This window comes from Thiomicrorhabdus sediminis (assembly GCF_005885815.1).
GTDB lineage: Bacteria > Pseudomonadota > Gammaproteobacteria > Thiomicrospirales > Thiomicrospiraceae > Thiomicrorhabdus > Thiomicrorhabdus sediminis.
Genome location: NZ_CP040602.1, coordinates 1 through 461,373 on the forward strand (window position 1 = coordinate 1; position 461,373 = coordinate 461,373).

The window sequence follows — 461,373 nt, forward strand, 5'->3', positions numbered from 1 at the left end:
CTACGACTAGACATCTCAACTGGCCTAAATAAATAACTTAACCATGACAGGCATCTACAAGGTGCTTGGCCATGGCTTATAGCAGTAAGGATTAGCATCTTGGCATCACTTTGGAATCAGGCGTTAAAACATTTGGAAAACGACCTCAACGGTCAGCAGTTCCATACATGGATTTTGCCATTACAAGCGATTGAAGAAGAATCATCGATTCGTTTGCTGGCACCCTCCACATTTATTCTTGACTGGGTAAACAAGCGCTTGATGGACAATATTCGCAATGCTATACACATTGTCGCACCAACCAACCCGCCGGAAATCCAACTGGAAATCGGCGACTATGTCCTCGACAATGTCGAAGAACCTGAGCCGACGGTTCCACAACCTCTGCAAACCAAGACCAAAAAAGCCGAATCCAAAGCCGAAGCACCAAGCCACGGCATCAAAAGCAACCTAAACCCAAGTTTCACCTTTGAAACCTTTGTTGAGGGTAAAGCCAACCAACTGGCCGCAGCCGCGGCGCGACAGGTAGCGGAAAACCCGGGCGGCAGCTATAACCCGTTCTTTATCTACGGTGGTGTAGGGCTGGGTAAAACCCACTTGATGCACGCCATCGGTAATAAATTGATCAAAGACAACCCAAAAGCACGCGTGGTCTATCTGCACTCTGAACGTTTTGTTGCCGATATGGTCAATGCCTTGCGCCACAATAAAATCGACGAATTCAAACGCTTCTACCGCTCATTGGATGCGCTGCTAATCGATGATATTCAGTTCTTTGCCAATAAAGAACAGTCTCAGGAAGAGTTTTTTCATACCTTTAATACTTTATTAGAAGGCAATAAGCAGGTAATCTTAACCAGTGACCGTTTCCCTAAGGAAGTGGACGGTTTGGAAGACCGGCTCAAATCACGTTTCGGCTGGGGCTTGACGATAGCGGTCGAACCGCCTGAATTCGAGATGCGTGTTGCAATCTTATTGAAAAAAGCGGCTGAGTTTAATGTCGTACTGCCGGATGAAGTGGCCTTTTTTATCGCCAAACGTCTGCGCGGCAATGTTCGTGACCTGGAAGGCGCGCTAAAACGTGTCGGTGCCTATGCCCAGTTCACTCAGCAAACGCTGACCGTCGATATTGTTAAAGAGGCCTTAAAGGACCTTCTCGCTCTACAGCAGAAGATGGTCACCTTGGAAAACATACAAAAAACCGTTGCCGACTATTATAAAATTCGCGTAGCGGATATACTGTCAAAGCGCCGTTCGCGCAATGTCGCGCGACCACGACAGATTGCCATGGCAATTGCCAAAGAGTTGACGAACCATAGTCTTCCGGAAATTGGTGATGCATTTGGCGGGCGTGACCATACTACAGTGTTACATGCAGTTCGTAAGGTGAAAGAGCTGCGCGAAACCGATCATCATATTGATGAAGATTTTAATAGTTTAGTTCGAATCATTACCAATTAATAAATCAGGGAAAGGCAACTCGGCATGAAAATCACTTTAACGCGTGAAAACCTTTTAAAAGTCTTGCAAACCGTCGGCGGCGTGGTCGAAAAAAGACAAACCATGCCCATTTTAGGTAATGTCCTGTTTCAGGTATCGGAAAACACCCTAACCGTTACCGCTTCAGACTTAGAAATCGAAACCCGTGCGCAAACCGAACTGGAATCCTGCGAAGTCAGTCAGTTCGCCATTACGCTGCCGGCAATGAAACTGATTAATATCGTACGCTCTCTACCTGATGGCCTGACCATTGTCCTCGACTTTGAAGAGTCGCGTTGTACCCTGTCTGCCGGTCGTTCCCGCTTTAAGTTGTCGACCCTTCCGGCAGAAGATTTCCCAACTATCGATTTGACACAAACCGATATGTCATTCGCTCTATCGCAACATCAGTTGAAGCAGTTGATCGCCCATTCAAGCTTTGCCATGGCAAGCCAGGATGTGCGTTTTTACCTGAACGGTATGCTGTTTGATATCAGCAACCAAGCTCTGCGCGTGGTTGCGACTGACGGACACCGTCTATCGACCTGCTCGACCAACTTGGCAATTGACGGCCTGACCCCAACGCAGGCAATCCTGCCTCGTAAAGGGGTATTGGAACTGTCGAAGCTAATCGGTGATGACGATGCGCTAATCGAATTCGCGCTGGCGAAAAACTACCTGACCGTTCAATTCGAAGAGACTGTCTTTACCTGTAAGTTGGTTGACGGTCGTTTCCCGGATTACCGTCGCGTGATTCCAAGCACCAACGATCAAATGATCCAGACAGACCGCGAATTGTTACGCAGCCTGTTACAGCGTGCGTCGATCCTGTCCAACGATAAATTCAAAGGCATTCGTCTGGTACTGAGCAATAACCTGCTTGCAGTTAATGCCTCGAACAGCGAACAAGACGAATCCCATGAAGATATGGCGATCGACTATCAGGGTTCGGAAATGGAAATCGGTTTCAATGTGAACTATATCCTTGATGTGTTGAACTCGATGTCCGAGGACTGTGTCACATTGCAATTGAAAGACGCCAACAGCAGCTGTTTGATTGAAGCCAATACCGATGCATGTCACTGCCAGCACGTCATTATGCCGATGCGCCTGTAGTCTTAAATACGCCTGCTTATGAAAAAAGCAAAGTTAATTCGTATCGCCACCTATGCTTCGGTATTGGTGGCGGTTTTGTTACTACTACTGAAAACCTATGCTTGGTGGCAAACCGACTCGGTCAGTATTCTGGCATCCTTACTCGATTCCGGACTGGATATCGCCGCTTCGGTGATGATCGCTTTTGCGGTCTATATCGCCCAGCAACCGGCCGATAACGAACACCGTTTCGGTCATGGCAAGGCCGAACCACTTGCTTCTCTGGCACAAAGTGTCTTTATCGGCGGCTCCGCCGTCTATCTGATTCTGTATTCGATTGAACGTCTTTGGAACCCGCAAGAGATTATCGATATTGATTTGGGTCTGCTGGTAATGAGCATCTCATTACTGGTTACCATCGTGTTGGTGCTGTTCCAGCGCTACGTGATTCGTCAAACCCAGTCCACCGCAATTGAAGCCGATTCACTGCATTATCTGTCCGATGTGTTGGCCAACATCTTGATTATCGTCTCTTTGCTGTTAAGCGCTTACCAGTGGCTTGACCCGATTCTGGCAATTCTGATCGGCGTATGGATTCTCTATTCGGCCTTCGGCCTAGGCAAAAAAGCCGGAAACCAGCTACTCGACCACGAGCTGCCGGAAACGGTTCGTCAGCAGATACGTACAATCGTTTTGGCCACACCCGGTGTACAAGGCATGAACGATTTGCGTACCTACCGTTCCGGTCCAAACAGTTTTGTCCAATTTGATTTGGAGCTGAACGATCACCTCACACTGGTGGAAAGCCACAATATCGCCGAAAAGGTCACCAATCGGCTACTCGCCGAATTTGATGACATGGATGTGATGATTCACCAAGAGCCGGTCAGCTTACGCCACGATGAAGCCCATCATAACTGGGGTCATGAAATTCAATGACGCAGCTGTTACAGCTTAATATAGAACAGTTCCGTAATTGCCAATCAAGCCACTTCCAACTCAGCAAAGGGCTTAATCTAATTATCGGAGAAAATGCCGCCGGCAAAACCGCCATAATTGAGGCCGTCTGGCTATTGGCGACCGGTCGCTCGTTCCGTTCACAAAAAAATCATCACCTGATTCGCCACCAACAAAGTCAGTGTACCCTGTTTGCCGAAGTTGCCAGCTCAACCGATACCGACAAACGCCATAAGCTTGGTATGCAAAAATCGGCTGACAGCACCTTATTACGTGTTGATGGCGACAACGTTAAATCACAAACCGAATTGGCCAAACTCTTGCCGATCCAATTACTCACCCCGGAAAGCCATAAACTGCTTGAGGAAGGTCCTAAGGCACGCCGTCAATTTATGGATTGGGGCTGTTTTCACCAATGGCCGGAATTTATGCCGCCATGGCGTAATTATCAACGCGCACTGAAACAGCGTAATCAGGCACTGAAGAAAAAACTGCCCGCGGCGCAAATCCAGCTGTGGGATCAGATTCTGGTCGATAGCGCCTTACAGGTGGATCAATACCGTCGTCAATATATCGACGACCTGACCCCTTATCTGGTGACATTCTGCCAAGCGTTGATGCCTGAAATCGAATTTGAGGTGCGCTGTCACTATCGTGCCGGCTGGCCGAAAAATACCGAGGACCTGAGTGCCTTATTGCAAGCCAACCTGATCAAGGACCAGCAGTTGGGGCATACCCAATACGGTGCCCACAGAGCCGATATCCGCTTTAGGTTCAATAATCAGGAGGCGATGCAGATACTCTCACGTGGACAACAAAAACTCTTTGTCTGTGCGCTGCTTCTGGCGCAAGCCAGCCTGCATGAGAAGGTGGTCAATGAACCGGTGATTATGCTGATTGACGACCTGCCGGCCGAGCTTGATGCCAACCACAGACTGAAGCTGCTTGAACTCCTGCAGCTATTAAATATTCAGCATATTATCACCACTACGGCACAAGATTTAATTCCAATATTGGATGCCGAAACAACCGCCATCTGGCAAATCCGTAAAGGCCAAGTCAGTGCGCAATAAAACATCCAGAGGGTACACTGAACCAAATAAATACGGCTTGTTAATTAGCTAAGACATTCTATTCACCCTATCCGCTATTCTGCTAGAATCGATACAGACAAGATCACCCGTTTACAGGAAAACTTTTATGAGCGAAGAAGTACAGAATACTCCACTAGAAAACACCAATAGCCCGGTAGAAAATACCACCATCCCAACCATTATCTATGTGTTGTTTATTGCCAATTTGATTATTCCCTTCACCAGTCTGATTGCCGTAATCATGGCTTACATCAATAAGGGCGGCAACAGCGATTACCTGGAAACCCATTACCGTTTTCAAATTCGTACTTTCTGGATTGGCCTGCTGTATGTAATCGTTGGAGCCTTATTGACGGTTGTCATGATCGGCTGGTTGATTATTCTGTTCTATATCATCTGGCTGATTATCCGCGCCGCCAAAGGCATTAAACTGCTCGGTCAAAAACAACCTGTCCCAGACCCTGCAAGCTGGATGTTCGGCTAACCTCCATACCCTCTTATTGAAAAGCCGCTAATGCGGCTTTTTTATTATTGGGCTTGATTCCATTGGCAAACCACTCAATAATGGCTAAAACCCTATGGAGGACAGTGGCCGATGCAAACCGTGCGTTTTAAACAGGTCGATGTTTTTAGCAATGAACGTTATAAGGGCAACCCTGTTGCCGTGGTCTTAGAGGCTCATGGTTTAAGTTCCGAGCAGATGCAAGCGGTTGCCAATTGGACCAATCTTTCCGAAACCACTTTTGTTCTACCTCCCACTGAAACCACTGCGGACTATCAGGTGAGAATCTTCACCCCGCAAGGTGAATTACCATTTGCCGGCCACCCTACTTTGGGTACCGCCCACGCTTTACTTGAATCGGGTATGATTGCTTTGCCGCAAAACGGTCGTATTATCCAGCAGTGTAAAGCAGGATTAATCACTTTGGATGTCAAGGTCGATAATACCGAACAGTATCACATCGCCTTTTCACTTCCGAGGGAGAAAATCACCGCTTTGTCTGCCGGCCAGAGCAAGCAGTTCGCGGCTTTGATGAATTGTCAGTGCGACAGCCAACACCCTGCCACCATTATCGATACAGGACCGCAATGGGTCGTCATGCAGGCACAAAATGCCGATGCAGTATTGAATTGCCAACCCGACTTTGCCCAGCTCAAAAAGCACAGTTCCGCACTGCATATCACTGGAGTCACCATTTTTGGCCGCTACCCTGAAGGCTCTATCCATGACATAGAAGTGCGTTCATTTGCGCCAATCTGCGGTATTGATGAAGACCCGGTTTGCGGCAGTGGCAATGGCAGTGTAGCAGCCTATATCCGGCACTATCAGCTGGCCTTTAAAAACCCGACTGCGATTCGCAGCTCCCAAGGACGGATGCTGCAACGTAAAGGCCGGCTGGAATTACTTTTCACCGAAAACAATATCTGGATTCGCGGCCTTTCACACACTTGTATTGAAGGCATGATTTATATCTAATCGACACATAAAAAAAGGCCGCAATAAATGCGACCTTTTCCCTAGTTTGCAATAATGATCTAAGTGACTTTAACAGTTTTACTGCCGGTGCTGCGTTCCCGCTTCGGAATGACCACCTCGAGCACGCCATCTTCACAATTGGCACTGATATTTTCTGCATCGACACCATCTGGCAATGTAAAACTGCGTTCAAATTTACCGTATTGACTCTCAACGCGATAATAGTCTTTTGCTTTCTTTTCATCCTTGGTTTTGCGTTCGCCACTGATGATTAAACGGTTATCTTTCAATTCCACCTTGATCGCGTCTTTTTTCACGCCGGGTAAATCCACTTCGACATGAAAAGCATAGTCGCCTTCTCTGGTATTCACCGCTGGAGCAAAACTGACCAAACCACTACCTTCATCATCGGCCAGACTGACGGACATGGAATGCAGTCGTTTATCCAAATCACGAAATTCCTTAAAGGGGTCAAAACGGTTCATTGAGGGTAATAACATACTCATAATGCCTCCTTATTTAGGCAATATATCTCTATAAAAGAAATAGACATTTGCGATGAAAATCTTTGCTTTCACCGATTTTTATTATGGGATTTTTTGCACACTTTTTCTACCCCCTCGTTTAAAGCTTTAAATAGACCCATAAAAAAACTAATATCCCCTTAATATTCAACAACTTAAAATAGTTAAAAAACCATTTCCCAGATTTAGCAAAACCATACTGGCTGTGTTATAATTTGAAGGCTTTATAAGTAATCAGAATAACCCGAGATTTGGGGCTTTGCGGCCTTTCAAATTTCCATAATAAAAATCGAGTTTTATGTCTGAAGAAACACAATACGATTCCTCCTCCATCAAAGTCCTAAAAGGTCTTGATGCGGTCCGTAAACGTCCTGGTATGTATATTGGTGACACTGACGATGGTACAGGTCTTCACCACATGGTATTCGAGGTTGTCGATAACGGTATTGATGAAGCCTTAGCCGGTCACTGTGACAAGGTTGTCGTTACCATTCATACCGACGGTTCCGTCTCCGTTACTGATAACGGTCGAGGGATTCCGGTTGATATCCACCCTGAAGAAGGCGTTTCCGCTGCCGAAGTTATTATGACGGTACTGCACGCCGGTGGTAAGTTCGATGATAACTCCTACAAGGTTTCCGGTGGTCTTCACGGGGTTGGTGTTTCGGTTGTAAACGCTCTCTCTTCAGAACTGCACTTGATTATCAAACGCCAAGGCAAGATTTGGAAACAGTCTTATACCCACGGTGTACCGGATGCGCCTCTAGAAGCGGTTGGCGAATGTGGTGACGAGACCGGTACAGAGATTCGTTTCCTACCAAGTCGCGAAACCTTCACCAATGTTGTCGATTTCAGTTTTGATTACTTGCTGAAACGTCTGCGAGAACTGTCATTCCTGAACTCCGGGGTACATATCGAATTGGTCGATAAGCGTGACGATCGTCACGAAATCTTCCAGTTTGACGGTGGTATTCAAGCTTTTGTTGACTATATCAATACCAATAAAGCACCGATTCACGAAAAAGCCTTCTACTTCACCACAGTTAAAGACGACATTACCGTTGAAGTCGCTATGCAGTGGTCGGAAGCCTATAAAGAATCGATTTTCTGCTTTACCAACAATATTCCGCAGCGTGACGGTGGTACCCACCTGTCCGGTTTTCGTGCCGCTTTGACTCGAAGCCTAAACAGCTATGCCGAAGCCGAAGGTCTGACCAAAAAATACAAAATCAATGTTTCCGGTGACGATGCCCGTGAAGGTTTGGCCGCTGTGATTTCGGTAAAAGTACCCGATCCGAAATTCTCCTCACAGACCAAGGACAAATTGGTTTCATCGGAAGTAAAAAGCGCGGTAGAAACCGCGATGAACGAAAAGTTCGCCGAATTCCTATTGGAAAACCCAAAGGATGCGCAAGCGGTTTTCGCCAAAATCGTTGATGCGGCTCGTGCTCGTGAAGCCGCCCGTAAGGCCCGTGAAATGACTCGCCGTAAAGGCGCTTTGGATATTGCCGGTCTGCCAGGTAAACTGGCCGATTGTCAGGAAAAAGATCCCGCGCTTTCTGAACTCTACCTAGTGGAGGGGGACTCCGCGGGTGGTTCGGCAAAACAAGGTCGTGACCGCCGTACTCAGGCGATTTTGCCGTTGAAAGGTAAAATCCTTAACGTCGAAAAAGCCCGTTTCGACAAGATGCTCTCTTCTGCCGAGGTCGGTACGCTGATTACTGCACTGGGTTGCGGTATCGGTGTCGAAGATTACAATATCGAAAAATTGCGTTATCACCGCATTATCATCATGACCGATGCCGACGTCGATGGCTCGCACATCCGTACATTGCTATTGACCTTCTTCTACCGCCAGTACCCGGAATTGGTCGAAAAAGGCTATATCTACATTGCTCAGCCACCACTTTATAAAGTCAAAAAAGGTAAACAGGAAACCTATCTGAAAGATGATGCCGAACTCGAAGGTTATCTACTGCAAACCGCTATTGACGGTGCTCAGCTGGTTACTGAAAAAGGTGCTCCGGCCATTACCGGCATCGCTTTAGAGCAATTATCAAAACAGTATTTCACCACCAAACGTGTTATCGACCGTTTGGCGCGCCGTTACAACTCCGTATTCTTGGAGTTGATGGTAGACCAGGCTTTAGTCGACAATAATTTATTGGATGACTACGACAAGCTCAATGCATGGATCAATGACATTAGCGCGCCTTTAAAGGCCAATGGTGAAATCAATAAAGTTGAATACCAGCTAACTGCTGAACCTGCAGCAAATTTGGACAGCAAAACCAGGTTCCAACTTCGTCTGCAGCAACGTGAACACGGTACGCTGAGTTCACAGATCTTTGATGATGATTTCTTTGCTTCAAAAGATTACTCACAAATTGTCGAGCTTGGTAAAGCCTTACAAGGGCTACTGAGTGACAGCGCTTATATCCAGCGTGGTGAGAAAACTGAATCAATCACTAGCTTTAAGGAAGCGATTGATTGGTTGTTTAACGAAGCCAAGCGTGGTCAAAACATACAGCGCTACAAAGGTTTGGGTGAAATGAACCCTGAACAGCTATGGGAAACCACCATGAATGCCGAGGCACGTCGTCTATTACAGGTCACCATTCGTGATGCCATGATAGCCGATCAGGTATTCACCACTCTAATGGGTGATGAAGTTGAACCACGCCGTGAATTCATCGAGTCAAATGCCTTACAGGTTGAGAATTTGGACGTATAAAACCGACCCTCAACTGCAACAAATTTTGAATTTTAGGCGCTTTTAGTTTCTAATAGCGCCCATTCCAGATTTATAACTATTTAAAATCTAAACAAAACTCCCTCTTTCTGGGGCGAGTTTTATAAACTTTTAGGAGACTGTCTATGTCAGTACAACACCCTATCGTTACCGTTACCGGTTCTTCCGGTGCAGGTACATCATTTGTAAAACGCGCTGTTGAAGCGATTTTTGCTCGTGAAAGCCTAAACGTAGCTATTATCGAAGGTGATAGCTTCCACAAGTATTCTCGTGTTGATATGCGTGCTAAGGTTGCAGAATCTAAAGAGAACGGTGGCCCGGTGCTAACTCACTTCTCTGAATATGCGAACGAATTCCAAAAGCTTGAAGAACTGTTCAAGACCTATAAAGAAACAGGTACTGGTCAGCGTCGTTACTACATCCACTCTGACGAAGAAGCGGATGAGCATAACGCCCGTCTAGGTACAGATTTGGTTCCTGGTGAATTCACACCTTGGGAAGACCTACCAGAAGGTACGGACATTCTTTTCTACGAAGGTCTACACGGTATGGTTAAGCGTATGGATCACGGTCCTGAAGAAGGTAAATACGACGTGGCACAGCACGTTGACCTAGGTATCGGTGTTGCTCCGGTTGTAAACATCGAGTGGATGCAGAAAATCTACCGTGATACTTCTGAGCGTCCTTATTCAGTAGGTCAGGTACGTGACGTCATCATGGAACGCATGGATGACTACATCGAGTACATCGTGCCTCAGTTCCACCGTACACACGTTAACTTCCAGCGTATTCCATTGGTTGATACTTCTGATCCATTTCTCAACCCAGACTGAAACAGCGCCAATGGGTCCTGCTCCAGAAGATTCACTGGTTATCACTCACGTGCGTCACGACGAAGTCGATCTAAAGACGATCGTTGACAAGATCGAAGGTGCTTGGCTACAGAACGATCACACTATGATCTGTTCTGGTACCCAGATGGTTGACGCGATGGATATCATTATGACTCCGATCATCCAGAAACTAATCGCTAAAAAACGTGCATCTATGGCTTAATCGCCGGTACAGATTAGCCTTAATAAAAAAACCCGCTTTCGCGGGTTTTTTTATACCTTGAATCCACCGTTACTAATAATCCCTCATTTAATCTAACAGGACTGCTTCGGTAGCTTCTAAAACAATCGACTTTCCTACTTTGGCTTCCATCGCTTTTTTGACGCTATCGATTTCCATTTTATTTAGCGGCTGTTGTGATAATAATTTGACCGATATATACAACGGATTTTCACTACGCACCTGAACATCTTTAATTTGAATATCGCCAACCGACATGCCATCCAATTGTGCAACAATCGATTCTTTGACAACCATCTTCTGAAAAGCCACATATAACGGAATGCTAACCAGACTGACCACCAATAAAGATATCAATACCCCTTTCCTTGCCAGTACAAATGGACTGAACCCCATAAACAGAAATGTCATGGCGGCGGCCAAGGTTATACCGAACAAATTAGTAATGAAAAGAAGAAAGGCACTGGAAAAGACTTGCCAATCCATCCAACCAATACCTATCCCGGAAACGGCCAGAGGCGGTACCAATGCCACGGCAATGGCCACACCGGCGAGACTGCGCATCACTTCAGAGCGTGAATGCGCATAGGCCGCTGCGGTACCTGCAATAATCGCCACCGCCAGATCAAGAATGGTCGGCGTTAGTCTGGCGCTGATCTCGCTATTAATCATATGCAAAGGCGTAACCAGAGTAAGCAAGGTTGCAAAAACCAATGCCAATAGAATCCCAAGAACCAAGGTCTTGGCGCTCGCAAGCGATAATTCTGCGTTCTGACGTAACACTCCCATCGACAGCGAAATAATCGGAGCCATCAAGGGCGCCAACACCATAGCACCGATAATGACCGGTGCCGAATTAGCAAATAAACCCACGGTCGCCAATAAACTGGAGAGCACCATCAAGACCCAATAGGACTGACTGGCCTGGGAGTTATCCTTGAGGGTAACAAAAGTTTCCTTAACCTCTTCAATATCGGTGTGATAAATCCAAGGCAAAGACTTATTGGTCAACTCATTAACCGCCTGGCCTCTGGGAAGATATTGTGTGCGGATAGACTCTTTTTGTTCTTCATTGGTAGATTTTTCCGGCAAATTGGCCGACATCACCCTCAAGGCATTTTCAGCAACAGAAATCGTAACCTTATCATGCATTGACTCTTCACCATCAACCAGACAAGCAAAACCCGAGCTCGACTCTATGGTTATCGATTGGGACTTGATATGACCTAAATAAGTCGGTAAAGAGCTGTCAAAGCTCTGTTGCACAAACACGCGTTTCAGCAGAAAGGTCACCAACTCCAAAATACTCCGTGGTGCCAAGACCACCACATTAAGACTGGATTCGTCATAACTTCTTGAACCCAATGCATCTTTGGTAAAAGTGCTTCCTGCCAGGCGGTAAACCACCGTCATTCCCAGAGCCGCAGTTTTTATTTCGGTTTGATTAGAAGTCGTCAGAGTATAAGGGCAGAGTCGGGAATGACTTAACGAAAAGATTAATGTCAGCAGATACCATAGTTTGCTCCAGAAGCCTTCCACCGCGCTGGCCGAAGCTTTCATTGTCTCAACTTGACCAATCTTTACGGAACCCTGTACCAACTGATCATTGAAATACATCAAATCGGTTTTTTCGTGTTCATCTGCGCTATCCAAAATATTTTGCAGCGCCTTATCCATTGCAGACGGAATATAAAAATTTTGGCTAACTCGAACTAACTTGGGATGCGGCAGAAAGCCAATAGAACATTGAGCCTGTTGCAGTTGAGGGATGATTATTCTGAGAAGGTCATCGCTACCCCAGAAAATCACCTTGGCACCTTCGGGCAAAGCCTTGATATCGTTTTCAAAGGCCAAGAAATCGCAACTGATTTCTGCCATAGCGGGTTCAACCTGAGCCTTAAACTCTGTTTCCTCTGCACGTGAATAGATTACTGTAAACTCAGACATGACCTTTTCTCATTAGAGGTAAAACCAGCGCTCAGGAGAAATCGAAATTATCGATTTTACGTCGATCGCGCTTAGTCGGGCGACCGGCACCTTTTTCTCGATAACCGATCACCGCTTTTAATGGATGTGGGGCTTTTTGGTTAAGTTCTTCACTATCCAATTGATACAACAGTTGGGCTGCTTCGGCATTACCGCGTTTGTCGGAAAGCACTAAAACGGTCACCTCAACCTTTCTGTGCGCTTGGGTGATTTTCAGTTTGTCACCCTCGCTAACTGTTTTACTCGGCTTCGGCTTAAAACCATTGAGTTCGACTTTTCCGCCTTTAATCGCTTCCAGTGCCGTACCACGGGTTTTGAAAAAGCGCGCCGCCCAGAGCCATTTATCAACGCGTAATTTATCCATTATTTCAGTTCGTTCAACCAGTCTTTGGGCGTTAGATAATCATAGATTCGCGCTTCTTCTGTACCCGGTTCCGGCTGGTAGTTGTATTTCCAGGTAACCAATGGTGGCATCGACATCAAAATCGACTCAGTACGCCCGCCGGTTTGCAGGCCAAATATTGTGCCTCGGTCAAACGCCAAGTTGAACTCGGCGTAACGACCACGACGATAGAGTTGGAAATCACGCTGACGCTCGCCGTATTCCTGGTCTTTACGCGCCGCGACAATCGGACGGTACGCCTTGATATAATGGTTACCCACCGATTGCATAAATTCAAAGCACTTATCGAAATCCCAACCAAAAGTCGCTTCGTTCAGATCGTCATAAAACAGGCCACCAACACCACGGGTCTCGTCACGGTGTTTAAGATAAAAATACTCGTCACACCAAGCTTTGTATTTCGGATAAATCTCTGCGCCGAAAGGTTCACAAGCCGATTTAGACTGCTCATGCCAATGAATCACATCCTCGTCATTCGGGTAATAAGGGGTTAGATCAAAACCGCCGCCGAACCACCAAACCGGTTCTTCACCGGCTTTTTCGGCGACAAACAAACGGATATTGGCATGAGAAGTCGGCACATAAGGGTTACGCGGATGAATCACCAACGACACCCCCAAAGCCTGGAAAGAACGACCGGCCAATTCCGGACGGTGTGCGGTAGCCGAAGGCGGCAGGTTCTTCCCCTGTACATGAGAGAAGTTGACTCCGCCTTTCTCAATCACAGCGCCTTCTTCCATCACTCGGGTACGACCACCGCCGGTCAACTGCATCACCCCCTCTTCACCTTCACGCTGCCATTCATCGATTATGAAATCTTTAGAACCGTCTTCTTCCGCCAACTGACGGCAGATATCGTCTTGCAGGCTGAGTAAATAATCCTTAACGGCTTCAATATTGATTTGTGTTGCTGACATGCGTTTTCCCAAGATTTTCTAGTTACAGTTGGTGAGCTGATTTTAATCATAAAACACCGGATTGGTTAAGCTATTTTAGTCTTTATTGATTGTTTTTGCATGCCCGCATAACAAACTGAGAACGACTTATTTGTACTCATAAATAATTATCATTGGTGAATACTTGACCAAGCGCATAAAATAAGCGTAATAGCCATTACACTTTGTCGATATCTAATGCCAAATTCATGGATAAAAACCTATGCCGATAACCTGATTCACTACAGATGGTGGATTATTTTTCTATCTATCGGCATTAGCGTATTGCTGGCGATGGGAGCAAAAAACCTGATTTTCACCACCGATTATCAGGTTTTCTTCAGTGAAGAAAACCCCGAACTCAAGGCATTTGATGCGCTTCAAAACACCTATAACAAACAAGACAATATCCTTATAGCCTTAAGCCCGGAAAATGGCGATATCTTCACTCAGGACAATTTAGCCGCGATCGAATGGCTTACCAAACAGGCCTGGCAAATACCCTATTCGAACCGGGTCGATTCCATAACCAATTTCCAATACACCTATGCAGAAGATGACGAGCTGATTGTTGAGGATCTTGTATATAAAGCAGAAAACCTCACCCCTCAACAGCTACAAAAAATCCGTCAGGTGGCTTTAACTGAACCGCAATTGAAAAACTTTCTGATCAACCCGCAGGGTTCGGTTACCGGTATCAATATCATTAACCAGTTTTCCCAGCTCAGCCAGCAGGAGATACCCGAAAGCATAGAATTCACTCGCAATCTCGTCACTGAGTTCAAACAAAAATACCCGCAATTCGAGGTGCACTTAAGTGGTATCACCATGCTTAATAACGCCTTTACAGAGGCTAGCGTGCACGACATGACCAACCTGATACCGATAATGTATCTGTTTATTTTTATCTTGTTATTGTGGCTATTGAAATCCCTCACAAGCTTGATCGGCATTGTCTTGGTGATCGGTTTCTCCATCGCTGCAGCAATGGGGTTGGCGGGCTGGTTTCATATCGGCTTAACCCCTCCCTCGGCATCGGCGCCGACCATTATCATGACCCTAGCGGTGGCCGACAGTGTGCACTTTTTGATTTCCATGCTCGCGCTAATGAAACGCGGCCACAGCAAGCATGAAGCGATAGCCGAAAGTCTGCGTATTAATATCGGACCGATTTTCCTGACCAGCATTACCACCGCCATCGGCTTTTTGGCAATGAATTCCAGCGATGCCCCGCCATTCCATGATATGGGTAATATCACCGCTATCGGCGTCATGTTCGCATTGCTGTTTTCGATCACATTCTTACCGGCATGGGTATCGGTATTACCGGTTCGCGTCGCCAGGAACCTTGATCCGGATCATCAAGACAAGATGTCAAAGCTTGCCGCTTGGGTGATTAAAAAACAACGTACCCTATTCTGGTCAAGCAGTCTGTTTCTGGTTTTTATGATAGCGATGATTCCGCGCATTGAAATCAATGATAATTTTGTCGCCTACTTTGATAAAAGTATCGATTTCCGCACCGATTCAGACTATGTGATCGAAAACCTGACCGGTATCAATATGCTGTTTTATTCGATTGATTCAGGCCAAGCACAGGGTATCAACCAGCCTGAATATTTACACTCTCTGGCAAATTTTCAACAATGGCTCTACCAGCAGCCGGAAGTCGTGCATGTGCAATCACTCAGCGATATCCTCAAACGCCTCAATAAGAACCTGCATGGCGATGACCCGACTTATTACCAGATCCCGCAAGAACGTGAGCTGGCCGCCCAATACCTACTGCTTTATGAGATGTCTCTCCCCTATGGTTTGGATCTGAATAATCAGATCAATATCGATAAATCGGCAACCAAAGTCACGGTGACGCTTACAGACCTATCCACCTCGGAAATGCTCGATTTCAATCAGCGCAGCGAGCAGTGGTTAAAAGACAATATTTACCGTGACAATCAGGATATCGCTATTTTAGGCACCAGTACCGGGTTGATGTTCTCACACATCACCATGCGCAATATAGCCAGCATGCTAGAAGGTTCTGTCGTGGCCTTAGTGTTGATCTCGATACTGCTGTTATTTGCGCTGAGAAGCATCAAACTCGGCGTACTCAGTCTTGTCCCCAATCTGACACCGGCGATTGCCGCTCTCGGTATTTGGGCCTTGACCTATGGCGTTTTGGGCATGGCGGCATCGATAGTGTTTGCCATCTCGATCGGTATCGTGGTTGACGATACGGTACACTTTTTGAGCAAGTATCTGCGCGCCAAACGTGAAAACGGCTTGAACACAGCAGAAGCGATAAGTTACGCTTTCAGTACTGTCGGTCAAGCGATATGGGTCACCACCGTCGTTCTGGTGATAGGTTTTGCCTTGCTGTCGCAGTCGGCCTTTTTAGTCAATCAACAGGTCGGCATTCTAATGGCGATTACCATCAGCGCGGCATTGGTTTTGGATTTTCTGTTTTTGCCGACATTATTGCTTAAATTTGATAAAGACGACACAAACAAACCCCTTACTACAGCCCTCAACGAAACTGGAAAAGAATTATGAATGCAGCTAAACCGACTTTCACACTGGTTATCAGCATCATGCTATTAAGCTCTGGAACCACCCTAGCGCAGAGCCCTGAACAAAAAGGCTTGGAAATCGCCAAAGAAGCCAATGCTCGCGATAACGGCTGGGGTGACCATAGTGCCAATATGACCATGCTGCTTATCAATAAACAGGGCGATACCAGCGAACGTCAAATCCGTACCAGAACCCTAGAGGTGCAGGGTGACGGAGATAAAAGCCTGACCATTTTCGATGAACCCAAGGATGTCCGTGGCACCGCATTTCTGACCTTTAGCCACACCAATGAGGCCGATGACCAATGGCTTTATTTACCAGCATTGAAACGCGTCAAGCGCATTAGTTCACGCAATAAATCCGGCCCGTTCATGGGCTCTGAATTTGCCTATGAGGACATGAGTTCTCAGGAAGTGGAAAAATACACTTACAAATACCTCGCTGATGAGCCTTGCCAGGTCGATGGCAAACAGCTGACCTGCTTTAAATTGGAACGCTATCCGGTAGATGAATTTTCCGGCTATAGCAGACAGATCGGCTGGATTGACCAACAAGAATACCGCCCGATAAGAATCGATTTTTATGACCGCAAGAATGCTTTACTGAAAACGCTAACATTGAGCAATTATCAGCAGTACCTTAAACAATATTGGCGCGCCAGTAATATGACGATGGAAAACCACCAGACCGGTAAAAAATCAGTGCTTACCTTTAGCAATTACCAGTTTAAAACCGGACTGGATGATGCCGATTTCAATAAATCCAAACTCAGCCGTTTACGCTAGAGGACTCTATGCGCCAATTTCGTCATATATTGATTGCGAGCTTATGTTGCTGGCAAACGCCATTTGTGTTGGCTGCAGAGAACATTGAATTCACGGCTAAAACCACCTTACAAGCGCAAGCATTCCAACAGGCCGGCAGTAACAGCAAGCAACAGGATTTTTACACATCCATCAAACTCGAACCGCAGCTGTTTTATGGCATCGATGCCAATAATGAAATCCGTGCACAAGGTTTCTATCGCTATGACGGACAAAGTCCGAGCAACACTCATGGTGATATTCGTGAATTGATGTATTACCACTTTGCCGACCAATGGGAATTCAGGGCCGGAATCGGCAAAGTCTTCTGGGGAACCACGGAAAGCCGTCACTTGGTCGATACGGTCAATCAAACCGATTTTATTGAGAGTCTGGATGATGAACAGCGACTGGGTCAACCGATACTGCAAAACCGCTTCATCAAGGACTGGGGCACATTGGACCTGTTCATTTTGCCGGGGTTTCGTCAACAAGACTTCGGACAAGCCGATCTACGCCCGGCAATCAACACTATCCAACCGGCAATCTATCAATCCGCCGATAAAGACAGCCATATCGATTTAGCGGCTCGCTGGAGCCATTATTTCGGCGATCTGGATATTGGCCTGAGTTATTTCACCGGAACCCAACGCGCCCCGGTTCTGAATGCGCAACTGATTGGCAGCGAAATCAAATTACAGCCTGTTTATGTACAAACCCAACAGTTTGCTATCGACGGCCAATATATCGTGGCCGACTGGCTATTGAAAGCCGAAGCTTTATGGCGTTTCAGCCACAATTACAACACGAGCCAAGGCTTTTATTCCTATAACAGCAAGGCTCTGGTTACTGGATTTGAATATACCTTTTACGATATTAACGAAAAATCACATGATTTGGGACTGATCGGTGAATTCCTCTATGACGAATGGTCGGCGATTACACCGTTTCAGCGAGACTGGATGACCGGCTTGCGCTGGGTATGGAACGATGCGGCCAGTACCGAATTTTTACTTGGACATATCTACGATCTGGATGACCAGTCACAAATTTGGCAATTGGAAGCCAGCAGACGCTTGAATAAATCCTGGACTCTGGAGATGACTTCACGATGGGTAACAAATGTTGATGCCAATAACCAATTAACTCAGCTACTTAAAGGCCATAATCTGCTCAATCTGCAAGTTTCCTTTTATTTTTAATGATAAACTTAAACGCAAATTAAATCTTAAGATGACTCGATAGATATCTGTAACAATTTGCTGACTGGTTATGACTTTACACATTCGTTCTTTCTATGGCGTGGCTATTGCGGTCTTAGTCCTTTCTTTGATTGCCTCTCTGACCCATTTCAAATACGAACAACTGGTCTCTGAATTCGAAGATCAACAAGCAAAAAAACTGCTGACCATCTCCAAACATTTTGAATACCGTGTTGCCGAGCGAGAGTTAATCCTGAATATCGCCAGTGAACAGATCATCAAAAACTATCTGCTCGAACGCCCTGAAGCCATTAGCGCTTTATTGGACAAAAACCTTGCTATGAGGCCCGACTTGGCCGGATTTCTCGTCACCACAGCAAGCGGAAGCTATATTGCTTCAAGCAGCAATGTAACAAAAGAGGGCACACCTAACCTGCTCCGACACCCGAAAACCAAAGAAGGTTTTCAAAGAGCCCTAGAAACCGATAAGATGGCTATCGGTAAAAATTACTATTTTAAGCCTTTAAATACTTGGGTAGCCCCTTTCCGTAAAGCCATTCGTATTGACGGCAAAGTCATCGCCATGATTTCCACCGGAATGAATATCAGAAATATCCGCAATGAGATCGATGTCACTCTAGCCGACCAAACCGTTACCAGTATTGTTAGTGACCACGGTTACTACCGAATTTTTTCCAGCAACGATGATCAAGTCAGCTTTGAAAAGCTCTATAGTGAACCTGTTGCGAAAACAACTATTAATGAAATTACAGACCATTTCCAGCAACGCTATCATTACAATCTGCAAGGCATTAAAGAGAACCTTGCCAAAACACCCCTGACAGCTTTAGCACATAATGGTTTTGGCAATCATGTTTTGATAAGCCTAATGTATGAACCAAAATATGCTTATTGGGTAACGGTAGAAACCCCCTATCACCGCGATCTATTCAAAACTGTTTAATGAGATAGCCATCTACCTAATCTTCTTGTTAATCACCATTTTCTTATTGGCGACATTTATTTATGTATTGCGCAAAAAAGAGCAACAGACCATCCACACACTTGAGTTCAAGGCCGAGCACGACTCTTTAACGGAACTGCCCAACCGCTATTATTTGGAAAACCATTTTAAAAGCCAGACCATCAAAGCGACGTCGAGTATTTCCCTGCTGTTTATCGATTTAGATAACTTTAAAAACGTCAACGACACCTTTGGCCATCATATCGGCGATAAATTGTTAATTCAGGTCGCAGACCGTCTCAAACAGCAGCTTAGTGTCAAAGGCGATATTATCCGTTTTGGTGGTGACGAAATTCGTCGTGCTGCTGGTTGATAAACACATTTATGATGTCGAACTCGCCCAGCAAATCATCCAGACCATCTCTGTCAGCTATATTATCGACCAGTTGAACTTTACCCATCGGAGCCAGTATCGGTTTGGCGCGAATTGCCGCCGATAAGGCGGATTTGAATGTGTTGTTGAGTCAAGCCGATTTGGCCATGTATGAAGCTAAGAAACGCAAAAACTCGGTGGAAGTATTCAGTGAATCGCTTCGCCAATCTTCAATCAAACATACACAGATGGAGATCCAGTTAAGGCAGGCTATTGCCAACCACGAAATCTATTTGAATTACCAGCCGCAAATCGACCGAGAAGGACGCTTTTACGGTGTTGAATGTCTGGTACGTTGGCAAAAATCCGGATTTGGGGTTTGTACCGCCAAATGAATTTATCAAAGTGGCCGAGGATATCGGTTTAATGCCCGAACTGGGTCATTACATCACGCAAACCTCTCTTCGACAGATGGCCGAACTGCAACAGCAACTGCAACAAGAATTCCAAGTATCAATCAATATCTCATTGAAGCAGTTCAGTCAGCCCTATTTCTTTGAAGAGTTTATTAAGGTTGCCGAGAAAAGTGGCGTCAAATTGACCAATATCACCATTGAAGTAACCGAATCCCTGTTTATCGAAGACCTGAACTTTATTCTCGGTATTCTCCACAACTTCCGTAAAAAAGGCGTGTCTATTTCCTTGGATGACTTCGGAACCGGCTTCTCCTCCCTTAGCCTGTTAAGGCAACTACCTATTCAAGAGTTAAAAATCGATAAGGCTTTTGTCGATGATATTCTTACCGATGACAAGGACGCCACTCTAATCAACAACATCATCCAAATCGCCAATGATTTAGGTATGTACACGGTTGCCGAAGGGGTCGAAACGCTGGAACAGAAAAAGAAACTTACCAGTTACGGCTGCATCCTGTATCAAGGTTATTATTTCGCCAAACCCATGGGGATCAACGATTTGAAAAATTTTATTAGGGACATAGGCAACAGCAACATAAATAACTCGGAAAACAACGCTTAATCTCACCATTACAAAATCAGCAGTTTGTGATAAATTGACTCTAAATTAGTGCCCGCTCCGGAGAGATCAATGCCGACTCAGATACCTACCTCAGTTAACCTTAAAACCCAATCTTTACTGCTCGCAGGACTGCTTAGCTTAACCCTGACAGCACCTGCACAGGCAAACTGGTGGGAACAGGGAGCGGAGCTACTTAAAAGCTTACAAGGAACCGCGGACACTAACACTACACAGAACAGCTCAATCAGTAACACCCTGTCCAATACCGATATCGAAACCGCCTTTAAACAAGCCTTATCGCAAGGCTCTAAAGTTGTGGTTGAGCAACTCAGTGTCAAGGACGGTTTTAATGCCGACCCGAAAATTCATATCCCTTTGCCGAAAAATCTGCAAACCGTGCAATCCACCTTGGATCGTTTTGGTATGGGTTCCTATATGGATGATGTTGAGCTCAAACTCAATCGCGCTGCGGAAGCCGCCACACCGGAGGCAAAAAAGCTGTTTTTGGATGCCATCAGCCAGATGACTTTTGAGGATGTGCAAAAAATCTACAAGGGCCCACAAGATAGTGCTACCCAATACCTGAAAGGCAAAACCAGCCCCGCCTTGACCGAGAAAATGAAACCCATTGTTGAAAACACGCTAAACCAGGTGGGCGCCATCCAAGCCTATGACGGTGCCATCAGCAAATACAAAGACCTGCCTTTTGTACCGGACGTGAAAACAGACTTACTCAATCATGTTGTCAGCAAGGCACTGGATGGAATGTTCTATTATATTGCTGAAGAAGAGGCTGCGATTCGTCAGGATCCGCTTAAACAGTCAACTGAACTTTTGAAAAAAGTATTTGGGAATTGATTCATGTCTAGTATCGCTACCTTATCCCGATTGGCCGCTGCCGTTTTGATGGGTTTGAGTTTGGTGGCATGTACCTCGAACAGCACCAAAGGCGGCAGCGTTGGTGTCGATCGAGAACAACTGCTGCTGATTTCACCGCAAGAGATGACCAAAGGCGCCTCCATTGCCTATAACGATGTACTTGAACAGGCCTCGGACAAACGCAAACTCAACCGAGACCCGGTGATGCTCAGTCGAGTAAAGCGCATTGCCAACGATATTATCCCGCAGACCGCGGTTTTCCGTAGCGATGCGCCGAGCTGGGACTGGCAGGTGAATGTACTCGAATCAGACCAACTCAATGCCTGGTGTATGCCTGGTGGTAAGATCGCCTTTTATAGCGGGCTCATTAAAAAACTGAATTTAACCGATGATGAGATCGCTGCCATTATGGGACACGAAATCGCCCATGCGTTACGAGAACATGGACGTGAACGCGCCTCGCAACAGGTTGTCAGCAGTGTCGGCTTGAGTGTTCTCGGAGCGGTAACCGGTATTCAAGGCCCGTCAATGGATTTGGCATCGCTGGCGCTCGATGTCACCGTTTCCCTGCCAAATAGCCGTACCCATGAGGTCGAAGCCGACAGAATGGGCGTTGAGCTCGCTGCTCGTGCCGGTTACAACCCTTATGCGGCAATCAATGTCTGGAAAAAGATGGCACAACAAAAATCGTCAGGCCAACCACCGGAACTGCTCAGTACACACCCGTCGCACAGTAGCCGTATTGCCGATTTGAAACGCTACGCTAAAATTGTCGAACCTCTGTTTTTACAGGCGGTAAAGCGTTAAAATTCATCTCAACCGTTGAGGCGAGCCACGCTTGCCTGCCAATGCTTGTATAACTGACTCAGTCAATGGGTTGCAATAAATTCATCATCAAATGGTATCCCCCATGACCGACTCTGCGGGCAAACGCCTTAATAAATACATCAGCGATTCCGGCTTCTGCTCACGCCGTGAAGCCGACCGTCTTATTGAACAAAATCGCGTCACCCTTAACGGTAACAAACCGGATCTTGGCTCTCAGGTCTTCGATAAAGATGAAGTTCGCGTCGATGGTAAATTGGTCAAGGCGGTCGCCAAAGACAAGACAGACCGTGTTTATATCGCCTACAACAAGCCGATTGGCATTACCTGCACCACCGAACGCAAGGTAAAAGGCAATATTGTCGATGCAATCAACTTCCCACAACGTATTTTCCCGATAGGACGTCTCGATAAACCTTCCGAAGGACTAATTTTCCTCACCAGCGATGGCGACATCGTCAATAAGATTCTGCGTGCGGAAAACGCCCACGATAAAGAATATGTGGTCACGGTAGATAAACCATTGAATGAGGATTTCGCCAAGAAGATGGCCGCAGGCATTCCTATTTTAGGCACTGTCACCAAACCCTGCAAGGTCACGCTAAATAGCAAATTCATCTTTACCATTGTTTTGACTCAGGGATTGAATCGTCAGATTCGCCGTATGTGCGAATATCTCGGCTATGAGGTGATGAAACTGAAACGCGTGCGCATTATGAATGTCGATCTAGGTCGACTGAAACCGGGTCAATGGCGCCATTTGAATGAGCAGGAAATGATCGAACTGAATCAGGCTTTGGCCGGTTCTCGTAAAACCTCAAGTCATGCCAACGCAGCAAATCCCAAGAAAAAGACAACGCCGTCTAACCTCAATAAAACGATGCGTCAGCCAAGAACCACGAACAAAACAGATCAAGCTGAGCCGAAAAGGCAAAACAGACGCAAAGCAAACCATAAAGCAGGTGCCAACCAGAACAAACCGGGTGCGAATAAGAGCAGAGCGCAAAATAACAGAAGACTAAAACAGAACGGCAAATCTACCAATTCATCAAAACGCCGTTAACGAAGTTGGGTTTGTGTCCGAGCATCCCAGATTTGAGTAGGTTGTGCCAAACCACCTAAAGGCGCATCGATACAGAACACCTCATCGGCAAAGCTCTGCTTAACCTCGACACAACTTCTAGCCGGTTCAAATGAAGATATATTCGCACTGGTCGAGACAATCGGCGCGCCAAACGCCACACACAACGCCTGCACCACAGGGTGATCCGAAACACGAATTGCCACCGTATCACGTCCTCCCGTCACCCAATCCGGCATGGCTTGCTTTAAAGGCAACACCCAAGTCACCGGCCCCGGCCAACTCTTTTCCACCTTGCTTTGCCAAGGCGCACCCGACAGCTCAACATAATCTTGAATCTGCTCGATAGATGCCGCCACCAGAATGACGCCCTTTTCCATAGGACGTTGCTTCACGTGAAACAGGTTTTCAACCGCTTGCTTGTCAAATGGATCGCAACCCAGGCCAAATACGGCTTCGGTCGGGTAGGCGATGGTCTGGCCTTGCTTCAGTAAAGCAACCGCTTGATCGATTTGTGACTGTAAACTGGTGTCTGTCATATTTATTCTTCATTTAAACCAAAAACGGCGCCTTGCAAAGCGCCGATTTTAAGCCGATAAAGCAAAAACTTACTGGTGCAGCTGTAATACTCGCTTAAACACATTAGGGTCTTTAATCATTGTCATTTCCCCTTCTCGCGGAATATGTTTGTCTTTCAAACGCGACAGGAAAAAGCGCAATGCCGCCAAACGTAATGCCGACGGCCAAGCTTTCAGCTCATCATCGGTCAAAGAACGCTGGGTTTGATAAGCGGACAACATCGCATCGATTCGCTCTTGATCAAATGCGATACGCGCTGGGTCATCATCATGCACTCGACACCAATCATTGACCATGACCGCCAAATCATAAAGCAAAGGGCCATTGCAAGCATAATACAAGTCGATAATGCCCGATAAGGTATCGCCAACAAACAGGGCGTTGTCACAGAACAAGTCGGCGTGGATCACCCCCATTGGCAGGTTCTGCCAATCGGTACCTGCCTGAAAACGCAATTCATTTTCAATCATCTTGCACTCGTCTTCCTCAAGACGGGTACGAATTTCGGCAAAGGTCGCGCTCATCCAACCGATATCACGGTCATTGTCTCTATGCTGCTCATAAGCTTGACCGGCGATATGGAATTTCGCCAACTGGCCTCCCATGACACCACACTGGGCTACAGATGGGTTTTCCACACCGCTTCCCACCAGTCTTTCGACCAAGGCCGCAGGCTTACCGCACAACTCTTTCAAAAAGCTGTGCGATTTGGTCGGCATAGGGTGCGCTGTCGGAATATTGTGTTCGGCCATAAACGCCATAATATTCAAAAAGTATGGCAATTCTTCAAAGCTATGGTGCTCAAAAATCGTTAAGACAAACTGCTCAATTTGACCGTGATTATTGGTGGTGACAAAATAATTGGTATTCTCAATACCGGCACTGATGCCTTCAAACGACTCCAAAATACCCACATCATAGTCTTCTAAAAACGCTTCCAATTGATGCGTCTCAACGACTGTATAAACAGACATAAAGTTTCGTCTCTTTACTAGATATCTTTAACCCATAATCAATACAAGGTTAATAGATAGAAAGTTATTCGGTAGAATAGTCCGAGCTATTCAAATAAGTAACATGTTATGTAATCCATAACGATGCAAATTCTATCACAACGAGCAAGTTAAATGACCGAATCAAATTCAGCAATCACCTTTAACCCTGACAGCCCATTTATTTTGGTGGACGGTTCTTCTTACCTTTTCAGAGCCTTCCATGCCATGCCGCCGCTGACAAACTCTAAAGGTGATGCGACGGGGGCGATATTCGGTGTCATCAATATGCTCGGTAAACTGATTGAACAGTACCAGCCGGAAAAAATGGCGGTGATTTTCGATGCCAAGGGAAAAACCTTTCGCCATGACATGTATAGCGAATATAAATCGCACCGCCCGCCAATGCCGGAAGAACTTGCCTCACAAATCGAACCGATCCATGAAATCGTCAAAGCCTTAGGCCTGCCGCTAATTTGCATAGAAGGGGTCGAGGCCGATGATGTCATGGGCACCTTGGCGCATCAAGCCAGCCTAGTTGAGCACGATACCTTGATTTCCACCGGTGATAAGGACTTGGCACAGCTGGTCAATGAACATGTCACGCTTATCAACACCATGAACGACACCTTATCCACTCCGGATAGTGTCGTGGAAAAGTTCGGTGTGCGTCCCGACCAGATTATCGATTACCTGGCTCTGGTCGGTGATAGTGCCGACAATATCCCGGGCATTCCAAAGTGCGGGCCGAAAACCGCGGTCAAATGGCTGACCTCTTTCGGCAATATCGATAATTTGATGGAAAATGCGCCGATGATCGGCGGGAAAATCGGTGAAAACCTGCGCAACAACCTCGATCAACTTAAATTATCACGAGAACTGACCACAATTCGCCTTGATTGCGACCTACCGATTGGCCTTAATGATATTCAGCGTCAGCCCGCTGATTTGCAGCGTTTACAAGAACTATTCAGCGAATATGAGCTACGCACCTGGTTAAATCAGGTGATGAAAGGCGAAACACCTTTCTCGAAATCAAATGGTGCCAAAGCACATAGCCAGACGGTAACCAAAAAATCCGCCCAACCAGATGAAACGAATCCGGTAGAAACCACTGTTGCCGAAAAAGCCGATAGCCAGTATGAAACGGTCTTTAGCGCAGAACAGTTCAATAAATGGCTGGCATTGATTGAAAATACCGAGCTATTCGCGATCGATACCGAGACCACCTCGTTGAATACTCAACAAGCTCAAGTAGTGGGTATCTGTCTGGCGGTAAAAAACCCGGATAAAGCCGGCAACCTGGCTTGTTATATTCCATTGGCGCACGATTACGAAGGCGCCCCGGCACAATTGGATTTAAATGACACCTTAAATCGCCTAAAACCTATTCTAGAGAATCCAAATGTCGCTAAATGTGGTCAAAATCTAAAATATGATTGGCATGTGCTGCAAAATCACGGTATCACACTTCAAGGTATGAAGTTCGACACCATGTTGGAGTCTTATTGCCTGAACAGTGTTGCCACCCGTCATAATATGGATGACCTGGCACTGAAATACCTGAATCACCGCACCACCCATTTTGAAGAGATTGCCGGTAAAGGTAAAAAACAACTGACTTTCAACCAAATTGAGATTGAAACCGCCGCACATTATGCAGCTGAAGATGCGGACATCACTTTACAGCTACACCAAACACTTTATCCGCAATTAACAGCAGAACAAAGCTTGGTGAACGTATTTAACGACATAGAAATGCCTTTAATGCCAGTTTTGGCTCACATGGAGCGTAATGGCGTCTTACTGGATACCGAGATGCTTGCCAAACAAAGTCAAGAAATCAGCGCCAAGCTGACTGAACTGGAACAAAAAGCGCATTTACTGGCCGGAGAGAACTTCAATTTGAACTCGTCCAAGCAGTTACAGGTCATCCTATTTGAGAATCTGGAACTGCCGATTATTAAGAAGACGCCAAAGGGCCAACCATCAACGGCTGAACCAGTTTTAGTGGAACTGGCCGAGCAAGGCCATGAAATGCCCAATCTGATTTTGGAATACCGTTCTTTGGCAAAACTGAAATCGACCTATACCGATTCTCTACCAAAGCAGATCGAACAGAAATCCGGCCGTGTGCATACCTCTTACCAGCAAGCCGTGGCATCCACCGGGCGTTTGTCATCAACCGAACCGAACCTGCAGAATATCCCTATTCGTTCCGCCGAAGGCCGTCGTATTCGTCAGGCTTTTATCGCTCGTCCGGGCTATAAGCTAATCGCCGCCGACTACTCGCAAATCGAGTTAAGAATTATGGCGCATCTTTCCGCCGATAATGGATTGTTGACCGCCTTCGCCGAAGGCCGAGATATCCACCAAGCCACCGCTGCAGAGATTTTTGGTGTTGAGTTAAACGAAGTCACTACAGAACAGCGTCGCAGCGCCAAGGCGGTTAACTTCGGTTTAATCTACGGCATGTCGGCATTTGGTTTGGCCAAACAATTGAATGTACCGCGTGGCGTAGCGCAGGAATATATCGACCTGTACTTCTCACGCTACCCTGGTGTGTTGGAGTATATGGATCGTACCAAGGATTTCGCCAAGGCCAACGGTTATGTTGAAACCCTGATGGGTCGACGTCTCTATCTGCCGGATATCAATGCGCGTAACGGCCAATTAAGACAATACGCCGAACGCACCGCGATCAATGCACCTATGCAGGGAACCGCAGCCGATATTATCAAAACCGCGATGATAAAAATCGAAGCCTGGCTAAAAGACTGTGAATTCGATATTCAAATGATTATGCAAGTACACGATGAATTGGTATTTGAGGTCAAGGAAGACCAGATCGATGCCGTGAGACCGCACATTAAAGAGCTTATGGAAGGCGCTTTAAAGCTCGATGTGCCACTGATTGTTGAAATCGGTCAGGGTAATAATTGGGATGAGGCTCACTAACCCTCAATGAAATTATTGAATACTTAAAATGAGGCTTTTCATATGCCAGCAACAACTTTTAAAACAGGTATCGGCTTAAAAAAGTATCACTTACGAAACTTATATAGCAAACAAAATAACCAAGTATTAGCCGGTATCAGCCAAATCATTGATGGGTGTACAGAAAGTGCAGTTGAACGTTTTTATAATGAGTTGACCAGTTTTGAGAAATCCAAGAAATTTCTTTCTGAACAAATGGTACAGGATCGTTTGAAAAATGAACTTAAATCCTGGATTGAGGATGTCCTTTCTCCAAAATCAGAAACGGATATTCCAACATTGATAGACAAACAATATCTTATTGGTGAGGTTCATGCTCGAATAGACATCCCCATGGACCTTGTCGATTCAGCCATGTTTCTAATTAAACATACGGTATTTTTATCCATTCTCGATTCTCAACTAGACAAGGAGATGAAAAACCGCGCCATTATCCTTGTCGATGCGATTTTGTCAGCAAGTCTGGCCATCATCGATCAATCATATCTGAAAGACTTGGTTGAGAATGAACGCATCGCGCAAGAGTACAAAGGGCATGTGTCGGCGCAGGAAATCGCTCTGGAAATCGAAGGTATAAAATCACAAACCTATAAATGGCTATCCAACTTAATGGCTGTGCTGGCATCAAATAAAGAGTATAAATTTCGTTCAATCAACAAAGACGATGTCGTGTTATGGATTATTCATAAACTACCGCAATATGTTAACAAACCGTCCTTTTTAGAGCCCATCAACGACACAGTCAATCAAATAGAGCAAATTCATATAGAGATTTCTCAAAATACAGAAAACCGTTCCGAAGCCATTCTTTTGCTGCAAAAGAAAATTTCCGAATTGAATTTCTTATTGACCGAAATCGCAAATGCTAACCTTCATGAGTCTAATCAACTCGACGCTCTGTCTTCACTGACTGAAAGACGTTTCTTAGATCCTATTATGCAGAAAGAAACTCAAATCGCTTTGCAAATGCAATCCAGATACTCAGTTATCATGGCGGATATCGATAATTTCAAACTCATCAACGATCAATTTGGTCATCAGGTTGGTGATGATGTTATCAAACATGTCTCAAAAATTTTGAAAACGAATATTCGCGTATCTGACTATATATTCAGATATGGTGGAGAGGAGTTTTTGATACTTTTACCAGAAACAGATTTGAAAACTTCAATTCATATCGCTGAAAAGCTACGTCAAAAACTGGAGCAATCCATCATAGAAACGCATCAAGCAGACAAAAGCTTAACCGTCACTTGCTCTTTGGGTGTTGCAGAGTTCGCCAATCATCCTGACTATATGCAGGTTATCAAGCGTGCCGATGAAAAACTTTACCAATCGAAAAATAACGGAAAAAACCAAGTGAGTTATTAACCATTTAGGTTCTTTAAAAAGTTGCCAAGCCCGCTCCAAATGCCAAACGGGCTTGGGTGGTTAACAGACTACTATACCTTAATAGGCAGTTCCCGATAGGTTTTGCCGGTTAACTGGCTTACGGCCGCCGCCAATGCCGGTGCAATCGGCGGTACGCCCGGTTCACCATAACCGCCTGGTGCATTATGGCTATCGACAATCTCAACAATGATATCCGGTGTTTCCTGCATGGTTAACATCGGATAGTTATCGAAATTGGTTTCAACCACGGCACCTCCCTCTAAATGTACCTTGCCTTTTAACGCTGCGGTCAAACCGTAAATCACCGCAGAGCTGATTTGACGCTTGACGATTTCCGGATTGACGACCAAACCACAATCAATCACGCAGTAAACTTTATCGACCTTGATTTGGTTATTGACCAGTCGGGCTTCAACCACCTGCCCGGCGAAACTGCCGAAACTCTCGACCAGAGCAACGCCTTTTCCCACACCTTCTGGTGCTTTAACTCTCCAATTGGATAAGCGCTCCAAATGGTTAAGCACACCGGCAGTCCGAGAATCGGGTTTTAATAAAGCGCGTCGGTAATCGAAGGGGTCTTGCTTGGCTTTTAGCGCCAATTCATTGAGCATGCCTTCCATGAAAAACCCGCTATAGGAGTGGCCTACCGAACGCCAAAAACCGACAGGGATTTTCATATCCTCGCGCACAACCGATAAACCCAGGTTACCAATTTGGTATTCCTGGTCCGCCAAGCCTTCCGACATAGAGTTATCGATCATTGTCGATGATCCATTGGTAAAACTGGCCATAGGCGAATCGGAAACCACTTTTACCTGCCACTCCAATGGCATACCTTTTTTATCGGTTTTAATATCAAAACCGCATACCGCCGCTGGGCGATAGAAGTCATGTTGGATATCTTCTTCACGTGACCAGATAACCTTAACCGGACGTTCCATCTCCATTGAGAGGTGAACGGCTTGAGCGACATAATCGACAAAGGCTCTACGACCGAAACCGCCGCCTAAATAGGTGGTATGCACTACCACTTGATCAGGCTGTAACAGACTGATATCGGCGGCAATCTTAGCGGTCATCGCCTGGTTTTGCGTTGGCGCCCATACTTCACATCTGGAGTCGGTGACATGAGCGGTGGCATTCATTGGTTCCATAGTCGTATGCGCCAGATAAGGCGCTTGATAGACTGCTTGGTGTTGCTCGGCAAAAACCGAGACCGATTGGGATTTTTTCACCTCGACACCGGTTTTTTTCAACCCTTTCTGTAAGCGCTGCTCAATCGACTGTGTATTTAAACCCGATGTATTGCCACCCTTGAAAACCGGCTTGAGCTTATCCAGGCCTTTTTTAGCCTGCCAATAACTATCAGCGACCACGGCAATGCCGTTATTCAGCTCGACTACAGCCTTAACACCTTTGACAGACTTGGCTGCGGCTTCATCGTAACTGTCGATTTCACCGCCAAAAACCGGTGATTGTGCCACTGTGGCAATCAACATATCATCCAGCACGACATCCATACCAAACACCGCTGAACCATCGGTTTTAGCGGCGGTATCAACTCGAGGCATAGGTTTGCCGATATATCGATATTCACTAGCGTCCTTTAGCATTGGTTTAACAGGAGGCACCAGCTTGCTGGCGATATCAATGAGTTGCTCAAAAGCCACTTCCTGACCTGAAGCGGAATGAATGACCTTACCTGCCATAGTTTTACAGCCAGATGCATCAACTTTTAATTGCTGGGCTGCTGCCATAACCAGCATTTCTCGCAAGGTCGCACCAACGACTCGCATCGGTTGCCACCAAGCTCTAACGGCGGTACTACCACCGGTCAACTGCATACCGAATGCCGGGTTATTGTATATGGAACTATTCAATGCAGATTGAACCGAAATATTGTCATAGTCGGCACCCAATTCGTCGGCAAGTATCATGGCTATTGCAGTCTGCGATCCCTGTCCCATTTCTGAGACCGGAATCACCAGATTCAAACCGCCTTGATGATCAAGTTGCAACCAAGCTTTGACGGGATATGACTTTTGAGCTACGGATTCCGTTTTCGCATAGGCTTTTTGTGCTGAAGGCAAACTGAAACCTAACACCAGCCCACCTAACCCCAATAAACCGGCTTTGAAAAGATCACGTCTGGCCATATTTTGCGGTTCTAATACTTCAACCTGAAGTGCATTTGCTGACGACAGTGATGAATTCATGCTTTTTTTCATTAAGTCCTGCATCTTATGCCCCCTTGCTCTTTAGCTCTGTCGACAAATCAACCGCTTTTTTGATTTCCGGATAACTTCCGCAACGACATAGGTTATTCATGGCTTTTTTGACTTCGGCATCGCTTGGGTTGGCATTTTGATCCAATAACGCCACCGCAGATAAGATTTGTCCGGACTGACAGTAACCACATTGCGGCACATCGAGCTGATTCCATGCCTGAGCGACAGGGTGATCGCTGTCAATGCCTTCAATGGTGGTGATTTTTTGATTTTTGAGATTCGATACCGGATAAGAACAGCTGCGCACGGTTTTACCGTCTAATAAAACCGTACAGGCACCGCATAAGCCGTTCCCGCAGCTGAATTTTGTTCCATTGAGTTTGAGGTGATCTCGAATAACCCAGAGTAAAGGCGTATCCGCATCAACATCTAGATTGTATTGCTGGTCATTGACATTAAGTGACAGCTTCATAACCAAGTCTCCTTTTTTCCTCTAATTGATAAGAGGGATGGGATTATCGATAAGACACTGCTGTCATCATAAAATTACGTAGACTCAGACAACATATCTATTTCTACGTTTTTTTTGCACAAAACTCCAAAAATAAATTGGCTTAGTTAGGCCTGTGCCATTTTCATGGCATCGGCTTTGGGGGATAGACCATACATTCTGGAATATTCTCGACTGAACTGGGAAGGACTTTCATAGCCGACTTTATAAGCGGTTTCGGTAACACTAAAACTCTGAAATTGAATCATATTTCTGGCCTCTTGCAGACGTAGGGTCTTTTGGAATTGCAAAGGACTCATGGTAGTGATTTTTTTGAAACTGGCGTATAGGGAAGACTCACTTAAACCGACATTTTCAGCGAGCTGTTTAATATTCAAATTCTGCGAAAACCGGTTTTTGATCAAGCTGATTGCCTCCAACACCTTTTGTGCGGAATGGCCTTCTTTCAGGTACTGGCGGATAAAACAGCCACTTTCACCCTGCAATAAGTAATAGAGAATCTCTTTCATATACAAAGGCGCCAAAACCTTAATTTGCTCCGGCGATTCGAGGGTATTAAACAGCCTGACAATAGGCTCTAACAGATGGTTTTCCAATTTGCCGAAATAAAGACCGTTATCACTACTTTGACTGACCGCCTCTCTGGGTTCCATCTCTTTAATGACATCAAAAATCTGTTCGATCGAGAAATTTAAGGTAAAGCCGATATAAGGCTGCTCTTTACTCGCATTGGCGATTCTGACTTTAGCCGGCGTATGCATGGAAGCCAAAAGAAATTGATTGGCGTCATAACGAATCAGATTATTACCGATACCAACCTCTTTTTCTCCCTGCAAAATAATACACAGTGATGGCTCATAAAGTATGGAAAGCATCTCTGTAGGCTTGTCGTTAATATAGAAACTAAGCGGTTTGAAGGCGTCGAGAATCTGCGCCGAACCCTTCTCAATCATGAGAAGGTGCTTCAACAGGATTTCCCGATTATGATTGATCTGATCTGCCTGCATCTCACCCCCGCAACCACTGTAGATTTGTAGAAATAGACAATTATTGATAATAAAAGGTTAGCGAAATTACGATTATTTTCAATAATTAATCTCAATGGCAAGATGCACTTTTTTAATTACTGATGATTTAGGCAAGTTTTAATTGAAACGACGAATATTGCCTTTGGTTTTCGGTTTCTTTTTAGGTGCGGGTTTTTTGGCTTTACCGCTGTCTTCTGTTTTTTCCTTGACCGGGCGCTCATATTCCATCCAAGTGTCGAGTTGTTGCCAGACTTGATCCAAACCGTCTTTTTTCAATGATGAAAACAATTGTGCGCTGGCGTGCGGATACTCTGCTTTGAGCATTTTTTTCAATTGCATCAACTGCGCCTTGGCAGGGCCTTTCTTCAATTTATCAGCCTTGGTCAATAACACATGCACCGGCAGACCGATCTCTGCCGTCCAATCGAGCATCTGCAGATCGATTTCGGTTGGTGGAATACGGCAGTCCATTAATAGAATCAGCCCTTTTAGCTGTTCGCGTTTCTCGACATACTCACTTAAACCGGCTTCCCAGGCACGCTTGGTGTTGATATTGACCTTGGCAAAACCATAACCCGGTAAATCCACCAGAGCACGAGTTTCGTCTACCGGAAAGAAGTTGATTAGCTGAGTGCGCCCCGGCGTTTTCGAGGTACGCGCCAGACTCTTTTGTGAAGTGATGACATTCAAGGCACTGGATTTACCGGCATTGGAACGCCCGGCAAAAGCCACTTCATAGACGATCTCTTCAGGACAAAGATCCAGTGTCGGCACACTTTTTAGGTATTCGGCTTTTTGATAGAGCGGATGCTGCATGAAGTTTTCCAATGATTTTATTGGTTAAGGTTTTGATTTACGCAAAAATTACCAGAAAAACGGCTCAATCTGCGCACTAGCAAGGTATTTTAATACTTTATCAATGATTTACATAGGTATATACTCTATCCTATTTTTTAATTCGTCAGCCTGGTCATTTTTGTGCTGAAAAAAACCGATAAAACCCTTTGTTTATAAGGTTTTTATCAATACAAAAAAACCAAATAAAAAAGCGATTTAATACATTTTTGCCCTATGGCAGAACCATTGACCAGCAATAGATTTAACACGGCCGTTATGACAAATAAAACAACACAACCCAGCAATATTTCCACAAAATCGATTCTCAGTGGCCGCGTATGGCTAAACTTCTTAGGTTCTATGAACCTGGCGGTGACCCTATTGGTTATGCTGTCGATCGCGTCGGTTATTGGTACCGTTCTTAAACAGAACGAAACCCTGCAAGATTATGTACTGAAATTTGGCCCTTTCTGGTCTCAGGTATTCAATGATTTAGGCCTTTATCATGTCTATGGAGCCGCTTGGTTTGTTTTGGTTCTGGTCTTCCTGCTGGTTTCAACCAGTGTTTGTGTAACCCGCCACACCCCTACTTTCACCAAAGACATGAAACAGTACAGTGAAAAACTGTCACAACGCGCCTTGGTTCACCAGCCTCACCATGCTGAGTTCACTACTCAAATCTCGCTTGAACAGCAGCAAGGCTATGCTCAGGCTTTATTGCAGCACAATGGCTATAAAACCAAAATCAAACAGCGCGATGATGGCTCAGTTATGGTTGCCGGTCTTAAGGGGCGCTGGAACCGACTGGGTTATTTTTTCACCCATATTTCGATTATCGTTATCTGTGTCGGCGCCTTGCTTGATAGTGACCTATTGCTGAAATACCGTGAATTGACCGGTTCTTTAAAAGCCGAAACGCGTTCGGTTCCATTGGATGAAATCTATAAAGAAGCCTGGTTAAGTGAAGATAACCTATCTTTCCGCGGCACTATAAATGTTCCGGAAGGTGATACCACCGATATGCTGTTTTTGCCTTATCGCAACGGTTTCTTAGCGCAAAAATTGCCTTTTACGGTAAAAAATGAAAACTTCCGTATCGAATATTACGATACCGGTATGCCGAAATCGTTTGAGAGTGATCTGGTATTGACCGCTCCAGATTTGGACGAACCGATTCGCCAGACCATTGAAGTCAATAAACCGCTGTATTATAAAAACTATGCGATTTATCAGTCTTCTTTCGGTGACGGTGGAACCAAATTGAATTTAATCGTTCACCCATTGATGGCACCGGTTGAAAATAACTTGAAGCTCGATACCACCATTAATAGTGTCGAACCCTTAAAGACCCCGGTCGGTACTTTCAGAGTCGAACTTAACGACTTTAAGATGCATAACATTGTGCCATCTTCGGAAGAGCGCCTGAAAGAGACCGGTCATAAGATGCAGAATAATGGTCCGACCATTATCTTTAAGGTACGTAATGACCAAGGTAAGGCTTGGGAATATGAAAACTACATGATTCCAAATAAGCAGGACGGCCGTTGGTTCTTTATGAGTGGTGTGCGTACCAGCAATGTCGAACCTTTCAGATATATGTTTATTCCGGCCGATGCCGAGCGTAAGAACAAGCGTTTCTTCAAATTCTTGCAGATGATCAATAATCCGCAAAATACTTATGATTTGCTGACCACTCTTTACCCTCGCGATCAAAACCTCAGTATGAAAGAATATGAGACCCAATCGCGTCTATTACAACAGTTGGTTGTGTTATTCCGTAATAAAGGTTTTTCCGGCATCACTCAATTTGTAAATAAGAATGTGCCTAAAGACCAACAAGAGCGTGTATCGGAATACTACTATGGTCAAACCAGTTTTATTCTGCAGACGCTGTATATGGATTTATTGGTTAAAGAAGGTCGTGTTGCCGATCACAATGCCGAGATCAACGACTTTGATAAGGTTTGGTTTGAAGACGCTCTGAATGCGATCAACGGCTTAAGTGCTTACGGGCCGCCGATGTATTTTGAAATTGCCAATTTTGAGCATATTCAGGCCACCGGTCTACAGATCACCAAGTCTCCAGGTAAAGATGTGGTTTACTTCGGTAGTGCGATGCTGACAATCGGTGTGTTCTTCCTGTTTTATGTTAGACAGCGCCGTACCTGGATTTTGGTTAAACCGAATGAAGACGGTAATGATGTGACTATGGCTTGTAAAGACAATAAAGACTTGCCAGAGGCGAAAAATGAATTTGATGACTTGGTTGACCAGGTCAAAAAATATAATGAAAAACAGTTGGCCGCAGCTGATAAGCCGCAACCAACAAATGGATAAATAGGGCAAAGACTATGCAAACTGAAAATTACATGGATGAATTTAAAGATTCCAATAGTTCTGCAATATCAATCAAAGAGGTTGTATGGGCACTATTGGTTATTGCCGGTGCCATCTATTCATGGATGCACTACAGCAATTTAATGGATGTTTATGAAGTCGGAATTCTAATCGGTTCAACAATCGGTTTGATTGCTTTAGGTCGTTTTTGGCCGAGTCTGCAGCCCTATTCATTATGGGTTGCCGGTTTATCCATTATCGCCTTATGGACCTACAACAGCCACGGCAATGTGATTACCGCCAATGAGCAGGCTTTCTTTTTGAAATTCCTGGTATCGAGCCAATCCGCAATTATGTGGATGAGTGCGCTATTTGTATTGGCGACTTTCTCATATTTCTTTGCCCTATTCGCCAAGTCCGACTATACCGCTAAGATTTCGACCGTTCTGGTTTGGGCCGGTGCGATATTCGGTCTGGTGGGTATGATGGTTCGCTGGCGCGAGTCTTATATCATCAACCCTGATTACGGTCATATCCCGGTCAGTAGTCTGTATGAAGTCTTCATTCTTTTCATTGTTCTGACAGCATTGATTTACCTGTATTACGAACAGAAGTACAAAACCCGCTCACTAGGTGGTTTTGTTATGTTGATTATCAGTTCGGCCGTAGCGTTCCTGCTTTGGTATACATTCGATCGCGGTGCCCATGAAATCCAACCGCTGGTACCGGCGCTGAAAAGTTATTGGATGAAAATACATGTACCGGCAAACTTTGTTGGTTATGGTGCCTTCTCTATCGCGGCAATGATCGGTATCGCTTATCTATTGACAGAAAGAGCGGCTGCAAAAAACCCTGACGGTGTAATGGCAACCAAAATGCCTAAGCTGTCGGTAATGGACGATTTGATGTATAAAACCATCTCGCTTGGTTTCGCTTTCTTTACTATAGCAACGATTCTTGGCGCCATGTGGGCCGCCGAAGCCTGGGGTGGTTACTGGTCTTGGGACCCTAAAGAAACTTGGGCGTTAATCGTTTGGCTTAACTATGCGGCTTGGTTGCATATTCGCATGACCAAAGGATGGCGCGGTAAACCTATGGCATGGTGGGCGATTATCGGTCTGTTTGTCACCACTTTCGCGTTCCTTGGTGTGAACATGTTCCTTTCTGGTCTGCATTCATACGGAGAACTGTAAGTATGTTGAAAAAATTGATTACAAAAAGCTTTTTGGTTTTTGCATTGAGCTTTTTCGGGTTAAACACTGCTATGGCTGCCGGTGACCATGCCGGTCATAACCATGGGGATCTGATGGGTGGTGTTGAATTTAAAAATATTCCTGTACCACAGTCTATCGCACCGCATAAAAAACAGGTAATCGAAGTATTTGGTTACACCTGTCCGCACTGCTATAACCTGGAACCCAGCCTGCACAAATGGTTGGAGACCAAAGCCGATGATGTGCATTTCGAACGTATGCCGGTCGTGTTTAACCACCCTAACTGGATTTTTATGGCGCGTGTTTTCTACACCGCCAAAGAGTTAGGTGTACTGGATAAATCACACAACGCCTTCTTTGACGCTTTACACCGTGATAAAAAAGAACTGTTCACACCGGAAAAAATTGCTCAGTTCTTCACCCAGTTCGGTGTTAAGGAAGAAGATTTCTTGAATATGTTCAAAGGCTTCAAGGTCGATCAACTGGTTCGCCGCGCGGCAAAACTGACGCGTGACTACGGTATTGAAGGTGTACCTTCTATTGTTGTTAACGGTAAATACCTTACCGATGTGCCTATGGCCGGTAGCCGCGATAAGATGTGGCAAATTGTTGATGATCTAAGCAACAAATAACACTAGGTTAAAACCTGTTTGCAACGGTCAATTAAAGCAATTTAATTGGCCGTTTTTTATTTATGGCGCGCTGCAACCATTAAAGCCCAATCAGCTTTAGTTTCATTCTCGGCGTTAATTTGCCTATAATTCAAAGACCAAGAAATAATCCGTTTAAAGCGAGTCTGTTATGAAAGCCGCCAATCTATTTGTCAAATGTCTGGAAAATGAAGAAGTCGAATTTATCTTTGGTATTCCCGGTGAAGAGAATCTCGATATTATGGATGCTCTACTGGATTCCGATATCAAGTTCATTACCACCCGACATGAACAAGGCGCGGCGTTTATGGCGGATGTCTATGGCCGCTTGACCGGCAAACCAGGGGTATGTATGTCGACCCTTGGGCCGGGCGCCACCAATCTGGTCACCGGTGTCGCCGATGCCAATATGGATAATGCGCCATTGGTGGCTATCGCCGGGCAGGCAGGCACCACCCGTTTGCATAAGGAATCTCACCAGGTAGTTGATCTGGTGTCGATGTTCAAACCGATTACCAAATACTCCACTCAGGTTCTGGAACCGGAAACCATCCCGGAAGTGGTACGTAAAGCCTTTAAGCTGGCGCAGGCGGAAAAACCGGGAGCGACCTTTATCGACCTGCCTGAAAACATTACCGAAATGCATACCGATGAACTGCCGTTACCGGCCAGTACCAACCGTTTGACCTTTGCCGACCGTAATCTATTAAAAGATGCCGCCGAACTGGTTAAACAGGCGAAAAACCCGTTAATACTGGTTGGTAATGGTGCGGTGCGCGCACGTGCCGGTAAACATATCGAGCAATTTGTCGAACAGCATAAAATCCCGGTGGTGAATACCTTTATGGCCAAAGGCATCGTGCCGTTTTATAGCGATATGGCAATGGGTACCGCTGGTTTGCAAAAAGGGGATTATGAAAATGCCGGTTTTGCCAAAGCCGACCTGATTATCTGTGTCGGCTTCGATATGGTCGAATACCACCCTCATCTGTGGAATCCGAACCGTCAGCACAAAATCATTCATATCGACACCAAAAAAGCGGAGGTCGATAACCGCTATATTCCAGAAATCGAATTGATCGGTAATATCGGTCCTAATCTGGTCGCTATGGGTGAAGCTTTAAACGAAATGTTAGATGAACCGATTAGCGAAACCCATATCGAATTCCTGCTGCGCGAGGCCATGATAAATGAAATGGATCGCTGTCGAGATAGTGATGCTTGGCCGATGCTGCCGCAGAAGATCATTTGGGATTTGCGTACCGCGATGAAATCGGACGATATCGCCATTAGTGATGTCGGCGCCCATAAAATGTGGATGGCGCGTATGTTCCGCTGCGATAAACCCAACACCTGCATTATCTCCAATGGATTTGCCGGTATGGGGATTGCCGTGCCGGGGGCGATTGCCGCAAAAATGGCTTACCCCGAAAAAGGCGTGGTCGCAGTCACCGGAGATGCCGGTTTTATGATGAATTCACAAGAGATCGAAACGGCTTTACGCTGTGAAACACCAATCGTGATTTTGATTTGGAACGACAGCCAATACGGCTTGATCGAATGGAAACAACAACGCCGTTTCGGCCGTTCTGCCTATATCGATTTTAAAAATCCGGATTTTGTCGATTATGCCAAATCGTTCGGCGCCAAAGGTGTGCGCATTGAAAAAGCTGAGCAATTGCTGCCTACCTTGCAATCGGCCTTGAAAACACCGACCGTTACAGTGATTGATTGTCCGGTCGATTATTCGCAAAACGATCGTCTTACAGCGCTATTGGGTAATGTACTATCTGAAATCGATGATTAATCCCATAAACATGCTAAACTGCTTGGAATAATTAAAATTCCTTATTCTTTAAGTTAATCATTAAACGGAAATTTTTATGCTTTATATCGAACGAAATGCGGCCGGCGATATCGAAAATATCGAATTCTCACCAGGTAAAGGCCGTGAGGAAATCAGTCTGCATGATCCGGCTTTGAAAGACTTTATCGAACATGCCCCTAACAGTGATGAAATCGTACAGAAAGTACTGGATCGTTTGGATTTAGATATGGTCCGAATTATCGAAGATTTAGTTGATGTATTAATCGATAAAAACATTATTCTGTTCACCGATCTACCGGATCCGGTACAGAATAAGATTCTATTCAAGAAAACCATTCGTAATATAAGTAACAAAGCGAACACTTTTGCTGATGACGAAGAACTGATTAATCTGTAATCAGTCCTGATACTGGCGCAATAGAGCTAAAAACTCAAAACCGAAACGCGCCAGTTTGACTTCTCCGACACCACTGATCGCCAACATCTGATAATCGTCATTCGGACGCTGTTGAGCCATTTCCACTAAAGAAGCATCGCCAAATACCTGATAAGCGGGAATATCTTCATATTCCGCAATTTCCTTGCGCAACTGCCTGAGTTCTTCAAAAAGAAGCTTATCTTTACCAGAAAGACTGTCTCTTGGCGATTTACGATTAGCGATGTTTGTAGCGGTTTTTTGCGCTAAAGCCAGTTGCAACTCTACCTTACCTTTTAAAACCTCTCCAGAACGTTCTGTCAGCTTTAGAACCGAATAATTTTGAATATCCTGATATAAATAGCCGCGATGAATCAATTGACGCAGAATACTCGACCACTCCTGCGCCGAATATTCTTTACCGATACCATAGGTACTCAATTGATCATGCCCCTGACTACGGATTTTTTCATTATCCAAACCGCGCAACACATCGATTACCTGACGACTACCGAATCCTTGATTCAATCGATACACGCAAGATAAGGCTTTCTGTGCGGCTACTTTGCCATCGAACAGTTTTGGAGGATTAAGGCAAATATCGCAATTACCGCAGGATTTATCGCTGAGTTCGGCAAAATAATTCAATAGCACATTACGGCGACAGGTTTGCGCCTCGGCAAAATCAACCATACTAGAGAGTTTGAAATTCTCGATACGACGCTGTTCTTCATCACTGATGTTCTCAACGAAATGTTTCGCGGTGGCGACATCCTGCATACCAAACAGTAACAATACTTCCGATTCCAGGCCATCACGCCCTGCACGACCGGTTTCCTGATAATAACCTTCGATATTTTTTGGCAGATCATAATGCACGACAAAACGTACATTGGGTTTATTGATCCCCATACCAAATGCGACCGTAGCGACCACTACATCGATTTCATCACGTATAAATTGTTGGTGCACGTTTTGCCGAATTTCTCCAGGCAGACCGGCATGATATGCCTTGGCATTAATGCCCTGCTGTTTGAGTTTTTCGGCGACCTCTTCAACGCGCTTTCGACTCAAAGCATATATGATTCCGCTTTCATCACGGTGCTCTTGCAAAAACGCCAATAATTGCTTATTCGGATTGTTTTTTTCCACCACTCTATAGCGTATATTCGGTCTATCGAAACTGCTGATATGCACCTTCGGACTATGGAAATGCAACCTGTGCAAAATATCCTGACGAGTGGCTCGATCCGCCGTTGCGGTCAAAGCGATAAACGGCACTTGTGAAAAATATTCACGTAACTGTCCTATCTGACGATACTCCGGTCGGAAATCATGTCCCCATTGTGAAATACAATGCGCCTCATCAATAGCAAATAATGAAATCGGTAATTGCTGGAGGCGTTGAATAAAACTGCCACTCAATAAACGTTCCGGTGAAACATAAAGTAATTTGAGCTGACCATTGTGTAGTTGGCTCAATACCTGATTGGCCTCTTCTGCCTGCAAACTTGAATTGTAATAGGCTGCGGCAACACCATTGGCACGCAATTCAGCAACTTGATCCTGCATTAAGGCAATCAGTGGAGAGACCACTATAGCGGTACCATTGCGCATCAATGCCGGTATCTGATAACAGAGCGATTTTCCGCCCCCGGTCGGCATTAATACAAAGCAATCGTCGCCTTGTAATAGATCGTTGATGATCTCCTGCTGATTCTGGCGGAATTGGCTATAGCCAAAAACCGACTGCAGAACGTCGATGGCTGAATGAGACATAAAGTTTATGAAAGTCTTTTAATGCTGAAAATGAATTTTGTGATCATAAAATCACAAGATGTCGGACATGAAATTGTCGGCTAATTTAGAGCAATTAAGGTCTTATTGCAATGTAAAACCCCATTAAATATTGCCTTAATGAAATTATTTTAAATACCTGCTGACCTGATCAACCGATTTACGCTTAAGCGGATTTTTAGCCTGACAATCAAGCTCGGTATAGCCCATATAGATAGCGCCGATAATCTGCTGTTTTGACGAATCTATAGATAATAATTGATAGGTTCTCTCGTCATTGATAATCGGTCCGGTACTCCATTGCATACCGATATTCAAAGACCAGGCCATTAACTGCATATTTTGAATCGCACAACTGCAAGCAGCATAATCTTCCTGACGTGTCACTTCATCATCTGCCAGGTTTTGCGTTATCAATACCACCTGCGGAATAGCGTTATATTTGGCAATCGCCTTGTCATACATAATCTGATAACAATCCAAATCATCACCGGCTTTTTTCTTTGCCCGGTTATCAGCATAAATATGCGACAATGATTGAGCAGTCTGATCACCCACTATATAAAAAAACCAAGGTTGGGTTAGTTTATGGTTAGGCGCACTGATAGCTGCTTGAATACATTGATTGAGCTGCTCTTTATCGAGCGCTTTATCAATGAACTGATAACAGGTTCTACGGCTCAAAATAAATTTTAACAATTGTTCTGAATGAATGGCCGACGATGTCATAAAGATCCTTTAAAATTAGTTTTGCTAGCCAAGTCCTGTGCAAAAACAGACAGCGGCTATTTTATTCAAAATGCCTTTGGATAAATTGGGCATAATTGTGGATAACTATGGCAAATATTATAAAGGCTTTTTTTATCCACATTTGACGCACATTTATTCACAGCACTTCTCAAAAAGCCTACACACAACTTAGTCACAAGCTAACTATTTGATAAACTAATTGAATTGTTCTTTATCTACAAAGTTTATTAACCTAATAAGAATAACAAAGAAGTGTATATATAAAAAAATACTATATAACTAACAACACGAAATTATCCAATTCACACCTCATTTGACGTTTTGCTTATTAAAAAGCGAACGTCATTAACAACCAGCGAAAATAACCAATGACTTTAAGTGAACTGAAATATATTGTTGCTTTAGCGAAAGCGAAACATTTTGGTAAAGCATCCGAAATGTGTTTTGTCAGTCAACCAACTCTTAGTGTAGCGATTAAAAAGTTTGAAGAAGAGTTAGGCGTTTCGTTATTTGAAAGACGAAAAAAAGATATTCTGATTACCCCTATCGGTGAACAGGTCATTCTATTAGCCGAAAATATCATTGAGAAAACTCAGCAGATTAAACAGATAGCTAAGGATTCAATTGATGATCTGAATACCGAACTGCGCTTAGGGATTATTTATACGATAGGACCATACCTGTTACCTAAGTTGGTTCCAATCCTTAAAAAACTGGCTCCTGATACCCATTTGATCATTGAAGAGAACTTTACTACGGTATTGAGTGAAAAGCTGCAGAATGGTGAATTGGATCTAGTTATACTCTCATTACCTTTCAAAGAAGCCAATATAGAGACCTTAGAGCTTTATGAAGAGCCTTTTATGGCAATCGTGCCCAATGATGACCCTTTGGCAGAAAAAACCGCTCTATTAACCGCTAAAGATCTAATTCATACTAATATATTGTTACTCGGTTCAGGTCATTGTTTCAGGGATCAGGTGGTAGAAGCCTTTCCGACATTGCAGAACAATAGTTATAATCACGCTGCGTTACAGAAAACCTTCGAAGGCAGTTCTTTAGAAACGATTCGTTATATGGTCGCATCGGGTGTAGGTAGTTCGATTGTACCTGCCACATCGCTTTCAGAACGTGACCAGGGGCTTTTCTCTATAAAAACACTACAAGACCCTGTACCAACCCGAAAAGTTGCTCTAGCATGGCGTAAAACCTATACAAGAGATAAAGTTTTTGATCTTTTTGAAAAGGCGATCAAACAGATTGAGTTTCCCGGTGAATTAATTAAAAAGTGATTTCATTATGAAAAAGGCTGTATTTCAAAAATCCATCTTGTCGGTAGCTATGGGGACTGCGGTGCTTGTCTCCGCCTCAAACGCTGTCGCTCAAACCGATAACTCTTTACAGCAGCAAGCCGTTAAGGCTGAGCCGATGAATAGTGTTGATCCTTATGAAGGTTTCAACCGTTCCATGTTCGCTTTTAATATGGCTTTTAATGATTCCATCGGTAAACCGGTCGCCAATGCCTACAACAATGTTGTGCCGCAACCGCTGAGAACCGGGGTGAGTAATGTATTTGATAATCTGTCGACACCTATTTCTGCCGTTAATTGTTTCTTGCAAGGCAAGGTAGAAGACGGTTTGTCAGAAATTATGCGTTTTACCATTAACTCAACCTTTGGTCTATTTGGTATTTTGGATATTGCCGAACCGGCCGGTCTAGAAGCAAAAAACGAAGATTTGGGCCAGACCTTATACACTTGGGGTATGTGGACAGAAAGTAATTATCTGGTTCTACCGTTTGTCGGCCCTTTCACGACTCGAGAATTAACCGGTGGCTTGGTTGATTCCAGTTATGACCCGGTCTATATCAATTGGATCGAAGCTGATGAAGGCGAACGTCGTCTGATCTACATGACAGACGGTTTCATCCAATATTCGAAAGTGGTCAATTTGATTGATGATATTAAAAATCAGCCGGATCCTTATGTCTTTAGCCGTGAGAGCTATCTGCAGCATAGAACCAATTTGATTTATGATGGTAAGCCACCACAACCGGCACTGGATGATTTTAATTTTGAATAATTAAAATCAAAGCATAGCGATTGACTAAAAAGCAGTTTCTAGTATTCTTTACGCTCTATAAATTTAATTTATGATGGGTTAATAGTGTTATGAACCTTTTAGCATTCAATCTTCCGATAGTGGTATTACTGCCATTTTTGGGAGCCATTGTTGCCGCTTATGCCGGAAAATTTAATCGCTTGGCTGCTGCTTATGTTAGTGGTTTTGTAACGCTATTGAGCCTGGCATTTTTGTTTCCGTCAATATCGCAGGTGTTCTCCGGTCATACTTTGATACAAAGTTGGCCGTGGTTAGAAAATATAGGTCTATTCTTTGCCTTCCGCCTTGATGGTTTGGCTTTATTGTTCGCCCTGTTGATTCTGATTATCGGTTTGTTGGTCGTTATCTATGCCCGATATTATTTGGCCAAAAAAGATTCTATGGGCAGGTTTTATGCCTATCTGATGATGTTTATGGGGTCGATGCTCGGTATTGTCCTATCCGAAAATGTTCTGCAGTTGATTGTTTTCTGGGAATTGACTTCAATCACTTCTTTTCTACTGATCAGTTATTGGCAACACCGCAAAGACGCGCGCGAAGGCGCCAGAATGGCTTTGGCAATCACTGGTGCCGGTGGTTTGGCACTTCTTGGTGGGGTGTTGTTACTGGGTCACATCGTCGGTAGCTATCAGCTAAGCGATATTTTATCTCAAGGCGAATTGATTCGTAATCATGCTCTTTATGAAATCACTTTGATTTTGATTCTTTTGGGGGTATTCACCAAGTCGGCGCAATTCCCGTTCCATTTCTGGCTACCGCATGCGATGGCGGCTCCGACTCCAGTATCGGCTTATTTACACTCGGCCACCATGGTCAAAGCGGGTATTTTCCTTTTGGCCAGGTTTTTTCCGGTCTTGTCAGGTACGGATATCTGGATATGGTTAGTCGGCGGTGCCGGGATGATCACTTTGTTGATAGGCGCTTATACCGCACTGTTCAAACATGACTTGAAAGGGTTGTTGGCCTATTCAACCATCAGTCATTTGGGATTGATTACCCTGTTGTTTGGTTTTAGTACTCAATTGGCGGCCGTCGCAGCCATTTTCCATATTATCAATCATGCCACTTTTAAAGCTTCGTTGTTTATGGTGGCCGGCATTATCGATCACGAAACCGGCACACGAGATATGCGAAAAATCAACGGCCTGATTAAATATATGCCTCATACCGCCGCACTGGCGATTATTGCTTCTCTTGCGATGGCTGGCGTGCCTTTGTTGAATGGTTTCCTAAGTAAAGAGATGTTCTTTGCAGAAGCGGTGAGCGCATCCACGGAATCGATTTACACTTGGGCAATTCCGGTATTGGTGACGATTGGTGGAATTTTTTCAGTCGCCTATTCTTTGCGATTTATTCATGATGTGTTTTTCAATGGCGAGCCGGTCGATTTACCCAAACAGCCTCATGAGCCACCACGTTTTATGAAGATACCGGTGGATCTGTTGGTGATAGTCTGTTTAGCAGTAGGAATCTTGCCGATGTTCACCGTAGCGCCGATTCTGGATATCGCCGTGATAGGAGCTTTGCAGAGCGCTCCGCCAGAATACAGTCTGGCTATTTGGCATGGCTTTAATTTACCGTTGATGATGAGTGCTATCGCTCTGGCGGTAGGAGCTTGGATTTACTTCAAACGTGATGTCTTGATTGCGAGTTATGAACGTCATGAACACATCAACGCCAAGGCTTATTTTATGAGAGCCTTGGAGTATCTATTGGCATTCAGTGTCAAAGTGACCAGATCCTTTGATAAAGGTTCTCTTCAGAATGCCGCGGCATGGATCATTTTCGCTTCGATAGTCATCACAGCTTATGGTTTCTTCGCTTTCGACAGCGCCGTGTTGGGACAACGTCAACTGATGCCTGTCGATATGGTCAGCGTTATCATCGTTTCATTGCTGGTAATCGCCAGTGTGGTAACCGCTATTTGGCATAGAAAACGTATGGTCAGTCTGGTGGTTATTGGTGTTATCGGTTTAGTGATTGCGCTGATTTTCATTAAGTTTTCGGCACCGGATTTGGCCTTGACACAAATTTCGGTGGAAATTGTCACCATTATTCTATTGTTGCTGGCTTTGTACTTTTTACCGCAAAGTACACCGAAAGAAGTTGGTAAGACAAGACTTGCCAGGGATTTGCTTCTGGCTCTGGTTTCCGGGATTGGGGTGACATTATTCACCATGATGGTATTGAGTCGTGAGTTTGATCCTATCTCTTATTATTTCCTCAATAATAGTGTCCCTGGCGGTGGCGGAACCAATGTGGTCAATGTGATTCTGGTCGATTTCCGTGGTTTTGATACTTTGGGTGAAATCGTCGTATTGGCTTTGGCCGGTTTAGGGATCTATGCGATGTTGCAAGGATTGGCGTTGCCGGCTCCGAGCAATGATATCAAGGGACGAATCTGGAATAAGGATGCCCATCCGCTGATTCTGCAGACTTTCACGCGTTTGATGATGCCATTGATGATTTTGGTGGCTGTCTATATTTTCTTACGTGGCCACAACTTGCCAGGCGGTGGTTTTATTGCCGGCTTGATCGCCTCCGTCGCATTGATCGTGATGTATTTATCGAACGGTATCGAATGGACACAGAAACGTTTGACTACCGATATGCATTTGGTGATCGGATTGGGGTTATTAATCGCGACCGCTACCGGTTTGGTTGCGATGACTTTGGGTTACCCATTCCTAACATCCGCATTCAGTCATATCCATTGGCCGATAGTTGGTGAGTTTGAGATCGCCAGTGCGATCGCTTTCGATTTAGGGGTGTTTTTGGTCGTAGTGGGTGCGACTGTTATGAGCTTGGTTCAATTAGGCAAGTTAAGTACCTTGTCACATAAAAACCAGAGTGTTGTTGAATCCCAATTAAAAGAAACTAAAGGGAGTCACTAAATGGAATGGTTGATTTCAATTGCCATTGGCATAATGACGGCAGCCGGTGTAATTTTGACATTAAGAGCCAGAACTTTTCCTGTGGTATTAGGTCTGACGTTGTTGGCTTATGCGGTTAATGTGTTTTTATTTACTATGGGACGCCTAAATAGTGGTATTCCTGCTGTTATCAATGATGTGCAGACACAGTACACCGATCCCTTACCGCAAGCTTTGGTATTGACCGCGATTGTTATTGCGTTCGGTATGACGGCGTTTTTGATAGTACTGGCGCTTAAAGCGCGTTCTGAGTTAGGTAATGACCATGTTGATGGCATTCATCTGGCGAAAGATGAAGAGTCACTTAAAGAGACCGTTCCACCTAGACAAGCTTCTCAATCAGCGGGAGGTAAGTTTTAATGTTATTGGAGACGTTCCTACCGGTTCTGTGGCCTCTTTTGAGTGCTATTGTTGTATTGCTTGCCAAAAGTGCCGGTTTTAAATGGCAAAGAGCCATCAGTTTTCTGGCGGTTTTTGTTTTAGTGGTAATCAACGCCAATTCGTTAATGGTGGCTTTTGATTTGCCTCCACAGGTATACGCATTAGGTAACTGGGTGGCGCCTTTCGGCATCGTCATGGTTTTGGACCAGTTATCGGCGACCATGGTTTTGTTGACCTCTTTATTGGCCTTAGCCGCTATGTGGTTTGCGGTCAGACAACAGGTGGATCAACAGGGCTCTCATTTTCATGTGTTGTTCCAGATCCAGTTATTCGGTTTAAATGGCGCTTTTATGACCGGCGATGTATTCAACCTGTTTGTATTTTTCGAGGTTTTATTACTAGCTTCTTATGGTCTATTGCTTCACGGTGGTGGTCGATTGAAAACCCGCGCCGGTCTGCATTACGTTGCATTGAATTTGGTGGGTTCAACCCTGTTCTTGTTTGCCGTTGGTGCCTTATACGGTATTTTAGGTACACTCAACTTGGCGGATATGGCTGTTAAGGTGGCGAACCTATCGGCTGATGATCAAGGTGTGGTGGCTGCGGCTGGTCTGATGCTGTTATTGGTTTTCGGTATTAAAGCGGCGATGTTCCCTTTGTATCTATGGTTACCTCAGGCTTATGCCAATACCTCCGCTCCAGTCGCCGCCCTATTTGCGATTATGACCAAGGTGGGGATCTATGCCATTATCCGTATTCACGGGACGCTTTTTGGCGATCAAGCTGGCGATTTATCCGCTATTCATATTCCATGGGTTTTATGGTTGGGGATTATCACTCTTGTTTTAGCTGCGCTAGGTGCTTTGGCATCGAGAAACTTGCGTGAACAGGTGGCTTATGTGGTGTTGGCTTCGATATCGACTTTATTGATTGGTGTTGGAATTCACAGTCAAGAAGCTATGGCCGCGACTTTGTTCTATCTGATTCACTCTACCTTGATAGCTGGTGCCATGTTTTTGATTGCCGATCTCATCCGTCAGGGACGTGGTGAGGCAGAAGACAATTTCATCAAGGCGCATGCCATGCCGAATGCCGTGCTGATGGGTGGTATTTTTATGGTCGCTGCGATTGCTATGGCCGGTTTACCGCCGTTATCCGGATTTATGGGTAAATTACTGGTACTTTCAGCGGCTTTGGATCATGCTGATTTTTTCTGGATTTTGGCGGCTGTTCTGGTTTCCAGTTTATTGTTGATTATCGCCCTTGCCAGAGCCGGATCTTTGCTATTTTATAACGTATTGCCGAAAGAGCAGTGTCACACTGTGGACGGTAAGCCGGTTTGTGAAGCGCCTAAATCACTCAATATAAAAGGGGTTTCTTCAATTATAGGGCTATTATCAGTAGCGATTATTCTGGTGATTTGGGCAAATCATTTCCATCAATTGACAAGATCAATTGCCACCCAGGTGTTCGATCAAAATTTGTATCAGCAGCAGGTGTTACAGGTTGAAACAATCGCTAATCCCCACAAGGAGTTAGTGCAATGAATCGTTTTTTACCTCATCCAATTTTGAGTTTGGTTCTATGGCTTGTTTGGTTATTACTTAATAATACGCTCGCTGCAGGCCACATGATTCTTGGTGCTGTTCTGGCAATCGTCATTCCGTTATTGACTTCGAAATTCTGGCCGGAATCGGTGTGTATTCGATATCCAGCGACATTATTTAAGTTTGTCGTGATCGTGCTTTGGGATATTTTGATTGCCAATGTCATCGTCGCTAAACTGATTTTAGGCAATAAACATAATTTGGAACCTAAGTTTTTGCATATCCCATTGGATTTAGAGAATCCTCTGGCAATCGGTATTTTGGCCAATACCATTTCATTGACGCCTGGTACTGTTTCATGTGATTTGAGTGAAGATAAGAAGATATTGTTGGTGCATGGCTTGCATGAATCCGACCCTGAATCAACCATCAATGAGATCAAACAGCGTTATGAAAAGCCCCTAAAAAAGGTATTTGAAACATGTTAGAGTTGAGTTTGCAGATTGCGTTTCTATTGATTTCAATAGCTTTGATTTTGAGTTTTTATCGTCTTATAAAAGGGCCGAGTTTACCGGATAGAATTCTCGCCCTGGATACACTTTATATCAATAGCATCGCCATTTTGGTGTTATCAGGTCTTTATCTGAACAGTAATTTGTATTTTGAGGCGGCATTACTGATTGCGGTGATGGGGTTTGTCGGTACCGTTGCCTTGAGCAAGTACCTGCTTCGTGGCGATATTATGGAATAAGGGCAGAAAATGACTGAAATGACAGAAATCCTATTGGGTTTATTGATTATTATTGGTGCGATATTCACTTTAGTGGGTTCTATAGGCCTTTATAAACTGCCTGATTTTTATATGCGCTTGCATGGTCCTACCAAGGCGAGTACGTTAGGTGTAGGGGCTATTTTGATCGCTTCAGCGATATATTTCAGTCTCAAGCAGGACTCGATCAGTCTGCATGAGATATTAGTGACAGTTTTTCTTTTTATCACGGCACCTATCGGCGCTCATTTGATGGCGAAAGCGGCAATCCATATTCAAGTCAGGCAAAGCCAAAAAACCAAAAATATTCAATCAGACAATCAATAATTGCCTATTTTCTCAATCAAAACCGGTGTATTCTCCGGTTTTTTTGTATCTTGAAAAAATCCAGAACTTGGATAACTAGCGATAATTTACATAAATCTTATCAATGCACACCATAAAACAATATGGGAAGAGTCAATAGTTTTATTGATACCATAACCCTAACAAAATTTATGATATGGATTGGAACCCAAGACCTTATGATTTTATCGACTGATATATTATATCTCGTTGTTTTAGGTGGCCTTTTGGGTGCTACTTTGAACTATTTTCAATTTGGTTTTAGCTCAAGTTTTCGTGCTTTGATTGTTGATAGAGACACTTTAGGGGCTCGTGCCTTGATTTGGATGTTAGCGATCGCCATTTTGTTATTTACACCAATGTTGGTGATAGGAGAATTGGATGAAGGTGATTATAACGGTTTTATTAGGCCGCTAACCTTAGCGATTCCTATAGGCGCCTTTATTTTTGGCATAGGTATGCAGATAGGTTGCGGCTGTACTTCCGGTACTTTGAATCGGGTAGGGCAACTTCAACCTTTATCTTTTCTGACGCTGTTTTTTATGATTATAGGCGGAACTTTCGCTGCCTATACCTACAACAGCTGGCAATGGCTGCCTGCTGTTGCACCGGTTGCTTTTCAGCAGCAATTGGGTTGGCCAATAGGATTATTGGCACAACTGGCAATATTGTTGTTGTTATACAAGTTTCTGTTGCGTTTTGAATATAAAAAACACCGTTATATCAACCCTCTGACAGAAAAGAAGTGGTCGTTTAAATTCGCACATCCTTTCTTGAAAGCGGGTGTCTTATTGGCAATATTCAATGCGTTGTTATTTGCTTTTTCCGGCCAACCCTGGTCGATCAGTTTTGTCTTTCCTCTATGGGGTAAAGAGTTAGCGCAATGGGTCAGCTTACCTGTAGACTTTTTCTTTTGGGATTTTATACAGCAAAATCGAAATAGTTTTGAGCAAGGGGTCTTAAACAGTGTCAGTTTGACGACCTTTGGCGTTATTCTAGGAGCACTGGTAGTGACCCTTTTAGATAAACGCAAGAAGGTTCCATTTACCGCTTTGGGAGCAGCTATGAGCATTATCGGTGGTTTGATTATGGGTTTTGGTGCGGTAATGGCATCCGGCTGTAATATAGGTGCCTTGTTCAGCGGTGTCGCTTCAGGAAGTTTACACGGTTGGGTTTGGTTGGTGTTCGCTTTACTGGGGAATATTTTAGGAGTGATGATCAGAGCGCGTTTTATGCTATTGGCTAAGCCAGTCAAGGCTTAACCAAAGATAAACTTAAGAGTGTTGTTCACGCTTTAGTTTCGCCAGATAGGCAGCGCGTTTTTCCGGAGGCATGGCAGCCAGCATTTTCTGTAGTTTGGCTTTCTGTTCTTCGGCGAACTGACGGTTGGCATCGCTAGGCGCTTTCATTTTGACGCCGCGTTTTTCCAAGCTTTTACGTTCCGCGATCTTGTCGATTTTCTCTTTTAGAATCGCAGCGGTAAAAGGTTTTACAATATAACCGTCGACACCGGCCTGAGCGGCTTCCAGAATCTGGCTACGTTTCTGCTCGGCAGTAATCAGCATAAATGGCATGTCTTTCAAGTTTTCATCGGCACGAACACGTTTTAAAAGCTCGATGCCGGTCATTTCCGGCATGTTCCAGTCACTGACTACAAAGTCATATTTACCAGACTGAATCATTGGCCATGCTTTTGAACCATCATTTGCATCATCGATATTTGTAAAACCCAACTCTTTTAACAGGTTCGTTACAATTCTGATCATTGTAGAAAAGTCATCTACAACTAATATATTTATGTCTTTATCAATTGCCATGGTATTCAGCTTCTCGTTAGTGTAGCGATATTATAAATTGCATCTTCTCTATAGCAATAGAAAACTTAGCTAGATTTGTTCCAACTTTTTGACTTTGCAAATATTTTTTACCGTCGATCAAATATTTAGCGTGTTTTTCAGCCAATAAAAAAATTACCAATCGGTAAACCGTATAAAAAAAGAGCGAATAATTTACTAAATTAGTTCAAAAAAAACAATGGTTTAAATACTAATTTAATAGGATTTTTGAGGGTTGATTTGTATTTACTCAAGTTTGATAGAAAAATTTATCGATTTTTTTGTCTGTGATTGGCTGTAACGACCGCAATGGGTATTTATTAAGGATGAAAAGACAAATTTTAGGAGTTTTTGACAAATTTTTGCCGTTTAACCTATATTGGCATCTAAACAAGCGCTTAATATTAGGTTTCTTTTTAGGAATTTTATATACTGTTATCAGATTAATTTTGTTAATGGATTTTTATGACTTTTATCGAGTTTAAAAAACATTTGTTAGACGCTGAAATTTCATTGCCCAAGTTCAGTAAGTTGATTAAAGTCAGTGAAAAGAATCTACAGTCTTACAAGAAAAAAGATGAAGTGCCTAATCCGATAGCGGTAATCGTGGTCTGTTTTGTGGAAATGAAAAAGGCCGGATTAGACTATAAGGAAATCGTCGAAAACCTGAATCTCAAGGCAAAAACCAAAAACGGCGGTTTTGCCAAAAAGAAAAAAGATTAAGTTGTCCGCTAATCTAATGGAATAGCGGTTTTATCAATTACTTTTCTTAATACAAAACTGGTCAAAACACCGGTCACGCCTGGAATGCGGGTGATATGGTTCAATAACAGATCCTGATAAGCATCCAAATCCTTAACCAATACCTTTAATTGATAATCGGCAGTTTGTCCGGTGATCAACAAACATTCCAAAATATTAGGTATTTTGCTGATGGTTTCTTCGAATTCAGCAAAGCGTTCTTGCGTGTGTCTGTCCATGGCGATATTGATGATTGCCATCAAATCCAAACCAAGATTCTTGGCATCCAACAAACAGCGATATCCGGTAATCATGCCGCTTTCTTCCAGAGCTTTGAAGCGTCTCAAACAGGCCGATGGTGACAAGCCGATTTTATCGGCGATCTCTTGATTGCTTAAACGGCCGTTGTTCTGCAAGGTATTTAAAATCGCTTTATCGTAGTTATCCAGCTGCATGATTTCACCAATTTCATTTTTTAATAAATAAAGTTGTTTCTTATTTTAATAAATTAAAATTTAATTGCTATTTATTTTTTAATATATCAAGACTTTGCAAGAAAATTAGGGTATCTAACGAATAAAATATAAATCACAAAGTTCTAATATGGAAGTAGTAAATTGTGATGAACCCGAATAAGTATCAGCGAACTCCGACGCCGGATTTGCCCAATCGTCAATGGCCAAACAACCATTTAAGCAAAGCTCCTATCTGGGTAAGCGTTGACCTGCGTGATGGTAACCAGGCGCTGGCCAATCCTATGACGGTAGAGCAAAAACTGGCTTTATGGGATCAGTTGGTGGCGATGGGTTTCAAAACAATCGAAATCGGTTTTCCATCGGCTTCAGAACCCGAGTTTGAATTTACACGTCGTCTGATTGAAGAAAATCGTATTCCCGATGATGTCACGGTTCAGGTTTTGGTGCAGGCTCGTGAACATTTGATTGCGCGCACTTATGAGTCATTGATCGGCGTCAATAAAGCTGTCATCCACGTTTATAACACCACTTCAATCGTGCAGCGGGAAAAGGTGTTCGAAAAGAGCAAAGATGAAATTAAGGCGATGGCGGTGCAGGGCGCGAAATGGGTTCAGGAATATGCGATTAAAGCCGATCAAACTCATCCGGGGTCTGAGTGGGTTTTCCAATATTCACCGGAAAGTTTTTCGCAAACGGAAACCGATTACGCGGTTGAGGTTTGTCAGGCGGTCATGGATGTATGGCAACCGACGCCTGATAACAAATGTATCTTAAACTTGCCGGCAACCGTTGAAAGTACTTCTCCTAATCGTTTTGCCGACCAGGTAGAGTATTTCATTAGCCATTTACCTAATCGTGAATCGGCGTTGATTTCAATCCATACCCATAACGATAGAGGTTGTGCTGTAGCGGCTGCAGAATTGTCATTGCTGGCCGGTGCCGACCGTATTGAAGGGACTTTATTGGGCAATGGGGAGCGTACCGGTAATATGGATATCGTCACCTTGGCGATGAATCTTTATAGTGAAGGTATTGATCCGCAATTGGATTTATCAAAACCGAATGATTGGATTCCGGTGGTTGAGCAGGTAACTCAGATCAAAACCCATATGCGTCACCCATGGGTAGGTGAAGTAGTCTATACCGCCTATTCAGGTAGTCATCAGGATGCGATCCGCAAATGTCTGTTGAAACAGGACGATAATCAAAAATGGAATGTCGCTTATTTACCGATTGATCCGAAGGATATCGGTCGCGATTATGAAGCGATTATCCGTGTTAACAGCCAGTCGGGTAAAGCGGGTTCCGCTTTTGTGTTGGAACAGGAGTACGGTTTGAACCTACCAAAATGGATTCAGATCGACTTTGCTTCGACGGCGCAAAAACTGGCCGAAAAGCAGGGTGGTATTGTCAGTCATAAAGACCTTTATCAAGCATTTACTAGGCATTATGGTTGTGATGAAAAGCGTATAGATGTCAATAACTTCCAATTGAAGCTGGACGGTGAAATCGAGAAATTGAGTTTGGATGTTGACGGTGAAACCTGGACCGGTGAGGGCAATGGTACTATCAGTGCATTATGCGACGCTTGGCAGCAGCGAACAGGTCAGAATGTAGACATTATCGATTATGCAGAACATGCCGTTCATATGAATGATGATGATAGTGGTAAAAACGCCAAGGCTATCGCCTATTTCTATTTACAGGTAGATAACGAGAAAAAGGTCTCTGTAGCGATTGAAAAAGATTCCTTATCGGCAATGATATTGGCTGTTTTGAAAGGGCTTAAGACCTAAAAACTTATTATTTTTAATTTCATGCGAAGCCGCAATTCTTTATGGGTTGCGGCTTTTTTATTGCTCTGTTGCAGTAAAAAAAAAGCAATGACCGATCATTGATAACTATTATCAGGCAAAGTTTAAGGTTATTATTGATTTATCCCTTCATATCATAGGTATATCAAAGGCTTATTTATGAAATACAGCACTGTCATTTTTGCCTTATTGTTAATCATGGCTAACCCGGTTTTCGCTCAGGAGGCACCGGTCAAAGAGCTGGATTGGTTCACCATGACAATGTGGCTGGTTGGTGGTTTGGCGATGTTTTTATATGGTATGGAATTGATGATCAAGGGCTTGCTGACGGTTGCCGGAGATAAGGTCAAGACCTTATTGGCGCGCCTCACTACCAACCGGGTTATGGGCGCTGTCACTGGTGCCGGTGTAACCGCAGTGATTCAATCCTCATCGGTGACGACGGTATTGACGGTAGGTTTTGTTTCGGCAGGGCTAATGACAGCAACGCAAGCAGCCGGCGTAATCATGGGGGCCAACCTAGGTACTACGGTCACGGCACAAATGATCGCCTTTAAAGTCACCAGTTTTGCCTTGATTTTATTAGCGGTCGGTTTTGCCATTCAGTTCTTTTCCAGCTTGAAAAGACGAATCGCTTTTGGCCGACTGATAATGGGCTTGGGTTTGATCTTTTTCGGTATGAATGTGATGAGTGAAGGGATGGCTCCATTAAGAGATTATCAACCCTTTATGGATATTATGCTATCCATGCAGAATCCATTGCTGGCTATTTTGGTGGGCGCTGTTTTCACCGCCTTGGTACAATCTTCATCCGCTACAATCGGGGTCATTATCGTTATGGCCAGCAACGGCTTTCTGACTTTACCTGTTGGTATTGCCTTAGCTATGGGCGCTAATATAGGTACTACCATTACAGCCATTCTGGCTACAATTGGTAAGTCACGAGAAGCATTAAGAACCGGGTTAATCCATGTATTATTCAATATCTCTGCAGTCTTGATCTGGCTGCCATTCATTCCGGAATTGGCGCAAATGGCGACCTATATTTCCAACCATGATTTGATTGAGAATGGCCAAAATTTTCTATTACTTGCAGAAAATACTCCTCGTGAAATCGCAAACGCCAATACACTTCTTAATCTGATCAGTATGGTTATTTTTCTACCATTTATTCCGATTTTTGTCCTATTGGTACATCGGTTGGTTCCGGTTATGGAGGATGAAAAAACCCAATCATTACAAGCGGATTTTCTTGATGAAAACTTTATCGATACGCCTTCTTTGGCTCTGCAAGCGGTTAATTTGGAACTGGAACATTATCAACAGAAACAAAACCTGTTTTATCATCGCATCGTCTCATTGATTGAAAAACCTCAGGTTGATAAATTGAGTAAAGAAAATCTCAATATCCAACTGTTTAGAAATTACCAGCGTAGTTTATTAAGTTATTTGGGGCGGGTAGGACAAAGCGAATTAACCGCCGATGAGCAAGAACATTTCCTCTTGCTTATGTCTGTAATCAATAGCTTGGAATCAATGTTGGATGCGATTGAAAACAATATTCTCAATGTCCTACAGAACATGGTTGAGAACGAGCAAAAGCCCAGTGCAACCATGCTGGAATTGGTCGGTAAGTTGACCAATGAGGTTGCGAAATCAGTAACCAATAGTTTGCAGTCGGTTTACAAGCAAGACAATCAATTGGCTTTACAGACGACAACAATGGAAAGCACTATCAATCTATTGTTGAAGGATTCGCTTAAACATCAGATCAAGCGCTTCCAACCTTCACAAGAAAGACTTTCGATTTTCAGAAATGAGATGCAGTTGATCGAAGGTTTCAAACAATTGTACAGTTTGGCTAAACGTGTCGCTCAATTGCAGCTGGAAAATGCATCCGATGAAAAAACAGAAGCGCCTAGTGAATCGCAAAAAGTCGATTAGCTGTTGTTCAGCCGTTTTTGTCATATTTCTTTTTTTAAATTGGATTGCTTAATTTTTAAACAATTCTTCTCAAAAAACGGCTTCCAAAAACACACCTTGATCAAGTTTTCTATATATCACTAATGCATTTGCCTATTTTCTGAACAAAAGTCCTGTGACGAGCTTTATTTTAGATATTTTTTATAGAATTTATGAAAGATTGTTTTCAGACAACTAATTTTTTTGTTCCACGTGAAACAGGTTGATAGCGCAATAAAAAATTAATCTGTTTATTTGTCTTTGAATGTACACTTAGTAAATCTGAATTCTTGGTCAAAATTTATGAACCCACAATCACAATATCTATTAGTCACTGTAAATTACTGGGCATTTACTTTAACCGACGGCGCATTACGAATGTTGGTACTTTTGTATTTTTACCATATCGGTTTCAGCCCGGTAGAAATTGCCTTGTTGTTTTTGTTTTATGAAATTTTCGGCATAGTGACGAATTTTATCGGCGGTTGGATAGGTGCGCGTAGTGGTCTGCATATCACGATGATAAGTGGCTTGGCACTACAGATGTTGGCATTGTTGATGTTAACGGTTGATCAAAGTTGGTTGACAATGGCTTATGTGATGTGTGCCCTGGCGATATCGGGGATTGCTAAGGATCTTAACAAAATGAGCGCTAAAAGCTCGGTTAAATGCTTGGCATCGGATAAAGATGGAACGCTCTATAAATGGGTTACCTTGTTAACGGGTTCAAAAAATGCCTTAAAAGGGCTTGGATTTCTAATCGGTGCGATGCTCTTTGAATGGTTCGGTTTTGCTGATGCGTTGTGGTTAATGGTGGCATGGTTAGTGATTGCTTTTATTGTGGCTTTTATCGGTTTGGATAATCAATTAGGTAAGGCGAGCAATAAACCCAAATTTAAAGAGATGTTTTCACCCTCCGCTATGGTGAATTGGTTATCTGCCGCCAGACTGTTTTTGTTTGGTGCTCGTGATATCTGGTTTGCGGTCGCTTTACCCTTATATCTTCAATCCGCATTGGGTTGGAGTTATATAGCAGTGGGTACCTATATGGCTTTTTGGATTATTGGTTATGGACTTATCCAGGCTCTGACGCCTAAAATCTTGCGTCACCGTCAAAACCCTAATGCAACAACTGCGGCCAAACTCGCTTTTGTGTTAGGCTTAATTCCATTGCTGATGAGTTGGCAATTAATCAATATACAGGCAGCAGAACCCTTAACCTCGGTCACTACTAATGCATCGCTAATTATCGTTATTGGTTTAATGATCTTCGGGATATTATTTGCACTGAATTCATCGGTACACTCTTACTTGATTGTCTCCGCTGCCAATGAAGACGGTGCCTCAAAGGAGGTCGGCTTTTATTATATGGCGAATGCTGTAGGGCGTTTGACCGGGATGATGTTATCCGGCTATCTATATCAAGATTATGGTATGGAAATCTGTTTATTGGCTTCAGCAATTTTTGTTATGCTATCAGCTCTATTGGTTTGGCAAGCAAAGCCAGGTCGAACGGAATCGGCAATCTGATGGGTGTTTTATAATTGTTGGTTCCGATATCTTTGAGGAAATTTTATGTGGATTCAAAAAACAATTACCCTTAAGCCTCGACGCAGAGGGTTTCATCTTATTACCTCGGAAATCCTTAATCAGTTACCCGAACTGCAAGGCTATACTGTCGGTTTGATGCATCTATTTATTAAGCACACCTCCGCTTCATTGACGATTAATGAAAATGCCGATCCATCAGTAAGAACAGATTTTGAGTCGTTTTTCAACGACATAGTCGCCGAAGATAAGCCTTATTTCACCCATACCTATGAAGGCAGTGATGATATGCCAGCACACCTTAAAGGCAGTGTGCTCGGATTTGAACTTTCCATCCCGATACACCACGGATTACTCAATTTAGGCACATGGCAGGGCATCTATTTATGTGAACACCGCAATGACGGTGGCGCGCGTCAAATCGTTATTACTCTGCATGGTGAATAACGTATTTAAGTTCCTCTAACGCCTCGTTATAATGCCCAGACAAATATTCAATTAGATGGGCATATCAATGACAGTAGATTCACAAGCAGCAATCAACAATCCTTTTCTATCAGGCAGTCATTTTCCGGAATTTGATAAGTTTCACGTGGAACATATCAGACCGGCGATGGAGTTTTTATTGGCCAATAGCAAAAATAAAGTCGAGCAATTGGTAGCTGATGAGAGCCGTCCTACCTGGCAAAACTTTATTGAGCCGTTGGAAGAAATTGATAACCTTTTCGAAAAAGTCTGGGGGCCCATCGGCCATTTGGATGCCACCATGAATAGTGATTCATGGCATGAAGCTTATAATGATTGTCTCCAGCAAGTGACCCAATACCATACCGAAATGGGACAAAATGCAGGGCTTTATAAGAAGTTCAAAGCATTGTACGAGTCGGGTGAATTCAACCAGTATTCGATTGCGCAAAAGAAAGTGATCGAAAATGCATTGCGTAACTTTGAATTAAGCGGTATTGGTTTGCCGGCAGAACAGCAGGCCGAGTTCAAGCAATTACGTGCCAACCTGTCAAACAACAGTAGTCAATTTGCCAACAATGTTTTGAAATCAACCCAATCCTGGTTCAAGCATATTGAGGACGACAAGATTTTATCGGGTATTCCTGAATCATCGATGGGGCTGTTACAACAGTTAGCCGAGCAAAGAGAATTGGATGGTTGGTGTGTCACACTTGACTTTCCATCCTATTTGGCGGTTATGACTCATGCTGACAATAGATCATTGCGTGAAGAGGTATATAAGGCCTTCAGTACACGTGCCTCTAATATGGCTTTAGACATAAGTTTTGATAACTCTGAGTTGATTGAACGGATTCGAGCCGACCGTCATAAAATTTCCGCTTTACTGAATTTTAGTAACTACGCCGAATATTCTTTGGCTACAAAAATGGCTGAATCGACAGAGCAGGTGCTACAGTTCTTAAAAGATTTAGCAGCTAAATCCAAACCTCAGGCAGAACAAGAGTTAGATAATTTACAAAAATTTGCGGCTGACAATTTAGATTTGCATGATTTAGAGCCTTGGGATATCACCTATGCATCAGAGAAGCTTAAAAATGCTTCTTTGTCTCTTTCACAGGAAACCTTGCGACCATTTTTCCCGGTCGAAAGAGTATTGGATGGATTGTTTAGCATCACAAAGACATTGTTTGATATTCAAATCAAACAGACGGATTCTGTCGCCGTCTGGCATAAAGATGTACGCTTTTTTGAATTGAAAGATAGACATGGCGGAGTCATCGGTCATTTCTATCTGGATCTTTATGCACGTGAGAACAAAAGAGGTGGAGCCTGGATGGATTCAGCCATCACACGATGGAAACATCCACAAGGGCAGTTGCAGACACCTGTGGCATATTTGGTTTGTAATTTCACCCCGCCAGTGGGAGACAAACCAGCTTGTCTAACCCATGATGAAGTCACCACTTTATTCCATGAATTTGGTCATGGCATTCACCATCTGTTTACCAAAATGGAGCAGCTCGATGTATCTGGAATCAGCGGTGTGCCATGGGATGCGGTTGAGCTGCCATCCCAATTTATGGAAAATTTCTGTTGGGAAAGAGAGGGCCTCGATCTTATTTCCTCTCATATTGAAACAGGTGAAAGCTTGACTGATGATTTGTTTGAAGCTTTGAAAAAGGGTCGTAAATTCCAGTCGGCGATGATGATGTTGCGTCAGATTGAATTCGCATTGATTGACTTTGAAATGCACACCTTCTATGATCCAAACACTCCGGAAGATATCCTAGAGTTGGCGAATCGAATCCGTAATCAAGTAGCGGTAATAAAGCCGCCTGCCTATGGTCGAATGCTGCATAGCTTCAGTCATATTTTTGCCGGTGGTTATGCTGCCGGTTATTACAGCTATAAATGGGCTGAGGTGCTATCTGCAGATGCGTTCAGTCTGTTTGAAGAAACCGGCGTATTGAATGCAGATACCGGGGCAAAGTTCAGAAACACTATTCTAGCTGCTGGAGGCTCAATTGATCCTATGGAGCTGTTTAAACAGTTCAGAGGGCGTGAACCCCAAATCGATGCTCTACTTCGCCATAGTGGTATTGCTGCTTGATATAAACATGAGAAAAGTAGTCAGCTAAAAATAAAATTGGATTATAGTTTTGGAAAGCCAACTTTTGCTGGCTTTTTTTGTCTGTGATGATCAATCCTTAAAGTATGATTGGCTAAATTGAGATATAAAAAAACCCTTACTTTCATTCGAAAGTAAGGGTAAAAAACGGCTAGCAAATTCTGGGTTCGCTATCAACCGTAGCAACGAAAATGGGTTTTTTAAGAAATTAGAAAATCATCATTAGCTGCGCAGATAGGCGGTCGTCTAATGCCGTAGCAACTAATGCAGGATTTTGCGCAGCTGTATAATTAGGAGCTTTTTGATCACGCATTTCATAGTTCAAACGAACAGATGTTTTCTTATTGAAGAAATATTGCGCACCTAAAGTAGTAGTTCTAAATTCACGAAGGTTATTAGGATCTTCAGTCCCTCTATCCAAAGCGTCATAACGAATATTAAGCTCAAGGTTAGGTTTAATGCGGTAACCTAGATCGATTTGATATGCGGTTGCTTTTTCATCTGTTTGAACAGAGAACTTTGCACCATCAGCAGGAGTTGCTCCGGCGGTTGTACCACCAAAAATCATACCATCAGCAGTGAAGTATTCCGCGGCTGCACGGTATTTTCCATCAAAGTATGTCATACCAACACCTGTACGGGTACGGTCATAATCTGCCCCATTATAGGTGCGTTTACCATTTTGGTTCCATGCATAGAATTTCATTCCATGTCGACGCGGTCCTTTAGAATCACCAAAGATTTTTTCGGTAGAAAGGTATAGATAAGTGTCTTTTGATTCATTATCATCGGTGAATGCTAATCCATTACCATTACCTAGCATAAGCGCATAGGAAGTTTCCCAGTCGCCATTTCTGAAAGCATCAAAAACCTGAATACCAGTATCACGGGCTGCAAAGGCAGGGTCTGTACGTTCCCCTGTTGTTGGATCGAACTTCTTCTCAATTAATAATTGATCGGTTCCTGTTGTGAAGTTTACATAGTTGAAAACAGGAATACCTTTAAAGGATTCTTCAGAACCTGGTGTCTTAAATAGACCTACACGAACTCTTGCACCGTCAATTTTATTGATAGTAACACTAGCATCGGTTAATTGGCCTTGAGAACCAGAGTTACCTGTAGTAATACCATTGTTACCTAGTTCCATCATTAAGAAGTAATTCACATCTTTATCTAATGGAAAGTTAGCACCACGAACACCAATACGTGCACGTTTAATATTGAATCCGCTAGAGGTTTTTAGGTCAGGTGCCATTTGGTTAAAAGCAGCTTTTTTACCAGAGTATCCTGCTGCACCACCAACAAGTGTTGGTAGTTTTGTATCATTTGTTTGTTGATAATCTACTTGAGCAAAACCCCAAACCTTGGCACGCGGTGCCTGGTTGGGTTTTTCAGTTCCTTGAAGCATTAGCCAGTTGGCTGCATTGGCTTGTGGTACGGCTAGAGCGCCCGCTAGGGCTAGTAAAATACCGGCTTTTGTTGCTTTTAATTTAAGTTTCATAAGATTCCTCTTAAATGCTGTCTAAATATATTTAGTTATTTGTTTGACTATGGGCGTAGGTAAACAAACCCTTGTTGCTGAAGATGTGCTAGTTCTGCAACACCGCTGGCAACAATATCTTCTTTGGTAGCGTCATATAGATCTCTATCCACGTTAACGTTGCGGCCTTTTAGCGTGTTGGCGCAGACATTAAATTTCACACCTTGCATTTTCAGCTTATCGATCTTTTGGGACATGGTTTGATCGGCATTCGCATGTTTGAACTTAGGTACATTCGTTAATGCTTCAGGCTTTAGAATCAAAGACAAACCGTTACCGTGCATGACCACACGTAAATCCAAGTTATCAGCACCTACGGCATTGATATGGTTTTGAATATTGCGCAGTGTTGATGACTGCTTCTTAGCATTGTCATAATTGATGTGGTAAACCACTTTTTGCTTACCGTAAGCATTGTCGTTGGCTTGGACATTGCCACCTGCAAAAGCAAGTGAGACAAACAAAAAAGCTTTAAGGGTATTGAATAGTATTTTCATAATGACCTCTTTTTATTGGACTTATACGGGTTGTTGTCGGTTTGCTTTTTATGGCTTAAGGACTTGCCACCCTGCGGCATTAAGCTGAAGAATGCGAGCCGCACCAGCCGGTACAATGGTTGCACCTTCCATAACGTCAGGTTTCTTGCCTAATTTTTTGCCGAAATTACCAAGCGTATTGGCGCAGGCTGAAAAACGCACACCGGCTTCCATCATCGGTTTGATACGTTTGGTGTTTACATTGCCGTCGAGTAGAAGACGGACACCAGGACCGAATGCAACGATTTCAATATCCAAATCTGCGCCGTAATGCTTCATAAGATTATTGGCAACATTCAAAACAAGAGTTTGCTTGAAAGGGTCTCTGTCACTGATCTGCAAAACAACCTTATTTTTTGCAAAGGTATCAGGGATTGTTGGTTCTGGGACTTCGGCAATTGCTGTATTGAGCATAAAGATGCCTAATAACAAGACAATGCAATTTTTGATTTTTAACATAAATTTTCCTCTTTGCTGGATCCCGAATTTACATCGGCTTCACTGGTAATAACGAACCAGCTGGAAATTTATTCCATATTTTTGCAGCAAAGGTTTTTATGTCTAGAACAGCTTGTTTTATTTAAGGATTTGCTTATGTTTTTTTAGTTTTACAAAAGGTGAAAATTTCATTACTATCGAAAAAAAACTATTAATTGGGTTCTTATGATTTTCAACAGCAAAGTCGCTGATCTGTTTTGTGCAGCAAAAGAAAAGAAGCGTTTGAACGATATCCTAGAAAAACGATATAGTCGTCTATATCGATTGGCCTACGCTTGGTGTCATCAAAGAGTGATGGCTGAAGATTTGGTTCAGGATACTTTTTTAAAGGCATTGGAAAACCGCAATGATCTGTCTAGTTTAGACCATCTAGATGCCTGGCTTGCTAAAATAATGCACAATTTATTTTTGGATATTATGCGCACAAACAAGCGTTGGCAGTGGGCTGATGAAAATGAAATAGACGAACTCTATGCGCAGGCATGTAATGAAACGACCCTAATCGCTGCTCAGACTACCGAATGTATATGTAAGGCGATGGCCTCTCTGCCTTTTGAACAGAGAGAAGCCATCGCTTTAGCTGATATTCAGGGGTTTACCTATCAGGAAATTTCCGAAATCACCGATACACCGATTGGAACCATTATGAGCCGTATTTCACGTGGGCGAGAAAACCTAGCGAAACGACTGCAGCAGCTAGAAAATACAGAACAAAAAAAGATTATCCCATTAAGAGGATAGAGAAATGAAAAATAGAATAGAAAATTATCAGTTACACGCCTATTTAGATGGCGAATTAACACATGAGGAATGCCTCGAGATTGAGCAGGCATTGAAAGAAGATGCCGAATTACGTTTTAGATTGGAAAAGTTCAGTACCCTGAAATCTGATGTGAAAAAAGCTTACTTGAATTTACCAATTGAACAATATGTTGCTACGCCTAAAGAGAAAAAAAGCAATCTTAAAGATGGTTATTTCAATATTGCCGCGTCATTGTTTTTGGGTGTTATGATTGGTGCCGGCTTGATTACCTATTCGGTTGAGCCTAATGTGATGAATTCAGCTTTGGTGGAGCAAAACCAAAGCAACAATCGATTTTTAGTGCATATTGATACCAATGATATCGAAAAGCAGCATGCAGCCTTGTTGCAGATCGAGCAGATTTTTGTCGAATCGACCGATAAGGTGCAGGTTGATTTGGTTTCCAACAGTACAGGAATCGAGATGTTGGATAAAAATAATCCTGCCACTGAAGAGTTGCAGGGTTTATTAAAACGTTTTGATGGGTTGACAGTGTATGCTTGTCAAAGAGCGCTAGAAAGAGCCCAAAAGGCTGGCAAGCCAATTGAACTGATTCCTGAAGCGGTATTCGATCGTCCGGCGATTGATCGTCTAGCTGAGCGTCTGACCTCTGGCTGGAAATACATCAAAATCTAAATTTTTTTCTGGCTTAGGGTATGCCGTCTTAAGCCAATAAGCGGTAACCCTTGATGAGCCATTCTCCCACTTCCTTTGCTGATGTTTTTCATCAACCGAATTACAAATCCCTATTCGCCGTTCAATTTCTTGGCGCCTTCAATGACAATTTGTTTAAAAACGCTCTGGTTATCTTGATCACTTTTAAGCTCAGTCAACAAATGACCGAGACAGGACTAATGATTACTCTGGCAGCAGGTTTGTTTATTTTGCCATTCTTCCTTTTTTCGGCAATGGCGGGGCAGTTGGCAGATAAGTACCCGAAAGCCTTGCTTATTAAAAAGATCAAGCTGGCCGAAGTCTTGATTATGCTGATAGGTGGTTTGGCTTTGCTTAACCAGGACTTATGGTTACTGTTTTTCACACTGTTTTTAATGGGTACCCAGTCGGCTTTTTTTGGCCCGATCAAATACTCTATTTTGCCGGAAATCATGCCAGAGAATCACCTGGTCAAAGCCAATGGCATATTTAGTGGTTCGACTTTTATTGCTATTTTGATCGGTACGATTTTTGGTGGCATTGGCATTATGCTGCCGGATGGAGAGCTGATTATGGCTAGTGCGGTAATACTGGTAGCCGGTATCGGTTATGGCTTCAGTCTTTTTTTATATTCCGATCAAACCAAAAACGGTGATATAAAAATCGACTACAACCCCTTGCAAAGTACTTGGCAGGTTATTCAAGCCACCCGGGATTTCAAATTGGCGCGCTTTGCGGTCTATGCAATATCTTGGTTCTGGTTTATCGGCGCAGTCTTGCTTAGCCAGATTCCGGCGCTGGTTAAATATGAATTATTTGCCGATGATAATGTTGTAGTTCTGTTTTTAACCCTTTTTTCTGTTGGTATCGCCATTGGTTCGACATTGGTCGCTAGGCAATCGGATTTTATCAGTTTGCGTTGGCACTGGGTCTGGTTGGCATCAATGTCCTTGTGTTTGCTGCTGACAGTGGTTTCAATTCAAGCGACAGATTTTGCGGATTTACAAAAATCGCTCAGCGTTTCACGTGAAACATTCTTCACCATTGAGCAGTTTATTGCCATTTATCCGCTTAATCTCACCATGCTTTTTTTGGCCTTGTTAGCCATTTTGGGCGGTGCTTATATCGTGCCGCTTTATACTTTGCTGCAGACACAAACTCCTGAGTTCGCCAGGGCACGTATGGTAGCGGTAAACAATATTGTTAATTCGTTTTTGATGGTACTTTCGGCAGTATTGATCATGATCGGGTTTGCCGTTAGCCTGAGCTTGTTGAATATGCTGTTGATTTTAGCGGGGCTTAATTTATTAGTTGCCTGGCTGGTGTTTGGTTATCGACATAGTAAAAATTTTATACAATAGTTACAGGATTATTTTGAGATGTATAAATGAAAAGCTTATTAAAACTGTTTGTCAAAGGCTTGTTCAAGCTGTGTTATCGAGTTGAAGTCAAAGGACTGGAAAACTACCAGGCCGCTGAAAAAAGTGGCCGCCCCTTATTGATTATCGCCAACCATGTTTCCTTATTGGATGGCCCTTTACTGGACCTGTTTATTCCCGGTAATACCGCCTTTATGGTCGATAAATCTCATACCCAAAAATGGTTTGAGCGATTTATTCTCTCCATGAGCGAATACTTCACCGTTGATACCCATAGTCCTTATGCCGCCAAACACATGATTGAGGAGCTCAATAAAGGCAAGCAGTGCATGATCTTTCCTGAGGGAAGGATTTCCACTACCGGTGCCTTAATGAAGGTCTACGAAGGTACCGGACTGGTTGCCGATAAAACTCAAGCGGCGGTGCTCAGCGTGCATATTGGCGGTGCCGAATTGAGCCGCTTGTCTTATCTAGACGGCACTAAATCGGGATTTATTAAACAGCAGTGGTTTCCTAAAATCACCATAAGCATTCAACCGCATACACAAATTAGCCATCCGCAAAACCTTAAAGGGACAGAAAAACACAAGTTCTATAAACAGGCGGTATTCAAGTTACTGCGGGATTCGAGTTTTTTTGCTGCCGAAACCAATCATTCGTTGTATGCAGCGTTAATTAAGGCCAAACAAAAATATCACAGTAAGGATGTCTGCATAGAAGACATCAATGGTCAGAACCTTAGTCTGAAAAAATTGACTTTGGCATCGATCATTCTTGGTAGAGCTTTGAAGAAAACGCTCAAAAAAGAAAAGCGTGTCGGTTTGATGTTGCCGAACGTATCCGGTATGCCGGCGACCTTTTTCGCTTTGCAGGCATATGGTTATGTGCCGGCTATGATCAATTTCACCGCCGGTAAGGCGGCTATTGAATCGGCTTGTGTCACCGCAGAGCTGCAAACCATTGTCACTTCACGCCGCTTTATCGAAGCGTTTGAGATTGAAGCGTTGGTCGAGTCCTTGGAAGACAAGGTTCGCTTTGTTTATCTTGAAGATATTCGTAGTGAAATCGGTATTTGGCAAAAAATCAGCGGGCTTTTAACACCGGCGAAATCCTTACCGGGTTATAAGACCGAGACGCATTTCGAGGCTGTCGTGTTGTTCACCTCAGGCTCTGAAGGGGCGCCGAAGGGTGTGGTGCTATCGCATAACAATGTCACCAGCAACATTGAACAGGCGATATCGATGCTTAATTTGATTCCGACAGAAAAGGTTTTCAATGCGTTACCGACGTTCCACTGTTTTGGCTTGACGGCAGGTCTGCTTTTGCCGGTGTTAAAAGGTGCCAAGACCTTTATGTATCCATCACCGGTGCATTATGCGGTAGTGCCGGAAATGGTCTATCAGAGCAATGCCAAATATATTTTCGGTACCGATACATTCTATAGCGGTTATGCGCGCAAAGCGGACTCTTACGACTTCTTCAATTTGCGTATGATGATTGCTGGCGCAGAGCGTTTGCGCCCAGAGACTCGAGAGCTTTATGCGAATAAATACCATCAACCGATTTATGAAGGCTATGGAGTTACCGAAACCACCCCTATTTTGGCGGTGAATATCCCAACCGCCTATAAACACGGTTCGGTAGGTCAGTTTGTACCCGGTATTGAATACCATTTGGAAGAAGTGCCAGGTATCAAGGATGCTGGCAGATTGTTGGTTAAAGGCCCAAATGTCATGTTGGGTTACCTGATGCCCGGTGAACCGGGTGTATTACAGCCGCCAACCGATGGATGGCACGATACCGGCGATATTGTTCAGGTCGATGAAGAAGGTTATGTCTGGATCAAAGGCCGCGCCAAGCGTTTCGCAAAGATTGGCGGTGAAATGGTGTCATTGACCGCGGTAGAGCGTTATATCAATAAGGCAAGCCCGGAAGGTCATCACGTGGTTGTCGCCGTGCCAGATGAACGTAAGGGCGAGAAGCTGGTGCTGGTGACCGATGATGAAGGCCTGAGCAGAAAAACGGTCAGTGATGCGGCAAGATTGGCGGAAGTAGCGGAATTGATGATTCCGAAAACGGTTATTCTGGTTGAATCGATTCCGGTATTGGGTACCGGTAAAACCAATTATCCGGAAGTACAGAAATTGGCCGAGCAGCATTCCGGCGGCAGTTGATTGTTCTTACAAAGCAAAGAAAACCTCCTCTGCTTATGGCTTTGGAGGTTTTTTTATTTTGGTCTATAAAGTGCGGTGAGAGCCGAATCCGTTTTGGCGGAATGATCGGTTTTATTGAAAGCGTTCATCTCTTTTTGGATACTGGCAATGCAGTCATCCGCCAATTCTGCATTTTGATAAAGATGCTTTTCCAAAGCCAGAAGTTGTTCCTGCAATAAGGGGTTTTCGATGTCATGTAATGATTCGATGTGCTGCTCAAGACGCAGTTTCTGCAAGGTTTGATGGTAGAACTGTGGCAGAGATTCAACCGGCAGTGCTTTCACTTCAGGCAAAGTAGTATGCGCTTGTATGCTTGTAGATAAGGTTTTAAGCGCGTTTAAACGCTGTTGTAATCGATAAACCCAAAAAAGCGTGCTCAGCCATAACACAACCATAATTAAGCTGATGTAGAACCAATAACCGCTGTCGGAGTTGTGCTCGCTAACAACCGTTGTTGTTTGGCCATCAATTGGCGTTGTTGGGGCGATTGAATTTAATGCCGCTAGCACTTCAATATTCTGTGCCGCCAATTCAGTCACCTGAAAATGCTGGGATTCGGTATTCCACCAGCGAATCGATATTTTCGGAACCGTGATGGTTCCTGTTGCTGTCGGTACTAAGGCTAGTTTAAGGGTTTTTATCGCCGTCACACCATTGCTATTGAGCTGCTGACCATCCTGTTCGCTATCGATATAAACCTTTAAATCCTTGCCGCCATCAATATTTATTTTCGGCAGCTGGGTTGATTTCAAACCTTCGACACGAATAGTGATTTCGCGACCGATACTATCGCCCAAATGAACCTGATCAACAGAATTTAACCAATTTTGATCAATCCTGACCTGTCTAGCCGGCAACCAGGGGGGAGTGTTTTGCGGAATAGGCAATACCTTGATTTTGATGGCTTCGGCACTGGCTTGGATGCCTTTTTGGCGGCCACCGAGACTGAGCATTCCGGTAAACATAGGTCCGGGAATAGTTAAAACCCCACTTTGTTGGGGAAACAACGCATAACGCCATTCGTAAACGGTATAAGCTTGACCATTGATGGTTTTGCCATAGACCGACTGCTCTTTTAAGGTTTCCGATTGGGCATTGGCGAAATTGGGCGGACGAATATTGCCGTTTAAAAGCGTGCCTTGCTGGTAGAAACGCAAGGTATAGATAACTTGCTGTTGGACAAATACCTCGGACAAGTCGGTTTTGGCTTCAAGAAAATAAGGTTTGACTCCGGCTTTATAGCTCGGCTTGGTCACCTCAATCGGGTAGGGTTTGCTTTTAACGCCTTTGAGTTCAAAAGGTGGGATCATCAATTTACCTGTCTGTTTCGCCACCAGACGCAATTGCCAACGGGTGGTGGAACTGAAATCACCATTAATAATCTGTATTTGATTGCTTTGCTGGCGGCTCAATACATCGAATTGGTCCTGCAAAATAGAGGTATCCAGACTGGCATTGGCGATTTGAAAGTCTGTTTCCACTATGACAGTGATAATGTCGCTCAACTCAACCTTGTCGCGGTCGGCTTTAACGCTGATGGAGTCGGCAATGGCACTATTAGCGGCCAAGCATAAAACACCAAGCAGACAAATTTGCATAAAACAATTGCTGAGCCGCTTGGTTGAGGAAAACAAAAAAAACTCTGTTGTACGGTAGCTATTTACCATGGTTTATCCGTTGTTGTCTGATGGTTCTGATTCTGTTGATATTGATATTCGAATTTACGTTTTAGAAACAGTCCGGGTTGATCTGGAATCTGCTGTAACCAGTTACGCTGCGCCTGTTGCTGTTCGGTTAGTGGCTCGTCTGAATCGAATTGAGCAGCCTTATTATCGCTTGGGTATTTTTGTGATTCTTTAGCAGTTTTATCAGTTAATCGAGGTTTTTTGTCGCTATCTGCATTATTTTGTTGCGAACTGCCTTGATCTTGTTTGTTGATATCGGCGTCTTTTTGTTTGCTTTCTTGTGCTTGTTGGGAAGCACCGGCTTTATCCTCCGCAGACGGATTGGCTTTTGATTTAGGATCGGCCGACTGTTTATCTCTGTTTTGAGCGTTTTGCTTTTGTTGTTGCCCTTCGTGCTTGGTGTCTTTAGTTTCTGTTGTTGGAGAAGCTTGCTCGGTCTTTTCGCTGCTTTCAGTTTTAGCGGATTCTTGTGGGTGTTGTTTGCTACGGTTCTGATTTTGTTCGGCTTTGTTTCGCTGTTGATTAAGTTGCTCAACCACGGCCAGGTTGTCTTTGGCTTGCTGCCAATCAGGTTTGAGTTGCAATGCCTGTTTATAGGCTTTTATCGCTTCTTCAAGTTGGTTATCCATCGCCAGGGCATTGCCCAAATTATAAAACCCTTGGGCACTCTTATCGGTAGCAAAAAGTTGAGCCGCTTCTTTATATTTGCCTAGCTTATATAAAGCGCTGGCGCGCCATTGAGGGTCGGTAAATTGTGCTTCGGCAGCGCTATACTGGTTGTTTTGCCAAGCTTGGTAACCGAGTTGATCGGGTGATTTGAACAGATCGCTCCATACCGTTTCATTAGCTTGAGCATAGCTTGGTTGTGGTTGCAGGGTTAAAAGTGGTGAAATGAAAAACAGGCTGAATAAAATGCCGCGACGATAAAACAGAGCCACCGCTGGAATAATCAAAAACAGTAAAAAGATGCCGACATCCAATGGATGTTGTACCGATTTCCCCGGCTCTTTTTCATTATGGGTTGCGCCCTTATCAAATGGCGGTAACAAGCTGCCGGTTTGCTGTTTGGCGGCATTAAACTGGGTCCAGTTGAATGTCACACCTCGTTGATTGGCGACTTGCACCAATTGCCTAAAATTATCCAGTGGCAGGGTGGGATGCACTAATTGACCGCTATTGTCTTTAAGCAAGCCGTAATTGGGAATTTGTACTACGCCACCGGCTTGTGTGCCAACGGTCATTAGACTAATGCTGTAATCATGTTTTGCCAACCATTCGCTGATTGGTTGGATTTGGTCGTTTTCCAGATCATCGGTGATCCAGATAATATGCCCTTGCGTGACCTGATTACCCTTTAACAGTTTAGCCGCCAGTTGCAAAGCTGATAGAGGATCCGAGCCATAGCCCGGCATCAGCAAGGGATCGAGTGATGGCAATAGGTTGAGCAGGGTCGCGTTGTCTTCGGAGATCGGACTGATCGTATGCGCCGAACCGGCATAAGCCACCATCCCGGTGGCATATTCAGGGTGTTGTTTTAACAGGTCGGTAAGCAGATATTTAATGCGCTGCAAGCGCTCTGGCGGTATATCGTCCGCCATCATCGACAGCGATAAATCCAAAACAATCACGTTACCTTGATGAGACTTTTTTGCCGGAATCTCTATTGCTTTAAGCCACGGGCCTGATAGGGCAAATATCATTAGAATCCAGACAAAAGCGAGCAAGGCGAGAATCATTTTCTGATTCAGGCTAGGTCCTTGTTGTGCGCTATTTGCTAGCAGTAGCTTTTGGAACTTGGCGGCAATAATCTGGTTCCAGGCACCGTTTTGATGTTGTTTTTGCCAGCCTAGATAAAGCAATAGCAACATCGGCAATAGAGCCAAAAACCACCAAGGACGTAAAAAGTGCAATTGATTAAGGATTTCCATTACAGCGCGCTCCTAAACCGCCATGCGGCGGCGAAAAAGCTTAATAACAGAGCCAAAGCCAAAGGCCAAATATAGAGTTCACTCCGTAACCGGTAGCTGTAGATATCATGCTCAACCGATTCCAACTGGTTGATGTGCTGATAAATCTGTGCCAGTTGTTTGGTGTCGTTGGCTTGAAAAAAGGCACCCCCGGTGATTTTGGCGATTTGTGTTAGCGCTTCGATATCCATATCCGGCTTTTGCGCGAGGAAATTATCCAAACCGACCCGGCTACGAACCTTACCGACCCCAACCGTATAGATCTTCAAGCCCATTTTCTTTGCCTGCTGGGCGGCATCGAACGGATCTACTTCGCCGTCTGTATTGGAACCGTCTGTGAGCAGAATAAGCACCGAATCGCTGAGTTTTTGTTGCTGTTTATATTGGTTGAGGTGTTTAAGGCTCAGACCTATCGCATCACCGATAGCGGTATTGTTTCCGGCCATACCGATTTCGGTTTCCATTAGCAGGGTTTTTACCGTATTTAGGTCGTAGGTCAGAGGACTCTGTAAAAAAGCCTGACTGCCAAAGACAATCAACCCCATTCTGTCGCCTCGGCGTTGGTTGATAAACTCGGAAACCACCGCTTTGACCGCTAGCAGTCGATTGACTTCATCGCCACCTAGATACATATCGGTTTTTTGCATACTGCCGGATAAATCGACGGCTAACATCATCTCCTTGCCGCTGGCTTCAAAGGGTGTGCTATCAAGATAGTAAACCGGACGGGTTGCGGCCAGAATCAAGCTGATCCAGAGTAAAACCGCCAGAACCGATAGCCTCGATTTTTGTTGTTGCGGATCGATTAGGCTTTGTTCAGGCATTTGTCCATTGATGCGTTGAATGATTTGCGGTGCCAATAGCGGAGACTGCTGCTGTTTGACCGGTTTTATGACAAAGCGCAGTAGCCAGGGTAGTGGCAATAAAGCCAGCATCCACGGCCAGAGCAGATCAACTTGTGCAATATGATTCAGCAAACCGTTCCACATTATTGGTGATGTCCTTTAATCCATTTGTAGGCATAGTCATACCAGATCTGCACCGCATTTTTTACCGAAAGAGTTTGCTGATTGGCTATTTGTATTTCGGTTCGCTCCTGATAACCTAGCATCATAATCGCATTGAGATTATCCGGTTGGGCAATGAACTTGCAGCGGTTCTGCAAAAAATCGAGCCAGGCTTGATCTATCAATGCCGCGGTGGCATTACGTCCATAAGCGCTGAGTGCGACCTGCTTTACCAATTGGTTGATTTCAGCGATTTTTTCGTTGGCGCTAAGATGTTCGGCCTGTTGAATGACCTGTAATTTTTTTAGTGCCTGATGGCGGTAGCGATTGCGGCGTTTCTGCTCGAGGAAATACCAAGTCACACCGACAATCGCCATTATCAGAGCGAAAATCAGTAGCCAGGAACTATAAGAAAGCGGCCACCAGCCGACAGGGTCGGGCAATTGAATATCGTGCAGTTGTTGGCCAAGCGCTGCACTTAGCTGAGTCGCATCATTCAGGTTATTCGGGTTGTCCATTACATTGGGCACAAGACTTCGCCTCCATTAGACAATTAATTGTTGTTGCATTAAAGCCGACATCGGGTTTGCCGCACTGGATACCTCTATCAGGGCGATACCGAGTTGACTGCATCGATCAAAGGTTTGCCGCCACTGCTTTTGATAAAGGTCTTGATAGGCGGCTTGGGTTTTTGAGTTACTGCTATCGAGTTGCAGCCAGTTATCGCTCTGCAAAGAGGGGGTCAGGCTAAGCCAACCGAAGTGTGGTAGCTGTTTTTCCAAAGGATCATAAATGTGGATCGCGCTGACATCGGCTTTTTTGCTCAATTGCAGTAATTCTTTGGTAGCGCATTGCGTCATATTGATCATATCGCCGATTAAAAACACCTTGTGGTTGGCGCTCGGGCTCAATAAAAGTTGTTTGAGTGCCTGAGGCCAGTCTTTGGCGTTGGGTGATTGCGGTTGACGCAACTGGTTTTGTAAGGCAATCGCCTGTTGCAGGCAAAAACCCCACTCCGAGGTTTGACGTTTTGCCGCCTGCCAGTGGTGTTTTTGCCCGTTGAACAGCAGAGCACCGATACGTTCATTTTGCTGTAATGAGACCCAGCCCAAGATTGCCGCGATATTTAATGCCTGCGCCGCTTTGGTATGGACTCGCGAGCCGAAGAACATATTGGCGGTCTGTTCAACCACCACCAAGGCGGGACGTTCGTTTTCCTCAATAAACAGCTTGGTATGCGGTTTTTGCGTGCGTGCGGTGACACGCCAATCTATATGGCGGATGTCGTCACCGGGTTGATATTGGCGTACCTCGCTAAAGCTCATGCCACGACCTTTTTTCAACGCAGTATGCTCACCACTGTGATGGGCGAGTTGATTGGGCTGGTGTTTGAGTTTCTTTTGCTTCACGTGAAACCTGAACGCCACCAGTTCATCCAATTGGCTGTACAGACTGTCATTATCCATAGCATTCGCAGTCATAACTAAGCATCATCTCAAGATAGCGCTGAATCAGGTTACCGGAACCAGTTGAAGAATCTGGTTGATAACCGTATCGCAATCAACGCCTTGTGCCTCGGCCTCGAAACTCAATAACAGCCGGTGGCGGAAGACATCATGGATCACCGCCTGAACATTGTCTGGGCTGACAAAGTCTTTACCGTGTAACCATGCATGGGCACGGGCGCAGCGAGACAGCGCAATGGTAGCGCGCGGGCTGACACCTACGGCAATCTGCTGGGCAAGTTCATCGGAGTAGCTTTTGGCTTCGCGTGTAGCCATGACCAGTTCGACCAGATAGGTTTTGACATTGTCGGCCACATGGATATCGAGAATCTGCTGGCGTGCCTCGAACAGCTTATCCTGAGTTAAATGGCTGGCTGCAGCGGTGGCTTCTTTGCGACGCGCTTCGTTTTCGACCAGATCAAGAATTTGACGTTCGCTTTGTGCATCCGGGTAGCCGATATTGACATGGAGCATAAAACGGTCGAGCTGCGCTTCCGGCAATGGATAGGTGCCTTCCTGCTCCAACGGGTTTTGGGTCGCCATGACCATAAAAAGCTGTTCCATCGGTAAACTGCGTTTACCGACACTGACCTGACCTTCAGCCATCGCCTCAAGCAAAGCGGCTTGCACCTTAGCGGGCGCACGGTTGATTTCATCGGCAAGGATCAGGTTATGGAAAATCGGCCCGGACTGGAATTCGAAAGCGCCGTTTTCCGGGCGATAGATTTCGGTACCGGTAATGTCAGACGGCAGCAAATCGGGGGTGAACTGAATGCGATGGAAGCTGCCTTCGATAAAATCGGCAAGGGTTTTGATTGCCTTGGTTTTGGCAAGACCCGGTGGGCCTTCGACCAGTAGATGACCATCGGCTAACAGTGCAATTAACAGACGTTCGGTTAAGTGCTGCTGACCGATAATATGTTGATTGATTTGCTGTTGTAGTTGTTGAAAATCCTGTGCGAGGTTATTGGCCACAAATACACCCTTTTTGTTTGGCTCTAGTAAAAGCGTTTCCCCGCATTATACTCAAATCGTCTCAGGGTGGCAGGGTTGAGAGCGAAAAGTAAAACTTTGTTCAGAGTGTCGTTGCGAGGAGTTGTTCAAATAGTGCTTTAGAGCAGTTCTATCCAGTGTTTTACCGGGGTTTTGGTGGCTTTTTGCAGGTGCATCAGGCAGCCGATATTGGCGGTGACAATAATCGGCGGTTTGGTGTCTTCCAATTGCTCGATTTTATTGGCGCGTAACTGCTTGGCGAGCTTCGGTTGAAGGATTGAATAGGTGCCAGCCGAGCCGCAGCAAAGGTGAGCATCCTTTGGCAGGCTGACACGGTAGCCCAAACGGCGCAAGGTATCTTCCACCAGGCCGGGTAATTTCTGTCCATGTTGCAAGGTACAGGGCGAATGATAGGTGACACGCTGGTTTTTATAGTGGGTGAAGGCCGATAGATCCTGCTTGGCGAGAAATTCGGCGATATCGACACTGGCATCACTGATAATTCGCGCCTTGTCTGAGTATTCCTCATCGTTTCTCAACAGATGGGCATAGTCTTTGAGCATGACTCCGCAACCACTGGTATTACTGATAATCGCCTGACAGCCTTGTTGCAGATAGGGAAGCCAATCATCGATATTGCGTTTGATCTTAATCAGCGCATCGTCACTGGCACAAAGGTGTTCATCCATGGCTCCGCAACAGTTTTTCTGTTCGCTTTTGATGACATTCAAACCGAGTTTATTGAGTACCCGAACGGTGGCTTGATTGATATTTGGAGCCAGACTGGGCTGGACACAACCGGACAGCAAAATCACACTGTTTTTGATCGCATCCTCACGGCTTATCAGCTCCTGTTGCAAAGCCTGTTCTTCGATACTGAGTTGCACCGCTTTTGAATGACGTAAAAAAGGCATTAATGCGACCAGTGAATTGAATAGCCAGGGAGTGGTCAGGCTTTTACGGACAATAAATCGTGCCAGTCGATTCGCCGGGGGGCGTTTGATTTGTTGTTCCGCCAAGGTTCTGCCGATATCGAGCAGATGACCGTATTCAACCCCTGAAGGACAGGTGGTTTCGCAATTCAGGCAGGTTAGGCAACGGTCTAGATGTTGGTGGGTGCTGTGTCCAGCCGGATTGCCTTCAAGCAGGCTTTTAATCAGATAGATCCGGCCTCTGGGAGAGTCCAGTTCATCGCCGAGCACCGCATAGGTCGGACAGGTAGACAGACAAAAACCACAGTGCACACAAGAGCGTAAAATGCGATCGGCGGTTTGACCGGTTTCGGTTTCCAACAAATCTTTAGCAAGCTCTGTTTGCATAGTCGCTTCTATCCTTTGTCCATAGCCTTAAAGGTCTTTAAAAATGCCATGTGGATCAAACACCTTCTTGAGCCCGGATTTAATGCGTTTGACGCAAGGTTTATCATTGTTTCTCGGCAGGAAACGCTGATCCCACAGGGTGACATAAGGGTGGTTGGGTTTGTTTTCACTGGCCACCCAGCGTCGTGAACCGCCCATACTGACCGCAATGGTGTTTTCAATCGCCGGGTTGGTGCTTTCCACATCCAAACGCCAGAGTTTTTGCCCCTGTTGCAGATCGGGTTTGAACGGGTTCAGGGTTTGCCAGATATCGTTAGTGCACAGATTGACTTCAACCCGGTTGTCCTGCTTTGGGTGTTCACCGGCAACGCGATAATAAAATCGGCCCTGATAATAGGCACAGGCGGAAATAGGCAGGGCGGTGCCTTGCATCTGGTTCATCAATAGAATCGCTTCACCTTCGGGCATCTCTATGCAGTAGGTGGTTTCCTCAATTTTCGGCAGCACTTTCATACTCAATTCGGTGACCACCGCCAGTGACCCTTTGGAGCCGCATAACATGCGTGAGACATCGTAGCCGGCGACGTTTTTGATCATCTTGCCGCCAAACTGCATTAAATGGCCACGACCGTCGATAACCTTGCTGCCCAGAATGTAATCGCGCAAGCGTCCTCGAAATGGAAAGGAGGGTCCGGTCAAGGCGCAGGCATAGGTGCCGCCAATGGTCGAATTACCGTATTCGGGCGGTTCAAAACCGAGCATTTGATTGTTTTGCGCCAGTACCGCATTCAGTTCAGCCAAAGGGGTACCGCTTTTCACGGTAATCACCAGTTCCGCCGGATCATATTGAATAATGCCGCTATGTTCTTTCAGGCTGAGGTGTTCGACTTGATGGTCAATCGGCACCTTGCTGCCGTGACCGATAATCTGGATTTTGCTCTGTTCGGTTTTCGCCTGCTGAATCTGCTCGATCAGTTGTTGTTCGAAGGGGCTTGCAGCGTTATGGGTGTCTAGCGCCATTAAAAACGCTCCAATTCAGGGTGTGGCAGTTGATTGTTGTGCACATGCATATGTCCCAGTTCGGCACAACGGTGCAGGGTCGGTACCGCTTTACCCGGATTGAGCAGGCCGGTATTGTCGAATACCTTTTTAATGCCGTGGAAAACCTCCAGTTCGGCATCGGAATACTGGTGGCACATGGAATCGAGTTTCTCGACACCGACACCGTGTTCCCCGGTGATGGTGCCGCCGACATCGACACACAAGCGGAGGATTTCAGCGCCGAACTTTTCGGTCTGTTCCAGTTCGCCGGGTTTGTTTGCATCATATAGAATCAATGGATGAAGATTACCGTCACCAGCGTGGAATACATTGGCTACCCTTAAGCCGTATTTATTCGATAATTGGCTGATTTTCTGCAAGACGTAGGCCAGCTGGCTGCGCGGAATCGTGCCGTCCATACAGTAATAGTCGGGAGAATAGCGTCCCACTGCAGGAAAAGCGTTTTTGCGTCCCTGCCACAGAGCAAGGCGCTGGCTTTCATTTTGGGAGACTTGAATCTGGTGGGCACCGTTTGCACTCAGAATATCGGCAACTCTTTGGCTATCTACCTGAACCTGATCATGACTGCCGTCGACTTCGCAAAGCAGCAGTGCTGCGGCATCGGTGGGATAGCCGACCTGAGCGAAGTCTTCCGCAGCCTGAATGGCAAACTGATCCATCATTTCCAGTCCGGCCGGAATAATTCCCTGTTTTAATACGCTGGTGACCGCATCGGCACATTGATCGACCGAATTAAACGCCGCCATGACCAATTGAGCCGCTTCCGGCTTGGGTAGCAGTTTGAGTTTGATCTCGACAATCACCCCCAAAAGACCTTCCGAACCGTTCATTAACGCCAATAGATCGATGCCATCGTCCTTTTCATCGAAGATAATCGGGTCGCCGTCCATATCGAGTACGGTGATAGAGGTAACATTATGTACGGTAAGACCGTATTTCAGGCAGTGAACGCCGCCCGAATTTTCGGCGACATTGCCGCCGATGGAACACGCGATTTGCGAAGAAGGGTCGGGGGCATAGTAAAGGTTATATTTGGCAGCCGCTTCAGAAATGGTAATATTGCGTACACCAGGTTGAACTATGGCGGTTCTCTGTAAAGGGTCAATCTGTAATATCTGGTTGAGTTTGGCGAGACCGAGAATCACACTGTCGGCTTGCGGTAAGGTGCCTCCGGCGAGCCCGGTACCGGAACCGCGGGTAATAACCGGTGTTTGATACTGTTTGCAGAGTTTTAGCACCTGTCTGACCTGGTCGACATTTTCGGGAAGGGCGACGGCCAGCGGTTTTTGTCGGTAAGCGGAGAGAGCATCGCACTCATAGGGTCGACAGGCTTCTTCGCTGGACAGGACATTGTCTTTGCCGATTGCTTTTTCCAAGGCTTCGATTAGCGCCATAGTCACCTTTGATGTAAGCTTAAATACAACCTTGTATCTGCAAGAGCTTCAACACTATAATTGGAGCCTGTTCTTGCTTTAAGTGAATGAAATTTAAAACCTATTATTAAATGAAAGGCGGTGCTTATGCAATCTTTTAATCCTCCAGTGCGTACGTTAATGGGCCCAGGCCCTTCGGATATTCACCCAAGAGTCCTGTCAGCACTGGCTCGACCAACTATCGGTCATTTGGATCCTGAATTTATTCGCATGATGGATGAAACCAAAGAGTTGCTTAAGTATGCTTTTCAGACCACCAACGAGTTGACCATGCCGGTATCGGCACCGGGTTCGGCGGGCATGGAAACCTGTTTTGTTAACCTTGTTGAACCGGGCGACAAGGTGATTGTCTGCATTAACGGTGTTTTCGGTAACCGCATGAAAGAGAATATCGAACGTTTTGGTGGTGAGGCTATAGTAGTAGCCGATGATTGGGGCACTGCGGTCACACCAGAAAAGGTCGAAGCCGCTTGCCAAGCCAATCCTGATGCAAAGATTGTCGCCTTTGTTCACGCTGAAACCTCTACCGGTGCCTGTTCGGATGTAGCGGCTATTTGTCAGATTGCGCAAAAACATGATTGTTTGACCATTGTCGATGCGGTGACTTCTTTGGGTGGGATTGAGCTGAAAGTTGATGAATGGGGAGTTGATGCGATTTATTCCGGTACCCAGAAATGTCTGTCTTGTGTACCGGGGCTTTCGCCAATCAGCTTCAACGAAAAGGCTTTGGAAAAGGTCAAAAACCGTTCCAGTAAAGTGCCAAGTTGGTTTTTGGATTTGAATTTGGTGCTCGGTTACTGGGGGGGCGGTGCCAAGCGAGCCTATCATCACACTGCACCGGTCAATGCGCTTTATGGACTGCATGAATCTTTGCTAATGCTCAAAGAAGAAGGTATCGAAAACGCCTGGAAACGTCATGCTGATATGCATCAGCAGTTAAAAACCGGTCTTGAGAAAATGGGGATCAAGTTTGTCGTCGACGAGGCATCTCGATTGCCGCAACTTAACTCGGTATGGATTCCTCAAGGAGTCGATGATGCTAAGATTCGTAGTACGCTGCTCAACGAATATAATCTTGAAATCGGTGCCGGTCTGGGAGATTTTGCCGGTAAGGTTTGGCGTATCGGTTTAATGGGCGATACGGCGCGTAAAGAGAAGGTTTTGTTCTGTTTGGCCGCTTTAAACGAAGTTCTGCCCAACTAAAAAGAACGGAATTTACCAAGCGCACTGGTTTGTACTGAACTGGGGCTTTTTGGTTTGAAAAACGGTGTTCGCGATATTCTGTATAATATTCAGTTTATTCCATGGCAATGATGTAAAGGTTTCAGATTATGGCAACGCAATTTCCTTCTGTTGAAGAAGTCAAAATCGGCTGCAAAAAGTGTGAATCCTTATTGGAGTTTGATTTCACTTTCGCCTTCCAGCCTTTGGTTGATGTGCAGAGGCGTGAAATTTTCGGTTACGAAGCCTTGGTCAGAGGAGTCAACCAAGAGGGAGCCGGTCATGTGTTGTCAAAAGTCGATGACCATAACCGTTATGCTTTCGACCAGTCTTGTCGTATGAAGGCAATTGCTTTGGCCGCTAAACTGGGGCTTGATAAGGTCTTAAGCATCAACTTCTTGCCGAATGCGGTTTATGAACCGGAGCACTGTATTCAAAGTACTTTACAGACCGCCAAAATCTGCAATTTTCCCCATGAAAAAATCATGTTCGAAATCACCGAGTCCGAAGCGGTGTATGACTTGGATCATCTGACCAAGATTTTCCGGTATTATCAGAAACAGGGTTTTATCACCGCGTTAGATGATTTCGGTGCTGGTCATGCCGGTTTGAATACCTTATCGAAATTCATTCCCAATATTATGAAACTGGACATCAATCTGGTTCGTGATATCCATAAAGACAGTGTTAAACAGTCTATCCTCAAAGGCATGCTTTCCATTGCCAAGGATTTACACATTAGCCTGCTTGCCGAGGGGGTGGAAACCTATGAAGAAGCGGCTTATTTCAAACATCACGGTGTCTATCTGATGCAAGGGTTTTACTTTGCCAAGCCAGGTTTTCAAAGTCTGCCAAGAGTCGATTTATCCCTGGATATCTTCGCTTAGCGCCAACACACTTAAGCTAGGCTTTATAATGGTCTTTTTTAGTTAGTGTATTCGCATTTTAATGGCCATTTTCCAAGACCTTCCCATTACTGAACACCTGCCTCAGATTGTAGAGCTGTTGAGTCATAACGATAGCCTGATTCTGCAAGCCGAGCCGGGAGCGGGTAAATCTACCGCTGTGCCTCTATATCTGTTGCAACACTTGGAATTGGCAAACCAGCGAATTGTCATGCTTGAGCCAAGGCGTCTGGCGACCAAGGCGTTGGCGCATTATCTGGCTAATCAGCTTGGTGAACAGGTCGGTCAAACTGTCGGTTATCAGGTGCGCAATGAACGTCGTGTCAGTGCGCATACCCGTTTGGAAATCATTACCGAAGGGATATTGACCCAACGTATGCTGCAGGACCCGGAATTAAGCGGTACCGGTTTGATTATTTTCGATGAATTCCATGAACGCTCCATCCATGCCGATCTTGCGCTGACCCTTAGCCATGATATCCGTAGCGTTTTCAATCAATCGTTGAAAGTGCTGGTGATGTCAGCCACTATCGATAGTGATCTGTTAAGTCAAAACCTTAATCGGGCACCTGTTGTCAGTTGTCAGGGTAGAAGCTACCCGGTGACAACCCATTTTTTAGAAAAACCCCTGAGCTCTCTGCATTGGCGTGACTGGTTACCCGCTTTGCAAAAACTGGTGATTCAGGCACAGCAGCAGACAGATGGCGACATACTGGTTTTTCTACCGGGGCAAGCCGATATTTTGCGCTTGCAGCAGAGTCTGCAAGAGTTTTGGCGGCAGCAAGCCGATACTGTGCTGATCTGTCCGTTATATGGGGCTTTAAAAGCGGCGCAGCAGGAACAGGCATTGCGAGCGGATCAGCAGGGTCGGCAAAAAATCGTGCTCGCCACCAATATTGCCGAAACCAGTTTGACCATCGCCAATATCAGTGCCGTGGTGGATAGCGGGTTGGAAAAGGTTGCCCGCTATGACGTCAGCAGCGCCATGACCGCTTTAATCAGCCAACGCATCAGTAAGGCTCAGGCTACTCAGCGCCAAGGGCGTGCCGGCCGCGTCCAAGCCGGTAGCTGTTACCGCCTATGGAGCGAGTCTCAACATCAATCCTTGCCTGATTATCCAAAGGAAGAGATTATCACCAGTGACTTAACCGCTCTACAAATGGCTTTGAGTCAATGGGGAGCTGGTGCCGACGATTTACAATGGTTGACGGCTCCGCCGCCTGCTCACCTGACCAAAGCGCAACAGCTTTTACAACAATTAGAACTGATAGATTCAGAAAATAAAATCACTAAAAGCGGCAAAAAGTCGGTAAGTCTTCACTTCGATGCAAGAATTGCATCGATGTTGGAGAAAAATAGTGATGCGGACGAGACGCGTAAGGCACTGGCTTGTGATCTGGCCGCCTTATTAACTGATTTGCATTTTTACCAGCAAGGTGACGATTTGCTTTTCATTAATCGTATAGGTGCTTTACAGGCTTATCGTCAGCAAGCGCAACAGGCGCTTAAACGTTATCCGCTTAAGGCTGCGGTGACCGAACAGGTTGCGCAAACAGCCAAACGTTTAGCGCGATTAATGAATTGCCGCTTAATCGTGCACAGTGATGCTTATCTGCAAGAGCATGCTGCTGAGCTGCTGGCGCAGGTATTTCCCGATCGAATCGCCAAGCAACGACGCAACAATAGTCATGAGTTTTTATTGGCCAACGGTAAAGGGGTCAAGTGGCCTGAGCATCACGCCTTGCCGCCAAGCGAGTGGATTGTGGTCGCCGATTTGGATGGTCAACGTCGTGATGGTCGAATTTATCTGGCCATGCCGATTGCTGCGGCGCAAATTGAACAGCAAGCCAATATTGTCGAGCAAGCCGTTTATCGTTATGAGCAAGACAGCGGGCAAATCAACGGTTACCAAAGCCGTAATTTAGGGGCGATAACCTTGCAGCAAACGCCGTTGCAGGAATTTGACCAACAAGCGTTTAACCGCTGTTTATATCAAGCTTTGCAACAGACAAGATTACAGCTTTTGCCATGGTCCAAAACGACTTTGCGTTGGTTGCAAAGGGTGCGTTGGTTGAGGAATTATGCGCCAGAGCAGACTGAGGATTGGCCAGATCTTTGCGAACAAGCCTTGATCGATAATATGGATAAGTGGTTAGTGCCCTATATTAGCGATTTACAGAGTCTGTCAGATTTAAAACGTATTGATCTCCATGGCTTGATACAGGCGATCTTGCCCTATGAATTATGGCAGGAGGTTGATTTACAAGCCCCGGAAAGCTATCAAACCCCAAGTGGCAGAGTCATCGAGATTGATTATCAAATTGGCCAATTGCCTAAGGTCTCGGTGGTGTTGCAGGAGTTGTTTGGTGAGTTGGCGTCACCTCCGTTGGCTTGGGGGCAGCAAAAATTGAGCTTTGAGTTATTGTCGCCGGCGCGCCGCCCCATTCAAGTAACGGCCGATTTGGCAAACTTCTGGCAGAGTTCTTATTTTGAGGTTGCTAAAGAGATGCGGGGCCGTTATCCGAAACATCGCTGGCCGGAACAGCCCTTGCAAGAAAAAGCCGGCACTTCGATCAAACGCCGTTAAGTACGGATGATTAAAGCGCGTCGGATGGTTTGAATATGGTCGCTATCGATCAGTAGCTCTTCCAGACCATTAAGCTCAAAGTTCTTCATATCCTCGCTACGGAAACTGTCGCCGGTAATTTCTGCGACTATCGACCAGGCGATTCTCAGCATGGCGACCATTGAACGGATTTTTTCATCGGCGATACTGCTGCAATCTGCCATATGATGAAAGCGAATCGCGCTCATCATTTCCGAGCTTAGCCCCCACATTCTGCCGAGAACTGCACCGATCATGGCATGATTTGTATTGAAGACCCGTTCTTCTTTATCAATGATGCCGGTTGGGTAAACCAATGAATGGTTATGCAGTTTTTCATAACGAGAGGCGTCTTTTTCCGCCAAAACCAAAGCGCCGGCATTGTGCATCAAGCCGAGCATAAAAGCCTCGTTTGGCGTTATGCCATGAACATGATCGGCTAATTCCGCCATACAGAAGGCGGTATCGATATTCTGCTCAATAATATTGGCAAATAGAGAACCTCGACCTTTGGCGCGCTCAAAGGCGGCGGTGAGGATGACGTTTCTGATGGTGGTCAAGCCGACGAGATTGACCGCATCGTAAATCGAGTTGAGTGGTTGGCCGCTTTTATTCAAGCCACGCTCTTTGATGATTCTCAGCACATCGCCGGTCAAGGTGGTGTTCTGTTCGATGATTTTTGCCACATTACGGCTATTGCTCAACGGATGACTAAGTTCTTGGTCGAGATCGGCAATCTCTTTCGGCATTTCGGGAAGTTTTACGCTGTTTATGACAGCAACGGCTCGTTTAATAGCTTCTTGCATGAATTTAAGGCTTCTCTTAAAGGTTAAGCGCCAGCTTGTTATTTTCTGGCGATTATTTAAGCACAAGCCTTTTATTGCGTTTCTAAAAAAAATCTTGAGTAGCGCAAGGAAAATTTATCGTAATAAGTCTTGTATGTATCTTATTGAGGTTTATTGCAGACCATCACGGCACGTAAAGGAGCCGGATAACCTTCAATGGTTTTACTATGGTCTTGCGGGTCTAAAAAGCTTTCCAGAGAGTTCCATTCCATCCATTCGGTGGTGCGCTGTTCATCAATGCTGGTCGGGTTAAGATCAACACAGCGCACATTGATAAAGCCGCAACGTTGTAACCAGTGCTGCAGCTCTTTGACATTCGGTAAGAACCAGACATTTCTCATCTGCGCGTAACGGTCTTCCGGCAATAGCATCTGTCCATAGTCTTCAGGAATGACCAGCGTTTCCAAAATCAATTCACCACCGCCACGTAGCTGGCTTTTGAGGTCGTAGATATGGTCGATAGGCGAGCGTCTATGGTAGAGCACGCCCATGGAGAATACGCTATCAAATCCGCCACCACGTTTATCGATCGGGAGTTGTTCCAGCGTTAGAGGAAGAAAATAAGCCGGCTGTTGCTGTTTAATGAAATGTTCGACACTAAGGAACTGCATCATCGAAAGCAGGCTTGGATCGACACCAACCGCCAGTTTGGCGCCGCTGCCGAGCATACGCCACAGGTGGTAACCGCTACCGCAGCCAATATCCAATACGGTTCGGTTTTCCAGTGAGGCGATGTGGGGATAGACGCGATCCCATTTCCAATCCGAACGCCATTCGGTATCGATATGAATATCATGCAGATCGAACGGTCCTTTACGCCAAGGGTGTAAGCCTTTCAATGCCTCGGTGAGGGCAAGTTTTTCCTGCTCTGATAAGCTGCTGGCGCTACTGGCGCTGACGCTGGCTTGGTCGATAGCGAAATTGGCGTTATTGGGAAACGCCTTGATTTGCTCCAAGGCGTGCGACCAGCGAACTAGGTTGCCGTTGTTTTCGGCGGCAACCGCTGCCTCCAACGCCGGTTGTAACAATGATGACCAGCTATTTAGCGGTTCATTGTCATGTAAAGCCTGCCAGAGGTTTTCGAAATGAATTTTAAAAGGGTTTTGCATAGTAAAAAAGGTTATTTAATAGCCAGAAATGAGGCGAAATTATAGGCTTGAAACCAGATGCCGGCAGTGCTGAAACCGGCGTCTTGCATACGTTGTAAATGGGTCTGCTGATTGTCGCTGATCAGGACGTTTTCCAAGGCGCTGCGTTTTTGGCTGATTTCCAATTCGGAATAACCGTTGGAGCGTTTAAATTGCAGGTGCAAATGTTCGATGGCTTGTTGCATCTGCTCGTCGTCGAAATGCAGTTTTTCCGACAAAATCAGAATGCCTCCCGGTTTCATGCCTTGATAGACTTTATTCACTAGCGATTGACGTTGTTCCGGGGCGATAAATTGCAACGTAAAGTTGATGACGACAACCGAAGCGTCTTCAATTTCAATCTCGGCGATATCACCCTGCTGTAAAATCAACGGTACCTCGGAATGGTAGGCCTGAACATACTCGGTGGCGCGTTGAATCATCGCTTCTGAATTATCAATGGCTATAATCTTGCAGTTTTCGACTTCAACATTGCGGCGCATAGTTAGGGCTGCCGCGCCTAATGAACAACCCAAATCATACAGTTGACTGTCTTTTTGCGCATATTGACGAGTCAATTCGCCAATACCGGTGAGAATGGTTTGGTAGCCCGGCACCGAGCGGCTGATCATATCGGGAAAGACCGCGACAACAGACTCATCAAATTGGAAAGCACCGAGTGCTTCATGAGTTGAGGCGTAGAGAGTGTCTTTTTGCATAAGTGACCTTTACAACGAATTTACCATTTATAAGACAGGCGAATACGCGACTAGACAAAAAAACATTATCAAGTCAGTATGTTGAATGTGCAGTTATTTTAAAACAAATCGTTGATTTTCGCGTCGTTAATATTAGTTAATGGCAACAGAATAGCTTCGCATTTAAGGCGATTAACGAAGTTTTTGCTATATTAGGCTACAATAACCGAATATTAATATTGAAAATCCATTTGTAAGCCGTTGTTAATGAGGTTCCGGTTCTGATTTCCACTAAGCTTTTAAAACGTTTGCTGGTCTCCTTTGTACTGTTTTTGGGTGTGCTGTTTTTGGTCTACAGCTACCTGGAACGACAAACCAAAATAGACACCCAGCAACGCTTTCATCAATCCGCCCAGCAGACAGCGAATCTGGTGGATACTTTGGTGCAGGCAAAAAAAGATAAGGTGATGTTGATTGCATTATCTCTGGTGCAGGAAAGTTCGCTGAAAACGGTTTTAAGACAGCGCCAGTCCTCAGAAATCGATTTCAGTCAATTCGTGGAACAGGTGTCGAACTACTCGGGTCTGAAAAATGTTTGGATTCAGCTATTAGATGCTGAAGGCAACAGTTTATACCGTAGCTGGACCGACAAACATGGCGATAAAATCATTGAAAAACGCAAAGACCTGCAGCTTCTTTATGCCAATCCGCGCATTATGCAGAGTGTCAGTGTCGGCGCCTTTGATTTGACCTTTAAAACCATGGTGCCGGTGTATGAAGACGGTCAATTTATTGGTGTTTTCGAGGTATTGGCCAAGTTTAATTCGATAGCGCAAAAGCTTACCGATAGAGGTATCGAATCGGTCATTCTGGTTGACGAAAGTTACCAAAACCAATTGAAAAACCCGTTTTCCAAGCGCTTTCTGGGTAAACACTATATCGCTAATGTCAATGCCTTACCGGAACTGGTGCAGCTTATCGACCAGTATGAATTGCAGCACCGGACAAATAGCACAAACTTCATTGCGTTATCTAAAGAGCAACTGTTCGTCAGCTTCAAAAAACTTTACGGCACCGAAAATCAGCCTTTGGCGGTGATTTATCTGTTCCAGCCGCTACAGCCAGTGCTGGAAAGTGCCTATCAAGCGTCATTGCAAGTTTATGGCATCCTGACCTTTATCTACTTGTTTTTGTTGGTTTTGTATTTATGGCGTCGTGCCAATAGAGTGTCGCGAAAAGCCAGTGATTTTAATGAAAGCCTGCTCAGTGAGGTGAAAACCAAGGATCAGGCGTTACAGCATCAGAGCTTTTTCTGGCAGAGCATTATCGATGGTTTGGATCACACCATTCAGGTAGTGGAAGCCGATTTCTCTGTTACCCTGAAAAACAATGCGGCGCAATATTATGATTTTGCCGATTTGGTGGAAACCGACAGTCAGAATTGCAGGGACGATATCTACAATGTTGACCAGCCTTGTGAGCAGGATCATCGTATCTGCCCGATTAAAAAATGTTTCAGCAGTGGTAAATCGGCCAGTATCGTGCAGAAAATTATCGCGCCAAACGGTAAGAAACGTTATTTCGAGTTCACCTCAACGCCTTTGTTTGACGATTATGGTCATGTCGAAAAGGTGATTGAAATCGGTCATGATATTACCCCTTATCTGAAAGCCAAAAATCAGCTTGAAACGCAGAAAAAAGAGCTCGATTTCATGGCTTATCATGATTCTCTGACCCATCTGCCCAATCGCGTGCTGTTTATAGACCGATTGCAGCAGGCGTTAGACCACTGTCGCATTTCCAAAACGGTGGTAGCGGTGTTGTTTATCGATTTGGACCGTTTCAAGGAGATAAACGATACCCACGGTCATCGAGTGGGTGACAGTGTTTTGGTGGAGTGCGCCAAACGTCTGAAATCGGCGGTCCGCGAAGTCGATACCGTATCGCGTTTGGGTGGCGATGAATTTACCGTGATTATCGATGAGGTGAAGAAAAGTGAAGAGGTTGCCGATATTGTACAGAACCTGCTCAATGTCATTGCCCATCCAATCTTTGTTGATAAACGCGCCTTCTATCTGACGACCAGTATTGGTGTGAGCCTGTCTTCGACTGATGGCAAGAATCCAATTGAATTGATGAAAAATGCCGATACCGCGATGTATCAAGCGAAGGCATCGGGTCGCAACAATTATGCGTTCTATGATCCGGAAATGACCGAAAAAGCGCTCTATCGTCTGGAAGTGGAAGAAAACCTGCGTGAAGCGATCAAACACCGTCAATTCGTTATGCATTATCAGCCTCAATACGATATTGCCGAGGGAAAAATCACCGGTTTCGAAGCTCTGGTTCGTTGGCAGCATCCGGAAAAAGGCATGATTCCACCAATCGATTTTATTCCGTTGGCGGAAGATACCGGGATGATTATCCATATCGGTCAGCAGGTCATGTTCGATGCCATGCTGGCAGCGGTAAATTGGCGTAAGTCAGGCATCATCGATCAGCGCATTGCCATTAACGTTTCGGCCAGACAGTTCCAGGACGAGCGTTTACTGGAATTGGTGGAAGACAGTCTGATGGCTACCGGTTGCCAGCCGGAATGGATTGAGTTGGAGATCACCGAAAGTCTGGTTTTGAGTGATTATGACTATGCGGCCAATGTATTGAGCGCCTTGCAAAAAATGGGAATTACCGTTTCTATCGACGATTTCGGTACCGGTTATTCGTCTCTCGCCGAATTAAAACGTATGCCGATTGATAAGCTGAAAATCGACCAGTCGTTTGTTCGCAATATCCCTGAAGAGCGTGAAGATTGCGAAATCACTCGCGCGATTATCTCCATGGCGAACAGCCTTGGTTTGGATTTGATTGCCGAGGGGGTGGAAACCGAACAGCAGGCACAATTCATGGTGGAAAACGGCTGTCAAAAAGCGCAAGGTTATCTGTATAGCAAGCCGCTACCCGAAGAGGAAATCATTCAACTGTTAGGACGTTCGCACTAAGTTATCAAGTCAGGTACTTGGTTTTCTTGTGGCGCACCTTATACAAATACTGGCGTGCCTCATGGGTCGACAGGTATTGTCTTAGGTGCTGGTAGACCTGTTCGCTGTCCATGCGATTGATCTGCTTGAAGGCGATTCTTTTATTTTCCGAGAAGGCTCTTAATACATTCCCCGCGCCGGTGTTATAAGCAGCGATCATGCAGTATTCAAGGCTTTGGGCATTGTAGATAGGGTTGAGGTAGCGGTTCTGCAAAATCGACAGATAAGCGGTGCCATATTCGATATTCCGCAAGGGGTTAAATAACAGCGATTGGCTCGGTGAGCCGGAACGTTGATTGAGCAGTTCATAGACATCACGCCCCGCCGTTTGCGGCACAATCTGCATTAAACCATAGGCCGGCGCACTGCTTACCGCAAAAGGGTTAAAGCTGCTTTCGGTCTCGATAATGGCAAATACCAAGGCCGGTTCTATACCGAAACGCTGACACTGTTGATAGACCGCTTTTGCATACAGGCGCCGTTGCTGCATACGGTAGTTGCCGACCATATCGAATTGCACCTGATAGCGGGTCTTGTCGCCATCCTGTCGAGTTTGCCAACGGTTTGCCAGCAGATAGTCGGCAAAACGGTTGGCACGCCATAGATAGCGAATGGCTTGTTTGTCTTGATCTTCTACCAGATGCAGTAAAAAAGGTTCGGCACCGACTTGCGGCGGTTTAGCGCTGAACAGGTCGACCTGAGTCGGATCTCTAGGCGTTAGCAGGGTTTGCACTATGGCTTTTTTCAGCGCCGCTTTAGATTCTTGCTCAACCACGGTCTCGACGGTGATGTGTCCGGACTCAAAGTCGATAATGGCTCGGCTTTGATAATGATCGCTATATTTGACATAGGTACGGGTACCGGCGGTTTTTTTATCAGACCAGAACTCCCCGATACTATCGAGCAAACCGACCAACTCTTTTCTTAGAGCTGAATCAATCGGCACTATGCCAGTACCGGGTATCTGACTGACAATCGCTTGGGAAACATTTCCGTCTTTTAAATGGCTGGCAGCATTGATACTCTGCCTGATTTGGCTGACGGTACAACCGCCGCTCGCCAAGCCCGCGGCACCGATAAAAGCGGCGCTAAGCCAGTGACGGCGACTGACAGCTGATGCGCTGTCGGCTGAGTTGTCAGTTAATGGCATCAATTGTTTATCCATCACTGCATCATACCGAGCTTTTGCTTGGATAAAAAGCGCTATTTTCAATAACGGTTAGGGCGTTTTGCCACCTCGGACAAGCGCCATTTCTGCGGTGATTTTTCCGCTTCGATAAGTGCTTCAATGTTATCGTCGAGTTGATGGAAAAAATCCAATCCGGTTCGTTTTTCTATTTCATCGATGGTGCTGACAAATTTCATGAGGCTGTCATTGGCACCGGCATTTTGCGGAAAAATAAAGGCGAGAACCTGTGGGTTTTCCGCCTGTTGGCCAGGCTTGATGAGAATCTTGTAGAAAGCATCCGGAATTCGCACCGATGAGTTTTTCAAGGTTTTCGGGGTGGCGGAGAAAATCGGTCCGGTAACGACCCAGAAATCACCGAACCAGTCATGAAAATCATTTGCCACCAGTTCTTCCAATCGCTGCCAGGATTTCTGGTTGAGGTTGGCTTTTTGCGGGCTGATATTGGTCATTAAAAAGGTATCCAACTGCGCATTACGTCCGTAACGGCTGGCAATCAGGTAATTAGGTGCCATATGGCCGCGGTCGAATCCCGAACCGGTATAGTCTTGATGACTGATTGACTGCAAGGAGCGCCAATCGCTGGAGAACTGTCGCGGACGTTTACCGCTTTTATAGTTCGCTTGGGTCACCTGATAGGTGACCCATAAAGGATTGCGTAGCCCTTCGGAATATTCGAGCATAAAGCCGTCATTGCGGAGAATATGGGATAACCCTTTATCACGGTGGGCTTGAGTGATTTGCGGCACTCCCATAAACGCCATGCCCGGTCTGGCAATCAGGTTTTCATAACCAAACCAAATCACCGCAATAACGGGTAGCGCGAAAAGAATTTTAGGGTGTTTGAACAGTAGCTGGATGACAGCGTTAATAAGGCTTCGATTGGTTTTCATAAATTTGTTGTAAAGCTCGTGGATAATCGGAGATGAATTTTATCGCGCTATTGTAGGCAAGTTCGCGGTTAAGTCCTAGCGTTGTTTTCAGTCTATTTTTTATGCGCTTTGAATTTAACCGGATGACCCTCGCCGGATCTGATCAAAATCGCTCGGGTAATCGGGGGGCCGATCAATTCAAAGGCGATGGTCGATCCTAAAATGACCGATAGAATAACCGATTGATATTCCGGGAAATGATTGATCGCCACCAGTGCCATCCCGATAGGAATCCCGGCATGAGGCAGCATCGCCAAGCCCAGATAATGATAGTTTTTCGCTTCACATCTTGCCCATTGGGCACCTAAATAAGAGCCGGTTATGCGTCCTAAAACGCGCAATAAAATATAGGCCAAACCGAAAATCCCGGCTTGCTGCAAGGCTTCAAGCTGTAATTGGGCGCCGGCAAGCAGGAAAAACAGAATCAATAGCGGCCATTCAAAGCGCTGCATATCCTCAAAGGGACGGTGGCGATGGTGTTTGGTGAAATTGGCTACGATGGTGCCCATCACCATAGCCGAAAGAATATAAGATACGCCGAGCCATTCTGCCAAACCGGCACAGAGCAGAACTAGGCCAAGCACCTCTGCCTGAGTCGATTTTCCGGGATAGATATGGCCGCTTAAATAAGCCATCGGAAAGCCCAGCGCCAGCCCCAATGCAAGTGCGCCACCCAGTTCCCAAAGTCCGCTGTAGAGGCTGAATAGGCTTTGGTCTTCTCCGGCTAGAAAAGCGGCACTGACCAGCAATAAACTGAACAGTAGTAACCCCCAGGCATCATCCACTGCGACAATTCCCAGCAAGGTATCGGTGAGCGGTCCTTTTGCATTGAGCTGTTGGGTCACATCCACCACCGGTGCCGGTGCGGTGGCGGGGGCTATGGCGGCGAAAATCAGCGCCAATTCGAGTGGCGCGCCTAATAGCAATAAGCCGCTAAACATCAGTATCGATGTCATAAACATTACGCCAAGTGAAATACCTAGAATGGGTCGTCCCATGCGTTTGAGTTTGTTTTTGGTCAGACTTTGACCGAGTAAAAAGCCGATCATCGCCAAAGCGATATCGGTGAGGATAGGAAACCATTGTTGAGTGAAGCTCGGCAGCCAGTTCAGTGCCTCAGGACCAATCAGGAAACCGCTGATAATCAGCAGGGTAACTCTGGGCAGCGGCGTGTGTCGGCCGAGTAGGTCGGCAACCAGTCCAAGCATGAACAGAGCCCCGAAAGTAATCAGAATGTGATGGGTGGCATAATCTTGCATAAGCGCTATTCTATACCTAGTCTCGATTGTTTGGCTGCTCTGCCAGAGCGGTTTCTAATTGTCGTGTGGTTGCCAAAGGCGAACCGCTGCGTTTGGCGAGCAACGCATAGATGCTCGGAATAATAAAAAGACTGAGCAAGGTTGCAAAGGCGACACCAAAAAATAGCACTATACCTAGAATATATCGGGTTTCGGCTCCGGCTCCTGTCGAGAATATCAGTGGTAGAGTACCGGCAATGGTGGTGATTGAAGTCATCAGAATCGGTCTTAAGCGCAATGCAGTCGCAGCGACCAGAGCCTGATAGAAACCGATGCCTTTGTCACGCAGTTGGTTGGCGAACTCAACAATCAAAATACCGTTTTTGGTTGCCAGACCAAGCAGCAGAACCAACGCGATCTGGCTGTAGATATTCAGGGTCAAGCCAAAACTCAATAATGAGAAGACGCCGCCGGCCAATGCCAAAGGTACGGTAAAGAGGATGACTAGTGGATGTATAAAGCTTTCAAACTGCGCGGCCAAGACCAGAAAAATCACCAGAATACCGAGTACAAACACCATATAAAAAGAGCTGGTACTGTTCTGGAAATCACGCGAGACCCCTTTGTAATCAATCACTGCTTCAGGCGGCAGTGTTTCCCGGGTTAAGCTATTGAGAAAATCCAGTGCTTCACCCAGTGCCAAATCGTCTTCCAGTTTGGCTGATAGAGTAATCGAACGGACGCGGTTATAACGCGTCAAACTGGAGGATTCACCGACGGTGCTGACGCTGCTGATGGCCGACAAGGGTATCATTTTGCCTGTGGTGTCCGAGCGCAGATAAATCTGGTCAAGATCCTGCGGCGATTGGAACCATTGATGCTCGGCCTTAAGCAGAATATCGATCTCTTCGCCTTCATGCTGATAGGTGGTGACACGTTTACTGCCGAGCAGAATCTGCAAGGTTTCGCTGATGTCCTGATAGGAAACTCCTAATGCCCGGGCTTGCTGGTAATCGATTTGCAGCTTGAGTTGCGGCTTGTTCGGTTCATAATCCCAATCGATATTGATCAATCCCGGGTTGTTCTCCTGCAGAGCCTGATTCATCAAGGTTTGCCACTGCTGCAGTTGCTCATAACTTGAACCGCCGATAACAAACTGCACCGGACTTTGAATGCGACCACCGATTGGCGAGCGCATTACCGGGATCGCTTTGACGCCGGTTAAATCGGCCAGTTTTTTGCGTGCCTCGGCCATGATTTCATAGGCATTACGGCGTTGCGACCAGTCATTGAGCACCACGATAACAAAACCGGAGTTAAACACTTCGGTATTGGAAAACGAGCGTGGTGTGCGAATCAAAAGGCGTTTGACTTCACCGTTATCGACCAAAGGCATCATCCGTTCTTCGATTTCATTGAGATAGCTTTGCATATATTCAAAGCTCGCCCCTTCGGGCCCTTTAATCATAATAAAGAAGGCACCGCGGTCTTCAGCCGGAACATATTCGCGATTAAGCTGCTGGCTATAGAATAGGGTGACAAGCACAATCATGACGAAGCTCATTAGCGCTAGCCATGGGCGGCGTAGGCTTTTAATCAAGAGCCGCTTAAAGCGGCGTGGTAATTTACTGTGGCTGGTCGAGATTCTGGCTTTTTTGCTTGGACTGAGAATTTTCGATGCCAGCGCCGGTGAAAGGGTCAATGCCACCCAACTGGAAAAAATCACCGCAACCGACAAGGTAATGGCGAATTCGGAAAACAGCCTGCCGACCTGACCCTCCAGAAAGGCAATGGGCAGAAACACCGCAATCAATGTCAAGGTCGTGGCAAGCACCGCAAAACCGACTTGTCTGGTGCCTAAAAAAGCCGCTGCAATGGGTTTATAGCCTTTATCGATATGACGTTGGGTGTTTTCCAATACCACTATGGCGTCATCCACTACCAGACCAATCGCCAGTACCAGCGCCAATAGGGTTAAGAGGTTAATGGAAAAGTCCAGGTTCCATAAAATCCCGAATGTCGCCACCAGCGAAACCGGCAGGGTTACCATCGGTACCAGAGCGACCCGCCAGCTTTTCAAAAAGGCAAGCATTACCAAAGCGACCAGAGCTAAGGCGATAAAGAGCGTTTTATAGACTTCGTTGATCGCATTTTCGACAAACACCGAGGAGTCATAACTTTCTCTTAATTTGAGTCCTTCCGGCAGGGTCTCATTCACTTGAGTAAAGCGTTTTTTGGCAAGCTTGGCGACAGTCAGAGTATTCGCATTGGATTGTTTGATAATACCGATACCCACCATAGGCACCCCGTTACCACGAAAAATACGACGCTTCTCAATCGCCCCCAGACGTACCTTGGCAACTTGTTTGAGAGTAAGCTGGCCGTATTGCTGATGTTGTTTGATAACCAGGTTTTCAATATCCTCCAGGCTGGAGAGCGGTTTGCTCGCTTGCAGGGTAAACATCATATGTTCGCCCTGAATCGAGCCAATCGGTAACTCGATATTGGCGCCACGTAATTGCTGCTCGATGTCATTGGTGCTAATGCCGTACAGAGCGAGCTTTTTCGGATCCAGCCAGATACGCAAGGCATAAGACTGGCCGCCGCCGACACGGACACGGGCAACGCCATCAAGCACGGAAAAACGGTCGACCAGATAACGTTCGGCGTAGTCGGTCAACTGAGGTACGGTCATTTGGTCGCTGGCGAGGTTGAACCACATAATGACGTTTTCATCGCCATCGACCTTTTCCACTTCCGGTGGGTCGGCCTGTTCCGGCAGGTTGTCGGAAATACGCGATACCTTATCGCGGATATCATTGGCGGCCGCGTCAATATCTCGCTCAATCGAGAACTCCACCTTGATGCGTGATCGTCCGTCCGAGGAGGTCGATTCGATGTATTGAATACCGGATATACCGGAAATGCGGTCTTCAATAAGTTTGGTAATGCGGTTTTCCACCACCTGAGCGGAAGCACCGAGGTACTTGGTGTCGATGGTGACAATTGGCGGATCGATATTCGGGTATTCACGCAAGCTCATTCGATCGAACGCCATCAGCCCGAAGGCAAACAGCAATAAAGAAGCAACGGTTGCCAGGATGGGGCGTTTAACAGAGGTATCGGATAACCACATATTAGCGCCCCGGTTTTAATAGTTCGGCTTGTGAGACATCATTCTGCAAGCCTTTCAGGGCGATTTTTGCCTTGCTGTTAACGCGCATCACACCTTGACTGACAACCCTGTCACCAGCATTGATGCCGCTTAGTATTTCACTGTATACAGGGCCGACGTCACCCACCTTGACCTGTACTTTTTCTGCTTTATAGAGGTTGTTGTCCTGCGCCTTGAGACGGTATATAAAAACCTTGTCGCCGAGCATTAGCAAAGCGCTATTGGGAACCTGGAGTTGCTGTTTCTGTTTAAGGTTAATCAGTGCTTCCACCAACATATTGGTTTTCAGTAATTTTTGTGGGTTATCGACCAATGCCTGAACTTGAATCATGCGGCTTTGCGCTTCAAGTTGAGCGCTGATCGCGTTGATTTGCCCCTGAAACAACTGATCGGCATAGGCCGAAGTATAGATTTCGACCGATTGTCCGACCGACAGTTCGGCAAGATAATCGGCCGGCACCAGGAAATTCATTTTCATTGTCGCTAACTGGTCGAGAGTGGTGAGAGGATCTCCGCTATTGACGACCTTGCCGATTGCCAGATTGATTAAACCGATTTCACCATCAAAGGGGGCGTATAGTTTACGGTCGCTGATTTGCTGCTGGTAGATTTTGCGTTGCGCAATAGCGGTTTGCCATTGGCGGTAACGTTCATCCAGTAGTGCTTGGGTGACGGTGGTGCGGCTTAAGCCTTTTTTGACACGGTTGTATTGGTTTTGTGCCTCTTTTTCAATGGCTCGGGCCTGCTCAAGTTGAGCCAGTTGCTCGCTATGATTCAGTTCGAATAACAGCTCGCCTTGTTTAACGGTTTGCCCTGAACGAACATGAATTTTTTGCAAAATATCGCTGGCGCCAAATGCCAGTTGGGTCGACTGCTGTGCCTGCAGGCTTCCCAAAGCATTGAGTTGTTGGTCCACACTGACTTTTTCAACCTGATAACCAATCACCGCAATGGGCGGTTTTTCGGCTTGAGCCTGTTGCCATGACACCAATAAAAGGCCGCTTAATAACAATTGCATCAAGCTCACGGATAGCGAGTCTGATATTGCAAAAAGGGTGGATCGGTAGCCGCTTTGATTTTGCATTATGGAGTAGACCTCTACTTGTGCAGGCGCTGGATTGGCTTATCGTCATCAATCGATGAGGTGGCCTGCGACAGCTAAATAATTGACGTTTTTGGTTAGTTTATTCAAAAATTGTAATGGCGTCGTGCTATTTTTGTTAAAACAATGTTATTGAAGAAGAAACCAAGCGCCGAAAAGTTTGGCTAGACTGACCTCATACCCTAAACGAGAGAGAGCTATGAAGATTGTTGCCTTTTCCGGTAGTTTACGTGCCAACTCAATTAATAGCGGATTATTGCGAAGTTTGCAGGCGATTGGCGCCTATAATGTGCAGATTGAGATTATCGATTACAGTGATGTGCCTCTATATAACCAAGACGTTAATGATGCAGGCATGCACGAGAGCGTTGAATTGATTGGCGATAAAATTTCGGCGGCAGATGCGGTGATTATTGCGGTACCGGAGTATAACTATTCGTTTCCGGGGGTGTTGAAGAACCTTCTGGACTGGTTGTCGCGTGTTGAATCCAAGCCTTTCGATAATAAGCCGTTGGCACTGCTTGGAGCGAGTCCTGCGATGAATGGTACGGTGCGCGCGCAGATGCATTTACGTCAGGTACTGGTGTATCTGAATGCGCGGATGTTGAATAAACCCGAATTGTCGATTAACCAGAGTAACCATAAATTTGATAGTCAGGGCAATCTGATCGATAAAGACAGTCTGCGTTATTTGGATCGTTTTTTACAGGCTTTGATTCAGTTTACCGACAATTAAGTTTTCGCCTGTTTGTTAAGGCTGTCTTGAACCAGTTCGATAAAGTTTTTTGCCGGTAGCGGTTTACTGCAAAAATAACCTTGATAGAACTCGCAATCCACCGACTTCAGGTAATTTAGTTGGTCTTGCTGCTCGATACCTTCGGCAACAATTTCGATATTGAGGTTGTGGGCCATGGTGATAATGGTCTGGATAAACACCGATCCTGTCCGGGATAGGTAATCGTCCATAAAACTTTTATCGATTTTCAGCACATTGATCGGGAAGCGTTTCAGGTAAGCCAGAGACGAATAACCGGTACCGAAGTCATCCAAAGAAGTGGTGACGCCTAAAGAACGAATCATTTTTAAAATGGATAAGTTATGGTTTGAGTCGTCCAGTAAAACCGATTCGGTGACTTCGATATCGAGTTTATTGGGTTCAAATTCGAAGTCCTTAAAAATCTGTTGTAAGCGCGTATAGAAATTTTCATGGGCAAATTGATGCGCCGAGACATTCACCGAAATGGGCAGATCAATGCCATACATCTTTTTCCAGAACAGCTGTTGCTGAATCGCTTCTTCAAGCACCCATTCGCCAAGTTGGACAATTAACCCGCTGTTTTCGGCCAAGGGAATAAACTGATTAGGCGGTATTAACCCTCGAGTTGGATGATGCCAGCGGATAAGACATTCACAACCGCTAATCTCTCCGGTTTCGACCTTAACCTTAGGTTGATAATACAGTTCGAACTCTTTGTTTTTGATGCCGCTGCGTAGATCTTGCTCCAAGGTGACATGCTGCAAAATCTTTTGGTTGAGCTCTTCGGTAAAATAGTGAACCTGGTTTTTCCCCCGCTCTTTGGCTTGATACATGGCAATATCGGCATGTTTCATCAAGGTCTGGGCGTTTTTGCCGTCCTTAGGATAAAACGCTACCCCGATACTGGCGGAGACCGATACGGTCTGATTGGAGATCGAATCAATCTCCTGCAGCTCTCTAAGAACCCGTTCGATAATATGGTTCAGTTCGAGGTGGTTGCGGTATTTATTAAGCACCATGACAAATTCATCGCCACCGAAACGGGCGATAATGTCATGACCTCTGAGTTCCGCCTGCATAATGCGCGATATTTCGATCAATAACTCGTCACCTGTATCATGGCCAAGTGTATCGTTGATATGCTTGAAGTTGTCCAAATCAATAAACAGATAGGCAAACTCTTCCTGGGTGCGTGATGACTCGCTGATAAGCCAGTTGAGTCTTTCCGTGAGCTGTTGGCGATTAGGCAAGCCGCTCAAATCATCGGTTCTAGCCGAGTTATAAAGAGCCTCAGCTTCTTCATTGAGGCGCTTGAAGGTTTGTTGCATCGAGTTGCGAATCGATTCCAGCTCGCGAATCTTGAATTGGTTTGGTACGTGATTGTGGTAATAGGCAAACTGACGCAGTTTTTCCAGTGGTGCGATCAGGCGCTTTTTAATCAATAAAAACAGCAGGACGGCAATAATCAAAGTCGGTAATAAAGAGTAATTGATATAACTATTGATAATCTCATCAAAACGTCTATCCAGCTCGTCGCCGTTTGGGCTAAGTATAATGCGCAGGTTGATCGGTTTAACGCCGTCATAAAACATCACATCAGCATGTATATCACGATAGACGCGGAGGTGTTCAGACTCTAATAAGACATCAATTTCATCCAATTGCTGATGACTGTGATTGAACATTTTAGGATCGGTGCTGAGAATGGTTTTATTGCCGTACTGGATGGAAATGTCATCGATAAGGTTGTTTTGCGCGGCTTTGCGTTGAATGCCGGCGCGCATCTCCTCAAGTTCGGCAAAGCTGCTGACGCCGCTGTAAATTTGGTAACCGATTTCATTCAAGGTGCGTTGAAAATCCGCAGCGATGATTTCAGACTTGGCCTTTTGTTCATGAAAGTAGAAAGCGGCAAAACTGGTGTAAAGCCCGCCTACAATCAGGAAAAACAGCAATGCGAAAAAACGATGGATGGTCAACACTAAGAATGCACCTTACATTATGTCTTGGTATGGAAAATCAATTTGTTGCATTCGGTTTTGTAGCTTTTCGCTAAATGGCGGGCTTAACCATTCAATATCCGCCAAGCTAGCCTTAAACTCTTTATAACTCGGATTTTCCAGATAATGTTTCACCAATTCGTAATAGACTTTCGGGTTTTCATGTAAGTCTTTTAATGCACGTTGCACGGCTTCTGCCAGTTTCTGGTAGGAATGTTGGTTTTTTTGCATTGAATCGCGTTTCACATAGAGGGCATCGAGAACCAGCAGTTCTGCAATGTCTTTGGTCGATGCAAGGATCTTGAAGCCAATGGTCTGCAATTCGAAATTGTAAGGAATATAGGTGACGGCAAGGGTCGGTCCTATATCAGTTTGTTGTTTGATATAAGAGACCAGTTTGGATTGGTCTTTATTGATGAAGTTGAAGGCGACATTTTCCAGGTGATGACGACGCACGAAATCTTGGAATAACGGCATATTGATAGAGTTTATTTCAAGTACCACATCAACGGCTTGATCAGACGATCGTAGGGTATCAATATCGATATTACCCATGACCATGTCACCGCCATTGGAGCGGTCGAACATGACGACCGGCACCATGTCGAATTGCTTGCTTTTTAGTTTATTGAACTCATATTGAGTACCGGTCATGCCATCGAAATCGCCGCTACTGAAAATCATCATCGATTCGCCCAGCGATACCACGGTCGAGAGTTCGATATTGGCTTCTTTCAACCAGCCTTTTTCCTGCGCATAAAACAAAGGGGTAAAACCAATCCAGGCATTTGACAAAACTTTGACCGGTGGCTTTTGTTCGCTGCAACCGACCAAGAACACCGCTACAAGCATCAGTACCAACTTCAACTTCATGTTTTGTCTCCATTAAATTTTTTATGCTATCCCTAGAGTTATAGTATCCAATTCTAAATATTTGTAAATCATAATTTGGCATGATAAGTCATTGATTACTAATTATTATGGCTGCAGTAAGTATAACGGCCTGTTTTATGGCTGAGGCGATTTTGCAGGCCGATAATGTTCCGTTTTACGCAGAACTCTTGCCGTTTTTGCTGAATCCTCTGCGCCCTAATCAACGCGAACCGAAAAAAGTCATTCTTACATGGCATAATAAGCGGATATTGATTGAGTTAATAACCCGAAAAAAGAAAATCTAAGGGTTGTTAGAGCGATTCAATAGAGCAACTTTTTTGAGAAATCAGTTAGGAAATGCCATGTCTACGCAAGCCGAATTCCAAACATTAAAGCAACACCTTCAGCAGGTCATTGTCGGTCAGGAAACCTTATTGGATAAGTTAATGATCGCGTTATTGACCGGTGGACACGTTTTATTGGAAGGGCCTCCTGGGTTGGCGAAAACCACTGCGGTTAAAACCTTGGCAACCGGTGTGCACGCCAGCTTTCAGCGTATTCAGTTTACCCCGGATTTAATGCCGGGCGATGTCATGGGTTCCGAAGTGTTGGATGTTAATTCCGGCGCATTGAATTTTGTCAAAGGGCCGATCTTCAATGAAATCGTCCTCGCCGATGAAATCAACCGTGCTCCACCTAAGGTGCAATCGGCTTTGCTTGAAGCCATGGCGGAAAAACAGGTAACTGCCGGTGGGCAAACACGAGCCTTGCCGGAAATGTTTTTGGTGATGGCGACACAGAATCCGTTGGAACAGAACGGAACCTACCCGTTACCGGAAGCGCAGTTAGACCGTTTTATGTTGCACATAGTGCTTAATTATCCAACCGAATCGGATGAGCTGGAGATTCTGCGCCGTGATCGCGCCGCACAGATGCAAACCAAACAAAAAGTGAAAACCGAGGCGTTTCTTACCCCTGAAAATGTCATGCATGCGCGTCAATCGGTAGTTCAGCAACATATTTCCGAAGCGGTCGAAAAATATATGGTGGGCTTGATTGCCGCCACTCGTCAGTTGGGTGAACTGGATAGCCAACTTGAAGGTGTTTTGGAAGTTGGAGCCTCGCCGCGCGCTTCAATCGCACTACTGCATGCCGCCAGTGCTTATTCTTGGTTGCAGGGCAGAGACTATGTCACACCGGATGATGTCATCGCCATGTTGCCCGATGTATTACGCCATCGTTTGATTGTCAGCTTTAGCGGTCGTGCCCAGGGCTGGAATGCCGATTCGATCATCAGCCGTTTAATTGATTTGGTCAGCGTTCCTTTAGACGCTTAAATTCAGGTTGATTGCATGGCTTTATCCAAGTCCTACCGTAATGACTCCTTTTTGCAGCTGTTGTTGAAAGCTGCCCAGAAAGCTTTCAATTCACTGCTTGCCTTGTCAAAAAATAGCACTATCCATTCGCCTTTGACCAAGCAGCCGGTTATGGATACTGCTGAAATTATCCGTCTCGCCGAGAGATTGGAACAGATTTCCGGCAAGGTTAGCGCCAATCTAAAACAGAGTGAAGCCATGCGTCAGGGGGAGCAGACCAGCCGTTTTATGGGAGCGGGACTCGAATATGAGGAAAGTCGTCTTTATCAACCGGGTGATGAGATTCGCCGTATCAACTGGCGCTTGATGGCGCGCACCGGTCAGGCCTATACCAAGTTGTTTCAAGAGGAGCGTCAAGAGAACTGGTTTATTTTGGTCGATCATCGCGCCACCATGCGTTTTGGCAGTCGTAAGCGTCTGAAGGCGACTCAAGCGGTCAGGGTAGCCGGTTATTATGCTTGGTTGGCGCAACAGCAAGGATTGCCGTTAAGCTGTGCTTTAATCGGCGAAGGGCTGCAAATCTCGCCGAGTTTTGAAGGGAAATCGAGCTATATGCATGTTATGCAGCACTTGAGCCAGCCTTGCCCGCCGCTGAGCGCACAGCAGAGCCGGCAGGAGCCGCGTTTTAACGATATTTTGATCCGCCTTAAACCGCGTTTAATGCCCGGTACCCGTTTACTGATTATCAGTGACTTCCATGATATCGACAATAAAACCAGTGAGATTCTTACCGCAATGCAGGATCAGGTGGCGATTAAGGCGGTTTGGATTCGTGATGCAGTGGAAAACCGCTTGCCGAATGTCGAAGGGTTGCAGTTGCAATCGATTGGCAATGCGCAGACTTATCAACTCAGCGGCCAACAAGCGCAGCAACAATATCAAGAGTGGTCAAAACAGCAACTGGACAAGAACTCTGCACTTTTGCAACAGGCTAATTGTAAGCTCTATTTATTGGCCGCAGATAGCGATTTGACCACGATTAATCAGGCGCTAAACCCGTTGATTTGGAATGCCGAGCAGCACACGGTAACTACGCAGGCATAGGTGGTAAAAATGGCCAATGAACAACAAATCAATGCAGAACTTGAACAAGCCAATAGTGCTTTTCAGATCTTTGATATCGAATTGCCTGCGGCACCGGGTGTGGATTGGTCGCAATGGTTAAGTGGATTGGTTTTGTTGATGGTTGTTGTTGCGCTGTTGTTGCTTTTAGGTTGGTTGTGGCGTCACTACCGGAGTCAGGGCAGCCACGCTTTGCTGGTGCTTTTACCTTGTTCTATACGCTTGTTTTATCTCAAAGCACTGCTGGCCGCTATCGCCAGAAAGGATGCTTCTGCGTTGCCCGCTCAACTGTATCGCTGGCATCGGCTTGTGCAGACCGCATTTGCCAGTTATGACGACAAGCAGTTAAGCAAGCATGTTACGCAATCTTATCAAAGTCTTGAGAAGACCTTGTTTGCCAAACGGCAGGTCGATGCTCAGGCTCTTTTGCGACAGGCACAGGAATTGATGGCTAGGATTAGTGTTTGGCAACTGTTCAAATCGGATTTTAAGCGCCTGCAACAGTCTCTTTTCAAGGCTTTAAAAGCCTTTTTGAGTTTACGCAGAATTGCCAAGAAAGCCGATATTGAAACCGATAGAGGAGTGCGCTAGTGGAGCAGTGGTTATTACAACAGATTGCTTTTTTTGCGCAGTTGCCGACCGATGCTGTTGTGCTATTTGAGCAGCCGCAGTGGTTTTGGTTGTTATTGCTTTGGCCGCTACTTTGGTGGCTCAGTCATTTTCGGAATGAGGACGATATATCCCAAGCACAACAAAGTCATACGCTATTGGTAAAACATCCGTTTATCGAGCGTTTTATCGGTCAACAAGGCGTGCGCAGCAAATCGGTTTGGCAGTGGCGTTTATTGGCGATGAATTTATTAAGAGGTTTGCTCCTGTTTTGTCTGCTGTTGGCTTTGGCCTCACCGGTGCAAAAGGTTGCCTCCGACAGTGAACCGCAAACCGAGACGGTGCGTGATATCGTTTTTGTTATTGAGAGTTCGGCGTCTTTTGTATTACCGGATTATCAATTGAATAACCAATCGGCAACACGTATGCAGGTGGTGAAATCGGTTTTGGATGATTTTATTGCTCAACTACCGGGCAACCGTTTCGGTTTTAGTATCTACGCCGAAAATGCCTACAGTTTATTGCCGTTGACGGCGGATCAGGACTTGGCGCGTTTGACACTGCAACGCCTACAGCCATATTTGGCCGGTCGTACCGATGAGGCGATGGGCGAAGCGCTGGGATTGGCATTAAGGGCCACCGAACAGGACGCCAATACCACCAGCCGTAAACGTATAGTGGTGTTGATTAGTGATGGTTTAACCGAGCAGAGTCGGGTGGAGTTGTCCGAAGTGATCAATTATGCCCAACTGTTGCAGGTTCCAATCTATACCATCGGTATCGGAGCCGGCAGCGATGAAGCCGATAAACGCGAGTTCACCGGTTTGCTTTACCAGCCATTGGAAGAGCAGTCTTTACAGGCGTTGGCTGAGCAGACCCATGGCAAATATTACCGTGTCGGCAGCAGTGAGCAAATCGGCGAAGTATTGGCTTTAATCAATCAGGCCGAAGGTGTACCGTTTGTTTTGCCGCCCAAGCCGGATCAGCGAATTGAACTGTATTTCTATCCGCTTGGCTTAATGTTGCTGCTATTTGCTTTTTATGCCGCACTGTTACTGCTTTGGAGCAAGCGTAGTGAGAAGACGGGAGCGCAATCATAATGGATTTATTGCAAGCGCTTATTGATGGACAACTGCAGTGGCGTCAAAGTTTATGGCTTTGGGCGTTAGCTTTGCCAGGATTATGGTGGCTGTTACAAAAACTATTACGCCAACATCAACAGGTGAGTTATGCCGATAAATCCCTTTGGCCTTGGGTCATGGCAGATAACAGTGCAGCGCCGCTTAAAGCGCAGACAAACACGTTTGGGCGAAATGTCATACGCTTGTTGTTTAACGGCGCGTCACCGTTGAAATTATTGACGATTGCTTGGTTGCTGCTGGTGATTGCCATGGCCGGGCCGCGCTTGCTTGATGAGCGTTACACTGAGCAAAGTCGCCAAGGTGTCGATATTCTGGTGAGCCTGGATGTGTCGCGTTCGATGCTGGCCGAAGATGTGCAGCCCAACCGTTTTTTAATGGCTAAGTCTCTGCTGCAGAGCTTATCGCAACAACTGCAAGCGGATGACCGTATTGGTTTGAGTATCTTCGCTGCCAAACCGCATCTGGTATTGCCGCCAACCTTCGATAAAAAGGTTTTCAACCATGCCACCGATCTGGTTTCGCCAGGGATGTTGCCAACAATGGGTAGTGATTTGCAGTTGGCTTTGATTCACGATATTCATCGTCTGCAACAGACATCATCCGCGGCGAAAGTCTTGTTGGTGTTTACCGATGGAGCGCCCTTATTCTGGAAACCTCAGCCGTTACCGGAAGCTTATGCCAAGCTTGCCGCGGCGCGCTCACAAGCCTTTGCCGATACCGGGGTGAAGGTGATCTATATCGGGGTTGGCTCTAAACAACCGGCATTGATTCCCGATGCCGAAGATAACAGCGGTTCCTTGCACGTCAACGGCTTATTGGTACAGACACGTTTGGAGCAGAAGCAGTTGATGAAACTGGCTGAAAAAGTTCAAGGCGATTATAGGCTGGCCAGCACCTCACCTCAGTTTATCCAAGCGCTGCTTGATGATATCAAGCAAGTGGCATCGAGCCAAACAACAACGACCTCACAGACTTATTGGCAAGATTACGGACATGGCTTCTTAATCGCCGCGGTGCTGTTTTTATTGGCGGCGTTTTACCTGCGCAGTTTATCGGCCGGGTTAATGCAGATCACCAAGCGTCTAGTAAAAGGCAAGACGACCGAAAGCGGCGCCAATAGTTTGCTGACAGTGTTGCTGTTAAGCGGTTTTGGTGCCACCGCGATAACCTACAGCGAACCGTCTTTTGCCGCGCCGGAAGAAGAGCAGGCCTTGTTAAACGAGGCTTATCAAGCATTTGAATCGCAAGCTTATGAGCAGTCGCAAAGTCTATATGATCGCGTTACCAACTTTGATGGCTGGTTTGGTGCCGGCGCGGCGGCTTATAAAAATGCCGATATGGAAGCCGCGGTGATTTATTTCCGTCAAGCGGCTTGGCAAGCACCCAACGATTCGTTGCGCGCCCAGGCGCTTTATAATTTGGGCAACAGTTATTATCAGGCCAATTTGCTCGAATTGGCGATTGAATCTTTTCAACAGGCACTGGTTTATCAATCACCTTATGTCAAGGCCAAGCATAATTTAGAGCTGGCTCAAAGACGTTATCAATTGGAAATTGCGGTAAAAAAACAGCAGCAGAGCGATGATGGCGAGGAGCAGGACGGCAGCGGCAAAAAAGACAATCAGGGCGCGTTTTATGGCGGGCAAAAACCGAGTAATGATTCCACTAATGATGGTTTGGGGGCGGATGACATTGATGGTGCAACTGGCGCTAAAGATTATGTGTTACCGCAAGCTCAAACCGTGACCGAACTGGGGTTAACCGCCAAGCGTAATCAATTGCAGCTAAATGCTAATGCCGCCAATAGCAGCAATGCGGTCTGGCAGGCGCAGCACAATCAACGCCGTGCGGAAAAATTGGAGGCGCAGTTACAGCAGCTTAAAGATGATCAGCAGGCTTTATTGATACGTTTATTCGAACGGGAAGAAGGTTTTGAAGCCACACAAGATAAAGCGCATCCAGTACCGGGGGTGCAGCCATGGTAATGAATGCAGTGAATTGGCTTAGAGTGTTTTGTGTAGGCGTGATGATGAGTCTGGGGTCTCAGGTCTGGGCGGTCAGCTATGAGCAGCAGCCATTGAGCAATCGCGCTTTTGCCGAGGAAAAACCAGTCCAAGGGATCCAAGTCAAACTGCGTCCGCGACAAGTGATGATGGGGCAACCGATTCAGTTGATTATCGAAGGCCAGAACTTGCATCAAGTGCTTAAAGGTGTCGATATCCCAAGCTATCGAAAGGATTTTGCCGTTGATGACCTTGAGCAGGACGAGAACCGTTTCAGGTTGACTTTTTACCCGCTAAAACCGGGTGAGTTTGTCTTGCAAAAACAGAAAAGCGGTGAGCTGACTCTGCCACAGGCAACCATTAAGGTATTGCCTAATCCCGAAGCCCAAGTGACTTGGCAAGCCCCGGCCTTAGAGATGTTATCAAAGCAGATGGTGAAATGGCAGGCGCAGATAGAGGTGGCTGATCCGGCTTATCAGGTCAGCTTGCATGCGCCGCATAAACTGGATGAGGCGATTGAATTGTTTTTACCCAAAACCGCAGCCTCGTTTTCGCAACTACGCCAGCTCACGGCCAGTTTTCAAATGCCGGAAATCGATCAAGCGGCAACTTTTAAACTGCGTTCTCCGGTGGTGCATATCAAAAACAGAGGTAATCGAGTTTGGAAGTTTTTCGATGCTCAGCAGATCATGACCTTGAAGCCCTTGCCGAGCTTTCTGCCGATGGGAGCATCGGTTGGCAAGATTGACTGGCAGGCGGAGTCTTTGCCTTGGTTTGTCGAGAGTCAAAAACTCTATTACTGGACATGGAGATTCCAAGCAGCGGATATGAGTGAGCAGGCGTTAAAAGCGACTGTGTATCGTTTGCTACAGCAATTGCAGGCTAAAGATGTCGCCTGGCTAAGTGAGTCTTTCAGTGCTCAGCAGACGGTTACGGATCAAGGTATGCGAGTGGAGATGCAAGTGCAGATTCCGTTCAGGGTCGAAACCAGTGGGCGGCATGTTTTGCAGACGTTGAGTTTGCGTTATTTCAATGCGGATAACGCCAAGGTGGAACAGCAAAATCTTGCCCCCCAGAGTTTGCTGGCTTTACCAAGCTGGTTAATTTGGTTAGCGCAGTGGTTATTGTTGCTATTGGCGTTACTCGGCTTTTTTATGCTGGTGTTTGTCGGCAAACAGGTTTGGTTGAATAGGCGCTTTAAGAAAGCGTTGAAACAGACCGATAAAGCGCAATCTTCCACCCTGCAGGCGCAACAGATCTGGCAGCAATTACAGAATTGGCAAGCATCCCAGCAAGCCTTAATGGATAAGTCATTTGAGCTAGGCCAGCCGCACAGTCAAGTGGCCGCCTTATGGCTGCAATGGTATCAACGGCTGGTGCAGCCTAGGGAGGCTGAAAATGAGGCTTTGCAGAGTTTACTAAGACTGATTAACGAGCAGTTGTTTGCTGATAAAAAAATCACTCAGGAGGCTTTCTCGAAGGCTTTGCATAGTTGGCTGAAGCATTTACCGCTGTTGCCGCGAAAAAATCTAATTAGCCGCTATTTCAAGGCTTATGCGCAGTGGCTAAACTGGCGCAGATAAACTCTTTGCCAGCGTATTTTTTCAGTCAAAACCTTTCATTAAATGACGGTATTTGCTTACACCAATATAGGCGGCATAAATTAAGCTGATAAAAATGATTGCGCTGCCGGCATAGAAAAGTCCGCTTGAGAAGAGGTTGTCGCGGAAAATAAATGGGATCATCAGGGCGCCGCCAATTATTAGACCAAGAGTGATGGTTTTTATTGCGGTGCGTAAAATCGCCCTGATTAGCAGTTGTTTGTGTTGAGCCGAGCCAAGTTCCATGCAAATTTCCTTAATAGCGATATTGAGCTGTCATCAATATCGCATAGTCATTGCGCTTCGCAAAGTTATTTTGGCAGATTTTGGTTTAACCACTGGCTAAAACTTTGCATATCCAATGCGCCCGACAGACGGGTGATTTCCTTGCCGGATTGGAAAATTGCCAGGGTTGGAATCGAACGAATGCCGAATTGTGCCGCCAGCTGCTGTTCATTTTCGGTATTGATTTTAACAAAGCGGGCGGCCGGTTCAAACTGCTGTGCGGCTTGGTTGAAAACCGGTGCAAAGCCTTGGCATGGGCCACACCAAGGTGCCCAGAAATCAACCACCAAGGGTTGGTCGGTTTTTTGTAAAGCGCGGTTGAACTGCTGTGCATTCATCTCTAGGGGGTTACCACTAAACAGCTCTTGTTTGCACTTACCGCATTTTGCGCCCGGCTTGGCATCGTTAAGACGGTTTAAACCGGCGCAATGGGGACACATTACAATCATAATTTTCCTAGCCTTCAACAATAAAGTTAATCATTTCGTTACTCACTGTTATAGGGGCGCGTAATGGATTTTCAAGGCTTATTTTAGCCAATCCGGTTTGGGGCTTTGTTCTCCGCCCGCGGCAAAACCTCGATCGATAAAACCATGCACCGTCAGGTCATGGCTGTGAATCAGTTCGATGATTTTCGGGTCTGCACTGGTCACTGTCGCTTCAACGCCGTTTTCGATTGCAATATATTGCATATCAATTAAATCCTTATATTCAAATAAGGCGGCAAATAGAGGATCCCATGAACGAATGGCGCGATTTGCCGCATAACGGTTTTCCATGCTGACAACATGTTCTTGAATGGTTTTGGCAATCTCGGCATCAGCGGAAACTGTCTGGCTTTTAATGCCGTTTTCTAGTTTTTCGGTAAAGCGCTGGATTTTGTCATGATGCTCGAGTAATTTGCCGAATAAAGCTTGGTCTTTTTTGTGTTGCTCGTCCGAACCATGGCCAAAGCGGTAGTTTTGGTGAGAAATTTCCATATCAGAATCCTCAAATAAAGGGCGTATCAAGAATAGTAGTGTAACTAATAGGGTTTAGTAAAGACGGTTGTCAGGGGCTGATAAAGAAAAAGCAGTAGGTTTGGTCAAACGCTACTGCCTAATAAGCAATTAAATTGTGGCTGAATACAACCTAATTGACTTTTAAAACTATAAATTGAGGGGTAACTTATAAAGTCACTTTCAGTTTAGCGATTACTGAATTTTTAACAATGACCAAATCTTGAAGAAGTCTTGAAAGAGTTTGGATAATTGTTATTTCGTTAAATAAAAGTGAACCATGAGCAAATGATTAAGCTTCATTTGCCGGTTTGTCAGCACGTTCCTCTTCTGCCTGTTTGGCCGCATAGTTGGCTTGCAATTCCAAGCTTGATGCATAGCTTAAGCCGTTCTGGGTTTGGTTTGCTTCAGTGGAGCGGTTTTCGGTTGAATCGCTACTGCGCACGGTCTGATTTTGGGCCAGTTCCGAATAGTCAACCGCGTTATCAACACTCGCATCCGATAGGCTTACCGAGCTGTTTCCGCTTTGCGCCACACGCTGAGATTCGGTCGGTTCGCTGACCTTGTTCTCGGCTTTTATAGTTGCGCCATTTTGCTGTGTCTGTGCACTAATTCCCGCCGAAGCCAGGTTAGGGTTCATACTAATCATTTTGAACCTCCGGTCATTAAAAGTAATTGATTTATATGGATAATTATAAATCTTGAAATGCAGATGTCTAATTAATTTATCGACTTGTTGTGCTACATAAAAATAATAAATAAAAATTTTATCCACTAGTTATCAACAATATGTAGTTGGCAAAGGAAATTATGGCGTATATATAGTGGTTAAGTCATTGTTACATGGAAAAAAGCAGCGATATTGTCCTTAGGTACAGTAGGCAGAGGATGACAGAGGGCGTAATATGACCAACAATCTAATGTATTTATAACGTTTTAGAGAAGCTATAAAACGTATTTTGCTCACATAATTTTGGAGTGGTTCTATTGTCTACAGTCGTTGGTACAGTATCAAAAATCGAAGGCGTGGTTCGCGCGATTAATCCTGTCACAGGTGAAATTCGTATTTTAGAAGAAGGCAGTCAGGTTTTAGCCGGAGAGATTATTCAGACTTCCGGTAAGGGTGGTGTGGTTGTCGATATGGATAACGGCACCTTGCTGACCTTAGGTCGCGATACGCAGATGCGATTGGATGATGATGTGGTCGGTAAAGCCTCCGGTATGGACTCTGCGACGGAAGGAGCGGTAGACGTTGAGGCTCTTCAGCAGGCGGTACTGGAAGGTAACTTCGATGCACTTGAAGCGACAGCTGCCGGTGAAGCCTTATTGATTGGAAGCGCTTCCGATGGTGGTGTATTTGTAGAACGTCTAGGGCTTCAGGGTGAAGTTACTTCAGGTTTTGATACTACAGCCAATGAGCAAGACTTTACAGACGTGGTTCGTGATGCCAATACGGTTGCAGAGATTATTCCGGTGGTGAGTATCTCTGGTGATGCAGTAGTTGCTGAAGGTAGTGAGGCTACCTATACATTGACAACCGATACGGTTTCAAATCAGCCATACACAGTTACTGTGACAACAGGACATATCACAACGCAGGATGGAGACTATGTTGCAATCACTCAGGACGTCATTATTCCTGCAGGCGCCACTTCAGTAGCGTTTAAGGTCAAAACCAACGATGACTATATTTCAGATAACGGCGAGCAATATAGCGTCAGCATTACCGGTGTCGTAAATCCGCAATACAACACTGTTGAGCTAGGCAATACTGAAGTTGTAACGACAATCGTTGATAATACGATTCCAGGCACAGAAAGTGGCGAAGACGTAGTAACGATCTCGATCGTAGCGACAGACGCGCAAGGAAATATCCTTGGTAAGTCAGAAGTAGCGGAAGGTGATAAAGCGTACTACAAGTTAGTGGCGAAAGATCCAAATGGTCAGATCATCAATGGTGCGACAGGAACAGCGGATGTCACGTTCACAGATGGAACAGCGGGTAACGCGGACTACTCAGCAGCGAACATCACAGGTCAGTCGTTAGGCACAGTGTTCAGTGCAGACGCATTAGATGACTACATCAAAGACAACGGTGAAACGTTCAATGTAACGATCACAAACCCAGTTGCTCCGGCGTATGAAACAGTTAAGTTGGGTGATGACAAAGTTGTTACCACAATTACAGATAACTCTACTCCAGGCACAGAAAGTGGCGAAGACGTAGTAACGATCTCGATCGTAGCGACAGACGCGCAAGGAAATATCCTTGGTAAGTCAGAAGTAGCGGAAGGTGATAAAGCGTACTACAAGTTAGTGGCGAAAGATCCAAATGGTCAGATCATCAATGGTGCGACAGGAACAGCGGATGTCACGTTCACAGATGGAACAGCGGGTAACGCGGACTACTCAGCAGCGAACATCACAGGTCAGTCGTTAGGCACAGTGTTCAGTGCAGACGCATTAGATGACTACATCAAAGACAACGGTGAAACGTTCAATGTAACGATCACAAACCCAGTTGCTCCGGCGTATGAAACAGTTAAGTTGGGTGATGACAAAGTTGTTACCACAATTACAGATAACTCTACTCCAGGCACAGAAAGTGGCGAAGACGTAGTAACGATCTCGATCGTAGCGACAGACGCGCAAGGAAATATCCTTGGTAAGTCAGAAGTAGCGGAAGGTGATAAAGCGTACTACAAGTTAGTGGCGAAAGATCCAAATGGTCAGATCATCAATGGTGCGACAGGAACAGCGGATGTCACGTTCACAGATGGAACAGCGGGTAACGCGGACTACTCAGCAGCGAACATCACAGGTCAGTCGTTAGGCACAGTGTTCAGTGCAGACGCATTAGATGACTACATCAAAGACAACGGTGAAACGTTCAATGTAACGATCACAAACCCAGTTGCTCCGGCGTATGAAACAGTTAAGTTGGGTGATGACAAAGTTGTTACCACAATTACAGATAACTCTACTCCAGGCACAGAAAGTGGCGAAGACGTAGTAACGATCTCGATCGTAGCGACAGACGCGCAAGGAAATATCCTTGGTAAGTCAGAAGTAGCGGAAGGTGATAAAGCGTACTACAAGTTAGTGGCGAAAGATCCAAATGGTCAGATCATCAATGGTGCGACAGGAACAGCGGATGTCACGTTCACAGATGGAACAGCGGGTAACGCGGACTACTCAGCAGCGAACATCACAGGTCAGTCGTTAGGCACAGTGTTCAGTGCAGACGCATTAGATGACTACATCAAAGACAACGGTGAAACGTTCAATGTAACGATCACAAACCCAGTTGCTCCGGCGTATGAAACAGTTAAGTTGGGTGATGACAAAGTTGTTACCACAATTACAGATGAAACGGTTTCTGGGCCAGAAGATACTGTTTATGCCGTAATTGAAGGGCCTGTTCCGACTAAGGAAGGTGATTTGACGGCTAACTTCATTGTGAAACTATTGGATAAAGATGGTAACCCTGTAACTGTTACAGAAGCGACAGAGGTTGAAATTGTCTTCACCAACGGTTCAGCGGAAGTAGGTGATTATGATGCAACCACTCAGACAGTAACAATCAACCCTAATAGTTCTTCAGAGACTTTCAATGTGCAGACCTATGTGGATGTTGATTTGAATGATGAAACTTTCAACGCGAAAATTAACAGTGTTGATGCAAAAGGCCAGTTCGAGAAAGTTGATATTAACGGCTTTACTGATACTAATAATGTGGTTCACGATGCTAATGTTGATGCAACGATTCTTGATGACGATACGCGCCCTGATGCAGCGGGAGGTAATGTCATCACCTGTGAGGATACAACCTACACATTCACTGTTTCGGACTTCAATTACAGTGATGCGGATGGTGATGCCATGCAGTCAGTCCGTATTGATAGCTTGCCGGCCGATGGTGTTATTTATCTTGATGGTCAAGCGATCTCTGCCGGTACAGAAGTCTCTGTAGCAGACGTGACTGCAGGTAAATTGACATTCGAACCAGATTTGAATGAATCTGGCCGTGATGAGTTGCCAACAGCGGGTACCGGTGATCAGAAGCAGGATTACGCACAGTTCAACTTCAGCGTATCCGATGGCTCGAATTGGAGTGATGCAGCGACCATGACGGTTGATGTCACGCCGGTTGCGGATACGCCGGATTTGGGTGTCAGTGGTTCTGTCACCACATCACATACTATTGATGTAAACAATATCAATGATGGTTTGGGTTATAAGATCACCGCCTTTAATGCCGACGGAAGTGAAGGTCAGATTTCGGTAATTACCGGTACGAACCATGACGGTTTTGGTGTTCAGGGTGCGGTTGATAACAATAATGGTGCGGCATCTGAAATCGGTTACAACAGTGCAACCGGTGAGTCTGAATCAATCGTGGTTGATTTGGATAGCCCGATCAGCTCGATTAACGTGGCACTTTCATGGCAGAACCCGGATGAAGACGCCGTTTATGAGTTCTATCAGAAACAGGCTGACGGCTCTTATGTCAAAGTCGGTGAGTCTTTTGATATTGGCGGTAACGATCAGGTAGAAGCCTCTCAGGATTTAGCACCAGCCAATGGTGAAGTGTTTGATCGTATTGTCATTAAGCCGACCGGTTCCGGTTCAGATTTCTTGATCCATGAGATTAAGCTGAATACAACTGAGAACGGTGAAGATTCAGTATCTGTTTTAGAAGGTGGCATTGTTGATTTAACAATCGATTCCGCGGTAACAGACACTGACGGTTCGGAATCTCTAGGCTTGTTGGTTAACGATATTCCGGTTGGCATGATTATTACCGATGGTACAAATAACTTTACGGCAACCAATGGTGGTCAGTCGGTAGATGTGACCAACTGGGATCTAAGCCAGCTCCAGGTTCAGGTACCGGAAGATTATATTGGTGATACGGCGCAACAGGCGTATACCATTAATGTAGTGGCAACGTCTACGGAAAGCATTAAGCAATATATTACGGCTGAACAGCAGGGTGAAAATTGCCCGCTAGAAGCGACAGCAACAGCACCTTATGAGATTGTGGTGGTGAATAAAGTCGTTGAAATGAATATTGCCGCGGCTGACAGAGCCTTGGATGAAGATAACTTGATCTCAGTTTCGGGTGACGATTCGGTGACAGGTACCTTCACATACCAAGGTGTCAATAGCGTTGAATTCGCTAGCTACGACAATGCCGATTCAGGCTTGAAACATAACGGTCAGACTGTGTTGATGACAACCTCGGCAGATGGTGGAACGATTGTTGGTTCTGCCAATGGTGTGGTTGTGTTTGTTGCCACTTTGGATGCAAATGCACAGACTTATACCGTGGCGCTAAAAGAGTCTGTCGATCATGCCGTGGACAACAATACTGAAAGCGATGTTCAATTGGCTTTAGGGGTTGTTGGTACTTCGGCAACCGGAACGATTAACGCAGATATCAATGTATTGATTAATGATGATAAGCCAACGGCTGCTGATGTAGTTATTAACGAAGCAAATGATGGCTCTATCACCATTACCGGTGCGGATTTGGGTGCCTATGTGCCTGAAGATGAGACGACACTGACTTGGGATTTGGATAACAGCACTATCCCATCACCGTTGTATGTCGATGGTAAAGAAGTTTCGTTCTCTGTTGATGGCGATAAAGTGATCGGTACCGATACAAACGGTAAAGTAGTGTTTACATTAGACCCAACTTTGGCCGATGGTAATGGTTCGACTTATTCATTGACGATGGATGGTCAGACGGCATTAGGACAAGTTGCGACAGCAACGGTTTTCGATGTGATCTCTGGTGGTAACACCGATACAGCCAAGTTCGGTTTCAGTGACGCTACCGGTAAGATTATGACTACCGCAACCGTGACGTCAGTGGATAACGATACTACCGATTCAGATACCGTCAATACACGTGACAAATATATCGGTGTCGACAATAACTGGATTGAAGGTGGCAATGGCAACATTCTGACATTCAAATACGATGGTCAGGTCAAGGAAGCCAACTTCTCTTGTAACGGCTTGAATAACGGTGAAAAAGCACTATGGACAGCTAAAGCGATTGATGCAAACGGTAATGAAGTGACCTTGACAGGTGAAGTCCTGGGTACAGGCCAAGGTGCTTCATCAACTAACGATGAGTACTTCGATATCGTCGCGCCTGCCGGTGGTTATATTACGGAGGTTCAATTCCAGGCTGACGGTTCTGATGACTACCGCTTAGGTTTTGAAGGCTTGGATGTATTCGATTACAACACCGATATCGATATGTCATTTAACTACGACTTGATTGATGCCGATGGCGATACCGATTCCGGTAAAGTGGATATTCACTTGGATGGTTCTGGTTATCAGCAATCAGTTCAGAGTGAGGACGAGCTTCAGGTCTTGGATTTCACCGCGATTAGCAATACTGTCAATGTGAATATTACCTTGGATTTATCGGGTAGTATGACTAAGGATGGCAATGATGATCCGAGCATTTTCCAATCCAGAATTGATCTGGCTAAACAAGCCATTAACAATATGCTTGATCAGTACGGGGCTTCAAGTGATGTCAATGTTCGAATTACCACGTTTGACACCAGAGGTAGCGTGTTAAGCAGCAATGGTTCGGAATGGATGTCGTTGACTGATGCGAAGGCGAAGGTTGATTCTTTGGCAACAGGTGGCTGGACAAACTTTGAAGATGCCATGTATAACACCTATAACAACTATTCTGAACCGGCTGCTGATAAGACAGTCGCTTATTTTATTACCGATGGTGAGCCAACCGCAGAAAATATTGGCTATACATCTGAGGTTTATAAATCGAAAGACGGTGATGGTTCATGGTTCGATGAATCGGGTTGGGTTGATTCTAGTTATCAGAATGGCTGGAACAGCTTTGTTGATAATTATGTTGATGATTTATATGTGGTGGGTATTAGTAACGATATTCAGGATCCGACCTACCTGAATCTATTGGCGCAAGCTGGTGGCACGACACCGATGTTGATCTCCGATGTTGCGCAACTTGAAGCGGCGATTGATCCGACAACCATATCCGTTTCGGGTACCGTATCTGATAATGTTGTTGCCGATAGTGCTGTAACCTTTGATGCAATTGTAGTGAATGGAATTACATACAGTGCTGCTGATTATGCCAACGGTAGCGTGACCTTATCTGGTAATGATGCTCCAGACGGAGTCGGTAAACTGACGTTTAACTTCACTAACGGTAACTATCTATACAGTGTCAGCGATAGTGAGGTTAATAACGGTATGGACGATGATCCATTGAGAACATTCGATATTGTTGCATCGGATGAACAGGGGATCGGTACGCAGTTTAATGTCAACTTCAGTTTGAACACCAAAACCGATAGTAATATCGATGCAAGTCAATTTGAAGGCTCTGTTATCGTTGCAGATTCAGTGGATACCAATATCACCAACTTCGATACAGAGAGCGACTCGCTCGATCTGAGCGAAGTGATTACTGATAATGCGGCGACGGCGGATACCTTAGCGGATTATCTTGATTTTGCGATGTTGGATTCGCAAGGCAATGAAACCAATGATGCCACTCAGGCGGTCGGTACTCGCATTGATGTCGATACCGACGGCGATTCGAACACTACCGATGATGTCCGTAGCATTATTTTGGAAGATACAGTGGTAGAAGGTCTTGATGACATCAATATTGACTATCAAAACGACTAACTTTTAATGTAGACTTATAAGGGCACCATGGGTGCCCTTTTTTTTGCTTAGTGGAGCTTATACTCAATGTCAGATGAGATGTTGGCACTTGTCCAAGAACAGCCCGATATAAATAAGGTAAAACTGATTGGTAGCGGTGAATATGCTTGTGTATATAAGGTGAAGCAGGTTACCGAACACGGTGAAGAGAACAAGATCGTTCGTGTGATTCGCGATATCCGCAACCACTACGCAATTAAACGCGAAAAAGACCTCCTCAATTATTTCAATCAATTCAAGCCGTTTGCCCGTTTTAACGAGATTCGCAAGGTCGGCTATTTTTACCTGGAATTTTTCGATTACAAAGGTAAGCGTAATCTTGAACAGAAGCTGAGGCAGTCGGGGCCTTTGTCGGATAAGGCGATGCGCCGTCTACTGAAGGATCTGATAGAGACCGTTGATATCGCCAGCTCAGTTGGCTTTGTCCACGGAGCCATCTCACCGGAAAACATCGTATGTGGCAAGAAAAAGTTCTATTTGATCGATTGGCGTAATGCGATTCCTTCTTTACCATCCTGTGAAACCGAGCAGTTGCCGGCGGATTTGCGTTATATGGCACCGGAACGTTTGAATGGCCAGATGGATGAGGCCAGCGATATCTACTTAATTGGCTGTACGCTCTATTTTGCCCTGACCGGTAAACATATCTACCGCTTGAAGGCCAACGACAGTCGAGAAAATATGATGTGGGCGCATGCTCATCATGAAATTCACAAAATCAATAAGCTGCCTATTTTCTGGCGTTATTTGATTATCTGGATGACCCAGAAAGATCCGCAGCAACGCCCTACACTTGAGCAATTGAAAACCTGGCTTAAGGATACGGTGGTACCGGAATGGGTGCGAAACCTGAAAATTCGCGTTGATAAGAATTATCCGGAAGATGCCTTGATGACCTTGGCCGATGAGCACTATCTATATCCGATTTTCGCTAAGGCGCAGCAATGTCAGCAAAACGGCGACTTGGAAACCGCATTTAATCTGTATGAAAATTGTGCTTTTAGAGGTTACAGTCTGGCTGAAAACGAGCTGGCAAAACTTTATCAAAAAGGAGAGCCGGTCAGTCAGTCCTATGCGATGGCGGCGAATATGTATCATCAAGCCTTTCAAAAGGGGCATGCTGAGGCCGCTTATTTTTTGGGACAGATGTTTGAGCAGGGCTTAGGTATGGCGGCCAATGTCAGTTATGCCTTCAAGCTTTATCGTTTTGCAGCGATGCGTGGTTATGACAAGGCACAAAATGCCGTGGCAACCATGTACATGCATGGCAGTGGTGTCGAGGCGAATATGGCGCAGGCCAGATCATGGTTGGGAATTGCCGCACATTATGGCGATGAAAATGCAATGACGCATATCAAACAGTTGTTACAGGTGTCTCGCCAAGCGAGTTGATTTAGGCTTGCTGCTGAGCCATATCATTGCGTCGCATTAGCTCAAGCATCTGTTTCAGCCAATCCACCAGCACTGGATAATGGCTATGATGAAGCTGTACTATGTCTTTGACGCTATAGATATCAAGAGGCATATCCACCGCCAAGGCAGCGGCTTTCATCAGATAGCTGATTTCATCCTTGTTGAAGTTTCGGTTGGGCAGGAAATAAGTCGCCTTGGCCAATAGAGCGGCTTTGACAATTGCCGGCCACAGGTCTGCATTCACCTTATGTTCGATCAGCAATTCGAACCGTGGTGAAGGCTGCTGCACCATTAGAACGAGTTCACTTAAAGGGGTTACCGTGAGCAGATGCTCGGCGATATCTCGTGCATTCGGTGCAAGGGCTTGTAAGCCTGCGGTTTCATATTTATTTTCAACAAGATGCATAGTTTGAATCGTGTCTTTTGTCCAAAGAAAAATTTCTAGCGCTATAAAACGAATTAGGTTTTAATCGCCACTATTGCGTTTAGAATAAACACAAACTGTTTTTGAGTAAAGTCATCTTGGTTTGTTCAGTGGCGATTATGCCAAGTTGATATAGAGTAGGAGCATCAATGTCACAACACCCCTTAGCTAAATTTCTGGATGCAGTGCCAGACTTTCCAAAACCGGGCATCCTGTTTAGCGATATCTCACCTTTATTAAAAGATCACTTCGTAGCAACCATTGATGCCATGAGCGAACTGTTTTCTGAACAAGAATGGTCGGAAATCGATTGTCTTGCAGGCATTGAATCACGCGGTTTTATTTTTGCCTCGGCGTTAGCCTATAAACATAACAAAGGTTTTATCAAGGTACGTAAGCCAGGTAAGTTGCCAAATGTGGCGGCATCCATCGAATATGGATTGGAATACGGTTCAGATAAGCTTGAGATGCAAAAGGGCGATGGTCGTAAGGTGGTGTTATTCGATGACTTGATTGCCACCGGCGGTTCCATGGGAGCGGCGGCTCAGCTTTGTGAAAAAGTGGGTTATGACGTCATCGGTATGGCTTGCTTAATCGATTTAGCCAGTCTAAACAGTTTCAGTTATAAAGATATGACCGTGCGCTCGGTCATTCAATTTGAAGACTAAAATTTAACGGATTCCATTATGAAAATCCCTCGCCTCACCAAAAGTATTTTTTTAGACCAATTTATCTATATGCAACTTGTCGGCGTTTTGATAGGTTTGGCGTTCCCTCACTTTTTGGTGTGGTACGGTTTTGCCACTGAGCAGGTACTGACAACCGAGTTTTATATTCTGACCCAGGTTGCCGGCCAAGTAGTCGGTTTAATCAGTTTTTTAATGATTTCTCTGGTTATTCGCCCGCATCTGAAAACCCTGTCCAATAAAATGCAGGACATCGCGATTAATATCAACTCAAAGGATTTTCTCGATTATTCGGAAAAATGTAACGAGAATATGTGCGCGATGGAAGTGGTCTCGAATGATGAGATCGGTATCAGTGCCAGTGCCTACAATGAACTTTTAAATGCATTGATGTCGGCACATGAGACCGAGCAGGTTTTCAATAAATTCTCCAAAATCATGTCGGAGAGCTTGGAAGTTCAGACGCTTTCCGAAGAGACGGTCGACCTGTTGATCGGAGCGACAAGAATCGAGGCCGCAGCGATTTATCTGTTTAAAAACGGAGAAATCGAATTGACCTCAACACGCGGTATTACCGATGCCGATAAGTTGACCAAGCATCCATCGGTAATGGATGCGGTCAATAAAGGTCGCGCACAGAAGATAAACTTGCCTAAGCATGTTCAGTTGGATGGTGTTTTGACGCATTTCACCCCATCGGAAGTATTTATTGAACCGATTGATTTCAAAGGTACCCATTTGGGAGTAATGGTGGCGGCAACCGGCGCTTTGATGGCCGATGAAAAAACCCGCGTGATTCTACAATTGTTCTCCAGAAGCATGGGCTTGGCGTTGAATAACGCCCTTATCCACTCCAAGTTCCAGCGTTTGGCGGCTTATGATAGTCTTACTAATGTCTATAACCGACGTTTCGGTATGGCGCGCCTGAAAGAAGATTTTGCCCGCTCTACCCGTGAGCAGTCTTCGCTAAGTGTGATTATGGTCGATATCGATCACTTCAAGAATATTAATGATACCTATGGTCACCTGGTCGGTGATAAAGCGATTGTCATTATCGCATCGATTTTGAAAAACATCTCGCGTGATGGCGATGTCGTGGTACGTTACGGTGGTGAAGAGTTCTTGATGATTCTGCCGGGAGCCAGTTCGGCCGATGCGGCCAAGGTCGCAGAGCGTATTCGTCATCAGGTCAAAGATACGATCTTCAAAGAAGACAATCAGCAGATTGTGATGACTATCAGTGTCGGTGTTTGCGGTTACCCTGAAATTCAGGTGACCGATGAGGTTGAGTTGATCGATAAGGCCGATCAGGCGCTGTATCATGCCAAACAAAGCGGTCGTAACCGTGTCGTCGAATTCGCCCGTTTAAAGAATATCGCCTAGTTTTCCAAGTAAAATCAGGCAATAAAAAAGCCCCGACCAAGCGGGGCTTTTTTGTTTTTCAGTAAGCTACTGCTTATGCCAGTTCGGCAAATCCTCTGGCCACCGCGGCACGAACCTGATCCGGTGCGGTGCCGCCAAAGTGGTTACGCGCCGCGACAGATCCTTCAAGCGTCAGTACCTCAAAGACATCCTCGCTAATTTTGTCAGAGAAACCTTGCAAGGTTTGAAGAGACATTTCCGATAGATCTTCTCCGGTTTTGATGCCGTGAGCCACAGCCAACCCGACTACTTCATGAGAATCACGGAACGCCAAGCCTTTACCTACCAAATAATCGGCAAGGTCAGTGGCGGTTGAGAAACCTCGTTTGGCCGCTTCATAAGTCATCTCTTTTTTGACGATAATCGCCGGTACCATATCGGCGAAAGCACGCAAACTGCCCTTGACGGTATCCACCGTATCAAACAACGGCTCTTTGTCTTCCTGATTATCTTTGTTATAGGCCAAAGGCTGTGACTTCATCAGCGTCAGCAAGCTCATGAGGTGGCCATAAACGCGACCGGTCTTACCGCGGACCAGCTCCGGTACATCCGGGTTTTTCTTTTGCGGCATAATTGAAGAACCGGTGCAGAAACGGTCCGGCAGGTCGATAAACTGGAATTGCGCCGAAGACCATAACACCAGCTCTTCCGAGAAGCGCGACAGGTGCATCATTAAGGTGGCGGCGAAATGAGTGAATTCTATGGCAAAATCACGGTCAGAAACACCGTCTAGCGAGTTTTCACTGATACGCTCAAAGCCGAGCAATTCGGCCGTGTAATGACGGTCGATCGGATAGGTCGTGCCTGCCAGTGCGGCAGAACCCAAAGGCAGGGTGTTAACTCGTTTACGACAATCTTGCAGGCGTTCGACATCGCGCTTGATCATCTCGAACCACGCCAGCATATGATGACCAAAAGTCACCGGCTGTGCGGTTTGCAGATGGGTAAAACCGGGCATAATGGTTGCCGCTTCACGTTCTGCAATGCTTAAAAGACCATGCTGAAGGCGCTTCAACTCAGGCAGGATGGCATCGATTTCATCACGGATATAAAGGCGGATGTCTGTCGCTACCTGGTCGTTACGTGAGCGACCGGTGTGCAGTTTCTTACCGGTAATGCCGATCATCTGCGTCAGACGCGCTTCGATATTCATGTGAATATCTTCCTGTTTGATCGACCAGGAAAAATTCCCCGCAGCAATTTCAGCTTCAATCTGTTGCAGACCGTTGATGATGTCATTCAGTTCCTGTTGGTTCAAAATGCCGACTTTGGTGAGCATTTTGGCGTGGGCAATAGAGCCTTGAATATCCTGTTTGTACATACGCTTATCGAATTGAATCGATGCGGTGAAGGCTTCAACAAAGGCGTCAGTGGATTCGCTAAAGCGTGCGCTGGAAAGTTTTTCCTGATTGTGTTGATTGCTCATATAAATCTCAAATTTTTGGTTAATTCTGTTTTTGCAGTTCCAAGGCTCTTGGAGTGCTCGGGATTTGTTTATCTAGCCCCATATTGCGGTAGGCGGTATTAATATTCTGATGGATTACCGTGGCATATAAATCCAGTGTTTGAATGCCGACGATTCGCGGTGCTATCTCTTTACCATAGGCATCGACAAACAATACGGTAGGCGTCAAATCGGCGTCGATTTCATAGGCCCACTGCGATTTTTTCATGGTGCGGCCGTCCCATAAGGTAATCGGATCTTGTAAATCCACACCGACATGGCGAAGTAACACCACCTTTTCATCATAAAGTCGGTTTTTGACCATTGGTGTAAAGACTTTTTCATCCAGTACTTCACAAAATTCACACCACTCGGCACTGAACACCAACATAATGGGTAACTTTAACTCAGCCGATTTTTGGGCAATTTTGCCGATGTCGTCTAATTCGGTCAGCGCCGTTTTCCAGCCGGCATGAGTGCTTGTGGCGACCAATGCCAAACATAATAAGATAGAGCTCATCCATCGTGCCATGATTTACTGCTCCTTGGTTGAAATGTTTGATAAAACAGCAGTTCTGCAAGGCGAATACCATTCAACTCTATTTTAACTAAAACTTGATCGCTTTTTTCAGTAAAATGGGGGTTTTGCAGTAAACAAATGGAACACAAAACGGTAAAGCCATTGTGGATTTGGCATACCGGAAGTTGGAAGTCTTATGAAAAAAACCTTACGCATCGCTACCCGAAAAAGCCCGCTTGCCATGTGGCAGGCAGAATTTGTTAAAGCCGAATTGGAAAAAGCGCACCCAGGACTAGAGGTGGAGCTGCTGCCGATGTCGACCAAAGGCGATAAGATTCTAGATGTTCCTTTAGCGAAAATCGGTGGTAAAGGCCTGTTTACCAAAGAATTGGAAGACCGCATGATCGCCGGTGAAGCGGATATCGCAGTACACTCGATGAAAGATGTGCCGATGGAGTTGCCGGAAGGTTTCGCCTTAGGCGCAATTCTCGAACGTCATTCGCCAACCGATGCTTTTGTCTCCAATAATTATGAGAAATTTGAAGATCTCCCGCAAGGCGCTATTCTGGGAACTTCAAGCCTGCGCCGTAAAGCGCAGTTGATGGCGCAGCGTCCGGACTTAGTGGTACGCGACCTTCGCGGAAATGTCGGTACCCGTTTGGGTAAGCTTGATGCCGGAGAGTATGACGCGATTGTTTTGGCGACTTCGGGCTTGCAGCGTCTACAATTGGATGACCGTATCCGTCATGAGATTCCTGCCGAAACCTGTTTGCCGGCGGTAACCCAAGGTACCCTGGGTATTGAGTATTTTGCCAAGGACACGGAAACACTGGATATCATCAAAGTGTTGAATCATAAGCCAACCGAAATTCGCACTACAGCGGAGAGAGCCATGAACCATCGTCTAGAAGGCGGTTGTCAGGTGCCAATCGGGGTGTTTGCCGAGCTTGAAAAGGAGCGGATCAAGATTCGTGGCTTGGTTGCCGAATTGGACGGCTCAACGGTATTGCACGCGCAAACCGAAGGCCCAGCGGAAAATGCACATGAATTAGGTGTTGCGGTGGCGGAAGACCTGCTGAAACAGGGTGCGGATAAGATTCTCGCCGCAGTCTATGCTGAAGAGATTAGCTCCAAGGGTTAAGTTCGCCTAAGAGGTGGTGTCAGCCATGGCCTATACGCTGTTGAATACGCGCCCCAAGCATCAAGCCGAAGACTTGAATGCATTGCTTGCCGATGCCGGTATCGAGACGTTGTCTTGCCCGTTGATTGAGATTGATTGGTTAATGCCGAAAGAGCCAATTAATCAGCAATCAAGTGCATTAAAAAATGACTATGACAGAGCGGTGTTTACCAGCGCCAATGCGGTAACCGGTTGGTTGTGCTGGCAGCAGTCATCGCCAGCGAACCGAATCGGTTTCAAGCAAGGTATCGCCATCGGTAAGGCAACGCAAAACAAAGCGCGGCAAAACCATATCGATTTAACCTGTTTAAGTGAACAAAAATTCGATTCCGAACATTTGTTGCAACACTCGAGTATGCAGAACTTGAAAGGCCAGCGAATTTTACTGGTCACGGGTGAAAACGGCCGCCAGAAATTGCCACAGACTCTTAAGCAAAGAGGTGCTCAGCTCGATGAGGTTTTTGTCTATCGACGTCAACCCGCGCCTTTTTGCCGACTTCAATGGCAGCAGTTTCTGGCCTCAAAACAACCGGTTTTGCTTATCAGCAGTTTGCAGGCCTGGGAGCAATTAAAGTCGCAATTGGCAACCTATTATCAACTCAAAGACCTTTTTAACGAGCGGGCTGAAACGCAAATTTGGCAAGCAATCGATGCGGTGCTGGTTTATAGTGAACGTATTGCAAACCAGCTGGTTGAAGATGGTTATAACGGCCATATTCAAATATTGTCTACCCAGAGCGATCAAGGGGTCTTGCAGGCAATCGATGCGTTAACAGGTAAATCAAATCAGTAACCTTTCAATTTTGGTTAAGGCTAGGTGATATATGGCAGATAGAATTGTTCCTAATGCAAAGCAACGTGTTGTAGATGCTGACAGCACTCAGCAAAAAGAGATCGTTGAAGACCGTGCAGAGGAATCTCAAGCTGATGTCGAAGCGATGGCCGACATTGATAAAAAGATAGAGCGCGGCAAGGCTTATTCACAAGCCAAAGCTGACGAACATGCCGGTGAGAAGCAGCCGACTTTGGATTCGCTGGCGCAACAGTCTGAACAGAATGCAGCGCAAAAAACATCCGTTTGGGGGAAGTTGCTGGCCTGGTTTATTGCCTTATTGATTATTTTATCGATGCTTTGGTACACCCGACCAGATACCGACTGGCAAATTCAGCGCATCAATGATTTGCAAGCCCAGGTGGATCAATTGAATGCCGAGATTGAAGAACAGCAACAGCAGTTATCGACGTTCGATACTCAGCTTAACTCGGCAGAGAACAAACCCTTATTGAGCCAAGCCGATTTGGATGGTTTCAAGGCGCAAACCGAACGGCAAATTGTGAAAATGCAGCAAGCATTGCAGCAGCTGAGCGAACAAGCCGGTGCCAGTGCAGATCAAGCCGCCAAGCAACTCAATGAGTTGGCTGAAGAGATGCCGAAGACTTTGACGCCATCACCACAAACTCAGCAGAAATTACAACAGTTGGAACAAAAATTCGCCAATGAATTACAGTCCATGGCGAACCAATTAGGCGAACTATTCGATTTTAAACAGCAGACCCAGCAGCAAGCAAATCAGGCAGAAAAAACAGAGCCAAGCTTGACTCAAGCGCAACCGGGACAGCCTTTAGACAGTCTGCAGATTCAGCAATGGATAGTGGAAATCAATACCCAATGGATTCTGCAAGGCAGAGTCGCCAGCACGCGCCAACAGTTGTTGGCTCTAGAACAAGCGGTCAACTTAAGCAGCTTTGGGTATACCTCGCAGTTGACTCGTTTAATCGGTGCCGATCTGCGTTATCTGCAAGACTATCAAACGGCCGCTAAACTTGATTTTGAAAAACCGATCAGTGAACTTTATCAAGCGATCCCAAGCTTGAAAAAAGCCAACGGCAAACTGCCACAATCATCTGACCCGTCTGCCAATAGCGCTGAACAGGCAAGTGCTCCTGAAAACGGCACCTGGGATAAGTTGATGAGTAAGTTCGGGCAGATGTTCAGCCTGCGTAAACGCAGCGAAGAGGGGGAATTAACCTCGGTGGAAAGTTTGATTATGAATGATGTACTGCAACAGCGTTTGGCATTATTGGTAGAGCGATTGCACTGGGCGTTGCAAATGCAATCGGAAACCCAGACCGAGCAATCGATTCTATCGATAGAACAATTTATGGAGCGTTATTATCCTGATGATTTCGAGCGGTTCGCTCTGTTATTGACACCGTTCAAACAGGTTGATTTTGTTTCACGTGAAGCCTTGTCGATTATGACATTGGATAAGCAGGTTGCCAGACCTGAATAACAAAAAGCCGGCATTAACCGGCTCTAAATCACTCAATACTGGAAGAGAAAGGACTCTATGCGAACACTGATCAGTTTTGCTGTCGCTTTGTTAATCGCCACTGCAATCGCTACCTTGTTGTTGTACGACAATGGTCGAATGTCGTTGGAATGGGGAGACTGGATTCTGGAAGCCAGCGCCAGTTTTATGCTCGCAGTGATTCTGGTGGTATTTATTGTCGGTTATATGGCGATCCGCTTTGCGGTGATTATCTGGCATATTCCGCATTACTGGCGTCGCCGTAAACGCCTGAAGCAATATTCCCGTGCGGAAAATGCCATGGCAAAAGGCATGATCGCATTGGAATATGGTGATTGGCACAAGGCGGAAAAAGAGCTGGTGAAAAGTGCCAAAAACAGTGAAGCCGGTCTTGTACACTATCTCAGTGCCGCAAAAATGGCGCATAACCAGCAAGCCCATCAACGTCGTAATCAATATCTAGCACAGGCTCGCGAGCTTTACCCTGCCGAGTATGTCACGATTGGTTTGGTGGAAGCGCGCCTGCTTAAAGAAGACGAGCTGGAGGCCGCGGTTGCGATTTTGCAGGAGTTGCATCAACAACAGCCTAAAAATGCCACCATTCTTGCCGAATTGGCGTTTGCATTACGTGATTTGGGTTACTGGCAGAGTTTGGCTGAATTAATGCCCAAGGTGAAACGCAGTGCTGGCTTCTCGGTAGCTGAATATTCCCTATTGGAACAGCAACTGTGGGCGGGACAACTGGCTGCGGCGACCGATTTTGATGCTTTGCAAACTATCTGGCAAGGTCTTAACCGCAAGCAGAAGCTGATTGCGGAAATTGTCGCCGAGTATGTCGAACAGTGTTTAGGGTGGGGACAGGAAGCGGATTTGAAGAACCTGCTCGAGCGAGCCATCAAAAAACAGTGGAACGACCGACTGGTTTATCAATACGGTCGTTTAACACTAGGGCCGGCATTTGACCGTCTAAAGGTCGCCGAGAGCTGGTTGCAAGCCGATCAAGAGAATAATCCGGTGCTATTGCTGACCTTGGGTCGTTTGGCATGTCGTAGCCAGCTTTGGGGTATGGGGCAAGGTTATTTGAAACGCAGCCTGAAAATTCGTCCCGAGATCGAAACCTTCCATGCGCTGGCACAATGTTATGAGGCCGAAGGTCAGGAAAACCAAGCTGCTTTGACTTATAAGGAAGCGATTTTACAGCTTGAGAAAAAGTAGGCATCTAGCTTTTTAACAGGCTGTCATCATCGTCCTTTTCGAGTTCTTCATCAATCGTGGGGGCTAGCGGGATATTATGATGCAGATTCGGATAGCGGCAGTGCACAACATCGCTTTCGGCAATCGAATTCAGTGCCATTTTCACCAAGTCTCTTGGCGATAACCTTTCGCCACTATAGGTGACCACGCCTTGGCGCATAGTCATTTCGTATTGTGGATGTACCGTATTCAAGTCCTCTTCAATTTCGAAATTGGTATTGATAATCCGTTCACGAATAATATTTTTCACCTTTTCAATTCCTGCCCGATTGGTTTCCGGAGCGAGCACGGCAAACAGCTGTTCCTCAATATGGAATGCGATATCGGTATCACGTGTTTCATGGTTCAGCGCTCTGCCGAAAAAGATATATTTACTGCCGGGTTCATGCATTTCCATATTCTTAGCGGCCGGGTTCACCGTCTTGATATCACTGAGTTGGATAAACATTAATGAAAAAGGGCGCTGATAGCGCTGACTGCGATACATCTCATAGCGCAGAATCTCATTGAAACGGTCTTTATGGAATAGGCCGGTATTCTGTTCATTAATCATCAGTATATCTAGCTTGTCATAGACGTTGTGCAGCGTTTCTATCTGTTTGCTGAGCTGTTGATCAATATCGTCCATTTCCAGCAGTTCTTGAGGGGTACGCTGCCATTGATGGCTGGCTTCCTTATCGCTGAAGTTCAGCTGTTGAATGCGCAAAGCCATTTTTTCAAGCGGAATCAGGATTTTGCTTTGCAATTTATCCGTGGTAATCCAGATCGATGCGATGATAAAACAGAAAAGAAAGATCAGGCTGAAAATCAGCACCGCTGTTGCCGACAAGCGATCTAAGGATATCGGCAGTTCTACGGTCAAAACACCGGCCAGAGCTCCATCGTAAATGGTACCGTTAAGCACGCCTTGGGAGTGGCAGGCCAAACAGTCCTGGCGGAATTTGATTGGAATGGCGGCATAAACCCTTGAGGAAAATAGGTGGGTTTCGATCTGCACGCGTTCCTGCTGTTCCACCTGCTCGATTAAACGGGAAAAGTTTTGACTGATTTCGCCATTGATTTTTATTTTGCTGTCTGCTCCATCAAGAAAGCTTGAGGATTTTTGCAGAAACAGTGCCGCCGAAGGCAGGTTTTCACGGAGCTGGCGATAGACTTTATTGATATTGTAAGGTGTCCAGCCGGTGGATAAATGCTGGTTAATCGCTTGGTAGGATTGCGATTGCAGTTGCTTGATGTCGCTGTTGACCGAATGATTGATAATGAAATAAGCCGGAACGAAGGTTATCGGGAAACTGATGGCAGCCGCTAAGATGGCCGCTAATAACAGCTGTTTAACTAATAGCGTTCTAAAAGGGTACTGCTTAGGATAGTGCGCCATTATGCCGGACCTCGCAGCTTTGATGAAAACCGTCAAATTGGGTGTTCAGAGCAAAGTGAATTATCTATTAATCAGTTGTAACAGCTTTGTATTCGCTAAGATATTGTTATATTTGCTTATTTTTCTGAAAATTAAAAGGTTTTTATGAACAATTTTAAAAAATCAGATTATCGGCGGCTAGGTTTGCAGCAATGAAATCCTCTTTTACCGTTTGAATCATCGGCCAGGATCCGCATAGATAAACACGATGGTGTTTCAGCGATGGGTGGTGCTTAAGCACGGTTTGATGTACCAAGCCTTTTTCGCCGGTCCAGTTGTCAAACTGCTCGGATAGTACCGGGATATATTCAATATGACCATGACGTTGCGCCAATTCAATCATCGTATCATGCATATAGAGGTCTTCCACGCAGCGCGCACCCCAATAAAAACTGATGGGGACTTCCAATTTCTGCCGAAGTGATTCGATCAAGATCGCGTAAAGCGGGGCAAAACCAGTGCCACCGGCAACGAAAATAATCGGTTCATGACCGGCTTGCAGACGCATCTGCTTTTTTGGCCCTTGAACCACCAGCGTATCGCCGACTTGCGTTTTGGCAAACTCGGTCATCCATGGGTTGTCGTCGATAATGCGGATATGGCATTCGATCAATCCATCTTCGCGTGGCGCATTGGCAATGGAAAACGGCTTCAGGTCACCGCTATTCATGCCGAGCATGACATAGTCGCCCGATTCATAGCTAAGCGGGTGCTCCGCTTTCATTAGCAGTTGTCGGATATGATCGTTAAATGCATCAAAATGCACCACTTTCATGACATGCAATTCATCTTGTAAGTCATGTTCAGACATGGACTATCCTTATATTTTCAATGCATTGATTAGAGTGCGAACTCGGTCCAGACCGGCGCGTGATCGGATGGCTTTTCCATCGCACGGATATCATAGCCGACTTCGCTGGCGACCGCTTTGTCGTTAAGTGCGGCGGTCGCTAAAACGGTATCGATTCTCAGGCCACGACGCGGTTCACGGTCAAACCCTTTGGAACGGTAGTCGAACCAGCTAAAGACATCATTGGTATCTGGGTGTACGGTACGGAAGGTATCAACCAGCCCCCAATCCAACAAGCGTTGCCACCATTCGCGTTCTTCCGGTAAAAAGCTGGTTTTGCCGTCACGCAGCCAGCGTTTGCGGTTCGGTTCACCGATACCAATATCCAAGTCGGTCGGCGAGATATTGAAGTCACCGATTACCGCCAAAGCCTGCTCCGGGTTACATTCGGTTTGCAGATAGTCCATCAGGTCGGCATAGAACTTTTCTTTTGCCGGGAACTTTACCGGGTGCTCGCGGTTTTCACCTTGCGGGAAATAACCATTGATGACGCGGATCTGTTCACCATTGGGCATAGCGAAATCACCGATAATCATGCGTTTCTGGGCGGTGTCATCATCGTGAGCCCAGCCTTTTTGATGGTGAATCAGTTCAATATCGTTGCGATACAGCAGCGCAACGCCGTAATGCGTTTTTTGCCCCATAAAAATGGCCTTGTAACCCATCGCTTCAATCGCTTCGAGCGGAAACTCATGGTCTTGAACCTTGGTTTCCTGCAGGCCGATGACCTCGGGCGAAATCTGTTCAATCAGCGATTCGAGTTGATGAAGACGTAAGCGTACGCTATTGGTGTTAAACGAGACAATTTTCATAAATGAGATAAAACCTTTGTATTAGCCGTTGCCAATTGAGGCTTGTAGCAATATAGCCAACAGCCGCTCGGCTTGATTAAACGGCATTGAAATTGAATACCCAGATTATAGCGAATTGTGGCATTCATTTGGCTTAAAACGATTTGAAAGCGGCTTTGATTACCTATATTTTTAGCGTGGAAATCTGGCAGCTTTTGGTATCATATGGGCTTTAGCGCAATTTTTTAGGAAACAGTTAGGTTATGGGTCACGTCTATCGTTTGGTTATTTCTTGTCCGGATCAGGTCGGAATTGTTGCCTCGGTCGCACAGTTTATCTCTGAAAAGGGCGGCTCGATTGTTGAAGCCAACCATCATACCGATACCAGTAACGGCTGGTTTTTTATGCGTCATGAGATCCTAAAAGGTTCGATGAATTGTGATTTGGCGGAGTTCGAAGCGGGCTTTGCCGAACTGGCGACCCAGTTTGATATGCAATGGTTTATCTCCGATTCGGAAAGCCCGAAAAAGATTGCCTTGTTTGCTTCCAAAGAATCACACTGTCTAGCCGATTTATTGCATCGCTGGCATGAGAACGAGCTACCGGGTGAGGTGGTTTGTGTGGTTGCCAACCATGATGACCTGCGCTCCATGGTCGAGTGGTATCAGGTGCCGTTTCATCATGTTCCGGTCACACCGGACAGTAAGCCGCAGGCGTTTGCCAAAACCGAGGAAATTGTCGCCCAGTATCAGGCGGATGTGATTGTCCTGGCACGCTATATGCAGATTCTGCCACCACAGATGTGTCGTGATTATGCCGGTCAGGTGATTAATATCCATCACAGCTTCCTACCGTCTTTTGTCGGTGCCAAGCCTTATCATCAAGCCAGTGAACGTGGCGTCAAACTGATCGGGGCGACTTGTCATTATGTTACCGAGGTGTTGGATGCCGGGCCGATTATCGAACAGGATGTGATTCGCATTAGCCATTCGCACACGATCGATGATATGAAGCGTTTGGGTCGTGATGTGGAAAAAACCGTATTGGCGCGCGGCCTTCGTTATCACCTGGAAGACCGCGTTTTGATTCATGGCAATAAAACCGTGGTGTTTGACGCCTAATTCGTTTTAACAGAAGCGTTTGATTTTTTCCGATGTTTGAATCGGCAGGCGTTTCTGTTGCAGCCAGCCGGAAATCATCTTCTGCAGGGCTTGTTCGACGCCTTTTCTGCCAGCCAAATGATACTTATGGGCGACATCCTGCCAGCTGAATTTTTTCATGATTTTATCGCACCAGATACCTTGCTCCTGTTCGCTGGCTTGCAGCAATAGCTGGGCAGACTGCAGGCTCCACTGCCACATGGTATGGCTAATCGCTTCATAGGGGCGTTCGCCTTTTTGATACATCAACAAGACTTTTTCCAGACCGCTATTTTGCTGTTTGAAACGGAACGTCTGGATGATTTGCCATGCCTGCTGCGGAGGTAGATTGGGTAGGGACTCCAGCAATAGGTGCGGGAACTGTTCTTGAAAGCAACTTTGTATTTGCGACAAGGCCTGACGCGACATGGCGCTGACCGGCTTGGTCACTACCAAATTATGGCAGCCGCTAGCCTTGTCACGTTTGGCTCCGACATGTAAAGGCCAGAAGTGCTGCTTGAACCAAAACGGCAACAGCGCTTCATTGGCACCAAAACTGGAACTGATATAGTCGATACGTCGACGAAGGGCTTCCGTTTCGACATGGCGAATCATTTTCTGTCCAATGCCTTGGTGCTGATATCTCGGATCAACCGCGATGCGCATAATGCGCCAGGTCGAGAGCATTAAAAAATCGTCTTGCGCATAGTTCTTCGTTAGCAGTTGTGGGACAAGGTGGCCGTGGGCTCGGTTTTTTGAGGGGTTCAACCGGCCTTCTTCAACACAGAGTACGGCCCCAATCACCTTGTCTTCACCGGGCTTTCGTGCGACAAACAGTTCGATATTCGGTGCGTTGAGGATTTGCTGGAGATCATTCGGGCTGGTTTGATAATGCGCTTGAACCAATAGACTGAACAGTGATTGCAACACCGCTTGATTGGTGAGCAGTTGTTCAGTTCTCAGCGCTTTGATCTGCAGCGTTTCAATATTAATATCCTGTTTTTCGCTGTCACTATTGATCAGGTCGATATCCAGTAACAACGCACGATTAATCGCGGTTTCCAACGGATCCTTTGTCGCCCAGCGAATCGACTGCTCCAGATGCAGGCTTTTCCAATCCGGCGTATGTTTGTGTAGCAGCTTCTTAAAACGCAGTTCAAAGCCGCGTCCAGAGCCTTCATAGCCATGCAGGGTGGTGGCAAACACCATGCGGTGATAACGCATCAACAACTCTTTTAGCAAAGGTGTCGGCAGTTGTGCGGCTTCATCCACCAAAACGACATCGGTATGGCTCGGATTGAGAATCAGGTAGTCGGGGGCGACAAATTCAATCTGTTTGGTCTGGTGTTCATAGCGGAATTCGATATGGCCGGTTTTATTGACCACCAGTTCGATATCCAGACCTTGCTCCAATAAGGTGTAGAGCGATTCGGCGGCATGTTGGAATGCGGCCTTGGTTTGGTCCAAGCGACTGGCGGTAATGACGATATGGTTCTTGCCATCCAACAGACAATCGACTGCGGCAAGACCCAAGGCGCTGCTTTTGCCTCTGCCGCGGTCGGCACTGAGAACGAGCGGTCTTTTGCGGTGGCCGAAGGCGACCGAGTGAATCGCTGCAATTGCCTGTTTCTGGTCGTCACTTGGCAAGGGCATGACTGGTGCCGCTGTAGACGATGTTTGCGGCCATTCAATAAGCTGGTTCTCATGCAGCCAGATGACATCGCTGTGTTGCCAACTGTTGATAAGGTGTTGGCTAAAGCCGTTGTTGGCTTGTTCAAGTGTATAGGGCGTATTTAAAAAGCGCTGGTCTTCCGGATTGGTCTGTCCAAGCCAGATTTTTTCCGGGGGGGCGAGCAGTATCAGGAGTCCTCCGGCACGGATCATACCGGAGACAATCCCCAGGGTATCGGCACTTAGACCGTGACTGACATTGATAATGGCGCCATCGATTTCCTGGCCGAGATGGTATTTGAGTCGTTTGCTGGCGACAACCTCAAAATCACCGTAGATCTTGGCCGGATCGATAGGGTTGTTTGGCTCGTCTTGGGTTTCAACCCAGAAAACGGTTTCATGGTTGGCGAAAACGTCTTCAAGTTGTTGTTGATGCCAGCCGTCGGCGCCACTGATAATCACTAAGGCTCGATGTTGCTGCTTGTTTAGTTGTTGTCGCAAAGAGTTAAGGTTGGTTATCGAGTCGTTCATACCGTGCATATCTACTAAAGTGGGCGTCTTCTGTGAAGTTAAGTGTTGGCTACAAATTTTAAACTGGCTGAATTAATGCAAAATCTTAACCCTGTAGGCGGCGGCCCGTCGGCAAACACATGGCCGAGATGGCTGTGGCACAGGGCGCAAAGCACCTCGGTACGAACCATGCCGTGCGAACGATCAACACGCTCGAGAATGGTTTCGCCGTTAAGAGGTTGCCAAAAGCTCGGCCATCCTGAACCGGAATCGTATTTTTCTGAAGAGGAGAATAATGGAGTGTCACAACAGGCACAGTGATAGATACCGGTCTCTTTCAAATCCCAGTATTCACCGCTAAACGCCGGTTCTGTGCCGCCGCATCGACATATTTGATATTGTTCATCGGTTAATTTCTCTTTCCAGAAGTCTTCTGTCGCTGAGTCATTAACCTGAGGTGTTTCTTGCTGCATGAGCGATTCTCCTCTGATACGTTAAGCCCGCAGCCGAACAATAAGCTGACAAGGTGGTTATCCGTGATGGCTTAACAGCGTATAATAACGGGCTGTAATTGTTATCTTTATTCGCTTTTTTATGTTTTATAACAAGTTGTTGCAGGTTTTTACCAAGAGGCTCAAACAGACCCATGTTATCCGATAAACTTACCCCAGCACAAGTGCAATGGTCAAATCAGTCGGTTCCCGTGTCTGTACAGTTCGATGATGTTTACTTTTCAACCGATGACGGCTTGGCAGAAAGCCATTACAATTTTATCGATGCCAATCGGTTGCAAAGTCGTTTTTCCGGATTGCCGCCGAATGCTGTCTTTCGTATTGCCGAAACCGGATTCGGTTCCGGGTTGAACTTCTTGTTGGCCTGTCGGCTATGGCTTCAACAGGCACCGTCAAGCGCGAACTTACACTTTATCTCTTTTGAAAAATTTCCATTGGCGTTAGCCGACATGCAGCGTGCGCATAGCTGTTTTGTCGAACTGGCAGAAATTGCTGGCGAATTGCATAGCCGTTACCCGTTGTTGTTGCCGGGCTGGCATGATGTCTGGCTGTTTGAGAAACGGGTGCGTTTGACCTTATGGTTTGGTGATGTCAATAAAGGCTTGCCGGAACTGGATGCGACTCCTTCCAGCTTGGTCGATGCCTGGTTTTTGGATGGTTTTGCCCCAGCGAAAAACCCCGACATGTGGCAAACCACTCTGTTTCAGCAGATGGCACGCTTAAGCCATCAACAGACAAGCTTTGCCACCTTTACGACAGCCGGTGATGTGCGTCGTAGTCTGCATAAAATGGGGTTTCAGGTCGAAAAACGTCCTGGTTATGGCAAGAAACGCGAGATGTGTTTCGGCACTCTGTTGCACAAGCGCCCGTTCAGTTGGAAAACTCCGTGGTTTGAGCGCCCTGAGCCTATAGACAATGACAACAAACAGGCGATAGTCATCGGCGCAGGTTTGGCCGGAGCCGCCGCCGCTTACCAGCTTGCGGAAAACGGTTGGCAGGTAACCGTGTTGGAGCAGGCCGACGATATCGCCACTCAGGCCTCGGGAAATCTGGCCGGCGCGGTGCATCCGTTATTGACCGCCGATTGGAATCTACGCAGTCAATGGTACCTGCAGGGCTATGAAGCGACTTTACGCCATGTATTGCCTTGGTTTAATGAGGCTGGCAGTGAACGTTTGGGTGATTTAAGCGGGCTGATTCAGGTTTTTGTCGATAAGACCGCCGAGCAACGTTTTCAACAGGCGCAGCAACGCGTCGGCTTGCCACATGAGCTTGTCAGGGGGTTGAATGCAGAGGAGCATCAGCTTTATCTGCAAGGTCAGCACCGTCATCAGGGAATTATCTTTCCCAAAGGCGGTTGGCTCTACCCTCGTGCGGTAATCGAGCGCTGTCTGGCGCATCACAACATCCATTTGCAATGCGGGTTTAAAGTCAGCCGACTGGTTTTTGAAAATGAATCCTGGCGGCTCGATAATGGGCGGCAACAATATTGCGCACCGGTTGTCATTGTCGCCACAGGCAGTTTGGAAGCCAAACTAAACCAACAACTTGGTCTGCCGATCAGGCCGGTGAAAGGTCAGGTCACTCATTTACAACCGGAGCAGCAGCGTTATGTATTGGATAAGGCAGTCACTCATAAAGGCTATTCGAGCCCTTGTCATCATGGTGCGGTAACCGGTGCGACCTTTGAAGCGCCGAATATGGATGAAACCTTGTCACTGGCTAGTCACAAGGAGAATTTGGCGATGGCCGAGCAGGCCTTGCCGGATTGGCTGGCGACGTCAGTATCAGCAAGTGAATCGAGTTCAGTAACCGAGATTGAGCTTGCCGGTAGAGTTGCGTTTCGGCCGACAACACCGGACCATTTACCGATTATTGGTGCTGTCGCGCAGACAGATTGGATGCAAAAGGCCTATATCGGTCAATCCCATACCCATGCGGTATATCGTTACGATAAGCAGCGTTATCAAAAGGGTTTGTATGTCAGCAATGGGCATGGTGCACGAGGTTTGATGTCGGTGTTTCTCGCCGCCGAAATCTTGCTGGCGGAGATCGAAGGCGAGGCTTTGCCGCAACCATTGTCGCTTTATCATGCTTCGCATCCGGCAAGGTTTGCAATCAGGCAATGGCGTCAGGGTAAAGGAGATTTTTACGAAAAAGATCATCACTATAGCTAATTTCCAAGGCTTTGATACAATAGCTGACATTGATATAACAAGTCCGAAAATAAGGCTTGTCTGCACAACCCTAGCGGAGAACTCCATAGCAATGCGTATTTCCCAATACCTTAACAAATTTGCGTTATCGACTTTGGTGATTACACCTTGCCTATTGCTACCCCCGGCTTTTGCCAAAACGGTATTTGCATCCGATATCAAAAGCGCTCCCTGGTCTGAGGTAATCAATACGTTGCCCGAATATAAGGGCACTTTCAATACCGGTTTGCGTCAATCTTTACGCCGTCAATTGACGCTGCCGGATATCGGCGCGGCTTTTAATGCCCAGTCAGAGCAAGCCGATGCATTGCTACAAAGAATCAAGAAGCTCGATGCCGATTTGTCTCAATATGTTCGTGTCAGTGAATCGATCAGCCGTTTCCAGCAGTTAAAGCGTTTGATGCCGGCTTTAAAAAATATCGAAGAGCGAAAGTTAATTGAAGCGCTGCTGGTAAAAAACCAGATAAGGGTGCCGCGTTTGCGCAATAGCCGTTTATTACCACATTTGGATAAGCGAATTTCCATTCTTGCCAATGGTATGATTTTCAATCTTAAAGCGCTGGTGCGTGAGAACCGCACCTATGAGCCGCAACTGCTGGCCTCAATGGAGAAGTACGGCGTACCTTATTCGGCACGAATTCCTGACTTTATTCTTGATTATTATCTATTGCCTTTAGGTCAGAACGAACAGGGCAAGTGGTTGTTTGACGGCTCCATTTCATTATTGGGCAAATACGATATGAAAGTGGTCGGCGTGGAAAGCTCGATCAGCGTTGAGGCCAGCAATCGAGAGCAAGCAGAAGCCAAATCGATGGAGCTGTTGGCAGAATCGATTACCGAGCAGTTGACACAGTATTTATTGACTCAGTCCTAATTCGACTTAAATAGGAACCTTATGAACCTTTTTGGCAAAATCAGTATTGTTATTTGGATTGTTTTATTGATTGCTGCGGCAATTATGTTTGATTGGTTTGGCAGCCGGGATGCTGCCAATGCGGTACTTGAAGGCGGTAAAGTTGCGGTAGAGAAGCTGGAACAAACCGGTGATCAAGTGCAGGGGGCGATCGAGTCGGTTACCGAAAAGGGCGAAGCGGTTCAGCAGGAAGCAAAGAAGATCGCTGAATAATCTTGCTTGACCAACTTGCCAAGGTGGTGAAAATGTCTGCAAATTCGGAGAATAAAACATTGCCGCCCATCGGTTTGGTGATTATCGGCGATGAAATCCTTTCCAGTAAGCGTCAGGATCGTCATTTGGCGCAAGTTAATGAGTTGCTTAAGCCACGTGGTTTGCACATCAGTTGGGTCAAGATGCTTGGCGATAATGCCGATTTACTGGTAAAGAATCTACGCCAGAGTTTTGCCGATGGCGATATTGTTTTCAGTTTCGGCGGTATCGGCGCTACTCCGGATGACCGTACGCGCCAAAGTGCCGCTTTGGCCTTAGGCGTGAAAATTGAACGACATCCCGATGCAGTGGCCGAAATTGAAGCGCAATTTGGTGAAGACGCCTATCCGAAACGAGTGTTAATGGCAGAATACCCTCAAGGCGCGCAAATTATTCCTAATTTCTATAACCGAGTTCCCGGTTTCTCTATCCAAAACCATCACTTTATGCCTGGGTTTCCGATGATGGCAAAACCGATGGTGGAATGGGTGTTGGATAATTACTATGCCGATTTTTTTCAGATTCCGTTTATCGAAAAAGCAGTGAAAATCGATCAAGGCCATGAATCGGAGTGGATTGATTTTATGCAAGACTTTGAAGAGCGGTTTCCGCAATTGAGACTGTTCAGTCTGCCGAGTATCCATCAAGATGGCCGTCGTACCATTGATTTGGGTGTTGAAGGCCCAGCCACCATTGTCGAAGAAGGTTTTGCGTTGATTCTGGCGGAAATGGAGAAACGCCAGCAATCCTACACGCTGATTGAATCTTAAAGGCGAGTAAGCGCTTAACTGATACAATAGCGATCATTCTTTAGCCTTGATGATATTTGCTTAATTTTGCGCTAACACCATTTTTAAAAGCCCCGTTCCTTATGCCTGATCATTCTTTCACCAGCCCTTCTTCAAACACGTACTCGGAAAGCACTTTTCGTGATGTCATTATTATCGGCGCTGGAGCATCGGGATTAATGTGTGCCGCTACCGCCGGTTATCAAGGCAAACAGGTTTTGGTTTTGGATCATGCCCCGAAAGCGGCGGCGAAAATCCGTATTTCAGGGGGGGGTAAGTGCAATTTCACCAATATGGATATTTCCAGTGAAAACTATATTTGTCAAAACCCCCATTTTGTTAAATCCGCCTTATCGCGTTATCCCTCATCTGCCTTTATTGAGTTGGTAGAGCGCCATGGCTTGGCTTATGAACAACGCGAGCTGGGAAAGCTGTTTTGCAGTGAACGTGCTTCGGATTTGATTCAGATTCTGCGCACTGAATGTGATTGGGCCGGTGTCGAGGTGCAGACCCGTTGTGCCATTCAACAGCTGAGCTATGAAGATGGTCTTTATCGATTAACCACCAGTCAAGGTGTGTTCCAGTGTGCTAAACTGGTTGTCGCCAGCGGTGCTTTATCGTTTGCCAAATTAAAGGCGACCGGCTTGGGTTACGATATCGCACGTCAGTTCGGTTTGAATGTTATCGAAACACGTCCCGGTTTAGTGCCATTAAGTTTTGCCGGTCGTTGGCAAAAACGTTTCGGTGAGCTGAGCGGTTTGGCGCTGGATGTCTCGGTGACAGCAGGAGGCAGGAGCTTTAATGAAGCCATATTGTTTACTCATACCGGTTTAAGTGGTCCGGGCATTTTGCAGGCATCGAACTACTGGCAAGCAGGCGAGCCCATCGTGATTAATCTATTGCCAAAAAAGGATGTGTTTGCCGAGTTGTTGGCGTTGAAAAAGCAGGGCGCTTCTTTAAGCAAATGGCTGCAACGGTATTTACCGAAACGGATGGTGCAACAATGGTTGGAATGGTATCCGTTGAACGATCAGCCACAGCCGGATATGGCCAATATCAGCGATGACAGTCTACGCCACTATGGCGAACAATTAATGAATTGGACGCTCTATCCATCGGATACCGCCGGTTACGACAAGGCCGAGGTCACGTTAGGTGGTGTCGATACCGACGAGGTTTCACAAAAAAGTTTTGAAGCCAAAAAACAACCGGGCTTGTATTTCATCGGCGAAGTGCTTGATGTCACCGGTCACCTGGGAGGGTATAACTTCCAGTGGGCATGGGCGTCGGGGGTGGCTTGTGGATTGGCTTTGTGAACAAATAGAGTTGTTTTAGAGGGATGTAATTTTATTCTTCCTGCTGCACGATAGACAAACCGTAATAAGTCTAGTTGCGATATAGTGTTTTGATTAGATGATAGCCAAAACGGGTTTTGATAGGGCCATGCACCTCAAGCAGGGAGCGTTTGAATACCACTTGATCGAACGCTTTTACCATCTTTCCTTGATTAAACTCGCCCAAGTGGCCGCCGCGTTTGCCCGAAGGACAGATTGAATGGCGTTTGGCCAAGACATCAAATGGCTTGCCGCGTTTTAATTGCTCAAGAATCTCCAATGCCTCTGTTTCCGTCTTTACCAAAATATGCAGTGCCGCTGCTCTTGCCATCTTCGTCTCTCTCGCTAACTTTAGTTATCTGCGTATGCTAACAACAATTGATTGCAGCCAAGTGATTTTTTGCCTGCTACAAATTAAATCATCACCTTTTGTGCAATCAGCTCGATCATGTCTTGAACGTAATGTTGGTTGGATAACGCTTTTGGTGTTGCGGCATATAACTTAGTCCAAAGACCTTCTTCACTTAACGGGCGCCAAGGCAAGTGTTTGAACTCTGCCTGGTTTGCCAATAACCACTTGGGTAAAACGCAGATGCCTCGCCCGGCTTCAACACGCTGTAACATCATTATCGTCAACTCTGAGTAAGATAAAGATTTTGGCGTGATCCCATTAGGATCTAAAAAGTCTTTAAATACACTCAATTTGTTTTTATCCACCGGATAGGTGATCAGGGTCAGTTCTTTGAAATCTTCGGGTGCTAAAAATGTTTTGTGAAGCAGGTGGCATTCCAACGGTAAAACAGCCACCAGTTCATAGCTAAATAGCGCGGTGTAATCTATGTCCTCTAAGGTTTCCGGGTCAGAGGTAATGACAAAATCTAGCTGTTGCGAGGACAGTTGCGTTAACGGAGCTTGATTAAAACTTGGCACGATATCCAAATCCACACTGGGCCATTGTTCTTGATAAGGCCGTAATAATGGCATTAACCATTCAAAGCAGGTATGGCAATCTACGCCTATCCAGAGTCGTCCACTTTCTCCTTGTTTCAAGGACAGCAGTTGTCGTTGGACATTTTCTATTTGAGGTAAAACCTGCTGCGCCGCTTGCAGCAAGATCTGGCCAGCCGGAGTCCATTGAATGGGAAAGGTTTTACGTTTAAACAGTTCAATTTCTAAGCTCTCTTCCAATTGTTTAATTTGATGGGAGAGCGCAGATTGTGTCATGCAGAGTGTATTGGCGGCTTTATTAACGCTATGTGTTTGGGCTAATGCCTGTAATGTTCGTAAATGTTTGAGTTCTATCATTGTCTTATTATGAATTTATTTCATGTTTTTGTGAATTTTAATCGTTTGTTTTCATAAATGTGAGAATCTACACTTTCCTTGTTCAAAAAGTAATGCCTATTTATTAAACAAGGAATCAAACCATGACTATTCATAATTTGGGTTATCCAAGAATTGGTGATTTTCGCGAACTCAAATTCACCATTGAAGCCTATTGGAAAGGCGAAAAAAACCTCGTCGAGCTAGAAGAGCAAGCCCGTAATATCCGTTACCAAAATTATCAGACGCAAATTGCTGCCGGTGTTGAACTGATACCGGTGAATGACTTTGCTTATTATGATCAGGTGCTCAATATGAGTACTTTGCTGGGGGTTATTCCTGAACGTTTCGCGCAAGAAAAATACGATGTCGAGGTAGCGTTTCGCATGGCGAGGGGTCGAGCACCATCTGATGATGGCCACCATTGCTGCGCTCATCATCAAGCCAATTCTAAAGCGGGTTATGCCGGAGCCATGAAGAAGTGGTTTGACAGCAATTATCATTATATTGTTCCGGAGTTTGAAGAAAGCACCCGCTTTGAGATTACCGACACGCGTCTGTTTGACGAGGTGGCTGAAGCCTTGGCGTTAAGACAGGATGGCAAAAATATCGATTTCAAACCTGTGCTGATCGGTCCCGTGACCTATTTGTATCTGGCCGAGAACAAAGGCACTTCTCTGCCTAAATTGCAGCGTCTAGAGAGTTTATTGGATGTGTATTGCGAAGTGTTAGATAGGCTCGCCAAATTGGGCATTTCCTGGGTTCAGGTCGATGAACCTATTTTGGGATTGGAATTAGAACAGGATTGGCAAAATGCATTCAATCAAGCTTATGACACTCTCGCTAACAGTCCAGCCAAATTGCTTTTGGCAACCTACTTTGAGACCTTAGGGGATAACCTTGAACTGGCCTGTCGGCTTCCGGTAGCGGGCTTGCATTACGACGGTTTACGCGGCCAAAAGCAGTTAGATCAACTGGTGAATGCTTATCCTGTCAATAAAGTGCTTTCCATCGGCTTGGTGGATGGCCGTAATATCTGGAAGACCGATTTGAATGAAGCGATAAAGTTACTGAAAGAAGCAAAAGATAAGTTTGCCGAGAATTTGTGGGTGGCGCCCAGTTGCTCATTACTTCATGTGCCGGTGAATTTAGAGGTTGAGGAGAAGCTAGAATCCGAGTTGAAAAACTATCTGGCATTTGCCAAACAAAAGCTGAGTGAAATCAAACTCATTGCCGATGCCTTGAATGGTAGAGAGAACCAGCAAGCTTTGGCGGATAACTCCAGGGCAATCGCGGCAAAGAAAAACTCTAAATTGGTCAATGACTTCGAAGTACAGCAGCGTATTGCCAAGCTTGATGAGATTGCATTGAAGCGTCCACGGCCTTATGCGGAGCGAGCGCCAGAACAGAAGGCTAAGTTTCATTTGCCGTTGTTTCCGACCACGACCATCGGTTCCTTTCCTCAAACCGCTGAAATACGCCAAGTACGCCGACAATTTAAAAGCGGTGATATCAGTGAAGCGCAGTATATCGAAGCGATGCAGGCCGAAATTCGCGATGTCTGCGACCGTCAGCAACGTATCGGCATTGATGTCCTTGTTCATGGCGAGCCTGAGCGTAATGACATGGTCGAATACTTTGGTGAGCAATTAGACGGCTATGCCTTTACTCAGTTTGGCTGGGTTCAGTCTTATGGTTCTCGCTGTGTCAAACCGCCAATTATCTTTGGCGATGTGTCTCGTCCAAAAGCCATGACGGTAGCTTGGTCGAAATATGCGCAAAGTCAAACCGAAAAAATCATGAAAGGCATGTTAACCGGCGCTGTAACCATGTTGAACTGGTCATTTGTACGCAATGATCAACCACGAGAAATCACCTGTAACCAAATTGCCTTGGCTCTACGTGATGAGGTGTTGGATTTGGAATCTGCGGGCATTCATATGATTCAAATCGACGAAGCGGCTCTGCGAGAAGGCCTGCCCCTGAAAAAGGCAGATTGGCAAAATTATCTGAACTGGGCGGTGAATAGTTTCTTGATCACGACCTCTGGTGTGGCTAATACAACTCAAATTCATACCCATATGTGTTATTCAGAGTTCAATGACATTATTGAGGCGGTCGCGGCAATGGATGCCGATGTGATTACAATCGAAACTTCAAAGTCACATATGAAGCTATTAGATGCCTTTGTCGACTTCGCTTATCCGAATGAAATCGGACCGGGTGTCTACGATATCCATTCACCGAATATTCCAACGGTGGAACAAATGGTGAAATTAATTGAACAAGCGTCAAAACTGATTCCGGTTGAGCGTTTATGGGTAAATCCGGATTGTGGACTAAAAACTCGAGGCTGGACAGAAACCGAACCGGCTTTGGTAAATATGGTCGAAGCGGCTAAACAGCTAAGAGAAAGCTTCTTGAATCATTAAAATTGTCGGACATCATTGAGTAAGCAAGCCACTAAGGGATTAGTGGCTTTTTGAAGTGAATCGCGATTGATTGAGATCTCAATCGGGGATAGCGGTTTTTTCAATAATCCATCATCATTCTTGGATAACAGCTTCTAAAAGCTTCCTTCTGCTCTTTTGTCAGCACCGATTGCATTTTGTCGCGCCTTTTCAGGCGATACATAAATGCCTGTTTTTTGGCGGCGGCAAGTTCGTCATAGGCTTTGGAAATCGCCTTGTCATTGTCAGAACGCATCGCTTTGGAGAGTTTATTACGCGCTTTCCATAGCTTGTTCATCATGCTCGACATTTCATCCATTGTCTCTGCACGAATTGATTGCATTTTTTCAATCTGCTCTGCGCTTAAATTCATCGGACCCATGCCATAACCATAACCGTCCATCATGCCGTAACCATAACCATCATGCATCATAGGGCCATAGTCGTCCTCGGCATGAAGTGCCATAGGAGTTATTAAAACGCTTGCCAGTAGCAGGGTTTTTATTCCAGTTTTCATATAGTGTTACCTCTTTTGTTCAATTAAAGATGTCATCACTTGTTCCGTGGGTTTACCTCCGTCGCCACGTCGTTACATAAAAAACCTGAAAATTGAAAATGACATTAATGCCATTAGAGTATTGATTTTCAAACTTTTTTTATTAATGTCAAAGTTAAGTGTTTTTTAAGCCTAAGGCTTTTATGTAATAAAGACATGGGATTCCGTGTCTTAATTGAGTGACAACGTTATTCGGATTCCTCGTCTAAGGAGGGAATAATGAACTGGAATTACTGGAATATGCATGGCTATGATGGAATGGGTTTTATGTGGTTTTGGTTGCTCTTGATCGTGATCGTGGTGGTGTTGCTGGCTTGGTTTGTTAAACCTGGCGGAAGCTCTGTGCCTCATCATGAAACGGCGCTGGATATCTTGCAAAAAAGGCTGGCTCGTGGCGAGATTGATGAGCAGGAGTATCGCCGTATTAAAGACACCTTGGATACCGAATAGATAGGCGTTGATATCCTGTCTTTGAAGGGCTCATACAGAGGCAAGTTTTCTCTGTTAGATTAAAAAGGAGTTGATGATGGTCGCCAATCACTCTTTGCATCATCATGGCCAAGATGCGGGTTGTCAGCATTCACATCATCACGGTCAGCATAATCATCAGCATATGATTGCCGATTTCAGGAAACGTTTCTGGTTTTCATTGCTGATCACCATTCCGATTTTATTATTGTCACCTTTTCTGCAACAAATTTTTGGTTGGCAGCAAGCGCTCGGCTTCGAGCATGATGATTACGTGCTGCTGGCATTAGCGACGCTGATCTACATTTACGGCGGAGCCCCTTTCTTAACTGGCCTATGGTACGAATTAAGCAGCCGTCAACCGGGAATGATGACACTGATTGCGATTGCCATCAGTACCGCTTATCTATACAGCGGTATGGTCGTTTTGGGATTGTCAGGCAAGACGTTTTTTTGGGAGCTGGCCACTTTAATTGATTTGATGCTGCTGGGTCACTGGATTGAAATGAAATCGGTGATGGGCGCCTCTCAAGCGCTCCAAAAGCTGGCTGAATTGATGCCCACCAGCGCCCATAAAGTGACTGATGAGGGTTTGCTTGATGTCGAAATAGCGTCACTGTTGCCAAATGATCTGGTAATCGTCAAACCGGGTGAAAAAGTCCCCACGGACGGCTTGGTTGTCGAAGGTAAAAGCTCTGTTAACCAAGCATTGCTGACCGGTGAAAGCATGCCTGTCAGTAAGGCAAAGGATGATCGGGTTATTGCCGGTAGTCTGAATGGCGAAGGCGCCTTGACAGTCAAGGTCGAGAAAACCGGTAAGGATTCCTTTTTGGCCAAAGTGATTGATTTGGTCGAGCAGGCTCAGCAGAGTAAATCGCGCACCCAGAACCTCGCCAATCGGGCAGCGGTCTGGTTAACCCTTATTGCCTTGTCGGGGGGGCCTTAACGTTTTTTGTCTGGTCTTTGCTTTTATCGGAGGATATCGCATTTGCTCTGGAACGAACGGTCACCGTGATGGTCATTACTTGCCCGCATGCATTGGGTTTGGCCATTCCGTTGGTGGTTGCGGTCTCCACCTCTATCGGGGCGCGACAGGGTTTGATGGTGCGAAATCGTGCCGCTTTCGAATTGGCGAGAAAACTAGAGGTGGTGGTGTTCGATAAAACCGGGACCCTGACGAAGGGGGAGTTTGGTATTACTGCAATCATTAATTTGGCCCAAGATGTCTCTGAAGCGGAGTTGCTGAATTTGGCGGCATCGGTGGAACAGGATTCGGAACACCCGATTGCCAAGGCCTTGAGCCAAACCGTATCAAAACAAGCCAAGCTAAGTCATTTTAAAGTCAGCGAATTCAAGGCAATTCCAGGCAAAGGCGCACAGGCTCTGGTAGATGGTCGCTTGGTGCAGGTGGTCAGTCCGGGGTATTTATCCGAACAGTCGATAGACTACGATTGCCAAGCGGTTGATCAGGCGTTCGCTAGTGGTAAGACGGTGGTGTTTGTTCTGGTTGAGAATGTCTTAAAAGGAGCAATAGTTTTATCCGACTTGATTAAAGAAGAGGCAAGCGCCAGTATTCAAGCATTACAGCAAAAGGGGATTAAATGCATGATGCTGACGGGCGATAATCGCCAAGTTGCCGCCGCGGTCGCTGAGCAAATTGGTTTGGATGATTATTTTGCTGAGGTATTGCCGGAGCAAAAAGCGCAAACCATTCAGCAATTACAGCAAAAAGGCTATGTGGTTGCCATGGTGGGGGATGGCGTCAATGACGCCCCCGCATTAGCGCAGGCCGATGTCGGTATTGCCATCGGTGCCGGTACCGAGGTTGCCATAGAGTCGGCGGATATCGTTTTGGTCAACAATACTCCTCGGGATGTCGTCGCGGTAATCAATCTCGCTCGGGCGACCTATGAGAAAATGCTGCAAAATTTATGGTGGGCGGCGGGTTACAATATTTTGGCCATGCCTTTGGCCGCCGGAGTCTTGATCGGTGTCGGCATTGTCTTAAGCCCGGCGGTCGGCGCGGTTATGATGTCGTTGAGTACCATTGTGGTGGCAATCAATGCGCAGCTATTGAAGTATCAAAAAGTCTCCTGAAAGTACATAACCGATGTCAGCGAATTTTGCAGGGCTGGCATGGGATGATGCCAATCTCTATAATAGGCGCAACTGAAATGAAAGGCCGATTATGAACTTATTAAACCTAGAACTTAAAAACCGCGATTCGTTTTCGAATATCGTCAAGACATTGGTACAGAAACATCATAATGATCCTAAAGAGATGTTTATGCATGCGTTGGAAAGCGAGGCGGAACCGGAAATGAACTATTGGATGACCATGGTTTTGGTTCAGGAGTATTTTGTCTCTCCACAAATGGAAGTGGCCAAGGATGCCGCCGGTGAGCCGGTAAAAGCTTTACAGGCGGCTTGTTTGCTAAAAAATGTCGGAGTGGTTGCTGCTCTACTTGAATTGGGCGGTTTCAAAGGCAGCGTGACCGATAAGGATTTTCAGCTGGCGGCGCGCATTGCCTCATCACATGAAGATCAGGCGGTATTGGCGTTAATGATGAAATACGCCCAGGAAAAAGATCTTTTGGAACCTTTTATGCGCAACCTGCAGGGTGAGACATTGCAATAAAACCTTTGTTTTGAACCGTCTAGATTTATGATAGGTAAAAACTATCATTTTGTTTAAAACATTTTATTTCACTAATTCATGATATTTCACTACAATCGCAACTCATGACGAGATATGATGTTTTCGACTGATATATTTCTCGCGAATTATTAATTTTTTATTTGTTAACTTTTAGGAGTAAAACATGGCACTTAAGAATATGGAAGGACAAATGGTTCCTAACGTTGTGTTCCGTACACGTCAGAACAATGAATGGGTAGACGTAAGTACAGACGAGCTATTCAAAGGTAAAACAGTAGTTGTATTTTCACTACCTGGTGCTTTCACACCAACATGTTCGTCAACTCACCTTCCACGCTACAACGAGCTAGCGCCTGTATTTAAAGAAAACGGTGTTGATGACATTATCTGTCTATCAGTTAACGATACTTTCGTAATGAATGCTTGGGCTGCGGACCAGGAGTCTACCAACGTAACACTAATTCCAGACGGTAACGGTGAGTTCTCTGACGGTATGGGTATGTTGGTTGACAAGGATGACCTAGGTTTCGGTAAGCGTTCATGGCGTTATTCAATGCTTGTTAAAGACGGCAAGATTGAGAAAATGTTCATCGAACCAGAAGTTCCTGGTGACCCATTTGAAGTTTCAGATGCAGACACTATGTTGAACTACATCAACCCTAACGCTTCTGCGCCTAAGGTTGCGACTGTTTTCACTAAAGAAGGTTGCCCATTCTGCGTTAAAGCGAAAGCGATGTTGAACGACAACAACATTCATTTTGAAGAAATTCAGATCACTAATTCTGGTACTACATCACGTACTCTATGGGCGGTTGCTAAAGCGGAAACTGTTCCTCAGGTATTTATCGATGGTCAGCACATTGGTGGTTCAGAAGAATTGGCAAACTTCCTAGCGTCTTAATTGCCAATTTAGACTGAATGGCGACTGTAATGCGAGTTAGCAACAGTACGCTAAGCGAACGGCTAAGTATTAGCTGTTGAGAAAAAGCCGATGGATTTTATCTATCGGCTTTTTTGTTCGCTGACTGTAAATCTTCAAAGTAAGAGCCAAGGAAATTACTATGAAATATGATTACGACATTATCGCGATTGGTGCCGGTAGTGGTGGTTTATCTGTTGTTGAACGTGCAGCAGAATACGGTAAAAAATGTGCCGTAGTGGAAGCAAAAAAACTAGGCGGGACTTGCGTTAATATCGGTTGTGTACCGAAAAAAGTCATGTGGTTCGGTGCGCATATCGCTGAGGCGGTTCGTGATGCCAAAGACTTCGGTTTTGATATCAACCAGAACGGATTCGACTGGGGCACCCTGGTTGAGAAACGTGAGAACTATATCAACAATATCACCACTTGGTATAACGGCTATATGGCCGACAAAGGTGTTGAGGTTCTGCACGGTTGGGGCAGTTTTGTTGATAACCATACGGTCGATGTTGATGGTAAACGTTATACGGCGGAAACCATTGTGATTGCACCGGGTGGACGCCCATTGATTCCGAATGAAACAGAAAATGCCGATTTGGGGATTACTTCTGACGGTTTCTTTCAGCTGACAGAGCAGCCTAAAAAAGTCGCGGTAATCGGTAGTGGTTATATTGCAGTTGAATTGGCCGGTGTTTTCCAAGCGCTTGGTACCGATACCAGTTTATTGAGTCGCAAAGACTTGGTATTGCGTGGTTTTGATGACATGATTCGCGAAACCTTAACGGATGCGATGATTACCTCCGGTATTCACAAAGAGTATCACTTCAAGGTCAAAAAGCTGATTAAGGCAGATGACGGTACCATTACGGTAGAAAGTGAAGACGGGCAGCATCTTGAAGGATTTGATCAGGTGGTCTGGGCTGTGGGTCGAGAAACCCTAATTGAGCCGCTAAAATTGGATAATGTCGGTTTGAAAGCGAATGGCCGCGGCTTTATCGAAGTGGACGAATATCATAAAACCGATGTCGATAATATCTATGCGATTGGTGATGTCACCGGGCAACCTCAGCTAACGCCTGTGGCGATCCGTGCCGGCCGTTATCTAGCCGAGCGTTTATACAACAATAAGCCTGAGTTGAAGTTGGATTTAAGTTCTGTGCCCACCGTTATCTTCTCGCATCCTCCGGTCGGAACGGTCGGTTTGCCTGAGCATGAAGCGCGTGCCAAGTATGGTCATGACAATGTTAAGGTGTATACATCAAGTTTCACACCAATGCGTTATGCCTTTACCGAGCATCAGATCAAAACCGCTTTGAAATTGGTGGTTACTGGTGAAGAGGAAAAGGTGGTCGGCATTCATATTGTCGGTGATGGCGCCGATGAAATGCTGCAAGGTTTTGCCGTAGCGGTGCAAATGGGCGCGACCAAAGCCGATTTGGACGCAACCATTGCGATTCACCCTTCAAGTTCCGAAGAGCTTGTTACCATGCGTTAATCTGCATTTAGCACTGCAGTCCAAAGCCCGTTTGCCCTTATTGGGCAAGCGGGTTTTTTGTTTTCAGAGCACGCATATCGCTGTTTGATAATCCCATTATTATCCTGTTTTGCATGTCTTAAGAGATTCTTCATAATTTTTTTCATCGAACCGCTTGCAAATGCAAATTATTCTCGTTAACATTGCCTCCATAAAAGTTAATGCAAATTATTATCATTAAGCTTCAGTTTTAAGAATAACTAGATTTTGATAGCGCTTTAACGCCAGAGCCATTTTGTAGCGTTTGTAAAACTCTCCTAAAGTAAACGGTCGTAGTCGGTCTGGCATAAAGTGTAAAGGACACATTATGGAATTGATTTCACGAGTAGCCCCTTTTGCCGCAAGCCTGTTATTGGCATCAACCGCAGTGATGAGCACTGCGGTACAGGCTGTCGAGCATGATTTAAACAAAATGAAAAAGGTGCTGGAAAGCAATGCCGATATGGGTTTGGCGGTTTATAGCGATACCTTGAATACGGCAAAACAGTTGCGTAAGGCGATTGCCGAGTTACGTGCTCAACCCAATCAAGCCAATTTAATGGCGGCTAGAAAAGCCTGGCTGGTAGCGCGTGAGCCCTATGGCCAGAGTGAAGCGTTCCGTTTCCGCCTAAGTCCGATCGACTCAAGTAACTATAAAGACGAAGACGGTCTGGAAGGTGATATTAATGCCTGGCCTTTAGGTGAAGCCCTAATCGATTATGTGGTGGTCGGTAATGATTTCGGCAATGACCAATTAGGCGTCAGCGCACACCAAACACCGGTAAACGGCGGTAAAGCCATTACGGTCGATAGTCTGCAAGCCAATATCATCAATACGCCAAGTATTGAGATCACACCAGCATTGATCGCGAACACAGCAACAGCGGAAGATGAGCACGATGTGTTGGCAGGATATCATGCAATTGAATTCATGCTTTGGGGACAGGATCTGAATAATAGCGGTTCGGCCGATACACAGGGTAAACGTCAGCAGGCGGTTAAAACGTGGCAATCGATTAATGCAACCGGTGGACAGCGCCCGCTAACCGATTTTATCTCCAAACAGGAAAATGATGCGGCCGATCGCCGTCTAACCTTTTTGGAAGTGGTTACCGATAAGTTGGTGGCCGATTTACAGACCGTGGTCGATGGATGGAAGCAAGGTGTGCAGGGCAACTATCGTGACAAATTCACCACAGTCAATAGCATTGATGAAGCCAAGCAGAAGTTTGCCGAGATTCTGACCGGCATAGGCACGCTTGCCGAGGGTGAATTAGCGGGTGAACGTATGCAGATTGCCTTGTCAGCGGATTCTCAAGAAGATGAGCAGTCATGTTTTTCTGACAATACGCACCGTGATATCTGGCTAGATGTCCAAGGTATCGTCAATATCTATTATGGCGATTACCGCGGCTACGATGCTAATCTGGATGGTAAGCCCGATAGTGGAAATTCACTTAAAGGCTATGGGATTGATGACTATTTGACAGATATCGGCGAGCGTCAGTTAGGCAAGGATGTGGAAGCCAAGTTGGCATTGATTCAAAACGGCGCCAACAAGATTGACGCTATGGCGCGTCAGGGTACTCCGGTGGATGTGATGATTATGGATCCAGGTAGCGATGCAGCCAAGCCTATGCGTGACACCATTGTGGCATTAAATAAACAGTCTGCCTCAATTGCCAAACTAGCTAAGGCGATTGATATACAGCACTAAAGTTTCAAGAGCATTGATTGAACCATGTTGAACCGATATAGCCATACAGTTTATCAAGTGCAGCGCTGTCGCGTTATGCAAGGTTATATCGTAGCGGCGTTGGCTATTTGCATTGTGATGTTGTTCTTGCCGAACAGTGCTATGGCTAACGCCAAATTACCTGGCGGTGATGGCAGTGTTGAATATCAGCCGTTTGCTTCGTATTTATTGCCAATGGCAAATATGTCTGAAGATGCAAAGACCGACTTTCATGCTGCCAGAGCGTTGGCGCATCAACCGTGGGTCAAGGCTCCGGCTTCAACCACCGCCAGAGATGGTTTGGGGCCGATCTATAATGCGAGAAGCTGTTTAGCCTGTCATATCAATGGTGGACGAGGTTTAATGCCGAATGATGGCAAGCAGAGACTGACTCAGGGAGTGGTTCGCCTGTCGGTTGAGGATGAAAAAGGTGTCAGAGCGCACCCGGTATATGGAGAGCAATTGCAGACACAATCGATCGCCTTGGCGCATCAATTGAATCTAGCCGCATCCCTGTATAAAAGCGAGCCAAAGCCGGAAGCCTATGCTTATATTGATTGGCAATATAAGCAGTATGTCTATGCCGATGGCAGTAAGGTCGAGCTGCGTCATCCCAAGTTGCGTTTGCAACGATTGGCTTATGGTGAACTGGGTGAAAAGGTGCGTTTGAGCTTGCGCAATGCGCCGCCAATCCATGGCGTTGGACTGCTGGAAATGATTAGCGAAAAGGATATTCTCGCTAACCAGAAACAGCAGGCAGATCAAGGACTGGTAAGCGGAAAAGTTAATAGGGTGTTTGATCCGCAAAGCGCCCAGACGGTGATCGGCCGTTTTGGCTGGAAAGCCAATCAGCCGAGCGTATTGGTGCAGACGGCACAGGCGTTTCAGCAGGATATCGGTATCAGTAATCCGCTGTTCACAGATCAGCCGTGCACGCGGTATGAAAAAGAATGCCGTCAGCAGCCGTTAGGTTATGTCAGGAACTCGAAGGAGCCGTTTGAGTTAAATAATAGATTGCTGCAAGCGGTTGCCGATTTCAGTAAAAACCTGGCTGTACCCAAAGCCAGACAGATGGGAAAAACGCTATCCGTACAGGGCGACAAGCTGTTTAAGCAGACGGGATGCATTGCTTGTCATAAAGCAAGCTATGTCACCACTGAAGATAAACAATTTCCGCAGTTGTCCAATCAGCAGATCTGGCCCTATAGCGACCTGCTGGTGCATGATATGGGCGAGGCCTTGGCAGACAATCGTAGCGATTTTCTGGCCGGCGGTCGCGAATGGCGAACCGCTCCGCTTTGGGGGATAGGGTTAAGTGAACGAGTTAACGGTAGTCATAACTTTTTACATGATGGTCGGGCGCGTACAATTGAGGAAGCGATTCTTTGGCATGGTGGAGAAGCTGAATTCAGCAAGCAAAATTTTGTAAAATTGACTCAGCAACAACGTCAATTGCTTTTAGACTTCATTAAAGCCATCTAGTAAAAGCATTCCCGATCAGATTTTAAAATAGGTAAATATTATGCAAGCCGAGACAAAGACGATCCTGAAACCCCGCCTGGTATTTTTGCTTTTAGCGGCACTGGCGCTGGGAGCATGTCAATCAGATCCGCTAAAGAAAGCGCCATTGGCGCAGATTGAGCTGGGTAAGAAAGGCTTGCAGTCGATTATCGACACCAGTGCCGATGAGGTGATGATTCCCCGTATTCAACAGTGGCAAAAATCAGCGCTGTTAATGCAAAAATCGACAATGGATTTTTGTCAGCAGCCAAATGAAGATGGCTTGGTTGATTTACAAAAAGACTTTAAGCAGCTGTATCTCGATTGGAACGGTGTCATGTTATTTGATTTTGGCCCTTTACGAGACAATCTGTTTTTTCCAAAAATCCATTTTGTTGAATCGATGCGCCAAAGAGGTCGTGATTACAGTCATTCGATTCGCGACAATATCAAGCGTCGTTTAGAAGATGATAAAGCTTTGCATCAAGCCTATTTCAATAAGTTGAAATTCAATCTGGTGGGGATGCCGGCAATTGAAATTCTACTCTTTGATGGCGCCAACGATGTTCTGTTAAAGAGTTATCAGCAGCCAAGAAAATGCCAGCTATTACAGGGCATGGTGGATTTGAACGAACGTATTGCCAGCTATGTGTTGACGGGTTGGACTTCCGGTCATCAGGGAAAAACCGGCTATAGAGAATTGTTTGTCAGCGCTAAGCTGGAGGGTGGTGAGCAACCGTTAAGTAAGCTTTTATATGCCATGCAGGACTATTTACGTTACATCACTCAGCGTAAATTAAATGGCAGATTGGATGCGCAGTTGTCTGACATGAGTTGGCCTAATCTGGCCGCCGGTTTGGATGCCGTTGAAATGCTCTATAGCGGAAACCAAAGCAACTTAAGCATTCGCGGTTATCTATGGAAAGCGGCGCGGAAACAGGAAGTCAAAGATTTTGATGAGCAAATGAATCTGGCCAGAATAGCTATCGAAAATCGCGATAAGGCTGCTTTGGCAAAAGCCTATAGTGCGATGATCGGGTATCTTGAAAAACCGATTCCTAAAGCATTGGGAATGAATCTGGGAATGAATTTTGTCGATGGTGACTGAAGACCGTCGGCTCAAAGGTATTGATATGGATGTTTCTCTAAATCGCAGGGCATTTTTAAAAAACTCATTGGCGGGTGCTTTATTGGCCGCTTCGCCGACACTTTATGCAAAAACGCTAATTAGCGATGCACAGGGTCAGCAGGGTTGGTTTGCGGCGCAAGGAGATAAGGCGCATGGTTTTGGCTATGGCGGTCTAACCCATCCGGCTGCGGACCGTAATGCCGTGCATGAGTTTGATGGTTTGAGTGGCTTTCGCGGTCACGGCGGCGCCCAGCACCCACTGGAAAAACATCGTATTTTCCTATTCGGTCGCCGTCCCAGTACCGAATCGATTGAGATTGACTTGAATAGCGGCAAGGTGGTGAACCGTATCCAAGCGACCAAGGATCGTCATTTTTTCGGTCATGGAGCCTTTAGTGCTGATGGGCGTTACTTGTTTACCACTGAAGCCGATTTGAAAAACAATGTCGGCAAGATCGGTATTCGTGATGCGCACAGTTTTCAGCATCTTGGAGAGTATGACAGCTATGGCGTTGGGCCTCACCAGTTGATGCTGATGCCCGATAACAAACAGCTTGTTATCGCTAATGGCGGGATTTTAACGCGTCCGGAAAGCGGTCGTAAAAAACTCAATCTGGATACCATGCAATCCAATTTGGCTTTGGTGGATATTGAAAACGGGAGTCAAAACGAGCAGGTAACGGTGACGGAACCGAAAGCCAGTATTCGCCATCTTGATGTCAGCAATGACGGTACCATCGCTTTTGGTATGCAGGTGCAGCGAGAGGCTTGCGGACATGACCGTATAGTGCCTTTGACAGCGAGTTATCATGCCAAAACCGGTTTACAGATGTTTGCTCAGCCGGAAATGGTGCTGCAACAGATGGACGACTATGTCGGTAGCGTTGCGGTAAATAGCGAGTCTCGGTTGGCAGGCTTTACCAGCCCGCATGGCGATATTGTGGGCTTTTGGCACATTGATACCGGCGAGTTCAGCGGTTATCACGCTTTGCAGGATGTCTGCGGAATTGTCAATCAAGCCGCCAGCGGCGAGTTTGCCATTACGAATTCATTCGGCATGGTGCGTATGCTGGATGCGATGAATTTAAATGAAAAACTGGCGCAGAGAAAACATCTGCCAGGGATGAAGTGGGATAACCACATGGTGGCAATCCATAGCTGATTTAGAGAATTGGTTATGGTTGAATTCGAATTTAAGAATGAAATGGAGAAGGAATGAATATGTTGCAGTCTTTAATAAAAAAAGCACAGGGCTCATTGTTTACATTGCTATTGCTGAGTTTGGCGATACCAATCAATTACGCGCAGGCCTCCGAACAAGAAGTGAATGTCTATTCGGCGCGTAAAGAGCAATTGATTAAACCTTTATTGGATGAATTTAGCCGTGACACCGGTATTAAGGTAAATTTGATTACCAGTAAGGCAGATGCCTTATTGCAGCGCTTGCAGTCGGAAGGTGCCTTAAGCCCTGCGGATTTGCTGGTAACCGTTGATGCCGGGCGTCTTTATCGTGCCAAGCAAGCGGGTGTTCTGCAGCCGATCAACGATGAGAATATCTTGAATTCGGTGCCTAAGCATTTGCGAGATCGTGATAACGACTGGATTGGACTGACCACCCGTGCCCGAGTGATTGTCTACGCTAAAGACCGCGTCGATCCGCAAGAGTTATCGACTTATGAGGCTTTGACCGATAAGAAATGGCATAAGCGTCTATGTATTCGTTCGTCCAATAATATCTATAATCAGTCGCTAGTTGCATCGATGATTGCTCAGCAAGGCGAGCAGGCTACCCAGCAATGGGCTGACGCTTTGGTGAAAAACTTTGCCCGTAAACCTAAAGGCGGTGACCGTGATCAGGTGATGGCTGTGGCCGCTGGTCAGTGTGATATCGCGGTTATCAACACCTATTATTTAGGCAAGATGCTAAGTGGGCTGGATGAAGGACAGAAACAAGCCGCAGAAAAGGTTGCCATCTTTTGGCCAAACCAGCAAGGTCGTGGTGCTCACGTCAATGTCAGTGGTATCGCTTTGACCAAAGCGTCTAAAAACAAGGAGAATGCCTTGAAACTGATTGAATTTATGCTTTCTGAGCCGGCACAGGCTTGGTATGCCGAAACCAATAACGAATATCCGGCGGTGGAAGACGTTGAATGGAGCCCGACATTAAAGAATTGGGGTGAGTTTAAATCAGACGCGTTAAATCTGACCGAGCTGGGTATTTATAATGCTCAAGCGGTAAAGATTATGGATCGAGCCGGTTGGCGTTAATTCAGTGAAGTCTTGGTATTATGCTTTAATCGGATTAGGCATGGTGAGCTTGACCATGCCTATGACGGTTCAGGCGCAACAAGTTCAGAGCGCGATCGTTTCCAAACAGCAGTTGGGAGAGTTGTTGTTCAATGATCGCAACCTGTCGTTGAATCGCCAGCAATCCTGCGCCAGTTGCCATAACCCGGCCGCGGCTTTTATCGATAGTCGTGTCGATGAAAAGGGCAACAGACTGATGACTTCTCTAGGTACCGATAATAAATCGATTGGCGGGCGTAATACACCTACCGTCACCTATGCCGTTTTCACGCCGAGTTTCGACTTGCAGGGGGCTCATTCACGCTTTAATTCACAGCAAAGTGATTATCATGGTCCTGTAGGGGGCATGTTTTTAGACGGACGTGAAGCCGGCTTAGCTGAACAAGCCGGTCAGCCGCCCCTGAACCCGCTGGAAATGCAGATGCCATCAAAACAGAAGGTGGTTGAACGGTTACAGGAGAACAGGTTGTATCGAGAAGCATTTAACCGTTTTTATGGCAGTAATGTGTTTGCTCAAACCGATAACGCATACTGGGCGATGACCGATGCCATCGCGGAGTTTGAGAAATCACCCGAAGTGTCCAGTTTCGATGCTAAATATGATCGTGTTTTGCGTGGTGAAGAGGAGTTCAGTTTTAAGGAGCTTTCAGGCAAGTCTTTGTTTTTCTCACAGCAGTTCACCAACTGTGCAACCTGTCATCAAGGCCATGCAAACGGTTATGACAAAGAGACTTTCAGCAACTATGAATACCATAATATTGGTGTGCCGAAAAATGCTGACTTAGCCAAGTTGCAGTTGCAAGCCAACGGCGTTTCCCAACAAGATCATGGCCTGTTGGATAATCCGGCGGTGAACAGTGGCGCACATTTGGGTCAATTTAAGGTGCCGACACTGAGAAATGTCGCGGTCAGCGCACCCTATATGCATAATGGTGTTTTCCAAGACCTGTCTACGGTCATCAAGTTTTACGATCATTTTTTGCTGGGCTCAAAGCACAAAATCAATCCGGAGACGGGCAAGCCATGGCTGGATCCTGAGTTTGCCGAGACGGTTTCCTGGCAGGAGTTAAAGGACGGCAGGAAGTTAAAGCCTTTTCAGGTTGAGCAGATGGTCTGTTTTTTAAGAACCTTGACGGATAAGCGCTATGAGCATTTGATCGAGAAAAACGGCATTGAATGTGCTGACTAACGGAGTAGTTCCTCAACCAAGAGCTCTAGGAGTATCGCCTTCGATCGTCTCAAAGAACTTTTTATATTCTAAAGAGTTCTTGGCGATGCTGCCGCCAATATAGTATTCAAAATCGACTTCCTGACATGAATGGACATGAACCTTAAGGCTAACCGGAATCATGGTGTTGGCCGATTTACGTTCAAAATTGATTTCAATCACGTCATCAGATTTCAAAGGGACTGCAGATAAGAAACCGATGCCATGCTCTGACATATTGATAATGGTCGTATAGATGGTACGGTCGTTCTGGATAAGAATCGAGGGTAAATGCGCAGGAAGACGCGCTTCACGGCGTCGATCAATGTAGCTTTGACTGGTTTTTTGCTGTGCTGAACTGTTGTTGTCGTGGCTTTTCATTAATCTTGGGTTTCTTTCTAGGTTATTGATTCATCATAGCAAAAAGAACGCGCTTTACAATCGAAATTTAGGTAGATTATAAATTGACCATTCTAGGGTCTGTATAAAGTGCCGTCTGATGGTCTTTGATGTCGTGCAAGGCATCGAAAATATCAAAATAATCTTGATCGTTCACCTCTAGGCGTACACCTATATGGCTATTTTGCGAATAGGTAATACAGTGTTTGACGGTCCCCTTGAATTGAAACTGATGCAGTCGATTGTTTTCAATGGGTGAGACAATATCAAAATGTACCTCAATATTTGAATCCACCTCGGGATGACTGCTGCTAATAAAACCAACGCCATGACGTGAAAAATCGGTCATGGTGGCGTAGATATGCCGGTCTCCTAAGAACATCACTATAGGCCGATTCGATGGGAATCGAATATGTTGGCGTTTTTCTTTCATAAATTGAAAACCTTGGTCTCGTATTGAAGATTGTTGCTTGCCATTATAGGCGTATTTTTACGGATAGGTTATAAAGCCTTTTTTTGCTGGATTAAATTCTTTTAACAGAAGGCTTCGCCAGTTGGCATTTTCGGTTGTCTGGTGTATGGTTTCGCCAATTGAGCAAATTATTAAAGGGGATGATGGTGGCAATTAGAAAATATAAAGGCATAGCACCACAAATCGACATGCAAGCCTGGGTCGATGACAACGCAGTAGTGATTGGTAGATGTAAACTGGCTAAAGATGTCGGTATCTGGCCTAATGCTACGTTACGAGGTGATGTTAATGATATTGAAATCGGTGAAGGTTCTAATATTCAAGATGGTGCGGTCGTTCACACCACCCATGAAAGCGATATGTCTAACGGCTCGAAATGCATTGTCGGTAAACACGTCACTGTCGGCCATAATGCGGTACTGCACGGCTGTATTATCGAAGATGAGTGTCTGATTGGTATGGGAGCCGTTGTTTTGGACAATGCCGTAGTGGAAAAACACGTTCTGGTTGCAGCCAATGCACTGGTGCCACCCGGCAAGGTTCTGCAAAGCGGTTATCTTTATGTCGGCTCGCCGGTCAAGCAGGCAAGGCCTCTTAGCGAAAAGGAGTTGGCCTTTTTCCGTTATTCCGCGGAGCACTATATCAAATTGAAAAATGAATATGCCGAGCAGGAAGAGGCTTAAGCCTAAGTCTAAAACGCTTTGACAAAAGCCGGTCACCTGATATACAAGTGACCGGCTTTTTTGTGCCTGCATATCGGTATTAATAAGTTGATTTATCAGCATTTTCTGAAATAGAAAATTTATTTTATTTTGCCTGCAGGGATAGGTTTATTCAATGGATGGATCTGCCGTTCAATGGCAGCCCTAGGTTATCGGATAAATCCAGGTAATCAATATGGGTAAGTTGTAATCGATTGATATATTTGGGTTTTAACTTAACTTTTTAGCTTTTAGCCCAAGATTTAGATAAATTCACAAACCCATTAATTCTACTGCCGGTTGGCGTATTAAACAATCAAAATTTCGCATGGCGAAATGGTGCCGTTTGATATTTTTGCACCATAGAAAAAAACTATCGATTCGTTAGTAATTATTAACTTTGATTTTGTAATTAATTGATTAACAATGACTTTTGATTTGTTGACCTAAGCAGCAAAAAAAAAAATCAAAGGAGTTACTCATGGAACACTCTAGCGGTAAATGTCCTGTTATGCATGGTGCCAATACGGAAACGGCGAGTTCGGTAATGGACTGGTGGCCGAATGCATTGAATCTAGATATTCTTCATCAGCATGATCATAAAACCAATCCGATGGGCGAAGCGTTTGACTATAAGAAGGCGTTCAATAGCCTTGACCTTGAAGAACTGAAAACCGATCTAAAAAACCTAATGACCGATAGCCAATCATGGTGGCCAGCCGACTGGGGACATTATGGTGGCTTGATGATTCGTATGGCATGGCACTCGGCAGGCTCGTATCGTGTCGCCGATGGTCGAGGTGGAGCCGGCACCGGTAACCAACGTTTCGCGCCTTTGAACAGCTGGCCTGATAACGTCAATTTGGATAAGGCGCGCCGTTTGCTTTGGCCGATTAAAAAGAAATACGGCAATAAGCTGTCTTGGGCCGATTTGATGATTTTGGCCGGCAATATGGCTTATGAGTCGATGGGTTTTAAAACTTTTGGTTTTGCCGGGGGGCGAGAGGATATCTGGCATCCGGAAAAAGATATCTATTGGGGGTCGGAAAAGGAATGGCTGGCGCCAACCGGGAGTGAAGGCAGTCGCTATTCCGGACAACGTGACTTGGAAAACCCATTGGCGGCGGTAATGATGGGGTTGATTTATGTTAACCCGGAAGGGGTGGATGGTAATCCTGATCCATTGAAAACCGCTCATGATGTACGTGAGACCTTTAAGCGTATGGCGATGAATGATGAAGAGACCGTTGCTTTAACCGCCGGAGGTCATACCGTAGGTAAATGTCATGGTAATGGCGATGCCGCCGAGCTTGGTGCCGATCCGGAAGCGGCCGCTATTGAGGAGCAGGGGCTTGGTTGGAATAACCACACTTCTCGCGGTATCGGTCGCAATACCGTTTCCAGCGGACTGGAAGGCGCATGGACCAGTAATCCAACCCAGTGGGATAATGGTTATTTCTATTTGTTGTTCAATTATGACTGGGAATTGAAAAAATCACCGGCCGGTGCAAATCAATGGCAACCTATTAATCTTAAAGAAGAGGACATGGTGCCGGATGTGGAAGATCCTTCCATTAAATATAGCCCGATTATGACTGATGCGGATATGGCGATGGTCAAGGATCCGGTCTATCGTGAAATTTCGAAGAAATTCTATGAGAATCCCGAGTACTTTGCCGATACCTTTGCGCGTGCCTGGTTTAAATTGACACACCGCGACTTAGGACCTAAAAGCCGTTATTTAGGTTCCGATGTACCTGAAGAAGATTTGATTTGGCAAGACCCGATTCCGGCGAGTGGAAGTGAACTAAGCGATGCCGATGTGGCGACTTTGAAAAGCCAGATTTTAGCGAGTGGTTTAAGCGTGGCCGAATTGGTGGCAACCGCCTGGGACAGTGCGCGCACTTATCGTGGTTCCGATTATCGTGGCGGTGCCAATGGTGCGCGTATTCGTTTGATGCCACAAAAGGATTGGCCAGGTAATGAGCCGCAGCGCTTAAATAAAGTGTTGGCTGTGCTGGAGTCTATCCAGCAAGGTTTTGCCAAGCCGGTGAGCATGGCGGATTTGATTGTCCTTGGCGGAAGCGCTGCGGTGGAAAAAGCCGCTCAGGATGGCGGGGTTAATATTAATGTACCCTTTGCCTGTGGTCGCGCGGACGCCTTGCAGGAGCAGACCGATATCGAATCTTTTGAATACCTTGAGCCTTTGCATGATGGCTATCGTAACTGGCTTAAGGCCGATTATGTCGTCTCGCCGGAAGAGATGATGCTTGATCGTACTCAGTTGATGGGGTTAACCGCGCCGGAAATGACGGTTTTAGTCGGTGGTATGCGTGTTTTGGGGGCAAACCATGGCGGCAGTCAAGACGGGGTGTTCACTGATAGAGTCGGTGTGTTAAGCAATGATTTTTTTGTCAATCTAACGGATATGGCAAACAGCTGGCAGCCGACGGGTGAAAATCGCTATGAACTTCGTGACCGTAGCAGTGGTGAATTGAAATGGACGGCAACACGAGTCGATCTGGTGTTCGGTTCTAATTCAATATTGCGATCTTATGCCGAGGTTTATGCGCAGGACGATAATAAAGAGAAGTTCATTAACGACTTTGTCGCGGCCTGGGTCAAGGTTATGAACGCGGACCGTTATGACCTTGAATAGAACATAGGGATCCTTGCATCAAATAAAAAACGCTGCAAGCTTTGCGCCGGCAGCGTTTTTTTATATTGTGCAAAATGTTTTTAACTTTTGCCTTTAATCTTCGTTCTGCATGATTTGACGCACTTCGGCAATAACCGGTGCGGTTTCAGGCTTGACGCCTCGCCATAGATAAAATGCCTCAGCCGCTTGTCCAACCAGCATGCCTAGACCATCCATGGTCTGACAATCAGGCTGAGCCTGTTTCGCCCACTGCATAAATACCGTAGGTTCGGTGCTATACATCATGTCATAAACCAAAGAGTTACTGGCAATCACTCCTGTGCTGATAGGTGGTAGTTTCCCTTCCAGACTGGCCGCGGTGCCGTTAATAATAATATCGAATGTTTGTGCCGGGATGTCATCCCAGCCACTGGCACTCATCGGCACGCTGGTGGTAAATCGCTGCCCGAGTTTTTCGGCACGCATGGCAGTGCGATTGGCGATATGGACTTGTTTGGGATGCTTGTCTAATAAAGGCTCTAAAATGCCTTGTACCGCACCACCTGCACCCAGGATCAACACGCTTTTATCGGCAAACGGGCATTGACCGTTTTGTTCAATATCATTCACCAGACCAATGCCATCGGTATTGTCACCGGTTGTGCTGCCATCTTCATTGAAAATAAAAGTGTTTACCGCTTGGGCGATTTGTGCGCGTTGCGTCAATTCATCGGCATATTCAAACGCATCTAACTTATAAGGCACAGTGATATTAATGCCTTTGTAGCCACGGTTTTTCAGGTCGGCCATTTTCCAGGTAAAGCTGGTGTCGTCCGAATCAATCAGAATGGCTTCATAACTCAAATCCTGATTGGTTTGTTCGGCAAATAAGCGGTGAATTAGTGGTGATTTGGAGTGCGCAATCGGATAACCGACCACAGCGTATTTATCGCTCATAAAGTTTTCTCGATATACATTAAGCCAAAAAGTTAAGCCGGGAATAGCCCTTAGAAATATGAGCCTTTTTGAATAAAGGCTCATGATAATAAGGTGCAAGTAGATTAAAGGGTTACTGTTGTTCCTTAAGCCAGATCGCAGCCAGTTTCGCATAGTAGGTCAGGATGCCGTCGGCTCCGGCACGTTTACAGCTCAATAAGGTTTCCAAAACTACCGGCTTCTCATCAATCCAACCTTTTTCGGCGGCGGCTTTTAGCATCGCGTATTCACCACTGACATGGTAGACATAGGTCGGTGCTTTAAAGTTATCCTTGATGTCACGGACAATATCTAAATAAGGTAGTCCCGGTTTGATCATTACCATATCGGCACCCTCGTTCAGATCCATCGCCACTTCATGAAGCGCTTCGTTACGGTTTGCCGGATCCATCTGGTAAGTGTTTTTATTGCCTTTGCCAAGATTGCCCGCTGAGCCGACTGCATCACGGAAAGGTCCGTAGTAAGAGGAGGCGTATTTAGCCGAGTAAGCCATAATACGGGTATTGATATGACCGTGGTCTTCCAGCAATTCACGAATCTCGATAATGCGGCCATCCATCATATCCGATGGTCCTATGACATCGGCACCGGCCTCGGCATGCGATAGCGCCTGTTGCATCAATACATCGATGGTATCGTCATTTAAGACATAACCGTCTTCATCGATAATACCGTCTTGTCCATGAGTGGTAAACGGATCTAGCGCCACATCGGTCATAACGCCTAATTCCGGACAAGCCGCTTTGACAGCACGAACCGCGCGTTGCGCCAAGCCTTCCGGGTTGTAGGCTTCAGCCGCATCCAGTGACTTCGCTTCAAGGGGGGTGACCGGAAAGATGGCAATCATTGGAATGCCTAAAGCGGCGACTTCCTGGGCTTCGGTGACCAGCAAGTCGATACTTAAACGCTCAACGCCCGGCATGGATTTAACCGCTTCACGTTTATTGTGACCTTCAATAACGAACATCGGCAGAATCAAATCGCTTGCAGTGAGTTGGTTCTCACGCATTAAACGGCGCGAGAAATCATCTTTGCGCATGCGGCGCATACGGGTAATCGGGAATTGGCGGTTAAGCATGATAGGACCTTTGCTGTACAAATATTAATATATGCAGGAATCATACCTGCCCATGTTTTAAAAATAAAGCGACTCGCTGCCAAGGGCGGTTGAAAATAGTCCATCTTGGTTAAACGGTCAATTTTTATCCGGGTAGGGGAAAATGAGATAGCGGCGATAAATCTATTTATGGTGTGCGATTAAAAAGATTTACATTAAATAATCGTATTAAGTGTTAGTACGTAATATAAATTAAGCCTATGTGCATTGTATTGGATATACCACTATATGATGTGTTTTAGGCGCTGAATCATAAAACCGTATAGAAAGTATGCTAATTAATCATAAAAAAATTATATAAGAGAATGCTAATTTTTCTTAGTCTAGAGGTTGCAGTAAGTTGCCATAAAATTTATTATAACCTGCTAGCAATAACTGTATTAGCCTTGGTTGAAGTATCAACTTTACGGCAATCCAGGCTATTTTTGGATAATTTAAACTCTTGAATCTGGGGTGTTACCTAATTTATTCGGAATCAGGTAAATGCCATCAAGGAGCAATAAATGACAGATCAAATCGTAGAAAAGGTTGCAGTTCAGACTGAAGAATCTCGCAACCAAGGTCGTCGCGCCTTTTTGAAAGGTTCTGCGGCCGTAGCTGGTGGTGTGATGTTCACTAAAGCAGCAAGTGCAGCGGAAGGTGCTGGCTATGACGCTAAGAAAGCGGTAGCACCTTATGCAGGTAAAGAAGAAATCACAACTGTATTACAAGATGGTGCAGCGCGTAAAACACTAGGTTTCGGTGTTCGTAAATACCCATATGGTATGCCTTCTCCTTTCGAGAAAGAAGTTCAGCGTCGTACTCTTGAGTGGTTGACACCTGACTCAATGGCGTCTATCACTATGACTCCATTACACCAGTTACACGGTATCATTACGCCAAACGGTCTTCACTTTGAGCGTTTCCACGGTGGTGTACCTACTATCAATCCTGATGAGCACCGTCTAGTTATTCACGGTCTTGTTGAGCGCCCATTGATCTTCACTATGGATGATCTTAAGCGTTTCCCATCAGTATCACGTATTCACTTCGTAGAGTGTCCTGCTAACGGTGCGATGGAGTGGAAAGGTGTTCAGTTGAACTCTGTTCAGTGGACTCACGGTATGATGTCTTGTGTTGAATACACAGGTGTACGTCTATCTGACCTATTGAAAGAAGCTGGTATCAAGCCAGAAGGTAAGTGGATCATTCCTGAAGGTGCGGATGCAGCTGGTATGGCTCGTTCTATCCCTCTAGATCTAGCGATGGATGACTGTTTCATTGCTTACGCTCAAAACGGTGAAGCGCTACGTCGTGAACAGGGTTACCCTATCCGACTAGTTGTTCCTGGTTGTGAAGCGAACATGTGGGTTAAATACCTACGTCGTATCCAAGTTCACGATGTGCCTATGCAGCACCGTGAAGAAACTTCTAAGTATACAGAATTGATGCCAGATGGTACTGCGCAGCGTTTCTCATGGTACATGGAAGCAAACTCTGTAATCACTTACCCATCACCAGACTTCAAAATGGAAGGTCCTGGTAAATACTTCCTACGCGGTCTAGCTTGGTCTGGTCGTGGTAAGGTTGCTCACGTTGACATCTCTGTTGACGGTGGTAAGACATGGAAAGAAGCTCACTTTACTTCTCCAGTTCTTGATAAAGCTTGGACTCGTTTCGAACTTGAATGGGATTGGGATGGTTCAGAAGCATTCCTAATGAGCCGTGTTACAGATGAAACTGGTTACGTTCAGCCGCCAATGCCGCAGATGCGTAAACTAGAAGGTACAAACAACGTTTACCACCGTACAGCTATGGTTACATGGCGCGTACACGCTTGGGAAGATGGTAAAAACGGAGGCTTGATTGAAAATGTTCAGTACTAAGAAAACTTTGGTTGTAGCTTCTGTTGCAACACTATTTTCAGCTTCTGCATTCGCAATGTCTGGTTCTTCAGACAGCAACTCTGCAGCTGGTGAAAAAATTAACGGTAAGTACGCAGCAAACTATGAAGAAATCATCAAGAATGCTGATGGTAAGTACCTAGATAAAGCGGTTATCGAAGCAATCCTTGGTAAAGACGCAACTCACGGTCGTGACGGTCTTGAAGGTAAGCTAGATCCTGCTAACCCTTACTCTTTCGAAGTTGATGACAGCATCGATGGTGGTAACCACGGTAACGCTCAGTGTAAGATTCCTGCGGCATTTACTGAAGTTCACGACAGCGCAGCTGCAAACTTCTATGATGATGCTGACTTCGTAGCTTACGGTTTCGGTACTCCTATTGCTGAAGCGGCTCTAGAGAAGTGGAACATCGTTGTTGATGGTGATGGTAAAGGTCTTCCTGATCCTAAGGTTGGTATGACAGTAGCTGAAGGTGCTAAGCTTTACGTTCAGTTCTGTGGTATGTGTCACGGTGAATTCGGTGAAGGTGCTAAAGGTTACCTACCTCTAGCAGTTGAAGAAGATCTAACAACTTCTGACTTCTCTGATCCAGCTCCAATGAAAACTGTTGGTAACTACTGGCCGTACGCTGTAACTCTTTTCGACTACATCCGTCGTACAATGCCTTTCTGGACACCAAACGCACCATATATCGGTGACGCTGGTTACATGGGTATGACAGGTTACATCCTTCAGTCTAACTACATCCCTATGGATGATGAAGGGACTGAATTAGAAGACGATACTTTCTTCAACTCTGAAGTTCTGATGAAAATGAACAAGTACATGAAGAACCAAGGTAACTTCTTCTGTGACCACCGTCCAGTTATCCACAACGAACGTTGTATGGAAAACTGTGATAAGGCTACTGTAGGTGATGGTACTGGTGATATCAATAACTATCGTCAAGCACGTCGTCTACCTGATGGAACACCTCAGTACAACGTTCCTCAGCGTCTGCACGAAGATAAGCCAGGTGTTGGTCACGCCGGCATGTAATTTAACGATTTAAAGTTTCGTTATGCACTGCTAATTCGGTGTTAGATGCAGGTCGCTTACGAGAGTAAGCTCCTGCATCTGCCTTGCCTTAACAGCGCCTAACGAGCTTTAAATAAGTTAAATTCGATAAACCCGCTACTGTTTTGCAGTAGCGGGTTTTTTTGTGTCTTAAAGAAAGTTATCCCGTTGTTTTTATAAGGGATTTTGTGGCATTTTTTTCGAACAAATCATTGATTTCTAATATGGTTGTCTGTAAAATTCCGTTATTCCCTCGTGGCTATAACGGTTTAAATTATATGCGCAATGAACTTATCGATCCATTCAACAGAAAAATAGAATACATCCGTGTTTCAGTGACGGACAAATGTAACTATCGTTGCGGCTATTGTATGCCCGAACAAGGCGTGCATCCGGACGGAACCCATAAGGAATATCTTTCCTATGATGAATTGTCGCGGATTATCAAAGCCTTTGTTGATCTGGGAGTTGCCAAGGTACGTATTACCGGTGGTGAGCCTTTAGTAAGAAAGAACCTTGCGGACTTGGTTGGTCAGATCAGTGGCTATGAAGGGCTTGAAGACATCGCCTTATCAACCAATGCCCATCATTTAGGCCGTGAAGCCATTGCTTTAAAAGAAGCCGGCGTCAATCGCGTTAATATCTCCATAGACTCATTGAAAGCGCAGCGCTTCAACAAAATCACTCGTGGTGGAGATTTGGAGAAAGTATTGGCAGGTGTCGATAAAGCGTTAGAAGTCGGCATGAATCCGGTCAAATTCAATATGGTGGTAATGAAAGGCACCAATGATGACGAGATTGAAGCCATGGTTGATTACGGTTTGGAAAAAGGCGTTGAAGTACGTTTTATCGAAACCATGCCAATCGGTCCGGCCGGGGTAGCAATGATGGATCAGCACTATGCTGCCGATAAGATCCTTGCACGTATTAAAGCTCATGTTGGTGCCGATTTGATTCCGGCCGCCAGTAAGAGCCATGATGGCCCGGCACGTAATTTCAAGATTGCCGGAACCAATACCAAGATCGGTGTTATTTCCGCAGTATCGCAACACTTTTGTGAGACCTGCAACCGTGTGCGTTTGACGGCAAAGGGTGTATTGGCATTATGTTTAGGTCAGGAAGATTCTGTCGATTTGCGTACCCCGCTAAGAGAAGGAATCAGTGACGACGGATTGAAACAATTGATTAAGGATGCTTTGCTGAAAAAACCGGAGCGTCATTATTTCAATGAGAACGTCCACAATATTGAATTTAGACAAATGGTTCAACTTGGCGGTTAAGCCGCATCTATTGATTATTTAAGCAGGAATTAAAAATGCTGAATGTTTTATATTTTGCCAGCTTTAGAGAAGTGTTAGGTCAGGCTGAAGAGCAGTTGGCCGCTGAATACCAGACGGTTAACGAACTATTGGAAGCTTTGGCGCAACGAGGTGAAACCTGGCAGCAGGCATTGCGTGATAACCAAAATTTACAAATTGCAGTCAATCACGATGTGGCTCAGCGTGAAACCACTATTAAAGCGGGTGATGAAATTGCCTTTTTCCCACCTGTAACAGGTGGTTGATAATGGCACAATACCCTTTTATCCAAGTTCAAGCGGAAGACTTTGACTTAAGCACTGAAGTTGCCAAACTACGTGAAGGGCATAAGGATATCGGTGCTGTGGTCAGTTTTGTCGGCACGGTACGTGATATCAATGAAGGCGATGAGGTGAGTATCCTCGAGCTGGAACATTATCCGGGCATGACCGAAAAAGCACTCGAGAATATCCGTCTGGAAGCGCATAAGCGTTGGCATTTGGAATCAAGTAAGATCATTCACCGCATCGGTAAAATGTATCCTTGTGAGCAAATCGTTTTGGTTGCGGTAAGCAGTCGCCATCGTGAAAACGCATTCCATGCCGCCCATTTTATTATGGACTACCTGAAAACCAATGCGCCTTTCTGGAAAAAGGAAACTTTACCGGATGGTAGCGAACGCTGGGTTGATGCACGTATCAGTGACAAAGAAGCAGAAAAACGTTGGGCCGAATAACCCGTTTGACTGTATTACGCTCGATATAGATAACAACTCTGAATTTATTGCTAAATTATCCAAATTAATCGTTCAAAGACCGACAAGAGTAGCTTATGAAAACCTTTGATGAAGCCTTGCATCATTTACTCACTCATGTAGACATTACGACCAAAACAGAAACCGTTCCCGTCGGTGCAGCTTTAGGCCGTATTTTAGCCGAACCTGTGGTTTCACCGGTGAATGTACCGCCACATGACAACAGCATGATGGATGGCTATGCATTGCATAGTTTTGACTTGGAACATAATAATATTCTCGAAGTCAGTCAGCGAATCCCTGCGGGCGCACAGCCCGAACCGTTAAAAGCGGGTACCGCGGCCCGCATTTTCACCGGTGCCCCAATCCCTGAAGGTGCCAATATCGTCATTATGCAGGAAGAGACCGAGCAGCTAGCGGAGAATCAGGTAAAGATCACCGCACAGAAACCCAAGGCCGGTCAAAATATCCGTATTGTCGGAGAAGACATCAAGGCGCGGGCCACTATTCTAAAACAAGGTCATAAATTGCGTGCTCAGGATCTAGGTCTTATCACCTCCATTGGTACCGCTGAGGTTAAAGTCTACCTGCCATTGACGATCGCGACCTTTACCACCGGTGATGAATTACTTGAACCGGGACAGGCACCACAGCCTGGCAAAATCTTCAATGCTAACCGCTATGTGTTAGCGGGTTTGATTCCTGAATTAGGCTTTAAATTACTCGACTTGGGTAGGGTGGAAGACACTTTGGAAGCCACTGTCATGGCGATGAAAGAAGCGGCCGAAATTGCCGATGTGGTAGTGACCACCGGTGGCGTATCGGTAGGCGAGGAAGATCATATCAAACCGGCGATCGAGCAGCTAGGCAGCCTAGATATGTGGAAAGTGAAAATGAAGCCGGGTAAACCTTTAGCTTACGGTGATATCCAAGGCACGCCGTTTATCGGCCTGCCGGGTAATCCGGTTTCTGCTTTCGCAACCTTTAACCTGTTTGCCCGTCCCTATCTGTTGAAGATGCAGGGGGCAAGCGCCTATAAAGCCAAGCCGGTTTGGCTAAAGGCAGATTTTGAGTGGACCAAACCCGGATTCCGTCGAGAATTCGCCCGCGCCCGTTTGATCAATAAAAACCAGCAAAGCTTTGTCGAAATTTATCCGCAGCAGGGTTCAGGGGTGCTGACCTCGACCGTATGGGCAGATGGTTTTGTGGTGATTCCTGAAGACAATGTTATCCGCCAGGGCGACAAGGTTGCGTTTTACCCGTTTAATGCCGTAAATGAATAAGAGAAGAAAATGACTGAAGCTACATTAACTCATTTGGATGAAAAAGGTCAGGCACGTATGGTTGATGTCGGTGAAAAACCGCATACCGAGCGTTCGGCCACCGCTACCGCGATCATTTATATGCAGCCGGAAACCTTGGCGATGATTGTCGAAGGCAAGCATAAGAAAGGTGATGTCATGGCGACTGCACGAATTGCCGGTATTATGGCGGCTAAACGCACTCCTGATCTGATTCCAATGTGTCATCCCTTGATGATCACTTCGGTAAAAGTGGATTTGGTTGCGGATATGGATGTCAGCTGCGTCAATATCGAGGCGACCTGTAAAACGGTCGGTCAAACCGGCATCGAGATTGAAGCCTTAACGGCAGCATCGGTAGCGGCATTGACGCTTTACGATATGTGTAAGGCGGTCGATCGTGGCATGGTGATTGATCAGGTGCAATTAATGGAAAAAGTCGGTGGGAAATCCGGTCATTGGCAACGCTAAGTTTCATTTTTCCGATAATTGAAAACCCGCTTTATGCGGGTTTTATTTTGTCTCTTCCTGGTCCTGTTCGGGTTGTGTTTCTTCCTGATGGTTTTCCTTAAAGTCGTGCTTGTTTTCATACATATGCTGATCGGCGCAGTGAATAATCTCTTCCGCCGAAGGATAGTCATCAGGCCCCGCTTGCATATAACCGACGCTCAGGGTTAAGTCAGCTTCATGTAATTGAATTTCATCCATCAGGCGACGGCTATAGAGTTGTTTGGCTTGTTTCTCGGTACATTTCGGCAAGACAATGCAGAATTCATCGCCGCCATAACGGAAACACTGATCTTCCTCGCGTGAGATGCGGTTAATGGCATTGGCAACGGTACGCAGAATCTCATCGCCGCGTTGGTGACCCTCTTCATCATTAATCTTTTTGAAATTGTTAATGTCCAGATATGCGACCGTTACCGGTTCCAAACGCCTTTGCGCGGCTCTTAGTGTTTGCGTTAGGATCTCATTCAGGTGACGCACATTCAACAGACCGGTCAAAGCATCGGTACGCGATAGAATCTCCAGCTGAAGGGTACGCTCTTTGACTTTTTGTTCCAGTTCGATCGCATAGTCCTCGGATTTCTCTTTTGAGGTTTCGATTTCTGAAATCAAGCTTCTGATATAGGTATCGAATACCAAGGAAACATCGAACATAAACAGTTTTTCCAGTGCGCTCTGCGCTTGCAAGAGCTGCTCTGGCTGATTTTCCAAGATATTTTGCAGCATATCCATCAAAAGTTTTTTCAGCTGTTGGACGGCGGCGAGATAAAGCTTGGGTTCGACCCCGATGCGTTTATGGACCATCCCGATACGCAAACGGTTGTTAACATATTCGATATCATAGAAACCGCTGAATAGATCGATGATATATTTACGCTGCGCATTACGCAGGCGCCCAAGGGTATCGGCATCTCCAATCAATAGGGCAATTTCAGGGATATCGGTTTGCAGTTCGTAAAAAAGTTTAACGACTTCGTCGATTTCTTGTTCAACGAGCGGTTTGACATTATTGAGTATTTCGACATCTTCATAGGAGATATTGAATAGCGTTTTACGGCTTTCGATCTCCAGTTGGGTGATGCGCATCTGTTCCAATAGGGTTTGATCGGTTCTATTCATAAGATACCTATGCTGTCAAATAAGACGTTGTAATCACTCATAACTACACTACATAATACTACTAATATCAAATATATTGAAAGAGAGTTAAGAATTAAAGGCATAATGCATTGAAAGGCTTAGTGTCGATTCGGTTTGTATTGACCGCTGAAACAAAGATTCATAACAATAGAGATTTCTATGAACGCCAAAGTCACTAAAAAATGGTCGGTTTATTTACTGAGTTGCGCCGATGAAACGCTTTATTGCGGTATTACCAACGATTTGGGCAAACGTTTACGTCAGCATAATGGTGAGATTCAAGGAGGGGCAAAATATACCGCAAGCAGGCGGCCCTGCCAATTGGTCTATCAAGAGGCTGTGGCGACTCGTTCCTGTGCCAGCCAGCGGGAATATCAAATCAAGAAAATGAGCCGTTTGGCGAAGCAACGGTTAATTGATACGACCATATCTTAGGCAATAAAAAACCCGCATAGAGCGGGTTTTTATTATTGAAGCTTATTAGTCACGCTTCATGCGGCGTGGCTTGCCTTTATCTTTTGGGCTGCCTTGTTTCTTATGACGAGACAGACGCTTACGTGGTGGTAGGCCGCCGTCCTTGACTTCACGGATGCGTAGCTGCTGACCGCAGACCCAAGCCTTGCCCAAGTCATCACGTACATCTTTTGGCATGCTTGCCGGCAGATCAACCATACTGAAGTTATCTTCGATACGTAGTTGACGGATAAACTCGCTGTCGATACCGGCTTCATTGGCGATACAGCCAACGATATTACCTGGACGCACGCCATGCTGGTTACCCACTTCGATACGGTAACGAGTCATCCCCTCATCAGGTGTGGCACTGTATTCACGACGTGGTTTACGTTCACGACGTTCATTGCGTCCACCGCGGTCGCCACGGTCTCCGCGTTCATTGCGGTTACGTTCACGTGGTTGCGCAATCGGCTTTTCCGATAGGAAGAATGGAATATCACCCTGTAGTAGGCGTGCCAAGGCAGCGGCGATTTCAACGGCTGGAATGTTTTGTTCATTTTCAACCTGTTCAACCAAATCCTGATAGAAAGCCAGTTCATCCATTTTAGTCGCTTCAACAATACGTGCCTTGAAACGATCGACACGACTGTCGTTAATCTGCTGGGTTGAAGGTAGGTGCATTTCAGGAATCTTGCTCTTAGTGGTGCGCTCAATCGAATTCAATAAACGACGTTCACGAGGTGTCACAAACAAGATTGCAGAACCTGAGCGTCCGGCACGACCGGTACGACCGATACGGTGAACATAGGCTTCATTGTCCTGAGGAATATCGTAGTTGAATACATGGCTGATACGAGGTACGTCCAAACCACGGGCAACCACGTCTGTGGCAACCAGGATATCCAGTTTACCGGTTTTTAACTGATCAACGATGCGTTCGCGGTGGTTTTGAGCGATATCGCCGTTAAGTGCCGCTGCCGCATAGCCGCGCGCTTCGAGTTTTTCGGCCAATTCAATGGTCGCAGTTTTGGTACGCACGAAAATAATCGATGCATCAATCTTGTCTTCCGCTTCAAGAATGCGGGTTAGGGCATCAAGCTTATGCGCTTGGCTGACCAATAGGTATTTCTGTTCGATAGTTGTCGCTGTAGTGGTTTTCTGCTTGATAATGACTTCAGTCGGGTTATCAAGGTAACTTGTGGCGATACGGTGTACTTCTTTCGGCATGGTTGCCGAGAACAGAGCGATCTGACGGCTATCTGGCGTGTGCTTCAAGATCCATTCGACATCGTCGATAAAGCCCATACGTAGCATTTCATCGGCTTCATCCAGAACCAATAGTTTTAGGTTGTCCAGTTTCAAGGTACCTTTATTGATATGATCCATGACACGGCCCGGTGTCCCGACAACTACCTGTACGCCGCGTTTTAGCGCACGAATCTGTGTACCGTAGTCAGAACCACCGTAAATCGGTAAAACATGGAAACCTTTTAGGTTGTGGGCAAAGCTCTGGAAGGCTTCCGCGACCTGAATGGCAAGCTCGCGTGTTGGTGCCAATACCAATACCTGAGGGTCTTTCTGGTTATATTGGGCGATGCTTAAAGCCGGTAGGGCAAAAGCGGCCGTTTTACCGGTACCGGTTTGTGCCATACCTAGGATATCATTACCTTCTAGCAGAGCTGGAATGGCTTGAGCCTGGATTGGTGACGGTGTTTCATAACCGATTTCGGTGATTGCCTGCAGTACCTGCGGCAGTAAGTTTAAGTCTTTGAAGCTGACTTCAGTCGTCATGTGGCGTCCTTTCTCGTTATAGAGAAGTCGGTGCCCTGGAATAAATGCTATATCAGTACGGCATAACAAGTGACAGAATTCATGGCAATGGTAAAAAGATTCATATCACTGTTATGCAGAGAATAGTTTTCCATAGAAAACTGATTCTTTGGAATGGTCGTTATTCTGGGGCAAATTGCAATAAGGGAGTTTTCCCGTAAAAGAGCTGTTTGCGGCAGAATAATCGCGAAAAAATTCGTTTTAGGGCGTGTCTAAGACAGCGCTGAGGCAAATCGCTCTTGCGATGCGTTCAATAAAGTTGTCTTAACTTTGCAGAATCGCATTTTTGTGGCACGGATTCTACTAGAATGCGCAATGATATGCAAATAATCTTTATAGGCGGATAAAAATATTTAACAATGGCTTAAAAACGCTATTCAGAATCGTCGATCGATCCTGCCATTTCTTGCACTGCTTTTTTGTCGGCGATGGCTTGGCTGAAGAAAGTGTTTTCGAACTCGTCTGCCGAGCAAGGCTTATTGAAAAAGAAGCCCTGAATCAGAACATCGTCTTTTTGCTGTTGGATAAACTCGACCTGCTGTTCGGTTTCCACGCCTTCGGCAACGACAATCAGGTCTTTGGCTTGAGCCAAACGGATAATTGATTCAACAATGGCGATGTCGGCTTTACTTTCGGGAATGCGGCCAATGAAACTCTTGTCGATTTTAAGTTCGTGAATCGGCAGTTTCTGAAAGTAGGTCAAAGATGAATAACCGGTACCGAAGTCATCGATCGATACTTTGAAACCAATTTCGCGAAGCTCGCCGATTTTCTGCACGGCGCTTTCAATGTCTGAGACCAGGATGCCTTCGGTCAGTTCCATGGTGATCAGATTTGGATTGACCTGGGTTTCATTGAGGATTGCGCGCACATTTTCGATAAAATCCGCTTCGTGGAACTGAATCGGGCTGATATTCACCGAAAGGTGGAATTTATGACTGTATTGCTGCCAGATTTTCGCCTGCAAGAAGGCGCGGTACATAATCCAGGCACCGAGCTTGAGGATCTGGCGGCTATCTTCGGCAATCTCGATAAAGGTACAAGGTGAAATCCAGCCATGCTTGGGATGATGCCAGCGGGCAAGGACTTCAGCGCCGTAGAGGTTTTTGTCTTTATCCAGTTGCGCTTGGTAATAAAGCTCGATTTCATTGCGGTTATGTGCATTGACCAAGTCGCTTTCCAGTTCACGGCAGTATTTGACCTGCTCGGTCAGGGCGATATCGTAAGTGAAGATTTTGTGCTGGCTGTTGACGTCTTTAGCGTGCGCTACCGCCAAATCGGCATTGATCAACAGGTCTTCCGGTGATTCTTCGGTATAGCCTGGATACACCACGATACCGATGCGCACCGAGCTGTTCAGGGTTAACTGTTCGACATCGAAATGGTGGTTAAGAATATGGGATACCTTAAGCGCTAATCTATGCGCGCTTTGCGCGGCTTTTTCCGCGGTATAGTCGCTGTCCTGAGAGATAATGACGAATTCATCGCCTTCCAGGCGGGCAATCTTGTCATTCGGGCGCAAGACGCGCTGAATGGCCTCGGAAACCTTAACGAGGAACTTGTCACCGGTACGGCGGCCAAAAGCATCGTTAATGCCTTTGAAACGTTCCAGGTTAATGCATAACAAGGCGCTGAAAGTCTTCTTGCGACGATGTTGAGCAATCACCGTATTGATGTTCTGTAGCGCCTGCTTACGGTTTGGCAAGCCTGTCAGCGTATCGAAATAAGCCATGTGCTCGAGTTTGGCATGGGCTTCTTTAATATCGGTAATACTCTGCAAATTGACAATGTAGTGTTCAATATTGAACTCTTCATCAATCACCATCGAGATGCTCAATATCGCATGGAAAATCGTGTCTTCGCTCGGGTGCAGCTCCACCTCTCCGCTCCAGAACTTATGCTCGATCAGCGTCTTCAATAGACCGGTGGTGTCGTTTTTCAAGTCGATCTGTTGTTCGAGCCATTGCATCAAGGTCATGCTGTTGAGTCGTCTGCGGTCGATCCCGGACAGAGCGATAAAGCTGTCATTCGCCTTAATGATAAAGCCATGCTCATTGGCAATGAATTGGCCGTTATAGCTGTTGAAAGCCGCTTCCATCAGGCGTTGTTGTGATTCTACCTGTGCGTGTACGCTGCGGTCATAGATGGCCAGTAAAACGTTGCGCACGCGTCCCATGCTGTCGAGCATCGCCTTGGCGCTTAATAACAGTGGTTTGACTTTTAGGGTTTGCGGATTACGCAGCCAAATGGTGATTTCGGTCGGTTCCGGAGACGGGTATTCTTTGATGAATTGCAGCCAGTGGTGCAATTTGAAGGGTAGGGTCGCTTTTTTATTTTTGAAGATTGGGAGAAAGGTGAATTCTGGATCGAAATCGTCATCAATCACCAAGAGCTGCTTGGCGTAGGTGTTTATATGGTGGACAGCCAACCCCTGCTTAAAAAGAATAATACCGTTATGCAGTGCGTTATAGATATCGTGCCGGTTACTTCGCTCATCTTTTAAACGAGAAACGGTTTTTTCCAGCTCGGTAAACTGTAGCTTGTCATTCATTAATAGAATGGCACCTTAATTAATAGGGGTTTGTTACAGTGATTCTAGCCTATGTACCGGTCTCTGAAAACCCCAAAAGCACTATTTATCATGTAATTTTTAACGATAAATATTGCTGATGAGGCCACCATGTTTGCAAGCTTTAGTCCTGGTAGACCAAGCTTGGCAGCCAGGTAACGATTTCCGGCCAGATAGCCAGCACGCCAAGCATTCCTAACTGAATGATAATAAACGGGATTGTGCCTTTGTATAGGTCGCTGGTTTTTAGCTCCGGCGGAGCGACACCTTTTAAGTAAAATAGCGCAAAGCCGAAAGGCGGCGTTAAAAACGCAGTTTGCAGGTTAATAGCAATCATAATCCCCAACCAGATTGGGTCGACCCCCATCATCAATAAAATCGGCGCGACAACCGGCACCACAACGTAGGTGATTTCAATAAAATCTAGGAAGAAGCCGAGAATAAACATCAATACCATGACGATCAGCATGGCGGTGAATACGCCACCTGGTAAATCATTTAGTAATTCACTGATCAGGTCATCCCCACCCAGGCCGCGGAACACCAAAGAGAAGAAAGCCGCTCCAATGAAAATAAGGAAAATCATACTGGTGACTTGCAAGGTATTGCGCATCACCGTTTGCAGACGTTGAAGGTTCAAACGGCGGTTGAGAATGGCCAATAACAGTGAGCCTAAAGCACCGAGAGCGGCCGCTTCTGTTGGGGTGGCATAACCTGTCAGGATTGAGCCCAATACCAATAAAATCAATAGTAGCGGAGGCAATAGGCTTTTAATAACGCGCCCAATCAGACCGGGTTCGACCGGTTTCCCGTTATTGTCGGGAACCAGTTCAGGATTACGAAAAGCTTTAAAGAGCACATAAAGCATATAGGCGACGACCAGCATCATACCCGGCAATAATGCGCCGATGAACAGGTCGCCAACCGACAGGGTCTCAGGCGAGAAGATGCCTTGATCGAGCTGTGCCTGTTGATAGGACGAAGACAATACATCACCCAATAGTATGAGGATGATCGATGGCGGTATAATCTGTCCCAAAGTCCCGGAGGCGCAGATGGTGCCACTGGCCAGTTTAGGGCAGTAACCTTGTTTCAACATGGTCGGTAGCGCCAGTAACCCCATGGTCACCACGGTTGCACCGACAATGCCGGTGCTGGCCGCCAACAGAGCGCCGACCAGAATAACCGCCAGACCTAAGCCCCCCTTAACCCCGCGCATGACTTCATCCATGGTCTGCAGCAGACCTTCGGCAATTTTAGACTGTTCGAGCATAATCCCCATAAAGACAAACAACGGCACCGCTATTAAGGTTTCATTGCGCATAATGCCAAAGATTCGATTGGGAATACTTTGCAAAAATGCCATGTCGAAAACGCCGAACAGATTGGCAACCAGTGCAAAAATTAATGAGACCCCTGCCAGGGTGAAAGCGACCGGAAAACCGGTGAGCAGAGCAATAAATACCAGTGCGAATAAAACCAGAGCTAACCATTCCATTACAGCTTGCCCTCCGCTTCAGTGTCAGCCGGCAAATCGGTTGGCTGCTCAGCGATGATGTGCAAATAAGCGTTGGCCATAACCGCCAGACTTTGCAGCATTAGCAGGGTGGACATAACCAGAATCAAACTTTTGAGCATATACAGATAAGCGATGCCACCGGACTCGGTTGAAGCCTCTTTAATCGCCCAGCTTGCACTGACGTAATCCCAGCTGCTGAGGAAAATAAATATCACTACCGGTAAGGCAAACAGCAGGCTTCCGATCAGATTGACCCAGGCTTTTCTTTGCGCGCTGAATTGCGAGTAGAACACATCGACTCTGACATGTTGGTCTTGCGCATAGGTATAGGCCATGCCGAGCATAAACAAAATGGCATGGTTATACATAATGCTTTCTTGCAGGGCGACCGATCCGGTGTTAAAGCCGTAACGCAACACGACAACCAGTGCGGTGATGAGTACTAAGGTTAAGCTTAGCCAGGCAGTGGCATGACCAATGCGGTTTTGAAATTGGTTTTGCAGACCAATAAAGCGTTTTAAAAATGCGTTCAATTGCATGTTTGCTATCTTAAAGTTATGTTTATTGCCGCTATTTTAACGATTTTGCAGGTATTTTGGTGATTTATAGCAAAGCAGCAATGAGCCAAAAGCCAATCTCGGAGCGCGAGGCCTTGGCGTGCAAAACGGGCGGTTTAAAACCCTAAGCATCGCTTAATAGCCCGACAAAGTCGTTTTTGCCGGGCTAGATTGTCATAGCGACTATTCGAAAATCCACATGGCATCATAAATAATGCGGGTTTGGGTATTCATAATGGCAATGTCGTCACCTATGCGAATACGAATATAGTTGCGCGGTAAAGCCGGCAACCTATGGTCTATCTCGTAAGGAAGATGGCTGTAATAGATATCGCGGTGAAGAGGGTGCTTCAATTTAAAACGGTAATCATGTTTCTTTTGCAGGCCGGGCGGAATCTTACGCATATGAGGGTAGTTGTACAGATAGTAACCTCGGATTTTAGCGCGATCGGATCGACTGAACACCGGGTGGTAACTTTGCGGGCCTTGATAACTTTCGGCATGCACCGATTGGTAGGTCGGGCACCCGCTTAAAAGCATGGATGCTGAGGCTAACAGCAGGACGGAAAAAAACGCTTTCATTATTCTCTCCTCCCTTTTGGAGTGAGTCTATAGGTTACCACCAACCAATCCGAAAAAGTATAGTTAAACCTTGGTAAAAACTTTGAATCAGTCTGTAAACATTCGTCGAGTTGGGCTACCAGTTTTCTGCAAGCGGTTTTTTAAACGCTGTAAAATATCGATTCAAATGTTTTTGTATTTCCATCACGAGTAGGCCTTTTGAAGCAGAAAATTGCCAAAGTAGCGGTTCCCGGACCATTTTTGTTCCCCTTGGATTATCTTTTACCTGAGGTCTGTGTTGACGCGCAGGCGGGTATGAGGGTTTGGGTGCCGTTTCGCAATAAAAAAATAGTTGGCTTGCTGATGGATGTCGGAGAGCAGTCGGATTATGACGACAGCAAAACAAAATCGGTGCTTGAGGTTATCGATGACGAGGCTATCTTAACGGCGGATTCCCTCAAGTTATTGCAGTGGGCCAGCCATTATTATCATGAACCGATTGGCGAGGTGGTTCAGGCGGCTTTACCGAAACGTTTAAGGGCCGGTGAAGCGGCGCAGATAGAAGGCGTCACCTATTGGCAGTTGAGTGAATTGGGCCAACAAAAAAGTCTGGATGATATCGCCAAAAACGCATTGCGCCAGCGAGAGTTGTTCAGTGCCTTGCAAGTTCACGGCAAACTCAATGAAAATCAGCTTAACCATCGTTTACAGAATTGGCGCGCGGCAGCCAAAACACTGGCACAGAAAAACTGGCTGGAAAGTTATCCCGGGCCTTGTCTGCTGGAAAGCGATTACGCTGCAAAACCTGAACATACCTTGAATGAGCAGCAACAAGCGGCGGTCGATGCGGTAGTGCAATCACAGATCGATAACCCATCGAAACAGGCAGGCAACATGGCGCTTGTGGCACAGAATTATGCCCCACGGTTCAGCGCGTTTCTATTACAAGGTATTACCGGTAGCGGTAAAACTGAAGTCTATCTGGGTATGATTGACGCGATGGTCAAGCTTGGCAAGCAGGTGTTGGTTCTGGTGCCGGAAATCGGTTTGACACCGCAGATGATCCAACGTTTCGAAGCCTATCTGCAAACACGCGTTGCCGCGTTGCATTCCGGTTTGAACGAATCGGAAAGGCATTGCGCTTGGCATATGGTCAGAACCAATCAGGTTAAGGTGTTATTGGGAACCCGCTCGGCGGTTTTTGCACCCTTTGCCGATTTGGGTTTGTGCATTATCGATGAAGAGCACGACCTTTCCTATAAACAGCAGGACGGTTTTCGCTATAGCGCGCGTGATTTAATGATTCAACGTGCCCGCCAACAAAACATTCCGGTGGTACTGGGCTCTGCCACCCCGAGTCTGGAAAGCCTTTATAACGCCAAAATGCAACGCTATCAACATTTGTACCTGACCCAAAGAGCGGCACAAGGAGCTAAATTGCCGCAGTTGAAATTGCTCGATATTCGCGGGGAATCGATTCAAGAGGGGGTGTCGCAGTCATTGAAATTGACAATGCAAAAACACCTTGCAGCAGGTAATCAGGTACTGTTGTTTCTCAACCGTCGTGGCTTTTCACCGGTATTGATGTGTCATGAATGCGGTTGGCAGGCCAGCTGTCCAAGCTGTGATGCCAATATGACCTACCATCAGACCGATGCGCTCAATGATTTAGGTTATTTACAGTGTCACCACTGTGATGAACAGATAGTTAAACCGAGCCTTTGTCCGAGCTGTCAAAGTGAAGAATTCGTTAAGGTCGGCCAGGGAACCGAGCGTTTGCAGGAGACAATTGAATCGTGGTTTAGCGACAAAAGGGTTTTGCGTATTGATAGAGATACCACCCGTTTGAAAGGCTCTATTTCGGAGTTGACCGAACAGGCGAAAAGCGGTCAGGCCGATATTCTGATCGGTACTCAGATGCTCGCCAAAGGGCATGATTTCCCGAATGTCACCTTGGTGGGGTTGGTCGATATCGATCAAGGTTTATTCAGCGCCGATTACCGTGCCGCTGAACGCATGGCGCAGTTGGTCTTGCAGGTGGCCGGAAGAGCCGGTCGGGGTGCCAAAGCCGGTGAGGTATTGATTCAGACCCACCATCCGGATCATCCGTTATTGACCTCTCTGGTACAGCACGGTTATGACCGTTTTGCCGTTAAAGCCTTGGCTGAGCGTGAACAAGCCTGTTTGCCGCCTTACCAATATCAGGTGCTGTTTCGTGCCGAGGCGCACAACCCTGACGATGCCATGCACTTTCTTTATTCATTGAAAGCCGGTCTGGAAAACACCGCGCAACAGTTAGATCGTGGCGATGATGTCGAGTTTTGGGGGCCGGTCAGCGCTCCTATGTTAAAAAGGCAGGGACGTTTCCGTTTTCAGTTGATGCTGCAGGCGACCAACCGAGGTGCATTGCATCGTATGCTTAATGTTATGCAGCCGCATATCTTAAAAAGTCCGTTGGCACGCAAGGTGCGTTGGTCGATAGATGTTGACCCGCAAGAGATGTATTAAATTCTTTTGCGACTGAAATTGCCGGACTCTGCGGTGTTTGTCGCGCGCCTTGATTACAACGTTTTTTTATCGCTCAAAAGCGGTTAAGTCTCTCGAGGCTTTTCTAGACACCCCCGTCAAAGGGAATATAGTTTATTTACTTTGACTAGTCTGTTTGGAGAACTCTTCCAGGGATATTTCGATATGGCCGGATTTATCGCGATTAGGTCCCTTAAACACCTCTTGTGCCGCCCAGGCATGACCGTGCACCACTTCATAGCTGGCAGGAATCTTACCGGCCTTGCGTAGGCTCTCATAGACGTTCAACATCTGCATGAAACGCTGTTTGCCCATCAGGCCTTGTGGCCTTTGTGAGTTGGCGTTGGTTGCGCCAATCGCTTTTAAATCCTTTAAAACACCGATCGGTTTGTCATAGGTCAGGGTAAAGAGTTCCATGTCCATCACAGGTTGCCCAAATCCGCTGCGGATCAGCGCATCACCGATATCGTGCATGTCGATGAAGTTATTAACGTGTTCGTAGTGGTTATCCACAGCCTGCCAACATTGACGCAACTCTTTGAGCGTATCCGGGCCAAAAGTAGTAAACATCAAGAGGCCATTGTCCTTGAGGACGCGGCGAAACTCTTTAAAGACGGCATCAAGATCATCACACCACTGCAGCATCAGATTACTGACAATCATATCGACACTGTTATCGGCAAAAGGCAGCTGATAAACATCGGCACTGACGGGCATGACGCCCGGTTGATAAAACAGCTTGCTGACAGGGGAAGATTTGAGCCATTGATTGAGACGTCTGCCTAAAAACGGCCAGCGTGGGCTTTGCAATTTAGGTTGGGCGATTTGCAGCATCTGAGCGGATAGGTCAACGGCAAAGATATCGGCTTGCGGATAGCGCTGCAGCAGGTACTCGGTCAATAACCCTGTACCGGCACCGAGGTCGAGAATGGTTTGCGGAGCGACCGTGGTTAAATCCAAACGTTCATCAACACGCTGCGCCACGGTTTTTTGCAAAATCGCAGCGTCATCATAGCTCGGAGCGGCATGACTAAAATGTTGTTTGATGTGTTGACGACTGAAATCTTGCATAAAAAGGCTTAAAGTTTTTTGAGAAATTGCGTAATGGATTGCGCAGTAGCTTCTGGTTCTGAGAAAAAGGGAATATGGCTGCCGCCGGCAATCGTTTCAATGCGAGCTTGCGGCTGAAGGTCAGCCAGATTGGCACGAATATCGACTGGAATCAACGGATCTTTTTCTCCCAGTAGCCATAAGGTTGGAGCTTCAATGCCTGTTAAGTCTGCTCGGTTATCCATATCACGAAGCAGGACCAAACCTTGTCGCAGGCCTGACAAAGAAGGCATGCTGCACGTCGCCATATGCTTTCCAAAACGTTTCATCAAGTCACGAGCCTGGTCAGTGCCTTGAAACTGCAAGCGCCAGAATTTCTTTAACAGGCTATTGGTTTCAATTTGTACTGCCTTGATAAAATCAGCGATGATTGCCGGACTCACCGATTTCTGCCAACCGCAATTTTGGGTAAAGCGAGGTGTGCTTGCCATGCAGATCAGGCTTTTGACCTTATTGGGATACTTCAATGCCAGTTGCTGGGCAAGTAATCCGCCAAGTGACCAGCCAATCAAATGGGTGGGTTGGTTTGGCAAAGCTCGGTTCAATGCCTCAATCCAGTCGTCAAGCAGGGTGTCGCTATCTGGCAAGGCCGGGCTTTGCCCAAAACCTGGCAGGTCAATCAATGTTAATTGATAATCCTCGGCAAAATATTTTTGTGCCCATGACCGCCACACTTCACTTTCTGAAGCCCATCCGTGAATGAGGGTGAGGTGAGGTTTATCGGTTTCGGCATTGTCAGCAATGTTTGGCTGTAAGCGGTGTAAATTCATCGCGCTATTTTAGCTTTTTTTAGGGTTTGTCGAAACCATAATTAAATGCTGATCGGTTTTTCTGGCCGGGCTATAGTGTTGGCAATAAAAACTATAACCGCTCGGAGGGTAGCTGACATAACTAGATATTTAAGGCTACCAAGGCCTTTTGTGTGTCGGCGCTGATTTTAGGTTTGCAGATAATCAATTGTCTGGCGGCAACGCCTAGTTTGATCAGTTGGCGTTTGATGCCGTTTTGGCGATCAGAGGCAAGCTGAATCAATTGACGGTCATCAACTGCCGTTGACTGAGCTGTCTGGCCGGTTTGTTGAGCTGATTGCTGCACTTGTTTGGCCATTATCGCCTGCAAAGCCAGGCGGTCAGATTCTGATGCCCCTTGGCAGAGTTTGATTTGCAGTCCCTGGCGCTGTTTAAGCAAAGTGGCGATTTTCTTTAAGTAGTCGAGCATCGGCTTTGATAAGGCCGTCGAGCTAGGTGTGAACTCTATTGGTTGCAGGGTGATTGCCGAAGCTTGACTGGTGGCAAATTCGGTTGCCATGGCAATAGCGCCAAAAGGTTGCAGGGCAAACAGCAGGTAGGTTCGGGTGGCTCCAGCCATCGCTTTGCTTAAGGCGGTACTGATCACATCGTTGATATCGAAGTCCGGGCTATTGATATCACCTTTGATAGGTAAAGACAGTTCGATATTGTCATTTTTGTCCTGCAGCAATGCGAGTCCCGTTTCCAACGGAACAGGGAATTTCTCGCGCGCTTTCTGGGCGACTTTGCTATCAGCACTTTGCAGTTTGAGTTTATTGAGCTGCAGATCGTTTTTGGCGTCGATAATATTGTCTTTGATCTGGGTTTGCAGTTGAGCCGAGAGTTGGCCGCTTTCTATGTCATAACCGATTAGACTTTCACTGAATGCCGACAGCTCGTTCAAGGCCATACCATCAATATCGGTTTTGGCCTCAAGACGGTGTTTGGGTTGTAGCAGGCTGATTTTCCCGGCACTGGTCAGACGGCTGTATTCATCAAGTTGTAGAGTCAATTTAAAGTCATTCAGATTCTCTTTGTTACTGCTGTCGAGATTGTTCAGGTTGAACTCGGTGAGTTTGAGCTGCTTTTTAAATACCGGTTTGACCTGAGTGTTGGTGAGCTGCAAGGTGTTATCACCCTTAACAAGGATCTGCTTAATCTGATAATGTAAAGCTGTCGTTGTGGTTTTATCCTGTGTGCTTGCTTGCTTCTGATTGGCAGCCACGTCGACGGCGTTATCGGCTTGGCTTTTTTTGTCGGTTTGATTAAGGCTTTGCATTAACTGGTCGACTTCAGCCAATTGATTGTTTTCCAGCAATGTCAGTTGGCTATGACTGCCGTCGAGTTGCACCGTATCAACCGATAGCTTTTGAGCTTTGGCATCATGTTGTATGCGGTTGATGTCGAGCTGGTTTAACTGGATAAACGCCTGTTGTTCTTGAGGTGAAACTTGAAGGTTGTTGAGCGTTAAACTGTCGATCAGTGCATCACCCAAATGATTGAATTGCACAGACTTGATTGCCAGCTTGTCTTGGCTGATGATGGCCTGTTTATTGGTGCGACTGCTGAGCTGTAATTGTTTTAGGTTAAGTTGGTTGATATTCGCCAACAGCTCGTTATTGGCATAGTTGAAACGGTTATTGAAGTTCAGGCTGAAGTCTTCTGCCTGAATGGAGAATTCGGCTTGTTGGGCGTTGATACCGGTGAGCTTGAGTGAGCCGGTCGCATCGAATGACTGTTGGGCGGTGGCAATGGTGGCATCAACTCGGCTGCTGATATGGGTTGCGGCACTGAATTGCGGGGTGCTTGCCTGAAAGCCATTTAAAGTGAGGCTTTGTTGCAGTTTGACGATCGGTTGTGCGCTCAAATCAACTAAGCCGACTCCGGAAATATTGACCTTATCGCTGCTGATTCGGTTATCGGCCTGAACCAGTTGCAGCTTTGATGCGCTTAAATCACCTTCCGTGGCAATGCTTAAGGTCGCTTTTTGAGTGACGTAGAGATCACCTCTCCAGCTCAGGTTTTTGGCTTCCAGCGCGACGGTTTTATCAGTGTTCTGTTCATCAAACTGGCTCAACTGAATACCGCTTAAATCAATATTTCCTTGGTTGAATAGCTTGATGCCCTCCTTATGCAATTCTGCGGTAAAGGTGGTATTGGTACTCAATTGCGCCGAATATTGCAGCGTTTTTTGCAAGCCCTCCGGTAAGAAATCACGGAATTTGGCTAGATCCAGATGGTCGGTTTTCACCGTGCCGACGATTTTAGGCAGCTCATCGAATGCATAGAGCTTGAGGGTCGCCAGAATGGCGCTGCCATTAAGTTGAGCCTTGAATTTCAAGAGGCCATAATCCGCCGACCAGGCATAGAGGTCGGTTAAGCTCATCTCATCGATTTGCAGTGTGCTGTGCTGCTTTTCATAGTCCAGACTGATAACGATGTTGCTTAACTCGATCTCATCCAAACCCGGTAATAAGCTTGGTGAGGACTCTTTGGCCGGCTCTTCCTGTTGCGCATTCAACGGAATGCCGGCAAGGTTGATGATCGGTGCCATACCCGCTTGCTTTGGTTTTTGCATGGAAAACGGCAGAGTGCTATCGGCAAAAACCAGTGACTCAACCAGAATGCGTTGCTGTAGCAAAGCCCAAACGGAAAGGTTGATGTCGAGTTCGCCAAGGGTCAGGGTCGGAGAATCGCTGTTAGCTTTATAGAGGGCTAATTTCTCAAGGTTGAGGGTGCCGCTTAACGGATTGAAGTTCAAATCGGCTAGCTCGACTCGCTCAATACCGTAGGGCTTGACATGGTCGGTCAGCATTTTCTGGGTAATCGGTTTAAGCAGTACCGAGATAAATAGCCAGATAATCAGTAATAGGCTACTGAATAGGGTAATCCATTTGTGTCTAACAATCCAAGCCAGCATATGAGCGCTCCATGGGTTTTTAACGAGCTATTCGATTAACCCGAGTATGTTTGATAGGGATAAATAAAGTATAGCGCAAAGCCCAGCCCAAATGGGAGAGGCATTCTTCTCTGCGGGTTACTCTGAGGTGTTAAGCAATGTCTGTAAGGCATTAAGCAATGCGCTGATTTGCTTCTCAGTGTGGCTTGCACTCAGGGTGATGCGCAGGCGAGCCTGATTGGTCGGAACCGTTGGCGGACGAATTGCCGTAACCCAGAAACCTTGTTGCTTGAGCTGCTCGCTCCACTGCAGAGCCTTGGCGCTGTCATGCAATAAAATCGGTTGGATGGCGGTATCACTCGGCATCAGGTTTAGACCTATCTTTATCGCCGATTGTTTAAACTGCTTTATGTTGCGTTGCAAGGTTTCACGTGAAGCCTGATCGGTTTTAATCAGCTTGAGCGACTCGCGTATTGCCAGAGCGTTGAGTTGCGGCATGGCGGTGGTGTAGACATAAGGACGAGCGAATTGAATCAGTGTTTCGATCAATATTTCGCTACCGGCGACAAATGCCCCGGAACAACCGAAAGCCTTGCCGAGTGTGCCGATTAAGATGGTGTTGCTGTCCAGCTCACAGCCAAAATATTCAAAGCAGCCTCTGCCTTGATCCCCTAGACAGCCGATACCATGGGCATCGTCGATCATTAACCAGGCATCGTATTGCCGCGCCAGTTGTTGCAGTTCGTTAAGCGGCGCTATATCTCCATCCATACTGAAAACGCCATCGCTGACAATCAGTGTCTGGCTGGCGTTTTTCAGGCTGTTTTGTAAACGGCGTTCGAGCGCTTTCATATCGAGGTGAGGATAGCGTTTGAATTCAGCTTGGCTGAGTTGTGCGCCATCAATCAATGAAGCATGATTGAGTTTATCGGCCAAAATCGTATCACCTGCTTGCATCAACGCTTGTTGGACGGCAAGGTTAGCCATATAGCCGGTGGAAAACAGTAGGGTACGTTCGACACCAAGCCAGTCTGCCAATTCGTCTTCCAGCAGATGATGATGCAGATGATGGCCTGTTACCAGATGAGCCGCTCCGGCTCCGTAACTGATGGCATCGCTCTGAAGTGCTGTGATTAAGGCTTGTTTGATTTGCGGATGATTGGCTAAACCAAGGTAGTCATTGGAAGAGAAGTTGATCACTTCCCACCCATTGATCTGCATAGCCGCCTGTTGTGGACTGGTTGCCAGCGGACGGCGGCGATACAGGTGCTGTTCTTCTCTGTTTTGCAGTAGCGGCAGAAACCTTGATTCGATCGACATCGAGTGCTCTATCGGTTTTATGCGGTCAGTTCGCTGATCTGTTCAGCCATTTTTTGCGCTTTGGCCTCGGCTTTGACATCACGCTGCATTTCAATGCCGAGCTTCTTAAACAGCATTAAATCGTGGTCCGATTCAGGGTTGTCTGTAGTCAATAAACGGTCACCGTAGAAGATTGAGTTGGCACCGGCCATAAAACATAACGCCTGTGCCTCGTCGGTCAAAGAGGTTCTTCCCGCCGATAAGCGCACATAACTTTGTGGCATAACGATTCGAGCCGCGGCAATCACGCGAATGAATTCGAATGAATCGGTTTTGTCTTTCATGTGCGCCAATGGGGTGCCTTCAATCGGAACCAGTAGGTTGATTGGCACGGAATTCGGATGGTGGCGCATGGTGGCAAAGGTTCGCAGCAATTCTGCGCGGTCGGTATGTTGTTCACCCATGCCGATAATGCCACCCGAGCAGACGTTGATGCCGGCCTGTTGAACCTTGTCGATCGTGTCAAGACGATCCTGGTAATTACGTGTGGTGATGATTTTCGGGTAGAAGGCTTCCGAGGTATCCAGATTGTGATTGTAATAATCCAAACCGGCGTCTTTTAGTTGTTTGACCTGATCGTCATTTAGCATGCCCAGTGTTAAACAAGTCTCCAGACCAAGTCCCTTAACCACCTTGACCATTTCCAGCACTCGCGGAAAGTCTTTTTTGGTCGGGTTACGCCAAGCCGCGCCCATGCATAAACGGGTGGCACCACGTTCTTTGGCGACTAAGGCTTGTTCAAGCACTTCCTGAACTTCCATCATATGCTGTTTTTCAATATCCGTCTGGTTACGTGCGCTTTGTGAGCAATAAGCGCAGTCTTCGGCGCAACCACCGGATTTGATATTTACCAGTGTGCTGGTCTGCACTTCATTGGGATTAAAGTGCATGCGATGCACGGTTTGCGCTTGAAATATCAGGTCATTAAATGGCTGATCCATAATGGCGCGGATTTCCTCCAGCGTCCAGTCGTTGCGAATTTGTCCAAGATTTTGCATAGCCGTGCCTTAAAGTGTCACCATCGCATTAGTATTATGAGATGGTTGGTATTACCGTTTCCTAATCTTTTCATTATAACCAAAATAGCGCTTGAATTGAGCGCTCAAAGCAAAACTTATTGAAAAAAACATGACGGTTATAAAGACAAAGTGATTTTTATATTCACCGATTAAACGCTTGAATTTGCTTTGAAAAATATCTACTGCTAATGTTTGACGAGTTTGCATCGCTTAAAAAGAGGTGGATGAATGCCGTTTCATCGGGTTAATCGAATTGCACTGCTGTTACAGGCTTGGTTGCTGGGGGATGTGGCGATGCCGCAAAATTCAGATTCCAAGCTCAACCTTAAGTTGATTAATTCGAATGAGGTTTGTCCGGTTTGTTGTGAACCTTGTTTATCGGGAATGCGATGCGGTTCTTGTCGGTTCAATCCACCCAGTTATGACTCGACTCGGGTGGTGGCGTGTTTGAATGACGATTTAAGTCGGTCGATTCATGGTTTTAAATATCATGAAGATTTGGCTTATGCCAGGGTGTTTGCCGATTTGATGGTCGAACATATCGATTTTTCCGGCATTGAGGTGTTATTGCCTGTGCCGGCACATCCATTAAGGCGAAGACAAAGGGGGTATAACCAGGCGGCTGAACTGACAAGGCAGCTGGGCAAAACATTGCATATACCAGTGGTGTCCGGAGCGCTGAAAAGAGTTAAGCCGACGCCGAGTCAAACACGGTTAAGCCGTTCTCAGCGTGAACGCAATCTCAAGGGGGCTTTTGCAGTGAATATGGCTCAACTAGCCGGTTGTCGCTCAATTGCATTGATTGATGATGTGATCACCACAGGAGCGACCATGCAAGCCTTGGCCAAACAGATGAAAAAAGCGATGCCCGACATAAGGATAGAGGCTCTTGCCTTGGCAAAAACCATGAAATGAGCGATTAAAAGGTGCTTTTACCTAATTCGTCCTGTTGATGTATTGATTGCCCCTACCGCTTATGTGTATGCTTTATAACAACAAACTTAAAATATTAGGGTGGTTAATGGCAGAGCCGATTATTTTGCTGATTGAAGATCAAAAATCCATGGCCAGTTTTTTGGAGGATAAACTATCCCAAAAAACGGATATCAAAATTGTTGTTGCGCGTAATCTTCAACAAGCTGTCGAGGTAATTGAATCCGATGCAAAAATTTTGGTTTGTTTAACCGACCTGAACTTACCTGATGCAGAAGAAGGGGCGACGGTTCCGATTTTACGCAAACACCGAATTACTACCGTTGTGTTGACCTCCAATTACAGCGAAAAAATACGCAAGAAGATGTTTGACCTGCAGGTGGCCGACTATGTCATCAAAGATGGCCCGGTTGCACTGGAATATGCGGTCAATGTCTGTCTAACCATGGTGGAAAACGCCGACAAATCCATTTGGTTGGTATCCAAACCATCTGATAATGCTACCCATTTAAGACATCTGCTCAATAATCAAGGTTTTCGCGTTTTTCTATTCGAAGATTTATCAGAATTATCCAAGGCTATCAAGGGTAAGGTACCTGATTTAATCTTGATTAATCAGATTAATGAATTGGGTGAAGGTAAGACTCTAAAGTTGGTTCAGTTGGTTCGCTATTATTATTCCTCCAGTCAGTTGCCGATAGTATTGACAGATGGTGCGGAAAACGTTTCTGAATGTATCAGAATGATGAAGTATGGCGTTAACGACTTTTTCAATATCGAAACCAGTACCGAAGAGTTCTATGTGCGTTTGCGCCTTAACTTATTGCAGGCCGAGCGTTATAAAGAAATCGAATATATTTCCCAGACGGACAGTTTGACCGGTTTGCATAATCGTCGTTTTTTCTTTGAAAAAGCAGAATCTTTTTATCAAGATAAGCGCTTAGATAATCATTTTGCGGTGATGCTGGATATCGACTTTTTTAAACAGGTTAATGATAAACACGGTCATCATGTCGGTGACAAGGCGATTCAGTTTGTTGCGCAAAAGATACAGCAGCATTTCAAGAAGTTTTTATCGGCTCGTTTTGGCGGTGAAGAGTTCGCCGTTTGTGGTAGCGCCAGTTCGGCCGCAGAAGTCATTGATATTTGTGAAAGTTTACGCAAACAAATCGAAAGCGATTCCTATGCCGAAACGGGCGTTGCCTTTACCATCAGTATCGGTCTTTGCTTTAACGCCAACGGTATAGACAAGGCGATGTCCTTGTCAGACGAAGCGCTTTATGAAGCCAAAGAATCCGGACGTAATAAGGTCGTTGCCATTTAGCGTTAACGTTTTAGTGCTTTAAGCCATTTCCATAGATTAAATAGGCTCGATAACGAGGCCGCCACATAGGTCATGGCGCAGGCAAACAGAATCCGTTTCGCGGTTTTCTGGTCTTTTTTCGACAGGTATTGACCTTCTTTCAATAGTGGCAAAGCGCGTTTGAAGCTGGCATCAAACTCTACCGGCAACGTGCTTAGATGAATTATCACCGGTACCCCCATAGCGATAAAACCGGCGGCAAAAGTAATCAAAGCCACCATAGGTGTATGAGCCAGTGGAATCAATAAAGGGGTAATCATCAACGCCATACCGGCAAACTTCTGCATCAGTGCGGCTCTTTCCACCAAAGCGGTACGCTGTTTCAATTCCGGGTAGTCTTCCTTGTCTTGCAGAGCATGACCGATTTCATGCGCCACCGTCGTTATCGCGGTTAAAGAGTTCGAATGCGCATTGGCGCTGGAAATTCTTACCGTCTTACTGACGGGATCGTAATGATCACCCTCCTCGGTCTCTTCCACCGTTACCTTATCCAGCTGCAGTTTTTCTACTAGGTGTTCGGCGAACTGCAAGCCGGTGCCAGGAATGTCTGGATGCGGTTTGCGGTGTTTGGTCAAAATCGCCTTGGTCCACAAGCTGGGCAGGGTGGTGACAATAAACAGTAAAACAAAAACTAGAATGAGCGGCGCCATAAATCTCCCTGAGTATTTGCCGCTTATTGTATGTCAGCAGATTGCCGGCAGTCCAGATTGATGACATAACCGGCATAATCAATCGCGTTGGCAAGCAGCAAGGCTTGATGTTGCTGGCTGTATTGCGGTGCAAGACAATTCAGTAGCGCACTTGGACTGGGAATAAAACTATCGCTCATTACCGCTTCACCCTGCTGGTTGGGCAAAATGGGAGTGGCATTGTAACGCCAGCCAACTGGGCTTAAAAACTTGGATTCAATCAGTGGCACTAATTTTTCTGCATGATGGGGTGTCGGTTCCTTGTCCGCAACGGTTTGCCAATCCTGCAAGCCTTGGTAGATAAAAGCATAGTCCTGTAGGCTTGCTTCACCTAACGTTTGGTCGCCGCTAATGGCTCTAGGAGGTTTGTCCTGCATAATCAACACCGCCAAACGATGCGCCAGTTGTTCGGCCTGATTTAAATATTGGGGCTGCTTGCTGGAGAGATAAGCCTGGCTCAAAGCGCTCAACAAAAGGCCGTTCCATCCGAGCAGATTTTTACTGTCGGTAAGGATATGCGGTTTTTTCAATTTGCCTTTAATGCTTTGCCATAAAGGGCTGTCGATTGGTTTTGGATGCCAGCCCAGATCATAAGGAGGTGCACTTTGCAGTAACCATGCCTGATTGACTAAGGCAAACTCTTCACTGGTTAGGCTGTTTTCCAGTGCGGCTCTGTTCCAAAGATAATCGCCACCTTCATTGTCGTGTTTATCGAGCGCCGATTGGCTACCGAGATACATGCGGTTTTGCGGGTCATAAAGCTGTTCAGTGATGTAGTTCAGCGTTTGTAGAGCGGTATCGAGATAAGTCTTGTCTTGCCAGCGCTGATACGCGAGCAGATAAACTTGAGCCAACTGGGCGTTGTCATAGAGCATCTTTTCGAAATGTGGTGTCTGCCAGTTTGGATCCACGCTATAACGATAAAAGCCACCATGGACATGATCATATAAATGTTCTGACTGCATCTGCGTCAAAGTCAGAGCCAGCCAATCATCAATGTCGTCAGGTAAATCATCGTACAGCAACAGGCTTTTTAACAGAGGTGCGACAGGGAATTTATTAGTGCCTTTTAAACCGCCAAGAAAATCATCCATACGTACCCTGAGTTGGGCAAACAGGGCTTCGGCGAAAATTTTTGCTGTTAGTACTTTGTCGGGATTGTCTTGTTTGTGGTTGGTGTCCAGTTGCGCTTTTTCCTCGGCGATAAACTGCGCTGCCAGAGCGCGAATTCTATCGGGTTGGTTTTGCCATAGCTGGTTGATGTTTTTCAGCCGTTTGTTAAAGGTTTTATTGTCGAGATAGATAAAAGCGTGAATCGGATAACCCTCGGGGGTGAGAATCACATGTTGCGGCCAACCGGCTTGCCCAGTGGTTTTGCGGGCAAATTCAATCAGCGGCTTATCGATTTCAGGATTCAACTCGCGGTCGATTTTCACACTGATGAAATGCTCGTTAAGGTAGCTGGCGGTATCGGTGTTGCGGTAGTTTTCTTTTTGCATAACATGACACCAGTGACAGGAAAAATAACCGCTGGAGATAAAAATCAACCGATTCTCTTGTTGTGCTTGTTTGAGAATGTCAGCTTGCCATAGGCGCCAATTGACCGGGTCTGAGCCATGCATGGCCAGATAAGGGCTGTTATGGTCAATAAGTTGATTGGCATAGCTATTAGGGCTTAATAGCAGGCAAAAGCTAGTGATGCTAGCGATAAATAGGCGGAATGCTAAAGCCAGCGGACGGTGAAAACCGGAAGCTGGCGATAGATTGCGTGACTTATTTGTCTTTTGGCTTGTCCGAAGTGCCGCTAGCTTCATTTTGATCTGGGTTATCGGCGACTGCATTAGATTCAGTTTTATTGCTGTCATTGGCATCTGCCTCAGCGTCTTTTTTGGTCTGCTTGCGTGATTCGTATTCACGGTCAAGTTTGCTCATTTCTGAATCTATATTATCAAACTCTTCATCCCAATCGAAATCATCATCGACTTGATCGGCATAGCGGTTATCGAAAACCATGTCATCTTTAGCGTTAGCAGAATCGGTCTGATAAGTGCTTTTAGTTGAGGGTTGTGGCTCTTCGCTGTCGTCTTCGGCATTGATATTGTTATCAGTTTTACGGCGCTTAATCACCCAGGCACCGACTAAAAGACCGACTTCAAACAGTAACCACATCGGTACGGCAAGTAGGGTCTGCGAAATAATATCGGGTGGAGTCAGCAACATTCCCAGTACAAAGGCGCCAACAATGATATAAGGGCGGGCATGACTCATCTTATCAGGTGATGTCCAACCGGTCAGAATCAGCAATACCGTGACAATCGGTACTTCAAAAGCCATACCAAAAGCAAAGAACATCTTGATTACGAAATCCAGATAGAGCGAGATATCTGTGGCGATGGTGACGCCTTCCGGTGCGGTTTGCGACAAGAAACCGAATACCAGTGGAAACACCACGTAATAGGCAAACAAGCCACCGGAATAGAACAAGAACGAGCTGAAGAACAGAATTGGCGCAACCAGCTGACGTTCATGCTTGTACAGTGCTGGGGCGATAAAGCGCCATAGCTGGTATAGCAAAAACGGCATGGCCAGATAGATAGCCAACACAAAACTTAACTTAAACGGTGTTAAGAAAGGTGATGCCACCGCTGTGGCAATCATACTCGTACCTTCGGGTAGGTAACGAGTCAGCGGTTCGGATATATAGGTATATATATCATTGGCAAACGGAAACAGAATAAGAAAGAAAACGATAATGGCAAGAATGCCGCGAGTCAGACTGCTTTTTAAATCCAGCAGGTGCTGGACAAGCGTCATCTCTTTATCTTGAGGAGGTAGCGCCGAATTGCTCATAGTCGTTAACTTTTATTATCTGCCGACGCTTTATCGCTTGGCTCTGTGCCACTTTGGCTTTCTGAAGGGGCGGTTTTGTTTTCCGTCATTTCCGGTTTAGCATCCTTGTCAGCATTTGCTGGAGCGGCTACAGGCCGAGCGCTTGCTTTGTTTGAATCACTATCCGCTTTAGGTAGGTTCGGTTGTGTCGGAGCGCGGTTAAATTGACTGCCCGCTTGGTTGACGTCGCCACCGAAAGGACGTTGGAACTGATCCATGTCCAATTCTTCGCCGGCATTACTGGCAGAAAAACCAGTGTTTAGATCACTCTGTAATTCTGCGCCAAGGCTGTCGATTTGCTTTTTTTCGTCTTCGAAATTTACCGAGTCATGAATTTCACGCAGAGTTTCCTGAACTTGACTGTCTTCCTTCATGGAATTGACAAAGCGACGCATCTTACCGGTGAACTGGCCTATTTTACGGGCCACTTCAGGCATGCGTTCAGGACCGATTACCAATAAGGTGATAATCAGGATCAGCAGGATTTCAAGAAAACCGATATCAAACATGACGTCAATAACTCTGCATTAATTCAAAGAATTAAGCTTAGTCTTTTTTCTCTTCAGTTTTTGCTGTAGCGTCGGCTTTTTTCTCTTCCGCTTTTACATCAAAAACGTTGTCACCGTCTTTGTCTTCAAGCTTCTTTTCGCCGTCTTTGTTTTCTTCTTCTTTAACTGCGTTTTTGAAGCCTTTGATCGCGCCGCCTAGATCGCTACCAACGTTACGTAAACGCTTAGCACCAAATAATACTAATACGATTGCAAGGATAATAAGTAATTGCCAAATGCTAATACCCATGGGTTTACTCCGTTTAATAAATTCTGTTAACTATACGACAAATTTGGTCAGCCAACCTTCACAATAGTATTGAATGAATTGGCTTGGTAGAGTGTTTTTAAGGCTCTGTTTTTGGGTCGCTTTTTTAAGTGACCGCTAATGATACCAAATTCGCCAGAATGTCACACTTAAAAATAAGATTTTATTGGAATTTGGCGTGTAACGCACGCCAAACAATCTAGAGAGGGGGTTAATTGCCAATCAGATGAATGTGGATATGGAAAACTTCCTGTCCGCCGCTTTCGCCGGTATTGATCTGGGTTTTAAAGCCGTCAAGACCTTGTGATTGAGCCAGTTGTGGTAGCAATAACATCATGTGCCCCATGCAGTCCTTGTCTTCCGGCTGTAAATCAAACAAGGTGGGAATCGGTTTTTTTGGAATCACCAATAAATGCACTCGTGCCTTGGGGTTGATGTCCTTGATGACTATGCATTTTTCATCTTCGTAAACAATATCGGCAGGAATTTCACGATCAATGATTTTACTGAATATTGTTTTTTCTTCGCTAACCATGGCTGTTGTCCTCTTTTGGAGTTTTAGGTTATTAACGCTTACTCTTGTGGGCGACTTGCTTTTTCGGCATGTCCGGATAGGCCGAAACGACGTTGGAGTTCTGTCGTAATATCGGCACTTGTTAAATTCTGTGAAGCAAGTAAAACCAGGGTGTGAAACCATAAATCGGCGATTTCATAAACCAGATGCTCTTTGTCTTCATCAATATTGATGCTATGTTCAAGATCCTTGGCAGCCATAATGGTCTCATTGGCTTCTTCACCAACTTTCTTAAGAATCTTTTCAATGCCTTTAGCATAAAGGCTGGCAACATAAGACTCATCTGGTGAATCCGCTTTACGCGCTTCAAGTACCTGATCCAGTTGTTGCAGAATATCGCTCATAGTCTTACCTCAATTCCTTGTTGCTGCATGGCCAGTTTGGCTTCTTCCACAGTGTGTTGACCAAAGTGGAAGATGCTTGCCGCCAGCACCGCTTCGGCATGGCCTTCGGTTACGCCATCTGCGAGATGTTTTAGTTCGCCGACGCCGCCCGAGGCGATAACCGGAATATTTACGCTATCGGCAATGGCGCGTGTCAAAGCCAGATCAAAACCGATTTTGGTGCCGTCGCGATCCATGCTGGTCAGAAGGATTTCACCGGCACCGTAGCTTTCCATTTTTTGTGCCCATTCGATGGCATCGATGCCGGTCTCCTTACGGCCGCCGTGGGTGAAAATCTCCCATTTGTCGGCGTCGTTATCAGTGCTGACTTTTTTCGCATCAATGGCGACGACAATGCACTGCGAACCGAACGCCTCGCAGGCTTCTTTGACAAACCCCGGGTTGAAAATTGCTGCCGAATTGATCGCGACCTTATCGGCACCCGCATTGAGCATGGTGCGAATGTCGTCGACGCAACGAATGCCGCCGCCAACCGTTAGCGGGATAAATACTTGGCTGGCAACCTGTTCAACCATGTGCACCGTGGTGCCGCGGTTATCGGAAGTGGCGGTAATGTCCAAAAAGGTGATCTCGTCTGCGCCTTGTTTGTCATAGCGTTTAGCGACTTCTACCGGATCACCGGCATCACGAATATCAACAAACTGTACACCTTTAACAACGCGACCGTTGTCGACATCCAAACAAGGGATAATGCGTTTTGCTAGACTCATAATCGGTTCTCGTTATTTCGGCGCCAGTTCATCGGAAAGTGCCTGGCCTTCTTGGAAATTTAAAGTGCCTTCATAGATAGCGCGGCCGGTAATGGCGCCGCTGACACCATCGGCCTCAATCGTCGCTAGACGACGGATATCGTCAAGATTGGTGATGCCGCCGGAGGCGATAATCGGGATATTGACCGCTTGTGCCAATGCTTGTGTGGCTTCGATATTGACGCCCTGCATCATGCCGTCACGACCGATATCGGTATAGATAATTGCCTCAACACCGTCGTTTTCAAACTGTTTGGCCAGAGATTTCACTTCGTAGTCGGTGACTTCGGCCCAACCATTGATTGCCACCATGCCGTCCTTGGCATCAAGGCCAACCATAATATGTCCCGGGAAGGCTTTACAGGCTTCGGCAACGAATTCAGGGTTGTGTACCGCTTTGGTGCCGATGATGCAGTAGCTGACACCGGCCTTCAGGTAGGCTTCGATAGTTTCCAAGTCGCGAATACCACCACCGATTTGAATCGGTAGGTCAGGGTAGGCGGCACGAACCTGATATACCGCTTCGGCATTAACCGGTTTGCCGTCAAAGGCACCGTTTAGGTCAACCATGTGTAGACGACGTGCATCCTGGCTTACCCAACGTTCGGCCATGGCGACAATGTCACCGGAAAATACGGTAGCGTCTTCCATAACGCCTTGACGAAGGCGAACGCATTCGCCGTCTTTTAAATCGATTGCAGGAATTAATAGCATAAATAAAAGCCTTTAGAAATTATTGCCCGTTCCAGTCAAGGAAGTTTTTGAATAGCTGTAAACCGTGATCGGCGCTTTTTTCAGGGTGGGCTTGAATCGCAAAAATATTGTTGTGATTGAGAACCGATGGGAAAGTGATGCCATGAGTGGTCTCTCCGCCGATAAAATCACGGTTTTCCGGTTCTACGTAATAGCTGTGAACAAAATAAAAACGACTGTCCTGCGGAATTTGATGCCACAGCGCGTGTTCACGGGTTTGATGGATCTGGTTCCATCCCATATGGGGAGTCTTCAGTGACGAGTCTGCGCCGAACTCAAAGTGTTTGACATTGCCTTTGATGACATCAAGGCAATCAATGCCTTGGTTCTCGTTGCTGTGACTCATTAATACTTGTAGACCCATGCAGATTCCCAGAAACGGTTTCTCTTTCGTCGCTTGCTGTACCGGGTGGATCATGCCGCTGTCCATTAAGGCGCCCATGCACGCTTTGGCGGCACCTTGGCCGGGAAAAATTACCGCATCAGCATCGACAATATCTTGTGGATTACTGGTAACCAGAATTTTTGTATTGGCGGGTGCGACATGCTCGGCGGCTTTGGAAACGGAGCGTAGGTTGCCCATGCCGTAATCTACTACGGCAACCAGTTTTTGATCCATTTACAGGCTTCCTTTGGTAGATGGTGTCTTACCAGCCATGCGCTCATCAGCGGATAAAGCCATTCGCAATGCGCGGCCAAAAGCTTTAAAGATGGTTTCAGCCTGATGGTGTGCGTTGTAGCCGCGAATATTGTCAATATGCAAGCTCGCGTTGGCGTGGTTGACAAAGCCTTGGAAAAATTCCAACACCAATTGAGTTTCGAAGCTGCCGATCTGTTCACGGGTGAAGTCGCAATGGAATTCCAGGCCAGGACGTCCTGACAGGTCGATGACGACGCGAGAGAGGGCTTCGTCCAATGGCACATAGGCATGGCCGTAGCGGGTAATGCCTTTCTTATCGCCAACCGCTTTGGCAATCGCTTGACCAAGAGTGATACCCACATCTTCGACTGTGTGGTGATCGTCAATATGCAGGTCGCCGTTGGCTTTGATATCCAGATCAATCATGCCGTGACGGGCGATTTGATCGAGCATATGTTCAAAAAACGGTACACCTGTATCCAATTTAGCTTCACCTTGGCCATCAAGATTGACGCTGATTTCGATTTGAGTCTCTAAAGTATCGCGTTTGACTGTCGCAGTGCGCATCGCTGAATTTCCTAAAGTTTTTAAATTGGCAATATGATAACTGAAAAAGCATTAATTGGATATGTTAAGGCTTTGAAACTGCAATTTTTAGATGGTCGAATAAAATAAATTGATATAGGGGTATAAATTATTTTTGGCTCCCATAAGTGGCTTGCAGATTCGCTTTCTGGGATAATTTGAAAGATTTTTTAAGCAAATCTTGACTTGTTATAAAGCCGTTTTAAGCCTAATTTACTGAAATTCTTGATGTAAGTTAACTTTTAATGGTCTTTTGCTTTGCCTACAAATTTAGTAGGTATAATGCGCGTTGAGGGGCTCTACCTGTCGGTAAACCGTTTAACGAAAATAAAAAAGCGGGCAGGTTGAGGTGAATTATTAAGACTATAAAGGGGAATCCGGCTGATGGATACTACAGCAAAACCACAATATGATAATGGCGTGGTTAAGTATTTAACGGTAGGTGCGATTGTTTTCCTTGTGTTGGGTACTTTTTTCGGTACTTACGCAGCGGCAGAACTAGCGTGGCCAGTGTTAAACTTTGATATTGCGGAAATCACTTTTGCTCGACTACGTGTTATTCATACGAATACTGTAATCTTCGCATTTGGTGGTATGACATTAATGGCAACCGCTTTCTATACTGTTCAGAGAACGAACGGTGTCAGATTGTGGAGCAACAATATGGCTTGGTGGACAGCGATTTTGTTCACGATTGGTCTTCTAGCTACAGTGGTTTCTATCGGTTTAGGTATCACGACTGGTAAAGAATACCATGAGCAGGAATGGCCGCTAGCAATTGCGATCGCTGTTGTTTGGACAATGTATACGTTCAACTTCATTATGACTATTGCATCACGTAATAAAGAAACACATCCAAGCGTTTACGTTTCGAACTGGTTCTTTATGGGGATGATGGTCATGATTACATATCTATATGTAGTTAATGGTCTAGCAATTCCAGTATCTCTATTCCGTTCATACTCGCTATTCTCTGGTGTGCAAGATGCAATGATCCAGTGGTGGTGGGGGCATAATGCTGTAGGTTTCTTCCTAACAGCCGGTTTCCTTGCGATTATGTACTACTTTGTGCCTAAGCAGGCACAGCGTCCAATTTATTCTTACCGTCTATCTGTAATCCACTTCTGGGGTCTGATGTTCGGTTATGTATGGCTAGGTGCTCACCACCTTCAGTACACAGCTCTTCCAGACTGGACGGGTTCTTTGGGTGCGGTAATCTCACTAGCTATGATCATTCCTTCGTGGGGTGGTGCGCTTAACGGTATGTTGACCCTTTCGGGTGCTTGGGACCGTCTACGTACAGACTATATCCTGCGTTTCTTGATTATCGCTTTGGCTTTCTACGCCATGTCGACTTTCGAAGGTCCGGTTATGGCGGCGAAAACTGTAAACGCGCTTTCACACTATACTGACTGGACCGTCGGTCACGTTCACTCAGGTGCTCTTGGTTGGGTTGCGATGGTTTCTATCGGTGCGCTTTACCATATGGTAATGAAACTGTGGAACACAGAGATGTATTCAATGAAGTTGATCAATATTCACTTCTGGTTGGCGACGATCGGTGCGGTGTTCTATATTGTTGCGATGTGGGTGTCTGGGATTATGCAGGGTCTGATGTGGCGTGCTTATGATGAGTACGGTACTCTTGCGTATACTTTCGCGGAGTCTGTAGCAGCGATGCATCCTTATTATGTAATGCGTACATTCGGTGGTCTATTGTTCTTCACCGGTGCTGCGGTCATGCTATATAACGTGGTAATGACAATTCGTACAGCTAACGCTAAGGCTGCGCAAACAGCAACTGCATAAGTCGCTAAATTAGCAAGATAAGCCGCTAGGCTGAAAAGGGCGGCTTAAATTGGAATTTAATGAGTTCAGGAGTACAAACTCATGTCAGATAATCAAGCACCAAAAAATTTGCAGGAAAAGCTAGAGCAAAATATCTTTGGCTTATTCCTAGCAACCGCATTGACAGTGTCAATTGCTGGTATTGTTGAAATCGTACCGTTGTTCTATCTCAAGTCTGCTGTGGATTACACAGAAGAAACAGATAAATACGGTAACGTTAAAAATGAAAAGTTCCCGGAGCTGGTTTGGGAACGTACTTTCACAGAAGATGAAAACGGCAATTTAGTTTCTGACAAGAAGCTATACAAGCAGGACAAAAACGGTAACTGGGTTCTAGGTGACTGGAAAGCCGGTGACGGAGTTCGTCCATACACTCCTCTGGAGTTGGCCGGTCGTGATCTGTATCTACGTGAAGGTTGTTATATTTGTCACTCTCAAATGATTCGTCCGTTCCGTGATGAGCGTGAGCGTTATGGTCACTATTCTCTTGCGACAGAATCTATGTATGACCACCCAATGCAATGGGGGTCGAAGCGTACCGGTCCTGACCTAGCTCGTCTAGGCGGTAAATACTCTGATGAATGGCACGTGCTTCACTTGTTACGTCCACAGGATTTAGTGCCTGAGTCAGTAATGCCTGCTTACCCTTGGTTGGCAGAAACTCCAGTGTCTGAAGATTTCTTCGGTACCAAGCGTGATATGAAAGCGCGTTTGACTGCTATGCGTCAGTTAGGTGTTCCATACACTGATGAAGAAATCGCCAACGCTGATGCCGCCATTGAAGGTAAAACCGAAATGGATGCGATGGTTGCATACCTGCAGGTACTAGGAACGATGGTTAAGCTGGATGACAGCAAAGTCTATCGTCAATAAGAGTAGTTGTGAGTAATCTAGAACGTTATTTTAGTACTGATTGGGCAGCAATGACTGCCCAAGACTGGGCTGGGTTGATCGTCACGATTATTGTATTCCTCGGCATCGTCATTACGTTTTCCTTGGCATTGCGTCCAAGCAAACGTAAAGAGATGGAAGAGCAGAAATATAAGATTCTTGACGACGAAGACTAGTCATTTTGAGGAGAGTAAATTATGGCACATCATAATCCATGGCCAGATGAAGGAAATACTGGTCATATTTGGGATGAAGATATTCGTGAGTTAGATAACCCGCCACCACTGTGGTGGATGCTGTCTTTCTATGCGGGGTTCATCATGATCGTTTTCTACGCGTTGTATTACCCAACCATTCCGTTAACGGATGAGTTAGGCGGAAGCACCAAAGGTGTTGCCGGTTGGACACAGATCAACGAATATAATGACGACTTTAAAGTGTTGAATGATTGGCGTGATGCCAAGTTTGCTGATAAAGAAGAAAAGCTTGCTTCAATGTCAGTAGCGGAAATCATTAAAGATGAAGAGCTAAAGTCTTATGCGGTAGCAACTTCAAAAGTACTGTTCGGTGACTACTGTGCCGCTTGTCACGGTGCCGGTGGTGCAGGTAACCCTAACTTCCCAGTATTGGCTGATGATGATTGGCTATGGGGTGGTAATATCAACCAGATCAAAGCGTCTATCTCAAATGGTCGTATTGGTAATATGCCAGCTCGCGGTATGATGGGTAACCTAACCGATGAAGAAATCGATCAGGTAACCGATTATGTTATCGCCTTATCTGAAGGTAAAGGTGGCGACGCTTCTGTTGCTGCTGGTAAAGCGGTTTATGCAAAAGGTATGTGTCTGGCTTGTCACGGTCCTGCCGGTAAGCCATTGGCTCCTGCTGGTGCGGCTAACTTGACTGACCAGGTATGGCGTTTTTCATCTGATCGCGCTGAGATTCGCAACGTTATCGCCAACGGTGTAAACGTTAAGAAAAACGGTCAGTATGTTGAAGGCACTCGTCAAGCTGTAATGCCTGCGTTTAAAGAACGTCTGCCTGATGCAGAGGTAAACATCAAGCGTCTAGCTGTCTATGTTCACGCTTTAGGTGGTGGTCAATAATCAGCCATTAAGGGTCGGGTTATTGATATTAAAGGAGAGCCGCGGTTCTCCTTTTCAAACATGATTTAAATAAATGGAGAAAGTCATGAATGAATTAAACAGCGATTGGGTACTATGGGTTTCATTGGCATCTGTAGTAGTCAGTATCATTGCTTTTGCTGCATTTGGTATCAAAGCTTTCCGTGGTATGGAAGGTCTTGAAAAAGACGAGAACAAAGATAGCTAATACCCATTAGTTTTCATAAACAAGAATAGGCCTTAACCGGCCTATTTTTGTTTATGGGTATTAATAAATTTATTTGGCTCGTAAGTCTCTATCAATCGGCTAGAATAGCGTGCAAACAGAGTTTTAATAGAGGAATTGCAGTAAATGTCTGAGAATCAGTCTGAGCATCATCAACATGGCCCGAATACCTCTGTATTCGAGGATAAGGATATGGATAACAAAACCCTGCAAAGCATTGGGGTGGAGCTGTTACCTATTCATACCGAAGGAACCGTGCATGCCAAGCGCATTGGCGGTAAATTCCGTAACCTGAAATGGATTGCCGCCTCATTCTGGTTAATATTCTTTACCTTTTCGTATCTGCGCTGGGATGGTCATCAAGCCTTTTTGTTCGATATGGAAAACAGACAGTTTCATATTCTGAATCTGACAATCCTGCCACAGGATATCTGGGTGTTGGCAATGATATTGCTGTTTTTTGCATTGCTGCTTGCTGCCAGTACTGCAATTGCCGGGCGTATGTGGTGTGGTTATTTTTGTTTTCATACCGTATGGACGGATGTGTTTACCTGGCTAGAAGAGAAATTCGAAGGTCAGCCAAACAAACGCATGCAATTGGATAAGACAGGGTGGTCTTTCACTAAGTTGAGAACCAAGTTACCTAAATGGGGGGCCTGGCTGCTTATCGCCTTTCTAACAGGCTTTAGTTTTGTCGCCTATTTTGTCGATGTCTATGACCTCTGGGGTCGCCTGTTTCGTTTTGAACTGGGTACTTATGAATCGACAATTATTATTACCTTGACGGTAACGACTTTTTTCTTTGCCGGAATATTGCGTGAACAGACTTGTATCGGTTTTTGCCCCTATGCGCGTATACAGGGCGCGATGATCGATACCCAAACCGTTGTGCCGACATACGATGTTGAACGTGGTGAGCCGCGAGGCCGTATCAAACGAGCCAAACCGGGAGAGCCAGTCGAAGAACTCGGCGATTGTATCGACTGTAATTTATGTGTTGCGGTATGTCCGACCGGGGTCGATATTCGACGCGGTCAACAGTTTGGTTGTATCACTTGCGGTTTATGTATCGATGCCTGTGATTCGGTTATGGATAAGATCAAAAAACCACGCGGTTTAATCCGTTATGCATCCTTGGCCGAGTTTGCTCATAAATCAATGCCTGCAATATATAAGCGTCCACGGGTGATTGTGTACAGTTCGATTATGCTGTTTGCCGCAGCGATGATTATCTACGGTTTAACCACCATGTCGCCGATTGATGTCAAAGCGTTACACGAGCGCTCCCCTTTATTCGTCAAGATGAGTGACGGCAGTATCCAAAATAAATGGACTATCAAGGTGGTCAATAAATCGAATGAACCTATGCGTGCCGTATTGCATGTCGGCGGGGTTGATGGATTGGAATATCGTATAGATCGAGCCGATGAAGTGATTGAAGTACAAGCCGGTAATGTCGCCTCAACCACCTTGTTCGTTAAAATCAAACAGAAACTGTTGCAGTCCAGCAGTACACCTTTAACTGTTTATGTACAGGATTTGGATAACCCACAGGTTAAGACTACGTACGATACAACGTTCTTTAGTCCGGAACCGCGTTAAGGTAGCGGTTATATTAGCTTGAAGTGATATTGACTATACTATTGAAGCTTGAGTTTGCAGGATTAACAATTTAGCCGCTAACGCAAACTCAGGCTATAATAGCGCTACTTAAATTAAAGCCCATTAAGGGCTTTTTTATTGATTAAATCAGGAGAAATGCATGAGTCAGGACAAACCAGATCGCCGAGATTGGAGTGTGGCGTGGAAAAATCCGTTTGTCATTTTTTGGGTGGCGATTCTTGTCATCGTGCTAACGGTTAATTTTTTTATGGTTAGTATGGCGATTGTCACCAATCCTGGTTTGGTCATTGAAGACTATTATGATCAAGGCAAGCGTATGGATGAAATTCTTGCCGAGCAAAAACGTATGGAACAGATCGGCTGGCAATTAGAAATAGACTTGCCGGTATTAAGTGAAGCCAAGCAAGACACTATCGCCTTGCAAGTGTTGGATAAGGAAGATAATGCGTTAGCAGTTGATAGTGCGATTCTATACTACTATCGACCATCGGATCGTAAATTGGATGGTCATGTCGAATTGCAGGCAATGGACGGTGTCGGTCAATACCAGCAGACCTTCGCCTTGCCTAAAAAAGGTAAGTGGGACCTGATTATGGAAGTCACCAAAGGTGATATCCGTTTTAATGTCGGTCGATCAATTATGGTTCAAGATCCAGAATGAATTCGCCGCTAAATTGTTATCATTGCGCTCAGGCGATTCCTGAAAAAGACCTGGTACTTCGGCCAATCCAGAATCAGCAACAATCGTTTTGTTGTCAGGGCTGTGCATCGGTTTGTGAAGTGATTCATGAGGCCGGATTGCAAAGTTTCTATAAACGCACCCCTGATGGCGAATTGCTGTCTCCGCCTCCGGCACCCAACAAGGACATCGAGTTTTTCGACTATGATGAAGTGCAGGAGCAGTATGTCAATGAGCTCAGCGATAAGCGTGAGATTACGCTTATGTCCGAAGCAATCCATTGTGCCGCCTGTGTTTGGTTGATCGAACATACTTTGGCGAAAATCGATGGCGTATTGCTGGGTCGAGTGAATTTCACCAATAAACAGATAAAGGTACGCTGGGATAACAGTCGTATCAAACTGTCGGAAATCATCAAAAAGCTCAATGCAATCGGCTATGACGCCACACCTTATGACCCTTCAGCCTCGGAACAAGCTTATCGACAAGCGAATCGCGACCTGCTTTACCGGTTAGGGTTTGCCGGTTTTGCGATGATGAACGTTATGTGGTTCTCGGTGGCCCTTTACGCCGGTGCCGATCAAGATCCGGAATACCGTCACTACTTCCACTGGTTGGAATTGATTATCGCCACCATTACTCTTGGCTATTCAGGACAACCCTTCTTTAAAGGTGCCTGGACATCGATAAAATCAAAATCCGTCGGTATGGATATCTCCATAAGCTTGGGGATGATGACCACCTATCTCTATTCCTGCTGGGTGACAATTAACCCGGAACACCCTGGTAATGTCTATTTCGATACCTTGATCGATTTTATGTTCCTGTTGCTGATTGGCCGTTATCTTGAAGCGATATCTAAAAATAAAGCGATAGATTCATCGCGCCGTTTAATGCAGTTGCAGCCTAAGGTGGCGCGTAAACAAGTAGGCGATGAAGAGCAGGTCGTACCGGTAAGAACCTTGTTAAAAGGCGATGTGATTATCGTCAAGCCAGGTGAGAAAATGCCGGTCGATGGTGTGGTGGTTCGCGGTGAAAGCCGGGTTGATGAATCCATGCTCAGCGGTGAGTCGCGTGAAGTAACCAAGGAAATCGATTCATTGGTTGCCGCCGGCACCATCAATGTCGATGGGCATCTATTGGTTCGTGTCGAATCGATTCTGCAAGATACCCAGTTAGGTAAAATCGTTCATATGGTGGAAGAAGCACAAGGTTCGAAGGCACCTATTCAGTGCACCGCCGATAAAATCATGCCGTATTTCGTCACCGCGACTTTATCGTTGGCGGCAGGTAGCTTCGCCTACTGGTTAATGAACGCCGATCTGGAGTTTGCCGTTATTACCGCGACTGCAGTGCTGATCATCACTTGTCCTTGTGCATTTGGGCTGGCAACGCCTATGGCGATAGCGGTGGCATCTGGTGTGTCGGCAAGGCACGGTATTCTGGTGAAAAACGGTACGGTGCTTGAACTGCTGCACGCGGTGGACCACTTTGTTTTCGATAAGACGGGAACCTTGACCAAAGGGCAGATGCATATCGCGGATGAAGTTTATGCCGATAATATCGATAAACAGGCCCTGCTGAAAGCGATTGGCTCAATTGAACATTTGTCCGAGCATAGCCTGGGCAGAGCGATTGCTCAAGCCATTCAACAGCGTTTTGATTTGAAGAGTGGAGAGTGGCAAACAGTTGAGCAGTTTAAGATTGTTGCTGGTAAAGGGGTGCAGGGTGAAATCAATCAAGAGCTCTATCAAATCGGGACCGCCAATTGGTTAGCGGATCAAGGTATTAGCTTGAATCAGGCCTTTTTGACTCATGCTCAAGTACAGGCGGAACAGGGGCGCACCGCGATTTGGATTGCCAAACAATCCGTTGTACTAGGTGTCTTGTTTTTAGAGGATGAGATCAGGCAGGATGCGGTTGAACTGATTGCACGCCTCAAAGCGCAGGGCAAACAGGTCACCATGCTAAGCGGTGACTTGGCGGTGGTGGCACAGCGTGTGGCCGATCAGCTGGGTGGGATGGATGTGATTGCCGAAGTCCTGCCGGATGATAAAAACCAGGTCATTGCCCAGCTTCAGCAGAAAGGTTCTACTGTCGCCATGGTCGGTGACGGCGTTAACGACGCCCCGGCCTTGGTTCGTGCCGATGTCGGTATTGCACTTGGCTCAGGTACCGATGTATCGATGGAAAGCGCCGATATCGTTTTGATGAATAACGAGATACTGTCGGTCGACACCGCGGTAGCCTTGTCGGCGAAAACATTGAAAACCATCAAGCAGAATATCGCCAGTTCGATTGCTTATAATATCATTATGGTTCCGCTTGCGGTCACCGGTATGCTGACACCGCTGATTGCCGCAATTACCATGCCGTTAAGCAGCTTGGTGGTAATCGGCAACGCCGCGCGTATTCGTAGCTTTTTTAGTCCGACGGCGATTAAGGCACGCCAACAAACAATAAACCGCTAGATGGTGTTGGTTAGTAAAATAGACGGAAAACTACTCAGGGGCACTTTATGGACGTAATTTATGGCTTAATACCGATGGTTTTGATTGCTGGGCTATTGGTTGTGGTGGCATTTATCTGGATGGCAAAAAACGGTCATTTCGATGATATGGATGGTCAGGCCAACCGTATCCTGATGGATGAGGAGTTTGAAGAGGACAAGCCTAGCCAGGATGTCGCTAAAGAGCAGGCAGATATTGAAGCGGATACGCCAATAGAGAAGGACAAAACTAAATCCTGATGAGTGAAAAATTCATATAAATAAAAAAGCCGGTTTAAAACCGGCTTTTTTGTGTATGGCTGAAAATTCTACGCCGGGCTCTGTACGTACTGCAGAGCTTCTGGGCCTTCAGGGTCGATAATCATCTCCAGTCCAAGTTTGTTGAAGAACCAATGTTCCAGACCATCATCCTGTTTGATCTTGCGGTCAGGTTCACCAAAGCGTTTGCTGATGGAAACCTGATCGAGGTTTTTTCGCGGCACTAGAGTGACGCTGTGGATGGTGCTGTTAAGGAAGCTTTTGACCTCTTCACTGTAAAGTTCCACTTCACGCGCGCCAGAGCTGGTCAACTGGGTCTTTTTACCCTTGCTGTAGGCTTGTTCGATGTGTTCGACACTAGCGTTCAAACGCAATGCCAGCCCTGCCTTGATTGAACCGATATACATCACCGGAAAGAACGCCTCGACACTTTTGTTGCTTTCATCGGCTTCAGAAAACAGTTTGACCTCGACGTCCTTGCCATATAGGTCAACCGCATCCTGTAGAGTAGATTTACCGATTTGCAGACCTAGGGCATGCAATTGTCCACTATCGTCATAATAGGCATTCCATGGCAATGTCTTTTGATCAAGTGGTGCTCTTTCAGGTTGAAGCCATAACATAAAGGCCAATATCGGCATGCTGCCGAGCAATAAAATCCAAAACATCGGCAGTGATTTACGTGTTTTGTTGGCAGTCATTAAGATTCACCTGTTGGGTTTTCTGGCAGTTCGGCATTGGCGGAGTCATCACGTGGGATGAACTTCGCCACATTCGGGTTGGAGATGCCGTTACCCGCATCATAGACGGCAATCCCGGTTTGCATAAAGGTAATCAGTACAGCGACAAAAATCACCACTGCGGCAAAACGCAAGGTGATGATCTCGCCTAGCGCTGTTTGGGTACCTTCGGTTGAGAAGTCATTCATGCTCAAACCGCCGGGGAAGAGGGTATTGAAAAGGAAATAGAGGCCTACCATCGCCAAAGCAACCGCATAACTGAACAGTAAGACGCGTCCGCGGCGCCAGGCCATAAACCAGTGGGACGCTACAAACCAGCTATCCTCCTTAACGGAACGCTGTTGGCGCTTGAACAAATAGAAAATAACGGTACTGGAAATAAGCGGAACCAACAGCAGTTGCCAGGTCTGCCCAATTTCCAGCACGATCATGGAAATAAACAGGTGAGTGATAATCACGTTGATATTGAATAGATGGTGAGGTATTTTCGCTTGACGCTTCTCGTCCTCAGTCACTTGGTATTGCATCGCGTTTCCTATTGGCTTGTTTTGCCTAAAAAGGCGTGAATCTCATGTTCGACCAGCACCGCTTCTTGTGCCAGTTTTTCAATGGCGCTAGCTAAGGCGCAGCTTTGTTGATTTTTTGCCTGCTGTTCCAGTTGCTGGCAAAAATCGGCCAGATCCGCAGCGCCGATATTGCCTGCGCTCCCCTTTAGGGTATGGGCGGCATGCTGCAAATTGTCGAAATCCAGTGCATCCAGACTGTTTTGGATTTGTTGCAGATAAAGCGGTGTACTATCAAGATAGATTTGCAGCAATTCGTTAATTTGCTCACCAATCACGGCTTGAAGAGCGTTTAAATTGTCGGTGTCTAAATGCATGGTGCCAATCCCGGCAGGTGTCGTACTTATAAATCAATTTGCCTATTATAGTGGTTTAGCCAATCGGAAAAAGCCTCTTTTTGCATTGGTTTTCCATATTTGTAACCCTGCAGGATTTGGCAACCATGCTTTTGCAGAAAGGATTCTTGGGTCGTGTTTTCAATGCCTTCCGCAATCACCGTTAATTGTAGGCTTTGCGCCATAGCGAGAATGGTGCGTGCTAGGCTTTGCCCGGTTTCTAAATCAAGGTTTTGCACAAAGGCGCGGTCAATCTTGAGGTGATCAACCGGAAAACGATGCAGATAGGATAGCGAGGAATAACCCGTGCCGAAATCATCAATCGACAGTTTCACGCCAAGCGCCTTGAGGCCATTGAGAATGGCGATATTATGCTCGGCATCATTCATTGCCAGGGTTTCGGTAATCTCCAAATCGATATATTGGCTTGCCAAACCATTTTTTTCAATGGCATGCTGGATTTGACCGATCAGGGTATGCTGATTGAACTGCTTCGAGGAAAGGTTGATGCCGATAGTGATTTGATGGCCTTGTTTATGCCATTCGGCGGTTTGCTTGATGGCCTGATTCAAAGCATAGTCACCCAAGGCTTCGATTAATCCGGTGGCCTCGGCAAGCGGAATAAAAGAAGCGGGTGAGATCAAGCCTTGCGTCGCGTGGTTCCAGCGAATCAACGCTTCGGCCCCAACCGGTTTCAGGCTTAAGGCATCAACCTGTGGTTGATAGTAAAGCTCCAGCTCTTCTCGTTCCAAGGCGCGGCGTAAATCCATTTCCAGTTGCAGAATGTTTTCGGTATTCAGTTTCATGTCGGCATGATAAAACTCGTAGCGGTTGCCGCCTTGTTGTTTTGCCTGGCTACAAGCCAGGTTGGCATGGTTTAGGGCGTCTTCGGCATTATGTGCATCTTCAGGAACCAAAGAGACACCTAAACTGTAGCTAATCAGCTTCTCTTGTTTCTCAACAATAAACGGCGCATTGATATCGGCAAACAAGCGAGCCATAAACAGGCCGAGTTCATCGAGGTTATTGAAGTTGCCGGCAAGAATGGCGAATTCATTGCTGCCCAGACGCGCGGCTATATCACCTTCACGAATGATTTTGCCAAGGCGTTGAGCCAGCGTTTGCAGCAATTTGTCACTCTGTAGATTGCCTATTTCATTGTTGAACTGCTGGAAACGGTCGATATCGAGAACCACCACCGCCGTTGACAACTTGGGCTGTTCCTGCAAATGCTGTTGCAGCAGTTCACTGAAATATTGTCTATTGGGGAGCTCGGTGAGGGTGTCGAAATGCGACTGGTAATCAACCAGTTCGTGGCTGATATGCAGGTTGCTGATATCTTGCAGTGTGCCGTTTAAACCGATCAATTTTTGCTGTTCATCGAAATTTGCTTTGGCCAGGCATTCGATATGTAAAACTTTGTTGTGGTAATGTTTGACACGAAAGCTGAAATCAATCTGTTTTTTACCATGTTGGGCATCAACAATGGCCTGTTCAAGCAGGTTTTGATCCTGCTGTTGGATATTGGCAAAAAAGGTGTTCTTATCACTGCTGCTTTGCGGCGGCAAATTCATTAACTCGAATGCCATGCTATCGGCTTGAATAATATCGTTGTTCGCCGACCATTGCCATGAACCGAGCCGTGCCAACTGTTGGCTGAAATCGGCTTGCTCGATTTGCTGACTTAAATCGGTGACTTGCGCGGCATGTTTCAAGATAAAGGCGAGGCGCTGTTGGAGCAGCTCCAAGGTGATCGGTGCCATAATCGCATCATTGATCGCCGGGTGTTGCATCGCCTGTCGGAGGTTGATTCCTTCTATATCGGCGCAATCCGTTTCTGCAAACAGAACGATAATCGGTGTGATCAGATCGTATTCGTAGTGACTGATGGCATCGATTAATTGCAGTAGTTTTTTCGCCTCGGCGCGATGATTGATCAATACCGCATCGGGGCGATCATTGATAAACTCCGCAAACGCCGATTGCGCCGAGTGGCAGCTTTTAACCTGATAGCCGCATTCGACAAGCTGCTGACCTATCAGTTGGCCAAGTTCGACTTCGGCATCACTCGCATGGTCTCGATTAAGATCGATAAAAAGTAGCTGATTATTCACAATTTGCCTAATTTATATTTCTAACCAGAAAGTTACCGGGCCGTCATTAGTCAGGCTGACCTGCATATTGGCACCGAATTCACCGGTTGCGACCTTGTCATAGCTTTGTCTGCATAAGTTGACGAACTCATCAAACAATGGACTGGCCTGACTCGGTGGCGCCGAATCCGAAAAGCTTGGGCGTAGCCCGCTTTTAGTATTGGCCGCCAAGGTAAACTGCGGAACCAATAAGACGCCACCTTTCGCCTGTTGCACATTGAGGTTCATCCTATCGTTTTCATCGGCAAAGACACGGTAGTGGAGAAGTTTATGACGCATTTTTTCCAGAGTCCGGGAAGTGTCAGCGGGCTGAAAGCCGACTAAGACAACCAGACCGTGTTCGATCTCGCCGATAATTTGGTTGTCGACCTTGACCTTACCATTTTTAGCTCGTTGGATTAAGCAAATCATGAGTTTTTTATGATCTCGATAAATTCATCGGTAGCGCTCACCAAAGCCAAGGTGATCTCGGCTTCAAAGGCCGAATGGCCGGAATGGTTGCAGATAACCATCTGCGCCTCAGGCAACTGCTCTTTGAGATCGAATGCCTGATTGATCGGGCAGACCATATCGTAACGACCATGAATAATCGTGGTTGGAATATGTTTGATGGTATCGCAGTTGGCGAGAATCTGATTCTGCTCGATAAAGGATTCATGGAAGAAGTAATGACATTCAATGCGTGCCATCGCCAAAGCGTGCGACGGGTCGCCAAAATGACTGACGATATCGTCATCGGTTCGCAGTGTCGAAGTCCGGCCCTCCCAAATCGACCAGGCTTCGGCGGCACGCATTCGCGCCACCTCGTTATCACTGGTCAATATCTCGTGATAGGCTTCAATCATATTGCCGCGTTTCTCTTCATCCACCGGTTCAATATAGTCTTGCCAGTATTCCGGATAAAAACGGTCGGCACCTTGCTGATAGAACCAGTCGACATCTTGTTGGCGGCACAGGAAAATACCACGCAACACCATGCCCAAAACCCGTTCCGGGTAGGCTTGTGCATAAAGTAGCGATAGGGTTGATCCCCAAGAGCCACCAAACAGTAGCCATTGATCGATTTGTAGATGACGGCGAATTTTTTCGATGTCTTCAATCAAATGCGCGGTGGTGTTATTGGTCAGGCAGGCGTGCGGATGTGATTTACCGCAACCGCGCTGGTCGAAGAGTACGATACGATAAGCTTCAGGGTTGAAAAATTGGCGATGTATCGGCGCATAGCCGCCACCAGGGCCACCATGAATAAATAGTACCGGAATGCCCTCGGGGTTGCCGCACTCTTCGATATGCAAGCTATGGATGCTGTCCACTTGCAAGCTGTGTTGTGCATAGGGCGTACATGCAGGATAAAGACTGGAAGGTGGTATATTCACGTTATTATGCTCTTATTTGTAAATACGCGTAATCATTCGTACCAGTGTACTGCAAAGTTTTTTTAGGCACAAAAAAACCGACCGAGAAATCACTTCAGGGTCGGTTTTTATCAGTTGCTGGCGAGATTACTTGCCGGCACGACCGGCACGTTTACGCTCGTTTTCAGTAAGTAGTTTCTTACGGATACGAATGCTTTGCGGCGTTACTTCAACCAACTCGTCATCATCAATGAATTCCAATGCCTGTTCCAGAGAGAAACGGATTGGTGGAGTCAGAATCAAAGCCTCATCAGTACCTGAGGCACGCATATTGGTCAGCTGCTTACCTTTAAGTGGGTTAACGCCCAAGTCGTTGGCACGGCTATGCAGACCGATAATCATACCTTCATAAACCTCTTCACCGTGGCCGATATATAGACGACCACGTTCCTGTAGGTTGAATAGAGCAAACGCCAATGCTTTACCTTGACCGATAGAGATCAATACACCGTTGTTACGCTCACCCAAAGTACCAGAGAACTTAGGACCGTAATGTGAGAAGCTTGAGAAGATCAGACCTTCACCCTGAGTTGCGGTCATGAATTCAGTACGGAAGCCGATCAAACCACGAGACGGGATAATAAAGTCGATACGTACACGACCGTGCCCGTCTGGAACCATGTCCTGCATTTCCGCTTTACGCATGCCCAGTTTTTCCATAATACTACCCTGAGCATCTTCTGGCACATCAACCGTTAGGTTTTCGTAAGGCTCTTGAATTTCACCGTCAACTTCACGGAAGATAACTTCCGGACGAGAGATACCCATTTCAAAACCTTCACGACGCATGGTTTCGATCAATACAGAAAGGTGAAGTTCACCACGACCCGATACACGGAAACGGTTCGCGTCATCCGTGTCTTCAACACGAAGTGCGACGTTAGTTAGCAGTTCTTTATCCAAACGCTCACGAATCTGACGAGAAGTCAGTAGCTTACCGTCCTGACCAACGAATGGAGAGTCGTTAACCTGGAATGTCATGCTAACCGTCGGCTCGTCAACAGTTAGAACTGGTAGCGCTTCAGGATTGTTAACATCACATAAAGTATCAGAGATGTTTAGTGGATCCAGACCAGAGAAAGCGATAATGTCACCGGCGTGAGCTTCTTCAACGTTGATACGCTCAAGCCCCATGTAACCGAAGATTTCACCGATCTTACCTTTACGCTCTTTACCTTGCGAATCAACAATCGTCACCTGCATACCGACTTTCGCTGTACCACGCTTGATACGCCCAGTCCCGATAACCCCTTTATAGTTATCGTAATCCAGAGAGATACACTGCAACTGGAAAGGACCTTCAAGATCGACGTCTGGCGCCGGTACTTTTTCTACGATCGTTTCGAATACCGGCTGCATGTCACCTTCACGGATATCTTCATCGTGACCGGCAAAACCGTTTAGACCTGAAGCGTAAAGTACGTCGAAATCCATCTGCTCGTCAGTCGCTCCCAGACGGTCGAATAGGTCGAAAGTCTGATCCAGTACCCAGTCAGGACGCGCGCCGGGACGGTCGATTTTGTTGATAACCACAATCGGCTTAAGACCTTGCTGAAGCGCCTTTTCTGTTACGAAACGCGTTTGCGGCATTGGTCCCTCAACCGAGTCAACCAATAGCAATACCGAGTCAACCATCGATAGGATACGTTCTACTTCACCACCAAAGTCAGCGTGTCCCGGAGTATCCACGATATTGATACGGTAGTTGTTCCAGGTTACCGCGGTGTTTTTCGACAGGATGGTAATTCCACGTTCTTTTTCCAAGTCGTTGGAGTCCATGACACGGTCGCCAAGGTCTTTACGAACGTCGTCGAATGTACCTGATTGTTGTAGTAATTGGTCAACTAGGGTGGTTTTACCGTGGTCAACGTGGGCAATAATGGCGATATTGCGAATGTTATCCGTACTCATGGACATGACTCTCTATATAGTGTGCTGTGTCTTAGCGATGCGCCGAATACTAGGTATTAGCTGTGACGCTTGTGTTGTTTGAGGCAAGCTGACGTCTTTGGAATCCCGCTAAGAGGATGAAAAAAGAGGGTATTATAATGAAATTTAAAGGAATTTATAGTTTTTATGACAATATAAATCGGTTGAGCCGATCAAGCAAGCGAATGTCGCAATGGCTTTTTTGTGCTTTGTCGACAATATCAAAAGTGTTTGTGCTTTGGAATCAACGGCTTGTCATTTAAGGATGACAAGCACATTGTCAACGGATTGGCTTAATCTTTAAAGGCGTTGTTGATGCAGCGGTCGTTGGCGATATAGGTTTGCAGTACGCCATAGGCCATGGTGCCGAGTAACAGGCCGATAAAGGTAAAGACCGCACTGATTTTACCTTCACCAAGCATTGCCGGAACGGTTCCCGGGCAAGACGCCGTCATCGCCCAGCCGACACCAAATAAAAAGGCACCGGCAATCAAACCTTGCTGATAAGGTTTTTTAACGAAGTCGACCACGCTGCCAGTTGTTAAGGCGGTTACCTGAAAACGTCTCAACAGCATGACACCGGCCATCGCCACCACCACAGCGGTAAGAATCACTTCCATTAATTGAAAATCAATAAACAGGAACATCTTGGCGTGATAATCAAAGGTGGTCGCGCCGGCTTTACTCATTAAAAAGCCAAAGGTGGCTCCCAATAAAATCCCTAATACCGGCGTTTGGTAACGACCCAATAAAGGCTTTTTTGCGCTCTCAACAGAAATTTGGTTGTCGACTTTTTGCATTTTGTATTCTCTTTTTCCTGACGTTGAATCCAACGCGCTTTAGGTGCCAAATAGCAGGTGAGTGGTAATCATCGCGCTCATAAAGAACACCACGCCGGCAAGTAGGCTCGGCGGATTGAGCATGGCACCGCCAACCAAAGCATGACCGGTCGTGCAGGCGCCGGCAAGGCGCGCGCCGAAACCTAAAAGCATGCCGCCGAATGTCAGCCAGATCGCTTTGGCGGCGGCCGATTGCGGCAAGATTTCATCGTACATGCCCATATCGAAACTCAGGTGCCAAGGCTGTTCCGAAGTCAGTCCGCTAATCAACCCACCCAGCGGAATACCGATCAGGAACCACAGCTTGATGTTGTTCAGGTTTTTGTATTCGCCTTCTTTGAAGTAGCGCATATTCTTGCAAAGATAACCGCACACATTGCCGTAACCGGTCGAACAGCCGGCAGGCTTACCGATTAGCCAAAAATGAAGGATGACGAAAAGCCCGATGGCGATGCCGCTCAACCATCCGGCCCAAACTGTGATTTCCATAGATTATTTACCCTTAGATTTTCCGCGTATTGTCTAGTTAAGCGCGGATTAAGTCAAAAAGGCTTTTTTGCTGTCTCCATAAAATAATTTTATCGCCATTAATAAGCATGTTCTGGGATACGTTAAATTAACCATAAGAAATTACTCGTAAAATTAGCGATAGCCAAATTAACTAAACTTATATTAATAAATGCTTATATATTTGATAAGTCTGTAAAATTATTTCAAGTTTTTAGAAAGTTGGTCGTTAAGCTATATCGAGACAATCCGAATCGAGGTAGTAAGAAATGGATATTTCCGGTGTATCGGCAGCCGGTGCTGTCAGTGCGGCATTGGCGCAAAAACAGGTTTACGCAGAGGGTGATGCCAGTGTGGCAATGTTCAAAAAAGCGTTGGATACACAGGCACAGAATGCGATGATGTTAATCAATTCGTTACCGCAAACGCCAACAACCCAGGGGTTGCCGGCGAATTTGGGCAATCATATCAATACCACCGCCTAATTCGGTTAACCGTTAAGATTTATTGGCGAGCGGTTTTTTTCAGTAAGGCGTGCTGGCTCAATACATGTAGGTCTCGCCAGGCGCGACCAAATTCAGAATCATTAAACACCACGAGCATGCCGACATGAGTTTTCAGCGTGTCTATCGCATGCAAGCAATTGTGGACCGCATCCAGACAAACCTGCTCAACCTCTTTAACTAATGCCTCATCCAAATTGCGATGCGTTACTAACGCCTGCCAGCTCTTATCGGCTGTGTGATAAAAGGCTTGCTGACTTTGTGAAAAACTTTGCATGGCTTGATGATAGGCTTGCTTGGTATCGGCTTGTGTGAAGGTCCCTTTCTGTTGGGAAAATTCAGCGAACAGTCTCAAGGCATTGCTAGCGATGCCCAAGGCCACGCTGGCAAAGGTCAAATGGGCAAGGCTCAGCAACGGGCAATAAAAGATCGGTTCATCAATTAGCGGTTCAGCAAATAAATTAAAGCTATAGCTTTTATCAATGCTTGTCGGTTCGATACTGAAATCATGGCTGCCGGTGGCTTGCATGCCCATTACCGACCAGGTGTCGTGGATGGTGACATGCTCTTTGGCAACCGCGATGGAAATAATCTTGTCAGGCTCCTTATCGAGCTGGCAGTTCGCGGTAAACCAAGTGGCGTGATAAGCGCCACTGGCATAAGGCCAACGACCGGAAACGCGATATTGATCGGCAATGGTTTGAGCAGACCCTAACGGCGATCCTGAACCGGCAATGACGGCTTTTTCCGGGGTGAAGATCTGTGCTGCGGCGTCTTTTTCAATAAAACCGGAAAACAAACCGCCACCAGCACCAATCATCACCAGCCAGCCGGTGGCGCCATCCGCCGAGGCGATTTTTTCAAAGATTCTCAAGGCGCTCGGCAGATCGGCGCCTTGTCCATTATAGGCGCGGGCAATAAACAGGCGAAACAGCCGTAAATCGAATAAACCATCCAGCACTGCATCGGTTAAATGGCCTTGTTGTGCGGCTATATGGGCATCTTGCCTGATTAGCGGCAAAAGGGAATCGACCTGATCCAACAGGTTGTCATTAGTGTTATTCATGAAGCGTGATTAGTTGCGGTTACGCCAGATTTTGGCCACGGCCTTGTCACTGCCTAAATAGGCGACACCTAAACAAATCAAACCGATACCACCGAATAGAACCATCGGGAAAAGACCGGCCATCTGGTCAATTTTGAGCGAAAAATATAAGGTCACGCCGGCAACAATCAAAAACAAGATCCCCATGATTTTCAGTACGGTGCGATGGCTAGGTGCATATTGATAATCGCCCTCCGAGTTTTCCAGCGGGGTAAGAATAGGGGAAAACAGTTTTAATAGTAGGTTTTTCATGACGCTCTTAATAGTTAAGGTTGATACCATAAAGCATAGCGCAGAACAGGGGTTTATGGAATGGCTTGTTGCATAGATTAGCTTATTTACTGCTGCGCTGGCCGATGAGTCCAGCTGTCAGCATCACTCCGGTAAGAATCAGCAGTCCACCAAATAGCATATTGATATAAAAGCTTTCATCCAAAAACACATTGCCGAATAATACGCCGAAGATTGGCACCAGATAAGTCACCAGCATGGCGTGGCTGGGACGGGTTTGTTCGAGCAGACGGAAAAACAGGATAAAGGCAAAGCCGGTGCTCAAACCGCCTAAAGCCAAGACGCTCAGCCAGGCTCTAAGTGAAATGTCGTCATTGATGCCGAACCACAGCGCCACCGGCAGCATCATCAAACCACCCGTTAATAAGGTGCCCGATGCTACCAGCAGAGGTGGAATACCAATCAGGTGCTTTTTACTGTAATTGGTGAAAATGCCATAACATAAGGTGGCGCCGACGACAGCCAGTATTGCAAGCAATTCAACGCTCATCCCGTCGATCAGTTGATGGCTGGTGACCACTATCACACCGATAAAACCGATCAATAAGCCGAACCAGGCAATGGCTGGTAGTCGGTGGGCAAATAATAAAGCGCCAATCGCCGCACCCCATAAAGGTGTGGTCGCATTTACAATCGACATCAGTCCGGCTTCGATATGCAACGCCGCATAGGTAAATAAACTAAACGGAATCACCATATTGCCAAAGCCAACCAATGCCATGTTTTTCAATGTTTGGGTTTGTTGCGGGCGCGCTAAAGTCGCGAAGAATTTGCGCCCCATCCAGACAAAAATCGGCAGTAACACCAAACCGCCGATAATAATGTGCAGGGAAGCCAGTTCAAAAGAGCCGAATTCCGGTGCGGCAATACGCATAAACAAAAACGAACCGCCCCACAGAGCCGATAAAATAAACAGTTCAAACAGGTGTTTAGGTGTCATTTGGGTTCCGGTAAATGAGCAAAGAAATGTTGCGCGTATTGTAATGGTTTGTTTGGGCGGTAAGTCGGTGAAATTTTATTTCAGTGAATAGGTCGCCTTGTTGTCTTTTTGCATGGCGATAACGACAATATCGTCTACCTCTTGGTAATTGCTTTGAATGCCGTCTTCACTGGTGAAGGTTTCGGATTTATAGCCGATTCGGTGGCGCACTTCCTTAACGACAAAATCCTCCAAATCCACATTCACAATGTGACCCATTGTAGGCAACGACGAGGCGTTTCTGATTTTGATGGTTTTGATTCTGTGTGGTGGTTCTTGGTTATCGAATGTTTGGAGGGTGTAATTTATTGTCATTAGATAGCTCTTTGTTTGAGTGGTTGTTTATCCCATTTTAATTGAGAAGCCTTTTTAATTATTGGTAAATCCTCAATTTTATCTATTAGGCTTCCCGTTACTATTTTTGCGTGCCCAAAAATAGTAACCACAAACAAAGAACTTGGCTGAAGAGCCAAGAAAAAGGGCACCCTGCTGACGCAATCTATTTCACTAAACTTGTACGCTGAAAATCCTGAACTCGGCGAACAAGTACGCCTCAAACAGCAGGATTTCTTAAATGCGCCCTACGTTAAGTGAAATGAAGATTGCTTACAAAAGGGGACCAGTTCCGCGCACGTCATTTCCACGAAATGAAAAACAATCTATCGCGGGTTTTGAAAAAGATAAATCCAATTGGGTTTAGGAAAAACGACTTTGACGCCAAAAATCCCTTTGGAATAAATAGTGCAGAGTTCTTAACGAAGTGAACGATTAAAAAATCTTGCTGTCCGAGCGTAGCGAGTTCAGGATTTTCAGTGAATGAGTTTTAGAACCTGCCTATTTATGGAGTAGGGTTCGTTTTTCGCTTACCTTTTGCCGAACAACAAACAAAGAACTCGGCTGTAGAGACGAGAAAAGGTAAGGTGAAGCCTATTAGATGAAGTTAAGGCAAATAAAGAAAATTAAAAAGGCTTCGCAATCAGGTTATTTAATTTTACTCTGACCTCAATTGTTAGATTATTAGGGTTGAGAAGCCCTTTCTAGATTATCGTCATCCCTAATTTTCATATAGGGCTTCCCGTTACTTTATTTGCTTGCCCAAATAAAGTAACCAAACAAAAGGCACCCTGCTGACACTTTCTATTTCACTAAGCTTGTTTGCTGAAATTCCCGAACTCACTGCGCAAGCTTCGTTCGGACAGCGGGAATTTTTATACCCTCAAGGGGCACCTAGACCGCATCCTTCGCTAAGTGAAATAACGAAAGCTTACAAAAGGGGACCCGTTCCGCGCACGCTATTTGGGTACAAAATAATGCAATTCATCGAGGGTTTAATTTTCCAACCAAATTTAATTGGATTTAAGAAAGAAGACTTTGACGCCAAAAGTCCCTTTGGAATAAATAGTGCAGAGTTCTTAACGAAATGAACGATGAAAAAATCCTGCTGTCCGAGCGTAGCGAGTTCAGGATTTTCAGTAAATGAGTTTTAGAACCTGCCTATTTATGGAGCAGGGTGTCTTTTTTTGCCTACTTTGTTGGACAAGCAACAAAGTAGGGTGAAGCCTATTAGATGAAATTAAGGCAAAGAAAAGAAATTAAAAAGGCTTCGCAATTAGATTAGTTTTCCTCTGAAGCCATCTCTTCGTGTGTTTTTACATATTGAGCAGCTTGACCAAATGTTTCCATGAGATTGAATACTGTTTCTAAAGACATTAATTTCATATCTTTTAGTTCGTAGGGGTATCTCCAATCATTAAAAGGTTGGGCGTGCCCTGATTTGCCTGACAAAGCTAATTCGTTTAATTCACTTTCAAACACTTTACGTCTTTTAGTTAAGGCGTTTGTCAATGGTATCCCTGTGTTGTTATTGTGCATACCAATGATGATTTCTTGTAATTGAGGTGTTATCTTTTTCCATAGTAAATTGAGCTTATGTCCATGCATTTCTCGTTCCACATCTTCTCGGTTTTAGTCGATTTGAATACGAAAAATTTGACTAATAATTCTAAAGAAAAAGAAGCGCAAGTCATTGCAGGAAATAAATAACGAGGGTCATTCATGTGTTCAATGTTATTTTGAATGATTTGTGCTGTATTGGCATAAGATACAGCGATACCGAAAATATCATTTGCTTCAAAATCGCCATCGGGAATTAAAAGTAAAGAAGAAGTATTTATCATTCAAGTTTCTCTAGTCGTTGAATAAAGCACTTTTTGATGGTATCTGTACAATCATGCCAATAAAAAAGGCCAGAAAAAATTAATCTTAATTTAATTCTAGCCTTTTTATCAAAAGTCATCAGTATTCAAAGATTACTGTGCAAAATCCTCAGGATCATAACCCAAATTCGGTGCCAACCATTTCTCAGCTTCTTCAACCGACCACCCCTTACGTTTGGCATAGTCTTCCACCTGATCTCGACCCACCGAACCGATACCAAAATACTTGGATTCCGGATGTGAGAAATACACGCCGGAAACCGCAGCGGTTGGAGTCATGGCATAGCTTTCGGTCAAATCCAAACCAATCGCTTCAGAGGGCTTCAACAATTCCCAAATCGTACCTTTTTCCGAGTGTTCCGGGCAGGCCGGATAACCCGGTGCAGGGCGGATACCTTGGTATTTCTCACGGATCAACGCTTCGTTATCCAGATCTTCATCCGGCGCATAACCCCATTCGTCCTTACGCACCATCTCGTGTAAGGTTTCGGCAAAGGCTTCGGCAAAACGGTCGGCGAGGGCTTTTAGCATAATGGCTTCATAGTCGTTATGCTCGGCTTCGAATTCGGCGGCTTTTTCATCACAACCGATACCACCGGATACCGCAAATAGACCGACATAATCGGCAATGCCTGTGTCCTTAGGTGCGACGTAATCACTCAAGCACTGGTTATAACCGCCGCGTTTTTTCTCCGCCTGCTGACGTAGATTGTGCAGAACGGTCAGCACTTCACTGCGCGACTCGTCGGTATAGACTTCGATATCGTCACCAATCGCATTGGCCGGATAGAAGCCGTATACCGCTTTGGCGGTGAGCCATTTCTCTGAAATGATTTTTTCCAGCATCGCTTGCGCATCTTTATAGACCTTACGCGCTTCTTCACCGACTACCTTGTCGTCCAGAATGCGCGGGAACAGACCGTGCAGCTCCCACGATTGGAAGAACGGCGACCAGTCGAAACGCTCAAGCAGTTTTTCCAGCGGGAAGTCTTCAATGACGCGCTCGCCCAAGAAAGACGGTTTAACCGGTGTGTAGCCGTTCCAGTCGATGTCGATACGGTTTTCACGCGCCTTATTGATCGGCACACGTTTGACCTGTTTGGCGCGGGCTTTACGCTCTTCACGCACGGTTTCATATTCGGCGCGAATCTTGGCGGCAAAATCGGCTTTCAAATCGTTTGAAATCAAGCTTTGTGCAACCCCCACGGCACGCGAGGCATCTTTTACATAAACCACCGGATGCTCGTATTGCGGCTCGATTTTCACCGCGGTATGCGCTTTTGATGTGGTCGCGCCACCAATCAGCAACGGCAGATCCATGCCGCGCTCCTGCATCAATTTGGCGACATTGACCATCTCTTCCAGAGACGGGGTAATCAGACCGGAAAGCCCGATGACATTGGCACCTTCGGCAACGGCGGTATCGAGAATCTTCTCGGCAGGCACCATCACACCCAAATCAATCACCTCGAAGTTATTGCACTGCAATACCACGCCGACAATGTTCTTACCGATATCGTGTACGTCACCCTTAACGGTCGCCATAACGATCTTACCTTGCTGCTGACCTTCGGTTTTAGCCGCCAGCAAATAAGGGTCAAGATAGGCCACCGCGCGTTTCATCACTCGCGCCGATTTCACCACCTGTGGCAGGAACATCTTGCCGGAACCGAACAGGTCACCGACCACGTTCATGCCGTCCATCAATGGCCCTTCGATAACCGCCAGACCTGAACCGAGTTTTTGATAGGCTTCTTCGGTATCGTCTTCGATAAAGTCGGTAATTCCCTTCACCAAGGCATGTTCCAGACGTTTTTCCACAGAGGCTTCACGCCAAGCGGTGTCTTGCACCTTGCCTGCGGCGGAACCGTCGCCACGGAACTCTTCGGCGACTTCCAACAGGCGTTCACCGGCTTCCGGGTCTTTATTCAAAATCACGTCTTCAACGGCTAGGCGAAGTTTCTCCGGCAGGTCATCGTAAATCGCCATTTGACCGGCGTTAACGATACCCATGTCCATGCCTTCTTTAATGGCGTAGTACAAGAATACCGAATGAATCGCTTCACGCACCGGGTTATTACCACGGAACGAGAAGGAGACATTGGAAACCCCACCGGAAATCTTGGCGTGCGGCAGGTTGGCTTTAATCCAGGTCACCGCATTGATGAAATCCAGACCGTAGTTGTTGTGTTCTTCGATACCGGTCGCCACCGCAAAGATATTCGGGTCGAAAATAATGTCTTGCGGCAAAAAGCCGACTTTCTGGGTCAATACCTCATAAGAGCGTTTACAGATTTCGATCTTGCGCTCAAGGGTATCGGCCTGTCCGGTTTCATCGAATGCCATCACAATCGCTGCGGCACCGTATTTTTTCACCAGCTTGGCGTGTTTGATAAAGGCTTCTTCCCCTTCTTTCAACGAGATTGAGTTGACCACGCCTTTACCCTGAATGCACTGCAGACCGGCTTCGATAACGTCCCATTTTGAGGAGTCGATCATAATCGGCACACGCGAGGCTTCCGGTTCCGATGCCAATAGGTTCAGGAAGCGCACCATGCAGGCTTTGGCATCGAGCATCCCTTCGTCCATATTGACATCGATAATCTGCGCGCCGTCTTGCACTTGGCGCACCGCGATATCGATGGCTTCGTCGTAGTTCTCTTCGATAATCAGGCGCTTGAACAAAGCCGAACCGGTGACGTTGTTACGTTCACCGACATTGACGAACAGCGAATCTTCATCGATATTCAACGGTTCAAGGCCGGATAGACGACAGGCCGGTTTGATTTGTGGCAATGGACGCGCCGGGCTAGCTAAAGCCGCTTCGGCCATGGCTTCGACATGGTCGGGGGTGGTTCCACAACAGCCACCGATAATATTGATCCAGCCGTGTTCCGCCCAGTGTTTGATCTCGGCGGCCATCTGCTCCGGGGATTCGTCGTATTCACCAAACTCGTTCGGCAGACCGGCATTCGGGTGAATCGATACATAGGTTTCACAAACGCGGCTCAGTTCCTGTACATAAGGGCGTAACTCTTCCGGCCCAAGCGCACAGTTCAAACCGACCGACAAAGGTTCGGCATGAGCCACGGCGTTATAGAAGGCTTCGGTGGTTTGACCGGAAAGAGTTCTGCCACTTGCGTCAGTGATTGTTCCACTTAATTGGATAGGCACTTCATAACCGACTTCGCCTTCGACTTCCTTAACCGCGAAAATAGCGGCCTTGGCGTTTAACGTATCGAAAACCGTCTCGATCAAAATGGTATCAACGCCACCTTTCAATAAGGCATGGGTCGCCTGTTTATAGGCGGTGACCAGTTCATCGAACGAGGTGTTGCGGAAGCCCGGATCATTAACGTCCGGCGAGATTGACGCGGTACGGTTGGTCGGCCCCAATACACCGGTGACAAAACGCGGTTTGCCGTCTTCGGCCTCGGCGATATCGCAGGCCTCGCGTGCTACCAGAGCCGCCTGAGTGTTGATCTCTTCAACATAGGCCTGCATATCGTAATCGGCCTGTGCGATGGTGGTGGCGTTGAACGAGTTGGTTTCGATGATATCGGCACCTTGACGCAAGAATTGCAAATGGATGTCACGAATCACATCCGGTTTGGTGATGACCAGAATATCGTTATTGCCCTTGATATCCATCGGGTAGTCGGCAAAACGCTCGCCACGAAAGTCCTCTTCGCTTAGATTCAAATTCTGAATCATGGTTCCCATAGCACCATCTAAAACAACAACACGTTGTTGAAGCAGTTGGCGAAGGGTTGCGATGCGTTGTGTGCGGTTTGCGTCAGTCATGGTTTTGCCGTTTCTGTTGGTTTTTAAAATCTTTAACACTCGGTTTCGGGTGTTCGGGGTCAATAAAAGCGAGTATTTTAACTCAAAACCGATTGAAAACCTAAGAGTAAGCAAAAGCTTCTAATTCTTTAAATTTCGTTGTACCGCTTTGGTTTAAAGCAGGGGCAGAATAACTCTGATGTGAATTGCAATGGATATGATCGGTGCTTTATTGATTGTCTGAAAATGGTTTAAAAAAAGAAATTAAAAGGCTTTTCGCTTGATTATATTAAAACGTGTGGTTTGGCAAGTGGTAAGGGGCTTATTAACTCCTAGTTATTAAATCGTGTCTGATAGTTATTTTTGCCTAAATTTTCCTAGCGCAGAAATCGAATTTGTTTAGTATTAGTTTTTTCAAAACGGGTTTTTTTAGATAAAAAATGACTGGTGTCATTGTCTTTCTATAAAGATGAATTTAATAAGCACGAAATAGTTATTTGTGAATTTTTTTTAGAGTTGTCTGTATAAAAAAGTTTGCAAATAGTTGTTTTCAGTGAATAATCAAAAAAATAATAATAATAAAGTCACTTTGAGTGTCGGCGACAAAGTGTGGATTGAACCTGTTTGGCTCGATCCTTTAGAGGAGCGTAACCTATGAAACTTAATCTGAAGCAGAAATTATTAACGGCCTTTTTGGTTGTCGGTTTGGTGCCGTTTATCGGTATCACCATCGAATCGGCAATGAGTACTCAATCGGCGATGGAAGCGCAGGTGATGAACCAGCTCGAAGCCATTCGAGATGTCAAGCAAACGACGATTCGTGCCTATTTCGATAATCTGGAAAAGCAATTAAAGACCATAGGTGACAGTGAAGGCACTTTGGATGCGTTAAAAGCCTTTTCCGCAAGTTTTGCTAGTTATGGCGATCAGGCCGGATTCAGTAACAGTTTTGCCGCGCGTAAGGCAGCGGTAAAAGACTACTGGCAGAATGAGTTCGGTAGCAAGTATCAAGCAGAAAATGAAGGTGCAGGCTTTGATATGGCAGCCTTTGATGCCTTAAGCGATAATGCCATAGATCTGCAGTACAGCTTTATTGTCGCTAATTCGGCTCCATTGGGCGAAAAAAATAATCTGACAGAGCTGAAAAACAGCACTGACTATGCCAAGGCCCACAGTGAGTTTCATGATTGGAATAACAACTTCGTAAAAGAGTTTGCATACTATGACCTGTTTATCGTTAATAACAACGGGCAAGTGGTCTATTCGGTATTTAAAGAGCTGGATTATGCAACCTCGCTAAAAACAGGTCCTTGGAAAGAGTCGGGGCTGGCGCAAGCCTTTAATGCCAGTATCACGGCGGAGAATGCCGATGATGTGTTTTTCACTGATATGGAACTGTATACGCCATCCTATGGAGCGCCGGCAGCGTTTGTTAGTACGCCCATCGATGAAGACGGTGAGCGTGTGGGTGTTTTGATTGTGCAGATGCCCCTCGATAAGATCACCGAAATCATGTCAGAAAGAACGGGGATGGGCGAAACCGGCGAGACTTATTTGGTTGGTTCGGACAAGCTGATGCGTTCCGATTCCTTCCTTGACCCGATAAATCATAGTGTCTCGAACTCTTTTAAACATCCGGAAAAAGGTGCCGTGGATACCGAAGCGGTGCGTGACGGTTTAAAAGGTAATACCGATAGCAAAATTATTATGGACTATAACAATAACCCGGTCATCTCCGCCTATCGTCCGGTTGTATTAGGGGATAACACCTGGTTGTTGATTGCTGAAATTGATGTTGCCGAAGCCTTTAGTGCGGTCGACAAGTTAACTAATCAAGCGATAATCATCGGTGTTATCGTGGCTGTTTTGGTGGCGGGCTTCGGTTTCTGGTTGGCGCGCTCGATTGCGAACCCGGTAGTCAATTTGGCCAATAAGATCAATCAGGTTGGTAAGGATTTTGATTTTGCCACGCAGGTCGATGTGGAAACCAATGATGAAATCGGTCAAGCCAGTGAAGCCTTTAAGACGCTTTTGGCGAATACCAAAGAAGCGATGTCCGAGGTCAATAAAATCATGGATGCGATTGCCAAGGGTGATTTTAGTAGCCGAATCGAAGCCGATTTGGTGGGTGATCTGGCGGTTCTTAAAGAAGGCGTTAATGCCTCGGCACAAAGTGTCGATGTGACTATGGCGGCACTGGAAGACGTCATGAAAGCGATCAGTGCCGGCGACTTCAAAGCGCGTATGAGTGATGCGGTTGAAGGCGAGTTCAAACGTAATGTCGATAATGCGATGATCTCGATGGAGAATGCCTTGTCGGAAATCGGCATGGTGATGGAAAAACTGAATGTCGGTGAATTCGATGGTCGTGTTGAAGCCGAATTAAACGGTCAGTTCGATATCCTTAAGCAGCAAATCAACGGTTCTATGCAGCAGTTGGAGTCGGCGATTGCGGAAATCGCCAAGGTGGCTCAAGCACAGGCGAATGCCGATTTGACACTGAATGTTACCGGTGATTACAAAGGTCAGTTGGAGTTGTTGAAAGAGTCCATCAACCAGAGTGCTTATAATCTGAATGATGTCCTTAATCAGGTTGTGATGGTGGTCGGTTCGGTGACCAATTCGAGTGGGGAAGTCGCTCAAGGCAGTCAGAACCTGAACGAGCGTACGCAAAATCAGGCCGCGTCTTTGGAAGAAACCGCGGCGTCTATGGAAGAGTTGACCTCTACTATTCAGCAGAACTCGCAGAATGCGACGCAAGCCAACAAGTTGAGTACCGATGCGACAGCGCAAACCCGTCAAGGCATGGAGTTGATGGAGCAGTCGATCAATTCGGTCAACCAGATGCTTGAATCGAGTAAGAAAATCGAAGAGATTATCGGTCTGATTGACAGTATCGCATTCCAGACCAATCTATTGGCATTGAACGCAGCGGTTGAAGCGGCGCGAGCCGGTGAACACGGTCGCGGTTTTGCGGTGGTTGCCGGTGAGGTGCGTAATCTGGCCGGTAAATCGGCGGATGCGGCACGCGATATCAAATCATTGATTGAAGCGTCGGTGAGTACTATCGAGGAAGGTACGGAGCAGATCAAGAATTCGGGTGAATCCTTGAAAACCATCAGTGAGTCGATTTCTCAGGTATCCAATATTATGGCCGAGATCTCAGCGGCTTCGCATGAGCAATATAAAGGGGTTGAACAGGTGAATGTGGCCATTACGAGCATTGACCAGATGACCCAGCAGAATGCGGCGCTGGTGGAAGAGACCACGGCGGCGGCGGAATCCTTACAGCAGGAAAGCGCAAATCTGCAAGAAAGCGTAGCGCGATTCAAATTGTCTGATGGGACAAAACGTATCGGCTGATTAAGTCGATCAACCACCTATAGAAAACCGGGCTTGCCCGGTTTTTTTACGTGAAAAACTTAGAGTTTGCATAGGGTTAATGCTAATTCTTGTTATAATGCGCGCTTTATTTAAACGCCTAAGTGGTCATGCTGATGCTTTGCCAAACATTTCCTCAAGAGTATGAAAAACAGTTAAACGAGAAAGTCGCACGACTTCAGGAGTTGGTTCCGAATCTTAAGGAGTTAACGGTTTTTGAATCGGATAAATCGCATTATCGCGCGCGCGCGGAATTTCGCGTTTGGCATGAAGACGATGCGACCGATTACATTATGTTTGATACGCAGACCAAGGAAAAGGTCAAGATCAAGCAGTGTCCGATGGCTTTACAAAGCATTGATGAGTTAATGCCGCAATTGATGCAGGCGATTTGCCAACAAGCGGTTTTACGCCAACGCTTGTTTCAGGTCGATTTTCTAGCCACCTTGAGCGGACAGATGCTGGTCACTTTAATCTATCGTAAATCGATTAAAGAAGACCAAGAATGGTTGGCCGCCGCCAATGCGTTGAAGCAACAGTTGCCGATTACTCATATTATCGGTCGAGCGCGTAAAGAAAAGATTGTGCTGGATAACGACTATGTCATTGAGCAGTTGAATGTTGATGGAAAGCAGTTTACCTATCAGCAGATAGAAAATAGCTTTACCCAACCGAATGCCCACATGGCGCAGAATATGTTGTCCTGGGCAAGAAAGGTGTCCGGCTTTGTGCAAACTGAGCAGGGTGGCGGTGATTTAATCGAGCTGTATTGCGGCAATGGCAACTTCTCAATCGCGTTGAGTGATTGTTTCAACAAGGTATTGGCTACCGAAATCTCCAAGACCTCGGTGGCTTCGGCGCATTTTAATATCGAAGCCAATCAGGTTGATAATGTCACCGTCGTGAAAATGGCCGCTGAAGAGATCAGCCGAGCATTACAGGGTGAAAGCTTTAATCGCATGAAAGACGTCGATCTGGCGTCTTATGATTTCTCGACCATCTTTGTTGATCCGCCGCGTGCCGGTTTGGATGACCTGACCCGCAAGATGGTTTGTGAGTTCGATAATATTATCTATGTGTCCTGCAACCCGGAAACGCTGGCTTTCGATCTAGAGCATATTTTGCACAGCCATGAAATTGTCAGCTCAGCGCTGTTCGATCAATTCCCTTATACTCATCATATTGAGTCCGGCGTATTTTTGAAAAGAAAGGATAGTTAAATGGTTTTTGCCCTGATTGGCGCTTTATTTATCGGTTTGACATTGGGATTGTTGGGTTCTGGCGGCTCGATTTTGACAGTACCGGTGTTGACCTATGTGGTCGGTCAGGAAACCAAGGTGGCGATCGCCGGTTCTTTGATGATTGTTGCTGTCATCAGTCTGTTCTCGGTAATTCCTTATGCACGCCAGAAATTGGTCAAATGGCGTACCGTTATTTTATTCGGTGTGCCGGGAATGGCCGGTGCGGCGGTCGGTGCATGGTTGGCGCACTTTGTCAGCGATGCCGTGCAGATGCTGGTTTTCTCCTTGCTATTATTAACCGCCGCGTTTTTGATGTTTAAGCCGATTAAACTGGTGGATGCCGAAAACGAGCATGCCGAACGTGCCATGTATAAAATTGCTATGGACGGTTTTATTGTCGGTGCGGTTACCGGGCTTGTCGGTGTTGGTGGCGGCTTCTTGATTATCCCGGCGCTGGTTTTACTCGGCGGTCTGTCGATGCGTTTGGCGGTTGGCACCAGTCTGGTGATTATCGCCATTAAATCCTTTGCCGGTTTTATCGCTTATTTGCCGGTGCTGGAAGCTTTGCATTTACAGATCGATTGGCAAATCATCGCGCTTTTCTCCATTATCGGTATTGTCGGTGGTTGGTTCGGTCACAAAATCAGTTCAAAGGTCAATCAGCAGCAGCTTAAGCAAGGTTTTGCCGTGTTTTTGGTGTTGATGGGTGTGTTTATCCTTTATCAGAATTTGACGGTGTTTATCTAGGGTTCTTTCCCTTATTCCCTGTCAAAGGGAATTTCAATAGTAAAGGTTGTGCCTTCATTCGGAGCGGTCTTAATATCGATTTGTCCCTTGAGTTTTTGTACAACCAGATTATAGACCAGATTCATGCCTAAACCGCTGCCCCCTTTGCCTCGCTTGGTGGTAAAAAACGGTTCATAGATTTTCTTCACAACATCTTCGGGCATACCAATACCATTATCTGTATATTCGACAATAAGCTTCTTGTAGACCGATTCTGCTCTGATATGGATTTGCTTATCTTCACTATCGTTTTCAAAAGCATGGCTTGCGGAATTGGTAAGCAGGTTGGTGATGATCTGGCTTAAAATTCCGGAATTTCCAAACATCTTAAGAGAATGTGAACACTCAATATGGGTGTGAATGCCCTGTTTTTTAAGGATATGATTCAAGCTTACCTTAGTCGCTTGCAAGCTGTCGTAGACATTAAAGGTATAGCTCTGGTCTGAAGATTGGTCTACCGCGAGCTGTTTGAAGTTGGTGATCAAGTCGGCCGCTTTGAATAAGTTGTTTTCCAAAATTTGACAGGTTTGGTTGGCTTCGTCAATAAAGCTGTTGAGTCCAGTCTGCGTGAGTTGTTTGTTGTCCACTTGGTTTTTCAAATGATCGACTTTTTCTCTTAAAAGTGAGCTGCTGGTCAGTCCAATGCCTAAAGGAGTATTCACCTCATGGGCAATACCGGCAACTAAGCCACCGAGCGAAGCGAGCTTTTCGGATTCGATCAATTGGGTTTGTGCTTTTTCAAGATTGGAAATGGTGCTGGTCAATTTGTCATTGGTTTTTTGTAAATCCTGAGTTCGCTCGGAAACCCGTTGTTCCAATTCATTGTTGATACGAGACAGTTGTTTTTCGCTACGGGTGATTTTACTAAAGACATATAGGCGAGAATAGAGCCGAATATAAAAGCAAAAAACGACCAAGTGAATACAAGGCTGACACTTTCCTGATGTTTTTGTTCAATTTCTTCAAGTGTTTGTTTAGAGCTTTGGCGTTGTAAATCTACCAGTTGTTCTAACGTATTCAAATTATCGTTTTGCGCCTCGATGCCTTTTTTATTTAATAATGCGATGGCGCTTTCACGATCACCTTGTTGGATGAATTCAACCACCTCGCGTTGTATCGGTACCGAAAAATTCGATTTTTTACCCTGTTCATCGATTAACTGTTGTTCTTTTTTAGTTAAAGGCAGTTGTTTGAGCTTTTGGCGCGCCTCGGTAAATACAGAGCCCTGTCGGTTGAAGTCCATAAAAACTTCGTCCTGTATAAAAGGGTCATCGATATTTGCCATCACCAGCATATTCAGTAGGCGGTTTTTAGCCGCGATATGCATGGTATTGATCAGGTCGATTTTAGTATTGTTGGTTTCGACGATGCTGGCGCTTTTAATGCGTACTTCGTTGAACTGATTTAAGGTGTAGGTCATCAGACCGGCGAAGATACTTAAGGTGAGTATAAAACTGATAAGTAAGAACAGTGGCGTCTTATTTTTCATAAAGTTTTGGTCTCGGCATACCCGATTATGAGTTAATGAGTGTCTGGCATTCGTTCGCGAACACTGGCGATTTCATCGAGGTTTTCTAACAATAGGTCGACCAGCTTAGGTTCGAACTGCTTGCCTTTTTGTTGTTGGATAAATTCGATAATTTCATTAAGTGGCCAGCAGTCCTTATAACAGCGTTTACTACCTAGTGCATCGAAGACATCTGCAAGACCGGTAATGCGAGCCATAATATTGATGTCCTCGCCTGATTTTCGATTAGGGTAGCCGGAACCATCCCAGCATTCATGATGTTCTAGAGCGATAATCGCAGCCTTCTGTAATGAGACGCATTGTGATTGCTTTAGCATGTTATATCCGGCCTCGGAGTGGGTGCGCATAATCTCACGTTCTTCATAGGTATGTTTGCCCGGTTTATTGAGGATGGAATCGGGAATGCTGACTTTGCCTACATCGTGCAACGGTGCAGCGAGTTTGATGAGTTCACAGGTTGTGGTATCCAGTCCATAGGCCTTGGCAAGAATATAGCTGATTTCACCAACACGTTTGACGTGGCTACCGGTTTCTTTAGAACGCACTTCTACCGCTTCCCCGAGAATATAGATTAGTTCGCGTTGGCTGCGTTCAATTTCGTCTTTTAAGGCTAGAGCGGTATAGGATTTTGAAAAGTTATCGATAAAGATGTCCAGCAAGTGCAAGTCCAGTTCACTGAAGCATGGCGTTTTGCGAACATATAGAAGATTTGCCTTGCCCATGTCATCGCCAATATAGGAGACATAATCTTCAATGGTTCTTACCGAACGTTTTTCATTCCAGGCACGTAAAAACAGGTGTTTCAATTCATCTGGAAGGTTGCATTTCTCACCGATCGCCAAATCACCAAATAAACCACCGGCTTTGGCTAGCACCTTAAACTCGACCGAAGCTTCATCTGTGCTATGCGGTTCCGATAAAACCGTGCAGTACATGGCATCCTCCTCCAAATCGAGTACATTTGCGATTTGGCCGAGAATTTGTGAGGTCAGGCCTTTCAAACTGCTTTCGGCACTGGTGTTGGCGATTTCAATCAGTACTTTATTCAATCCCATACGTTGGCGCTCAATCATCATAATGTCGCGGAAAGAGCGGATCGAAGAATAAAGTGTGGTTTTGAGTTTGCTGGCAGTCAGTTCGGTTTTGGATTTATAGTCGTTGATATCATAATCACGGATTACTGACTCTTCAGGTGCTTGCCCGGGTTGTCCGGTACGTAAAATAATGCGTGTTGTGTGGTTGTCCAGCTGATGACGAATATATTTGACCAGATCCAGACCGGCTGTATCGGTTTCCATTACTACATCAATAAAGGCAACTGCAATCGGAGCACCTATAGGTTGCTGTTTTAGAAGGGCTATAGCTTCTTCCGCCGAATAGGCGTGCAGCATTTCCAGTTTGCGAGCTTCAAATTCAAAGTTTTCCAATACCAGTTTGGTTATTTTGTGGACTTCGTCTTCATCATCGACAATGAGTACCTTCCAGGGTTTTTTGTGATTGATATATTGGTCAGGTGTATTTTCCGGTTCTTCTGAGAATACAAATAAATCGTCCATAGGTCATCCACGAGTTGTCTGGTTATTAAGGCATCTAGTTATGGTTAATAAGTTCCATATTAATGCTTTTGTTGAGTTTTTACACATTAAAAATTAACCGTTTCTGGACAGGAATTTTTATGGCGACCTTTATGGCAATAATCATGAATGCAAGTTTTGTTAGTGATATGACAATGCGATTTCAGCTTGGCGGCAAGCAAGTGTAAAATAGCCAGCAATTGAGAAAGGGTAAAAATTATGACCGAGCAAGTAGAGATCAAATTAACCAAAAAAGAACGTACCAAAGATTGGATCATACCGCCTAAGGCAATTATGAAACTGGTGGGACGTGCAATGGCGCAATATAAAATGCTCAAAGACGGTGATCGTGTTCTATTGGGCTTGTCCGGTGGTAAAGATTCGTTAAGCCTGTTGGTGATCTTGAAACACTTGCAACGCCATGCTCCAATCAAGTTCGAGCTGGCCGCCTGTACCATCGACCCGGAAATCCCAGGGTTTGACCCATCGCCACTGAAAGAGTGGTGTGCCAAAATGGACGTACCGTATTTCTATGAAAGCGAAGATATGGTTGGGCTTGCCAATGAACGTATGAAGGGCGATTCTTTTTGTAGTTTCTGTGCACGTCAAAAGCGCGGTATTTTGTATACCGTCTGTCGCCGCGAAGGCTATAACGTGCTCGCCTTGGCACAACATCTTGATGACTTGGCGGAAAGTTTCATTATGTCGGCCTTCAATGCCGGTCAGCTGCGTACCATGAAGGCGCACTATCTAAATGACGATGGCGATATCCGTATTATCCGTCCATTGGTACGTGTGCGTGAAAATCAAACCCGTGATTTTGCCGAAGCAGCCGAATTACCGGTTATTCCCGATAACTGCCCGGCTTGTTATGCCAAGCCGCAAGCACGAGCCGAAACCAAGCAATTGTTGCTTGAACAGGAAAAGAAAAACAAACATCTATACGCCAATCTATGGACGGCAATGCAGCCTTTGATTGCCGACGATAATCATCAAGGTAATGCGGATTTGGATGCAGCAGTGGATAATTCTGCGAGTGATTGATTGTAACTGTCCATTTTTTAAATCAGGACCGAGTACCCTTTGTGTATTCTGTTGAATTTAGCTAATATAAATTACGTATAATTAAGAATGTTAGCCGTTATTTGAAAGCAAGCCTATTTTTATGCCTGAAGCCAATATTTATGATCCCGATCTATTAACAAATAGAGTCTTGCGCGGTCTTGCCATCGCACTCACCGTTTTGGCAATTGTTTTATCGGCACTAAATATCTATTTGGAACAATACTCTCTTGCAGTGTTTGAATGGGGGTTGGCGCTTGCGTGTATTTTTGTCTACTTCCAAATAGAAAGGCATAAGCTGACGTTTCTCCAATCGTTAATCGTGCCTTATTTTTTGGCAATCGTGGTCATTTTCGGAACCGTTGGCGCACCGGTGCAGAACGGTTTATATCTTTGGACATTAATACTACCGACGATATTTTATCTTCTGTATGGCAGGGATCATGGGTTCTGGGCGACATTGATTATTGGAGTTATCCAACTTATTAATATTTTAAGTAAAGACAGTTCGGCTTTTTACGAGGTTGAGCGCATTGCCACCAATTTTGCTTTGGCCTATTTAACGTTATGGGTCGTCAGTCGTGCCTATGAAATCAACCGTAAGAAAGCACAACTGGCGTTACAGCAATTGGCCTTAAAAGACTCGCTGACGCAAGCCTACAATCGTTTGGGCTTGAAGCAATATTTCCGTGATGCGGTTAAGTCATCCAATTTGTCTTTAGTGATGCTCGACATCGATTTTTTTAAAAAAATTAATGATGATTACGGGCATGAAGCCGGTGATCAAATTTTGCAGCAAGTCACTCAGCTGATGCAAAAGATAGCCGGAGAACAGAGCGTTTTTCGCCTGGGCGGAGAAGAGTTTTGTTTATTGTTGCAAATGCCTAAGGCGGAAGCTGCCAACATTGCAGAGGAATGCAGAGTTTTGGTGGAGTCTTCCGTATTTCACTATAAAAACGATACGCTTAAATGTACCTTTAGTGGTGGTGTTGCCGGTATTGGAGGCAAAGCTGACAAAGATTTATCGCAATTGCTCGCTGAGGCGGATAAAAAGCTTTATCAAGCTAAACATAATGGGCGTAATCAAATTGTGGTTGACTAGTTAGGGTTGCCATTTTCTGCTCACTTTTCTTTTTAGCTGAGTTGCGAAGCCCTTATAAATATCGTTATTCCTTTGATTCCTATATTGGGCTTCACGTTACTATTTTTGCTTGCCCAAAAATAGTAACCACAAAAAGGGCACCCTGCTGACACTCTTTATTTCACTAAGCTTGTCTGCTGACATTCCTGAACTCGCTACGCTCGAACAGCAGGAATGCTTAAACGCATCCTTCGCTAAGTGAAATCACAAGAGCTTACAAAAGGGGACCCGTTCCGCGCACGTCATTTTGGTTCAACCACTTTCTTTTTATCGTAGGTTTTGAAATACCTAGAGATATTTTCCCATCTAAGAAAAAAGACTTTTACGACCTCGTCCCTTTGGAATAAATAGTGCAGAGTTCTTAACGCAGTGAACGATTAAAAAATCCTGCTGTCCGAGCGTAGCGAGTTCAGGATTTTCAGTGAATGAGTTTTAGAACCTGCCTATTTATGGAGCAGGGTGTCTTTTTTTGCTTACTTTGTTGGACAAGCAACAAAGTAAGGGGAAGCCTGATAGATGGGAATTAGGGTTTATCATGAATCAAATAGGCTTCTCAATTTCGATAACTGGGTTATTAGATTAATTGAATTGCGCAATAGGTTAGTCCAACGTAACCTGAAATGAACGTGATAAGACCGCATAATGCTAATACCCAAATGAAAAAATCGATTACAGAGGTATTTTTGTTCGCATTATCAATTAATCCACTTAATTCTTTTCTCCAACGTTCACCAAACAAATAATCTCTAGCGATCACTAGAAATAACATGATTGTTAAGCTGATTATTGCTGTAGTTAATGACCACCATGAATAACCTAGGATGCTGGTAATATTTTGCGGAATTTCTTGATTGTTTATAAATAACCCTATGGATATGGAAAGTGCTCCACCCGATAGAATAAATATAGCTTTTGTTAAAGAGTCCGCTCTATTTCGAACATCTTGTTGATGTGCGTTAAATTGCTCTAAGCTCATGTATTTTCCGGTCGTTAAAATTTTGTATGATTATCCTACGAATATATGGTTACGCATGTCAACGTACTGAAAATCAATTATTTTTTCGATACCCCAAAAGCCCCACACCAAAAATAACCATCAAAACCCCAATGCCATGCCATAAACCAAACGGTTCATTAAGAATCCAAACCGCTAGTCCAAGCGTGATTATTGGCCCTAGTGTTCCGATAATACCGGTTTGCGCTGGGCCGATTTTGTGGATCGCCTCACTGATCATAAAACTTGGAATCACGGTGCTGACAATCGCCAGTAAAGCCAGCCATAGCCATGCTCTGGCCGTGATATGCAAATCGGCAAAGTCGTTTAAGGCGATAAAATGCACCAGCATAAACAAGCTGGAAATGGTCATTGCCGCGGCGGTAAACCAGACGCTGCCGTGTTTTTGGATTTGCTGTTTGCCGATTAATACATAAAACGAAAAGGATAGTGCCGCTAAGGCGACCAGTAGGGTGCCTAGTACGACATTGTCACCACTTAGGTTGAGCTCTTGATAAAACACCAGCCAAAGCCCGGCGTAGCTGATAATCAGCGCGATAATGACCTTGCGTGTTAATGGATTGTCGAAAAACAGCGCGCCTAATAAGGCCACCATCAATGGGTAGGTAAACAGGGTTAAACGTTCGAGCTGGGCGCTGATGTATTCTAAGCCTTTGAAATCGAGCCAAGAGGATAGGTAGTAGCCGATAAAGCCTAAAAAGGTTATCAGGAGCCATTTAGGAGGGCTGACTTGCTGAGAGCGGTTGTTCTGTAACCAGAGCAGAATAAACAGATAGATCGGAAAGGCTATCGCCATGCGCATCATCAATACGGCGTCGCTGTTTAAGCCTTCGGCATAAGCGAGTTTGATAAAAATCGATTTGACCGAGAAAAGCGCGGTGCCCACTATGGCGAGTATAAAGCCGATAGTGTGGCCATGATGTGCTGTTGTCATGCCGTTTTGCGGCCGACAAACCAGGCATAGCGCGCTTTTTGCCCTGCATCGGTCTCGTTTGCCAACCAGCCTTCACCATATACCAGAGTTTGCAGTTTATTGAAGGCTTTCGGCAGTTCGCCGCTTTTTAAGTAAAAATCGGCATTGTTCGGCGCATTATCCTGCACGGGGTCAAGAAAAGTTTGATAAAACAGTAAGCCATTTGGCTTTAACGCATCTTCAAGTGCTTTGAATTGGTTTCGATCCAGATAGCGGCAGACAACAATGACATCGAATTGCTGATAAGGCAGTAGCATCTGCTCAAGGTCGGTGATTAACGGCGTAATCGGCAGATGGTTCAAACTGGCATAGTTATTCACCAAGGTCAGTGCATTATCGGAAATATCCCAGGCATCGGTTTTCAGGCCGCAGCGTGCCAGAAAACGCGCGTTGCCGCCTAAACCGCAGGCGTAGTCTAGGGCGCGCCCATTAAAGGGCAGCAATCCACTGTGTTGTTGAAGGACATAGCAGGGTTCTGCCGCGGTGTTTAAATCACTCTCGGCGTATTTTAGATCCCATTTTTCGGCTGAAGATAATACAGACATCAATTTATACAGTTGTTATTTACGCCAGAAGGCAGCAGTGAAAAGTACCAGCAAAGTGAAGATTTCCAGACGCCCAAGCAGCATGGCAAAGGTCAAAACCCATTTGACCGGATCACTGAGGGCCTGATAGTTGGCGGCGACTTCACCCAGTCCCGGGCCCAGATTGTTCATGGTAGCGGCCATCGCCGAAAACGCGGTGACCTGATCGACACCGAGCGCCATAATTACCAGCATTAGCAATGCAAAGGTAAAGACGTAGACCGCCAAAAAGCCCCACACCGCCATCATGACTTTTTCCGGGATGGTCTTGCCGCTGAGTTTGACCGGCATAATCGCATTTGGATGTAACAGACCGTTGACCTCACGCATTCCTTGTTTGAAGAGCAGGACAAAACGAATGACTTTCATGCCGCCGGCGGTTGAACCGGCGCTACCGCCGATAAAGCTCATGAAAATCAGCATAATCGGCAAGAAGCCCGGCCAGATGGAGAAATCGGCATTGGCAAAACCGGTGGTTGTCGCTAGGGATACAGTTTGGAACAGGCCATAACGCACCGCGTCATACCAGCTATCGTAGACTTCCTGAAAATACAGATAAGCCACCGCAACCAGCGATGCGCCAAATAACAGGGCGGCATAAGCTTTGAATTCCGGGTCGCGGAAATAGGCATAACCGCTCAGACTGCGAAACGCGGTGAAGTGCAAAGCGAAGTTAATACCCGACAGCAACATGAACACAATGGCGACGATTTCGACTTCAATGCTGTCGAAATAAGCGATGCTGGCGTCATGGGTGGAAAAGCCGCCGATGGCGACGGTGGAAAAACTGTGCGAGAAGGCATCGAACCAGTTCATGCCGGCGAGCCAATAACCGATAGCACAGGCCAAAGTTAAACCGAGGTAGATGTACCAGAGGGCTTTGGCGGTTTCGGAAATACGCGGTGCGATTTTGGAGTCTTTGATGGGCCCCGGAGTTTCCGCGCGGTAGAGCTGCATACCCCCGATACCTAGCATTGGCAAAATGGCGACCGCCAATACGATGATCCCCATACCGCCTAGCCATTGCAGTTGCTGGCGATACCACAAAAAGGCGTGTGGCAAGTTATCAAGACCGGTAATGACGGTGGCACCGGTGGTGGTCAGGCCGGAAAAGGATTCAAAAATCGAGTCGGTAAGCGATAGGGGAACATCCTCATCCAAAAAGAACGGAATGGCCCCGGCGAGTCCCAGTACCACCCAGAACATCACCACAATAATAAAACCGTCGCGGATTTTCAGGTCGCGACTGTGGTTGCGTACCGGATACCAGATAAACAGGCCGGTCAATAACACACCGATCATAACGCTGGTAAATGAATTAAGGCCGCCGTCTTGGTAATAAAGTCCGACCATAATCGGTGGCAACAGGCTGATGCTGTAGACCATCAGCAGCAAGCCAAAGACTTTTAGAATGACCCGTGAATGCATCGCGTTCGACCCTTGCCTTAAAAATTAAACCAGCTGGATTTTTCTTCCGGTGAGAACAGTCTGGCGATTTGCTCGGCACTTTCAGGATTGGTAAGGAAGATAATCGCATGGTCTTCGGCTTCGATTTCCAAGCTGTGATGGGCGATAATGACCTTGCCGCCACGGATGATACAACCGACGGTGATGTCACTCGGCCATTTGACCTCGCCAATCGTTTTACCAATGATTTCCGAACTGTTCTCACTACCATGTGCGACCACTTCCATTGCCTCGGCCGCACCGCGTCGCAAGGTGGCGACCTTGATGGTGTCGCCCTTGCGGGTATGGCTCAATAGGTGGCTGGTGGTGATGCTGTCCGCCGATAGGGCGATATCGATACTGTTACGTTGGATCAGTTCGACATAGGATTGGTTGTTGACCAGTGAGATAACGCGATGGACGCCGAGTTTTTTCGCCATCATTCCGGAAATAATATTCGCTTCATCGTTATTGGTAACCGAAACGAACAGGTCGATTTCTTCGATATTCTCTTCAACAAGTAGGTCTTTATCGGAAATGTCGCCGTGGATAATCACCGTGTTATCGAGCGATTCGGCAACCTCTCGAGCTTGTTGCATATTGTGGTCGATCAGTTTGACCTGATGGTGTTTTTCCAATGCCTGGGCCAGGCTGAAACCGATATTGCCGCCACCACCGATCATAATGCGGCGTGATGGGCGCTCTTTAAAGCGGCGCAGTTCATTAACGATAATCGGAATATGGTCGGCCTCGGCAAGGAAGAACACCTCATCCCCGGCCTTAATGACGGTATCACCGGTTGGGATAACCGCCTTATTGCGGCGATAAATGGCGACAATACGGGTTTTGATGTTTTCCGGCAGGTGATAACTTAAGGCGCGGATCTGTTTATTAACCAGGAAACCTTCAGCATAGGCACGCATCGCCACCAGACGGACCTTACCACCGGCAAAGTCGATGACCTGAAGTGAACCTGGATAGGCGATCAACTGCAAAATATATTCGGTTACCAGTGTTTCCGGGCTGATCAACACATCGATTGGAATCGCCATGGTGTTTTGTGTGCGATCAAACAGTTCCGGATGGTCGAGATAGGAGCGACTGCGCACGCGAGCAATTTTCTTTTGCGTCTTGAACATGCTGTGTGCCAAGTGACAGGCGAGGATATTGGTTTCATCGTTCTGGGTCGCGGCAATCAGCATGTCGGCTTCTTCGCATCCTGCTTGGGCAAGGATGTCAGGGTGAGAAGCGTGGCCGGCAACGGTGCGGATATCGAGTCTATCCTGTAAACGCTGCAGGTTCAAACGGTTCAAATCAACAACGGTGACGTCATTGTTTTCTTGTGCGAGCAGTTCCGCTAACGATGATCCGACTTGTCCGGCGCCTAAAATGACAATATTCATTGATGTCTATCTATCTCACAGTTGAAGTCTGGCATTAACGCTATTGTACACCCGATTATTGGGGGTTTTTCGGGTCAATGCCGAGGTTTTTCAATTTTCGGTAAAGGTTGGTTCTGTCCACGCCGGAACGTTTCGCGGTTTCTGAGACATTGCCTCCCGTCTCACGCAATAGCTGGCTGATATAGCGGCCTTCAAACTGCTCTTTGGCGGTTTTCAGCGGGACACTGGTATCAACCACTTCGCCGGCGGAATCCTTGCTGCGAATCTGGTTGATAATCTCTTTGACTTCCTCGTCATCGACTTCGTCATTACCCAAAATAAGCAGGCGTTGAATCAGGTTTTGCAGCTCTTTGAGATTACCCGGCCAGTTATGCTGGCGCAGGATATTTTGTGCCGGTACGCTGAAATGGCGATATTCAAGACCTTCCAAGGTAACGAAGTGATTAACGAAATAATCGATCAGTTCAGGAATGTCTTCGGTATGTTGACGTAATGCCGGAATATGGATTTGCATGACCTTCAGGCGCTGGTACAGGTCTTCACGGAACTTGCGTTGATTGACCGCGTCTTCGATATCGCCCCGACTCAATGCAATCAGCCTGATATCGGTGCTCATCGGCTCTTCTTGACCTTCAAGCTGATAGGATTGATTCAGGACAATGCCCGCCAATAGGGCTTGAGCGCTTTCACTAAGCTGTTCGATATGTCCGATAAGCAAAGTGCCTTGGCGCAGTTCGCGCAAGGCCTTTTTCAGGTTGCCTTGATTGTCCGGCTGACAGAGGATATTGAAATCCTGGGCATGGAACTCACGCAGCATGTTCTGCGCGCGCTGCGAGGTCTTATGAATCGCCTGACCAAAATGGTGTTTGCCGGTACCGGGCTCACCTGTGACCAGAATCGGCATGGTGAATTTTGATAAACGATCGAGCGTTTCACGCAATTGAATGACCGCCTTGCTTTTACCGATAGGTAGGTATTGTTCCGGCTGCTTCTGTTTAAGCTGACGGTTTTCCTGATGCAGTTGGCTGTGTTCTAGAGCGCGTTCCGCGGTGACAATCAGTTTTGCCAGCGAGAGCGGTTTCTCGAGAAAGTCATAGGCCCCGAGACGGGTCGCTTCGATAGCGGTTTCGATGGTACCGTGGCCGGACATCATAATGACTTTGCTGTGTTCGAGAACACCTTCTTCATGCATCTGCTTAAGCAGGGAGATGCCGTCAATATCCGGCATCCAGACATCGAGGAAGATAATATCGGGCATAAACTTACGCCACGCGGCTTGTGCTTGCACGCCATTGGCGGCGGTCTCCACTTGGTAGCCCTCTTCCGCGAAGATCTCTTCCATTAGGCTACGGATATCTTTTTCATCATCGACGATTAACAGTTTGCCGGGTTTCATTAACGCTCTCTAGCTATAGTCGGTAAGGTGATTATAAAGCACGAACCCTTGTCAGGTGAAGATTCCAGGGAAATTTGCCCATGATGTTCTTCAACAATCTTACGTACTACAGCCAATCCTAACCCAGTACCCTTAGGTTTGTCAGTAGCATAAGGTTCAAAAATCCAGTTTTGTGACGATTCAGGAATGCCCGGGCCGTTATCACAGACCCGAAGTTGCAGTTGTTCGCCATCCTCGCAAGCAGTGCTAACGACAATTTGTGCCGATTCCACCGTGGCGCAGGCCTCGATCGCATTCTTGATCAAGTTATGTAATAGCTGGCGCAAGCGCGAGCTGTCAACGATCGCTTTAGGGCAGTTTTCATCAAGTTCCGCATTGACTTGCCAATTGGCTTCGGGGTCTTGATACATATCGGTGATATTGCCGATCAGTTTATTGATCTGCGTCGGCTTCAATTCGACTTCCGGCGTATTGGCGTAGTCACTGAATGCCTGTACCAGCTTCTGCATGGTGGAAACCTGTTCGGTAATGGTCTCGACCATGCGGGTTAGCAGTTTACGGTCGCTTTCATCGAGCTTATTGAATAGTTTGAATTTGAGACGTTCGGCAGACAGTTGAATCGGAGTCAGCGGGTTTTTGATCTCATGCGCAAGACGGCGCGCGACATCGCTCCAGGCCGCATGGAGCTGGGCTTGAACCAGTTCGGTGATGTCGTCGATAACAATGACATAACCGCCGATTTTGCTGTCGATACTCGGCAATGTTGAGCCGTGTATGGAAAGAATCTTCTGCCCGCGTTTACAGGCAAATTCGAGTTGCATCGCCCAGGGTTTATCGGATTTTTCAAACATCTCTTCGATCTGCGAGAGCATGTCTTCGAGATGCATGCTGTCTTCGCGCTCGCTGACTTCGGAAAGTTTTTTGCCGATATGACGACTCAGGTCGGTATTGAGGATGGCAAAGGCGGCATCGTTAATGGTGCGCAGACGATGGTTCATGTCCATCGTCATGACCCCACTGGAAAGGTTCTTGATGACCGTTTGCAGATAGAGTTTTTGCACTTCCGTCTGTTGATGTCCGATTTTGATGTCGTTTCGCGCCCGTGAAATACGCTGGATCATGTCGTTAAAGGAGTGGATCAACTCGCCGAACTCATCATTGTCATCGACCTTCATGGTCACGCTATAGTCTCCCTTGGAGACCGCTTTGGTGCCTTTGGCGAGGGTGCGGATCGGACGGGTGAAGTTTTGCACCGCGCGAATGGTGAAAAGAATCGCGGTGACCAACGATAGCAATAGCACCATCGATAGGACGAGAATGAAACTGGCGGTCAATGGACCTTTTAGATAGGACAGCTCTTTATACTGACCGGAAGCGACCGCAACCGATTCGGACAGACTGATCATCTCCGCCGGAATCGAGAAAATAATCTGCAAGGCGTTTTGGGTGCCCAAAGTTTTGTCGCTGATCGGGATAAAGACGCGAATAAAACTCTCTTCATTGATTGCTCCCGGTTGGGTTTCGATCGCAGCGTAGGTCTTATTGTTGCGAATTTGTTGGAATAGGTTGTCCCCGGGAGTGATCGGCAGGATATTGACGCCAAATTCACTACTGAATGCGACTAGCTGTTGGTTAAGCTGAAATAGGGCGACTTCCTGCGCATTGAGTTGTTGACGAATGCGGTTGACTCCGAGAATGGGCGATATGGTCAGTAGGTCCTGATTCGATTCGGCGATCGATTGGCTGTAGTTCAAGCTGTCTCGGGTTTTGTTATCCAGTGTCATGCGCACCAAAGAGGTGGCGTTATTCAGCGCGACTTCGGTTTTGACATCAAACCACTGGTTGATACCCTGCTGAATGAAACTTAATGAAAAATAGAAAATAATCGCGGTCGGAATTCCGAGCAGTAGGGTTGAGGTAATGGTTAAACGCAAGGTGACCTTGCTTCCCGGAACCCTGCGGCGTAATTGGCCATACAGGTGCCAGGCGGTTTTCGCCAGAATAAAGAGCAATAGGCTCACGCCACCAAAGGTGAAAAACAAGAGGGTCGAGTAGGTGTCGGCGAAGCTTGATGCGTTTTGCAGAGTTTGGCTCATGATCACCAAAGCCATCAGCAATAGGCTTGATAGCAGGGTTAACCAGCCATAATGTTTTAAAAAGCGTAAAACTCGATTCATTGCCAACTCAACGGGGTTTTAAGAGTGGTTTCAAACCACTGACTGTCCAAGTGCCATTCATCATTAAACAAGGCTTCCAAAATTAACGGCGTTGGCAGTTTCCAATAATCCAGAGAGATACGCATACGCAAAGTATAGCGTTGTTCCGGGTGCAGTTCAGATAAGGATGCTACTGGAAACGCCTGCAGGGTCGCAAGTGTTTTTAAAGCTTCATCGATGGTACGGAAAGATTGCGACTTGTTATTACGGCTATTGTAAAGAGTGTATTGGCGACTCACACCATAAGCATAAAGTTGGGTGTGAAAGATCACGTTTTTACGGGTGCGCTGATATTTAAAGCCTAAAAATCGGCTCGCTTCGGTCAGCTGGATTTCGATTTTGAAATTCAGCGCAATCTCATGATGCACCGCATCTATAACCCTTTCGGGAATATTAAAATGACTGGTTGAATCGATCAGCAGCTGTTTGTCTTGCTGGTAATCGGTGACATTGAGAATGTCGATTTTGGGTTCATCGGCCGCGTGGCTGGCGATTGGTAACAGCACAAAGCAGGCAAATAAGCCAGGCGTTAATGCCTTGGCCAGATGTTTTTTGATCCGTGTCCAATTAAACAGGCGGTAATAATTTGCGGCAAGATGTCCGAAGCTGACTGATTGAACCGCAGCCATTGCTTACTGCACCTGTTTCTTTTGTAGTAGACAGTAGTAAAAACCGTCCATGCCGTGAGTGCCCGGTAGAAATTGCGAACCAGGTGTTGGCAGTTTGATGGCGCTGCTTAAATCGAGCTTAATCTCTTCGGCATCCTCGGTTTGTTGCAGAAACTGCTGTATTTGTAGGGTGTTTTCCTGAGGCAGCACCGAACAGGTCGCATAAAGCAATTTCCCGCCGGGTTTCAGGGTCGGCCATAGAGCCTGCAGAATAGACGCCTGGGTTTCTACCAAGGCTTCGATGTCTTCAGCGGTTCGATGCCATTTGATATCCGGGTGACGGCGGATAATACCGGTTGCCGAGCAGGGGGCATCAAGCAGGATTTTATCGAATGGTTGCTTGTCCCACCACTGATCGGGCTGGCTGGCATCGCCTACCTGATAATCGGCCTCAAGATCAAGGCGGTATAGGTTTTCCGCCAGTCGTTCAAGGCGTTCTTCGGCGACTTCCAGGGCCAATACCTTGGCTTGATTGTCGCTGACTTCCAGTAAGTGGGTGGTCTTGCCTCCCGGTGCCGCACAAGCATCGAGAATGCGTTCATCCGCCTGCGGTTGCAGAATCAATGCGGCCTGCTGGGCGGCACCGTCCTGTACACTGAAGCCGCCTTCCTCATAAGTCGGGAATTGGCTGATATCGGCACTTTGATTAAGAATGATGCCGTGTTCGCTGTCCGGGTGGGCGCTGGCCTCAATGCCCTGCTTGCTGAGTTTGGCAAGGAATTCGTCGCGGCTTTGTTGATGGCGGTTGACTCGCAAGGTGAGTGGGGCAATCTCGTTGTTGGCCTGCATAATTTCTGCCCACTGGTCCGGGTAGGCTTTGCGTAACGCTTTAAATAACCATTGCGGGTGTGAGTATCTTTGTGCCGGTTTCAGGTCGACCTCATCACAAATGCTTTGCTTATCGCGTAAAAAATTACGCAATACGCCATTGACCAAGCCCTTTGCCCAAGGTTTTTTAAGTTTGTTCACCACCGCTACTGTTTCACCAACCGCAGCATGCTCAGGTGTATCCATATAGAGGATCTGATAAAGACCAAGCAGGATTAACTGATTGACATCTTCATCCTTGGCTTTCAGCGGTTTTTTTAACAGTTGCGCGCGAATTGCTTCCAAACGAGCCTGCCAACGGATGGTGCCCAGTACCAGATTCTGTGTGAAGTTGCGCTCACGACGGTCACTGAATTGCGCCAGACCTTCCGGCAGGCTCTGGCTTAAAGAACGTCCGTTTTCGACAACGGTTAAACAGATTTTCAGCGCAATAAAGCGGCTGTTTAGCGCATTGTTGGCTTGCTGATCCATTAGAACTGATATCCGCTTAATTGACGAGCTTGAGCGAAGTCATAGGCGGACATCGCTTTTTTAACTGCCGGTTGAACTAGGCTGACACAAAGCGGTTCATCGGCAGTGCCGATAATCATGCCTTGTTTGCTGAGGGCAATCACCTTGCCGGCTTGGTTCTGGTATTGCGATTTTTCATCGTCATTCAGTAATCTGGCCTGCCAAATGCGTAACGGCTTGTCTTCAAAATGGGTAAAGGCGACAGGGTATGGATTGAACGCCTGAATCTTGCGGACAATCATCTGTGCCGGTTGTTGCCAGTTGATTTCGGCCTCGGCCTTATTCAGTTTTTCAGCATAGGTGACCAGGCTTTCATCCTGTTTTTCAGGCGATAAGCTGTTGGTTTCGAGCTGCCGTAAAGTCGCCAGCAATGCCTCGCATCCTAAAGTGCTTAAACGGTCATGTAAGGTTTGAGCACTGTCATCGGCGTTGATATTTGTATGCAGTTTATAGAGCATGTCGCCGGTATCGAGTCCGGCGTCCATCTGCATAATGGTAATACCGGTTTCTTTATCGCCGCTTTCAATGGCGCGCTGAATCGGTGCGGCGCCACGCCAGCGAGGTAACAGTGAGGCATGAATATTCAAGCAGCCAAATTTAGGCATATCCAAAACCCGCTGTGGAAGAATCAATCCATAGGCGACAACAATCATAATGTCGGCATCAAGCGCTTTGAGTTCGGATTGGGCGTCCGGGTCTTTAAGCGATAGCGGTTGATAGACTGCAATGTTTTGCTCTAAAGCCACCTGTTTGACGGGGCTTGCCGTCAATTTGCGGCCTCGTCCGGCGGGGCGGTCTGGTTGGGTATAGACCGCCACCACGTCATGTTCGGATTCTATAAGGGCTTTTAGAGGTGCAACGGAAAAATCAGGGGTTCCGGCAAAAACAATGCGCAGGCTCATAAAAATAGGATTCTTTTCATTGTGGTGGATTAGCTTATGCAAAGCGGGCATGAAGGCAAATAGCGGTTATTCAGCCTGCTGAGCTTCCATATGTTTTTTAAATTTCTGCAGCGCGCGAGTACGCTTCAAACCTGAAAGGTGGTCGACAAACAGTTTACCGTTGAGGTGATCAATTTCATGCTGCAGACATACCGCCAATAATTCATTGGCTTCAAATTCGATGTTGTTGCCGTCGCGATCCATGCCGCGCACGATAATGTCGCTGGGGCGAGTCACTTTGGCGTAGACGCCAGGAATCGACAGGCAGCCTTCTTCCCAAGTGATTTCACCGGCGGAACGGACTATTTCAGGGTTGATCAATGCGATCGGTTGGTCTTTGCTTTCCGATACATCGACGACAATGACGCGTTCTTGCACGGCAATCTGCGGTGCGGCCAGACCGATGCCGGGAGCATCGTACATGGTGTAAAACATGTCATCAATGAGTTTATCCATATCATCGGACATTTCAGCGACCGGCTTGCACATTTCACGTAAGCCTTGATCGGGATAAAGAACGATATCGAGTTTTTCCATAGTGTCGTTTATACTTAAATTCCTTAATTGAACACTATTATAGCTAACTCTGTCTGCGACTATGTCAACTTTTACCGATTTGCCCTCATTATTGGCCTACCAACAAGCCTTTGTCACGGTCTCTCAGGCCGAGTCGGTACAGGCCTATTTCGGCAGTCTGCAAAACGGTTTGGATGCCAGTCTGTCACAATGGCAAAACAGTCAGATCCTAACTGATGCACAACTGGAAAAACTGTTTGCCGAAGACATTGCCAGTAAGGTCGATTTGTCTTTGGATTGGGCGCAAGGCGATTCGCAGAATTGGTTGATTTACGGCGCGAAAGACTACCCCAAACAGCTTATGCAAATTGATGATGCGCCGCTGCTCTTGGGGGTGCGCGGTCAGGCTGAGCTGTTGAATGATCCGCAATTGGCGATAGTCGGTAGTCGCCATGCCTCTAAGCAGGGTATCAATATCGCCGAAGATTTTGCCCGGTTTTTATCGGATCGAGGTTTGATTGTTACCAGCGGACTGGCACGAGGCATTGATACCGCAGCCCACCAGGGGGCCTTGCAAGGTTTGGCGAAAACCGTTGCGGTGGTTGCTACCGGTCTGGATCGGATTTATCCGGCGGCCAATAAAAACCTCGGTCTGCAAATTGTCGAGCAGGGGGTGATGGTTTCCGAGTTTCCATTAGGTACTCAGCCGTTAAGTCATCATTTCCCGCGGCGCAATCGCATTATCAGTGGCTTGAGTCTGGGGACGCTGGTGGTCGAGGCGGCATTGCAGAGCGGTTCTTTAATTACCGCCAGACTGGCTTCCGAACAAGGTCGGGAAGTGTTTGCCGTACCCGGTTCAATTCATAACCCGCAAGCGAAAGGCTGTCATCAGTTGATCAAGCAGGGGGCTAAGTTGGTGGAAAGCGGCGAGGATATTCTGCAGGAAATCAGCGACTCTTTGAAGCCTTTGACCGCGACGGTTGATCATCGAGAAACAGATGCCCAAACCGCGCCGCAATGGGCAAAAAAGTTAACGCCCTCAGCTCAAAAACTGCTGGCCTTGATGGATTATGACGAAACCTCTTTAGATGAACTCGCGGTGCTTTCTAAAATGCCGGTTTCCAGTTTGCAAGCCGAATTGCTGATGCTCGAGTTGGACGGTGTTATTGAATCCTTGTCGGCGGGGCGTTGGCGTAAAATCCGCTAGTGTTTATGTTATCGGTTTAAATAAATCACCGCGGTGACACAGCTGCCGTTCTCACTGTAGTGCAGTTCATCAAAACTGAATTGGTTGGCAATCATAATGCCGCGGCCGTGGTTGTCCATGGCGCGCATTTGGTTGAAATCAAGATAAGGCTCGGCATCAAAACCGCTGCCGTCGTCTTTAATGGTAAAGACCAAGCTGTCCTCGGTTCTATTCAAAATGATACTTACCTTACGCTCTTTGTATTTATCGTCGAATAAACGCTGATTGATTTCCTCTTTTAAACGGCCTTCGGAGATGAATTTGGTTTTATTCAAATAGCCGATCTCCAAATTGCCATGTTCAATGGCATTGAGCATTAGTTCAAACAATCCGATAGTCGATTTTTTAGGGTCCGGTGTCATATAGGATAATACCGAGGCTAAATCATGTGCTTGTTCCACGGTTTTCACACTAAATTCGGCATATTGTAAAAGCGGCTGAGATGCCGAGAATTGGCGGATTTTAGGTGATAGCTGTTGGTAATGATTAAAGCCGTGATTGGCGGCGTTCAAAACACTTTTCAATAGCTCCAGCGAATAGGGAGCGATCAGGTAGAAGAATACCTCAATCGCCAGTCCTTGTTGAATGATTTCAGGTTGATTGCTTTGCAGTTGCAGTACAACCGGAATGTGTTGATAGATAGGCTGGTTGCGTAAGCTTTGAAAAGCTTGAAAATGTTCGTCGGAAAAACAATTTTCGGCAATCAGATAACAGCAAAAGTCACTCGGAGAGAAGCTTTCGATGGTTTTTTGTGCGTGTTCTATGTCGCCAACAAATTCAGCGCTATAAGCCAGTTCGCCAAGGTTTTGCTGTAACGCCTTTTTTTCGTCACCGTGAAAGCCTATCGCTAAGACTCTATTCGGCGCTTGGCTGAAGGGTTTTGATGGCTTGATTCGAGTGGACATAATGTTTTCACTTCCTATGCTCGCTTGAGCATGAAATAAAGTATTGCACAATTTTGAACTGCCTTAATGGCATTAAAGCCTATTTATATTCAATTGTCGAATGACGTCACCAAAACATAGTAAAAAAATTTTGCTATGCCGAGTGGCTCTAGATAAGGCTTTGGTGTCGCTTGATTCTGGGTCGAGGCAAAAGAAAGATAAAAATCTGTTTGCAAATAACAAAAAAATTATGCATCGTAAAAAAAAGGCAAAGCATATAAGAATTCTATAATATATGCGCCTATTATTTATATCGCCCATATTTGGGTTACATATATATAAGGTATCTTCAAACGTAAAGTATGGTCTCTTAAGGCCGTATTAGTGAACATTGGGTTAGAGTTTTTAAATTATGACGAATTTGGTAATAGTGGAGTCTCCCGCTAAAGCAAAGACAATTGAAAAGTACCTGGGCAAAGACTTTACCGTGCGTTCAAGTTATGGGCATATTCGCGATATCCAGAAAAAGGGTATGGGGATTGATATTGCCAACGGTTTCGAACCGAGCTACGAAATTTCGTCTGATAAAAAGAAAAACGTTGCTGAACTGAGAAAGCTCGCCAAAACGGCAGATGCCATCTGGCTCGCAACCGATGAGGACCGCGAAGGGGAAGCCATTGCATGGCACCTGGCGGAAACCCTAAAGCTGAATGTAAACGAAACCAAGCGTATTGTTTTCCATGAAATCACCAAGCCGGCGATTCAGGCGGCGATTGCCTCGCCGCGTACCGTTGATTTGGATTTGGTGAACGCCCAGCAAGCGCGTCGTATCCTAGACCGAATTGTCGGTTTTGAACTGTCGCCGATTCTATGGAAAAAGATTCGTACCGGTTTGTCGGCCGGTCGTGTTCAGTCGGTGGCGGTACGTTTGATTGTGGAACGCGAAAAAGAGATTGAGGCCTTCGCTTCAAGTTTTGTCTTCCGTGTTCAAGGCGTATTGCAGCTACTTGATGATAACGGCAAGGTTGTTGGCGATTTGGAAGTCAAACGCAGTGCAACCTTTGATAATGAAGAACAAGCAAAAGAATTCTTAGCCGCGGTACAAAAAGCCAATCTGTCGGTGATCTCATTGGAAGAAAAACCGGCTAAGCGAGCTCCCAAAGCGCCGTTTACCACCTCGACACTGCAGCAGGAAGCGGCTTCAAAACTGGGCTTCTCGGTTAAGCAAACCATGATGATTGCGCAGCGCCTATATGAGTCTGGGAAAATCACTTATATGCGTACCGACTCATTGAACCTGTCAGAAGTGGCGATTGAACAGGCCAAGCAGGTAATCAGCGAAAACTATGGTGGACAATACAGCGCACCGCGCCGTTATAAAACCAAAAATGCCGAAGCGCAGGAAGCTCACGAAGCGATTCGTCCGACCGATTTCAATGTTGAATCGGTCGCCGGCGAGCGCAATGAACAACGTCTTTATCAGCTGATCTGGCGTCGAGCGATTGCCTCGCAAATGGCCGAGGCACAATTAAAACGTACCACTGCGGAAGTCGGTATTGATCTATTGCCGGCCGATAAATTGACGGCCAAAGGTGAAGTGGTCACTTTTGACGGTTTCTTGAAGGTCTATAACTTCGAAGGTAAAGAAGAGCAGGGGCTATTGCCACCGATGACTATCGGTCAGAAGTTGCAACTAGGCGAGTTACAGGCTCGTCAGAGCTTTGCTCGACCACCGGCGCGCTATAATGAAGCCAGTTTGGTTCGCACCTTGGAAGAGATGGGGATTGGACGTCCGTCAACCTATGCACCAACCATCGATACGGTTCAGCAGCGTGGTTATGTGGTCAAGGAAGATCGCGAGGGAACACCTCGTGATTACCGTCAATTGATTTTGACGGCGGATGGTATTGAGGCGCAGACCTTGAGCGAGATGGCCGGTAGCGAAAAGAACAAGCTGTTCCCGACCGATATCGCCGGCATTGTCACCAATTTCCTGAGTAAGCATTTTGAAGAGATTTTGGATTATCAATTCACTGCCAAGGTGGAAGACAAGTTTGATGTGATCGCCAAGGGTAAACTGGAATGGCAGCAGATGCTGCAAGAGTTCTATAACCAGTTCCATCCTCAAGTTTTGGCGGCTGAAGACGTTTCCCGTGAAGAAGCCGGGCAAGCGCGTTTATTGGGGCCACACCCGGAAAACGGTAAGCCGATGTTTGTTAAGATCGGCCGTTTTGGTCCTTATGTGCAATTGGGTGATGGCGAAAATGAAGAAAAACCACAGTTTGCCAGCCTGATGCCGGGACAGAAAATGGATCTGCTCACATTGGAACAAGCGCTTGATCTGTTCAAATTGCCGCGTGAAGTCGGGCAGATGCCGCATGATTTCAAAGCGGAGGCAGTTGACGGTTCGGAGTTCTCGGTCGAAAAAGGTCAGACCTTGATCGCCAAGCAAGGACCTTTCGGGCCTTATCTGGAATATGGTACTAAGCTCTATGCGCCGATCAAAGGTTTCGACCCGCTTTCAATCACTTTGGAAGAAGCGGTCGCGCTGGTGGAAAATAAGATTCAGACTGAAGCCGAAAAGATTGTTAAGACATTCCCGGGTACCGATGTCAAAATTCTTAAGGGGCGTTGGGGGCCTTATATCACCGATTTGGTGACCAAGAAAAATGCCAAAATCGCCAAGGATGAAGACGCTTTGCAATTGACGCTGGAAGAGTGTCAGAAGCGACTCGATGAAGCGCCTGAACCGAAAAAACGTGGTCGTGGAGCAGCGAAGAAGGCGCCGGCCAAGAAAGCCGCTGCGAAAAAAACTACCACTAAAAAAGCGGCAAGCAAAAAACCGGCGGCGAAAAAGACAGCAGCCAAGAAAACTACCGCTAAGAAAACTACGGCAACGAAAAAGTAGCCGCTTTCCTTAAAGCGGTGATTTACACTCTTCAATCTGCGCATTGTTTTATCAAAGTTTAGCCTCGCTTTTAAAAGAGGCTAAATAGGCTTGGATAGCGGAATGCGCTTTTATTTTTAAAATAACTGCGAGTTCGTGGCGTTATTTTAGTAAAATACCCTGTTTTATAAATTCCAATGAATTGCTAAATTTCTTCGGTAAGAAACCGGTTTTGACTAAATAGTCGGCTCGTTTTTTCACCTTTTTAGTGTCATAAGACTCAACCACCCGCTTGCAACAAAAGAGATATTCGCATGAAGCAGCAAATTGCGCAGATTTTGACCGACGTTGTTGAACAATTAAAACAGCAGGATGTGATTCCTGCCGATGCCAGCCCGCGTATTAATGTCGAAAACACCCGAGATAAAGCCCATGGTGATTTTGCCACCAATCTGGCGATGATGTTGACCAAGCAGGCCGCTATGCCGCCGCGTGATCTAGCGCAGAAAATTATCGATTGCTTGGCCGATGTCGAGATTATCGACAAGGTGGAAATCGCCGGTCCAGGTTTCATCAACTTCTTTGTCAACGATTCGGCAAAATTCGATATTGTTGCTACGGTGTTGCAGCAGAAAGAGCAGTTCGGTAAATGCGATGTCGGTCAAGGCAAGTCGGTTTTGGTTGAATTCGTTTCGGCCAATCCGACAGGGCCTTTGCATGTCGGTCACGGACGTGGTGCCGCCTATGGCGCCAGTGTTGCCGACCTTATGGAAACCGCGGGTTTCAATGTTTCACGTGAATATTACGTGAATGACGCCGGACGTCAGATGGATATCTTGGCGACTTCGGTATGGTTGCGCTATCTGCAGCAATGCGGCGAAGAACTGACTTTCCCGAGCAACGGCTATAAGGGCGAGTATATTTTCGATATTGTCAGCGCTTTGCAAAATGAAGTAGGCAATAGCCTGCAAAAACCGGCTATCGAAGTCTTTGCCGGGGTGACGGCTGACGAAGGTCAAGCCGGCGGCGATAAAGAAAAACACATCGATGACCTGATTATCAAAGCGAAAAATCTATTGGGTGCGCACCATTACGAACAGGTCTTCCAAGCGGCAGTGAATTCGATTCTGGGTGATATTAAAGACGATTTACGCGGTTTTAATGTCAACTTCGATAACTGGTTCTCGGAGCGCTCGTTAATGGAATCCGGTGTTATCGATGCCGCTATCGACAAGTTGCAGCAAGCCGATAAGATTTATGAGAAAAACGGTGCCTTATGGTTCCGTTCAACCGATTATGGTGATGAAAAAGACCGTGTTGTGGTGCGCGATAACGGTATCAAGACTTATTTTGCCTCGGACATCGCTTACCACTTCAATAAATTGGAGCGTGGTTTTGATATTCTGATTGATGTTTGGGGTTCCGATCATCACGGTTATGTACCGCGTGTTAAGGCGGCAATGCAAGCGATGGAAACCAATCCGCAAGCCTTACAGGTGTTATTGGTTCAGTTTGCGGTGCTTTATCGTGGCGGTGAAAAAGTACAGATGTCGACGCGTAGCGGACAGTTTGTCACCTTGCGTGAATTGCGCGAAGAAGTCGGCAGTGATGCGGCGCGTTTTTTCTACGTGCAGCGTAAATCCGAGCAGCACATGGACTTTGATTTGGATTTGGCGAAATCAAAATCAAATGAAAACCCGGTTTACTATATTCAATATGCTCATGCGCGTATTTGTCGTGTATTTTCTCAGGCCGTCGAGAAGGGTTATCAGTTCGATATCAATGCCGGTCTGGAGAAGCTGGCCATGTTGGATAGCGAACATGAAACAGCGCTGGCAATCGAGTTGGCGAAGTACCCTGAAATTATCGCTCGCGCCGCTTTGGCCTATGAGCCGCACCAGATTGCTTACTATCTGAAGGATTTGGCTAATGGTCTGCATTCTTACTACAACGCCAGCCAGTTTATTGTTGAGGATGACGATTTGCGTAATGCACGTTTAACTTTGATTTCGGCAGTACAGCAGGTGTTGAAAAACGGTCTGACATTGATTGGCGTTTCTGCTCCAGAGCAGATGTAAACAAGACTAAGGGAAGGGTTTATGCCGCGAGATTATCGCCATAAACAAACAGCGGCGGGCAAACAGACCTACCAACGCAAGTCTCAAGCAAAAAGCGCCGCTATGTACACCGGGCGTCCATTATTACCGATGTTTATGGCCGGTGTGTTTCTGGTTGGATTGGTACTTGCGATCGGCCTGTTTATCAGCCAGCAATTCGCTGCAGATTCGGCAAATCAAGCATCGGTTGCAGAAGTTAAACCCGCCGAACCGGTTAGACAAACAGTCCCGGTAGCCCCAGCAAAAGATGATTCAGTCGCAGAAAATAATAGTGACACGGTTGTCGAGACCAGTGAAGCTGACGTTTCGCAAGAAAGCTCGGCATTAAAAGCGGCGCAGGATTTTCTGGGTTCTTTAGGCCGCTCCACAGAGCAGACTGAAGCTGATGAAGCGGTTATGGTCAGTGCGCTGGATACGCAAGCTCAAGCCGCCAAACCTGCTGCTCCCGAACCGGTATATAGCTTTTATCAAGGTCTTGGTGAGGTCGAAGTCCTGGTGGATGCTGAACCTTTGCCTGTACAGCTTGAAAAGGTGCACTATATTCAAGCCGGTTCGTTTGGTTCCAAAGAGATTGCCATCAAAGAACAGCAGCGTCTTGCCAAACATGGCGTAATGGTTAAATTGAATGAGTATCAAGGCACTAAGCGTATCTATTATCGTTTGGTAAGCGGGCCTTACCATAATCGTCTTGAACTCAATAAACAGCGCAATATTCTACGTCGTTTAGGTGCCAGCACCCTAGTGTTTAAACAGTCGAATTGATTTCACAAACCTTTTTCAGGTCTGTGGAATGGCCTTGTAATATGGATTTATTGCTCGCGGTTAAGATTTCTCTTCTGCTGAGATAACCCGGTTACGTCCCTGTTGTTTCGCCTTATAGAGTGCTTCATCGGCACGCGCGATAAAGCTTTCCGCATCATCATCGGCTTGCATGCAAGTGACACCGAAAGAAGCGGTGATGGTGCCGATCGATTTGGTCTCATTTTTACGCTTTAACTGTGCGGACTCTATCGCTTTACGAATGCTCTCGGCTCTTTCCGTAGCTTGGGCAAGCGATGATTCCGCAATTAAGATTGCAAACTCCTCGCCACCGTAACGACTGATGGTTTCATTGTCTCGTTTGCTTTTTTTGATAATACTGGCGTAATAACGCAAGACACTGTCACCAACCAAGTGACCGAAAGTATCGTTGAACTTCTTGAAGTAATCGATGTCACTCAAAATCAAACATAGGCTTTGCGGGTCATCTTCGGCACTCATCATCAATGCGGCCAGCGATTCATTAAATGCCTTACGGTTGCCGATTTCGGTCAGTTCATCTTGCATTGCTTCGGCACGGGCTTCAATAAGTTGTTGGCGCAGGTGTCTGATCTCCTCATTACCGGAGAGCATCTCCGCTTGAAACAGGCGACTGCTTTCTTGCATTGATGAAGCGGTATTTAAAACGCTATCGGTAATCGCTTTGACTTGCTCGGCATTCAAATCAGGATTACTCAGTTGAGATTTGCAGTTATCCAGATCACGGGTTTGCGCTTCGAGTTTTTCACTCCAAGCGTTCATCTTTTTGATCACCGATTCGATCAGGCGGCGGAAAGCACGGTCAAATTCATTGGCAGGATTATCGTCTTCGGCTAGATACTCGTCATATAAACGTCTGCCGACACGGTCGTTATAGCCAAATTCATCATCCAGAATGGCGTCCATTTCCTGGCGGAATTGAGGCTTGTCACCTTTGAAGTACTGATACCAGACATAATAATTCAAAGGAGTCGGATTAATCTCCTGCTCATCAAACGCTTCAATCAGCATTGAAAAAATGCGTTTGGCCTTATCTGGCGCATCTTGAATATTGAGAACCACTTTGTTATCCCTTATTGGCTAAGCTGTTACTGATTTTAGCATGAAATTTTTGGCATTTTGAATAACTCGCTGGTACGCTTTTAGATTAGTGACGAGTGGCGATATTGCTATGAAACGAGTATAGTTAGTACGAATTATTGATTATTAAGTCTATTCAGACAGAGAGATTATCGGGTGATTTATGTTTAATCCTTCACAATTGGAATCATTGGCTAAAAGAGTCGCTGAAATGGTGCCGCCGCAGTTCGGTGAAATGCCGCATGAGGTTGAAGCCAAAATCAAAACAACCCTGGCCAAAGGTTTGCAGAAAATGGACTTGGTCAGTCGTGAGGAGTTTGATATTCAAACTGCCGTTTTGGCAAAAACGCGTGCCAAGCTGGAAGCCTTGGAAAAGAAGGTGGCAGAACTGGAACGCTTGCTGCCCAATCAACAAGAGTAAAATCCCATGGCATTTGCGCAACTTCAATGCAGAGCTTTGGTGGGTATGGGCTCGCCTGAAGTTGCGGTAGAGGTGCATGCCAGTAACGGTCTGCCAAGCTTTAGTATTGTCGGCTTGCCGGAAACCTCGGTTAAAGAGAGTAAAGAGCGTGTCCGTAGCGCTTTATTAAATGTTGGTTTGCAAATTCCTCCGAAACGTATCACGGTCAATTTGGCGCCGGCTGATTTGCCCAAAAGTGGCGGGCGCTTTGATTTAGTGATTGCGCTGGCTCTATTGCTGGCGACAGAACAGGTTAATGTCTCTAACGCAGCGTGCTGTTATGAGTGTTATGGCGAGCTGGCTTTAAATGGTGAAATCCGTCCTATTCAAGGGCTGCTACCAAGTTTGTTGGCGGCAAAGTCGTCAAGCAGCTTGCTCATCGTCCCGAAAGCCAATAGCGATGAAGTCGAGCTCTTTATACACAGTTATCCACAGCTCAAAGATAGAGTCTTTGTGGTAGAAAACCTGTTACAGGCCTGTCAGGTATTAAGTGGCGATCTAGAGCCTTTGGCAAAGCTTTCTGTGCAAGCCAAGCAACCAAGCGAACCTCCCGGAACTAAAGATTTCGCCGATATTTTTGGTCAATTACAGGCCAAACGCGCGCTTGAGGTTTGTGCCTCAGGCCATCATTCACTGTTAATGGTGGGGCCGCCTGGAGCAGGCAAGAGCTTGCTCGCTTCCGCCTTGATTTCAATTCTACCGGCATTGCAGCAGGATGAAGCGATTGAATTGGCGTCGATTAAGTCGCTGCTCGGCCAGCAAATTGATATGAACGGTTTTTATCAACGGCCTTTTGTGCAACCCCATCACACCGCTTCGGCGGCGTCCTTGGTCGGCGGTGGCACGGTGCCTAAACCGGGGGCTCTGTCCTTAGCCCATAAAGGCGTTTTGTTTCTTGATGAGTTACCGGAGTTTAACCGACAGGTACTCGAGGCGTTAAGAGAACCATTGGAAACCAAGCAGGTGAATATTTCACGGGTCAACCAACATGTCAGCTATCCGGCGGACAATTTATTGGTTTGTGCGATGAATCCTTCTCCAAGCGGGTTTTTCCCTGATGATGCGCTAGGGCGCTGTAAAGATACACCCGAGCAGATTATTCGTTATCAGAAAAGGGTATCAGGACCGCTTTTGGATCGTATTGATCTGCATCTGCAAGTACCGGCAATGGAAATCAAAACCTTGCACCAGAAAGCAGACCAATCCAATGAGTCATCACGTCAAATTCGTCATAGGGTGACTCAAGCCCGACAACGTCAGCTCGCACGACAAGGCTGCTATAATTCGCAGCTGGATATTAAACAGTTGGCCGAATATGCGGAGATCAATCAACCAAGCAAGCATTTGCTGGAAAAAGCCGGTCTTGAATTGGGATTGTCGGCGCGCGGGTATCATCGGATTATCCGCATTGCACGCACCTTGGCGGATATGCAAGAGCAAGCGGATATCGATATTGTCCATATTGCCGAAGCTTTAAGCTTTCGTTCACAAATGAGTTAAGTTTTTATGGAATCAATTTATATCACCGCGCTGTTGGTCGGTTTATTAGGTGGGGTGCACTGTTTGGGGATGTGCGGCGGCATTGTCGGCGGTTTAACCTTTAGTGTTGATGCCAAGGTGCAATTAAGCTGGTGGCGCATGTTCAGTTACCAGCTGTTCTATAACTTAGGCAGAATCAGCAGTTATATGGTGGTAGGCGCTATTTTTGGTGCTTTGGGTATGGTGTTGGTTTCAATTCAGTCAGTCGTGCCGTTTCAGCAGATTTTACAGCTGATCGCTGGATTGTTTATGATCGCTTTGGGCTTATATCTGGGCGGCTGGTGGTTTTTAATCAATCGTGTCGAAGCTGTCGGGCAACTTATCTGGCAGCGTTTAGCGCCTTTTGCCGAACGTTTTGCACAAGTGCGAAATTACCGTCAGGCATGGTTATATGGATTGTTATGGGGCTGGTTGCCTTGTGGTCTGGTTTACAGTATGTTGATTATGGCAATGACTGCGGGCGGAGCGATTGAAGGAGCGGCATTAATGCTCGCTTTCGGTCTTGGAACCCTGCCGAACTTATTGTTAATGGGTAGTTTCGCCTTTTACTTCACGCGCTGGTCGCGTAATCCTAAAGTAAAATCGGTTGCCGGTAGTTCGGTGGTGATATTGGGTTGTTGGCAAATCTATTTGGCAGTGAATCTGACAGCCTGATAATGTTTTATGAGCGGTTATCAAATTAAGCTATAAAAAAGCCCGGCAATGCCGGGCTTCTTTATGGCGATTACTGATTGGAGTAATCGGTTTCCACTTCGGCATAGTTGACATTCAGCTGCAGCGCTTGGAGCAGGGTGCCCATACCGTTAAGGATTCTGAACTGGGCAATCAGATAGTCCGCCTCATTACTAACCAAAGTTCGTAATGCAGTATTGTATTCGTCTTCGGTGTTTAATAGGTCGAGTAACGAGCGACGTCCCAAACTGAACTGTTTACGATACCCTTCAAGAGTTTCATAAGTCAGTTTGATGTGTTCCTGACTGTAGGTCATCTGTTCGCCCAAGAACTGTTTGGCGTTCCAGGCAAAACGCAGATTTTCAATAGTTTGACGACGCGCATTATTGCGCACCTCAGCCGCTTCCTGTACCGCCGCCGCCGTACGTTCACGTTCGGCCATATCCTTACCACCGTTATAAAGGTTGTAATCCATTCTTAGCATGGCTTGGAAGTTTTCATTAATGCCGGCAACACCATTGATATTGTCGTCAATGGTTTTCTGTATCTCTAAGTCCACGCGTGGATAAAAAGCGCTTCTCGCGGTTTTGTGCTGAGCGAAAGCCTCTGAGATATCGGCATTTGAAGAGCGAAGTTGCGGGTGATTCAATAAAGCGATATTGGTCGCTTCATCAAGTGTTTCTGGAAAACTGAAATTAGCTTCATACTTAATCAGATCGTTGTCTGGCATGCGTCCAAGGATGCGTTGGAATTTCGCCAGGGAGTCTTCGTAGTTGTTGCGTGCCGACATAAGGTTGGAATTTGCCAATGCCAAGCGGGCTTTGGCTTGATCGACTTCAACCTGGTTGCCGATACCTGCATCACTGCGCTGCATAATCTGATCAAGAATGCGCTGATGGGTCTTCTGGTTTTGTTCTTCCAGACGCATGAGCTCCTGTTCTTTCAACAGATTGACATAAGCTTCGGCCATGCTCAAAGCGATTTGATTGGCAGTGGCTTCGACAATATAGGCCGATGCATCCAGTCTGGCCTGCTGGCGTTCTATCTCCGACTCGGTTCTGAAGCCTTCAAAAAGGTTTTCAGTCAAAGCGATGGAAGCTTCTCGTCTGGTCATGCTGGTGCTGTCCTGTCCTGGACGTTGCGTCTCTTCCAGACCAATCCCTGCAGCTAAATCGATGGTTGGGTACCAAGAACCCTGTGCACCGCGTTTATCGGCTTCAATACCTTGGTATATCTTAACCTGTTCACGATATTCTGGGTTGTGGAGAATGGCGTCTTCAATCGTCGGTACCAGTTCCATCGCCGAAGCGGTGTTGATAGTTAGGCCGGGTAGTGCAAGAGTTATTCCAATTAACCATGCCAATGAAGTGTTACGCTTTTTCATCTTAGTATCCATGTAAAAGTTAAATTCGTTAAAAATTAAGCCCAATTATTTATTTTTAGTACCAGAGCCAGTCGGTCGGAAACATCAAGCTTCTCAAATACATTGTGAAGGTGAGCCTTCACCGTTCTTTCCGTAATGCTTAATGATTCGGCAATCTCTTTATTGGTTTTGCTTTGCAGAACCAGTTCGGTGGCTTCCAGTTCACGTTCGGTCAGTTTTTCCTTCCAGGAGTGATTGGCCATATTAGGTTGTCCTTGCAACAGAGAGCTTATCATCGCCTGCATAACTGATTGACCGAGCCAGACATTGCCGGATTGTACGGTCTCAATCGCTTGCTGAATGCGTTCCGGTGTGGCGAAAGCATTCAGATACCCTTTGACACCCTGCTGAAAAAGTTGCAAACCTTCAAAATCGTTAGTGGTGTTGGAAAAAGCGATAATGTCGTATTGTTTTGCCAGTTCGACAATGGTTTCGGTTTTTGATGCCTCTGAAATCTGGATAAGCAGGATATGGTTTTGTGGTGCATAGCGTGATTGCAAATCCATTAGATCAAACAATACCTTCGCGCTATCACCGGCAGCTTTAAGCCAGTTTTTTAACGCATTCGGGTCTTGTACAAATATTAAGGGCCTTTTCATCAATTGTTCTTCTTTATTCTCTACCGTCTTAGGATTCTCTCAAGGCGGTGTCCTTGGCTTTAATAATAGGTTTAAGTAAATAATCCAGAACCGTATGCTTGCCGACGATGACATCTACGGTTGCGGTCATACCCGGGAGCAGATAAAGCGGGTCTTTGACGCTGCCGAGGTGGTTTCTGTCGGTTTTAATGCGGGCTATGTAATAACTGTTGCCTTCTTCATCTGTAATGGTATCGGCGGTGATACGTTCAACTGTTCCGTCAAGACCGCCATAGATGGCAAAGTCATAAGCGGTAAATTTGATTTTGGCCTTCAGACCCGGATAGATAAAACCGATATCTGCCGGTGTGATTTTGGTCTCCAGCACCAAAGAATCATCATCCGGTACGATTTCGACAATGTCACTACCTGGCTGAACCACTCCGCCAATGGTATTGACGAACAGTTGCTTGATGGTTCCATTTACCGGAGACTTTACATCGGTTCTATCAACACGGTCTTGTAGGGCTTCTTTGGATTTGCTGAGCTGCTCTTTCTCGGCAAGTACCTGATTGAGTTCTTCATGCGCCTGGTTGGAGAAGGTCTCCTTGGCCTCGATGCGTTTTGAACGGGCTTCGGTAATCGCAGATTTTAGTTTTGGAATCGAGTATTCGACTTGCTTGAGTTTGGATAGGGCTTCGTTTTCTTCACGCTGCAATTTAAGTAAATCGACCTGTGAAGCGATGCCCTGCGCCACCAGCGGTTTCATTACATCGACTTCTTCACGTAATAGGTCAAGTGAGCGTTTGAGTTGCTTTTGCTGACTGTAGGCGTCTTGTAACTCGAGCTTTTTTTGTTCGATCTGTTCTACCAAGATATCGTCATTGGTATGGAGTTGACGTTGGCGGGCTTGATAGAGCTGGAATTCACGATCATACAAGGCTTGAATGCGTGCGTCATCGGAGACTTTCTGTGCGCTGAAAACATCGCCAAACGCTTCTGCTGCCAAACGTTGCGATTTTGCCGTTAATTCCGCTTCCTTAACTTCGCTTTCACCGAATGAGCTGGCGAACTGGGTATTATCAAGTTTAAGCAGGATTTGGCCTTTGTTAACCTTATCACCGGAGCTGATGAAAAGCTGTTCGACAATACCGCCTTCGAGGTTTTGAATAATTTGAATTTGGCTTGATGGTACGACTTTACCGTCGCCGCGGACAATTTTGTCTAATTCGGCCATGCTGGCCCAAACGATCAGCCAGATCATCACCAATAGAACCACCCAAACCACCAGTTGTGATTTGATTGTCGGTTTTTCCAACGCAGCCTGGCTGAGACTAGACATATAGGCGATGTCTTGCTCTGAGATTCGGCTTGGTTTTGTTCTATTCTGTTTCATATTAAGTGTTCTTATTGATTTTGCCTGTTTTCAAGGCTTCCAATACAGTTTGTTTGGCGCCGTCCGCAATCAGCTTACCGTTTTCCATCACCATCAATCGGTCGGTAAGTTGGAGTAAAGCCATCTTATGCGTTACCACAAGGGTCGTGCTGCTTAGAGTTCCTTTTTTCAAGCGATCGATCATCAGTTGTTCGGTTTTCGCATCCATGGCATTGGTCGGTTCATCAAGCAGGTAAATAGCCGCATCTAACAACAAGGCACGCGCTACGCCGATACTTTGACGTTGACCACCGGAGAGTGATGACCCACCTTCATTGACTTTCAGACTGTATCCGGAAGGGTGTTGTTTGATAAAGTCATCCACGCCAGCCAGTTTGGCGGCACGAAGAATGGTGTCATCTTCGACATAAGGGGCGCGATAAGAAATGTTGTCACGGACATCGCCACTGAATAATGTGACGTCCTGAGGGACATAGTTCATATTGCGGCGTACTTCGGCCGGATCAAGTTGGGTGATATCGATGCCGTCAATGAGAATCGAGCCTTCATCAACTTGATAGAAACCAAGCAGCAGTTTTTGGATCGTTGATTTCCCCGAACCGATACGACCGATAATACCGACTTTTTCACCTGGATTGATGGTGAAGCTGACACGGTTTAGTGCCGGTTTGGTTTCACCCGGATAGGTAAAGCTGACATTGACGAATTCGATTTTGCCGTCGAAATGTGGGTGTTGAATGAAGCGCTTGTTCAATGGCCTTTCAATCTCTTTAGCCATTAATTCATCAAGCGACTTCAGTGCCGTTCTGGTTTGTTGGTAGCTGGTGATCAGGTTGGCGAATTGTCCCATAGGGCCAATCGCGCGTTGACTCAACATAACAGTGGCAATCAGTCCACCCATGGTCAAGTCACCGGCCTGGATAATATAAACACCGGCCAAGACGATAATGACTGTGCTCAGTTGTTGTACCAGTCCAGTGACGCGTCCCAATGAACTTTGCAGCATCTTAGATTTTAGGCTGGCCTTGGCAATTTCACCAATCGCTTGTTCCCATTTCCATTGCGAGCGCGCTTCTACACCAAGGGATTTAATGGTTTCCATCGCTGTTAAGGTTTCAATCAGCACCGCATTTTTTTGGCTGCTGGCTTCATAGGTTGCCTCGATGGCGCGCTTCACCGGGCCACGTAACATAATGCTGTAGATCAAAATAAATAAAATAATGGCAATGGGAATCAGTACGATGCTGCCGGCAATATAAAAAATGACCAAAAGGAAAATGATCGCAAATGGCAGGTCCACCAAAGTCGAAATGGTGCCGGAGGTAAAGAAGTTACGAATGCTGTCGAATTCTTTGAGCTGGTTGGCAAATACGCCGATCGAGCCGCCGCGATTGCTCATAGTCAGACCTAGGGTCTGTTCAAAAAGCTTGCCGGACATAATGACATCGCTTTTCTTACCGGAAATCTCAAGGAAATAGGAGCGTAAATATTTCAGCAATACGTCAAAAAGATAGACAACACTGACACCGATTGCCAAAACCCATAAGGATTCGATGGCATTATTCGGTACCACACGGTCATAGACATTCATGACAAATAACGGGTTGGCCAAGACAAACATATTGATGACTATCGAGGCGATCAGTACATCACGGTATATGGAACGAGATTCCCAAAGCGTACCCCAGAACCAGTGACCTTCTTGGAAGCCCATTAGGTTTTCGGTTTTTTCATCATGATGAAGGTTATTGGTCAGGTAAATGGCATAACCGAGATATTCTTCGTTCAATTTTTCTAACGCTAAGGTTTTGCTGCCTTCAGGAGCCTCGGGGGTAATGATTTTTACCAGCTGGTTTTCTTCATCAATTTCTTCGAGTAGGCAGGCCTGATTGTTTTTCAATGTCAGAATGCAGGGCAATACCAAATTGGAAATTTCTGATAAGGCACGCTCTTTAAAGGCGGCATTTAAATTGGCTCTTTGTACAGCGCGTTTGAAGATTTCCGGAGTGATGTTGTCAGGATCAACCGGCAAGCCGGCAATCAGAGCTTCTTTGCTGTATGGCTTGCGGTTGAACTGAGTATAAAGGACTAAGCAATCCAATAACGGACTTTTCAACTCAGTGTGGCGGACCTTTGCCTGGTCTTCTGCACTGTTTTCTGCTTGCAAGTTTTCTGCTGCATTAGTCATGTAGTGGACTTGTACCTTTTAACCTAAAAACGAATTGTTTAATACGCTGCCATTCAATTATGCATTGTTTTGTATAGAAAACATCAGCATAGTTATGGCAACACTAGCTATTATGCAAAAGTTTGAGCGCTTGCGTCATCAAAGTAGGACAAATTAGGTAAAAAATATAATTAACCTGTCTAAAGCGCTAATCCTCTGGCTTGCGTATCGATTGTTTATATTCATTCAGTAATTGGCATTTCGGGTGGTTGGGGAACTCACGCAAAATAAAATTAGCCGTATTGATTACCTGTTTCCAGCGAGGTTTTTGCGGGATTGACGATGTCGACAGGTATTTATCAAGGGTACGGGTTTTGGCTGTACTGCCATCAAGACTGACACGCCATAAGCCACTGTCTTCAGCGAACTGTACTTTACTTTTTGATGTGGATTCTTCCCAGATCTGAAGACATAGCTGCATAGTGTTGACTAGGCGTTGTAAAAATTCTTCATTGGTAATGGAGTTGTCACTTACGAAAACGGCTTTCTCCATCGTCAATGCTTTCAAGGACCGCAGTTCCGATACATCAACAGCCATACAGATAATAAATTTTTCGCCATTGATATGGAAAGGAGCATTTGACCAGTGGCAGGTGATTTCTTGTCCGGTGATGGTGTAATTTTTATTTTCTATTTGAATCGGTTGCTGAGAATCAAGCACCGAAAGCAAGTTTTGCTGAACCCTTGGTTTGTGCGGCTCTATGACAAGAAAATCAAAAATATTATGGTTAATGGTTTGACTCGCGCGCCAGCCAAAGGTTTTTTCGGCTTGTAGATTCCACTCCATAATTTCGAACTGCTCATTCAAAAGCATGACGGCAATGGGTGATTGGTCAATCATGGTGGAAAGTTGGGTTTGCAGGCGGAAAAAACGCTGAGTCAGATAAGCGCTGGCCAACAGTACGACCAAAGTACCGATTAAGAATGCGAGCAGGTATTGGAGCTCGGTAGTGTAATTATCAATGATGTTCTGTTCTTGATAGATAAACTTGTCCAAGTTGGGGGTCGATTTGAGCAGGCCGATATCTTGATAAACAGAAGCGATATGTTTCCAGCGATAACGGCTCATATGGCCCGGTTCGATCAGGTCGATACGCATCAGTTTTTGCATCGCTTCAGCTTCAAAAGTCAACGCATCACGGCTACGGTCGGTGCTGTAATGGCTCAGAATGTGGTTGATGGTTTCATCAATATGCTGCATCGCATAGCGCCAACCCTCAATAGTGGCTGAACGGAATGCGGTAACGGTTTGCGGGTCTTTATGGGCAAGGTTCTGTGTCGTGAAGAAGTTGTCGCCATAAAAATCGATACCGGCCATGCGTGGGCTAAAGGTCTGGTATTGGATTCCTGAACGTGACATAGCATAGGGTTCTGTGGTGGTGTAGACGGTTTGCGCGTCAACACTGCCATCCATCAAGGAGTTGATCGAGAAGTCGTGCTGAATGTATTGAAAATCATCCGAGTGCAGTCCCGATTGTTGCAACAGTGCATAAATCTCAGAGGAGTTTTCTTCAATCATCAGCTTTTTACCTGCTAAATCGGTAATGACATCAATGTCCGGCCGTTTGAGGGATACCAGGGCCAATGGGGAGTGTTGGAAAATTACGCCGAGGACTAAGATGGGCTGGCCCTTAGCGTACTCTAACAATAATTCGCTGGTACCTATACCAAAATCGGCATAACCTTTGAGTACCTGTTGGATGGGGTTGACTCCAGCTTCAGGAAGCTTGAATTTGACATCAAGACCGTGTGCCTTATAAAAGCCCTTGGCTTTTGCCATATAGTAGCCGGCAAATTGGAATTGGTGTTGCCACTTGAGCTGAACCGTCACTGTTTTTTTCGTCTCTTTATTGCCCAAATCAAAACCGGCAATGGCTTGAGAGCTAAACAGCAGCACCAAAACAAAAAGAAGATTTTTCATAAAGTTTATTTTTCTGTATTTATCCAAATAGGCCAGCACTTTTACAAAGCTGAGGGGGCACCGAAGTGATAACCCTGGAAGTATTTCACGCCAAGTTCACTAAAGGCCTTTAATTGCGACTCGTTTTCAACAGTCATGGCAATGACATCAATATCTAAGCTGTCCGCCAGTTCACAGAGGCCGGAGACATAGTCACGGGTCTGTTGATCGTTTTCAATCGCCTTGCTAAAGGCGGCATCCAATTTGACATAGTTAGGATGCAGATCTTGTAAATAGCCCATATTACCTAATCGAGAACCAAAATGATCGATACCGATATTAACGCCTTGTTGTTTGAGTTTATTGACTAGAGGCCATGATTTGCCTTTTAGTTCAGTAATCAAGCGTTCAGGCAGTTCAAACGATAACTGAGGACAAAGCGGTTTGTTATTTTTCAGTTCATTGAGCAATTCAGCCTGGAAGATATTGTCTTCGATAATCGATTTGGATAGGTTGATGGCAAGGTTTTTATCCTGATTCAACTGGAGGTGGTTTAACGCCAGTTTAATTACCATTTGGTCAATTTGCTGGGTACGGTTCAGACGCTCCACCGCGGGCATGAAATAGGCCGCCGAACGGATGCTGCCATCAATGTCCTTAAGACGGATAAAGAGTTCTTGTGAATGTATTTTCCGGCTTGTCGCATAGGCGCTCTGTTGGAATAGCACAAACCGATTTTCGCTGATCGCCTGATCAATCAACGCCAATGCTTGATCACTTTGTTCGGAAGTTTGATTGTTAGTGTTGTAATAATAGGCCTCGTTTTTTCCGGCCTTGTCCGCCTGTTCAATGGCAAAATCCAAATTTGCCAATAAAGGACCTCGGCTCTGCCCGGGTTCAAAATCGGTATAGGCCACAGATAGCCAAGTATCGGCCTTATTGGCCTGAAGATCGCTAAGGATGCCGATAATGCTGACGGCGATATTTTCCGCAGGAGTCTTTAATAAAGTGCCATTTAGACCAGGAATGACAGCGACAAGCTCGGTACCGTTGAGGCGCGCAAAAATGCTGTTTTCATGTTTTAAGTTGATTTGTAGCTGCTGAGCCAGTGCTTTCATTAATTTGTCACCGACCAGATAGCCGAACTGGTCATTTAAATGCTTTAACTCATTGACTCTGACAAGCAGAATGGTACCGGGCTTATTTTCCTCGCTTGGATCTAGCAAACTGTCGATTATCATTTCGAAGTGACGACGGTTGCTGAGCTCTGTAACGCTGTCTTGATAGGCCATTTTTTGCAGTTTTTCGGCGGTATTGGCATCGCGTTCAAATACGGTTTTGAGTTTATTGACCATGGCGTTCATGGCGCCGACTACGCTGCGAAACTCTATAGTTGTCGGCAGGTCCTCCTGGATAAGGTATTCTTTTTTGACAATCGCCTCGGCCTGCTTTTCCATGTCTTTGAGCGGCTTAAGCATGATTTTCAATGCATAGATGACAATTAAAATAGCGAATACCGCTGCGAGTGAAAACCACATCAGAAGGTTGCGTACGGTTTTCCACAGTTCGATATAGGCATAACCTGTATGGCTGGCAATATCTAAGGTTCCGATCGGAATCCAGCCGGTTTGTACCAGAGCTTGTGCGCTAGGCGCTTCCAGTTGAATGGCGTTGATAAACCAATCAGGCACCGCTTCCATACTTTTGGTATTTTCACGTTTATAGAGGGTGATGTTGTCCATGTCGTTGAGGGTGATATGCGCATAATAACCGCGGTCAAATACCGCATTGATCATGGTTTCCATGCTGGAAATGTCGTTCGGGTCGGCCAGGCTGCTAAGGGATAAGCCTAATGACGTTGCCGTGTCTTGCGCGTGAGATTGGAGCTGTTCTTGCAGGAAGTTTTTGGTGTTGTTCATATTGAGCCAAAAAGTCCCCACCAATAGTATGATTACCATCGTGGTTATAAACATAATCATCTGTTTATTTAAGCTCATATCAAAGTCCTTTACGACAAGCGTTTCTTTATTCTATCTCTAGCGTCTATTGATTTAAACGTTTAAGCAATAGATTCCATTTTTTTAATCTTGAGGTTCCACCCGACACCGACTTGCCTCGGCCTCGCTCACGAGCCAACCAAAGGCCGTCACCATTGAAACTGTAGATAGGAACCAGGTCTTTACGTTTGTTGGCTTGTAGGATGCGTGGATTGATATTGTCCAATACAAGCGGTATCGAGCGAGGAGTCTCAAAATAGGTAAGAACCATGTGTGCCTGATTCAGTCGAATGGCTTTAACATAGGTGATATAGAGTTTACTTTCCGGGACGCCTAATGCCTTCAAGGTAAAGTATTTGGCTATGGAATAATCTTCACAGTCACCGCCATCGGTTGCGAGTAATTCAACCGGGGTCGCCCAGTAATCCTTCTGGCGCCAATGCACTATGTCGTCTATAAAGCGCACCTGGTTGAAAAAGTTATTAACGACCTCAAGCTTTTCCTGATCCGTTTTATTCTGATTGTTGTCGACAACCTTTTGCCAGCTTTCCAGTCTTCTGGCCGCCATATCGCCGTATTTTGCCCTGACATCGGATATCTCCTGGGTGCTAACAATCCTTGGGGCCTCGCCTGCGGTAACCCAGACAGCTCCAAAAATGGTTAAAAACGCAAAAATAAATGCGTGGAGGCGAAATTGACTCATCATCCAGTCAGTTTACCCTTAGACAAAATAAAGGCAACCAATTGGTTGCCTTTAATCGAGCGGGTTTGGAGTCTAGCGTTTCAGCATTTGCTCTGGCAAAAAGGTTTGCGCTTCTGTCGGGATTTCGTCAATTTTGATGATTTTCATCTCGATACGGCGATTTTGTTGGCGTCCTTCTGCGGTGTTATTGTCAGCAATAGGCTGCGTCTCGCCTTTACCGTCAATCAAAATGCGGTCTTCAGCAATTTGGAACTCTTTAACCAAAAACTCCTTGGTGCTGTTGGCACGACGCCATGACAGACGTTCATTCAAACCTTGACTTCCTTGCCAGTCAGTATGGCCGGTGATCAGTAGAGCTTCGCCTTCTTCAAGTTTATTCAAGGCACCTGCATCACTTTTTAGAATGGCTGCCTGGTCGTCGCGGATTGCGTGTTCCCATGAATCGAAAACAATATTGGTCAAAACAATCGCTTTAGGTTCACAGCCATGTTCGTTGACAACAACGCCTTCGGCCGTATTTGGACATAAATCGTCCGCATCCAATACGCCGTCACGATCCGCATCCATAATGATTGTACAACCCACTTCATCCACTGGAGTGCCTTCTGGAGTGCCCGGGCACTGATCTTTTGAATCGACGACGCCATCACGATCTTCATCCGGTTCACAACCGAAGCGATTTACTTTCGCTCCCGGAGCGGTGTCAGGGCATTGATCCAAACGGTTCACGACCTTGTCGGCATCGCTGTCGAGTTCACAGCCGCGTGCGTCGACTTCTGCATTCAAAATGGTGTTGGGGCAGTGGTCAAGCCTGTCGTCAACGCCATCTTCATCAAGGTCTTTATAAGTTGTCACTACGATATCGGCGGTTTGTGGGTCAATGCTTTGCAGTGCTTTGGTCTCTTGACCCGATAGGTTGTAATCGAGCGGGAATGGCTTGCTGTCAGCCGCAAAAGCGGTGTGCGAACTTGCAAGCGTGAAAATAGCCAATAAAAAACCGAATGATTTCATGAGTTCCTCAAATATTCGTAGTTGTTAGGTAAACTTTCATTAAAATCATACACTTTTTTAAATCAAAAAAAGGAAAAAATAGGTAATAACGGGATTGCCCCAAGGTCTCAGCTTGAACCGTTGGAGATGTCTCCAAGGTTTATAAATAGTGGCCTTAGCCAATCGCTTCAAGCAGTGCCTGGCGCAAGGCCATATCATCCAGCACCAGTGGGTTGCCAAGCATGCTGCCTGAGCGGCAGTTTTCGATAACAGGTTCGATGTTGGCTGCCGTTAATCCAAAGTCTTGCAAGCCTGATGGAGCATAGTCATCGGCCAGCTTGGTCAGGTAGTTGATGAGTTGTGTCAATGAATCCTGCGAATCGCTATGCGGGCAAAGTAAAAGTGCGACATCGCGGTATTTATCCAATACCCTCAGGCTGTGGTTGTCATTTTTCTGTACCAGAGCGTGGATATTGGCTCTTGTAATCGGTGCCAATAAGCGTGCACAAACAATGCCGTGAGGGGCTTTGAAAAAAGCCCCTATCGGGCCGGCGAGACCATGCACTGCGCCTAGGCCAGCATTGGCCAGAGTCAGGCCGGATAAGCACGCCGCCAACATCAGATTGCCATAACCTCGTTGCATGAGATTACTATCGTTGGAATCGATATCGTCGAAGGCTGTGCGAAACAGTTGCATGCCTTGCCATGCCAAAGCATCCGTTATAGGGTTTGGTTTAAGTGTTGTATAGGACTCGAGTAATTGGGTAAAGGCATCCATGCCGGTGGCATAGAGAATGTCTTGCGGACAAGTGGTTAACAATTCGGGATCAAGCCATGCCTGCTTAGCGAGAAGTTTATTGTCACGAAAGGATTTCTTAAATTCACCCAAACGTGACAGTACCGCATTTTTGGTGGTTTCACTGCCGGTGCCGGCGGTAGTCGGGATGGCGATAAAATCGGTCGTTTCCACGCGAAACGCCTTGCCTTTACCGACCCCTTCTAGATAATCCATGACTGAAGTCTGACTCGGGATCAGCCCGGCAACCGCTTTGGCAGTATCCAGTACGCTGCCTCCACCAAGGCCGATGACTATGGATGTGGTGCGGTGACATTGTGCGACGATTTCGTCGACCAGATCGGGAGAGGGTTCTCCGCTGACGCTAAAGGTCTGCAACGGCATGTCTTGCAAGGCTTGCTGTAAGGCGAGGCCAAAGCGGTTGTCCTTTAATTGACTTGGGCTGACAATCAGCACAGGATTTGTATGTCGTTGTTGCTGTAGTTGCTCAAGCAGTTTTTGACGAACACCCCAGCCAAAATGGATTTCCGGAGTGGAGGCGAATTGAAAGGCGGCAACAGGTTGGCTATTGGTTAGGGTTTCAATTGGCATAACAGACTCCGTAAACATTCACTTAAGATGGGGCTAGCGTTTTAACATGGAACGAAGATTGGCCAGTTGTGCATTACCGTGCTCAACCTGTTCTTCCTTGGAAACCACGACACCCGGTTTGCCTTCCCAGTGCAATAGTTCTGTCGGTAGCTCGTGCAGAAAACGGCTCGGGTCACAGGCCATCTCTTCACCATATTTTTTGCGCTTGGTGGCATAGGTCATAGTCAAGGAACGTTGTGCACGGGTAATGCCTACATAGGCCAAGCGGCGTTCCTCTTCCAGTCCTGGTGATTCTAGGTTCTGTTTATGCGGCAGCAGTTCTTCTTCCATACCGATCAGAAATACGTGGGGGAATTCGAGTCCTTTGGAGGCGTGCAGAGTCATTAAGCTGACCATGTCGTGTTCCTGCTCGGATTCATTGCGTTCCATCATATCCATTAACGCCATATGGGTGACAATGGTTTCCAGGCGTTTTTCTTCGCCGTCTTCTTCAAGCGCCTTATTGATAATGCGCTCAATCCATAGCACCAGTTCTCGTACGTTATTGATGCGACGTTCTGCCGTTTTCGGGTTACTCGAGTTTTCATGAATCCAGTTGTCATATTCAATGGTTTCAATGAGCTGGCGAACAAATGAGATGACTTCTTCACCCTGTGCGCTATCGGCTTGTTTGATCCAATCAAGTAGTTGGTTGCCAAAATGCTGAACACGTTTTAAGGCCTTATCGGCAAGAATAGTGGTGAGACCAAATTCCTGGGTAGCGTCAAATAAACTGATGTCTCGACCGGTTGCATAGGTCGCCAGTTTCTCCAAGGTGCTGGCACCGATTTCACGGCGAGGTGTATTGACGATTCGCAGGAACGCCGCATCATCGTCCGGGTTAACGATAATACGCAGATAGCTCATGATATCTTTGATTTCAGCATGGTCGAAAAACGATTTACCGCCGGAAATAACATAAGGAATATTTTGTTCGCGCAGCGCGCGTTCCATTAAACGAGCCTGATGGTTGCCTCGATATAGAATCGCATAGTCACGGTTTTTCGTGCGGTTTTTGAATTTATGCACAATGATTTCCGACACCACGCGCTCGACTTCCTGGGTTTCGCTGGCACAGGCAATTACACGCAGATGGTCTCCCATTCCCATTTCCGACCAGAGTGTCTTCTCGAAAACGTGAGGATTGTTGGCGATAAGAGTGTTGGCCGATTGCAGGATACGGTTACTTGAACGATAGTTCTGTTCAAGCTTAATCAGTTTTAAGGAAGGGAAATCCTCTTTTAGCAGAACCAGGTTTTCCGGCTGAGCGCCACGCCAGGCATAGATCGATTGGTCATCATCACCTACCACGGTAAAACGGGCTTGAACGCCAACCAGCTGTTTAACCAGCGCATACTGGGCCGCATTGGTATCCTGATACTCATCCACCAGCAGGTAGCGCACCCGGTTTTGCCACTTTTGCAGAATTTCGGCATTCTCATTGAAGAGACGCACCGGCAAGCCGATCAGGTCGTCAAAATCGACCGCATTATAGGCTTTAAGCTGCTTTTCATAAGCTGCATAGATGATTGCGCGTGCCTGTTGTTGGGCGTCTTCGGCCATCTCCAGTGCCTGTTGCGGATTGATATGCTGGTTCTTCCAGGCCGAAATATCCCATTGCGCGCCTTCCAAGGCTTCCGGGTCGATATCCTGTTTATGCATCAGCTCTTTCAGAATTTGCGCGGCGTCGGCCGCATCCATAATCGAGAAATTCGATTTATAGCCGAGAGCTTTGTATTCGCGGCGTATAATATTCAGGCCAAGGTTGTGGAAGGTCGATACATTCAAACCGCTGGTGTTTTCGTCTTTTAGCAGCTTGGTGACACGTTCTTTCATTTCCTTGGCGGACTTATTGGTAAAGGTCACCGCATAGATATTGTGAGGTTTGACATCGCATTGACGAATTAAATAGGCAATTTTTTCAGTGATTACACGTGTTTTGCCCGATCCGGCTCCGGCTAATACCAGTGCCGGCGTTTCAATATGTTTTACCGCTTCGCGTTGACGATCATTCAGGCTGTGCATGCAAGGGAACTACTTTAAAACCGTTAAGTGAAATGAGAAAGCTTAATCGCCATATCGAGGCGTTAATCAAAAAGCTTATTTTAACCTAATCGGTCATCGTAATTTAAGGTTTGCTTAGGCGATAAGAGATAATTTCCGGCAGGATGTTGATAAAGCTCTCGACCAGTTTCGGATCGAAGTGTGTGCCTTTGTGATCAAGTAGGTATTGTGCCGCGTCCTGATGAGACCAAGGTTTTTTATAAGGACGTTCCGAGGTCAGGGCGTCAAATACATCGCAGATCGCGGCAATACGACCTTCAATCGGAATTTGCTCACCTTGTAAGCCATGCGGATAACCGCTACCGTCCCATTTCTCGTGGTGAGTCATGGTAATGATTTTAGCCAGATCGATTACCGGGCTGTCGACCGCATCGAGAATCTTATAACCGATGGCAGTGTGGTCATTCATGATTTCCCGTTCGGCGTCATCAAGGGGCCCTGGTTTTAACAGGATTTTGTCGGGGATGCCGATTTTGCCGACATCATGCAGCGTGCTGGCCGATTCAATTTCTCGGGCTCGTTCTTCATCGATGCCGATTTCCTTGGCAAGCAGGTAGCAGCTATGGCTCATACGTAAAATGTGGTTGCCGGTATCTTCATCGCGGTATTCACCGGCACTCCCCAAGACCTTGATAATGTCGTTTTTGGCTTGCTGCAGCGTCAAGTGGTTGGTTTCGGTGGCGCGCACCTGTTCGGCATAGCGATAGGCTGAAGAGAAGATAAAGAGAATCGCCAACAGTATCAGCGGGGCGGTGACCGGCACTATATGGTTGGCTTGATTGAAATAATAGACGAAAGCGATAACGGTCGGTATTAGATTAAGTGCCAGATAAAAGGGGAGGTAGGCCCCCGCCGAGAAAATCGACGAGCCGATAAAGCCGATCAATATCAAGATTGCGATCAGGTCGAAGCTATTGTCACCATAATACATCAAAGCAATATAGGCAGAGCTCCAAACTAAACTGGTGATGGTTAAAACGATCAGGTTGGCGAGGCTCAAGTTTTCGGTTGATTTGGCCGCCGGCTTTATATGGATTAAGAAATGTTTGGACAGCTTGAGGCGAACCAATGATGTCGTTAAGATTGCGGCAAACCAGATAAGGCTGATATATAGCGGTACACTTAGGGTATATAATATATAAACTATGCCGAAAGAAAGTATGATGCTGCCGGCGATTGAGCGTTTCGACTCAATAAAATAGGTCTCAAGCTGATGTAGGTTGACTTGGTTACTTAGATTCACAGGAAGTCTCGTAAGTAGAAATAATGATTTCTTGGGTTCTAAATTAAACTTGGATGAAAAAAATGTCAACTTATCAACTGCTTATTTCTCTCAACTTAATTTGAATGGTCTGATATGGATAATATTGCACAACTGAAACAGGATTTAACAATCCATGCCGAATTGAAAGGACATGCCTTAACTTTCCGGTCAACTTGGGGGATATTTTCACCGCGTGAAATTGATTCGGGTACAGACCTGTTTTTGAAGCACCTGGAACTGGCTGAAGATGAAATTTGTTTGGATCTGGGTTGTGGTTACGGGCCTATCGGTTTGACTATGGCAGCATGTGCGCCGAAAGGACAAGTGCATATGGTGGATAAGGATTTTGTCGCCATTGAGTATGCCAATAAAAATGCCGAGTTGAATGGTCTGCATAATGCCAAGGCTTATCTGTCGAACGGTTTAAGTAAAGTGCCAAAAGATATTCAATTCACCACTGTGGTTTCCAATATCCCCGCCAAGGTCGGTAAAGAGATGCTAAGCATTATGTTGCATGACATTCATCAACAGCTCGCTCCGGGCGGTCAGTTGGTGGTGGTCACCATTAACGGTTTGCGTCAGTATATGAAGCGTAACTTCAATGAAGTCTTCGGTAACTACGAAAAGGTCAAGCAAGGTAAGGATTACACTATTTCACGTTGCGTTAAACAGTAGTTAAGTAAAGGGTATTGGCCTGTATATTGCTAACTTTCTCCTCATTGATTACAGGTGGTGCTAGCAATTATAAGGCAAGGAATAGGCATGTTCGGATCGGGCAAATTAAAACAGCAGAATACAGAATTACAACAAAAGTTAGCTGATGCGACTCAGCAACAACAGCTTTTGCAAGCGGAAGTCGAGCGTTTAGTCGCTGAGAACCAGCAGTTGAAAAGCAATGTCGATGCACTGCAAACCAATTCACAGGCGGAATATGATTATAAACGGTTTTTCAATGTATTGAGCGACTATGCCGGTGGCATCAAGCAGTTCCAGGGGGCAATGCATGGATTGGGAACGGCTCTGTCGGAAGAGAAAAGGGCTATTATCGCATCTGAAAGGCTTTCTCATAATACCCGTCAAAGTGTGCAGTATATTGTCAACGGTGTTATCGGTCTCAGCGATGAATCAAGCAAGACAGCCAGGGCTGTGCAAACCGTTAAACAGCGCGCCGATGAAATCAGTTCATTTATCCAATTGATCGAAGATATTTCCGAGCAAACCAATTTATTGGCCTTGAACGCGGCAATTGAAGCCGCTCGGGCCGGGGACGCCGGTCGCGGTTTTGCCGTGGTAGCGGATGAAGTCAGAACGCTTTCGTCTAATACGGCAAAAGCGACGGCAGATATTTCCAGTCTGGTGGCAATGATCCAAGACGATGTCAATATCGCTCAACAGGATATGCAACAGGTGGCGGATAAGTCATTAAGCCTGAAAGACAAAGGCGCCAGTGCCGAATCCGATATCAGTCAATTGATAGAAGCGTCGCATCGAATGGAAAAAACCATTTCGGCAAGTGCCTTGCATGGCTTTGTTCATAGCGCCAAAGTTGACCATATGGTGTTTAAGATGGATATCTATCAGGCGTTTATGGGGTTGAACGATTTGCAGCCGGAAGATCTGGTCGACCATCATAACTGCCGATTGGGGCATTGGTACTATCAAGGCGAAGGGGTTGAGCACTTTTCGAAGCTGGATGGTTATAAGCAGGTAGAACCGCCACATCAATTAGTTCATAGTGCCGGTAAACAGGCATTGCAATATTTCCGTCAAGGCAATATGGAGCTTGCCATGCAAGCCTTGGAGATGATGGAAAAAGCCAGTAAAGATGTGCAGAATTATTTGAGCATGATTGCCGAATCGGGCGAGCTCAATAGCGATGTGCTGTGCGCCTCTGGAAGCTAGTCGTTCTTTAAATCATCCGTGATGATTGGCTTTGCTTGCAAAAGTGTCTAAAATGCGGGCAATGCCAATTGATTCAGGAAGATTTTGTGAAATCCATTAAACTGCTTTCCATCACACTTTTCAGTGTGTTCTTTTCATTAATGAGTGTTGTTCAGGTCGCTGAAGCGAAACGTTTTGGTGGCGGTAAAAGTCTTGGTTATAACAAGCAAGTCGCGCCTAAGTCCTATAGCAACCAAACCACCAGTAAAACCACGACAGCAAGCAAACCTGCGGCGAGCACGAATACTGCAAAAACAGGTTCAGCCAAATGGTTAGGGCCTCTAGCGGGAATTGCCGCCGGGGGTATCTTAATGGCCATGTTGTTTGGTGAGGGGTTTGAAGGTTTGCAGCTATTCGATATATTGGTGTTTGCCTTAATCGCCTTTTTGCTCTTTAAATTGTTTGTGCGCAGAGCGGCTTCTACAAGAAGTCAGGCGGCCGGTTACGAATACCAAGCGCCGCAAAAGTCAGAAAACATGATGGCTGCTCAACAGCGTCAGCAATATGAAGATGTTGCTACTCAGCAAGGTTCTATTATCGGTGCGGATGTTGGTAAGCCGCTTGGTAAAGGTATGTCTGAAAATGCTGAGTTGTTCGATACCGCGCCAGCTTGGTTTGATGAGCAACGTTTTGTCAGCGATGCCAAACAACACTTTATTAGCTTGCAGCAGGCGTGGGACAACGTCGATCTGAAAACCCTTCAAGATTATTGCAGTGACGAGTTGTTTGACTCCCTGAAAACCGAACTTGCAGGCTTTGAGCCGGGGCATAGTTTAACGATTGTCGATACGCTTTATGCCGAGGTCGCAACCATGGCGATGGATGGAGACTATTTTATTGTCAGTATCCGTTTCAGCGGTTTTATCGAAGAACAGATGGGCGAAGGCGCACACGCGTTTAATGAAATTTGGCATATTCGTCGCCTGGCCGATGATCAGGGCAACTGGCAAATTGCAGGTATCCAACAGGCAAGCGCTTCGCTATAATCAAAACGAATTAAGCAATTTTAAGCATGAAATTCGCATAAAGCTTGTGTTTGCGGCGGAAATTGCTGCAAAATCAGAATAGCTGCTTGTTAACTCAATGTAGAGGTAGATTATGAAACGACGGATTGCCCTATCGTTAGTATTGATTATGTCATTAGGACTGTTTGCCTGCTCAAAAGAGCCGGTACAAATTACTTCTGCACGAGTAGTGCAAGGCTTGGATAAGGGGTCCGGAAACTTCGACCGTGTTTTAGAGATATGTTTCGACAAGCCGCTGACATCGAATTATTTCCATAGCATTACCATTATCACCAAAGAAGAGGTGAAAATAACCGGTTCAGGTTTGCTGCGTCCTTTGGCATCGGATCCCGATGCAAGATGTCATTTACGTAATGTTTATCTTTATATCCACAAGGATTCACCGCTTGATGCGCGCCAGTTAATCAAGGATTATGTCCTGCCGGGTAATATTCGCCAACTGCTTATTCAAATTTATGATGAAGAGCCTGAGGGTAAGGAATTGCCTATCGCTGAAAAGCTGTTTTCAGACCTATAACCATCCCATTTTGCCGCCATCTATTTCAGCCCGGTTTGTGACAATCTATTACCGGGTTTATTTTGAGAACTCCTATGTCAACAGAACCTAAGTCTTATGACTTTTCCTTATTTGCCCACGCTTATCCTCCATTAGCCATTAGCGCTACGTTAAAACAGCAACCCGAGGATTTTATGGTTGAAGAACAGTTGGGTTATCCATTAAGCGGCAGCGGTGAGCATCTTTGGTTATGGATTGAAAAAAAACAACAAAATACCGATTGGGTGGCTCGTAAATTGGCCGCTTGGTTAAATACCGGTTTGGTGAATATCGGTTTTGCAGGGCAAAAGGATCGGCAGGCGATCACACGGCAGTGGTTCAGTGTACCTTGTGCGATGAAACAAGTTCTCGATCTAGACAGTTTCCAATGCGAGGGGGTGAGAATTCTCAAGGCGCAGCGGCACGATCGGAAGTTGCGACGTGGCGAACTGGCAGGCAATTTTTTTCACATTAGATTGCGTCATTTAGCAGGTTCTGATAACGACTGTAAAGCCCAAATAGAAGATCGTTTACAGCAGTTAAAACAAGGTGTACCAAATTACTACGGCGCACAGCGATTTGGCAAGCAGTGTGCTAATTTGAGCTTGGGAGAGCGCCTATTAACAGAGCCCGTTGCACGCGATAAAAAGCGGCGTAGCAAAAAACGCGGTGGACAGCGCAATCTCAATAGTCTGGCGCTTTCGGCAATCCGGTCATGGATGTTCAATCGTTTACTCAGTGCGCGCGTTGAAGATGGCAACTGGAATAGCGCCATTGCAGGTGATAGCGTCATTGATGGAAAAGTAATGGGGACCTTGTTCGGTGATCAAGACCTGCAAACAACAGAGCAGGCCTTTGAGTATGAGAGCAGGGTGGTTACTGAGTTTTCTCAATGGTATCAAGGTCTGCGTCAGCAGCGTGTTCAGTCTGCCCAGAGAGCTTTTTGTTTGCAGCCGAAACAGTTGTCATGGCAGTGGCAAGACGATAACGGTCAGTTAGCGCTGTTGCTGGATTTTGAGCTGCCGACAGGCTGTTTTGCAACAGTGTTTTTACGCGAGTTATGTGAGTTGCGAGAACCTGAATGATTTGCTTAATTGATTGGCTATAAGACGTAGTTATGTAATTAAGCAATTAATTGGATATGATAGTGTTGCGCTGTCTGGCCTAAATTCGGTAATCGTATAGGTCGGCCATTAGCATTGGTAATCGCATCGCATTAAAGAATACGCAAGGCATGGAATAAATGTTGAAAACAGAACCTAAGGCAAATAACACCCTGTGGCTATTCAGCTTGATTGCGGCATTGTTGTTTGCGTTGATAATGAGTATCAACTTTTATCTGATTAAACAAAATGAAGAACAGATATCCAAAAGTGCGGCCAACGATGCAAAGAGTCTTGCCGTTTTTATCGGTAAAAATATTACGCATTCGGTAGAAACCGCAAAGTTTTTAGCGCAATTGCATCGTGACAGAATTCTAGAGTTGGCCTCCGGGGGAGGGTATCCTTATGACCTGGAAGAGATAATCAGTGATGTGCATAGGGTTTTACCGGATGGCAGTGAATTTGCCATCACCAATCAGCATGGGGAAGTGGTCATGGCTTCCGACCGCTTGGTGATTGGCAATGACTGCAAAGCACTGATGCGTAAAACCATGCGTTTTTTGCCGATGGCGAATGTTGAAGCCCAGGCGCATATCTCCAATACCAACCAATCTCATTTCGATTACATGATCCCCATTCAAAGTCTGGATAGTGTTGCCGGACTGTGGATGCGTTTTTCGTTTCAGCCTTTGCAAAGTTTTATCAATAATTCCCAGTCAGATGGTTATGAATTGGTGATGGTTGAGGAACTCAATAGTGATGTCGCGTTGCTGGGCAGTCTAAAGGTGCAGAAAAACGATAACCGTCTATTCAATTTACTACAAAACTTCTCTGGTTTTAGTGAAAAGAGTCCTGTGATTACCCATGCACCGATCCAGCCTGTAGGCTGGCATATATTGGCGATTGAGAAAAACCAGTCAATGCAGGCATATCGTATTCAGGTCTTTAGTGTCAGTATGGTGTTGTTCGCTTTGTTGCTGGTGATTGGTGTGCTGATTAGCAAGCAGATTAGACGTTTGCATTCGGAAAGACAGCGTTTAGACCAGCAGTTCGAGCACGATAAGATGTTTAATGCCGGACCGACCGTATTATTGGAGCGTGGTGTCGATAAAGGCATGACGATGTCCTACGCCTCGCCAAATGCGCAGAACCTGTTGCACAGAACACAGCAAGGGTTTATTAATGCAGCCTATATGGATTGGGTAAAAGATGACGACCGTGAGGCGATTCGTAAAAAACTCATTCAAAGCTATTCAAAAGGTATTGATACGGTAGAGCTGATTTATCGTGTATTGTCTGCAGACACCGCAGAATACAAATGGATCTATGACTTGACTCATATTGTCTACGACAAGATGGGCAATCCATTATTGTTGAGGGGGTATATCACATCGATCCACGCGCAAAAGACCGCGGAAAAAAATGCTAATGAGCTGATTCAAGCGATTCCTGAACCGGTTTTTGTCACGACTCTCAACGGCAGGATTATTGAGGCCAATCAGGCAGCGGAAAACCTGTTGGGCTGTGACAAGCAGGTTTTTTTGGGCAGAACCTTTAGTGAATGGGTGGATATCGACAGTTTCGATGCTTATGAAAACAGCAAGAAAACATTGATTCATCAAGCGACAACTTCTTCACAGCAAAGTACCATGCCGACCAATCTTCTGATACGTGATGCCAATGGGCGGAAAATTCATGTGGATTTGATTTTCAATCTGATTGAATTGAATAATAAGAAGTCGATTATCAAGGTGGTGCGTGATGTTACGGCGCAGACCCGTACCCAGCAGCAACTTCAATTAGCGAAAGAGCAGGCTGAAGGGTTGGCGCAGGCTCGCAGTCGTTTTGTCGCCACGGTGAGTCACGAAATCCGGACGCCGATGAACGGTGTCTTGGGGATGACCGACCTGCTTTTTGACACCCCTTTAAATCCTCAGCAGCAGACCTATTTGCACGCCATCAAACAAAGCGGCCAATTGCTGCTTAATATCATCAATGAAGTGCTTGATTTCGCACGGTTTGAAGAAGGTGAGATTAAACTCAAAGCAGAAGAGGCGTCGTTAAAAGACATTCTCCAGGAAGCGCTTCATCTGCTGTCGGCCAATGCCGAGGAAAAGCATCTGCCTTTGAAACTGGATTTCGACAGCCGTATTCCCGAAAGCCTTTTGATTGATCGGATACGCATTCAACAGTTGATTATGAATCTGGTGGGTAATGCAATCAAATTCACCGAGCAGGGTGATATCGTGATTAAGATCGAGATGATACGTCAAACCAGTGACAGGGTGAGCTTAATGCTGCGTGTTATCGATAAGGGGATAGGTATTGATGAGAAACACCTGCAAGGTCTGTTCGATTCTTTCAGTCAGGCGGATAGCAATATCTCCAGACAGTATGGCGGTACCGGTTTAGGCTTGGCGATTGCCAAGCAGATTGTCGAATTGATGGGCGGTGAGATTGGTGTCAATTCGCAATTGGGGCTGGGCAGCGAGTTTTGGGTTAAGTTGAATTTTGAAATTGCCGCGGATCTGACCGCCATCAATGCATTGGAGGTGATTGACGACGCGGCAGCGGCAAGCCTTAACAATAAACATATCCTGTTGATTGAAGATAATGAAATCAATCAGAATGTGATTGCCTCTTTTGTCGAACGTTTAGGCGCTAAGGTCGATATTGCCGAAAACGGTTTGAAAGGGCTGGATGACTGGCGTTTGAATGCCGACAAATACGATATGATCTTGATGGATTGTCAAATGCCGGTAATGGATGGGTATGAGGTGACACGCTTGATTCGTTCCGAAGAAACACTAGCTCACCCTCAAAGACATATCCCCATTGTTGCCTTGACGGCCAATGCAATGGTGGATGATCGTGATAAATGTATTCGCGCCGGCATGGATGATTTTATGGCAAAACCGATAGAGCGCCATACCTTTGCTCGAATGTTGCAGAAATGGTGTCAGTAACGGTTGTCAGTTACTTTTTATAAAGGTTTTCCGGATCGATCAGTGGATCAGAAGTGATGGTCGCCTGAGTGCCGTCGACCTGTGTATAGAAACAGCTGCGACGTCCTGAGTGGCAAGCAGGGCCTGTTTGATCGACTTGTAACAGGATGGTGTCGCCATCACAGTCAAAACTCAGGCTTTTCAATAGCTGAACCTGCCCCGATTCTTCGCCTTTACGCCAATAGTTCTGGCGTGAACGCGACCAGTAGCAAACGCGTCCGGTTTCCAGGGTTTCTCGTAAGGAAGCCAAATTCATCCATGCCATCATCAACACTTCTTTGCTGTCGAATTGCTGTGCGATGGCCGGAATTAAACCATCCTTATCGAATTTGATTTGTGATTCTAGTTGTGACCAGTCGAATTCATCGCCTTGCTTGGCTTTTTCAAGTTGTTTGAAGTTTGTCGTCATGATTTATTCCTGCGGACCTTAAGCTTTTTTGGCATTGGCAAACGCGGCGGCAAAAGGGTTGTTGGTGATTGTCTCGGCCTTGGCTTTCGGTTTTGGTTGCTTGACTTGCGACTTCTTGCCTTTTTCCAGCATGGCTTGTAACAGTTCCATTGTCGCTACCGCATCAGCCAGCGCATCATGTGCATCGCCCGGGAAAGGTTTTGCCAAAATGTGCTCATAAGCAGCGGTCAGTTTAGGAGTCTTAAAGAACCAGTACATCTTTTCGCTGTGCCAGCGCATGGCGCCAATCAAATCACGACTCATCTCCGCCGCATCCAGCCAAGTATTGTAGTCAAGTTCAAAGCGCAACATCTTTTTCTCGGCGCTTTTTTGCAGATACATGAAATCGCTTTCGGTGCTGTAAGCAAGTACGATATCGGCATCACGTAGGGTATCGTGAATCTCATCCCAGGCTTGAGCCAATAAAGGCTGGCCTTGAACCATTTCGGTGGTGATATTGTGTTTATCGTTTTCAGGAATATCGTAGCCTGGATTGATCAGCTGGTTAAACAGTTCTTTGCCGTCCTGATCGCAAGCGGAAAGTTGAATAATATCGGCTTCGGGGTCAGTGGAGATATTGGTCGCTTCAATATCGATACAAACAATTTTTTTGCCTTTTAGGTCTTTGGCATGATTGTGTAGCTTGAATAGCGCGTCATTGCGACGCTCTTTGATCAGGTCGATCACTTCCGAGTCGCAAAAGCTCTGCATAATCGTCAATAGTTGTTTGGAGAATTTATTGATCGATTTGCTCAGCGCTTTACGCACCGCTTCGTCGTTGCTACAACGGTCAATAAAGCATTCGATACTGATGATTTCATCATTGACATTAATCTGTTTCAACGAGGCTTCTGTCAGCTTCTTCGGGTTGTAATCATACTGTTCCAAAGGTGGAATGATGATGCCGCCGTTTAGCAATGATTTTTCGCCTTTAGCCGGAGAAGCCATGACCTCGACACCTTTTATGGTGAGGCCATCTGATGCGGCAACCGCCACAAGGTAATCTTTTAAAGGTTGGTTACGTTTATCTAGCAGGATTAATTGCGCATTGCTCATGAAATCGACTTTATTGTTATTTTTAAATAATAGCGGCTATTGTATCTTTTCTTTGCTTTCGGCACTAACCGAACATGAAAAAATCTTTATAAATCGACAATCTAGCCAATTGGAAGCTTAATTTTCTGCGTTGCTGGCATTGCATTCAAGCAAGGCGATAATGCTGCTCAGGGTTTGTTCCAGCAGATAGGGGGCGTGCTGCATGGCTTCTGTTTCCGAAAGGATTTGATTGACAATACTGAAGATGGCTTTGAATTCTGGCAGTTCATTAACACCGCAACCGAGGCTGCCACATATCGCTATGCTCGGAACCTGATATTGCTGGCCGAGCTGGGCAATACGCAAGGGTAGTTTTCCGAAACGGGTCTGTTCATCCATACGTCCTTCACCGGTGATGATCCAGTCTACCTGATGTTGTTCTAAGAGCGAGTTCAATTGTAAGGTCTGTTGCAACAGTTCGAAACCCGGCACCAGTTCGGCGTCAAACAGCGCCATAAAGCCAGCAGCCATGCCGCCAGCGGCGCCGGCACCAGCATGGTCGCGCACGGTTTTTTGGCTATGCTGTTCCAATACATTGGCATAGTTGTGCATGGCATTTTCGAGCGCATTGAGTTGCTCAGTGGTAGCGCCTTTTTGAGGGCCAAAAACCGCAGTAGCGCCATCTTCACCCAATAGGGGGTTGGTTACATCACAGGCGATTTTCCAATTCAATCGTTTGAGTTTTGAGGGTACCGGAGCGATTTTGGCAATATCACTTAGGCTGCGACCGCCCAAGCCGATCGGTTTATTATTGGCATCGAGCATTTCGATACCTAAAGCCATTAAGGCACCGGCACCGCCGTCATTGGTGGCCGAGCCGCCGAGGCCGAGAATAATGTTTTCTGCCCCGAGTTCAATCGCCGCTTCAATCAATTGGCCTGTGCCAAAACTGTGGGTGCTTAAGGGATTGAGTTCTTCACGACGAACTTTGGTGATGCCCGAAGCTTGTGCCATTTCAATAATCGCGGTTTTGCTATCGGCTTGCCAAGCGAAATTGGCTTTAACGCGTCTGCCTAGCGGGCCGGAAACCCAAAGGCTCTGACGCTCGGCAACTCCAGCATGGATAAAACTGTCGACAAAGCCTTCACCGCCATCCGACATGGGGCGGGAAATGACTTTGGCTTGAGGATTGATTTGCTGAATCACATTTTCAGCGATCTGACAGAATTGGTGAGCTTCCAAAGAGCCTTTGAAACTGTCCGGCGCAATCAGGTAAGTGGTCATAGACGGTACCTATCTCTAATTTAGTGGTATGGGTTTATTGTCGTCATGCGCCGTTGCATGGCAGAGTTAAAAGATTAGTTTTTCCATTTGATCGAGCAACCCATTGACGGAATTTGCTCTAGTGGCCTTTGCCGGTTTGAGCGACCTGTTGCATCGCTTCCAATAGGTCACGACGTACATCGGCAGGCGCGGTCTCTTTACGCGAAGCGTCTAGACGTCCGCGGTATTGCAGTTGAAGATCGGCGTTGTAACCGAAAAAGTCGGGGGTGCAAACCGCGCCATAGGCTTTGGCTACCGCTTGGCTTTCGTCAACCACATAAGGAAACGGGAAATCAAATTGCTGTGAGATTTTCTGCATGTTCTCAAAAGAGTCTTCGGCGTATTCATTAGGGTCGTTGGACATAATGGCAATCGAATTGATGCCGAATTCATCACGAAGAATTTTACAATCATCGACCAAACGCTGTTGAATGGCTTTGACATAAGGACAGTGATTGCAGATAAACATAATCAATAAACCATTCGGGCCTTTGGCTTTATCCAATGTCCATTGCTGGTTATCAACACCAGGAAGATTAAAATCGATTGCAGGTTTGTCAAAGTCGCAAACAGGGGTTGTCAAACTGACCATATAAAATCCTTAAAGACTGATAACGCGAAGCGTTTTAAATGATTAATGGATTTATTGTAGCAAGGCTTTGCTTATCTGCAATCATCTCATTGCCGTTTTGCGCTTTGCTAAAACAAAAAAACCCGCATAGTGCGGGCTTTTTATACTGCATTGTGCGCTTGAATTAAATATGCGCGGCGAACATGCAAAGCAGCATTGGTACCGATAATACCACGTTGGTACGAGAAGCCATTGCAGCCGTTGTTTTTGCCTTGGCGATATCTTCTGCCGAAGCGCTTACCATGCCTAGGATTTTCTTCTGGTTCGGCCAGATCAGGAACCAGACGTTAAATGCCATAATGGTTCCTAACCAAGCTCCGACACCGATCACTTCTGAACCTTCAGCAAGTAAGAAGGCATCCAAGATACCTTGACCGCCGGCACCATTTGCCTGCGCCAGCAAAGAGACACCGATCAACCAAGTGGTGGCTGCCGCCATACGGAACCAAAGCAGAGCTTTAGGCGCGATGTATTTACCGATTGCCGCCGGTCCCGGACCATCTGTATCTGCTGTTGCAGCCCCCATTGCCGGTACCTGAACAAAGTTGAAATAGTACAACAAACCAATCCAAACAATACCGGCAAGCACGTGTAGCCAAACGGTGATTAGGAATGAGAAGCTACCTACACCGGATTCGGCTGGGTACATGCTAGGGATGTCTAGGGCGAAAATTGCAATAATGGCGGTGATAAAGCCAAGAGCAATAGTGCCTTTAATGCTGTTTAAAGGGTTCATAAGTTCTCCAATTAAAACGCTGGGTTAAGGTTTTTAGATAAAGCTTTCAATAATGCTTGCAGCTTAATTTGCATAGAGTGTTTTCGCTAAGAGTTGTTATTGTTTGCTAAGCGAATAGAAATTAAGCGGTTTCTAGTTTAACAGAAGTTTTTCAGCGGGCAATTTAAATAAGTTTTCAGCCCATAAAGGCTTTGAGGGTTGTGGCAATAAAAAAACCGGGCTTAGCCCGGTTTCTTTTAATTCAGTAGTATGACTGCTGAATTAGCCTTTGGCTGACTGGTAAAGTTCAGAAACCTTATCCCAGTTAACAACATCCCACCAAGCTTGCATATAAGCAGGGCGTAGGTTTTGGTAGCGTAGGTAATAAGCGTGTTCCCAAACATCCAGGCCTAGGATTGGTGAGCCTTTGACTTCGGCGCAATCCATTAATGGGTTGTCTTGGTTAGGCGTTGATGAAACCTGTAGTTTGCCGTCAGCATCAACAGAAAGCCAAGCCCAGCCAGAACCGAAACGTGTCGCACCAGCAGTGTTGAACTGTTCTTTTAGTGCATCAAGGCTACCGAAAGTCTCATTGATATCGTCAGCCAAAGCGCCTTTTGGCGCGCCCATGCTGTCGCCAGTCATGATGTCCCAGAAAAATGCATGGTTCCAGTGACCGCCACCGTTGTTGCGTACCGCTGGTGATAAAGCACCGGCATTGGCAACAAGTTCTTCTAACGACTTATCTTCAAGTTCAGTACCAGCAATGGCATTGTTCAGGTTGGTGACATAAGTATTGTGGTGTTTGGTATGGTGGATTTCCATAGTGCGCGCATCGATAGAAACTTCTAATGCATCGTAATCATAAGGTAAATCAGGAAGTGTAAAAGCCATGAGTATTTCCTTTAATTTTTTAAGTAAAGATACAGCGAGACAGTGCAAAGAAAATTTGCGAGGCCGTATATTGATTATTAAACGCTTATATTATCGCTACTGAGGCAGGGCTTGTAAATACCCGACTGTTTTAATCGGGTATTATTGTTTGTGTCGGAAACACACAAAGGAAATGATAAAAGGATCTAGAAAATATTATCCAAGTGAGCCGGAGGCGCAGGCATATCGCTGATTTTTTCCACTTCGCTCGGCGGCATTTGAACGTAATAGCCTTTTTTCTCGATTGATTCGTAAACCGTTTTGGCATCTTCACGCGCCAGTTTCTTTTCCGGTGTCAGATCAAAATCAATGACATGCTCCGGCTCACCAAACATGACCAGTAGTTCCTGCGGCACGTCTTCAAGCTTGGTTGCTTGGGGAAGAAACAGATAAAGTTCTGATTTTTTTGGGCTTCTGTAAGCCGAAACTTGGATAGCAGACATGGGTTTTCCTTTCTAAAATTTGCGCGCATTATAACAAAATTCAATGGCTTATTTGTCAGTGAAATGTTCGAAAAACTTGACCTCATTTCAGGATTTCCTTATTCTTACGCGTCTAAAAAAATAGTTAAGACTGGATGCAATATGATGTTGTTAGCAAATACAGTCACCTTAATTGGTGGAACAGGCTTTGTCGGTAAGGCGGTATTGAACGAATTATCTAAAGCGGGATATCAGACTCGAGTGGTGGTGCGTCGCGCCGAGCGCTTCCGTGAATTTTTGCTTTATCCAAACACTCGTCTAGCAACGTTGGACTCGTTTGATAATGCACAGCAGCTGCAAGCGGCGATTCAAGGATCGGATATCGTCATCAACCTGATGGCGGACCGTTCCACCGGTACAGAAATGATTGAGCAGGCGGATTTAACCCTTGCCAACCAGCATCTGAAAGCGGCAATGGAAAGTTGTCATGTCAAGCGTGTGATCAGTCTTTCACAGATTGGTGCAGACAGTAATGCGCCGCATGCCGACTGGTTTGGTGAATTGGCTGAGGTCGATAATCTTATGCACAATACGGCCAAAGCGGCGGTGACTATTGTCAAGGCTGGCTTGTTGATTGGTGAGCATGATGATTCTACGCAACGTTTTATCAATCAAATCAATCGCGCGCCTTTATTGATGGTAGCCAATAGCAAAACCACGGTTCAACCGTTATGGATCAAAGATTTTGCCAAAGCGTTTGTATCCATTATCAAAGATTCAGCAACCTATGGCCATAAGCTGGAAATGGTTGGTGAAGAGCGTCTGAGCTTTAAAGAGCTTGCTCAGCTGACCGCAGAGATTATGCAAAAAGACGCGATGGTATTGCCAATGTGTCAGTTGAACGCCAAAGTGATGTCTTTCCTAGGTGCTTTTGCGCCTATGGCGACTGTGAGCCAGGCACAAAATACGCAACTCAAAAAAGATATGGTCAGCGACAGCGATTTCAGCACTCAGTTCGGTTTTGTACCAAGTAGCTTGGAGTCGGTGATTTCGGCTTATGCGGCACCGCACCATATTCGTGAGCGTTATAACTACTATCGTAAAGAAGCCAACCGTGATCGCGGCGAATTGGTGTAATCGATTCAAGTCTTGTCGAACGTTTTTAAAAACCGTCTTTATGACGGTTTTTTTGTCTTTGCCTTTGATTGTTAATAGAATCCATTCTTGATCGAATCAAAAGCTTAATATTGGCTTTGAAACGGTTATGATCAGAACAAGCCCGAGGCGATGGGCAGATTGGAATAGAGAGAGAGTATGCAAATATACCTGGTGGGTGGCGCAGTTAGAGACGGTTTATTGAATATCGAGGTTTACGATCGTGACTGGTTGGTTGTCGGAGCCACTGCCGAGCAGATGTTGGCGCAAGGTTATCAGCAGGTAGGTAAAGACTTTCCGGTATTTTTGCACCCTGATTCCAAAGAAGAGTATGCTTTGGCAAGAACCGAACGCAAAGCCGGCGTGGGCTATCACGGCTTTGATGTGTTTGCGGCTCCTTCCGTAACCATTGAAGAGGATCTGTTGCGTCGTGATTTGACCATCAATGCCATGGCACAGAGCGCAGACGGAACGATTATCGATCCTTACAAGGGGCAGCAGGATATACAGGACCGCTTGTTAAGACATGTATCGCCGGCTTTTAGTGAAGACCCTTTGCGTGTCTTGCGTGTGGCTCGATTTGCGGCCAAGCTGGCGCCATTCGGGTTTCAGCTCGCTGCTGAAACGCAAGCTTTAATGGAGAAGATGAGTGTTTCCGGAGAGTTGGATGATTTAACTCCGGAACGTGTTTGGCAAGAGGTGGTTAAGGCATTGCAAACCGATAAGCCGAGCGTGTTTTTCGAAGTGCTCAAATCGGTTAAGGCTTTAGACAGGCTGTTTCCTGAATTAAGTGCATTGATTGGTGTCGAACAGCCGGTGAAATATCATCCGGAAGGCGATGTTTGGATTCATACTATGATGGTGCTTGATGCCGCAGCCCAACTATCGGGCGAGATTGATATTCGTTTTGCCGCCTTGGTGCATGATCTTGGTAAAGGTTTGACGCCAGTGGAATTGTGGCCGAAACATCATGGACATGAGGTTGCTGGTGTGCCGCTTGTAAAGAAGATGGCGGCACGTTATCGCTTGCCGAAGAAAACCCAGCAGTTTGCTGAAAAAGTCACAGAGTTTCATGGTTTAATCCATAAGGCGTTGGATAGTGATCAGCAGCCGGCGCTCAAGGCCAAGACTTATTTGAAAGTATTAAAAGCCTGCGCTGCCTTTAAGCAGCCGCAGCGTTTTGCCGAGCTGTTAATGGCTTGTGAGGCTGATGCCAAAGGTCGTTTGGGATTTGAGCAGAGTACCTATCCGCAAAAAGCCTTCTGGCTGGCGTTGTTGCAAGCTTGTGATGCGGTCGATATGACTGAAATCATGGCCAGTGGTGTGCAGGGTGTTCAAGTCGGTGAGGCGATTCATAAGGCGCAGATCGATCTTATCAAACAGTTTTTGAACAATTATCAAGCTCACTAGAACGGTGGGTTTTACCAAACAATTAATTTAGCAGTAAACAGTTAAACAAAAGGCGAAAATACCTATGCTTAGTTTTCTTCAGGCTCCGCTTCAAAAAATAAAACGCTTGCTAATCCCGGTGATCATTATTGTTGCCGCGCTGGCACTGTTTATCTATATGAAATCGACTAAGCCACAACAGCCTGCGGTGGAAATCTCGGAACGCGTCTGGATGGTGGAAACCTTAAGCGCCAAATTTGAAAATCTCTCACCGGTGCAAACCCTTTACGGTCAGGTTGAGTCTAATTCGTTGGTCTCTTTGGCGGCACCGGTCAGTGGTGTGGTCGCCAAGCTCAATGTCAAAGAGGGTGACGAGGTGAAAAAAGGCGAACTGTTATTGAAGCTGAGTGATGCGGATATTGAAGCGCCTTTATTGCAGGCAAAAGCAGCCTATGAATTGCAGAAGTTGGCCAATAAGGCCAATATCGATAAATTGGCTCATGAACAAAACGTATTGAAATTGAAGCAGCAGGCTTTGGCTCGGGCAAAGCAGTTGATGGCTCGTGATCTGGCGTCGCAGTCCAGTGTGGATGCGGCTGAAGAGGCTTTGGCCAAACAGGAGTTTGTTGTTGTCGGCGCTGAATTGGCGGTGAAGCAAAATCAACCTTTGCTGGCTCAAGCGAAGGCCTCGTTGATTCAGGCGCAGGCCAACTTTGAGCGCGGCAATTATCAAGCGCCTTATGATGCGCGTATTGCCAAGGTGAGTGTCAGTGAAGGTTCGCGTGTTAATGCCGGTACGCAAATGCTGACATTCTATGCGCTGGATTCGATGGAATTGCGTGCCAAGCTGCCGACAGCAGAGTTGCAGGTGGTGCAGCAGGCGTTGCAAAACAAGCAAAAATTGGTGGCTTCCTATAGTGGCTTGAGTAGTGTTTCTAAGGGAGCGCAAAGCCGTGTCGAACTGCCGTTGTTGCGTCTTTCCGGTCAAGCTTCCACCAGTGGTGTCGATGCGTTTTTTGCCTTGCCTAAAGCCTTGCAAGATCGTCGCCCCGGCGAGTTGATGGAGATAAGTCTGCAAGGTCTAGCCTATCACAATGTGGCCGCAGTGCCTTATAGCGCGCTGTATGGTTCTGATAAGGTGTATATCGTCGAGAACGAGCGTTTGCAGGCAAAAGACGTTGTCCTGTTAGGTGAGGTGATGCGTGAAGGTAAACTTTGGGCTTTGATTAAGCCGAGCTTTGCAGCCGGTGCCAAAATTGCAATCACCCATCTGCCGAATGCGGTAACCGGGCTGAAAGTAACCGAGGCTAACTGATGAGCGAAATAACCAATAACCATAGTGCTTCAGGTAATGAAGATCAGGATTACAAGTTAACCGAAAAGCCGTTTAAATCGCACGGTATTATCGGTCTGTTCGCACGCCATAAGGTGGCGCCAAACCTGCTGATGATTGTCATGATCCTGTCTGGCATTGTCGCGCTGATGAAACTCAATGTGCAGTTTTTCCCGACTTTTGATTTGGATTATGCTTCGGTGCGTGTGATTTGGCCGGGCGCTAATGCACAGGATGTCGAAAAAAGTGTCACCGAGCCGATTGAGCGGGTATTGCGTAATCTGGATAATCTCGAGGAAATGACCTCAACTTCATCACTGGGAATAGCGGCGATTTCGCTTAAATTCAGTGAAGGCACCGATATGATTGAGGCGGTTGATCAGATCAATCAGCGGGTCGGCGAATTACGTAACCTGCCGCAAGATGCTGAAAAGCCGGTGATTGAGCGCATAGTGCGCTATGAGTCGATTGCACGCGTTTTATTGATTGCTGAAAACGCTGAGCTGCCGGAGTTGCGTCACTTGGCGCGGGGCTTTGAACGGGAGTTACTCGATCGCGGTATTGATAAGGTAGAGTTTAAAGGTTTGCCTGAAGAAGAAATGGCGATTGAGGTCTCTCAGCAAGCTTTGGAGCAGTATCGTCTGAGTCTCGAAGATATCGGTAACAAGATCTCGGTCATGAGTCGTGATTTTCCAGCCGGCTCTGTGGGTGATAGCGACAGTGTGCGTGATCTTCGTGCTTTGCAGCAAAAACGGGATGAATTGGCTTTTGCGCAAATACCGCTGGTCAGCGCTGCTGCCGAAACCGTTAATCTGGGTGATGTCGCTAATATCGAGCTACGCGCTAAAAAAGATTCGCCATATCTGATTGTAGATGGTTCGCCGGCGATTGAAATGCAGTTGTTGCGGGCAGAAAGTGGCGACACCTTGAAGTCCTCGAAAATCATGCAGAACTGGCTTGCCGAATCCGAACCGCAGTTGCCGCAAGGTATTCGTTTACAGGTTTACGATGAAACCTGGTCTCTGGTTAATCAGCGAATTATGTTGTTGGTGAACAACGGTATCGGCGGTTTGATTCTGGTAGTGTTGATTCTCTATATCTTTATGCACGGTCGAGTCGCTTTCTGGGTGGCGGTTGGGATTCCGGTCTCGTTTATGGCGACCTTGATGATTATGTATCTGGCCGGCGGTTCGATCAATATGGTCAGTCTATTCGGTTTGATTATGGCGTTGGGGATAATCGTTGATGATGCCATAGTGGTCGGTGAAGATGCATTGACCCATCATGAGCGAGGTGAACCGAGTCTTGAAGCGGCAGAAGGTGGTGCGCACCGAATGCTTGGGCCTGTGACCGCCTCGTCTCTGACCACTGTAGCTGCCTTTTTGCCGTTGATGCTGATTGGTGGTGAGATGGGGAATATCCTTTTCGCTATTCCTCTGGTGATTATCGCAGTGATCTTTGCCTCCTTGCTGGAAAGTTTTACGATTCTGCCGGGGCATTTACGTCATGCCTTGAAAGGCGTGAAAAAGCCTGAGCAGGGCTCGGTGCGTGCACGCCTGGAAAGCGCTATCGACCATTTCCGTCACCATCAATTCCGTCATCTTATCCGTTGGGTGTTGGCACATCGCAGCATTACCATTGCCAGTACCTTGGCCTTGATGATCTTTACCGTTGCATTATTGGCCGGCGGCCGTATCAGTTTTGTCTTTTTCCCGTCTCCCGAATCAACCAAGCTGAACGCCGATATCCGTTTTGTTGCCGGGACACCGGCTGATGTGACCGCGAATTATGTCGATCAGGTTTATCAGGCATTGCGAGAGGTCGAGCAGGAGCTTGAGCCTGGCATTGTTAAGGTGGCGGTTTTGCAGTTCAATAAAAACTCGGGTCAGACCGGTGCTAACTATGCGTCGATTAACCTGCAGTTGGAAGAGCCGGATCTGCGCGACACAAGAAATACCGAGTTGGTTCGAGCCTGGCAGGAGAGAGCCGGTAAGGTCGCGGGTTTGGATAACCTGACCATCGAGTCGCCGCGCATGGGGCCTCCGGGGGGCGATATTGATGTCCGTCTGTTCGGTTCTGATCCAATGGTATTGAAACAGGCTTCGCAAGAGTTGCAGCAGGTTTTACAGCAGATTGCCGGAGTCAGCAGTGTACGTGACGACCTGCCTTATGGACGTGACCAGCTGGTCTATCAATTGACTGCTCAAGGTAAGGCATTAGGCTTTAGTTATGTGTCTTTGGGACGTCAGTTGGCGGATGCCTTCTCCGGTAGGCTGGTGCAAATCTATACCGAAGGTGAAGACGAGATAGAAGTGCGTGTGCAATATCCGTTGCATGAGCAAGTCTCTTTGGCGACGATCAATAAAATGCAGGTGATGGCACCTAATGGCGATAGAGTCCCGCTCAGCTCGGTTGCCAGTTGGAGTACGCAGCGTGGTTTTGATGCGATGCGACATGTCGATGGCAAAATGGCGGTAACGGTGGTTGGCGATGTCGATAAGACGGTTAACAACTCTAACCGAATTTTGGCCAAGCTTGAGCAGACTGCGTTGGCTGAGTTAGAGCGGAAATACGGCATCAGCTATTCGCTTGAAGGACAAAATGCGCGTCAGGCCGAGGCGATGGGCGATATGAAAATAGGTCTGCTGATCGGTTTGTCGATGATCTATATCGTTCTGGCTTGGGTCTTCGGCTCTTATGGTTGGCCTTTGGTGGTGATGATGGCAATCCCATTCGGTTTGATTGGTGCGATTATGGGGCACTGGTGGATGGGATTGGATATGACAATCCTATCGATGTTCGGCTTTTTCGGCTTATCCGGTATCGTCGTCAATGACTCGATTATTTTGGTGAGTTTCTACAAGTCGTTGCGTGCCTCCGGTTTGTCGGTCAATGAAGCTTTGGAAGAAGCCGCGGTGCAACGCGTGCGTGCGGTATTGTTGACCTCTTTGACGACCATCGCCGGTTTAACGCCGTTGCTGTTTGAAACCTCGTTGCAGGCGCAGTTTTTAATTCCGATGGCAACGGCGATCGCCTTTGGCCTGATGTTCTCGACCTTCTTGATCTTGCTGGTATTGCCGGCGATGTTGTCTATCTATGAAGGTTGGTTCGGTCAGAAGCCGAATAAGATGCAGGTAGGTGAAACGGTAGCGGTGATGACCAAGGCTTAATGTTAAGGATTGCTGGCCATGACAAATCATCCCGAATAGATATTTTACAAAGTCATGATGGTTTCACTGTTTTGCTAATTTTTATTCTGTTGTGAAATTTTTTCTTAATGTCATAAAAGCGTCAATTTATTTGGCGCTGACAACGGCATAATTCTCTAAAAAATCATTTTCATCCCTTATTTGGCTGGTTCGCTATCGATAATAAAGCTGCCGAGGAGGCGATAAGGTTCTGATTTTGCCTAAAAAACCGCTTTAAAAAAAACAATCACCAGATAAGAAAACTTGATGATTTTGTGATTTTGAGAGAGAATAATCGTCCAAATTTTAGGGTAGCGATAGATTGAGAGGTCATCCTAAGGGCATTTGCACCGTGAAAAACACGGCGAAATACAGCAAATGCAAGCGCTACAAAAACCGAATTTTTTTAAAAAATGTTGAGGAAGTTGTATGGCAACTCGTAGAGATTTAGCAAATGCAATCCGTGCTTTGAGTATGGATGCCGTTCAAAAAGCAAATTCTGGTCACCCTGGTGCGCCAATGGGTATGGCAGATATTGCAGAGGTTCTGTGGAACAGCCACATGAAGTTTAACCCTAGCAATGCCAAGTGGGCCGATCGTGACCGTTTTGTACTGTCTAACGGCCACGGTTCAATGCTAATTTATTCTCTATTGCACCTATCTGGTTTCGACCTAAGCATGGAAGATATCAAGCAGTTCCGTCAGCTTCACGCTAAGACTGCGGGTCACCCAGAATACGGTTATGCCGATGGTATCGAAACAACTACTGGTCCTCTAGGTCAAGGTATCACCAACGCGGTAGGTATGGCGATTGCAGAACGTACTTTGGCTGCACAGTTCAACAAGCCTGGTCACGACATCGTTGACCACCACACTTATGTATTCATGGGTGACGGTTGTTTGATGGAAGGTCTTTCACACGAAGCGTGTGCAATGGCTGGTACTTTAGGTCTTGGTAAGTTGATCGCGTTCTGGGATGACAACGACATCTCTATCGACGGTAATATCGGCGACTGGATGGAAAAAGGTGTTCCTGGTCGTTTCGTATCTTATGACTGGCACGTTATCCCTAACGTTGATGGTCACGATGCAGACGCAATCAACGCGGCGATCGAAGAAGCGAAGAAAGTTACTGACAAGCCTACATTGATCTGTACTAAGACAGTGATCGGTTTCGGTTCGCCGAACAAGTGTGGTACTTACTCTTGTCACGGTGCGCCACTAGGTGATGAAGAAATCGCTCTAGCGCGTAAAGAGCTGGGTTGGACTGCTGAGCCATTCGAAATCCCAGAAGATATCTACGCTGGTTGGGATCACAAAGAGCAAGGTGCTCAAGATGAAGCGGCTTGGAACGAGAAGTTCGAAGCTTATCGTGCGGCATACCCTGCTGAAGCGGCGGAATTCGAACGTCGTATGGCGGGTGATCTACCGGCTAACTTCGAAGTTGAAATGGATAAGTTCATTGCAGCGACTCAAGAAGAATCTCCAAAGTTGGCTTCGCGCCAGTCTTCACAGAAAACTATCGAGAAGCTGGGTGAAATCTTGCCGGAAATGTTCGGTGGTTCTGCTGACTTGACAGGTTCTAACCTGACAAACTGGTCGAAGATGGTTAAGGTCAATAAAGAAAACGCGAACGGTAACTACCTATCTTGGGGTGTTCGTGAATTCGGTATGGCTCACATGATGAACGGTATGGTTCTTCACGGTGGTTTCAAAGTGTTCGGTGGAACCTTCTTCATGTTCATGGAATTCATGCGTAACGCACTACGTATGTCCGCATTGATGAAGATCGGTACCATCTACGTTTACACTCACGATTCTATCGGTCTGGGTGAAGATGGTCCGACACACCAGCCGGTTGAACAGCTAGCGACTATGCGTGTGATCCCTAACTTCCAGACATGGCGTGGTTGTGACGCGGTTGAATCTGCGGTTTCTTGGAAAGTAGCGATGATGCGTGGTGACGCGCCGACAGCTCTAGTATTCTCTCGTCAGGCACTTGAACCAATGTCTCGTACCCCTGAGCAGGTTAAGAACATTGAGAAGGGTGGTTACATCCTGAAAGATTGTGATTGCAGTGCTGGCGCTTGTGCTTGTGACCTAATCATTATTGCAACAGGTTCTGAAGTAGGTCTAGCCATGGATGCTGCGGCTGAACTTGAAAAAGCGGGTAATAAGGTTCGTGTTGTTTCTATGCCTTGTACTGATGCATTCGATGCGCAAGATCAAGCTTATAAGGATTCTGTATTGATTCCTGGTGTTAAGCGTATCGCAGTTGAAGCGGGTGTTAAAGATTGCTGGTACAAGTATGTTGGTTTAGACGGTGATGTTGTTGGTATGACAACATTCGGTGAGTCTGCTCCAGCTAATGAACTATTCGAAATGTTCGGTTTCACCGTAGAAAATGTTGTGGCTACAGCTAACCGTGTAATGGGTAAATAATCCGCTACAGGTAAAACATTCTTGCGCCATGCTTTCGCATGGCGAATAAAAATCTATTTTTGATTAAGTCAGGCCAATCATAAGGATTGGCTCTGGTTATTTTTAGGAGTAAATACAATGACTATTAAAGTTGGTATTAACGGTTTCGGCCGTATCGGTCGTATGGCTTTCCGTGCAGCGGCTAAAGATTTTCAGGACATCGAAGTTGTTGCAATCAACGACCTTCTAGATCCAGAATACCTAGCATACATGCTTAAGTATGACTCAGTACACGGTCGTTTTGACGGTACTGTTGAAGTTAAAGACGGTAACCTAGTTGTTAACGGTAAAACAATCCGTATCACAGCTGAGCGTAACCCAGCTGACCTTAAGTGGGATGAAGTGGGTGCTGACCTAGTTATCGAATGTACCGGTTTCTTCCTAACTGAAGAAACATGTCAGGCACACATCGATGCTGGTGCGAAGAAAGTTGTTCAGTCTGCTCCTTCTAAGGACCACACTCCAATGTTCGTTTACGGTGTTAACCATAACGAATACGCTGGTCAGGCAATTGTTTCTGCAGCGTCTTGTACAACGAACGGTTTGGCTCCGGTTGCTAAGGTTCTTAACGACAACTTCGGTATCAAGCGTGGTTTGATGACTACTGTTCACGCTGCAACGGCTACCCAGAAAACGGTTGACGGTCCTTCTATGAAAGACTGGCGCGGTGGTCGTGGTATTCTTGAGAATATCATCCCGTCTTCAACTGGTGCTGCTAAAGCGGTAGGTAAAGTTCTTCCTGCGCTTAACGGTAAGCTAACAGGTATGGCTTTCCGTGTACCTACTTCTGACGTTTCTGTTGTTGACCTAACAGTTGAGCTAGAAAAAGAAACTTCAATGGAAGAAATCTGCTCAGTAATGAAAGCCGCTTCTGAAGGCGAGCTAGCTGGTGTTCTAGGTTACACAGACGAAGCTAACGTTTCTACAGATTTCCGTGGTGATTCTCACCCATCTATCTTTGACGCAGGCGCTGGTATTGCACTAGATTCTACTTTCGTTAAAGTCGTTGCATGGTATGACAACGAGTATGGTTATACATGTAACATGATGCGCGTGGTTGAGCACGTAGGTAAAGCTTAATAGCTTTACCTGCTAGGGTTCAACCGCTAGTGGGAGATTTCTTTGTTAGACCTGCCAGTCGTTTACTTTTTGTAAACTCCTTCGGTCTGCCGTGAACTCTCCTCACTAGCACCTGAACTCTTAAAGTCTTATCTTTAATTGATTCGACTTGATTTGAGGGAACCATAATGATGTGGTTCTCTCAAATTAAATTTCCTTGTCAGTATTCTTCTTAGCTTTCGAGTATTGAAAAGCAAATTTAATTTTAAGAGAACTTTGCATAAGTAGCTTGCGAAGAGAAATGAAAAATTGGCTAATTGTGTGCTCAACACGATCAGTCAATTTTAGCCATTTTTAGTCCTTGCCTAATCTTCTGTAAGCTCTCTAGTATTTAATCTAAGTGCCACTGATTTCAGTGGTCAAAACTGTAATAAAGAGGACTCAACATGTCTGTAATTAAGATGTCTGATCTAGATTTGGCTGGTAAGCGCGTATTGATTCGTGAAGATCTAAACGTGCCAGTTAAAGATGGTAAAGTTACTTCTGATGCGCGTATCCGTGCTTCATTGCCAACAATCAAAATGGCAGCGGATGCGGGTGCAAAAGTAATGCTTATGTCTCACCTTGGTCGTCCAACTGAAGGTGAATATGCTGAAGAGTTCTCTCTAGCACCTGTAGCGGCGGATCTATCAGCTAAGCTAGGTAAAGAAGTTCGTCTAGTTAAAGATTACCTGGATGGTAATGTTGAAGTGGCTGACGGTGAAGTCGTTCTTCTAGAAAACGTTCGTTTTAACGTTGGTGAGAAGAAAAACGATGAAGCACTTTCTAAAAAATACGCTTCTTTGTGTGATGTATATGTTATGGATGCTTTCGGTACAGCTCACCGTGCACAAGCGTCTACTCACGGTGCTGGTGCATTCGCTGATACAGCTTGTGCAGGTCCGTTGCTTGCGGCAGAGCTTGACGCTCTAGGTAAGGCGTTAAATAACCCGGCGCGTCCTCTAGTAGCGATCGTTGGTGGTTCTAAAGTATCTACGAAGCTAACTGTGCTTGAATCTCTGTCTGAGAAAGTTGATCAGCTAGTTGTTGGTGGTGGTATCGCGAACACATTTATCGCTGCTGCCGGTAACCCAGTTGGTAAGTCTCTATATGAAGCAGACCTAATCCCAACTTGTAACAAGCTAAACGAAATCATGGAAGGTCGCGGTGCGGCGATTCCACTGGCGACTGATGTCGTTTGCGGTAAAGAATTCTCTGAATCTGCGGCTGCGGAAACTAAAAATGTTGCAGATACTGCTGAAGACGATATGATTTTCGATATCGGTCCAGATTCAGCTGCTGAATTGGCTGAAATCATCAAAAACGCCGGTACTGTTGTTTGGAACGGTCCTGTTGGTGTTTTTGAATTCGATCAGTTTGGTGAAGGTACTAAGGCAATCTCTATGGCGATTGCGGAATCTTCAGCATTCTCTATCGCGGGTGGTGGTGATACACTAGCTGCTATCGATAAGTATGAAATCGCTGATAAGGTTTCTTATATCTCAACTGGTGGTGGTGCTTTCCTTGAGTTCTTGGAAGGTAAAAAATTGCCGGCTGTTGAAATGCTAGAAAACGCAGCTAAGTAATCTTTTCTGAGCAGGCCTATTTCGATAGGCCTGTTTAATATCAATCTAATATTTTGTTTGTCTGGTGATTCACTAAAGAGGGTGACTCGGTAAGTAAACACAGCAACCTCAGCCAAAGATTTGGCTGGATCCGGTGGTGGAGTTTATTTTGCGAGACATCTTTTTTGGATAAGCAGCAAACGCCAATTTGTAAGGTAAAAAGAGAAAATGCCAACGAGTTTAAGAAGAACTAAAATTGTTGCAACTTTAGGTCCGGCTACGGATCGTGAAGGCGAGTTAGAAAAAATTATTAATGCCGGTGTGGATGTTGTTCGTATCAATATGTCACACGGTAACCCAGAAGAACATATCGGTCGTGCACAAATGGTACGCGATATGGCAGAAAAGTGCGGGCGCCAGGTTGGTGTTTTGGTCGATCTTCAAGGTCCGAAAATCCGTATTGCCCGTTTTGCGGAAAACAAAATTTTCCTAGAGGAAGGCGACAAGTTCGCTTTTGATAACAATGTTGGTAATAACGATGGTAACCAGCATGAAGTCGGTCTAACTTACAAAAGTTTGCCTTATGACGTAAAACCAGGAGACAAGCTACTTTTGGATGACGGTCGTTTGGTATTCGAAGTCGACAATGTTGAAGGTGAGCGTGTCAATACCACAACCATCGTTGGTGGTGCACTATCAAACAACAAAGGTATCAACCTACAAGGTGGTGGACTTTCCGCTGCGGCTTTGACCGATAAGGATAAAGAAGACATTATTACCGCAGCTGAGATTCAAGCGGATTATCTTGCCCTGTCATTCCCTCGTTCAGCAGAAGATGTTGAATATTGTCGTTCATTGGCGGAAAAAGCCGGTTTGACTTGTAGTATCGTGTCTAAAATCGAACGTGCTGAAGCCGTTGCTGACGATGCGACTTTAGACGGTATCATCCTGGCTTCTGATGTCATTATGATTGCCCGAGGTGACTTGGGCGTTGAAGTCGGTGATGCACAGCTTCCTGCACTGCAAAAGAAAATGATCAAACGTGCCCGTCAGTTGAACCGCGTGACCATCACAGCAACGCAGATGATGGAAACTATGATTGATAACGCTATCCCAACTCGTGCCGAAGTGTTCGACGTTGCCAATGCGGTAATGGACGGTACGGATGCGGTAATGCTTTCTGGTGAGACAGCGACCGGTCATTCCCCAAGTTTGGTTATCCGTACTATGGGTAATATCTGTCATGAGGCAGAAAAATCTCGTACATCACGTGAATCGACTCACCGTATTGATGAGTCGTTCACAGCGGTTGATGAAACAATCGCGATGGCGGCAATGTATTCAGCGAATCACTTCGGTGTAAAATGTATCGCTGCATTAACAGAATCTGGAAATACGGCATTGTTAATGTCTCGTATCAGTTCTGGTATGCCGATTATTGCTCTGACCCCGCACTTGGATACACGTCGTAAAGTGACATTGTTCCGTGGGGTTTACCCTACCAGTATCGATATTAACGGTAGTAATGATGAGCAAGCCAAGCAAGCGATTATCGAACGCATTAAAGCGTTTGGTGTGGCCAAGTCTGGCGACTTAATTTTGATCACTCGTGGCGACCAAAGCGGTGTCATGGGTGGTACAAACAAAATGGAAATCGTAAAACTGCCTTAATTTGAAATTAGGTAGCGGCGCTTGATTTGGTCACTGGCAAAGATGCTGGTAAACTACGCCGATATGATTTTTATATAGAATTTTTGAAACCAATAGAGGAGTCTCGCACATGGCGATGATTACACTTCGTGAATTAATGGATTACGCAGCAGAAAACAACTTCGGTATGCCTGCGTTTAACGTAAACAACATGGAACAGGTTCGTGCAATCATGCGTGCAGCGGACGCTTGTGACTCTCCAGTAATCCTTCAGGGTTCTGCTGGTGCGCGTAAGTACGCTGGTGAGCCAATGCTTCGTCATATGGTAGCGGCTGCTGTAGAAATGTATCCGCATATCCCTGTTGTTATGCACCAGGATCACGGTTCTGACGTTGGCGTATGTCTACGCGCTATCCAGTCTGGCTTTACATCTGTAATGATGGATGGTTCTCTAGAAGCTGATATGAAGACTCCTGCTTCTTACGAGTACAACTCTTCAATCACAGCTGAAGTGGTTAAGATCGCTCACGCTGGTGGTGTTTCTGTTGAAGGTGAGCTAGGTTGTCTAGGTTCTCTTGAAACAGGTAAGATGGGTGAAGAAGATGGTCACGGTTCTGATGAAGAGCTAGATCACTCTATGCTTCTAACTGACCCAGAAGAAGCGGCTCAGTTCGTTAAAGATACTAACGTTGATGCACTAGCTGTTGCGGTTGGTACTTCTCACGGTGCTTACAAGTTTACTTCTAAGCCTTCTGACGACGTTCTTAAGATCGACCAGATCGCTAAGATCCATGCACGTATCCCTGATACTCACATCGTAATGCACGGTTCTTCTTCTGTTCCAGAAGAGTGGCTAGAAATCATCAACAACTACGGTGGTGACATGGGTCAAACTTACGGTGTGCCTGTTGAAGCAATCGTTGAAGGTATCAAGTACGGTGTTCGTAAGGTTAACATCGATACTGACCTACGTATGGCATCTACTGGTGCGATCCGTAAGCACCTACACGACAACCCAGCTAACTTCGATCCACGTAAGTTCTTCAACGCTGCTGAAAATGCAATGATGGAAATTTGTAAAGCACGTTTCGAAGCGTTTGGTTGTGCTGGTCACGCATCTAAGATCAAGTCTGTTGGTCTTGAAGAAATGCAAGCTCGTTACGCAAACGGTTCACTAGATCAGACAGTTAACTAATTTTAGTTAATCATTCTCTAGTAAAAAGAAACCCGCCTTATGGCGGGTTTTTTTGTTTTTAATTCCTAAAATATCGTGCTCATAATTACTGTATAAAGAGCTGGCAAGATAATATTGCAATTTATCAGCAGTAATTCCACAAGAGTCACATCTACACTACTAAATTTGATGTAGTAATATCTAGTATATTAAACAAGCATTAGTTGTTTGTCCGGTAGGTACTAATCCGGTCTGCCGAACTAGCAATAAATTATCCATATAAGATTAATGGAGTTAAGTTAAAATACCTACTCTTAATTGTGTTATATGTATAGGTCCGGAGGTCAAGGTGTTTGCTACTATTCGAGCAAAGTTAATCGCCAGTTTTCTGTTTATCACTCTTTTGATTGCAGGTTCGGCAGTCTTCAATGTTACCAATATTCAACAGTCAGCTGACGGTTTTTCAGAATATCGTCAAATGGCGCGCGCATCGGTAGCGATTGGTCGTGTCCAGGCGAATATGTTAATGGTACGTATGAATGCCAAGGATTACATCAATAACCCTGTAGCACAAGAGGTTGATGAGTTTAATCAGTACTATCTTAGAACTAGCGACCTTTTAGAGGAAGGCAAGCAGATTCTTGATGATAGCAAGCACTTAAGTGTGTTGGATAAGATTAGCAAAGACTTGTCGAGTTATAAGCAGTCATTCAAACAAGTTCAAGCTTATATGCAAGAGCGTAACCTACTGGTAGGTGATAAGCTTGATGTTATAGGGCCGAAGATGGAAAGTGTATTGACTGAGTTGATGCGCCAAGAGCTCCAGTTGGGCAATGTTCAGGCTTCAAACGAGGCTGCAGAGGTGTTACGGGCGTTATTATTAGCGCGCTTATATGGAGCCAAATTCATTCAAAGTAATGCTGAAAAAGATATGCAACGAGTATTGAAAGAGTTTGTAGTGGTGTCAGATAAAATTTCGTTGCTCAGACAATATATTGATGCAGACCATATGGAGCCTCTTCAGCAAGTCGAGAAGATGGCAGAAGAATATGCTGGATACATAAAGAACCTGTATCAAGTGATAGTCAATCGTAATGAAGTAATTGAAGGCAATCTAGATGTCATTGGCCCACGAGTTGCAACAATGGCAGAGAATCTCAAATTAGAATTAAAAGAGGTTCAGGATACAGTTGGACCTGCTGTGCAGCAGAACAATGAGGATACCATTAATTCTTCAATGATAGCAGCATTAGCGGTTGTCTTGATATCGATAGTGATTGCTATTTTGTTACCTCGTACCATCAATAGAGGTTTGACGGCGATTCAAATTGTGTTGAAGAAGATCAGCGAAAGTGGTGATTTCAGTATTCGTTCCGACGCGCAGCGTAAAGATGAAATTGGAATCATGGGGCAAGCCGTCAATCAGTTATTAAAAGATATGCAGGCAGCTATTGATGATTCGAATAGAGTGGTGCAGGCCATTTCCAAAGGTGATTTCGAACAGCACATTGATCTAGAATTAAAAGGTGATTTAGCTCGTCTTAAGGATGGGATTAACGGTTCGGCCGACACGATAAAAGATACCATGCAACAGCTGCAAACTGCGATGCAGCAGATGAGTCAGGGCAATTTCAAGGTTAAGATTGAATCTGATGGTATGAGTGGTGGCTTTCTTGATGTCGTTAATAGCACGGAGCTGACGCTGGAAAGTTTGAACAGCACCATTGCAGATATACTAGCGATTATGGCTGCGATGGAGCAAGGGCAATTTAATCAACGTGTCACGGTAGAGGCTATGGGAGATTTGTTGGATTTAAAAAGCTCTGTCAATAATTCTATGGATGCTATTGAAGCGGCTATTAGTGACATTACCAGAGTTGTTGTTGCACAATCCCAAGGCGATTTAACAAAAACTATTACTGGGAAATACTATGGGCAACTGGATACTCTAAAGCAGGCAATTAACGCTTCGGCGCAACGACTGGTCGAGGTCATTGATAATGCTTTACAAGCAACCACTGTTGTCGGCTCTGCCTCCGACGAGGTATCGCAAGGTGCAATGGATTTAAGTGACCGTGTTCAGCAGCAGGCTGCTTCGGTCGAAGAGACATCGGCTACCATGGATGAAATGAATTCGGCGGTGCAGGGCAATACTGAGAATGCGCGTGAAGCGAGCCAAGTCGCAGTTGATGTGAGTGCTAAAGCGACTCAGGGCGCAAATGTTATGAGTAAGACCATTGAAGCGATGAATGCCATTCAAGAATCGAGTCATAAGATTGCCGAGATTGTTACTTTGATTGATGGTATCGCATTCCAGACAAATCTTTTGGCATTGAATGCCGCTGTCGAAGCGGCTCGAGCCGGTGAACATGGTCGAGGTTTTGCCGTCGTTGCCGGAGAGGTAAGAAATCTGGCACAAAAATCTGCCGAAGCCGCCAAGGATATTAAAAACCTGATTGAAGAGAGTGTCGTTAGAATTGACGAAGGCGCAACTTTAGCGGGTGAATCAGGTCAGGTGCTGGATGAAATCAATGCTTCAATCGAGACGATGACACAGATGATCACTCATATCGCTACGGCTTCTAGTGAGCAGGCGAATGGCGTCGGCCAAGTACATCAAGCAATCAATCAGATTGATGAAGTAACCCAACAAAATGCCGCATTGGTTGAAGAGACGTCTGCGGCAAGCTTGAGTATGAAAGAACAGGCTGATATCTTGCAAAAAGAGATGAGTTTCTTCAATACCGGTAGAACGATCAATGCAAGTCATAAAGCCAAACAAGTGAAAATTGAGGCCAAGCCTGTCGCGAAGCTTAACACTCCAAGCGTTGCGGTCGAGCCAAAGGCAAAGCGGTCAGCGATAAATGAAAACGCTGAAAAATCGGATACACCAAAGGCATTGCCAAAACAAGCAGCTGTTGCGGATAGTGATGAATGGGCCGATTTTTGATTGTCGTTAAATCATGTGCTATTAAGCCCGCTTATGTGGGCTTTTTTATTGCCGCTATAAAACACAGGCGAAGCGCTGTTTTTGATAAGTAACTGATGCGAAATCGTTATTAGGAAGTTTTATAAAGTTGCCAGAAAGTTCATGCTAACCTTTTACACTTAATTTCGTCTTGATGAAATTGATGCATTTTTAGATTAGGTATGACAACCGTTCCGGCAAACGGGTTTTAGATGAACAGATTATGCTGTCCTAAAAAAGAATGTCCTGATCGTGTATGTTTTTGTCTATAGTAAGTTGCTTGCTTAATTCTTTTTATATATAGATAAAACACAATGTTTTCCATCGGCTATTTCGATTAGTCAATAGAAGGTGACATTGTTTATTATTACGCTCGAATTCAAATCAACTCCAAAAACGAGGAGAACATTTATGGCTAGTAAAACTTTTGACGCTGGTGTACAAGACTACCAGTTGACTTATTGGACTCCAGATTATGTTCCATTAGACACAGACCTATTGGCGTGTTTCAAAGTTATCCCACAAGAAGGTGTACCACGTGAAGAAGCGGCTGCTGCGGTAGCTGCTGAGTCTTCAACAGGTACATGGACAACAGTATGGACAGACCTATTGACAGACATGGAATTCTACAAAGGTCGTTGTTACCGAATTGAAGACGTTCCTGGTGACAAGTCAGCATTCTACGCGTTTATCGCTTACCCACTAGACCTATTCGAAGAAGGTTCAGTAGTAAACGTACTAACATCACTTGTTGGTAACGTATTCGGCTTTAAAGCGGTACGTTCTCTTCGTCTAGAAGATATCCGTTTCCCAATGGCGTTCATCAAGACATGTATGGGACCTCCATCAGGTATCCAGGTTGAGCGTGACAAGCTAAACAAGTACGGTCGTCCAATGCTAGGTTGTACAATCAAGCCTAAGCTAGGTCTATCTGCTAAGAACTACGGTCGTGCGGTATATGAGTGTCTACGTGGTGGTCTAGATTTAACTAAAGATGATGAAAACATCAACTCACAGCCGTTCCAGCGCTGGCGTGATCGTTTTGAGTTTGTAGCGGAAGCGGTAGATAAAGCGACAGCTGAAACAGGTGAGCGTAAAGGTCACTACCTAAACGTTACTTCTGGTACTGTTGAAGAAATGATGAAGCGTGCTGAGTTCGCCAAAGAACTAGGTCAGCCGATCATCATGCACGACTTCCTAACAGCTGGTTTTACAGCGAACACAACACTAGCAAACTGGTGTCGTGAAAACGGAATGTTGTTACACATTCACCGTGCGATGCACGCGGTAATTGACCGTAACCCACACCACGGTATCCACTTCCGCGTACTAGCGAAGTGTCTACGTTTGTCAGGTGGTGACCACCTACATACAGGTACCGTTGTAGGTAAGCTGGAAGGTGACCGTGCGTCAACGCTAGGTTTTGTAGATCAGTTACGTGAAGCATTCGTACCAGAAGACCGTTCACGCGGTGTATTCTTCGACCAAGACTGGGGTTCAATGGCGGGTGTATTCGCCGTTGCTTCAGGTGGTATCCACGTATGGCACATGCCAGCACTTGTAAACATCTTCGGTGATGACTCAGTTCTTCAGTTCGGTGGTGGTACACAGGGTCACCCAGGTGGTAACGCTGCGGGTGCTGCGGCTAACCGTGTTGCGCTAGAAGCGTGTGTTAAAGCACGTAACGAAGGACGTGACCTAGAGCGCGAAGGTGGGGATATCCTACGTGATGCAGCTCGTCACTCTAACGAACTAGCCGTAGCTCTAGAGACTTGGAAAGAGATCAAGTTCGAGTTCGACACAGTTGATAAATTGGACGTTCAGTAATTAGCCACGGGTTAATTACCGAATTCGAACCGAATTAAGGAGAATATAAAATGTCAATGATTCAAACAGAAGACTACCGTACAAAGTATACGCTAGAAACTTTCTCATTCCTTCCAGACCTAACAGCGGATGAGATCTATGCGCAGATCGTATATATCATCAACCAGGGTTGGACTCCGGCTCTTGAGCACGAAGCACCAGAAAGCGCTTCAGCTCACTACTGGGGTATGTGGAAGCTACCATTCTTCGGTATGCGTGATCCAAACGAAGTATTGGCAGAGCTAGATGCTTGTCGTGCAGCGTACCCAAATCACCTAATCCGTTTGATTGGTTACGATAACTATACACAGTGTCAAGGGCACAACTTCGTGGTTTACCGTCCAAGAGGCATGTAATCCATTTTTTCTGGAATTTAAGGAGGCTTTAGCATGAGTGGAACAACTCCAACGCAAAGCGGGCGCGAAGCAGCACGAGCTCACCGTCAAGGAATGAAGCGTGGTAAAACAGCACGTACTTCATCGCCTGTGTCGGCGAAGCGTCGTCCTGAACCAGTTGCGCCAGTAGCGAGTGCCCCAGTGGCACAACCTACAGCTGCTAAGTCACCTGTAACTCGTCCAGCCGTTCGTGTTGCGACCGCGCCAGTAGAAAGCGCGTCAGCAGCCGGACGAAAAGCGGCGAAGCAGAAACGACAGCAGTTAAAATCCGGAAAAGTGTCACGAACACAAAGTTCGACCAACCCACATCCTAAGGCGAAAGCCCGTCAGGATCGTGAGCCACTAGTTGAAGTGTCAGAGCGTAAGCCAGTAGCCACAAGCACGCCTACTCGTCCAACGGACAGTAAGGTTGCGGTGAAAGCGGAAGCGAAGTCATCAGAATCCAGTGGACGCAGCATGGCGCGTGCATGGCGTAAAGCCGGTGCGAAAGGAAAGGCTGGTCAAAGTGCTTATAAATCAAAAGGTACACAGTCTGGTGCTCTAGCCAAGATGGCGAATCCAGATGCGTCTACCCGTGAGATTGCGAGAAAGATTCGAGCCGAACGTTGCAGCCGTGGTAAAGCGGGATGTGCAACAGCCGAAACGGCGAGCTCAAAGAAATCTCGACAGTCGAAAGCGTCACGCACAGCACCTGAAAAGGTGGGTGAGTCGAATACGCTTAGCGGACAACGTGTTTCTGGAACGCAAGTCGGTCAAGGTCGTAAGGCCATGACGGGTGCAGAAACCGGCGCGTGCCAATTGGTCAGCGGGACCGAGTATTTAGGAACGGAAGAGTTCGCGAACAACTGCGACTCGACACCTAATGCGAAGCCTGCGAAAGTAACGCAAACTCAGACGACTCGTGGTCAGACCATTAGTGGAAATGAGGTAGGTCGTTCGAAGAGTGTAACAGGTGATGAATCTGGTACATGTTCTGCGGTTTCCGGTACAGAATATCTTCCGGCAGAACAGAGTGCGTTATTCTGTGGTGCTGATGCGCCAAAAACATCAGCAAAAGGGGCTTTCTCAATAATGAGCCAGTCTCCACAATCAAAACCACAGGCCAATACAGGTTCAAAAGTAACCGGTGGCGATAACTACAAGTCACAGTCAGTGACATTGCGTCCGAACAGCGCCCCTGAAAAGGTGGTGGCTTCGAAGACAGGGATGGGCATGACGACAACGGGCACGCAAGTGGGTCGTTTAGAGAATGTGACCGGTAGTGAGAAAGGCGTTTGTAAGAACGTCAGCGGCACAGGTTACCAGAGCGCTGAAGAAGCACAGGAATATTGTGATAAGCCGGCTGAAAAGCCAGTGGCTAAGGTTACCAAATCCGGTACTGCTAAAGGTCAAACCATTACTGGTGACCGTAGCGGTAACGTTGATAAGATGACCGGTGCCGAAGCGGGTGCTTGTAAGCCAGTAAGCGGTACCTCATATATGGGTACTGAGCAGCTAGCAACTTGTTCTGCTGAACAGCAGCAAGAAGCTCAGCAACGTATGAGACAGGGTATTAACCGAGAGATTTCCGGTCAACAGCCTGGTCTGATGGGTTTAACCGGTGCTGAAGCAGGTGCTTGTAAATTAGTGTCTGGTACAGATTACCAAGCCAATAGCCAAGTTGAGCAGTTCTGTGATACAGCGAATGTCGCACAGCCTGGTCAGTCTGACTTTCCGCAGATGATGGCTCAGCCTGCTGTAATGCAGCAAGCAACTGTAATGCCTCAGGCTCAGCCTGCAGCGGCACAAGGAGCAAAAATCAGCGGTGATGCTTGGGATCGAGGTAATAAGGTAACAGGTGTTGAAGAAGCATGGTCTAATGGTAATGCTTCAGCGGCAACTAATCCTATGATGGGTGGTGTGATGTCACGCCCTCAGCCTAAAGCTGAACCTGTACAAGCAAGCGATGGTCGCATTACTGGTGATGCCGGTGAAACCAGCTCTAAAATCACCTTGACCGGTGGTGCAAGAGCCTAAAGAAAATTGAGTGTCATGATTAAGAAAAGTAGTCGTAAAAAGTCGATGTTCTGGAAGCAGATTCCTGCGAATCCTGCTTTAAAGCAAACTGCACCTGCTTCGGCAGCAGCTGTTAACTCTACAGCTTATGCAGTGCCAGCATCGGCCGGCGCTCACGCTTTAGTTGATCGAGCTCAAAATCAGATGTTGCGTCAATACGAGACGGATATCAAAGCCAGCTTCGATAATATCGGGCCGGTTTTAAAAGATATCTTGTCTCAGCAACATCATCATGATTTTAAGCGTTGGGCCAATAGAGAGTTATTTAACAAGCTACATGTTACGCTTGATGAAAACGAATGGGATGTATCGAAAGCCGATCATTCACAAGCCGTTTTCCAGAATTTATTTGCAAAAACACTTTTTGCACAGTTTATGAGACTGTCTGAAAACTTCTTCAAAAATGACCCTTTGAAAGGTCAGAATCGTCAAGAAGCAGAGAGTCTCTTTAGAAATGCCGGAATTCATGCCGTAGGGATCGCTCCTTGTGCGGATGGTCGTTTGGCACACTTTGTTAGTTATGTATTACGTTTACCCTATTCATCGGCAAGACGTAAAGCACACGCTGGTGCTTTATTTGATATCAGCGAAAGTGTCCGTAACTGGGTGTTTGTCGAGCATACGCGCTTCAGAGAAGGGCGTCCAAACTCTGCGGATGAACCGACACGTTATTTAAAAATGGCGGTATACCATTTTTCTAAAGCCGATCCATCACACCAAGGGTGTGCGGCGCATGGAAGCAATGATGCCAAAGCCGCTGAAGCAGCTCTAACCAAGTTGCAGGATTTCAGACAAGCGATTGAAAATCGATTTGGCTGTGGATCTACAGTTGAAACAATGTTGATTGGTATTAATACCGATGACGACAGCCTAAAGATTCATATTCCGAACGAACAAGGATTTGTCAGTCTGGATCGTTTTATTGAAACAGATAAGCTGTATAAGCAAACCCTGGGTATGTCGGCTATTGATGCCAGCGAAGCGATTGAAACCGCAATTGATGGCTGCAATATGCAGCACTGTGCGACCCCGCCACGCGAGCAGATGAAAAAGTTGATCACCTGGTTTGTCACCAAGAACTTCTCGCAGATCGAGTATGTCAATACTTATGAAGATGGCTGCTATAGCGATATTGGTCATGCGGAAAGATTTATCGGCATCGGTAATGGTTTTGAAGAAGTTCAACTACGTAACCTAAGCTATTACAGCTATTTGGATACCGTAGAGGAAGGTGTGAACGACGTTGATGTCGGTATCAAGATTTTTAAAGGCTTAAATGTCAAAAATGGTCTGCCTGTACCGATTATTATTCGTTGTGATTATGACGGTCGTGTACCTGGTTCTCGTGATCGCGCTGAACAAAAAGCGCTACGTATCGAGAAAGCAATTCATAACCGTTATCAAGAATTATCAGTCTGTGGTTTAGTGCAAACTATGGCGACACTGCGTGATCACACCGGGTGTCAATCAGCTGAGAAAATAACTGGTTAATTGTTTGATTAACAGTTAGAACAAACTGATTTCGGAGTTAAATATGAAAATTTATAAAGTCGATGGTACGCTCGTTTCAACCAACCGTATTGCGATGATGGAGCATAAGCCTCTGTTGGTAGTACGTGAGAAGGAAGGCGGCACACCAATGGTGGCAGTTGACCCAATCGGTTGTAAAGAAGGTGACTGGGTATTATGTTGTGGTAGTTCGGCCGCGCGTGATGCAACAGGTGTTAAGGGCTATCCAAGTGACCTGACAATCGTCGGTATTATCGATAAGTGGGGAGATGCTGCGGATGGAAATTCATCAAGTTAAACAGGAGCTGATCCTTACCAGTCGTTTACCTGACATGGGCTATTTACCGGTTAAGGTATTAACCAGTGTATCCGGTTCAACCAGTGTGGCGATGGATCCGATTGGTGTAAAAGAGGGGGATTGGGTGTTTACCATTGCCAACTCCGCCGCTCGAGACGCCGCTGGTGATAAACGATATTTAACAGATTTAACGGTCGGCGGAATCATAGATAATTGGCGACCATAAGATTTCAAAACGGTTTTAGAAAAACTCTTATTCAGGAGACAAGATTATGAGTATTGCATTAGGAATGATTGAAACACGTGGTCTAGTACCAGCTATTGAAGCAGCTGATGCGATGACTAAGGCGGCGGAAGTTACTTTGACAAGCCGTGAATTTGTTGGTGGCGGTTACGTTACTGTTATGGTTCGTGGTGAAACTGGTGCGGTAAACGCAGCGGTTCGCGCGGGTGCTGATGCGTGTGAGCGCGTTGGTGATGGTCTTGTAGCGGCGCACATCATTGCACGTCCGCACAGCGAAGTTGAACCTTTTGTTTCAACGGTTGCAGCAGAATAATTTTTAGTTTTATTTTTTAAGTTTTTAAATTTAGGAGAAAAGTGATGAGTATTGCTTTAGGAATGATTGAAACACGTGGTCTAGTACCAGCTATCGAAGCAGCTGATGCGATGACTAAAGCCGCGGAAGTAACATTGGTTGCTCGTGAATTTGTTGGTGGCGGTTACGTTACTGTTATGGTTCGTGGTGAAACTGGTGCGGTAAACGCTGCAGTTCGCGCTGGTGCTGATGCGTGTGAACGTGTTGGTGACGGTCTTGTTGCTGCGCACATCATTGCACGCCCTCACAGCGAAGTTGAGCCGTTCATCAAGAACGCTTAATCAGCCGTTTATATTTTTAATTCCTGACTTAGGAGAAAAGTAATGAGTACTGATTACGGTATTGCTTTAGGAATGATTGAAACACGTGGTCTAGTACCAGCTATCGAAGCAGCTGATGCGATGACTAAAGCGGCAGAAGTACGTCTAGTAAGCCGTGAGTTCGTAGGTGGCGGTTACGTTACTGTAATGGTTCGTGGTGAAACTGGTGCGGTAAACGCTGCAGTTCGCGCTGGTGCTGATGCGTGTGAGCGCGTTGGTGACGGTCTTGTTGCTGCGCACATCATTGCACGTCCTCACAATGAAGTTGAGCCAGTTCTTACTGCTGGTGGCAACTCAGCGAGCCGTAGCTAATAAACGGAAGTCTGAAACGATCGCTCGTTTGAGTGATTGTCTCGGATATTAGGAGGAAGCATGCAATATTCGTCAAGAATGCCAGGAAATGTTATGCCAGGTGCCGGTGCACATCCTCAAGTACCTCAATATCAGAACGTTCCTGCGAACGGACAGATTTTGGGTTATTTGGGGCGTGCGTTGAGCATGGAGTTTTCCGCTGGTCAGCATTACCTCGCGCAAGCGTCCTTGTCAAAGTTCCGTAATGAAATGAGTTTCGCTGAAGGTTTTGTCACCTTGGCGAACGAAGAGTTCCAACATGCGAATCTGATTACAGACCGTATGGTGGCACAAGGTGCTCTACCGTCAGGCAGTATTTTACGTCCTGCGGGAGTATCGAATAATGTGATTGAAGCTTTACGTACTTGTGAAGAGCGCGAAGTCGCTTTGATCAATCTGTATGCGGAAGCGACCAATTACTGTGCCAATGTAGGGGCTCAGCAAGATCATGCTCTATTCAGCCGATTATTGGAAGAAGAGCAGGCGCAGTTGATGAGAGTCAACTCTTGGATTCAAGAGTATTATCAGACGATGAGTCAGCAGCAACAGCCTTACGGTAACTTTGTATAAAAACGCTTAGAGGTGACAAAGGTCTAATCGGTGTCACCAGCGAGCAATGCTAGGAGTCTAGGTATGACAACTGAAACGACTAAAGCGGCAGCAGCTACGGACAGCAAGCCTGCAGCGACAGCTTCAGAAGCCAAGAATGCAAACACTAAAACAGCGGCGAAAAAGCCGGCAGCTAAATCGGCACCAGTGAAAAAGCCTGCTGGTGTACCAGCCGGTACTAAGCACATCGCGGATGAAATGAAAGCATTTCCATCGCGTCGTGTTTGGCCAGATTAATCTCTGCGGTTGGCATTAGTGATAGGGGGCTTGCCCCCTTTTTTTGACCCATTGATGAATCTCTATGGTTAGGGTTCATAATACCAATTTCCAAATGGATAACACTGTCGGTAAGATAACCGCCTTAGTTAGTTTCACTGGAATGGTTTTAAGAATCATTAGAAATTTTTACCTGCTTATTGTTTTAGCAGAGTGTAGTTAGGAAAAACATGAGTTTGATTGTTTTAGCAACAGGTAACCCGTTTAAAGTAGTGGAGATTGAACCTCTATTGACGGCTGCCGGTTTTGAGACAAAATTACAAACTGATTTTTTTTTAGACGAAGTCGTTGAAGACGGCTTGAGCTTTTTTGAAAACGCTTTGAAAAAAGCCCGTTTCGCCAGTGCTAGAACGGGATTGCCGGCTTTGGCCGACGATTCCGGCTTAGAGATCGATGCGCTAAACGGCGCTCCGGGTATTTACTCGGCTCGCTATGGTTGCGACCATACCGGTTCGACTACTGAAGAGAAGAATATGCTTCAGGTGTTGGATAATCTCGGTGACTTGCCCTATTCTCAGCGTAAAGCACGTTATACTTGTGCTGCGGTGTATGTAGAACATGCCGATGACCCTGTGCCATTAATGGCCATTGGTCACTGGTATGGTGAGATTCTCAAGGAGCCAAAAACCACATTCGGTATTGGCTATGATCCAATTTTCTGGGACCCTAAACATTTCAGAACGGCTTCTCAAATGACGCTGGAAATGAAAAATAGTATTAGCCACAGAGCACAAGCTGTTAATCAGGTGCTGGCTCAGCTTAAACAAAAGAACTTATAGATGATTGAATTAAGAACCTACGTTTTTCTAGACTCTCTACAGCCGCAGCTGGCCTCTTATATGGGGACTGCGTCTTTGGGCTTTCTGCCTGTGCCTGGAGATTCCTGCTTGTGGCTAGAGGTAGCCCCGGGTATGGCGGTTCATCGTCTATCTGACATCGCCCTTAAGGCGTCAAATGTTCACTTGGGTCAGCAGATCGTAGAGCGTTCTTTCGGTTCGATGGTTGTTCACCATCGAGATCAAAGCGACGTGCTTGAGTCAGGCTCTAAGATGTTACAGCACCTGAACACCCATGAATTCGATCGTCAGCAGTGTGTGGTAATGTGGAACGAAGTGATTCGTGGTATTACCCCGGATCATGCTACCTTGATCAACCGTGACAACCGTCGTGGTTCGATGATCTTGCCTGGACAAAGCATGTTCATTATGGAAACCGAGCCTGCCGGTTATATCGTCTATGCTGCCAACGAGGCGGAAAAAGCGGCCAATGTTACCCTTGTAGAAGCTCGTGCGGTCGGTGCCTATGGTCGTCTATTGATGACCGGTAAAGAAGCCGATGTACTTGAAGCACAACGTGCCGCTACCGATGCGTTATCGCGTTTGACTTGCCGCAAGGGCGAAGTCGACGATCACTATTGATAGTTATTCAACTATCGACCTATTTACTAAATTCACTATAAATCACCTTAATAGGATATAATCGTCTATGGTTTAGCGCTAAACCATAGAATGTGTTCCCAATCAGAGGACACTGATAAGCGATATTTCATTATAGTATTGTCACTAAACGGCGATACAAATGCATTAGGTGACTTTATGAAAAATGCGGCCACTCAGCCAGGAAACTTTCTTATCCGACATGCTTCATTACGCCAGATTCAAGTATTTGAATCGGTGGCGCGTAACTTAAGTTTTACCCGCGCAGCAGAAGAGCTGCATTTGACTCAGCCAACCGTGTCAGCACAGGTGAAAAGTTTGGCCGAAGCGATTGGCATGCCTCTATATGAACAGATCGGCCGCAATATATCACTGACAGAAGTCGGCGAGGTGGTCGCCAACAGTTGCCGTGAAGTGATCAATCACTTTTCCAATCTGGAGATAATGCTCGATGGTTTTCGCGGCATGAAACGTGGTCGCCTGAGAGTTGCCGTGATGACCACGGCAAAATACTTCATGCCATTGGCCCTAGGTGAGTTCTGTAAGCAGTATCCTGATATCGATTTAGCCTTAACCATTGAAAACCGAGAAAGCTTATTAAAACGCATCGACCAGAATATGGATGATTTATATATTCTTGGCCAGATTCCGCAAAGCTCGGTCGAGCTTGAGGTGATTCCGTTTACCGCCAATCCATTGGTGATTATCGCCAATCGCGATCATGAGCTGGTCGGCAAAAAGGTTTCTTTGGAGCGGCTTGCAGAAGAACCTTTCATTATGCGTGAACCGGGCTCTGGTATCCGTTCCGCGGTGGAAGATACATTTGGTGCCAAAGGTCTGAAGGTCAAAGAACGCCTAACGATGCAAACCAATGAAGCTATCAAGCACTGTGTGGTCGGTAAGCTTGGGGTAGCATGCGTATCCAAACACACGCTTTATCTGGAAGATAAGAAAGGGCCACTGGTTGAATTGGATGTAGAAGGTTTTCCGATTCAGAAAGAGTGGAATATCGTTTATCCGGCAGGTAAGGAGCTATCGCTAATCGCCAAGGAATTCCTTAAATTTCTTGAAGAGCGCGGTAACGAATATATTCGTATCTAGTTTTTCAGTATGCGGCTTAATTGGTGACACAGGATTAAGCCCAAACCGCATAAAACGCTGATTGCGGCACTGATAAATCTAAATGCTAAAACCGCTCAGAGGCAGAGCTTCTTTGTTCTCGTTATAGCTATTATGCAAGACCGGAATATCGGTCAAGGATTGCAGGTCGGTGAAATTATCAATGTCTGCATCGGCACTGATGTCATTAACGACAATGCAGTGGATGTGCAAGCCGCGATTGCCGATTGCTTCAATCGACAATAAAGCCTGATTGATGCAACCCAAACGATTACCCACCACTAAGATTACCGGCAATTGTAGTCTTTCGGCCAGATCGGCATTCAGACCATCCAAAGCTAACGGCGAATAAAAACCGCCGGCACCTTCGACCAGAGTGATCTGCTTGTCAACGGCATCCGATAACCTACAGGCGGCAGCCAAATCAGCAATATTGATAATGGTATCGCTACTAGCGATGGCGCGTTGTGGAGAAATAGGCGCTTCGAACTGATAGTTGCAGATTTCGCGCAGGCTTAGATGGGTTTGGCTGCTCTGCTGCAGAAACAGTGCGTCTTCGGATAATAAAGAGCCGTCTGCTTGCTTAATGCAGCCCGAGGCGATCGGTTTACGCGGTAGCACCTCAAAACCTGCTGCAAGCAGTGATTTGGCAATACAGCCGCTGACAAAGGACTTGCCAATTTCTGTATCGGTACCGGTAATAAAAAAACCGCCTTTGAATGACGGTTTTTTTTCTGTATGGGCTGGAGGGTTCGCTGAGTGTTCAGACATCATCGACCGCAAGCCTTACAGATTCTCAGTCAGGCGTGCTTGCGCTTCCTGATATTTTTCGAAAGTCTTGGCGACCACATCTTCAGGAAGATCCGGTGCGTGCTCAGGATTGCGATCCCAATCGAGGCTGTCCAAATAATCACGTATATACTGCTTATCGAAGCTTGGCGGGTTACTGCCAACTTGATAGCTCGATACCGGCCAGAAGCGTGAGCTGTCTGGCGTCAAGGCTTCATCAATCAGGTAGATGGTGCCATTATCGTCTTCACCGAATTCAAACTTGGTGTCTGCAATAATGATACCGCGCTCACGGGCAAATTCGGCAGCAGTGGTGTAAAGCTCAATCGCCAGTTTTTTTACCGCATTGGATTTTTCTTCACCCATGATCTCGACTAGGCGTTCGAAGCTGATGTTTTCATCATGGTCGCCTTGCTCGGCTTTGGTTGATGGGGTGAACAAAGCTTCAGGCAATTGCTGTGCTTTTTTCAAACCTGCTGGCAGGGCGATACCGCAGACACTTTGTGACTGCTCATACTCTTTCCAGCCGGAGCCGACCAGATAACCACGTACAATCGCTTCTACCGGCAGTGGCTTAAGCTTGCGTACGATCATGCCTCGGCCATCCAATTGCTTCAATTCATCAGCGGTAAGGTAGTCGGCAAGGTTCATATCGTCAACCAACTGATTAGGCACGATATCTTGCATTTTGCGCATCCAGAACTGGGCGGTCTGGGTGAGAATGCGACCTTTACCCGGAATCGGGGTTGGTAAAATGGCATCATAAGCCGAAATACGGTCAGTGGTGACAATCAACATATGATTGTCATCAATATCATAGATATCGCGGACTTTACCCTTGCCGATCAACGGCAAGCTAGTTAAGTTGGATTCGTATAGCGGTTGCATAGGCTTTCCTAGTCATTGGTGCTTTTGTAAGCACTCGGTTTGGTTTTACGTCTATTTTCAGGATACGGGAACTTGATATGCCCATATCGGAGAATCAGGGTCGAAATGGTAATCAAGGTAATGGTCGCTGCGACAGCAATCATCTGCCATTCACTAAGATCTTTCATTTCTAGAATTAAGTATCTGGCCAAGGCCACAATGGCGATATACATCGGCAGACGAACCGGCAGTTTACCGGAGTCGATATAGATAGCGACCATTGCCAAGACTTCCAGGTAAAGGAACAGCAACAGTAAGTCACCTAAGTGGACTTCCCGGTTGTGGATCATCTCCATTACAGCATCGTAACCGGCGAATACCGTAGCGATGGCAATAATCGCCAAGCCGATATATTCGATAAAATGAATACCCTGTTTAAAATAACGGTCGGCATTTTGCCCTAAAACACTCTGGGTATCGGCGGTATCCGGACGGATTATCTCGCTTTTATCAATTGCAGTTTTTTCTTCCATCAAAGTCATCTCAAGTATTCGTTTGTGTACAGTGTGCAAAAGTTTGCCCTAAACAGCAACAAGAATAGGGTTGCCATGGCATTTTTTTGCCCATTCTAAAGGATGCTGGTAAAATGCACGAATTATTTTTTCAACGAAATTTCCGGCGTAAAGCAATTCGTGCTTTTCGCTAGATTATTTAAAGGTGTTTTAAGATGGCAAAACAAGAAAATTGGATCGCTCCGTCAATCCTTTCAGCAGACTTTGCACAGCTGGGTAAAGACGTTAAAGACGTTATCGCAGCCGGTGCTGATGTTGTTCACTTTGACGTAATGGATAACCACTACGTTCCTAACCTGACTATCGGTCCACTAGTTTGTGAATCGCTGAAAAACTTCATGGTTCGTGAAGACGTTAAAGCACCTATCGATGTGCACTTGATGGTTAAGCCTGTTGACCGTCTAATCGGTGACTTCGCTTCTGCTGGTGCAGACATCATCACTTTCCACCCTGAAGCTTCTGAACACATCGACCGTTCTTTGCAGTTGATCAAGGCTGAAGGTTGTCAAGCAGGTTTGGTATTTAACCCGGCCACGCCATTAAGCTATTTGGATCACGTAATCGACAAAATCGATATGATTCTGATTATGTCTGTAAACCCAGGTTTTGGTGGCCAGGCATTTATTCCGCAAGCTTTGGAGAAACTAAAAGCAGCGCGTCAGATGATCGATGCGTCAGGTCGTGATATCCGTTTGGAAATCGACGGTGGTGTTAAGGTTGAGAACATCGCAGAAGTAGCTGCTGCGGGCTGTGATACTTTTGTATCTGGTTCTGGTATTTTCGGTAAGGCAAATGCTTCGGATGCAAACCGTTATGATACGGTTATCCAGCAGATGCGTGACGAGTTGGCAAAAGCTTAATCCAAAGCTTTTTCAACCTCGACTTATTGCAAAACGCCAGCCTTAGCGCTGGCGTTTTGTTGTCTGAAATCAAGGAAAAACAGATGGCAATTAGTAAAATCAAACCAGAATTAGTATTAATCGATTTAGACGGAACCCTAATCGACAGTGTGCCGGATTTGGCCTACTGTGTGGATGAAATGATGAAGCAGCTGGATATGCCGGTGCGTGGCGAAGCTGCGGTACGTAACTGGGTAGGTAACGGTGTACAACGTCTTACAGAGCGAGCCCTGATCAATGCCGTTGAAGGTATGCCTGAACAGCAATTGATGGATAAGGCTTATCCGATATTTCTGGAGCTCTACAAGCACAATAACTCACAGCGTAGCTGCGTTTACGATGGTGTTAAGCAAGGTATCGAATGGTTGTTGGACAATGGTTACCGCGTCGCTTGCGTGACCAACAAGGCCGAAGCGTTTACCTTGCCACTATTGAAAGCCAAGGGGCTATTGGATTATTTCGAGCTAGTCGTTTCAGGTGATACCTGTGCGGAGAAAAAACCGCACCCAATGCCGTTATTACATGCCGCGGAAAAATTAGGCGCTAATCCGGCTAACTGTCTGATGCTGGGTGATTCCCGTTCCGATGTTAAGGCAGCTCGCGCGGCCGATTTCGGCATAATCTGCATGAGTTATGGCTATAACCACGGTGAAGATATCCGTGATTACAACCCTGATGCGGTTATGGACTCTTTTATGGAGTTGCCAAACTATCTACAAGCCAAGGCTTGAGATAATTGAGCTCAGTCTGGTTAATGACCAGACTGGGTTTTTACTCGAATCCATAGCGTGATTCGATACCATTATTACAAGCAGAGAGATTTGTCATAACAGATGAAAGCCCTAGCATTTATTAAAGCCCTGTTATTAGAGATCTTTCGCCCGTTAATCTGCACCTCAGCAGGGATAAAACGTGCTATCTTATTCTATCTGTATAGCCGTAAACATAAGTAACCTCTGAAAAAGCGGTATTGCGGCCAGAAATACAACCTATTACTATTCTAGAATATGGCAAAAGAGCCGATATTCATTAACCGTCAATCGAGCAAGGCCAAACACGAATGAGCAGTCAACAATTTGCTACCCTCGCCGCACAAGGCTACCGCTATGCGCCAGTAATGCGCACAGTGCTTTGTGACTATGACACCCCGCTAAGCGTTTACCATAAGCTTGCCAAAGGGGCGTACTCCTATTTATTTGAATCGGTGCAGGGCGGTGATAAGTGGGGTCGCTATTCGATTATCGGCCTGCCGTGTTCACGTCGTATCGAAGTTCATGGGCACCAGGTCAGTGAATATTTAGGCGATGAACGGATTCAGCAGCAAATCAGCGATGATCCTTTGGCGTGGATCGAAGCGTATCAAAATCAATTCAAGGTTTTCGAACAACCGGGTATGCCGGCGTTCAGTGGTGGCTTGGTTGGTTACTTCGGTTATGACACTGTACGTTTTGTCGAACCGCGTTTGCACAACAGTATGCCGTCTCAGGACGACATCGGTGCCGCCGATGTGCAGTTGTTAGTATCAACGGAATTGGTGGTATTCGATAACTTGAACGGTCAGGTTCATATGATCGTCCATGCCGACCTAACCGAAGAGAATGCATTGGAGCAAGCCAATCAGCGTTTGGATGAACTGCAGACCCAGCTAAGTCATACCACGAGTGTGCCGCAAGACAGCAAGCAGCCGAGCATTGTTAAAGAAGAAGATTTTGTTTCCAGCTTTGGTGAAGAGCCTTTTAAGCAGGCCGTGGATAAAATCAAAGAATATATTCTCGCCGGTGATGCGATGCAGGTGGTGATTTCACAGCAGATGTCGATCGATTTCGATGCCGCGCCAATCGACCTGTACCGTGCCTTGCGCTTTTTGAACCCGTCACCTTATATGTTCTTTGTCGATATGGGCGATTTGCAGATTGTCGGTTCATCACCGGAGATTCTGGTTCGTCTCGAAGACAATACGGTAACGGTGCGTCCAATTGCCGGAACGCGTCGTCGCGGTGTGACAGCGGAAAAAGACAAAGAACTTGAAATTGATTTATTAAACGATCCGAAGGAGTTGGCCGAACATCTTATGTTGATCGATTTAGGCCGCAACGATGTCGGCCGTATCGCTGAGATCGGTTCGGTCGAATTAACCGAGAAGATGGTGGTCGAGCGTTATTCCCACGTGATGCATATTGTTTCCAATGTTAACGGTCAAGCCAAAGCGGGAATGAGTGCGATGGATGTATTGCGCGCCACCTTTCCGGCCGGAACCGTATCCGGTGCGCCGAAAATCCGTGCGATGGAAATCATCGATGAAATGGAACCGGTCAAGCGCGGCGTTTATGCCGGTGCGGTCGGTTATTTGGGGTGGCATGGCAATATGGATACCGCGATTGCCATTCGTACCGCGGTCATTAAAGATAATAAGCTGTTTGTTCAGGCCGGTGCCGGTATTGTCGCCGATTCGGTGCCGCAATCGGAATGGGATGAAACCATGAATAAAGGTCGTGCCATTTTTAGGGCGGCGCAGTTTGTTAGCGAAGGCTTGCATGCCGATACATTGCAGAACAAGAAATAGGTAAAGGTCAGTAAGGAAAATTTTATGTTGTTGATGATTGATAATTACGATTCTTTTACCTATAACATCGTGCAGTATTTTGGTGAGCTAGGTCAGCAGGTTGAAGTCCACCGTAATGACCAGATCGATATTGCCACCATCGAGCAGATGAATCCGGAATTCTTGGTAATTTCCCCCGGCCCTTGTACGCCGACAGAAGCCGGCATCTCCGTTGAAGCCATTAAGCATTTTGCCGGCAAGATTCCGATTATGGGGGTCTGCCTAGGTCACCAGAGTATCGGTCAGGCGTTTGGCGGCAATATCGTGCGTGCCAAACAGGTGATGCATGGTAAGACTTCTCCGGTTTATCATCGTAACTGCGGCATGTTTACTGATTTGCCAAATCCGGTGCAGACCACGCGTTATCACTCGCTGGTTATCGAGCAAGCCAGTTTGCCGGATTGCCTTGAGGTCACCGCTTGGACACAGGATGAAAACGGCGAACTTGATGAGATTATGGGTGTACGTCATAAAGAACTGCCGATCGAAGGGGTCCAGTTCCATCCAGAATCGATTCTCACCGAGCAAGGCCACCAGATGCTAAGAAATTTTTTGGACCAGAAGGGCTGTAAATAGTCACACTGATTAGGAAAACGATATGGAATTGAAAGCCGCCTTAGAAACGCTATTAAGCCGACAAGATTTAAGTACAGATCAGATGGAATCTGTCATGCATCAATTGATGTCGGGTAAAGCCACCGATGCACAGGTCGGCGCAATTCTTACCGCGCTGCGCATGAAGGGAGAGACTCAAGATGAAGTCACCGCTGCCGCGCATGTGATGCGTTCGCTGGCTTCCGCGGTTCCAATCAGTGATAAATCCAAATTGGTCGATACCTGCGGTACCGGTGGAGACGGTGCCAATACCTTCAATATCTCCACCGCGAGTGCGTTTGTGGTAGCCGCCGCAGGTGCCACCGTTGCCAAACACGGCAACCGTTCTATTTCGAGTAAGTCCGGCAGTGCCGATGTACTTGAAGCCGCCGGTGTAAATCTGAATCTTACGCCGCAACAAGTGGGTGAGTGTATTGACCAGACCAATGTCGGTTTTATGTTTGCCCCGGCGCATCATAGTGCGATGAAGCATGTGATCAATGCCCGTAAAGAAATGGGTGTCAGAACCGTGTTCAATATGCTGGGGCCTTTGACCAATCCAGCCGGCGCACCATTTCAGGTGATTGGTGTCTATGCAAAAGAATTAACTACCTTGTTTGCCAAGGTTCTGCAGCGTTTAGGTTCCAGCCATGTCATGGTGGTTCACGCCGAAGACGGTTTGGATGAAATCAGTATCGCCAGCAGAACCTTTGTTGCCGAATTGAAAAACGGTGAGGTCACTGAATGGGTTTTAGACCCAGCCGATTACGATATGGATCATGCCACCTTGGAAGAGCTTGCGGTGGACTCGGCTTTGGATAGCTTGAATATCATCCGTGCGGTTTTTGCCAATAACGAGTCGGCCGCCAAGGATATTGTTTGTTTGAATGCCGGCGCCGCTTTGTATGTCGCAGGTTTAGCGGATAATTATGCCGAGGGCGTTTTACTGGCGCGAACCGTGATTGCCGATGGACTGGCGCAGCAGAAATTCAATGAATTTATCAGCAAGACACAATCCCTTTAAATAAAGGACGCGGAGTATTGGTTCCGTGTTGATGTGTCGGCATGGCTTTTTAGCCTTTTGTATGTTTTAAAGGAACGCTCAATGAGTGGTACACCAACCATTTTAAAAAAGATTATTTTCCGTAAATTAGAAGAGATTCAAGAAGGCTGTGAGAAAATCCCGCTTCGTGAAATGAAGCAAAAAGCCCTAATGATGAGCACTACGCCAACGCGTGGTTTTGCCGATGCTTTACAAGCCAAGTTAGACAAGGGTGAATCGGCGGTTATCGCTGAAATCAAAAAAGCCTCGCCATCCAAAGGTGTTTTGCGTGATCCGTTTGATCCGGTGGAAATCGCCAAGTCTTATCAAGAAAACGGTGCCGCTTGTTTATCGGTTCTGACCGATAAGGATTTCTTTCAAGGGTCCAATGAGTATTTGCAGCAGGTTCGAGAGGCGGTTGAATTGCCGATTATCCGCAAGGACTTTATTGTCGATGACTATCAGGTTTATGAAGCGCGTGTTATCGGTGCCGACTGTATTCTATTGATTGCCGCGGCGATCGGTGATGCACAGATGTTCGAACTGACTCAAACGGCGATGCAACTCGGTATGGATGTGCTGATCGAAGTGCATAACGAAGAAGAACTGGAGCGCGCGTTGCGTTTACCTTTACCAATGATCGGTATCAACAACCGCGATTTGCATAGTTTTGATGTCACTTTGGAAACCACGTTGAAAATGCTCGATAAGATTCCGGATGACCGTATTGTGATTACCGAAAGTGGTATTTTGGGGCCGGAAGATGTCGCCAAAATGCGCGAGCACCACGTCAATAGTTTCTTGGTGGGTGAAGCCTTTATGCGTGCCGATAACCCGGGTGAGAAATTGGCGGAGTTATTCAAATAATCCCACGCTTGTCCACAGCAGGCTCAGTCATGCCTATATTCCAAAGCCAGTCAGTTGACTGGCTTTTTTGTGAGTGGAGAAGTCGTATTATTATCAATAATCTTTAGTTGATAATAAAAATTACCAGCCGCAGGCATGTCTTGATTTGGTTATGATGAGTGCTACAAAAAAACATCATTCGATAATCAAGGAGCAATTCATGTCATATTTAAAAAGTACGCCGAATAAGGAAGGTTATTTTGGTGATTTCGGTGGTGCGTTTTTGCCCCCGGAACTGATTCCGCATTTCGAACAGATCAATAAAGCCTATTTGGAACTAGGTCGTTCGGCGGACTTTTTAAATGAGCTTAAATATATCCGTAAGCATTATCAAGGTCGTCCAACGCCGGTTTATTATGCACATAACTTAAGCCGTGAAGTGGGCGCGCATATCTATTTGAAGCGTGAAGACCTGAATCACTCGGGCGCACATAAATTGAATCACTGTATGGCCGAAGCCTTATTGGCGAAACACATGGGTAAAACCAAACTGATTGCCGAAACCGGTGCCGGTCAGCATGGTGTGGCGCTAGCAACCGCAGCGGCGTATTTCGGGATGGAGTGTGAAATCCATATGGGTGAAATCGATATTGCCAAAGAAGCGCCCAATGTCACCCGTATGAAATTGTTAGGTGCTCAGGTTGTGCCGGTTGGTTTTGGCGGACGTTCTTTAAAAGAGGCGGTCGACTCGGCATTCCAATCTTATGTACCGCAAGCGGATACCGCACTATTCGCGATCGGTTCGGTGGTCGGGCCACACCCATTCCCGATGATGGTGCGTGACTTCCAGTCGGTGGTTGGCTTTGAAGCGCGTGAACAGTATTTGGAAATGGTTGGCGAATTGCCGGATGAAGTAGGCGCCTGTGTCGGTGGTGGATCAAATGCGATGGGCTTGTTCTCCGGGTTTATGGATGATGAGGGAGTCGGCAAAAATGGTGTCGAACCTTTAGGTCGCGGAACCAATCTGGGTGAGCATTCGGCAACCATGACTTATGGTAAACCGGGAATGATTCACGGTTTTAAATGTCTGGTATTGGAAGATGAAGAGGGTAACCCGGCGCCGGTTCATTCGATCGCATCCGGTTTGGATTATCCGGGAGTCGGGCCTGAGCACTCTTATCTGAAAACGGTAGGGAAGGTGAATTATCATGCGGTCACCGATGATGAAACCTTGGATGCGTTCTATAAGTTATCGCGTATGGAAGGGATTATCCCTGCGTTGGAAAGTTCTCATGCGGTGGCCTGGGCAATGAAGCACGGTAAAGCAAATCCGGGTTCTACCATCTTGATCAATTTGTCGGGGCGCGGCGACAAGGATATTGATTATGTTGCCGACAATTTCGGTACCGGTGAATAATCCCTGCCCGAAGTTTAGAGGAATAAACGCGCTCTTGAGCGCGTTTTTTTATGGCTGTGATCTAGCTTCATTGTCCGGATTATGAAGATTTGCTGACGCAGGCTGACATCTTTTTTACGGAACCCTTTAAGTGAGCAATTCGCTTTTGCAGTTTAGAAAGGCCTTTGCTATGCTAAAACTCCTTATCGAGAGGAGATTACAAAATGAGAAAAGCAATTACATTAAGTGTTTTATTGTCGTTCTTTAGTGTATTGGCGTTACCGGTGCAGGCGGCAATGGTAGGCACTGAAGAAATTGTGCAAAACGCACAAATGATCGATGAACGCGCTAAGCTGAACGAGTTTTTGCAGCGTGAAGATGTCAAAGTCCAGTTTGAAAATATGGGAGTCGCATCTCAAGATATCGAACAGCGTGTGGCGGCACTGACAGATCAAGAAGTCATACAGCTTAATCAGCAGATGGAAACCCTGCCTGCCGGTGAAGGTATTGTCGGATTGGCGGTATTTTTATTTGTGGTCTTTATCATTACCGATGCATTAGGGGCGACCGATCTATTCGATTTTGTCGATCCGATTCGTTAATGACAAGCGCATTAATACAGCGATTACACACCCGGCTTTTGTCGGGTGTTTTGTTTGTGCTGATTGTTGCGGTAATGCAAGGCTGTGCCTATGCGCCACAGGTTAAGCAACTGCAACAAAACGGTTGGGACAATTTATCGATTGCCAAGGCCGTCGAGTTGACCGATGTGCCCTTTTTCCCCCAACAGAAATATCAGTGTGGGCCGGCGGCCTTGGCGACAGTGCTTAACTACAACAATATTAATGTCGAGCCGGAAGAGCTGCGCGCCAAAGTTTATGTGCCGAAACGTCAGGGCAGTTTTCAAATAGAGATGATTGCCGCGACTCGCCAATACGGCAAACTGCCTTATCCATTGGATCCGAGTCTTGAGGATCTGCTAAGAGAAGTTGATGCAGGCAATCCGGTGCTGGTGTTGCAAAATTTGGCTTTCGAGAACATGCCGCAATGGCATTTTGCGGTGGTAGTCGGTTATGACCTGAATCGCTCTGAAATTATTTTACGTTCAGCCACCAGCAAGCGCTGGACAACGTCGCTGAGCAATTTCGAACAAACCTGGCGTAAGTCGAATTATTGGGCATTGGTGGTTACCGATGCCGATAAGGTTCCGCCTACAGCAACCGTTTCCAAATGGTTGGCGGCCGGTTTGGATTTAGAAAAAATAAAGCGTTATCAACAGGCGCAACAATCCTATCGGGCGGCAACGCGAAACTGGCCGTTACAAGACAAGCCATGGTTAGCCTTAAGCAATCTGTTTTATAAGCAAAAGCGTTATCAGGATGCATCTGCCGTGCTCAAGCAAGCGCTGAGCAATATTAAAGACAGTGCCGAGCTATGGAATAACTATGCGTATCTGTTAAAACACGAAGGTTGTTATCAGAGCGCGCAACAAGCCGCTGCATGTGCTTTGCAATTAAAGGCCGATGACAAGAATATCATCGCGACTTGGCAAGAGATGCAGCAGTTGGATTTATCCGGTTCGAAAAGCTGTGAGGCCATTCAATGCGACCGTTAAATCAGCGTGCCGGGTCGAGGTTTATCGCCGTTGAGGCATTGCAACGGAACCAGCCGGCGATACTGGCACGGGGTTGCTGTGTCGGCAATACCTCGTGTGGTGTCTGTTCACTTAAGAAAACCACCAACTTGCCGATTTCCGGCATTGCGGTATGTAAAACCTGTTCACCATCTTCACTGTAGATGACCAATTCACCGCCCCATTCATTTTGCCATTGCGGATTAAGGTAGAGTACGGTGGTAATCATGCGATTGGCATTGCCGCGGAAACTGTCGCTGTGTTTTTTATAGAAGTCGCCCGGGCTATAAAGCGCATAGTGGCATTCGTATTCAAACAAACCCATAAACAGCTCACGATTGAGTTGCTGTTGTAGCAGTGCCATTTGTGCGAGATACTGTTGTTGCGCTTCACTTTGACCGTTTAGCCAGTAGATAGAATCGCGGCGGATACCATGATTTTTTTGGTGTTGTTGTCCACGACCAATCCCGGCTTCTTCCATCTGACCTTGTTCATCCAAGGCGTCCAGTTCATTGAGCAGTTGCAAACATAGCTCATTGGAAATGGCATTCGGCCATTCACACCAGCCTTTTTCGACCAGCGCATCAATCATGTGCGCAATGATTTCTACCGATAAGCTCTGCATAAGAATGCTTCCAAATTTTGAGGAAGCGAATTATGCGCTTGTTTTTGATTTTTAACAATAAAAATAATCGAGGTGATGGATGGCCGGCATCAGTTTTAAAAAATAAGTGATTTTTATTATTAGGTAAAAGATTTCTTTTTGTTTTTTAAAGAGTGGGTTGCTATCTTAGCTATACCTGCCCGCTATAAGTCATTACGGGCAAGTATTTCACCTAAGGCAACACTAGGTAAGCGAGTGGCATAGTGATCTAAGTCTTTCGATTGCTAGTGAGGAATAATCAAACAATACTCACTTTTAAAAAAGTTTGTACGCGCTTCGGCGCGTTTTTTTATGCCTGAAAATGCGTATTGGCTCCGCTAAAAGAAAATTTGCTGACAGGATAAAAAAATACTTGCTTTTTTTTCAAAAAATCCAATAATACGCATCTTCCTTTTTCACACAGAAACCTTTGAAATTTTTGCAAAAATGCGAATTAACTAAAGGCAACAGAAAGAAAAATGGTTAACACCTCACATGACAGAAATCATGTGGTTGGGGTTCAACAGACTAGCCTTTGTCCGTTGGACTAATATTAATCATTCATCCGTAGCTCATCTAATTTTACGGGTGTTTTCAAAAGGTGCTCAAGATGTCACATTCAGAAAATGTACTGGTTACCAGTAACGACCATTTTGAAGTTGTAGAAAAAACAACAATCATTGACGATTCATGGCCAACACATGACCAAGCGGTAGAAGATCAGACTTTGGATCATTTCATTACCCGTGAAGGTAAAACGTTTGCCGGAACTCACATTATTGCAGACTTTTGGGGTGCTTCGCGCTTGGATGACTTGCAGTTGATGGAACAAGCCCTGCGCGAAGGTGTGGAAAAAGCTAAAGCAACCTTGTTGCATATCCACCTTCATCACTTTACACCTAACGGCGGAATTTCCGGTGTTGCGGTATTGGCCGAATCACATATCAGTGTGCATTCTTGGCCGGAACGCAACTATGCGGCATTCGATGTCTTTATGTGTGGTGATTCTCAGCCTGAACTGGCGATTGAAGTGCTTAAACAGGCCTTTACGCCAACTGATGTTAAGGTGGATAACCTGCTGCGTGGTGAGGTGAAGATCGATGACTAATACTTACTTGGAAACACTTTACCCGAGTTGGGGCCAGCAGTTTGTGATGGACGAAGTGTTGTTTGAAGTAAATACGGGTCATCAGCATCTGGTTATTTTTAATAATGCCCAGTGGGGCACGGTAATGGCGCTGGACGGCGTTATCCAAACCACGGAAAAAGACGAATTCATCTATCACGAGATGATGGTGCATGTGCCGATGATGGCGCATGGCAATGCCAAAAAGGTGTTGATCATCGGTGGTGGTGACGGCGGTATCCTGCGCGAAGTGCTAAAGCATGACACGGTTGAGTCAGTGACTCAGGTGGAGATCGACCAGCAGGTTATCGACATGTGTATCAAGTATCTGCCCAATCATTCCGCAGGTGCTTACGACAACCCGAAAGCAAACATTGTGATTGCCGATGGAGTCGATTTTGTTAATGAATGTACAGAAAAATTCGATGTCATTATTTCAGACTCGACCGATCCGATGGGGCCGGGTGAAGTGCTGTTCACATCGCGTTTTTACCAAGGCATTAAAAATTGCTTGAATGACGATGGGGTTTTTGTCGCACAAAACGGTGTCAGCTTTATGCAGACCGATGAAGTGACAACGACCTATAAGCGTCTGTCACCTTTGTTCAAGCAGGCGAGCTTCTATAGCGGCGCGGTACCGACCTATGTCGGCGGTATTATGACGTTCGCTTGGGCTACCGATAATTTAGATTTGATCGAAACGCCAGATGAGGTTATCAAGCAACGTTTCAAAGCGTCCGGTATAAAAACCCGGTTTTATACTCCTGAGGTACACAAGGGGAGCTTTGCGTTACCTCAATATGTTTTGGATTGCCTAAAATGATTAACCATACTGAGTTAGAGCAGCTGTTTGCTGAAGAAACACACCCTGATGTGTTACAAGAATTTGACCGTGCCAGCTTGCAGGAGCTGGTGGAAAAGCATGAAACACCGTTTATGGTGTTGGATTTGAGTGAGGTCGAATATCAGTATAAATCGCTACAGGCGGCATTGCCTGGCGTGAAGCTGTTCTATGCGCTGAAATCGCTTTCTCATCCTGAATTGATCAAACGTTTGAAGTCGATCGGCGGCTATTTTGACCTGGCTACGATTGGCGAAGTGGAACTGGTCGAATCTTTAGGGATCACCGGCGACCGCTGTATTCATACACACCCGATCAAAAAGGATAAGGAGATTAAGCGCGGTCTGGAGTTCGGCTGTACCCGGTTTGTTATCGATAATATGGATGAGCTGAAAAAATTCATTCCTTATGCCGGTCAAGCGCAGTTGATTATTCGAGTCAGTTTCCGTAGCCAGCAGGCGGTGGTCGATCTGTCACGTAAATTCGGCTGTTCGCTGGAAGAACTACCGGTTTTGGTTGAGTTTGCGCAGTCTCACGGTATTGACGTTGTCGGCTTGTCGTTCCACGTCGGTTCACAGTCATTATCGCCAATGACTCAGGTCAATGCGGTGCGTGCCAGTGTGGCGGCGATGAAAGTCATGCCTCATGTTAAATGGCAGTTTTTGGATATAGGTGGCAGTTTCCCGGTTTCCTATCAGGAAGAAGTGCTACCGATTGACGATTTCTGTGCGCCTTTACGTGAAGCGCTTACAGAAGTTCCGGATGGTGTTGACGTGTTTGCCGAGCCGGGACGTTTTATCTCGGCACCGTCTATGATCGAGGTGGTATCGGTAGTCGGTAAAGCCAAGCGTGGTGCGCGTATGTGGTATTACCTGGATGATGGCGTTTATGGTGGGTTCAGTGGACAGATGTTCGACCATGCACAGTATCCGTTGGCGCCTTTGAAGCCGTTCGACCCGACCGGTGAGTTCTTACCGAGTGTGTTGGCAGGGCCGACGTGCGACAGTATCGACGTGGTCGCTGAAGATATCGAACTGCCGGAACTGGAGGTCGGTGATATTTTGATCGGTAAGCAGATGGGGGCTTATACCATTGCTTCTGCCACCGAGTTCAACTATTATCCGAAACCAAAAGTGGTGGTGGTCGAAGACATTTTTGACCCGGAGACCGAAGCCCTTTAAACTTGGCTTAGGTCAGAATGGTTTAAATTAACGGTATATAGGAGACAGCATGGCAACAGTAATCAAATGGCAAGGCGGAATGGCGTTTGAAGGCACTACCGAAAGTGGGCACTCTGTATTGATGGATGCGGCCCCTTCCGTAGGTGGTGAAAATAAAGGCGCGCGCCCTATGGAAATGGTGCTGTTGGGTCTAGGTGGTTGTACTTCGATTGATGTGGTGATGATGCTTAATAAAAGCCAGCCTGATCAAGTCAAAGACTGTCAGGTGGAAATCACCGCTGAACGTGCCGATAGTGTGCCGAGTGTATTTACCAAGATCCATGTGCACTTCAAGGTGTTCGGAACCGATCTGAACGAAAAGAAAGTCGCTCGTGCGGTGAGCTTGTCGGCCGACAAGTACTGTTCGGTTTCGAAAATGTTGGAAAAAGCGGTAGAGATGTCGCACGACTATGAAATTATCGAAGCCTAATAAGCGCTAAGCACTACAATCGGGTAAGCAAGGAGGCCGTGATGCCAAACTGGTTTTTGATGTTAACTATGACAATTTTAAAACTGGTAATGAGCAAAAAAGGCCTCGCCAAGCAAGCCCGGCAACCATCAGGCTGGTACGGTAAATATATCGCCCAGCCGATGTTCATCAACGGCAATGCCGCTCTCAATCAACTTATCTTCTCCTCTCTTGATCTAAAGCATACCGACCATGTTCTGGAAATCGGCTTTGGTCCAGGAGTTTTGCTGCAACAGATTGCTGTCAAGGTGGATAGACCTTATCAAGTTTTTGGTTTGGATTTTTCCACAACGATGGTTGAGCAGGCTTCTCAGCGTAACCGTCAATTATTGACCGATCATAAACTGCAATTGCAACTGGGTAATAGTGTACAGATGCCTTATGGTGATGCTCGGTTCGACAAGGTTTGTTGTGCCAATACGCTCTATTTCTGGCAGCCTTTGGCTCCGCATCTGCTAGAAATCCTTCGTTGTTTAAAGCCACAGGGACAGTTGGTTATCGGCTTCAGAGACGCTGAACAGATCAATGCCATGCAGTTGGATGAGGAATTGTTTGCTCGCTATAGTCGCGAGCAAGTCAAGCATTTGCTGCTTGATGCCGGGTTTTCCGATGTGCGGATTATTGCCGAATCGGCACTGCCGCTAGACTCTTATGTGGCGATTGCCACTAAGTAGATGGCATACTATAGACAGCTCTATTTGCATTAATGGTGATATCTAAAGGTAAAGCGATGACACAAGGTTTGATTTACGCATTTTTGCTTGACGGACAAGGTGGAGCCAAGGCATTGAGCTGGCAACAGGTGAAAAACTGGCATGCCGAGCAGGGCGAATTGTGGCTGCACCTTGATTACAGTCAGTATGAAGTCAAGGAGTGGTTGTTTCATGAATCCGGTTTGGATATCTCCGTTGCCGAAACCCTGTTAAGCAGTGAGTCGCGTCCGCGTTGCCAAAGTTATGCTGAAGATTTGCTGATGGCTTGGCGAGGCATCAATCCAAATCCGACCTCCGATCCGGATGATATGGTTGCGGTGCGTATGTGGCGTGACAATAAGCGCCTAATCAGTACCTTGAAGCGTGATTTGCAGGCAATCAATGATGTGGTGTTGCGCTTGGAACGCGGATCAGGTCCTTTAACACTTGGTGAGCTGGTAATCGAACTGGCCGACAGAATGGTCTGGGAAATCAGCTCGGTGGTGGAAAAGTTCGATGATGCCATGGGGGATCTGGAAGCACGCGTATTGGAAAGCAAGCAATTGGTGCTGCGAACCGAGTTGGGGAATCTGCGCCGCCAGGTGATTGCCTTAAGACGTTATCTGTCACCGCAAAAAGAAGCCCTAATGCGTCTGACCATGGAAAAACTGGCTTGGATCGATAGCGACGACCGCATATTGTTGCGCGAGGTAGTCGACCGGGTCACGCGTGCCTTGGAGGATTTGGAGGCGATTCGTGAAAGAGCGATGGTCGCGCAGGAAGAATTGCAGAACCGCATTAGCGAAGAGCTTAATAATCGAATGTATGTATTGTCGATCATTACCGCGGTGTTTTTGCCTTTAGGCTTCTTAACCGGTTTGTTAGGCATCAATGTCGGCGGTATTCCGGGGGCGGAAAACCCGCAAGCGTTTCGTTATTTTATTTGGATTATTATCGGTCTGATTGTCGCCCAGATAATGTTCTTTAAATGGAAGCGCTGGTTTTAACATAAAAATGACAGTGCTAAACAATAAAGCCACCGTTTGCTATGCAGTCGGTGGCTTTTTATGTATCGGTGTTGCCTAAATCAATGACTGTAATGAGTATCGCGCAGATTCGCCAATGTCATTATCACTTGCATAAAGGCTTCTACCGAAGCGATCGATGCGGTCTCATTCATGGTGTGATACCCGGTGGTTGGAATCTGAATGGTCGTGCCATGCACCAGACCTTGCGAATTGGCGGTAATTCGGCCTAATTCGGTACGCCCGATATTACTGCTGTTTTCCGGCGACAACTGGTTCTGTTCCAGAATATAGAGGTCTTTATAGCCGTATGGAATCTCCAGTTTTTCACAAAGTTGGGCAACCTTCTGGGTGGTAAGCGCATTAAATTCCGCGAATTCATCACGGTTGCGCAATACCACCAGTTGTTTATCCGCTTCAAAACGGTTTTTGTAGGGGCTGGTGTCCAATACATAAAGCTCATTGGTCGAGCCACCGAAACGACGGAACCATTCGAGCAGATAACGCCAGCTCGCGCCGCACTCTTCTTCGGCTGTGAAAAACGCCGTACCTTGATAACCCAAACTAAACAGGTGAACCAGAATCGCTGCAGTCAAGACATTGTCGAGTTGTCCCGATAATAAGCCGTTATTGATTTTCAATTTATCGCGAAAACCGACCGGTGTGCCGGCCACAACGTGCTCCAAGCCTTCCAGTTCGAAAATAAGGTTATTGCGGAACTCGCAAATATAAGCGTTATTGATTTTACCGGTACCGCGATAAGCGCCCGACCATGGCTCATAGGCCAAAACCTGGGTATTCTCAAAACGGTTCATCAATGTCATTTTCAGTTCATTGCTGATTGAGCTTTCCGGATAGTTGTTATTGGTTTTACCGGCAACAAACGCGGCAAACTGGAACTCGTTAGGCCCGGTACAGACCAGGCCATGACGGTCGATATGGCTGGAGAACATCGCGCTGTTCGGTTCATTGCCTTGTGCGACCAATAAGCCTTCATACCAGGTGACCTTGGCACCGCGTTCTTCCAGTTCACGCTGTAGTACACGAAAAAACGCGTGCTCGGCACCGACGACACTCGGTTCGCGGATTAGTGATTTAAGAAGGTCGATAAATTCATTAAAGTGTTCCATGTGAAACTCCCACACTTAAGCGGACATGGCAGAATTTAGGGCAGGCAAATTGTGGTGAGCTGTTAAGAATTCTGTTGCGTCAAATTAGTAAAAACAACGCTGAAAAATCAGTCGATAGAAATTGCGATTTTATAGTGAATTGCAGAAAAAGCTATTAATTATTTAATGATTTTGCAGGTTAAATTTTATGTTTATTGGTAAAACATCGTATAGTTGGCTTTGGCAGTTTTCGTAACGTGGGGAAATTTTGTGGCTTGGTTAAAGATAATCGTTTTTTCTTTTTTAGTGCTTGCTTTAGGTGTCATGGGATTCGATACGACTATTGCATTAGTTAAGTTACCGATAGATATTCTTTTAACTTTATTAATTGGCATTACGGGCTTGGCTTTATTGGTGTGGTTAGTTGCCGTAGATCATTCAGTAAGCAAAATATGGAAGTTTTGTGAGCCATACTGTAAGGGTTGGTCTCTTTATTTATTTGAACCGGAAATTAGGGTCAAAGATGAAAATTGTGAGGGGTTCAAGGCACTAAGCCATGAGCAGAAAATTAAAGTTCTGCAGAAGAAATATGCTTCGGTGCCAAGGAAGTTTGAAAGTCGTGTAAGATTGCGCTGGATTGTAGTTTCGGGTTTAGTTTCATTTGGGGTTCTACTTCTACTTTGGCAGTTTGGTCAAATGAATACTGTAGATACTAGAGTGTTTTCGGCTGCGGTTGCACTTTTGGTGGGGGCACCAGTGGCATTAATGGTTTGGTATTTTCGTGATCAAAATAATATTCGAGAATTGGAGCGTCAACATCATGATGTAACGCTAAAAGAATTTCAAAAGCTTCAAGAATGGGCTACCGGTAATATTTCTGATGGATATGAAGATGGTAAGAAAACAAAACGTGTGGAAACACTGCAGATTTCAGCTTTACATTCTTTGCGAACTTATCTAAGAGGAGAGTTTGGAGAAATATTTAAGCGCAGTGCTTTTGAAGTTTTTGTAAGTGTTTTAAGTGTTGAGCACTATGAGATACTGAAGTACATTACTGAGAATTCTAAAAATCCTTCAAATTTTGAAATTCAATGGCAGATAGAACACCGACCACTAGCTAGACAAATTAATCAAATAGCATCAGAGGAATGGTTTAATTTATTGATGAATCATTCATATTCATTGAGAGGAATTAGTCTACTTGGAGTAAGTCTAAAAAATACCTACTTAGTAAATTTAGATTTTACAGCTTCTACTATGCAAGGAGTCTGTTTCGAAGGTGCTGAGCTTGAGAATATAGATTTCACAAGATGCTTGCTGTTCAATGCAGATTTTACTAATGCGCGATTAAAATACTGCAATTTTTTAGTTGCAAATTTAATTTCAGCTTCATTTTTAAGAGCACGATTTGATTCTGTTTTATTTAAAAGTGCAGAAATGCAATTGTGCGATTTTGCGCTGGTGAAGTCAAAGCATAGCTATTTTTCAGAAACAATGCTTCAGGCGACAAACTGGGATGGTTTTTCAACAAATGAAGATGTCTTTAGGGGGTGTGATTTTAGCGGGGCTTTTGCGGTATTTCATGTTAAATCTTTCAAAGACGTAGTATTGACCCGCATAGGTAAGCCAGCAGATGTTGAACCTTTAAAGAGATTAAATGGTAAAGGTAATAAGTTTGACTCATATTCGTTAGATGATGCTAGAAGCTGGTTACATATTTAAATTTAGTATTGCTTTTGTAATTCCCGAACTTAAAATCCTTAAATTATGATTGTTAATATTATAGGCTGGCATGGTGTAAACCAGTTTGCCGAATGGTCTTAGCCAAATACCGTTTTCTATCGCCGCGGCTTGCACGGCTGGGCCTAAATCACTTCGTTCCAGTTCAATTACGCCAATCGCACCCAATACACGTACATCGGCGACACCATCCAATTCTTTTAGCGGTAATAGCGTATCGTTAAAGTGTTGTTCAATACGTTGGATATTGGCTTGCCAGTCGGAAGCTAGCAATACATCAATATTGGCAACCGCCGCGGCACAAGCTAAAGGATTGCCCATAAAGGTCGGGCCATGGGCGAGAATGCCGGGGTTGCCGCTATTCAGTGTTTCGGCAATATGTGTGCTTGCCAGCGTTGCCGCCAAGCTGATATGACCTCCGGTCAGGGTTTTACCTAGGGTGATTATGTCCGGGCTGATTCCCGCCCATTCACAGGCGAACAGTTTGCCGGTGCGACCAAAGCCGGTAGCGATTTCATCGGCAATCAATAACACATCAAACTCATCACATAATGCGCGCAGCTGTTTTAGATAGTCCGGGCGGTAAAAACGCATGCCGCCGGCACCTTGGACAATCGGCTCGATAATAAAGGCGGCGGTTTCCTGATGGTATTGTTCCAGCATTTGGCGCACTTGGTTAATATCTTCATTGTCGCTGTTAGCGTCAAAGCCCATTTGCGGCGCGTCGCAAAAATGGTGCTGTGGTAAAACCTCTTTAAACAAACTGTGCATGCCATTGACCGGGTCGCACACCGCCATGGTGGCGAAAGTGTCGCCGTGATAACCGTTTTTCACGGTCATCAGTTTGTGTTTTTGCGGTTTGTCCTGGCTGATCCAGTATTGCAAGGCGATTTTCATTGCCACCTCAACGGCCACCGAACCGGAGTCGCTGATAAATACTTTATCCAGCCCTTGTGGTGTTAGTTCCACCAGGCGACGGCTCAGTTCAATCGCCGGTTCATGGGTCAGGCCGCCAAACATAATGTGCGGCATGGTATCAATCTGATTCTTCATTGCAGCCGTAATCGCAGGATGATTATAGCCGTGCAAGGTCGCCCACCAGGAACTCATGCCATCAACCAGTTCACGTCCATCGGCTAGAGTGATAATCGAACCTTGGGTTTTTGCTACGCCGATTGCCGGAATTTGACTAGGGCTTTGCGCATAGGGGTGCCAGATATGTTGTTGGTCGTAATCCAACAATTCTTGCCAGTGTTGTGACAGTTGATGCGTGGTTGATTGGGACATGGTTTTTTAATCTTTTTGACAAATTATCTACAGACTAGTTTATCAGTAACGTCAAGAGGTGAGTTTGAGTATGTTCAGTGTCTCTGCAAAGCTGTCTTCCAATGGCGCTTTAATGCTGATTGCTTGTTCTGTATCCGGATGAATAAACTCGAGCTGGGTGGCGGCAAGGTATAAGCGGTGGATTCCTAGCCAGTCATTAAACAGGTGGTTATGGTGGCGGTCACCATAGCGCACATCGCCGATAATCGGGTGGTTGATAAAGTTCATATGACGACGCAATTGGTGTTTGCGCCCGGTCTGCGGCTTTAGCTCCAACAATGAATAACGCTGTTGCGGGTATTTGCCCAAAGGCTTGTCCAATGTCGTGGTCGCCAAGGTACGGTAATCGGTAAAGGCCTCTTGAATCAGTTCCTCGTCACGGCGCGTCTTATCGGCGATCTTGTCCTTATGGAATTTCAGCGCGTGATCGATATGGCCTGACTCATTTGCCCAGCCGCGACAGATTGCCCAATAGGTTTTACTTAGGCTGTGTTGCATGAATTGTTCACCTAGATGACGTGCGGCGTCTTTATTAAGGGTAAACAGCAATAAGCCCGAGGTGGGTTTGTCGAGACGATGCACCGGAAAGACTTCTTGGCCGATAAGGTCACGAGTCATCTGTACAGCAAATTGGGTTTCATGTTTATCGATAGGAGAGCGGTGCACCAACAAGCCTGCCGGTTTATGAATCGCAACCAGGGATTCGTCTTGATAGACAACGGATAGATTGTGATAACGGCATTCAGTGTGCAAAGCCAGGCTCCTGCGGTTGATAAATTAACAATAGTGACCGGCTTATTATATAAGTAATGGCCGGGAGGGATTATGAAAGCCGTATGTCAGTACAGAAATAGTGAAAAACAGATAAAAAATATTTGCCGGCAGGTGGCTAAGAACGCGTTGAATAAATCATTGTGGAATAAATTGCGATAAAACAGCAAAGTAAATAAATATGCCACGTTTACAATTAAGCTATTGATTGATAATATGATTTTTCAAATTGAGTCGGGCGCGCTATTTTCTAGGCTTCAATGAATTGAAATAAAATTCATCTTTTGTGAAATTTGTTGTTGACAGAGGGTGATATTTCTATAGAATACGCACTCACAATTTGGAGGGTTTCCCGAGCGGCCAAAGGGGGCAGACTGTAAATCTGCTGGCTCAGCCTTCGGTGGTTCGAATCCACCACCCTCCACCAAGCGGGTATCGTATAGTGGTTATTACCTCGGCCTTCCAAGCCGATGACGGGGGTTCGATTCCGCCTACCCGCTCCACTATTCCAAAGGCTCTCTTTGTTAGTTTGACTTGTTCAGATTGATGGGGAGGGCCTTTTTAATTTGCTTCCATAGCTCAGTAGGTAGAGCGCATCCATGGTAAGGATGAGGTCGCCAGTTCGATCCTGGCTGGAAGCTCCATTTTATAATGACGGTGTCGTTATGCTTTGTGCATGCGTCGCTATAACGGAGTTTGCATCATGGCAAAAGAAAAGTTTGAACGTTCCAAACCGCACGTAAACGTTGGTACTATCGGTCACGTTGACCATGGTAAGACAACTCTTACAGCGGCACTAACAATCGTACAGGGTAAGAAGTACGGTGGTGATGTAAAAGATTACTCATCTATCGATAACGCACCTGAAGAGCGTGAGCGTGGGATCACAATCTCAACAGCACACGTTGAGTATGAATCAGAAACACGTCACTACGCACACGTAGACTGCCCAGGTCACGCTGACTATGTTAAAAACATGATCACTGGTGCTGCGCAGATGGACGGCGCGATCCTAGTATGTTCTGCAGCAGATGGCCCAATGCCACAGACTCGTGAGCACATCCTTCTATCACGTCAGGTAGGTGTACCATACATCGTTGTATACCTAAACAAAGCTGACATGGTTGATGATGAAGAACTAATGGAATTGGTAGAAATGGAAGTTCGTGAACTTCTAGATACTTACGATTTCCCAGGTGATGACACTCCTGTAATCATGGGTTCTGCTCTTAAAGCAATCGAAGGTGACCAGTCTGAAATCGGTGAGCCATCAATCGGTCGTTTGATCGATGCACTTGATGAGTACATCCCGACTCCAGAGCGTGAAACAGACAAGCCATTCCTAATGCCTGTAGAAGATATCTTCTCTATCCAGGGTCGTGGTACTGTTGCAACAGGTCGTGTTGAAACCGGTGTTGTAAAAGTTGGTGAAGAAATCGAAATCGTTGGTATTCGCCCAACAACAACTACAACAGTTACTGGTGTAGAAATGTTCCGTAAGCTTCTAGATCAAGGTGAAGCGGGTGATAACGTAGGTATCCTATTACGTGGTACTAAGCGTGAAGACATCGAACGTGGTCAGGTACTTGCTCATAAGGGTACAGTAACACCACATACTAAGTTCGAAGCGGAAGTATATGTACTTTCAAAAGACGAAGGTGGACGTCACACTCCATTCTTCAACGGTTACCGTCCACAGTTCTACTTCCGTACAACTGACGTAACTGGTGCGTGTGAATTACCGGCTGGTACAGAAATGGTTATGCCTGGTGATAACGTACAGATGACTGTAGAATTGATCAACCCGATCGCGATGGCAGAAGGTCTACGTTTTGCTATCCGTGAAGGTGGACGTACAGTTGGTGCGGGTGTTGTTGCTAAGATTCTTGACTAATCTCTGAAACACGCTTGCCTTAGCGAAAAAAGGGGGTTATAATCCCCTTTTTTTTTCGCGAACTAAATCCAGGGGTATAGCTCCAATTGGCAGAGCACCGGATTCCAAATCCGGGTGTTGGGGGTTCGAATCCCTCTACCCCTGCCACATTTCGACGACCTGCATTTTAGCGAATGCGGGTCGTTTTTAATTTAGCTAATAGATTTTATGAGTAAAGAAATAGAGAATCAGGAAAGCTCGAGTTCATTGGATACGGTTAAGATTTTATTGTCTTTAGCGGTGTTGATTGGCTCTGTCGTTGGATATTATGTTTTCCAGGAAATGCACCCAGTCGTTCGAGTCTTAGGAGTAGTTGCTGGAGCAGCTATTTCAATGTTCATTTTATATCAGACATCTGTTGGTAAGAGTTGGTTTCAGTATCTGACGCTGGCGAAACGAGAAGTTCGTCAGGTCGTTTGGCCAACACGCCCTGAGACAGTGCAAATGACGCTAATCGTCTTTGTGGTCGTTATTTTAATTGGGATCTTTTTGTGGTTGGTTGACATGTTCTTCCTATGGGCAGTCAAGCTATTAACAGGACAAGGTGGTTAAGATGGCGCAAAGATGGTATGTAGTTCACGCGTATTCAGGGTATGAGAACAAAGTAAAGAAAAGTTTAGCGGAATACGTTGAGCGTGCCGGTTTAACCGATCAGTTTGGTGAAATCTTGGTTCCTTCGGAAGAGGTGGTTGAGATTCGTGACGGTAAGAAGCGCACTTCAGAGCGTAAGTTCTTCCCAGGTTATGTATTGGTTCAGATGGATATGAACGAAGATACATGGCACTTGGTTAAGAGTGTACCTCAGGTGATGGGTTTCATCGGCGGAACGAGTGATCGTCCGGCTCCGATTACGCAGAAAGAAGTGGATCGTATCCTTCAGCGCGTTGAAACGAGTGTTGATAAGCCGCGTCCTAAGGTTATCTATGAGCCAGGCGAAATGGTTCGTGTTATCGATGGTCCTTTCAAAGAATTTGAAGCGGTTATCGAAGGTGTCGATTACGACAAGAACAAGCTACAAGTTTCGGTATTAATTTTTGGTCGTTCAACTCCGGTTGAGCTTGAGTTCACTCAAGTCGAAAAGAATTAATATTTTTTCATCGGGAAGCTGAGTGTCTGGTTGGATGCGAGGCGTTATACCCAAATTAGGAGAAAATCATGGCTAAGAAGATTGAAGCCTATATCAAGTTGCAGGTTCCTGCGGGAAATGCAAACCCTAGTCCACCAGTTGGTCCTGCTCTAGGTCAGCACGGTGTTAACATTATGGAATTCTGTAAAGCGTTCAACGCACAGACTCAGAGCCTTGAAAAAGGTATGCCAGTTCCTGTTGTTATCTCTGTATACAGCGACCGTAGCTTTACATTCATCACTAAGACTCCTCCAGCGTCAATTCTTTTGAAGAAAGCGGCTGGCATCAAGTCTGGTTCTGGTGTTCCAAACGTAAACAAAGTTGGTACAGTGACACGCGCTCAGCTTGAAGAGATCGCTAACACTAAAATGGCTGATTTGAATGCAAACGATTTGGATGCTGCAGTTAAGATCATTGCGGGTTCTGCTCGTTCAATGGGTCTAGTGGTAGAGGGTTAATAAGATGGCAAAGTTGACTAAAAAACAAAAGCTTTTCGCTGAAAAAGTAAACCGTGATGCATCTTATGACATCGTTGAAGGTCTAAACCTGGTTAAAGAGTTAGCGACTGCTAAGTTCGTAGAATCAGTTGATGTTTCAGTTCGTCTAGGTATCGATCCTCGTAAATCTGATCAGGTTGTACGTGGCGCGACTGTAATGCCTAACGGTACTGGTAAAGACGTTCGCGTAGCAGTATTTACAGGTGAAGCTAACCAGGCTGCTGCGAAAGAAGCGGGTGCTGAATTCGTAGGTATGGAAGACCTGGCTGACGAAATCAAGAAAGGTATGATGGATTTCGACGTAGTAATCGCTTCTCCAGACGCTATGCGCGTTGTTGGTATGCTGGGTCAGGTTCTAGGTCCGCGTGGTCTTATGCCTAACCCTAAGACTGGTACTGTAACACCTGATGTTGTTGGTGCTATCAATAACGCTAAAGCTGGTCAGGTTCGTTTCCGTGCAGATAAAGCGGGTATCATCCACGCTTCTATCGGTACTGTTGCTTTCGAAGCAGACAAGCTGAAAGAAAACTTAAATGCCTTAATGGAAGACCTAAACAAAGCGAAGCCTGCTTCAGCTAAAGGTACTTACGTTAAGAAAGTGACTATCTCATCTACAATGGGTCCAGGCCTAGTAGTTGATCAGTCATCACTATAATGATGGTTGCGCCGAGTAATCGGTGCAGGCATTATTTGCGAATAGGGTCTCCTAAAACCTATAGGTTGATAGAGAGCGCCCATCGCAGACCGTAGGCGAGTGCATCAATTGTACTCTTAATAGATTTAAGCCTACGTAGATGGAAGAGTTTGATTTGATATGAATCAAACTGTTTTGGAGGTTATATGGCACTCAATATCGAAGATAAAAAGCTGGTCGTTGAAGAAGTTTCTGCTATTGCATCAGAAGCTGGTTCAATCGTAGCTGCTGAATATCGTGGGTTGACTGTAGAGCAAATGACCACATTACGTGCTAACGCTCGTGAAGCGGGTGTGCAGATTCGAGTTGTTAAAAACTCTCTTGCACGTCGTGCTGTAGCTGGTACTAAATTTGAAGACATGGCTGACACTTTTACAGGTCCGCTTGTTTATGCATTCGCTGGCGAAGAGCTAGGAACTGCTGCGCGTGTTTTCAAAGACTTCGCGAAAAGCAATGACAAACTAATCGTTAAGTCATTGTCTATCGGTGAAGGTGTAATGGACGCTAGCCAGTTGGCTGCCGTTGCTGCTCTACCTACATACGATGAAGCTGTTGCGAAACTTCTATTTGTTATGAAAGAGCCTGTTGCGAAACTTGCTCGCGCACTTACTGCGATCAAAGAACAAAAAGAAGCGGAAGCCGCTTAATTTATTAAACATAAGTTTAAAACCTATTTAATTTTTGGAGATTACAATGTCTGTATCAAAAGATGATATTTTAGAAGCAGTTGCCAACATGTCTGTAATGGAAGTTGTAGAACTTGTTGAAGCAATGGAAGAGAAATTTGGTGTATCTGCTGCCGCTATGGTTGCTGCTGGTCCTGCTGGTGACGCTGGTGCGGGCGCAGAAGAGAAGACTGAATTTGACGTTATCCTAACTGGCGCTGGCGACAACAAGGTTGCAGCGATCAAAGCAGTTCGTGGTGCGACAGGTCTTGGTCTTAAGGAAGCTAAAGAAGCAGTTGAAAGCGCTCCATTCACACTTAAAGAAGGTGTGTCTAAGGAAGAAGCTGAAGCTATGGCTAACGACCTTAAAGAAGCTGGTATCGAAGTCGAAGTTAAGTAATTTAACTTTTACTGCTGATCCACAGCATGAATTGGCTGGCGTTTTTGCGTCGGCCTTTTCGTGTTTTAGAGTGTGTAAAAGTGTGCTAGAGCTTACAAAGGTGGAGCTACCACAGTTTTATGCATTACCGAGCCCCTTACAGGGCTCTCTGACAACTTATCCCTGAGGTAAACGATGACTTATTCTTTGACTGAAAAGAAACGAGTTCGTAAAGATTTCGCAACTCGCCCATCAATTCTAGAAGTACCTTACCTACTTTCTTTGCAGAAAGGTTCTTTCCACGACTTTCTACAATTGGATAAAAAGCCAGCCGAGCGCGACTTCGTCGGTTTGCATGCCGCTTTTAGTTCTGTATTTCCAATCGAAGGTGTTGCCGGCACTGCCGACCTAGAATATGTGAGTTATCACATGGGTCAACCTGAGTTTGACGTAAAAGAGTGTAAGCAGCGTGGTGTGACTTACGCGGCACCTCTACGTGTGAAAATGCGTTTGGTTATCTATGATAAAGATGCGCCTGCTGGTAAGCGTCCGGTTAAGGACATGAAGGAGCAGGAAGTTTATTTGGGTGATATCCCGTTAATGACGGATAACGGGACTTTCGTTATCAACGGTACTGAGCGTGTAATTGTGACTCAGTTGCACCGTTCACCGGGTGTAATCTTCGATAGCGACAAAGGTAAGTCTCACTCTTCAGGTAAGTTGTTGTTTAATGCGCGTATCATTCCTTACCGTGGTTCTTGGTTGGACTTTGAGTTTGATCACAATGATTGCTTGTTCACTCGTATTGACCGCCGCCGTAAATTACCTATTTCAGTATTGTTACGTGCTATGGGTTACTCAAACGAAGAAATTCTGGGAAGCTTCCTGGAGTCTAACGTTGTTAAGTTCAATAAAAAAGGTTTTGAGCTTGAGATCAACGCCGAGCAGTTGAAAGGCCAGAACTCTCCGTTCGATATTGAACATGACGGCAAGAAGATCGTTGAAGTTGGTCAGAAGATCACTGCACGTACCGTTAAGCAGATGGATGCTGCCGGTATCAAGACCGCTAAGGTTTCTCCTGAATATTTACTGGGTAAAATCCTGGCGACAGGTATTACAGATAAGACAACTGGTGAATTGGTTGCTCGTACCAACGATGTATTGACTGTCGAGCTATTGGAAAAAATCGTCGCTATCGGTAAGGGTGAACTTAAGATCCTATTTATCGATGAGCTGGAAAACGGACCATATATCCCAGATACATTGAATCTGGATACAACCACTTCCCAGTTGGAAGCACAGATTGAAATTTATCGCATGATGCGTCCTGGTGAGCCACCAACGAAGGAATCTTCGGAAGCGTTGTTCCAGAGCCTATTCTTTGATGATTCACGTTATGACCTGTCTTCTGTTGGTCGTATGAAGCTGAACCGTCGTTTAGGTCGCAAAGACAATAACGGTAGTCTGGTACTAGAAAACCAGGATGTTATCGATGTGGTTCGTGAACTGATCAATATCCGTAACGGTTTAAGCACTATCGATGATATCGATACCTTAGGTAACCGTCGTATCCGTGCGGTTGGTGAAATGGCTGAGAACGCATTCCGTGTTGGTTTGGTTCGTGTTGAGCGCGCGGTGAAAGAGCGTCTGAACCAGGCTGAATCTGATGGCCTGATGCCTCAGGACCTAATCAATGCTAAGCCCGTTTCTGCGGCAATCAAAGAGTTCTTCGGATCGTCTCAGTTGTCACAGTTCATGGATCAGGTTAACCCGCTTTCGGAAGTCACACACAAGCGTCGTGTTTCGGCTCTTGGGCCAGGTGGTTTGACACGTGAGCGTGCCGGTTTTGAGGTACGTGACGTACACCCAACTCACTACGGTCGTGTATGTCCTATCGAAACACCTGAAGGACCAAACATCGGTTTGATCAATACGCTAGCGATCTACGCTAAGACAAACGAATATGGTTTCCTGGAAACACCATATCGTAAGGTTGTCGATGGTCAGGTAACAGAAGAAGTTGAATATGTTTCTGCGATCGACGAAGCACAATTCGTTATCGCGCAGGCGAGTGCGAATGTTGATAAGGACGGTAAGTTCTTAGACAACTTGGTTTCAGCTCGTCACCAAAATGAGTTTACCCTAGCAAATACCGCTGATATCGACTATATGGATGTATCTCCTAAGCAGATCGTATCGGTTGCGGCATCGCTTATCCCGTTCCTAGAACACGATGATGCCAACCGTGCCTTGATGGGTGCGAACATGCAGCGTCAGGCGGTTCCTACATTACGTGCCGATAAGCCTTTAGTAGGAACAGGTATCGAGAAGACGGTTGCAATCGACTCTGGCGTCACGGTGGTTGCAGACCGTGGCGGTGAAGTGCTTTCATCTGACGCCGCTCGTATCGTGGTTCGTGTCAATGGCGATGAGATCAAAGAGGGTGAATCTGGTGTAGATATCTACAACCTGGTCAAGTACCAGCGTTCTAACCAAAACACTTGTATCAACCAGAAGCCTATCGTTAAGGCGGGTGATACAGTAGTTCGTGGTGACGTTCTTGCTGACGGTCCTTCTACAGACCTTGGTGAATTGGCGCTTGGTCAGAACATGCGAATCGCGTTCATGCCTTGGAATGGTTATAACTTCGAAGACTCGATTTTGATCTCTGAGCGTGTCGTTCAAGAAGACCGTTATACTTCGATTCACATCGAAGAACTAACATGTTTGGCTCGTGATACAAAGCTTGGGCCAGAAGAAATTACAGCGGATATTCCTAACGTTGGTGAATCAGCACTGGCACGTCTGGATGACTGCGGTATCGTTCACGTAGGGGCTGAAGTCAAGCAGGGCGATATTCTTGTAGGTAAGGTAACGCCTAAGGGTGAAACTCAGCTGACGCCTGAAGAAAAACTGCTGCGCGCTATTTTCGGTGAAAAAGCATCCGATGTTAAAGATACATCATTGCGTGTAACCAAAGGTGTTGAAGGGACGGTGATCGACGTTCAGGTATTCACTCGTGAAGGCGTTCAGAAAGATGAACGCGCGCTAGCGATTCAGGAAGAGGAATTGGCTCGCGTCCGTAAGGATATCGACGAACAGTACACCATTCTTGAAGCCGATATGATGGCTCGTATCCGTACTGCATTGAACGGTAAGAAACTGGTTGACGGTACTAAGGTTGATGATGCATACCTAGATGGTGTTGATGAAGCCAAGTGGTTCTCATTAAATGTTGATGATGCCGATATGGTGACATTCCTGGAGCAGTCCGAAGCCTATCTAAAAGATAGCCGTAAGAAATTCAACGAAATGTTTGAAGAGAAGCGTAAGAAGCTTACTCAAGGTGACGATTTGGCACCGGGTGTTTCGAAGATGGTTAAGGTTTACGTTGCTATTAAGCGTCGTATCCAGCCTGGTGATAAGATGGCGGGTCGTCACGGTAACAAGGGTGTTATCTCACGTATCTGTCCAGTAGAAGATATGCCTTACGATGAAACAGGTCGTCCGGTTGATATCTGCTTGAACCCTCTAGGTGTACCGTCACGTATGAACGTTGGTCAGATCCTTGAAGTTCACTTAGGTTTAGCCGCTGAAGGTCTGGGTACTAAGATCAATGCAATGCTTCAGCAGCAAGCGGACATTGCCGAGTTCCGTAGCTTCCTAGATAAGATCTACAACGATACGCAAGGTCAGAAAGTTGATTTCGCGAGTTTCTCGGATGACGAAATTATTGAATTGGCGAATAACCTGAAACGTGGTGTTCCATTAGCGTCACCGGTATTTGACGGTGTTAACGAAGATCAGATCAAGGCGTTGTTACGTTTGGCAGATCTTCCTGAGTCAGGTCAGATGACGTTGTTTGATGGTCTGACCGGTGAGAAGTTCGATCGTCCTGTAACCGTTGGCTACATGTACTACTTGAAGCTTAACCACTTGGTTGACGATAAGATGCACGCTCGTTCAACAGGTCCTTACTCGCTGGTTACTCAGCAGCCGTTGGGTGGTAAGGCCCAGTTCGGTGGTCAGCGTTTCGGTGAAATGGAGGTGTGGGCACTTGAAGCATACGGTGCTGCCTTTACCCTGCAGGAAATGCTAACGGTTAAGTCCGATGACTTGAACGGTCGTACAAGAATGTATAAGAACATTGTTGACGGTAATGAATATATGGAACCTGGTATGCCAGAATCATTCAGCGTATTACGCAAAGAAATTCGTGCATTAGGTATTGATATCGAGTTGGAGCAAGATTAATGAAAGATTTACTTGGTTTTCTAAAAAAACAAAATGTGAGTAGCGACTTTGACGCTATTAAGGTTTCTCTTGCTTCGCCGGAAAAAATCCGTTCATGGTCTTATGGTGAAGTTAAAAAGCCAGAAACAATCAACTACCGTACGTTCAAGCCTGAGCGTGACGGTCTGTTCTGTGCGAAGATTTTCGGGCCTATCCGTGACTTCGAATGTTTGTGTGGTAAATACAAGCGTTTGAAGCACCGTGGTGTCATCTGTGAGAAATGTGGTGTTGAGGTAACTCAATCTAAAGTGCGTCGTGAGCGTATGGGTCACATCGACCTTGCCACTTCTGTAGCCCACATCTGGTTCTTGAAGTCATTGCCTTCACGTATCGGTTTGATGTTGGATATGACTTTAAAAGAAATCGAAGCGGTGCTTTACTTCGAAGCGTTCATGGTTGTTGATCCAGGTCTAACGCCGCTTGAGCCTTGGCAGTTGCTTTCTGAAGAAGAATACCTGGATGCACTAGATGAACATGGTGATGAATTCGAGGCGCAGATGGGTGCTGAAGCCATCAAGAAGATGCTACAGGCGATCGATCTTGAAGCGGAAGCGGAGCGTCTACGTACAGAGATGGATAACACCAACTCTGAAACTAAGCAGAAGAAGATTTCTAAGCGCTTGAAGCTAATCGAATCTTTCCTACAGTCGGGTAACAAACCAGAGTGGATGATTCTTGATGTGCTTCCGGTTCTTCCGCCTGAGCTACGCCCGCTGGTGCCGCTAGATGGTGGTCGTTTTGCGACTTCTGATTTGAACGATCTATATCGTCGTGTTATCAACCGTAACAACCGTCTGAAGCGTCTATTGGACCTAATGGCACCGGATATCATCGTACGTAACGAAAAGCGTATGTTGCAGGAGTCTGTCGATTCATTGCTAGATAACGGTCGTCGTGGTCGTGCCGTAACCGGTACCAACAAGCGTCAACTTAAATCTTTGGCTGATATGATCAAAGGTAAGCAGGGTCGTTTCCGTCAAAACTTGCTTGGTAAGCGTGTTGACTACTCTGGTCGTTCGGTAATCGTAGTTGGTCCTACATTGCGTCTACACCAGTGTGGTCTGCCGAAGAAAATGGCACTTGAGCTATTCAAGCCGTTTATCTTCTCTAAACTACAGAAGCGCGGCATGGCACCGACGATCAAAGCGGCCAAGAAAATGGTTGAGCAGGGGCTGCCGGAAGTATGGGATGTGTTGGATGAGGTTATCCGTGAGCATCCGGTACTGTTGAACCGTGCACCGACACTTCACCGTTTGGGTATCCAGGCGTTTGAGCCGGTGCTTATCGAAGGTAAGGCGATCAACTTGCATCCACTAGTATGTTCGGCGTTCAACGCCGACTTCGATGGTGACCAGATGGCGGTACACGTACCGCTATCTTTGGAAGCTCAGTTAGAAGCACGTACATTGATGATGTCGACTAACAACTTGCTGTCTCCTGCTAACGGTGACCCGATTATCGTACCTTCACAGGACGTTGTACTGGGTCTTTACTACATCACTCGTGAGCGTATCAACGACAAGGGTGAAGGTATGGCGTTTTCAAGCTGGCATGAAGTTCAGCGTGCGCTAGATTCAAAGGAAGTTAACCTGCATACTAAGATCAAGTTGCGTGTCACTGAAACCGTTATCGATGACGAAGGTACCGAAAGCGTTTCAACTCGTATGGTTGATACTACTGCCGGTCGTGCCTTGTTATGCCGTATCCTGCCGCAAGGTCTAAGTTTCGATTTGATCAACTTGAGCTTGACCAAGAAGAACATCAGTGCGGTATTAAACTCTTGTTACCGTCTATTAGGGCCTAAAGAGACCGTAATCTTTGCTGACCAGTTAATGTATGCCGGTTTCAAATGGTCGACTCTAGCCGGTCTGTCTTTCTGTTCGGACGATATGTTGATTCCAGAAGCGAAAACAGGAATCATCGAACGCGCAGAGAAGCAGGTTGAAGAGATTCAGAACCAGTTTACTCAAGGTTTGGTAACGGAAGGTGAGCGTTACAACAAGGTTGTTGATATCTGGTCGCACACTAACGAGTTGGTTACCAAGTCGATGATGGACCAGTTGCAGTTCGAAAACGTGGTTGACAAAGAAGGTAACGAAGTCCAGCAGACATCGTTTAACTCGGTTTACATGATGGCCGACTCTGGGGCGCGTGGTAGTGTGGCTCAGATGCGTCAGCTTGGTGGTATGCGTGGTCTGATGGCGAAGCCGGATGGTTCGATCATCGAAACACCGATCACCGCGAACTTCCGTGAAGGTCTAAACGTACTTCAGTACTTCATCTCGACTCACGGTGCTCGTAAAGGTCTTGCCGATACAGCGTTGAAGACAGCTAACTCAGGTTACTTGACTCGTCGTCTAGTAGACGTTGCTCAGGACGTGGTTGTAACTGAAAACGACTGTGGTACTGAAGCGGGTATCCGTATGGCGGCACACGTTGAAGGTGGTGATATCATTGAATCACTAAAAGATCGTGTACTAGGTCGTATTACCAATGAAGACGTAATCACTCAAAGTGGTGATGTGTTGGTTGAAAAAGGCACATTGATCGATGAGAAAATCGCTACTTTGATCGATGAGAACGGTGTTGACCACGTTAACGTACGTTCACCGATGACTTGTGAAACCAAATTCGGTATCTGTCAGCAGTGTTACGGGCGTGACTTGGCACGCGGTCACCTTGTTAATATGGGTGAGGCTGTCGGTGTTATGGCGGCACAGTCGATCGGTGAGCCGGGTACTCAGTTGACAATGCGTACCTTCCACATCGGTGGTACGGCTTCTGGTTCTGCGGCGCAGAGTCAGATCGAAGTTAAGCACACAGGTTCAATCAAGTGGGAAAACATCAAGGCGATCAAGAATTCTGATGGTCAATTGATTGTTACTTCTCGTTCTGGTGCGGTATCGGTTGTTGATGAGACAGGTCGTGAGCAAGAGCGTTATAAGATTAACTACGGTTCAACATTAACTGTTGAAGACGGTGGCTCTATTGAATCCGGTGCAATTCTGGCTCAGTGGGATCCGCATACTCACCCGGTTATCACCGAAGTTGAAGGTAATATCGCCTTCGGTAACTTCGAAGGAACTGTAGAAGAGCGTGTTGATGAGTTGACCGGTTTGACATCTTACGTTGTTAAGGATGCTAAAGAGCGCATGGCCTCTGCAAAAGAGACTCGCCCTTATATCACGCTAGTGGATGCGAAAGGTGAACAGGTTTGTTTCGCCGGTACGCAAACACCTGCTATGTACTACCTGCCTGAAAACTCGGTAGTGGTTGTACAAGAAAGTGCAGCGGTTGGTTCCGGTGACGTTCTTGCTCGTATCCCGCAAGCGTCTTCGAAGAACAAGGATATCACCGGGGGTCTACCTCGAGTTGCAGACTTGTTCGAAGCTCGTCAACCAAAAGAGCCGGCTATTATGGCTGAGGTAACAGGTGTTGTTGGTTTCGGTAAAGAGACCAAAGGTAAGCAGCGCCTGGTTATCACTCAGGATAGCGGTGAGCAGTATGAAACATTGATTCCTAAGTGGCGTACAGTCAGTGTGTTTGAAGGTGAGCGCGTTGAGCGTGGTGACGTCGTTGTTGACGGTAACTCAAACCCACATGATATCCTACGTCTTCTTGGTATCGAAAAACTTGCCGAATACATCGTTGATGAAGTTCAAGATGTATATCGTCTGCAGGGTGTAAAAATTAACGATAAGCACATCGAGACGATCGTTCGTCAGATGTTGCGTAAAGTTGAAGTCAAGAACGCTGGTGATACAGGTCTGATCCGTGGTGAACAGGCTGAGTATGCGAATGTTCTTGAACTGAATGAAAAAGCGCGCGAAGAAGGTAAAGTTGAAGCGTCGTTCGAACGTGTATTGCTTGGTATCACTAAAGCATCGTTGGCGACAGAATCATTTATCTCTGCGGCGTCGTTCCAGGAAACAACTCGTGTATTGACCGAAGCTGCGGTAAGCGGTAAACGTGATACATTGGTTGGTCTGAAAGAGAACGTTATCGTTGGTCGTCTGATTCCGGCTGGTACAGGTTTTGCCTATCACCAGGCGCGTAAGGCGGCAAGCGAAAAATCAATGGCTGAACTGCAGGCTTTTGTAAATGCTGATACATCAGCGGATGCGGAAGTGTCTGAAGAAGCGGTTGTTGAGAATGTTGAAGGATCTGAAAACTTAGACGCTTAATGTAAATAATTTCAAGTAGTTAATGCTTGACTTATTGATAATAGGTCTCTAAAATCGTCAATCCTAAATTTGTAGACCCGAATTTCGGGTCTGCGCTATCGTTTATGTGTAAGAGTTAATCTCAAATTGGAGAAAATTAATGGCTACTATTAACCAGTTGGTGCGTAAGCCGCGTAAGGATAAGCGTAAAGTTTCAAACGTTGCAGCTCTTGAGGCATGTCCTCAGCGTCGTGGTGTTTGTACGCGTGTTTATACAACAACCCCTAAGAAGCCAAACTCTGCTCTGCGTAAAGTTGCGCGTGTACGTTTAACGAATGGTTATGAAGTCGCTTCCTACATTGGTGGTGAAGGTCATAACTTGCAGGAGCACTCGGTAATTCTAATCCGTGGTGGTCGTGTTAAAGATTTACCTGGTGTGCGATATCACACAGTTCGTGGTGCATTGGATTGTGCCGGCGTATCTGATCGTAAGCAAGGTCGTTCTAAGTACGGTGCTAAGCGTCCTAAGGGTTAATCTGCGGATTAATCGCTTAACATACGTTTAGCAATATTTAGTGTTCAATTTATACCGGAAGAGTTAAGAATGGCAAGAAGAAGAGAAATTCCAAAACGTCAGGTACTACCTGATCCAAAGTTTGGAGATACAACGTTAACGAAGTTCGTTAACATGATTATGGTTAGCGGTAAAAAATCCGTTGCTGAAAAAATCGTTTATGGTGCGCTAGATGTTCTAGTTGAGCGTCGTAAAGGTGGTGAGCAGGCTGAATTGTTAAAAGAAGCCTTAGACAACATCGGTCCAATGGTTGAGGTTAAGTCTCGTCGTGTTGGTGGTGCTACTTATCAGGTTCCTGTTGAAGTTCGTGCCGATCGTAAGGTTGCTCTAGCTATGCGTTGGCTTGTAGAAGCCTCTCGTAAGCGTAGTGAAAAAGGCATGATGCTTCGTCTAGCTGGTGAGTTAGGTGATGCGCTTGAGAACCGTGGTTCTGCGATCAAGAAGAAAGAAGATACACATAGAATGGCAGAGGCTAACAAAGCCTTCTCTCATTTCCGTTGGTAATCTGCTTAAGGCCCTGCTAAGGGCCTTTGTTATTTATTGTTTAAATAAAAGGTTAATAAAGTGGCACGTAAAACCCCTTTAGAAAGATATCGTAATATCGGTATCATGGCCCACATCGATGCGGGTAAAACTACAACGACCGAGCGTATCCTTTACTACACTGGTGTATCTCACAAAATCGGTGAGGTTCATGACGGTGGTGCGACTATGGACTGGATGGAGCAGGAACAGGAGCGTGGTATCACAATCACTTCTGCTGCGACAACATGTTTCTGGTCAGGTATGGCTCGTCAGTATCCTGAGCACCGCGTAAACATTATCGATACTCCGGGACACGTTGACTTCACTATCGAAGTAGAACGTTCTCTACGTGTACTTGATGGTGCGGTAACTTGTTTCTGTTCTGTATCTGGTGTTGAGCCTCAGTCTGAGACTGTATGGCGTCAGGCTGATAAGTACGGCGTTCCTCGTATGGGCTTCGTCAACAAGATGGACCGTGCAGGTGCTAACTTCCTTAACGTATGTAAAATGGTTGTTGACCGTTTAGGTGCAACACCAGTTCCAATGCAACTACCGATCGGTGCTGAAGAATCTTTCCGCGGTGTTGTGGATCTAGTTAAGATGAAGGCAATCTACTGGGAAGAAGAAAACATGGGTATGCAGTATACCTATGAAGAAATTCCAGAAGATATGGTTGACCTATGTCAGGAATGGCGTGAAAAAATGGTTGAATCAGCTGCTGAAGCGTCTGAAGAGCTTATGGATAAGTACCTTGAAGAAGGTGATTTATCTGAAGAAGACATCAAGGCCGGTATTCGTCAGCGCTGTATCGATGTAGAAATCGTTCCTATGTTCTGTGGTTCTGCTTTCAAGAACAAGGGTGTTCAGACTCTACTAGATGCGGTTATCGACTTTATGCCAGCTCCTGTTGACGTTCCTGCGATCAAAGGTGAGCTTGAAGACGGTACTCCTGCTGAGCGTCACTCAACTGACGATGAGCCATTTGCGTCACTAGCGTTCAAGATCATGACTGACCCTTATGTTGGTACGCTAACATTCTTCCGTGTATATTCTGGTGTGCTTGAAGCAGGTAGCCCGGTTTATAACTCGGTTAAAGAGAAGCGTGAACGTGTTGGTCGTATCCTGCAGATGCACTCAAACTCTCGTGAAGAGATCAAAGAAGTCCGTGCTGGTGATATTGCTTGTGCGGTAGGTCTTAAAGATACGACTACTGGTGATACTTTATGTGATCCGGATAACAAGATCATTCTTGAGCGTATGGAATTCCCTGAGCCGGTAATCTCGATTGCTATCGAGCCTAAGACTAAGGCAGACCAAGAGAAAATGGGTATCGCTTTAGGTAAATTAGCGGCAGAAGATCCATCATTCCGTGTACATACAGACGAAGAAACTAACCAGACTATCATTTCTGGTATGGGTGAGCTTCACCTAGATATCATCGTTGACCGTATGAAGCGTGAATTCAAGGTTGAAGCGAATATCGGTGCGCCTCAGGTTTCTTACCGTGAAACAATCAAGAGCGCTGTTGAAGCTGATGGTAAGTTTGTACGTCAGTCTGGTGGTCGTGGTCAGTATGGTCATGTTGTATTCAAGATTACCCCACGTGAGCCTGGTGAAGGTTTCAACTTCGTCAACTCTATCGTTGGTGGTGCGGTTCCTAAAGAATACATTGGTGCGGTTGAGAAAGGTGCACGTCTACAGTTAGAAGCGGGTGTTATCGCCGGCTTCCCAATGGTAGATGTAGGCGTTGAGTTGATCGATGGTTCATACCACGATGTTGACTCGAACGAAATGGCTTTCCAGGTTGCCGCTGGTATGGGTATCAAGAACGGTGTGCAAGATGCTAACCCTGTCCTTCTTGAGCCTATCATGGATGTTGAAGTTACGACACCTGAAGAATACATGGGTGATATCATCGGTGACCTTAACCGTCGTCGTGGTATGGTTGGTAGCATGGAAGATATCCCTACCGGTAAGTCTATCAAGGCTGAAGTGCCGCTTTCTGAAATGTTCGGTTACTCAAACCAGATGCGTTCATTGACTCAGGGGCGTGCTAACTACAGCATGTCTTTCGGTAAGTACATGGAAGCGCCTAAGAACATCCAGGAAGAAATCATCGCTAAGACCAAAAAAGGCGAATAATTAATTTTTTAACCATTTGGCCTCGCATGCGAGGCCTTTGCTAAATAAAGGTAATTTAAAATGGCAAAGGAAAAGTTTGAACGTTCCAAACCGCACGTAAACGTTGGTACTATCGGTCACGTTGACCATGGTAAGACAACTCTTACAGCGGCACTAACAATCGTACAGGGTAAGAAGTACGGTGGTGATGTAAAAGATTACTCATCTATCGATAACGCACCTGAAGAGCGTGAGCGTGGGATCACAATCTCAACAGCACACGTTGAGTATGAATCAGAAACACGTCACTACGCACACGTAGACTGCCCAGGTCACGCTGACTATGTTAAAAACATGATCACTGGTGCTGCGCAGATGGACGGCGCGATCCTAGTATGTTCTGCAGCAGATGGCCCAATGCCACAGACTCGTGAGCACATCCTTCTATCACGTCAGGTAGGTGTACCATACATCGTTGTATACCTAAACAAAGCTGACATGGTTGATGATGAAGAACTAATGGAATTGGTAGAAATGGAAGTTCGTGAACTTCTAGATACTTACGATTTCCCAGGTGATGACACTCCTGTAATCATGGGTTCTGCTCTTAAAGCAATCGAAGGTGACCAGTCTGAAATCGGTGAGCCATCAATCGGTCGTTTGATCGATGCACTTGATGAGTACATCCCGACTCCAGAGCGTGAAACAGACAAGCCATTCCTAATGCCTGTAGAAGATATCTTCTCTATCCAGGGTCGTGGTACTGTTGCAACAGGTCGTGTTGAAACCGGTGTTGTAAAAGTTGGTGAAGAAATCGAAATCGTTGGTATTCGCCCAACAACAACTACAACAGTTACTGGTGTAGAAATGTTCCGTAAGCTTCTAGATCAAGGTGAAGCGGGTGATAACGTAGGTATCCTATTACGTGGTACTAAGCGTGAAGACATCGAACGTGGTCAGGTACTTGCTCATAAGGGTACAGTAACACCACATACTAAGTTCGAAGCGGAAGTATATGTACTTTCAAAAGACGAAGGTGGACGTCACACTCCATTCTTCAACGGTTACCGTCCACAGTTCTACTTCCGTACAACTGACGTAACTGGTGCGTGTGAATTACCGGCTGGTACAGAAATGGTTATGCCTGGTGATAACGTACAGATGACTGTAGAATTGATCAACCCGATCGCGATGGCAGAAGGTCTACGTTTTGCTATCCGTGAAGGTGGACGTACAGTTGGTGCGGGTGTTGTTGCTAAGATTCTTGACTAATCTTTAACAATATTCACGTCTATAAAAAGGGGAGCTTTAGCTCCCTTTTTTTGTTTTTAATATAAGGGCTTGTTTTAATTTGATTAAATTGCTATAATCCCGTCCCTTAGTTTGTATGCCATTGTTTTGGCATGCTTTTCTATACTTTAAATAAATGAGAGTAAATTATGGCGACTCAGAATATTCGTATTCGCTTGAAGGCCTTTGATCATCGCTTGATCGATCAATCAGCCCGTGAAATTACGGAAACAGCAAAAAGAACTGGCGCGCAAGTTCGTGGCCCGATTCCAATGCCAACTCGTAAAGAGCGTTTTACTATTTTGATCTCACCACACGTCAATAAAGATGCTCGTGACCAGTACGAAATTCGTACTCACAAGCGTTTGCTAGATATCGTTGACCCAACAGAAAAAACTGTTGATGCGTTGATGAAGCTAGATTTGGCTGCAGGTGTTGATGTTCAATTGGAGCTACGTTAATTCGTAGTAAAGCGTGTCATCAATCGTAATGACAGGCAATTATAATAATGAGGTAATGATATGAGTATTGGTATCATTGGTAAGAAAATCGGCATGACTCGTGTGTTTAATGAGGAAGGTGTTTCAACTCCAGTTACTGTTGTTGAAGTTGAGCCTAACCGTATTACACAAATCAAAACACTTGAGACTGACGGTTATTCTGCTATCCAGGTAACAACTGGAACAGTTCACGCAGGACGTGTTTCTAAACCTGCTGCTGGGCATTTTGCAAAAGCTGGCGTAGAAGCTGGTCGTGGTCTATGGGAATTCCGTGCAGATGCGTCTGAAATGGAAGGCCTAGAAGTCGGTGCTGAACTAACTGTAGATCGTTTTGCTGAAATCTCTGTTGTAGATGTTACAGGGACAACAAAAGGTAAAGGTTTCCAGGGTGGTGTTAAGCGTCACAACTTCCGTACGCAAGATGCAACTCACGGTAACTCACTTTCTCACCGAGCTAACGGTTCAATCGGTCAGAACCAAACTCCAGGTCGCGTTTTCAAAGGTAAGAAAATGTCTGGCCACATGGGTGACGTTCGTCAAACAACACAGAACTTAGATTTAGTTAAGGTTGATGCAGAAAACGGTCTATTATTGATCCGTGGTGCAGTTCCTGGTGCTAAGAACAGTACTGTCATTGTTCGTAAAGCTGTAAAGTAAGGTGGGAATGATGGATTTAAAATTAATTGAATTAGCTTCTGGTAAGGAAAGCGGTACAGTTGAAGTTTCAGATGCATTGTTCGCGACTGATTTCAACGAAGCGCTAGTACACCAGGTAGTCACTGCATACATGAATGCAGGTCGTCAGGGAACTAAAGGTCAAAAGAACCGCGCTGCTGTTAGTGGTGGTGGTGCTAAGCCATGGCGTCAAAAAGGTACGGGTCGTGCTCGTGCCGGTACTACACGCAGCCCGGTATGGGTTGGTGGTGGACGTGCGTTCCCAGGTCACAACCGTGATTTCTCTCAAAAAGTAAACAAGAAAATGTACCGTGGTGCCATGCGTTCTATTATCGCTGAGCTTAACCGTTCTGGTCGTTTGATTGTTGTTGATGACTTTAAAGTAGAAGCACCTAAGACTAAAGAATTTAATGCAAAACTTGCACAGCTAAACGTTTCTGACGCATTGGTTGTTACTGAAGCATTCGACGAATACTTATATTTGTCATCTCGCAACCTATATGCTGCGGACGTGTGTGATGTAGCGTCAATCGATCCTGTAAGCTTGATCGGTTTCCAAAACGTGGTAATGACTCAAGGTGCAGTTAAGCAGCTAGAGGAGCAATTAGCATGAATCAAGAAAGAATTCTAAAAGTATTGCTAGCACCACACGTTTCAGAAAAGTCTGCTCTTATGGCTGACGCTTCTGCTCAATACGTGTTTAAAGTTGTGCCTTCAGCAACTAAGACTGAAGTTAAAGCCGCAGTTGAATCTTTATTTGATGTAAAAGTTCAGTCTGTAAATATGATTAACCTTAAAGGTAAGCGTAAAGTGTTTAAAGGCCGTCAGGGACAGCGTAACGGAACTCGCAAAGCGATTGTTCGTCTAGCTCCTGGTCAAGACATTGACTTCGCTTCAGCTGAATAAGGAGTTAGCAGATGGCAATTATCAAAAAATCAAAACCGACTTCTCCAGGTCGTCGATTTGTTGTAAGTGTTGTTGAGCCTACGTTACACAAAGGTAAGCCTCATTCAGCTCTTTTAGCTAAGAAGTCTAAGTCTGGTGGGCGTAACAACAACGGTCGTATTACCGTACGTCACCAAGGTGGTGGTCACAAGCAGCACTACCGTATGGTTGACTTCAAACGTAACAAAGATGGTGTACCAGCTGTTGTTGAGCGTCTTGAGTATGATCCTAACCGTACAGCGCATATCGCTCTATTGAAATATGCTGATGGTGAGCGTCGTTATATCATCGCTCCTAAAGATGTCGCTGCCGGTGATGCGATTGAGTCTGGTGAACACGTAGCGATCAAAGCAGGTAATGCTTTGCCACTACGTAATATCCCTGTAGGTACAATCGTACACAACGTTGAAATGCGTCCTGGTAAGGGTGCGCAGATTGCGCGTTCTGCAGGTGCTTATGCTTCTATCGCTGGTAAAGATGGTGCTTACGTTCTAGTACGTCTTCGTTCTGGTGAAATGCGTAAGATCCTTGCTGAGTGTAAGGCGACTATCGGTGAAGTGGGTAACTCTGAGCATTCATTGCGTAAGCTAGGTAAGGCTGGTGCTAAGCGCTGGCGTGGTGTTCGTCCTACCGTTCGAGGTGTTGCGATGAACCCGGTAGATCACCCACACGGTGGTGGTGAAGGCCGTACTTCAGGTGGTCGTAACCCAGTAACTCCATGGGGTGTTCCTACTAAAGGTAAGAAGACTCGTAGCAACAAGCGTACTGATACTATGATCGTACGTCGTAGACATAAGAAATAAGGAAGGACACTGATGCCACGTTCAGTTAAAAAAGGACCTTTTGTTGATCACCACTTGTATAAGAAAGTGGTCGAGGCGCAAGAATCTGGTAATAAACGTCCAATTAAGACATGGTCACGTCGCTCTATGATCTTACCTGAAATGATCGGTATGACAATTGCCGTTCACAATGGTAAAGAGCATATCCCTGTTTTCGTTTCTGAAAACATGGTTGGCCACAAGTTGGGTGAATTTTCAATGACTCGTTATTATCGCGGCCATGCTGCGGATAAGAAAGCTAAGCGCTAATAGGGGACTATCATGCAAGTAAGTGCAACACATAGATTTGCTCGTATTTCTCCACAGAAAGCTCGTTTAGTAGCTGACTTAATCCGTGGGAAAGACGTAGAAACAGCGGTTAACATTTTAGCGTTCAGCGATAAGAAAGCAGCTAGCTTAATGAAAGCAGTGCTTAACTCAGCTATCGCTAATGCTGAAAATAACGAAGGTGCTGATATTGATGAACTTAAGGTTACAGCTGCGTTTGTAAACGAAGGTCCAACAATGAAGCGTATGCGCGCTCGTGCTAAGGGTCGCGGTAACCGTATTCTAAAACGTATCAGTCATATCACTGTTACTGTTGGCGATAAGTAAGGAGAATCAGAATGGGTCAAAAAGTTCATCCTGTCGGGATTCGTCTTGGGATCACTAAAGATTGGAACTCGCGTTGGTATGCGGATAGCAAAAACTATTCTGATAATCTAATCAGTGATGTTGAGATTCGTAACGAATTAAATGAAAAACTAAAACATGCATCTGTCAGCAAGATCGGTATTGAACGTGTAGCGAATGGTATTCGTATCTCTGTTCATACAGCTCGTCCAGGTGTTGTTATTGGTAAAAAAGGTGAGGATATTGAGAAGCTAAAAGCTGCTTTAACTGCTAAAGCGGGTATGCCGGTCAATATCAACATCGAAGAAATTAAAAAGCCTGAGCTAGATGCGAAGCTTGTTGCAGAAAGCATCGCTCAGCAGTTAGAGAAGCGTATCCAGTTCCGTCGTGCTATGAAGCGTGCGGTTGGTAATGCAATGCGTCTAGGTGCTGAAGGGATCAAGGTTACAGTTTCTGGTCGTTTGAACGGTGCTGATATCGCTCGTGCCGAGTGGTATCGTGAAGGTCGTGTACCTCTACATACTTTCCGTGCTGACATCGACTATGCAACTTTTGAAGCGGACACAACATACGGTAAGATCGGTGTTAAGGTTTGGATCTTCAAAGGTGAGAAGCTTGGAAAGCTAGCATTAGATGACAATAATCAATCTAAGGGCAAAAAAGGCCGTAAATAAAAGGATTTCTAACAATGTTAATGCCTAAACGTACAAAATTTAGAAAAGTACACAAAGGACGTAACCGTGGTCTAGCACAAGTCGGTAACAAAGTTAGCTTTGGTGATTTCGGTCTTAAGGCCTTAGAAAGAGGTCGTATGACTTCTCGTCAAATCGAAGCTGGCCGTCGTGTTATGACTCGTCACGTTAAGCGTGGAGCCAAGATCTGGATCCGCGTATTCCCTGACAAGCCAATTACCAATAAGCCTCTTGAAGTGCGTATGGGTAAGGGTAAAGGTAGCGTTGAGTACTGGGTGGCTCAGATTCAACCGGGTCGTGTTTTATACGAAATCCAGGGTGTTGATGAGCGTTTGGCTCGTGAAGCGTTTGAGCTTGCAGCAGCCAAGTTGCCTTTTAAAACACAAGTTGTAACTAGAACGGTGATGTAAATGACTGCACAAGAATTAAATGAAAAAACTGTTGAAGAGTTAAGAGCAGAGTTGCTTGAGTTGCTTAAAGAGCAATTCAATCTTCGTATGCAACACGCAACAGGTCAGTTGTCAAACTCGGCAAAACTAAAAACGACTCGTCGTTCAATTGCGCGTGTTAAAACCATCATTCGTCAAAAAGTGAGTAAGTAAAGATGGCTGATCAAGTTAAAAAAGCTCGTACAATGCAAGGTGTTGTTGTTAGCAATGGTATGCAAGACTCAATTGTTGTTTTGACTAGCCGCTACATCAAACATGCGAAGTACAAAAAATTCGTTAAAAAGTCTACAAAGATCATGGCGCACGATGCGGAAAACGCATGTGGAGTTGGTGATACAGTTACTATTCAGGAAACTGCACCGATCTCTAAAAACAAGTCATGGACTCTATTGTCAATTGACGAAAAAGCGAAGATTTAAGTTTTATAGCATTTCCGAAAATTATCTGGTATAATTCTCGGAATCTATTTAGCCACCTTAAAGATTAAGCCTAATTAGTGATTAGGAACTGCTCTTTTCGGTGGTTTTTGTGCTGTAAGTAATTTTTAGTTTATGGATGGAGTACCACCATGATTCAGATGCAAAGTGTGCTTGATGTTGCTGATAACAGCGGAGCACGACGCGTCCAATGTATTAAGGTGTTAGGCGGATCTAAGCGCCGTTATGCCAATATTGGTGACGTGATTAAAGTGAGTGTAAAAGAAGCTACACCACGCGGAAAAGTGAAGAAAGGTGATGTTTACAACGCGGTTGTCGTACGTACAGCTAAAGGTGTAAGACGTCAAGATGGTTCTTTGATTAAGTTTGACGGCAATGCTGCGGTTATTCTTAACACTAAGCATGAGCCTATCGGAACACGTATCTTCGGTCCTGTAACTCGTGAGCTTCGCGGCGATAAGTTTATGAAAATCGTTTCGCTTGCTCCTGAAGTTTTATAAGGAAATCGTAATGAATCGTTTAAGAAAAGGTGATGAAGTTATCGTTATCACAGGTAAGGACAAAGGTAAGAGAGGTTCTATCTCTTCAGTTCTTGATAACGGTAAGGTTCTAGTAGATGGTATCAACCTTGTTAAAAAGCACGCAAAGGCAAACCCTATGACTGGTGCGCAAGGTGGGATCGTTTCTAAAGAAATGCCAATCGATGCCTCAAATGTGGCTTTAGTTAACCCTGAAACAAATAAAGCTGACAAAGTTGGTTTTAAAGTTGAAGGTGAGCAAAAGATCCGCTTCTTTAAATCTAACGGTAAAGCGGTTGACGCTTAATAGGATATAAAGATGGCAAGATTACAAACATTTTACAAAGATCAAGTTATTCCTAAATTGATGGAACAGTTTGGTTACAAGTCAGTGATGCAAGCCCCTAAGTTGACCAAGATCACGATCAATATGGGTGTTGGTGAAGCAATCGGTGACAAGAAGGTTTTAGAAAACGCGATTTCTGACATGGAAACTATTGCAGGTCAGAAAGCAATGAAAACTCTAGCACGTAAGTCAGTAGCTAGCTTTAAGGTACGTGACGGTTATCCGTTAGGTTGTAAAGTGACACTACGTGGTGAAAAAATGTATGAGTTTTTGGATCGACTAATCAACATCGCGCTACCTCGTGTACGTGACTTCCGTGGTGTTAACCCGAAAGCGTTTGATGGTCGTGGAAACTATAACCTAGGCCTTAAAGAGCAAATTATTTTCCCTGAAATCGAGTTTGAAAAAGTTGACAAGATCCGTGGTATGGATATCAACTTCGCAACTACTGCGCAAACTAATGATGAAGCGAAAGCTCTTTTAGAAGCCTTTAATTTCCCATTTAAGAAATAAGAGGTTTTCTAATGGCTAAGTTATCAATGATTGCTCGTGAAACTAAGCGTGCTAAATTGGTTGCAAAATATGCAGCTAAGCGTGCAGAGCTTAAAAAAATCATCTCAAATCCAGATACCGACTTTAGTGCGCGTATGGATGCAGTAGATGCACTAAACAAATTGCCTCGTGATGGAGCTGCCGTTCGTCAACAAAATCGTTGTCGTTTGACTGGTCGTCCTCACGGTGTTTACAGAAAGTTTGGAGTATCACGTAACGTACTTCGCCGTTTGGCGATGAACGGTGATGTTCCAGGATTAAGAAAAGCTAGTTGGTAAGGATAAATATCTATGAGTATGTCTGATCCAATCGCTGATATGTTGACACGCATTCGTAACGGTCAAATGGCTGGTCACGCGAATGTTGTAATGCCTTCATCAAAGTTAAAAGCAGCTGTTGCTAAGGTTTTGGCTGACGAAGGTTTCGTTTCTGCATTCAGCATTAATGATAATGATGGAAAAGCTGAGCTTTCAGTGGATCTAAAATATTTCGATGGTAAGCCTGTTATTGAAATGATTAAGCGTGTAAGCCGTCCAGGTCTACGTGTTTATAAAAACAAAGACGAGCTTCCTAAAGTAATTGGTGGTCTAGGTATCGCCGTAATTTCAACGTCAAAAGGTATTATGACTGACCGCGATGCTCGCCAAGCTGGTATCGGTGGTGAAGTTGTTTGCTACGTAGCATAAGGATTAAATTATGTCTAGAATTGCAAAAGCTCCAGTGAACTTACCTGCAGGTGTAGAACTTTCTGTAAGTGGTTCTACTGTAACTGTTAAAGGTTCTAAAGCATCACTGACTAAAGAATTCAACGAGTCAGTTGTTATTACCAATGACAATGGCGTTGTGACTTTCACACCAGTTGATGGTGCAGCTAACGGTTGGGCGCAAGCAGGTACTGCTCGTGCGATTGTTAACAACATGGTTGTTGGCGTAACTGATGGTTTTGAAAAGAAATTAGAACTAGTCGGTGTTGGTTACCGTGCAAAAGCAGCTGGTAAGGTTCTTGATCTTACTCTAGGTTTTTCGCACCCTGTTCAGCATGAGTTACCTGAAGGTATCACTGTTGAAACACCATCACAAACTGAAATCCTTGTAAAAGGCGCAGATAAGCAAGTTGTTGGTCAAGTTGCTGCAGAAATCCGCGCGTACCGTCCACCTGAGCCTTATAAAGGTAAGGGTGTTAAGTATGCTGATGAGCGCATTTTACGTAAAGAAGCTAAGAAGAAATAAGGCTGAGTCGATATGGATAAGAAAACAGCTCGTCTTCGTAGAGCTAAAAAGACTCGCGGTAAAATTGCTGAACTTAAAATGCCAAGACTTTGCGTGCACCGTACGTCTCAGCATATCTATGCTCAGTTAATTGCTGCTAATGGGTCAGAAGTTATTGCTTCAAGCTCTACTGTTCAGGCAGACGTTAAAAAAGCTATCAGTAACACTGGTAATAAAGATGCTGCAGCTGCAGTTGGTAAAGCGATTGCTGAAAAAGCAAAAGCAGCTGGCATTACTGCCGTTGCTTTCGACCGTTCTGGTTTCAAATATCACGGTCGTATCCAGCAGTTAGCAGAATCAGCCCGTGAAAACGGTCTTGAATTTTAAAAGTAAGGATAAATTATGTCTTCACGTGAATTACAAGACGGACAAGATGGCTTGATTGAAAAGTTAGTAAACGTTCGTCGTGTTGCTAAAGTTGTTAAAGGTGGTCGCATCTTTTCATTCTCAGCACTTGCAGTAGTAGGTGATGGTGAAGGTAAAGTAGGTTACGGTAGCGGTAAAGCTAACGAAGTGCCTGTTGCGATCAAAAAAGCAATGGAACAAGCACGCCGTAACATGAAAGATGTTCACCTGGTTGACGGTACTATCCAGTACCCAATCAACTTCAAACAAGGTGCAGCTAACATTGTTATGCTTCCAGCCTCTGAAGGTACTGGAGTTATCGCCGGTGGTGCGATGCGTGCAGTACTTGAAGCAGCTGGTGTACACAACGTATTATGTAAGTGTGTAGGTACTACACGTCCAGTTAACGTTGTTCGTTCTACGGTTAACGCGCTTTCAGGAATGAACTCTCCTGAGTATATCGCGGCTAAGCGTGGTAAAACAGTTGATCAAATTTTAGGTGAGTAAGATGTCAGATAACAAAACAGTCAAAGTGACTTTGGTTAAGAGCACTATCGGGCGCTTACCAGCTCACAAAGCTTGTGTATCTGGTCTTGGTCTGAGAAAGATGCACCAAACAGTAAGCGTTATTGATACTCCAGAAAATCGTGGAATGATCAATAAGGTTTCCTATTTGCTTAAGGTAGAGGAAGCATAAGATGCAGTTAAATACTCTAAGCCCTGCTGAAGGTTCAAAGCCTTCTAAGAAGCGTGTAGGACGTGGTCAAGGTTCTGGCTGGGGTAAGATGGGTGGCCGTGGTCATAAAGGTCAGAAGTCTCGCTCTGGTGGTATGCCGAAAATCGGATTTGAAGGTGGTCAGATGCCACTACAGAGAAGATTGCCTAAAGTAGGTTTCTCTTCTCGTAAATCTGCATTCGTTACTGAGATCCGTCTAGACACTTTATCGCGAATTGATGCGGACATCATTGATGTTGCGGCATTGAAAGCTGCCGATGTAATCGGCGATAAAATTAAAGTTGTTAAGGTTATAAACTCTGGTGAAGTAACCAAAGCACTTAAATTGTCAGGAATTAAGACAACTGCTGGTGCTAAGGCTGCGATCGAAGCGGCCGGCGGTTCAGTAGAAGCTTAATTATGAATAGTTCTGTTGCATCAGGTATGGGTGATTTGAAAAACAAAATTTTATTTGTTTTAGGTGCTCTAATCGTTTATCGATTAGGGACTCATATCCCTGTACCATCAATTGATCCAGTTGCTCTGGCAGCAATGTTTGAACAGCAAAAGGGTACCATTTTAGACATGTTTAACATGTTCTCGGGTGGTGCCCTTGAGCGTTTATCCATCTTTGCTTTAGGTATCATGCCTTATATTTCGGCATCGATTATTATGCAGTTACTAACGGTGGTTTCACCTACGTTGGAACAGCTTAAGAAAGATGGTGAAGCTGGGCGTCGCAAAATCACCCAGTACACCCGTTACGGGACTGTGGTGCTTGCGACATTCCAAGCCTTAGGTGTTGCGATTGCACTGGAATCTCAAAACGTAAACGGTATGGCCGTTGTAATTGATCCGGGTCTGATGTTTAAGATCACGGCAGTCATTACATTGGTTGGTGGAACCATCTTCTTGATGTGGCTTGGTGAGCAGATCACTGAGCGTGGTATTGGTAACGGTATTTCGTTGATTATCTTTGCCGGTATCGTAGCGGGTCTTCCATCAGCACTTGGCGGTACTTTTGAACAGGTAAACACTGGTGCGATGCATGCTATTACAGTATTCATCCTATTGGCGTTAGTTTTTGCGGTCATCGCGTTCGTAGTATTTGTAGAACGTGGTCAGCGTCGAATTCCTGTTCATTACGCACAGAAGATGCGTGGACGTAAGCTATATGGCGGTCAAGAGTCACATCTACCGCTTAAGCTTAATATGGCCGGAGTGATTCCTCCTATCTTTGCTTCCAGCATTATCCTGTTCCCAGCCTCTTTAGGTGGTTGGTTTGGTTCTGCGGAAGGTCTAGGGTGGTTGAAGGACATCGCAACGACGATGTCACCTGGTCAGCCTCTATATATCTTCTTGTATGCAATGGCTATCATCTTCTTCTGTTTCTTTTATACAGCGATTGTTTTCAATCCAAAAGAGACAGCGGATAACTTAAGAAAATCAGGTGCCTATTTACCAGGTATCCGCCCTGGTGCGCAGACAGCTCGTCATATTGACACTATTATGGGTCGACTAACTTTAGCCGGTGCCATTTATATCACTGCTGTTTGTTTGTTACCGGAATTCTTAATTTTGTATTGGAACGTTCCATTCTACTTCGGTGGAACTTCACTACTGATCATAGTAATCGTGGTGATGGATTTTATGACTGCCATACAGGCACAAATGCAATCTAATCAGTATGAAAGCATGATGAAAAAAGCAAATTTAAAGGGTAGATAACTAATCTAGTTATATATCTGGTATTTAGGTAGAAAGACGTGTATAATTGCCCGTTTTTCAGTAGATCGAATTAATAGGGAGCGCAACATGGCTCGTATTGCCGGCGTAAACATTCCAGTAAACAAGCACATTGTTATTGGATTGACTTCAATCTACGGGATTGGCTCAACTTCTGCACAGAAAGTTTGTGCAGCTGTAGGTATTGAGCCAAGCACGAAGGTTCGAGAGCTAACTGAAGATCAGTTAGAAGCACTTCGTTCAGAAGTTACAAATTATACAATCGAAGGTGATCTTCGTCGTGAAGTATCTATGAATATCAAGCGTTTGATGGACATGGGTTGCTACCGAGGAATTCGCCACCGTCGTAGTCTGCCACTTCGCGGACAGCGTACAAAGACTAATGCACGTACTCGTAAAGGTCCTGTAAGACCTATTAAGAGATAACGCAAAATTGCGAGATTAGAATATGGCAAAAGCAAATTCGCGTGTTAAAAAGAAAGTAAAACAGGTCGTAACTGATGCAGTTGCGCATGTTCATGCTAGTTTTAATAACACAATTGTGACTATCACAGATCGTCAAGGTAACGCACTGTGCTGGGCAACTTCAGGCGGTAGCGGTTTCCGTGGTTCTCGTAAGAGTACACCTTTCGCTGCACAGGTTGCTGCAGAACGAGCTGGTCAAATGGCTCACGACTATGGTGTTAAGAACATGGAAGTAATGGTTAAAGGTCCAGGACCTGGCCGTGATTCTGCTGTTCGTGGTTTACATAGTGCTGGTTTCAAGATTACATCAATTTCTGATGTAACTCCGATTCCTCACAATGGTTGCCGTCCACCTAAGAAACGTCGCGTTTAATATTTGAGGTTAACATGGCTAGATATATTGGTCCAAAGTGTAAACTTGCTCGTCGTGAAGGTACAGATCTTTTCCTAAAAAGCGGTGTTCGTAGCATCGAATCTAAGTGTAAGATCGATCAGCTACCTGGTCAGCACGGTGCAGGACGTAAGCGCGTAACAGAATACGGCTTACAGTTACGTGAAAAACAAAAAGTTCGTCGTATGTATGGCGTACTTGAAAAGAAATTCCGCCTTTATTATAAAGAAGCGGATCGTCGTAAGGGTTCAACAGGTGTTAACCTTTTACAAATTCTTGAGAGCCGTTTAGATAACGTTGTTTATCGTATGGGCTTCGCTGCTACACGCGCTGAAGCACGTCAGTTGGTTTCTCATAAAGCTGTAATGGTAAACGGTCAATCAGTTAACATTCCTTCATTTGAAGTGAATGCTGGTGACGTGGTTTCAATTCGAGAGAAGTCTCGTAACCAATCTCGTATCGCGACTGCATTAGAAATTAATGCACAGTCAGGTACAGTAAGCTGGGTTGAAGTTAACAAGTCTGCGTTTGAAGGTACATTCAAGAATGTTCCTGATCGTTCAGATCTATCTGCTGATATTTCAGAAAACTTAATTGTTGAGCTTTACTCTAAGTAAACTTTGATACTACGGAGATAACTTCTAATGCAAGAGATGTTGGAACAGTTGTTAACACCACGCTTAGTTGATATTGATAGAAAAAGCCCGTTCCACAGTCGTGTAACTCTTGAGCCGCTAGAGCGCGGCTTTGGTCACACACTGGGGAACGCATTGCGCCGTATTCTATTGTCATCTATGCCAGGTGCGGCTATTGTTGAAGCCCAGATTGATGGTGTTGTACACGAATACTCTTCAATTGAAGGTGTAAGAGAAGACGTTTTGGCGATTCTTTTAAACCTTAAAGAAGTTGCAGTGAAACTGAATGCCAGCGATAGCGCTGAGCTAACACTGAATAAGAAAGGGCCAGCTGTTGTTCGCGCTTCTGACATCGTGCTTAACCACGATGCAGAAATTGCCAACCCGGATCACGTGATTGCTCACGTATCTGAGGGTGCAGAATTGAACATGACTCTAAAAGTCGAAACAGGTATGGGTTACCGTGCAGCACAAGCTGATAATGATACTCAAATCGGTGTTTTACGTTTAGATGCAAGTTTCAGTCCGGTACACACAGTAAGTTACGAAGTTCAGAACGCTCGTGTAGAGCAGCGTACTGATCTAGACAAGTTAATTCTTGATGTTGTAACTGATGGTACCCTTGATCCAGAAGATGCGATCAAACAAGCCGCGACGGTTCTACATTATCAGCTTAATGCTTTTGTTGATCTTAAGCATAAAGAAGTTGTTGCTCCGGAAGAAGAAGAGAACGAATTCGATCCGATCTTCCTACAGCCTGTTGATGATTTAGAGTTAACAGTCCGTTCAGCTAACTGTTTGAAAGCAGAACAAATCTATTATATTGGTGATTTAGTACAACGAGCTGAGCCTCACCTACTAAAAACACCAAACTTAGGTAAGAAATCTCTGCAAGAAATCAAAGATGTTCTTGCGCAAAGAGGTTTGAGCTTAGGTACTAAATTAGAAAACTGGCCGCCAGCAAGTTTGGTTAGTAAAGAGTCAGCATAATATAAGGAAGCTATCATGCGTCATGGTAAAACAGGTCGTAAGTTAAATCGTAACAGCTCACACCGTAAGGCAATGTTTAAAAACATGTCTGCTTCACTTATCGAACATGAAGTGATTCGTACTACGGTTGCTAAGGCTAAAGAACTTCGCGGAGTTGCTGAGCCTTTAATTACGCTGGCTAAACAAGACAGCGTTCATAACCGTCGTACTGCGTTTGCGCGTTTAGGCGATAAAGCAGCAGTTGGTAAATTATTCTCTGAGATTGGTCCTCGTTACCAAGATCGTCCAGGTGGATACATCCGCATTCTAAAATGTGGTTTCCGCCCAGGTGATAATGCACCAATGGCAATTGTTGAATTGGTTGATCGTCCGGTCAGCGATTCTGCAGAAGCTGCTGAGTAATAAAGAAGCCGGTTTATACCGGCTTTTTTTATATCTGAATTTTCTCCATTGCCGCTATGTTTGATACCCACTGTCATCTCAATAGCCTCTATGCATTATCCGCTTCTGAACTGTCTTCTTGTCTTAATTCGAAGCACTATTATTTAGCCGTTTCTAGCAAACAATCCGATTGGGATTCGACATTGGCGTTTTCACGTGCACATGAGCTTGTTATGCCCGCATTAGGCATTCACCCATGGTTTGTGTCATCTCATGACGTGAATGTTCTGACTGAGCTAGAAGTTCGCCTGCAAACCAATGAGGTTAATGCATTGGGTGAGATAGGCTTGGATTTCCAAAAAAAATACATAGCTGATAAGTCAAAACAGCTGGAATTCTGCCATTATCAATTAGCGCTTGCCGAGCGTTATCGCTTGCCGGTTTCATTACATATCATTAAAGCTCACAATGAGGCATTGGCATTACTCAAACAGTTTAATGTTACAGGTGTAGTACACGGTTTGGGTGCAAGCACCCAAATTGCTCAGAGCTATCTTTCCTTAGGTTTCAAAGTCGGCATCAATGGTGTGTCTTGTCGCAGTAATGCACGCCGTTATCATGAATTGATCGATTTCTGCGGTATTGATAATTTAGTTTTGGAAACCGATTTTCCTAACATTATCTTGCCTGAGCACAATCGTGCGGCGTTATCTGATATAAAAATCATTGCTGATCTCATTGCCAAAAGGTTACAGCTTGATTACCTACAGGTCATTGCAAAAACCGATTATAATGCTCGACAAATTTTCCTAAACACATAATCTTCTATGTAGGTCATTTATGGATATTAACAACCCGCTTTTTGAACGCAGTCGCCTGGTTTTTGATGATGCAGGCATTCAGGCCTTGGCTGATTCTCATGTCTTACTTGCCGGAGTTGGCGGTGTCGGTGGGTTTGTTGCCGAGGCGTTAGCACGTGCCGGGGTTGGCGAATTGACCTTGGTTGATCATGATGATGTTGCACCTTCCAACAAAAATCGCCAAATCGTTGCCCTGGATAATACGCTTGGACAAAACAAAGCACAAGTTATGGCAGAGCGCATAGCTCAGATAAACCCAAACTGTAAGGTTCATATCAATAACAGCTTCTTAACCCCGGAAATGATGGAGCCTTTGTTGATGACCGAATTCGATTATGTGATTGACGCTATCGATAGTCTTAATTGCAAGGTCGCGCTGGTAGCAACCGCGTATAAAATGAAACGTCCGGTGGTGTCGAGTATGGGTGCAGGCCGTCGCATTGATCCAGCTAAAATCGCTTTGTCTGATATCTCTAAAACCCATGGCTGTGCTTTAGCGCGCAATATGCGTCAACGTTTAAAAAAACAGGGCATTAAAAAAGGCGTGATGACGGTATTTTCCAGTGAAGTGCCTAAAGAGCCGGGTCCTATGGAATCGATTCAGGGTGCGCGTGGACGTGTCGTTAACGGTACAGCGAGTTATATGCCGGGTATTTTTGGCTTGATGTTAGCGGGTTACGTTATTTCCGCTTTGGCAAGTCAGGCTCAGACTAATCATCAGTAAACTAAGATTATCATTATCTTCAGATGTCTATCCATAAAAAAATGGATGTAGCGGCGTTTTATTCTTACGGCACCTGTTAATTCAGGTAACGTGCTATGTAGTTGATGACATTTTCAGACTGGCATCCTTGGTTAAGAATGATCTGATTTGCATGCCTTTCAAAAGAAAGCTGGTAAGAATTAAAAAGTGTTTCCAGTTCCATTTTGTCAGTCAGGTGTAAGCTGTTTTTAATGTCTTCAAGTGCCTGTTTTCTTGCTTGACTGAGTTTGTCTTGGTAGTGGTGATGTTCGCGTGAACTCAGGTGGATATTGCACTTTTTAATGATTTCTCCTGCAACAGCGATACGACTATGCTGGAGCACGTTGTTACCGGCGAATGCTTGAGCCAAAATCAGGTTGCAGAATGTGAATAATATTAGAGCGTTTTTCATTTGAGTGATTTATTAAGTGGTTAATAAGTATATGTGCTTAATGTATCACTGTTCTTATGAAAATAGTACCTTTTTCAATTAGAGTTTTTTATGGTTTATAACAAATATAACTTGGGTCTAATGGGCTATTCTAGATAGGCATTCAAGCCACCTTTATTCACCAGATGTTGGGCATTGTCGATAATGCCTTGTTGCTGCAATTGGGTAATAATCGCTTTGATAATTGGTTGGCTACGCTTGCGTGACATGCCGGCTTTGATCTGTCGGTCATATAAAATGGTCAAAAACAGATAGTCCAAGCCGGTCAGTAATTCAATTTTGCTGACATCATTGGCGATACTTGGATTGACCCAGTCTGAATCGTTCGGTAATCCCATCACCTGGGTGGTTTCCTCAACAATACAAGAGACCAATAGCCCCTTGCTGAACAAATGATCAACCGGTAAAACAATTTGTGCTTCACTAATGGCGTCAGAATGTGTTTTAAAACTGCCCATACAATGACTCTCACGGGCGATATTGCTGACATTTGAGCTGGTGAATTGGCGAATAACTTGGTTGTAATGGCGATCCCGAGTGATATGGATTAATAGGTTGGCTTTGTGTTTGCCGCTAGGTTGGATGTTATGTTTGGTGATTTCGGCCAAATGCTTTAGGTGAATGGAAAAAAGGTTTTCCACCATCGTATTTTGCGGCAGGTCATGATATTGAAACCGGTAATAGATCGGTTGCTGCCATTTGAGAATCCGTTGTGCGGTAGAGCGGTATTCGTTTTTTAGCGCAATCTCGTTGAAAGCCTTAAGGATATAGGTCGGCGATTGCCACTCGTCGAGGTTTTGTGCTTGAGCAGCATTGTCAAGTGGAAGGCTAATACAAATCATTAACAGCGCTAAGAGAAAACAGTCGGCCATCCGCTTGCGTATTTTCGGTTGAATAAAGAACTGAAAAGCCGACTGTTTCATAACATCACCTCTTAAGCGCTAGAGCAGCTTTTTTAAGTAGTGTCCGGTATGTGATTGTTTGCTGTTGGCAACTTCTTCCGGGCTACCTTGAGCGATAATCTGTCCACCGCCGGAACCGCCTTCAGGCCCCAAGTCGATTACCCAGTCGGCGGTTTTAATCACATCGAGGTTGTGTTCGATAATGACAATGGTATTGCCCTGGTCGCGTAAATGGCGAATCACCTTTAACAGCAGTTCAATATCGTGGAAGTGTAATCCGGTAGTCGGTTCATCAAGAATATACAGTGTATTACCGGTATCACGTTTGGACAGCTCTTTAGCTAGTTTAACGCGCTGTGCTTCACCACCGGAAAGCGTGGTCGCGCTTTGCCCGAGTTTGATATAACCCAGACCCACCTCAATCAACATCTGCAACTTACGCGCAATCACCGGAATCGAATCGAAAAACGCTCGCGCGTCTTCAACGGTCATCTCCAGAATTTCGTGGATGTTTTTGCCTTTATATTGAATCTGTAATGTTTCACGATTATAGCGCGCGCCATGACAAACATCGCAAGGTACATAGACGTCCGGTAAGAAATGCATTTCCACCTTAAGGACGCCGTCCCCCTGACAGGCTTCGCAACGTCCACCTTTGACATTGAAACTGAAACGCCCCGGTGTATAGCCGCGCGCGCGCGATTCAGGCGTTGCCGACAGCAATTCACGAATCGGGGTAAATAGGCCTGTATAGGTCGCCGGGTTGGAACGTGGTGTGCGCCCGATGGCCGATTGGTCGATATTCACCGATTTATCAAAGTGCTCAAACCCTTCTACCGATTTATAAGGTGCGACATTAAGCTGGGCGCCATTTAATTGATTGGCTGCTAGTTTGCTTAGGGTGCCGTTAATCAAGGTTGATTTTCCCGAACCGGAAACCCCCGTGACACAGGTAAGCAGTTTGGCAGGAATGTTCAGTTCGACATCTTTTAGGTTGTTGCCGCTAGCCCCCTTGATGGTCAGCCACTTATCTTTTTCAGGCGATAAACGCTCTTTGGGAACTTCAATCTGGCGAATGCCTTTAAGAAACTGTCCGGTCAAAGAGTCGGGGTTGTCGGTAACTTGCTGTGGCGTACCCGATGCCATAATGCGACCACCATGAATCCCGGCGCCTGGGCCTATATCAAGGACGTAGTCTGCCGCACGAATGGCATCCTCATCATGTTCAACAACTATGACCGTATTGCCTAAGTCGCGAAGATGGGTCAAGGTCGCCAACAGGCGGTCGTTATCACGTTGGTGTAGCCCGATAGACGGTTCATCAAGTACATACATAACGCCGACCAAGCCGGCACCGATTTGCGAGGCCAGGCGGATTCGTTGCGCCTCACCACCGGATAGGGTGTCGGCACTCCGGCTCAACGTTAAATAATTCAAGCCGACATTGACCAAGAAAGTCAGGCGATCATGCACCTCTTTAATGATCTTGCTGGCGATTTCGCCTTTGGCGCCGGACAAACTCAGGTTGCTGAAGATTTCATGCAGCTCGCCAACCGGTAACTCGGTTAAAGACGGTAGGCTATAATCATTGATAAAGACATGACGCGCGGCTTGATTGAGGCGTGTACCCTGGCAGCTAGGACAAGGCGTGGTGACACGATATTTTTCCAGTTCCTCACGTACCGCACGGCTTTCGGTCTCGGCAAAACGACGTTCCATATTCGGGATGACGCCTTCAAAGCGGCGCGTGTCGCTGTATTTGCCGTGCGGTAACGGAATTTTCTCACGACCGGAACCGAACAAAATGATTTTACGTTGTTTTTCTTCCAGTTCTTGCCAAGGGGTTTCAATATCGAATTGATAATAATCCGCCAGCGCTTTCAGTAGGTCGTAATAATATTTATGACGGCGGTCCCAGCCTCGAATCGCGCCACCGGCCAAGCTCAGTTCGGCATGGGTGATGACACGGTTTTCATCAAAACTGTCTTTCAACCCTAGGCCGTCACAAGTCGGGCAGGCGCCATGCGGGTTGTTGAAAGAGAAAATACGGGGTTCGAGCTCCGAAACAGAGTAACCGCAATGTGGACAGGCGAACTTTTCCGAAAACAGCAGCTCGAAATCATCGTCTTCATCCATTGGCAGCACTTTGGCAATCCCTTCGGCGAGACGCAAGGCCGTTTCAAACGATTCGGCCAAACGCTGTTTCAGGTCGTCACGTACCTTAAAGCGATCGACAATGACTTCGATATCATGTTTTTTGTTTTTATCCAGCTCGATCGAACCATCCAGCTCACGGATTTCGCCATCGATACGGGCACGGATAAACCCTTGCGCCTGCAACTCGTCGAGTAGCTGATGATGTTCGCCTTTTTTGCCACGGATAATCGGTGCGATCAACAGGCATTTAGTGCCTTCTGGCAAGGTTAGGGTGTGGTCGACCATCTGGCTGACGGTTTGCGCTTCCAGATCACAGTCATGTTCCGGACAGCGGGGCGTTCCGGCGCGGGCAAACAGCAAGCGTAGGTAATCGTAGATTTCGGTGACCGTACCTACGGTAGAGCGTGGATTGTGAGATGTGGATTTCTGCTCGATGGAAATCGCCGGTGACAGTCCCTCGATATGGTCAACATCGGGTTTTTCCATTACCGATAGGAATTGACGCGCATAGGCGGAAAGCGATTCGACATAGCGACGCTGGCCTTCGGCGTAGATGGTGTCAAACGCGAGAGAGGATTTCCCCGAGCCGGACAGGCCGGTAATCACAATCAATTTGTCGCGCGGCAATGTCACATCAATGTTTTTTAGATTGTGAGTGCGCGCACCGCGAATAACAATTTCTTCGAGCATAGAATTCAAAACCCTAAATTGGTTGCAAAGCCGCCATTATAGCAAGAATTGCATTTTAAGAGGCCAATCTATCTATTAATTCAAATGCTTAGCACAAGCGTTTTCGCCAATAGAGTAAAGCATAAGCGGGCTTTGCAGGCTTGTTTTAGTAATGCAAAATCATGCTGCCGTTTAAAGTGATGGTGATCTCACTTTGTCCGCTTTCTATAACCGGCGCACTACGGGTGGCAAAACTGGCTACATCGGCTTGTGCCATTACCGCCCGTGGTTGAATAAAGGGTTGGTTCTGACGGATTTGGGTATTGGTGATTTGGAAACTCTGTGCGCCAAAGTCCTCGGCGATGCTTTGCGCTTGTTGACGGAACTTGGCAATTGCTTGGCTTTGCAATTTTTTCAACACCTGCTCACGACGTTGGTCGGAAACCGAAAAGTGCATCGATTGGTAATTGAGAATATCTTGTAAGCGTTCAACGGCTTTGAGTAGGTCAGGATTATTTTCCATGGCAAGGCTCAATACCTGTTTACCACGCCAGTTTTTGATGGTCTGTTTGACATAGACAGGGTAGACCGAATAATGCTCGGTTTTGCTGATGATCTGCGGATACTTTTGCAATACACGCATTGCCGATTGTATTGTACGGTTAATATCGCGTGTGACTTCTTGAGCACTGCCACCTTCGGCGACACTGTTAAAACGGATGATCAGTTCGTCATTATCAACCTGAGTTTTTTGCTGTATCTCAAAATGAACACGGTGGCTGCTATCAAGCGAGGTTTCGCTGGCCCAAACATGAGAGGTTTGCATCATGCCCGCCACAAACAACACAAGGCCGCTAATTAATAGCTTCAAGTGTGTTGAGCGTTCTGGGAATAAACCTGTTTTCTGGATTGAAGAGGTCATGCTCGTTCTCCTTAGTCATTCGATACTTTCGGTCAGCCGTTTATAGTATGCAAGGCTCTTGGGTTTGAGTTTGATTATATACCTTAGTAAATCCAATAGAGCAGGATAAAGTGGTATAATTTTGCGCTATTGTTTTTATCTGCAAGCCCGTTGCTTTCTGTTCTGTTCTAAAGCCTATTATCGATGGCTAATGATATAAAACTGTGACGAAATATTTACTGCTAACTTAATAATGTTTGACCTGTATTATTCATGATTTTAGAAAACCCTGACAAGATGCATCCCAACGAAAAGCGTGCGGCGCTATCGATTGCCGGTATTTTTTCCACACGTATGCTCGGCCTGTTTATGATTTTTCCGGTTTTTGCGCTGTTTGCCGAAACCGAATTTGAAAATATCACCGGGCTGCAAATCGGTATCGCCATTGGTATCTACGGCCTGACGCAAGCGTTGCTACAAATTCCATATGGAATGCTGTCGGATCGTTTCGGGCGTAAGCCGCTGATTATTGTCGGTATGCTGGTGTTTATGTTGGGGTCGGTGGTTTGCGCTCTGGCCGATTCGATAGAGATGATGATTATCGGCCGTGCCTTGCAGGGAATGGGTGCGGTGGCCGCGGTATTAATGGCTTCGGTTGCCGATTTGGTCACCGAACAGTTCCGTTTGCGCGCCATGTCGATTGTCGGCATGACCATCGGCTTGTCGTTTACCTTATCGTTGATTGCCGGGCCTTTATTGGCAAGCTGGTTTGGTGTTCGGGGTATCTTCTGGGTCACCGCCGTATTGGCGATTATCGGCATGTTGTTGGTTTGGTTTGCCATGCCCGCCATTAAAAAACAGAGTTTTCAGCGTGAAGCCGAAGCGGTGCCGAGTGATTTTCTGGCCATTTTGAAACATACCCAGTTATTACGTTTGGACTTGGGTGTTTTTGTATTGCATGCCATTTTGACGGCAATGTTTATCGTTATTCCTCTGAGTTTGAGAGACTCGGGTGGTTTAATCAGTACCGAACATTGGATGATTTACCTGCCGGTGATGTTGCTGTCGTTTGTTTTGATGGTGCCGTTTATTATTCAAGCGGAAAGTAAAGGGCGCATGAAGCAGGTTTTTGTGGGCGCCATTGCCACCATTTTATTGATGCAGCTTGCTTTTATGACCGAGCAGAGTTTCTGGAGCCTGTTTTTCTGGCTGTTAATCTTTTTTACCGCCTTTAATTTATTGGAGGCTTCGTTACCGTCTTTGGTGGTCAAGTTGTCACCGGCGGATAAGAAAGGAACCGCTAGCGGAATCTATTCAACTAGTCAATTTATCGGTGCGGCAGTCGGTGGTGTTTTAGGCGGATATTTTTATCAGCATTATGGTTATAATGGGGTATTTGAATTTACCGCAGTGCTGGCGGCGATCTGGTTGATTGTAGCCTATAGCATGGAAAAACCATTGCCTTTAAGTATCGCCTCGGTGCCGATTTCACCGATAAGCGAAGCCGATGTCGAGTCGATTACCGAACAGCTGCTGGCTTATGATGGTATCTATGAAGTGGTGGTGATTGTCGAAGAGCAAAGAGCTTATTTTAAAATCGACAGAACCCAGGTAAATGAAGTAGCATTAATAGACTATATCGAAAATAGTCAGCAGACCAATTAATCTTAGAGATGGAAAGAGAGAGAATTTATGCGTGGTGTCAATAAAGTCATTTTGGTGGGAACCCTTGGCGCAGATCCAGAGGTCAAATATGCAGCCAATGGTAATGCTATCGCCAATTTAAGTGTTGCGACCAGTGAAGAGTGGAACGACAAAAGCACTGGGCAGAAGCAGCAGAAAACCGAATGGCACCGTGTTTCCATGTTCGGCAAACTGGCTGAAGTGGCTGGTCAATATCTAACCAAAGGTTCTCAGGTTTACCTTGAAGGTAAATTGCAGACGCGTAAGTGGCAAGATCAAAATGGTCAGGATCGTTACACCACCGAAGTGGTATTGAGCGGCTTTGACGGTAAGATGGAAATGCTTGGCGGTGGCGCTAATGCACGTCAGAATGATGGTGGTTTCAATCAGATGCCGCAGCAGCAAGCTCCACAACAGAACCGAGCTAATCCAGCTATGCAGCAGCCAATGGGGCAGCAAGGCGGTTTCAATCAAGCGCCACAGCAAGGTATGCAGCAGAATGTTCAGCCAATGGGAGGGCAGCAGCCGGTCCAGCAGCAACAGGCTCCGGCTTATATGCCTAATGATTTTGAAGACGATGATGTGCCGTTCTGATTGCGACAATACTGTTAATTGTTAAGTTAACGTTTGCATACTCTTACAAAAACCTGCCTTAGAGCAGGTTTTTTATGTCTAAGAAAAAATAAATGTTACTGTTGATAATAAAACTCAAAAGCCCCGTTTAATCGGGGCTTTTTTGATTTGCCTTGTTGGGTTTGAGTGATGCAATGTTATTTAGCCACTCTTGGTAGGGCTGTGGTTTGTGAAATAGGTAACCTTGGTAAAGTTCACAGCCGAGGCTAGCAAGAAAATTATGTTGTGTTTGGGTTTCCACGCCCTCCGCCACCACGGTATATCCCAAATGATGGGCCATGGCCAGAATGGTTTGTATCAAAGCGGAATCATTGGCATCATCGGGAATGTCATTGACGAAACTTTTGTCAATCTTAAGCTCATTCAAAGGCATGCGTTTCAGGTACGACAATGATGAGTAACCGGTACCAAAGTCATCGATGGAAAAGCGGATGCCGAGATCGGCGAGTGTTTGCATGTCGGCAATCACTTTTTGAGGTTGCTGTATTAACAGGCTTTCGGTAATTTCCAATATCAGGTGTCGAGGATCGGCGCCGCTTTCAGCCAGCACTTGTTTGACAAAATCGATAAACCCGGCTTGTTGAAAATGTTGTGCGCTGATATTGACCGAAAGGCTAAAAGCGGACGCCGCAAAGGGCAATTGGCTAAGAGTTTGGCAAGCCTTGGACAGAACCCATTCGCCAATTTTCACAACTTGCCCCGTCTCTTCCGCCAGCGGAATAAAATCATCAGGAGGAATAAGTCCTTTTGTGGGGTGCATCCAGCGAACCAGACATTCAGCACCAATCATGGTTCCCTCTTTATCAACCTGTGACTGAAGGTATAGCTCGAGCTCATCATTTTGTAAAGCATTACGCAGTTCCTGCTCCAGCGTAAAGCGCTCGGTGATGCGATCGTGCATTTCGTGTTCGAAAAAAATCAGCGTATTGCGACCGTTTTGTTTGGCACGATACATGGCAATATCGGCTTCTTGCAAGATTTCATTAAAGTTTTCGCTGTCCTTCGGGAACACGGAAACCCCTATGCTCGCGGTGATTTGACAATTATGTTGATCGATATTTATCGGTTCTGCCAACGCAACGCGTAATTCTTCAGCGATAGACATGGCGGCAATGGCGGCTTTATTTTGGTCGGTTGACAGAGATGGCAATAAAGCAACGAATTCATCGCCGGCAATTCTCGATACGGTGTCTGTCTTGCGTAGCCGCGAGCTTAAACGTTGGGCAACTTTTTTAAGGAGTTCATCGCCCATACTGTGACCATAGACATCATTGATGTTCTTGAATTTATCCAGGTCGATGAAAAGCACGGCACCAAAATCATGGTAGCGTTTCGATGTGGCCAGGCTTTTATTGAGAAAATCCTCGAACAACAAACGGTTTGGCAACCCGGTGAGTTGGTCGTGATAGGCCAGTCGTTCGACCTGTTGATCATGCTGCTTGCGTTCGCTAATGTCTCGTGATGAGCAAAATATCAAGCGTTTTTCATCTTGTTCGACAGGCACTAAACTCAATTCGATATCGAGCAAAGAGCCGTCTTTACGCTGATGCACTGTTTCAAACTGCAAACGTTCATTCTGGTAACTGTACTCTTTCAACATGCCAAGCAATTCTTGCGGATCGAAAAAGACATCCCACTGGGTAACGTTCATGCCCATGATCTGGTCTCTTGAGTAACCGAGCATTTCACAAAACGAGTCGCTCGCCTCTTGAATATTTCCTTGTGCATCGAGAATATGAATGCCGTCACTGGCGCTGCGCAGAAACGCCAGGTTCTTTTCCGCTTCTCTTTGCAGTTGTTTCAGTGCGACACTGCGTTGCACCGTTAATCTATGTGAGAAGATCAACCCCAGAGCCATTAAAAAGAGAGTGATACCAACCAGCAGATTGGAAATGATCAAATCAATCTGATGGGATGTTTTCGCCAGTGAGAAACTGAAGGCTTCTTCCAGTGGTGTAATATCGGCATTGATGCTGTCTAGTTTCCAGATGAATTCTGTTTCTTCATTGATTGACAGTCTTTTTGATGAGAGTTTGTGGTGGATCTCTTTACCCAGCACGAGGGTCTGTATGACATATTGATCTGCATCAGTCCAGATCTCAATTGGCTCTTTCATCAGCGGAGTTTCACTGAAATAGCGAAATAGAAAGATCATATTTGGAATATCCGTCGAATGATTTCTTCCTTGAACAAAGCCTTCGTATGCGGTTTTGAGATCAGGTTCTGCCTGTTGCAGAGCAATACGGGCTTTCATATCACCAAGAGGAATATTTATTTGCGTTAGAAATTCTTCATAATCTTCGTTCGATTTGCTATGCAAGTAATTAATCAAAGAGATATGTGCTTGTTTTTGCGCTTTCGAATAGAGACTTTCCCCGGCTACATAGGCACGGACAGCGGTCATGATTTTCAAACTGAACAGGGTCGCGCCAAGCAGTACGATAATGATGAGCAGAAACGGCCAAACAGTCTGGATTAGTAAGCGGTTAGTCGACTTAGGTTTGTTCGGTCCATAGATCACAGTCTAACCCCTTCTTTAGAAATAAGGATGATGGTTGCCTATCGTGGGGTATATCACCCCGTTTCGCTCAATGGTATCGACGGGCTTGTACGAGTTTGTTATATCACAAGTCTCTGTTATTGCTTGAGTCTGTTGATATTGGAATAGTTCATCTGCTTTATACAGAAGTGACAACGTTATCCGCTAGATGAGTAATGGATTGTCTCTATTTATAGATTAAAAATCAATAGCATGGTGTTTTGAATACGTATGAATTAGGGGGCAACAATGTTAGCGGAGCTAGATTGTTGTTGCTATATTAGCTAAGCCATAGAGTCAGAATGTTTTTTCAAGTTTGAATGGTTGATACGGCTGGTGGAAGCCTATGCTTAAGGGATTGAAGAGGTGAATAAGTTTGGCGGTTGAGTTGAAGCATGATTGTCGGTTTGTAGATATCTATTCACAAATATTTATCAACTGGTTGCTTAGATAACCAATGTATAGTGATAAAACCCTAAAACTTGTAAAAGTATTTGAATTTATCTATAGGTTATATACGGATTCCCAATTTTTCATTATCAAAATGTTCATCTAATATAAGCGCATAGTAAAAAACTATGTATTGAAACAAATAACAACTTAAGTATTGGGCGGGCTCTTTAATTAGGGAACGTCGAATAGTATCTAAGGGAAATAGTTATGGATATGCAAATGATAGGTAACTTTATGTTGCTGCTAATACCGCTGGCGTTTTTTGTTAGTGCTTTGGCGAACGAGCGTAAAGCAAACTGGAAATTAGCAATCAGAGTCAGTTTATTAGGTCTTTCTTTGACTGCGGTCATGGCGATTGCGGTTATCTTGGGAGTGTTCAAGCTTGGGCAGGCAGGTTCATGGTTCGGGCCGTCTGAAATGAGCTTGGTGATGCTTGGGTTGGTGAATTTCATTGCCTTTGTCAATATTCGTTATTCAAGCCGTTATATGGCAGGTAATAAAGAAGAAGAGAAGCGTTATCTGCGTTGGTTGCAGCTGGCTTTAGGTAGTGTTGCCATGGTGGTAATCAGTAACCATATGTTGGTTTTCATTATTGCCTGGATTGCCATCAGTACCAGCTTGCATCAATTATTGATCTTTTTCCCACACCGTCAGCGTGCGGTTTTGGCCGCGCACAAGAAGTATATCTTTGCGCGCCTGGCTGAGTTGTTCCTGTTGATTGCGATGGTGATTCTTTATTTTGAGCACGATACTTGGTTTATCAGCGAAATCTATCAAAAGGTAACCGCTGCGGGTGAACTGAATGCCTTGGATCAATTTGCGGTAATGTTATTGGCGATTGCGGCCTTGATTAAATGTGCTCAGTTACCGTTGCATGGCTGGTTGATTCAGGTGGTTGAAGCGCCAACACCGGTTTCGGCTTTGTTGCATGCCGGTATCATCAATCTAGGTGGTTACCTATTAATCACCTTTGCACCTTTGATTGTATTGTCGAATGCGGCGCAATGGGTGCTATTGATTGTCGGTGGTTTAACAACCGTTTTGGCGGCATTGATTATGATGACGCGCGTTTCGGTAAAGGTGCGTTTGGCTTGGTCGACCATGTCGCAGATGGGGTTGATGTTGGTTGAGTGTGCCTTGGGGATGTTCCACTTGGCGCTATTGCACCTGATCGCTCACTCTTGCTATAAAGCCTATGCTTTCCTGAACTCCGGTTCGGAAGTGGAGTCAAGCATGAAACGAGGGTTATCGAAGTCGATTGCGCCAAGTCGTAAAGACTGGTGGGGCGCGGCGATCTTCTCATTGACGATTGTCATCGGTTTGATTGCAGTGGTCGGTATTGAAGCGCCTTATAGCCCGTGGCTACTGTTTGCCATCGCCTTGACCCTGTTGATTGCCGAACGTCGAGGACGCATGAGTGCCGGTTCGGTATTGGGTATGGCCGGTCTTGCTACCGTATTATTGATTGCCTATAGCCTGCAAAAAGACGGTGCCGGATTCATTGTTTCAGGCTTGCCGACCACAGTTGGCTGGCACGGTGACTTATGGATGGCCTTCCTGTTTGTAATGTTCTTTGCCGGTTATATCATCTTGCGTTATCACGTTGATAATCCGCGCATGATGAAAGTACGCCGTGCCTTCTATGCAGGTTTCTATCTAGATGAATTTATGACGCGCTTGAATTTGCGTGTCTACCCAACTCGTTTACCGGTGAGATTCAAGCCGAAGAAATTGGAGATTCCAAAAGAGGAGTTCTATCAATGAGTAACGCAACAACACAGACAGTAAATGCGAATGAAGTACAGATGACTTCAGCTTTGACAGAAACACAATTAACCAAATTGAATGCCGCTTGCGGGCGTATTGCTCCGACCTGGCCATTGGATGAGTTGATTGCGGTCAACCCTTGGTGGGAAATGCGTCACCTGCATATTTCCAAAGTTTCGGCTAAATTAAGTGCCTTGTCGCAAGCGCATTGTTTGATGCCGAAAACCTATTTCCAGGAAATTTGGCTGGAAAGCTTGCAGCCTGAGCATTTGCAAAAAGCCATTCAGGTCATGGGAGTGGATTATACGGTTGAAAGCCTAGAACGTTATTTATTGGAAGAAGATGAATATTCGCACTGGCATAATGTCAGTGATTTTGTCGACAGTGGCCCGGATCGTAAATACAAGATGGCTTGGCGTGATGAAATCACCCACCAGATCAGTCAGTTTTGTGCCGACTTCTTCCGTTTGAAAGCAGAAAAAGCCAGTTACGGTGAAACCTATAAAGGCTTGTATCAGGAATGGTTGGCGACAACCCGTCAGGATAAGGGGATCGAGATTCTGATGGCCGAAGATGGCCTGACCGAAAACTTCGATGATTTACCGGATTCTGCCGAAGAGCTGTTGGCGCAGGCATTGCACGACTTGAATGTCAGCGAAACGGAGCTGGCCGATTACGCACACGCATTGTTACTGGATGTTAACGGTTGGGCATCATGGGTTGCCTATTTGCGTTGGCAGGATCGCCTTAACGGTGCCGATAACAATCTGATGTTAGATTTTCTGGCGATTCGTGTCGCTTGGGATTGGGTGCTTTGGCAACACCAGAAAGAGACCGACCGTGCAGTATTCAATGAGCTAAAAGTATTGTGGCGTCATCAGATGAATATGTTGCCTGAATTGATTGCCGCGCATGAAGCTTCTCAAGCCAAGGCTTGGGTATGGCAGCGTGCGGCGGAAATCGCCTATCAGCGCAATCTGCATCAGCAGCTGGTGGCTCAGGATCAGGCGGCAGCATCAAACGAAGCTGAAACAGCGCAGCCATTGCTGCAAGCGGCGTTCTGTATCGATGTACGTTCTGAAGTCATGCGCCGTGCTCTGGAAACGCAAGATAACCGTATCGAAACACTAGGTTTTGCCGGATTCTTCGGCTTGCCGATTGAATATCACCCGGTGGGAACGGAATCTTCGCGTCCGCAATTACCGGGGTTATTGAAGTCTTCGATTACCGTGCGTCCGGTGATTGAGGGTGAAGTTCAGCAAAAAACCTCTTATGCCTTGAATAATAAGGCGCGCTGGACCGAATGGGGTTATGCTCCGCCGGCAACATTCAGTATGGTTGAATCAACCGGTTTGCTTTATGCCTTCAAAATGCTGAGAAATACCTTGTTCCCGAACGACCATGCGCATCCGATCAACGACCTGCCAACTTCTGACCAGTTCGAGTTAAGTCAGAATGAAACGCCTTTGAGTGTTGAGCAGAAGGTTGATTTGGCTGCCGGTATCTTGCACGCAATGGGCTTGGATCAAAATCTGGCAAAGACCGTTCTTTTAGTCGGTCACGGCAGCTCAAGCTGTAACAACCCGCATGCTGCTGGTTTGGACTGCGGTGCTTGTGGGGGGCAAACCGGTGAGATCAACGTGCGTGTATTGGCGTTCTTGTTGAATGACAAGGAAGTTCGTGCCGGTTTACAGGCGAAAGGTATCGAGATTCCGGAAGATACCCAGTTCGTCGGTGCGATGCATAATACCACGACCGATGAGTTCACTTGCTATGCTTGGCAGGATGAAGACGGCCAAGTCAGCGAATGGCTGGCGGGTGCAACGCAATTGGCGCGTCAGGAACGTGCCATTCGTCTTGGCTTGGATGATATTGAGGGCGATAAGCTGCATCAGAGTATTATCAAGCGTTCTAAAGACTGGTCGCAGGTGCGTCCGGAGTGGGGTTTGTCGAACAATGCCGCTTTTATTATCGCGCCGCGTCAGCGTACTAAGGGTCTGAATCTGGATGGTCGTTCGTTCTTGCATGATTACGATTATGAGCAGGATGAAGACCTGTCATTACTGACATTGATTATGACAGCACCGATGGTGGTTACCAACTGGATTAACCTGCAATACTATGCGTCGGTTTGTGATAACCATGTTTACGGTAGCGGTAACAAGGTATTGCACAATGTCGTCGACGGTTCGATTGGTGTGTTTGAAGGTAATGGTGGCGATCTGCGTATCGGTCTGCCGATGCAGTCATTGCATAATGGAGAGCAGTGGATGCATGAACCGTTGCGTTTGAGTGTCTATATCGATGCGCCAAAAGAAGCGATTGCCGAGATTGCCGCCGAACATGAGGTGGTACGTCAGTTGATTGATAATGAATGGTTATACTGTTTCCACTGGGGGCGTGATGGTGCCATTGAGCGTTATCTGAATCGTAACTGGCGTCCGCAACAGTCGACCGGTAAGAAACCCGTACTTTAATCGGTATCGAGCAAGTAAAAACCCGCCTAATGGCGGGTTTTTTATTTTAAGCACTCAATATAAGAGCCTGGCTTATGGGCAGAAAATAATTAATCCGCATCAATATGTAATAGCTCTTTAAAACGGGGTAAATCCTTGAGGCTGATAAAGGCCGAGTCATTGAGCACTTCTTCGGCTTGAACATCAGAGTCTTTCAAGGCCAATTCCAAGTAGTCCAATGCCTCATTAGGTTGATCCATTAAGGCATAGGCGCCAGCCATTTGGTAATAGGCGTGGCGATGTTCAGGTTCGATTTCCAGAGCCCTTTGACACAGGTTGATCGCCCATTGTGGTTCATCCATTTCCAAAGCGGCGTCGGCTTTATAAGTCAGTGCTTCGACATTTTCCGGGTCCATGGCAAGAATCTGGTCATAAATCTTGATACGGTTATTGGTCAAGGTTTCTTGACCGGCTTTCAGCCAGAGACTATGGATATCCTGATGCTGTGAGATCTGCTTATGTGCATTGCTCAAACCTTTCGATTTGCGATGCAGTTCCTCTTCAAGTTTCGCCAAGCGTTCCTCGTAGACATCGATGACTTCGCTGACTTTTGCATCGGCAAGATTGTGCACCTTGTCTTTGATGTCACGAATCGAATTCCAGCCCAATAACACCAATACCGAACTGATACCGGCAATCAGATAGAAAAAATAGGTGACTGTATCGGTCGCATAACCGACTGCACGGGTGGTCAAACCGATATCACGATTGGTAATCTCTTTGGTCAGGTCGACATGAAGATTATTCATATCGGTACGCAAGATTTTTAGTTCATCAAGTACATAACGCTCTATAAAAGGGTTATAGATCGGCTCTTTGATGTTTTCTACATCTTGGGTCTGTTTGTTGTGCAGCGTTTCTGCCGCATAACCGCCAATAGGGACCAACAATAACAGTGTCGACAACCATAAAGATAAACCTAGTGCTCGCATATTGCGCTCCCATGATTATGCACTTCAATTAAGTTCTTATGCATCGCCGAGATGGTTTTCTCGTAGTCTTGTTCGCTGACAAAGAACTGCATTTCAACTTGTCGGGTATTTTGATGAATCGCCTCAATATTGATATCTTGTTGATAAAGCGCCTGCACCGCCGTGTGTAAAAAGCCTTTGATGCGCATATCACTGCCCATTGCTGAAGCCAAAGCGACTTTGCTGGTTTGAATACTGGCAGATGGTAATAGATTTTGCAGTTGCTTTTTCAGACGGTTCACTTTTTTCAGCGAGTCGTTCAGATAAAGCGTAATGGTGTTGGCATTGAAGTCTTTATTAATCAAGTCGCATTTCAAACGATCGGTGATATCTAAAATCTGACGCTCGTATTGAGTTTGTTCTCCCATCATTTCCGGATCGAAAATCTCCACCGCAATCAAACGCGATAAACCGGCGATAATCTCAACTTGTGGGTTGTCGCTACGGTAGTCCTCGGTAATTAATGTACCGTGGTGCTCCGGTTCAAAGGTGTTTTTGATGCGCAAAGGAATTTGAGCCTGGCGCAGGCCTTTTGCCGCTTTAGGGTGAATCGCCTCCATGCCAAGATTGGCAAGTTGGTCGGCGATGTCATAATTGGTTCGACCAATCGGCACCACATTGTCTTCACCGACTAAGCGCGGGTCGGCACTGCTCAAATGGTATTCCTTATGGATCACCGCTTCGCTGGCATTGCATAAAACGGCAATACGACTAAAGGTCATTTCACTGTAACCACGATCATAGGTTTTCATCAAATGTTCGGTACAGTGGGTATAACCGGTAACGATCGGCAGTTCTTTATCCAAGTCGATATTGGCAAATTTCTCTTTGATGACATCATCCATCGGCTGTGGTGAATCGCTTTGCCAGCCGGTTAAATCGACAAAACGCGCATTGATGCCGGCATTGTTAAGCAGTTCACTTAGGTTGTAGGCACTGTGTGCTTCACCTAAGCTGGCAAGCAGTTCTCGAACCGTGAGCAGGTGTTCGGTCAACGAGAAATGACCGTGGGTGCACAGGTCCTGCAGATAGCTCAACAGCTGTTCGGTTTCTTGAATGCGCTGATTGATAAATGCATTGGCTTTCACTAGCGTCGGGGGATGATCAAATAGGGTGGCATTGATCTCATTGAGTTTATTGCCTAGCTCTTGCAGAGCCACTTGCCAATTAGCATCGGTATCATCATTGGCAAATAGCCCGTAAACGCCTGGCTTACCGGATTTTTTATGTTCCAGCAGGTCATTGGTAACGCCGCCATAGGCTGACACCACAATAATTCTGCGGTAAGGGTTTTCAGGGTAGAGAATAATGTTGTCACGCACCGCTTGGTAATCGGACATCGAGGTGCCACCAATCTTCTCAACACTGAGTGGGGTACTGGTAGGAGTTTTTTCAGACATGATCTTTTAGTATTTTTTTGTGAATGGATTGAGCAAGCGTGGTTCAAACGCTTGCTTGGGTAGCTGGCTACAAGAGCTATTCCGGTAGGTTATATGAACCGTCGGCATCGTGTGTTTCACGACCGGTTACCGGAGGGTTGAAGACGCAAACCATGCGCATCTCAACACCTTTGTTGGCGCTAAGAATATGCTGATCATGCTGATCCAACGCATAAACAGTTCCCTCACGAATCTCGTGAGTGATGCCGGTTGCCTTGTCGTATATCTGGCCTTCACCAGAAATGCAGTAGACGGCTTCCAGGTGGTTCTTATACCAAAGGTGCAGGTCTTCACCGACTTTGATAATGGTGTCGTGCAAAGAAAAGCCCATGCCGTCCTTGGCTAATAAAAGGCGGCGGCTATTCCATTGCGCGCTGTCGACATCGGCGTCGGTACCAATTACATCGTCGTATAGGTTTTTTACAATCATCTGAATTATCCTTTGTTGATCACTTTGTCGATGGCTTGTTCAAGGATGTCGAAACCTTCATTGATCAACTCTTCGCTGATAACCAGAGGTCCTAAGAACTTGATGACTTCTCCATCGGCACCGGCGGTTTCTATAACCAGGCCGTCTTCAAACGCTTGTGCACACACATGAGAGGTCAGTTCAGGTTGCTTGAACTCCGCACCCCAAATCATGCCGTGTCCGCGAATTTCACGAATCAGATAAGGATAGTTCAGCGCCAACTTTTCCATACGAGATTGAACCAGGTTCGACTTCGCTTTTAGCTGCTGACGGAAATCATCATTCGCCCAGAAGTTTTCAATCGCTTGGGTCGCTGCCACAAATGCTAGGTTGTTACCACGGAATGTCCCAGAGTGTTCACCTGGACTCCACTTATCTAATTGCGGTTTCATTAGTACCATTGACATCGGATGACCGCCACCGATAGATTTCGATAGGGTGATGATATCCGGCTGTATGCCGGCACGTTCGAAACTGAAGAAATCGCTTGAACGACCGTTACCAACTTGGATTTCATCGGCAATCATCAGAATGTCGAAATCGTCACAGATTTGACGCAGGTCTTTTAACCACTGTTCTCCAGCAACGTTAATCCCGCCTTCGGCCTGGATCGTTTCCAACACAATCGCCGCCGGCAGCTCGGTACCACTTGACGCATCTTCAAGGATCTTGCGTAAATAAGCGATGGTATCGACCTTGTCGCCTAGGTAGTTGTGGAAAGGTACCTGATAGGTATAGCCAGGAACACCGTAGTGTTCATCGTGATAGTAGCTGTTACCGGTAATACTTAAAGACCCCATCGACATACCGTGGAAACCGTTGGTAAATGACATTACCTGCTTACGGCCTTTCACCTTACGGGCGATTTTCAGTGCGGTTTCAATGGCGTTGGTTCCTGTTGGGCCAACAAACTGCAGAATATAGTCCATGTTGCGTGGCTTAAGGATGTTTTCAACAAACGCGTTGATAAAGTTACGCTTGGCAACGGTCGCCATATCCAAAGCGTGACCGATACCGTCATTTTGTAGATAGCTGATAATCGCATCGTTAATGATTGGGTTGTTGTGACCGTAGTTCAATGCACCGGCACCGGCAAAAAAGTCGACATAACGTTTGCCTTCTTCATCCCAGATCTCAGCCATTTTCGATTTTTCGAAAACGGTTGGAAAAGAGCGGATATAGCCACGTACTTCCGATTCATATTGGTTAAATAATTCTAAAGACATAATTGGGTTCTCCTAAAACTGAATTGAATTCAAGTTGTCGTTATTGGATTGTGAAATCGTGTAGAGCTGTTCAGCCTCATGCTGAGCGTTACCAAAGTGATTTGGCTCGATAAAATCTTCTACACGAATATCAAGCTCGTAGTTGGCGGCAAAACGCTTGAATAAAGATTGTGAAGCCAGATTTGTCGGGCTTATGGTGCAGCATAATTTGCCAACGCTTTGCTGCTCGCAGACATTTTTCAGCAGGGCTTTTAGCATTTTCTGGGCTAAGCCTTGGCCGCGCATGGATTCGGATACGGCAATTTGCCAGACAAACAACGAATCCTTGTCGTCAGGGCGCATATAGCCCGAGACAAAACCAACAATGCGCTGACCGACCTCGGCCACCAAGCAGGTATCTGCAAAATGGGTCGCTTGAAGCATATAGAGGTAGCTGGAATTCACGTCCAGTGGTGGGGAATCCATAATTAATTGGTGAATGGCAGCGCCATCCTCTAAATTGGGGGATCTAAAAACTACTTTAGAATTTTGGGGGTGAGTCTCCATAATAATCTAGATGTTCTTCTTGTTATTAGGTTGAAATTCAATCAATCGAATAACTCGTACAGCTGAGTTGGTTAAAGGGAGATTTTTGACGGATGCGAATAGCTGCCAGTTTCGTAATTGAAACAGCATAAAGCAACGCCAAACGATTGATTCCTCGGGACGTATCCTCTGGATTAGACTTGACCAACAGTGGCCTGAAAAAAGGGGGCGCCTAAACGCAAAACAAATTGTAGTGTCTACAATCAGATATAAGATAGCTGAACTTAATATTAATGGGTTCTTATTTAGGATAACAAATTGCAGGGGGAAATTGCAACCTTATGTGAAATGTAAGTTGCTGAATTTGTTCATTTTTGTGTTTTTTTGTCGCGCAAAGAGGCTATTAAGGCTTTGAATTGTGGGTGATTTCTCAATAGCATGCGACCCGCGGAAATAAGTTGTTCCACCTGTTCATTCGGTAGGCTCAGACTGGTAGGAATTTGATTGAACTGGTCACGAATCCGTGCGCTTGGCAGTTGTGAAAAGTTCAGCTGGATCAGATAGGGATCGATCGTTTGAGAGCTGGACAGTTGGTTTTTCCAGTTATTCAAACTTTGTGAAAACAGGGTGATGGTCGAACTGTTGTAGCGATGAATCTGGATGTCGTTGATGGTTTGTAATGTCTGTTTGATTGTGGGGGGCTGGTTGGTCATGCTGATGGTGTTTTGCGGCTGGGTGGCCGCATCAACAACAATGACCGCAATTTGCGCAGTGATGGCTTTATCGACGTGGCCTAAAAAAGCCTGCACGCCTCCAGAAAGCTCGATGACATCGTAGATTGCCCGTAAGCCAAGATTGTCGGTAATGCCGCCATCGACAATATGAAGGTAAGGTAAGTTGTCATTGAGGTAAGGGGTCAAGGTGTTGATGGTCTGCTGCAGCTCATAATTATGGTCAGCGGATGTTTGCTGCATTAAACGATTGGCAATGCCGATATCGCAAGGGCGGTAGTTCTTCAATACAATCGGGTTGAATACCAGTGGTACCGCGCTGGAAGCGGCAACCGCTTTGGCAATGGGAAAGTGGTTCAGCTTGGAGCAGATCAGATCAAAGTATTCTTGGGTGAAACTGATGCGTGCGCCGCTACTTAGGTCGGAAGCATTGATGAGAATCAGCGGGCTGTGAGAGTTTTGTAAATCGGCAAAACTGGCATAATTGAAAATTTCACGATTGTAATAATCAATTGCCATATCGGTTCGGCTTTTGCTGCTGAACCATTGGCTGACGCTGAGAGCACCGTCGATTAACTGGTTTTCAATGTCTTTATAGAGCATCGCCGATTTGAATTCGGTAAAGGTCTTTTTACCATGTAAGCCGTAATAAGCGGCGGTAAAGCTGCCGCCGGAAACGGAGCTGATAATATCGACTTCATCCAATAGGTTAATGGTTTGGTCGCCTATTGTTAATTGGGTGGCGTTAAGTTCTTCCAGTACACCATAGGACAAAGCGGCGGCTCGGGTGCCTCCGCCGGAAAAAGCGAGTAGCAGTGTCAGTTTGCCTTGCGGTTTGTTTTTTAATACCGATTCAATCGAATAGTCATTCCGAGTATCACTAAGCGCGGGCGGGTTGCTGATAGTGCCATAAGAAGAACATCCGCTAGATATAGCCATGGCAATGACTAAAGGTAATAAAAGCAGGCGTTGCAAATAATCGGTAGTCAGTGGTAGCAATCTGGCGGCGGTATTTAAGTTCATCTAATGTTCTTTGAAATTGAGTTGATAGCGATTTGTGTAGTGATAAGTAATATGACTATTAAAACCTATTTTGTTGAGCTGTCACAATGTTTTTCATTGCTGCGGGTTTTATCATTTCAGCGCTTAAATTATCACTTAATTCAAATGGTTAAATGGGATGTGTTTTAAGTAGGCGGATATTGTTTGTCTGGCTTTTTATAAAAAAATCCAAAATGTGCTTTATTTATTAACAAAACGGTCGTTACTTAGATTAGAGGTACTAAGTAGATGAGATCAAAACAACAGCCTATTACACCGGCGATTAAATACTTCTTTAAGCGTTTGGAAAAGCAGGCGCATCAGATTGAGCGTCAGGTTGCTTTGGAGCATGAAAGGAATCAGCCTGTTCCCTTCGATGAGGTAGAAAATTTCTTCCGTCAGATTATGACGCAGAATATTTTTATCTTTACCGTTGGTGTTAACGGCAAGCCGGAATCGACCATTCTTTCTAAAGCCATATTCAGTATGAATAAGGTTGTACGCGTTTTCTACAGTACCAGTTTGAATGATGATAATAATGGGTTTATCCGCATCCGCCCAATCAATTCAGAACAGCGTATTGTGGTCGAGCGTCTGCATGGCCATAGACCTGTACCTGAACTGCTCTACTCGAGTAAAGATCAATGCCATATCGTGCGCTTTATGGTGCGTTGGATGATGCGCCGCATTGATTGGAGCAAGACCAAGTTGGGTAACTTGGATCTCTATAAGCGTGTGCTTGAAGAAATGCATCTAGAGCTAGAGCGAAAATTGATGCTTATCGATGAAGGCGAAGAGGCCGAAGCGCTGCGTGAAGAGTATAGAAAGCACAGTAAGTTATTGAGTAAGAATCACATTAAAGCACCTCGTTAATTTTTTTTATTAGCGAGGTGTAAACGTTTTTAGGCAGGTTTAATGGTTACGGTTAACGGCTAAATCACTTAAAGCAAGCAGGGCCTGCTTTAATTTCGATTGTTCCAGAACCCTTAGTGCCTGTTTGGCTTTTTCCGCTTCTTGTTGCGCCAGCTTCTTGGTGTAATCGATTGCACCTGACGCCTGAATGATTTTGGTCACTTCTGTTAAAAGCTCAATTCCATCTTCTTCAATAGCGCGTCTGATAATCTCTTTTTCAGTATCGTTGCCATGTTGCAGTACATAGATCAATGGTAAGGTCGGCTTGCCTTCGGCCAAGTCGTCACCGATGTTTTTGCCTAACTCTTCTTCATTGGCGGTGTAGTCCAAAGCGTCATCAATCAATTGGAAGGCGGCGCCAAGATGTTTGCCATAAGTTATAAAGGCTTGTTCCAGTTCCGGTTTATCGGCAAGAATCGGCCCCATGTGAGTAGCCGCTTCAAATAGCTTGGCGGTTTTGCGGTGAATGACTTCCATGTAGCGCTGTTCAGTGGTGTCGGCATCGTGACAGTTTAGCAGTTGCAGTACTTCGCCCTCAGCGATGACATTGGTCGCCTCGGACATAACCTGCATAATCTTTAAAATGCCCGGTTCAACCATCATTTCAAATGAGCGGGAGTAGAGGAAGTCGCCAACCAGAACGCTGGCGGCATTGCCCCAAACTTCATTTGCGGTTTTATTGCCACGGCGAGTGTCCGATTCATCAACCACATCATCGTGTAATAAGGTTGAGGTATGGATAAACTCTATCACCGCGGCCATCAATTGATGGTCTTTACCTTGATAGCCGCAAGCGCGTGCACTGAGTAATACCAGCAAAGGACGCAAGCGTTTGCCGCCACTATTAATAATATAGTGGCCAATTTGATTGATCAGCACCACATCAGAGGACAAACGTTCTAGAATCAATTGGTCAACGGCTTTAATATCGTCTTGGATTAATTGTCGTATTTCGGCTAATGTCATAGAGTTTAGGCCTAATGGGCGCTTATTCGTTGAATTCAAAGCCGCTATTTTAGTATGAATAAGAGCATGACGCTAGCAAATCCCCTAAGTGATTATCCGATTTAATAAAAAGCCGTTAAAATAAGAGCGTTTTCTACTCTCAAGCAGCGCCATTATTGATGCGCAATTTATCGAGAGGATAAGTTGCCTTTAGTGCATAAATTATCTGTTATAGCCACTGCTAAAAGCACCTGATATATCAAATATTTAGTTGAGTAAGATGGTTGAAGGCAGATGTCTTGAAGCAATATCCGGAAAAACTGTAAATATTTCATTAAATTATTTTGACCTTACCTATAAAAGCCTATATAATTCCGCTTTCGCTAAATTAGCGGCTTATTAAAAAGATTTAAGATATCCGGGAGAATTGTAAATGTACGCAGTAATTAAAACCGGTGGTAAGCAGTATCGAGTTCAAGAAGGTCAAGTATTGCGCATCGAGTCTCTGAATGCAGAAGTTGGTGATGCAGTTGAATTTGACGAAGTATTGATGGTAGGTGAAGGCGCTGATGTTAAAGTTGGTACGCCTGTAGTTGAAGGTGCTAAAGTTTCTGCAACCGTTGAAGCAAACGGTCGTGGTAAAAAAGTAACCATCATCAAATTCCGTCGTCGTAAGAACAGATCGAAAACTAAGCAAGGCCACCGTCAAAACTACACTGAAGTGAAAATCGGTAAGATTTCAGCTTAATTTTTTGACAGTAATTTGAATCAAAAGCCGGGGTTACTTCTGAAGAGGGGGTAACACGGTAAACAAAAGGACTATACCATGGCTCATAAGAAGGCAGCAGGTAGTACTAAAAACGGTCGCGATTCTAATGCCAAACGACTAGGTGTGAAAGCATTTGGTGGTCAGCAAGTTTCAGCTGGAAGCATTATTGTTCGTCAACGTGGAACTAAGTTCCATGCGGGTGACAATGTAGGTCGCGGTAAGGATGACACTTTGTTTGCTAAGGCAGACGGTGCCGTTACCTTTGTTACTAAAGGTAAGCCAGTACGTACTTACGTAACAGTTGTAGCTGAATAATTCAGTTTTCCATACTGTTGAAAAACGCCCCGCTTCGTCGGGGCGTTTTTGTTTGTGAAATAAATAATTATCGATGCAGGTTGGCGGTAATTAACTTTTAAAATTTAGCTCTGATAAAATATTGGCAATTTCCGCTTGTCATTAGTAGGCAGGCAACACCAGGTAAAACTAAAGGATGTATTGATGCAATTTGTTGATGAAGCTGTTATTCACGTAGAAGCAGGGCGTGGTGGTAATGGTGTGGTGAGTTTCCGCCGCGAGAAATACATTCCTTTTGGTGGGCCAAACGGTGGTGACGGCGGTGACGGCGGTAGTGTTTATCTGCTTGCTGACCGTAACCTGAATACCTTGGTGGATTTCCGATATACCAAAAACTATCGAGCGCAAAACGGTCAAACCGGTATGGGACAGCAGAAAACCGGTGCCGCCGGAGATGATCTGGTGATTCCGGTTCCGGTCGGCACCACAGTGGTTGATATCGATTCTGATCAGGTGGTCGGTGATCTGCTTGAGCACGGTGAAAAGCTATTGGTTGCCGCAGGCGGACGTCATGGTTTGGGAAATATACACTTCAAGAGCAGTAAAAACCGAACTCCACGCCAATGTACTCCGGGAGAGCCTGGCGAAGAGTTGGATTTACGTCTTGAGCTTAAGGTGTTAGCCGATGTCGGTTTGTTGGGTTTGCCAAATGCCGGTAAATCGAGCTTGATTTCTGCGGTATCGGCGGCGCGTCCGAAGGTGGCTAATTATCCATTTACTACGCTATACCCTAATTTGGGCGTGGTCAGTGTGTCGCCGGAAACCAGTTTTGTGATCGCCGATATTCCAGGCTTGATAGAAGGTGCCGCGGAAGGCGCGGGGTTGGGTGTGCAGTTCTTGAAGCACCTTTCTCGTACCGGTCTACTCTTGCATGTGGTCGATATTGCACCAATGGACGAATCTGACCCGGTAGAATCGATTCGCGTCATTCAACAGGAGTTGCTTAAGTACAGTGAAGAACTAAGCGGCAAAGAGCGCTGGTTGGTATTGAACAAAACCGACTTATTGCTTGATGAAGAAGTCGAAGAATTGTGTAACCAAATTGTTGCCGATATTGATTGGCAAGGACCGGTTTATCAGATTTCTGCGGTGCAGCGTGCCGGTACCGATAAGTTGGTTAATGATATTGCCTATGCTCTGGAGCAGAATCGCCAAGCGGCATTAGAGCAGCAAGAACAAGAACAGCAGCAAGCGGCGATGAGCCAGCGTGCAACGGTTGAAGAAGATTTCGATTTTTAATTTTTTTGATTGAGGCAAGAATCAGGCATGCAACGCTCTGAGTTAAAAAATACCAAACGCTGGGTCGTTAAGATCGGCAGTGCTTTATTAACCAATGACGGCCAGGGTTTGAACAAGGAAGCACTGGCGCACTGGGTTGAACAGATTGTCGAGCTAAAGTCTCAAGGGGTCGAGGTGGTTATTGTCTCTTCCGGTTCGGTCGCTGAAGGCATGAAACGCTTGGGTTGGAGTACGCGTCCTAAAGTGTTGAACGAGTTGCAGGCGGCGGCATCTGTCGGTCAGATGGGGTTGATTCAGGCTTATGAGTCGAAGTTTGCCAAATACGATATTCATACTGCGCAGATACTTATGACTCATGACGACCTGTCTAATCGTAAACGTTATCTGAATGTTAAAGGTACGGTGGAAACGCTGCTGGAATATGGCGTTGTGCCGATTATCAATGAAAACGACACGGTTGTGACCGATGAAATCCGTTTTGGCGATAACGATACCTTGGCTGCCTTGACGGCTAATTTGATTTCTGCCGACGTGCTGGTTATTTTGACCGATCAGCAGGGGTTGTACGATGATAACCCACGAACGAATCCGCAAGCGCAATTGATTTCCGAAGCGCAAGTCAGCCGTAAAGATATTGAAGCGATGGCAAGCCCCGAAGGTGGGGCGCTCGGTAAGGGCGGTATGTATACCAAAGTAATGGCGGCCAAGCGTGCGGCACGTTCCGGTACGGCAACCATGATCGCTTCGGGTCGTGAAGCCGGTATTCTTACCAAGTTGTATAGTGGTCAGTCTTTTGGCACCTTGCTGGTTCCTGATTTGGAGCCGTTGAGTGCGCGTCGTCAATGGTTGGCCGGCCACTTGCAGGCAAAAGGTCAGTTGGTATTGGATGCCGGTGCGGTTAAGGTGCTTCAGGCATCAGGTAAGAGTTTATTGCCGATTGGAGTGAAAACACTCAACGGCGAATTTCAACGTGGTGAAATGGTGGTTTGTGTTGATGAGCAAGGTATGGAAATCGCTCGTGGTCTAGCCAATTATTCGGCGGTGGAGAGCTTGAAGATTATCGGTAAGCCGAGCAACCAGATTGAAGAGATTCTAGGCTTTGTGGAAGATGAATCACTGATTCATCGCGATAATCTCGTAGTAGGTTAAGTTCAATATTGCTTAAAAATACAGAAAAGGCGCTTTAAGCGCCTTTTTTATTGGATAAATTTAATGACACAAGCTTTGATTCAGTCCATTTTAATCAAGATGCGTTAATTGATTGGGTAGCTTGAATTGTTGTAGCTTGTCGCGTAACTCTTCAACCATTCTATTAAGCTCCTGCGAGCTTGCCGAAGTGTCATCGATCATCGCAGCGGTTTTTTGCGTTGAGGTATCAAATGTGGAGACCGCCTGATTGACTTGAAGAATGCCTTTTTCCTGTTCGTTAGAGGATTTGGCGATTTCTTCGATCATGCCGCCGACATTTTGAATCTCATTGATAATATCCGCCATTACGGTACTGGTGGTTTCCACCAGGTTGGTGCCTGACTCCACCTTGGTGTTAACCTCAGCGACCAGTTGTTTGATCTCCTTGGCGGCTTCGGCAGATTTTTGCGCAAGGTTTCTGACCTCGCCGGCGACCACCGCAAAACCACGCCCATGTTCGCCAGCACGTGCCGCTTCAACCGCGGCATTCAGTGCAAGTAGATTGGTCTGGAAAGCAATCGAGTCAATCAAATTGGTAATGCCATCGATTTTTACACTCACCTCTTTAATCGAATGCATTGCGGCGACACTCTGTTCGACAACCTGTGTATTCGATTGCGCTTTGTTTACCGTGCCGGTAGAACTGTCATTGACCTGCTTGGTAAAGTCGGCCGACTGTTTCAAGGAGCTGGTCATTTGTTCAAGTGATGCCGCGGTCTGTTCAACCGAGGCGGCATTGGCCTGGGTGATCTGGTTAACTTCTCGGTTGGCGCTCATGATATTGTTTGCCGTGGTGTTTACTTGGTCGGCGGTTTGCAGGATATCACTGACCAGCGAGGCGATATTGGCGGTCGCCTGATTCAAAGAGTCTTTGAAAATTTTTAATTCACCTTCCAGTTTTTGGTCTACATGGGCGGTCAAATCACCTTCACTTAATTGGCTGGCCGCGGTAATAAAGCTTTTCAAGCTGTGCTGGATATTCTGCATCATGCTGTTAATGCCATTACCAAGCTCCAGTAAGAAACCGTCTAGGTGGTCGGTATCCAAACGTTGGTCGAGTTTACCTTGAGAGGCTGCTGCAATGAGTTGCTTAACCTGTTGTTCAATAGCTAGTGTATGGGTGACGTTTTTCCATTCGGTGAAATAACCGATTAATTCTTGTTGTACATTATGAATCGCCTGGCTACTCAGCTCTATGGTCAGGCTGCCTATATGAATGGTTTGCTGAGTAGTTTGGCAGGAAATTTTCAATTGCTTGAAGATATCGGTTTCTTCAATTTTGCCATCGTTTTGCAAACCTTTGATCTTGCTCGCAAACTCGTTGCGGTTCGCATCGACCAATTGTTTCATCTGTTGGTTAACAAATACAACTTTCTCATCATTGTTGGCAATGATTACATTGGCTGAAGCATTGTCTAGCGCATCAACAATGAGCTTTGATTCATTAAGATGAGATTGCATTTCATCGCGTGATTGCTTGAGGGAGTCCTGCATGGCACTAAGTTCAAGCATTAAGGAACCGAATTCAGTTTTGCTACTACCCTGAATTTGGTTGCTTAGATTACCACTTGAAATCGAGTGGGCCAAGTTCTTGGCATCCTTGGTGTTGTTCAAAACAAGACGAATAATTAAAAATGAGACGGCAATGCTTAAGAGTAGGGCTATGACAACAGCTACTATAAGTTTAGCGGTAATTTCAGCGAATATGTCATCGACAACATCTATGGCGTTGAATACCTTACCGTCTGCCAGGTCTTTAACATGTTCAATAGTTTCCAATAGTTCTTCGCTAGCTGCCTGGTAATCCTTATAAGAGTTCTCTAGAGCTTTTAGTTTGCTAATTGCGTTATCAAAAGTCGAGACGTTTTGCTTGGTGCCATTCATTAAGGTCTCAGCAAAAGTCTGTCCTGCCAAGGCACCGCTTTGGATTTTGTAGTTATCCAGATCTTCTGTGATTGGTTGACCCTGGGTAATGCCTAATTCTTCTAGGATGGCGTTAATATCGGTTAAAGGTTCTTTAATTAGTGGCAAGTATTTGGCAAAATCCTTGGTGCGAAGCAGTGCTTGATAGTAGCCGCCGCGTGTTAGCATTAGAATGCGATATTCCATAATGCCGTCTGCCATTGTCCATGCTTTATTTAGCCCGCTGTTCCAACTTACCAAGCTGTCAGGTTGTTCAGCGAATACGTCGACATATCCATCACCCAATGCTTCGATTTCATCTAGGCTTTTTAATAGCACCTCATAAGTTTGGTGTCGTTGTATTTCACTTTCGGTAAATTGGCGATAATCCTCTTGAAGTTTTTCACTCGCTTGGCGAAAGTTTGCTCTTGCTAGGTTTAATTGTTCGATTGACTCGCTATTTATTTGTCCTGTATTAGACATTCTGTCAAGCGATTCCTTCTCTATGGCTAGGGCAGCTTCAAACTTTTCAAGCGCTTTGCTGTTATTGATATCATCGAGGTAGTTCTCCATCGACAGCATTTGTTTTTCTATCCCGATAGCTCCTTCCATAGCTCCATCTGCGGTATCCCAAGCCGGGCCGCTGATGTAATCGAGAATGCCCTTCAGTTCTTTGGTGCTTGAATAGCCCATTAAAGAGATAATAAGAATTAAAGCACTAATCAGGCTGAAGCTGGTTAGAAGAAGGTGGGATAGTTTGAAGCGTTTTAACATGGCGGCTCCTTTGAAAAGGTTTGTCATTCTTACTCACATTAAAACAATAGCTCTAAATGCAAGCTTTATCTAGTGATAACCATAAAAAAAACAATGTATTAGAGTTTTCTTATGTCGTTAGGTCAGACGGGGTTATAGCTGTTAACCCCTTTCAGGATGTTGCGATGGGTTTATTTTTTTGAATCAAAGGCTTGAAAACAAAATCTTTGGCCTTATCTAGTTGACATGCTTTTGCGAATGACTACAATTGTTAGCACTCTAAATATGAGAGTGCTAATTTTGTTAAAAATAGTTGTTTGTGCGGTGGAGAAATAAAGCACAGCAAGTATTTAAATTTGTACTTTTTGAAATTTTAAAATTCAGGAGACTTCAATGAATATTAAGCCTTTACAAGATCGCGTTGTAATCCGTCGCGTAGAAGAGAAAAAAGAATCAGCTGGCGGAATCTTGCTTCCTGGTTCTGCACAAGAACAGCAGAACATGGGTGAAGTGGTTGCCGTAGGTCCAGGTAAAGCATCTGATTCAGGTTCAATTATCGCTATGACTGTTAAGGTTGGCGATAAGGTGATGTTTGGTCAGTATTCTGGTCAAGAGGTGAAAGACGACAATGGTGAGCCTCTAATGATTATGCGTGAAGACGATATTATTGCGATCGTTGACTAATTCAGTGAATTGAATTAAATCAGAATCAAATCATTCAAAAGAATTAAAGAAAGGAAAATATTATGGGAGCTAAAGACGTTAAGTTTGGTTTAGACGCTCGTGAGAAAATGGTTGATGGTATCAACATTCTTGCTAATGCAGTTAAAGTGACACTAGGTCCAAAAGGACGTAACGTTGTTCTAGAAAAAACTTTTGGTGCGCCAACAGTGACTAAGGATGGTGTATCGGTTGCACGTGAGATCGAACTTGAAGACAAGTTTATGAATATGGGTGCGCAGATGGTTAAAGAAGTGTCATCTCAGACCAACGATGTGGCTGGTGACGGTACAACCACTGCGACAGTTCTAGCGCAAGCGATTGTTCGTGAAGGGATGAAATCGGTTGCAGCGGGTATGAATCCGATGGATTTGAACCGTGGTATTCATAAAGCGGTTGAAGCGGTTGTTGCAGAGCTTCAAGGTATGTCTGTTCCATGTAAAACTACTGAATCTATCGCTCAGGTTGGTACGATTTCAGCTAACTCTGATTCGGCAGTAGGCAAGATGATCGCCGAGGCGATGGAGCGCGTGTCAACTGAAGGTGTTATCACTGTTGAAGAAGGTTCTTCTTTGCAGGATGAGCTAGTCGTCGTTGAAGGTATGGAATTCGATCGTGGTTACCTATCACCATATTTCGTCAACAACCAGGACAAGATGGTTGCTGAATTGGAAAATCCATACATCCTGTTGCACGATAAGAAAATCTCAAATATCCGTGATTTGCTACCAACCCTGGAAGCGGTATCAAAAACAGGTCGTCCTCTATTGATTATTGCCGAAGACGTTGATGGTGAAGCTCTGGCGACGCTAGTTATCAACAATATGCGCGGTATCGTTAAGGTTGCGGCGGTTAAGGCTCCTGGTTTTGGTGAGCGTCGTAAAGCCATGCTGCAAGATATGGCCATCCTGACTGGTGGTACTGTTATTTCTGAAGAAGTGGGTCTGTCTCTAGATGCGATCACTTTAGATGTTCTTGGTGAAACCAAGTCGGCGGTTGTTGGTAAAGATACGACTAAACTAATCGACGGTAACGGTGCGAAAGAAGATATCGATGCTCGTTGCGCGCAAATCAAGGCGCAGCAAGATGCTTCTACTTCTGACTACGACAAGGAAAAACTGGGTGAGCGTTTAGCGAAGCTTGCCGGTGGTGTTGCCGTTATCAAGCTTGGTGCCGCCACTGAAATGGAAATGAAAGAGAAGAAGGATCGTGTTGACGATGCATTGCACGCAACGCGTGCCGCGGTTGAAGAAGGTATTGTGCCTGGTGGTGGTGTTGCGCTGGTTCGTGCTTCATCAAAAGTTACCGTTGAAGGGGATAACGATGATCAGAATGTAGGTATCCAAATTGCTTTGCGTTCGATGCAAGAGCCAATGCGTCAGATCGCTGCAAACTGTGGTCTTGAAGGTTCTGTGATTGTTAATAAGGTGCTTGAAGGTGAAGGTAACTTCGGTTTCGACGCCGCCAAAGAAGAATATGTCGATATGATCGAAGCCGGTATCATCGACCCTGCGAAAGTAACGCGTTCTGCAATTCAGAACGCTGCGTCGGTGGCCGGTCTGGTATTGACCACAGGTGCCGCAATTGCCGATTCTGACAGTGCTGATCCAGCAGCGGATGCGGCGGCACAAGGTTACACTCAGGGAATGGGTGGCATGATGTAATTCCAATTCTTTTATAAGTAATTGTGATTAGTAAAGACCCGCTTCGGCGGGTTTTTTATTTTTTTACCTTTTTATACCCTTGTCAACGCTTTGCGGGCTGGTTATTCTGGGTGGGCGTTTTACGGAATCTATAAGGAATAAGCCTTTTGTTTAAGTCCAGTTTCAAGTTGCGAGTATTTTTTGCTTTCACGCTCGTGATGCTGTTGGCAATCCTCTATGTGATTTCTTTACGTTATCAGACCGCAATCCAAGGTTTTGATCAACAACAGCAAATATTAATCGACAAGCAAGGCAGCTGGTTACCAATGAGTTGTCTGCTGAAATTGTCCGTATCCGTCAACAGATGCACGCCTTGTCAAAAAACGTCAATCTATTGGATAGTTTGAACAGGTTCAATATTGCCCGAAGCTTACGGAGAGGTATTTCAATGATTTGAAGCTGTTTTTTCCAGATGTTCAGGATTTCTTTTTAGTCAACCGTGACGGCGAACAATTCGGTAGTCCTTATTACATCGAACTGGGTTCAGCGTGCGTTGCGGATATCGGTCATGCTTTTGATGAGGCTGTGTCCGGAGGGCATTTTAGCTATAAACCGGTGTTGCACCCGCAGTTCGAACGCGTTCATTTTGACATGATGTTTCCAACCGACATTTTTGGCGATAATCTACTGTTTTTTGCCAGTTTCAACGCGGAAATCCTACGCCAAGTCTTGGTAAACCATAAGTTGTCGTCGCATACTTCATATCTGATTCGCCAGGACTCAAAATATCTGATCGAGCTTTATGAAAAGGCGGTGCGTGCCACAAACGATTTTAAAATCGGTTATTTCCTGAGTAACGAGTCTATTGCCAATATCGCCTATGATGCAATGGTACCAGGTACTGGTTGGCGTTTGGTTGTGGTGAAGGATTCCCAAGTCTATGATGCAGCAAGACGAGATTTTCAGCAGGTAGCGACTTTCCAAGCCGTGGTGGTAACGTTTTTATGGGTCATGGTCATGGCGCTGATTCTCCGCTACGTCACCATTCAGCAGCGTTTGCTGGGACGCTTGCATGCAGAGAGTCTGCGAGATGAGTTAACCGGATTGGGTAATCGGCGTGTACTGAAAACGGAATTGCCGAAAAGCATCGAACGCTATTAGCGCCGTGGGGCGTTTTCAGCCATGTTGTATATGGATCTGAATCATTCAAACCGGTAAATGATAACTATGGGCATGAAATCGGTGATGTGGTGCTTAAACAATTCAGCAACCGATTGATTGAGTTGTCTCGAGTTGAAGATATTCTGATCCGTTTGGGTGGGGATGAGTTTATTGTGATTTTGAATGAGCTTGGACACGACCAAGTCACTGCGGTAAAAAGTTTGCAAGCCGCTACGGCCCGTTATCAGGATAGATTGAATCAAAAATATCAGATAGAACAGTTGCAGTTGGATGTGCCGCCGAGTATAGGGAGTGTGATAATCGATGGCAGTGAACTGGATCCCGATACCCTTATCAAGCAAGCGGACCATATGATGTATGAAATCAAACAGCGCAATAAAGCTGCGCTAAGAGCGCGTTAAATAAATCCCTTTAGGTTCCAAGAATGAGGCTGTTGATGAGTTATAATGAGCCTATGTCTTATCCCGTTTTATATTCTTATCGACGCTGTCCCTATGCCATGAGAGCACGTTTGGCGATTTATTTTTCCGCCTTGCGAATCGAGCAGCGTGAAATCGTCTTTTGGGACAAGCCCGAGCCGATGTTGATCGCATCGCCAAAGGCTACCGTGCCGGTATTGGTGCTGCCGAATAATGATGTTATTGATGAGTCCCGAGACATTATGCTGTGGGCATTGCAAAGCGCCGGACGCAATGAATTTACCTTTGCCGATAACCCTATTCTCGCTAAAGAGGTCTCGGACTGGATTGATGTTTGCGATAATCAATTCAAACCGTGGCTGGATAAATACAAATATGCCGATCGTCATCCTGAGTTCAGTGCCGAATATTATCGTCAGCAAGGCTGTTTTTTGCTCGACAGAATCGAACAGAAGTTAGCTGCTTATCAATTGCCGCCAGAAGAGGTTGCCGGTTTAGTGAATAATCAAATGTCGATGGCCGATATGGCAACGGTGACCTTTATTCGCCAGTTCGCCAATGTCGACAAGGCGTGGTTTACTCAAACGGACTATCCATTTCTAAAAATGTGGCTGAACGGTTGGCTGAATTCTGAGGCATTTCAAGCGGTGATGAAAAACCGTCCGGTATGGCAGCAGGGGCATAACCCGCTTTGGGTCGATGAACCGGGGTTGCAGACCAAAAATCAATTCAGCGATAAAGCGCTGGCTTAAGTACGCATCGTGTTGAATAATCAAGGCTCCGTTTCGGTCTAGCGTTGGCTTAAATTTTTCAGTAGGCTTTTATTGCGTAACAGCATCAGTACACTGAAAATCAGTAGCATTAATAAGGGTTGAAATAGATCCGCTTTGACCAGCATGACATAATGAATGATGGCCAGTAGGGTGATCGGGTAAACCAGCTTATGCAAAGACTGCCAGCGTTGTCTCAAGCGACGCTGCCATGCTGCAGTCGAAGTCATGGCTAGCGGTATCAGTAGTATCAAGGCCAGCATGCCCATTAAGATAAACGGTCTTTCCAAAACGTCTTCCACTAGTAGCGGCAGTGACAGTTCCAAGTCAAAAAACCAATAGGCGAGTAGGTGAAGAACGGCGTAGCAGAATGCCGATAAACCGAGGACTCTGCGTGTTAAATGCATGGCAAGGAAGTTCGACCATCTTGGTCGCAGCAGGTTGTTGATGGGCGTGATGCTGAGGGTGGCGAGCAAAAAATACAGTGCCCAATCGCCAGTGGTGTGCTGTAGTGTTTCAACCGGGTTGGCGCCGAGATCAAAGTGATAGAAGCGCCAGCCCAAATCCAAAGCAGGAATGCTGCAGAGCAGGCTTAGTAATACAATTCGCCATAGGCTATTCATGTCAGCGCCGTATCCTTTGTTGTCTATAGGCTGTTGTGTTTATCATAACTAGAAATATTTCTTTAAGTCCATGCCTGTGTATAGCTGTGCGACCTGATCGGCATAACCGTTGAAGATCAATGTCGGTTTTCTAAAAAACGAGCCGAGTGGGCGCTCTTTTGCCTGTGACCAGCGCGGATGCGCGACATTCGGGTTTACGTTTGAATAAAAACCATACTCGGATGGGGTCGCTGCCATCCAGCTGCTCGTTGGTTGCTTTTCAACTAAGCGTATTTGCACAATCGATTTGCTGCTTTTAAAACCATATTTCCAAGGAACGACTAAGCGAATTGGTGCGCCATTTTGATTAGGCAGTTCTTTGCCATAGATGCCGGTAGCCATCAATGTTAAGGGGTGCATGGCCTCGTCCATGCGTAGCCCTTCACGGTAAGGCCAGTCCAAAACGCGGTATTCTTGTCCGGGTAGATTTTTCGGGTCATATATACTGACAAACTCAACATATTTGGCTTTGGAGGTTGGTTCAACCTGTTTAAGTAGTTTGGCGAGAGGAAAACCAATCCAAGGTACGACCATTGACCAGCCTTCAACGCAGCGAAAACGATAGATGCGTTCCTCCTGTGTAAATTGATACAGGTCATCCATATTAAATGTCTGCGGTTTGAGGCATTCGCCAGTAACTTCAACAGTCCAGCCATCGGTCTTTAATCTATCGGCGTAACGATATGGGTCAGACTTGTCTGTGCCCAGTTCATAGAAGTTATTATATTTGAGTGCGTGTTCCGGGTCGGTCAGTGCAAGATTGGCGGAGTACTGATTATTGCGAGTGAATTGTAATGCCCAAACAGGAGATGAGCTGGCGAATAATCCAACAGTCAGAGCGGACTTTATCAGTTGGCGACGATTGATGTATAGCGACTCGTCCGTCACCTGGTTTTCACTAAGTTTAGTGTTTGTTAAGTGCTTAAATGGCATCGATAGAATCTCAGTTATTAGTTAATTTAATAGACCTTGATTAACAAAAAAAATTACAAAAACAATATTTTATTTGTCTTTTTTGTTTTGAATTGGGTAAACTCTGAAAACCATTTTTTTAAATGAGTACAGACATATAAGAAACAGTCCTGATACTAATATACGCATCACTACTCATTTCCTTCTTGTATAGATTCTAATCTATAAGGTTAATCATTTCTTTCAATTAGTCAAATGAGTCGCATCTCATTATTATTAGGCTTTATTTTTCGTTCAACCCACTCCATAAAATGAGGAGAACATTTATGGCTAGTAAAACTTTTGACGCTGGTGTACAAGACTACCAGTTGACTTATTGGACTCCAGATTATGTTCCATTAGACACAGACCTATTGGCGTGTTTCAAAGTTATCCCACAAGAAGGTGTACCACGTGAAGAAGCGGCTGCTGCGGTAGCTGCTGAGTCTTCAACAGGTACATGGACAACAGTATGGACAGACCTATTGACAGACATGGAATTCTACAAAGGTCGTTGTTACCGAATTGAAGACGTTCCTGGTGACAAGTCAGCATTCTACGCGTTTATCGCTTACCCACTAGACCTATTCGAAGAAGGTTCAGTAGTAAACGTACTAACATCACTTGTTGGTAACGTATTCGGCTTTAAAGCGGTACGTTCTCTTCGTCTAGAAGATATCCGTTTCCCAATGGCGTTCATCAAGACATGTATGGGACCTCCATCAGGTATCCAGGTTGAGCGTGACAAGCTAAACAAGTACGGTCGTCCAATGCTAGGTTGTACAATCAAGCCTAAGCTAGGTCTATCTGCTAAGAACTACGGTCGTGCGGTATATGAGTGTCTACGTGGTGGTCTAGATTTAACTAAAGATGATGAAAACATCAACTCACAGCCGTTCCAGCGCTGGCGTGATCGTTTTGAGTTTGTAGCGGAAGCGGTAGATAAAGCGACAGCTGAAACAGGTGAGCGTAAAGGTCACTACCTAAACGTTACTTCTGGTACTGTTGAAGAAATGATGAAGCGTGCTGAGTTCGCCAAAGAACTAGGTCAGCCGATCATCATGCACGACTTCCTAACAGCTGGTTTTACAGCGAACACAACACTAGCAAACTGGTGTCGTGAAAACGGAATGCTTCTACACATTCACCGTGCGATGCACGCGGTAATTGACCGTAACCCACACCACGGTATCCACTTCCGCGTACTAGCGAAGTGTCTACGTTTGTCAGGTGGTGACCACCTACATACAGGTACCGTTGTAGGTAAGCTGGAAGGTGACCGTGCGTCAACGCTAGGTTTCGTAGATCAGTTACGTGAAGCATTCGTACCAGAAGACCGTTCACGCGGTGTATTCTTCGACCAAGACTGGGGTTCAATGGCGGGTGTATTCGCCGTTGCTTCAGGTGGTATCCACGTATGGCACATGCCAGCACTTGTAAACATCTTCGGTGATGACTCAGTTCTTCAGTTCGGTGGTGGTACACAGGGTCACCCAGGTGGTAACGCTGCGGGTGCTGCGGCTAACCGTGTTGCGCTAGAAGCGTGTGTTAAAGCACGTAACGAAGGACGTGACCTAGAGCGCGAAGGTGGGGATATCCTACGTGATGCAGCTCGTCACTCTAACGAACTAGCCGTAGCTCTAGAGACTTGGAAAGAGATCAAGTTCGAGTTCGACACAGTTGATAAATTGGACGTTCAGTAATTAGCCACGGGTTAATTACCGAATTCGAACCGAATTAAGGAGAATATAAAATGTCAATGATTCAAACAGAAGACTACCGTACAAAGTATACGCTAGAAACTTTCTCATTCCTTCCAGACCTAACAGCGGATGAGATCTATGCGCAGATCGTATATATCATCAACCAGGGTTGGACTCCGGCTCTTGAGCACGAAGCACCAGAAAGCGCTTCAGCTCACTACTGGGGTATGTGGAAGCTACCATTCTTCGGTATGCGTGATCCAAACGAAGTATTGGCAGAGCTAGATGCTTGTCGTGCAGCGTACCCAAATCACCTAATCCGTTTGATTGGTTACGATAACTATACACAGTGTCAAGGGCACAACTTCGTGGTTTACCGTCCAAGAGGCATGTAATCCATTTTTTCTGGAATTTAAGGAGGCTTTAGCATGAGTGGAACAACTCCAACGCAAAGCGGGCGCGAAGCAGCACGAGCTCACCGTCAAGGAATGAAGCGTGGTAAAACAGCACGTACTTCATCGCCTGTGTCGGCGAAGCGTCGTCCTGAACCAGTTGCGCCAGTAGCGAGTGCCCCAGTGGCACAACCTACAGCTGCTAAGTCACCTGTAACTCGTCCAGCCGTTCGTGTTGCGACCGCGCCAGTAGAAAGCGCGTCAGCAGCCGGACGAAAAGCGGCGAAGCAGAAACGACAGCAGTTAAAATCCGGAAAAGTGTCACGAACACAAAGTTCGACCAACCCACATCCTAAGGCGAAAGCCCGTCAGGATCGTGAGCCACTAGTTGAAGTGTCAGAGCGTAAGCCAGTAGCCACAAGCACACCTACTCGTCCAACGGACAGTAAGGTTGCGGTGAAAGCGGAAGCGAAGTCATCAGAATCCAGTGGACGCAGCATGGCGCGTGCATGGCGTAAAGCCGGTGCGAAAGGAAAGGCTGGTCAAAGTGCTTATAAATCAAAAGGTACACAGTCTGGTGCTCTAGCCAAGATGGCGAATCCAGATGCGTCTACCCGTGAGATTGCGAGAAAGATTCGAGCCGAACGTTGCAGCCGTGGTAAAGCGGGATGTGCAACAGCCGAAACGGCGAGCTCAAAGAAATCTCGACAGTCGAAAGCGTCACGCACAGCACCTGAAAAGGTGGGTGAGTCGAATACGCTTAGCGGACAACGTGTTTCTGGAACGCAAGTCGGTCAAGGTCGTAAGGCCATGACGGGTGCAGAAACCGGCGCGTGCCAATTGGTCAGCGGGACCGAGTATTTAGGAACGGAAGAGTTCGCGAACAACTGCGACTCGACACCTAATGCGAAGCCTGCGAAAGTAACGCAAACTCAGACGACTCGTGGTCAGACCATTAGTGGAAATGAGGTAGGTCGTTCGAAGAGTGTAACAGGTGATGAATCTGGTACATGTTCAGCCGTAACCGGTTCTGAATATCTTCCTGCGGACCAAAGCGCGTTATTCTGTGGTGGACAAGCCCCGACTAAGGCGGCTTCGACTGGTTTCTCAGTAATGAGTCAGCCATCACAGGCCAATACAGGTTCAAAAGTAACCGGTGGCGATAGCTACAAGTCACAGTCAGTGACATTGCGTCCGAACAGCGCCCCTGAAAAGGTGGTGGCTTCGAAGACAGCGATGGGCATGACGACAACGGGCACGCAAGTGGGTCGTTTAGAGAATGTGACCGGTAGTGAGAAAGGCGTTTGTAAGAACGTCAGCGGCACAGGTTACCAGAGCGCTGAAGAAGCACAGGAATATTGTGATAAGCCGGCGGCATCTACCGCAAATAAAGTAACGACTTCTGGTACTTCAAGAGGCCAGTCAATTACGGGTGACCGTAGTGGTGGTTACGATAACAACATGACTGGTGCAGAAGCCGGTTCATGTAAAGCGGTTACCGGTACGTCTTATATGGGTACTGAACAGCTAGCAACTTGTTCTGCTGAACAGCAGCAAGAAGCTCAGCAACGTATGAGACAAGGTATTAACCATGCGGTATCAGGCGTTCAGCCAGGTCCAGTAGGGTTAACAGGTGCGCAGAAAGGCGCGTGTACATTAGTATCTGGTACGCATTATCAGGGAAACGACCAGACAGCAATGGTTTGTGATTCAGCGAATGCTGCGCAACCTGGTCAGTCTGACTTTCCGCAGATGATGAACAGTGCTATGCAAGCCGCTCCAATGGCAGCTCCTGTACAGGAAGCACCAGTAGAGCAGCAAGCTTCAAGAATTACCGGTGACGGTTGGGATCGCGGTAGCAAAGTGACTGGAACAGAAGGTCCTTGGGCTGCACAGCGTAACTCATCTTTGCGCGGTACTAAAGGTCAAGCTCCTATGGGTGCTAGCCAGTATCGTCCAGCATCGATGGAAGAAGTTCCACAAAGCCCAATTACGGGTTCATCTGGTAACACAAATGTAGGCGCAAAAGTCACTCTATCCGGTGGCGCAAGAGCATAAAGATTACACGCTCTGGTTAAACATAAACACTAGAGTGTGAACCAAATTGAGAAGAAATTCTAAGGAGAAAAGTTATGAGTACTGAATACGGTATTGCTTTAGGAATGATTGAAACACGTGGTCTAGTACCAGCTATCGAAGCAGCTGATGCGATGACTAAAGCGGCAGAAGTACGTCTAGTAAGCCGTGAGTTCGTAGGTGGCGGTTACGTTACTGTAATGGTTCGTGGTGAAACTGGTGCGGTAAACGCTGCAGTTCGCGCTGGTGCTGATGCGTGTGAGCGCGTTGGTGACGGTCTTGTTGCTGCGCACATCATTGCACGTCCTCACAAAGAAGTTGAGCCAGTATTGGCTGCTAAGTAATCGTTGTTGATTTAAGGAGAAAGTAATGAGTACTGAATACGGTATTGCTTTAGGAATGATTGAAACACGTGGTCTAGTACCAGCTATCGAAGCAGCTGATGCGATGACCAAAGCGGCAGAAGTACGTCTAGTAAGCCGTGAGTTCGTAGGTGGCGGTTACGTTACTGTAATGGTTCGTGGTGAAACTGGTGCGGTAAACGCTGCAGTTCGCGCTGGTGCTGATGCGTGTGAGCGCGTTGGTGACGGTCTTGTTGCTGCGCACATCATTGCACGTCCTCACAAAGAAGTTGAGCCAGTTCTTACTGCTGGTGGTAACTCAGCGAGCCGTAGCTAATAAACGGAAGTCTGAAACGATCGCTCGTTTGAGTGATTGTCTCGGATATTAGGAGGGAGCATGCAATATTCGTCAAGAATACCAGGAAATGTTATGCCAGGTGCCGGTGCACATCCTCAAGTACCTCAATATCAGAACGTTCCTGCGAACGGACAGATTTTGGGTTATTTGGGGCGTGCGTTGAGCATGGAGTTTTCCGCTGGTCAGCATTACCTCGCGCAAGCGTCCTTGTCAAAGTTCCGTAATGAAATGAGTTTCGCTGAAGGTTTTGTCACCTTGGCGAACGAAGAGTTCCAACATGCGAATCTGATTACAGACCGTATGGTGGCACAAGGTGCTCTACCGTCAGGCAGTATTTTACGTCCTGCGGGAGTATCGAATAATGTGATTGAAGCTTTACGTACTTGTGAAGAGCGCGAAGTCGCTTTGATCAATCTGTATGCGGAAGCGACCAATTACTGTGCCAATGTAGGGGCTCAGCAAGATCATGCTCTATTCAGCCGATTATTGGAAGAAGAGCAGGCGCAGTTGATGAGAGTCAACTCTTGGATTCAAGAGTATTATCAGACGATGAGTCAGCAGCAACAGCCTTACGGGAGCTTTGTGTGAACGATAGATGGAAACAAAAGTCGAAACCGGCTAGTTTAGAGGCCCGCTTTGAGTTTGACAGTTTCGAGATTCTTCGTGAATTTCTTGATCAGACTGCTGAAATCGCGGAGCAACTAGAACATCATCCTAATATCAGTTTTTCTAAACAACATGTGTCCATGATTATTTATGCAAAAACTGGTGAGTTAATGGATATAGATTTTGAACTGCAAAGTTCATTTGATAAGGTTTATGATTCACTTGTTACCACTACAAGTTAGCGCAGCCTGATTTAGGATTTATTCCTGGATCTTAAAAACCCAAGCTTAGTCTTGGGTTTTTTTTTGCCTGAAATTTATTTTAAGAGCCTTTCTGAGTGTTATCGATAATGGGTTTAACTGGGTGTACGTGTTAGAATAGTCGCTATTAAGAAGTTGCTGTGCAGTCAGCTATTTTCAATAGGAAATTTCATGGAACAAACTACAGTCAAAATCGGTATTGTCGGTGGGACAGGTTATACCGGTGTCGAGCTTTTAAGAATTCTAGCCAATCATAATCAGGCACAAGTCGTCGCGATTACTTCACGAAGTGAGTCGGGTGTTAAGGTGGCGGATATGTACCCCAATCTGCGTGGTATCTATGACCTGGCTTTTTCCGAACCAACGGTAGAAGTGTTGCAGGCGTGTGATGTGGTGTTTTTTGCGACTCCGCACGGCGTGGCGATGAGTATGGCGCACGAATTGACGGCAGCCGGTGTTAAGGTGATCGATCTGGCCGCGGATTTCCGTATCAATGACTTGGCCGTCTGGAGCAAATGGTATGGCCTGGAACACACTTGTGAGGATTTGATGCCACAGGTTGCCTATGGTTTGCCGGAGGTTTTCCGTGAGCAAGTCAAACAAGCGAACATCATTGCCAATCCGGGCTGTTATCCAACCAGCATTCTTTTGGCATTGAAACCGTTGATTGATCACGACCTGATTGATGTCAGTGATATTGTCGCCGATGGTAAATCGGGTGTTAGCGGGGCCGGTCGTGGCGCCAATGTTGCCATGTTGGGTGCTGAAATGAGTGAAAGCTTTAAGGCTTATGGTGTAGCAGGGCATCGTCATCTTCCCGAGATGCAGGATAAACTAATGCAGATGGCGGAGCAAAACATCGGGCTGACTTTCGTACCGCATTTGGTACCGATGATTCGTGGTATGGAATCTTCCGTTTATGCCAACCTTAAAACTGATATGGGCCAAGATCAGTTGCAGACGCTGTTTGAAGAGTGCTATGCGGATGAGACTTTTGTCGATGTTATGCCAGCCGGCAGTTTACCTGAGACGCGTATGGTCAAGGGGTCCAATATGTGCCGTATGGCCGTGTATCGTCCACCGGGGAGTAATAAGGTCGTGGTGACTTCGGTGATTGATAACTTGGTTAAAGGTGCAGCGGGGCAAGCGGTTCAGAATATGAATATTCTTTTCGGTCTGCCGGAAAACAGTGGTTTGAACCAGGTCGCTTTATTACCTTAAAGATTGGCAAGTTCTCAAATGCTAACAGCGTTTTTATGTGTTTATTGCTATAATATTCATCTTGCTACATTAAATTGATCGCTAGGCATATTTTGATATGGTCACCGCGATCTAGAATAAAAAGGAAGCAGAAATGTCTGATATTCCACAACCATTAAATTTCACAGAAGCGGCGGCTTTAAAAGTCAGTGGCTTGATTGAAGATGAGCAGAACCCGAACCTTAAACTGCGTGTTTATATCACAGGCGGTGGTTGTTCCGGTTTCTCATACGGATTCACTTTCGATGAATCGCAAGCGGATGATGATACCGTAGTCACTCGTGATGGTGTGACTTTGCTGGTTGATCCTATGAGCTTCCAGTACTTGGTTGGTGCCAAAATCGACTATCTAGAAGACCTGCAGGGCGCGCGTTTTGTGATTGAAAACCCAAATGCGACAACAACCTGTGGATGTGGTTCGTCATTTAGTGTTTAACCGCTAACCATAAGACGTTTAAACAGTTAAAGAAATCAACATTAGCGCCCTGGACTGTGTCTGGGGCGAATTATTTTAGGGCAATGCAATGCAATATATTCCAGGACTTGCTGGTGTACCAGCGACTGAATCGAAAATTTCCTATATTGATGGTCAACAAGGGCTATTGACATATAGAGGCTTTGATATTCAAGAGTTGGCAGAACATTCAACATTTGAAGAAACCACCCTGTTGTTATTGTTTGGTCATTTGCCTACCGCTGATGAATTGACCACCTTTGATAAGCTGTTACGTGAAAATCGCCGCGTTAAATACAATATTCGTGAAATCATGAAGAACTTGCCGACTACCACTCACCCAATGCACATGCTGCAGGTGGTGGTTGCCAGTCTGGCGAGTTTCTATCCTAGTACCGAGTACATGAAAGGCGGTTCGGAAAACCAGGACTACATAAATGATGTAACGGTGAAAATCATCGCCCATATGGGGACTCTTGTAGCCAATTGGGAGCATATGCGCAATGGCTTTGACCCAATTGAGCCACGTAAAGATCTGAACTATGCGGAAAACTTTTTGTATATGGTGACCGGGGAGGAGCCTGACAAGGATTGGGCTCGACTGCTGGATGCGATTCTGATCTTGCATGCCGAGCACACCATTAATGCATCGACCTTTACCACTATGGTTACCGGTTCGACACTGGCCAACCCTTGTTCGGTAATCTCATCGGCGATTGCTTCTTTATCAGGCCCGTTACACGGTGGTGCCAACCAGAAGGTGATCGAGATGCTGGATGAGATCGGCACGCCTGAGAAAGCGCGTCCTTATATCGAGCAACGTCTTGCCGATAAAAAGGTGATCTGGGGAATGGGGCACCGTGAATATAAGACCAAAGATCCACGTGCTACCATTCTGCAAAAACTGTCTATGGAATTATTGGAAAAGAAATCCGGTGCCGGCGAGTTAAGTGCCGCGTTTGAAACCGCCATGGAAGTCGAACGTGTGTGTGAAGAGCTGCTCGGTCATAAAGGCGTGTATCCAAACGTCGATTTCTATTCAGGCATCCTTTATAAGGAAATGGGCTTTGATCCAGGCCTGTTTACGCCGATCTTTGCGGTGGCGCGTTCTGCGGGATGGATGGCACACTGGCGTGAACAGCTGCAGAACAATAAGATCTTCAGACCGACTCAGGTTTATACCGGATCAGGTAAGGCTTGTTATATTCCGCTTGCTGAGCGTGAATGATAGTTAAGTATGGTTAATAAAAAGGCTCCAGATGGAGCCTTTTTTATAGCGGCAATCTTTTAGCGGCTTAAGGATGCCACAAACCTCCTAAAACAGCATTACGTTGTGCACCGGTAACACTGGCAAGGGGGACGCTTTGCAGCTCGATACGTTGCTGGGCGAGCCAGGCACACATCATCGCTTCAATGGCATCGGCAGCGATATCCAGCTGATCGGAGCTAATCACTTTAAAGCTTGGTAAAAATTGTTGTAAGCGCGCCATTAGATAAGGGTTGTAGGCACCACCTCCACTAATAATGATATTGCCTGTTCGATCACTGGGCAGGCGTTCGATATCTTGGCTGATCGTCTTCGCGGTCAGTTCTGCCAGGGTTGCCATAATGTCTAGGTTGGAAATCCTGTCTAACTGATCGAGTTTGTGTTGCAACCATTGCCAATTGAATAGATCTCGCCCCGTGCTTTTCGGATAGTTCTGTGCAAAGTAGCTATCAGCTAAACAAAGCGTTAGTAACGCTGAATTGACCCGGCCTTGCTGCGCAATGGCGCCATCGGCATCATAGGATTGGGCAAATTCACGCTGGCTTAATTCATCCATCAGGCAATTGCCCGGGCCGCAATCCCAACCGATGATTGGTTGATGGTTATTCATTCCCGGCAGAAAACTGATATTGGCAATGCCGCCAATATTGACGACAAAAGTATCATGCATTTGGCTGAATAATGCCTGATGAAAGGCCGGGGCAAAAGGAGCGCCTTGACCGCCTAAAGCCATGTCGTCGACACGAAAATCACCGGCTACTTGAATGCCGGTCTGCTTTGCGATAATCGCCGGATGGCCAATTTGTAACGTCATCGGAATATGTGGGGCGTGGTAAATGGTTTGGCCGTGGCTGCCGATGGCACAGATATCAGATTTGTCGAGCCGGTTTTGTTTAAGTAATGTTTGCGTCGCTGCGGCAAATTCATTGGCAACACTGTATTGCAGCTGACACAAGGTTTCTAGACTGATTTCGCAGTTTTGATTAAGCTTCAACAGCTGGTCTTTTAAAGCCGTGCTTAAAGGGTAGGTGGCAAACTCGATCAGCTCGATATGAGCGTCATCAATATGTACCAAGGCACTATCAATGCCGTCTGCACTGGTGCCTGACATTAAACCGATAAAAAGCTTACTGTCAGGGTTAGCCATTATTCAAAACCTTTGGCGATATAGGTTTGGCCATCAATTCGATCCAGCTGAGACAGCAAAAAGCGGCTGTTCTGTTTAAAACGCTGTTTATATTTTGCCGCCACCGGATTGGCAGCCGGGAATTTCATTTTCAATGGGTCAACGTGTTTACCGTTGATACGGAATTCATAATGCAGATGTACGCCGGTTGCCAAGCCCGTCATCCCCATATAACCGATGACATCGCCCTGTTTCACATACTGACCACGCTTGAATTTACCAAACTTAGAAAGGTGGCCGTACACGGTCATGTATTTACCGGCATGTTGAATTTTGACGTGATTACCATAGCCGTTACCCCAGCCGCGGGTAATGATTTTACCGCTACCTGTGGCACGGATCGGTGTGCCTTTAGGGCCGCCGTAATCGACACCACGGTGTGAACGCCACTTTTTCAATACCGGGTGGAAGCGTTTAGGGTTGAATTTGGAGGTTATGCGCACATAATCAACCGGGTTGCGCAGAAAGGCTTTTTTCAGGTTTTTGCCGTTGTCGTCATAAAAGCCGATAACCTTGTCCTTGTCACGAAGGATGAAGCCATTATGAGTTTCACGACCGCCATTGGTGGTGATTTGCGCAGCCAGAATGTCGCCGTCGCCAATATATTCACCATTTAGGTAGCGCGTTTCATAAATGACCTTAAAGGTATCACCCTTGTAGAACTCGCGAATAAAGTCGATATCCCAAGCGAACATATCGGCCAGCTGCATAATGCTTTTTGCGCTTAGGCCTGCTCGCTCAGCGGCAAGATAAAATGCGCCTTCGATTTTTCCATAGGCCGTTTCGGTACGAATTTCGACATCGGAAACCTTTTCATCAATAAAGTAACCGTTCTCGGTTTTCACCAGCTCATAAGAGACGGTTTGTGTCTTAGGGTAAAGGATTTTTTGCAGTTGTTGGTCGCTATCGATCCATACGGTCAGTTCATCGCCGACCTTTAAATCGGTAATCAGTTTGCTGTTTTTCGTGCGGGCAATTTTATATACCGTGGTGGCGCCGATATTGATTTTTTCCAATGCCGTGCTCAAGGAGTCGTTCGGGCGGATTTTGATCTTATGCTGTTGCCAATTTTCTGTTGGGTCCTGAAAGGTTTGCGCAGTCTTGTCGGCTTCATCTTTGGCTAATGGCGGTAGAGGCAGGTTGATAGTTTTTGCCGGCAGGTTGGCTATAGAGCTGGTAGGCAAGAAAATAATAACGGTAAATATCAGAATAAAACTGATAAGAAGTTTGTGCAGGGTTGTATTTTTGAGCAAGGTTCTCATTTTAAACTTTCAACAAAGCCTCTTTTCTTTAAAGAAATACGCAGAGTTTGTACGTTATGGGGATCAACAAACTGAGCTGGCGTTAACCAGAAAATCATTTAAGTTCATCCGTCATTATAACGAATCACCCCGGCTTGGCTACGGCTGTCGCTAAAAAAGTACTAAGTTTTAACTAAAATTTTGTTGACGGTTTTAGTTACGGCCAGCCACCTCAATGCAGATATCACAACCATAATCGGTAGCGGTGCAATCGAGCCAGATGTGCTTGTTTACCTTTACCCATGAAGCAATGTCTTTTTCTGCGCCACTATCGGTACAGCTAATGCAGATTTTGCTGCCTTTAGTGCAGCTCCTAACCTGTTGCTGCAGTTTAATTACCGGCATCGGGCATTTCAATCCTTTAGCGTCGATTCGCATGATTTGTTCACTATTTTCTGTCATTGTTAAGCAACCCTGTGCTGGAGATTTATCAATCACCATGAATCTTTAAATGAATTCGTCTATTTTAGCCTGAAAAGCGTGAATTTCATGTTTTTTCTGGTCTTTTCACGGCACAAAATAAGTTATAATTGACGACATTTTTTCGGACTTGATGGCTAAGAGTTCAATCAAGTGACAAACTCCGTATTTAAGAATTCTAAAGAGGTTTTTCATAGTGTCGGCAAATGCAGCAACGGATATTCGCACTTTCCAAGGTTTGATACAGACCTTGCAAGCTTTCTGGGCAGAGCAGGGTTGTGTGGTAATGCAGCCTTACGATAATGAAATGGGAGCAGGGACTTTCCATCCATCTACATTTCTTCGCGCGGTAGGGCCTGAGCCTTGGCGTGCCGCTTATGTTCAGCCATGTCGTCGTCCGACTGACGGTCGTTACGGCGAAAATCCGAACCGTCTGCAGCACTACTACCAGTTCCAAGTCATGCTCAAGCCGTCTCCTGACAATATTCAGGAGCTTTATCTCGAATCTTTGAAAAAGATGGGCATTGATCCACTAGAGCACGATATCCGTTTTGTTGAAGACAATTGGGAGTCGCCAACTTTGGGTGCCTGGGGGCTTGGCTGGGAAGTCTGGATGAACGGTATGGAAGTGACACAGTTCACTTATTTCCAGCAGGTCGGCGGACTGGAATGTCGTCCGGTGACTGGTGAAATCACCTATGGTCTTGAGCGCATCGCCATGTATTTGCAGGGTGTGGATTCGGTTTATGACCTGACTTGGGTAGATGGTCCAGGTGGTAAGGTGACCTATGGTGATGTGTTCCACCAAAACGAAGTGGAAATGTCGACCTATAACTTTGAAAAGGCCGATACAGAGATTCTGTTTAGAACCTTTGATGAATGCGAACAGATTTTTAGCGAGCTGGTTGAAGCAAAACTGCCTCTACCGGCTTATGAACAGGTATTAAAAGCCTCCCATGCCTTCAATATGTTGGATGCACGTCATGCCATCAGTGTAACCGAGCGAGCGCGCTTTATCGGTCGTGTCCGTACTATGGCGCGTCAGATTGCGCAGTCATATTACGAAGGTCGAGAAGCGCTTGGCTTCCCGTTGGTAAAAGAGGAGGCAAAATAAGATGACAATGAACACAGAAGCATTTTTAGTTGAAATCGGTACCGAAGAGTTGCCGCCAAAAGCATTGAAAAAATTATCGCAAGCCTTTGCCGACGGGATTGTTGCCGGTTTAGCGGAAGCGGAATTGGCACATGGTGAGGTCAAATTGTTTGCCGCGCCACGCCGTTTAGCGGTAACCATCGATGCCTTGCAAACTCAGCAGCAGGACAAGATTGTCGAGCGAAAAGGGCCGGCCAAGAAAGCCGCTTTTGATGCAGACGGTAATCCAACCAAAGCGTTGCAAGGTTTTATGCGTGGTTGTGGCGCACAGGTTGAAGACTTGGTGGAAATCGATACCGATAAAGGTGTCTGGATGGCTTATAACCTAGAGCAGAAAGGGGTGGATGCCAAGGCGCTTTTAGGCAATATCGTTGCTCAGTCGTTGGCCAAATTGCCGATTCCAAAACGTATGCGTTGGGGGAGCTGGGATGTTGAATTCGTGCGTCCGGTGCATTGGGCGCTGATGTTATTGGGCAGTGAAGTTGTCGATGCAGAAATCTTGGGGCATAAGACCGGCAACATCACCAGAGGTCACCGTTTCCATGCGCCGCAGGAAATTGTTATCAATCATGCCGATGAGTATGCCGACAAACTAGCCAATCAAGGTTATGTATTGGCCGATTTTGCAGAACGTTCGGCATCGATCAAACAACAGGTCGAGCAGGTCGCCAAGCAAGCCGGTGGTGAAGCGGTGATTGATGCCGAGCTGTTGGAAGAGGTTACCGCCTTGAACGAATGGCCCAATGCGGTGGTCGGTGAGTTTGAGACCTCTTTCCTGGCGGTACCGTCTGAGGCTTTGGTTTCGGCAATGGCGGGACACCAGAAATATTTCCATATGGTCGATGGCAACGGCAAGTTAATGCCTAATTTCATCACGATTTCCAATATTGCCAGCTCCAATCCGCAATCGGTTAAATTCGGTAATGAGCGCGTGATCCGTCCACGTTTGGCGGATGCCAAGTTCTTCTGGGATCAGGATCGTAAACAACCATTGGATGATTTTTTACCGCGCTTGAAAACGGTCGTATTCCAACAGCAGTTGGGAACCCTGTTCGATAAGGTTGAGCGTCTGGAAACCTTGACGGTGAAAATCGCCAAGCCATTAGGTGTGGAATCACAGATTGCCGAGCGTGCCGCTCGTTTATCGAAGTGCGACTTGATGTCGGAAATGGTTGGTGAATTTCCAGATCTCCAAGGTGTGATGGGGCGTTATTATGCCATGGAGCAAAAAGAAGATCAGCAGGTCGCCGATGCGATCGATGCGCAATATCAACCACGTTTTGCCGGTGATGATTTGCCATCATCAGCCGTCGCACAAGCTTTGGCGATTGCCGACAAGCTGGATACCATTACCGGTATCTATGGTATCGGTCAGGTGCCGACCGGTGATAAGGATCCGTTTGCTTTGCGTCGTGCCGCCTTGGGACTGTTGCGTATTATGATTGAGAAGAACCTGGATCTTGATCTGCGCCTATTGATTGAATTCAGTTTGAAACTGCATGAGCAGGTCAAGATGACAGAGGAACTGGTCAATGATATCTATGATTTCATTATCTCTCGTCTGCGTGCTTATTATGCCGATCAAGGTGTTAGCGCTGAGCAGTTCGAAGCGGTACGCGTTTGTCGTCCGGCACACCCGGTTGATTTTGCCAAACGTATCGAGGCGGTACAACAGTTCGCGCAAATGGATGGCGCGGCCAGCTTGAGTGCGGCCAATAAACGTATCAGCAATATCCTTAAAAAGGTCGATGGTGAAATCAACGATACAGTCAATGCTAAGCTGTTTGCCGAAGCGGCGGAACAGCAGCTTTGGGATAAGTTGGATGCGTTGCGTGAAACCGTTAGCGAGCAAATTGCCAAGCGTGATTTTGTTGCGGCGATTTCCGAGTTGGCGACTATCCGTGAAGCGGTTGATCAGTTCTTTGACGATGTCATGGTTATGGCCGATAACGATGCGGTCAAACAGAACCGTCTGGCGTTATTGAATCAGATTTATGAGTTGTTCTTAGAGGTTGCGGATATTTCCCGCCTGTAACAATAACCAATGAGAAAACTCCCGTAATGGGAGTTTTTTTATGGCAATGAATTTTTCCTATGGGTAAGCACTGCCAAAATGATAAGGGTTTATTTAAGATGACAAAAATCATCGTTCTGGATAGAGATGGTGTAATTAACGAAGATTCGGATGATTTTATTAAATCAGCTGATGAGTGGCAGCCGGTCGCCGGCAGTATGGATGCCATTAAAAAACTCAAGCAAGCCGGTTGGACGGTAGCGGTGGCAACCAATCAGTCAGGTATCGCGCGTGGTTATTATGATCGTGCCACCTTAACGAGTATGCATCAAAAAATGCAGTCGTTATTGGTGGATTGTGGGGTCGACTGGGTGAGTTTTGCGCCTTATTTATCAACCGATAATTCACCGGCCCGTAAACCGGGGGTCGGTATGCTGACGGCGATTGAACAGCGTTTTGGCAGTTGTTTAGAGAAGATGCCGATGGTCGGCGATACGCTAGCCGATATTCAGGTTGCTCGCGCTAAAGGCATGCAGCCTTATCTGGTGAAAACCGGCAAAGGTCTGCGTACCCTGGCAAAGGCGGATAACGAGTTGCTAGATGTGCCGGTTTTTGATGATCTCAATGCCGTTGTGGAGATGCTTTTACAATGAAGATGATTTATTTTTTACGTTCTGTGCTATTTTCTATAGGTCAGGTTTCCACTTTGGTTTTGTTCTCGTTACTGGGCCAATTTACTCGACCTTTCTCTTTTGCGACACGTTATAACTTTATGCGCTACTGGGCCCATTTTTGTATTTGGTGGGTAAAAATTACTTGCGGTATTAAATATAACGTACATGGTGCCGATAATATCAATACGGATAAAGCGGGCCTAATTCTTGCTAGACATGAATCGGCTTGGGAAACCTTTGCTTTGCAGGAGATTTTTCCGCGTCAGGCTTACGTGCTGAAAAGAGAGTTATTGAAAATTCCTTTTTTTGGTTGGGGTATGGCTTTGTTAAGACCGATTGCCATTGATCGTGGCGCCGGTCGGCAAGCATTGAACCAGTTGGTGAAAGAAGGTCAGCAACGTTTGCAGGATGGTGATTGGGTGGTCGTTTTCCCGGAAGGCACAAGGATGCCTAGCGGCAAACTCGGCAAAATCAATATCGGTGGTGCCATGCTCGCTTCCAAGGCGGGCGCACCGGTGTATCTTGTGGCGCATAATGCCGGCAGTGTTTGGCCGAAAAACAGCTTTATCAAAAAACCAGGGGTGGTTGATATCTATATCAGCGAGCCCTTAGATGCCTCAGCAATGTCTGCGGCCGAGATCAATCAACAAATAGAGAGTTGGTTCAGTCAGCACCTTGTTTTAGCAGACAAGCGTGAGGAGGCCGACAAATGAGATAAATGAGTAAATTTGCAACCCTATTAGGCATTATCATCGGCTTAATCATATTGTCATTAAGCATGATCGATTACCAGCAAGGACAGTTCATTTATGCCTTTTTAAATTGGCAAGGACTGGCTTTGGTCTTGGGTGGCACTTTTGCCGCAGTTCTCATTAATTATCCTTTACGTCAGGTCGGCTGTATTTTCCGTGGGTTTTTTAAGGTCATCGGTTCTGAGCCGGCTTCCTATGTCGATATCATCGAAGAGATGGTTCATCTCAGTCACCTATCCAAGCAGAAAGGTCTATTGGCGGTAGAAAATCAAATAGATTCTCTGGATGACGAATTTATGCGCTTCGCCTTGACCGAGACGTTGGTTTATAACGATCTGGGGATGCTCAAGCAGAGTCTGCAGAACCGCCTTATCAATATGCGTTTACGTCATTACTCTTGCCAAGAGGTTTATGGCAATATGGCTTCCTATGCACCGGCCTTCGGGATGATGGGAACGGTGATGGGGTTGATTATTATGATGACTAATCAGGTCGGCGGTGCCGGCTTGCCTTATGGAGGGGAACAAACCCAGGATATGCTCGCCGGTTTGCTTAACGGCATGGGCTTGGCTTTGGTGACTACCTTTTATGGTGTACTGTTCTCTAATCTGGTGTTTTTACCGATTGCCGGTAAATTGCGCGTCTTGACTGATGCCGAGGTGATGCGCAACGAGATGATTATCGAAGGCGTTCTCGGGCTTAAAAAATCCGAACCGACGCTGTTATTGAAAGAGCGCCTGATGGCATTTGTTAACCGTAAGACCCAGCAGAAGCTGGAAAACCTGAGGTAGCAATGTCTTGGTTGTCAACGTTCACGCTGAGTGGCTCTGCACAAGACCTCAATGAATCAGCGGCGATCGAGCATATCCAGCGCACCCGCAGCTGGTTGATGACTTATATCGCCTTAGTCACCTCTTTATTGGCCTTTTTTATCCTCATTATCAGTATGATCGAGATTGAAGGCTCTAGTCTGAAAAGAGACCATCAAAAGCTAACCCAGGCCATCTATATGGACGTAAAGGCCGCCGTTGCGGATCAATCAATCGATTGGCTACAAGTGGAAAATACCCTGACCAAAGGGGTGCGAATCAGCATAAAGCCCAATTTGATTCGCAATCAGAACCTATTTGCTTCGGCGCAAGCCAAAATCAATCCGCGTTATCTGCCTTATTTGCAAAGCCTAGCTGAAGTACTTCAGCAGGTCGATATCGAAGCGCTGCGTCAACGCTATATGAAGTTGGTCAGTTCGATTGAAGCCAACGGTTTTGACGTCAAAATGATGATCCGTATAGAAGGTCATACCGATGCGCACCCTCTGGCGCAAACCGCCAGGTTCAAAAATAATATCGAACTAAGTACCTTCCGCGCCTATGCGATGATGGATTGGCTGCGAATCCATCTGCCATTGACGCGCTCACATTTCGTTATTGCCGGCTACGGCAGTTTCCAGCCAATCTTGGATGACGTCTATGCTGCCGACAACCGTCGAATTGAAATCTATATTCAGCCGATGCTTAAGCAGCAGAGGGAACTGGCGGGGACGATATTATGAGTTTGATTATGGCGCGAGCCAAGTCGGCTTGGTTATTGGCCTTTGCGGATGTGGTCACCCTGCTGATTACCTTTTTTATTATGACTATCGCCTTGCATAAGGGGGAGATCAGCAAATTACAGCGTTGGGTAGAACAGCAGATAACAGAGAGTTACCTGCAGATTGAAAGCAATATTCAACAACAACAATTGGACAGTATTGAGGCCAAACGCAGTGTGCGTGGTATCGTCTTGACCTTACGCAGTGACGAAGCCTTTGAATCGGCTAGCTATATTCCTACGCAGAAGGCGCAGCAACAACTCAAATCGCTGGCCGAAGTGTTGACTCAAACGCCGCTTTTCGCCTGGCATGATAATAGCGATATGCGTCATATTATCGACTCGGCTAAAGCCGATGGCATGCATTGGTGGGTTGATATCAATGCAGAAGGACACACCGATAATGATAGGGTCGATCCCTTGTCACCGTTACGCAATAACTTCTTTCTCAGTACTTTGCGGGCGCAGAATGTCATGCAGTTATTGCATCAATACAGCGCTTTGCCGGTAACGGTATTTTCGGTGAGCGGTTATGGCCCCTGGCAACCCCTGGCAAGTAATGCCAATGCCATCGGCAAGGCCAAGAATCGTCGGGTGGAAATTGTCATTAACGCCAGCTTTCAGCAGCTTGCCAAAGCTGACGGTTCTTAATATTTACTTCTTGGTCAGGGCTAATTGCTGATCTAGATTAGCATCGGTTTCAAATTGACTGACACTGTCAGACAAATTGTCGACCTCGCCAACCATCATGGTCGCCGAATCCTTGGCCTGATTGGCAATCTGCACGTTTTGCTGGATCGATTCGTCCATGGCTGAAACTTCTTGGTTCAAAGTATTGATACCATTTGCCTGTTCAAGGTTTAGGCTCGCCATTTCACTGATCATTTCACTGACACTGTTAATGCCTTGGTTGATTTCTTGCAGTTGTTCTCCAGAGCGTTCAACGAGTTGGGTGCCGGATTCGACCGCATCAACGGTATCGTCAATCAAGGCGCGAATTTCCTTGGCGGCATCGGCAGATTTTTGTGCCAATGAGCGTACTTCACCGGCAACTACGGCAAAGCCGCGACCTTGTTCACCGGCACGTGCCGCTTCAACCGCCGCATTAAGTGCCAATAGGTTGGTTTGGAAAGCGATGCTGTCGATCAGGCCGACAATTTCGGCAATCTTATGGCTAGAGCTTTGAATCTCACGCATTGAATCAATGGTGTTGTTCATTACCTCTACCCCGGTTTGTGCTTGATGACGCGCTTGATCGGACAGTTTATTGGCCTCTACCGCACTGTCCGCGGCCTGCTTCACCTCATGGGTAATCTGTTCCATGCGTTGCGCGGTATGTTGCAGTTCGGTGGCATGGTGGCTCAGGCTTTCAGAAAGGCTGTTGCTGTCTGTTGAGATGCTTTGCGAGGCTTGCTGCAATTTAGCATTCATTTGGGTGACGTCGTTAATCAATGCGTTCAGGTTGCTAAAGGCGCTGTTGAGACCTTGTTTAATGGTGTTAAGTTCACCTTTATATTGTTTATCAATTAGCTGATTTAGCTTACCGGAAGCCATGCGTTCCGAAGCCTTGTTAATTTCATTAAAAGCCGCTTGCACCTCATCCAGGGCGTGATTGACATTTTTTTTGAGTTCATCCAATTGCCCGGCTGCCGGGACATCAATGCGCTGGCTAAAGTTACCTTCGGCAAGCCCGGTCATGACATCCATTAAGGTCGAAATAATGCTCTCGGTTTGCGACATGGCGTTATCAACTTTGGTTTTCAGATCGCCTTTGACCTTATCGCTCATGCGTACCGAGAAATCACCCTGATGAATACCTTCCATTAAGGTGTTCAAGCTTTGCATGGTAAAGGTAACGCTCTCGGAACTGTCATTGACCGAGCGCTTGAGTTGATCCAGATCTCCTTTGAATTCCCCCTGAACGCGCTGGTCAAAACGACCGTGGGCGATAGCATCCATGACCTGGTTGATTTCCTTAAAGGCGACTTCGATATTGTTAAGTAAAGTGTTGGTCGCTTGCGCAGAAGAATGCTCTTTAAATTGTTCTACACGTTGTGAGAAATCACCGTTGTTGGAGACGGCATTAATGGTCGCTTGCACGCGGTAGGCCACATCGGCGTCATATTTCATTAGTCGGCTATAGTAGATAAGCACGGCCGATTCGATAACCACGAACAATGCATGCAAGAAGGTGATTGACCAACTGCAATCATAGTTGTAAAGCATGATCGGTACGCCGGCAATCGCCACTTCATTAAGTTGTAGGTAAGTCAGAACAATGTGATGGAGTGCGCCTACCGCTGCTGCAGAAACCACTACCAGCCAGTCTTTATAAAGCAGTGTGAATGCCAAAGCGACAAAAATATGGAAGTGCATCTCGATTCGCCCCATCTGGGTTTGAATCAGTGTTGCCGAGAACAGCATTAAAAATACGCCGGATAAGATACCGAACCAGCGTGTGCCTCTTAAGCTGAAGTAGCTGGCTATGACCAGTGTGCCGATAATCGCACTCATCGTCATGGCGAAACCCCAGGTATCAAATCCGATCGGCGCTAGGAAGGCGGTAAACGGTAGGTGACCCAGTAAAATGAATAGCATTTTCTTATCAGCAGTAAGCAAGTGGGGCATTCGGAACATAATTGTCTCTCTTAAGTTGTTGTCTGGTTACAGAGCTTGTGCTGCGGTTTGTTTATTTTCTAATTTTTCAAGATCTGCCAGAATCTGGTCATAACGTACAAATTGGTTCTGGTAGATCAGCTTAATCTGCCCTTGCGGGTTGATTAGGTAAATCTTGCCGGGGTGATTGATTCGGTAATCGGCTCTGCTAGTGCCTAGTTTATCAGCATAAAAGTAGTTTTTGTATTGCGCGGTAAGGTTCTGTAATTGTCTCTTATTATCAGTGTAGAGCGCATAAAAGTTTTTACCGAGGTTATCGAAGTAGTTTGTGAGCATCTCAACAGTGTCGCGATCGGGGTCGAGGGTGATAAACAGAAAATCCATTTGCTTTGATGTGTTTTGTCTGTCGACATTGAAAAGCGTGCCTACTTGGTTATGGCAGACGCCATCACAATTGATATAGCCAAAATAGATAAAGGTGTATTTACCCTGATGCTGAGACAAACTATGCGCTTGATTGTGGGTGTCTTTCAGACTGAAATCCGGGGCTGGAATCAAAACTTTTTTTCCGTGGTATTCGCCAGTGCTGAAATGGTATAGAGCCATCGGCCCCAGAAGAAAGAGTGCCAGACTAATGCTGAGAAAAAATGCGAATAGCATAAATTCTCGAGTGCGGCGGCTCGCTTTTCGTCCAATGGCTATCTTGGCAATGCTATAAGGCTGTATGTTGTGTGTCTCTGATTTGTGTATAAAACTACTCCATGCAGAGGGCGTTCTCTGCTACTTTACATCGGACAATGATGGCGAAATTGGGACTAGACTTGCTTTTATTTAGCCCGACTCATATTTAGTTTTTGACCAGTTTTTTAAGAACAGTGTAACGCTCTAGAGGATTGAATCAATAGGTAAAAATAGGCAAAAAACCGCCGTATATCAAAGGGGTTTGGTAGTTGTACTTATTGTTTCAGGACTTAAAGTTGCCAATTGATGGGCGGTTTGCCGTGTTGAATTAGGTAATGGTTGGCTTGTGAGAAAGGGCGGCTACCGAAAAAGCCTCTATAGGCTGAAAGCGGGGAAGGGTGAGGGCTTTTAATCACCAAATGTTTGTTTGTATCGATCGCGGCGCCTTTTTTCTGAGCATAGGCTCCCCAGAGAATAAACACCACATGCTCGCATTGCTGGTTGATCAGCTCGATAATCTTATCGGTAAACCTTTCCCAACCCAGTCCTTGATGAGCATTTGCCTTGCCGGCCTCAACCGTTAATACCGCATTTAGCAGCAATACCCCTTGGTCTGCCCAAGGTTGCAGATAGCCGCTATGAGAGTTATCAATGCCAAGGTCTTCAAGTAGTTCTTTATTGATATTCAAAAGCGATTTAGGCAAGGGTGAGACATCCGGCATCACCGAGAAGCACAGGCCGTGTGGGTGGCCGATGGTCGGATACGGGTCTTGACCGAGAATAACGACCTTGACCTGTTGCAACGGGGTGCTGTTCAATGCATTAAGCCAGAGGTTGCCTTGTGGCAGTATGGTTTTACCGGCCTGTTTTTCATTGCTTAAATGTTGTTTGAGTTGTTGCATATAAGGCTCATCAAATTCTGCTTGCAGGTATTTGAGCCAGCTTGGATCGAGTTGGATATTGTTGTTTGTCATCAATTTAGATCATCAGTATAAGAATCAGGGAGACAGACGCTCGATATCCCAGTGTTGATGTTCATCGATAAAGTAGATAAAACGGTCATGTAGGCGATTGGCACGACCTTGCCAGAATTCGAACTGGCTTGGAACCAGACGGTAACCACCCCAGTGCTCCGGACATGGGATATCGGTAAGCTGATACTCTTCCCCCTTAAGGGCAAAGTTCTGTTCTAAGGTTTTACGCCCTGCCACTACTTGGCTTTGATTGGATGAGGCGGCAGCGATTTGGCTGTCGCGAGGACGTGAATGAAAATAATCTTCGGATTGCTGGCGCGAAACTTTTTCCAAACGGCCTTCAATACGGATTTGTCGATCCATTTGCGGCCAGAAGAACAATAACGCAGCAAGCGGGTTATGCGAAATCTCAACACCTTTGTGGCTATCGTAGTGGCTATAGAAAACATAGCCGGTTTCATCAATTTCTTTCAGCAGTACAATTCGACTGTGCGGTTGGCCTTGGCTGTCAACGGTCGCAACCGACATCGCGGTGGGATCCATAATATGGGCACGCATGGCCTCATCCATCCAGGCATTGAATTGCTCAAAGGGATTGCCGTGCAGTGAGTCACGAGTCAGCTCGGTGTATTCGTACTCACGTCGCTCTTGATGGTAGTCTCGATTTGGCATAATAATATGGTATGATTTTTTTCAAGATATCGTCTTTATACCCATTTTAGCACGAGGCATTCTCTAGGTGAGTGAAAACTACAACGCATCCGAAATTGAAGTTCTAACAGGGTTAGATCCAGTTCGTAAACGCCCCGGTATGTATACAGATACTACCCGTCCCAATCACTTAGCACAAGAGGTAATTGACAACAGTGTCGATGAGGCGCTTGCCGGTTTTGCTAATGAAATCAAAGTGATTCACTATGCCGATGGCTCCATGAGCATTGAAGATAATGGCCGAGGTATGCCGGTGGATATCCATCCGGAAGAAGGCGTGCCTGGGGTTGAGGTCATTATGACCCGACTGCATGCCGGCGGGAAGTTCTCCAATAAAGCCTATAATTTCTCCGGTGGTTTGCATGGTGTGGGGATTTCGGTGGTGAATGCCTTATCCAGCAAGGTGGAGATCGAGATCAAACGTGATGCCAAACGTTATTCAATCAGTTTTGCCAATGGCGAGCTGGCCGAGCCTTTGAGTGAGATTGGCAAGGTCGGCAAAAAAAATACCGGTACTTTGGTGCGTTTTTGGCCGGATGCAAAATTCTTCGATACAGCGAAATATGCCATCAATAAGCTTACCCATCTGCTTCGAGCCAAAGCGGTCTTAAGCCCGGGGCTTAAAATCACTTTTATCGATGAATTGAGCAATCAGACCACAGAATGGCTCTACGAGAACGGTCTGAAAGATTATCTAAACGATGCGTTGGACGGCCTGGAACGTTTGCCATTGGAAGGTTTTATCGGTGAAGCACATAATGAAAACGAAGGTGTTGACTGGGCGATTGCTTGGTTGGCGGAACCGTCGGAATCCTTAATGGAAAGTTATGTCAATCTTATCCCTACGCCGCAAGGGGGGACTCATGTCAATGGTTTGCGCTCCGGGGCGACCGATGCCATTCGTGAGTTTTGTGAATTCCGTAACTTGATTCCGCGCGGGGTGAAAATCACCCCGGAAGATGCTTGGATGAATGTCGCCTTTGTATTGTCAGCCAAGGTGCGTGAACCGCAGTTTGCCGGACAGACCAAAGAGCGCCTCTCTTCACGTGAGTGTGTGCCGTTTATTTCCGGAGTGGTTAAGGATGCGTTGAGTTTATGGCTGAACCAGCATACCGAGGTGGCCGAAAAAATCGCGGAGATGGTGATTCAGAATGCCTCCAATCGCAGTAAAAAAGCCAAAAAGGTGACGCGTAAGAAAATCACCTCAGGGCCGGCATTGCCAGGTAAATTGGCGGATTGTACCGAGAGTGATTTGACACGCACCGAGTTGTTTCTGGTTGAAGGGGATTCTGCCGGCGGTTCGGCAAAACAGGCGCGTGACAGAAACTATCAAGCGATTATGCCGTTGCGCGGTAAGATCCTAAACACTTGGGAAGTGGAATCCGGCCAGGTTTTGGCGTCTCAGGAGATTCATGATATTTCCGTTGCGATCGGCGTCGATCCCGGATCGGAAGATCTTTCAGGGCTGCGCTACGGTAAGATTTGTATTCTGGCCGATGCGGATTCCGATGGCCTGCATATCGCCACCTTGATTTGTGCATTGTTTGTGCGTCATTTCCCGCAGTTGGTTGCCGCCGGGCATATTTATGTCGCCATGCCACCTTTATATCGCGTGGATGTCGGTAAACAGGTGTTTTATGCCTTGGATGAAGCCGAACGCCAAGGTGTGTTGGATAGAATCGAAGCGGAAAAAATGAGCGGTAAGGTTTCGGTTACCCGATTCAAGGGGTTGGGGGAGATGAACCCGGGTCAATTGCGTGAAACCACTATGTTGCCGGAAACTCGTCGCCTGGTTCAATTAAGTATGGAAGAACAGGTCGATGAGGTGATGGATATGTTGTTGGCGAAAAAACGTTCCAGTGACCGCAAAGTATGGTTGGAAGACAAGGGCGATTTAGCAGAAGTCTAATTTTCGCAAAGCAGATTTCTAAAAAAATGCCTAATCTATTATTTGATTTGGGGCTATGCTAGCAGAGCTAGAAAAAGCGAGGCTTTAGGACTGTGAGGTTCATTCAAGGAGAATAATATGAAAACCCGATTTGCTCTATTTGCGAAAGTATTTGCCGGTTTGGCATTATGCACGGCTTTGGTTAATTCGGCCTATGCGGCAGAGGTCAAAGAAATTAAGCAAACTCATCAAGGCATGCAATTGAACGCCAATCTTCTGCTGGCCGATGGGGGCGGATTTGATGACAAAATGGTTCTGTTGACTCATGGAACCCTTACCCACAAAGAACGTTCAACCTATGCGCAACTGCAAAAAAATCTTGCTGCTCAGGGTGTCAGTTCATTGGCAATCAATTTGTCTTTGGGCTTGAACGACCGCCATGGTGAATACGACTGTAATGTTGCGCATACCCACAAACATACTGATGCACTTCAGGAGATCGGTTTCTGGTTGGATTGGCTGAAATCGCAAGGTGCGACAGCGGTAACCTTGATGGGCCATTCACGTGGCGGTAATCAGACGGCATGGTTTGCCACAGAGCATGACAGTGATATCATCAAAAATGTGGTTCTGGTAGCTCCAGCAACGGGTGAGCAACAGTCCCCTGCCGAGTATGAAGAAAAATACGGCAAGTCTCTAGCAAGCGTGATGGCTAAGGCTAAAAAGATGGTTGCTGCCGGTAAGGGCAATGAGATGATGGCAGATACCGACTTCATCTACTGTAAAAAAGCCAAAGTCGCCGCGGCTTCATTTGTCGATTATTACGAGGTTAAGCCGCAATTTGATACGCCGACCTTATTGAAAGACATTAATAAACCAACACTGGTTGTTATGGGGAGTGCGGATACCGTGGTAGCGGATTTACCGGAAAAAATTCAACCTTTAGCCGACGCAGGTAAAGTGGAAACCCTAATGTTGGAAGACGCAGACCATTTCTTTTTGGACTTTGCCAATGAAGACTTAGCGGCAGCGGTTGCTGAGTTTATGTAAGCTTATCTGTTTTACCCATAAAAAAACCCGCCATGGCGGGTTTTTTTATGTCTGTTTATCTCACTCAAAGCATCAGGGGGTTGGCAGAGCCATGGTTGATGTATTTTGATTATGTAGCTCATCATTCAGGTCATCGATGGTGCTGAGAATTTGCTCAGACACTTCCAGCGCCTGATTTCTTAAAGTACGGGCTTGGTCGTAATCATCGATGCGGCAAGACTCGATTGCTTGACCGATTTCTGCATGGAATTCGGCGTGAAGCTGTTCAAGTCTTTGCATATTGGAGAGGTGCATATATTGTTGGCCGTCGCCATAAATCCAAATTCCTAACGGGCAGACTTTTGGGTTGCTTGCTTCATCAAAATTAAAACTGCATTCTTGGCCGGTAATCAGTAAATCCAGCTCTGTTAGCCAAGCCTTGTGTTTCATTTTGGCATCGGCAAAATCGATGTTCAATTTACGGTTATTAGTGGCAGAGGTGAGTTTAAAGCGTGAAATGAACTCAGCCTGGTTTTCCGATTCATGGTTCATGTTTCCGGCTGTGGCCGAGAGTTCTTCAACCAGTGCGGCATTTTGTTGGGTGACCTGATCAAGGTTGCGAATTGCGACATTAACTTCGCGCACCCCTCGAACCTGCTCCTCTTCTGTCTGCGTGACTTGTTCGACAAGTTTCTCAACTTCCTTAATGCTGCCGACCATTTCTTCAAAGACTTGGTTGGTCTGTTCGACAAGGCTGGTTCCATTGTCGATTTGTTGGATGGTGGAGTTGATTAATTGGGTAATATCTTTTGCCGCTTCTGCAGATTTTTGTGCCAAGTTACGAACTTCACCGGCAACTACTGCGAACCCTCTACCGTGTTCACCGGCACGAGCCGCTTCAACCGCTGCGTTCAGTGCCAGTAAGTTGGTTTGGAAAGCGATACTGTCGATGACGCTGGTGATTTCACCAATCTTATGACTCAATTCGGCAATGCCCGACATGGCATTGAGCGTGTCGGACATGACTTTAATACCTTCCTCTGCTTGACTTACACTTGTATGCGCTATTTTATTGGCGCTATTGGTGCTTTCTGAAGAAGCTTCCAAAGTTGCGGTCAATTCTTCCATGCTGGCCGCAGTCTGTTCCAGTGATGCGGCTTGTTCTTGGGTGCGCTGTGACAAGTCTTCACTGGCGATAGCCACTTCTTTGGCCATATTGCCAATTTCAATAGCTCCAGTATTGACCTGGTTTAGGGTTAAATTGATATTTGCCAAAGCGTTATTGGTAGCGCTCTGCATGGCCCTTAGTTCACCTTGGTATTGGCCTTCCAGTTTTGAAGTCAGATCGCCGGCTGCCATGTTCGATAAAATTCGGTTCAAGTTATTGGTGACCTGTGTGAAGGTATCCAGTAAAGTGTTAATCGATTCGGATATCTGACGTTCAAAACCATGCAATTTCGAAACGTCTATACGAGAAGACATGTTACCTTTGGAAGCTTCTTCAATCAGGTTTTCGATATTACGTTCAATGGCAAGTTGTTCGGTCATGTTTTTCCATTCGGCAACGGTTCCGATACGTTTTCCCTGATCGTCAAAGATTGGATCGATAATCAAATCAATGGTCAGTGTCCCTACCTCGATACGAGCGTTATAGGTGTCTTTGAGTTCTTCTAAAATTTTGGCTTGATGTTCCGGGTGAGCATGGAAAACATCGATTTTCTGGCGCATTAGGTTATCGCTATCGAAGTTCGGCAAGCTCTTCTGTAGTTCTGTTTCAATGCCTTTAAGCATGGCAATAACCGAATCGTTCTAAAGATAATGCTACGGAATCTATCGGCCACCATAACATTCGATGAGGCTGATTTCAGAGCGCTTTCGATGCGTTTTGAATGTGATAAGGCAGCTTTGACATCATCGATATCTGCGCCGAGTTTAATCTGCATGGACTTTAAACGACCATTGGTTTTCGCGATGGTGTTTTCTCCGCGCGTGTCGATTTGATTGGTAAAACGACCACTGGAAATCGAGGTAATTGTTTCGGCCATTTTATTAAGCTGTTTTTTCGACAGGAATGAGGTGAAAATCAATAGCGCAACCAATGTGACTTCCAGAATTTCAATTGCCAGTAACGGTATGATCTCGGTAAAGCCGGTGATAATTTCAGGTGTGAATTCAAGCACTAATAGCAGAGTTGCCAGAGTTGTAATGATGGTGGATTGGTCGAATTTTAGCAGAGGGTTGAATCGGTCTTTGGCATAGACCGGTATCCCTTCCTTTAGCGTCAGTTTACCCGCGGAAATTTGCTTGTATGCCTGCTCGGCGGCGGCAATTTGTTCACGTGAAGCGGCGGTTCTTACCGACATGTAGCCAACCATTTCTCCTTTTTCAAAAATCGGTGTGGCGTTGGCCTCTACCCAGTAGTGATCGCCGTTTTTTCGGCGGTTCTTTACGATTTGTGACCAGGGTTTGCCATTTTGAATGGTCTGCCAGAAATCCTGGAAGACAGCGGCGGGTACATCGGGGTGACGCAGGATATTATGAGGTTGGCCAACCAAGTCTTTCCAGTCATAACCACTGGCTTCGATAAAGGCTTCATTTGCTTCGGTGATATTTCCATGTAGGTCTGTTCTGGAAACGATAGTGATATCTGATGATAGAGTATACTCTTTTTGCGTAACGGCCCCGTTATCTCTCATAGTTATATTCTCATTTTCATTATTAATATTGTGGAAACGTAGCCTTACCAGTTTAGTTTAATCAAAGGTTAGTTTAATTAGGTTAATTACGTATTTACTATTAATATTTGTAATGGGTTAAGTAATTTGATAGGTGATTGGTTGGCTATATTATGCGTGTGTGAAAGAGGGGGTGAGGTTTGATAAATAAGCAATATTTGCTAGATAACTGAGGTTACATTTTTTGTTTGTGTTCGTTCATGTCTAATAAACGCTGTTTATAATCGAGAAAATCGGTGATGAATTCATATTGTTCTAAATCAAGATTGATGAATTCCAGTTTAAGATAAATTCCTTCAGAGGAGTTATGTCTGTGAATGACCGTAGCCATCACTTTCAAGGTACGAAACTCCTGCTTGGCTGGAATTTCAAATACCAATTCCAGCTCGGTGCCTTCACGTGCTCCCATCGGGCTCAATACCCCGGCATGATGACTGGATAAGTCGGCTAGTATCACCTCTGTGGAAGCGTTTTGCCCGATAAGGGTGGCTTTTCGACTGGTTTGATATTTGTTTTTAGCCATTAATGTTAAGCCTGTTAAGTAGCGTGCCGCTGGTGAAAGTTGAAGTATTCATTAATGATCAGAGTGTCATGAGTACTTGGTTTGTAGAATTCAAAACCAACCAAGTACTGGTTTTTCACTTTGGTTTGATGTTTGATCGCCCCGCCCAGTTTCAAAGGCGATGATGAATCATAACCGGGAATAGTGAATTCCAAAGATGCGTTTTCATTCATTAGAATTTCTTCATCGCTTAAAAGGTCCGCACCGTTTAAAGAAATATTGAGCATATATAAGCTATGGTGTTGTTTCTTGAGACACAGTGTCGCCGTGGTCTTTAGATCAATGCGCAACTGCCCGCGTTTTTCATCGAAACTGATTTCCATAAACTTTCCATTTTTAATTTTTATTCTACACCTAAATGGTAGTTATGGGTAAGGCTGCGAAGCAGATCATTGTTTGTTAAAGGCTTATGACGAGCAACTCAATGCCATGCCTTTTTGATGATATTTAGGCGGTTTGATGTAAGTTTCCCAGCACGGTTGAAAGGATTCATCTAAAACAGGGGTTTGCAAAGCTGTCATCCATTTCGTTAAGGGGGCGAAATCCTGTTTTTCGGCCGCTTCGATAATTTCCTGTGCAATATAGTTGCGCAGGATCAGATGCGGGTTGTTTGCCGTCAGTTGGGCAAAGCGTTGTGGGGACTGTTGAGCGATGCGATTGCGAAATCGATCAAGCCAGTGATGCCACTGTGCGGACAATGATGAATCTGTCAGTGGCAATAGATCGAGGAAGCGGTTTTCCTGTTCGCTATCAAAGAAGGTTAACTGGCTAAAGAAATAATGAAAATCCAAGTTGGATTTATCCATTAATAATAGCGTATCGGCAATTAATTGGCGATCTTCCGCATCCGGGTTGTGCAAGCCGAACTTTTCTGCCATATTTTGCAGGTATTGTTCGTTAAAGGTGTTGATAAACAACTCCAAAGCATCGTCGATTTCCGCCTGCCCCACCATGTCGCTAAAGGCAAAGCATAGAACCTGGCAGTTCCATAAGCCGATATTAGGCTGTTGACTGAAAGCGTAGCGGCCTTCCGTATCGGAGTGATTGCAAATATTGTGAACCTTGCAGTCATCTAAAAAAGCATAGGGACCAAAATCGAAGGTCTCACCGGCAACCGACATGTTATCGGTGTTCATGACGCCGTGACAAAAGCCGACTTTCTGCCAGCCGGCAATCATAATCGCGGTATTTTCAACAATGCGTTTTAACAAGGCGCTGTAGCGCTCAGTTTCACCTATGTCCTGTAGGTCCGGGTAAACTTGGTTGATGACATAATCGGCAAGTTGTTTTTGCTCAGCGAGAGTGCCTTTTTGTTTAAGCCATTCAAAGTGACCGAAGCGAATATGGGTTTTAGCAACGCGGATATAGCTGGCTCGTGGTTCAAGCTGTTCTCGTTGCACAGGTTCCGGGCTGCTACAAAGGCTGAGGCAGCGAGTAGTGGGAACGCCTAAATAATGCAAGGCTTCACCAATCAAGTATTCCCTGACCCCTGAGCGCAATACGGCGCGGCCATCACCGCGTCTTGAATAAGGGGTTTGTCCCGAGCCTTTAAGGTGCAGGTCCCATAGTTGCGATTGCTTGTCTGCTACCTGGCCTAGCAATACCCCGCGGCCGTCTCCCAAATCGGGGTTGTAATAGCCGAATTGATGGCCTGTGTATTTTTGCGCCAGCGGTCGCAGGTTATCCGGAAACTGATGACCCGATGTCATTTGCAGTAGGCGCTCATCATCGATCTGGATGCCCAATTCATTCATTAGTTTCTGGTTGCTATGAATCAGTTGCGCCGATTGCAAGGGTTCAGTGCTGATTAAACAGTAAAAATGTTTGGGCAGTTCGCTATAGGTTTGGGTAAATCGGGTTGAAGACATAATATAGCCGGTAATCTTTAATTTATTCTTGGATAACGACTATTTTAATGGATAGCCGCAATAAGATTATGACAACACGAAAAACCTGTGAATGGAATAAAGAAAAGCAACTTTATACCCTTATTGAAAAGAAGTTGGCTGTAGAGTGTCAACCGCAGAAAATAATGTGTTAAATTAACGGTATGAGCAGGTGTTTTATTCATCAGGTGCAGTTCCTTGCGGTTTGTGAGATAAAAGTGATAAAGGATGTGTGAAGTGACAAGCCTTCAAGTTGAAAATATCAAGTGCGGCGGTTGTGCGGGTAATATCAAACAATCCTTGTCGAAACTTGATGGAATTGAAAGTGTTGCTGTCGATATCGAGGCAGGACAAGTGTCTTGTGAATTTTCCGCCGATGCCGACCAGGTCGCCGTTTTGGCTCAGGTGAAGGATAAACTACTTGCCATGGGATATCCGGAACAGGGTTCTGTAGAAGGGTTGGCATCGGTTGGTGCAAAAGCCAAGTCGTATGTTTCGTGCGCCATCGGAAAGATGGCTAGCGACGATAAGCAATAAAGTCGTTATTGTGCTAGGGCATTAGCATTGCCCAGTTTGTAAATTAGAATTGAGATCGGTCGTTTAAGTCTGGGAGAGAATGGGTGAATCAGCATACAATCAATTATGAAGGAATCGAACAAAGAAGCGTTGCTGAGTTTACTGAAAAAGCCTATTTGGATTATGCGATGTACGTCATCCTTGATCGTGCCTTGCCGCATATTGGAGACGGTCTTAAACCGGTACAGCGCCGCATTATCTATGCGATGTCCGAACTTGGCTTGAAAGCCAGTGCCAAATACAAAAAATCCGCACGTACCGTCGGGGACGTATTAGGTAAATTTCATCCGCATGGTGACAGTGCTTGTTATGAAGCCATGGTGTTGATGGCGCAAGATTTCTCGTTCCGCTACCCCTTGGTAGACGGGCAAGGTAACTGGGGGTCGATGGATGACCCGAAATCCTTTGCCGCGATGCGTTACACCGAAGCCAAGCTTTCAAAATTCAGCCAATTATTGCTTGAAGAAATCGGCCAGGGAACGGTTGATTGGACACCAAACTTTGACGGTTCTTTGGATGAACCGCTTGTGTTACCGGCACGTGTGCCTCATGTGTTATTGAATGGTACCTCGGGGATTGCCGTAGGTATGGCTACCGATATCCCTCCCCATAATCTTGCCGAACTGGTTAATGCCTGTATCGCACTGTTGGAAAAACCGAGCACTTCAATTGAAGAGTTGATGGCGCATCTACCTGCACCGGATTATCCGAATAGTGCGCAGATCATTACCCCGAGAAGCGAATTGCTCAAACTTTATGAAACCGGTCACGGTTCGATTCGTCAGCGTGCGAGCTATGTGGTGGAAGATGGCGTCAATGTCGTTATCGAAGCCTTGCCATATCAGGTAAGCGGTGCCAAGGTTCTTGAGCAGATCGCTTCACAGATGCGCGCCAAAAAATTGCCTATGGTGGTCGATTTGCGTGATGAATCAGACCATGAAAATGCGGTGAGATTTGTGATTGAGATGCGCTCCAAACGAGTCGACATCGATACCGCCATGCTTCACCTGTTCGCGACTACCGATCTGGAAAAAAGTTACCGCGCCAATTTCAATGTCATCGGTTTGAACGGCCGTCCGCAAGTGAAAAACCTGAAGATGATGCTTGCCGAATGGCTGAGCTATCGTTTGCAAACGGTTCGCCGCCGATTGCAGTATCGATTAGACAAGGTCAATGCGCGTTTGCATATTTTGGACGGTATGCTGATCGCTTTTTTGAATATCGATGAAGTTATCGCCATTATCCGTGAAGAAGACAAGCCCAAGCCTGCTTTAATGGAGCGTTTCGGTCTCACCGATATCCAAGCCGAAGCGGTCTTGGAACTGAAATTAAGACATTTGGCGCGTCTCGAAGAGATGAAAATCCGTACCGAGCAGGCCGAGCTTGAAGCCGAGCGTAAGAAGCTTGAATTGACGCTGAGTAGTGAAGCTCGCATGAAGACGTTGGTGAAAAAAGAGTTGCTGGCCGATGCGCAAACATTCGGTGATGAGCGAAAATCACCATTGATCGAAGGGCGTTCGGCGCAGGCGTTAAGCGAGCAGGATCTATTGCCGTCGGAAGCGGTAACGGTCGTGCTGTCAGAAAACGGCTGGATTCGCGCCGCCAAAGGTTTGGATGTGGATGGCGAATCTTTAGGTTATAAATCCGGTGATAAATTCTGCCATCAAGCTTCTGGGCAGAGTCGTCAAATGTCGGTGTTCCTCGATTCCACCGGACGCAGTTATTCGCTGCCGGCGCATAGTTTGCCGTCGGCACGTTCTCATGGCGAACCCTTGACTGGACGCTTGAACCCACCGGCAGGCAGTCGCTTTACTCATGTGTTAATGGGTAATCCGGATGAAAAAGTGATTATGGCTTCAAGTGCCGGTTATGGCTTTATTACCCAGCTGGAAAGTCTCTATGCGAAAAACAAAGCCGGTAAAAGCAGTATTACTTTACCAAAAGGCAGCGAGATTCTGACACCTGCTCTGGTGAAAGCGGGACAGTGGGTCGTGGTGGTGACCAGTGAACCAAGAATGTTGGTATTTGTTGCCGAAGAGTTGCCGGAATTGGCCAAGGGCAAAGGCAATAAATTGATTCAGTTGCCTAAGGGCGATAAGGTGTGTGCGGTATTTGCATTTGATGCCGGGCAAAAACTGTCATTGAATACCGCCAAATATGAAAAGGTATTTGGCCCTACCGCAATTGAAGAGGCATTTGCCAATCGAGCCAAAAAAGGCGTGGTCTTGCCGCGTACTCTAAAAAAGGTCACTCATATTCGTATTGCAGAATAAGCGTGGCCCACACCAGCTGACACTAAAAGTTAAGGAGCTTTGTTTTTGGTATAGCAATTGCTTAAAGGTGTTTGGTTCAGTTTGTGTGCATTTTTTGACAGTAACCTATAAAGTCCTGCCGCAGCTGTAACTCAATATTCTAAAAGCCCGTTGACAGAGCCTTAACGGAATTAAGCACCTAAAGATGAAAAAATTATAGAGTGTAAATGATTGTATGATTGCTAAGCCGATTGCTATTCTTGTGATTACATTAAGCTTCTTTGGCGGCTTTGTGTTAATGGGGGGGAGCCTCTGGTCACTATTCCATCCTTCCGAGCTGGTCGTTATTCTCGGTTTGGCTTTGGGGACTTTTCTCGCCTCGACGCCAATGTATATTTGGGGGCGTTCATTCAAAGCGCTGGGTCGCTATTTTGCCGGTGATCGTGTCACTAAAAAACTTTACCAACAAACCTTGGAGCTGCTTGAAGAACTGGCTCGATTATCTCGGGCGCAAGGGGTTTTGGCGCTGGAAAAGCATATTGTCAGCCCTGAAAATAGCAGTATTTTTGCCAGTTATCCTGCGGTGATGAAGCACAGTGATTTAAAGAAGTTCATTATCGATAACTTCAGTTACCTGTTATTGAATCCACCGCAAAGTCAAAATTTCGAACATCATCTGGAAAACCAGATTTACGATATCACCGACTCGATGAGCGAAGTACCGAAGGCAATCGGCAAGGTCTCCGACTGGCTGCCGGGCTTTGGTATTGTTGCCGCGGTTCTTGGGGTTATCTTGACTATGGAGCTGTTGGGCGGTGAAATGGATGTGGCAAAAATTGGTACGGCAATCGGTGCCGCACTGGTGGGAACCTTGACCGGTGTATTTTTCGCCTTTGCCGTTTTGGCACCATTTGTTCATTCATTGGAGGTCATGATTCGTCAGGATAGAGCGGTATTGGAGATGACGGCATCGTTTTTATCAGCTTACGCTAATGGTGTTTCGCCAAACTTGGCGGTTGAGATCGGGCGCCAGCGAGTGCCTCCAGAATTTGAAGTTCCACGTGAAGCGCCGTAATAGCGGTGCTTTGGGTTGTTAAAGGGTAGATAGTTAGATGTCACGACGTCGAGGCCATGATGAAGGGGGATCCCATGGAGGTTCCTGGAAGATTGCCCTTGCCGATTTGATGACCGTTTTGATGGTTTTCTTTTTGGTAATGTGGCTGACTTCTATCGTCGATCCGAAAGATAGAGAGGCGTTTATCAATAGTGTGATGGGAGAGCCTCCGATGGGAGCGGAGATTCAAGACGACCAATTATTGCCGCCGCAGAAAGAATTGATTCAGCTCGATTTGAAACCGCCTGCTTCAGAAGAGGAGATCAGAAAGACGCTGGATAATGTCAACCCGAAAGATATTACCATCGAAGATACCGAAGACTATACCCGCATTACTCTGCGTTCCGATAGCTTCTTTGAAAGTGGGCGAGCCACCATTAGCGATAAAACCCGCGAGACTTTGGAAAACCTTGGCGAGACCTTGGCGGGGCGCAATCAACCGATCAGTATTACCGGTTATACCGATAATGTGCCGATCAGTAACTTCCAATTTCCATCCAACTGGGAGCTGTCCGCATCGCGCTCAGCAACGGTAGCGCGTACCTTTATCTATATGGGGGTGGCGCAGCAGTTATTAACCATTCAAGGGCGTGCGGATAATAACCCGGTGGCATCCAATGCGACCGGCTACGGGCGTTCTTTAAACCGCCGGGTTATTATTGAGGTGGATAAGCGTCCGGAAAACGCCATTGATCTATTGGATCTTGGTATTCAGTAGTGCTATTAAAAGCCGATGATCAGTCAGGCTTGCCGCACAGTTGACATGAGCTATCGGCTTTCAGGTTGAGGGTGCGAATCATCATGGTGTAACCGTCAATAATCATCAGTTTGCCGTGTAAAACCGGCAAGTTCAATAATGCCTTAATCGCTTCAACCGCTTGCATCGAACCGACCATACCGACCATCGGTGCCAGAACACCGTTCTGAGAGCAGTTTAATACCTGTCCCGAATCTTCCTTATAAAGACATTGATAGCAAGGGCCGTGATCTTTGCGGAAATCATAGGTCGATAGTTGCCCTTCCCAGCGAATGGCTGCGCCGGAAACCAGCGGTTTTTTGCTTTGGTAGCAAGCTCGATTGAGGGCAAAGCGTGAATCGAAATTATCGGTACAGTCGAGGACAACATCTGCTTGGGCGACCAGTGCAGTGATTTCCGTTTCGCTCAGTTGTCTAGCATAGGTATCGATTTGAATATGGCGATTCAGTTCCATCAGGTTTTGTTTCGCTGAGGCCACCTTATCATCACCGACATTGTTTTCTTTATGGACAATTTGGCGTTGTAGGTTGGAATCGTCAACCTGATCAAAATCAACCAATGAGAGTTTGCCGACGCCGGCGGCGGCCAGATAAAGCGCGGCCGGTGATCCCAAACCACCCAAGCCGAATATCACAGCATGCGATTGAGCAAGCTTCAATTGACCATCATAATCAATTTCCGGCATTAATATCTGACGGCTATAACGTGACATTTCGTCATTGTTAAGTTCGCTTTTGACTGTATTTGACTGACTCATATTATTGCCCGTATTGTGCAAGACTGATTCTGGGGTTATCTGCTAGGTCTTTTATTAAGCGGTAATTTTTAAAGCCGTACTGGCTGAAAAGTTGTGCCACCGATTCTGCTTGATTATAACCGTGTTCCAATAATAGCCAAGCGCCGCTTTTCAGATAGTCGCGCGACTGGTTGATAATCCATGCAATATCTTCCAGACCCGATTGGCCGGATGTTAAAGCGCTCAAAGGTTCGAATTGGACGTCGCCCTGTTTCAGGTGTTGATCATTGTCTTCAATATAAGGCGGGTTACTGACAATCATATCGAAGCGCTGCGCTCGCAAGGCGCTGAACCAATCGCTTTGTAAAACTTCTATCGGCAAATCCAGCTGTTTGGCGTTTGTCATAGCAAGCTGTACCGCTTCAGCTTGGAAATCAAGTGCGCTGACCTGGATATCAGGTCGTTCCATTTTGATTGCCAGTGCGATAGCGCCGGTACCGGTACCCATATCAAGAAGTTTGATGGATTCTGCTGAAGGGGTAGGCAATAGTGAGAGAGCCGTTTCCACCAGAATCTCGGTATCGGCACGCGGTATCAAGGTGGACGGGCTGACTTTAAGCGGTAGTCCCCAGAACTCTTTGTAGCCCAATAGATAGGCGATGGGTTGATGTTGCATACGTTGCTGAAGCAGGGCTTCGAATTGCTTCAGCTGGTCAGCTTCAATAAGTTTTTCCGGCCAAGTAAAAATAAAGCTGCGTGGTTTGTCGAGAATGTGGCATAACAGCAGTTCAGCATCGAGTTTGGGCGAGTCATCTACGCCTGCCTGGCTCAGGCGTTGGCTGGCCGAATGCAATAACTCAGCAATAGTGATGTTTGACTCGCTCATGGCTTCAGCGCCTATTAAAGGGATTAATTATTGCTTAATTCGGCAAGCTGTTCCGCTTGGTGTTCCTGAACCAATGGTCCGACAACTTGTTCCAGTGAGCCGTTCATCACTTCATCAAGCTTGTATAAAGTCAGGTTGATACGGTGATCGGTCACACGTCCTTGCGGATAGTTATAGGTGCGGATACGGTCGGAGCGATCCCCGGTTCCGACCAGGCTCTTACGCTCCTGAGCGATCTCATTGGCGTGCACCTGTTCACGCGCATCCATGATTCTTGCCGCCAGCAAAGACATGGCGCGTGCACGGTTCTTATGCTGAGAGCGCTCATCCTGACACTCGACCACGGTACCGGTTGGAATATGGGTGATACGGATCGCCGAGTCGGTTTTGTTTACGTGCTGACCACCGGCGCCTGAGGCACGGAAAGTGTCGACTTTCAAGTCGGCCGGGTTCAATTCAATCTGTTCGACTTCCGGGGCTTCCGCCATAATCACCACGGTTGCCGCAGAAGTATGCACTCGGCCCTGGGTTTCGGTGGCCGGAACTCGCTGGACACGGTGTGCACCGGATTCGAATTTCAATTGGGAATAGGCGCCGTTACCGATAATGCGGGCGATAATCTCTTTATAACCGCCGTGCTCACCTTCGTTTGAGTTGATGACTTCAACCTGCCAACGCATTTTCTCGGCAAAACGGCTATACATCTTGAATAGATCGCCGGCAAAAATCGCAGCTTCGTCACCACCGGTTCCGGCACGGATCTCCAAAAAGATGTTGGCATCATCCTTAGGGTCTTTCGGCAGCAGCATCTTTTGCAGATCCATTTCGTATTCTTCAAGTTGAGAATTCAGTTCAGGCAGTTCCTCTTGAGCCATCTCCTTTAGCTCAGGATCGCCGGACGCGAGCATCTCTTTGGCTTCATTGATGTCGTCAAGCGTGCTGGTATAGGCGCTGAAAGTTTCCACCACCGGAGTCAGCTGGGCGTGCTCTTTGGTCAGGGCGGTGAATTTCTTTTGGTCGGACATAATGTCCGGATCGGAAATCAAAGCATTGACTTCATCTAAGCGGTCTATCAAATGTTCTAGTTTTGTACGGATTGAATCTTTCACGGTGTTTCTCGAATTTCGATTGATATAGGGTGTTAGCGGCTATCGATTAGGATGCGATTAAGCTAGCTAAGACTCGGCGGCAGGGCCGTTTTCAGAATGATGTTCACTGCGTTTTTCGTGCATTTCATCGCAAATAAGCAGGGTTTTTGCCGCATCGATAAGGGCTTGATCGCCCTGTAGGCCGGCATGGTTAAGCTGTTTGCTTGGCGCATGAATCAAGCGGTTGGTCAGTTGATTGGCTAGGCGTTTGATGATTTCTTCGCCATCAACACCTTGTTCAAGCTGGTGTAGCGCGTGCTCCAGTGCGTGTTGTTTGATATCCATCGCTTGTTGGCGATACTGCTGAATCAGAGGTTTGCTCTGTTGTTCGGCCTGTTGCTGAGCCAAAAAGTGTTCGGCTTGCATATTGATGATTTTTTCAGCTTCCAGCGCGGCATTTTGTCGAGACTGTTTGTTGCTGGCGATAATCTCTTGCAGGTCATCAACCGTATAGAGGTAAACATTGTCCAGATCACCGACAGTGGCTTCAATATCTCGTGGTACGGCGATATCGACCATAAACATCGGACTATTTTTACGCTGTTTAATCGCGGCTTCGACACTGGTTTTATTCAAAATGGCGTGAGGGCTACCGGTAGAGCCGATGACAATGTCCGCTTCATGCAGGTGCTTGTCGATTTCATTTAATTGGATGCCGTAACCGGAAACTTCTTCAGCCAATTTATGGGCGCGCTCAAAAGTACGGTTGGCGATAATGATATTGCCGATATGACTTTCTTTTAAATGGCGCGCCACCAGCTCAATGGTTTCTCCGGCGCCTAAAAGCAGGGCGGTCTGTTCGGACAGGTCGCCAAAAAACTGTTTGGCTAATGACACAGCGGAAAACGCCACCGAAATCGGGCTGTTGCCGATAGCAGTATCGGTACGCACTTGTTTAACGGTTTTAAAGATATGCTGAAACAGCGGTTCCATTACATGATGGATGCTGGTGTTTTTGTGCGCCAGATTATAGGCGTCTTTGATTTGTCCGAAAATCTGTGGTTCACCAAGTACCAGCGAGTTCAAACCGCTGGCAACACGCATAATGTGTTTGACCGCATCAAGGTCCTGATGGCTATATAAGAACGGCAGCAGACTATTGTCTTGCAGCTCAAAAAACTGATGTAGCCAGTTTTGCAGCTGCTGCTGGCACTGTTCTTCCTTGAGTACGCAATAGAGCTCGGTACGGTTACAGGTAGACAGGATGACGCATTCCGAAACCAGTGCTTGGGATTTCAGCTGTTCAATCGCTTTATGGGCATCATCGGCCGAAAATGAAACGGTTTCACGGATATTTACCGGAGCGGTTTCATGATTGACACCAAGCGTACAGAGTTTCATAAATGGGTGTTTACCGTTGTTCTGACTACAAGTGAAATTGATGGAGTTTTCCACAATTAAAGAGGCGTAATTTTGCTAAAAAAAAGCTGAAATTGCAAGTTTTGCCGCCTTGATAGGATGACAATAAAATGAATTGGCGGATTATCGGCTTATCAATCGCCGTCTATTTAATCTCAGTGTGGGCAATCTATGGCGTCATATCTACTGGAAAGCGCTGAGTTGAAATTTAAGCTAAGTGCATTAGCAAATATGAGTTTCTGGCAAAAGCGGGGCAAAATGTCCTAGAATGGCAGTAATTTAAAAATAAATACTAAACGGCCTCTGTTTAGTAATTTAAGCGGTTACAGGTTAAGCATGAAGCTAAAAAGTTCACGTCTTACGGATGGTTCAGCGTGTGCAGCCATCGAGTGTTCAAAGATGAAACAGGCGGAGAAAATGAATACAGCTAGATTTAGAGGGGTGCCTTTTGCTGTGTTGACGGTGTTGTTGGGCGTGAGTCTGAACGGTTGTGTCTCCACCGCCGATAAGGTGCAGAACCAAACGGTCGAGCCAGCCGTTAGCTTCAAATATCCCGCCTATGGTGCCGAGTTTCATGAACGTGCTGCTGCACAACAGTCCGCTTTGGATGCGACCACCATGTTCGAGATCTTAGCGGCCGAAATGCTGGTGCAAAAGCAGCAGTATCAACAAGCCTATGAATTGATTTATCCTTTGGCCAAAGCAAAGTCTGATGCCGGTTTAGCCAAGCGAGCCTTTGAAGTGTCGATGGCGACCTATGACGAAAACAGTATTAAGCAAGCGGCACAGCTCTGGAAAACAGTCGCACCTGAAGAGCCCAAGGCGTGGCGTGCAGCATTTCAGATGTCGCTGCGCGACGGTTTGATCGAACAGGCTTTGCAGGAATGGCATGAATACCACAAACTGTCTGAAAACCGTCTTCAAGAAAGCTTGATGATTGCCGCCAACAAGGTGTCAGGCAGTGTGCCGGAAGCCGCCGGGCTTGCATTTTTTCAGCGATTGGTTGCCCAGTATCCAAAACAATGGGCGGCGCATTTCTCTTTAGCCATGGTGGCCAGTACCTATCAGCAGGTTGGGGTCGGTTTGCAGGCGTTGGATAAGGCACAGCAATTGATGCCAGAAGCCGAGCGCCAAGAATCGGAATCGATTGTTTATAATTTGATGTCGAAGTTTTATCTATTAAGCGATGATCCGCAAACCGGCATTAAAAAACTGACCGCCTATCTAAAAGACAACCCTGCAAATCTGCTGATTCAAGAACGTTTGGCGCGATTACAGGTGCGAGCCGGCCTTTATGATGAAGCTAAAAAGCGCTATCAGTCGATTATTGAGATTGAACCGCAGGCTTGGACATCGCGTCTGTCGCTGGCCTTGATCGAGCTTGAACAGGATGACTACATAGCGGCGGAACAGAATCTACTGTTTTTATTGCATAACCAGGCTTATAAAGCCGTTGCCTATTATTATTTAGGTATTTTGTATCAGCAGAAAAAAGATTATCTGCAAGCCAAGCAAAGTTTTTCCCAGGTAGATGCAGCCGGTTATTACATTGATGCCCAGCTGCATTTGGCTGAAATCGCCTTTGCCGAAGACCGTGCCGAGGATGCCTATACTATCTTGAATGCGATTGAGCTCGATAGCGATGATGACAAGGTGAAAATCTTGCGTGCCAAAGCTATCTTTAAAAAGGCGCAGGGGCACAATTTTGAAGCTTTGGAATTTTATGAGCAGGCCTTGGCAATAACGCCAGACAATATTGATATGCTTAAAGCCAAATCATTATTGCTCTATAACACTCAGCAGTTTGAACAATACGAAACCACTTTATTGCAGATTATCGAATTGGATAATCGTGATAGTGATGTACTCAATGCCTTGGGTTATTACTATGTGGAAAACCGAATTCATTTACCTAAAGCTAAGCAGCTGTTAGAGAGCGCTTTAGCGATTGCCCCGCAGAGTTTTTATATATTGGATAGCTTGGGTTGGTATTACTATCAGGTGACCGACTATGGCAATGCCATCCTGTATCTAAAAAAAGCCTTTCAGCTAGCTAAGGATGACGAGGTGTTTTTGCATCTGGTCCATGCCTATTGGTATAGTGGTCAGGTAAATCAAGCGAAGTCGCTGTGGAAAAAGTATCACCAGCAATTTTCCGAAAATCAGCGAGTTCAGAATATAATCAATGAGTTGGAAACAACTGGAAAACCCTAGCGTTTAAAAAACGTATTTTTTTTGAAAAAGTTTGCCATTTCGGCTTGAACTTCTAAAAAATAAGTGGATAATACGCACCTGTCTTTAACGACAGCGATATTAGTACAGGGCTGTAGCCAAGCGGTAAGGCATCTGGTTTTGATCCAGTGTACCGCAGGTTCGAATCCTGCCAGCCCTGCCAATATCCTTTTCCGAATTCCCAAGTCATTTTTTCCTCGAACAGGAGCGCCTTAAATGGCTAACAAAAATGTCATGATTTTTGCGGGTAACGCAAATGTCAGTCTTGCAGAAAAAATCTCCCAATATTTAGATATCCCACTAGGTAAAGCCGATGTAGGCCGTTTCAGCGATGGTGAAATCATGGTTGAGATTAAAGAATCTGTTCGTGGGCAAGATGTCTATGTTCTACAACCGACCTGTACGCCGGAGCCAGCCGTTAACCTAATGGAAATGTTGGTTATGATCGATGCGCTTAAACGTGCTTCGGCCGCGCGAATCACAGCCGTCATCCCTTATTATGGTTTTGCTCGCCAAGATCGTCGTCCCTATTCAGCGCGTGTACCGATTACAGCCCGTCTATCTGCCGATATGATTACCGCAGCGGGTGCTAATCGTGTCGTCACCGTGGACTTGCACTCTGACCAGATTCAAGGTTTCTTCGATATTCCGGTAGATAATATCTACGGTTCGCCTTTATTGGTTGAAGATATGCAGAAGAACTACAATCTTGATAATGTCACCATCGTTTCGCCTGATATGGGTGGTGTGGTACGTGCCCGTGCGGTTGCGAAAGCGATCGATGCGGACATGGCGATTATCGATAAGCGACGTCCAAAAGCGAATGTTGCTCAGGTAATGAATATTATCGGTGACATCGAAGGGCGCGACTGCATTATCATCGATGATATGGTTGATACAGCCGGTACTTTATGTAAAGCCGCTCAAGCGCTACTTGATCGTGGCGCGAAAAGCGTTTCAGCTTATGTTGTCCACGCGGTACTTTCCGGTCCGGCGGTAGAAAACATCAGTAACTCTGCTCTTAAAGAGTTGGTAGTGACTGACTCGATTCCGGAAAGCAAAGACGCTAAGGCGTGCGCGAAAATCCGCCGTGTTAGCATTGCCGAGATGCTGGGTGAAACCATTCGCCGCGTCAACTTGGAAGAGTCGGTAACGGCCTTGATGAAGCACTAAGTCCAGAGCGGATTTAGAATGCAGCGAAAAGCACTCGTCATGAGTGCTTTTTTGTTTTTAGATTATCGTTTTTACTGCAAAAAAGACTGGTAAATTATTGAGTTTTCAATATAATACCCGCTTTCCTTGCGTTTGGTCGCGAACGTAAGATGTTTAAAACATTTGGTCGAGTGCCGTAAGGGCGCGTGTTAAATCAACAGACCATATTCATTTGGAGAAAAACAATGAGCCAGAATTGGACAGCAGAAATCCGTAATGACGAAGGGAAAGGTGCGAGCCGCCGCCTTCGTAAAGCGGGACGTGTACCAGCGATTATCTATGGTGCAGACAAGGATGCAGTTTCTGTATCTTTCGCAGAGAGCTTCATCAAAAAAGCATTTGCCAACAAAGACAACTACAACACAGTTCTAACTGTTGATGTAAACGGTGGTGAGTCTGAGTCATGTCTGGTTAAAGACATTCAGCGTCACCCGGCAACTGGTGAAGTTGCTCACATCGATTTACAGCGCGCTGGTACTTCTGCGGTTGTTAAGAAAGTTCCTCTTAACTTCCAAGGTAAGGAAGTCGCTCCTGGTGTTAAGATCGGTGGTCTTATGTCTTTCCTACAGGCAACTGTGGAAGTTAAGTGTCTACCTGCTAACCTACCTACTAAGATCGACGTTGATGTTTCTAAAATGGAAGCAGGTTCAAGTCTACGTCTATCTGAGTTAACTATGCCTGAAGGTGTTATCTTAACAGCGCTTTCACACGGTAATACTGACTACGATCAGTCGGTTGTTAACATCGGTAAGCCTAAGCGTAAAGGTTAATAGTTTGTCGAAGTAATTCGCAAATTATTACTGTTACACCAAGAGAGCCGGCGTTTATGTCATCTGTTCAGTTAATTGTTGGTCTGGGAAATCCAGGTGATAAGTACGAGCAGACCCGACATAACGCCGGTTTTTGGTTTGTGGACGAAGTTGCTAGACAATATGGTGTAGAGTTTCGTCCAGAAATCAAATTTCATGGTCAGGTTGCTCGCGTACAAAGTAATGGTTTGGACTTTTGGTTATTGAAGCCAGTCACATTTATGAATCGCAGCGGTCAATCTATCAAGGCCTTGGCCAGTTTCTATAAAATTCCGGTCGAATCGATTCTTATCGCTCATGATGAACTCGATTTGCCACCGGGAACCGCCAAATTGAAAGTGGGTGGTGGTCACGGTGGTCACAATGGATTACGTGATTCGATTTCTCATCTCGGTAAAAATTTCATGCGCTTACGTTTAGGTGTTGGTCATCCGGGGCATAAAGACCTTGTGGTCGACTATGTGCTCAAGGCCGCCTCGAAACCGGATCGCCAACTGATTGACGATGCTGCTTATGCCGCCAGCAAAGTCGTACCGGAACTGGTTAAGGGAGATACCGAAAAAGCCATGCAAGTTCTGCATACCAAAGCGTAGCGCTAAAGCTAAAATCAAACTCATCTTGCCTATTAGGAGACTCAACTATGGCAATTAAATGTGGAATTGTCGGTTTACCCAATGTTGGTAAATCAACCTTATTTAATGCACTGACCAATGCGGGAATTGAATCTGCAAACTACCCGTTCTGTACAATTGAGCCTAATGTTGGTGTCGTTCCGGTTCCTGATGCACGTGAACATGCCTTGGCCGAAATCGTTAATCCTGAACGAGTGTTGTCTGCGACAGTCGATTTTATGGATATCGCCGGTCTGGTTGAAGGCGCTTCTAAAGGTGAAGGTCTAGGTAATAAATTTCTGCAAAATATTCGTGAAACCGATGCCATTGTGCAGGTTGTTCGTTGTTTTGAAAATGACGATATTGTTCACGTTGCCGGTAAAGTTGATCCGATTTCGGATATTGAAATCATCAATATGGAACTGGTATTGGCAGATGCTGAGTCCTTGGAAAAGAATGCTCTGAAACAGCAAAAGCTGGGTAAAAGCGGTAATAAAGAAGCACAAGCCCGTCAAGCACTGTATGAGCGTGTTTTGAACGAAATTCAAGACGGTAAGTTGATCCGTTTGGTTGATATGACCGATGACGAAAAATTGATGTTGCGTGATTTACAGCTCTTAACCATCAAACCAATGATGTATATCGCCAATGTTAATGAAGACGGTTTTGAAAATAATCCTCTGCTTGATAAAGTCAGAGAATTGGCGACGCAGCAGGGGGCGATAGTTGTACCTGTATGCGCGGCGATCGAATCGGAAATCGCCGAACTGGACGATGAAGACAAAGCCGACTTCCTAGAAGAGATGGGCCAAGAAGAACCTGGTCTAAACCGAGTGATTCGTGCCGCCTACGATCTTTTGGGATTACAGACATACTTTACCGCCGGAGTAAAGGAAGTCCGTGCCTGGACCGTTAAAAAAGGTGCCACAGCGCCACAAGCGGCCGGTGTTATCCATACCGACTTCGAAAAGGGCTTTATTCGTGCCGAAGTTACCGCCTATGATGACTTTATCGCCTGTAAAGGGGATGCAGGAGCGAAAGCGGCAGGTAAGCAGCGTTTGGAAGGTAAAGAATATATCGTTCAAGACGGGGATGTCATGCATTTCCGCTTCAACGTCTAGAATTTGCTGGTTTTGAGCTTTTAGCTTCGCATTACTGTGTCATGTAATGGTCACTTACTATTCGTAAGCTCACATTACATTCCTTGTGCTGCTTTGTTAAAAGGCTCAAACTCAAGCAAATTTAATTTTTTGATGCAGCACTATTCGGCGTTGTTAAATGGATACCTGCAATTTGCAGACTTACATTTAACTGCCTTGCCTAGCACTCCATCAGAGCGCTATAAGTTCTAAATTTAATTTTTCTATTTTTTGAATTCTTAGCTTTGTAATACAGTGTCATGTAATGGTCACTTACTATTCGTAAGCTCACATTACATTCCTTGTGCTGCTTTGTTAAAAGGCTCAAACTCAAGCAAATTTAATTTTTTGATGCAGCACTATTCAACGTTGTTAAGTGGACACCTGCAATTTGCAGGCTTACAGTCAGCGGCCTTACCTAGCACTCTATCGGAACGCTAGAAATTCTAAATTTATTAGGGTTTATAGTAAGACGATTCAAAAGTCTTGATTACCTAAAAAATCCCAAAAAATATGTCTTGTTTCGGTTGACATATTTCCCTAGCGTTCTATAATACGCGCACATTTTGGCTACATAGCTCAGCTGGTTAGAGCACATCACTCATAATGATGGGGTCCCAAGTTCGAATCTCGGTGTAGCCACCATATTCCTAAATCAACCCGCTTCGTGCGGGTTTTTTTATGTCTGAAATCAATGCGTTACCTATTGTCGCGTTATTTTTTAGTCTCAGCTGATTGCACCAAGACCCACTAAATTGCAAAATAGAAGGGGGTAAGTTAGGGGGTAAATCTGGAAAGATTGCCTTTTAAATAAAATGTTTACCCCACTTTTTCTGTTAATTTCACCTAAATTGGGTGTGTGGAGCAATATATGCCTTTGACTGATGTGGCGATTAGAAAAGCAAAGCCCAATGGGAAAGTTCAGAAGTTATCTGATGGTAATGGATTAAGGCTGGAGATTTCGAAAGCTGGTAGTAAGATTTTCAAATATCGATTTAAGTTGCACGGCGGTGATTCAGACTTTGTAATTGGAGAGTATCCTCTCGTTAGTTTGGTTGAAGCAAGAAGATTGAGAGATGAGGCTAGAGTATTAGTTAAACAAGGTATTAATCCTACTGATTTTAGAAAACAGAAGCGAGCTGAAAAGAATGCTGAACTAGCGGAGCAGGTTGCTTCATCAGAGCTGATGACATTTCGACAGCTATATGAAGAATTTTCAGAGTTTAAAACGACTTCTTTTGGTGATCGAGCCCCCGATTGGCAGCTAGATACTTTACATAAGCATAATCTACGATTTGAAAAGCATGTATTTCCAAGTCTGGGAGATAAACCAGTAGTTCATATCTCCGAGGATGATTTAGAAGATTGTTTACTGGCTATTCAAGAGCATGGAACCTTATCAAACCGAAATAAAATAAAGACAGTATTCAATATGCTGTTTAAGTATGCCAAAGGGAAAAGGTATATAAAGCGTGACACAGCTAAATATATCTCAGATGCTTTGTTCGTAAAGCATGAGGCTAAACACTATAAGCATGTTACGACACGTTCCGAACTAGAGGTTGTATTGCAAAAACTTGACGGATTGAAGGCAACATATGAGGTTCAGCAGTGTTTACGATTAGCATTGTTACTATTTACTAGGCCTGGTGAAACTGCGAAATTGAAGTGGTCAGAAGTTGATTTGGAAAGTAGGCAAATTATAAAAGAACCTACGGTTATGAAAATGAAGCGTGGATTTGTTATCCCTTTGAGTAGACAGGCTCTATCGATTTTAGAAGATCTAATGCCATTAACTTCTCATACTGACTATGTGTTTTATTCACCTTATGGTACTGGGAGATCAATTAGTACAGAGTCGTTAGGGAATGCCTTGAGAAGAAATGGTGTCGATGAAATTAACCCTCATGGATTCCGACATACAGCTAGTACGGCACTGAATGAAATGGGCTTTGATGCGGAAGAAATAGAATTGCAGCTAAGTCATATTATCAAGGGAACTCGTGGTGTTTATAACAAGGCAGAGAAATTAGTTCAACGTCACAAGTTGATGCAAGCTTGGGCTGATTATTTGGAAAGGTTGGTTGGCACTCAGGGTGATTAAATTGCTTTCGATCGAATCGGGGCGAGCCCATATGGTTTTCAGGTGTTAAAATAATTCCAACGAGACCTAATACATTTATTAATTAGAACCTAGTTTTATATGAAATCCGATAAAGTCAAACAGAACAAATACAAACTAATCGACCTTTTTGCTGGGGCTGGAGGATTAACTCTAGGCTTTACTGATGGGCGGTTTTCAGGGGAGTTTGAATGCATTTTTGGTGTGGATAATGACCCGGCAGCAGTGCTTACTCATAATGAAAATTTTGGGGACCACAGCATCTGTACAAATATTGAAGATTGGTTGGATTCGGAGCCAAATATTCCAAGAGCTGATATTGTTGTCGGAGGCCCGCCATGTCAAGGCTTTAGCTTGCTGAATAAAAACCGAGAAGGAGATCAAAGGCGCGCACTATGGGAGCCTTTCATGGATGTCGTGGAACTTTCAGGAGCATCTGCTTTTGTAATTGAAAATGTGCAAGGTTTGCTTAAGTCTCCAGAGTTCAGTGATATTGAGAAAAAAGCAATTGAGTTAGGGTTTCTTGTTAAGGCTAAGGTTCTCAATTCCGCTGACTATGGTGTTCCCCAAACACGTAAACGAACTATCATAATTGGTTGTAAGCCTGCTAACGTTGAATCTATTTTAGATTTTCCCCCTAGCAAAACGCATTCGGCAACTCCTGAGTCGGATGGTCTATTGCCATGGAAAACGGTATATGATGCAATTTCTGACTTACCTGACCCAGAGGGGACTTCTATAAGAAGGTGTGACCCTCCCTTGGATATTCACTTTGGTAGAAGCCCGACTGCAATTAGTTTAGAGCGATATAAAGCTGTACCTCCAGGAGGGAATAGGTTTGATCTGCAAAAAAATGCGCCTCATATAACACCTCAATGCTGGATTAAAAAGAAAAGTGGCGGGACGGATCTTTTTGGCAGGTTGTGGTGGGATCGACCTTCGGTGACAATTCGGACAGAGTTTTTTAAACCTGAGAAGGGGCGTTATCTTCATCCAGATAAGAACCGGCCTATTACCCATCGAGAGGCTGCTAGGTTGATGGGGTTTCCTGATGACTTCAAGTTTATGGGGTCTAAGATTCAAATTGCGCGTCAAATTGGAAATGCAGTACCTCCTCCCCTTGGAGGGGCAATTGCCAGTTATATGGCTGATTTATTGTCAAAGCATAAAAAGAAAGCAGCTTAATTTCAGTAAAGGTTTTTTTAGTGGCAAGACGTTCACAACAGTCAAATCC

General features: G+C 45.9%; 415 protein-coding genes, 6 tRNA genes and 3 pseudogenes (1 of these 424 only partly in view). 259 read left to right on the top strand and 165 right to left on the bottom strand.

The window, feature by feature from the left end:
- Nucleotides 1-99: 99 nt before the first annotated feature.
- From dnaA to FE785_RS00030, 6 genes are all read left to right on the top strand, one after another.
- Nucleotides 100-1,461, top strand: a complete 1,362-nt coding sequence (gene dnaA / locus FE785_RS00005; protein WP_138563170.1) for a chromosomal replication initiator protein DnaA — start codon at nucleotides 100-102, stop codon at nucleotides 1,459-1,461.
- A 24-nt stretch (nucleotides 1,462-1,485) separates the two neighbouring features.
- Nucleotides 1,486-2,595, top strand: coding sequence for a DNA polymerase III subunit beta (dnaN, locus tag FE785_RS00010; RefSeq protein WP_138563172.1), 1,110 nt, complete (start codon nucleotides 1,486-1,488; stop codon nucleotides 2,593-2,595).
- Nucleotides 2,596-2,613: 18 nt separating this feature from the next.
- Nucleotides 2,614-3,513 (top strand): cation diffusion facilitator family transporter, encoded by a 900-nt coding sequence (locus FE785_RS00015; protein WP_138563174.1) that lies wholly within the window; start codon nucleotides 2,614-2,616, stop codon nucleotides 3,511-3,513.
- Entirely contained in the window at nucleotides 3,510-4,604 is a 1,095-nt protein-coding gene (gene recF, locus FE785_RS00020; RefSeq protein WP_138563176.1) for a DNA replication/repair protein RecF, read from the top strand. The genes FE785_RS00015 and recF overlap by 4 nt, the downstream gene beginning before the upstream one ends.
- A 127-nt stretch (nucleotides 4,605-4,731) precedes the next feature.
- A complete protein-coding gene (locus FE785_RS00025) occupies nucleotides 4,732-5,109 on the top strand; it encodes a DUF4870 family protein (RefSeq protein ID WP_138563178.1) in 378 nt (125 codons plus the stop codon).
- Nucleotides 5,110-5,220: 111 nt separating this feature from the next.
- Nucleotides 5,221-6,102, top strand: coding sequence for a PhzF family phenazine biosynthesis protein (locus tag FE785_RS00030; RefSeq protein WP_138563180.1), 882 nt, complete (start codon nucleotides 5,221-5,223; stop codon nucleotides 6,100-6,102).
- Nucleotides 6,103-6,161: 59 nt separating this feature from the next.
- Here the strand turns inward: FE785_RS00030 and FE785_RS00035 are convergent, their stop codons facing one another.
- The gene (locus FE785_RS00035) at nucleotides 6,162-6,608 is read right to left on the bottom strand and encodes an Hsp20/alpha crystallin family protein (RefSeq protein WP_202978308.1); all 447 of its coding nucleotides are present in this window, start codon (nucleotides 6,606-6,608) and stop codon (nucleotides 6,162-6,164) included.
- A 316-nt stretch (nucleotides 6,609-6,924) separates the two neighbouring features.
- Between FE785_RS00035 and gyrB the strand changes: the two genes are divergently transcribed.
- From gyrB to FE785_RS10860, 3 genes are all read left to right on the top strand, one after another.
- Nucleotides 6,925-9,360 carry a DNA topoisomerase (ATP-hydrolyzing) subunit B gene (gene gyrB / locus FE785_RS00040; RefSeq protein WP_138563182.1) on the top strand — a complete coding sequence of 812 codons (2,436 nt, stop codon included), beginning with the start codon at nucleotides 6,925-6,927 and terminating at the stop codon, nucleotides 9,358-9,360.
- A gap of 143 nt (nucleotides 9,361-9,503) precedes the next feature.
- Nucleotides 9,504-10,211 carry a nucleoside/nucleotide kinase family protein gene (locus tag FE785_RS00045; RefSeq protein WP_238696272.1) on the top strand — a complete coding sequence of 236 codons (708 nt, stop codon included), beginning with the start codon at nucleotides 9,504-9,506 and terminating at the stop codon, nucleotides 10,209-10,211.
- Between the two features lie 10 nt (nucleotides 10,212-10,221).
- Nucleotides 10,222-10,434, top strand: coding sequence for a nucleoside/nucleotide kinase family protein (locus FE785_RS10860; protein WP_238696273.1), 213 nt, complete (start codon nucleotides 10,222-10,224; stop codon nucleotides 10,432-10,434).
- 87 nt (nucleotides 10,435-10,521) lie between these two features.
- Here the strand turns inward: FE785_RS10860 and FE785_RS00050 are convergent, their stop codons facing one another.
- From FE785_RS00050 to hemF, 3 genes are read right to left on the bottom strand one after another with little or no spacing between them, the layout of a single operon-like run.
- Nucleotides 10,522-12,399 carry a TIGR00341 family protein gene (locus tag FE785_RS00050; RefSeq protein ID WP_138563184.1) on the bottom strand — a complete coding sequence of 626 codons (1,878 nt, stop codon included), beginning with the start codon at nucleotides 12,397-12,399 and terminating at the stop codon, nucleotides 10,522-10,524.
- Between the two features lie 31 nt (nucleotides 12,400-12,430).
- Entirely contained in the window at nucleotides 12,431-12,802 is a 372-nt protein-coding gene (locus FE785_RS00055) for an RNA-binding S4 domain-containing protein (RefSeq protein ID WP_138563186.1), read from the bottom strand.
- Nucleotides 12,802-13,758: an oxygen-dependent coproporphyrinogen oxidase gene (hemF, locus tag FE785_RS00060; RefSeq protein WP_138563188.1), complete on the bottom strand. Its 957-nt coding sequence runs from the start codon at nucleotides 13,756-13,758 to the stop codon at nucleotides 12,802-12,804. The genes FE785_RS00055 and hemF overlap by 1 nt, the downstream gene beginning before the upstream one ends.
- A 216-nt stretch (nucleotides 13,759-13,974) precedes the next feature.
- Here hemF and FE785_RS00065 point away from each other — a divergent pair, with 216 nt between their 5' ends.
- The 10 genes from FE785_RS00065 (at nucleotide 13,975) to rluF (ending at nucleotide 23,494) form a co-directional block, all read left to right on the top strand.
- Nucleotides 13,975-16,329, top strand: coding sequence for an efflux RND transporter permease subunit (locus tag FE785_RS00065; RefSeq protein ID WP_138563190.1), 2,355 nt, complete (start codon nucleotides 13,975-13,977; stop codon nucleotides 16,327-16,329).
- Complete coding sequence (locus tag FE785_RS00070) at nucleotides 16,326-17,132, top strand: outer membrane lipoprotein-sorting protein (RefSeq protein ID WP_138563192.1); 807 nt, start codon at nucleotides 16,326-16,328, stop codon at nucleotides 17,130-17,132. The genes FE785_RS00065 and FE785_RS00070 overlap by 4 nt, the downstream gene beginning before the upstream one ends.
- A gap of 8 nt (nucleotides 17,133-17,140) precedes the next feature.
- Nucleotides 17,141-18,352 carry a hypothetical protein gene (locus tag FE785_RS00075; protein ID WP_138563194.1) on the top strand — a complete coding sequence of 404 codons (1,212 nt, stop codon included), beginning with the start codon at nucleotides 17,141-17,143 and terminating at the stop codon, nucleotides 18,350-18,352.
- Nucleotides 18,353-18,422: 70 nt separating this feature from the next.
- A complete protein-coding gene (locus FE785_RS00080; RefSeq protein WP_138563196.1) occupies nucleotides 18,423-19,316 on the top strand; it encodes a cache domain-containing protein in 894 nt (297 codons plus the stop codon).
- Between the two features lie 46 nt (nucleotides 19,317-19,362).
- Nucleotides 19,363-19,689, top strand: a complete 327-nt coding sequence (locus FE785_RS00085; RefSeq protein WP_168188876.1) for a diguanylate cyclase domain-containing protein — start codon at nucleotides 19,363-19,365, stop codon at nucleotides 19,687-19,689.
- 104 nt (nucleotides 19,690-19,793) lie between these two features.
- Nucleotides 19,794-20,084 carry an EAL domain-containing protein gene (locus FE785_RS00090; RefSeq protein WP_138563200.1) on the top strand — a complete coding sequence of 97 codons (291 nt, stop codon included), beginning with the start codon at nucleotides 19,794-19,796 and terminating at the stop codon, nucleotides 20,082-20,084.
- Nucleotides 20,029-20,727, top strand: a complete 699-nt coding sequence (locus FE785_RS00095) for an EAL domain-containing protein (protein ID WP_168188877.1) — start codon at nucleotides 20,029-20,031, stop codon at nucleotides 20,725-20,727. The genes FE785_RS00090 and FE785_RS00095 overlap by 56 nt, the downstream gene beginning before the upstream one ends.
- A 69-nt stretch (nucleotides 20,728-20,796) precedes the next feature.
- Nucleotides 20,797-21,585, top strand: a complete 789-nt coding sequence (locus FE785_RS00100) for a DUF4197 domain-containing protein (RefSeq protein ID WP_138563204.1) — start codon at nucleotides 20,797-20,799, stop codon at nucleotides 21,583-21,585.
- A gap of 3 nt (nucleotides 21,586-21,588) precedes the next feature.
- Complete coding sequence (locus FE785_RS00105) at nucleotides 21,589-22,413, top strand: M48 family metallopeptidase (protein WP_138563206.1); 825 nt, start codon at nucleotides 21,589-21,591, stop codon at nucleotides 22,411-22,413.
- 103 nt (nucleotides 22,414-22,516) lie between these two features.
- Nucleotides 22,517-23,494 carry a 23S rRNA pseudouridine(2604) synthase RluF gene (gene rluF / locus FE785_RS00110; protein WP_138563208.1) on the top strand — a complete coding sequence of 326 codons (978 nt, stop codon included), beginning with the start codon at nucleotides 22,517-22,519 and terminating at the stop codon, nucleotides 23,492-23,494.
- Here rluF and tsaC read toward each other — a convergent pair.
- Nucleotides 23,491-24,051, bottom strand: coding sequence for an L-threonylcarbamoyladenylate synthase type 1 TsaC (gene tsaC / locus FE785_RS00115; RefSeq protein ID WP_138563210.1), 561 nt, complete (start codon nucleotides 24,049-24,051; stop codon nucleotides 23,491-23,493). The genes rluF and tsaC overlap by 4 nt on opposite strands.
- Nucleotides 24,052-24,120: 69 nt before the next feature.
- Entirely contained in the window at nucleotides 24,121-25,065 is a 945-nt protein-coding gene (locus FE785_RS00120) for a homoserine kinase (RefSeq protein ID WP_138563212.1), read from the bottom strand.
- Nucleotides 25,066-25,218: 153 nt separating this feature from the next.
- Between FE785_RS00120 and polA the strand changes: the two genes are divergently transcribed.
- Together polA and FE785_RS00130 are read left to right on the top strand one after the other, a co-directional pair.
- Nucleotides 25,219-28,041, top strand: a complete 2,823-nt coding sequence (polA, locus tag FE785_RS00125) for a DNA polymerase I (protein ID WP_138563214.1) — start codon at nucleotides 25,219-25,221, stop codon at nucleotides 28,039-28,041.
- A gap of 42 nt (nucleotides 28,042-28,083) precedes the next feature.
- A complete protein-coding gene (locus tag FE785_RS00130) occupies nucleotides 28,084-29,451 on the top strand; it encodes a GGDEF domain-containing protein (protein ID WP_138563216.1) in 1,368 nt (455 codons plus the stop codon).
- Between the two features lie 71 nt (nucleotides 29,452-29,522).
- Here FE785_RS00130 and FE785_RS00135 read toward each other — a convergent pair whose 3' ends face one another.
- From FE785_RS00135 to yihA, 4 genes are all read right to left on the bottom strand, one after another.
- The gene (locus FE785_RS00135; RefSeq protein ID WP_138563218.1) at nucleotides 29,523-31,712 is read right to left on the bottom strand and encodes a xanthine dehydrogenase family protein molybdopterin-binding subunit; all 2,190 of its coding nucleotides are present in this window, start codon (nucleotides 31,710-31,712) and stop codon (nucleotides 29,523-29,525) included.
- Nucleotide 31,713: 1 nt separating this feature from the next.
- Entirely contained in the window at nucleotides 31,714-32,172 is a 459-nt protein-coding gene (locus FE785_RS00140; RefSeq protein ID WP_138563220.1) for a (2Fe-2S)-binding protein, read from the bottom strand.
- 146 nt (nucleotides 32,173-32,318) lie between these two features.
- The gene (locus tag FE785_RS00145) at nucleotides 32,319-33,218 is read right to left on the bottom strand and encodes an AraC family transcriptional regulator (RefSeq protein WP_202978309.1); all 900 of its coding nucleotides are present in this window, start codon (nucleotides 33,216-33,218) and stop codon (nucleotides 32,319-32,321) included.
- 138 nt (nucleotides 33,219-33,356) lie between these two features.
- Nucleotides 33,357-34,055 carry a ribosome biogenesis GTP-binding protein YihA/YsxC gene (yihA, locus tag FE785_RS00150; protein ID WP_138563222.1) on the bottom strand — a complete coding sequence of 233 codons (699 nt, stop codon included), beginning with the start codon at nucleotides 34,053-34,055 and terminating at the stop codon, nucleotides 33,357-33,359.
- A 297-nt stretch (nucleotides 34,056-34,352) separates the two neighbouring features.
- Here yihA and FE785_RS00155 point away from each other — a divergent pair, with 297 nt between their 5' ends.
- The 5 genes from FE785_RS00155 (at nucleotide 34,353) to FE785_RS00175 (ending at nucleotide 40,502) form a co-directional block, all read left to right on the top strand.
- Entirely contained in the window at nucleotides 34,353-36,413 is a 2,061-nt protein-coding gene (locus FE785_RS00155) for a cytochrome c biogenesis protein ResB (protein ID WP_238696274.1), read from the top strand.
- A 14-nt stretch (nucleotides 36,414-36,427) separates the two neighbouring features.
- Nucleotides 36,428-37,606: a c-type cytochrome biogenesis protein CcsB gene (gene ccsB / locus FE785_RS00160; protein WP_138563224.1), complete on the top strand. Its 1,179-nt coding sequence runs from the start codon at nucleotides 36,428-36,430 to the stop codon at nucleotides 37,604-37,606.
- Nucleotides 37,607-37,608: 2 nt separating this feature from the next.
- Complete coding sequence (locus FE785_RS00165; protein WP_238696276.1) at nucleotides 37,609-38,259, top strand: thiol:disulfide interchange protein DsbA/DsbL; 651 nt, start codon at nucleotides 37,609-37,611, stop codon at nucleotides 38,257-38,259.
- Nucleotides 38,260-38,428: 169 nt separating this feature from the next.
- On the top strand, nucleotides 38,429-40,084 hold the full coding sequence (locus FE785_RS00170; RefSeq protein WP_138563226.1) for an acetolactate synthase large subunit: 1,656 nt from the start codon (nucleotides 38,429-38,431) through the stop codon (nucleotides 40,082-40,084).
- Nucleotides 40,085-40,160: 76 nt separating this feature from the next.
- Entirely contained in the window at nucleotides 40,161-40,502 is a 342-nt protein-coding gene (locus FE785_RS00175; RefSeq protein ID WP_138563228.1) for a hypothetical protein, read from the top strand.
- Here FE785_RS00175 and recQ read toward each other — a convergent pair whose 3' ends face one another.
- Together recQ and FE785_RS00185 are read right to left on the bottom strand one after the other, a co-directional pair.
- Entirely contained in the window at nucleotides 40,503-42,299 is a 1,797-nt protein-coding gene (gene recQ / locus FE785_RS00180) for a DNA helicase RecQ (protein WP_138563230.1), read from the bottom strand.
- A gap of 144 nt (nucleotides 42,300-42,443) precedes the next feature.
- Entirely contained in the window at nucleotides 42,444-43,046 is a 603-nt protein-coding gene (locus FE785_RS00185; protein WP_138563232.1) for a nitroreductase family protein, read from the bottom strand.
- A gap of 389 nt (nucleotides 43,047-43,435) precedes the next feature.
- On the opposite strand from FE785_RS00185, the gene FE785_RS00190 reads away from it, so the two are divergent.
- The 9 genes from FE785_RS00190 to FE785_RS00230 all read left to right on the top strand — a co-directional run bounded on the left by FE785_RS00190 (nucleotide 43,436) and on the right by FE785_RS00230 (nucleotide 52,425).
- Complete coding sequence (locus tag FE785_RS00190; RefSeq protein ID WP_138563234.1) at nucleotides 43,436-44,359, top strand: hydrogen peroxide-inducible genes activator; 924 nt, start codon at nucleotides 43,436-43,438, stop codon at nucleotides 44,357-44,359.
- Nucleotides 44,360-44,366: 7 nt separating this feature from the next.
- Nucleotides 44,367-45,149, top strand: coding sequence for an MlaA family lipoprotein (locus FE785_RS00195; RefSeq protein WP_238696278.1), 783 nt, complete (start codon nucleotides 44,367-44,369; stop codon nucleotides 45,147-45,149).
- 89 nt (nucleotides 45,150-45,238) lie between these two features.
- Nucleotides 45,239-48,082 (top strand): monovalent cation/H+ antiporter subunit A, encoded by a 2,844-nt coding sequence (locus FE785_RS00200; RefSeq protein WP_138563236.1) that lies wholly within the window; start codon nucleotides 45,239-45,241, stop codon nucleotides 48,080-48,082.
- Entirely contained in the window at nucleotides 48,083-48,481 is a 399-nt protein-coding gene (locus tag FE785_RS00205) for a Na+/H+ antiporter subunit C (protein ID WP_138563238.1), read from the top strand.
- The gene (locus tag FE785_RS00210) at nucleotides 48,481-50,049 is read left to right on the top strand and encodes a monovalent cation/H+ antiporter subunit D (protein ID WP_138563240.1); all 1,569 of its coding nucleotides are present in this window, start codon (nucleotides 48,481-48,483) and stop codon (nucleotides 50,047-50,049) included. Before FE785_RS00205 ends, FE785_RS00210 begins: the two co-directional genes overlap by 1 nt.
- Nucleotides 50,046-50,537 (top strand): Na+/H+ antiporter subunit E, encoded by a 492-nt coding sequence (locus tag FE785_RS00215; protein ID WP_138563242.1) that lies wholly within the window; start codon nucleotides 50,046-50,048, stop codon nucleotides 50,535-50,537. The genes FE785_RS00210 and FE785_RS00215 overlap by 4 nt, the downstream gene beginning before the upstream one ends.
- On the top strand, nucleotides 50,531-50,800 hold the full coding sequence (locus FE785_RS00220; RefSeq protein ID WP_138563244.1) for a K+/H+ antiporter subunit F: 270 nt from the start codon (nucleotides 50,531-50,533) through the stop codon (nucleotides 50,798-50,800). Before FE785_RS00215 ends, FE785_RS00220 begins: the two co-directional genes overlap by 7 nt.
- 18 nt (nucleotides 50,801-50,818) lie before the next feature.
- Nucleotides 50,819-51,145, top strand: a complete 327-nt coding sequence (locus FE785_RS00225) for a Na+/H+ antiporter subunit G (protein ID WP_138565743.1) — start codon at nucleotides 50,819-50,821, stop codon at nucleotides 51,143-51,145.
- A gap of 257 nt (nucleotides 51,146-51,402) precedes the next feature.
- Nucleotides 51,403-52,425 (top strand): YeeE/YedE family protein, encoded by a 1,023-nt coding sequence (locus FE785_RS00230; protein ID WP_238696280.1) that lies wholly within the window; start codon nucleotides 51,403-51,405, stop codon nucleotides 52,423-52,425.
- Between the two features lie 174 nt (nucleotides 52,426-52,599).
- Here FE785_RS00230 and FE785_RS00235 read toward each other — a convergent pair.
- Nucleotides 52,600-52,980: pseudogene (locus tag FE785_RS00235) on the bottom strand (chemotaxis response regulator CheY); the annotation flags it as partial.
- A 483-nt stretch (nucleotides 52,981-53,463) separates the two neighbouring features.
- Here FE785_RS00235 and FE785_RS00240 point away from each other — a divergent pair.
- On the top strand, nucleotides 53,464-53,721 hold the full coding sequence (locus FE785_RS00240; RefSeq protein ID WP_138563248.1) for a hypothetical protein: 258 nt from the start codon (nucleotides 53,464-53,466) through the stop codon (nucleotides 53,719-53,721).
- Nucleotides 53,722-53,729: 8 nt separating this feature from the next.
- Here FE785_RS00240 and FE785_RS00245 read toward each other — a convergent pair whose 3' ends face one another.
- The gene (locus FE785_RS00245) at nucleotides 53,730-54,194 is read right to left on the bottom strand and encodes an Lrp/AsnC family transcriptional regulator (RefSeq protein WP_138563250.1); all 465 of its coding nucleotides are present in this window, start codon (nucleotides 54,192-54,194) and stop codon (nucleotides 53,730-53,732) included.
- 167 nt (nucleotides 54,195-54,361) lie between these two features.
- Here FE785_RS00245 and FE785_RS00250 point away from each other — a divergent pair, with 167 nt between their 5' ends.
- The 5 genes from FE785_RS00250 (at nucleotide 54,362) to FE785_RS00270 (ending at nucleotide 62,117) form a co-directional block, all read left to right on the top strand.
- On the top strand, nucleotides 54,362-56,011 hold the full coding sequence (locus FE785_RS00250; protein ID WP_138563252.1) for a 2-isopropylmalate synthase: 1,650 nt from the start codon (nucleotides 54,362-54,364) through the stop codon (nucleotides 56,009-56,011).
- Nucleotides 56,012-56,188: 177 nt separating this feature from the next.
- On the top strand, nucleotides 56,189-57,973 hold the full coding sequence (locus FE785_RS00255) for a Na/Pi cotransporter family protein (RefSeq protein ID WP_138563254.1): 1,785 nt from the start codon (nucleotides 56,189-56,191) through the stop codon (nucleotides 57,971-57,973).
- Between the two features lie 321 nt (nucleotides 57,974-58,294).
- Nucleotides 58,295-59,521: an organoarsenical effux MFS transporter ArsJ gene (gene arsJ, locus FE785_RS00260; protein WP_138563256.1), complete on the top strand. Its 1,227-nt coding sequence runs from the start codon at nucleotides 58,295-58,297 to the stop codon at nucleotides 59,519-59,521.
- A gap of 45 nt (nucleotides 59,522-59,566) precedes the next feature.
- A complete protein-coding gene (locus FE785_RS00265) occupies nucleotides 59,567-59,986 on the top strand; it encodes a secondary thiamine-phosphate synthase enzyme YjbQ (protein ID WP_138563258.1) in 420 nt (139 codons plus the stop codon).
- A 67-nt stretch (nucleotides 59,987-60,053) separates the two neighbouring features.
- The gene (locus tag FE785_RS00270; protein ID WP_138563260.1) at nucleotides 60,054-62,117 is read left to right on the top strand and encodes a M3 family metallopeptidase; all 2,064 of its coding nucleotides are present in this window, start codon (nucleotides 60,054-60,056) and stop codon (nucleotides 62,115-62,117) included.
- Between the two features lie 226 nt (nucleotides 62,118-62,343).
- On the opposite strand, the gene FE785_RS00275 is transcribed toward FE785_RS00270, so the two are convergent.
- Genes FE785_RS00275 through FE785_RS00285 form a run of 3 tightly spaced genes read right to left on the bottom strand, consistent with a single transcriptional unit; the run spans nucleotide 62,344 to nucleotide 64,670 of the window.
- The gene (locus FE785_RS00275; protein WP_138563262.1) at nucleotides 62,344-63,636 is read right to left on the bottom strand and encodes a porin; all 1,293 of its coding nucleotides are present in this window, start codon (nucleotides 63,634-63,636) and stop codon (nucleotides 62,344-62,346) included.
- Nucleotides 63,637-63,683: 47 nt separating this feature from the next.
- Nucleotides 63,684-64,172 carry a DsrE family protein gene (locus FE785_RS00280; RefSeq protein ID WP_138563264.1) on the bottom strand — a complete coding sequence of 163 codons (489 nt, stop codon included), beginning with the start codon at nucleotides 64,170-64,172 and terminating at the stop codon, nucleotides 63,684-63,686.
- A gap of 48 nt (nucleotides 64,173-64,220) precedes the next feature.
- Nucleotides 64,221-64,670 (bottom strand): DsrE family protein, encoded by a 450-nt coding sequence (locus FE785_RS00285; protein ID WP_138563266.1) that lies wholly within the window; start codon nucleotides 64,668-64,670, stop codon nucleotides 64,221-64,223.
- Nucleotides 64,671-64,874: 204 nt separating this feature from the next.
- Here FE785_RS00285 and FE785_RS00290 point away from each other — a divergent pair, with 204 nt between their 5' ends.
- The 4 genes from FE785_RS00290 to FE785_RS00305 are packed head-to-tail and all read left to right on the top strand — an operon-like array spanning nucleotide 64,875 to nucleotide 69,718.
- Nucleotides 64,875-65,450 carry an RNA polymerase sigma factor gene (locus FE785_RS00290; RefSeq protein ID WP_138563268.1) on the top strand — a complete coding sequence of 192 codons (576 nt, stop codon included), beginning with the start codon at nucleotides 64,875-64,877 and terminating at the stop codon, nucleotides 65,448-65,450.
- A 4-nt stretch (nucleotides 65,451-65,454) separates the two neighbouring features.
- Nucleotides 65,455-66,147 carry a zf-HC2 domain-containing protein gene (locus FE785_RS00295; RefSeq protein WP_138563270.1) on the top strand — a complete coding sequence of 231 codons (693 nt, stop codon included), beginning with the start codon at nucleotides 65,455-65,457 and terminating at the stop codon, nucleotides 66,145-66,147.
- Between the two features lie 53 nt (nucleotides 66,148-66,200).
- Nucleotides 66,201-67,526 carry an MFS transporter gene (locus tag FE785_RS00300; RefSeq protein ID WP_138563272.1) on the top strand — a complete coding sequence of 442 codons (1,326 nt, stop codon included), beginning with the start codon at nucleotides 66,201-66,203 and terminating at the stop codon, nucleotides 67,524-67,526.
- Nucleotides 67,527-67,552: 26 nt separating this feature from the next.
- Nucleotides 67,553-69,718: an AMP-binding protein gene (locus FE785_RS00305; protein WP_138563274.1), complete on the top strand. Its 2,166-nt coding sequence runs from the start codon at nucleotides 67,553-67,555 to the stop codon at nucleotides 69,716-69,718.
- 53 nt (nucleotides 69,719-69,771) lie between these two features.
- Here the strand turns inward: FE785_RS00305 and FE785_RS00310 are convergent, their stop codons facing one another.
- From FE785_RS00310 to FE785_RS00350, 9 genes are all read right to left on the bottom strand, one after another.
- Nucleotides 69,772-71,355, bottom strand: coding sequence for a BatD family protein (locus FE785_RS00310; RefSeq protein ID WP_168188878.1), 1,584 nt, complete (start codon nucleotides 71,353-71,355; stop codon nucleotides 69,772-69,774).
- A gap of 62 nt (nucleotides 71,356-71,417) precedes the next feature.
- Nucleotides 71,418-73,370, bottom strand: a complete 1,953-nt coding sequence (locus tag FE785_RS00315) for a VWA domain-containing protein (RefSeq protein WP_138563278.1) — start codon at nucleotides 73,368-73,370, stop codon at nucleotides 71,418-71,420.
- On the bottom strand, nucleotides 73,370-74,398 hold the full coding sequence (locus FE785_RS00320) for a VWA domain-containing protein (protein WP_138563280.1): 1,029 nt from the start codon (nucleotides 74,396-74,398) through the stop codon (nucleotides 73,370-73,372). Before FE785_RS00320 ends, FE785_RS00315 begins: the two co-directional genes overlap by 1 nt.
- On the bottom strand, nucleotides 74,398-74,946 hold the full coding sequence (locus FE785_RS00325; protein ID WP_138563282.1) for a DUF4381 domain-containing protein: 549 nt from the start codon (nucleotides 74,944-74,946) through the stop codon (nucleotides 74,398-74,400). The genes FE785_RS00320 and FE785_RS00325 overlap by 1 nt, the downstream gene beginning before the upstream one ends.
- A gap of 15 nt (nucleotides 74,947-74,961) precedes the next feature.
- Nucleotides 74,962-75,897: a DUF58 domain-containing protein gene (locus FE785_RS00330; RefSeq protein WP_138563284.1), complete on the bottom strand. Its 936-nt coding sequence runs from the start codon at nucleotides 75,895-75,897 to the stop codon at nucleotides 74,962-74,964.
- Between the two features lie 30 nt (nucleotides 75,898-75,927).
- Nucleotides 75,928-76,896: an AAA family ATPase gene (locus FE785_RS00335; RefSeq protein ID WP_138563286.1), complete on the bottom strand. Its 969-nt coding sequence runs from the start codon at nucleotides 76,894-76,896 to the stop codon at nucleotides 75,928-75,930.
- 137 nt (nucleotides 76,897-77,033) lie between these two features.
- Nucleotides 77,034-78,233 carry a glycolate oxidase subunit GlcF gene (gene glcF / locus FE785_RS00340; RefSeq protein ID WP_138563288.1) on the bottom strand — a complete coding sequence of 400 codons (1,200 nt, stop codon included), beginning with the start codon at nucleotides 78,231-78,233 and terminating at the stop codon, nucleotides 77,034-77,036.
- Nucleotides 78,234-78,260: 27 nt separating this feature from the next.
- Nucleotides 78,261-79,253: an FAD-binding protein gene (locus FE785_RS00345; RefSeq protein ID WP_138563290.1), complete on the bottom strand. Its 993-nt coding sequence runs from the start codon at nucleotides 79,251-79,253 to the stop codon at nucleotides 78,261-78,263.
- Entirely contained in the window at nucleotides 79,253-80,689 is a 1,437-nt protein-coding gene (locus FE785_RS00350; protein WP_138563292.1) for an FAD-linked oxidase C-terminal domain-containing protein, read from the bottom strand. Before FE785_RS00350 ends, FE785_RS00345 begins: the two co-directional genes overlap by 1 nt.
- 126 nt (nucleotides 80,690-80,815) lie before the next feature.
- Between FE785_RS00350 and FE785_RS00355 the strand changes: the two genes are divergently transcribed.
- The 3 genes from FE785_RS00355 to hrpB all read left to right on the top strand — a co-directional run bounded on the left by FE785_RS00355 (nucleotide 80,816) and on the right by hrpB (nucleotide 85,441).
- Entirely contained in the window at nucleotides 80,816-81,931 is a 1,116-nt protein-coding gene (locus tag FE785_RS00355; protein WP_138563294.1) for a pyridoxal-phosphate-dependent aminotransferase family protein, read from the top strand.
- Nucleotides 81,932-82,059: 128 nt separating this feature from the next.
- Nucleotides 82,060-82,836: an EAL domain-containing protein gene (locus FE785_RS00360; protein WP_138563296.1), complete on the top strand. Its 777-nt coding sequence runs from the start codon at nucleotides 82,060-82,062 to the stop codon at nucleotides 82,834-82,836.
- Nucleotides 82,837-82,897: 61 nt separating this feature from the next.
- Nucleotides 82,898-85,441 carry an ATP-dependent helicase HrpB gene (gene hrpB, locus FE785_RS00365; RefSeq protein WP_138563298.1) on the top strand — a complete coding sequence of 848 codons (2,544 nt, stop codon included), beginning with the start codon at nucleotides 82,898-82,900 and terminating at the stop codon, nucleotides 85,439-85,441.
- Here the strand turns inward: hrpB and FE785_RS00370 are convergent.
- The 3 genes from FE785_RS00370 to cmoA form a co-directional block, all read right to left on the bottom strand.
- Entirely contained in the window at nucleotides 85,438-86,265 is an 828-nt protein-coding gene (locus FE785_RS00370; RefSeq protein ID WP_138563300.1) for an HDOD domain-containing protein, read from the bottom strand. The two genes, hrpB and FE785_RS00370, sit on opposite strands and share 4 nt — an antisense overlap.
- Nucleotides 86,266-86,405: 140 nt before the next feature.
- Nucleotides 86,406-87,413: a tRNA 5-methoxyuridine(34)/uridine 5-oxyacetic acid(34) synthase CmoB gene (gene cmoB, locus FE785_RS00375; protein WP_138563302.1), complete on the bottom strand. Its 1,008-nt coding sequence runs from the start codon at nucleotides 87,411-87,413 to the stop codon at nucleotides 86,406-86,408.
- 11 nt (nucleotides 87,414-87,424) lie between these two features.
- Nucleotides 87,425-88,150 (bottom strand): carboxy-S-adenosyl-L-methionine synthase CmoA, encoded by a 726-nt coding sequence (gene cmoA, locus FE785_RS00380; protein ID WP_138563304.1) that lies wholly within the window; start codon nucleotides 88,148-88,150, stop codon nucleotides 87,425-87,427.
- A 287-nt stretch (nucleotides 88,151-88,437) separates the two neighbouring features.
- On the opposite strand from cmoA, the gene FE785_RS00385 reads away from it, so the two are divergent.
- Nucleotides 88,438-91,128, top strand: coding sequence for an EAL domain-containing protein (locus FE785_RS00385; protein ID WP_138563306.1), 2,691 nt, complete (start codon nucleotides 88,438-88,440; stop codon nucleotides 91,126-91,128).
- A gap of 4 nt (nucleotides 91,129-91,132) precedes the next feature.
- Here the strand turns inward: FE785_RS00385 and FE785_RS00390 are convergent, their stop codons facing one another.
- The 5 genes from FE785_RS00390 to FE785_RS00410 form a co-directional block, all read right to left on the bottom strand.
- Nucleotides 91,133-92,332, bottom strand: coding sequence for a murein transglycosylase domain-containing protein (locus FE785_RS00390; protein WP_238696284.1), 1,200 nt, complete (start codon nucleotides 92,330-92,332; stop codon nucleotides 91,133-91,135).
- Nucleotides 92,333-92,376: 44 nt separating this feature from the next.
- Complete coding sequence (locus FE785_RS00395; RefSeq protein WP_138563308.1) at nucleotides 92,377-93,246, bottom strand: DNA/RNA non-specific endonuclease; 870 nt, start codon at nucleotides 93,244-93,246, stop codon at nucleotides 92,377-92,379.
- A 92-nt stretch (nucleotides 93,247-93,338) separates the two neighbouring features.
- Complete coding sequence (locus tag FE785_RS00400) at nucleotides 93,339-94,544, bottom strand: cation:proton antiporter (RefSeq protein ID WP_138563310.1); 1,206 nt, start codon at nucleotides 94,542-94,544, stop codon at nucleotides 93,339-93,341.
- 16 nt (nucleotides 94,545-94,560) lie between these two features.
- On the bottom strand, nucleotides 94,561-97,659 hold the full coding sequence (locus FE785_RS00405) for an efflux RND transporter permease subunit (RefSeq protein WP_138563312.1): 3,099 nt from the start codon (nucleotides 97,657-97,659) through the stop codon (nucleotides 94,561-94,563).
- Nucleotide 97,660: 1 nt separating this feature from the next.
- Entirely contained in the window at nucleotides 97,661-98,716 is a 1,056-nt protein-coding gene (locus FE785_RS00410) for an efflux RND transporter periplasmic adaptor subunit (RefSeq protein WP_168188879.1), read from the bottom strand.
- Nucleotides 98,717-98,999: 283 nt separating this feature from the next.
- On the opposite strand from FE785_RS00410, the gene FE785_RS00415 reads away from it, so the two are divergent.
- On the top strand, nucleotides 99,000-99,536 hold the full coding sequence (locus FE785_RS00415; RefSeq protein ID WP_138563316.1) for an NADPH-dependent FMN reductase: 537 nt from the start codon (nucleotides 99,000-99,002) through the stop codon (nucleotides 99,534-99,536).
- On the opposite strand, the gene FE785_RS00420 is transcribed toward FE785_RS00415, so the two are convergent.
- Both FE785_RS00420 and FE785_RS00425 read right to left on the bottom strand, forming a co-directional pair.
- Nucleotides 99,533-101,536 carry a putative bifunctional diguanylate cyclase/phosphodiesterase gene (locus FE785_RS00420; RefSeq protein WP_138563318.1) on the bottom strand — a complete coding sequence of 668 codons (2,004 nt, stop codon included), beginning with the start codon at nucleotides 101,534-101,536 and terminating at the stop codon, nucleotides 99,533-99,535. The two genes, FE785_RS00415 and FE785_RS00420, sit on opposite strands and share 4 nt — an antisense overlap.
- Before the next feature lie 12 nt (nucleotides 101,537-101,548).
- Nucleotides 101,549-102,427 (bottom strand): ABC transporter substrate-binding protein, encoded by an 879-nt coding sequence (locus tag FE785_RS00425; RefSeq protein WP_138563320.1) that lies wholly within the window; start codon nucleotides 102,425-102,427, stop codon nucleotides 101,549-101,551.
- Nucleotides 102,428-102,564: 137 nt separating this feature from the next.
- Between FE785_RS00425 and FE785_RS10790 the strand changes: the two genes are divergently transcribed.
- The 7 genes from FE785_RS10790 to FE785_RS00455 are packed head-to-tail and all read left to right on the top strand — an operon-like array spanning nucleotide 102,565 to nucleotide 110,202.
- Entirely contained in the window at nucleotides 102,565-102,732 is a 168-nt protein-coding gene (locus tag FE785_RS10790) for a hypothetical protein (RefSeq protein WP_168188880.1), read from the top strand.
- A gap of 57 nt (nucleotides 102,733-102,789) precedes the next feature.
- Entirely contained in the window at nucleotides 102,790-103,764 is a 975-nt protein-coding gene (locus tag FE785_RS00430; RefSeq protein ID WP_138563322.1) for an AAA family ATPase, read from the top strand.
- Between the two features lie 15 nt (nucleotides 103,765-103,779).
- Complete coding sequence (locus tag FE785_RS00435; RefSeq protein ID WP_138563324.1) at nucleotides 103,780-104,847, top strand: DUF58 domain-containing protein; 1,068 nt, start codon at nucleotides 103,780-103,782, stop codon at nucleotides 104,845-104,847.
- Nucleotides 104,848-104,856: 9 nt separating this feature from the next.
- Nucleotides 104,857-105,456 (top strand): hypothetical protein, encoded by a 600-nt coding sequence (locus tag FE785_RS00440; protein ID WP_138563326.1) that lies wholly within the window; start codon nucleotides 104,857-104,859, stop codon nucleotides 105,454-105,456.
- Nucleotides 105,456-106,574: a vWA domain-containing protein gene (locus tag FE785_RS00445; protein WP_138563328.1), complete on the top strand. Its 1,119-nt coding sequence runs from the start codon at nucleotides 105,456-105,458 to the stop codon at nucleotides 106,572-106,574. Before FE785_RS00440 ends, FE785_RS00445 begins: the two co-directional genes overlap by 1 nt.
- Nucleotides 106,574-108,601 carry a VWA domain-containing protein gene (locus tag FE785_RS00450; protein ID WP_138563330.1) on the top strand — a complete coding sequence of 676 codons (2,028 nt, stop codon included), beginning with the start codon at nucleotides 106,574-106,576 and terminating at the stop codon, nucleotides 108,599-108,601. Before FE785_RS00445 ends, FE785_RS00450 begins: the two co-directional genes overlap by 1 nt.
- On the top strand, nucleotides 108,595-110,202 hold the full coding sequence (locus FE785_RS00455; protein ID WP_138563332.1) for a hypothetical protein: 1,608 nt from the start codon (nucleotides 108,595-108,597) through the stop codon (nucleotides 110,200-110,202). Before FE785_RS00450 ends, FE785_RS00455 begins: the two co-directional genes overlap by 7 nt.
- Nucleotides 110,203-110,223: 21 nt before the next feature.
- On the opposite strand, the gene FE785_RS00460 is transcribed toward FE785_RS00455, so the two are convergent.
- From FE785_RS00460 to FE785_RS00475, 4 genes are all read right to left on the bottom strand, one after another.
- Nucleotides 110,224-110,466: a hypothetical protein gene (locus tag FE785_RS00460; protein ID WP_138563334.1), complete on the bottom strand. Its 243-nt coding sequence runs from the start codon at nucleotides 110,464-110,466 to the stop codon at nucleotides 110,224-110,226.
- Nucleotides 110,467-110,531: 65 nt separating this feature from the next.
- Nucleotides 110,532-110,954, bottom strand: coding sequence for a thioredoxin TrxC (trxC, locus tag FE785_RS00465; protein ID WP_138563336.1), 423 nt, complete (start codon nucleotides 110,952-110,954; stop codon nucleotides 110,532-110,534).
- Nucleotides 110,955-111,032: 78 nt separating this feature from the next.
- Complete coding sequence (locus FE785_RS00470; RefSeq protein WP_138563338.1) at nucleotides 111,033-111,485, bottom strand: hypothetical protein; 453 nt, start codon at nucleotides 111,483-111,485, stop codon at nucleotides 111,033-111,035.
- 310 nt (nucleotides 111,486-111,795) lie between these two features.
- Entirely contained in the window at nucleotides 111,796-112,152 is a 357-nt protein-coding gene (locus FE785_RS00475; RefSeq protein ID WP_138563340.1) for a hypothetical protein, read from the bottom strand.
- A 338-nt stretch (nucleotides 112,153-112,490) separates the two neighbouring features.
- Between FE785_RS00475 and FE785_RS00480 the strand changes: the two genes are divergently transcribed.
- The gene (locus tag FE785_RS00480; protein ID WP_168188881.1) at nucleotides 112,491-119,216 is read left to right on the top strand and encodes a retention module-containing protein; all 6,726 of its coding nucleotides are present in this window, start codon (nucleotides 112,491-112,493) and stop codon (nucleotides 119,214-119,216) included.
- 66 nt (nucleotides 119,217-119,282) lie between these two features.
- Entirely contained in the window at nucleotides 119,283-120,647 is a 1,365-nt protein-coding gene (locus tag FE785_RS00485) for a Sel1-like repeat-containing protein kinase family protein (RefSeq protein WP_138563344.1), read from the top strand.
- A 1-nt stretch (nucleotide 120,648) separates the two neighbouring features.
- Here the strand turns inward: FE785_RS00485 and FE785_RS00490 are convergent, their stop codons facing one another.
- Nucleotides 120,649-121,074: a hypothetical protein gene (locus FE785_RS00490; protein ID WP_138563346.1), complete on the bottom strand. Its 426-nt coding sequence runs from the start codon at nucleotides 121,072-121,074 to the stop codon at nucleotides 120,649-120,651.
- Nucleotides 121,075-121,241: 167 nt separating this feature from the next.
- On the opposite strand from FE785_RS00490, the gene FE785_RS00495 reads away from it, so the two are divergent.
- Together FE785_RS00495 and FE785_RS00500 are read left to right on the top strand one after the other, a co-directional pair.
- The gene (locus FE785_RS00495; protein WP_138563348.1) at nucleotides 121,242-121,760 is read left to right on the top strand and encodes an adenine phosphoribosyltransferase; all 519 of its coding nucleotides are present in this window, start codon (nucleotides 121,242-121,244) and stop codon (nucleotides 121,758-121,760) included.
- 18 nt (nucleotides 121,761-121,778) lie between these two features.
- On the top strand, nucleotides 121,779-123,161 hold the full coding sequence (locus tag FE785_RS00500; RefSeq protein WP_138563350.1) for a GGDEF domain-containing protein: 1,383 nt from the start codon (nucleotides 121,779-121,781) through the stop codon (nucleotides 123,159-123,161).
- 73 nt (nucleotides 123,162-123,234) lie between these two features.
- On the opposite strand, the gene argH is transcribed toward FE785_RS00500, so the two are convergent.
- On the bottom strand, nucleotides 123,235-124,626 hold the full coding sequence (gene argH, locus FE785_RS00505) for an argininosuccinate lyase (protein WP_138563352.1): 1,392 nt from the start codon (nucleotides 124,624-124,626) through the stop codon (nucleotides 123,235-123,237).
- Nucleotides 124,627-124,645: 19 nt separating this feature from the next.
- The gene (locus tag FE785_RS00510; protein WP_138563354.1) at nucleotides 124,646-125,176 is read right to left on the bottom strand and encodes a thioredoxin family protein; all 531 of its coding nucleotides are present in this window, start codon (nucleotides 125,174-125,176) and stop codon (nucleotides 124,646-124,648) included.
- A gap of 184 nt (nucleotides 125,177-125,360) precedes the next feature.
- Here FE785_RS00510 and hemC point away from each other — a divergent pair, with 184 nt between their 5' ends.
- The 4 genes from hemC to FE785_RS00530 are packed head-to-tail and all read left to right on the top strand — an operon-like array spanning nucleotide 125,361 to nucleotide 129,871.
- Nucleotides 125,361-126,305, top strand: a complete 945-nt coding sequence (gene hemC / locus FE785_RS00515; RefSeq protein WP_138563356.1) for a hydroxymethylbilane synthase — start codon at nucleotides 125,361-125,363, stop codon at nucleotides 126,303-126,305.
- Between the two features lie 25 nt (nucleotides 126,306-126,330).
- On the top strand, nucleotides 126,331-127,137 hold the full coding sequence (locus FE785_RS00520) for a uroporphyrinogen-III synthase (RefSeq protein ID WP_138563358.1): 807 nt from the start codon (nucleotides 126,331-126,333) through the stop codon (nucleotides 127,135-127,137).
- 31 nt (nucleotides 127,138-127,168) lie between these two features.
- Nucleotides 127,169-128,638 (top strand): hypothetical protein, encoded by a 1,470-nt coding sequence (locus tag FE785_RS00525; protein WP_138563360.1) that lies wholly within the window; start codon nucleotides 127,169-127,171, stop codon nucleotides 128,636-128,638.
- Between the two features lie 57 nt (nucleotides 128,639-128,695).
- A complete protein-coding gene (locus FE785_RS00530; protein ID WP_138563362.1) occupies nucleotides 128,696-129,871 on the top strand; it encodes a heme biosynthesis HemY N-terminal domain-containing protein in 1,176 nt (391 codons plus the stop codon).
- 4 nt (nucleotides 129,872-129,875) lie between these two features.
- On the opposite strand, the gene FE785_RS00535 is transcribed toward FE785_RS00530, so the two are convergent.
- The 3 genes from FE785_RS00535 to xthA all read right to left on the bottom strand — a co-directional run bounded on the left by FE785_RS00535 (nucleotide 129,876) and on the right by xthA (nucleotide 132,989).
- Entirely contained in the window at nucleotides 129,876-131,288 is a 1,413-nt protein-coding gene (locus tag FE785_RS00535; protein ID WP_138563364.1) for a GGDEF domain-containing protein, read from the bottom strand.
- Nucleotides 131,289-131,442: 154 nt separating this feature from the next.
- Nucleotides 131,443-132,138, bottom strand: coding sequence for an FAD-binding oxidoreductase (locus FE785_RS00540; RefSeq protein WP_138563366.1), 696 nt, complete (start codon nucleotides 132,136-132,138; stop codon nucleotides 131,443-131,445).
- Between the two features lie 29 nt (nucleotides 132,139-132,167).
- On the bottom strand, nucleotides 132,168-132,989 hold the full coding sequence (gene xthA, locus FE785_RS00545; RefSeq protein ID WP_138563368.1) for an exodeoxyribonuclease III: 822 nt from the start codon (nucleotides 132,987-132,989) through the stop codon (nucleotides 132,168-132,170).
- Nucleotides 132,990-133,231: 242 nt separating this feature from the next.
- Between xthA and purU the strand changes: the two genes are divergently transcribed.
- Nucleotides 133,232-134,089 (top strand): formyltetrahydrofolate deformylase, encoded by an 858-nt coding sequence (gene purU, locus FE785_RS00550; RefSeq protein ID WP_138563370.1) that lies wholly within the window; start codon nucleotides 133,232-133,234, stop codon nucleotides 134,087-134,089.
- Between the two features lie 6 nt (nucleotides 134,090-134,095).
- Here the strand turns inward: purU and FE785_RS00555 are convergent, their stop codons facing one another.
- Both FE785_RS00555 and msrB read right to left on the bottom strand, forming a co-directional pair.
- On the bottom strand, nucleotides 134,096-136,309 hold the full coding sequence (locus tag FE785_RS00555) for a tRNA(Met) cytidine acetyltransferase TmcA (RefSeq protein ID WP_168188882.1): 2,214 nt from the start codon (nucleotides 136,307-136,309) through the stop codon (nucleotides 134,096-134,098).
- A 38-nt stretch (nucleotides 136,310-136,347) separates the two neighbouring features.
- Nucleotides 136,348-136,761 (bottom strand): peptide-methionine (R)-S-oxide reductase MsrB, encoded by a 414-nt coding sequence (gene msrB / locus FE785_RS00560; protein WP_138563374.1) that lies wholly within the window; start codon nucleotides 136,759-136,761, stop codon nucleotides 136,348-136,350.
- Nucleotides 136,762-136,934: 173 nt separating this feature from the next.
- Here msrB and mnmC point away from each other — a divergent pair, with 173 nt between their 5' ends.
- The 5 genes from mnmC (at nucleotide 136,935) to FE785_RS00585 (ending at nucleotide 142,285) form a co-directional block, all read left to right on the top strand.
- Nucleotides 136,935-138,977: a bifunctional tRNA (5-methylaminomethyl-2-thiouridine)(34)-methyltransferase MnmC2/FAD-dependent 5-carboxymethylaminomethyl-2-thiouridine(34) oxidoreductase MnmC1 gene (mnmC, locus tag FE785_RS00565; RefSeq protein WP_138563376.1), complete on the top strand. Its 2,043-nt coding sequence runs from the start codon at nucleotides 136,935-136,937 to the stop codon at nucleotides 138,975-138,977.
- Between the two features lie 91 nt (nucleotides 138,978-139,068).
- Nucleotides 139,069-139,890 (top strand): hypothetical protein, encoded by an 822-nt coding sequence (locus FE785_RS00570; RefSeq protein WP_138563378.1) that lies wholly within the window; start codon nucleotides 139,069-139,071, stop codon nucleotides 139,888-139,890.
- Nucleotides 139,891-139,911: 21 nt separating this feature from the next.
- Nucleotides 139,912-140,142: a hypothetical protein gene (locus FE785_RS00575; RefSeq protein ID WP_138563380.1), complete on the top strand. Its 231-nt coding sequence runs from the start codon at nucleotides 139,912-139,914 to the stop codon at nucleotides 140,140-140,142.
- A gap of 32 nt (nucleotides 140,143-140,174) precedes the next feature.
- A complete protein-coding gene (locus FE785_RS00580; RefSeq protein WP_138563382.1) occupies nucleotides 140,175-140,951 on the top strand; it encodes a competence/damage-inducible protein A in 777 nt (258 codons plus the stop codon).
- Between the two features lie 101 nt (nucleotides 140,952-141,052).
- Nucleotides 141,053-142,285, top strand: a complete 1,233-nt coding sequence (locus FE785_RS00585; RefSeq protein WP_138563384.1) for a BaiN/RdsA family NAD(P)/FAD-dependent oxidoreductase — start codon at nucleotides 141,053-141,055, stop codon at nucleotides 142,283-142,285.
- 70 nt (nucleotides 142,286-142,355) lie between these two features.
- Here FE785_RS00585 and ppiC read toward each other — a convergent pair whose 3' ends face one another.
- A complete protein-coding gene (gene ppiC, locus FE785_RS00590) occupies nucleotides 142,356-142,634 on the bottom strand; it encodes a peptidylprolyl isomerase PpiC (RefSeq protein ID WP_138563386.1) in 279 nt (92 codons plus the stop codon).
- An 83-nt stretch (nucleotides 142,635-142,717) separates the two neighbouring features.
- On the bottom strand, nucleotides 142,718-143,608 hold the full coding sequence (locus tag FE785_RS00595) for a LysR family transcriptional regulator (protein ID WP_138563388.1): 891 nt from the start codon (nucleotides 143,606-143,608) through the stop codon (nucleotides 142,718-142,720).
- Nucleotides 143,609-143,730: 122 nt separating this feature from the next.
- Between FE785_RS00595 and metE the strand changes: the two genes are divergently transcribed.
- Nucleotides 143,731-146,058, top strand: coding sequence for a 5-methyltetrahydropteroyltriglutamate--homocysteine S-methyltransferase (metE, locus tag FE785_RS00600; protein WP_138563390.1), 2,328 nt, complete (start codon nucleotides 143,731-143,733; stop codon nucleotides 146,056-146,058).
- A 100-nt stretch (nucleotides 146,059-146,158) separates the two neighbouring features.
- Here metE and FE785_RS00605 read toward each other — a convergent pair whose 3' ends face one another.
- A complete protein-coding gene (locus tag FE785_RS00605) occupies nucleotides 146,159-146,593 on the bottom strand; it encodes a Spy/CpxP family protein refolding chaperone (protein ID WP_138563392.1) in 435 nt (144 codons plus the stop codon).
- Between the two features lie 258 nt (nucleotides 146,594-146,851).
- Between FE785_RS00605 and FE785_RS00610 the strand changes: the two genes are divergently transcribed.
- The 12 genes from FE785_RS00610 (at nucleotide 146,852) to FE785_RS00660 (ending at nucleotide 160,054) form a co-directional block, all read left to right on the top strand.
- Nucleotides 146,852-147,082 (top strand): SHOCT domain-containing protein, encoded by a 231-nt coding sequence (locus FE785_RS00610; RefSeq protein ID WP_138563394.1) that lies wholly within the window; start codon nucleotides 146,852-146,854, stop codon nucleotides 147,080-147,082.
- Between the two features lie 73 nt (nucleotides 147,083-147,155).
- Nucleotides 147,156-148,046: an HAD-IC family P-type ATPase gene (locus FE785_RS10990; RefSeq protein ID WP_275115349.1), complete on the top strand. Its 891-nt coding sequence runs from the start codon at nucleotides 147,156-147,158 to the stop codon at nucleotides 148,044-148,046.
- A 17-nt stretch (nucleotides 148,047-148,063) separates the two neighbouring features.
- Complete coding sequence (locus FE785_RS00615; RefSeq protein ID WP_275115350.1) at nucleotides 148,064-149,197, top strand: heavy metal translocating P-type ATPase; 1,134 nt, start codon at nucleotides 148,064-148,066, stop codon at nucleotides 149,195-149,197.
- A 91-nt stretch (nucleotides 149,198-149,288) separates the two neighbouring features.
- Complete coding sequence (locus FE785_RS00620; protein ID WP_138563396.1) at nucleotides 149,289-149,738, top strand: hypothetical protein; 450 nt, start codon at nucleotides 149,289-149,291, stop codon at nucleotides 149,736-149,738.
- 184 nt (nucleotides 149,739-149,922) lie between these two features.
- The gene (locus FE785_RS00625; protein ID WP_138563398.1) at nucleotides 149,923-150,660 is read left to right on the top strand and encodes a glutathione peroxidase; all 738 of its coding nucleotides are present in this window, start codon (nucleotides 149,923-149,925) and stop codon (nucleotides 150,658-150,660) included.
- Between the two features lie 160 nt (nucleotides 150,661-150,820).
- Nucleotides 150,821-152,176 (top strand): glutathione-disulfide reductase, encoded by a 1,356-nt coding sequence (gene gorA / locus FE785_RS00630; RefSeq protein ID WP_138563400.1) that lies wholly within the window; start codon nucleotides 150,821-150,823, stop codon nucleotides 152,174-152,176.
- Between the two features lie 346 nt (nucleotides 152,177-152,522).
- A complete protein-coding gene (locus FE785_RS00635) occupies nucleotides 152,523-153,911 on the top strand; it encodes an imelysin family protein (protein WP_138563402.1) in 1,389 nt (462 codons plus the stop codon).
- Between the two features lie 24 nt (nucleotides 153,912-153,935).
- Nucleotides 153,936-155,411 (top strand): di-heme oxidoreductase family protein, encoded by a 1,476-nt coding sequence (locus FE785_RS00640; protein WP_138563404.1) that lies wholly within the window; start codon nucleotides 153,936-153,938, stop codon nucleotides 155,409-155,411.
- A gap of 40 nt (nucleotides 155,412-155,451) precedes the next feature.
- The gene (locus tag FE785_RS00645; protein WP_138563406.1) at nucleotides 155,452-156,537 is read left to right on the top strand and encodes an imelysin family protein; all 1,086 of its coding nucleotides are present in this window, start codon (nucleotides 155,452-155,454) and stop codon (nucleotides 156,535-156,537) included.
- A gap of 25 nt (nucleotides 156,538-156,562) precedes the next feature.
- Nucleotides 156,563-157,720 (top strand): DUF1513 domain-containing protein, encoded by a 1,158-nt coding sequence (locus FE785_RS00650; protein WP_168188883.1) that lies wholly within the window; start codon nucleotides 156,563-156,565, stop codon nucleotides 157,718-157,720.
- A gap of 59 nt (nucleotides 157,721-157,779) precedes the next feature.
- Nucleotides 157,780-158,826, top strand: coding sequence for a Fe(3+) ABC transporter substrate-binding protein (locus FE785_RS00655; protein WP_138563410.1), 1,047 nt, complete (start codon nucleotides 157,780-157,782; stop codon nucleotides 158,824-158,826).
- Nucleotides 158,827-158,830: 4 nt separating this feature from the next.
- The gene (locus FE785_RS00660; protein ID WP_202978311.1) at nucleotides 158,831-160,054 is read left to right on the top strand and encodes a cytochrome-c peroxidase; all 1,224 of its coding nucleotides are present in this window, start codon (nucleotides 158,831-158,833) and stop codon (nucleotides 160,052-160,054) included.
- Nucleotides 160,055-160,066: 12 nt separating this feature from the next.
- On the opposite strand, the gene FE785_RS00665 is transcribed toward FE785_RS00660, so the two are convergent.
- Together FE785_RS00665 and FE785_RS00670 are read right to left on the bottom strand one after the other, a co-directional pair.
- Nucleotides 160,067-160,453, bottom strand: coding sequence for a PilZ domain-containing protein (locus tag FE785_RS00665; protein WP_138563412.1), 387 nt, complete (start codon nucleotides 160,451-160,453; stop codon nucleotides 160,067-160,069).
- A gap of 76 nt (nucleotides 160,454-160,529) precedes the next feature.
- Entirely contained in the window at nucleotides 160,530-160,904 is a 375-nt protein-coding gene (locus FE785_RS00670) for a PilZ domain-containing protein (RefSeq protein WP_138563414.1), read from the bottom strand.
- A 185-nt stretch (nucleotides 160,905-161,089) separates the two neighbouring features.
- Here FE785_RS00670 and FE785_RS00675 point away from each other — a divergent pair, with 185 nt between their 5' ends.
- Both FE785_RS00675 and katG read left to right on the top strand, forming a co-directional pair.
- The gene (locus tag FE785_RS00675) at nucleotides 161,090-161,626 is read left to right on the top strand and encodes a gamma carbonic anhydrase family protein (protein ID WP_138565747.1); all 537 of its coding nucleotides are present in this window, start codon (nucleotides 161,090-161,092) and stop codon (nucleotides 161,624-161,626) included.
- A 499-nt stretch (nucleotides 161,627-162,125) separates the two neighbouring features.
- A complete protein-coding gene (gene katG / locus FE785_RS00680; RefSeq protein WP_138563416.1) occupies nucleotides 162,126-164,303 on the top strand; it encodes a catalase/peroxidase HPI in 2,178 nt (725 codons plus the stop codon).
- Between the two features lie 93 nt (nucleotides 164,304-164,396).
- On the opposite strand, the gene aroE is transcribed toward katG, so the two are convergent.
- Together aroE and hemB are read right to left on the bottom strand one after the other, a co-directional pair.
- Nucleotides 164,397-165,239 carry a shikimate dehydrogenase gene (aroE, locus tag FE785_RS00685; protein ID WP_138563418.1) on the bottom strand — a complete coding sequence of 281 codons (843 nt, stop codon included), beginning with the start codon at nucleotides 165,237-165,239 and terminating at the stop codon, nucleotides 164,397-164,399.
- Nucleotides 165,240-165,351: 112 nt separating this feature from the next.
- Nucleotides 165,352-166,356, bottom strand: a complete 1,005-nt coding sequence (hemB, locus tag FE785_RS00690; protein ID WP_138563420.1) for a porphobilinogen synthase — start codon at nucleotides 166,354-166,356, stop codon at nucleotides 165,352-165,354.
- A 542-nt stretch (nucleotides 166,357-166,898) separates the two neighbouring features.
- Between hemB and soxC the strand changes: the two genes are divergently transcribed.
- The 7 genes from soxC (at nucleotide 166,899) to moaC (ending at nucleotide 173,159) form a co-directional block, all read left to right on the top strand.
- The gene (gene soxC, locus FE785_RS00695; RefSeq protein ID WP_138563422.1) at nucleotides 166,899-168,260 is read left to right on the top strand and encodes a sulfite dehydrogenase; all 1,362 of its coding nucleotides are present in this window, start codon (nucleotides 166,899-166,901) and stop codon (nucleotides 168,258-168,260) included.
- Nucleotides 168,247-169,317, top strand: a complete 1,071-nt coding sequence (locus FE785_RS00700; RefSeq protein ID WP_138565748.1) for a c-type cytochrome — start codon at nucleotides 168,247-168,249, stop codon at nucleotides 169,315-169,317. The genes soxC and FE785_RS00700 overlap by 14 nt, the downstream gene beginning before the upstream one ends.
- A 296-nt stretch (nucleotides 169,318-169,613) precedes the next feature.
- Nucleotides 169,614-170,615 carry a GTP 3',8-cyclase MoaA gene (gene moaA / locus FE785_RS00705; protein WP_138563424.1) on the top strand — a complete coding sequence of 334 codons (1,002 nt, stop codon included), beginning with the start codon at nucleotides 169,614-169,616 and terminating at the stop codon, nucleotides 170,613-170,615.
- A gap of 35 nt (nucleotides 170,616-170,650) precedes the next feature.
- Nucleotides 170,651-170,899 carry a molybdopterin converting factor subunit 1 gene (gene moaD, locus FE785_RS00710; protein ID WP_138563426.1) on the top strand — a complete coding sequence of 83 codons (249 nt, stop codon included), beginning with the start codon at nucleotides 170,651-170,653 and terminating at the stop codon, nucleotides 170,897-170,899.
- 2 nt (nucleotides 170,900-170,901) lie between these two features.
- Nucleotides 170,902-171,369: a molybdopterin synthase catalytic subunit MoaE gene (gene moaE, locus FE785_RS00715; protein WP_138563428.1), complete on the top strand. Its 468-nt coding sequence runs from the start codon at nucleotides 170,902-170,904 to the stop codon at nucleotides 171,367-171,369.
- Nucleotides 171,370-171,464: 95 nt separating this feature from the next.
- Nucleotides 171,465-172,670, top strand: coding sequence for a molybdopterin molybdotransferase MoeA (locus tag FE785_RS00720; RefSeq protein ID WP_138563430.1), 1,206 nt, complete (start codon nucleotides 171,465-171,467; stop codon nucleotides 172,668-172,670).
- 9 nt (nucleotides 172,671-172,679) lie between these two features.
- Nucleotides 172,680-173,159 carry a cyclic pyranopterin monophosphate synthase MoaC gene (gene moaC, locus FE785_RS00725; RefSeq protein ID WP_138563432.1) on the top strand — a complete coding sequence of 160 codons (480 nt, stop codon included), beginning with the start codon at nucleotides 172,680-172,682 and terminating at the stop codon, nucleotides 173,157-173,159.
- A 42-nt stretch (nucleotides 173,160-173,201) separates the two neighbouring features.
- Here the strand turns inward: moaC and FE785_RS00730 are convergent, their stop codons facing one another.
- Nucleotides 173,202-174,314, bottom strand: coding sequence for a GGDEF domain-containing protein (locus FE785_RS00730; RefSeq protein ID WP_138563434.1), 1,113 nt, complete (start codon nucleotides 174,312-174,314; stop codon nucleotides 173,202-173,204).
- Between the two features lie 180 nt (nucleotides 174,315-174,494).
- Between FE785_RS00730 and FE785_RS00735 the strand changes: the two genes are divergently transcribed.
- A complete protein-coding gene (locus FE785_RS00735) occupies nucleotides 174,495-174,770 on the top strand; it encodes a GIY-YIG nuclease family protein (protein WP_138563436.1) in 276 nt (91 codons plus the stop codon).
- A gap of 45 nt (nucleotides 174,771-174,815) precedes the next feature.
- Here FE785_RS00735 and FE785_RS00740 read toward each other — a convergent pair whose 3' ends face one another.
- From FE785_RS00740 to FE785_RS00760, 5 genes are all read right to left on the bottom strand, one after another.
- A complete protein-coding gene (locus FE785_RS00740; protein WP_138563438.1) occupies nucleotides 174,816-176,582 on the bottom strand; it encodes a DEAD/DEAH box helicase in 1,767 nt (588 codons plus the stop codon).
- A gap of 412 nt (nucleotides 176,583-176,994) precedes the next feature.
- The gene (locus FE785_RS00745) at nucleotides 176,995-179,172 is read right to left on the bottom strand and encodes a putative bifunctional diguanylate cyclase/phosphodiesterase (RefSeq protein ID WP_138563440.1); all 2,178 of its coding nucleotides are present in this window, start codon (nucleotides 179,170-179,172) and stop codon (nucleotides 176,995-176,997) included.
- Nucleotides 179,173-179,314: 142 nt separating this feature from the next.
- Complete coding sequence (locus FE785_RS00750; RefSeq protein ID WP_138563442.1) at nucleotides 179,315-180,688, bottom strand: TRAP transporter large permease; 1,374 nt, start codon at nucleotides 180,686-180,688, stop codon at nucleotides 179,315-179,317.
- A complete protein-coding gene (locus FE785_RS00755; RefSeq protein WP_138563444.1) occupies nucleotides 180,688-181,248 on the bottom strand; it encodes a TRAP transporter small permease subunit in 561 nt (186 codons plus the stop codon). Before FE785_RS00755 ends, FE785_RS00750 begins: the two co-directional genes overlap by 1 nt.
- A 201-nt stretch (nucleotides 181,249-181,449) precedes the next feature.
- Entirely contained in the window at nucleotides 181,450-181,848 is a 399-nt protein-coding gene (locus tag FE785_RS00760; RefSeq protein ID WP_138563445.1) for a hypothetical protein, read from the bottom strand.
- Nucleotides 181,849-182,046: 198 nt separating this feature from the next.
- Between FE785_RS00760 and FE785_RS00765 the strand changes: the two genes are divergently transcribed.
- Nucleotides 182,047-184,335, top strand: a complete 2,289-nt coding sequence (locus tag FE785_RS00765; RefSeq protein WP_138563447.1) for a primosomal protein N' — start codon at nucleotides 182,047-182,049, stop codon at nucleotides 184,333-184,335.
- A 132-nt stretch (nucleotides 184,336-184,467) separates the two neighbouring features.
- On the opposite strand, the gene bioC is transcribed toward FE785_RS00765, so the two are convergent.
- From bioC to bioB, 5 genes are all read right to left on the bottom strand, one after another.
- On the bottom strand, nucleotides 184,468-185,424 hold the full coding sequence (bioC, locus tag FE785_RS00770) for a malonyl-ACP O-methyltransferase BioC (protein ID WP_138563449.1): 957 nt from the start codon (nucleotides 185,422-185,424) through the stop codon (nucleotides 184,468-184,470).
- 8 nt (nucleotides 185,425-185,432) lie between these two features.
- Nucleotides 185,433-186,233 (bottom strand): alpha/beta fold hydrolase, encoded by an 801-nt coding sequence (locus tag FE785_RS00775; protein ID WP_138563451.1) that lies wholly within the window; start codon nucleotides 186,231-186,233, stop codon nucleotides 185,433-185,435.
- Between the two features lie 121 nt (nucleotides 186,234-186,354).
- Nucleotides 186,355-189,171 (bottom strand): DUF748 domain-containing protein, encoded by a 2,817-nt coding sequence (locus FE785_RS00780; RefSeq protein ID WP_138563453.1) that lies wholly within the window; start codon nucleotides 189,169-189,171, stop codon nucleotides 186,355-186,357.
- A 117-nt stretch (nucleotides 189,172-189,288) separates the two neighbouring features.
- Complete coding sequence (gene bioF, locus FE785_RS00785; protein ID WP_138563455.1) at nucleotides 189,289-190,470, bottom strand: 8-amino-7-oxononanoate synthase; 1,182 nt, start codon at nucleotides 190,468-190,470, stop codon at nucleotides 189,289-189,291.
- A 17-nt stretch (nucleotides 190,471-190,487) separates the two neighbouring features.
- Nucleotides 190,488-191,507: a biotin synthase BioB gene (bioB, locus tag FE785_RS00790; protein ID WP_138563457.1), complete on the bottom strand. Its 1,020-nt coding sequence runs from the start codon at nucleotides 191,505-191,507 to the stop codon at nucleotides 190,488-190,490.
- Between the two features lie 249 nt (nucleotides 191,508-191,756).
- Here bioB and FE785_RS00795 point away from each other — a divergent pair, with 249 nt between their 5' ends.
- Together FE785_RS00795 and FE785_RS00800 are read left to right on the top strand one after the other, a co-directional pair.
- Nucleotides 191,757-192,443: a ComF family protein gene (locus FE785_RS00795; RefSeq protein ID WP_138563459.1), complete on the top strand. Its 687-nt coding sequence runs from the start codon at nucleotides 191,757-191,759 to the stop codon at nucleotides 192,441-192,443.
- A gap of 106 nt (nucleotides 192,444-192,549) precedes the next feature.
- Nucleotides 192,550-193,785 carry a GGDEF domain-containing response regulator gene (locus FE785_RS00800; protein WP_168188884.1) on the top strand — a complete coding sequence of 412 codons (1,236 nt, stop codon included), beginning with the start codon at nucleotides 192,550-192,552 and terminating at the stop codon, nucleotides 193,783-193,785.
- A 2-nt stretch (nucleotides 193,786-193,787) separates the two neighbouring features.
- On the opposite strand, the gene FE785_RS00805 is transcribed toward FE785_RS00800, so the two are convergent.
- The 11 genes from FE785_RS00805 to hisB form a co-directional block, all read right to left on the bottom strand.
- Nucleotides 193,788-194,474 carry a zinc metallopeptidase gene (locus FE785_RS00805; protein WP_138563463.1) on the bottom strand — a complete coding sequence of 229 codons (687 nt, stop codon included), beginning with the start codon at nucleotides 194,472-194,474 and terminating at the stop codon, nucleotides 193,788-193,790.
- A 23-nt stretch (nucleotides 194,475-194,497) separates the two neighbouring features.
- Nucleotides 194,498-196,378 carry a thioredoxin domain-containing protein gene (locus FE785_RS00810; protein ID WP_168188885.1) on the bottom strand — a complete coding sequence of 627 codons (1,881 nt, stop codon included), beginning with the start codon at nucleotides 196,376-196,378 and terminating at the stop codon, nucleotides 194,498-194,500.
- Nucleotides 196,287-197,363, bottom strand: a complete 1,077-nt coding sequence (gene tatC / locus FE785_RS00815) for a twin-arginine translocase subunit TatC (protein WP_138563467.1) — start codon at nucleotides 197,361-197,363, stop codon at nucleotides 196,287-196,289. The genes FE785_RS00810 and tatC overlap by 92 nt, the downstream gene beginning before the upstream one ends.
- Before the next feature lie 5 nt (nucleotides 197,364-197,368).
- On the bottom strand, nucleotides 197,369-197,911 hold the full coding sequence (gene tatB / locus FE785_RS00820) for a Sec-independent protein translocase protein TatB (protein WP_138563469.1): 543 nt from the start codon (nucleotides 197,909-197,911) through the stop codon (nucleotides 197,369-197,371).
- A gap of 37 nt (nucleotides 197,912-197,948) precedes the next feature.
- Entirely contained in the window at nucleotides 197,949-198,200 is a 252-nt protein-coding gene (gene tatA, locus FE785_RS00825) for a Sec-independent protein translocase subunit TatA (protein WP_138563471.1), read from the bottom strand.
- Between the two features lie 229 nt (nucleotides 198,201-198,429).
- A complete protein-coding gene (locus FE785_RS00830) occupies nucleotides 198,430-198,753 on the bottom strand; it encodes a histidine triad nucleotide-binding protein (RefSeq protein WP_138563473.1) in 324 nt (107 codons plus the stop codon).
- Between the two features lie 38 nt (nucleotides 198,754-198,791).
- The gene (locus FE785_RS00835; RefSeq protein WP_138563475.1) at nucleotides 198,792-199,136 is read right to left on the bottom strand and encodes a phosphoribosyl-ATP diphosphatase; all 345 of its coding nucleotides are present in this window, start codon (nucleotides 199,134-199,136) and stop codon (nucleotides 198,792-198,794) included.
- Complete coding sequence (gene hisF / locus FE785_RS00840; RefSeq protein WP_138563477.1) at nucleotides 199,133-199,906, bottom strand: imidazole glycerol phosphate synthase subunit HisF; 774 nt, start codon at nucleotides 199,904-199,906, stop codon at nucleotides 199,133-199,135. The genes FE785_RS00835 and hisF overlap by 4 nt, the downstream gene beginning before the upstream one ends.
- 12 nt (nucleotides 199,907-199,918) lie before the next feature.
- The gene (gene hisA, locus FE785_RS00845; protein WP_138563479.1) at nucleotides 199,919-200,659 is read right to left on the bottom strand and encodes a 1-(5-phosphoribosyl)-5-[(5-phosphoribosylamino)methylideneamino]imidazole-4-carboxamide isomerase; all 741 of its coding nucleotides are present in this window, start codon (nucleotides 200,657-200,659) and stop codon (nucleotides 199,919-199,921) included.
- Between the two features lie 19 nt (nucleotides 200,660-200,678).
- Nucleotides 200,679-201,317 carry an imidazole glycerol phosphate synthase subunit HisH gene (hisH, locus tag FE785_RS00850; protein ID WP_138563481.1) on the bottom strand — a complete coding sequence of 213 codons (639 nt, stop codon included), beginning with the start codon at nucleotides 201,315-201,317 and terminating at the stop codon, nucleotides 200,679-200,681.
- The gene (gene hisB / locus FE785_RS00855) at nucleotides 201,318-201,905 is read right to left on the bottom strand and encodes an imidazoleglycerol-phosphate dehydratase HisB (protein ID WP_138563483.1); all 588 of its coding nucleotides are present in this window, start codon (nucleotides 201,903-201,905) and stop codon (nucleotides 201,318-201,320) included.
- Nucleotides 201,906-202,307: 402 nt separating this feature from the next.
- Here hisB and ccoN point away from each other — a divergent pair, with 402 nt between their 5' ends.
- The 9 genes from ccoN to ccoS all read left to right on the top strand — a co-directional run bounded on the left by ccoN (nucleotide 202,308) and on the right by ccoS (nucleotide 211,063).
- Nucleotides 202,308-203,732: a cytochrome-c oxidase, cbb3-type subunit I gene (gene ccoN, locus FE785_RS00860; RefSeq protein WP_138563485.1), complete on the top strand. Its 1,425-nt coding sequence runs from the start codon at nucleotides 202,308-202,310 to the stop codon at nucleotides 203,730-203,732.
- A gap of 81 nt (nucleotides 203,733-203,813) precedes the next feature.
- Nucleotides 203,814-204,644: a cytochrome-c oxidase, cbb3-type subunit II gene (gene ccoO / locus FE785_RS00865; protein ID WP_138563487.1), complete on the top strand. Its 831-nt coding sequence runs from the start codon at nucleotides 203,814-203,816 to the stop codon at nucleotides 204,642-204,644.
- An 8-nt stretch (nucleotides 204,645-204,652) separates the two neighbouring features.
- Nucleotides 204,653-204,838, top strand: coding sequence for a cbb3-type cytochrome c oxidase subunit 3 (locus tag FE785_RS00870; protein ID WP_238696286.1), 186 nt, complete (start codon nucleotides 204,653-204,655; stop codon nucleotides 204,836-204,838).
- A gap of 21 nt (nucleotides 204,839-204,859) precedes the next feature.
- Nucleotides 204,860-205,768 (top strand): cytochrome-c oxidase, cbb3-type subunit III, encoded by a 909-nt coding sequence (ccoP, locus tag FE785_RS00875; protein ID WP_138563489.1) that lies wholly within the window; start codon nucleotides 204,860-204,862, stop codon nucleotides 205,766-205,768.
- Nucleotides 205,769-205,853: 85 nt separating this feature from the next.
- Nucleotides 205,854-205,994 (top strand): hypothetical protein, encoded by a 141-nt coding sequence (locus FE785_RS10795; protein ID WP_168188886.1) that lies wholly within the window; start codon nucleotides 205,854-205,856, stop codon nucleotides 205,992-205,994.
- 144 nt (nucleotides 205,995-206,138) lie between these two features.
- A complete protein-coding gene (ccoG, locus tag FE785_RS00880; RefSeq protein WP_138563491.1) occupies nucleotides 206,139-207,614 on the top strand; it encodes a cytochrome c oxidase accessory protein CcoG in 1,476 nt (491 codons plus the stop codon).
- A gap of 160 nt (nucleotides 207,615-207,774) precedes the next feature.
- Nucleotides 207,775-208,296, top strand: coding sequence for a FixH family protein (locus FE785_RS00885; protein WP_138563493.1), 522 nt, complete (start codon nucleotides 207,775-207,777; stop codon nucleotides 208,294-208,296).
- Entirely contained in the window at nucleotides 208,293-210,785 is a 2,493-nt protein-coding gene (locus FE785_RS00890; RefSeq protein WP_138563495.1) for a heavy metal translocating P-type ATPase, read from the top strand. Before FE785_RS00885 ends, FE785_RS00890 begins: the two co-directional genes overlap by 4 nt.
- 47 nt (nucleotides 210,786-210,832) lie before the next feature.
- Complete coding sequence (gene ccoS / locus FE785_RS00895) at nucleotides 210,833-211,063, top strand: cbb3-type cytochrome oxidase assembly protein CcoS (RefSeq protein ID WP_138563497.1); 231 nt, start codon at nucleotides 210,833-210,835, stop codon at nucleotides 211,061-211,063.
- Between the two features lie 68 nt (nucleotides 211,064-211,131).
- Here the strand turns inward: ccoS and FE785_RS00900 are convergent, their stop codons facing one another.
- From FE785_RS00900 to FE785_RS00940, 9 genes are all read right to left on the bottom strand, one after another.
- Nucleotides 211,132-211,782: a hypothetical protein gene (locus FE785_RS00900; RefSeq protein WP_138563499.1), complete on the bottom strand. Its 651-nt coding sequence runs from the start codon at nucleotides 211,780-211,782 to the stop codon at nucleotides 211,132-211,134.
- Entirely contained in the window at nucleotides 211,782-212,348 is a 567-nt protein-coding gene (locus tag FE785_RS00905; protein WP_138563501.1) for a hypothetical protein, read from the bottom strand. The genes FE785_RS00900 and FE785_RS00905 overlap by 1 nt, the downstream gene beginning before the upstream one ends.
- Nucleotides 212,349-212,356: 8 nt before the next feature.
- Nucleotides 212,357-212,701: an Hpt domain-containing protein gene (locus tag FE785_RS00910; protein WP_138563503.1), complete on the bottom strand. Its 345-nt coding sequence runs from the start codon at nucleotides 212,699-212,701 to the stop codon at nucleotides 212,357-212,359.
- A 26-nt stretch (nucleotides 212,702-212,727) separates the two neighbouring features.
- On the bottom strand, nucleotides 212,728-214,833 hold the full coding sequence (locus tag FE785_RS00915; RefSeq protein WP_138563505.1) for a putative bifunctional diguanylate cyclase/phosphodiesterase: 2,106 nt from the start codon (nucleotides 214,831-214,833) through the stop codon (nucleotides 212,728-212,730).
- Nucleotides 214,834-214,845: 12 nt separating this feature from the next.
- Nucleotides 214,846-215,283: a D-aminoacyl-tRNA deacylase gene (dtd, locus tag FE785_RS00920; RefSeq protein ID WP_138563507.1), complete on the bottom strand. Its 438-nt coding sequence runs from the start codon at nucleotides 215,281-215,283 to the stop codon at nucleotides 214,846-214,848.
- Nucleotides 215,280-216,248 (bottom strand): prolyl aminopeptidase, encoded by a 969-nt coding sequence (gene pip, locus FE785_RS00925; RefSeq protein ID WP_420856744.1) that lies wholly within the window; start codon nucleotides 216,246-216,248, stop codon nucleotides 215,280-215,282. Before pip ends, dtd begins: the two co-directional genes overlap by 4 nt.
- Nucleotides 216,249-216,374: 126 nt before the next feature.
- Nucleotides 216,375-218,198, bottom strand: a complete 1,824-nt coding sequence (typA, locus tag FE785_RS00930) for a translational GTPase TypA (RefSeq protein WP_138563509.1) — start codon at nucleotides 218,196-218,198, stop codon at nucleotides 216,375-216,377.
- A 311-nt stretch (nucleotides 218,199-218,509) separates the two neighbouring features.
- Nucleotides 218,510-219,016: a YeeE/YedE thiosulfate transporter family protein gene (locus FE785_RS00935; RefSeq protein WP_138563511.1), complete on the bottom strand. Its 507-nt coding sequence runs from the start codon at nucleotides 219,014-219,016 to the stop codon at nucleotides 218,510-218,512.
- A 39-nt stretch (nucleotides 219,017-219,055) separates the two neighbouring features.
- Nucleotides 219,056-219,544, bottom strand: coding sequence for a YeeE/YedE family protein (locus FE785_RS00940; RefSeq protein ID WP_138563513.1), 489 nt, complete (start codon nucleotides 219,542-219,544; stop codon nucleotides 219,056-219,058).
- Between the two features lie 287 nt (nucleotides 219,545-219,831).
- Between FE785_RS00940 and FE785_RS00945 the strand changes: the two genes are divergently transcribed.
- The gene (locus FE785_RS00945) at nucleotides 219,832-220,047 is read left to right on the top strand and encodes a YjfB family protein (protein WP_138563515.1); all 216 of its coding nucleotides are present in this window, start codon (nucleotides 219,832-219,834) and stop codon (nucleotides 220,045-220,047) included.
- 19 nt (nucleotides 220,048-220,066) lie between these two features.
- On the opposite strand, the gene FE785_RS00950 is transcribed toward FE785_RS00945, so the two are convergent.
- From FE785_RS00950 to metH, 7 genes are all read right to left on the bottom strand, one after another.
- Nucleotides 220,067-221,131 (bottom strand): acyl-CoA dehydrogenase family protein, encoded by a 1,065-nt coding sequence (locus FE785_RS00950; RefSeq protein WP_138563517.1) that lies wholly within the window; start codon nucleotides 221,129-221,131, stop codon nucleotides 220,067-220,069.
- A gap of 9 nt (nucleotides 221,132-221,140) precedes the next feature.
- Nucleotides 221,141-221,422, bottom strand: a complete 282-nt coding sequence (locus tag FE785_RS00955; RefSeq protein ID WP_138563519.1) for a hypothetical protein — start codon at nucleotides 221,420-221,422, stop codon at nucleotides 221,141-221,143.
- Nucleotides 221,423-221,504: 82 nt separating this feature from the next.
- Nucleotides 221,505-222,401, bottom strand: a complete 897-nt coding sequence (locus FE785_RS00960; RefSeq protein ID WP_138563521.1) for a DMT family transporter — start codon at nucleotides 222,399-222,401, stop codon at nucleotides 221,505-221,507.
- Between the two features lie 75 nt (nucleotides 222,402-222,476).
- Nucleotides 222,477-222,755 (bottom strand): hypothetical protein, encoded by a 279-nt coding sequence (locus tag FE785_RS00965; RefSeq protein WP_138563523.1) that lies wholly within the window; start codon nucleotides 222,753-222,755, stop codon nucleotides 222,477-222,479.
- 1,299 nt (nucleotides 222,756-224,054) lie between these two features.
- The gene (locus tag FE785_RS00970) at nucleotides 224,055-224,381 is read right to left on the bottom strand and encodes a hypothetical protein (RefSeq protein WP_168188887.1); all 327 of its coding nucleotides are present in this window, start codon (nucleotides 224,379-224,381) and stop codon (nucleotides 224,055-224,057) included.
- Entirely contained in the window at nucleotides 224,342-224,617 is a 276-nt protein-coding gene (locus FE785_RS10800; RefSeq protein WP_168188888.1) for a hypothetical protein, read from the bottom strand. The genes FE785_RS00970 and FE785_RS10800 overlap by 40 nt, the downstream gene beginning before the upstream one ends.
- 132 nt (nucleotides 224,618-224,749) lie before the next feature.
- Nucleotides 224,750-228,460, bottom strand: coding sequence for a methionine synthase (gene metH, locus FE785_RS00975; protein ID WP_138563527.1), 3,711 nt, complete (start codon nucleotides 228,458-228,460; stop codon nucleotides 224,750-224,752).
- 633 nt (nucleotides 228,461-229,093) lie between these two features.
- Between metH and FE785_RS00980 the strand changes: the two genes are divergently transcribed.
- From FE785_RS00980 to FE785_RS00990, 3 genes are all read left to right on the top strand, one after another.
- Nucleotides 229,094-231,802 (top strand): methyl-accepting chemotaxis protein, encoded by a 2,709-nt coding sequence (locus FE785_RS00980; RefSeq protein WP_138563529.1) that lies wholly within the window; start codon nucleotides 229,094-229,096, stop codon nucleotides 231,800-231,802.
- A 134-nt stretch (nucleotides 231,803-231,936) separates the two neighbouring features.
- Nucleotides 231,937-233,040: a tRNA (uridine(54)-C5)-methyltransferase TrmA gene (trmA, locus tag FE785_RS00985; protein WP_138563531.1), complete on the top strand. Its 1,104-nt coding sequence runs from the start codon at nucleotides 231,937-231,939 to the stop codon at nucleotides 233,038-233,040.
- Nucleotides 233,041-233,808 carry a sulfite exporter TauE/SafE family protein gene (locus tag FE785_RS00990; protein ID WP_138563533.1) on the top strand — a complete coding sequence of 256 codons (768 nt, stop codon included), beginning with the start codon at nucleotides 233,041-233,043 and terminating at the stop codon, nucleotides 233,806-233,808.
- Nucleotides 233,809-233,819: 11 nt separating this feature from the next.
- Here the strand turns inward: FE785_RS00990 and FE785_RS00995 are convergent, their stop codons facing one another.
- Genes FE785_RS00995 through FE785_RS01005 form a run of 3 tightly spaced genes read right to left on the bottom strand, consistent with a single transcriptional unit; the run spans nucleotide 233,820 to nucleotide 236,931 of the window.
- A complete protein-coding gene (locus tag FE785_RS00995; protein WP_168188889.1) occupies nucleotides 233,820-234,665 on the bottom strand; it encodes a sensor histidine kinase in 846 nt (281 codons plus the stop codon).
- Nucleotides 234,608-235,336, bottom strand: coding sequence for an MCP four helix bundle domain-containing protein (locus tag FE785_RS01000; RefSeq protein WP_138563537.1), 729 nt, complete (start codon nucleotides 235,334-235,336; stop codon nucleotides 234,608-234,610). The genes FE785_RS00995 and FE785_RS01000 overlap by 58 nt, the downstream gene beginning before the upstream one ends.
- A 32-nt stretch (nucleotides 235,337-235,368) precedes the next feature.
- Nucleotides 235,369-236,931: an HD domain-containing phosphohydrolase gene (locus FE785_RS01005; protein WP_138563539.1), complete on the bottom strand. Its 1,563-nt coding sequence runs from the start codon at nucleotides 236,929-236,931 to the stop codon at nucleotides 235,369-235,371.
- A gap of 237 nt (nucleotides 236,932-237,168) precedes the next feature.
- Here FE785_RS01005 and FE785_RS01010 point away from each other — a divergent pair, with 237 nt between their 5' ends.
- Both FE785_RS01010 and FE785_RS01015 read left to right on the top strand, forming a co-directional pair.
- Nucleotides 237,169-237,993: a tRNA 2-thiocytidine biosynthesis TtcA family protein gene (locus tag FE785_RS01010; protein WP_138563541.1), complete on the top strand. Its 825-nt coding sequence runs from the start codon at nucleotides 237,169-237,171 to the stop codon at nucleotides 237,991-237,993.
- 121 nt (nucleotides 237,994-238,114) lie between these two features.
- Entirely contained in the window at nucleotides 238,115-239,113 is a 999-nt protein-coding gene (locus FE785_RS01015) for a GGDEF domain-containing protein (protein ID WP_138563543.1), read from the top strand.
- 613 nt (nucleotides 239,114-239,726) lie between these two features.
- Here the strand turns inward: FE785_RS01015 and FE785_RS01020 are convergent.
- From FE785_RS01020 to def, 11 genes are all read right to left on the bottom strand, one after another.
- Nucleotides 239,727-240,128, bottom strand: a complete 402-nt coding sequence (locus FE785_RS01020; protein ID WP_138563545.1) for a hypothetical protein — start codon at nucleotides 240,126-240,128, stop codon at nucleotides 239,727-239,729.
- A gap of 73 nt (nucleotides 240,129-240,201) precedes the next feature.
- A complete protein-coding gene (locus FE785_RS01025; protein WP_138563547.1) occupies nucleotides 240,202-241,101 on the bottom strand; it encodes a DMT family transporter in 900 nt (299 codons plus the stop codon).
- Nucleotides 241,098-241,685: a class I SAM-dependent methyltransferase gene (locus tag FE785_RS01030; RefSeq protein ID WP_138563549.1), complete on the bottom strand. Its 588-nt coding sequence runs from the start codon at nucleotides 241,683-241,685 to the stop codon at nucleotides 241,098-241,100. The genes FE785_RS01025 and FE785_RS01030 overlap by 4 nt, the downstream gene beginning before the upstream one ends.
- A 15-nt stretch (nucleotides 241,686-241,700) precedes the next feature.
- A complete protein-coding gene (locus tag FE785_RS01035) occupies nucleotides 241,701-243,152 on the bottom strand; it encodes a TrkH family potassium uptake protein (protein ID WP_138563551.1) in 1,452 nt (483 codons plus the stop codon).
- A gap of 17 nt (nucleotides 243,153-243,169) precedes the next feature.
- Entirely contained in the window at nucleotides 243,170-244,573 is a 1,404-nt protein-coding gene (gene trkA, locus FE785_RS01040) for a Trk system potassium transporter TrkA (protein WP_138563553.1), read from the bottom strand.
- A 55-nt stretch (nucleotides 244,574-244,628) separates the two neighbouring features.
- A complete protein-coding gene (locus FE785_RS01045; RefSeq protein ID WP_138563555.1) occupies nucleotides 244,629-245,969 on the bottom strand; it encodes a sigma-54-dependent transcriptional regulator in 1,341 nt (446 codons plus the stop codon).
- The gene (locus FE785_RS01050; protein ID WP_138563557.1) at nucleotides 245,969-248,146 is read right to left on the bottom strand and encodes a sensor histidine kinase; all 2,178 of its coding nucleotides are present in this window, start codon (nucleotides 248,144-248,146) and stop codon (nucleotides 245,969-245,971) included. The genes FE785_RS01045 and FE785_RS01050 overlap by 1 nt, the downstream gene beginning before the upstream one ends.
- Nucleotides 248,143-248,814, bottom strand: coding sequence for a DUF4390 domain-containing protein (locus FE785_RS01055; protein WP_138563559.1), 672 nt, complete (start codon nucleotides 248,812-248,814; stop codon nucleotides 248,143-248,145). Before FE785_RS01055 ends, FE785_RS01050 begins: the two co-directional genes overlap by 4 nt.
- 3 nt (nucleotides 248,815-248,817) lie before the next feature.
- Nucleotides 248,818-250,152 (bottom strand): 16S rRNA (cytosine(967)-C(5))-methyltransferase RsmB, encoded by a 1,335-nt coding sequence (gene rsmB, locus FE785_RS01060; RefSeq protein ID WP_138563561.1) that lies wholly within the window; start codon nucleotides 250,150-250,152, stop codon nucleotides 248,818-248,820.
- On the bottom strand, nucleotides 250,152-251,093 hold the full coding sequence (gene fmt, locus FE785_RS01065; RefSeq protein WP_138563563.1) for a methionyl-tRNA formyltransferase: 942 nt from the start codon (nucleotides 251,091-251,093) through the stop codon (nucleotides 250,152-250,154). Before fmt ends, rsmB begins: the two co-directional genes overlap by 1 nt.
- Before the next feature lie 66 nt (nucleotides 251,094-251,159).
- Nucleotides 251,160-251,669 carry a peptide deformylase gene (def, locus tag FE785_RS01070; RefSeq protein WP_138563565.1) on the bottom strand — a complete coding sequence of 170 codons (510 nt, stop codon included), beginning with the start codon at nucleotides 251,667-251,669 and terminating at the stop codon, nucleotides 251,160-251,162.
- A 61-nt stretch (nucleotides 251,670-251,730) separates the two neighbouring features.
- Here def and dprA point away from each other — a divergent pair, with 61 nt between their 5' ends.
- Entirely contained in the window at nucleotides 251,731-252,855 is a 1,125-nt protein-coding gene (dprA, locus tag FE785_RS01075) for a DNA-processing protein DprA (RefSeq protein WP_138563567.1), read from the top strand.
- Nucleotides 252,856-252,863: 8 nt separating this feature from the next.
- Here dprA and FE785_RS01080 read toward each other — a convergent pair whose 3' ends face one another.
- Nucleotides 252,864-253,799 carry an ATP-binding protein gene (locus FE785_RS01080; RefSeq protein ID WP_138563569.1) on the bottom strand — a complete coding sequence of 312 codons (936 nt, stop codon included), beginning with the start codon at nucleotides 253,797-253,799 and terminating at the stop codon, nucleotides 252,864-252,866.
- A 391-nt stretch (nucleotides 253,800-254,190) separates the two neighbouring features.
- Between FE785_RS01080 and topA the strand changes: the two genes are divergently transcribed.
- The 3 genes from topA to FE785_RS01095 all read left to right on the top strand — a co-directional run bounded on the left by topA (nucleotide 254,191) and on the right by FE785_RS01095 (nucleotide 259,544).
- On the top strand, nucleotides 254,191-256,686 hold the full coding sequence (gene topA / locus FE785_RS01085; protein ID WP_138563571.1) for a type I DNA topoisomerase: 2,496 nt from the start codon (nucleotides 254,191-254,193) through the stop codon (nucleotides 256,684-256,686).
- Nucleotides 256,687-256,979: 293 nt separating this feature from the next.
- Entirely contained in the window at nucleotides 256,980-258,743 is a 1,764-nt protein-coding gene (argS, locus tag FE785_RS01090; protein ID WP_138563573.1) for an arginine--tRNA ligase, read from the top strand.
- A 21-nt stretch (nucleotides 258,744-258,764) separates the two neighbouring features.
- The gene (locus FE785_RS01095) at nucleotides 258,765-259,544 is read left to right on the top strand and encodes an SPOR domain-containing protein (RefSeq protein ID WP_138563575.1); all 780 of its coding nucleotides are present in this window, start codon (nucleotides 258,765-258,767) and stop codon (nucleotides 259,542-259,544) included.
- Nucleotides 259,545-259,604: 60 nt separating this feature from the next.
- Here FE785_RS01095 and FE785_RS01100 read toward each other — a convergent pair whose 3' ends face one another.
- Nucleotides 259,605-260,642, bottom strand: coding sequence for a GGDEF domain-containing protein (locus FE785_RS01100; RefSeq protein ID WP_138563577.1), 1,038 nt, complete (start codon nucleotides 260,640-260,642; stop codon nucleotides 259,605-259,607).
- 181 nt (nucleotides 260,643-260,823) lie between these two features.
- Here FE785_RS01100 and FE785_RS01105 point away from each other — a divergent pair, with 181 nt between their 5' ends.
- Genes FE785_RS01105 through FE785_RS01115 form a run of 3 tightly spaced genes read left to right on the top strand, consistent with a single transcriptional unit; the run spans nucleotide 260,824 to nucleotide 263,313 of the window.
- The gene (locus FE785_RS01105; RefSeq protein WP_138563579.1) at nucleotides 260,824-261,081 is read left to right on the top strand and encodes an accessory factor UbiK family protein; all 258 of its coding nucleotides are present in this window, start codon (nucleotides 260,824-260,826) and stop codon (nucleotides 261,079-261,081) included.
- A 6-nt stretch (nucleotides 261,082-261,087) separates the two neighbouring features.
- Complete coding sequence (locus FE785_RS01110) at nucleotides 261,088-262,620, top strand: YifB family Mg chelatase-like AAA ATPase (protein ID WP_138563581.1); 1,533 nt, start codon at nucleotides 261,088-261,090, stop codon at nucleotides 262,618-262,620.
- A gap of 6 nt (nucleotides 262,621-262,626) precedes the next feature.
- Nucleotides 262,627-263,313: a sulfite exporter TauE/SafE family protein gene (locus FE785_RS01115; protein WP_138563583.1), complete on the top strand. Its 687-nt coding sequence runs from the start codon at nucleotides 262,627-262,629 to the stop codon at nucleotides 263,311-263,313.
- 70 nt (nucleotides 263,314-263,383) lie between these two features.
- Here the strand turns inward: FE785_RS01115 and FE785_RS01120 are convergent, their stop codons facing one another.
- The 11 genes from FE785_RS01120 to FE785_RS01170 form a co-directional block, all read right to left on the bottom strand.
- Complete coding sequence (locus FE785_RS01120) at nucleotides 263,384-264,715, bottom strand: TolC family outer membrane protein (protein ID WP_138563585.1); 1,332 nt, start codon at nucleotides 264,713-264,715, stop codon at nucleotides 263,384-263,386.
- Nucleotides 264,716-264,750: 35 nt separating this feature from the next.
- Nucleotides 264,751-265,353, bottom strand: coding sequence for a response regulator transcription factor (locus FE785_RS10910; RefSeq protein ID WP_138563587.1), 603 nt, complete (start codon nucleotides 265,351-265,353; stop codon nucleotides 264,751-264,753).
- Between the two features lie 28 nt (nucleotides 265,354-265,381).
- Nucleotides 265,382-266,728: an HlyD family type I secretion periplasmic adaptor subunit gene (locus tag FE785_RS01130; RefSeq protein ID WP_238696288.1), complete on the bottom strand. Its 1,347-nt coding sequence runs from the start codon at nucleotides 266,726-266,728 to the stop codon at nucleotides 265,382-265,384.
- 1 nt (nucleotide 266,729) lies between these two features.
- Complete coding sequence (locus tag FE785_RS01135; RefSeq protein WP_138563589.1) at nucleotides 266,730-268,916, bottom strand: type I secretion system permease/ATPase; 2,187 nt, start codon at nucleotides 268,914-268,916, stop codon at nucleotides 266,730-266,732.
- Nucleotides 268,917-269,103: 187 nt separating this feature from the next.
- Nucleotides 269,104-270,876 carry an ABC transporter substrate-binding protein gene (locus tag FE785_RS01140; protein ID WP_138563591.1) on the bottom strand — a complete coding sequence of 591 codons (1,773 nt, stop codon included), beginning with the start codon at nucleotides 270,874-270,876 and terminating at the stop codon, nucleotides 269,104-269,106.
- A 41-nt stretch (nucleotides 270,877-270,917) separates the two neighbouring features.
- Nucleotides 270,918-272,852, bottom strand: a complete 1,935-nt coding sequence (locus FE785_RS01145) for a bifunctional diguanylate cyclase/phosphodiesterase (RefSeq protein WP_138563593.1) — start codon at nucleotides 272,850-272,852, stop codon at nucleotides 270,918-270,920.
- Between the two features lie 46 nt (nucleotides 272,853-272,898).
- Entirely contained in the window at nucleotides 272,899-273,420 is a 522-nt protein-coding gene (locus FE785_RS01150) for a transglutaminase-like cysteine peptidase (protein ID WP_238696289.1), read from the bottom strand.
- A gap of 207 nt (nucleotides 273,421-273,627) precedes the next feature.
- Nucleotides 273,628-274,566 carry an OmpA family protein gene (locus tag FE785_RS01155; RefSeq protein WP_138563595.1) on the bottom strand — a complete coding sequence of 313 codons (939 nt, stop codon included), beginning with the start codon at nucleotides 274,564-274,566 and terminating at the stop codon, nucleotides 273,628-273,630.
- Between the two features lie 154 nt (nucleotides 274,567-274,720).
- Nucleotides 274,721-275,932, bottom strand: a complete 1,212-nt coding sequence (locus FE785_RS01160; protein ID WP_138563597.1) for an iron-containing alcohol dehydrogenase — start codon at nucleotides 275,930-275,932, stop codon at nucleotides 274,721-274,723.
- A 33-nt stretch (nucleotides 275,933-275,965) separates the two neighbouring features.
- On the bottom strand, nucleotides 275,966-277,996 hold the full coding sequence (gene rep, locus FE785_RS01165; protein ID WP_138563599.1) for a DNA helicase Rep: 2,031 nt from the start codon (nucleotides 277,994-277,996) through the stop codon (nucleotides 275,966-275,968).
- Nucleotides 277,997-278,099: 103 nt separating this feature from the next.
- A complete protein-coding gene (locus FE785_RS01170) occupies nucleotides 278,100-279,278 on the bottom strand; it encodes an HD-GYP domain-containing protein (protein WP_138563601.1) in 1,179 nt (392 codons plus the stop codon).
- 114 nt (nucleotides 279,279-279,392) lie between these two features.
- Between FE785_RS01170 and FE785_RS01175 the strand changes: the two genes are divergently transcribed.
- The 7 genes and pseudogenes from FE785_RS01175 (at nucleotide 279,393) to FE785_RS01200 (ending at nucleotide 286,869) form a co-directional block, all read left to right on the top strand.
- Nucleotides 279,393-279,974 carry a class I SAM-dependent methyltransferase gene (locus FE785_RS01175; protein ID WP_138563603.1) on the top strand — a complete coding sequence of 194 codons (582 nt, stop codon included), beginning with the start codon at nucleotides 279,393-279,395 and terminating at the stop codon, nucleotides 279,972-279,974.
- Between the two features lie 324 nt (nucleotides 279,975-280,298).
- A pseudogene (locus FE785_RS10995) lies at nucleotides 280,299-280,748 on the top strand (methyl-accepting chemotaxis protein); the annotation flags it as partial.
- A gap of 105 nt (nucleotides 280,749-280,853) precedes the next feature.
- Nucleotides 280,854-281,201: a CZB domain-containing protein gene (locus tag FE785_RS11000; protein WP_420856748.1), complete on the top strand. Its 348-nt coding sequence runs from the start codon at nucleotides 280,854-280,856 to the stop codon at nucleotides 281,199-281,201.
- An 86-nt stretch (nucleotides 281,202-281,287) separates the two neighbouring features.
- On the top strand, nucleotides 281,288-282,226 hold the full coding sequence (locus FE785_RS01185) for a Tim44 domain-containing protein (RefSeq protein WP_138563607.1): 939 nt from the start codon (nucleotides 281,288-281,290) through the stop codon (nucleotides 282,224-282,226).
- Between the two features lie 112 nt (nucleotides 282,227-282,338).
- Complete coding sequence (locus tag FE785_RS01190) at nucleotides 282,339-282,782, top strand: hypothetical protein (RefSeq protein ID WP_138563609.1); 444 nt, start codon at nucleotides 282,339-282,341, stop codon at nucleotides 282,780-282,782.
- Nucleotides 282,783-282,856: 74 nt separating this feature from the next.
- Complete coding sequence (truD, locus tag FE785_RS01195) at nucleotides 282,857-283,885, top strand: tRNA pseudouridine(13) synthase TruD (RefSeq protein WP_138563611.1); 1,029 nt, start codon at nucleotides 282,857-282,859, stop codon at nucleotides 283,883-283,885.
- A 158-nt stretch (nucleotides 283,886-284,043) separates the two neighbouring features.
- Nucleotides 284,044-286,869, top strand: coding sequence for an ATP-binding protein (locus FE785_RS01200; protein ID WP_138563613.1), 2,826 nt, complete (start codon nucleotides 284,044-284,046; stop codon nucleotides 286,867-286,869).
- A 10-nt stretch (nucleotides 286,870-286,879) separates the two neighbouring features.
- On the opposite strand, the gene hisI is transcribed toward FE785_RS01200, so the two are convergent.
- The 7 genes and pseudogenes from hisI to FE785_RS01235 all read right to left on the bottom strand — a co-directional run bounded on the left by hisI (nucleotide 286,880) and on the right by FE785_RS01235 (nucleotide 292,436).
- Nucleotides 286,880-287,317 carry a phosphoribosyl-AMP cyclohydrolase gene (gene hisI / locus FE785_RS01205; RefSeq protein ID WP_138563615.1) on the bottom strand — a complete coding sequence of 146 codons (438 nt, stop codon included), beginning with the start codon at nucleotides 287,315-287,317 and terminating at the stop codon, nucleotides 286,880-286,882.
- An 18-nt stretch (nucleotides 287,318-287,335) separates the two neighbouring features.
- Nucleotides 287,336-288,412: a 3'-5' exonuclease gene (locus FE785_RS01210; RefSeq protein ID WP_138563617.1), complete on the bottom strand. Its 1,077-nt coding sequence runs from the start codon at nucleotides 288,410-288,412 to the stop codon at nucleotides 287,336-287,338.
- Between the two features lie 117 nt (nucleotides 288,413-288,529).
- On the bottom strand, nucleotides 288,530-289,675 hold the full coding sequence (locus FE785_RS01215) for a glycerate kinase (RefSeq protein ID WP_138563619.1): 1,146 nt from the start codon (nucleotides 289,673-289,675) through the stop codon (nucleotides 288,530-288,532).
- A 74-nt stretch (nucleotides 289,676-289,749) separates the two neighbouring features.
- Nucleotides 289,750-290,306: pseudogene (locus FE785_RS01220) on the bottom strand (thioredoxin family protein).
- A 163-nt stretch (nucleotides 290,307-290,469) separates the two neighbouring features.
- Entirely contained in the window at nucleotides 290,470-291,081 is a 612-nt protein-coding gene (locus tag FE785_RS01225) for a urate hydroxylase PuuD (protein WP_138563621.1), read from the bottom strand.
- Between the two features lie 261 nt (nucleotides 291,082-291,342).
- Nucleotides 291,343-291,954, bottom strand: a complete 612-nt coding sequence (locus FE785_RS01230; protein WP_138563623.1) for a superoxide dismutase — start codon at nucleotides 291,952-291,954, stop codon at nucleotides 291,343-291,345.
- 185 nt (nucleotides 291,955-292,139) lie between these two features.
- The gene (locus FE785_RS01235) at nucleotides 292,140-292,436 is read right to left on the bottom strand and encodes a YcgL domain-containing protein (protein WP_138563625.1); all 297 of its coding nucleotides are present in this window, start codon (nucleotides 292,434-292,436) and stop codon (nucleotides 292,140-292,142) included.
- 141 nt (nucleotides 292,437-292,577) lie between these two features.
- Here FE785_RS01235 and FE785_RS01240 point away from each other — a divergent pair, with 141 nt between their 5' ends.
- The 24 genes from FE785_RS01240 (at nucleotide 292,578) to FE785_RS01355 (ending at nucleotide 321,228) form a co-directional block, all read left to right on the top strand.
- Entirely contained in the window at nucleotides 292,578-293,552 is a 975-nt protein-coding gene (locus FE785_RS01240; RefSeq protein WP_238696292.1) for an NAD(P)H-binding protein, read from the top strand.
- A 177-nt stretch (nucleotides 293,553-293,729) separates the two neighbouring features.
- Nucleotides 293,730-294,980 (top strand): multifunctional CCA addition/repair protein, encoded by a 1,251-nt coding sequence (locus FE785_RS01245; protein WP_138563627.1) that lies wholly within the window; start codon nucleotides 293,730-293,732, stop codon nucleotides 294,978-294,980.
- Between the two features lie 64 nt (nucleotides 294,981-295,044).
- On the top strand, nucleotides 295,045-296,274 hold the full coding sequence (locus FE785_RS01250) for an efflux RND transporter periplasmic adaptor subunit (protein ID WP_138563629.1): 1,230 nt from the start codon (nucleotides 295,045-295,047) through the stop codon (nucleotides 296,272-296,274).
- Nucleotides 296,274-299,462, top strand: a complete 3,189-nt coding sequence (locus tag FE785_RS01255; protein WP_138563631.1) for an efflux RND transporter permease subunit — start codon at nucleotides 296,274-296,276, stop codon at nucleotides 299,460-299,462. Before FE785_RS01250 ends, FE785_RS01255 begins: the two co-directional genes overlap by 1 nt.
- A gap of 447 nt (nucleotides 299,463-299,909) precedes the next feature.
- The gene (tkt, locus tag FE785_RS01260; RefSeq protein WP_138563633.1) at nucleotides 299,910-301,922 is read left to right on the top strand and encodes a transketolase; all 2,013 of its coding nucleotides are present in this window, start codon (nucleotides 299,910-299,912) and stop codon (nucleotides 301,920-301,922) included.
- Nucleotides 301,923-302,039: 117 nt separating this feature from the next.
- On the top strand, nucleotides 302,040-303,041 hold the full coding sequence (gene gap / locus FE785_RS01265) for a type I glyceraldehyde-3-phosphate dehydrogenase (RefSeq protein WP_138563635.1): 1,002 nt from the start codon (nucleotides 302,040-302,042) through the stop codon (nucleotides 303,039-303,041).
- Between the two features lie 425 nt (nucleotides 303,042-303,466).
- The gene (locus FE785_RS01270) at nucleotides 303,467-304,645 is read left to right on the top strand and encodes a phosphoglycerate kinase (protein ID WP_138563637.1); all 1,179 of its coding nucleotides are present in this window, start codon (nucleotides 303,467-303,469) and stop codon (nucleotides 304,643-304,645) included.
- A gap of 207 nt (nucleotides 304,646-304,852) precedes the next feature.
- Complete coding sequence (gene pyk / locus FE785_RS01275) at nucleotides 304,853-306,295, top strand: pyruvate kinase (RefSeq protein ID WP_138563639.1); 1,443 nt, start codon at nucleotides 304,853-304,855, stop codon at nucleotides 306,293-306,295.
- 109 nt (nucleotides 306,296-306,404) lie between these two features.
- Nucleotides 306,405-307,469, top strand: a complete 1,065-nt coding sequence (fba, locus tag FE785_RS01280) for a class II fructose-bisphosphate aldolase (protein ID WP_138563641.1) — start codon at nucleotides 306,405-306,407, stop codon at nucleotides 307,467-307,469.
- A 328-nt stretch (nucleotides 307,470-307,797) separates the two neighbouring features.
- Nucleotides 307,798-310,398 (top strand): HAMP domain-containing methyl-accepting chemotaxis protein, encoded by a 2,601-nt coding sequence (locus FE785_RS01285; RefSeq protein WP_138563643.1) that lies wholly within the window; start codon nucleotides 307,798-307,800, stop codon nucleotides 310,396-310,398.
- 429 nt (nucleotides 310,399-310,827) lie between these two features.
- Complete coding sequence (locus FE785_RS01290; RefSeq protein WP_138563645.1) at nucleotides 310,828-312,243, top strand: form I ribulose bisphosphate carboxylase large subunit; 1,416 nt, start codon at nucleotides 310,828-310,830, stop codon at nucleotides 312,241-312,243.
- 50 nt (nucleotides 312,244-312,293) lie between these two features.
- Complete coding sequence (locus FE785_RS01295) at nucleotides 312,294-312,638, top strand: ribulose bisphosphate carboxylase small subunit (RefSeq protein WP_138563647.1); 345 nt, start codon at nucleotides 312,294-312,296, stop codon at nucleotides 312,636-312,638.
- A 33-nt stretch (nucleotides 312,639-312,671) separates the two neighbouring features.
- Entirely contained in the window at nucleotides 312,672-314,693 is a 2,022-nt protein-coding gene (csoS2, locus tag FE785_RS01300) for an alpha-carboxysome scaffolding protein CsoS2 (RefSeq protein WP_138563649.1), read from the top strand.
- A gap of 15 nt (nucleotides 314,694-314,708) precedes the next feature.
- Nucleotides 314,709-316,223, top strand: coding sequence for a carboxysome shell carbonic anhydrase (locus FE785_RS01305; protein WP_138563651.1), 1,515 nt, complete (start codon nucleotides 314,709-314,711; stop codon nucleotides 316,221-316,223).
- Nucleotides 316,224-316,266: 43 nt separating this feature from the next.
- Nucleotides 316,267-316,539 (top strand): alpha-carboxysome shell vertex protein CsoS4, encoded by a 273-nt coding sequence (locus tag FE785_RS01310; RefSeq protein WP_138563653.1) that lies wholly within the window; start codon nucleotides 316,267-316,269, stop codon nucleotides 316,537-316,539.
- The gene (locus FE785_RS01315) at nucleotides 316,520-316,765 is read left to right on the top strand and encodes a carboxysome peptide B (protein WP_138563655.1); all 246 of its coding nucleotides are present in this window, start codon (nucleotides 316,520-316,522) and stop codon (nucleotides 316,763-316,765) included. The genes FE785_RS01310 and FE785_RS01315 overlap by 20 nt, the downstream gene beginning before the upstream one ends.
- Before the next feature lie 46 nt (nucleotides 316,766-316,811).
- Nucleotides 316,812-317,096, top strand: a complete 285-nt coding sequence (locus FE785_RS01320) for an alpha-carboxysome major shell protein CsoS1 (RefSeq protein WP_138563657.1) — start codon at nucleotides 316,812-316,814, stop codon at nucleotides 317,094-317,096.
- A gap of 44 nt (nucleotides 317,097-317,140) precedes the next feature.
- Nucleotides 317,141-317,416, top strand: coding sequence for an alpha-carboxysome major shell protein CsoS1 (locus FE785_RS01325; protein ID WP_138563659.1), 276 nt, complete (start codon nucleotides 317,141-317,143; stop codon nucleotides 317,414-317,416).
- Between the two features lie 42 nt (nucleotides 317,417-317,458).
- Complete coding sequence (locus FE785_RS01330; RefSeq protein ID WP_138563661.1) at nucleotides 317,459-317,767, top strand: alpha-carboxysome major shell protein CsoS1; 309 nt, start codon at nucleotides 317,459-317,461, stop codon at nucleotides 317,765-317,767.
- Nucleotides 317,768-317,827: 60 nt separating this feature from the next.
- A complete protein-coding gene (locus tag FE785_RS01335; protein ID WP_138563663.1) occupies nucleotides 317,828-318,376 on the top strand; it encodes a ferritin-like domain-containing protein in 549 nt (182 codons plus the stop codon).
- Nucleotides 318,377-318,439: 63 nt separating this feature from the next.
- Entirely contained in the window at nucleotides 318,440-318,652 is a 213-nt protein-coding gene (locus FE785_RS10835; RefSeq protein ID WP_202978312.1) for a hypothetical protein, read from the top strand.
- 209 nt (nucleotides 318,653-318,861) lie between these two features.
- Entirely contained in the window at nucleotides 318,862-319,470 is a 609-nt protein-coding gene (rdgB, locus tag FE785_RS01345) for an RdgB/HAM1 family non-canonical purine NTP pyrophosphatase (RefSeq protein WP_138563665.1), read from the top strand.
- The gene (locus FE785_RS01350; protein ID WP_138563667.1) at nucleotides 319,471-320,109 is read left to right on the top strand and encodes a BMC domain-containing protein; all 639 of its coding nucleotides are present in this window, start codon (nucleotides 319,471-319,473) and stop codon (nucleotides 320,107-320,109) included.
- A 177-nt stretch (nucleotides 320,110-320,286) separates the two neighbouring features.
- On the top strand, nucleotides 320,287-321,228 hold the full coding sequence (locus FE785_RS01355) for a LysR family transcriptional regulator (RefSeq protein ID WP_138563669.1): 942 nt from the start codon (nucleotides 320,287-320,289) through the stop codon (nucleotides 321,226-321,228).
- Between the two features lie 78 nt (nucleotides 321,229-321,306).
- On the opposite strand, the gene bioD is transcribed toward FE785_RS01355, so the two are convergent.
- The 3 genes from bioD to FE785_RS01370 are packed head-to-tail and all read right to left on the bottom strand — an operon-like array spanning nucleotide 321,307 to nucleotide 323,435.
- A complete protein-coding gene (gene bioD / locus FE785_RS01360; protein ID WP_238696293.1) occupies nucleotides 321,307-322,020 on the bottom strand; it encodes a dethiobiotin synthase in 714 nt (237 codons plus the stop codon).
- Between the two features lie 12 nt (nucleotides 322,021-322,032).
- Nucleotides 322,033-322,923 carry a phosphoribosylaminoimidazolesuccinocarboxamide synthase gene (locus tag FE785_RS01365; RefSeq protein WP_138563671.1) on the bottom strand — a complete coding sequence of 297 codons (891 nt, stop codon included), beginning with the start codon at nucleotides 322,921-322,923 and terminating at the stop codon, nucleotides 322,033-322,035.
- 8 nt (nucleotides 322,924-322,931) lie between these two features.
- Complete coding sequence (locus FE785_RS01370) at nucleotides 322,932-323,435, bottom strand: phosphate-starvation-inducible protein PsiE (RefSeq protein WP_138563673.1); 504 nt, start codon at nucleotides 323,433-323,435, stop codon at nucleotides 322,932-322,934.
- Between the two features lie 194 nt (nucleotides 323,436-323,629).
- Here FE785_RS01370 and rpe point away from each other — a divergent pair, with 194 nt between their 5' ends.
- From rpe to FE785_RS01415, 9 genes are all read left to right on the top strand, one after another.
- The gene (gene rpe / locus FE785_RS01375) at nucleotides 323,630-324,334 is read left to right on the top strand and encodes a ribulose-phosphate 3-epimerase (RefSeq protein WP_138563675.1); all 705 of its coding nucleotides are present in this window, start codon (nucleotides 323,630-323,632) and stop codon (nucleotides 324,332-324,334) included.
- 83 nt (nucleotides 324,335-324,417) lie between these two features.
- Nucleotides 324,418-325,104, top strand: a complete 687-nt coding sequence (locus FE785_RS01380; RefSeq protein WP_138563677.1) for a phosphoglycolate phosphatase — start codon at nucleotides 324,418-324,420, stop codon at nucleotides 325,102-325,104.
- A gap of 329 nt (nucleotides 325,105-325,433) precedes the next feature.
- The gene (gene trpE, locus FE785_RS01385) at nucleotides 325,434-326,936 is read left to right on the top strand and encodes an anthranilate synthase component I (RefSeq protein ID WP_138563679.1); all 1,503 of its coding nucleotides are present in this window, start codon (nucleotides 325,434-325,436) and stop codon (nucleotides 326,934-326,936) included.
- Nucleotides 326,937-326,960: 24 nt separating this feature from the next.
- Nucleotides 326,961-327,551, top strand: a complete 591-nt coding sequence (locus tag FE785_RS01390) for an anthranilate synthase component II (protein ID WP_138563681.1) — start codon at nucleotides 326,961-326,963, stop codon at nucleotides 327,549-327,551.
- 22 nt (nucleotides 327,552-327,573) lie between these two features.
- On the top strand, nucleotides 327,574-328,593 hold the full coding sequence (gene trpD, locus FE785_RS01395) for an anthranilate phosphoribosyltransferase (RefSeq protein ID WP_138563683.1): 1,020 nt from the start codon (nucleotides 327,574-327,576) through the stop codon (nucleotides 328,591-328,593).
- 81 nt (nucleotides 328,594-328,674) lie between these two features.
- A complete protein-coding gene (gene trpC / locus FE785_RS01400) occupies nucleotides 328,675-329,478 on the top strand; it encodes an indole-3-glycerol phosphate synthase TrpC (protein WP_138563685.1) in 804 nt (267 codons plus the stop codon).
- A 199-nt stretch (nucleotides 329,479-329,677) separates the two neighbouring features.
- Nucleotides 329,678-330,874, top strand: a complete 1,197-nt coding sequence (gene trpB / locus FE785_RS01405) for a tryptophan synthase subunit beta (protein ID WP_138563687.1) — start codon at nucleotides 329,678-329,680, stop codon at nucleotides 330,872-330,874.
- A 203-nt stretch (nucleotides 330,875-331,077) separates the two neighbouring features.
- Complete coding sequence (locus tag FE785_RS01410; RefSeq protein ID WP_138563689.1) at nucleotides 331,078-331,455, top strand: DUF6627 family protein; 378 nt, start codon at nucleotides 331,078-331,080, stop codon at nucleotides 331,453-331,455.
- The gene (locus FE785_RS01415; RefSeq protein WP_138563691.1) at nucleotides 331,455-332,468 is read left to right on the top strand and encodes a PA2778 family cysteine peptidase; all 1,014 of its coding nucleotides are present in this window, start codon (nucleotides 331,455-331,457) and stop codon (nucleotides 332,466-332,468) included. Before FE785_RS01410 ends, FE785_RS01415 begins: the two co-directional genes overlap by 1 nt.
- 1 nt (nucleotide 332,469) lies before the next feature.
- Here FE785_RS01415 and FE785_RS01420 read toward each other — a convergent pair whose 3' ends face one another.
- Nucleotides 332,470-333,111 carry a 2OG-Fe(II) oxygenase gene (locus tag FE785_RS01420; RefSeq protein WP_138563693.1) on the bottom strand — a complete coding sequence of 214 codons (642 nt, stop codon included), beginning with the start codon at nucleotides 333,109-333,111 and terminating at the stop codon, nucleotides 332,470-332,472.
- Between the two features lie 628 nt (nucleotides 333,112-333,739).
- Between FE785_RS01420 and speD the strand changes: the two genes are divergently transcribed.
- From speD to FE785_RS01450, 6 genes are read left to right on the top strand one after another with little or no spacing between them, the layout of a single operon-like run.
- Nucleotides 333,740-334,237 (top strand): adenosylmethionine decarboxylase, encoded by a 498-nt coding sequence (gene speD / locus FE785_RS01425; RefSeq protein WP_138563695.1) that lies wholly within the window; start codon nucleotides 333,740-333,742, stop codon nucleotides 334,235-334,237.
- Nucleotides 334,230-335,078, top strand: a complete 849-nt coding sequence (speE, locus tag FE785_RS01430; RefSeq protein ID WP_138563697.1) for a polyamine aminopropyltransferase — start codon at nucleotides 334,230-334,232, stop codon at nucleotides 335,076-335,078. Before speD ends, speE begins: the two co-directional genes overlap by 8 nt.
- Nucleotides 335,075-336,277, top strand: a complete 1,203-nt coding sequence (locus FE785_RS01435) for a type III PLP-dependent enzyme (protein ID WP_138563699.1) — start codon at nucleotides 335,075-335,077, stop codon at nucleotides 336,275-336,277. Before speE ends, FE785_RS01435 begins: the two co-directional genes overlap by 4 nt.
- A gap of 49 nt (nucleotides 336,278-336,326) precedes the next feature.
- Nucleotides 336,327-336,746 (top strand): OsmC family protein, encoded by a 420-nt coding sequence (locus FE785_RS01440; protein WP_138563701.1) that lies wholly within the window; start codon nucleotides 336,327-336,329, stop codon nucleotides 336,744-336,746.
- A gap of 41 nt (nucleotides 336,747-336,787) precedes the next feature.
- On the top strand, nucleotides 336,788-337,459 hold the full coding sequence (locus FE785_RS01445) for a class I SAM-dependent methyltransferase (RefSeq protein ID WP_138563703.1): 672 nt from the start codon (nucleotides 336,788-336,790) through the stop codon (nucleotides 337,457-337,459).
- A gap of 56 nt (nucleotides 337,460-337,515) precedes the next feature.
- Nucleotides 337,516-338,484, top strand: coding sequence for a zinc transporter ZntB (locus FE785_RS01450; protein WP_138563705.1), 969 nt, complete (start codon nucleotides 337,516-337,518; stop codon nucleotides 338,482-338,484).
- Nucleotides 338,485-338,564: 80 nt separating this feature from the next.
- Here the strand turns inward: FE785_RS01450 and FE785_RS01455 are convergent, their stop codons facing one another.
- Nucleotides 338,565-339,632: a zinc-binding metallopeptidase family protein gene (locus FE785_RS01455; RefSeq protein ID WP_138563707.1), complete on the bottom strand. Its 1,068-nt coding sequence runs from the start codon at nucleotides 339,630-339,632 to the stop codon at nucleotides 338,565-338,567.
- Between the two features lie 249 nt (nucleotides 339,633-339,881).
- On the opposite strand from FE785_RS01455, the gene FE785_RS01460 reads away from it, so the two are divergent.
- Entirely contained in the window at nucleotides 339,882-341,333 is a 1,452-nt protein-coding gene (locus FE785_RS01460) for a pentapeptide repeat-containing protein (protein WP_138563709.1), read from the top strand.
- On the opposite strand, the gene FE785_RS01465 is transcribed toward FE785_RS01460, so the two are convergent.
- Complete coding sequence (locus FE785_RS01465) at nucleotides 341,322-342,638, bottom strand: adenosylmethionine--8-amino-7-oxononanoate transaminase (RefSeq protein ID WP_138563711.1); 1,317 nt, start codon at nucleotides 342,636-342,638, stop codon at nucleotides 341,322-341,324. The two genes, FE785_RS01460 and FE785_RS01465, sit on opposite strands and share 12 nt — an antisense overlap.
- 51 nt (nucleotides 342,639-342,689) lie before the next feature.
- Entirely contained in the window at nucleotides 342,690-343,430 is a 741-nt protein-coding gene (locus FE785_RS01470; protein ID WP_138563713.1) for a pseudouridine synthase, read from the bottom strand.
- Nucleotides 343,431-343,790: 360 nt separating this feature from the next.
- Between FE785_RS01470 and FE785_RS01475 the strand changes: the two genes are divergently transcribed.
- From FE785_RS01475 to FE785_RS01700, 46 genes are all read left to right on the top strand, one after another.
- A tRNA-Tyr gene (locus FE785_RS01475) sits at nucleotides 343,791-343,875 on the top strand.
- A gap of 1 nt (nucleotide 343,876) precedes the next feature.
- A tRNA-Gly gene (locus tag FE785_RS01480) sits at nucleotides 343,877-343,951 on the top strand.
- Nucleotides 343,952-344,016: 65 nt separating this feature from the next.
- Nucleotides 344,017-344,092: transfer RNA gene (locus tag FE785_RS01485), tRNA-Thr, on the top strand.
- Nucleotides 344,093-344,151: 59 nt separating this feature from the next.
- Entirely contained in the window at nucleotides 344,152-345,342 is a 1,191-nt protein-coding gene (gene tuf, locus FE785_RS01490; RefSeq protein WP_138563715.1) for an elongation factor Tu, read from the top strand.
- A gap of 70 nt (nucleotides 345,343-345,412) precedes the next feature.
- Nucleotides 345,413-345,489 (top strand) — tRNA-Trp (locus FE785_RS01495).
- Between the two features lie 60 nt (nucleotides 345,490-345,549).
- Nucleotides 345,550-345,933, top strand: coding sequence for a preprotein translocase subunit SecE (gene secE / locus FE785_RS01500; protein ID WP_138563717.1), 384 nt, complete (start codon nucleotides 345,550-345,552; stop codon nucleotides 345,931-345,933).
- A 1-nt stretch (nucleotide 345,934) separates the two neighbouring features.
- Complete coding sequence (gene nusG, locus FE785_RS01505; protein ID WP_138563719.1) at nucleotides 345,935-346,468, top strand: transcription termination/antitermination protein NusG; 534 nt, start codon at nucleotides 345,935-345,937, stop codon at nucleotides 346,466-346,468.
- A gap of 68 nt (nucleotides 346,469-346,536) precedes the next feature.
- Complete coding sequence (rplK, locus tag FE785_RS01510; protein WP_138563721.1) at nucleotides 346,537-346,965, top strand: 50S ribosomal protein L11; 429 nt, start codon at nucleotides 346,537-346,539, stop codon at nucleotides 346,963-346,965.
- Nucleotides 346,966-346,969: 4 nt separating this feature from the next.
- The gene (rplA, locus tag FE785_RS01515; protein ID WP_138563723.1) at nucleotides 346,970-347,659 is read left to right on the top strand and encodes a 50S ribosomal protein L1; all 690 of its coding nucleotides are present in this window, start codon (nucleotides 346,970-346,972) and stop codon (nucleotides 347,657-347,659) included.
- Nucleotides 347,660-347,844: 185 nt separating this feature from the next.
- Entirely contained in the window at nucleotides 347,845-348,345 is a 501-nt protein-coding gene (gene rplJ, locus FE785_RS01520; RefSeq protein ID WP_138563725.1) for a 50S ribosomal protein L10, read from the top strand.
- Nucleotides 348,346-348,391: 46 nt separating this feature from the next.
- Complete coding sequence (rplL, locus tag FE785_RS01525; protein WP_138563727.1) at nucleotides 348,392-348,763, top strand: 50S ribosomal protein L7/L12; 372 nt, start codon at nucleotides 348,392-348,394, stop codon at nucleotides 348,761-348,763.
- 174 nt (nucleotides 348,764-348,937) lie between these two features.
- Nucleotides 348,938-352,996, top strand: a complete 4,059-nt coding sequence (gene rpoB, locus FE785_RS01530; RefSeq protein WP_138563729.1) for a DNA-directed RNA polymerase subunit beta — start codon at nucleotides 348,938-348,940, stop codon at nucleotides 352,994-352,996.
- Nucleotides 352,996-357,219 carry a DNA-directed RNA polymerase subunit beta' gene (gene rpoC / locus FE785_RS01535; RefSeq protein WP_138563731.1) on the top strand — a complete coding sequence of 1,408 codons (4,224 nt, stop codon included), beginning with the start codon at nucleotides 352,996-352,998 and terminating at the stop codon, nucleotides 357,217-357,219. Before rpoB ends, rpoC begins: the two co-directional genes overlap by 1 nt.
- Before the next feature lie 139 nt (nucleotides 357,220-357,358).
- Complete coding sequence (gene rpsL / locus FE785_RS01540; protein ID WP_138563733.1) at nucleotides 357,359-357,733, top strand: 30S ribosomal protein S12; 375 nt, start codon at nucleotides 357,359-357,361, stop codon at nucleotides 357,731-357,733.
- A gap of 69 nt (nucleotides 357,734-357,802) precedes the next feature.
- Entirely contained in the window at nucleotides 357,803-358,276 is a 474-nt protein-coding gene (gene rpsG, locus FE785_RS01545) for a 30S ribosomal protein S7 (RefSeq protein WP_138563735.1), read from the top strand.
- 60 nt (nucleotides 358,277-358,336) lie between these two features.
- Entirely contained in the window at nucleotides 358,337-360,439 is a 2,103-nt protein-coding gene (fusA, locus tag FE785_RS01550) for an elongation factor G (protein WP_138563737.1), read from the top strand.
- A gap of 60 nt (nucleotides 360,440-360,499) precedes the next feature.
- Entirely contained in the window at nucleotides 360,500-361,690 is a 1,191-nt protein-coding gene (tuf, locus tag FE785_RS01555; RefSeq protein WP_138563715.1) for an elongation factor Tu, read from the top strand.
- A 167-nt stretch (nucleotides 361,691-361,857) separates the two neighbouring features.
- Nucleotides 361,858-362,169 (top strand): 30S ribosomal protein S10, encoded by a 312-nt coding sequence (gene rpsJ / locus FE785_RS01560; protein ID WP_029406733.1) that lies wholly within the window; start codon nucleotides 361,858-361,860, stop codon nucleotides 362,167-362,169.
- A gap of 60 nt (nucleotides 362,170-362,229) precedes the next feature.
- On the top strand, nucleotides 362,230-362,865 hold the full coding sequence (rplC, locus tag FE785_RS01565; RefSeq protein WP_138563739.1) for a 50S ribosomal protein L3: 636 nt from the start codon (nucleotides 362,230-362,232) through the stop codon (nucleotides 362,863-362,865).
- Between the two features lie 10 nt (nucleotides 362,866-362,875).
- The gene (rplD, locus tag FE785_RS01570) at nucleotides 362,876-363,496 is read left to right on the top strand and encodes a 50S ribosomal protein L4 (protein ID WP_138565755.1); all 621 of its coding nucleotides are present in this window, start codon (nucleotides 362,876-362,878) and stop codon (nucleotides 363,494-363,496) included.
- Entirely contained in the window at nucleotides 363,493-363,789 is a 297-nt protein-coding gene (gene rplW / locus FE785_RS01575; RefSeq protein WP_138563741.1) for a 50S ribosomal protein L23, read from the top strand. The genes rplD and rplW overlap by 4 nt, the downstream gene beginning before the upstream one ends.
- 11 nt (nucleotides 363,790-363,800) lie before the next feature.
- Entirely contained in the window at nucleotides 363,801-364,631 is an 831-nt protein-coding gene (gene rplB, locus FE785_RS01580) for a 50S ribosomal protein L2 (RefSeq protein WP_138563743.1), read from the top strand.
- Nucleotides 364,632-364,643: 12 nt separating this feature from the next.
- Complete coding sequence (gene rpsS, locus FE785_RS01585) at nucleotides 364,644-364,919, top strand: 30S ribosomal protein S19 (RefSeq protein ID WP_138563745.1); 276 nt, start codon at nucleotides 364,644-364,646, stop codon at nucleotides 364,917-364,919.
- Between the two features lie 12 nt (nucleotides 364,920-364,931).
- Nucleotides 364,932-365,264: a 50S ribosomal protein L22 gene (gene rplV / locus FE785_RS01590; protein ID WP_138563747.1), complete on the top strand. Its 333-nt coding sequence runs from the start codon at nucleotides 364,932-364,934 to the stop codon at nucleotides 365,262-365,264.
- 11 nt (nucleotides 365,265-365,275) lie between these two features.
- A complete protein-coding gene (rpsC, locus tag FE785_RS01595) occupies nucleotides 365,276-365,956 on the top strand; it encodes a 30S ribosomal protein S3 (protein WP_138563749.1) in 681 nt (226 codons plus the stop codon).
- 14 nt (nucleotides 365,957-365,970) lie between these two features.
- Nucleotides 365,971-366,384: a 50S ribosomal protein L16 gene (gene rplP / locus FE785_RS01600; protein ID WP_138563751.1), complete on the top strand. Its 414-nt coding sequence runs from the start codon at nucleotides 365,971-365,973 to the stop codon at nucleotides 366,382-366,384.
- The gene (rpmC, locus tag FE785_RS01605) at nucleotides 366,385-366,576 is read left to right on the top strand and encodes a 50S ribosomal protein L29 (RefSeq protein WP_138563753.1); all 192 of its coding nucleotides are present in this window, start codon (nucleotides 366,385-366,387) and stop codon (nucleotides 366,574-366,576) included.
- A gap of 2 nt (nucleotides 366,577-366,578) precedes the next feature.
- Nucleotides 366,579-366,842 carry a 30S ribosomal protein S17 gene (gene rpsQ / locus FE785_RS01610; RefSeq protein WP_138563755.1) on the top strand — a complete coding sequence of 88 codons (264 nt, stop codon included), beginning with the start codon at nucleotides 366,579-366,581 and terminating at the stop codon, nucleotides 366,840-366,842.
- Between the two features lie 149 nt (nucleotides 366,843-366,991).
- The gene (rplN, locus tag FE785_RS01615) at nucleotides 366,992-367,360 is read left to right on the top strand and encodes a 50S ribosomal protein L14 (protein WP_138563757.1); all 369 of its coding nucleotides are present in this window, start codon (nucleotides 366,992-366,994) and stop codon (nucleotides 367,358-367,360) included.
- 10 nt (nucleotides 367,361-367,370) lie between these two features.
- Nucleotides 367,371-367,685 carry a 50S ribosomal protein L24 gene (gene rplX / locus FE785_RS01620; RefSeq protein ID WP_138563759.1) on the top strand — a complete coding sequence of 105 codons (315 nt, stop codon included), beginning with the start codon at nucleotides 367,371-367,373 and terminating at the stop codon, nucleotides 367,683-367,685.
- Between the two features lie 12 nt (nucleotides 367,686-367,697).
- Nucleotides 367,698-368,237 (top strand): 50S ribosomal protein L5, encoded by a 540-nt coding sequence (gene rplE, locus FE785_RS01625; protein WP_138563761.1) that lies wholly within the window; start codon nucleotides 367,698-367,700, stop codon nucleotides 368,235-368,237.
- Nucleotides 368,238-368,248: 11 nt separating this feature from the next.
- Nucleotides 368,249-368,554: a 30S ribosomal protein S14 gene (gene rpsN, locus FE785_RS01630; protein WP_138563763.1), complete on the top strand. Its 306-nt coding sequence runs from the start codon at nucleotides 368,249-368,251 to the stop codon at nucleotides 368,552-368,554.
- Between the two features lie 12 nt (nucleotides 368,555-368,566).
- Nucleotides 368,567-368,962: a 30S ribosomal protein S8 gene (gene rpsH / locus FE785_RS01635; protein WP_138563765.1), complete on the top strand. Its 396-nt coding sequence runs from the start codon at nucleotides 368,567-368,569 to the stop codon at nucleotides 368,960-368,962.
- Between the two features lie 10 nt (nucleotides 368,963-368,972).
- Nucleotides 368,973-369,506, top strand: coding sequence for a 50S ribosomal protein L6 (gene rplF / locus FE785_RS01640; RefSeq protein WP_138563767.1), 534 nt, complete (start codon nucleotides 368,973-368,975; stop codon nucleotides 369,504-369,506).
- Between the two features lie 12 nt (nucleotides 369,507-369,518).
- Entirely contained in the window at nucleotides 369,519-369,872 is a 354-nt protein-coding gene (rplR, locus tag FE785_RS01645; protein WP_138563769.1) for a 50S ribosomal protein L18, read from the top strand.
- 15 nt (nucleotides 369,873-369,887) lie between these two features.
- Nucleotides 369,888-370,397, top strand: coding sequence for a 30S ribosomal protein S5 (rpsE, locus tag FE785_RS01650; protein WP_138563771.1), 510 nt, complete (start codon nucleotides 369,888-369,890; stop codon nucleotides 370,395-370,397).
- Between the two features lies 1 nt (nucleotide 370,398).
- On the top strand, nucleotides 370,399-370,587 hold the full coding sequence (gene rpmD, locus FE785_RS01655) for a 50S ribosomal protein L30 (protein WP_138563773.1): 189 nt from the start codon (nucleotides 370,399-370,401) through the stop codon (nucleotides 370,585-370,587).
- Between the two features lies 1 nt (nucleotide 370,588).
- A complete protein-coding gene (gene rplO, locus FE785_RS01660; protein WP_138563775.1) occupies nucleotides 370,589-371,023 on the top strand; it encodes a 50S ribosomal protein L15 in 435 nt (144 codons plus the stop codon).
- Nucleotides 371,024-371,025: 2 nt separating this feature from the next.
- Entirely contained in the window at nucleotides 371,026-372,333 is a 1,308-nt protein-coding gene (gene secY / locus FE785_RS01665) for a preprotein translocase subunit SecY (RefSeq protein ID WP_138563777.1), read from the top strand.
- A gap of 87 nt (nucleotides 372,334-372,420) precedes the next feature.
- On the top strand, nucleotides 372,421-372,777 hold the full coding sequence (gene rpsM / locus FE785_RS01670) for a 30S ribosomal protein S13 (protein ID WP_138563779.1): 357 nt from the start codon (nucleotides 372,421-372,423) through the stop codon (nucleotides 372,775-372,777).
- A gap of 22 nt (nucleotides 372,778-372,799) precedes the next feature.
- On the top strand, nucleotides 372,800-373,189 hold the full coding sequence (rpsK, locus tag FE785_RS01675; RefSeq protein WP_138563781.1) for a 30S ribosomal protein S11: 390 nt from the start codon (nucleotides 372,800-372,802) through the stop codon (nucleotides 373,187-373,189).
- Between the two features lie 14 nt (nucleotides 373,190-373,203).
- Nucleotides 373,204-373,824: a 30S ribosomal protein S4 gene (gene rpsD, locus FE785_RS01680; protein ID WP_138563783.1), complete on the top strand. Its 621-nt coding sequence runs from the start codon at nucleotides 373,204-373,206 to the stop codon at nucleotides 373,822-373,824.
- A gap of 27 nt (nucleotides 373,825-373,851) precedes the next feature.
- The gene (locus FE785_RS01685; RefSeq protein WP_138563785.1) at nucleotides 373,852-374,832 is read left to right on the top strand and encodes a DNA-directed RNA polymerase subunit alpha; all 981 of its coding nucleotides are present in this window, start codon (nucleotides 373,852-373,854) and stop codon (nucleotides 374,830-374,832) included.
- 15 nt (nucleotides 374,833-374,847) lie between these two features.
- Nucleotides 374,848-375,234 carry a 50S ribosomal protein L17 gene (gene rplQ, locus FE785_RS01690; protein WP_138563787.1) on the top strand — a complete coding sequence of 129 codons (387 nt, stop codon included), beginning with the start codon at nucleotides 374,848-374,850 and terminating at the stop codon, nucleotides 375,232-375,234.
- A gap of 56 nt (nucleotides 375,235-375,290) precedes the next feature.
- Nucleotides 375,291-376,034, top strand: coding sequence for a TatD family hydrolase (locus FE785_RS01695; protein WP_138563789.1), 744 nt, complete (start codon nucleotides 375,291-375,293; stop codon nucleotides 376,032-376,034).
- Between the two features lie 19 nt (nucleotides 376,035-376,053).
- A complete protein-coding gene (locus FE785_RS01700; RefSeq protein ID WP_138563791.1) occupies nucleotides 376,054-376,797 on the top strand; it encodes a tRNA threonylcarbamoyladenosine dehydratase in 744 nt (247 codons plus the stop codon).
- A 76-nt stretch (nucleotides 376,798-376,873) separates the two neighbouring features.
- Here FE785_RS01700 and FE785_RS01705 read toward each other — a convergent pair whose 3' ends face one another.
- The 4 genes from FE785_RS01705 to FE785_RS01720 all read right to left on the bottom strand — a co-directional run bounded on the left by FE785_RS01705 (nucleotide 376,874) and on the right by FE785_RS01720 (nucleotide 381,916).
- Nucleotides 376,874-377,185, bottom strand: coding sequence for a hypothetical protein (locus tag FE785_RS01705; protein WP_138563793.1), 312 nt, complete (start codon nucleotides 377,183-377,185; stop codon nucleotides 376,874-376,876).
- Nucleotides 377,186-377,352: 167 nt separating this feature from the next.
- On the bottom strand, nucleotides 377,353-378,189 hold the full coding sequence (locus FE785_RS01710) for a DUF2927 domain-containing protein (protein ID WP_138563795.1): 837 nt from the start codon (nucleotides 378,187-378,189) through the stop codon (nucleotides 377,353-377,355).
- Between the two features lie 18 nt (nucleotides 378,190-378,207).
- Nucleotides 378,208-381,015, bottom strand: coding sequence for an excinuclease ABC subunit UvrA (gene uvrA, locus FE785_RS01715; RefSeq protein ID WP_138563797.1), 2,808 nt, complete (start codon nucleotides 381,013-381,015; stop codon nucleotides 378,208-378,210).
- A gap of 145 nt (nucleotides 381,016-381,160) precedes the next feature.
- Complete coding sequence (locus tag FE785_RS01720; protein ID WP_138563799.1) at nucleotides 381,161-381,916, bottom strand: SIMPL domain-containing protein; 756 nt, start codon at nucleotides 381,914-381,916, stop codon at nucleotides 381,161-381,163.
- A gap of 252 nt (nucleotides 381,917-382,168) precedes the next feature.
- Here FE785_RS01720 and FE785_RS01725 point away from each other — a divergent pair, with 252 nt between their 5' ends.
- Together FE785_RS01725 and ssb are read left to right on the top strand one after the other, a co-directional pair.
- Nucleotides 382,169-383,560: an MFS transporter gene (locus FE785_RS01725; RefSeq protein WP_138563801.1), complete on the top strand. Its 1,392-nt coding sequence runs from the start codon at nucleotides 382,169-382,171 to the stop codon at nucleotides 383,558-383,560.
- Nucleotides 383,561-383,587: 27 nt separating this feature from the next.
- Nucleotides 383,588-384,172: a single-stranded DNA-binding protein gene (gene ssb, locus FE785_RS01730; protein WP_138563803.1), complete on the top strand. Its 585-nt coding sequence runs from the start codon at nucleotides 383,588-383,590 to the stop codon at nucleotides 384,170-384,172.
- A gap of 127 nt (nucleotides 384,173-384,299) precedes the next feature.
- On the opposite strand, the gene FE785_RS01735 is transcribed toward ssb, so the two are convergent.
- Nucleotides 384,300-386,732 carry a putative bifunctional diguanylate cyclase/phosphodiesterase gene (locus FE785_RS01735; protein WP_138563805.1) on the bottom strand — a complete coding sequence of 811 codons (2,433 nt, stop codon included), beginning with the start codon at nucleotides 386,730-386,732 and terminating at the stop codon, nucleotides 384,300-384,302.
- A 678-nt stretch (nucleotides 386,733-387,410) separates the two neighbouring features.
- Between FE785_RS01735 and FE785_RS01740 the strand changes: the two genes are divergently transcribed.
- Both FE785_RS01740 and FE785_RS01745 read left to right on the top strand, forming a co-directional pair.
- Nucleotides 387,411-388,967 (top strand): NADH-quinone oxidoreductase subunit L, encoded by a 1,557-nt coding sequence (locus tag FE785_RS01740; protein ID WP_138563807.1) that lies wholly within the window; start codon nucleotides 387,411-387,413, stop codon nucleotides 388,965-388,967.
- Complete coding sequence (locus tag FE785_RS01745; RefSeq protein ID WP_138563809.1) at nucleotides 388,964-391,447, top strand: YbcC family protein; 2,484 nt, start codon at nucleotides 388,964-388,966, stop codon at nucleotides 391,445-391,447. Before FE785_RS01740 ends, FE785_RS01745 begins: the two co-directional genes overlap by 4 nt.
- A gap of 89 nt (nucleotides 391,448-391,536) precedes the next feature.
- Here FE785_RS01745 and FE785_RS01750 read toward each other — a convergent pair whose 3' ends face one another.
- The 6 genes from FE785_RS01750 to FE785_RS01775 form a co-directional block, all read right to left on the bottom strand.
- Nucleotides 391,537-392,418: a tetratricopeptide repeat protein gene (locus FE785_RS01750; RefSeq protein ID WP_138563811.1), complete on the bottom strand. Its 882-nt coding sequence runs from the start codon at nucleotides 392,416-392,418 to the stop codon at nucleotides 391,537-391,539.
- On the bottom strand, nucleotides 392,406-393,857 hold the full coding sequence (locus FE785_RS01755; protein WP_138563813.1) for an aspartate kinase: 1,452 nt from the start codon (nucleotides 393,855-393,857) through the stop codon (nucleotides 392,406-392,408). The genes FE785_RS01750 and FE785_RS01755 overlap by 13 nt, the downstream gene beginning before the upstream one ends.
- Nucleotides 393,858-393,933: 76 nt before the next feature.
- Nucleotides 393,934-394,326, bottom strand: a complete 393-nt coding sequence (locus FE785_RS01760; RefSeq protein WP_138563815.1) for an ectoine synthase — start codon at nucleotides 394,324-394,326, stop codon at nucleotides 393,934-393,936.
- A 5-nt stretch (nucleotides 394,327-394,331) separates the two neighbouring features.
- A complete protein-coding gene (gene ectB, locus FE785_RS01765; RefSeq protein WP_138563817.1) occupies nucleotides 394,332-395,591 on the bottom strand; it encodes a diaminobutyrate--2-oxoglutarate transaminase in 1,260 nt (419 codons plus the stop codon).
- 12 nt (nucleotides 395,592-395,603) lie between these two features.
- A complete protein-coding gene (gene ectA / locus FE785_RS01770) occupies nucleotides 395,604-396,137 on the bottom strand; it encodes a diaminobutyrate acetyltransferase (RefSeq protein ID WP_138563819.1) in 534 nt (177 codons plus the stop codon).
- Nucleotides 396,138-396,484: 347 nt separating this feature from the next.
- Complete coding sequence (locus FE785_RS01775; RefSeq protein ID WP_138563821.1) at nucleotides 396,485-397,870, bottom strand: patatin-like phospholipase family protein; 1,386 nt, start codon at nucleotides 397,868-397,870, stop codon at nucleotides 396,485-396,487.
- Between the two features lie 267 nt (nucleotides 397,871-398,137).
- Here FE785_RS01775 and FE785_RS01780 point away from each other — a divergent pair, with 267 nt between their 5' ends.
- Nucleotides 398,138-398,761 carry a hypothetical protein gene (locus FE785_RS01780; RefSeq protein WP_138563823.1) on the top strand — a complete coding sequence of 208 codons (624 nt, stop codon included), beginning with the start codon at nucleotides 398,138-398,140 and terminating at the stop codon, nucleotides 398,759-398,761.
- A gap of 39 nt (nucleotides 398,762-398,800) precedes the next feature.
- Here FE785_RS01780 and ispB read toward each other — a convergent pair whose 3' ends face one another.
- The gene (gene ispB, locus FE785_RS01785; protein WP_138563825.1) at nucleotides 398,801-399,766 is read right to left on the bottom strand and encodes an octaprenyl diphosphate synthase; all 966 of its coding nucleotides are present in this window, start codon (nucleotides 399,764-399,766) and stop codon (nucleotides 398,801-398,803) included.
- 412 nt (nucleotides 399,767-400,178) lie between these two features.
- Between ispB and rplU the strand changes: the two genes are divergently transcribed.
- The 4 genes from rplU to proB all read left to right on the top strand — a co-directional run bounded on the left by rplU (nucleotide 400,179) and on the right by proB (nucleotide 403,256).
- Nucleotides 400,179-400,493 carry a 50S ribosomal protein L21 gene (gene rplU / locus FE785_RS01790; protein WP_138563827.1) on the top strand — a complete coding sequence of 105 codons (315 nt, stop codon included), beginning with the start codon at nucleotides 400,179-400,181 and terminating at the stop codon, nucleotides 400,491-400,493.
- A gap of 78 nt (nucleotides 400,494-400,571) precedes the next feature.
- Entirely contained in the window at nucleotides 400,572-400,829 is a 258-nt protein-coding gene (rpmA, locus tag FE785_RS01795; protein WP_138563829.1) for a 50S ribosomal protein L27, read from the top strand.
- A 183-nt stretch (nucleotides 400,830-401,012) separates the two neighbouring features.
- A complete protein-coding gene (cgtA, locus tag FE785_RS01800; RefSeq protein WP_138563831.1) occupies nucleotides 401,013-402,107 on the top strand; it encodes an Obg family GTPase CgtA in 1,095 nt (364 codons plus the stop codon).
- 27 nt (nucleotides 402,108-402,134) lie between these two features.
- Complete coding sequence (gene proB / locus FE785_RS01805; RefSeq protein ID WP_138563833.1) at nucleotides 402,135-403,256, top strand: glutamate 5-kinase; 1,122 nt, start codon at nucleotides 402,135-402,137, stop codon at nucleotides 403,254-403,256.
- A gap of 90 nt (nucleotides 403,257-403,346) precedes the next feature.
- Here proB and FE785_RS01810 read toward each other — a convergent pair whose 3' ends face one another.
- The gene (locus tag FE785_RS01810) at nucleotides 403,347-405,971 is read right to left on the bottom strand and encodes a methyl-accepting chemotaxis protein (RefSeq protein ID WP_168188890.1); all 2,625 of its coding nucleotides are present in this window, start codon (nucleotides 405,969-405,971) and stop codon (nucleotides 403,347-403,349) included.
- Between the two features lie 372 nt (nucleotides 405,972-406,343).
- On the opposite strand from FE785_RS01810, the gene FE785_RS01815 reads away from it, so the two are divergent.
- The 5 genes from FE785_RS01815 (at nucleotide 406,344) to FE785_RS01835 (ending at nucleotide 410,666) form a co-directional block, all read left to right on the top strand.
- Nucleotides 406,344-406,634, top strand: coding sequence for a co-chaperone GroES (locus tag FE785_RS01815; RefSeq protein WP_138563837.1), 291 nt, complete (start codon nucleotides 406,344-406,346; stop codon nucleotides 406,632-406,634).
- Between the two features lie 62 nt (nucleotides 406,635-406,696).
- Nucleotides 406,697-408,334, top strand: a complete 1,638-nt coding sequence (groL, locus tag FE785_RS01820; RefSeq protein ID WP_138563839.1) for a chaperonin GroEL — start codon at nucleotides 406,697-406,699, stop codon at nucleotides 408,332-408,334.
- A gap of 432 nt (nucleotides 408,335-408,766) precedes the next feature.
- A complete protein-coding gene (locus FE785_RS01825; RefSeq protein WP_138563841.1) occupies nucleotides 408,767-409,474 on the top strand; it encodes a GGDEF domain-containing protein in 708 nt (235 codons plus the stop codon).
- Nucleotides 409,447-409,896, top strand: coding sequence for a GGDEF domain-containing protein (locus FE785_RS01830; protein WP_138563843.1), 450 nt, complete (start codon nucleotides 409,447-409,449; stop codon nucleotides 409,894-409,896). Before FE785_RS01825 ends, FE785_RS01830 begins: the two co-directional genes overlap by 28 nt.
- Before the next feature lie 35 nt (nucleotides 409,897-409,931).
- Nucleotides 409,932-410,666: a glutathione S-transferase gene (locus FE785_RS01835; RefSeq protein ID WP_238696308.1), complete on the top strand. Its 735-nt coding sequence runs from the start codon at nucleotides 409,932-409,934 to the stop codon at nucleotides 410,664-410,666.
- A 38-nt stretch (nucleotides 410,667-410,704) separates the two neighbouring features.
- Here the strand turns inward: FE785_RS01835 and FE785_RS01840 are convergent, their stop codons facing one another.
- Nucleotides 410,705-411,307 carry a protein-methionine-sulfoxide reductase heme-binding subunit MsrQ gene (locus FE785_RS01840; RefSeq protein ID WP_138563845.1) on the bottom strand — a complete coding sequence of 201 codons (603 nt, stop codon included), beginning with the start codon at nucleotides 411,305-411,307 and terminating at the stop codon, nucleotides 410,705-410,707.
- A gap of 48 nt (nucleotides 411,308-411,355) precedes the next feature.
- Nucleotides 411,356-412,279, bottom strand: coding sequence for a protein-methionine-sulfoxide reductase catalytic subunit MsrP (gene msrP, locus FE785_RS01845; RefSeq protein WP_138563847.1), 924 nt, complete (start codon nucleotides 412,277-412,279; stop codon nucleotides 411,356-411,358).
- Nucleotides 412,280-412,584: 305 nt separating this feature from the next.
- Between msrP and FE785_RS01850 the strand changes: the two genes are divergently transcribed.
- The 10 genes from FE785_RS01850 (at nucleotide 412,585) to FE785_RS01895 (ending at nucleotide 420,975) form a co-directional block, all read left to right on the top strand.
- A complete protein-coding gene (locus FE785_RS01850) occupies nucleotides 412,585-414,000 on the top strand; it encodes a form I ribulose bisphosphate carboxylase large subunit (protein WP_138563645.1) in 1,416 nt (471 codons plus the stop codon).
- A 50-nt stretch (nucleotides 414,001-414,050) separates the two neighbouring features.
- Nucleotides 414,051-414,395, top strand: coding sequence for a ribulose bisphosphate carboxylase small subunit (locus tag FE785_RS01855; protein ID WP_138563647.1), 345 nt, complete (start codon nucleotides 414,051-414,053; stop codon nucleotides 414,393-414,395).
- Nucleotides 414,396-414,428: 33 nt separating this feature from the next.
- Entirely contained in the window at nucleotides 414,429-416,450 is a 2,022-nt protein-coding gene (gene csoS2, locus FE785_RS01860) for an alpha-carboxysome scaffolding protein CsoS2 (protein WP_138563849.1), read from the top strand.
- Between the two features lie 74 nt (nucleotides 416,451-416,524).
- Nucleotides 416,525-416,812 (top strand): alpha-carboxysome major shell protein CsoS1, encoded by a 288-nt coding sequence (locus FE785_RS01865; protein ID WP_138563851.1) that lies wholly within the window; start codon nucleotides 416,525-416,527, stop codon nucleotides 416,810-416,812.
- Nucleotides 416,813-416,837: 25 nt separating this feature from the next.
- Nucleotides 416,838-417,146, top strand: a complete 309-nt coding sequence (locus tag FE785_RS01870) for an alpha-carboxysome major shell protein CsoS1 (protein WP_138563853.1) — start codon at nucleotides 416,838-416,840, stop codon at nucleotides 417,144-417,146.
- Between the two features lie 93 nt (nucleotides 417,147-417,239).
- Nucleotides 417,240-417,755 (top strand): ferritin-like domain-containing protein, encoded by a 516-nt coding sequence (locus tag FE785_RS01875; RefSeq protein WP_238696309.1) that lies wholly within the window; start codon nucleotides 417,240-417,242, stop codon nucleotides 417,753-417,755.
- Nucleotides 417,752-418,015, top strand: coding sequence for a 4a-hydroxytetrahydrobiopterin dehydratase (locus tag FE785_RS01880; RefSeq protein WP_238696310.1), 264 nt, complete (start codon nucleotides 417,752-417,754; stop codon nucleotides 418,013-418,015). Before FE785_RS01875 ends, FE785_RS01880 begins: the two co-directional genes overlap by 4 nt.
- Nucleotides 418,016-418,204: 189 nt before the next feature.
- Nucleotides 418,205-419,254 carry an N-acetyl-gamma-glutamyl-phosphate reductase gene (gene argC / locus FE785_RS01885; RefSeq protein WP_138563859.1) on the top strand — a complete coding sequence of 350 codons (1,050 nt, stop codon included), beginning with the start codon at nucleotides 418,205-418,207 and terminating at the stop codon, nucleotides 419,252-419,254.
- 133 nt (nucleotides 419,255-419,387) lie between these two features.
- Entirely contained in the window at nucleotides 419,388-419,729 is a 342-nt protein-coding gene (gene erpA, locus FE785_RS01890; protein WP_138563861.1) for an iron-sulfur cluster insertion protein ErpA, read from the top strand.
- A gap of 88 nt (nucleotides 419,730-419,817) precedes the next feature.
- Nucleotides 419,818-420,975 (top strand): citrate synthase, encoded by a 1,158-nt coding sequence (locus tag FE785_RS01895; protein ID WP_138563863.1) that lies wholly within the window; start codon nucleotides 419,818-419,820, stop codon nucleotides 420,973-420,975.
- 67 nt (nucleotides 420,976-421,042) lie between these two features.
- Here FE785_RS01895 and FE785_RS01900 read toward each other — a convergent pair whose 3' ends face one another.
- The 3 genes from FE785_RS01900 to FE785_RS01910 all read right to left on the bottom strand — a co-directional run bounded on the left by FE785_RS01900 (nucleotide 421,043) and on the right by FE785_RS01910 (nucleotide 423,903).
- Entirely contained in the window at nucleotides 421,043-422,161 is a 1,119-nt protein-coding gene (locus FE785_RS01900) for an anhydro-N-acetylmuramic acid kinase (protein WP_138563865.1), read from the bottom strand.
- Nucleotides 422,161-423,462, bottom strand: a complete 1,302-nt coding sequence (locus FE785_RS01905; RefSeq protein WP_138563867.1) for a M23 family metallopeptidase — start codon at nucleotides 423,460-423,462, stop codon at nucleotides 422,161-422,163. The genes FE785_RS01900 and FE785_RS01905 overlap by 1 nt, the downstream gene beginning before the upstream one ends.
- Nucleotides 423,463-423,654: 192 nt before the next feature.
- Nucleotides 423,655-423,903 (bottom strand): sulfurtransferase TusA family protein, encoded by a 249-nt coding sequence (locus tag FE785_RS01910; RefSeq protein ID WP_138563869.1) that lies wholly within the window; start codon nucleotides 423,901-423,903, stop codon nucleotides 423,655-423,657.
- 214 nt (nucleotides 423,904-424,117) lie between these two features.
- On the opposite strand from FE785_RS01910, the gene glyQ reads away from it, so the two are divergent.
- From glyQ to FE785_RS01945, 7 genes are all read left to right on the top strand, one after another.
- Entirely contained in the window at nucleotides 424,118-425,035 is a 918-nt protein-coding gene (gene glyQ, locus FE785_RS01915) for a glycine--tRNA ligase subunit alpha (protein ID WP_138563871.1), read from the top strand.
- 1 nt (nucleotide 425,036) lies between these two features.
- Entirely contained in the window at nucleotides 425,037-427,109 is a 2,073-nt protein-coding gene (gene glyS, locus FE785_RS01920; protein WP_138563873.1) for a glycine--tRNA ligase subunit beta, read from the top strand.
- Nucleotides 427,110-427,207: 98 nt separating this feature from the next.
- Nucleotides 427,208-427,741: a D-glycero-beta-D-manno-heptose 1,7-bisphosphate 7-phosphatase gene (gmhB, locus tag FE785_RS01925; protein ID WP_138563875.1), complete on the top strand. Its 534-nt coding sequence runs from the start codon at nucleotides 427,208-427,210 to the stop codon at nucleotides 427,739-427,741.
- Nucleotides 427,738-428,475 (top strand): lysophospholipid acyltransferase family protein, encoded by a 738-nt coding sequence (locus FE785_RS01930; protein WP_138563877.1) that lies wholly within the window; start codon nucleotides 427,738-427,740, stop codon nucleotides 428,473-428,475. The genes gmhB and FE785_RS01930 overlap by 4 nt, the downstream gene beginning before the upstream one ends.
- Nucleotides 428,476-428,480: 5 nt before the next feature.
- Nucleotides 428,481-429,305, top strand: a complete 825-nt coding sequence (locus tag FE785_RS01935) for a motility protein A (protein ID WP_138563879.1) — start codon at nucleotides 428,481-428,483, stop codon at nucleotides 429,303-429,305.
- Between the two features lie 2 nt (nucleotides 429,306-429,307).
- Nucleotides 429,308-430,066 carry an OmpA/MotB family protein gene (locus tag FE785_RS01940; protein ID WP_138563881.1) on the top strand — a complete coding sequence of 253 codons (759 nt, stop codon included), beginning with the start codon at nucleotides 429,308-429,310 and terminating at the stop codon, nucleotides 430,064-430,066.
- A complete protein-coding gene (locus FE785_RS01945; RefSeq protein ID WP_138563883.1) occupies nucleotides 430,063-430,755 on the top strand; it encodes an OmpA/MotB family protein in 693 nt (230 codons plus the stop codon). The genes FE785_RS01940 and FE785_RS01945 overlap by 4 nt, the downstream gene beginning before the upstream one ends.
- A 3-nt stretch (nucleotides 430,756-430,758) precedes the next feature.
- Here FE785_RS01945 and FE785_RS01950 read toward each other — a convergent pair whose 3' ends face one another.
- From FE785_RS01950 to pdxH, 4 genes are all read right to left on the bottom strand, one after another.
- Nucleotides 430,759-432,741 carry a methyl-accepting chemotaxis protein gene (locus FE785_RS01950; protein WP_138563885.1) on the bottom strand — a complete coding sequence of 661 codons (1,983 nt, stop codon included), beginning with the start codon at nucleotides 432,739-432,741 and terminating at the stop codon, nucleotides 430,759-430,761.
- Nucleotides 432,742-432,768: 27 nt separating this feature from the next.
- A complete protein-coding gene (locus FE785_RS01955) occupies nucleotides 432,769-433,380 on the bottom strand; it encodes an SCO family protein (RefSeq protein ID WP_138563887.1) in 612 nt (203 codons plus the stop codon).
- 311 nt (nucleotides 433,381-433,691) lie between these two features.
- Nucleotides 433,692-434,375: a uracil-DNA glycosylase gene (gene ung / locus FE785_RS01960; protein ID WP_138563889.1), complete on the bottom strand. Its 684-nt coding sequence runs from the start codon at nucleotides 434,373-434,375 to the stop codon at nucleotides 433,692-433,694.
- A 24-nt stretch (nucleotides 434,376-434,399) separates the two neighbouring features.
- Nucleotides 434,400-435,047, bottom strand: a complete 648-nt coding sequence (pdxH, locus tag FE785_RS01965) for a pyridoxamine 5'-phosphate oxidase (protein ID WP_138563892.1) — start codon at nucleotides 435,045-435,047, stop codon at nucleotides 434,400-434,402.
- Between the two features lie 67 nt (nucleotides 435,048-435,114).
- Here pdxH and parE point away from each other — a divergent pair, with 67 nt between their 5' ends.
- Both parE and FE785_RS01975 read left to right on the top strand, forming a co-directional pair.
- Entirely contained in the window at nucleotides 435,115-436,995 is a 1,881-nt protein-coding gene (parE, locus tag FE785_RS01970) for a DNA topoisomerase IV subunit B (protein ID WP_138563894.1), read from the top strand.
- A gap of 117 nt (nucleotides 436,996-437,112) precedes the next feature.
- On the top strand, nucleotides 437,113-438,024 hold the full coding sequence (locus tag FE785_RS01975; RefSeq protein ID WP_138563896.1) for an alpha/beta hydrolase: 912 nt from the start codon (nucleotides 437,113-437,115) through the stop codon (nucleotides 438,022-438,024).
- A 72-nt stretch (nucleotides 438,025-438,096) separates the two neighbouring features.
- Here the strand turns inward: FE785_RS01975 and FE785_RS01980 are convergent, their stop codons facing one another.
- The 5 genes from FE785_RS01980 to FE785_RS02000 form a co-directional block, all read right to left on the bottom strand.
- The gene (locus tag FE785_RS01980) at nucleotides 438,097-439,794 is read right to left on the bottom strand and encodes a methyl-accepting chemotaxis protein (protein ID WP_138563898.1); all 1,698 of its coding nucleotides are present in this window, start codon (nucleotides 439,792-439,794) and stop codon (nucleotides 438,097-438,099) included.
- The gene (locus tag FE785_RS01985) at nucleotides 439,731-440,699 is read right to left on the bottom strand and encodes a methyl-accepting chemotaxis protein (protein ID WP_138563900.1); all 969 of its coding nucleotides are present in this window, start codon (nucleotides 440,697-440,699) and stop codon (nucleotides 439,731-439,733) included. The genes FE785_RS01980 and FE785_RS01985 overlap by 64 nt, the downstream gene beginning before the upstream one ends.
- Nucleotides 440,700-440,913: 214 nt before the next feature.
- The gene (locus tag FE785_RS01990; protein ID WP_138563902.1) at nucleotides 440,914-441,261 is read right to left on the bottom strand and encodes a PilZ domain-containing protein; all 348 of its coding nucleotides are present in this window, start codon (nucleotides 441,259-441,261) and stop codon (nucleotides 440,914-440,916) included.
- A gap of 14 nt (nucleotides 441,262-441,275) precedes the next feature.
- Complete coding sequence (locus FE785_RS01995; protein ID WP_138563904.1) at nucleotides 441,276-441,623, bottom strand: PilZ domain-containing protein; 348 nt, start codon at nucleotides 441,621-441,623, stop codon at nucleotides 441,276-441,278.
- An 84-nt stretch (nucleotides 441,624-441,707) separates the two neighbouring features.
- Nucleotides 441,708-443,168, bottom strand: a complete 1,461-nt coding sequence (locus FE785_RS02000) for a protein adenylyltransferase SelO (protein ID WP_138563906.1) — start codon at nucleotides 443,166-443,168, stop codon at nucleotides 441,708-441,710.
- Between the two features lie 255 nt (nucleotides 443,169-443,423).
- On the opposite strand from FE785_RS02000, the gene FE785_RS02005 reads away from it, so the two are divergent.
- From FE785_RS02005 to FE785_RS02020, 4 genes are all read left to right on the top strand, one after another.
- Nucleotides 443,424-443,723: a heavy-metal-associated domain-containing protein gene (locus FE785_RS02005; RefSeq protein ID WP_238696311.1), complete on the top strand. Its 300-nt coding sequence runs from the start codon at nucleotides 443,424-443,426 to the stop codon at nucleotides 443,721-443,723.
- Nucleotides 443,724-443,806: 83 nt separating this feature from the next.
- Nucleotides 443,807-446,035, top strand: coding sequence for a DNA topoisomerase IV subunit A (gene parC, locus FE785_RS02010; RefSeq protein WP_138563910.1), 2,229 nt, complete (start codon nucleotides 443,807-443,809; stop codon nucleotides 446,033-446,035).
- 214 nt (nucleotides 446,036-446,249) lie between these two features.
- Nucleotides 446,250-447,089 carry a motility-associated protein gene (locus FE785_RS02015; protein ID WP_138563912.1) on the top strand — a complete coding sequence of 280 codons (840 nt, stop codon included), beginning with the start codon at nucleotides 446,250-446,252 and terminating at the stop codon, nucleotides 447,087-447,089.
- Nucleotides 447,090-447,126: 37 nt separating this feature from the next.
- Entirely contained in the window at nucleotides 447,127-447,846 is a 720-nt protein-coding gene (locus FE785_RS02020; protein WP_138563914.1) for an OmpA/MotB family protein, read from the top strand.
- 19 nt (nucleotides 447,847-447,865) lie between these two features.
- On the opposite strand, the gene FE785_RS02025 is transcribed toward FE785_RS02020, so the two are convergent.
- The 4 genes from FE785_RS02025 to hemA all read right to left on the bottom strand — a co-directional run bounded on the left by FE785_RS02025 (nucleotide 447,866) and on the right by hemA (nucleotide 451,996).
- Nucleotides 447,866-448,642 (bottom strand): HesA/MoeB/ThiF family protein, encoded by a 777-nt coding sequence (locus tag FE785_RS02025; RefSeq protein ID WP_138563916.1) that lies wholly within the window; start codon nucleotides 448,640-448,642, stop codon nucleotides 447,866-447,868.
- A gap of 1 nt (nucleotide 448,643) precedes the next feature.
- Complete coding sequence (gene prmC / locus FE785_RS02030; protein ID WP_138563918.1) at nucleotides 448,644-449,507, bottom strand: peptide chain release factor N(5)-glutamine methyltransferase; 864 nt, start codon at nucleotides 449,505-449,507, stop codon at nucleotides 448,644-448,646.
- Nucleotides 449,508-449,530: 23 nt separating this feature from the next.
- Nucleotides 449,531-450,616: a peptide chain release factor 1 gene (gene prfA, locus FE785_RS02035; protein WP_138563920.1), complete on the bottom strand. Its 1,086-nt coding sequence runs from the start codon at nucleotides 450,614-450,616 to the stop codon at nucleotides 449,531-449,533.
- Between the two features lie 66 nt (nucleotides 450,617-450,682).
- Nucleotides 450,683-451,996 carry a glutamyl-tRNA reductase gene (gene hemA / locus FE785_RS02040; protein WP_138563922.1) on the bottom strand — a complete coding sequence of 438 codons (1,314 nt, stop codon included), beginning with the start codon at nucleotides 451,994-451,996 and terminating at the stop codon, nucleotides 450,683-450,685.
- A gap of 435 nt (nucleotides 451,997-452,431) precedes the next feature.
- Here hemA and FE785_RS02045 point away from each other — a divergent pair, with 435 nt between their 5' ends.
- From FE785_RS02045 to FE785_RS02090, 10 genes are all read left to right on the top strand, one after another.
- Entirely contained in the window at nucleotides 452,432-454,228 is a 1,797-nt protein-coding gene (locus FE785_RS02045) for a tetratricopeptide repeat protein (protein WP_138563924.1), read from the top strand.
- A gap of 106 nt (nucleotides 454,229-454,334) precedes the next feature.
- A tRNA-Gln gene (locus FE785_RS02050) sits at nucleotides 454,335-454,409 on the top strand.
- A 53-nt stretch (nucleotides 454,410-454,462) separates the two neighbouring features.
- Nucleotides 454,463-455,419 (top strand): ribose-phosphate pyrophosphokinase, encoded by a 957-nt coding sequence (locus FE785_RS02055; RefSeq protein ID WP_138563926.1) that lies wholly within the window; start codon nucleotides 454,463-454,465, stop codon nucleotides 455,417-455,419.
- A 224-nt stretch (nucleotides 455,420-455,643) separates the two neighbouring features.
- Complete coding sequence (locus tag FE785_RS02060) at nucleotides 455,644-456,228, top strand: 50S ribosomal protein L25 (protein WP_138563928.1); 585 nt, start codon at nucleotides 455,644-455,646, stop codon at nucleotides 456,226-456,228.
- A gap of 56 nt (nucleotides 456,229-456,284) precedes the next feature.
- Nucleotides 456,285-456,860, top strand: coding sequence for an aminoacyl-tRNA hydrolase (gene pth, locus FE785_RS02065; RefSeq protein ID WP_138563930.1), 576 nt, complete (start codon nucleotides 456,285-456,287; stop codon nucleotides 456,858-456,860).
- A gap of 47 nt (nucleotides 456,861-456,907) precedes the next feature.
- Entirely contained in the window at nucleotides 456,908-457,999 is a 1,092-nt protein-coding gene (gene ychF / locus FE785_RS02070) for a redox-regulated ATPase YchF (protein WP_138563932.1), read from the top strand.
- A 586-nt stretch (nucleotides 458,000-458,585) separates the two neighbouring features.
- Nucleotides 458,586-458,662, top strand: a tRNA-Met gene (locus FE785_RS02075).
- A gap of 226 nt (nucleotides 458,663-458,888) precedes the next feature.
- On the top strand, nucleotides 458,889-460,121 hold the full coding sequence (locus FE785_RS02080; protein ID WP_138563934.1) for a tyrosine-type recombinase/integrase: 1,233 nt from the start codon (nucleotides 458,889-458,891) through the stop codon (nucleotides 460,119-460,121).
- 99 nt (nucleotides 460,122-460,220) lie between these two features.
- Nucleotides 460,221-461,324 carry a DNA cytosine methyltransferase gene (locus tag FE785_RS02085; protein WP_138563936.1) on the top strand — a complete coding sequence of 368 codons (1,104 nt, stop codon included), beginning with the start codon at nucleotides 460,221-460,223 and terminating at the stop codon, nucleotides 461,322-461,324.
- 20 nt (nucleotides 461,325-461,344) lie between these two features.
- Nucleotides 461,345-461,373, top strand: partial view of an HNH endonuclease gene (locus FE785_RS02090; protein WP_138563938.1) — the 5' end (the start) only. Its footprint extends 925 nt past the window's final position; 29 of the gene's 954 nt are visible here — the first part of the coding sequence; its start codon is at nucleotides 461,345-461,347; its stop codon lies off the right edge, out of view.

What these genes read in the sequence shown, in the direction of transcription:
- FE785_RS00345 (WP_138563290.1), bottom strand. Translation starts at nt 79,253, where the DNA reads ATGGCGCTAGACACCCATAACGCTGCAAGCCCCTTCGAACAACAACTG.
- FE785_RS00400 (WP_138563310.1), bottom strand. Translation starts at nt 94,544, where the DNA reads ATGCAAGATTATGCCACCCATCACATTCTGATTACTTTCGGGGCTCTG.
- FE785_RS00195 (WP_238696278.1), top strand. Translation starts at nt 44,367, where the DNA reads ATGAAAAAGGCTGTATTTCAAAAATCCATCTTGTCGGTAGCTATGGGG.
- FE785_RS00775 (WP_138563451.1), bottom strand. Translation starts at nt 186,233, where the DNA reads ATGAATTTACACCGCTTACAGCCAAACATTGCTGACAATGCCGAAACC.
- FE785_RS01320 (WP_138563657.1), top strand. Translation starts at nt 316,812, where the DNA reads ATGAGTATTGCATTAGGAATGATTGAAACACGTGGTCTAGTACCAGCT.
- rplW (WP_138563741.1), top strand. Translation starts at nt 363,493, where the DNA reads ATGAATCAAGAAAGAATTCTAAAAGTATTGCTAGCACCACACGTTTCA.
- FE785_RS00185 (WP_138563232.1), bottom strand. Translation starts at nt 43,046, where the DNA reads ATGACATCGTCGGCCATTCATTCAGAACAATTGTTAAAATTTATTTTG.
- FE785_RS01815 (WP_138563837.1), top strand. Translation starts at nt 406,344, where the DNA reads ATGAATATTAAGCCTTTACAAGATCGCGTTGTAATCCGTCGCGTAGAA.
- FE785_RS01990 (WP_138563902.1), bottom strand. Translation starts at nt 441,261, where the DNA reads ATGGCTAAAAACAAATATCAAACCAGTCGAAAAGCCACCCTTATCGGG.
- rsmB (WP_138563561.1), bottom strand. Translation starts at nt 250,152, where the DNA reads ATGGATCAGCAAGCCAACAATGCGCTAAACAGCCGCTTTATTGCGCTG.
- hisF (WP_138563477.1), bottom strand. Translation starts at nt 199,906, where the DNA reads ATGAGTCTAGCAAAACGCATTATCCCTTGTTTGGATGTCGACAACGGT.
- FE785_RS01995 (WP_138563904.1), bottom strand. Translation starts at nt 441,623, where the DNA reads ATGGAAATCAGTTTCGATGAAAAACGCGGGCAGTTGCGCATTGATCTA.
- FE785_RS01380 (WP_138563677.1), top strand. Translation starts at nt 324,418, where the DNA reads ATGGCAATTAGTAAAATCAAACCAGAATTAGTATTAATCGATTTAGAC.
- csoS2 (WP_138563849.1), top strand. Translation starts at nt 414,429, where the DNA reads ATGAGTGGAACAACTCCAACGCAAAGCGGGCGCGAAGCAGCACGAGCT.
- FE785_RS00530 (WP_138563362.1), top strand. Translation starts at nt 128,696, where the DNA reads ATGCGAACACTGATCAGTTTTGCTGTCGCTTTGTTAATCGCCACTGCA.
- FE785_RS01225 (WP_138563621.1), bottom strand. Translation starts at nt 291,081, where the DNA reads ATGAACCCTTTAAACAGCATTAAAGGCACTATTGCTCTTGGCTTTATC.
- def (WP_138563565.1), bottom strand. Translation starts at nt 251,669, where the DNA reads ATGGAAAAACTCGATATCGTTCTTTATCCCGATCAAGGCTTACGTGAA.
- FE785_RS00320 (WP_138563280.1), bottom strand. Translation starts at nt 74,398, where the DNA reads ATGTGGAACGGTTTGCTGAATCATATTGCACAAGTTGATCTGCTCTGG.
- FE785_RS01210 (WP_138563617.1), bottom strand. Translation starts at nt 288,412, where the DNA reads ATGAGCAATGCGCAATTAATCCTGCTAGATAAACGTAACCAACCTTTA.
- hisI (WP_138563615.1), bottom strand. Translation starts at nt 287,317, where the DNA reads ATGACGACAAACTTCAAACAACTTGAAAAAGCCAAGCAAGGCGATGAA.
- FE785_RS00220 (WP_138563244.1), top strand. Translation starts at nt 50,531, where the DNA reads ATGTTAGAGTTGAGTTTGCAGATTGCGTTTCTATTGATTTCAATAGCT.
- FE785_RS00955 (WP_138563519.1), bottom strand. Translation starts at nt 221,422, where the DNA reads ATGAAAAACCTACTATTAAAACTGTTTTCCCCTATTCTTACCCCGCTG.
- FE785_RS00655 (WP_138563410.1), top strand. Translation starts at nt 157,780, where the DNA reads ATGTTGCAGTCTTTAATAAAAAAAGCACAGGGCTCATTGTTTACATTG.
- FE785_RS01455 (WP_138563707.1), bottom strand. Translation starts at nt 339,632, where the DNA reads ATGGAACACTTTAATGAATTTATCGACCTTCTTAAATCACTAATCCGC.
- FE785_RS01840 (WP_138563845.1), bottom strand. Translation starts at nt 411,307, where the DNA reads ATGAATAGCCTATGGCGAATTGTATTACTAAGCCTGCTCTGCAGCATT.
- FE785_RS00610 (WP_138563394.1), top strand. Translation starts at nt 146,852, where the DNA reads ATGAACTGGAATTACTGGAATATGCATGGCTATGATGGAATGGGTTTT.
- FE785_RS00945 (WP_138563515.1), top strand. Translation starts at nt 219,832, where the DNA reads ATGGATATTTCCGGTGTATCGGCAGCCGGTGCTGTCAGTGCGGCATTG.
- FE785_RS00670 (WP_138563414.1), bottom strand. Translation starts at nt 160,904, where the DNA reads ATGAAAGAAAAACGCCAACATATTCGATTCCCATCGAATCGGCCTATA.
- glcF (WP_138563288.1), bottom strand. Translation starts at nt 78,233, where the DNA reads ATGCAAACAGAGCTTGCTAAAGATTTGTTGGAAACCGAAACCGGTCAA.
- hemC (WP_138563356.1), top strand. Translation starts at nt 125,361, where the DNA reads ATGAAAAAAACCTTACGCATCGCTACCCGAAAAAGCCCGCTTGCCATG.
- FE785_RS10800 (WP_168188888.1), bottom strand. Translation starts at nt 224,617, where the DNA reads ATGATAAATACTTCTTCTTTACTTTTAATTCCCGATGGCGATTTTGAA.
- FE785_RS00890 (WP_138563495.1), top strand. Translation starts at nt 208,293, where the DNA reads ATGAATTCGCCGCTAAATTGTTATCATTGCGCTCAGGCGATTCCTGAA.
- FE785_RS00240 (WP_138563248.1), top strand. Translation starts at nt 53,464, where the DNA reads ATGACTTTTATCGAGTTTAAAAAACATTTGTTAGACGCTGAAATTTCA.
- FE785_RS00795 (WP_138563459.1), top strand. Translation starts at nt 191,757, where the DNA reads ATGCCGTTTCATCGGGTTAATCGAATTGCACTGCTGTTACAGGCTTGG.
- FE785_RS01325 (WP_138563659.1), top strand. Translation starts at nt 317,141, where the DNA reads ATGAGTATTGCTTTAGGAATGATTGAAACACGTGGTCTAGTACCAGCT.
- FE785_RS00050 (WP_138563184.1), bottom strand. Translation starts at nt 12,399, where the DNA reads ATGTCTGAGTTTACAGTAATCTATTCACGTGCAGAGGAAACAGAGTTT.
- FE785_RS00510 (WP_138563354.1), bottom strand. Translation starts at nt 125,176, where the DNA reads ATGGCACGATGGATGAGCTCTATCTTATTATGTTTGGCATTGGTCGCC.
- ccsB (WP_138563224.1), top strand. Translation starts at nt 36,428, where the DNA reads ATGCAAACTGAAAATTACATGGATGAATTTAAAGATTCCAATAGTTCT.
- rpsS (WP_138563745.1), top strand. Translation starts at nt 364,644, where the DNA reads ATGCCACGTTCAGTTAAAAAAGGACCTTTTGTTGATCACCACTTGTAT.
- FE785_RS00810 (WP_168188885.1), bottom strand. Translation starts at nt 196,378, where the DNA reads ATGACAGCAATAAAACTGAATCTAATGCAGTCGCCGATAACCCAGATC.
- FE785_RS00935 (WP_138563511.1), bottom strand. Translation starts at nt 219,016, where the DNA reads ATGCAAAAAGTCGACAACCAAATTTCTGTTGAGAGCGCAAAAAAGCCT.
- rplU (WP_138563827.1), top strand. Translation starts at nt 400,179, where the DNA reads ATGTACGCAGTAATTAAAACCGGTGGTAAGCAGTATCGAGTTCAAGAA.
- FE785_RS01160 (WP_138563597.1), bottom strand. Translation starts at nt 275,932, where the DNA reads ATGCCAATTGAAACCCTAACCAATAGCCAACCTGTTGCCGCCTTTCAA.
- FE785_RS01250 (WP_138563629.1), top strand. Translation starts at nt 295,045, where the DNA reads ATGCTTAGTTTTCTTCAGGCTCCGCTTCAAAAAATAAAACGCTTGCTA.
- FE785_RS02045 (WP_138563924.1), top strand. Translation starts at nt 452,432, where the DNA reads ATGAATACAGCTAGATTTAGAGGGGTGCCTTTTGCTGTGTTGACGGTG.
- FE785_RS01080 (WP_138563569.1), bottom strand. Translation starts at nt 253,799, where the DNA reads ATGTCCACTCGAATCAAGCCATCAAAACCCTTCAGCCAAGCGCCGAAT.
- FE785_RS01020 (WP_138563545.1), bottom strand. Translation starts at nt 240,128, where the DNA reads ATGAGCTTAGAGCAATTTAACGCACATCAACAAGATGTTCGAAATAGA.
- rpsL (WP_138563733.1), top strand. Translation starts at nt 357,359, where the DNA reads ATGGCTACTATTAACCAGTTGGTGCGTAAGCCGCGTAAGGATAAGCGT.
- FE785_RS00130 (WP_138563216.1), top strand. Translation starts at nt 28,084, where the DNA reads ATGCCAGCAACAACTTTTAAAACAGGTATCGGCTTAAAAAAGTATCAC.
- trpC (WP_138563685.1), top strand. Translation starts at nt 328,675, where the DNA reads ATGAGTGGTACACCAACCATTTTAAAAAAGATTATTTTCCGTAAATTA.
- FE785_RS00760 (WP_138563445.1), bottom strand. Translation starts at nt 181,848, where the DNA reads ATGAAAGCGTTTTTTTCCGTCCTGCTGTTAGCCTCAGCATCCATGCTT.
- msrB (WP_138563374.1), bottom strand. Translation starts at nt 136,761, where the DNA reads ATGCAGCAAGAAACACCTCAGGTTAATGACTCAGCGACAGAAGACTTC.
- ccoN (WP_138563485.1), top strand. Translation starts at nt 202,308, where the DNA reads ATGGATACTACAGCAAAACCACAATATGATAATGGCGTGGTTAAGTAT.
- FE785_RS00450 (WP_138563330.1), top strand. Translation starts at nt 106,574, where the DNA reads ATGGATTTATTGCAAGCGCTTATTGATGGACAACTGCAGTGGCGTCAA.
- FE785_RS00885 (WP_138563493.1), top strand. Translation starts at nt 207,775, where the DNA reads ATGAGTCAGGACAAACCAGATCGCCGAGATTGGAGTGTGGCGTGGAAA.
- cmoB (WP_138563302.1), bottom strand. Translation starts at nt 87,413, where the DNA reads ATGCAAAACCCTTTTAAAATTCATTTCGAAAACCTCTGGCAGGCTTTA.
- FE785_RS00430 (WP_138563322.1), top strand. Translation starts at nt 102,790, where the DNA reads ATGTCTACGCAAGCCGAATTCCAAACATTAAAGCAACACCTTCAGCAG.
- hisA (WP_138563479.1), bottom strand. Translation starts at nt 200,659, where the DNA reads ATGCTATTAATTCCTGCAATCGATTTAAAAGACGGCGAATGCGTTCGC.
- trxC (WP_138563336.1), bottom strand. Translation starts at nt 110,954, where the DNA reads ATGATTGTAATGTGTCCCCATTGCGCCGGTTTAAACCGTCTTAACGAT.
- FE785_RS01780 (WP_138563823.1), top strand. Translation starts at nt 398,138, where the DNA reads ATGAGATCAAAACAACAGCCTATTACACCGGCGATTAAATACTTCTTT.
- erpA (WP_138563861.1), top strand. Translation starts at nt 419,388, where the DNA reads ATGTCTGATATTCCACAACCATTAAATTTCACAGAAGCGGCGGCTTTA.
- FE785_RS01755 (WP_138563813.1), bottom strand. Translation starts at nt 393,857, where the DNA reads ATGTCTGAAAAAACTCCTACCAGTACCCCACTCAGTGTTGAGAAGATT.
- rplC (WP_138563739.1), top strand. Translation starts at nt 362,230, where the DNA reads ATGAGTATTGGTATCATTGGTAAGAAAATCGGCATGACTCGTGTGTTT.
- FE785_RS10990 (WP_275115349.1), top strand. Translation starts at nt 147,156, where the DNA reads ATGATGGTCGCCAATCACTCTTTGCATCATCATGGCCAAGATGCGGGT.
- FE785_RS00745 (WP_138563440.1), bottom strand. Translation starts at nt 179,172, where the DNA reads ATGAATGACAAGCTACAGTTTACCGAGCTGGAAAAAACCGTTTCTCGT.
- FE785_RS00525 (WP_138563360.1), top strand. Translation starts at nt 127,169, where the DNA reads ATGGCAGATAGAATTGTTCCTAATGCAAAGCAACGTGTTGTAGATGCT.
- FE785_RS01120 (WP_138563585.1), bottom strand. Translation starts at nt 264,715, where the DNA reads ATGAAAAAGCGTAACACTTCATTGGCATGGTTAATTGGAATAACTCTT.
- FE785_RS01810 (WP_168188890.1), bottom strand. Translation starts at nt 405,971, where the DNA reads ATGTTAAAACGCTTCAAACTATCCCACCTTCTTCTAACCAGCTTCAGC.
- arsJ (WP_138563256.1), top strand. Translation starts at nt 58,295, where the DNA reads ATGAACCCACAATCACAATATCTATTAGTCACTGTAAATTACTGGGCA.
- recQ (WP_138563230.1), bottom strand. Translation starts at nt 42,299, where the DNA reads ATGTCTCATTCAGCCATCGACGTTCTGCAGTCGGTTTTTGGCTATAGC.
- rplE (WP_138563761.1), top strand. Translation starts at nt 367,698, where the DNA reads ATGGCAAGATTACAAACATTTTACAAAGATCAAGTTATTCCTAAATTG.
- FE785_RS01140 (WP_138563591.1), bottom strand. Translation starts at nt 270,876, where the DNA reads ATGAAAAATCTTCTTTTTGTTTTGGTGCTGCTGTTTAGCTCTCAAGCC.
- gap (WP_138563635.1), top strand. Translation starts at nt 302,040, where the DNA reads ATGACTATTAAAGTTGGTATTAACGGTTTCGGCCGTATCGGTCGTATG.
- FE785_RS00500 (WP_138563350.1), top strand. Translation starts at nt 121,779, where the DNA reads ATGAAAATCCCTCGCCTCACCAAAAGTATTTTTTTAGACCAATTTATC.
- FE785_RS00950 (WP_138563517.1), bottom strand. Translation starts at nt 221,131, where the DNA reads ATGAATAACACTAATGACAACCTGTTGGATCAGGTCGATTCCCTTTTG.
- FE785_RS01910 (WP_138563869.1), bottom strand. Translation starts at nt 423,903, where the DNA reads ATGACAGAAAATAGTGAACAAATCATGCGAATCGACGCTAAAGGATTG.
- FE785_RS01190 (WP_138563609.1), top strand. Translation starts at nt 282,339, where the DNA reads ATGAAACGACGGATTGCCCTATCGTTAGTATTGATTATGTCATTAGGA.
- rpsE (WP_138563771.1), top strand. Translation starts at nt 369,888, where the DNA reads ATGTCTTCACGTGAATTACAAGACGGACAAGATGGCTTGATTGAAAAG.
- FE785_RS01720 (WP_138563799.1), bottom strand. Translation starts at nt 381,916, where the DNA reads ATGACCTCTTCAATCCAGAAAACAGGTTTATTCCCAGAACGCTCAACA.
- FE785_RS00355 (WP_138563294.1), top strand. Translation starts at nt 80,816, where the DNA reads ATGCAATCTTTTAATCCTCCAGTGCGTACGTTAATGGGCCCAGGCCCT.
- rpsQ (WP_138563755.1), top strand. Translation starts at nt 366,579, where the DNA reads ATGGCTGATCAAGTTAAAAAAGCTCGTACAATGCAAGGTGTTGTTGTT.
- FE785_RS00900 (WP_138563499.1), bottom strand. Translation starts at nt 211,782, where the DNA reads ATGACTGCCAACAAAACACGTAAATCACTGCCGATGTTTTGGATTTTA.
- FE785_RS01980 (WP_138563898.1), bottom strand. Translation starts at nt 439,794, where the DNA reads ATGCTTAAAGGCATTGAAACAGAACTACAGAAGAGCTTGCCGAACTTC.
- csoS2 (WP_138563649.1), top strand. Translation starts at nt 312,672, where the DNA reads ATGAGTGGAACAACTCCAACGCAAAGCGGGCGCGAAGCAGCACGAGCT.
- fmt (WP_138563563.1), bottom strand. Translation starts at nt 251,093, where the DNA reads ATGAGCCTGCGCATTGTTTTTGCCGGAACCCCTGATTTTTCCGTTGCA.
- rplK (WP_138563721.1), top strand. Translation starts at nt 346,537, where the DNA reads ATGGCTAAGAAGATTGAAGCCTATATCAAGTTGCAGGTTCCTGCGGGA.
- FE785_RS00580 (WP_138563382.1), top strand. Translation starts at nt 140,175, where the DNA reads ATGTCTGCAAATTCGGAGAATAAAACATTGCCGCCCATCGGTTTGGTG.
- FE785_RS00055 (WP_138563186.1), bottom strand. Translation starts at nt 12,802, where the DNA reads ATGGATAAATTACGCGTTGATAAATGGCTCTGGGCGGCGCGCTTTTTC.
- FE785_RS01700 (WP_138563791.1), top strand. Translation starts at nt 376,054, where the DNA reads ATGGATATTAACAACCCGCTTTTTGAACGCAGTCGCCTGGTTTTTGAT.
- FE785_RS10790 (WP_168188880.1), top strand. Translation starts at nt 102,565, where the DNA reads ATGGCTGAGGCGATTTTGCAGGCCGATAATGTTCCGTTTTACGCAGAA.
- rpmD (WP_138563773.1), top strand. Translation starts at nt 370,399, where the DNA reads ATGTCAGATAACAAAACAGTCAAAGTGACTTTGGTTAAGAGCACTATC.
- FE785_RS10860 (WP_238696273.1), top strand. Translation starts at nt 10,222, where the DNA reads ATGGGTCCTGCTCCAGAAGATTCACTGGTTATCACTCACGTGCGTCAC.
- FE785_RS00290 (WP_138563268.1), top strand. Translation starts at nt 64,875, where the DNA reads ATGATTTTCAACAGCAAAGTCGCTGATCTGTTTTGTGCAGCAAAAGAA.
- FE785_RS02085 (WP_138563936.1), top strand. Translation starts at nt 460,221, where the DNA reads ATGAAATCCGATAAAGTCAAACAGAACAAATACAAACTAATCGACCTT.
- FE785_RS00635 (WP_138563402.1), top strand. Translation starts at nt 152,523, where the DNA reads ATGGAATTGATTTCACGAGTAGCCCCTTTTGCCGCAAGCCTGTTATTG.
- FE785_RS00575 (WP_138563380.1), top strand. Translation starts at nt 139,912, where the DNA reads ATGAACCTTTTTGGCAAAATCAGTATTGTTATTTGGATTGTTTTATTG.
- FE785_RS00225 (WP_138565743.1), top strand. Translation starts at nt 50,819, where the DNA reads ATGACAGAAATCCTATTGGGTTTATTGATTATTATTGGTGCGATATTC.
- FE785_RS00415 (WP_138563316.1), top strand. Translation starts at nt 99,000, where the DNA reads ATGAAGATTGTTGCCTTTTCCGGTAGTTTACGTGCCAACTCAATTAAT.
- FE785_RS01290 (WP_138563645.1), top strand. Translation starts at nt 310,828, where the DNA reads ATGGCTAGTAAAACTTTTGACGCTGGTGTACAAGACTACCAGTTGACT.
- cgtA (WP_138563831.1), top strand. Translation starts at nt 401,013, where the DNA reads ATGCAATTTGTTGATGAAGCTGTTATTCACGTAGAAGCAGGGCGTGGT.
- nusG (WP_138563719.1), top strand. Translation starts at nt 345,935, where the DNA reads ATGGCGCAAAGATGGTATGTAGTTCACGCGTATTCAGGGTATGAGAAC.
- FE785_RS00275 (WP_138563262.1), bottom strand. Translation starts at nt 63,636, where the DNA reads ATGAAACTTAAATTAAAAGCAACAAAAGCCGGTATTTTACTAGCCCTA.
- rplL (WP_138563727.1), top strand. Translation starts at nt 348,392, where the DNA reads ATGTCTGTATCAAAAGATGATATTTTAGAAGCAGTTGCCAACATGTCT.
- FE785_RS01710 (WP_138563795.1), bottom strand. Translation starts at nt 378,189, where the DNA reads ATGAAACAGTCGGCTTTTCAGTTCTTTATTCAACCGAAAATACGCAAG.
- FE785_RS00310 (WP_168188878.1), bottom strand. Translation starts at nt 71,355, where the DNA reads ATGCAAATTTGTCTGCTTGGTGTTTTATGCTTGGCCGCTAATAGTGCC.
- soxC (WP_138563422.1), top strand. Translation starts at nt 166,899, where the DNA reads ATGACAGATCAAATCGTAGAAAAGGTTGCAGTTCAGACTGAAGAATCT.
- glyS (WP_138563873.1), top strand. Translation starts at nt 425,037, where the DNA reads ATGACAATGAACACAGAAGCATTTTTAGTTGAAATCGGTACCGAAGAG.
- polA (WP_138563214.1), top strand. Translation starts at nt 25,219, where the DNA reads ATGACCGAATCAAATTCAGCAATCACCTTTAACCCTGACAGCCCATTT.
- FE785_RS00475 (WP_138563340.1), bottom strand. Translation starts at nt 112,152, where the DNA reads ATGATTAGTATGAACCCTAACCTGGCTTCGGCGGGAATTAGTGCACAG.
- rplV (WP_138563747.1), top strand. Translation starts at nt 364,932, where the DNA reads ATGCAAGTAAGTGCAACACATAGATTTGCTCGTATTTCTCCACAGAAA.
- FE785_RS01050 (WP_138563557.1), bottom strand. Translation starts at nt 248,146, where the DNA reads ATGAATCGAGTTTTACGCTTTTTAAAACATTATGGCTGGTTAACCCTG.
- pth (WP_138563930.1), top strand. Translation starts at nt 456,285, where the DNA reads ATGTCATCTGTTCAGTTAATTGTTGGTCTGGGAAATCCAGGTGATAAG.
- ccoS (WP_138563497.1), top strand. Translation starts at nt 210,833, where the DNA reads ATGGACGTAATTTATGGCTTAATACCGATGGTTTTGATTGCTGGGCTA.
- rplN (WP_138563757.1), top strand. Translation starts at nt 366,992, where the DNA reads ATGATTCAGATGCAAAGTGTGCTTGATGTTGCTGATAACAGCGGAGCA.
- FE785_RS00700 (WP_138565748.1), top strand. Translation starts at nt 168,247, where the DNA reads ATGTTCAGTACTAAGAAAACTTTGGTTGTAGCTTCTGTTGCAACACTA.
- FE785_RS00030 (WP_138563180.1), top strand. Translation starts at nt 5,221, where the DNA reads ATGCAAACCGTGCGTTTTAAACAGGTCGATGTTTTTAGCAATGAACGT.
- FE785_RS01865 (WP_138563851.1), top strand. Translation starts at nt 416,525, where the DNA reads ATGAGTACTGAATACGGTATTGCTTTAGGAATGATTGAAACACGTGGT.
- xthA (WP_138563368.1), bottom strand. Translation starts at nt 132,989, where the DNA reads ATGAAAATTGTCTCGTTTAACACCAATAGCGTACGCTTACGTCTTCAT.
- cmoA (WP_138563304.1), bottom strand. Translation starts at nt 88,150, where the DNA reads ATGCAAAAAGACACTCTCTACGCCTCAACTCATGAAGCACTCGGTGCT.
- FE785_RS00625 (WP_138563398.1), top strand. Translation starts at nt 149,923, where the DNA reads ATGGCACTTAAGAATATGGAAGGACAAATGGTTCCTAACGTTGTGTTC.
- prmC (WP_138563918.1), bottom strand. Translation starts at nt 449,507, where the DNA reads ATGAGCGAGTCAAACATCACTATTGCTGAGTTATTGCATTCGGCCAGC.
- rplA (WP_138563723.1), top strand. Translation starts at nt 346,970, where the DNA reads ATGGCAAAGTTGACTAAAAAACAAAAGCTTTTCGCTGAAAAAGTAAAC.
- FE785_RS00735 (WP_138563436.1), top strand. Translation starts at nt 174,495, where the DNA reads ATGAACGCCAAAGTCACTAAAAAATGGTCGGTTTATTTACTGAGTTGC.
- recF (WP_138563176.1), top strand. Translation starts at nt 3,510, where the DNA reads ATGACGCAGCTGTTACAGCTTAATATAGAACAGTTCCGTAATTGCCAA.
- FE785_RS00210 (WP_138563240.1), top strand. Translation starts at nt 48,481, where the DNA reads ATGTTATTGGAGACGTTCCTACCGGTTCTGTGGCCTCTTTTGAGTGCT.
- FE785_RS00100 (WP_138563204.1), top strand. Translation starts at nt 20,797, where the DNA reads ATGCCGACTCAGATACCTACCTCAGTTAACCTTAAAACCCAATCTTTA.
- FE785_RS00460 (WP_138563334.1), bottom strand. Translation starts at nt 110,466, where the DNA reads ATGGAACTTGGCTCGGCTCAACACAAACAACTGCTAATCAGGGCGATT.
- metH (WP_138563527.1), bottom strand. Translation starts at nt 228,460, where the DNA reads ATGACTGACGCAAACCGCACACAACGCATCGCAACCCTTCGCCAACTG.
- gmhB (WP_138563875.1), top strand. Translation starts at nt 427,208, where the DNA reads ATGACAAAAATCATCGTTCTGGATAGAGATGGTGTAATTAACGAAGAT.
- rplB (WP_138563743.1), top strand. Translation starts at nt 363,801, where the DNA reads ATGGCAATTATCAAAAAATCAAAACCGACTTCTCCAGGTCGTCGATTT.
- hrpB (WP_138563298.1), top strand. Translation starts at nt 82,898, where the DNA reads ATGGCCATTTTCCAAGACCTTCCCATTACTGAACACCTGCCTCAGATT.
- hisB (WP_138563483.1), bottom strand. Translation starts at nt 201,905, where the DNA reads ATGCGCACTGCGACAGTCAAACGCGATACTTTAGAGACTCAAATCGAA.
- FE785_RS00175 (WP_138563228.1), top strand. Translation starts at nt 40,161, where the DNA reads ATGCTTTATATCGAACGAAATGCGGCCGGCGATATCGAAAATATCGAA.
- FE785_RS01975 (WP_138563896.1), top strand. Translation starts at nt 437,113, where the DNA reads ATGAAAACCCGATTTGCTCTATTTGCGAAAGTATTTGCCGGTTTGGCA.
- FE785_RS01855 (WP_138563647.1), top strand. Translation starts at nt 414,051, where the DNA reads ATGTCAATGATTCAAACAGAAGACTACCGTACAAAGTATACGCTAGAA.
- trpB (WP_138563687.1), top strand. Translation starts at nt 329,678, where the DNA reads ATGTCATATTTAAAAAGTACGCCGAATAAGGAAGGTTATTTTGGTGAT.
- FE785_RS01935 (WP_138563879.1), top strand. Translation starts at nt 428,481, where the DNA reads ATGAGTAAATTTGCAACCCTATTAGGCATTATCATCGGCTTAATCATA.
- trmA (WP_138563531.1), top strand. Translation starts at nt 231,937, where the DNA reads ATGCTTTGCCAAACATTTCCTCAAGAGTATGAAAAACAGTTAAACGAG.
- yihA (WP_138563222.1), bottom strand. Translation starts at nt 34,055, where the DNA reads ATGCAGCATCCGCTCTATCAAAAAGCCGAATACCTAAAAAGTGTGCCG.
- trkA (WP_138563553.1), bottom strand. Translation starts at nt 244,573, where the DNA reads ATGAATATTGTCATTTTAGGCGCCGGACAAGTCGGATCATCGTTAGCG.
- bioC (WP_138563449.1), bottom strand. Translation starts at nt 185,424, where the DNA reads ATGCAAGATTTCAGTCGTCAACACATCAAACAACATTTTAGTCATGCC.
- FE785_RS00200 (WP_138563236.1), top strand. Translation starts at nt 45,239, where the DNA reads ATGAACCTTTTAGCATTCAATCTTCCGATAGTGGTATTACTGCCATTT.
- FE785_RS00755 (WP_138563444.1), bottom strand. Translation starts at nt 181,248, where the DNA reads ATGCAATTGAACGCATTTTTAAAACGCTTTATTGGTCTGCAAAACCAA.
- rpsH (WP_138563765.1), top strand. Translation starts at nt 368,567, where the DNA reads ATGAGTATGTCTGATCCAATCGCTGATATGTTGACACGCATTCGTAAC.
- tatA (WP_138563471.1), bottom strand. Translation starts at nt 198,200, where the DNA reads ATGGGTATTAGCATTTGGCAATTACTTATTATCCTTGCAATCGTATTA.
- rpsD (WP_138563783.1), top strand. Translation starts at nt 373,204, where the DNA reads ATGGCTAGATATATTGGTCCAAAGTGTAAACTTGCTCGTCGTGAAGGT.
- FE785_RS00455 (WP_138563332.1), top strand. Translation starts at nt 108,595, where the DNA reads ATGGTAATGAATGCAGTGAATTGGCTTAGAGTGTTTTGTGTAGGCGTG.
- FE785_RS00370 (WP_138563300.1), bottom strand. Translation starts at nt 86,265, where the DNA reads ATGCAAGAAGCTATTAAACGAGCCGTTGCTGTCATAAACAGCGTAAAA.
- aroE (WP_138563418.1), bottom strand. Translation starts at nt 165,239, where the DNA reads ATGAGCGATAAATACGCTGTGGTCGGTTATCCGATTGCGCACTCCAAA.
- hisH (WP_138563481.1), bottom strand. Translation starts at nt 201,317, where the DNA reads ATGGATCAAAAACTGGTTGCCGTAGTAGATTACGGCATGGGCAACCTA.
- purU (WP_138563370.1), top strand. Translation starts at nt 133,232, where the DNA reads ATGGGTCACGTCTATCGTTTGGTTATTTCTTGTCCGGATCAGGTCGGA.
- FE785_RS00215 (WP_138563242.1), top strand. Translation starts at nt 50,046, where the DNA reads ATGAATCGTTTTTTACCTCATCCAATTTTGAGTTTGGTTCTATGGCTT.
- FE785_RS00315 (WP_138563278.1), bottom strand. Translation starts at nt 73,370, where the DNA reads ATGGAAATCCTTAATCAATTGCACTTTTTACGTCCTTGGTGGTTTTTG.
- uvrA (WP_138563797.1), bottom strand. Translation starts at nt 381,015, where the DNA reads ATGCTCGAAGAAATTGTTATTCGCGGTGCGCGCACTCACAATCTAAAA.
- FE785_RS01025 (WP_138563547.1), bottom strand. Translation starts at nt 241,101, where the DNA reads ATGACAACAGCACATCATGGCCACACTATCGGCTTTATACTCGCCATA.
- FE785_RS01940 (WP_138563881.1), top strand. Translation starts at nt 429,308, where the DNA reads ATGTCTTGGTTGTCAACGTTCACGCTGAGTGGCTCTGCACAAGACCTC.
- FE785_RS00360 (WP_138563296.1), top strand. Translation starts at nt 82,060, where the DNA reads ATGGCAACGCAATTTCCTTCTGTTGAAGAAGTCAAAATCGGCTGCAAA.
- FE785_RS00520 (WP_138563358.1), top strand. Translation starts at nt 126,331, where the DNA reads ATGGCCTATACGCTGTTGAATACGCGCCCCAAGCATCAAGCCGAAGAC.
- hemA (WP_138563922.1), bottom strand. Translation starts at nt 451,996, where the DNA reads ATGAAACTCTGTACGCTTGGTGTCAATCATGAAACCGCTCCGGTAAAT.
- bioB (WP_138563457.1), bottom strand. Translation starts at nt 191,507, where the DNA reads ATGCAAAATCTTGGACAAATTCGCAACGACTGGACGCTGGAGGAAATC.
- FE785_RS00470 (WP_138563338.1), bottom strand. Translation starts at nt 111,485, where the DNA reads ATGGAAATTTCTCACCAAAACTACCGCTTTGGCCATGGTTCGGACGAG.
- FE785_RS00300 (WP_138563272.1), top strand. Translation starts at nt 66,201, where the DNA reads ATGAGCCATTCTCCCACTTCCTTTGCTGATGTTTTTCATCAACCGAAT.
- rplX (WP_138563759.1), top strand. Translation starts at nt 367,371, where the DNA reads ATGAATCGTTTAAGAAAAGGTGATGAAGTTATCGTTATCACAGGTAAG.
- FE785_RS00570 (WP_138563378.1), top strand. Translation starts at nt 139,069, where the DNA reads ATGCGTATTTCCCAATACCTTAACAAATTTGCGTTATCGACTTTGGTG.
- FE785_RS00285 (WP_138563266.1), bottom strand. Translation starts at nt 64,670, where the DNA reads ATGTTAAAAATCAAAAATTGCATTGTCTTGTTATTAGGCATCTTTATG.
- FE785_RS00960 (WP_138563521.1), bottom strand. Translation starts at nt 222,401, where the DNA reads ATGACACCTAAACACCTGTTTGAACTGTTTATTTTATCGGCTCTGTGG.
- pdxH (WP_138563892.1), bottom strand. Translation starts at nt 435,047, where the DNA reads ATGCCAAATCGAGACTACCATCAAGAGCGACGTGAGTACGAATACACC.
- moaD (WP_138563426.1), top strand. Translation starts at nt 170,651, where the DNA reads ATGCTGAATGTTTTATATTTTGCCAGCTTTAGAGAAGTGTTAGGTCAG.
- FE785_RS01235 (WP_138563625.1), bottom strand. Translation starts at nt 292,436, where the DNA reads ATGTCTGCTATCCAAGTTTCGGCTTACAGAAGCCCAAAAAAATCAGAA.
- FE785_RS00295 (WP_138563270.1), top strand. Translation starts at nt 65,455, where the DNA reads ATGAAAAATAGAATAGAAAATTATCAGTTACACGCCTATTTAGATGGC.
- FE785_RS02025 (WP_138563916.1), bottom strand. Translation starts at nt 448,642, where the DNA reads ATGAGTCAGTCAAATACAGTCAAAAGCGAACTTAACAATGACGAAATG.
- FE785_RS00330 (WP_138563284.1), bottom strand. Translation starts at nt 75,897, where the DNA reads ATGACTGCGAATGCTATGGATAATGACAGTCTGTACAGCCAATTGGAT.
- FE785_RS00425 (WP_138563320.1), bottom strand. Translation starts at nt 102,427, where the DNA reads ATGAAGTTGAAGTTGGTACTGATGCTTGTAGCGGTGTTCTTGGTCGGT.
- FE785_RS01295 (WP_138563647.1), top strand. Translation starts at nt 312,294, where the DNA reads ATGTCAATGATTCAAACAGAAGACTACCGTACAAAGTATACGCTAGAA.
- FE785_RS00070 (WP_138563192.1), top strand. Translation starts at nt 16,326, where the DNA reads ATGAATGCAGCTAAACCGACTTTCACACTGGTTATCAGCATCATGCTA.
- FE785_RS01270 (WP_138563637.1), top strand. Translation starts at nt 303,467, where the DNA reads ATGTCTGTAATTAAGATGTCTGATCTAGATTTGGCTGGTAAGCGCGTA.
- FE785_RS01950 (WP_138563885.1), bottom strand. Translation starts at nt 432,741, where the DNA reads ATGTTCCGAATGCCCCACTTGCTTACTGCTGATAAGAAAATGCTATTC.
- FE785_RS00830 (WP_138563473.1), bottom strand. Translation starts at nt 198,753, where the DNA reads ATGGTTAGCGAAGAAAAAACAATATTCAGTAAAATCATTGATCGTGAA.
- FE785_RS01335 (WP_138563663.1), top strand. Translation starts at nt 317,828, where the DNA reads ATGCAATATTCGTCAAGAATGCCAGGAAATGTTATGCCAGGTGCCGGT.
- FE785_RS00405 (WP_138563312.1), bottom strand. Translation starts at nt 97,659, where the DNA reads ATGTGGTTATCCGATACCTCTGTTAAACGCCCCATCCTGGCAACCGTT.
- FE785_RS01095 (WP_138563575.1), top strand. Translation starts at nt 258,765, where the DNA reads ATGCCGCGAGATTATCGCCATAAACAAACAGCGGCGGGCAAACAGACC.
- FE785_RS01030 (WP_138563549.1), bottom strand. Translation starts at nt 241,685, where the DNA reads ATGTCTGTATTATCTTCAGCCGAAAAATGGGATCTAAAATACGCCGAG.
- ychF (WP_138563932.1), top strand. Translation starts at nt 456,908, where the DNA reads ATGGCAATTAAATGTGGAATTGTCGGTTTACCCAATGTTGGTAAATCA.
- FE785_RS00155 (WP_238696274.1), top strand. Translation starts at nt 34,353, where the DNA reads ATGACAAATAAAACAACACAACCCAGCAATATTTCCACAAAATCGATT.
- FE785_RS00170 (WP_138563226.1), top strand. Translation starts at nt 38,429, where the DNA reads ATGAAAGCCGCCAATCTATTTGTCAAATGTCTGGAAAATGAAGAAGTC.
- FE785_RS00555 (WP_168188882.1), bottom strand. Translation starts at nt 136,309, where the DNA reads ATGAACGACTCGATAACCAACCTTAACTCTTTGCGACAACAACTAAAC.
- hemF (WP_138563188.1), bottom strand. Translation starts at nt 13,758, where the DNA reads ATGTCAGCAACACAAATCAATATTGAAGCCGTTAAGGATTATTTACTC.
- FE785_RS01115 (WP_138563583.1), top strand. Translation starts at nt 262,627, where the DNA reads ATGGAATCAATTTATATCACCGCGCTGTTGGTCGGTTTATTAGGTGGG.
- FE785_RS00350 (WP_138563292.1), bottom strand. Translation starts at nt 80,689, where the DNA reads ATGGCGCTAATCGAAGCCTTGGAAAAAGCAATCGGCAAAGACAATGTC.
- FE785_RS00265 (WP_138563258.1), top strand. Translation starts at nt 59,567, where the DNA reads ATGTGGATTCAAAAAACAATTACCCTTAAGCCTCGACGCAGAGGGTTT.
- rplJ (WP_138563725.1), top strand. Translation starts at nt 347,845, where the DNA reads ATGGCACTCAATATCGAAGATAAAAAGCTGGTCGTTGAAGAAGTTTCT.
- FE785_RS00495 (WP_138563348.1), top strand. Translation starts at nt 121,242, where the DNA reads ATGTCACAACACCCCTTAGCTAAATTTCTGGATGCAGTGCCAGACTTT.
- FE785_RS00665 (WP_138563412.1), bottom strand. Translation starts at nt 160,453, where the DNA reads ATGAAAAGCCACGACAACAACAGTTCAGCACAGCAAAAAACCAGTCAA.
- msrP (WP_138563847.1), bottom strand. Translation starts at nt 412,279, where the DNA reads ATGCCATTTAAGCACTTAACAAACACTAAACTTAGTGAAAACCAGGTG.
- tatB (WP_138563469.1), bottom strand. Translation starts at nt 197,911, where the DNA reads ATGTTTGATATCGGTTTTCTTGAAATCCTGCTGATCCTGATTATCACC.
- FE785_RS00620 (WP_138563396.1), top strand. Translation starts at nt 149,289, where the DNA reads ATGAACTTATTAAACCTAGAACTTAAAAACCGCGATTCGTTTTCGAAT.
- FE785_RS01155 (WP_138563595.1), bottom strand. Translation starts at nt 274,566, where the DNA reads ATGAAATCATTCGGTTTTTTATTGGCTATTTTCACGCTTGCAAGTTCG.
- ppiC (WP_138563386.1), bottom strand. Translation starts at nt 142,634, where the DNA reads ATGGCAAGAGCAGCGGCACTGCATATTTTGGTAAAGACGGAAACAGAG.
- FE785_RS01200 (WP_138563613.1), top strand. Translation starts at nt 284,044, where the DNA reads ATGTTGAAAACAGAACCTAAGGCAAATAACACCCTGTGGCTATTCAGC.
- FE785_RS01740 (WP_138563807.1), top strand. Translation starts at nt 387,411, where the DNA reads ATGGATATGCAAATGATAGGTAACTTTATGTTGCTGCTAATACCGCTG.
- FE785_RS00440 (WP_138563326.1), top strand. Translation starts at nt 104,857, where the DNA reads ATGGCCAATGAACAACAAATCAATGCAGAACTTGAACAAGCCAATAGT.
- FE785_RS00065 (WP_138563190.1), top strand. Translation starts at nt 13,975, where the DNA reads ATGCCAAATTCATGGATAAAAACCTATGCCGATAACCTGATTCACTAC.
- FE785_RS00490 (WP_138563346.1), bottom strand. Translation starts at nt 121,074, where the DNA reads ATGCATCTTGTTGAAAATAAATATGAAACCGCAGGCTTACAAGCCCTT.
- FE785_RS00035 (WP_202978308.1), bottom strand. Translation starts at nt 6,608, where the DNA reads ATGAGTATGTTATTACCCTCAATGAACCGTTTTGACCCCTTTAAGGAA.
- mnmC (WP_138563376.1), top strand. Translation starts at nt 136,935, where the DNA reads ATGTTATCCGATAAACTTACCCCAGCACAAGTGCAATGGTCAAATCAG.
- FE785_RS00595 (WP_138563388.1), bottom strand. Translation starts at nt 143,608, where the DNA reads ATGATAGAACTCAAACATTTACGAACATTACAGGCATTAGCCCAAACA.
- typA (WP_138563509.1), bottom strand. Translation starts at nt 218,198, where the DNA reads ATGAGTACGGATAACATTCGCAATATCGCCATTATTGCCCACGTTGAC.
- FE785_RS01955 (WP_138563887.1), bottom strand. Translation starts at nt 433,380, where the DNA reads ATGCTATTCGCATTTTTTCTCAGCATTAGTCTGGCACTCTTTCTTCTG.
- FE785_RS00965 (WP_138563523.1), bottom strand. Translation starts at nt 222,755, where the DNA reads ATGACAATAAATTACACCCTCCAAACATTCGATAACCAAGAACCACCA.
- argS (WP_138563573.1), top strand. Translation starts at nt 256,980, where the DNA reads ATGAAGCAGCAAATTGCGCAGATTTTGACCGACGTTGTTGAACAATTA.
- FE785_RS00780 (WP_138563453.1), bottom strand. Translation starts at nt 189,171, where the DNA reads ATGCTGGCTTGGATTGTTAGACACAAATGGATTACCCTATTCAGTAGC.
- rplQ (WP_138563787.1), top strand. Translation starts at nt 374,848, where the DNA reads ATGCGTCATGGTAAAACAGGTCGTAAGTTAAATCGTAACAGCTCACAC.
- rpsG (WP_138563735.1), top strand. Translation starts at nt 357,803, where the DNA reads ATGGCAAGAAGAAGAGAAATTCCAAAACGTCAGGTACTACCTGATCCA.
- FE785_RS01000 (WP_138563537.1), bottom strand. Translation starts at nt 235,336, where the DNA reads ATGAAAAATAAGACGCCACTGTTCTTACTTATCAGTTTTATACTCACC.
- FE785_RS01850 (WP_138563645.1), top strand. Translation starts at nt 412,585, where the DNA reads ATGGCTAGTAAAACTTTTGACGCTGGTGTACAAGACTACCAGTTGACT.
- dprA (WP_138563567.1), top strand. Translation starts at nt 251,731, where the DNA reads ATGTCAACTTTTACCGATTTGCCCTCATTATTGGCCTACCAACAAGCC.
- FE785_RS01005 (WP_138563539.1), bottom strand. Translation starts at nt 236,931, where the DNA reads ATGGACGATTTATTTGTATTCTCAGAAGAACCGGAAAATACACCTGAC.
- FE785_RS01355 (WP_138563669.1), top strand. Translation starts at nt 320,287, where the DNA reads ATGAAAAATGCGGCCACTCAGCCAGGAAACTTTCTTATCCGACATGCT.
- FE785_RS00280 (WP_138563264.1), bottom strand. Translation starts at nt 64,172, where the DNA reads ATGAAAATACTATTCAATACCCTTAAAGCTTTTTTGTTTGTCTCACTT.
- ectB (WP_138563817.1), bottom strand. Translation starts at nt 395,591, where the DNA reads ATGTCTTTAGAATTATTTAACCAATATGAATCGGAAGTACGTGGCTAT.
- bioF (WP_138563455.1), bottom strand. Translation starts at nt 190,470, where the DNA reads ATGTCGATCGAATCAAGGTTTCTGCCGCTACTGCAAAACAGAGAAGAA.
- FE785_RS00970 (WP_168188887.1), bottom strand. Translation starts at nt 224,381, where the DNA reads ATGCATGGACATAAGCTCAATTTACTATGGAAAAAGATAACACCTCAA.
- FE785_RS01835 (WP_238696308.1), top strand. Translation starts at nt 409,932, where the DNA reads ATGAGTTATAATGAGCCTATGTCTTATCCCGTTTTATATTCTTATCGA.
- rpe (WP_138563675.1), top strand. Translation starts at nt 323,630, where the DNA reads ATGGCAAAACAAGAAAATTGGATCGCTCCGTCAATCCTTTCAGCAGAC.
- FE785_RS00410 (WP_168188879.1), bottom strand. Translation starts at nt 98,716, where the DNA reads ATGCAATTGTTATTAAGCGGCCTTTTATTGGTGTCATGGCAACAGGCT.
- fba (WP_138563641.1), top strand. Translation starts at nt 306,405, where the DNA reads ATGGCGATGATTACACTTCGTGAATTAATGGATTACGCAGCAGAAAAC.
- pyk (WP_138563639.1), top strand. Translation starts at nt 304,853, where the DNA reads ATGCCAACGAGTTTAAGAAGAACTAAAATTGTTGCAACTTTAGGTCCG.
- FE785_RS01215 (WP_138563619.1), bottom strand. Translation starts at nt 289,675, where the DNA reads ATGACCACTTACCTGATTGCGCCGGACAGTTTCAAAGGCTCTTTGGAA.
- FE785_RS02060 (WP_138563928.1), top strand. Translation starts at nt 455,644, where the DNA reads ATGAGCCAGAATTGGACAGCAGAAATCCGTAATGACGAAGGGAAAGGT.
- ccoO (WP_138563487.1), top strand. Translation starts at nt 203,814, where the DNA reads ATGTCAGATAATCAAGCACCAAAAAATTTGCAGGAAAAGCTAGAGCAA.
- FE785_RS00080 (WP_138563196.1), top strand. Translation starts at nt 18,423, where the DNA reads ATGACTTTACACATTCGTTCTTTCTATGGCGTGGCTATTGCGGTCTTA.
- FE785_RS01695 (WP_138563789.1), top strand. Translation starts at nt 375,291, where the DNA reads ATGTTTGATACCCACTGTCATCTCAATAGCCTCTATGCATTATCCGCT.
- FE785_RS01245 (WP_138563627.1), top strand. Translation starts at nt 293,730, where the DNA reads ATGCAAATATACCTGGTGGGTGGCGCAGTTAGAGACGGTTTATTGAAT.
- FE785_RS01725 (WP_138563801.1), top strand. Translation starts at nt 382,169, where the DNA reads ATGATTTTAGAAAACCCTGACAAGATGCATCCCAACGAAAAGCGTGCG.
- FE785_RS00255 (WP_138563254.1), top strand. Translation starts at nt 56,189, where the DNA reads ATGAAATACAGCACTGTCATTTTTGCCTTATTGTTAATCATGGCTAAC.
- FE785_RS00940 (WP_138563513.1), bottom strand. Translation starts at nt 219,544, where the DNA reads ATGGAAATCACAGTTTGGGCCGGATGGTTGAGCGGCATCGCCATCGGG.
- FE785_RS10835 (WP_202978312.1), top strand. Translation starts at nt 318,440, where the DNA reads ATGACAACTGAAACGACTAAAGCGGCAGCAGCTACGGACAGCAAGCCT.
- FE785_RS00165 (WP_238696276.1), top strand. Translation starts at nt 37,609, where the DNA reads ATGTTGAAAAAATTGATTACAAAAAGCTTTTTGGTTTTTGCATTGAGC.
- FE785_RS01130 (WP_238696288.1), bottom strand. Translation starts at nt 266,728, where the DNA reads ATGAAACAGAATAGAACAAAACCAAGCCGAATCTCAGAGCAAGACATC.
- FE785_RS01055 (WP_138563559.1), bottom strand. Translation starts at nt 248,814, where the DNA reads ATGGCTGCGGTTCAATCAGTCAGCTTCGGACATCTTGCCGCAAATTAT.
- FE785_RS01105 (WP_138563579.1), top strand. Translation starts at nt 260,824, where the DNA reads ATGTTTAATCCTTCACAATTGGAATCATTGGCTAAAAGAGTCGCTGAA.
- FE785_RS01750 (WP_138563811.1), bottom strand. Translation starts at nt 392,418, where the DNA reads ATGCGAGCACTAGGTTTATCTTTATGGTTGTCGACACTGTTATTGTTG.
- FE785_RS00250 (WP_138563252.1), top strand. Translation starts at nt 54,362, where the DNA reads ATGAACCCGAATAAGTATCAGCGAACTCCGACGCCGGATTTGCCCAAT.
- tuf (WP_138563715.1), top strand. Translation starts at nt 360,500, where the DNA reads ATGGCAAAGGAAAAGTTTGAACGTTCCAAACCGCACGTAAACGTTGGT.
- FE785_RS01745 (WP_138563809.1), top strand. Translation starts at nt 388,964, where the DNA reads ATGAGTAACGCAACAACACAGACAGTAAATGCGAATGAAGTACAGATG.
- rpmA (WP_138563829.1), top strand. Translation starts at nt 400,572, where the DNA reads ATGGCTCATAAGAAGGCAGCAGGTAGTACTAAAAACGGTCGCGATTCT.
- rep (WP_138563599.1), bottom strand. Translation starts at nt 277,996, where the DNA reads ATGCACAGCCTGAATGATCGTCAACGCGAAGCGGTAAAACATATTGAA.
- rpsM (WP_138563779.1), top strand. Translation starts at nt 372,421, where the DNA reads ATGGCTCGTATTGCCGGCGTAAACATTCCAGTAAACAAGCACATTGTT.
- rplP (WP_138563751.1), top strand. Translation starts at nt 365,971, where the DNA reads ATGTTAATGCCTAAACGTACAAAATTTAGAAAAGTACACAAAGGACGT.
- speD (WP_138563695.1), top strand. Translation starts at nt 333,740, where the DNA reads ATGTCACATTCAGAAAATGTACTGGTTACCAGTAACGACCATTTTGAA.
- FE785_RS01435 (WP_138563699.1), top strand. Translation starts at nt 335,075, where the DNA reads ATGATTAACCATACTGAGTTAGAGCAGCTGTTTGCTGAAGAAACACAC.
- FE785_RS01350 (WP_138563667.1), top strand. Translation starts at nt 319,471, where the DNA reads ATGATTGAATTAAGAACCTACGTTTTTCTAGACTCTCTACAGCCGCAG.
- tsaC (WP_138563210.1), bottom strand. Translation starts at nt 24,051, where the DNA reads ATGACAGACACCAGTTTACAGTCACAAATCGATCAAGCGGTTGCTTTA.
- FE785_RS01135 (WP_138563589.1), bottom strand. Translation starts at nt 268,916, where the DNA reads ATGACTAATGCAGCAGAAAACTTGCAAGCAGAAAACAGTGCAGAAGAC.
- FE785_RS01370 (WP_138563673.1), bottom strand. Translation starts at nt 323,435, where the DNA reads ATGGAAGAAAAAACTGCAATTGATAAAAGCGAGATAATCCGTCCGGAT.
- rpsK (WP_138563781.1), top strand. Translation starts at nt 372,800, where the DNA reads ATGGCAAAAGCAAATTCGCGTGTTAAAAAGAAAGTAAAACAGGTCGTA.
- rdgB (WP_138563665.1), top strand. Translation starts at nt 318,862, where the DNA reads ATGAGTTTGATTGTTTTAGCAACAGGTAACCCGTTTAAAGTAGTGGAG.
- FE785_RS01175 (WP_138563603.1), top strand. Translation starts at nt 279,393, where the DNA reads ATGGATAATATTGCACAACTGAAACAGGATTTAACAATCCATGCCGAA.
- gyrB (WP_138563182.1), top strand. Translation starts at nt 6,925, where the DNA reads ATGTCTGAAGAAACACAATACGATTCCTCCTCCATCAAAGTCCTAAAA.
- FE785_RS01230 (WP_138563623.1), bottom strand. Translation starts at nt 291,954, where the DNA reads ATGGCTTTTACACTTCCTGATTTACCTTATGATTACGATGCATTAGAA.
- FE785_RS00105 (WP_138563206.1), top strand. Translation starts at nt 21,589, where the DNA reads ATGTCTAGTATCGCTACCTTATCCCGATTGGCCGCTGCCGTTTTGATG.
- FE785_RS01985 (WP_138563900.1), bottom strand. Translation starts at nt 440,699, where the DNA reads ATGAGAGATAACGGGGCCGTTACGCAAAAAGAGTATACTCTATCATCA.
- rpmC (WP_138563753.1), top strand. Translation starts at nt 366,385, where the DNA reads ATGACTGCACAAGAATTAAATGAAAAAACTGTTGAAGAGTTAAGAGCA.
- trpE (WP_138563679.1), top strand. Translation starts at nt 325,434, where the DNA reads ATGAGCAGTCAACAATTTGCTACCCTCGCCGCACAAGGCTACCGCTAT.
- FE785_RS01900 (WP_138563865.1), bottom strand. Translation starts at nt 422,161, where the DNA reads ATGGCTAACCCTGACAGTAAGCTTTTTATCGGTTTAATGTCAGGCACC.
- ectA (WP_138563819.1), bottom strand. Translation starts at nt 396,137, where the DNA reads ATGGAGACTCACCCCCAAAATTCTAAAGTAGTTTTTAGATCCCCCAAT.
- rpoC (WP_138563731.1), top strand. Translation starts at nt 352,996, where the DNA reads ATGAAAGATTTACTTGGTTTTCTAAAAAAACAAAATGTGAGTAGCGAC.
- FE785_RS01010 (WP_138563541.1), top strand. Translation starts at nt 237,169, where the DNA reads ATGACCGAGCAAGTAGAGATCAAATTAACCAAAAAAGAACGTACCAAA.
- FE785_RS00270 (WP_138563260.1), top strand. Translation starts at nt 60,054, where the DNA reads ATGACAGTAGATTCACAAGCAGCAATCAACAATCCTTTTCTATCAGGC.
- FE785_RS01415 (WP_138563691.1), top strand. Translation starts at nt 331,455, where the DNA reads ATGACAAGCGCATTAATACAGCGATTACACACCCGGCTTTTGTCGGGT.
- FE785_RS02080 (WP_138563934.1), top strand. Translation starts at nt 458,889, where the DNA reads ATGCCTTTGACTGATGTGGCGATTAGAAAAGCAAAGCCCAATGGGAAA.
- rplR (WP_138563769.1), top strand. Translation starts at nt 369,519, where the DNA reads ATGGATAAGAAAACAGCTCGTCTTCGTAGAGCTAAAAAGACTCGCGGT.
- rluF (WP_138563208.1), top strand. Translation starts at nt 22,517, where the DNA reads ATGACCGACTCTGCGGGCAAACGCCTTAATAAATACATCAGCGATTCC.
- FE785_RS00135 (WP_138563218.1), bottom strand. Translation starts at nt 31,712, where the DNA reads ATGCAGGACTTAATGAAAAAAAGCATGAATTCATCACTGTCGTCAGCA.
- FE785_RS00015 (WP_138563174.1), top strand. Translation starts at nt 2,614, where the DNA reads ATGAAAAAAGCAAAGTTAATTCGTATCGCCACCTATGCTTCGGTATTG.
- FE785_RS00730 (WP_138563434.1), bottom strand. Translation starts at nt 174,314, where the DNA reads ATGAATAGAACCGATCAAACCCTATTGGAACAGATGCGCATCACCCAA.
- FE785_RS00535 (WP_138563364.1), bottom strand. Translation starts at nt 131,288, where the DNA reads ATGGCGCACTATCCTAAGCAGTACCCTTTTAGAACGCTATTAGTTAAA.
- FE785_RS02055 (WP_138563926.1), top strand. Translation starts at nt 454,463, where the DNA reads ATGGCTAACAAAAATGTCATGATTTTTGCGGGTAACGCAAATGTCAGT.
- tuf (WP_138563715.1), top strand. Translation starts at nt 344,152, where the DNA reads ATGGCAAAAGAAAAGTTTGAACGTTCCAAACCGCACGTAAACGTTGGT.
- FE785_RS00305 (WP_138563274.1), top strand. Translation starts at nt 67,553, where the DNA reads ATGAAAAGCTTATTAAAACTGTTTGTCAAAGGCTTGTTCAAGCTGTGT.
- FE785_RS00435 (WP_138563324.1), top strand. Translation starts at nt 103,780, where the DNA reads ATGGCTTTATCCAAGTCCTACCGTAATGACTCCTTTTTGCAGCTGTTG.
- FE785_RS00740 (WP_138563438.1), bottom strand. Translation starts at nt 176,582, where the DNA reads ATGACGACTGAAGTCAGCTTCAAAGACTTAAACTTACTGCCGCAGGTA.
- FE785_RS01110 (WP_138563581.1), top strand. Translation starts at nt 261,088, where the DNA reads ATGGCATTTGCGCAACTTCAATGCAGAGCTTTGGTGGGTATGGGCTCG.
- FE785_RS01450 (WP_138563705.1), top strand. Translation starts at nt 337,516, where the DNA reads ATGACACAAGGTTTGATTTACGCATTTTTGCTTGACGGACAAGGTGGA.
- FE785_RS01440 (WP_138563701.1), top strand. Translation starts at nt 336,327, where the DNA reads ATGGCAACAGTAATCAAATGGCAAGGCGGAATGGCGTTTGAAGGCACT.
- FE785_RS01145 (WP_138563593.1), bottom strand. Translation starts at nt 272,852, where the DNA reads ATGAGCTTAAATAAACAGATGATTATGTTTATAACCACGATGGTAATC.
- FE785_RS00540 (WP_138563366.1), bottom strand. Translation starts at nt 132,138, where the DNA reads ATGTCTGAACATGACTTACAAGATGAATTGCATGTCATGAAAGTGGTG.
- FE785_RS01255 (WP_138563631.1), top strand. Translation starts at nt 296,274, where the DNA reads ATGAGCGAAATAACCAATAACCATAGTGCTTCAGGTAATGAAGATCAG.
- FE785_RS01305 (WP_138563651.1), top strand. Translation starts at nt 314,709, where the DNA reads ATGATTAAGAAAAGTAGTCGTAAAAAGTCGATGTTCTGGAAGCAGATT.
- moaE (WP_138563428.1), top strand. Translation starts at nt 170,902, where the DNA reads ATGGCACAATACCCTTTTATCCAAGTTCAAGCGGAAGACTTTGACTTA.
- FE785_RS00120 (WP_138563212.1), bottom strand. Translation starts at nt 25,065, where the DNA reads ATGTCTGTTTATACAGTCGTTGAGACGCATCAATTGGAAGCGTTTTTA.
- dtd (WP_138563507.1), bottom strand. Translation starts at nt 215,283, where the DNA reads ATGATTTGCTTAATCCAACGAGCTAAAAATGGTAAGGTCAAGGTCGAC.
- FE785_RS00905 (WP_138563501.1), bottom strand. Translation starts at nt 212,348, where the DNA reads ATGCAATACCAAGTGACTGAGGACGAGAAGCGTCAAGCGAAAATACCT.
- FE785_RS00800 (WP_168188884.1), top strand. Translation starts at nt 192,550, where the DNA reads ATGGCAGAGCCGATTATTTTGCTGATTGAAGATCAAAAATCCATGGCC.
- FE785_RS00190 (WP_138563234.1), top strand. Translation starts at nt 43,436, where the DNA reads ATGACTTTAAGTGAACTGAAATATATTGTTGCTTTAGCGAAAGCGAAA.
- FE785_RS00720 (WP_138563430.1), top strand. Translation starts at nt 171,465, where the DNA reads ATGAAAACCTTTGATGAAGCCTTGCATCATTTACTCACTCATGTAGAC.
- tatC (WP_138563467.1), bottom strand. Translation starts at nt 197,363, where the DNA reads ATGAGCAATTCGGCGCTACCTCCTCAAGATAAAGAGATGACGCTTGTC.
- secE (WP_138563717.1), top strand. Translation starts at nt 345,550, where the DNA reads ATGAGTAAAGAAATAGAGAATCAGGAAAGCTCGAGTTCATTGGATACG.
- ssb (WP_138563803.1), top strand. Translation starts at nt 383,588, where the DNA reads ATGCGTGGTGTCAATAAAGTCATTTTGGTGGGAACCCTTGGCGCAGAT.
- FE785_RS01870 (WP_138563853.1), top strand. Translation starts at nt 416,838, where the DNA reads ATGAGTACTGAATACGGTATTGCTTTAGGAATGATTGAAACACGTGGT.
- trpD (WP_138563683.1), top strand. Translation starts at nt 327,574, where the DNA reads ATGGAATTGAAAGCCGCCTTAGAAACGCTATTAAGCCGACAAGATTTA.
- FE785_RS00605 (WP_138563392.1), bottom strand. Translation starts at nt 146,593, where the DNA reads ATGAAAACTGGAATAAAAACCCTGCTACTGGCAAGCGTTTTAATAACT.
- FE785_RS00650 (WP_168188883.1), top strand. Translation starts at nt 156,563, where the DNA reads ATGGATGTTTCTCTAAATCGCAGGGCATTTTTAAAAAACTCATTGGCG.
- speE (WP_138563697.1), top strand. Translation starts at nt 334,230, where the DNA reads ATGACTAATACTTACTTGGAAACACTTTACCCGAGTTGGGGCCAGCAG.
- FE785_RS01760 (WP_138563815.1), bottom strand. Translation starts at nt 394,326, where the DNA reads ATGATTGTAAAAAACCTATACGACGATGTAATTGGTACCGACGCCGAT.
- FE785_RS00910 (WP_138563503.1), bottom strand. Translation starts at nt 212,701, where the DNA reads ATGCATTTAGACACCGACAATTTAAACGCTCTTCAAGCCGTGATTGGT.
- gorA (WP_138563400.1), top strand. Translation starts at nt 150,821, where the DNA reads ATGAAATATGATTACGACATTATCGCGATTGGTGCCGGTAGTGGTGGT.
- FE785_RS00645 (WP_138563406.1), top strand. Translation starts at nt 155,452, where the DNA reads ATGCAAGCCGAGACAAAGACGATCCTGAAACCCCGCCTGGTATTTTTG.
- FE785_RS01875 (WP_238696309.1), top strand. Translation starts at nt 417,240, where the DNA reads ATGCCAGGTGCCGGTGCACATCCTCAAGTACCTCAATATCAGAACGTT.
- metE (WP_138563390.1), top strand. Translation starts at nt 143,731, where the DNA reads ATGACTATTCATAATTTGGGTTATCCAAGAATTGGTGATTTTCGCGAA.
- rpoB (WP_138563729.1), top strand. Translation starts at nt 348,938, where the DNA reads ATGACTTATTCTTTGACTGAAAAGAAACGAGTTCGTAAAGATTTCGCA.
- ispB (WP_138563825.1), bottom strand. Translation starts at nt 399,766, where the DNA reads ATGACATTAGCCGAAATACGACAATTAATCCAAGACGATATTAAAGCC.
- rplO (WP_138563775.1), top strand. Translation starts at nt 370,589, where the DNA reads ATGCAGTTAAATACTCTAAGCCCTGCTGAAGGTTCAAAGCCTTCTAAG.
- FE785_RS00990 (WP_138563533.1), top strand. Translation starts at nt 233,041, where the DNA reads ATGGTTTTTGCCCTGATTGGCGCTTTATTTATCGGTTTGACATTGGGA.
- moaA (WP_138563424.1), top strand. Translation starts at nt 169,614, where the DNA reads ATGCGCAATGAACTTATCGATCCATTCAACAGAAAAATAGAATACATC.
- FE785_RS01410 (WP_138563689.1), top strand. Translation starts at nt 331,078, where the DNA reads ATGAGAAAAGCAATTACATTAAGTGTTTTATTGTCGTTCTTTAGTGTA.
- FE785_RS00145 (WP_202978309.1), bottom strand. Translation starts at nt 33,218, where the DNA reads ATGCAGGCAGATCAGATCAATCATAATCGGGAAATCCTGTTGAAGCAC.
- FE785_RS01365 (WP_138563671.1), bottom strand. Translation starts at nt 322,923, where the DNA reads ATGCAACCGCTATACGAATCCAACTTAACTAGCTTGCCGTTGATCGGC.
- FE785_RS01445 (WP_138563703.1), top strand. Translation starts at nt 336,788, where the DNA reads ATGCCAAACTGGTTTTTGATGTTAACTATGACAATTTTAAAACTGGTA.
- FE785_RS01150 (WP_238696289.1), bottom strand. Translation starts at nt 273,420, where the DNA reads ATGGCGGCCAGAAGACTGGAAAGCTGGCAAAAGGTTGTCGACAACAAT.
- rpsN (WP_138563763.1), top strand. Translation starts at nt 368,249, where the DNA reads ATGGCTAAGTTATCAATGATTGCTCGTGAAACTAAGCGTGCTAAATTG.
- FE785_RS00805 (WP_138563463.1), bottom strand. Translation starts at nt 194,474, where the DNA reads ATGGCGCCGCTCATTCTAGTTTTTGTTTTACTGTTTATTGTCACCACC.
- rpsJ (WP_029406733.1), top strand. Translation starts at nt 361,858, where the DNA reads ATGGCGACTCAGAATATTCGTATTCGCTTGAAGGCCTTTGATCATCGC.
- FE785_RS02020 (WP_138563914.1), top strand. Translation starts at nt 447,127, where the DNA reads ATGTCACGACGTCGAGGCCATGATGAAGGGGGATCCCATGGAGGTTCC.
- secY (WP_138563777.1), top strand. Translation starts at nt 371,026, where the DNA reads ATGAATAGTTCTGTTGCATCAGGTATGGGTGATTTGAAAAACAAAATT.
- rpsC (WP_138563749.1), top strand. Translation starts at nt 365,276, where the DNA reads ATGGGTCAAAAAGTTCATCCTGTCGGGATTCGTCTTGGGATCACTAAA.
- tkt (WP_138563633.1), top strand. Translation starts at nt 299,910, where the DNA reads ATGGCAACTCGTAGAGATTTAGCAAATGCAATCCGTGCTTTGAGTATG.
- FE785_RS00025 (WP_138563178.1), top strand. Translation starts at nt 4,732, where the DNA reads ATGAGCGAAGAAGTACAGAATACTCCACTAGAAAACACCAATAGCCCG.
- FE785_RS01685 (WP_138563785.1), top strand. Translation starts at nt 373,852, where the DNA reads ATGCAAGAGATGTTGGAACAGTTGTTAACACCACGCTTAGTTGATATT.
- FE785_RS01930 (WP_138563877.1), top strand. Translation starts at nt 427,738, where the DNA reads ATGAAGATGATTTATTTTTTACGTTCTGTGCTATTTTCTATAGGTCAG.
- FE785_RS00075 (WP_138563194.1), top strand. Translation starts at nt 17,141, where the DNA reads ATGCGCCAATTTCGTCATATATTGATTGCGAGCTTATGTTGCTGGCAA.
- FE785_RS00045 (WP_238696272.1), top strand. Translation starts at nt 9,504, where the DNA reads ATGTCAGTACAACACCCTATCGTTACCGTTACCGGTTCTTCCGGTGCA.
- FE785_RS01895 (WP_138563863.1), top strand. Translation starts at nt 419,818, where the DNA reads ATGCAATATATTCCAGGACTTGCTGGTGTACCAGCGACTGAATCGAAA.
- bioD (WP_238696293.1), bottom strand. Translation starts at nt 322,020, where the DNA reads ATGATGTCTGAACACTCAGCGAACCCTCCAGCCCATACAGAAAAAAAA.
- FE785_RS01465 (WP_138563711.1), bottom strand. Translation starts at nt 342,638, where the DNA reads ATGTCCCAATCAACCACGCATCAACTGTCACAACACTGGCAAGAATTG.
- FE785_RS10795 (WP_168188886.1), top strand. Translation starts at nt 205,854, where the DNA reads ATGAATGAATTAAACAGCGATTGGGTACTATGGGTTTCATTGGCATCT.
- ung (WP_138563889.1), bottom strand. Translation starts at nt 434,375, where the DNA reads ATGACAAACAACAATATCCAACTCGATCCAAGCTGGCTCAAATACCTG.
- FE785_RS02000 (WP_138563906.1), bottom strand. Translation starts at nt 443,168, where the DNA reads ATGTCTTCAACCCGATTTACCCAAACCTATAGCGAACTGCCCAAACAT.
- FE785_RS00205 (WP_138563238.1), top strand. Translation starts at nt 48,083, where the DNA reads ATGGAATGGTTGATTTCAATTGCCATTGGCATAATGACGGCAGCCGGT.
- FE785_RS01775 (WP_138563821.1), bottom strand. Translation starts at nt 397,870, where the DNA reads ATGAACTTAAATACCGCCGCCAGATTGCTACCACTGACTACCGATTAT.
- FE785_RS00395 (WP_138563308.1), bottom strand. Translation starts at nt 93,246, where the DNA reads ATGAAAACCAATCGAAGCCTTATTAACGCTGTCATCCAGCTACTGTTC.
- FE785_RS00485 (WP_138563344.1), top strand. Translation starts at nt 119,283, where the DNA reads ATGTCAGATGAGATGTTGGCACTTGTCCAAGAACAGCCCGATATAAAT.
- FE785_RS00245 (WP_138563250.1), bottom strand. Translation starts at nt 54,194, where the DNA reads ATGCAGCTGGATAACTACGATAAAGCGATTTTAAATACCTTGCAGAAC.
- FE785_RS01310 (WP_138563653.1), top strand. Translation starts at nt 316,267, where the DNA reads ATGAAAATTTATAAAGTCGATGGTACGCTCGTTTCAACCAACCGTATT.
- FE785_RS01905 (WP_138563867.1), bottom strand. Translation starts at nt 423,462, where the DNA reads ATGAGAACCTTGCTCAAAAATACAACCCTGCACAAACTTCTTATCAGT.
- FE785_RS01035 (WP_138563551.1), bottom strand. Translation starts at nt 243,152, where the DNA reads ATGCATTCACGGGTCATTCTAAAAGTCTTTGGCTTGCTGCTGATGGTC.
- FE785_RS00390 (WP_238696284.1), bottom strand. Translation starts at nt 92,332, where the DNA reads ATGGATAAACAATTGATGCCATTAACTGACAACTCAGCCGACAGCGCA.
- FE785_RS01015 (WP_138563543.1), top strand. Translation starts at nt 238,115, where the DNA reads ATGCCTGAAGCCAATATTTATGATCCCGATCTATTAACAAATAGAGTC.
- ccoP (WP_138563489.1), top strand. Translation starts at nt 204,860, where the DNA reads ATGGCACATCATAATCCATGGCCAGATGAAGGAAATACTGGTCATATT.
- FE785_RS01420 (WP_138563693.1), bottom strand. Translation starts at nt 333,111, where the DNA reads ATGCAGAGCTTATCGGTAGAAATCATTGCGCACATGATTGATGCGCTG.
- FE785_RS01240 (WP_238696292.1), top strand. Translation starts at nt 292,578, where the DNA reads ATGATGTTGTTAGCAAATACAGTCACCTTAATTGGTGGAACAGGCTTT.
- ccoG (WP_138563491.1), top strand. Translation starts at nt 206,139, where the DNA reads ATGTCTGAGAATCAGTCTGAGCATCATCAACATGGCCCGAATACCTCT.
- FE785_RS01045 (WP_138563555.1), bottom strand. Translation starts at nt 245,969, where the DNA reads ATGAAACCCGGCAAACTGTTAATCGTCGATGATGAAAAAGATATCCGT.
- FE785_RS01390 (WP_138563681.1), top strand. Translation starts at nt 326,961, where the DNA reads ATGTTGTTGATGATTGATAATTACGATTCTTTTACCTATAACATCGTG.
- hemB (WP_138563420.1), bottom strand. Translation starts at nt 166,356, where the DNA reads ATGCTTAACCGCCAATTCCCGATTACCCGTATGCGCCGCATGCGCAAA.
- FE785_RS00640 (WP_138563404.1), top strand. Translation starts at nt 153,936, where the DNA reads ATGTTGAACCGATATAGCCATACAGTTTATCAAGTGCAGCGCTGTCGC.
- FE785_RS00835 (WP_138563475.1), bottom strand. Translation starts at nt 199,136, where the DNA reads ATGAGCGATATTCTGCAACAACTGGATCAGGTACTTGAAGCGCGTAAA.
- FE785_RS02015 (WP_138563912.1), top strand. Translation starts at nt 446,250, where the DNA reads ATGATTGCTAAGCCGATTGCTATTCTTGTGATTACATTAAGCTTCTTT.
- FE785_RS11000 (WP_420856748.1), top strand. Translation starts at nt 280,854, where the DNA reads ATGGTGTTTAAGATGGATATCTATCAGGCGTTTATGGGGTTGAACGAT.
- argH (WP_138563352.1), bottom strand. Translation starts at nt 124,626, where the DNA reads ATGAGCAATCAACACAATCAGGAAAAACTTTCCAGCGCACGCTTTAGC.
- groL (WP_138563839.1), top strand. Translation starts at nt 406,697, where the DNA reads ATGGGAGCTAAAGACGTTAAGTTTGGTTTAGACGCTCGTGAGAAAATG.
- katG (WP_138563416.1), top strand. Translation starts at nt 162,126, where the DNA reads ATGGAACACTCTAGCGGTAAATGTCCTGTTATGCATGGTGCCAATACG.
- moaC (WP_138563432.1), top strand. Translation starts at nt 172,680, where the DNA reads ATGACTGAAGCTACATTAACTCATTTGGATGAAAAAGGTCAGGCACGT.
- FE785_RS01330 (WP_138563661.1), top strand. Translation starts at nt 317,459, where the DNA reads ATGAGTACTGATTACGGTATTGCTTTAGGAATGATTGAAACACGTGGT.
- dnaN (WP_138563172.1), top strand. Translation starts at nt 1,486, where the DNA reads ATGAAAATCACTTTAACGCGTGAAAACCTTTTAAAAGTCTTGCAAACC.
- FE785_RS01315 (WP_138563655.1), top strand. Translation starts at nt 316,520, where the DNA reads ATGGAAATTCATCAAGTTAAACAGGAGCTGATCCTTACCAGTCGTTTA.
- proB (WP_138563833.1), top strand. Translation starts at nt 402,135, where the DNA reads ATGCAACGCTCTGAGTTAAAAAATACCAAACGCTGGGTCGTTAAGATC.
- rplD (WP_138565755.1), top strand. Translation starts at nt 362,876, where the DNA reads ATGGATTTAAAATTAATTGAATTAGCTTCTGGTAAGGAAAGCGGTACA.
- FE785_RS00585 (WP_138563384.1), top strand. Translation starts at nt 141,053, where the DNA reads ATGCCTGATCATTCTTTCACCAGCCCTTCTTCAAACACGTACTCGGAA.
- rplF (WP_138563767.1), top strand. Translation starts at nt 368,973, where the DNA reads ATGTCTAGAATTGCAAAAGCTCCAGTGAACTTACCTGCAGGTGTAGAA.
- FE785_RS01945 (WP_138563883.1), top strand. Translation starts at nt 430,063, where the DNA reads ATGAGTTTGATTATGGCGCGAGCCAAGTCGGCTTGGTTATTGGCCTTT.
- FE785_RS10910 (WP_138563587.1), bottom strand. Translation starts at nt 265,353, where the DNA reads ATGAAAAGGCCCTTAATATTTGTACAAGACCCGAATGCGTTAAAAAAC.
- topA (WP_138563571.1), top strand. Translation starts at nt 254,191, where the DNA reads ATGACGAATTTGGTAATAGTGGAGTCTCCCGCTAAAGCAAAGACAATT.
- argC (WP_138563859.1), top strand. Translation starts at nt 418,205, where the DNA reads ATGGAACAAACTACAGTCAAAATCGGTATTGTCGGTGGGACAGGTTAT.
- FE785_RS00750 (WP_138563442.1), bottom strand. Translation starts at nt 180,688, where the DNA reads ATGGAATGGTTAGCTCTGGTTTTATTCGCACTGGTATTTATTGCTCTG.
- FE785_RS00140 (WP_138563220.1), bottom strand. Translation starts at nt 32,172, where the DNA reads ATGAAGCTGTCACTTAATGTCAATGACCAGCAATACAATCTAGATGTT.
- truD (WP_138563611.1), top strand. Translation starts at nt 282,857, where the DNA reads ATGTCAACAGAACCTAAGTCTTATGACTTTTCCTTATTTGCCCACGCT.
- FE785_RS00980 (WP_138563529.1), top strand. Translation starts at nt 229,094, where the DNA reads ATGAAACTTAATCTGAAGCAGAAATTATTAACGGCCTTTTTGGTTGTC.